Below are 357,163 nucleotides of genomic sequence, written 5' to 3'. Positions count from 1 at the left end.
TGGAATAAAGATTATGCTCAACCGAATTACCGTTCAGCTCCCGGTGGAGGGGCTTCTGTTCTGGAAACTGACGGGCCGCGAGGCGATGTCCGAGTCGTTCGCGCTGACGCTGACCGTGGTCGGCACGGACGCGCGCATTGACCGCAGCAAATTGCTGGGCCAGCCGGTCACGGTGACCATCCCGACGCAGAACCTGCTGACGTCCCGCTATGTTAACGGCAAGATTACCCGCGTGGCGGTCAGCGCCGTCGAGCTGACGGGCACCCGCTATGCGGTGTACCAGCTGACGGTTGAGCCGGACCTGTGGCCGATGAAGCGCGACCGTAACCTGCGTATCTTCCAGGGGCAGACGGTGCCGCAGATTGTGAAAACCCTGCTGGGCGAGCATCAGGTCAACGTTGAGGATAAACTCACCGGCAGCTACCGGGTGTGGGACTACTGCGTGCAGTATCAGGAGTCGAGCCTGGACTTCATCAGCCGCCTGATGGAGCTGGAGGGGATTGCCTATCACTTCAGCCATGAGGCCGACAAACATACCCTGGTACTCACCGACGTCGCCACGCAGCATCAGCCGTTCAGCGGCTATGAGGTCATTCCTTATCACCAGACGCCGTCAGGCGGCAGCACGGATGAAGAGGGCATCAGCCAGTGGGCGCTGGAGGACAGCGTGACGCCGGGGATTTACAGCCTCGACGACTATGACTTCCGCAAGCCGAACGCGTGGCTGTTCCAGGCCCAGCAGAACCCGGCGTCGCCGAAGCCGGGCAGCATCGACGTGTACGACTGGCCGGGGCGCTTTGTGGATAAAGGGCACGGGGAGTTCTATGCCCGTATCCGTCAGGAGCGCTGGCAGGTGGAGCATCAGCAGATTCAGGCCACCGCGACGGCGGCGGGGATTGCGCCAGGGCACACCTTCACGTTAACCAATGCGCCGTTCTTCAGCGACAACGGCGAGTATCTGGTGACGGCGGCGGGGTATCACTTTGAGGAGAACCGCTACGCCAGCGGCGAGGGGGAAACCATTCACCGTACCGATTTCACGGTCATTCCGTCGGCGGTGGTGTACCGTCCGGCGCAGACCACGGCGTGGCCGCGCACCTACGGCCCGCAGACCGCGAAGGTGGTGGGGCCGAACGGCGAGAGTATCTGGACGGACAAATACGGTCGCGTGAAGGTGAAGTTTCACTGGGACCGGCTGGCGAAGGGCGATGACACCAGCTCCTGCTGGGTCCGCGTGTCGAGCGCGTGGGCGGGCCAGGGCTACGGCGGGGTGCAAATCCCGCGCGTCGGCGATGAGGTGGTGGTGGACTTTATCAACGGCGACCCGGACCGGCCGATTATCACCGGTCGCGTGTACAACGACGCGAGCATGCCGCCGTGGGCGCTGCCGGCTGCGGCGACGCAGATGGGCTTTATGAGCCGCACGAAAGACGGTTCCGTCGATAACGCCAACGCCCTGCGCTTTGAGGACAAGGCGGGCGCAGAGCAGGTGTGGATCCAGGCCGAGCGGAATCTGGATATTAACGTCAAAAACGACGAGTCGCATTCTACTGAAAAAAATCGCACTCAGTTTGTTGGAGAAGATGAAACTTTACGGGTAGCGAAAAACCAGAAATCAGGTATTAAAGGCGATGTGATATGCCTGACGGGTAAGAGTCGAAACGATAAAGTGGTTAACAATTTTATCCTTTCCGCAGGTAATACACTGAGACTTGAATGTGGTGAAAGTGCTATCGAGCTATCAAAAGACGGCAGCGTTAATATCATTGGGAATAATTTTAACTTTACTGCAAAAGAGAATGCGCAAATTAATACGCTTTCCGGTGAATTGCATTTAAATCCTGATGATGGACGAAACGTTATCGATCCTCCTGGCGCATCCCATCAGGGTGAAATCCAGCAGGAAGTGGATAGTTTTTTTGTTATTAATGGCAATAAATAAGAGTAACCCGAATGGCTGAATATATTCTTCAGGAAGCATCCCTCGCCTTACCTGATGTGTTTAAAGACAGAACCATGAATTTATTTACCCTGAGTGATAATGGAGCCAGCGAGTTTACTTTTGTTGTTTCTCGTGCGAGTGCTAAAAACGAAGATAAAGTCCATGATGCGGCAACACGGCTGGTACGTGAACTGGAAATTACGGTGCCCGACTTTCGTCTCGAATCCTCTCAGATGACCTCTGTTGATGGTCACCCTGCGGTTGAGCTTTATTATCAGTTCAAAAATGATAATGCGATCATTTTCCAGAGGCAGACCGTTATTTTGCTCGGTGACCATCCTGGCGGCCAAAAGATGGTGTGTTATATCGGTACTTGCCCGGGCGAGTTTAGCGATTATTATCATAATCAATATCAGGAAATTATCCGCAGTATTAAGTTCCACAAACCGGCTCAGACTGAAACCCAGGAAATGCTCGCTGCCGACAGCCAGGGGCCATTTTTTGCGCTTGATAGTGAGAGTAAGGTACTCAGTGTCTTTGAAAACATTCAGGAACTGTATGGACACCTTTCGCTTCAGCGGGCGAAAGAGGGGCAGTATTTGCTTTTTGAAAAGCGGGGTAAACCACTCAGTATTGCACCCGTTCCGGACAGCCAACCCCTTCGTTACGCGCTCTGGACGACTTCCTCAGACAAATCACATCACTTGCTTTCACAGCTTTCCGTATGCCGCCAGGTCTCTGGTTCTGACCAACTTAATACACCCGATCGGATACGTGGGTATCTGATGGCACAGCGAGCCGAATAGTTATGTCCGAATGTCTGGCCGCTCGCGTAGATGATGAGATTGCTCATACAGCCTCAAAAGGCTGGATGATCGCAGGATTGGTTGGTGGGGCAATTCTGGGCGCAGCTGCCGTTGTCGTCACCGGAGGGACCGCGTTGGTTGCTGTTTCTGCCGTTGCGGCTGGGGCATGTGCTGCGGGTGGGTTGGGTGAGCTCCTCGGCAGTATGTCATGGGCTCCACGCCATACTACCGGTACGCTAAAAGAAGGTTCACCCAATGTCTTTATCAACAGCCGAAAGGCTATCCGCGCTCATCTGTCAGCCGGAGAGTGTGATGAGCACAGCGGTAGCCTGCAACGGGTTGCGGAAGGTTCGATAAAAGTTTACATCAACAACTTTCCCGCCTCTCGCACAGGCGATAAGTTGACTTGCAGCGCTGAGATTAGTCAGGGATCGCGTAATGTTATTATCGGTGGAAGCAAGGTTCAGACCGATGAAATAAGTCCTGAAATCCCGGAGTGGGTGAACTGGACGATGCTCGCCGTTGGTGCCGGAGCGATGGCGGTGCTGGCCAGTCCGGCAATCGCACTTCTGAGTACACTCGGTGCGATGGGCGGTGGCACTGTGGGTAGCTACGCGGGTGGAATGCTGTTTGGCGAAGGCAGCGACGGTCAGAAATGGGGGATGCTGATCGGCTCCGTTATCGGCGGCGGGGCTGGCATGAAGGGAGGGGCAAGGTTTGATGCGTGGCGGGCTGGAAAGCCTGTTCTCGAACCGGTTAAGCCAAATATTTCGGCCCGAAGAGCTGAACTTAATGAAAAATTTGGACGCACGGGCGATCTCAATAGAGATATTAATATCCGTGCAAATCAAAAAATTGTTGATGATTTTATGCGTTCTCAGGGTGTCGAAGAAAGTAAAATACCAGCTTATCGCAGCGGTATAGATCTTGAGCAGAGAGTGACAATTGAAACAATCAATAAAGGGAAAATAGCTTATCAGAATCAATCCCCAGGGAATTGGCAAGGAAATTGGTATTCACTTGATGAATCGACCCCTGCCACAAAACTTGGAATTAACCCAGAAGGACAGGTCAGGGATACGGGGTTAATTGTTCCTAAAGAAGTAAAAGCTTATCAGGCGCAACAAAAAGTAGAAATGCTTCGAAGTAGTGCCACACCAGCCTTGGACACGTGGTCTGTACCAGACAAACCTTTCCAGACAGAAGGCGGTGGGATACAATGGTTTACCACTAAGCGTGATATTTGGACTCCATATAATGAATGACATGACAGCTCTAAATTATGTTGAAAAAGCATTAACTTTAGCAAAAAAGAGATATGCTGAGGGCAAAAATCTCAATCCCAACTCCCCGCTTTTACAAATGTACGACTCTATTGTGCAACAATTATTATTTCTACGGGATATAATCGAGGGCAAGGAAAAGGATAAAGCGAAATTATGGAAAATGACGTTCGGCATGTATGCAGCGAAAGAGTTTGATAATTCGGATGAGTTGTTTTTTGAAAGGTTGTCGGATGCCTGGTTTATTGTTGATCAAATCCGCCGAGGATTAAAGGTTAGGCTGCCGCATGAGGTTGATGCCAATTACAGAATAAAACAACAAAATCTTAAAATGAAATATCCTGATGAATTTTAAGGTTTGACATTAAATATATTTTATTATAGGTGAATGGTGATTGATTTACATGCTAATTTGAGTATATTGCTTAAATATGTAGATAGATATCGTAAGTTCTTACCTGTTAGCAGTCGTTCAGTCCAGCAGAAGATGCAGTATAAATATAATGATAATCTATTAGAATCATCTTGTGATTGCGATGCACAAAAACAATGGGACTTAACACCATCATGTAACATCTCACTAGCGGAATCGCGAGACCGTGCTATTGGTGCGCTTATTGGTCTTGCTGTTGGAGATGCTGTAGGGACGACGCTCGAATTTTTACCTCGTGACAAAGCACACGTCAACGATATGACAGGTGATGGGCCGTTTCGACTTCGCGCAGGCGAGTGGACGGATGATACATCCATGGCATTATGTCTTGCGGAAACGCTTCTTGAGAAAGGTGATGCTGATACTACCTGCTTCAGGAATAAGCTTTTGGCGTGGTATCAGCATGGTTATAACAGTTCAAATGGCGTCTGTTTTGATATAGGTAATACAACGCGATTTGCTTTAGAGCAATATTTAACAATTGGCCCAGGATGGAGCGGCAATACTGCGCCAGAAACTGCAGGTAATGCTTCCATTATCAGACAAGCCCCTGTCTCTATTTTTTTTAGAAAGTCATTAAACAAAGCATTTTATGAAGCTAAAAAACAGAGTATCGCAACACACGGTGCCGCGGAAGCAATAAATAGCACACAGTATTTAAGTTATTTGCTTGTGCATATGATTAACGGTAGCAATAAAGATTTTGTTTTTTCTCCGCACGTTATGCCGCTTCAGCCACGCGTAATGATTATCAACGCGGGTGAATATAAGCAAAAAACTCGCGATCAGATTCGTTCAAGTGGTTATGTTATCGATACGCTTGAGGCAGCGATGTGGTCGGTATGGAATACGGATAATTTCCGCGATGCAATTCTGCTGGCCGCCAATCTTGCCGATGACGCTGACAGCGTTGCGGCGACGGCGGGGCAAATAGCTGGAGCATTATATGGTTATTCCGGTATTCCCCAGGAGTGGAAAAATAAACTCGTGCAACACGAACGTATCGCCACAATGGCAGGTGAGTTATTCGATAGAGCACCTGAGGACAATTTTTTATAATTGTATAATCCCTATGGTATGGCTATTTTTTCCGTGCCTGATATTTGGTCAGTTAAAAACATCTCTTCCAGTCAATAGGTGGAGGGATACAGTATATTTTCAATATAAAAATATGATTGAGATTGCTCATGAATAAAGAAAATTATACCTAGATGAATTATATCAATGATGCCCTTGACATAATCAATCAACGGTTGGAAGCAAAGCCTGATTTTTCACTGTATGTTATGGTGAAGTGCCAGTTGGGTTATATCAAATCAATTTTAATAGGTGCTGAAAAAGATAAAAGTAAATTACATGCATTGAATCTTGGAGTGCTCGCGTCCAAAGAATTTGATACAACAGATGCCGAGCTTGCTGAGCATTTATCTAATGCTAATTATATAGCTTCGCAGATGGGGCAAGGATTAAAGATCATTCTTCCTCATGAACAAGATGTGGAATATTTGAAAAGACAAAAAAGATATCTCAAGTGATTAAGGTTTTTTTTGTTTTAATGTCTAATAAGCTGTGAACATTCTAGTCCCGATTGGTTTTATTTTTACTGTTTGCATGGCGACGAATAAAAAATGAGTGGAGTATGAAAAGATGAAATGGATTGGGTGTATGTTATTCATCCTTATCACTTTAGCATACATCTGGAATGGAAAAGATTTGTTCAACAAAAAACAATGGTTCCTGGCCGGGTTGATGTTTGTTCTGGTGCTAGTGGCTACGGTTGTTATTGGTTTTACGTTGAAATGGCTCGCTCAGTCGATGTCATTATTCTCCGTCGCAACGGCGAAACAATATTCGATTATCTTTTCCATGTCTTTCCTGTGCGTATGGGGACTAAAAGTTACCGTTGTGCTGCTCTGCACGATCTTTTCCGGGATTATAGGGAGGCACAAAAAATACAATGCTGAAAATTATGAAGCAATATCGCCTATAACACGCGTCATTGCGCCTGGCTTACTAATCGTTGCTAAAAGCGTAGTTTCACTGGGTAGCGTCCTTATGTTTTCAGGTTTATGGCTTAAATAAGCACGATAAAAAAATATCTCAATGAACACCGAGATCAGTCCATAGTGGAATAAAGATTATGCTCAACCGAATTACCGTTCAGCTCCCGGTGGAGGGGCTTCTGTTCTGGAAACTGACGGGCCGCGAGGCGATGTCCGAGTCGTTCGCGCTGACGCTGACCGTGCTCGGCACGGACGCGCGCATCGACCGCAGCAAGCTGCTGGGCCAGCCGGTCACGGTGACCATCCCGACGCAGAACCTGCTGACGTCCCGGTATGTTAACGGCAAGATTACGCGCGTGGCGGTCAGCGCCGTCGAGCTGACGGGCACCCGCTATGCGGTGTACCAGCTGACGGTTGAGCCGGACCTGTGGCCGATGAAGCGCGACCGTAACCTGCGTATCTTCCAGGGGCAGACGGTGCCGCAGATTGTGAAAACCCTGCTGGGTGAGCATCAGGTTAACGTTGAGGATAAACTCACCGGCAGCTACCGGGTGTGGGATTACTGCGTGCAGTATCAGGAGTCGAGCCTGGACTTCATCAGCCGCCTGATGGAGCTGGAGGGGATTGCCTATCACTTCAGCCATGAGGCGGACAAACACACCCTGGTGCTAACCGACGCCGCCACGCAGCATCAGCCGTTCAGCGGCTATGAGGTCATTCCTTATCACCAGACGCCGTCCGGCGGCAGTACGGACGAAGAGGGCATCAGCCAGTGGGCGCTGGAGGACAGCGTGACGCCGGGGATTTACAGCCTCGACGACTACGACTTCCGCAAGCCGAACGCGTGGCTGTTCCAGGCCCAGCAGAACCCGGCGTCGCCGAAGCCGGGCAGCATCGATGTGTACGACTGGCCGGGGCGCTTTGTGGACAAAGGCCACGGGGAGTTCTATGCCCGTATCCGTCAGGAACGCTGGCAGGTTGAGCATCAGCAGATTCAGGCCACCGCCACGGCGGCGGGGATTGCGCCGGGCCACACCTTCACGTTAACAAACGCGCCGTTCTTCAGCGACAACGGTGAGTATCTGGTCACGGCGGCGGGCTATCACTTCGAAGAGAACCGCTACGCGAGCGGCGAGGGTGAAACCATTCACCGCAGCGATTTTACGGTGATTCCGTCGGCGGTGGTCTACCGTCCGGCGCAGACCACGGCGTGGCCGCGCACCTACGGCCCGCAGACCGCGAAGGTAGTGGGGCCGAAGGGCGAGAGTATCTGGACGGACAAATACGGTCGCGTGAAGGTGAAGTTCCACTGGGACCGCCTGGCGAAGGGCGATGACACCAGCTCCTGCTGGGTGCGCGTGTCGAGCGCGTGGGCGGGCCAGGGCTACGGCGGGGTGCAGATCCCGCGCGTCGGCGATGAGGTGGTGGTGGACTTTATCAACGGCGATCCGGACCGGCCGATTATCACCGGGCGCGTGTACAACGACGCGAGCATGCCGCCGTGGGCGCTGCCGGCTGCGGCGACGCAGATGGGCTTTATGAGCCGCTCTAAGGGGGGCTCCGTGGACAATGCCAACGCCCTGCGCTTTGAGGACAAGGCGGGCGCAGAGCAGGTGTGGATCCAGGCCGAACGCAACATGGACACCAGCGTTAAAAACGATGAAACGCACAGCGTCGGCGGGGCGCGCAGCCATTACGTGAAGAAAAATGAACTGCATCGCGTGGAAGCGAACCAAACCCAGGCCGTGAAGGGCGGAACCGAGATCCTGACGGGGAAAGGCAAGCTGGATGCTGCGGTGGAGCAGTACGTTATTGCTTCCGGGACGAAGCTGCGGCTGGTCTCCGGTGAGAGCGCCATTGAGCTGAACGCTAACGGCAAGATTAACCTGATCGGCAAAGAGTTTAACTTCTTCGTGGAAGGGGATGGGTATATCACCACGGGCGGTAAGCTGCATCTGAATACCTCGGGAACCAAGCCGGGCACAACGGCACCGGGTTCGGGGCATAAAGGGGATATTGATGCGGCGGTGCAGGCGAAATTTACGCCGGGAAAGGAGAATAAGGCAGGTGCGGCTGCCAGCGCACCTGCCGAAGCCTCTAAAACCGCTACGCCTCCAGCCTCCAATGCTCCTTCAAGCGGATATGGCAAGGATGTAGATAGTCTTGTCGATAAATCACCGACCATGAAAAATGACATAGCTACGTTAAAGAAACGAGGCTGGACATTTGAAGAAGGTGAAGCAGGTAAGGGGACGTTTGCCAATCGTCAAAAGCGAGTTATTACCGTTGATAAAAACGAGCTCGGTAATCCGAATGCGGTTGTTCAGTCTCTGTCACATGAAAGTGGTCACGCTTTATATGAACCCAACATTGATTTTTCTTCGCGCGACGCCTATCTCAACAGCACACTCAGTGATGAAGGCGCTGCAACGTTGAACAATATCCGGGTCCAACGCGAAATCATAGCCAACAAGGGTGGAGATATCGGTATTGCGGGCAATCCGGCAAATCAGACACAATATAATAGTATCTATGATTCTCTCGAACGTGGGGCTATAAAGGAAAGTGAAGCGCGTACGCAGATAGGCCGTATCTTTGGCAAAGGCGAACAAACGTCTACCACAGGGCAATATTACGAAGATTATTATGGCGGTTGGTATGATAAAAATTATCCATAGTCTAAAAACGGGTGCGGTGCTTGCGGCTTTATTAACGACGGGAATGGCAGGAGGTAACATGCAGAAACAGGATCTTTGGCAGTTCATTGCACAAATGAGCGCATCACTTAAAACGTTGTCCGTTAACAGTCTGGATAACGCTCCGTTGTCGTTCAGGCTGACGAAACAGAATGAATATATCAATTTCTACAATGCCGACGATATCAAACTGGCGGATGGAACGAGCATTACTGCAATCGATTTACGCTTAAGTAAAGAAAGTGACGGTATGGCACCCTTACTGAATTTTTCACCGTCCGGCCAGTGCATCACTCTCGATACCGTTAAAAAGCATTATCCGCAACTGACGTTAAGTGATTATCCACGAGGCCGCTCTGAGAACGAAGTTACCAGCTATACAGCGCCAAAAGATATGAATGGACAAAAGGTGAGCTTCAGTTTCACCGTGAAAAATCCTGACTGTCTGGGTTCAGTCGTCATAAGCGCCGAATAAGAAACGCTGCTTCCATGTCCTGGCGGTGTTTCCAGTGGCGAGAAGTGCAATAAATATTCATTGAATGACAACTAATGTGAAAACACACACACCTACATTTCTTTGTTGTGCCCTGATGTTTACCTGTCTGAGCAGCAATGTGGTTTTGGCAGAAGCTATGCCGCCCGTTCTGACAAAACAGGATTTTTCCGTCAATGTCAAAGGCCAGCCTGTCGCTTTAGGCGACAGATGGACTCCTGATATTGCCCGTAAAATTGACGTGCCGCTTGAAGGCCATTTTGTCGGTGAGGTTCCTTTTGACGGAACGGACTATAAATTCTACCAGCATCAAAAGGATGGTTTAGAAATATTCACTTCCAATCTCTGGTGGGATAAAGCAGAAAGAAGCGTTGATGATTATATCGTCTCCCAGATTACGCTGACTGCCTCAGATATTTTAACGCCGCGTGGAGTTCATGTGGGTTCAACAATCAGAGCACTGAACAATGCATACGGCGATGGCCAGGTCGAAAATGATTCCGCGGAGCAGTGGGTTTCCTATGAATTGGGTAAGAAATTGCTCTCTTTTGAGGTTAAAGACAGTAAGGTTGCGAAAATAACCATGAATTACGAAAATGGTTCTTCAGAGTGATTTATGACCAAAAAATATCTGGCAGCCGTATTGTGCACGGCTTTATTGGCTGGCGTCGTTGAAGCGTCATCGGCGCTTGAATTATCGCAATACAATAAGCTCGAAACGGTTAGCCGCATCGTTAACGACAGAGAAGTAACAGACAGTCTCAGGACGTTGCTGGGAAATCATTACCAGATCTTTATTGATAACTTTGATGTCTTCGGTGAACCGCATACCACCGCAGGTGGCGGATTGTTTGTTGAAGGCTGGCTAAAGGATCTCTACCTGGAGAACGCGTCAGCGCTGGTCATCAATCCTGACGGCAAAATCTTTGCGGCCTGGGTGGTTCCGGAGTCGGACGTTATTCATTACCAGTCTTCAGAAAATAGCCCGGTTATTAATGCCGATATTCAGCGATGGGCCGCCAGATTCAATGCGATGCATTTTGCAACGAACAGCCAGTCAGGCCTCGCGTTTGACGGGGACTGGGCTGGCGAATTCGGGAACGACTCGACGTTAACCCTGCGGTTAGCTGAATCAGGCAACCGTATCACCGGGTCTTATTGCTATATCTCCCAAAAAGGAAACCGCATAGATTGCCCGGAAGATCATGAGCGTAATCTTAGCGGTACTATCGCTGGCAATCGCGCCAGCGTTGAGTTCAACTCATCGTTTGGCGGCGTAGGCGGACGGGCTGTTCTTGAAATAAAGGGGAGTGAAATGGAATGGCGCTTAGTTACACCTCCTCTGAAAGGAAATTATTATGCTCCGCTGCGTTATACGTTACGTAAGGCTGCATCGATTCATAGCGCTGAAACCAGAAAACTGGATACCGAAAAGTTCGTTATTTCGCTGATAAACAGGTGTGGCCATTTTGATAGCGAATGTGACCAGATGGTTTATCTCGGCGTGCGCAAAAGTGATAACAGTACGATCTCCTTAAGGGGAAAAACGCTGCACGACTCCGCAGGTAAAATAATCGGCTCAACGTACAAGAATGGCGAGATCGTTTATACCGTGACGTATGCACCCGCGAAATTGGTTGTCAGCAAAGGCAGCCAGGTTTTAGTCGAACAGTCAGGTCAATGGCGTAAATAATAAAACAGCCAGCCAAAGGGCCAGCATGGATTGGCCTTTTTGTTTCTCACAATATTAATCATCCCGAGTTCACTTATGAAATACACCCTCCAGGAAGGTTCGTTTTCCCTTTTTCCTGCTGCCTGGCAGGATAACAGCATGAACATTATTCGCGATGACGAAAGCGGGCTGTCCGTGGTGGTCAGCCGCGGCGTTATCCCCGATGGCAGCGACTATGAACAAGAGTTCCACCGCCAGTGGGATGTGCTGCGTCCTCAGATGGGTGAAATTGCCCAGAGCGAATTCCGGAACGTAAAGGCCGGGCCTGACGGAAAAATTAACGGGCTGGAAGTTGAGACGACGTTTGACCGTAACGGGCAGCGCCTGTGGCAAAAACAGCTGGCCGTGCAGACGCCGGGCAAACCGGTATTGATGATTTTTACCCTCTCGGCACTCAGGGCATTCACCGAAGAGGATGAGGTGCGCTGGAGCGCGCTTAAGCAGAGTCTGACGCTAAACGACAACCGGAATGTGTAAGGCATGAGCGATAACAACGCGGCCCGTAAGGGCGACGAGATTATTCACTCCAGCATTTTTGCTGACATCACCAGCATTGTGGCGGAAGGTGCCGCCTATGCGGTGATCGGCGCGGCGGTAGGCGCAGCAGCAACCGTAGCGGCGCCATTGCTGGGGGCGGGGGCAGCCGCAGCGGGCGTGGCGGCAATTGGATCCAGCTGTCTGTTAAGCGGGATTATCGGTGGCGTGCTGGCGAACGTGGCGGGTATTACCGACGATATCAGTAACGCCGCGGAAGGATTAGGCAATGCGCTTTTCCCGCCGTCGCCTGCGGGTAAAATCACCACCGGTTCCAGTAACGTGCTGACCAACGCAATCCCCGCCGCGCGGGCGGCAGGAACGCTGACGCCCGCCGATACGCCGTCTCCTGAGCCGCAGTCGCCGGGCAGCTTTGCCGATTACGCGGGCATGCTGCTTTCCGCCGCTGGCCAGTTTGGCAGCGAAATGTGGCAGCCGAGCGTGGCCTCTGCCGCCGCGGGAACCTCGCCGCTGGAAGAAGACAAGGTGGCGTGCGAAAAGCACTCCGGGCCGCAGTATCTGGCGGAAGGCTCTAAAAGCGTCTTCATAAACGGACAGCCCGCGGTGCGCGCGAAAGATCGCACCACCTGCGAAGGCACCATTTCTGACGACGTCTCCCCGAACGTGATCATCGGCGGGGACACGCTCACGGTTCGCGATATCAAAAGCGGTAAAACGCCGGGGCTGGCGCTGGGGATGATTGCGCTCTCCCTGCTGCGCGGGCGACCGGGCAAGATCCTGAAAAACATGCCCTGCGCGCTGGCGGCGGCCGGCGGCGGGATGCTGGCCGATATGGCAGTGAATGCCGTGTTTGGCTCCTCGCACCCGGTTCACGCCGCCACCGGCGTGAAGGTGCTGAATGACGACGACGAGCTCGACTTCTCGCTGCCGGGGCGCTTCCCGCTTCGCTGGCAGCGCAGCTACAACAGCCTGACCACCCGCGAAGGGCTGTTCGGCCTGGGCTGGGCAACGACCTTTGACAGCTATCTCACGCTGGAGGACAACAACGCCACCTGGTTCGACGAAACCGGGCGCGAGCTGAGCTTCGAGCTGCCGCCTGTCGACCGCGCGTTTTACAGCATCAGCGAAGGCATTATCATCCGCCGCAATGAGAACGGCGACGTGGCGATTGCCGACGATGACGGTGCGGTATGGCGTCTGTATAAACAGACCCGGGCGAATCCATCTATCCTGCGTCTGGCCTCCCTCAGCGATGAATACGGCAACGCGCTGCTGACGGAGTGGGACGAGCACGGCAGGCTGGTAGGCCTTCACGACGAGCCGCGGGCGATAGACGTCACCCTGCGCTATGAAGATGAACGTTTCCCGCAGCGCGTTACCGCTGCCAGCCATTTCGACGGTAGCCAAACCTGGCCGCTGATGCAGTGGGGCTACGACGCGCGCGGCCAGTTGGCGAACGCGACGGATGTCTCCGGCGTGGTGACGCGTGAATACCGCTATAACGAGCACGGGCTGATGGTCTGGCACCGGATGCCGGGCGGTCTGGAGAGCGAATACCGCTGGAAAAAATTCGACCACTGGCGCGTGGTGGAAAACCGCACCAGCACCGGCGACGGGTGCCGCTTTAGCTACGATTTAGCCGCCGGGCTGACGACCGTCGAGCACTACGACGGCCAGACGCGCCGCCACTACTGGAACGCGCAGAATCTGATCGTCCGCTACGTTGACGAGCGCGGTGAAAACTGGCGCTACGAGTGGGATGAGAACGAGCTTCTGACGCGCCGCATCGATCCGCTCGGCAATGCCGTTACCTTCGTCTACGACGAGATGGGCAACCGGGTTCAGGAGATCGACGCCGACGGCAATACGCGCACTACCACCTGGCTGGAGCACCGCGCGCTTCCTGCGGCCATTATCGAAGCCGACGGCAGCGCCACCCGGTTCTGGTACGACGAACATCACGGGCTTAAGCGCGTGGTGGACCCGATGGGGCAGACCACGCAGCTGCGCCGGGACGAGTTCGGCCAGGTCGTTGAAGAGGTCGATGCCGCAGGAAACAGCCGCTACCAGGAGTACAACGAGGCCGGGCAGATAGTTCGTTCGACGGACTGTTCCGGGCGTATTACCCGCTACCGCTATCACCCGCTGGGCTGGCTGGTGGCTGAAATTAGCGCTGACGGGGAAGAGACGCGATATCGCTACGACGCCGCAGGGCGTCCGGTGCAGCTCGATCGCCCGGAAGGCTGGACGGAATCGCTCAAATGGAACGAACGTGGTCTGCCGGTGAAGCATGCGGGTGCCGACGGTAAAGAGAGTGAGTTCAGATACGATGAGGCAGGGCGCTTAACCGCGACGCGTAATACCCAGGGTGAAGAGGTCCGTCGCCGCTGGGACAGCCGCGGGCGTCTCATTGCCCTGGAAAACGAAAACGGCGAAGCGTATCAGTTCCGCTGGGGCGCGGACTCGCTGCTGCTGGAAGAGGTGGGGCTTGATGGCGTAGCCTCGCAGTATCGCTACGACGCCTGCGGGCGCACGATAGCGCGCACGTTTGCCGCCGGTCATCCTGAGGCCATCACCCACGCCTTCGCCTGGAGCGCGAGCGGCCAGCTGGTCGCCCGCACTACGCCGGAAGGGCAGACCCGCTACCACTACACTCCGGCCGGACTGTTAAGCCGGATTGGGCTGCATCCTGCGCTTGCAGCCGACGCGTGGACCACCGAGGCAGAGCAGGAGCTCGCCTTTGACTATGACGCGCTCGGTCGCGTCACGCGCGAGGCGGGCGAGCACGGCGAGCTGGCGTGGGAGTATGACGCGCTGGGCAACCGCACCTCGATTACTTTGCCCGATGGCCGCGAGCTGAAGCAGTTCTACTACGGCAGCGGGCATCTGTTGAGCATTGCTCTCGATAAGCTGTCGGTCTCTGATTTTACCCGCGACGAACTCCACCGTGAGACCAGCCGCACCCAGGGGCTGCTGACCACCCGCAGCGAGTACGACCGCCTCGGCCGACTGCATCGCCGGGACGTCTTTACCGGCAATGCGCAGCGCCCGTCGCCGCGCCGCTGGTCCCGCCGCTGGGATTACGACTACCGCAATAACCTGGTGCGGGAAGAGCGGGACGATAATCCGTTCAGCTGGTACCGCTGGCAGTACGACAGCGCCGGGCGTCTGCTCGTTCAGGACGGCACGCTGCCCGGACAGGAGCAGTGGCGCTGGGACGCTGCCGGTAACCCGCTGGAAGGGGCTGCTGAGAAGGTCACGCACAACCGCCTGACGCAGCTGAACGGCATTCGCTGGCGCTATGACATCCACGGCCGCACCGTGGAAAAAGATAACGGCCAGACCCGCTGGCACTACTGCTACGACGGTGAACATCGCCTGACGGAGGTTATCAGCCAGCCGCGGGACCGCAACAAACCGCAGACGCAGGTAAGCTTCCGCTACGATCCGCTCGGGCGACGCATCAGCAAAACGCGACGCCAGATGCTGGGCGGACAGCCAACCGGCAAGCCGGTCACAACCCGGTTTGTCTGGGAAGGGTTCCGCCTGCTGCAGGAGGTGCACGGGGATGTGCCGCTCACCTACGTCTACAGCGATCAGGACAGTTACGACCCGCTGGCACGTATTGACGGCGTGGAAGCGCCGGAGATTTTCTGGTTCCACTGCCAGCCCAACGGCACGCCGGAGCGGATGACGGATATCGAAGGGCAGGTGCGCTGGGAAGGGGTGAACAGCGCCTGGGGCAAGCTGCTGCGGGAAAGCGAGACGCAGGTATCAGGATATTCTCAGAACCTGCGCATGCAGGGGCAATACCTGGACCGTGAGACAGGGCTGCACTACAATCTGTTCCGGTATTACGACCCGGACTGCGGGCGGTTTACGCAGCAGGACCCGATAGGGCTGGCAGGGGGGATAAACCTTTACCAGTATGCGCCGAATGCGCTGGGGTGGGTGGATCCGTGGGGGTTAACTCCTAAAACATTGATTCACTATACGACTGAAGAAGGCATGAAAGGCATCACGGAAAGTGGTGTAATTAGACCTTCATCAGGAGATATACATGCTCGCTTCGGGGATGGACAATACTTCACTAATATCAGACCTGAAATGATTGGCGGACGAACACTCAAAGATGTTGGAGGAAGTGGAAAAATGTCTCTCGGCCAATTAGCAGCTGATATATATGGTGATGCGAGAAAGTTAAAAGGTATAAGTCATTTTGTCGAAATAGATGTTACTGGCCTAGATGTAATTGAACCCCGGAAAAACACATTCTTGATCTTAAACACAAAAGATCTCGATGTATCTAAAAGAATTGTTAAAAGTGGGAGGAGTTGTGGTTGAGGTAAAAAAATATTACAAAGGAAACGTTGATTTTATTTCAGGTGAAGGGGTTATTCTTAATGAATTTATAGGAGAGGTGGCCACACGACAAATAAATATTATAAATGGCGATTATTATGCTTCTTCCTCTTTGCTAGATAAAAACGATAAAGTTGGTTTTCTGCTGTATGATGGTAAAAAAAGCGATCTGGACTTAAGTGAAGCTGAAGAAATTTTGAATGATGAATTTGAAACCATCTGGGAAAAATCAACAATTTCATTGCAAGAAAAAAAGAGAATAAATTACTTATCAGGAGATGCTGTGGAACCTTTGAAAAAATCCACAGTTATTGCTCATATTGTGAATAATAAAGGGAAATGGGGTAAAGGTTTTGTTCTGTCTCTTTCAAATAAATACCCTGCTGCAAAGAAACACTACCTCAGTAGCTTTAAAGAAAATAACATCCCAGAATTAGGTATGGTTGATTTTGTCAAAGTTGATGATCAAGAGCAAATATTTGTTGCTAATATGTATGCGCAGGATGGTATAAAGAAAAATATCAATGACAAAAATCAATACGTATGTTATCAATCCTTAGATGTTTGTCTTGAAAAATTATCTGACTTTGCTTTAGTGCACCGCCTTTCAATACAAATGCCAAGGATAGGGGCAGGCCTCGGTGGAGGTGATTGGAATGTTATAGAGGCATTAATACTAAAAAATATTTGCAATAAGATGATTGATTGCAATGTAATAACTTTATAATCTGCAATCAAAATTTAGCAAGGCATTTTATTATATTTGGTTGTTGTTTGAAAAAAGATTTTTTTATTTAAATGGGTAAGGGCTTTAGTATGCAAATATCTATAACAAATACAATTGAACAAGGAAACGAGTTACACGGCAACCAAAAATACGCCGAAGCTTTAGAGCAATACCAAAAAGCCTGGCAAGCTCTTCCTGAGCCAAAGTTTGAATCGGAATCTGCTAACTGGATCGCTGCGTGCATGTACAGCGCTTACTTTGATCTTGAGGATTACGATGAGGCGAAGAAATGGGGAGAGACGACGTTGCGCACACGTGGATCGAATATAGACACTGCACCATCAATCGACCTCGGCATGGTCTGTTACGAGTTGAATCAATTCGATGAAGCGTATAAACATTTCAACGATGCTTATAACTACGGCAAAGAGCGTGCGTTTAAGCATAGGCCTAAAAAATATCTGGAATTTTATTTAGGCAAAAGAACGTGAAGCCCTCGCTGTTTTACATTACTTAGACAGCTAGAATAAGCGTGTTCCACATAAGTGCATACGAAGAATAATCATTAAGCAACATACTCATGAATAATATCATTAACTGTGAAAAAAAGATCGGACGTGCAGATATTGCTAAAACGGAAGAGAAATTATCTATTACTCTTCCGGATGATTTCGTTTCACATTATCTGCAATTTAATGGTGGCACTCCAGAGAAAAGTTGGTGGGACGGTGATGAAGATTTTGAGCCAATAGAGGTGGCTGCGTTTAAGCCGTTTGTTTATAATAGTCAGACAAATAATGCCCCTGGATCTTTAATTGACGGTTGCTATATCAGCATGGTGGATAGGGAAGTGATTCCTAAAAATCTGCTTCCTTTCGCAAATGATTGGGGAGGGAATTTCTTCTGCCTGGATTTAGATAATTACTCAATTGTATATTTTGCTACAGATTCTTTTGATGAGGATTTGACTATGCAAGAGGATCACACAAATCTTCAAAGATATCTGACAAATTCATTTGCTAACTTTGTTAACGGATTAGTAGCAGAAGAGGATCTTTCTTAAAGAATACTTAAGAATTTAATCGATTTATTCAATTCAATTGCTATTATTTTGCTATTCATATTTTTAATAAAACTCTGTGGCACAAACCATAGGATTTTATTATAAAACAGCATGGTGCTTGTGGGTGTGAAGATATCTAGGATTCGAGGTAAAATAAATTCGGTTAAAACATAAAAATATTCCAAGTAGCAATGTATATGTTAAATAATATTAATTGGTTTGTTAATCTTGGTATTGCAACGACACTCATTGGTGTTATCCAAGCTCAGTCCCTTAGCTTATTTGTAAAAGGAATGAATAGTTATTAATGTGAGATCGCCACCCTGGGGGCAGGTAATGAAATAACGGGCTATCTCGCAAAAAAGAGACTAACAAATTTCAATGCTGGAAATTTTTGGTCAAAGAAGCTAAGAAAGCTGTGGAGAATGTTATTATCCCAAAAATAACATACCCGGAGCTTGGGAAAGGTTCAATGACTGAGAACTTAAAATGGGACCTTGTGAATTACTTGCTTGAAGATGCGTATAATACTCTATTATAAGAGTCATTCTTTTTTGACGGATTAACTAATGTTTATAAGTCTGAGCATATGCCCTGTGTATTGTCAGGTTCCTGGCCAGCGGGCAAACTAGTAATCTATTGATAGATTACGCGAAAAAAATCCACGCCAAAGTGTGGATTTTTTCATTCAGAACAAATCAAACGTTAAACAAAAAGTTTATCACATCGCCATCTTTAACGATGTAATCTTTCCATTCCGCACGCATCTTGCAATCCGTTAAATCAAGGTGGGTTAGCTCCTAAGCGTGTCGATCCGACAACGCCAGGTAGATCGTATGAATTACCATCAATATGGGCAGAATGGCTTGAAGAAGTAGCGATTCCTGGTTCGGGGAATGTAAAATAGGTTACTATATGAACGTTAATAAAGATGATGAACTCCTTGTAATAGTAAAGAACGAAGGAAGATTTTATTGGTTCGTTGCCTTTAAAGAAATGTGGGTTTTGGACAGAGTTAAATGGATAGACGATTTTGTGAAAAACGGGGTAGAAATAAACCTACAGGATATCCATAAGGAAAGATATGACATACCAGTAGTAAATGAAAAAAACGCACAGATATTCATTGGTAACTTAATTAAAGATGGTTATTTATACGATAAGGATGATATAGCTGAGGCGTTTTACAATAGGCTTTCAGAAAAAACAACCTGGTGGGATATTTATGATCTAATGCCGGATTTATTTATAGACTTTGAAAGTAAGCGACTATATTCTGAATATGTTGAGAGTATGCATTACCACAAATATGTTCCTGATGGTTGGTTCGGCGAACTTGTTGATTTCTGCAGTGATGGATCGTTACCTCAAGATGAAATGTTCTGGATAAAAAATGAAACAGATTATAGGAGCGTTGTGATCGCTAAAGGATAAAAATATACTTTCGGCATATCATTTTTATACTATGTAATGTTAGATTCAACACGTTAATTAGTCCTTCTATTAAATGAACAAAAGCCGTTACCAGCCGTTTTGATAAATTTCCATGCAATCTGTGAAAAAGTATATTTGTCTGCACCTCCCAAAGGGTCTTTTTTTATTGCTTAACATTCACTCTTCCAAGGGAAGTCGTCATTGTCTGTAGCTATGCGGTAAAAAACGGCTGGCATGATTGGTTTTTTCCTATGATGCATAACGTGTTGTCCCAATCCGGACCCGCTTATTAAGATTAAAATACACATAAACGTTATAACAATACCGGGGGACAAAAGAGGAGCTGCATAAGCAGTTCCAACAAAAGGCATAAAACCTAACTGAGAGGCAAAGGATGAGCACGGTTTACATTGTCATTTTGACCTATATAAAACCACTTGATGAAATCGATGCAGTGATACCTGCTCATGCTGAGTGGCTAAAAAAGGGGTATGCAGAGGGGATTTTCCTGGCGTCCGGTAGACGGATCCCAAGAAATGGCGGTGTCATTCTCGCTAAGTGCGAGAGTCTTACCTCTCTTGAAGAGCGCTTACGCGAGGATCCTTTTCAGGCGTTAAAGCTTGCGACTGTTGAAATCATTCCCTTTGAACCCAGCATGAAAACAGAACTCCTGGAAAATGTGTTTTAACCCCGCAATAAAAAAATCCACGCCAAAGCGTGGATTTTTTTCATTCAAAACAAATCAAACGTTAAACAGGAAGTTCATCACATCGCCATCTTTAACGATGTAATCTTTCCCTTCCGCACGCATCTTGCCTGCTTCTTTCGCGCCTTGCTCACCCTTGTAGGTGATAAAGTCTTCAAACGCGATAGTCTGCGCACGAATAAAGCCTTTCTCGAAGTCGGTGTGGATCTTACCGGCCGCCTGAGGTGCAGTCGCACCCACAGGGATCGTCCACGCACGCACTTCTTTCACGCCAGCGGTGAAGTAGGTCTGCAGGTTCAGCAGCTCATAGCCTGCGCGAATTACGCGGTTCAGGCCCGGCTCTTCCAGACCCAGCTCGGCCATGAACTCTTCACGGTCGGCGTCGTCCAGCTCGGCGATATCGGATTCCACGGCAGCGCAAACCGCCACAACCACAGAACCTTCAGCCGCTGCGATTTCACGCACTTTGTCCAGGTACGGGTTGTTTTCAAAACCGTCTTCGTTAACGTTGGCGATGTACATGGTTGGCTTCAGGGTCAGGAAGCTCAGGTATTTGATTGCCGCCTTGTCTTCTTCAGTCAGGTTTTTCAGCGCGCGCAGCATGCCCGCGTTTTCCAGCTGTGGCAGGCATTTTTCCAGCGCAGCCAGTTCCGCTTTCGCGTCCTTGTCGCCGCCTTTGGCTTTCTTCTGCACGCGGTGAATCGCGCGTTCGCAGGTGTCGAGGTCAGAGAGCGCCAGCTCGGTGTTGATGACCTCGATGTCGTCAGCCGGATCCACTTTGTTGTTTACGTGGATGATGTTGTCGTTCTCGAAGCAGCGCACAACGTGGCCGATCGCTTCGGTTTCACGAATGTTGGTCAGGAACTGGTTACCCAGGCCTTCACCTTTGGATGCGCCTTTTACCAGGCCCGCGATGTCCACGAATTCCATGGTGGTTGGCAGAATGCGCTGCGGCTTAACGATTTCCGCGAGCTGGTCCAGACGCGGGTCCGGCATTGGCACAACGCCGGTGTTAGGTTCGATGGTACAGAACGGGAAGTTCGCCGCTTCGATACCCGCTTTGGTAAGCGCGTTAAACAGGGTGGATTTGCCCACGTTTGGCAGACCGACGATACCGCATTTGAATCCCATTTCTAAATCACCTTAATATCTTGATAATCAATCCGTTAACGATAACCGACTGATGAAAAGTAAATAACTACGCCTATTATACACGTAACCCGCATGACGCGCGGTAAAAAAGCCGAATCGGGCGGATTATTGCGCTTTGAAAGCGTGCAAGCGGTTTGTCGCTTTGGTTAACCCATCTTTCAGCCAGATTTCGGTGCAGCGCGCCGCTTCGTCTACCGCCTCGTCAATCAGTTTCTGCTCAGAAACCGGGGGCTTACCGAGTACGAAACCGACAACTTTGTTTTTATCGCCCGGATGGCCGATTCCTACGCGCAAACGGTGGAAATTCGGGTTATTGCCCAGCTTGCTGATGATGTCTTTAAGACCGTTGTGGCCGCCGTGCCCGCCGCCCAGTTTGAATTTTGCCACGCCGGGCGGGAGATCCAGCTCATCGTGGGCGACCAGAATTTCATCCGGATTGATGCGATAAAACGTCGCCATCGCCGCCACCGCTTTACCGCTCAGGTTCATAAAGGTGGTGGGCACCAGTAAGCGTACATCCGCGCCAGCAAGGTTGATACGCGAGGTATACCCGAAGAATTTAGGTTCTTCACGCAGGGGAGCACGTAACCGCTCGGCCAGCAGATCGACGTACCAAGCCCCGGCGTTGTGGCGGGTGGCCGCGTATTCTGCGCCCGGGTTGGCGAGGCCGACAATCAGTTTAATCGTCACGATTTAATTCCTAATGGGTTCCAGATCTGGCGCGTAGTTTACTGTCTGGCGCGCCGCTTGACAAAATTCTGCGATCTTCTCAGCGAAATACGAATAATTTCTGATTTGAACAATTAGAATTTCAAGCTGTTCAAAGTGTTATTTGTAAACTTTTGTTTGGGAGTTATCTGTAATTGTGATCATTCACGCAACTCATAAAAAGGGCGTTGTCTATACTTTACACACAAGGATTAGGGGCTTTTCCCCTGACAACCCAAAGTTCCGGAGGTGACACATGAAACGCAAAAACGCTTCGTTACTCGGTAACGTACTGATGGGATTGGGGCTGTTCGTGATGGTTGGCGGCGTGGGTTATTCCATTTTAAACCAGTTACCTCAGATTAACCTCCCGCAATACTTCGCGCACGGCGCGATATTGAGCATCTTCGTTGGTGCGGTATTGTGGCTCGCCGGGGCGCGCGTGAGCGGCCATGAGGAAGTCTGCGATAAATACTGGTGGGTGCGCCACTACGATAAACGATGTCGTCGCGATCAGCATAAGCACAGCTAGTGCCTGAAAAAGAACGCCGAAACGGCTCCCGCGGGAGTCGTTTTTTTTGCATCAAGGGTTGACCCTCACGTAACGTAAGGCTCCAGAGTGGCGCCACTGGCAAAGAAAAAGGAGCAGTTATGTTGATTCAGGTGGGTGAGCTGGCGAAACGCGCCGGGATCACCGTGCGGACATTGCACCACTATGAGCAAACAGGGTTGTTGCTGCCTTCTGCCAGAAGCGCGGCAGGTTACCGGCTTTACAACCTGGCGGATGTCCAGCGTCTGCATATGATCCAGGCGCTGGCAAAAGCGGGGCTGGAACTTGCTGAAATCAGGGATTTCCTGGAACAGGAGTCGCTGTCGTTAACCGAGTTACTCGATGCGCAAATCACGCTGCTGGATAAACAGCTGCGCAGCATACATACGCTGCGCGACCGGCTGGTGGAGCTGCGAACCGGGCTTATCGACGATGCGACGCCGGATCTGGAATCCTGGCTACAGACTCTGGAGTTAATGAATATGTACGATCGCTGGTTTAGCAAAGAAGAGTTACAGCAGCTGCCGTTTGCGGTGCAGAAGGATGCGCTGGCGGCTATTTGGTCGGGGCTGGTTGCAGAGGCCAGTGCGCTACTGGAGCAACATATCCCCGCTACGGACGCTCGGGCGATGGATCTGGCGACGCGCTGGATGGAGCGCCTTGAGCAGGACACGGCGGGCAAGCCGGAGTTTCTCACCCGGCTGAACGAGATGCACAGCGTTGAACCGCAGATGCAGGTGCAGACCGGTATCACGCCAGAGATGACGGATTACATCACGCGCGCGTTTGCTGAGTCTAAGCTCAGCATATGGGAGAAGTATCTCACTGCCGAAGAGATGGCCTTTACCCGGGCACACTACTTTGACCGCATGATGGAGTGGCCGCCGCTGGTGGCGAAACTGCATCAGGCGCAGCGGGATAATATCGATCCCGCTTCGGAGGAGGCGCAAAAGCTGGCTGAAAACTGGCTGGCATTGTTCCAGTCTTACGCGGGCACCAACCCGGAAACTCAGCAAAAGTTTCGCGCTGCCATGCAGCAGGAGCCGCACCTGATGAAAGGAACCTGGATGACGCCTGCCGTGATTGCATGGCTCCAGCAGGCGATCGGGGTGATGATGCAGAGACGTTTCTCTGCATCAGGTCACTCACAGATCCGCTAACGCGGCTTCACGGTTAGGGTAGAAGGAGAGTCGGCCAGGGATAGGCTGCACGCCGGCGCGCGCCATGGTGCGCAGCGGCTGAAACTCCAGGTTACTCACCCGCAGCTCGCAGCCTTCCGGCAGACGTGCCACAAAGCGCTGGAAGGCATCCAGGCCGCCTGCATCCAGCACCGGTACGGCATCCCATTTCAGCACCACAACCCGTTTGCCCGCGATGCGGGACTCCAGATCGCTAAACAAACCTTCCGCCGCGGCGAAGAACAGCGGGCCAATCACGCGCAGCACCAGCACATCGTCAGGCACCTCGACGTTAACCGGGGAAAGGCGCGTCATCTGCGCGATACGCCGCATAAACAGCAGGGAAGCCAGCACGATCCCGACGCTGATGGCGATAACCATATCGAACAGCTCGGTCAGCGACATACAGATCAGCATCACGATGATGTCGTCTTTCGGCGCGCGACGCAGCAGGTTCACCACCTTGTGCGCCTCGCTCATATTCCAGGCCACCATCAGCAGCAGGGCGGCCATGGCGGAAAGCGGTAGCCATGAGAGCAGCGGGGCGAGGATCAGCAGGGCGAGGATCACCAGCACGGAGTGGATCACCGCCGAAACGGGTGAGGTTGCCCCCGCGCGCACGTTGGCAGCAGAGCGGGCGATGGCTGCCGTTGCGGTAATACCGCCGAAGAACGGAGCGACGAGGTTGCCTAATCCCTGACCAACCAGCTCGCTGTTGGCTTTGTGTTTGGTGCCGGTCATGCCGTCCAGAACGACGGCGCAGAGCAGGGATTCAATCGCCCCCAGCATCGCCATAGAGAACGCGGCGGGAAGCAGGGCTCGCAGGGAGTCCCAGCTTAGGGTGAAGCTGGAGCCGGGCATGTCCCACGGCAGCACCAGCTGCGGTAGCAGTTGCGGAATGCCGCTACCCTGTGAACCGTCCGCCAGAACATAGTGGAACTGCGAGCCGATAGTCGCGACGTGGCCACCGAACATATTGACAATAGCCATTACCGCGCAGCCCAGCAGCAGCGCGGGCAGATGGCCCGGCAGACGAATACCGAGGCGAGGCCAGACGATCAGCGTGCCCAGCGTCACAATCCCGATGGCGGCGTCGCCCAGATTGGCCGTCGGCAGCGCCATAAACAGCGCCCCCACTTTTTGCAGATAGTGTACCGGTACGTGGGGCATCTGCAGGCCGAGGAAATCTTTGATCTGCATGGTTCCGATGGTAATACCAATCCCCGATGTGAACCCCAGCGTCACGGAAAGGGGAATATATTCAATCAGGCGACCAAAGCGTGCCAGACCAAACAAAATCAAAAAGACGCCGGACATCAGGGTGGCGACCAGCAGGCCTGCCAGACCAAACTGCTGCGAAACCGGGTAGAGGATCACCACGAAGGCGGCGGTCGGGCCGGAGACGCTGAAGCGCGAGCCGCCCGTCAGGGCGATGACGATCCCGGCAACGGCCGAGGTGTACAGACCGTACTGCGGCGCAACGCCGCTGCCAATTGCCAGCGCCATCGCCAGCGGGATGGCGATAATGCCGACGGTGATCCCGGCAATCAGGTCACGTACAAAGCGTGACGAGGTGTACTTCTCTTTCCAGCAGGCGTCGATGAGGGCGCGAAAGGGCAGAACATGTGAGGAGGTTACGTTTTTCACAATTATCTATCATCCGTATGCGCATCATCTGTCATGTGAATGGCAGGTGAAGGAGGCATTAATCATACAAATAAAACCCGGAGACAAAAAAACCCGCCGCAGCGGGTTTTTCGGCCGTGTTCGATTAGTGTTCGAACATTGCTGAGATGGATTCTTCGTTGCTGATACGACGAATCGCTTCGGCCAGCATCCCGGACAGGGTCAACGTACGCACGTTTGGCAGTGCTTTGATCTCGTCGCTCAGTGGGATGGTATCGCATACCACCACTTCGTCAATGACGGAGTTGCGCAGGTTGTTTACCGCGTTACCGGAGAAGATCGGGTGAGTCGCGTAAGCGAACACGCGCTTGGCACCACGTTCTTTCAGCGCTTCAGCTGCTTTACACAGCGTACCGCCGGTATCGATCATGTCGTCAACCAGCACGCAGTCACGGCCAGCAACGTCACCGATGATGTGCATCACCTGAGAAACGTTTGCGCGCGGACGGCGTTTGTCGATGATTGCCATGTCGGTATCGTTCAGCAGCTTAGCGATAGCACGGGCACGTACCACGCCGCCGATGTCTGGAGAAACCACGATTGGGTTATCCAGGTTCAGCTGCAGCATGTCTTCCAGCAGTATTGGGCTGCCGAATACGTTATCAACCGGGACGTCGAAGAAGCCCTGGATCTGCTCTGCGTGCAGGTCAACGGTCAGTACGCGGTCAACGCCGACGCTGGACAGGAAGTCAGCGACAACTTTAGCGGTGATTGGCACACGTGCGGAACGGACGCGACGGTCCTGACGGGCATAGCCGAAGTAAGGGATTACAGCAGTGATACGGCCTGCTGAAGCGCGACGCAGGGCGTCGACCATAACAACCAATTCCATCAGGTTGTCGTTTGTTGGAGCACAGGTGGACTGGATGATGAAAATATCACCACCGCGTACATTTTCGTTAATTTGTACGCTGACTTCGCCGTCGCTAAAGCGACCTACGGCGGCGTCGCCGAGGGAAGTGTACAGGCGGTTGGCAATACGTTGTGCTAGTTCCGGGGTGGCGTTACCAGCAAAAAGCTTCATATCAGGCACGAGAAGAACCTCAGGCATGCGTCCAGTGGTGGATAGCGCTCGCCGCAAACTGTGCGGGCCAGGCGAAGGCTATCCAGGCGGTGTATTAAAGAGCGCGATGCAACGTCTGGAACAGGGTGACGTTGTCACCGAAACTCAGTCTGCGCCAGAATGGTCTGCTGTAGGGGGGAGGTGTTCATCCCGCGCGCTACAAAACCATGCAGCCAAACCGGCGCTTGCTCAAGCACCTGACGAGCGGCGGATTCGGTGTCAAATTCAGCAAAGACACAGGCCCCTGTACCAGTCAGGCGCGACGGCGCGTATTCTAACAGCCAGGAAAGCACCGCATCAACCTCGCGAAAACGTTTTCTTGCGATATCCTCGCAATCGTTGCTGAATTCACAATTTAATAACGTTTCTATTGACCGAACCGGGGTATTCCTTTTCAGGTCAGGATCTTTAAAGATGACCGGCGTCGGAATACTCACGCCAGGGTGGGCAACCAGATACCACTTCTCTGGCGGTTCAGCCGGGGAGAGGATCTCACCCACGCCTTCAGCAAAGGCCGCATGACCGCGCACAAACACCGGGACATCCGCCCCCAGCGTCAAGCCCAGGGCTGCCAGTTCGTCCTTTGACAGCCCGCAGCCCCAGAGGTGGTTCAGCGCAACCAGCACGGTGGCGGCGTTGGATGATCCGCCGCCCAGACCGCCGCCCATCGGCAGGCGTTTCTCGATACGGATATCCGCACCGCTTCCCGCGGGCAGACGGCCCGATTCCGCCGCGGCTTTCATCAGCAGACGCGCGGCGCGCACGATCAGGTTGTCCTCATGCGCCACGCCTTCGACGGGCGTTAGCAGGCAAATCTGCCCGTCCTGGCGCAGTTCAATGGAGATCGTGTCGCCATAGTCAATAAACTGAAACAGCGTCTGCAGGGTGTGATAACCGTCAGCACGCTGGCCGGTGATGTATAAAAACAGGTTCAGCTTTGCCGGAGAGGGCCAGTGGGTCATCATTTAACGATCCAGTTGTCCATTTTCAGCTTGATACGCTGGCTGCCCTGGGTCAGTTCCATGTTTGATGGCAGCGACGGTTTACTCTTGCTGTCATAGGCGCTGTACACCACTTTCCAGGTTTTGCCGTTCTGCGTGTAGTTCACCTGGCTCAGACGGTACTGATCGTCAAGGGTGTAGTCAGTTGCCTCGCCCGGCAGGCCAAGGATCCACTGGCGCAGGCTGTTGAGCGGGATTGGCATCCCGGTCAGCTTGCCAATCATCTCTTCGGCATCGGTCGCGGTATAGTGCTGGCCTTTGTTATCGGTGATCTGCGCTTCGCCCGGTTTGGCGATAAGCTCCAGCTCGGTGCTGCCCAGCGGGTTCAGCAGCAGCAGGCGGTAGTTGTCCTGCCCCGTCTGCTGCCAGAAGAAGCGGGCATAAACCTTTTGTTCGTCAGAGAGATAAGCGAAAGCGCCGCGGGTCTGGTACTGGTTCAAATTACGGACGTCCTGCTGGTGCTGACGCCACTGCGGTGAATCAGGGCTTTTGCCCGGGCCTTTTGGTTGGGTGACGGTACAGGCGGTCAGAACCAGTGCTGCCAGCGGCAGCAGGCGAATCAGTCGTGTCATAATGAGGACAAATCCTTGAGATACGTTGCAGTTATAACTGTTAATGCTAGCGTCGAAGGGGGCGACCGTCTACGTTCAAATTATCTCAAAGGGTTATGTAACCTATTACTCCGAAAGGGGGCAGTCCCTTTTATTGATCTCGCGCATCCTGTATGATGCGTTCTGCTAACCTTATTAACGCTGGTACTACTCCCGCTCAACATGACCCTATTAGCACTCGGCATCAACCACAAAACGGCTCCGGTTTCGCTGCGAGAACGCGTGACGTTTTCGCCGGATACGCTTGACCTGGCGCTGGACAGCCTGCTTGCACAGCCGATGGTGCAGGGTGGCGTGGTGCTCTCGACGTGCAACCGTACCGAGCTGTATTTAAGCGTGGAAGAGCAGGACAACCTGCACGAAGCGCTGATCCGCTGGCTATGTGACTACCACAACCTCAATGAAGACGAGCTGCGCAACAGCCTGTACTGGCATCAGGACAACGATGCGGTCAGCCATCTGATGCGCGTCGCCAGCGGGCTGGATTCGCTGGTGCTGGGCGAGCCGCAAATTCTGGGTCAGGTGAAAAAAGCGTTTGCGGATTCGCAAAAAGGGCATCTGAAGGCCAGCGAGCTGGAGCGCATGTTCCAGAAGTCGTTCTCCGTGGCGAAGCGTGTGCGAACCGAAACCGACATTGGTGCCAGTGCGGTTTCTGTTGCTTTCGCGGCCTGCACCCTTGCACGCCAAATCTTTGAATCCCTGTCTACCGTCACCGTGATGCTGGTGGGAGCGGGCGAAACCATCGAACTTGTGGCGCGCCATCTGCGCGAGCATAAAGTGAAAAAGATGATTATCGCTAACCGCACCCGCGAACGCGCGCAGGTGCTGGCGGATGAAGTGGGTGCAGAGGTGGTTGCCCTGAGCGACATCGATGAACGCCTGAAAGAGGCGGACATTATCATCAGTTCTACCGCCAGCCCGCTGCCGATTATCGGAAAAGGGATGGTGGAGCGTGCGCTGAAGTCCCGCCGTAATCAGCCGATGCTGCTGGTGGATATCGCCGTCCCGCGCGATGTGGAGCCGGAAGTGGGCAAGCTGCCTAACGCCTATCTCTACAGCGTGGATGACCTGCAAAGCATCATTTCGCACAACCTTGCCCAGCGTAAAGCGGCGGCGGTTCAGGCGGAAACCATCGTCGAGCAGGAAACCAGTGAGTTTATGGCCTGGCTGCGCGCGCAAAGCGTCAGCGAGACCATCCGCGAGTACCGCGGGCAGGCGGAGCAGGTGCGTGATGACCTGACTGCCAAAGCGTTAGCAGCCCTTGAACAGGGCGGCGACGCGAATGCGATTATGCAGGACCTGGCGTGGAAACTGACCAACCGCCTGATCCATGCACCAACCAAATCTCTTCAGCAGGCCGCCCGTGACGGGGATGATGAACGCCTGACTATTCTGCGCAACAGCCTCGGGCTGGAATAGCGCCCTATACCCATTTTCTAAGACAAGGTGCACTTACGCCTATGAAGCCTTCTATCGTCGCTAAACTGGAAGCTCTGCACGAGCGCCATGAAGAAGTACAGGCGCTGCTCGGGGATGCCGGGACCATCGCAGACCAGGAACGTTTTCGCGCGCTCTCGCGTGAATACGCGCAGTTAAGTGATGTTTCTAAATGCTTTACCGACTGGCGACAGGTTCAGGAAGATATCGAAACCGCGCAGATGATGCTCGACGATCCTGAAATGCGCGAGATGGCGCAGGAAGAGTTGCAGGATGCGAAAGCGCGTTCTGAAGAGATGGAGCAGCAGCTTCAGGTGCTTCTGCTGCCGAAAGATCCGGACGACGAGCGTAACGCGTTTGTGGAAGTGCGCGCCGGTACCGGCGGTGACGAAGCGGCGCTGTTTGCCGGGGATCTGTTCCGCATGTACAGCCGCTATGCTGAATCGCGTCGCTGGCGCGTGGAGATCATGAGCGCCAACGAAGGCGAACATGGTGGCTACAAAGAGGTTATCGCCAAGATCAGCGGCGACGGCGTGTACGGTCGTCTCAAGTTTGAATCCGGCGGTCACCGCGTGCAGCGCGTGCCGGCCACCGAATCTCAGGGCCGCATTCACACCTCCGCCTGTACGGTTGCGGTGATGCCGGAGCTGCCGGAAGCTGAACTGCCGGATATCAATCCGGCGGACCTGCGTATTGATACGTTCCGCTCCTCTGGCGCGGGCGGTCAGCACGTTAACACCACCGATTCCGCCATCCGTATTACCCACCTGCCGACCGGCATCGTCGTCGAATGCCAGGACGAGCGTTCACAGCACAAAAACAAAGCCAAAGCGTTGTCCGTGCTGGGCGCGCGTATCCACGCAGCCGAAATGGCGAAACGCCAGCAGGCGGAAGCGTCTACGCGCCGTAACCTGCTGGGCAGCGGCGATCGCAGCGACCGTAACCGCACCTATAACTTCCCGCAGGGGCGCGTAACCGACCACCGCATCAACCTGACGCTGTACCGTCTGGACGAGGTGATGGAAGGGAAGCTGGATATGCTGATTGAGCCTATCGTGCAGGAATACCAGGCCGACCAGCTGGCGGCGCTGTCCGAGCAGGAATAATGGATTTTCAGCGCTGGTTACGTGAGGCGGCCGGTGAGCTTTCAGAAAGCGAAAGCCCGAAACGCGACGCCGAAATTTTGCTTGAGCATGTGACGGGTAAAGCCCGCACGTATCTGCTGGCTTTTGGCGAAACCGAACTGACCGCGGAACAGGAAGCGCAGCTCGCCGCGCTGCTTGCCCGCCGTAAAACCGGCGAGCCGGTGGCGCACCTTGTCGGTGAGCGCGAGTTCTGGTCGTTACCGCTGTACGTCTCGGCGGCGACGCTGATCCCGCGTCCGGACACCGAGTGTCTTGTGGAGCAGGCGCTGGCGCGTTTACCGGCGGCGGCCTGCAGCATTCTCGATCTCGGTACCGGGACCGGGGCTATCGCGCTGGCGCTGGCCACCGAGCGGCCCGACTGCACGGCGACGGCGGTGGATGTAATGCCCGATGCGGTGGCGCTGGCGCAGCGTAACGTGGAACGTCTCGGGCTCAGCAACGTGACGGTTCTGCAAAGCAGCTGGTTTGAGGCGCTGGAGAATCGCTCATTTGCGATGGTTGTCAGCAATCCTCCCTACATCGACGAACATGACCCGCACCTTGCGCAGGGAGACGTGCGCTTCGAACCGCTGACGGCGCTCGTGGCCGCCAACGCGGGATTAGCCGATCTCGATCACATTGTGACAACGTCACGAAAACATTTGCTTCCCGGCGGCTGGCTGCTCGTGGAGCATGGCTGGACGCAGGGAGAAGCCGTGCGGGCACTGTTTACGCAAGCAGGCTACGGCGCTGTCGAAACCTGCCGCGACTACGGCGGCAACGAACGCCTGACGCTGGGGCAGTGGCTATGAGCCTGTTTAACGTGCTCATTACCGTCCACCTCATTTCCGTTGCGCTGACCGTCAGCTTTTTCATCGTCCGTTACTGGTGGCGCTACAGCAACAATCCGCTGATGGATGCCCGCTGGGTGCGTATCGCACCGCACTGCATCGACACGCTATTGCTCCTTTCCGGTGCCGGGCTCATGTGGAAGACCGGCTATCTGCCATTTACTGATAAAGGTGCATGGCTGACTGAAAAGCTGTTTGGCGTTATCATCTACATCGTTTTGGGTTTTATCGCGCTTGGGCGTCGTCGTCCGCGCAGCCAGCAGGTCGGGTTTATCGCCTTTCTGCTGGGTCTGGTGGTGCTGTACATCATCATTAAACTCGCCACCACAAGAATACCGTTACTGGGGTAAGTCATGAGGTCCTTAGCCGATTTCGAATTTAATAAAGTGCCGCTTTGCGATGGCATGATCCTGATTTCTGAGATGATTCGCGACGATTTTACGTCGCAGTTTGTCTACGATGAGCTGGAGAATCTGGTCAGCCTGGCGCGTGAAGAGATTAATCAGGCTCGCCCGCAAGACTGGCAATTAGAGAAGCTGCTGGAGCTTTTCTACGGCGAATGGGGTTTCTGCGACACGCGGGGCGTGTATCGCCTGTCTGACGCGTTATGGCTGGACCAGGTCTTAAAAAATCGTCAGGGCAGCGCCGTGGCGCTGGGCTCTATTTTGCTGTGGGTCGCGCACCGTCTGGATATTCCGCTGGTCCCGGTCATTTTCCCGACGCAGATGATCCTGCGTGCAGAGTGGCTGGACGGCGAAATGTGGCTCATTAATCCCTTCAACGGCGACACGCTGGATGAACATACGCTGGACGTGTGGCTGAAAGGTAATATCAGCCCGGTGGCCGAACTCTTCAACGAAGATCTCGACGAGGCGGATAACGCAGAAGTGATCCGCAAGCTGCTGGATACGCTGAAGTCTGCGTTAATGGAAGAGCGTCAGATGGAGCTGGCGTTGCGCGCCAGCGAAGTGCTGCTGCAGTTCAACCCGGAAGATCCGTACGAAATTCGCGATCGCGGGCTGATCTATGCCCAGCTCGACTGTGAGCACGTGGCGCTGAATGATTTGAACTATTTCGTCGAGCAGTGTCCGGAAGACCCCATTAGCGAAATGATTCGTGCGCAGATCAACGCGATCTCGCACAAACAAATTACACTGCATTAATCTTAATTCCGATTCACACCTGAATAAGGCGATCCTATGAAACAAAAAGTGGTTAGCATTGGTGATATCAAGGTAGCAAACGACCTGCCGTTCGTACTGTTTGGCGGCATGAACGTGCTGGAATCCCGCGATCTCGCCATGCGTATCTGCGAACACTACGTGACCGTGACCCAGAAGCTGGGCATCCCGTACGTGTTTAAGGCCTCTTTTGACAAAGCCAACCGCTCCTCCATCAACTCTTACCGTGGCCCGGGCCTGGAAGAGGGAATGAAAATTTTCCAGGAGCTGAAGCAGACCTTTGGCGTGAAAGTGATCACCGACGTGCATGAAGCCTCACAGGCGCAGCCGGTGGCAGACGTGGTGGACGTGATTCAGCTTCCGGCGTTCCTGGCTCGCCAGACCGACCTGGTTGCAGCGATGGCGAAAACCGGCGCCGTGATTAACGTGAAAAAACCACAGTTCGTCAGTCCGGGCCAGATGGGCAACATCGTCGATAAGTTCATCGAAGGCGGAAACGACAAGGTGATCCTGTGCGACCGTGGCGCAAACTTCGGCTACGACAACCTGGTTGTGGATATGCTGGGCTTCAGCGTAATGAAAAATGTCTCCGGTCAGTCTCCGGTGATTTTCGACGTGACCCACGCACTGCAGTGCCGCGACCCGTTCGGTGCCGCGTCCGGTGGCCGTCGTGCCCAGGTGACCGAGCTGGCGCGCGCCGGTATGGCGACCGGTCTGGCCGGCCTGTTCATTGAAGCGCACCCGGATCCGGCTAACGCGAAATGCGACGGCCCATCTGCGCTGCCGCTGGACAAGCTGGAGCCGTTCCTGAAGCAGATCAAAGCGATTGACGATCTGGTGAAAAGCTTCGACGAGCTGGATACCAGCAACTAATAAAAAAACCCGCTTCGGCGGGTTTTTTGTTCTCCCTCTCCCTGTGGGAGAGGGTTAGGGCGAGGCATCAGCCCGCGCCGCATAAAATTACGCAAATATCGTCATCAGATACGCAATAAACAACGCCATATGCGCCGCGCCGTTCAGCACGTTGGTACGCCCGGTTGAGAACGAAATCTGGCACAGCAGCAACGAGGCGACCATCACAATCATCTCCGGCGCGCCCAGCGCAAACTGCAGTTCGTTACCCGTCATAAAGGCAATCAGCGTCACCACCGGGACGGTGAGTGAAATCGTCGCCAGTACGGAGCCGAAGAACAGGTTCATTGCGCGCTGCACCTGATTATTCAACACCGCTTTCAGCGCGCCCAGCCCTTCCGGCGAAAGGATCAGCAGCGCCACCAGGAAGCCGGTAAACGCCACCGGCGCGTTCAGCTCGGTTAACAGCGTCTCCAGCGGGTTAGCGTTCATCTTGGTGACGGCAATCACCGCAATCAGATGCACGATCAGCCAAACCGTATGCCACGCGCTGCTGTGGGCCGACGGTTTGCCGTGGTGCGGGTCATCATCGTCGCCGTCATCTTCATGCTCGTACACAAACAGGCTCTGGTGCGTTTTGGTCTGAATCAGCAGGAACACGCCGTACATGGCGGCGGAAATCAGTGCGACCAGCAGCGCCTGCCCGGTAGAAAAATTCGCGCCCGGCAGCGCCATCGGGAAGACCAGCACGATAATCGCCAGCGGGAAGAGGGCGATCAAATACTGTTTAATGCCGAACAGGTTCATATACTGGGTCGCAAATTTGCGCCCGCCCAGCAGAAGAGAGAAGCCCACCAGGCCGCCCGTCACTATCATAATGATCGAGTAAAGCGTGTCGCGCATCAGCGTCGGCGCGGCATCGCCGGTCGCCATAAGGGCGGAAATCAGGCTGACTTCGAGAATAACAACGGAAAGGCTGAGAATTAACGATCCGTACGGCTCGCCCAAACGGTGGGCCAGGACGTCCGCATGGCGAACAACGCTAAATGCGCTGGTTAAGATGCCGACCAGGGCAAGAATATTGATACCAACCACCACTGGCAGTGACTGACTGCTTCCCCAGAAGAGCAGCACAGCCAGTGCCAGAACCGGGAAAATGAGTGACGTCTCCTTGTGGCGGGTCTTTACCGCCTCGTGTGTTGCTGTCATGTGCTTCTCCATCAATGCAGGTGCTTGTAATTATAGATAGATTTTTGAGGTCATTAAATTAACAGATCTCTGTTAAATACCCTTTAATTTTTACTTAATTTTACCCTTTGTCATTATTTTTATTCTTAATGTCTATAATGCGATGTTTTTATTGAATACTCATTAAATAACAGCTAATTAAAAAAATAATGTACTCATAAATTATTGCCGGGTGGCACCATGGCGTATCGTCGTCCACACTTATCTCTTTAACCAAAAGAGAGGTTAGTGATGCCCTATAAAGCGAAACGCGAATTACCCGATAACGTGCAAAACGTGCTGCCCGCTCACGCGCAGGATATCTACAAAGAGGCGTTTAACAGCGCCTGGGATCAGTACAAAGATAAGGACGATCGCCGGGATGATGCCAGCCGTGAAGAGACGGCGCACAAAGTCGCCTGGGCCGCCGTAAAACATGAATATAAGAAAGGAGACGACGATAAATGGCATAAAAAGAAATAGCCGTGAAATAATTCGCTGCCTTCATTTTGACTTTTCAGGCGGTTGAACTTCCGTTGTATTGCAACTGGTCCGCTAATTGCTTATCGTTATTTAACTGCTGGCAAAATGACCAGCACATAATGCCGGGAAGGCGAATTACAGATGTCGCAAGGAAGCATGCAGTGGCGGAGGTGGAAAGTGTTAACGCGTGATTTCTTAATGAAGGCAGATTGTAAGACGGCATTTGGTGCTATTGAGGAATCGCTTCTCTGGTCAGCTGAACAACGTGCGGCGTCTCTCGCTGCCACGCTTGCCTGCCGCCCGGATGATGGCCCGGTATGGATTTTTGGCTACGGCTCCCTGATGTGGAACCCGGCTCTGGAATTTGTCGAATCGGCAACGGGAACGCTGCCTGGCTGGCATCGCGCATTTTGCCTGCGCCTGACGGCCGGACGCGGCAGCGCGTGCCAGCCGGGGCGCATGCTTGCACTGAAAGAGGGCGGGCGCACCACGGGCGTGGCGTATCGCCTTCCGGATGCCACGCTGGAGGAGGAGCTCACGCTGCTCTGGAAGCGCGAGATGATCACCGGCTGCTATATGCCGAGCTGGTGCAAGCTGGAACTGGACGACGGTCGTACCGTCAATGCGCTGGTGTTTATTATGGACCCGCGCCATCCGCTGTATGAAGCGGATACCCGAACGCAGGTGATTGCCCCGTTGATTGCCGCCGCGAGCGGGCCGCTGGGCACCAACGCGCAGTATCTGTTCTCCCTCGACCAGGAGCTAACCCGCCTCGGCATGAAGGACGACTGTCTGAATGAGCTGGTGGTGAAGGTAAAGGCGCTGCTGGAAGGGAACCCGCTCAACGGCACGCTGCGACCGGGTTTTGCCTGACAATACGCCCGGCTTGCCGGGCGTTTAAACTTATGCTGCCACGTAGCTGACGGAATGCTCCAGCGACTGGCTGTGGCTATCGATCAGTACATCCCACGTGCCGGTATACGGTACGGTAAGCCAGGCCTTATCGTCCTGTACGGTGAGAATATCCGCCTGGGACTGTTTTTGTGCTTTCGAACTCATCAGATGAATACGACAGCGTTCCGAGCAACGCACCACTACCGTATCCCCGCCAAACAGTTTCAAACTTGTTTTTACCAGTGCCATTTTTTACCCCGTAGTCTTAAACAACGCTCTCCCTGCTGCCATATCCGAGCGTGATGTTGTTCACAATTCACTCATGGCATAACACCAAAGGGGAGGGGGTGGGATGCTGATTTTGATCAAAAAATGGCATAACGATTAAACAAAAATGACAAAATTCCTCAAAATTTACGCTTGCGCGCGTTTTACCCGCTAAACGCGCGCCGGAAGAAGATTAAATGCGGAAATGACCGGCTGTTTCAGCAAGGTCGCCCGCCTGGCTCTGCAGGGCACCCGCGGCGGCGGCGGATTCCACCACCAGCTCGGCGTTCTGCTGCACCATACGGTCGAGATGGGTCACCGCGTGGTTGATCTCATGAATCCCTTTCATCTGCTCGCTGGTGGCGATGGAGATTTCGCGCATAATGCCGGAGACGCTGCCGATGCTGGAGCGGATCTCATCCATGCTTTCCCCTGCCAGATGCACGTAGCGGGAGCCGGTTGCCACGCTGTCGGTGGTGGAATCAATCAGGGATTTGATCTCTTTCGCCGCCTGAGCGCTGCGGCTCGCCAGGTTACGCACTTCGCCTGCTACGACCGCAAACCCACGCCCCTGCTCACCCGCTCGCGCCGCCTCGACGGAGGCGTTCAGCGCCAGAATGTTGGTCTGGAAAGCAATGCCGTCAATCACGCTGGTGATATCGCCAATTTTTGCCGACGCGACTTCAATGGACTGCATGGTGCTGATCGCCTGCGATACCACCTCGCCGCCGCGCGCCGCGGCCGCTGAGGCCTTGCTCGCCTGGTCGTTCGCTTCTGCCGCCGATTCATTCGACTGCGTCACGGAGGCGGTGATCTGCTCTACTGCGCTGGCCGTCTCGCGCAGGCTGGATGCCGCCTGCTCGGTACGTCCGGAAAGATCCTGGTTACCCGCGGCAATCTCCTGCGCCGCGTTTTTCACCGATTCACTGGCATCCCGGAGCTGCACCATCACCACCGACAGCTTATCGCTGAAGGCGTTAAAGGCCTGGGCAATCTGCGCGACCTCATCCTCGCCGCTGTCCGGCAGGCGCTGGGACAGATCGTTAGTCCCGTTGGCAATGTTGTGCATCGCGTCGCGAATGTCGGACAGACGCTTCAGCAGGCGGGCAATCAGGAAGTGAACAATGGCCGCGCTCAGGAGTGCCAGGATCACCAGCGAAATCGCCGATGCTTTGAGCAGGGAACGCATGCCGGAGGTGGCGTCACCGCTGTCGAGCGCGACGACTAACAGCCAGTTAGTGCCCGGTACGGCTGTCGCCACGAAGGTTTTTTCAGCGTCGTTCAGCGTTCCGTCCACCGGCGTACCGCTTTTCAGCGCAGCAAAATCAATGCCTTTGATCGTCTCAGCAAAGGGTTTCAGCGTGAGGGCAGGATCGTTAGCGGCAATCACGCTGCCGTCACTGTTCAGAAGCAACCCGCTGCTGGCCGGAGTTGGATGGATCCCGCGCACGTTAGCCACCACGCTGTCCATCGCCACATCGCCCGCCACCACCGCTTTAAGGGTGCCATTTTCTTTTACCGGCACGGCGAAGGTCACCACCAGTTTACCGGTCCCCGCGTCAACGTAGGGCGCGGTGACAACCGGACCGTCCGTGCTGACTACCTGCTGATACCACGGGCGAATAGTCGGGTCATAGTCCGCCGGGACACCCGCCGGTTCAGAGAATTTCGCCGTTTTGCTGGCGTAGCCAACATAGACGTTGGTGAATCCACCCGCCTGCGCAAGCTGTTTAAACACCGGAAGCGGGTCGTCATTCAGCGCAACGGTCTGCGCGGAGGCGATCACCGTCATCTTGCTTTTTACCCAGTCGGCAATCGCCATGTTATGGCTGGCGCTGGTGCTGGTCAGGATATCGCGCTGGGACTGCTGGTTATCCTGGCGCGTGACCTGGAAGTTGATAACGGTGTTAAGGAGAAGGGCGACGACCAGACAGCCTGCCGTCGCCACGATGATGCGTGCACGAATCGATCTGAACATAAGTGAAATACCTGCTGTGTTGTTTCCATGCCTATCGGCAACCCCGCAGGTAAACTTGATGCTGAAACCGCGTCCATAAGAAAATAATATTTTTACGGGTTTATTATTAAAAAGTTAATACTTTATCGGCGGACAGCGTCCACTCGGCCAGCTCAACCAGCGTACCAATCTCTACGCCATCAATCAGCGGCAGACCGGTAATGCCGCGACCGTCGGTGCAGGTCTTGCACAGCTTCACCGGCACGTTTTGCGCGGTGAGGATCTCCAGCATCTGCTGAATGTTATAGCCCTCTGCCGGTTTTTGACCTTTCAACCCCGCGGTGACCGCGTCCGACATTAAAAAGAGTCGTAACGCCAGGTCGCTCTCTTTTTCACGCAGCGCAATCGCCAGGCGCAGGCTGTTGAAAAGGGATTCGCTGCCGTAAGCCGCACCGTTGGCGACGATCACAATCTTCTGCATGTTGACTCCTGTTCTTATAAAGGCACGATTAATATAGGGTTTACCGAGTTTACGCTGCTTGCAGCCGACAATAAACTTCAGGATATTCCTGAAATGTCCTGTAAGGCTGCAATTCTTTCCTAATGACGTTAAGGTAAGAGGGTCTTCTACAAAACTCAGGCGCTAATCCCGACGTTGATGGCTGTATCGTCCCGCATTCGTTTGCTGTTATTACTCCCCCTTCTTACGGCCGGAGCCGTTCACGGTGCGTCGAATTCCTTTATGCATCAGGCGCAAAATCCCTTTGATAATAATGGGGACAGTTTGCCCGACCTCGGCATGGCGGCGCCAACGGGCGAGGGGGAGAAGCACCTGGCCGAAATGGCGAAAGCGTTTGGTGAAGCCAGCATGACCGACAACGGTCTGACAACGGGCGAGCAGGCGCGGCAGTTTGCGTTTGGCCAGGTGCGCGACGCGGTGAGCGGCGAAGTGAACCAGCAGATTGAGTCCTGGCTTTCGCCCTGGGGGAACGCCAGCGTGAACTTGCTGGTAGATAACGATGGCAAATTTAACGGCAGTAGCGGGAGCTGGTTTATCCCCTGGAACGATAACAACCGTTATCTGAGCTGGAGCCAGCTTGGCCTTACCCAGCAGACGGATGGCCTGGTCAGTAACGCAGGAATCGGTCAGCGCTGGGTCGCCGGGAAATGGCTCCTGGGTTACAACACCTTTTACGATAACCTACTGGATGAAAACCTGCAGCGTGCCGGGCTGGGCGCGGAAGCGTGGGGTGAAAATCTGCGCCTGTCGGCCAACTATTATCAGCCCTTTGCCGGCTGGCGCGATCGCTCCGACGTCCAGGAGCAGCGTATGGCGCGCGGATATGACGTCACCGCTAAAGCCTGGCTGCCGTGGTTCCATCATCTCAATACCAGCGTCAGCTTCGAGCAATACTTTGGCGATAACGTCGACCTTTTCAACAGCGGAACGGGCTATCACAATCCGGTGGCGGTGAATCTTGGGCTTAACTATACCCCCGTTCCGCTGGTCACCCTGACCGCCGCGCACAAGCAGGGCGAAAGCGGCGAGAGCCAGAATAATCTTGGACTGAAGCTCAACTATCGCTTTGGCGTGCCGCTGGTGAAGCAGCTTTCCGCCGGTGAAGTCGCCGCCACGCGCTCCCTGCGCGGAAGCCGCTATGACTCGCCGGAGCGCAATAGCCTGCCGGTGATGGAGTTCCGCCAGCGTAAAACGCTGTCCGTCTGGCTGGCAACGCCGCCGTGGGATTTGAAAGGGGGCGAGACCGTTATGCTGAAGCTTCAGGTTCGCAGCGCGAACGGCATTCGTCAGATCCACTGGCAGGGGGATACGCAGGCGCTGAGCCTGACGTCGCCGGCCAAAAGCAACAGCAGCGACGGCTGGAGCGTGATTATGCCTGCCTGGGATGACCGTGAAGGGGCAACAAACCGCTGGCACCTGTCGGCGGTGGTGGAAGATGAGAAAGGCCAGCGCGTCTCGTCCAATGAGATCGTGCTGACCGTCGTGCAGCCGCTGGTCGTATTACCGGACAACGACCCGCGCTGGAAGCTTCTGCCGGAGGAGTAATCCTTAAAAAATGCGCTCCTGATGCACCCACACCGCGGCTTCAACGCGGGATTTTAGCTTCATTTTCTTCAGCATATGCTTCACGTGCACTTTAACCGTGCTTTCGGTGATGTCCAGGCGGCGGGCGATCATCTTGTTAGGCAGCCCCTGGGCAATGAGTTTGAGAATATCGCGCTCGCGCGGGGTTAACTGGCTGACGTCGCGGTCAGAGGTGGCGCGATTGGCGCGCAGGCTGGCGGCCAGCACCGGCGTTAAGGCTTCGCTGAGAACCATCTCGCCCGCCGCGGCCTGCTGCAGCGCCTTAAGCAAGTCTTCCGGCTCCATATCTTTGAGCAGATAACCATCCGCCCCGCGCTTCAGCGCCGTGACCACATCCTCTTCATGGTTTGACACGCTAAAGACAACGATGCGCCCGGAAAGCGATTTTTCCCGCAGCTTGTCGAGGGTTTCCAGACCGTTCATGCCGGGCATATTCAGATCGAGCAGGATCAGGTCGGGATCGAGGGATTCGGCAAGCTCAATGCCCTGTTCACCGTTGCTGGCTTCGCCAACCACGGTGATATCGGGTGCCATGCTGACCAGCTGTTTCACGCCAGTACGCAGCATCGGATGGTCGTCGATCAACAGGATGGATGCCGGTTCCTGATTAGTCATGGGTTTCTCCTTGAGCAGTTGTAAGCGGTTTCTCGGGAATAAAGGTGACGACAACTTCCGTGCCGCCCGTCTTTCTCCGGCGAACCTGGCAATCACCGCGCAGGCTTTGGGCGCGGTCTCGCATAATAATTAAACCATAGTGGTTAGTGCGTTCGGCATTTTCCGGCACGCCGCGGCCGTTGTCGTGAACCGTGAGCTTCACCTGATTGTTGTGCTGGCTGACGGTGACCGTTACCGCCGTCGCGCCGGAATGTTTAAGCACGTTGCTCAGCGCTTCACGGGCGATCTGCAGTACATGTATGGCCTGGTGGGAGGGAACAAACCGCGGCGGCAGCTGGTAGTCCAGCTTCACCGGGAACCCCAGCCGGGCGCTAAATTCGTGACAGCTGGCCTCCAGCGCCGGGCGCAGGCCAGGCTCGGTCAGCTGCAGACGGAAGGTGGTCAGCAGCTCGCGAAGCTGTATCCAGGAGGTGTTCAGCTCGTTGCGGATCTGGCTGAGCAGCTGCTTGTTGCTTTCGGGCATCTCAGCATCCTGCATCTGCAGGCAGCTCACCTGCATTTTCATACAGGAGAGCGACTGGGCGATCGAGTCGTGAAGCTCGCGGGCGATGGTCGCGCGCTCTTCCATGACGATCAGCTGCTGCTGCTTTTCCTGATGCCTGTCGAGCGCCAGCGTGGCCGTGAGCTGTTCGACCAGCGTATCAACCAGCTGCTGCTGGTCGTGGCTCAGGTGACGCCCGGCTGGCAGCGTTGCCAGCAGAATACCGTACTGGGTGTGGCTGTCGGTCAGGCGCCACTTCAGCGTGGTGCCGCCGGACGTCAATGGCGGCAGGCCGCGAGGGCAAAGATGGCAGCCTTTGTCATCGCAGGACATATCGGACTGGCAGGTAAATTCCTGATGGTTATCTTCGTCTTCCACGTCGTAGACGCGCAGCTCAAGGTCGTGAAGCATGGTCAGATTTTGCAGACCGTTCAGCACCGGAGAGAGGCGTTCGCATAGCGGCACCTGCATGTGCAGACGGCGGTTGGCCTGCCACAGGAAGGAGAGGATCTCGTTTTTCTGCTCCAGTCCGGCCGTTTTTTCCTGAACGCGCTGTTCCAGCACCGCGTAGCTCTCGGAGAGCTCTGCCGACATGGTGTTGAGCGCCTGGCCGAGCATGGCCATCTCGTTGCGCCCGCTGATGTGCGTGCGCTGGGTAAAATCGCGCGCGGTGACCGCGCGGGCCATTGACAGCAGCTGTTTCCACGGGTTCAGCAGCCGCGCGCGGAGCCAGACGATGGTGAAGATGAGCAGCAGCCCCATAAACAGCGCCATGGCGCGGTGCACCATCACCACCCGGTCGATGCGGAGTTCGGTAGTTTGGTCAAAAGAGGAGACCAGCGCATCGATGCGTGAGACGAACCCCGCCACGTCCTGCGCAACGGTTTCGGTGCTGCGCGCCTGTTTCAGCCCGGGCTCCAGCTGGGCGTGCCAGTAGCCCTGAAGGGCATTAAGCTGGGACTGTTGACCGGCGCGGATGGCGGCGTTTTCCAGTTCGGGGCTGAAGACCGTGCGCTCCATTTCATCAATCAGGGGCCGATCGTCCTGCGTCAGGGGAACCGACGCCAGCAGGCGATAACTCTGCATGCGTAGCGAGCCTGCCTCGTTGATGGCATGCGCATTACCCTGTACGCCCTGTACCAGCCAGCCGGAGATCGCCATGCCGGTCACGCCGATGGCGGTGGACAGCAAAACGATAAGGGCTAGCTGATTCACGAGCGTCAGCGGAGATAAACATCTTTTTAACATAGAGGTGGCGTGCTCCTGACGTGGCCTGCTTGCAGGAATGGCGCTATTCTGGTGCATACCCTGGAGTATACCCATACCAATAAAGGATTACCCCTAAATTGCCAACGGAGTAGAGGGAAGGAGGTGGGGGTAGTCTGGAACCGTCAGTGCCGTGAAAAACCACGTCTTTTTTACCGAATTAGCCTACTCACTAAGGGTGAGACCTTATTTTGCGCCGTAAAACCTCCCACTTTTCCTTTGATTTATATCAACTTACCGCCGCCCTAAAACCCTAATGTTTGCAGCATCATTCGAGAATCAGAGGTGTCTATGAGTCACTCATCCGCTCCCGAAAGGGAAAATGGTGCCGTTATTACAGACTGGCGTCCAGAGGATCCGGCGTTCTGGCAACAGCGCGGCCATCGTGTAGCAAGCCGGAATCTATGGATTTCCGTGCCGTGTTTGTTATTAGCGTTTTGCGTATGGATGTTGTTTAGCGCGGTGGCGGTCAATCTGCCGAAAGTTGGGTTTACGTTTACGACCGATCAGCTGTTCATGCTGACCGCTTTGCCGTCGCTGTCAGGCGCGCTGCTGCGTGTGCCTTACGCGTTTATGGTGCCGGTGTTTGGCGGACGTCGCTGGACGGCGTTCAGCACGGGCATCATGATCGTCCCCTGCGTCTGGCTCGGCTTCGCGGTGCAGGATACCTCTACGCCGTTTAGCGTGTTCGTGATTATCTCCCTGCTGTGCGGTTTTGCGGGCGCGAACTTCGCCTCCAGCATGGCGAATATCAGCTTCTTCTTCCCGAAAGCGAAGCAGGGCGGCGCGCTGGGCATTAACGGCGGTCTGGGGAATATGGGCGTCAGCGTGATGCAGCTCATTGCCCCGCTGGCGATCTCGGTCTCCATTTTTGCGGCCTTTGGCGGCGGTGGCGTTGAGCAGGCGGATGGTTCTTCCCTCTATCTGCAAAACGCAGCCTGGATCTGGGTACCTTTCCTGGTGGTCTTCACTCTGGCAGCCTGGTTCTTTATGAATGACCTGTCCGCGTCAAAGGCGTCGCTGAGCGAACAGCTGCCGGTGCTGAAGCGTGGACACCTCTGGGTGATGGCGCTGCTGTATCTGGCCACCTTCGGTTCGTTTATCGGCTTCTCCGCGGGCTTCGCGATGCTGTCGAAAACGCAGTTCCCGGAGATTCAGATCCTGCATTTTGCCTTCTTCGGACCGTTTATCGGTGCCCTGGCGCGTTCTCTGGGCGGCATGGTCTCTGACCGTCTCGGCGGCACCCGCGTGACGCTGGTTAACTTCGTCGTGATGGCGGTCTTCTGCGCGCTGCTGTTCCTCACTCTGCCCGTCGATGGACAGGGCGGTAACTTTATTGCCTTCTTCGGCGTGTTTATGGTGCTGTTCCTGACGGCCGGGCTGGGAAGTGCCTCCACGTTCCAGATGATCTCCGTGATCTTCCGTAAGCTGACGATGGATCGCGTGAAGGCGCAGGGCGGCACAGAAGAGCAGGCCATGCGCGAAGCGGCGACGGATACGGCTGCGGCGCTGGGCTTTATCTCTGCCATCGGCGCGATTGGCGGCTTCTTTATCCCGAAAGCGTTCGGTATCTCTCTGGACCTGACCGGCTCTCCGGCCGGTGCCATGAAAGTCTTCCTCGTCTTCTATATCGCCTGCGTAGTGATTACGTGGCTGGTATATGGCCGTAATACCAAGAAAAATAAGTAAGTGTGATTATCCGTTTACGCGGCCTTCGGGCCGCGTTTTTTTTAGCCTGAATAATAGTTACAACATACTTTCGGCTTTTACGGCGGACGCCTGCGGTGACACTGTGACCGCCATCGCTCTGCAGGTGGGTCTACCCCTTAATACCTGAGATGTTAAATTTTGACTGACTTTTTGTACGATAAAATAAAAATAGTCATATATTTCATATATATATTAATTTTCATGATATACCGCTTTGGTGGTATTTGGGATAACCCCTCACCTGAAAGTCCCTCCTCGTCTTGATCGTTATCAATTCTCCCCCTCTTTCAGGGCGTTACCTTCGCTGCAAATCAGCAATGTCGATTTAGAGAGCCACAGGCTCCACACAGGAGATACCCGATGAGCAAATTTTTGGACCGGTTTCGCTACTTCAAACAGAAGGGTGAAACTTTTGCCGATGGGCACGGCCAGGTTCTGGATACCAACCGGGACTGGGAAGACGGTTACCGTCAGCGCTGGCAGCATGACAAAGTCGTCCGTTCGACCCACGGCGTGAACTGTACCGGTTCATGTAGCTGGAAGATTTTCGTTAAAAACGGTCTGGTGACCTGGGAAATGCAGCAGACCGACTATCCGCGCACCCGCCCGGATATGCCAAACCACGAACCGCGCGGCTGCCCGCGCGGTGCCAGCTACTCCTGGTATCTCTACAGCGCTAACCGTCTGAAATACCCTCTGATGCGCAAGCGCCTGATGAAAATGTGGCGTGAAGCGAAAGTGCAGCACAGCGATCCGGTGGATGCCTGGGCTTCCATCATCGAAGATGCGGACAAAGCAAAAAGCTTCAAGCAGGCTCGCGGTCGCGGTGGTTTCGTTCGCTCCTCATGGAAAGAAGTGAACGAGCTGATTGCCGCCTCCAACGTCTACACCGTCAAAACCTACGGTCCTGACCGCGTGGCGGGCTTCTCGCCAATTCCGGCGATGTCGATGGTCTCTTACGCCTCCGGGGCGCGCTATCTGTCGCTGATCGGCGGTACCTGCCTGAGCTTCTACGACTGGTATTGCGACCTGCCGCCTGCGTCTCCGCAGACCTGGGGCGAGCAGACCGACGTGCCGGAATCTGCGGACTGGTATAACTCCAGCTACATCATCGCCTGGGGCTCTAACGTTCCTCAGACGCGTACGCCGGACGCGCACTTCTTTACCGAAGTCCGTTACAAAGGCACCAAAACCGTGGCGGTGACCCCTGACTACGCGGAAATCGCCAAGCTTTGCGATCTGTGGCTGGCGCCGAAACAGGGTACCGACGCCGCGATGGCGATGGCGATGGGCCACGTCATGCTGCGTGAATTCCATCTTGATAAGCCAAGCCAGTACTTCACCGACTACGTTCGCCGCTACACCGACATGCCGATGCTGGTCATGCTGGAAGAGCGTGAGGGCTACTATGCTGCTGGCCGCACGCTGCGCGCCGCCGATCTGGTGGATTCGCTGGGCCAGGAAAATAACCCTGAGTGGAAAACCGTTGCGTATAACAGCAACGGCGAGCTGGTGGCGCCAAACGGCTCTATCGGCTTCCGCTGGGGCGAGAAGGGCAAGTGGAACCTTGAGCAACGCAACGGCACCACCGGCGAAGAAACGGAGCTGCGCCTGAGCATGCTGGGCAGCCAGGACGAGATCGCCGAGGTCGGGTTCCCGTACTTCGGCGGTGAAGGTTCAGAGCACTTCAACAAGGTTGAACTGAAAAACGTTCTGATGCACAAACTGCCGGTTAAACGCCTGCAGCTGGCCGACGGCTCTACCGCGCTGGTCACCACCGTTTATGACCTGACCATGGCGAACTATGGTCTGGAGCGCGGTCTGGGCGATGAAAACTGCGCAACCGGCTATGACGACGTGAAGGCCTACACCCCGGCCTGGGCGGAGCAGATCACCGGCGTTCCTCGCGCGCATATTACCCGTATCGCACGTGAGTTCGCAGAGAACGCGGACAAAACGCACGGCCGTTCGATGATCATCGTCGGTGCGGGTCTGAACCACTGGTATCACCTCGATATGAACTATCGCGGTCTGATCAACATGCTGATCTTCTGCGGCTGCGTTGGTCAGAGCGGCGGCGGCTGGGCGCACTATGTGGGCCAGGAAAAACTGCGTCCGCAGACCGGCTGGCAGCCGCTGGCGTTTGCCCTCGACTGGCAGCGTCCGGCACGCCACATGAACAGCACCTCGTACTTCTATAACCACTCCAGCCAGTGGCGCTACGAAACGGTCACCGCGCAGGAGCTGCTGTCGCCGATGGCGGATAAATCCCGCTACAGCGGCCACCTGATCGACTTCAACGTGCGTGCTGAACGCATGGGCTGGCTGCCGTCGGCGCCGCAGCTGGGCACTAATCCGCTGCGCATCGCGGAAGCGGCGAAGCAGGCGGGCATGTCACCGGTGGATTACACCGTGAAATCCCTGAAGGATGGCTCTATCCGCTTCGCGGCAGAGCAGCCGGAAAACGGTAAAAACCACCCGCGTAACCTGTTCATCTGGCGCTCCAACCTGCTGGGCTCGTCCGGTAAAGGCCACGAGTACATGCTGAAATACCTGCTCGGTACCGAAAACGGTATCCAGGGGAAAGATCTCGGCAAGCAGGGCGGCGTGAAGCCGGAAGAGGTGGAGTGGAAAGACAACGGTCTCGACGGCAAGCTGGATCTGGTGGTGACGCTCGACTTCCGTCTGTCCAGCACCTGCCTGTACTCCGACATCGTGCTGCCAACCGCGACCTGGTACGAAAAAGACGACATGAATACCTCGGATATGCATCCGTTTATTCATCCGCTGTCTGCGGCCGTTGACCCGGCGTGGGAATCGAAAAGCGACTGGGATATCTACAAGGACATCGCGAAGAAATTCTCCGAAGTCTGTGTAGGGCACCTCGGCAAAGAGACCGACGTGGTGACGCTGCCAATCCAGCACGACTCCGCCGCCGAACTGGCGCAGCCGCTGGACGTGAAGGACTGGAAAAAAGGCGAATGCGACCTGATCCCGGGCGTAACCGCGCCGCACATTATTCCGGTTGAACGCGACTATCCGGCAACCTACGAGCGCTTTACCTCTATCGGCCCGCTGATGGAGAAAATCGGTAACGGCGGGAAGGGGATCGCCTGGAATACCCAGAGCGAAATGGATCTGCTGCGCAAGCTCAACTACACCAAGGCGGACGGCCCGGCGAAAGGCCAGCCAATGCTGAACACGGCGATTGATGCGGCAGAGATGATCCTGACCCTGGCCCCGGAAACCAACGGCCACGTTGCCGTGAAAGCCTGGGCGGCACTGAGCGAGTTCACCGGCCGCGACCATACGCACCTGGCGACGAATAAAGAGGAAGAGAAAATCCGCTTCCGCGATATTCAGGCGCAGCCGCGCAAGATTATCTCCAGCCCGATCTGGTCAGGCCTGGAAGATGAGCACGTGTCTTATAACGCGGGCTACACCAACGTTCACGAGCTGATCCCATGGCGCACCCTGTCAGGCCGCCAGTCGCTTTATCAGGATCATCAGTGGATGCGCGACTTCGGTGAAAGCCTGCTGGTCTACCGTCCGCCAATCGACACCCGCTCCGTGAAAGCGGTGATGGGCGCGAAATCGAACGGTAACCCAGAGAAGGCGCTGAACTTCCTGACGCCTCACCAGAAGTGGGGTATTCACTCAACCTACAGCGACAACCTGCTGATGCTGACCCTGTCGCGCGGCGGTCCGATTGTCTGGATGAGCGAAACGGACGCCAAAGATCTGGGTATTGAAGATAACGACTGGATCGAAGTGTTCAACAGCAACGGTGCCCTGACGGCGCGTGCGGTGGTGAGCCAGCGCGTACCGGCCGGGATGACCATGATGTACCACGCGCAGGAACGTATCGTTAACCTGCCGGGGTCAGAAATTACCGAGCAGCGCGGCGGGATCCACAACTCCGTGACCCGCATTACGCCGAAGCCGACCCACATGATCGGTGGCTATGCGCAGCTGGCCTACGGCTTTAACTACTACGGCACCGTAGGATCGAACCGCGATGAGTTCGTGGTGGTACGTAAGATGAAGAATATTAACTGGTTAGACGGCGAAGGTAATGACCAGGTACAGGAGAGCGTAAAATGAAAATTCGTTCACAAGTCGGCATGGTGCTGAATCTGGATAAATGCATCGGCTGTCATACCTGCTCGGTCACCTGTAAAAACGTCTGGACCAGCCGCGAAGGTATGGAATACGCCTGGTTCAACAACGTGGAAAGCAAGCCGGGCACCGGCTTCCCGACCGACTGGGAAAACCAGGAGAAGTGGAAGGGCGGCTGGATCCGTAAAATCAACGGCAAGCTGCAGCCGCGCATGGGTAACCGCGCGATGCTGCTGGGTAAAATCTTCGCTAACCCGCACCTGCCGGGCATCGACGATTACTACGAGCCGTTCGACTACGACTACCAGAACCTGCACAACGCGCCGGAAAGCAAGCACCAGCCGATCGCCCGTCCTCGCTCGCTGATCACCGGTCAGCGCATGGATAAGATTACCAGCGGTCCAAACTGGGAAGAGATTCTGGGCGGCGAGTTCGAGAAACGCGCCAAAGACCAGAACTTCGAGAACATGCAGAAGGCAATGTACGGCCAGTTCGAAAATACCTTCATGATGTACCTGCCGCGCCTGTGCGAGCACTGCCTCAACCCGGCGTGCGTGGCGACCTGCCCGAGCGGCGCCATCTACAAGCGTGAAGAAGACGGCATCGTGCTGATCGACCAGGACAAGTGCCGCGGCTGGCGTATGTGCATCACCGGCTGCCCGTACAAAAAAATCTACTTCAACTGGAAGAGCGGTAAATCCGAGAAGTGCATTTTCTGCTACCCGCGTATCGAAGCCGGAATGCCGACCGTCTGCTCCGAAAGCTGCGTAGGCCGTATTCGCTACCTCGGCGTGCTGCTGTATGACGCGGACGCGATTGAAAACGCCGCGAGCACCGAGCACGAGAAAGATCTGTATCAGCGTCAGCTGGACGTCTTCCTCGATCCGAACGATCCGAAGGTGATTGAGCAGGCGCTGAAGGACGGCGTGCCGCAGAGCGTCATCGACGCGGCGCAGCAGTCACCGGTATACAAAATGGCAATGGACTGGAAGCTCGCGCTGCCGCTGCATCCGGAATACCGCACCCTGCCGATGGTCTGGTACGTGCCGCCGCTGTCGCCGATTCAGTCCGCGGCTGACGCGGGCGAGCTGGGCAGCAACGGCATCCTGCCGGACGTGGAAAGCCTGCGTATTCCGGTTCAGTACCTGGCGAACCTGTTGACCGCAGGGGACACCCAGCCGGTTCTGCTCGCGCTTAAGCGTATGCTGGCGATGCGTCACTTCAAACGTGCGGAAACCGTAGACGGTGTGACCGATACCCGCGCGCTGGAAGAGGTCGGTCTGACCGAAGCGCAGGCGCAGGAGATGTACCGCTATCTGGCGATTGCCAACTACGAAGACCGTTTCGTGGTGCCGAGCAGCCACCGCGAGCTGGCCCGCGAAGCCTTCCCGGAAAAAAATGGCTGTGGCTTTACCTTTGGCGACGGTTGCCACGGGTCAGACAGCAAATTCAACCTGTTCAACAGCCGCCGCATCGATGCCATGGATGTGACCAGCAAAACGGAGCCGCACCAATGATTGAACTCGTCATTGTTTCGCGTCTGCTCGAGTACCCGGATGCTGCGCTTGCGCAGCATCAGCAGGAACTCTTTGATGCACTCGCGTCATCTGAAAACCTGGATAAAGAGGATGCCCAGACGCTGGGCGTTTTCCTCCGCGATCTGCTGGCGCGCGACCTTCTGGACGCGCAGGCGGACTACAGCCAGCTGTTTGACCGCGGGCGCGCGACCTCGCTGCTGCTGTTTGAACACGTGCACGGTGAGTCCCGTGACCGCGGTCAGGCGATGGTCGACCTGATGGCCCAGTACGAACAGCACGGCCTGCAGCTCGACAGCCGCGAGCTGCCGGATCATCTGCCGCTGTATCTGGAGTACCTGGCGCAGCTGCCGAAAGAGGAGGCGCTGGGCGGTCTGCAGGACATCGCGCCGATCCTGGCGCTGCTCGGCGCGCGTCTTCAGCAGCGGGAGAGCCGCTATGTGGTGCTGTTCGATCTGCTGGTGAAGCTGGCCAACGCAGCGGTCGACAGTGAAAAAGTGGCGGAGAAAATTGCGGATGAAGCTCGCGATGATACGCCACAAGCGCTGGACGCGGTCTGGGAAGAAGAGCAGGTGAAATTCTTTGCTGACCAGAACTGCGGCGAGTCTGAAATCTCCGCTCACCAGCGTCGTTTTGCCGGCGCGGTTGCCCCGCAATATTTGAATATCTCTAACGGAGGACGGCACTAATGCACTTCCTGAATATGTTCTTCTTTGACATTTACCCGTATATCGCGGGCACCGTGTTCCTGGTGGGAAGCTGGCTGCGTTACGACTACGGCCAGTACACCTGGCGTGCCGCCTCCAGTCAGATGCTGGATCGCAAGGGTATGCATGTGGGCTCTAACCTGTTCCACATCGGTATTCTGGGGATTTTTGCCGGTCACTTCCTGGGAATGCTGACGCCGCACTGGATGTATGAAGCGTGGCTACCGATTGAGGTGAAGCAGAAAATGGCGATGATCGCCGGCGGTGCCTGCGGCGTGATGACCCTGGTGGGAGGCCTGCTGCTGCTGAAGCGTCGTCTGTTCAGCCCGCGCGTGCGTGCGACCACGACCGCAGCGGATATCCTGATCCTCTCCCTGCTGATGGTGCAGTGCGCGCTGGGCCTGCTGACCATTCCGTTCTCGGCGCAGCATATGGACGGGAGCGAAATGATGAAGCTGGTCGGCTGGGCGCAGTCCGTGGTGACCTTCCACGGCGGAGCCTCCGCGCACCTGGACGGCGTGGCGTTTATCTTCCGCGTTCACCTGGTGCTGGGGATGACGCTGTTTGTGCTGTTCCCGTTCTCTCGTCTGGTGCATATCTGGAGCGCGCCGGTAGAGTACCTGACGCGCAAATACCAGATTGTGCGCGCCCGTCGCTAATTCACCGTTTTGACACTCACCCCGCACTCGCGGGGTTTTTTTTCGCCCCAGCCCAGGTTATTGCCCGCGGCAGCAAACAGGATAAGCGCGCCGCCCGCCAGCTGCGTCAGGTTCAGCGAGTGTCCGAACACCAGATTATCGACAACGATCGCCACCACCGGATAGATAAACGACAGGGAGCCGGTAATGGGCGTAGGCAGCTTCTGAATTGCACTATATAGCAGCTGGTACATAATGCCGGTATGAACGATGCCCAGCGTCAGCAGAGTCGGCCAGGGGAAATCACCGGAAAATGACGGCATGCTGGCAAAAGGTAAAAGCATCACGACGCCCGTCAGCACCTGGATAAAGGCAATATGCTGCGGCGCAACGGATCTGAGCTTGCGGGCAATAATGGCCGTGACCGCATAGAAGAAAGCTGCGGCCATCGCCAGGCCGATTCCGGCGAGCCATTCACTGCCATGCGCGCCGGTCAGCTCGCTGGAGAGCAAGATCACCACGCCGCCGAAGGCGAGGAACAGCCAGCCCCATTTGACGAGGCTGACGCGTTCACCTAAAAACATCCCCATCAGGACCAGCATAAACGGCTGGGTGTTATAGACTACGGTCGAAAGCCCAATAGAGATCCGCTCATAGGCCGCGAAGAGCAGCTGCCAGTTCACCACTAATGCCACGCCGCCGAGAATGGCCAGCAGCAGCGTGGTGCGGGTGAGGGGACTGAAGGGCTTTTGACTTATTCGGATAAAAATAAAAAGCGCCATTGCCCCAATAAGACAGCGCCAGAACACCACCTCCGTCACCGGCAGACCGCTGAGTAAAACAAACGCTCCGATTGAGCCGGAAATTAACATCGCCAGGCTCATTTGCCAGACGCCTTTATGGAAATCACGCATCATCCACCTCCTGATTGTATGACGCTATTGTCGAAAATCGCTGTCGGGTTTTACAGGGATGAGATAAGGTGAAATGCAATGATGGCTTTTTAAAATTAGGTGAAAACGATGGAATACCTTCTCGATGATATCGACCGACAAATTTTAGCCTGTCTGGTTGAGGATGCGCGCATGTCTTTGAAGGTGCTCAGCGGACGCATCGGTCTGACTTCCCCCAGCACGGCAGAACGCCTGAAGAGGCTGGAAGAGCGCGGTGTGATTCAGGGGTATGGCGCACGGGTGAATCTGGCGGCGCTGGGGTATACGCTGCAGGCACTGGTGCGCGTGCGGCCTTTGCCGGGGCTGTTGCATAAGGTGGATAAATACATTCAGGCGATGCCGGAGTGTATAGAGAGTGACAAAGTCACCGGGGAAGATTGCTTTGTGATTAGGCTGGTGGTGCGATCGATAGAGCAGCTGGATGTGCTGCTGGACGGCCTGGCGGAGCATGCCCAGTGCAATACATCCATTGTGAAAAGTTCGCCGGTGAAGCGCCGTTTGCCGCCGATGTAGGCTTCTGTCGCCGGGTGGCGGCTGCGCCTTACCCGGCCTACAAAGGCTTCCCCGTTACGGAAATGCATGATGCCTGGTGCAAAAAGGAGATTCAGAGTTATTTGAAAGTAATGGTGGTGGGGGAAGGATTACTCGGCGCGTTGCGCCTCGCCCTTCGGGTCGTTGCCTGCGGCAACGCTTTCTCGCTACGCTCGAATCGAACCTTAGTCGAAGCTTCTCATCCTTCCCCGTTACGGAAATGCATGATGCCTGGTGCGAACAGAAGATTTGGAGTTATTTGAAAGTGATGGTGGTGGGGGAAGGATTCGAACCTTCGAAGTCGATGACGGCAGATTTACAGTCTGCTCCCTTTGGCCGCTCGGGAACCCCACCAGGGGTAATTCAAATTTTGAGGTCGTGCTGAGAGATGGTGGTGGGGGAAGGATTCGAACCTTCGAAGTCGATGACGGCAGATTTACAGTCTGCTCCCTTTGGCCGCTCGGGAACCCCACCACGGGGTAATGCTTTTAACTGGCCTGCTTCCTGCTGGAAGCGGGGCGCATCATATCAAATGAGACGCCCCTGTAAAGCATTCCTTTAGGGAAATGAAGCTGTTTGCCTGCTTTTTATCCGTAAAGGCGCAAAGCTAATCAATTCATTTTCCGAAAGATTAAAGAATGATGGTTCTGTTGCCGTACACGAAGACCCGCTGCGCCAGCACCTGATACAGCGCACGACTCAGCACGTTCTTCTCAACGTCACGCCCTGCACGCATCATGTCCTCGGCCGTGTAGGTGTGGTCCACGTGAATCACGTCCTGCATGATGATTGGACCTTCGTCCAGGTTGTCATTCACGTAGTGCGCGGTGGCTCCGATGATCTTCACCCCGCGCTCGTACGCCTGGTGGTATGGACGCGCACCAATAAAGGCCGGCAGGAACGAGTGGTGAATGTTGATGATCTTATTCGGGAAACGCGACACGAAGGAGGGCGTTAACACGCGCATGTATTTCGCCAGCACCACGTAGTCCGGGTTATGCGCTTCAATGGCCTGGGCCATCAAATCGTCGTGTTCTTCACGGGTATGGCCTTCGTGGCTAACCAGCTCGAACGGAATATCAAAACGCTCGACCAGCGAGCGCAGCGTCTCATGGTTGCCAATAACGGCAGCTATTTCCACGTCCAGACCGCCGTAGTTTGCTTTCATCAGCAGGTCGCCCAGACAGTGTGCTTCTTTGGTCACCAGGATCACAATGCGGCGTCGACCGGCTGGGGTCAGCTCGCGTACGGAACCTTCCGGAAGCGCGCTGTCGAGATCGGCAAGCAGGGTGGTGTCGTTGAAAATACCTTCGAGTTCGGTACGCATAAAGAAGCGGCCGGTACGGTGGTCAACGAACTCGTTGTTCTGCACGATATTCAGTTCATGTTTGTAGCAAATGTTGGTAATTCGTGCGATCAGTCCTTTTTGATCGGGACAGATGGTGCGCAGAACTTTACGTTGTAATGATTGCATCGCCGGGAAATCCTGTTTGTATTTGCGAAGTCTGGGTTGTCAGGCATTACTGCCCGCAACACTTTTTAAATTTTTTACCTGAACCACACGGGCAGGGATCGTTACGACCAAACTGTGGGCGCGTTCCGTCAATATAATACCACTGCCCGCTTTCCTTTAAGAACCGGGAACGCTCGATAATGGCTCCAGGTTTATTATTCTCGGTAAAGCGGGCGACGAAGCTGACGTAACCTTCATCAACATGGCTGCCCGTTGAGGATTCATAGACGGTAAGGCCGAGCCACTGCGTGTTCGCGAAGCCGGCTTCGATGTCCTGTCTGAGTTCGTCAGCGTGGCAGGAGGGATGCCAGGTTTTAATCAGGTAGTCTGCGTCTTTGATCACAAAAGCAGTGTAACGTGAACGCATGAGGTGTGACGGGTCTGGTGCAACCTGATCGCCAGACAGATATCGCTGGCAACATAGGCTATACTCCAGAGCGCTACCACAAGGGCAGAGTTGAGACACGATTCTCTTCCTGGAACAAATAATAAAGGCGTAAAACGCTTCGGGTAGCACTATGTTAACTGAGCTGTTGCGTTGACGCTATGTCAGGAATCCAGGGGAAGTAAAACAGGGCTAATGAGAAAGGTTAAAATTGGACTGGCGCTGGGCTCAGGTGCAGCCCGGGGATGGTCACACATCGGCGTGATTAATGCCTTGAACAAGATGGGCATTGACGTAGATATAGTCGCGGGTTGTTCAATAGGATCGCTTGTCGGCTCCGCTTACGCGTGCGGGAAGCTTCCGGAACTTGAGACCTGGGTGCGTTCCTTCAGTTACTGGGACGTCCTGCGTCTGATGGACCTCTCGTGGCAGCGTGGTGGGCTGTTGCGCGGCGAACGCGTCTTTAACCAGTTCCGCCAGGTGATGCCTCTCGAAGACTTTACTGATTGTCAGATGCCCTTCGGCGCCGTCGCGACGAACCTCAGCACGGGACGTGAACTGTGGCTAACCGAAGGGGATATCCATCTTGCCGTGCGCGCCTCCTGCAGCATGCCGGGGCTCATGGCGCCTGTCCCACACAACGGTTACTGGCTTGTCGACGGTGGCGTCGTGAACCCGGTTCCCATCTCTCTGACCCGTGCAATGGGGGCGGATATTGTGATTGCCGTCGACCTGCAGCACGATGCCCACCTGATGCAGCAGGACCTCATGCCGGTCAATCTCCAGAGCGAAGATGCCGAGGGCGAGAAACTGGCCTGGCATGAGCGCCTGCGCGGCAGAATCGGGCGCATGGCCGCGCGACGCTCGGTTGCCGCGCCGACGGCGATAGAAATCATGACCACGTCAATCCAGGTTCTGGAGAACCGCCTCAAGCGCAATCGTATGGCAGGCGACCCGCCAGATATTCTTATTCAGCCTTACTGTCCGCAAATCTCTACTCTTGATTTCCATCGGGCTGAGGCCGCCATCGCAGCGGGCTCGTTAGCCGTCGAAAAGAAAATGGACGAATTGTTGCCTTTTGTGCAAACAGCACGTTAAGCACCTTTTTTTGACTACTTCAGCAAAATCTGACAGGCGATAGTGCCGATCGCATGCCACTATTTAGTTACTGTCAGCCAGGGGAGGAACCATGACGCAGCCATTGGCCGGAAAACACATTTTGATTGTAGAAGACGAGCCCGTTTTCCGATCGCTACTGGATTCGTGGTTATCCTCGCTGGGAGCAATCACTTCACTCGCTGAAGATGGTATCGACGCCCTGGAAAAAATGATCAGTATTACGCCCGATTTGATGATTTGCGACATTGAGATGCCGCGCATGAATGGACTGAAGCTGGTTGAACATCTGCGTAACGAAGGCAACCAGACGCCGATTCTGGTGATCTCTGCCACAGAGAATATGGCGGATATCGCCAAAGCATTGCGCCTTGGCGTCCAGGATATTCTGCTTAAGCCGGTCAAGGATCTGAACCGGCTGCGAGAAACGGTCTTAGCGTGCCTTTATCCGAATATGTTTAATTCCCGGGTCGAGGAAGAGGAGCGTCTTTTCCAGGACTGGGATGCCCTGGTGAGTGATCCTCCTGCTGCGGCGAAACTGTTGCAAGAACTTCAGCCGCCCGTACAGCAAACTATTTCACACTGCCGCGTAAATTATCGCCAGCTGGTGGCGGCTGACCAGCCGGGACTGGTGCTGGATATCGCACCATTATCTGATTCCGACCTTGCGTTTTATTCTCTGGATGTCACCCGTGCGGGGGATAATGGCGTGTTAGCCGCGTTGCTTCTTCGCGCGCTATTTAATGGTTTGCTGCAGGAACAGTTATCGCATCAGGGACAACGGCTGCCGGAGTTAGGCAGTTTGCTCAAACAGGTAAACCAGCTTTTTCGTCAGGCTAATTTGCCCGGACAGTTCCCGCTGCTGGTCGGCTATTACCACAGCGGTTTAAAGAATCTGATCCTCGTTTCAGCAGGTCTCAATGCTTCACTGAATACCGGTGAACATCATATTGAGGTGAGTAACGGTGTGCCGCTTGGGACATTGGGAACGGCGTATCTTAATCAAATTAGCCACCGCTGTTCCTCCTGGCAGTGCCAAATTTGGGGCGCCGGGGGACGGCTACGCTTAATGTTGTCCACGGAATAAGCAATTGGATCTTAATTTTAAGATTGCTTTACCTGTGTTTTACGGGGAGTGCTACTATCGCTGCCCAGTTTCATGCGTATTTATCCTAATTGATCGGCAACGCGTTCTTTTCAGACCCGAACTGCGGGGCGAGGCTGATATACTCAACGCGTTATTTATTGCATAAAAGTTCAAAACTTGAACAGCTCAGGAGAATTTGAATGGCTGCCCTAAATTCGAAAGTCAGAAAGGCCGTCATCCCGGTAGCGGGATTGGGGACCAGGATGTTACCAGCAACTAAGGCAATTCCTAAAGAGATGCTGCCTCTGGTTGATAAGCCATTAATCCAGTATGTCGTTAATGAATGTATCGCAGCCGGCATCACTGAAATTGTGCTGGTTACGCATTCATCAAAAAACTCTATCGAAAACCATTTCGATACAAGCTTTGAACTTGAAGCCATGCTGGAAAAGCGTGTTAAGCGTCAGCTGTTAGAAGAAGTTCAGTCTATTTGCCCGCCACACGTTACCATTATGCAGGTTCGTCAGGGCCTGGCTAAAGGTCTGGGCCACGCTGTTATGTGTGCACATCCTGTTGTAGGTGATGAGCCTGTAGCGGTAATTCTGCCTGACGTAATTCTGGACGAATACGAATCCGATCTTTCTCAGGATAACCTGGCTGAGATGATCAAACGTTTCGACGACACCGGCAGCAGCCAGATCATGGTAGAGCCTGTTGAAGACGTGACGGCATACGGTGTGGTTGACTGCAAAGGCGTTAACCTTGATCCGGGCGAAAGCGTGCCAATGGTTGGCGTGGTAGAGAAGCCTAAAGCCGACGTAGCGCCTTCAAACTTGGCCGTTGTAGGTCGCTATGTTCTGAGCGCTGAAATCTGGCCTCTGCTGGCGAAAACGCCTCCAGGAGCGGGGGATGAGATTCAGCTGACGGATGCCATTGATATGCTGATCGAGAAAGAGACCGTTGAGGCTTACCATATGAAAGGTAAGAGCCATGACTGCGGTAATAAGCTTGGTTATATGCAGGCGTTTGTTGAATATGGTATTCGCCACAATACTCTTGGTGAAGAATTTAAAACCTGGCTCAAAGAGAGCGTAGGTATTAAGAAATAAGCCACGGTTACATATGTCCGAAACCGGTGAGGCGCTGCCCACCGGTTTTTTTATGCCCTAAACACTTCTGAAACCTGTCTCTAAGTACAGTTATTAAAATTGCCAAATAATGCTTTATGACAGAGTGTAAGGGGATGTTTGCCACAAATTTAGGTTAAAAAAAATCCCGCATTACGCGGGATTTTTCTGAATACGGCTGGATTAATCCTTGATCAGGAAGTCGTCCAGCTGTTTACCTTGTTCGTCCATGGCTTTCTTGATAACAGCAGGAGTGCGGCCCTGGCCAGTCCAGGTTTTAGTTTCGCCGTTCTCGTCAACGTAGCTATATTTAGCAGGACGAGCAGCACGCTTGGCTTTAGTACCGGTTTTAGCTGCAGCCATGCTGTTCAGCAATTCATTTGGATCGATACCATCAGCAATCAGCATTTCACGATATTGCTGCAGTTTACGAGTACGTTCTTCGATTTCAGCAGCAGCTGCGCTTTCTTCTTCACGACGTTCATTAACTACAACTTCTAATTTTTCCAGCATTTCTTCAAGCGTTTCGAGGGTGCATTCTCTTGCCTGCGCACGAAGAGTACGGATGTTGTTCAGAATTTTAAGTGCTTCGCTCATTGTAGTAATCTCAAACTTATAATGGGGGGTGGTTTGTTGACCTAATAATAGAGCCATAAATTCAGTTGTGCAATAGCCAGGAATGTAAGGAATTCAAAAAATACTAAATAATGCCGCTATTATTAATTACGCTAACTTAAATTTCATCACCCAACAGTCTCGTTTGTTATCACGTGACCCGGCAGAACCCGGCCGATTGCATCTTTTTTTTGTGACATTTACCGCAGGAATTATAGTTGCGGCGGAAAAATATCAGCCTTTTGTATTAGTTCCCCAGCGTGATGTTAAGACAGTAATAGTTAATAAATAGTGAATTTTAAAGAACGGGGATTCCACTATAAAAAGCAGTGTTATGTTTGGCTGAACATATAACATATTGGCCGGGCAGAAGGAGTTTACCTCATGTTTTAACGGGCTATTTTCTTAAAAAGAAGGTTGTGAACTCCGCGCTGAAACGCTTCCCCAGCTTGCTACATCGATGATGACCAGACAAATTATGGTACAATGAATCATCGGGAATATTACACATTGATTAGGGTTTTACGGCCAATGGCACAACTTTATTTCTACTATTCGGCAATGAATGCCGGGAAATCCACCGCGTTGCTGCAATCCTCGTACAATTACCAGGAGCGCGGGATGCGTAGCGTTGTTTATACGGCTGAAATTGACGATCGCTTTGGCGCAGGGAAGGTGAGCTCAAGAATAGGGCTCTCGTCGCCTGCCAGACTGTTTAACCCGAAAACCGATCTGTTTGAGGACATTCGTACAGAACATGCTTTGCAGCCCATTCACTGTGTTCTGGTAGATGAGAGCCAGTTTCTGACGCGTGAACAGGTTCATGCCCTTTCAGAGGTGGTCGATGAGCTTGATATTCCCGTGCTGTGTTACGGCCTGCGTACGGATTTCCGCGGTGAGCTCTTTGCCGGTAGCCAGTATTTGCTCGCCTGGTCGGATAAGCTTGTCGAATTGAAAACAATCTGCTTCTGCGGTCGCAAAGCCAGCATGGTGCTTCGTCTCGACCAGGCCGGGAAACCTTATGCAGATGGCGAGCAGGTGGTTATAGGCGGTAATGAACGCTATGTTTCAGTCTGTCGTAAGCATTATAAAGAAGCGCTGTCGGTAGGCTCGCTGACGGCGATTCAGCACGACAACAGGAAATAACGCCAGCCTTGTTATACAGACATAAAAAAACCCGCCATAAAGGCGGGTTTTTCATCTGCTGCTAATTAAGCGCTTTTCTTCGCTTTCTTATCAGCTTTGATGACAGGAACTTCTGTTTTCACAGCGGCAACGTCACCTTCTTTGAACTCACGACCGTAGAAGGTATCCAGCAGAATCTGTTTCAGCTCGGAGATCAGTGGGTAGCGCGGGTTAGCACCAGTACACTGGTCATCGAATGCATCTTCAGACAGCTTATCTACGTGAGCGAGGAAGTCAGCTTCCTGAACGCCTGCTTCACGGATAGATTTAGGAATACCCAGCTCAGCTTTCAGGCTTTCCAGCCATGCCAGCAGTTTCTCAATCTTCGCAGCAGTACGGTCACCCGGTGCGCTCAGACCAAGGTGGTCTGCGATTTCAGCGTAACGACGACGCGCTTGCGGACGGTCGTACTGGCTGAAAGCAGTCTGCTTGGTTGGGTTGTCGTTAGCGTTATAACGGATAACGTTGCTGATCAACAGGGCGTTCGCCAGACCGTGAGGAATGTGGAACTGAGAACCCAGTTTGTGCGCCATAGAGTGGCAAACACCCAGGAAGGCGTTCGCAAACGCGATACCGGCGATGGTAGCTGCACTGTGAACGCGTTCACGTGCTACCGGGTTTTTAGACCCTTCGTTGTAGGACGCCGGCAGGTTTTCCTTCAGCAGTTTCAGAGCCTGCAGAGCCTGACCGTCAGAGAACTCAGATGCCAGCACAGAAACGTAAGCTTCCAGGGCGTGAGTTACCGCATCCAGACCACCGAACGCACAGAGTGATTTCGGCATTTCCATGACCAGGTTCGCATCAACGATAGCCATGTCTGGGGTCAGTGCATAGTCAGCCAGTGGGTATTTCTGACCTGTTGCATCGTCCGTTACTACTGCGAATGGCGTAACTTCTGAACCGGTACCGGAAGTGGTGGTTACCGCGATCATTTTCGCTTTTACGCCCATTTTCGGGAACTTGTAGATACGTTTACGGATGTCCATAAAGCGCAGCGCCAGTTCTTCGAAGTGGGTTTCAGGATGCTCGTACATGACCCACATGATTTTCGCGGCGTCCATTGGGGAACCGCCACCCAGTGCGATAATCACATCTGGTTTGAAGGAATTAGCCAGCTCAGCACCTTTACGCACAACGCTCAGGGTCGGGTCAGCTTCAACTTCAAAGAACACTTCTGTCTCAACGCCAGACGCTTTCAGAACAGAGGTGATCTGGTCAGCGTAGCCGTTGTTGAACAGGAAACGGTCAGTCACGATGAGCGCACGTTTGTGGCCATCAGTAATCACTTCATCCAGCGCGATTGGCAGTGAGCCACGGCGGAAGTAGATAGATTTCGGAAGTTTGTGCCACAACATGTTTTCAGCTCGCTTAGCAACGGTTTTCTTGTTGATCAGGTGTTTTGGACCAACGTTTTCAGAGATGGAGTTACCACCCCAGGAACCACAACCCAGAGTCAGGGAAGGTGCGAGTTTAAAGTTGTACAGGTCACCGATACCACCCTGAGAAGCAGGGGTGTTAATCAGGATACGTGCAGTTTTCATCATCTGACCGAAGTGGGCAACGCGTTCTGGCTGGTTATCCTGGTCGGTGTACAGACAAGACGTGTGACCGATACCGCCCATGGCAACCAGTTTCTCGGCTTTCTCTACCGCGTCTTCGAAATCTTTCGCACGGTACATTGCAAGCGTTGGAGACAGTTTTTCGTGTGCAAACGGCTCGCTTTCGTCGACAACTTTCACTTCACCGATCAGGATTTTGGTTGTTGCCGGAACGGTAAAGCCTGCGAGTTCAGCAATTTTGTAAGCCGGCTGACCCACGATGGCAGCGTTCAACGCGCCATTTTTCAGGATAATGTCCTGAACGGCTTTCAGCTCTTTGCCCTGCAGCAGGTAGCCGCCGTGGCTGGCGAAACGTTCACGAACAGCGTCGTACACGGAATCAACAACAACAACAGACTGTTCAGATGCACAGATCACGCCGTTATCGAAGGTTTTAGACATCAGTACAGACGCAACGGCACGTTTGATGTCAGCAGTTTCGTCGATAACAACAGGGGTGTTACCGGCGCCCACACCGATCGCTGGTTTACCGGAGCTGTATGCGGCTTTAACCATGCCAGGACCACCGGTCGCCAGGATCAGGTTAATGTCCGGGTGATGCATCAGCGCATTGGAGAGCTCAACGGAAGGTTGGTCGATCCAGCCAATCAGATCTTTTGGTGCGCCAGCAGCGATCGCCGCCTGCAGGACAATATCTGCCGCTTTGTTGGTCGCGTCTTTCGCACGTGGGTGTGGAGAGAAGATGATTGCGTTACGGGTCTTCAGGCTAATCAGTGATTTGAAGATAGCTGTAGACGTTGGGTTAGTTGTCGGAACAATACCGCAGATGATGCCGATAGGTTCAGCGATGGTGATGGTACCGAAGGTGTCGTCTTCGGACAGCACGCCACAGGTTTTCTCATCTTTATAGGCGTTGTAGATATACTCGGAAGCAAAGTGGTTTTTGATCACTTTATCTTCCACGATACCCATGCCGGATTCGGCAACGGCCATTTTAGCGAGAGGGATTCGAGCATCTGCAGCAGCCAGTGCGGCCGCGCGGAAGATTTTATCAACCTGTTCTTGGGTGAAATTGGCATATTCACGCTGGGCTTTTTTAACGCGCTCGACGAGGGCGTTCAGTTCAGCGATATTAGTAACAGCCATAATGCTCTCCTGATAATGTTTAAACTCTTTTAGTAAACCAGCGCTCGATACGTCACACAGTATAGACAGAGCCGATACGACTTGCGTAACACAAAGTAAAACAAAGAGTTACTTTCTGCGTCAGCACACTAATTTACTAAAAGAGCCTTACCTTAGCATCATCCCTTTTTGTCAGGCGATCTCCCTGGGGGCGTAACCAAGATTACTCACTTCTGAGTACGGAAATCATGATCTGCGTCAATTTTCCCCCAAGCTGATACCTTTCAGCAGGGTTATTTCGTTGAGGTTTTTCAAGTGTTAAATAATTACGTAAGTAATGGAAGCGGCGCCGTCATTGATTATACATATATTTAACATCCTGAAATGATAACGTTTTGCCGCAGATTTCGAGTGAAGTATGCTAATAAAAAGGGTATCTTCAGCGCGATTTCTCATGACAAAGTGTCAGTCCCGGGCATGTGTATAAGCGGAGCAAAACGTGATCCAAACGCTCTTTGATTTTCCAACGTATTTTAAATTTTTTATTGGTTTGTTTGCCCTGGTCAACCCGGTGGGGATCATTCCTGTCTTCATTAGTATGACGAGTTATCAGACGGCGGCGGCCAGGAATAAGACCAACCTCACCGCTAACCTGTCAGTAGCTATCATATTGCTCACCTCCCTTTTCCTGGGTGACGCCATTCTCCAGCTCTTCGGGATTTCGATTGACTCTTTCCGCATTGCGGGTGGGATCCTGGTCGTGACCATCGCCATGTCAATGATCAGCGGTAAGCTGGGCGAGGATAAACAAAACAAGCAGGAGAAGTCAGAAACCGCCATCCGCGAAAGTATTGGCGTGGTGCCGCTGGCCTTGCCGCTCATGGCTGGCCCTGGCGCCATCAGTTCAACCATTGTCTGGGGCACGCGTTACCATAGCCTGATGCACCTGATTGGCTTTTCCGTTGCCATTGCACTTTTCGCGCTCTGCTGTTGGGGAGTATTCCGCATGGCACCCTGGCTGGTGCGACTGTTGGGGCAGACGGGCATTAACGTCATAACGCGTATTATGGGCTTGCTCTTGATGGCGTTAGGGATTGAATTCATCGTTACAGGAATTAAAAGCATTTTCCCCGGTTTGCTGCACTGATATTTCGTATGAAAGAACGGAGCCACGGCTCCGTTTTTTTACGTCATTATCAGTAAATCCTATAACTAAAGTTGAAATGCTCACATATCATAATAAATTCTACTAATAATGTTCATTGCTTGTATTTCAACAAGTTATTAATTCCCGCCAAACACGCCTGCGCAGAAAACCTTCGATCGATCTGTTATTTTACTCACATGATACTCTGGGGCTTGCTGAGAGATAACCGAAATGATATTAGTAAATTCAACATTCCCCTAGATGAATGTGCTAAATAATAACCAGTTGTTAAATTTTTGTACAAAATCACTCGATGATAGCGCAGCGACGCGCTTGTAGAGAAAATTTTCTCTATCTTATTGAATGTCATGATTTTTAAGTGGTGTTCGATGTCCGGCAGGGCTGCCCTCAACGATGCGGTACTCACCGTAAAAGAGAATTGCTTAACAAATTTGCAAAATGTATTGGCGCGCGTTTACGCCATTTGATACTTTCCGGCCTAATATTTTGCAGCATAAAACAAGCAGATGAGAATTATTTTCATATGGTTCTCTTCTCAGATATCCAGCGCAGGCCTCAAACAGGGGAGGCCTGTAAAGAATCGACGCAAGACGGCCATACGAGCGGTCAGTAATAAAAAAGTCGGTGATAGCAAGCAGTAAAAGAAGAACCTGACAGCAGCAAAAAAAACTCCTGCGCTGTACAGGCCCCAACAGGGGATTACACAGCTGGCGAAGGCCAGTCATTATAATGAGTGGAGTACCAACACAATGTCCATCATCACAAAAAAAAATCTGGTAGCGGCGGGGATTTTAACTGCGCTAATCGCGGGCAACGCTGCAATGGCTGCGGACGTTCCTGCAGGTGTTCAACTGGCGGAGAAACAGACGCTGGTGCGTAACAACGGTGCGGAAGTTCAGTCTCTTGACCCGCACAAAATTGAAGGTGTTCCTGAGTCTAACGTTAACCGCGACCTGTTCGAAGGCCTGCTGGTGACAGACGTAGACGGCCACCCGGCACCGGGTGTAGCAGAAAAATGGGAAAACAAAGATTTCAAAGTCTGGACATTCCATCTGCGTAAAGATGCGAAATGGTCCGACGGTACACCGGTTACGGCCGAAGATTTCGTTTATAGCTGGCAGCGTCTGGCGAATCCAACCACCGCCTCTCCGTATGCGAGCTACCTGCAATATGGCCACATTGCAAATATTGATGACATCATCGCGGGCAAAAAACCTGTTACCGACCTGGGCGTAAAAGCGATCGATGCCAATACCTTTGAAGTGACGTTGAGCGAACCTGTTCCGTACTTCTATAAGCTGCTGGTTCACCCGTCCGTTTCTCCGGTGCCAAAATCCGCCGTGGAAAAATTTGGTGAGAAATGGACGCAGCCTGCCAATATCGTCACCAACGGTGCCTATAAGCTGAAAGACTGGGTGGTCAACGAACGTATGGTGCTTGACCGTAACCCGCAGTATTGGGATAACGCGAAAACCGTCATTGACCAGGTGACCTACCTGCCAATCTCTTCCGAAGTGACTGACGTTAACCGCTACCGCAGCGGTGAAATCGACATGACCTATAACAACATGCCGATTGAACTGTTCCAGAAACTGAAAAAAGAGATCCCTAAAGAAGTTCACGTCGATCCGTACCTGTGCACCTATTACTATGAAATCAACAACCAGAAAGCACCGTTTACCGACGTACGTGTTCGTACCGCGCTGAAGCTGGCTCTGGATCGCGATATCATCGTGAACAAAGTGAAAAACCAGGGCGATCTGCCTGCGTACAGCTACACCCCTCCATACACCGATGGTGCAAAACTGACCGAGCCAGAGTGGTTCAAACAGACTCAGGAACAGCGTAACGCGGAAGCGAAGAAACTGCTGGCCGAAGCGGGCTACACCGCAGATAAGCCGCTGACCTTCAGCCTGCTGTACAACACTTCCGATCTGCACAAAAAACTGGCTATCGCCGTTGCCTCAATCTGGAAAAAGAACCTGGGCGCGAACGTGAAGCTGGAGAACCAGGAGTGGAAAACCTTCCTCGACAGCCGTCATCAGGGCACCTTTGATGTGGCTCGTGCTGGCTGGTGTGCGGACTATAACGAACCGACCTCCTTCCTGAACACCATGCTGAGCGACAGCTCGAACAACACCGCTCACTATAAGAGCCCGGCGTTCGACAAGCTGATTGGCGACACGCTGAAAACCACTGACGAAGCACAGCGTAAAGAACTGTACTCTCAGGCCGAGCAGCAGCTGGATAAAGATTCCGCGATCGTTCCGGTTTACTACTACGTTAACGCCCGTCTGGTGAAGCCGTGGGTAGGTGGGTATACCGGTAAAGACCCGATGGATAATATCTACGTTAAAAACTTGTATATTATCAAGCATTAATGGCAATGAGTGGGGCGGGCGTGCTCGCCCCACGGTGTCTAACCAACGTCACATAATATAGGCACACGCCAGAAGGTACGGGCAATGTTGAAATTTATCCTACGTCGCTGTCTTGAAGCGATTCCAACGCTATTTATTCTCATCACGATTTCCTTCTTCATGATGCGCCTTGCGCCGGGAAGTCCATTTACCGGTGAGCGTACGCTGCCGCCTGAAGTCATGGCGAATATCGAAGCGAAATACCACTTGAACGATCCTATCTCCACCCAGTACTTCAATTACCTGAAGCAGCTGGCCCACGGCGATTTTGGACCGTCATTTAAATATAAAGACTATTCCGTTAACGACCTGGTCGCGTCCAGCTTCCCGGTTTCGGCTAAGTTGGGTGCTGCGGCATTCATTCTGGCCATCGTTTTCGGGGTCACCGCAGGCGTTATCGCCGCGCTCAGACAAAATACCAAATGGGATTATGCCGTAATGGGGGTGGCAATGACCGGGGTAGTGATACCCAGCTTCGTTGTCGCGCCATTACTGGTGATGATATTTGCCATCACGCTGAAGTGGCTGCCTGGCGGCGGCTGGAACGGCGGGGCATTGAAGTTCATGATTTTGCCGATGGTGGCATTATCTCTGGCGTACATCGCCAGCATCGCGCGTATCACCCGTGGTTCAATGATCGAAGTGCTGCACTCGAACTTCATTCGTACCGCGCGCGCTAAAGGGCTGCCGATGCGTCGGATTATCTTCCGCCACGCGCTCAAACCGGCGCTGTTGCCCGTGCTCTCCTACATGGGACCGGCATTCGTCGGGATCATCACCGGCTCTATGGTTATCGAAACAATCTACGGCCTGCCTGGGATTGGTCAGCTGTTCGTTAACGGTGCGCTCAACCGCGACTATTCGCTGGTACTGAGCCTGACGATTCTCGTCGGTGCGCTGACCATTCTCTTTAACGCTATCGTCGATGTGCTGTATGCCGTCATCGACCCGAAAATTCGTTACTAACGCTGGAGCACGCCATGATGTTGAGTAAGAAAAACAGCGAGGCGCTGGAAAACTTCAGTGAAAAACTGGAAGTAGAAGGTCGTAGCCTCTGGCAGGACGCGCGCCGTCGCTTTATGCACAACCGTGCAGCGGTTGCCAGTCTGGTTGTTCTGGTGATTATCGCGCTGTTTGTGACCCTGGCGCCGATGCTGTCGCAATTTACCTATTTCGACACCGACTGGGGCATGATGTCCAGCGCGCCAGATATGGAATCAGGCCACTATTTCGGCACGGACTCCTCGGGACGCGACCTGCTGGTGCGTGTCGCTATTGGTGGTCGTATCTCGCTGATGGTCGGCATTGCTGCCGCGCTGGTGGCGGTGATCGTGGGTACGCTCTACGGCTCACTTTCCGGCTATCTCGGCGGCAAAATAGACTCGGTAATGATGCGTCTGCTGGAAATCCTGAACTCCTTCCCGTTTATGTTCTTCGTCATCCTGCTGGTGACCTTCTTTGGTCAGAACATCCTGCTGATCTTCGTGGCCATCGGGATGGTGTCCTGGCTGGATATGGCGCGTATCGTTCGCGGCCAGACGCTGAGCCTCAAACGCAAAGAGTTTATCGAAGCCGCACAGGTAGGCGGTGTATCTACCGGGAATATCGTGGTTCGCCATATCGTTCCTAACGTGCTGGGCGTGGTGGTGGTCTATGCCTCACTGCTGGTGCCAAGCATGATCCTGTTTGAATCTTTCCTGAGCTTCCTGGGCCTCGGTACACAAGAGCCGCTGAGCAGCTGGGGCGCGCTGCTGAGCGATGGCGCAAACTCGATGGAAGTTTCACCGTGGCTGCTGCTTTATCCGGCGGGTTTCCTGGTCGTCACCCTGTTTTGTTTTAACTTTATCGGCGATGGCCTGCGTGATGCCCTCGACCCGAAAGACCGTTAAGGAGCGCCGTCATGACAATTATTGAAACGGCCACTGCGCCACAGGTGCAACAGCAGAACAGTCTTCTGCTGGATGTGAAAGACCTCCGCGTGACCTTTAAAACGCCGGACGGGGATGTTACAGCCGTCAACGATCTCAACTTCAACCTGCGCGCGGGTGAAACGCTGGGTATCGTAGGGGAATCCGGTTCCGGAAAATCCCAGACTGCCTTTGCGCTGATGGGCCTGCTGGCCTCTAACGGCGTGATTGGCGGCTCCGCTAAATTCAACGGTCGCGAAATCCTCAATCTGCCGGAACACGAGCTGAACAAGCTGCGTGCTGAGCAGATCTCGATGATTTTCCAGGATCCCATGACCTCGCTGAATCCGTATATGCGCGTAGGCGAGCAGCTGATGGAAGTCCTGATGCTGCACAAAGGCCTGGGCAAAGCGGAGGCCTTTGAAGAGTCGGTCAAAATGCTGGATGCGGTGAAAATGCCGGAAGCGCGTAAGCGTATGCGCATGTTCCCGCACGAGTTTTCTGGCGGTATGCGTCAGCGCGTGATGATTGCGATGGCGCTGCTGTGCCGGCCAAAGCTGCTGATTGCCGATGAACCTACCACCGCGCTGGACGTTACCGTTCAGGCGCAGATCATGACCCTGTTGAACGAGCTAAAGCGCGAATTCAACACGGCGATTATCATGATCACCCATGACCTCGGCGTGGTGGCGGGCATCTGCGACAAAGTGCTGGTGATGTACGCCGGTCGTACCATGGAATACGGTAAAGCGCGCGATGTCTTCTATCAGCCTGCGCATCCGTACTCGATTGGTCTGCTGAATGCGGTGCCGCGTTTGGATGCGGAAGGGGAATCCCTCCTCACTATTCCGGGCAACCCGCCAAACCTGCTGCGTCTGCCGAAAGGCTGTCCGTTCCAGCCGCGCTGCCCGCACGCGATGGAAATCTGCAACAGCGCTCCGCCGCTGGAGGAGTTTGCACCAGGCCGTCTGCGCGCCTGCTTTAAGCCGCAGGAGGAGCTGGTATGAACGCATTAGATGAAAAACGCAACGTGCTGCTCGAAATCGCCGATCTTAAAGTGCATTTCGACATTAAAGACGGCAAACAGTGGTTCTGGCAGCCGCCGAAGACCCTGAAAGCGGTGGACGGCGTCACGCTGCGCCTGTACGAAGGGGAAACCCTGGGCGTGGTGGGAGAGTCCGGCTGCGGTAAATCGACCTTTGCGCGAGCCATTATCGGTCTGGTCAAAGCCACCGACGGTAAAGTGGCCTGGCTGGGTAAAGATCTGCTGGGCATGAAGCCTGACGAGTGGCGCGAGGTGCGCAGCGATATCCAGATGATTTTCCAGGATCCGCTGGCATCACTTAACCCGCGTATGACCATCGGCGAGATTATTGCCGAGCCGCTGCGCACCTATCATCCGAAGATGTCTCGTCAGGAAGTGCGCGATCGCGTAAAGGCGATGATGATGAAAGTCGGCCTGTTGCCAAACCTCATCAACCGCTATCCGCATGAGTTCTCTGGCGGTCAGTGCCAGCGTATTGGTATTGCCCGTGCGCTGATCCTCGAACCGAAGCTGATTATCTGCGATGAGCCGGTTTCCGCGCTGGACGTGTCCATTCAGGCGCAGGTGGTTAACCTGCTGCAGAAGCTGCAGCGCGAAATGGGACTGTCGCTGATCTTCATCGCGCATGACCTGGCCGTGGTAAAACACATTTCTGACCGCGTGCTGGTCATGTATCTGGGGCATGCCGTGGAGCTGGGCACCTATGACGAGGTGTACCATAATCCACTGCACCCCTACACCAGAGCGCTGATGTCCGCGGTGCCGATCCCCGATCCGGATCTGGAAAAGAATAAAACCATCCAGCTTCTGGAAGGGGAATTACCCTCACCGATTAACCCGCCGTCGGGCTGCGTCTTCCGCACGCGCTGCCCGATGGCCGGGCCGGAATGTGCTAAAACGCGACCGGTTCTCGAAGGCAGTTTCCGACATGCGGTTTCCTGCCTGAAAGTAGACCCGTTATAATCGCAAGGGCTGACATGATGTCAGCCCTTATTTTTTGCGAGGTAACCGTGTCGCGTTTATTCACGTCAGCCCGTCGGCGGCTATATCATTTTTTATTCGATCCTGAAACGGTATCCGGACGACGCTTCGAAGGTCTTTGCGGTTTATTTGCGCTCCTCAGCGTGGTTGTCATCTTTATTGAATCGGGTGCCGGGACGCAATACCACCTGACGTTTGACGAATGGCATATCTTTGTCTGGCTTGAGCTGGCGATTACCCTGGTTTTTACCGCTGAATATCTCCTCCGGGTGATAGCCTGGCCCAACCCGGCGAGATATGTTTTCAGCTTCTGGGGATTTATCGATTTAGCCACCATCCTGCCGCTCTATGTGATGTGGCTTTGGCCGGAGATTAGCCTCAGCTATGTCTTTGCCTGGCGAGCGATGCGCGTGATTCGGGTATTACGTATTCTGAAATTACTGCGTTTTATGCCGTCATTACGCGTGTTCTGGAGTGCGATCGTAAGCGCGCGGCATCAGCTTATTCTGTTCTACTCGTTTATTGCCATCGTCATGATTGTTTTTGGCGCGCTGATGTATTTAATAGAAGGGCCGAAGTATGGCTTTACGACGCTCAATGCGTCCGTCTACTGGGCCATTGTGACCGTCACGACCGTGGGCTACGGTGATATTACGCCCCATACGCCACTGGGGCGCATCGTGGCGTCCGTGCTGATTTTGATTGGCTATTCGGTGATTGCGATCCCGACGGGACTTATTACCACACACATGAGCAGCGCGTTTCAGAGCCGTAAGCAGCAGTGCAAATGTCCTCATTGCCAGCAGGGCGAACATGAACACGACGCGCGGTTTTGTCACCGCTGCGGCAGTGAATTGCCGGAGTAAATAAAAAAGGCTGCAATCGCAGCCTTTTTTATTATTCGCGCCAGAGAATATGGCACAGCTTGTGGTCTTTCTCCCGACAGAGCAGGACGCGGGCGAAAATATCGTTAATTTCGCCGCCGTCTTCATCGGCCAGCCCAATCACCACTTCGGCAAAGAAGTCAGGATTCAGGTCGAAATCCACATGCTCAGCCCAGTCTTCTGAAGGGTCGAACAATTCAGCGCCGCCGCGCTCTTCGAACTGCAGATTAAAGAGGATCACGTCTGCGGGATCGAGGTTATCAACCGCCAGTTCGAGAAAAATGTCATAGGCCTGCTCGAGCGTTTCGTCTTCGGTCAGGCGATTGTTCAGATCCATTTCCATGATGACTACCTGTTTAACATCGTTGGGCACGTTTTACAGCAACGGACTAAAGAAGTAAAACAGTCGTTCGGCAATTCTCTGCCACATCGGACGTTTTACCCACAGTCTGGCATCCAGCAGCCGCGAGCGGGAGATATAATCATCCTGCACCGCAGCGAGGTCGCCGCCAAAGCCGGCATCATCAATGACCAGCGTGATTTCAAAGTTTAGCCACAGGCTGCGCATATCCAGGTTGACCGTCCCCACCAGGCTCAGCTCACCGTCGACAAGAACGCTCTTGGTGTGGAGCAATCCGCCTTCAAACTGGTAAATTTTCACCCCTGCGGCCAGCAGTTCGCTGAAGAATGCCCGGCTGGCCCAGCCCACCAGTAGGGAGTCATTTTTGCGTGGCAAAATGATGCTCACATCGACACCGCGCTGCGCGGCGGTACAGATCGCGTGCAGGAGGTCGTCGCTGGGGACAAAGTAGGGCGTCGTCATGATCAGATATTCACGCGCCGAGTAGGTTGCCGTCAGCAGCGCCTGATGGATTAAGTCTTCCGGGAAGCCCGGTCCGGAAGCAATGGTATGAATGGTATGACCGCTCGCCTCTTCAAACGGCATAATATTGCCGTCCGGCGGTGGCGGCAGGATACGCTTGCCGGTTTCAATCTCCCAGTCGCAGGAATACACGATGCCCATCGAGGTGGCAATCGGCCCCTCCATTCGCGCCATCAAATCAACCCATTGACCTACGCCCGAGTCCTGTTTGAAGAAGCGCGGGTCAACCATATTCATGCTGCCGGTGTAGGCAATATAGTTATCGATCATGATCATTTTGCGATGCTGGCGGAGATCCATCCGGCGCAGAAACACGCGCAGGAGATTCACCTTCAGCGCTTCAACCACTTCGATACCGGCATTACGCATCATGCCCGCCCAGGGGCTACGGAAAAATGCCACGCTACCCGCGGAGTCAAGCATCAGGCGGCAATGAATGCCGCGACGTGCGGCAGCCATCAGCGATTCAGCGACCTGGTCAGCCATCCCGCCGGGCTGCCAGATATAAAAAACCATCTCGATATTATGACGCGCCAGCTGAATATCGCGGATTAACGCCTGCATGACGTCGTCGGACGAGGTCAGCAGCTGCAGTTGATTGCCCTTAACGCCGCCAATCCCCTGGCGGCGCTCGCACAGCTTAAACAGTGAGGAGGCGACGCTGCTGTTCTCCTCGGCAAAAATATGTTTGCAGGCCTTAAGATCGTTCAGCCACTTCGCGGTGGAGGGCCACATGGCGCGGGCGCGCTCGGCGCGGCGTTTACCCAAATGAAGCTCGCCGAAAGAGAGATAGGCAATAATTCCCACCAGCGGGAGGATATAAATGATCAGAAGCCAGGCCATGGCAGAGGGTACGGCTCTGCGCTTCATCAGGATGCGTAATGTCGCACCCGCGATTAACAGCCAGTATCCCAAAATGACCAGCCAACTCACCACGGTGTAGAAGGTTGTCATAGGTAAAAAAATCCTTTTGAAAGCGTATTGTTATGAGTGTACGCATCAGGATTCATCTGGCAAATAAAAACGCCAGGTAAAAGCGCTGGTTTGCTGCCGGGTTGGGTTTATAATGGCGATTCTGTTAGTTAAAGAGTTGTAGACATGAAGCGCAGTAGAACAGAAGTAGGGCGCTGGCGCATGTTGCGACAGGTGAGTCGTCGCAAGGCTCGTTGGCTGGAAGCACAATCCCGCCGCAATATGCGTATTCACGCCATCAGAAAATGTGGATTGACCAGGCACCGCAATGCGTTGCTGTTCGCAGTCCAGGATATCTGAAACCATGAGGGCACCGTAACGGGTGCCCGCTGATTTTATAGCGTCTGATTTTTTAGGAATAGCGTATTTGCAGCGATATTCCTGTTGTGTTTAGCAAAAGGAGGGAGAAGTGTTTGCGGAGTTTGGCGTACTGAATTTCTGGACGTATGTTGTCGGCGCATTTTTTATCGTGCTGGTGCCAGGGCCGAATACCCTGTTTGTGCTCAAAACCGGGATCGGTCACGGCGTTAAAAAAGGGTATCTTGCCGCCACAGGCGTATTTATCGGCGATGCGGTGCTGATGTTTCTGGCCTGGGCGGGTGTCGCGGCATTAATCCAGACCACGCCGGTACTGTTTAATATCGTGCGCTATCTCGGGGCCTTCTATCTGCTCTGGCTGGGCGGCAAAATGCTCTGGTCAGTGGTGAACCGCCAGAAAAATGCGCATGAGAGCGGGCCTGAACCGGCCAGTATGATCATGAAACGTTCGCTGGTGTTAAGCCTGACCAATCCCAAAGCGATTCTGTTCTACGTATCGTTCTTCGTTCAGTTCATTGACGTGAATGCACAGAGCACCGGCACTTCTTTCCTGATCCTCGCGACGACGCTGGAGTTAATAAGCTTTATGTACATGAGCTTCCTGATCTTCTCCGGCGCGTTTGTCACGCGTTATCTGAAAACGAAAAAGAAACTGGCAAAGCTGGGGAACGGGCTGATAGGGCTGCTGTTTGTCGGGTTTGCGGCGAGGCTAGCGTCGCTACATTGATGGTTTGAAAGGCTCCTGAGGGAGCCTTTTTAATGTCTGGCGTAGCTGGAAAGCCGTGCCAGACAAGGCTTCACGTTTTACTACTAGCAGCCAAAAGCCATAAAAAGCGGCTAGGGTGTGGACACATTGTGGACACTCTTACCACCATTAGCACCCTTTAGCGGGTTAAGCGAAATCGCGTCCTGCAGGTACTGAGGAGCGAAGTGCGCATAGACCATTGTCTGCGCAATTTTCGTATGACCTAAGATCCTCTGCAGTGTGATGATATTGCCCCCGTTAATCATAAAGTGCGTGGCGAAAGAGTGTCGTAGAGCATGTGTTGCTTGCCCCGCCGGTAAGTCGGGCTTAACTTCTTTGAGGATTCGCCTGAATTCAGCATAACTGGCCTCAGGAAACAGAAAGCCTCGTGCTTTGCCGACTACGTAAGCCGCAACGTCATCAGAGATCGGGACCGTGCGCGGTGTGTTGGTTTTCGTCTTAACGAAAGACACCCGGTTATGAATCACATTCTCCGCCTTCAATCGCGCAGCTTCTCCCCATCTTGCCCCGGTACTCAAACACAAAACCGCAATTTTACGATTATCACCTGAGAGCGCAGCAAGTAAGGCGTCAATTTCCTCAAGAGTGAGATAGCCCGTTTCGGCTGTCTGCTCTTTCAGTTTTTTGAATCCCCTGAATGGATGCTCACCGTTATACAGTTCTGACTCAATCAGGGTTGTGAACATCCCACCTAGCGTGATCAGGTCGCGGTTGATGGTAGTTGGCTTAATACCTTCACCCCGGCGTTGAGCACAATATTGCGTTATCAGGCTCTTGGTGATCTGGAAAGCGCACGGATTTCCGGTCATCGTTTCGAAACGCTCAATTTTCCTGAGATACGATTGACCGTGTTCCTCATGTTTACCTTTCAGCTTCCACCATAACTCTTTCAGTTCCGACAATTGGCGTTTGTCCGTTGGTTTTGAAAGCCATTCCTTTGAGTGATGGTTATATTGAGTATGCTTTTCAAAAGCCATCGCCTCGCTTTTCTTGTCGAACTTCCGACGGATGCGTTTTCCGTTACGCCCGGTCGGTCTAATGTCCACTTCATATCGACCATCATCGAGCTTTTTAACAGACATAAAGCCTCCCGATGATGTTACTGCGTACTTCAATTTCCTGATTTAAATAGCAAAAACTCACTGTGCATTTACTGCACAAATAAGCGCCATAAATAGTTAGCCAGTTTTCTGGTCTGAGTGGGATGACGTTGTTGTCTGCTGCCCAAAGTGCGCGAGAGCCGGTGCAATCTGCCCAGCTTCAGGTGATATCGTCTCTGTCATGAACCACATGGTGTATTTTTTGAACTGAGGATGATTCAAAATCTTCATCACCGCCTGTATGCCCATATCTTTTACACCCTTCTCGTAACTCGAAAGAGAGCTGTATGGAACGCCTGTTAAGTCACTGAATTCTTTCCTATTCATACGTTCTGACTCACGCATGATCGCTAGCTTTTCATTTACGGGTATCATCGTAATTAACACTCCACTATTGATAGAAAAACGATAACGGAGTAATCTTCAATTCGTTATCGCAAACCAATGGCTCCAATATGGCAATTAATAGCCATTAGGAGCAATTAAAACACTAACGAGGAATACTCACAAATGAATAGGGTCATTGATAGTGCGAGCGACGCCGTCCCATATCAGGAATTCGCGCGTCTTATTGGCAAAACTCCTGCAGCAGTCAAAGGGATGATTGAGAAGGGTAAGCTGCCTGTGGTTGAGATGACTGATCCTCAGTCAACAAGCGGCCGAGCAGGGGAATACTGGGTTTACCTGCCAGCGTGGAACAAGGGTATGAAGATGGCCTATGACAGCCGCCCGAAGGAAATTAGAGACGGTTGGCTGATGTGGCTCGGATTAGGGGAGCCAGTATGAAGAATGAACCCCGTTGCATTGCTCAACTACTGCGTAGAGAAAGCCCTAGTCAGATTAACTTCACTATCACTCACGGTCGCGGACGCAAGGGCATCATCATCCGAACCCGAAAGCAGGGCGTTATCGAGAAACTTCGCCGCCTGGTCAAAAAGAGAGGAATGTGGTTATGACGGTAATGACACTGGACGTGATCCAGAAACAACCAACAGCGCTTCGCGGTCTGGTCTGCAAGTATCTGGCTCAGCCTCGCTGGCAGGACACTTGCGATTTTTACAATCACATGATGGAGCGGGAGCGTCTTACGGTTTGTTTCCACGCTCAATTAAAACAGCGTCACTCTGTCATGCGCTTAGAGGAAATGACCGAAGCCGATCGTGAGCGTCTTGTTTGCGCGCTTGATGAATTGAGAAATGCATTCGCCCGGCACCGCAAACTTGGCGTGTCGAAGGCAACTTTCATCAGCCGCCTGACCGTTAGCCAAAGGCGATCACTGTTTCTTCATGCGGGACTGACAGAGCAGGAATTTATGATGCCGCACTGGCGTTTGAATGAAGAGGGCTGTTATTGGCGCGACAAACTTTTCCGCGCGCTGCGAGAGCTGTTTAGCCTTTTTGAGTACGCACCAACCATTTTAACCTCGGTAAAACCTGAGCAGTATTTACATTAATTAATCTGGATTCGTTTTATTACGCGCCTTACAGCGTGGGGACTCCTTTTGTCCGGAGATAGGCAAATGCAAAAACAAAATACAGCTCCAGGTGGCATGTTTTCCGCTCTTCTGGAGCAGGCAGTAAACGAAGCACACCGCGACCTAGCGACACGATTCTCATCTCGATTTGACGGGCTTATCGCGCATATCAGCAAGTCTGAGCTCAATCGTACCGAGATTATCGAGTTATTAGGTCAAGAGTCGGCAAATTTGCACAACTCAATCTTCGATTGAGCAGGCTAACCACTTTTAAAAGGAAGCCAGAATGAGCATACGCATCGAGATTAATAACCAATACGTCATCACCAGTGACCGCTATCAATTCATTTTGCAGGAAAAAAAGACCGCTACATCCGGGAAGAATGAAGGTAAGGAATGGCTGGATGTTGTGGGTTACTACCCAACTATCCCTAAGCTTATCTCTGGCTTGGTATTGCATGATCTTTTGACCAGCGATCTTACTGGATTCTCAGCTCTTGAAGCTCGGATTGAACGCTTGGGGAAGCTATGTCTGGACGCTTTTAAATAATATGTCCAACGAACCTCGGGGGCGTGTTGCCCCCTCGCCACCACCACCATTTTTGAAGGGCTCCAGTGATTCATTCGTTGGAGCTTATCCCTGGAATAACGTCAACAAAGAGGCTATTGGCCGCGACAGACCCCTTACACGTGCCGAACTCCGTCAGGTGCAAGGTGTTTTAAACCGTATTGACCGTTTGCCGTTTTTCCTGCAAACGCTGTTTACATCGCGTTATAACTTCCTCCGCCGTAAAAAGAGCCCTTTGGGTGGGCTGTATTTCCTTAAAAACACGTTTGAGCGCAAGCTGCTGCCGCGTCTTGAGCGTGTTAATGAGCTGTGCGGGATGAATGAATCCGCCTCGATTGGGTTTCTGTCCGAGCGCGACCAGTATGCGCGCTTACCAGATATGAATGACAAAGAACTCAGGAAGTTTGCGGCCAGAATTGCCTCTCAGCTCTGGAGCAAATACGAGGAGTTAAGCGACGCATGGGCGGAGGCTCACGGCGGGAAAGAGACACTTTTCACCGATGAAGCTCAGTCGCACCTATACGGGCAAGTGGCCGGTATTGCTCGCGCATTTAACATCACCCCGATGTACTGGAAAAAATACCGTAAGGGTCAGATGACGATCCGCATGGCATTTTCCGCTATTTCACGACTTATTAAAGACGAGTGGTGGGGCAACCGGCTCAAGGCTCAGCGGATGCGCTGGCGCGAGGCGCTGCTTATTGCTGCCGGTGAGGTCAACAAAGCCCGTTCACCCTACGCCAGCAAAATGGCGATCCGCGATGTTCACGCGCGCCGCCTGGCTAATCTCGAATACCTGAAATCCTGCGAGCTCGAAAACAAAGTAACCGGCGAGCGTATCGACCTCATCAGCAAGGTCATGGGGAGTATTTCAAATCCTGAGATACGCCGCATGGAGCTGATGAACACCATCGCCGGGATTGAGCGCTACGCGGCCAGCGCCGGTGACGTGGGGATGTTTATCACTCTGACCACACCCTCGAAATACCATCCGACCCGACAGGTCGGCAAAGGCGAAAGCAAAACGGTGCAGCTCAATCACGGCTGGAACGAAACCGCATTCACACCCAAAGACGGCCAGCGCTATCTCTGCCGAATCTGGAGCCTGATGCGTACCGCGTTCAAAGATAACGATTTAGAGGTGTACGGGATGCGCGTTGTCGAACCGCACCACGACGGTACGCCTCACTGGCACATGATGCTGTTTTGCAAACCCGGTCAGCGTAAAGCCATTAACGAAATCATGCGTCGTTATGCCCTCAAAGAGGACGGACACGAAAAGGGAGCGGCAAAACAGCGCTTTGAGTCTCGTCATCTTAATCAGGGCGGCGCAGCGGGTTATATCGCTAAATACATTGCCAAAAATATTGATGGCTACGCGCTCGATGGCCAACTCGACCACGACACCGGCAAGCCTCTGAAAGATACGGCTGCAGCCGTCACCGCATGGGCGTCTACATGGCGCATCCCGCAGTTTAAACCGATTGGTCTCCCGACGATGGGCGCTTACCGCGAACTGCGCAAGCTGCCGCGCGGGGTGAGTATTGCCAGCGAGTTTGACGACAGGGTTGAAGCCGCGCGAGCTGCTGCAGATGAAGGGGACTTTGAGCGGTACATCATCGCGCAGGGTGGGGCAAACATGCCGCGTGATGCTCAGGCCGTAAGGGTTGCCCGTAAGGTGACGGATGAGGTCAACGACTATGAGGAAGATATCGAGAGGATTGTCGGGATTTATGCCCCTCACCTCGGGGCTCACCGTGTCCATGTAACCCGTACAGCCGAATGGCGAATCGTGCCAAAGGTTTTGGCCGTTGAGCCTTTGACCTTAAAAAGCGGCTCTGCCGCGCCTCGGAGTCCTGTCAATAACTGTGGAAAGCCCACCGGCGGTGGCGATCCAGTTATGACCTATACGCCGTCTGAGCAAGCCGCAGCGGTGTTAAACCTGATTGAACGCGGGGTTACCAGTTGGAATGAGCCGGACGTCGTGAAGGTGCTTAACGGGGCGTTAAAAGCTGGCACACCGCGGAAACATCGGCAGCAAAGAAGCAATGCACCGCTAAAAACCAGCGAGCAAGCGCCATCCGCCAGGATGACAAAGCCTGAAAGGGATCGCGTCGCAAATATTCGTTTCGATTTAGCTCAGGAAGGCATTACCCCGGAACGGTGGGAGCTCGATGCGCTAGCGCGTGGGGCAACGGTGATTTATGGCGATAAAAAATTCAAATACGCGGCTGCTGACGGGTGGCCGGGGTTTTCAATGCAAGAGGAGTGAAATAAATGACCAAAATCCATGATTTAAATATCGCACCAGAGCATTTTGAAGCGGTGAAGTCAGGAGAAAAACGCGCTGAATTTCGTATCAATGACCGTGACTATTCATGTGGTGATGTTCTCAGGTTGCATGAGTGGGAACCAGAGAACGGATATACCGGGAAACGTGTATCAGTAAGGGTCACAGACGTTACAGATTTAACGGTATGGGTGGGAAACTATGTGATTTTGAGCGTCCAGTTACTTGTCCCGGATGAACCTTGTGGTATGTCCCTGTTGAACTGGAAAGAACTTAGCGATAAAGGGCTGGTTTTCAGAATTAATCACGAAATTTTGCACCCATTAGGTCTTGCTATTGGATATGAAACACTTAACGGGGTTTCGGCTGGCGCTTTCGTGGCTGATGACGGAGTTTGGCAATATTCAGACGAGCTGATCGCCAATGCTAAAAAAATGGGTGGTTAAAATGAGCCATACGTGAATGATGCCAGCACCGCCCGTACATTCGAAACACAACGTTAAGCTGATGGCCGTCGTGCATCGCCTGCAGCAAATCATGATTAACGAGAATCTCACCCCTGACGAGCTGGTCGGGTGTGCAGGTGTAGTGAGAGACAATCATCGCCGATATAGCGACATAAGCAATCCGAAATCATATGCGATCACACCGGTAAACATGCCCAAATGCCAGCCACCACGGCAACGGTAAGAACAGCGCCGGTGCTGAAACTTGCTTTCAGTGCCGGTGGTGTTGAACAACGAGCCCTGCGAGGCGTTAGCATTTCGCCTGAATATCCGCTAAAAAGCTGTATGTGCGCACAGTGTTTTGTGGAGGTTATGGCCGGGCATGAATTGGGTTTTCAGGTGGTCTATCGGGGGGAGACCTTAGAGTATTACCGCCCCGGAGGGTGGGTTTTCTTCCAGCGGCCTAAAGACTGAGGCGGTGGGTACTGGTTAGGGCGTACATATCACGATGTTTTCATGATTGAATACGAGCGACCAGTATCGCTCAATGAGGGAATGCGCTAATTATTGATAGTCGATAAGGTCGAGGTGACAAGTAATGAATTTATCAATAATTTATCGCTGTTTTAATCATCTAAAATGAGGACAATGGTGAGGCTTATGCGTTGGGGATTGCTAATAGGTTTATTCTTTTGTGGATTGTCTTTTGTTGTTGGTCTTTTTGTTGGTGGAGTGGACTGGGGATGGCGGTTGGCGGGGCATACTAGCGAAGTCGCTTTTTGGTCAATGATAGGTGGATGGCTATCCGGGGTTGCGACATTGTTTGCCGTTATTGTGTCGTTATGGATGGCTTATCAAGCCTCGCAGAATAATGTCGAAAAAATACTCATCACAGTTGAACCACTTAGATCTGAGAGTGTGAATGGCACTAAAGATTATTCAGTCATCAAGGTCAAAAATCTTAAACCGCTTGATGCACCTTTAATGAACATTTTCATCCAGATTGACAGTATGGCTCTTACTCTGGAACATGTTAATTTAGGCATTCAAAACTTGCCATATACTTTGCACTTTCAGGGGGAAGAGTGGCAGTTCGAAACAAAAATAGGTTTATCAATCGGTTGGCGGAGTATTTTTCAACTACTTTCATACAGCAAACAACCGATTAGCTTTAAAAAAGGCTATTTCATTATCGAAACAGCAATGAAACAACATCGAGTTAAAATACCAAAAGAAATACTCTATGAAATTAAGAGAAATAACAGTCTTTGGAAAGAAGAATACGATGCTTAAAAGCGTGCATGCTCTGGTGCATTTTTTTGCATGCAAAAATGGCTGAGAATTTTCCTGAGGGACGCCAGCGCTGCCGTGGCTCGGGGCTACTGATGCACCTGCATTAAAAGCGACCCGTTAAGCGGGCAGGCGAGGCGGGGATAGCACTGCGCGCCAGACGTGGTGACAGAATTTATTTTGCGGGTCTGTGCGCGTCGTGGCGGCGCGCTGAGCGGTGAGGTTTAATCGTAGGCGGTGGCGGGGTTGCGTGGCGTGTGCGGCGTCTGGTGAGCTCTGAGGATGTGCCGCCCGGAGGCGGCATTTTATGCGGGTCTACTCGGTCTCGATGCTGTAATCCTTAAAGCGGATCACCTCCATTCCTAACCAATCGTTAATCTCTTTAAACCGCTCCTGCAGCGGCGTCAGCTCGTTACGTACAAACACGCGCGCAACCTTCTCGATATCGCCCATCGAGCCGATATTCTCCGGCTTGCCACCCATAAGCTGGAACGGCACGCGGTGCGCATCGAGCAGGTCAGCGGCGCTCACCTTCTTGATGTTAAAAAAATCATCCTTCGTGGCGACTTCACTCAGCGGCACGATCTTGATGCCGTCTGGTTTCCCGTTCGGAGCGTAGAAAAATAGGTTTTTAAAATTCCCGAGCCCTTTCGAGTCGCGCATCGCGGAGCGCAGCGCCTCAACATCGGTGCTGCTTTGCGCCGCGTCGGTCACGTACATGATGTAACCCGCGTGCGCACCGTTCTGGTAATACTTGCGACGAAACAGCGTGGCGGACTCATTCAGCCAGGCAGAATTGAGCGCGCTCAGGTATTCCGGCATCCCGTAGAGCTCCTGATTGATATCGGGCTCAAGCAGGTGAAACACCGAACCGGGGGCGAACTGGTGCGGGTGCGTATAGTCCGACACGTACCAGTAAACGCCATCCTCGACACCACGGCGGGTGTATTTGGCCGGGGAGGTTTCCAGTTTAAAGAGCTGGCCGGTCACGCTCATGCGCTTTTCGAGATAGCCGTTTGCAAAGACCAGATAATCAAGCACTAGGCGGCTGAAGTCCTGACGGGACAGCAACGGGTGCGGGATAAAGGTGCTGGTCAGAATGTTGCGCTTTACGTAAATCGGGGAGCTGTGGTGTACGGCGGCGCGCAGGCTTTTTGCCAGTCCCGAGAAGTTGACCGGCGGCTCGTACCATTTGCCGTTATTGATGCACTCGACATAGTCGAGGATGTCGCGGCGATCCAGAACGGGGGAGGGCTCACCAAAGGTGAACGCCTCCATTTTCTGCGGTGCGCTGGCGGTCATGCTGGTCTGTTTTGGCTGTTTCTTTTGGCGTTTTTTCATCTTAGTTAATATCCAGAATTGAACTTGATTGCATACCGCTACCGGCGGAAAGCGGCTCGTTTAACAGGGCGTGCATGGTCGCCCACGCGATATCCGCGTGGCTGGCTTCCTCGCTGCGGCTGGCTTCATAGGTGGCGCTGCGGCCGCTGCTGGTCATGGTTTTGCGGATAGCCATAAATGACTGCGTGATGTCGGTTGCCCCGGCGTCGTATTCCAGACACCCGCGGCGAATGGTGTCTTTTGCTTTCAGCACCATTGCGGTTTTCATTTCCGGCGTGTAGCGGATGGCGCGCGCCGCGGGGAAGAATGAGCGCACGAGCTGGTAAACACCCTGGCCGATGCCGGTCGCATCGATGCCGATATAGTCAACGGTGTATTTCTCGGTCAGCGCCCGGATGGCCTCGGCCTGTGCGGCAAAGTCCATGCCTTTCCACTGATGACGCTCAAGGATGCGGAACTTGCCACCGGCAACCAGCGGCGGAGCCAGTACCGCGCACCCGGCGCTGTCCCCGGTGTGTGACGGGTCATAGCCAATCCAGACAGGACGCCAGTTAAACGGACGGTCGGCGAACGGCTCGAAGTCCTCCCATTCTTCCATCGCATCGACCATGCAGCGCTGCAGCTCCTCGAACGGGAATACGGACGCCTTATCGTCGACGAACTCGCACATAAACAGGTTACGGAAGTCATCCGCGCTGTTTTCCTGCTTAAGCTGGTCGAGGTTAAACAGGGTGCAGCCACCGGCGAGCGCGTCCTCAATGGTGACAATCTGCCGCCACTGACCGTCTCCGCACAGCACGCCACCGGCGAGCGCCTGATGACTGATATCGATGTCGACACGTTCGTCGCGGTTGCTGCGGCCACGGTTACGGTAGATGAAATCGAGCACCGTGGCGCGCCAGATACGCTGACCATCCGGGGGCGCAGCGCTGATTTTCGCGGGTCGCTGAACTCACGCCGGGAACAGTCATGGCACGACACCACACTCGGGGTAATTGTTGAGACCATCGCAGCGCGCAATAAGCTTGAGGCCAGCGTGGCCGATACGCTGAAAGCGATCCCCGTCCATCATATTGACCAGGCTCAGGAATCCGACGCGGTGTTTCTGTCCCGTCTGGCTGACCTTAACGGTGCGGCGGTTTCGGTAAAGGCGGGAAAACTTCTGCTACTGAAAGCCGGGAGCGGCATGACGGCCGGTGGCCGGACCATTCCGCTGATGACGCTTGAACGCGGCGACGGCGACCGGCATCAGTTTGCGATTGCTGACCGCGAAGCCTATACCGGCGTTACGGCCAAATGGCTGCACACCAAAGACCCGAAACCACAAAAGCAAAAGGTGAAGCTCAAACGCAAGCCAAAGGTACAGCACCTGCGCGCGCTGCAGCATCCGAAAGCGACCAAAACCACTGCAAAGGCAAAAGCCAAAAAAGAGCAGGAAGCCCGCGAGGGTGAGTATATGGCCGGTGAGTCTGACAACGTGCTGGAGCTAACAACCATCTACGCGACAAAGGCGCAGGCCATGCGCGCGGCTCAGGCGAAGTGGGACAAGCTGCAGCGCGGCGTTGCGGAGTTTTCAATTTCGCTGGCTATTGGCCGGGCAGATTTATTTCCTGAAACGCCAATCGCGGTGAAAGGGTTTAAGCGCGTCATAGACGATCAGGCGTGGATAATCAGCCGGGTGGTGCATAACCTCAACGGGAACGGCTACACGACGGGCTTAGAGCTTGAGGTTAAGGTTTCGGATGTGGAGTATGAAAGCGAGGAGTTAAATCAATAATTATGATTTAAGTGTTTGTTATATAAGGATTCAATGGTTAAAATTAGCTCATCGGAAATTAAATGAGGTGCTCGCCATGTTTCACTGTCCTAAATGCCATTTTGCCGCTCACGCTCGCACAAGCCGCTATTTTTCTGACACCACAAAAGAGCGCTATCACCAGTGCACAAACATCAACTGCAGTTGCACGTTTGTCACAACTGAGACGGTCGAGCGTTTCATTGTATCGCCGGGTGAAGTCGTGCCAGCGCCGCCGCATCCGACACAATCAGGCCAGCAACAAATCACCTGGATGTGACCAAAAGAAAGCCCCGCAATTGCGGGGCTTTTTATTGTTGAATTTATAAAGGTAAGAAAGGTGTCATGAGCGGCGGTGTTCATCTTGGAGGGCTGATACCGCTAAACGGCTTTTATCAAAGCTAAGTAATAACTAAGAATGAGCACCGATGAAAACATCAGACGAAGTAATTTTGAGATTTTGATTATAGATAAGCAAGAAAAACCTTGATTCACCGCGTGGCATGGGCTTAACTTCATGATAAATGTAGCTTATCACACGGTAAAGAGACTCAATGGACATAAAAGACTGGCTTCCCGAATTTCAAGTTTCAGCAGAAACAGATCGAGATTTACAGACATATTTTTTCAAGCTACCGGCAATCAAGGATATCATTGAAAGCAGAGCCTGGTTAGTTCTTGGGCGAAAAGGAACTGGAAAAACAGCCATTTATGAACACCTTAGACGAGGAAATCCTACCAATCTAAATGGATTTAACTCCGTATGTCTGAACTTTAGTGACTACCCGTGGCCAGCCCATCAGCTCTACAAGGATGCTATGGCAGGGGAACTATCCGCTTATCAGAAGAGCTGGATGTATCTTTTTTATATTAAAGCCCTTTCTAAGCTTATAGAAATAAAAAATAGTAAAGGAGAGCCTTTAAATAAAGAACTTAAGTGGGCTGATAAATATATTAAAACCATTTTTGGTAGTCCAGATCCTTCACTGCGGGAAGTTTTATTTTCAAAAATTACTAGATTAAAAGTCATAAAGGGGCCCAGTGCAGAACTCGACGAGATAACTCTGGATTCAGGAGAGATTTCCTTAGAGGAAGTAGCTGAAAATGCCCAGTTAAAACAGAAGCTCAGAGCAAATGCATTCACCCTGCTTACACATTTTGAAAGAGTGTTTAAAGACAATATCGGGAATAATAAAATACTCATCGCTCTTGATCAGTTAGATGAGAATTGGTTGGAAGGACAAATCGAAGAGTATAGTAAAGTTCTGATAAATCTTTTAAATGTATGTAGAAACATTGCGTCAGACGAACGTCTTAATGATAAATTAAAAGTAATTCCATTTTTGCGAACGGATATTTATCACTCCTTGAGGTTTAATGATAAGAATAAGTTGTTACAAGATAGTGCCATCATAATTTCATGGGATGAAAATAATCTCAATGATATGTATTACGAGAGAATAAAAAAATACAAGCCAGCGGATATTCAGTTAGGCGATGAAAAAGATAGAGCTGGCAAAGTGTTTGAAGTGTCGTTCGTGAGGCAGGGGACTCCACCCTTTAAGTATGTATGTCGTCGTTCTTTCTTCAGACCTCGAGACATTATAGTCTATTTTAATAAAATCAGAGCGTGTCACAAGAGTAATAGCTCTGGCCTTTACACCTCAAGCGAGCTTTATGAAGCAGATCGTGAGGCTTCTATTAGTGTGTATAATGAGGTCATTGATGAATGGTCTAATCAATTCCCTGAAATTGAGAATCTTTTAACTGTCCTTCAAACAATTCAAGTGGAAACATTTGATTTTAATGATTTTGCTGCGAAGTGTCGTGATGAGTTTACCGATGTATCTGACGGAACGATACGTCATTATATAAACTTTCTCTTTGACAACTCTCTCATTGGACAAAAAAAACAAGGGAGATGGGAATACGTTAGTAGTTTGCCTAACCTCAAAATCAATCTTCAGAATGAATTTAGAACACATCACGCCTTGAAGTATAGGTTACATTTAATAGAAAGCCGGCCGAGCCAGAACATTTAAATCACCCACACCTTCACTGCTTAAAGTGAAGGTGCTAAGTCTATCCGAGATGCATGCGCTTTATTGAAGGTGCAGTAATTAAGAAAGGTGGGGAAATGGTAAATTATATATATGATTCAAAAGGAAATGCCGTAGGTTTTATCCGTGGGAAATACATACATAGCATGAATGGCCGCGCTGTAGGCCAACTTCGCGGAACGCATGTTTATAGACTTTCTGGCCAATACATTGGTGAACTTTATAACGGTATGATCCTAAACAAGCATATTGGGAATTTAGGAAACATAGGAAACCCAGGAAATCCAGGTAATCCGGGAAGTCCAGGCAATCCAGGTAATAGGGGGGCGCGTAATTACGGATACCCCGATGTCTCAGTTGAGCTGTTTGGCAAATAGGGTGAGAACATCTGTACTTTGCATATAGGTTACAATCAACAGCATTCTGGTTGCACTCTAAATTATTTCTAGCCTATCAGTACAAGCAAAACAAAAACCCCGCCTAGGCAGGGTTTAAGATACCGATGTGGTCAACATGTGGACATGATCAGAAATAAATCCATTTATTTCATGATGTTGAAACGTTTTAAAAAGCCCCTGAGGGAGCCTTTTTATTATGTTTGACAACCTCTCATTGATTAGTTGTATAGTGCAACTAACCGATGAGGGCACAACATGCACAGCGAAACCCCGATAGTCAGTGTTATTCGACGTTCCTCGCGCCTGATGGTGCGAGAGTTAGGCTTTATGGCCTCGACCCTGGCCTCAACGAATTACTCACCTTCGACCGTCCATACCCTGGTCGAAATAGCCCTACGCAAAGAGATGACGGCGAGTCAGCTGGTGCAGCTGCTGGGGCTGGATAAGTCCAGCGTCAGCCGGATGCTGGCTCGTCTGATTGCCGCGGGTGAGCTCGAGGAGGTTATTTCAGCTGAAGATGCGAGAGCGAAGAGTCTCAGGCTGACCGCGAAAGGTCATGAGACGGTCAGTAAAATTAATACCTTTAGCAACGAGCGCGTGGTCTCAGCAATAAAGAGTCTTGCTCCTGCCCAGCAGCAGACCATTTCTGAGGGGCTCTCCCTTTATGCCAACGCGCTGCTGGCGTGCCGTGAAAAGGGCAACGACACGCCCCCCGATGAGCTCACGATAGTGCAGGGGTATATTCCCGGCATGATTGGCCGTATCGCGGAGTTGCACGGGGTTTACTACGCGCGCGAGCACCATTTTGGCCGCTTTTTTGAAGCCAAAGTGGCCGCAGGGGTTGCAGAATTTAGTGACCGCCTGGATAAGCCATGCAACCAGATCTGGCTGGCGGTGATGAACGGCAGGATAGTGGGGTCAGTGGCGATAGACGGCGAGGATTTAGCGCCGGGTGAAGCCCATCTGCGCTGGTTTATTCTCGACGATGGCTGCCGGGGACACGGGGTGGGGAAAAAACTGCTTACCGAAGCGATGCGCTTTTGTGACAGCCTAGGTTTCTCTGCCGTGCATCTCTGGACATTCAATAAGCTTACCGCCGCACGACGTTTATACGAATCGTTTGGATTTACGCTCGTCAAAGAGTGGGAGGGCGATCAGTGGGGAACCCTTATAACGGAGCAACAGTTTACCCGGCGCAGAGACGCGTAATCTCTACTATAAAAAAGGCTCCTTTCGGAGCCGCTTTGGTATCAGAACACTTTCTTATACGGTCGAACCGTCACTTTCGCATACACACCTGCTGCGACATACGGATCTGCGTCAGCCCATGCCTGAGCGCTTTCCTGGGATTCAAACTCAGCAATTACGGTGGAACCGGCAAAACCGGCGGCGCCCGGATCGTTGCTGTCTACTGCAGGCATTGGGCCGGCGGTCAGTAAACGGCCTTCATCCTGGAGCAGCTGCAAACGTGCCAGATGCGCAGGGCGCACAGCCTGGCGTTTTTCGAGCGAATCAGCAACATCTTCAGAGTAAATCACGTAAAACACGGCGAAGCTCCTTAACCGGTAAAAGTGTCAGTTACGTTATGTGAAAGGGCAAACGACTGCAATGTAAAATAAAAACAATGTTAATACCCTGATCTGAATGCGCCTTTTTTGGCCTCTCATGCGCTAAAGTTGCGTCAGAACAAAGTGTCTTATTGAATATGATTGCTATTTGCATTTAAAATCAGTGTTCGGTTTTTTAACGTTGATGATTATGACTTCGATGACCCTTGATTTACCTCGCCGCTTTCCCTGGCCGACGCTGCTTTCTGTCGTGATTCACGGTGCTGTTGTGGCGGGTTTGCTGTATACCTCGGTTCATCAGGTTATTGAAATGCCCGCGCCCGCGCAGCCGATTTCGGTGACGATGGTCTCGCCAGCGGATCTCGAACCGCCGCAGGTTGCACCTCCGCCACCGCAGCCGGTGGCTGAACCAGAGCCAGAGCCCGAGCCTGTTCCGCCGCCACCGAAGGAAGCGCCGGTGGTGATCCACAAGCCTGAACCGAAGCCAAAACCTAAGCCGAAGCCAAAACCGGTGAAAAAGGTTGAGGAGCGTCCGAAACGCGAGGAACGGCCGGTTGAACCGCGCGCGACCCAGACGGTGGAGAATGCGGCGCCTTCGCGTCCGGTGATGAATAACACCGCGACAGCGCCTAAGCCGACAGTCAGTGCCCCGGCGGGCCCGCGCGCGCTGAGTCGCAACCAGCCTCAGTATCCGGCACGAGCGCAGGCCTTACGTATTGAAGGCCGCGTACGGGTAAAATTTGACGTCACTGCGGATGGCCGCGTGGATAACGTGGAAATCTTGTCAGCTCAACCTTCTAATATGTTTGAGCGCGAAGTGAAATCGGCGATGCGCAGATGGCGCTATGAAGCCGGAAAACCGGGCAGCGGACTGATTGTGAATATTGTTTTCCGCCTGAACGGCGGGGCGCAGATGGAATAAAAAAAGCCTCCTGATGGAGGCTTTTTTTTGCCTGTCGATCAAGCCTGTGGAAGTTGGCGAGGTTTACCCTCGCTATCTACGGCGACATAAATAAACAGCGCTTCGGTGGCCTTATAACGCTGCCCAATGGGTTCCGAAGAGACTTTCTTAACCCATACTTCGATGTTGATTGAAATAGATGTGTTGCCGCGTTTGACGCAGCGCGCGTAGCAGCAAACCACATCTCCCACCGCAACCGGGCGCAGGAAGGTCATGCCGTCCACTCGCACAGTCACCACGCGCCCGTGGGCAATCTCTTTTGCCAGAATTGCGCCGCCCATATCCATCTGCGACATCAGCCAGCCGCCAAAAATATCGCCATTGGCATTGGTGTCAGCGGGCATTGCCAGTGTGCGTAAAACCAGTTCGCCCTGCGGGGCGTTATTTGTTGTCATTGTTTTAACTCGTAACGGAAGACTTCAGGCGGGATGCTACTATGATTTCACAGCGGAGAGAATAGACCAGAACGCCTGTCGTTGACGTTCTGGTCAGTCGTTAATCAGTGGTTGTCATCCTGGGGCATATGACGATAGATGTATACGCCACTTAACAGCGTGAAGATAAGCGTCAGCGCGGTCAGGCCGAAGACCTTGAAGTTGACCCAGATATTCTGCGGCAGCCAGAAGGCGATATAGATATTGGCAAGACCACAGAGAATAAAGAAGACCGCCCAGGCGATATTCAGACGGGACCAGACTTCCTGAGGCAGCGTCAGCTCTTTGCCCAGCATGCGCTGGATCAGCGGCTTTTTCATGACCCACTGGCTAATTAACAATGCGCCCGCAAACAACGCGTAAATAACGGTCACTTTCCACTTAATAAATTCATCGTTGTGGAAGAACAGCGTAAGCCCGCCGAACACGGCGACCAGGACGAACGTTATCAGCGCCATCTTTTCGACTTTGCGATAGCGGACCCAGCTGTAGATCAGTACAACAGCGGTCGCAACGATCAGCGCAGTGGTCGCGGCATAAATGTCATAAAGCTTATAAAAAGCAAAAAAGACCACGAGCGGTAAAAAATCAAGAAACTGCTTCATTCTGTGATTCCATCTTCTGAGCGGGGCGGGAGGCAGCGATGCCGCCCGCCTCAGGATTACTGACGAATTAACATATACAGGCGGAACAGATAGACCAGCAGCACCGCTGAAATCAGATTGCTCAGCGTATTCGCCACTACGGCGCCAACATTGGGCGTTAATACCGCGAAATTCGGTGCAAACAACAGCAGGAGCGTTTTGGCGAGCAGCCAGCCGATCACGGCGGGAGCCACCAGACGCATATTCGCCCATGCCAGTCTGATGCTGCTGCGCATCGCGGTAAAAATCCCCATCTTATCCTGCACCACCATCACAGGCGCAAATGAGAGCACGATAGCCAGTAATACGCCCGGCACCACGACCAGCATAATCCCCATTTGCACCAGCAGGGTGGTTAAAAAGATCAGGATAAACAGCTTAGGTAAGACTGGCGCACTGGCACCAATCGCCCGTAAGGCGCTGACCCGGTGACCCGCCGATACCAGCTGAATCATCAGCAAAACGCCGCCAGCCAGAATTGCATTACCAATCAGGCCTGAGAACGTTGACGCGGCAGACGCCCGCAGCAGAATTTGCTGCTGCTCCGGCGTCATGTTTTGCACCAGTTCAAATAGCCCCACGCTTCCGGCAAGGTGGTCGCCCTGGCTCAGGCTGGCAATCTGTTCATCGCTCGGTGAGAAGGCATGGCCCAGCACCACCGTGATAAAGGCACATAGCAACGCGATCAGTAAAAAGGTTATGAACTGATTGCGGAAAAAGTTTCCCGTGTCACGGTAGACAGACTTCGCCGTGATAGACATGCACTCTCCTTGAGTATTGCAGGTGTTAATTAGCCGGCAATTGTACACCGGATGCGCCTGCTGTGGCAGCATCAAGGCTTGTATGGAAAAGCATATCTTTGTAAAGCGGCGGTAATCCAACGCGCGCCCGGGCGCGATTGCAGGCTTCGTTGACCTGCCCATCTTCCCCCGACATGGCAAATTCCCGGCACGGGCTGGGCCGATCCTCATAGATGGAACACCGGGTAGAGACCCCGGGCTCACCCTGTAGCGCCATGCAGCGGACCTGTTTTTGGTTCGTGCCGCTCATGCATCGCAGAAAAGGCGTTAGCGGCTCTGTGAAATGAACCGGAACGGTACCGCCGCCATCGCTGGCTTCGGCCCAGTAGAAAGAGACTCGAAAATACGCACAACAGGCTCCGCACGTCATGCACGGGTTGATATCACTCATGGCACACCTGCTAAAGAAGAACGCATCAAATCAACTTGTGAGAGCGATAAATTATCCAGCCGCCAGAGGAAGAGCAAGAGGGGGAAAAGGGAAAATTTTGTAACCGTGAAATGCCAAAAATTGACATGGAAACAACTTATCGCTTTTGGATGCGTAACAAAAAATTAATCCAGATCAATGAATGTTAAGTTACTGGTTTTAATGTGATCTGTAGCAGATCACTTATTACTCATTTGTGAGTATATTCTCATCCGCGATTAAAACCACAACGATGGAGCGGATATGAAAAAATTAGCGGTGGCAGCCCTTGTATTAAGCAGTCTCTCTGGCGGCGCGTATGCGCATGAAGCAGGCGAATTCTTTATTCGTGCCGGTTCGGCTACGGTTCGCCCGACTGAAGGATCGGATAACGTGCTGGGTATGGGCGGTTTTAACGTCAGTAATAACACCCAGTTAGGGTTAACGTTCACCTATATGGCGACGGAAAACGTTGGTGTTGAGCTTCTGGCTGCAACGCCGTTCCGTCATCGCGTTGGTCTGGGCGCAACCGGTGATATCGCTACGGTTCACCACTTACCGCCAACGCTGATGGCGCAATGGTACTTTGGCGATGCCAGCAGCAAGGTGCGTCCTTATATTGGCGCCGGTGTGAACTACACCACCTTCTTCGACGAGAAGTTTAACGATACCGGTAAAGAGGCGGGTCTGACGGACCTCAGCCTGAAAGACTCATGGGGTATGGCGGGGCAGGTCGGTCTGGACTATCTGATTAACCGCGACTGGCTGATTAACGCCTCGGTCTGGTACATGGATATTGATACGGACGTACGCTTCAAGGCGGGCGGTCAGCAGCAAAGTATCAATACTCGCCTGGATCCGTGGGTGTTTATGTTCTCTGCGGGTTATCGTTTCTGATCCCCCGTCAAACTGGCCACAGGATGGCCAGTTTGCTTTGCTCACTTCAAAACGACGGATAAACCGGCCGCTCATCAAGCTTTACGCAGTGCCTCAGGATCTTTTCCCCATCATATAAATAGCTGAAAGCGTCGCTGGACAGGGAATGAAAGAGAATATCGCCGTTGGCAAACGGGATGATTTCGGTATCACCCGCACGTTTATGTCCCGCGCCGGTTTCAAAATGGCCGCGCCATCGTTCCTGGGTATGGTCATAAACGTGCAGAATAACCTCGACAAGTCCTCTTTGCGGACAATTAAGGCGCAGGAAGGTTGAAGAGAAATTGAGGGACAGCGCATGGAAGGGAATCAATAAGGCGAAAACCAGTAAAGCTCGTAAATACATCAAACCGCGAAAACCTCCTTCAAAAGGGAAGTGAGATTTTACTTAAGTCAAAAATCTCGTTTTTGCCGTGGATCAAGATGTCTTATAATTCAATGCGATAAAGGCCCCTCGCGAGGCCCTGGCGATCATTTTTGAATCAAATAGCGAATGGTCGGGCCATCCTGCTGGATATCCAGCACCGTGTAGCCGTGGTTTTTCGCATCCAGCGGAATGTTGTTGATGGACTGCGGACAGTCGCTGACCACTTCCAGAATTTCCCCTTTTTTGAGCTGCGGTAGAGCTTCAAGCGTGGCAACAGCCGGATAAGGGCAGGGTTCACCGACCATATCCAGACGGTAATCGGGCACGATCTCTTTCATGCAGCATTCTCCTGGGTTTCTGTTTTAACACTCGCGCGACGGAAGAAGCGTTTCTCCTGCGCGACAACCAGTAAAAAAGCGACCAGCAGCAGGGCGTAGGTGACCAGCAGGCCGCCGAGAGGGCCGAAGGTGTTCAGCAGGTTGACCTTGTCCCAACTCGTGGCAAGCGCCGGGGACAGATCGTCCCAGAAGTACGCCAGGGCCGTCGAGCCGATAACATTTCCCAGGCCCACCCACCAGTAATGCACCTGACCTTCAACGGCGCGGTACATCCAGCCGGTTTCACACCCGCCAGCCAGCACGATCCCGAAGCCGAACAGCAGGCCGCCAATGACCGCGTTAGGACCGGCCCACATGATTTTCGGTTCAACGCCGAGCTGAACATAGCTGAAGATGCCGATGGCGCTGACCGCCATCCCGGCGATAATCGCCCTCGCCATCATCGTACGGCCGGTGATCCACATATCGCGAAACGCGGAGGTAAAGCAGATCTGCGCGCGTTCAATGAGCAGGCCAAAACCCACGCCGAACAGCATCGCCAGGCCGAGTTTGGGCTGATTCATCGCAGTGCAAAGCGCCCAGGCGACCATAGCCAAAAAGACCAGCATACCGAGGCGGAAACGACGACGCGCCTGGTCTGGCTTCTGGGTTAACGGTGATGCTGCGCTGACTTTTGTCATTTTCACCGGAATGCGGAACAGCGGCAGCAGGGTGAATTTTGCGCCAAAGTAAGATCCGATGGCCGTGGCGACAGCAAAGAACCAGGCGTGAAGCGAAAACTGAGGAATCCCCGTAAAGAAAGCGGCCAGGTTACAGCCCATCGCCAGACGGGCGCCAAACCCGGCAATGATACCGCCGACCACCGCCTGCATTATGCGAATCCGGCTTTTGGGCATCCGCAACTTAACGTTGTTTGCCCACAGCGCCGCTGCGAAACAGCCGCCGAACATGCCGATGATCATCATCCCGTCGATGCGGGTAAGCGGCGTGCCGTCCAGATGAATGAGTTTAAAGTAACCCCACTCTTCGGTATGCACGCCAGCGAGCTGTAGTAACTGACCACCCCAGCGGGTGAACTCGCCGGTCACGGCCCAGAAGGTGCCGGTGATGCCGAAATAGTAGGTAGAGAGAATGCCTGCCGCGATAACGGCCGGAACAGGTGACCAGAACTTAACCAGGTAAGTCTGTTTGAAGGCGTGCCATGACATGAATAAGCCTCTGAACTCAGAAGGTGTAAGTGAATTTAACGGACTGGAATATATATCTTTTTCGTTTGCCTCAAAACCTCTCCAAATCTTTTCTCCAAAATACCGCTTCTTTTTATGACCTCAGTCATTAAATCCTGCAATTCACTGCACACCATCATAATCCCCAATTCATAAAGCAAACTTGCTCCATTGCACACAACGAATTTCTTGTATACCCAGTAGTAGTATATGTTTTAGATATTTCCCACTAATTAATTGGTTTCTACATGTAACAAATTGAGGAAAATTCTTTCGTAAGGGAAGATCACGACACCGTCTATAGGGTTGTGATAAGATTGGACAATAACAGGATAATAAATATCGATTCTTGAAAACGGGAATAACACCAGAGAGGCTTTCACAACGACTGCTGATAGTATACAGTCATGATTATAAATAAAGCGAGAAACGCCACCCATGAAATACTGTGTGCAAAAGTATTCTAAATAAAAGTCAAGAGATTAACTTCCGGCACTTACGCGCCGGAAGTAATTATTTACTATATATTTTGTTGTTAACTTTGCTGAAAATAGCTTTCTTTATAAAAGGTCTCTCGATAAAGTGATAGGTAAATGAAGAGAGAATACATATTGCTAAATAGGACAGAATCAAAATAATAAAAGTATGTATGTTTAATTCTAATTTATTGTTTGTTTGTAAGTGAATGATCACAGGGAATAAAATTAGACCTTGAGTTAAATATAAGCTATAACTTATTGCGCCAAGTCGAATAGCTGCTTTGGTAATCAATAATCCAAAAAGATTCGCACCTGAAACCACAGAAATGAAGATAGCACAGAGGAATAGCTTCTCGGGTGAGCCGTATAGGGTGGGCTGCACTAATATGGTTATAAGTATCATGATTGCCAATATGACATTAGCCATTTTTTTGCTTATGATTACCCTGTCTTTTATTTCACTGCATAACATTCCAGCAAAAAAATATGACCACAAATATGCATCATTCGTAAATCCTGGAAGAAAATACACGGAGAACGCAAAAAGAGAAATGGTTAATTCGAATGACCATTTTTTGAACATAAATAATAGCGGAAGAGAAAAGTAAAAAATCCACTCCCAACGCAGAGTCCACGTCACCCCAGCCAGAGCCATAAAAGAATACTGGAATGTAGTAACAGGGGGTTTGTCATTCCAAAGTCCAACATCAAACCAAGAGAGCGCATTTGTTAATACACCAATAGAAAACTCCCTCCGTTCGGTTAGTAAGAAAAGTAAAAATAGAGCAACTAAAGAACAAAATATTGATAGAGGAGCAATTCTGGAGAGGCGTTTTTTATATAAATCAACCCAATTTACTACATCTGCTTTTCTAATTTTTCCCCAAAACAAGAAAGCCGTAATCATGAAAAATAAAGCAACCCCATATTTCCCCATATAAAGCAACAAGTCTGATGTGGGGGCCCAATTGCCTTTTTTTATATATGTATAAGCACAGTCCATATGATGAAATATTACAAACGAAGCGAGTATGAATCTAATACCATCAATGCTGTTTGACCTTGCCGGATCAGTATCTTCATCTATAAATTTGAATAGAGGTAGGCTAAAAATCAGTATTGCCAACACTAAGCATGTAAAAACCAGGCAAATCGAAAAATATAAATCCATCATCAAACCTTACGGATATCAATATAGAAAGAATAGTAGGGCTTTACCTGACCCAGAATCCATTCTATCATTGCTTCTTGCTATCGTCGAGGCAACATAATTTGTTCATCTTTAATTGAATTTGACGATCATTTAGCCCCTCGGTTCTTAACATTCCCAACAACGTACATAACAGTGCGTCATAAGAATTGGTCAGTGACTATTGCACCGCTGGCTGCGAGCTCGTCAGCTTCTTTTGAGTCTACGTTCTAGTTCAAGCATTTCCTTGCTGCGTCAGATAGCGATACTAATGGCCATAGGTAGTGAGTATCGGCCGGCCCCTTGTTCTGTTGCAGGCATCACAACGATAAATCTTTTACTTGCTCGCCTCGCATGAATGGAGTGCTGTAGATCACTTTAATGAAAGTTGGCTGATCGTCTGCTAGGTGAATGAAGTAAGTTTTTTTCCAGCCTCCTTCTTTTTCCACCCGTACTCGACGGGGCGTCGCTTCAGGACAAAGGATCAAGATGTAATTGCTCATCGCCTTCGCTCAGCTGAATGATCTTCATGCCGGGCTCGTCGTAATAATGTACCATCCCGAATTGCTTATCCAGCGCACGTGCGACTTAGGGAGGCGATTGCACAGGTGTTGAATTAATATTTAAATAGTTAATGTTATGTTAAGTCATGCTTGAATTGCATGTTGGTGTTTTCAATGGCGAAAACTGACTCTATAACTACTGATGAATTCATGGTTATCCACCATAGGCTAATCCGGATTTCAAAGACGTGGGGTGACTTATGGTTAACGTTATTTTTTTTACGTGCTGAAAGTTGCCGAGTTATAAACATAAGGTATAGCGATATCAAAGATGACATATTGCATCTCGCGGCCACACCAAGATTTGAGTCGCGAACAATTAGACTGTGCAAGATACTGCGTCAGTTATTTAAGCAAAGAAAGGCATCTAACCCGCAGGATATCTATGTTTTTCAGAGTAAATCAAATCGCGTGAAAGGGTATGCAAAGCCAGTTACAACGGTAGCGATGAACATCGCGCTAAAAGAGGCCGCCAGAGAAATTAGCAATAAAAACATTACCATGAAAAGTGCCCTGCAGATAATTGGCTAATAGATGATAATGTACCTGGCCGATGATTGTTAAATAGGTCTATCCACTCTTAGCAAATCTTTGCAAAGCAGTAAAATGCGCAATTAAGCGTGCTATTGATTACAATTACTATTAACGCTGAAATTAGATTTGTCGGGAAATTAAAAGAAATGAACCGTCTGGCAGGAAGCCAGACGGTAGAGAGGTTATGCTTTACGCGTCGCCGCTTTCATTGCGGTCACAAACGCTTTCAGCTCAGCCAGCATCTGCTCTGGCTTGTCCACGTTCTTTTCGATGATCTTCACAATCGCGGAGCCGGAGATGGCACCAGCCGCCTTCGCGTCAATCGCTGCGGTGACCTGATCCGGGGATGAAATCCCAAACCCCTGTAGCGGAGGCGCGGCATGGTACTCGGCCAGCTTCTCCACCAGATGATGCAGAGGCAACGCCGCTTTATTCTCGGCACCGGTCACGCCCGCGCGGGAAAGCAGGTAGGTATACCCGCGTCCGTAAGAGGCAATCTGGCGCAGCAGTGCGTCATCAGCGTTCGGCGGGCAGATGAAAATCGGGGCGACGTTATGACGCATCGCCGCCTGACGGAATGGCGCAGACTCCTCAACCGGCACGTCTGCCACCAGAACGGAGTCGACGCCCACGCGCGCGCACTCGGCATAGAACTCATCAATACCGCGGTTAAAGACCAGGTTGGCGTACATCAGCAGGCCGATCGGAATGGTCGGGTGCTTCTGGCGAATCGCCGCCAGCATCTCGAAGCACTGGGTTGGCGTCACGCCGGAGGCAAATGCGCGCAGCGTTGCGTTCTGGATGGTTGGGCCATCCGCCAGCGGATCGGAGAACGGAATACCCAGCTCCAGCGCGTCGGCGCCGGCTTCAATCAGGGTGTCGATAATCTTCAGCGACTGTTCCGGGCCCGGATCGCCCAGGGTGACGAAGGGAACGAACGCGCCTTCCTGGCGGGATTTCAGCTCTGCAAATACGTTATCGTAGCGTTCCATCAGATTTCCCCTCGTGCTTTCAGAATATCGTGAACGGTGAAGATATCTTTGTCACCGCGGCCGGAAAGGTTCACCACCAGCAGCTGTTCTTTTTCCGGGTTTTCTTTAATCATTTTCAGCGCATGCGCCAGCGCGTGCGAAGACTCCAGCGCCGGGATGATCCCTTCGCTGCGGCACAGCGTTTTAAAGGCTTCCAGCGCTTCGTCATCGGTAATGGAGACATAGTCCGCGCGGCCGGTGCTGTTCAGATACGCATGCTGCGGCCCGACGGACGGGAAGTCGAGGCCGGCAGAAATAGAGTAAGACTCTTCAATCTGACCTTCATCTGTTTGCATCATCGGGGATTTCATTCCGAAGTAGATCCCCACGCGGCCATGCTTCAGCGGCGCGCCGTGTTCACCCGATTCAATGCCGTGACCGGCTGGCTCGACGCCAATCAGACCGACGCTGGTATCGTCGATAAAGTCTGCGAACATGCCAATGGCGTTAGACCCGCCGCCGACGCAGGCGATCACCGCATCCGGCAGGCGACCCTCTTTTTCAAGGATCTGCGCTTTGGTCTCTTCACCGATCATGCGCTGGAATTCGCGCACGATAGTCGGGAACGGGTGCGGGCCCGCCGCGGTACCGAGCATATAGTGCGCGGTGTCGTAGCTGCCAGACCAGTCGCGCAGCGCTTCGTTACAGGCGTCTTTCAGCGTCGCGGAGCCGCTGTGCACCGGGATCACTTCTGCTCCCATCAGACGCATACGGAAGACGTTCGGAGACTGACGCTCAACGTCTTTCGCTCCCATATAGATGCGGCATTTCAGACCGAGCAGGGCGCTGGCAAGCGCAGAGGCCACGCCGTGCTGGCCTGCACCGGTTTCGGCGATGATTTCAGTTTTGCCCATACGCTTCGCAAGCAGCGCCTGGCCCAGCACCTGGTTAGTTTTATGTGCGCCGCCGTGCAGCAGGTCTTCACGCTTCAGATACAGCGTGGTTTTGGTGCCTTCCGTCAGGTTGCGGCATTTGGTCAGCGCGGTCGGACGACCGGCGTAATTTTTCAGCAGGTCGGTAAATTCAGCCTGAAACGCCGGATCTTTCTGCGCGCTGACAAACGCTTCTTCCAGCTGGCGCAGCGCGGGCATCAGGATTTGCGGGACGTACATCCCGCCGAACTCACCAAAATACGGGTTAAGTAATGTCGTCATCTTTTCTTCCTTAATATGCACGCAGAGTTTTAAAAACAGAGGCCAGCTTGCTGGCATCTTTGATACCCGGTTGGGACTCTACGCCTGAATTGAAATCGAGGCCTGCGCAGCCGGTTTTAGCGGCTTCTACGCAGTTATCCGGGCTTAATCCGCCCGCCAGCAGGACGTTGTCCAGCTTTTCGCCGTTCAGCAGCGACCAGTCAAAACGCTGGCCGGTACCGCCCTGGCCGTTATCGAGGACGTATTTATCCACATGGTTCAGGTTACGCGAGGGCAACGTATCGCCCACGCTTTGCGCTTTCCAGATCTGCACCTGTGGTGCCAGCGCGGCGCGCAGGGCATCGATGTAGCTCTGGTCTTCATCGCCGTGGAGCTGCACCGCGCTCAGGGATAATGCGTCGGCTTTGGCCGCAACGTCTGCAATATCTGCGTTGCGGAAAACGCCCACGTAGCTGAGCGGAGCCGCTGCGATGACCTTATGCGCCTGCTCTTCGCTGACCGCGCGTGGAGAGGAGTCCACAAAGATCAGCCCGCCATAAATCGCCCCGGCTTCATACGCGGCCTGGGCATCCTGTTCGCGGGTTAAGCCGCAGACTTTGTTTTCACCCAGCAGCACGCGACGCACGGCCGCATTGAGATCGTCATGCTCCATCATGGCGGAGCCAATCAGGAAACCGTTGGCGAAGTGGCTTAGCTCGCGCACCTGAGCGTAGCTGTTAATGCCGGATTCGCTGATCACCGTGACGCCAGACCCCAGACGCGGCGCCAGCTGACGCGTACGGTTAAGATCAATGGACAGGTCGCGCAGATCGCGGTTGTTAATGCCGACCACTTTGGCTTCCAGCGCAATCGCGCGCTCCAGCTCCTCTTCGTTGCTCACTTCGGTCAGTACGCCCATGTTCAGGCTGTGCGCCACGGCGGAAAGCTGGCGATACTGCTCGTCGTCGAGCACCGAGAGCATCAGCAGGCAGGCGTCGGCCTGGTAAAAGCGCGCCAGCCAGATCTGATACGGGTCGATAATAAAGTCTTTGCACAGGATCGGCTGCGGCGCGATGCCGCTGACGATCGGCAGAAAGTCGAAGCTGCCCTGAAAATATTTCTCATCCGTCAGCACGGAGATGGCTGAAGCATGATGCTTATAAATGCCGGCAATACGCGCCGGGTCGAAATCGTCACGAATAACGCCTTTGGACGGGGACGCTTTTTTGCACTCAAGAATAAACGCGGTGCGAGTACCCCGCAGGGCGTCATAGAAACGACGGCTGCTCGGGACGACGTCATTCTGGAAACTGGCAAGCGGCTGCTGTTGCTTGCGGGCTTCCACCCAGATGGCCTTATCGGCAACGATTTTCGCTAAAACGGTCTGCATTCTTTACCCTCTTGCCGCAAGTGCGGTAACGCGATCGTAAGCTGCACCGGAGCGCAGTACATCCAGAACTTTTTGAACGTTGGCCTTCAGGTCTTCCTCACCGTGCAAACGCATCAGCATGGCGACGTTGGCAGCAACGGCGGCCTCATGGGCGACCTCTCCTTTACCTTGTAATAAGCGAGTCAGAATGTCACGGTTTTCTTCCGGCGTACCGCCTGCCAGCGCTTCCTGATGGTATGGCGCAAGGCCGAAGTCGGCAGCCTCCAGCTGATAGCTGAGGATTTCACCGTCGCGCAGTTCGGCAACCAGCGTCGGGGCATGAAGAGAAACCTCATCCATACCGCCGCTGTGCACCACGGCGGCACGTTGATAACCCAGCACGCGCAGCGTCTCGGCAATCGGCAGAACCAGCTCAGGGCTGTAAACGCCAATCAGCGCCAGCGGCGGATGAGCCGGGTTGATCAGCGGGCCGAGCACGTTAAACAGCGTGCGGGTTTTGAGCTGCTGACGAACCGGCATCGCGTGGCGGAAACCGGTGTGGTACTTCGGCGCAAACAGGAAGCAGACGCCCAGGTCATCCAGCGCTTCGCGGGAACGCTCGGCGTTCATATCGAGGTTAATACCGAATGCGGCGAGCAGATCGGAAGAACCTGACCGGCTGGAAACGCTGCGGTTACCATGCTTCGCGACCTTCAAACCACACGCCGCCGCCACGAAGGCGCTGGCGGTGGAGATATTGATGCTGTTACTGCCGTCACCGCCGGTACCGACAATATCGGCAAACTGATAGTCCGGGCGCGGGAACGGGGCGGCATTTTCCAGCAGGGCCGTGGCGGCACCGGCAATCTCCTGCGGGCTTTCGCCGCGCACCTTCATGCTCACCAGCGCGGCTGCAAGCTGCTCAGGCTTCAGCTCGCCGCGAACCACGGCGGAGAAGAGCTGATGGCTCTCCTGCTGGCTCAGGGTCTGCGCCTGGTACAGTTTTTCCAGAATCGGCTGCAGGGTGTTGGTCTGCTCCAGCTTCTGTAACGCCCAGTCGAGAGTCTGCTCCAGCAGGCGGGCGCCGTGGGAGGTCAGGATCGATTCCGGATGGAACTGCAGGCCGCAGACGCGGTCCGCATCGTGGCGCACCGCCATCACCATGCCTTCAAACGAGGCGTTGATCGTCAGCCCGGCGGGAATATTGCTGCCAACCAGCGAGTGATAGCGCGCGACCGGGAGCGGGTTCGGCAGCCCGGCAAACATCGCCTGGCCGTCATGTTCAATGCTGGACGCTTTACCGTGCAGGATCTCACCCGCCTGGCCAACGTAGCCGCCATAGGCTTCAACGATCGCCTGATGGCCGAGGCAGATGCCGACGATCGGCAGCTTGCCGCGCATGCGGGTCAGCAGCTCCGGCATACAGCCCGCTTCGCTCGGCGCGCCTGGCCCCGGGGAGAGCATCAGCACCGGGTTTTGCATGGTGGCCAGACGGTCAATCAGGGTCTGCGCCGGAACGTGGTTGCGGTAGATAACAACGTTGTGGCCATTCGCACGCAGCTGATCTGCCAGGTTATAGGTAAAGGAGTCGATATTATCGAGCAGCAGAATGTCAGCCATCAGAAAATCTCCTGTGCATGGTGTGCGGTAGCAATGGCGCGAAGGACCGCACGGGCTTTACTGCGCGTTTCGTCAGCTTCAGACTGCGGAACAGAATCAAGAACAATCCCGGCACCCGCCTGGACGGTGGCGATACCGTCTTCGACATAGGCGGAGCGGATTACGATGCAGGTATCGAGATCGCCGTGGGCGGTGAAGTAGCCCACCGCGCCGCCGTAGCTGCCGCGACGGCGTCCTTCGGCGGCGGCAATCAACTGCATAGCGCGTACTTTCGGCGCGCCGCTCAGGGTGCCCATGTTCATACAGGCGCGATAGGCGTGCAGCACGTCGAGATCGTGGCGCAGCTCGCCGACCACGCGGGAGACCAGGTGCATCACGAACGAATAGCGGTCGACTTTGGTCAGGTCCGCCACGTAGCGGCTGCCTGGGGTGCAAATGCGTGCCAGATCGTTACGCGCCAGGTCAACCAGCATCAGGTGCTCGGAGAGTTCTTTGTGGTCGGTACGCATCTCCAGTTCGATGCGGCTGTCCAGATCGCGGTCCAGGGAACCGTCGGCGCGACGCCCGCGCGGACGGGTACCTGCAATCGGGTAGATCTCAATCTGACGGCTGGTGGCGTCGTATTTCAGTGAGCTTTCCGGCGAGGCGCCGAACAGCGTGAATTCGTTGTCCTGCATGAAAAACATGTACGGGCTTGGGTTACTCTTTTTCAGCACGTCGTAGGCTGCGAGCGGCGACGGGCAGGGCAGTGAGAAGCGACGGGACGGCACGACCTGGAAAATTTCCCCGGCGCGAATCGCCTTTTGCATCTGGCGAACCACGGCGCCGTACTGATCGTCAGTCTGGTTAACGTCGCAGGTCATTTTCTCCACGCGCTGCACCGGCAGCGCGGGCGGTGCTTCCGTCATCTGCTGCTGCAGCTGAGCGATGCGGTGCTCAAGACGGTTTTTCTCAGCGGGAGAGGGCGTGAACAGACTTGCCTGGATGCGGGTGTATTGCTTCTGGTGGTCGATCACCAGCAGCGTTTCAGCCAGATAGAAGCAATAGTCCGGGCAGCGATTACCCTGTTCGGTTTCCGGCAAATCTTCAAATCCGGCGACCAGGTCATAAGCAAACAGCCCCCCAAAGAACATCGCCTCACGCTCGTCTTCCGGCACGGTGACCAGGTTCTGCAGCAGGCGGAAGGCATCGAAAACGGACAGGGAGCAGAGGCGCGCGTCTTCGTCCAGCAGCTGGCTCACCGGCGGGAAATGCAGAATACGCATTTCTGGATGACGTTCATTTTCAATGCCTGACGGCAGGGCGGCATCCAGCAGCGGCAGCAGTGATGCGCCATTGTCAGACAAAGCCTTGATGGTGACGGTGTCACCTAAAGCGGTAATGCGCAGCGCGCTGTCGACCAGCAGCAGGCTCTTGAGATCGTCCTTGCTGTCGATATCCGCAGACTCCAGCAGCAGCGTTGCCGGGCGAGCCCCGCACACCTGATGAAATAGCGCGGTCGGGTTGTGGCGATAGGCCGCCTCGCAGGTCAGCAGTTCGAGATGAGGTTTGGCTGTTTGCATGTTGTTGTTCTCATATTTTGTTCAAAAAAAAGCCCGCTGGGTAGCGGGCGGGTATCTGTTTGCATTTCGCAGACGCGTGACACTGCCCGAAGATCAGGAAGTGCGCCACCAGCCGTGCAGAGTGAAATGTGCTGTCATTTTCAGATACCTTTCTCGTGTGAACTTGCGTACTAGTTAACTAGTTCGATGGCAAGTTGTCAACCCTTGATTTCAGAATTTCGCGTTAAGTCGGTATCATGGTGTTTTCGGATGTCTCCAACCTGTTATGGGAAGTGCTTTGAGCGATACCACCTACGCCATTATTTATGATTTACACAGCCATACTCAGGCCTCTGATGGCCTGCTGACACCCGAAGCCCTGGTTCATCGCGCCGTTGAAATGCGCGTCGGCACGCTGGCGATAACCGATCACGACACCACTGATGCCATTCCGGCGGCGCGCGCCGAGATTGCCCGCAGCGGGCTGGCGCTGAATCTGGTGTCCGGCGTCGAGATCTCGACCGTCTGGGAAAACCATGAGATTCATATTGTTGGCCTGAACATCGATATAGACCATCCGGCACTTACGGCATTTTTGCAAGAACAAAAAACGCGCCGCAATCAGCGCGCAGAGATGATCGGCGAGCGTCTGGAAAAGGCGCATATTCCGGGCGCGCTGGAAGGCGCGCAAAAGATGGCGAACGGCGGGGCGGTTACCCGCGGTCATTTCGCCCGTTTTCTGATCGACGCGGGCAAAGCGACGAACATGGCCGACGTCTTTAAAAAGTATCTGGCACGCGGTAAAACCGGATACGTTCCGCCACAGTGGTGTACAATAAAACAAGCTATTGATGTGATTCATCATTCTGGCGGTAAGGCCGTGCTGGCCCATCCGGGGCGGTATAATCTTTCTGCTAAATGGCTGAAAAGGCTGCTGGCACACTTTGCCGAATGCGGTGGCGAGGCGATGGAAGTCGCCCAGTGTCAGCAGGCGCCCAACGAGCGCGCGCAGCTCGCGACCTATGCCCGCCAGTTCGGCCTGCTTGGTTCACAGGGCTCTGATTTCCATCAGCCCTGCGCGTGGATCGAACTGGGGCGCAAGCTCTGGTTGCCCGCTGGCGTTGAGCCGGTCTGGCAGCTCTGGGAACAGCCGCAGCAAATTGAAGAGAGGGAAGTATGAGTCAGTTTTTCTATATCCATCCGGATAACCCGCAGCCACGTCTGATTAACCAGGCCGTGGAGATCGTCCGCAAAGGCGGCGTGATTGTCTACCCGACCGATTCAGGCTACGCGCTGGGCTGTAAAATTGAAGATAAAGGGGCAATGGAGCGCATTTGCCGTATTCGTCAGCTGCCGGACGGCCATAACTTTACCCTGATGTGCCGCGATCTCTCTGAGCTGTCGACCTATGCGTATGTTGATAACGTGGCGTTTCGCCTGATTAAGAACAACACGCCGGGCAACTACACCTTCATCCTGAAGGGCACGAAGGAAGTACCGCGTCGTCTGCTGCAGGAGAAACGCAAAACCATCGGTATGCGCGTGCCGTCGAACCCGATTGCGCAGGCGCTGCTGGAAACCCTCGGCGAACCGATGCTGTCTACCTCGCTGATGCTGCCCGGAAGTGAGTTTACCGAGTCCGATCCGGAAGAGATCAAAGATCGTCTGGAGAAGGTGGTCGAGCTGATTATTCACGGCGGCTATCTCGGCCAGCAGCCGACCACCGTGGTCGACTTAACCGAAGATGCACCGGAAGTGATTCGTGAAGGCGTGGGTGACGTAAAGCCTTTCTTGTAAAGGTATAAGCAGATATACTACGCGGCCATCAAAGCAGGGCTCAGCCCTCTTTTGACCTGATTCGACGCCTGTGAAGGCGACACCTGAGGAAGCTCAATGAGCGAGAAGTTACAGAAAGTGCTGGCGCGTGCCGGCCACGGCTCACGCCGTGAAATCGAAGCCATTATTGAAGCGGGCCGCGTGAGTGTGGACGGTAAAATCGCCACGCTGGGTGACCGCGTTGAAATCGTACCGGGGCTGAAGATCCGCATCGACGGTCACCTCATCTCCGTGAAAGAGTCCGCTGAACAGATCTGCCGCGTGCTGGCTTACTACAAGCCGGAAGGCGAGCTGTGCACCCGCAACGACCCGGAAGGTCGTCCGACGGTGTTTGACCGTCTGCCTAAACTGCGCGGCGCTCGCTGGATTGCCGTCGGTCGTCTGGACGTAAACACCTGCGGTCTGCTGCTGTTCACCACCGATGGTGAACTGGCAAACCGTCTGATGCACCCAAGCCGTGAAGTGGAACGTGAATATGCGGTGCGCGTATTTGGCCAGGTTGATGAGAATAAACTGCGCGATCTGTCGCGTGGCGTTCAGCTGGAAGACGGTCCTGCGGCGTTCAAAACCATCAAATTTACCGGTGGGGAAGGCATTAACCAGTGGTACAACGTGACTCTGACCGAAGGCCGTAACCGCGAGGTGCGTCGTCTCTGGGAAGCGGTAGGCGTCCAGGTGAGCCGTCTGATCCGCGTCCGTTACGGCGACATTCTGCTGCCGAAAGGTCTGCCGCGCGGTGGTTATACCGAACTGGATCTGACCCAAACCAACTACCTGCGCGAGCTTGTCGGCCTGACGCCGGAAACCACCTCAAAAGTGGCGGTGGAGAAAGATCGTCGTCGCATGAAGGCGAATCAGATCCGTCGCGCGGTGAAGCGACACAGCCAGGTGAGCAGCAGCCGCCGCTCCGGCAGCCGTAACAACAACGGTTAATACAAAAGCCCGGTGGAACACACCGGGCTTTTTTCTTTAGTAATCAATTCCAATTTGCGCTTTGATGCCCGCATCAAATGCATGTTTGACCGGACGCAGCTCGCTGACGGTATCGGCCATCTCCAGAATATCCCGATGACACCCGCGCCCCGTGACGATAACCGTCTGGTGTACAGGACGATTCTTCAGAGCATCCAGCACGGCTTCCAGCGGCAGGTAGTCGTAGGCGACCATATAGGTGATCTCATCCAGCAGAACCATATTCAGCGAGGGATCGGCCAGCATTCTCTTTGCATGCTCCCAGACGGCGAGACAGGCTGCAGTATCCGTTTCCCGGTTCTGAGTATCCCACGTAAACCCGGTCGCCATAACCTGAAACTCAACGCCGTGAGGCTCAAGCAAATTTCGCTCACCGTTGGGCCATTCGCCTTTGATAAACTGGATCACGCCCACTTTTTGACCGTGTCCGACGGCGCGTGTCGCCGTGCCGAATGCGGCAGTGGTTTTGCCCTTGCCGTTGCCGGTAAAAACGATGACGATCCCACGTTCGTCCTGGGCTGCCGCGACGCGCGCATCGACCTGTTCTTTCAGACGCTGCTGGCGCTGCTGATGACGTTCTTCACTCATTGAGAAATTCCTGGTTTACGTCCCGGCTGGGCGTCAAAGGTCATCCCGGTTTTGCGGCGGCTGTCGTCGCCCATCAGCCAGAGATAGAGCGGCATAATGTCTGCCGGGGTTTTCAGCTTCTGCGGATCTTCACTCGGGAACGCGCTGGCGCGCATTTTGGTGCGCGTACCGCCCGGGTTAATGCAGTTTACGCGCAGATGGCGGCTCTGATACTCCTCCGCCAGCACCTGCATCATGCCTTCGGTCGCGAATTTTGATACGGCATAGGCTCCCCAGTTTGCGCGTCCTTCACGACCAACGCTGGACGAGGTAAAGACCAGGGACCCTGACTCGGATTTGAGTAATAAAGGAAGCAATGCCTGTGTGAGGAAAAACGTGCCGTTGACGTTGACCTGCATCACCTGCTGCCAGATATCAGGATCCTGTTCATCCATCGGACGAACCTCGCCTAACAAACCGGCGTTATGCAGCACGCCGTCGAGTCTCGGATAGTGAGCGCTGATGCGCTGGGCTAATTCCTGGCACACCGCAGGCGTGCAGGTCAGTAAATCGAGCGTATACCACGGGGCCGGCGTGCCGCATGCAGCCTCAATCTCCTGAGCGACGCTTTTCAGTTTTTCTTCGTTGCGCCCGATCAAAATGACGTGCGCGCCATATTCGGCGTATGTCAGGGCTGCCTCGCGGCCAATCCCGTCGCTGGCACCGGTGACAAGAATAATCCGGTTGTGCAGCAGATTTTTTTGCGGTTGATAATGCACGGTGACTCCTCAGGCGACCGGTGATGCAATGGCGCCTTTATAATGACTTTTCGGCTTTATGCCCGAATTAGCCTAATAATTCAATCAGTCTACAGGACGCATTACTGTAAAATTAACAATTTGCAAATATTTAAACTCCAGCCCGGGGATTCCTGAAGGCGGCTCGCAGAGGTAATGTCACGAGCGAGACGCATGGGCAGGGCTGTTGTACACTGCCGTGAAAGATTCGTGGTTAAATCAAGGTGGAACGCGTGGAATTACTTTCTCAATATGGGTTGTTTTTGGCCAAAATCGCGACGGTGGTGGTTGCCATTGCGGTGGTAGCCGTTCTGATTGTGAACCTGACGCAGCGCAAGCGTCAGCGTGGGGAGTTACGCATCACCCGCCTGAGCGAGCAGTATAAAGAGATGCAGGAAGAGATGTCTCTGGCGCTGCTTGATAGTCATCAACAGAAACTCTGGCTGAAAGCGCAGAAGAAAAAGCATAAACAGGAAGCCAAAGCGGCAAAGGAAAAAGCAAAGCTCAATGCGCCGCAGGATAAGGCCACGCCGCGCGTCTATGTGATCGATTTTAAAGGCAGTATGGATGCGCATGAAGTGTCTTCTCTGCGGGAGGAAGTGACTGCCGTTCTGGCCGTGGCGACACCGCAGGATCAGGTTGTCGTGCGTCTTGAAAGCCCAGGCGGGGTGGTTCACGGTTACGGACTGGCCGCCTCACAGCTGCAGCGCCTGCGTGAAAAACAGATCCCGCTGACCGTGGCCGTGGATAAAGTGGCGGCGAGCGGTGGCTACATGATGGCCTGCGTGGCGGACAAAATTGTTGCCGCGCCGTTCTCCATTATTGGCTCGATCGGCGTGGTCGCGCAAATTCCGAACTTTAACCGCTTCCTGAAAAATAAAGAGATTGATATCGAACTTCACACGGCGGGTCAGTACAAACGTACCCTGACGCTGCTGGGGGAAAACACGGAAGAAGGGCGTCAAAAATTCCGCGAAGATCTCAACGAAACGCATCATCTCTTTAAAGATTTTGTACACCGTATGCGCCCAACGCTCGATATTGAACAGGTCGCGACGGGCGAGCACTGGTACGGCGTCCAGGCGCAGGAGAAAGGGCTGGTGGATGAAGTCGGAACCAGCGACGATCTGCTGCTCAATCTAATGGAAGGCCGGGAGCTGGTGGGCGTGCGCTTTACCCAGCGTAAGCGACTCCTTGACCGCTTTACCAACAGTGCAGCGGAAAGCGCGGATCGCCTGCTGTTGCGCTGGCTACAGCGCGGACAAAAACCGCTGCTGTAAACAAAAACGCGAGGCATATGCCTCGCGTTTTGCGTTAATCGACCAGGTGATATTTCTCTGAAAGCGTATGCGCCAGGTATTTGAACATGTTAAACACGGCGGTGCTTTTCGGGGTCGGTAAACCCTGTTCGTCAAGGAAGTATTCGCCGCTGAAAATCAGCACGCCATTACGCTGCTCTACGCCTGTGGCTTCAATGCCCGCCAGCGTATCTTCATGGTCACGGATAAGCTTGTTTGCTTCGATAAGCAGAGAGGCTCGGTCAATAGGTTGGGTCGTATTCTGCATAATCCACTCCTTAAACAGTGACAATAGTCTACGCCGAGGGCGCTTTGGGGGCAAATTTTCCCTGTAATGTGAGGGGATAAGGTGCAGGGTCCTGGCTGGCGGGATCTGCTTTTGCATGCTAATAAAGTTGCGTAACGAATTTTATCAGGTAGAGTGTGCGCTTTCGTCATTCTGGCAACAGAATTGCTTGACATTCAACCGGGAATTCGTCACGAATTACACGAGATGTGAGAAAAATACCCGAAAACTCAATCACCTGGGCGTCTTCTCATTAACGTCCGGTAAGACAAAGGGGTTGATATCTCCTGACGCAGTCGCAATATCATTGGCTCGTCGTCAGCGGAAGGGAAATCAACGTGCGGCGTATTCCTGGAAGAATTAAATTAGGTAAAGGTGAATATGGGTAAAGCTCTCGTCATCGTTGAGTCCCCGGCAAAAGCCAAAACGATCAATAAGTATCTGGGTAATGACTACGTGGTTAAGTCCAGCGTGGGTCATATCCGCGATTTGCCGACCAGTGGCTCAGCCAGCAAAAAGAGCGCAGACTCTACCTCCACCAAAGGGGCTAAAAAGCCTAAAAAGGATGAACGTAGCGCGCTTGTCAACCGCATGGGTGTTAACCCATGGCATAACTGGGATGCACAATATGAAGTGCTGCCCGGGAAAGAAAAAGTCGTTAACGAGCTGAAGCAGCTTGCTGAAAAAGCAGACCACATCTATCTCGCAACCGACCTTGACCGCGAAGGGGAAGCCATTGCGTGGCACCTGCGGGAAGTGATCGGTGGTGATGACAAACGCTACAGCCGTGTAGTGTTTAACGAAATTACGAAGAATGCGATTCGTCAGGCGTTTGAGAAGCCGGGCGAACTGAATATTGACCGCGTAAACGCACAGCAGGCACGTCGCTTTATGGACCGCGTGGTGGGCTACATGGTCTCTCCACTGCTGTGGAAGAAGATTGCCCGTGGCCTGTCCGCAGGGCGTGTGCAATCCGTCGCCGTGCGTCTGGTCGTTGAGCGTGAGCGCGAAATTAAAGCCTTCGTACCGGAAGAGTTCTGGGAAGTCGATGCCAATGTGACCACGCCGGGCGGTGACGCTCTGCCGCTGCAGGTGAGCCATCACAACGATAAGCCTTTCCGTCCGGAAAACCGCGACCAGACCATGGCCGCCGTAGCGCTGCTGGAAAAAGCACGCTATCAGGTGCTGGAACGTGAAGACAAACCGACCAGCAGCAAGCCGGGTGCGCCGTTTATTACTTCAACGCTGCAACAGGCTGCAAGCACGCGTCTGGGTTATGGCGTGAAGAAAACCATGATGATGGCGCAGCGCCTGTATGAAGCGGGCTACATCACCTACATGCGTACTGACTCCACCAACCTGAGCCAGGACGCTGTTAATATGGTTCGCGGCTATATCAGCGACAATTTCGGCAAAAAATACCTGCCGGAAAGTGCGAATCAGTACGCCAGCAAAGAGAATTCCCAGGAAGCGCACGAAGCAATTCGTCCTTCCGACGTCTCCGTCCTCGCGGAATCGTTAAAAGATATGGAAGCGGATGCGCAGAAGCTGTATCAGCTGATCTGGCGCCAGTTTGTCGCTTGTCAAATGACGCCTGCGAAGTACGACTCCACAACGCTGACCGTCGGCGCGGGTGATTTCCGCCTGAAGGCGCGCGGTCGTATTCTGCGCTTCGACGGCTGGACGAAAGTGATGCCTGCCCTGCGTAAAGGCGATGAAGACAGAACGCTGCCTGCGGTCAATAAAGGTGACGAGTTGTCGCTTGTCGATCTGGTTCCGGCACAGCACTTCACCAAGCCGCCTGCGCGCTTCAGCGAAGCGTCCCTGGTGAAAGAGCTGGAAAAACGCGGTATTGGTCGTCCGTCGACCTACGCGTCCATCATCTCGACGATTCAGGACCGTGGCTACGTGCGCGTTGAAAACCGCCGTTTCTATGCGGAAAAAATGGGTGAGATCGTCACTGACCGTCTGGAAGCAAACTTCCGCGAATTGATGAACTACGATTTCACCGCGCAAATGGAAGACAGCCTCGACCAGGTTGCCAGCCATCAGGCGGAATGGAAAAAGGTACTCGACAGCTTCTTCAGCGACTTTACCGACCAGCTTGAAAAAGCGGAGAAGGATCCTGAAGAGGGCGGCATGCTGCCTAACCAGATGGTTCTGACCAGCATCGACTGTCCAACCTGCGGCCGCAAGATGGGAATCCGTACCGCAACCACGGGCGTGTTCCTTGGCTGCTCCGGCTACGCGCTGTCACCAAAAGAGCGCTGCAAAACCACCATCAACCTGGTGCCTGAGAACGAAGTTCTCAACGTGCTGGAGGGTGACGATGCGGAAACTAACGCTCTGCGTGCCAAACGCCGCTGCAAGAAATGCGGCACGGCAATGGACAGCTACCTGATCGATCCAAAACGTAAGCTGCACGTTTGCGGTAATAACCCAACGTGTGACGGGTATGAGATCGAAGAGGGCGAGTTCCGCATTAAAGGCTATGACGGCCCGATTGTGGAATGCGAGAAGTGTGGCTCTGAAATGCACCTGAAAATGGGGCGTTTCGGTAAGTACATGGCCTGTACCAACGACGAGTGTAAAAACACGCGCAAAATCCTGCGTAACGGCGAAGTGGCTCCTCCGAAGGAAGATCCGGTTCCGCTGCCAGAACTGCCGTGCGAGAAATCAGACGCGTACTTCGTGCTGCGTGATGGTGCCGCAGGTGTCTTCCTGGCCGCCAACACCTTCCCGAAATCGCGTGAAACGCGCGCGCCGCTGGTGGAAGAGTTGCATCGCTTCCGCGATCGTCTGCCTGAGAAATTGCGTTATCTGGCCGATGCGCCACAGCAGGATCCGGAAGGCAACAAAACCGTGGTACGGTTTAGCCGTAAAACTAAGCAGCAGTATGTTGCGGCAGAGAAAGAGGGTAAAGCGACCGGATGGTCTGCCTTCTTTGTCGATGGCAAATGGGTTGAAGGCAAGAAATAATCTTCCCTTACCGTAACTTACCTGTAAAAGGGCCGGATTTCCGGCCCTTTTTATTACCTTGTTATTATTTTTTGTTCCGTACTATACAGTCAGGCTATAAATGATATAGTGGTTATAGTTAACCTTTTTCTTATTATTAAATCGTCTTAAGCGATTGACCGCATGCGCTAAATCGGATGGTCTGGCATGAAATTACAGCAGCTTCGTTATATCGTTGAGGTGGTGAATCATAACCTTAACGTCTCTTCTACCGCCGAGGGGTTATATACCTCGCAACCGGGCATCAGCAAACAAGTTCGTATGCTGGAGGACGAGTTAGGTATCCAGATATTTGCCCGCAGCGGTAAGCATCTCACCCAGGTGACGCCTGCGGGGCAGGAAATCATCCGCATTGCGCGGGAAGTCCTCTCCAAAGTCGACGCAATTAAGTCTGTGGCGGGGGAACACACCTGGCCGGATAAAGGTTCGCTGTATATTGCCACGACGCATACCCAGGCACGCTATGCGCTACCCGGCGTTATCAAAGGCTTTATCGAGCGTTATCCTCGCGTCTCTTTGCATATGCACCAGGGCTCGCCAACGCAAATTGCTGAAGCCGTCTCCAAGGGTAATGCAGACTTTGCCATCGCCACCGAAGCGCTTCACCTGTATGACGATCTGGTGATGCTTCCTTGCTATCACTGGAATCGTTCTATCGTGGTGACCCCCGATCACCCCCTGGCGGGTAAAGGGACGGTCACTATCGAAGAGCTGGCTCAATATCCGTTGGTGACGTATACGTTTGGCTTTACCGGACGGTCCGAGCTTGATACGGCCTTTAACCGGGCAGGGTTAACGCCGCGCATTGTCTTTACCGCAACGGACGCCGACGTGATTAAAACCTATGTGCGGCTTGGTCTGGGGGTGGGCGTCATTGCCAGCATGGCGGTGGATCCGGTGTCAGACCCTGACCTGGTGCGTCTTGATGCGCATGATGTTTTCAGTCATAGCACCACAAAGATTGGCTTCCGTCGCAGCACCTTCCTGCGCAGCTATATGTATGATTTTATTCAGCGCTTTGCCCCTCATTTAACGCGTGATGTGGTTGATACCGCCGTTGCATTACGCTCAAATGAAGATATTGAAGAGATGTTTAAAGACATCAAACTCCCCGAAAAATAATCACACCCGGTATCTTTCCCTTAGGGAAAGATACCGAAATAACGCCTCAAAGCTAAATTAGAATTATCATCATCTACGCATCCCCTGTCATATAATGTCATTATCCATTTAATCCGTAAGGTTATAATGTCGTGAATTGGCGACAAAAGTAGAAACTAATTTACGCCTTCGCAAATTTTTCTTTTCAATTATTTATTTCTGGTCAAAAGATTGAATATTTCATACCTTCCGGTGCGTAAATTCACTGGCTTTTCGGCTAAAGTTTCTTTAGGATTTATCTCAACAGATGATTAATTGTACCAATTGTTTGGTCCTAAATGATAAGCGATGTCGATTGTATGAGGTTAGCAATGCCTTCAGGAAGTGAAGAACCGCAAAGGGATCCTGCGCTCAAGCGTAAAGCCTGGCTGGCGGTCTTTCTCGTCTCTACCCTGTTTTGGGTAGTGGTTGCTCTCCTGGCCTGGAAATATTGGGGTTAAATATGGCAGTGACGGTACGTACAGAAACGGTAAAACAGATGTGTCAGCATCGTGACAATGGCCACAGAGGGCGTAAAGCACCTGCGACTGTTGTACCCGCGTCCTGGAAACTGACGCCGCAGCAGCAAGCGTTTATTGATGTGTTCGCTGAAGACGAACCCAAAAAACAATAATTTAGTTAATTGCGTAATGATGCAAATAGTCTGAATATCGACTCTGCACTTTTGTACTCTTTAATAAATACACATCAGCAATATAGCACTGAGGACTTACCTCGGAACTTTTAATAAATAATGCCTGGTGTCCCTATGATGAATAACATGACGTCTCACAAATACTGGTCATGGATCGGCGTTTTTACCGTGTCGATTCTTTTCTGGAGTCAGCTCATCTGGTTGGCCCTCCACTAAATTGTAAAACCTCGCTACGGCGGGGTTTTTTGTTTTTCCTTTCTGGACCAAACCTAAATTTATCAATTTGGGTTGTTATCAAAACGTTACGACATCTTTGTGTTATCTTTAATTACGGCCCTGATGATTGTCGGGGCATCTCTGTGATTAAGGAGGAGCTTATGTCGTTAACCCTACGCGAAGCCAGTAAGGACACGTTACAGGCAGAAAATAAAACCTGGCATTACTACAGCCTGCCGCTGGCTGCCAGAACGCTTGGGGACATTTCGCGTTTACCCAAGTCATTGAAAGTTTTACTGGAAAACCTATTGCGCTGGCAGGACGGTGACTCTGTCACCCTCGATGATATCCAGGCGCTGGCAGGGTGGCTAGAAAATGCCCATGCCGACAGAGAAATCGCCTACCGCCCGGCCAGGGTGCTGATGCAGGACTTTACCGGTGTTCCTGCCGTCGTTGATTTAGCCGCGATGCGCGAGGCCGTTAAGCGTCTCGGCGGAGATACGGCAAAAGTGAATCCGCTTTCCCCCGTTGACCTCGTCATTGACCACTCCGTAACCGTTGACCGCTTTGGTGATGACGACGCCTTTGGCGAGAACGTGCGTCTGGAGATGGAGCGCAACCACGAGCGCTACGTGTTCCTGAAGTGGGGGCAGCAGGCGTTCAGCCGGTTTAGCGTGGTCCCGCCGGGTACCGGTATTTGTCACCAGGTGAATCTTGAATATCTGGGTAAAGCCGTCTGGAGTGAATTGCAGGATAAAGAGTGGGTCGCCTATCCGGACACGCTGGTGGGCACGGACTCTCATACCACCATGATCAACGGTTTGGGCGTGCTGGGCTGGGGCGTCGGGGGGATCGAAGCGGAAGCGGCCATGCTCGGCCAGCCGGTGTCCATGCTTATCCCTGACGTGGTGGGCTTCAAGCTCACCGGCAAGCTGTCTGAAGGCATTACCGCCACCGATCTAGTGCTCACCGTCACCCAGATGCTGCGTAAGCATGGTGTGGTGGGCAAGTTTGTAGAATTCTACGGTGATGGTCTGGATTCGCTGCCGCTTGCCGACCGTGCCACCATTGCCAATATGGCGCCGGAATACGGTGCAACCTGCGGCTTTTTCCCCATCGATGACGTCACGCTGGAGTACATGCGCCTTAGCGGGCGCAGCGAAGAGCAGGTCGCGCTGGTGGAGGCCTATACCAAAGTGCAGGGCATGTGGCGAAACCCGGGCGATGAACCGGTCTTCACCAGCACGCTTGAGCTCGATATGGGAAGCGTCGAGGCGAGCCTCGCCGGGCCTAAACGTCCGCAGGATCGGGTTGCGCTGAGTGACGTGCCAAAAGCCTTTGCCGCCAGCAATGCCCTGGAAGTGAACGTGGCGCAGAAAGACCACCGTCCGGTCGACTATGTTCTGAACGGACATCAGTATCAGCTCCCGGATGGCGCGGTTGTTATTGCGGCCATTACCTCCTGCACCAACACCTCGAACCCCAGCGTATTAATGGCGGCCGGTCTGTTGGCGAAAAAGGCGGTAGAGCTTGGGCTAAAACCTCAGCCATGGGTCAAGGCCTCGCTGGCACCGGGTTCCAAAGTGGTATCGGATTACCTGGCGCAGGCCAAACTGACGCCGTACCTTGACGAGCTGGGCTTTAACCTCGTGGGCTACGGCTGTACGACCTGTATTGGTAACTCCGGTCCGCTGCCTGAACCCATTGAAACGGCGATCAAGCAGGGTGACCTGACGGTAGGCGCGGTCCTGTCCGGTAACCGAAATTTTGAAGGGCGTATTCACCCGCTGGTGAAAACCAACTGGCTCGCCTCGCCGCCGCTGGTTGTGGCGTATGCCCTTGCAGGGAACATGAATATCAACCTGGCGACCGATCCAATTGGTCACGATCGCAAGAATGATCCTGTCTACCTGAAAGATATCTGGCCATCTTCGCGTGAAATCGCGCTGGCCGTTGAAAAGGTCTCAACCGAGATGTTCCGCAAAGAGTATGCGGAGGTCTTTGAAGGCACGCCGGAGTGGAAAACCATCAACGTCGTGGGCTCAGATACCTACGACTGGCAGGATGACTCGACCTATATTCGTCTGTCGCCGTTCTTTGACGAGATGCTGGCCGAGCCGGCACCGCTTAAGGATATCCACGGCGCGCGCATACTGGCGATGCTGGGAGATTCCGTCACGACCGACCATATCTCTCCGGCGGGGAGTATCAAAGCCGATAGCCCGGCAGGCCGTTATCTACAGAGCCGGGGCGTCGAACGCCGCGATTTTAACTCCTACGGCTCGCGTCGCGGCAATCATGAGGTCATGATGCGCGGGACCTTTGCCAACATTCGCATTCGTAACGAAATGGTACCGGGCGTGGAAGGGGGCATGACGCGCCATCTGCCGGGGACGGAAGTGGTTTCGATTTATGATGCTGCGGTCAAATATCAACAGGAAGGAACACCGCTGGCGGTGATCGCCGGGAAAGAGTACGGTTCCGGCTCCAGCCGCGACTGGGCGGCGAAAGGTCCGCGTCTGCTTGGCGTTCGCGTGGTTATCGCCGAATCGTTTGAACGTATTCATCGCTCGAATCTGATCGGTATGGGGATCCTGCCGCTTGAGTTCCCGCAGGGCGTGACGCGTAAAACGCTGGGACTGACCGGGGAAGAGCAGATTGAGATTAGCGGTCTGCAAAACCTGCAGCCGGGGAAAACGGTGCCGGTGAAGTTAACGCGGGCAGACGGGAAAATCGAGGTGCTGGATTGCCGGTGCCGTATTGATACGGCAACCGAGCTGACCTATTACCAGAACGACGGCATTTTACATTATGTGATTCGTAAGATGCTGGACTGATGAAACAAGCCCGGCGCGCGTGCCGGGCTTTTTAGTATCACTCTTTCAGCAGATGGCCCATTTTGGCGGCTTTGGTATCCAGGTAGTGGGCGTTTTTCGGGTTGCGGCCGACAATCAGCGGTACGCGCTCGACGATGTTGATCCCCGCTTCGGTCAGGATCTCCACTTTTTTTGGGTTATTGGTCAGCAGACGAACTTCGTCCACGCCCAGCAGCTTGAACATATCGGCGCACAGAGTGAAGTCGCGTTCGTCAGCGGCAAAGCCAAGCTGATGGTTTGCTTCAACCGTATCGTAGCCCTGATCCTGAAGCGCGTAGGCGCGGATTTTATTCAGGAGACCAATATTACGACCTTCCTGACGGTGATAAAGCAGCACACCGCGACCTTCTTCTGCAATATGAGACAGGGCGGCTTCCAGCTGGAAACCACAATCACAGCGCAGGCTGAACAGCGCGTCGCCGGTAAGACACTCAGAATGGACGCGGGACAGAACCGGCGTCTGCCCTGAAATGTCGCCATATACCAGCGCGACATGATCCTGTCCGGTTGCCAGTTCTTCAAAACCCACCATCAGGAAATCGCCCCATGGGGTTGGCAGTTTGGCTTCTGCCACACGTTTAAGCTGCATGTGATTCTCCAGAGTAGGCTGACACGTTTCGTGCCTTTGCCCTGTTTTGCTTTCTGTATCAGTTCATTTTGCCACAAGCTCAGCAGGTTCGCCTAATGGGCACCATGCTATATGAACGTTAAACGCACGATCCGACATATCCACCCAAAGGATTAATTTCAGTTATGATTGTGACGCTTAGCGAAAAAGGAGAAGACATGCTTTCAATCGCCAGACGTACGGCAGCAGGCGCGGCCATTTTACTGATTATGCCTTTGGCCGTTTGGGTATCCGGCTGGATGTGGCAGCCCGGGCAGAATGCTACGTGGCTTAAAACATTGTACTGGGTTACGGAAACGGTCACCCAGCCCTGGGGCATTATTACCCACGTCATCCTCTGCGGCTGGTTTCTGTGGTGCCTGCGCTTTCGACTGCGTGCGGCGCTGATGCTCTTTGCTATCCTCGGTGGGGCAATCGTTATTGGTCAGGGCCTGAAGTCATGGGTAAAAGACAACGTTCAGGAGCCAAGGCCGTTTGTCGTCTGGCTGGAAAAAGCACACCATGTTCCGGTGGATGAGTTCTACACTTTAAAGCGTAAAGATCGCGGCGCGCTGGTGAAAGAACAGCTTGCGGAACAGGAAGATATTCCAAAATTCCTGCGTAAACACTGGCAGAAAGAGACCGGGTTTGCGTTTCCTTCCGGTCATACCATGTTTGCGGCCAGCTGGGCGCTGCTGGGGGTCGGGCTGCTTTGGCCGAGGCGTCGCACGATCACCATCGCGGTGTTACTGGTTTGGGCGACAGGGGTAATGGGCAGCCGCTTGCTGCTGGGGATGCACTGGCCGCGGGATCTGGTGGTCGCCACGCTGATCTCATGGCTGCTGGTGACGCTGGCCACCTGGCTTGCTGAACGATTCTGCGGCCCGCTAACGCCACCGCCGGAAGAGAAAGAAGAAATAGCCGAAAGGGACCAAACCGACGCCTGACGGTTGATATTCCGTATTTTGCCCATAGATCCATGACCTGCGCGTCACTTTTTCCGTTTCGCGCTCGTCGCTAAAATGGTAGTTTATAAGGCTGATTGCGGTGAGTTGAACACACTTTATTCGCTTGAACCACATAACGGGAAGTAATGTGAAATATTTACTCATTTTCTTACTGGTATTGGCGATTTTTGTCATTTCAGTCACGTTGGGTGCACAAAACGATCAGCAGGTGACGTTTAACTATCTGCTGGCTCAGGGTGAGTATCGCGTCTCGAGCCTGCTGGCGGTCTTATTTGCTGCTGGCTTTGCCATTGGCTGGCTGGTTTGCGGTCTGTTCTGGCTGAAAGTCCGTGTTTCTCTTGCGCGCGCTGAACGTAAAATTAAGCGACTCGAAAATAACATTGCCCCTGCGTCTGACATCCCGGAAAGCTCTGGTGTGCCGGTCGTGAAGGAATAATCGACTATGCTGGAGTTGTTGTTTCTGCTTTTGCCTGTAGCCGCAGCCTATGGCTGGTATATGGGCCGCAGAAGTGCGCAACAAACAAAACAGGATGAGGCCAACCGCCTCTCCCGCGACTACGTTGCGGGGGTGAACTTCCTCCTGAGCAATCAGCAGGACAAAGCTGTAGACCTGTTCCTCGATATGCTGAAAGAGGATACGGGGACGGTTGAAGCGCATCTCACCCTGGGCAACCTGTTCCGCTCGCGCGGCGAGGTCGATCGCGCCATACGTATTCACCAGACCCTGATGGAAAGCGCCTCGCTGACCTACGATCAACGTCTCCTTGCGGTGCAACAGCTGGGGCGGGATTACATGGCCGCGGGGTTGTACGATCGCGCTGAAGATATGTTCGCGCAGCTGGTGGATGAAACAGATTTCCGCATCGGCGCGCTGCAGCAGCTCCTGCAGATTTATCAGGCCACCAGCGACTGGCAGAAAGCCATTGATACCGCTGAACGTCTGGTGAAGCTGGGTAAAGATAAGCAGCGCGTTGAGATAGCCCATTTCTACTGTGAGCTTGCGCTTCAGCAGATGGGCAACGACGACATGGATAAAGCCATGGCGCTGCTGAAGAAAGGCGCCGCCGCGGACCGCAACAGCGCGCGAATCTCCATCATGATGGGGCGCGTCTTTATGGCGAATGGCGACTACGCCAAAGCCGTTGAAAGCCTGCTGCGGGTTATCGACCAGGACAAAGAGCTGGTCAGTGAAACGCTGGAAATGCTGCAAACCTGCTATCAACAGCTCGACAAGCAGGAAGAGTGGGTAGCATTCCTGCGTCGCTGCGTGGAAGAGAATACCGGCGCCACCGCTGAACTGATGCTCTCAGACGTTGTTGAGCAGTATGAGGGAAGCGACACCGCGCAGGTTTATATTACGCGTCAGCTGCAGCGCCATCCGACCATGCGGGTGTTCCATAAGCTGATGGATTACCACCTGAACGATGCTGAAGAAGGGCGCGCCAAAGAGAGCCTGATGGTGCTGCGCGACATGGTTGGCGAGCAGGTGCGCAGCAAGCCGCGCTATCGTTGCCAGAAGTGCGGTTTTACCGCGTATACGCTCTACTGGCACTGTCCTTCCTGCCGCGCCTGGTCCACCATCAAGCCAATCCGTGGCCTGGACGGGCAGTAATTTTTTAAAACGCCGCATTTTAGTTACAACATACTGATCGTTTTTCCCATATCCTGAACTCCGTGCGGTTTGTCGGCCTGGCAGGCGCGTAAATGGATCCTGTCAATTTGCGGCGTCGGCAGGTAGAATGCTGGCCGTTTATCTGTTCCGCGCCGCTGCGCGCCCATAGACGAAAAGGGCTGGTCATGACGTCTGTTACATCCTCCACTTCCCGCGTAATTACGGATTCTCCTGTTGTTGTTGCGCTTGATTACAATAAGCGTGACGCCGCACTGGCGTTTGTCGACGGCATCGACCCTCGCGACTGCCGTCTGAAAGTTGGCAAAGAGATGTTCACGCTGTTTGGACCGCAAATCGTTCGCGATCTGCAGCAGCGCGGCTTTGACGTTTTCCTCGACCTGAAATTCCACGATATCCCGAATACCACGGCGCACGCCGTTGCCGCAGCCGCAGAGCTGGGCGTATGGATGGTCAACGTCCATGCATCGGGTGGGGCAAGAATGATGACGGGCGCCCGCGAGGCGCTCCTGCCGTTCGGTAAAGATGCACCGCTGCTGATTGCGGTCACGGTGCTGACCAGTATGGACGAAAACGATCTTCGCGACCTGGGCGTGACGTTGTCACCCGCCGAGCATGCCGAACGTCTCGCACGTCTGACGCAGCATTGCGGCCTGGATGGTGTTGTTTGCTCCGCGCAGGAAGCGGTACGTTTCAAATCAGCGCTGGGCAAGGATTTTAAACTGGTTACGCCGGGGATCCGCCCTGCAGGTAGTGACGTGGGCGATCAGCGCCGCATTATGACGCCTGAGCAGGCGCTGGCTGCTGGCGTTGACTACATGGTCATCGGGCGCCCGGTAACGCAGTCTGCCAACCCGGCCGAGACGCTTAAGGCTATCAACGCATCGCTGAAAAAGGGGGCCTAATGACCGATTCCAACAGCCGTCTGGTCTATTCAACCGATAGCGGGCGTATAGACGAGCCGAAAGCGAAAGTGGAACGTCCAAAGGGGGACGGTATCGTTCGGATCCAGCGTCAAACCAGTGGACGAAAAGGGAAAGGGGTTTGCCTTATCTCCGGCATTGACCTGGATGATGCTGAACTGGCAAAGCTGGCGGCCGAGTTAAAAAAGAAATGTGGCTGCGGCGGCGCCGTGAAAGACGGCATTATTGAAATCCAGGGAGATAAGCGCGATTTAATAAAATCTCTGCTGGAAGCCAAAGGTATGAAAGTCAAACTGGCAGGCGGTTAGGATAAATGAGCCACGGCAAATGCCGTGGCTCGTGTTATATACGTGCGTATGTCAGACCTGAAATGCGTTCAAATATCGCAATACCGGGGAAGGCTTAGATAATAATTATTTGCCAACCTGGTGACCGATAATACCACCGACAGCAGCGCCACCTAATGTACCCAGCGTACTACCATCCGTTAATACTGCACCACCGAGAGCACCGGCACCGGCACCAATAGCGGTGTTACGGTCACGTTTAGACCAGTTAGAGCACGCGCTCAGGGACATTGCTACAGTGATTGCCAGAACAGCGGCGGCTAATTTTTTGCTGGTTAAGGTCATAATACTTTCTCCTGAATTATCGATTCACGGAAAGATGTACACGTTAAGTATAGACGAATCGAATACTTAATTCTGTTCTCCGTGAAAGCTGGTCGCGCAGGCGTTACGTAATCACGCAGGTGATAGTCACTTCCTGTTATATCGCTAACATTAATTTTACGACTTTAATGCAGGTTAAACAGGTAAAAACTCTTAAAGAAGTACCAGGAATCATCTCAGAGAAAGAAGGGCGTATGCGCCCGAAATTCGGGCGCGGAGGGGACTCAGGCGGTCGTTTTAATAATATTGACAATCAGCCCGTCATCCTCCAGCTTATTACGGTGCGCGTCGCTCAATCTTTCATCGGTAATCACGCGGCTAAAGCGTGAAACGGGGCCCATCGTATAAGGGTGAACGGCGCCAAATTTAGAACTGTCGGTGAGCACAATGGCTTCACACTCTTTTTCCAGCACGGCATTCACCACGTCAGAGCGCATCATATCCCGGCCGGTAAAACCTGTCTCCGGCTGCCAGCCGTCAATCCCAATAAAGGCCTTGCTGAAATGAACCTGCTGGACATACTGACGGGTCAGCGGGCCTACCATGCTTTCACTTTTTTTCTGGTAAATACCGCCGAGCAGAATCACCTCGCAGCGCGTCTCTTTGAGCAAATGCGCGATATAGCTGCTGACGGTGATGATGGTAACGTCTTTTTGATCGGCAAGCGTGCGCGCCAGAAGGGCATTACTGCTGCCGTTTTCAATAAAGACGGTCTCGCCGTTGTTCACCAGGGACGCGGCAAATTCCGCCAGTTCACGTTTGAGCGCGTAGTTATTCATCATGCGCGTTTCGACGTCGTCACTGTCCAGCGGGACAGCATATCCGTGCGCGCGACGCAGGTAGCTCTGTTTTTCCAGCAGATTAAGATCCTGACGGATGGTAACTTCAGACACGCCGGTGGTTTTAGCGAGATCGACTACGCTTACGCGTCCCTGATCGATGACCATCTGCAAAATGAGTTGTTGTCGGGAATTCATAGCATCCATTTAATAAAGCGAAACGAGGTCGGAGACGGTGGGATTAAACTTCCCACGGCGCTTTTGGCTGTCCGTTTTCTGGCGCATTGTCAGCACCATTCTGAGCAAGAAGTTCAGACTTCAGGATCTCGAGATTACGGATAGCAGAGTGATAATCGCCCGCCACCAGGATATCCAGCACGGTATCAATTCGTTGTGCTACAGCTTGTGCGTCAATAGTCGACATAATCTCACCCCAGGCGCGAAAAGTTAATATTTTCAATGATGCAGAAAATAGGATCAAAAGAGAAGGGAAAAAATGCAATAACTAAATTACATAAACGTAAGTGATAAATTTATTCCCCCTCATGCAGCAGGCTTAATGAGTGGATTAGTCTAAAACTGCGCGCAAGGCGCTTTTTTATAAGAGGAATTAGACTATGACAGTTATCAATCAGCCTACCTGCACACTGTTTACCGATACTGAACGGTTCACGCAGCTGTCAGGGTATTACGAGGCGGAGCGTCACACGGTCTGGATGATGCTGCGGGCTCAGCCACGTCCTTGCTTTAACCATGCGTTAATAGAGGAGATCATGAACTTTTCATGGCTGGTTCGCCAGTCTGGGTTTGCGGTTGATTTTTGGGTAACCGGATCGCTGGTTCCCGAGATGTACAATGCCGGCGGGGATTTACAGTTCTTCGTCGAGTGCATTCAGAACGGACGTCGGGAAGCGTTACGGGCGTACGCTCGCGCCTGCGTTGATTGCGTCCATGCGGCCTCGCGGGGGTTTGATACGGGAGCCATCACTCTGGCAATGGTCGAAGGCAGTGCGTTAGGGGGCGGGTTTGAGGCCGCTCTGGCACACCATTTCGTCCTGGCTCAGCGCGATGCCCGTTTAGGTTTCCCGGAGATTGCCTTCAACCTGTTTCCGGGGATGGGAGGATATTCCCTGGTTGCACGCCGTGCAGGCATGAAGCTGGCGGAGGAACTCATCTACAAAGGGGAATCCCATACGGCTGAATGGTACGAACAGCACGGTCTGGCGGATGTCCTGTTTGAACCCGGACAAAGCTATGTTTCCACCCGAACCTTCATCGATACGCTGCGGCCAAAACTGAATGGCGTAAGGGCGATGCTGCGCGCCCGTACGCGCGTTCTGCAATTGCCCCGCAGTGAACTGATGGACATCACGGAAGACTGGGTAGATGCCGCTTTCTGCCTAGAGCCGAAAGATATCGCCTACATGGAGCGTCTGGTCACGCTGCAAAACCGCCATCACGCGGCGGGCCTGCGTAAAGCCAGTTAACGTTGATTTCGCGCTTGATATCGTTTTAGCCATCGCTCGAATGCGGCAGCGGGCATCGGCTTAGCAAACAGAAAACCCTGCCGTTCGTTGACGCCGTTCTTGGTCAGAAAGGCGTCTTCTTTTGCATTTTCCACACCTTCGGCAATCACCTGCAGATTTAACGCCTGCGCCACCGCGACGATAGCGCGCACCAGTGACTGGGAAATAGACTGCTTATGAATATCCCTGACGAAAGATTGATCGAGCTTAATGGCGTCGATAGGGAAACGTGCCAGCTGAGAAAGGGAAGAGTAGCCGGTGCCAAAATCATCCAGATGAATTTGCGCCCCGAGTCGGCTGAACTGCTGGATCACGGACAGCGCCAGCTCTTCATTTTCGATAAGACAGCTTTCGGTCAACTCAACGTCGACCGGGCAGTATTCAAAATTCAGATCCTTCAGCGCCTGCTTTAAGTCGCTGAAGATGGTCTGGTCGGCCAGCTGGCGTGCAGAGACGTTCACCGCCACGCGCAGGTTTATTCCCTTATCGCGCCATTTCGCCACCTGGCGAACCACGTCGAGCATCACCCAGCGGCCCAGCGGCACAATCAACCCCGACTCCTCGGCATAAGAGATAAACTCCAGCGGCGGGATCAGGCCGCGTTCTGGTGATTGCCAGCGGACCAGCGCTTCGAGGCTTCTGACTTCTCCGCGCCAGGTTATTTTCGGCTGATAGTGGATCAGAAGCTGATCGTTATCCAGTGCCTTGCGCAGGTTGGTATCCAGCCAGAGATACTCAAACACGCGCTGGTTCATCTCGGGTGAGAAGACGCAGAACTTGCCCCGGCCGTTCTCTTTGGCAGTGTACATGGCGGTATCGGCGTTGCGAATAACGCTTTCCCGGTCGTTCCCGTGCTGCGGGGCGAGGGCGATACCCAGGGAGCAGCCGGTATAAATCTCAATCAGACCGATTCGGAACGGCTGGCGCAGGCGGGTTAAAATGCGCGACGCCATCGCCTCCAGAGAGCCCTGAGAGGTATTGGTAGCCATGACGATAAACTCATCGCCGCCAAGTCGCGCCAGCACCTGTTCCTCGTCCAGGCAGCTTAAAATGGCGAGGGCGACGGCCTGTAACAGCTGATCGCCAAACATATGACCGTAAGCATCGTTGACCTTTTTAAAGTTATCCAGATCGAGATACACCACGCCCACCTGCGTGTCGCCGCGGTTGTCGATGGCGTCAGAAATCAGGTCGTGGATCGCATTGCGGTTTGGCAGGCCGGTGATGGTATCGGTATTGGCCAGCACGCGCAGCCGCTCCTGAGCGCGGCGCTCCTCGGTAATATCGGTCCCGGAACAGATAAGGAAAATTTCATTTTTACCGCTGCCGCTGTGCACGAATTTGTTTCTGAACAGAAACAGCCGCTGCCCTTTACGCGTTTTGATCCAGCGTTCGACTTCGTAGGAGCTGCCGTTGCGAAAAAAACCGGTAATATTGCGCTTTGAGGCTGCCGCTTCGCTGCGGCTCATAAACAGCTTAAATACGTTCTGACCAATGACTTCCTGCTCTTTCAGGCCGGTGTACTCTTCGCTAAGCCGGTTAAAACGCTGAATATTGCCGTGCCGATCGAGAATAACAATGACGGAGTTGGCCTCTGAGACAACCTGTTCCGCGAAAGAGAGCCCCTGAGCCAGATCGCGCGCCACCGAGGGCGTATCGTTCCAGGCGGAAGCGGTGCCTGCCCACTCGTTGCGGGTAATTTTGCGGCCCACAAGATGAACCGTGACATCTTCCCCGTACAGGGAGAGCGACATGGAAATGCTGGAGGTAATAACGGTTAAATGACGGATGAGATCGGCCTGTTCATCGTCCAGCGCCACGACCTGAGTGACATCGGCATTTTCGCTGGTGGAAAGGTGCAGAGCGTTGCTGTCAGCTGACAGGCGCCACCACGGGCTGTGAGTCCCCATGTAGCGAAACAGCAAATTCTGCTCCAGATCGTCCATCATGTTTTCTCCCGCAGCTGTTCATTAGCGCACAAATTATTCATTTGCTGTCGACTTTTCCGTTGAGAAACAGCGGCAAAACCGAAGTGAACCTGTTGTTTTTCCCTGCTTTCTTATAATAAAACGAGTCAGGTGAAAAAGGATACTGAGCGTATAGAAATTCACGTAACCGAATATAACAACACTCTTTTACTGTAGATAATTATGGCGGTTTTGGGCGAAGGGATACTGAAAATAGTAAGGAAAAATAATGATTTTGTGGCGGGGATAAAAAGAAAAATTGCCGGCCCTTCCGGAAAGGAAAAGACCGACAATTGAACCGGTTATCAGGCGACAGGGCGCGCGATAATACTGCGGGTTTCCATGCGAACTTCGGCGATAGTAACGTCAATCACGTCGGTGACTTTGTAAACTGTTTCACCTTTAATTTGCACGGTACCGTTTTCCTGGCTACAGACCATTTCGTCACGAACCGCATGCAGGAACGGCGCAGGAATAAACGCGACAGCACCGTTATCGACCAGACGGACGCGCATCCCCCCTCGGCTGATATCGATGATCTCTGCGGCGAAACGGGTGTCCGTACCGGCTTTATCCTGCAGGAAGCGCGCGTACAGCCAGTCTCCAACGTCACGTTCCGCCATGCGGTTCAGGCGGCGGCGATCGGCCATCTGCAGCGTGGTGTCCTCCTGAGGACGGGCAATGGTTTCACCTTTGATAATCGCTTTCAGCAGACGGTGGTTGACCATATCGCCATACTTACGGATCGGCGATGTCCAGGTGGCGTAAGCTTCGAGGCCAAGACCAAAGTGCGGGCCAGGTTCGGTGCTGATTTCAGCGAAGGACTGGAAGCGACGAATGCGGCTGTCCAGGAAACCCGACGGTTGCGCGTCCAGTTCGCGACGAAGCTTGCAGAAGCCCGGCAGCGTCAGCACTTCTTCCGGATCAACGTGCACATCGTGAGTCTTCAGCAGGGCCGCCAGCGCTTCGGTATTCGCCGGATCAAACCCGGTGTGGACGTTGTAAATGCCAAAGCCCAGCTTGTCGCGCAGCACGCGTGCGGCACAGATATTGGCGGAAATCATCGCCTCTTCAACGATGCGGTTCGCAATGCGTCGCGGTTCGGCCACGATGTCCAGCACTTCGCCTTTCTCGCCCAGAACAAAGCGATAGTCCGGGCGGTCTTTGAACACCAGCGCATGGGTTTTACGCCATTCGCCGCGGTTCAGGCAGATGCGATGCAGCAGACGGATTTGCGCGGCAATGGCGTCTGATTCAGGTTTCCAGCTACCGGTATTTTCAAGCCAGTCGGAGACGTTATCGTAGGCCAGCTTGGCTTTCGATTCGATGGTGGCGGCAAAGAACTCGATATCGTCTTCAATCGCGCCATCTGCGGCGATAGTCATGCGGCAGGCAAGGACCGGGCGCACTTCGTTTGGACGCAGCGAGCAGAGATCGTCTGACAATTCGCGCGGCAGCATCGGAATGTTGAAGCCTGGCAGGTAGTTAGTGAACGCACGGATTTTCGCGGCGTCATCCAGCTTGCTGCCTTCGGCAATCCAGGCGGTTGGATCGGCAATGGCGACGGTCAAATGGAGTTTGCCATCGGCGCCTTCTTCAGCGTACAGCGCGTCATCCATATCTTCCGTGCTGGCGCTGTCGATGGTGACAAACTCCAGCGCGGTGAGATCGCGGCGCGTCAGACCTTCGTCCTGCATCTCGGTCGCTACGCCGTTCGGCGCTTCTTTTTCAAGATTGTGGCGTGCCAGCGTGACCCACCATGGCACGAAATGGTCGGCGCCAAAGGTGATGAACTGGGTCAGCTCAGCATAAAAACCGCGATCGCCTTTCAGAGGATGACGGCGCATTTCTGCTACGGCCCAGTCACCTTCTTTAAAATCATGCTCAACGCCACGGGCGGCGCGGCAGGGAATGGCATCTTTCAGCAGGGGATGATCCGGCACGATAGCAAGACGATCGTCTTTTCTCTGCACCTTACCCACAAAACGGGTCAGGAACGGTTCGATCAGTTCTTCCGGCTCGGCAGACTCGCGGTCCTTCTCGGTATGAATGACGGCCATGACGCGATCGCCATGCATCACTTTCTTCATCTGCGGTGGCGGAATGAAGTAGCTTTTCTGCGCGTCAACCTCAAGGAAGCCAAAGCCCTTTTCCGTGGCTTTTACGACCCCTTCTGCACGCGGCGTCTGGGAATGCAGTTGCTGTTTAAGCTGCGCTAGCAGCGGGTTGTCCTGAAACATAATGTTCTATTTTCGTAGCCATTGAGCGGCTGACAGTTTTACGCGATTCTCACTGTCTCAGCAAGCGCTCTTTGGGTAATTAGTATGGTTATTCCTCTTTACCAAACGCGACTTTCAAACGATTGAGCCAGCCGTCAAACGCGCTTCGGGTAAGCAGCATGATGGCATGTTCGCCCGGGAGTCCTTGATCCGTTAGCGGGGTAAACTGCGCGGCGCTGAAGCGGTCCGGAGAGCGCGTCAGCAGTTCGACCGCCGCCGAAAGTGCGGGGGACGTCAGCGGGATCGCTTCGCGGGTGTTTAACAGGATCTCTCCGGTCAGGTCGAGCAGCGAAGGCTCGTGGCAAAGGACCGGCGTCAGCGCCTCCAGCGCGGGTTCTGCCTGCCAGCGAGACAGCGACTCAAGCTGATGCGCACTCGCATAGCGCAGCTCGACGACGGGCAACAGCGGCACCCAGGCGGCGTGATTCGCGGGCAGAGTTTGCGGCTGAATATGATGGCCTGGCAACCAGCGAACAGGGTGTCCCAACAGCGCCTGAAAAATCGCGACGACGCGCGCCTGAAATCCGATAAACCCGATAATCTGGTTTATCACCACAATGTCATACGTTGACAGGCCCACCTCATCAAGCTGGCTCTGCGCTTTATCATCAATGACATCAGGGGAGCTGGCGAGCTGGCGGGCATACTGCGTAATTTGCGCCAGACGTCGGTTACTTTCGCGCGAGGAGTCCGGGCCGGGAAGCGGGGCGAGGAGGGCGGCGTAATGGTTACAGAGCCGCTGAACGCCACAGGCCTGTGCGACCGTTAGCGCGGTACTGAGTCTATCGTAGGCGCTGAGCGTATGCAGGCGGTTCACGGGAATCGAGAGCGGAAACAGCTGGTGGCATAAGGCCCTGGCAGGGGTAAGCCAGCCAGAACAGGCGGCGACAATCTCATCAGGCAGGGCTAAATCGAGCAAAAAACGATCGTCGACGTTAGCGGCTTCGGGCACCAGAGGCAGAACATCTGTCTGCGCGTGGTTTGACTGGGTTTCGTGATACCAGTGGCCTTTGCCGGAAAAACGGCGTTGTTCCATGTGCGTTCCTTGATCTCAAAATGGCGATCAATATCCTGGCGTAAGGCAGATAAAGGGAAAAATATTGTTAGGTGATAACAAATAGCAGAACGGAATAACGAAGGGGTGGTGCGGGGGGAAAACTCTCTTCCCGGGAGGGAAGAGAGTCACAGCTTATTTAATTTCCAGCTCGTTCATTGCAGCGATGTTGAAGCCGCCGTCAACGTGAACCACTTCGCCGGAGATACCAGCGGAAAGGTCAGAGCACAGGAATGCCGCAGAGTTACCCACATCTTCAATGGTAACGGTACGACGAATCGGGGTAACCGCTTCGCAGTGTGCCAGCATTTTACGGAAATCTTTAATACCGGAAGCTGCCAGGGTGCGGATAGGACCTGCAGAGATGGCGTTAACGCGCACGCCTTCAGGGCCCATTGCGTTCGCCATGTAGCGTACGTTCGCTTCCAGAGACGCTTTCGCCAGACCCATAACGTTGTAGTTAGGGATAGCACGCTCAGCGCCCAGGTAGGACAGGGTCAGCAGGGCTGCGCCCGGGTTCAGCATCGCGCGGCAGGATTTCGCCATCGCAACGAAGCTGTAGGAGCTGATGTCGTGAGCGATTTTGAAGCCATCACGGGTAACCGCGTTCACGTAGTCGCCGTCCAGCTGGTCGCCAGGAGCGAAGCCAATGGAGTGAACGAAACCGTCGAATTTCGGCCATGCTTTTGCCAGTTCAGCAAACATGCCGTCGATGCTTTCGTCTTGTGCAACGTCACATTCCAGAACAATGCTGGAACCCAGCTGCGCGGCAAACTCTTCAACACGGCCTTTCAGCTTGTCGTTCTGGTAGGTGAACGCCAGCTCAGCGCCTTCGCGATGCATTGCCTGTGCGATGCCGTATGCGATGGACAGTTTGCTGGCAACGCCAGTTACCAGAATGCGCTTACCGGAAAGAAAACCCATAGCTTTAATCCTTATATTCATTGCTAATTTTGCCTTGTAATTCATAGCGTTACAGGCAGTATTTCAAAATCATTCGAAATTAGCTCGAAATTATAGCCCACTCACAGCCCCTTGTGTCACGATATTTCTCGCTGTTCTCCGAAGACGCCTGCCCCGAAGAATGCGCCGCGGACTCGCGGGGGCTCAAAATTTCAGCATTCGTCCAGTATATCACCCGGCAACAGCTTCGCCTCATCCAACCAGCGAGGAAGCGCGATCCCGCAAGGGTATTCACGCTTTCCTGAGGTTGTCGATGAAGCGCGCGATGACGATAAAGAAAACCGGTACGAAGAAAATGGCGAGAAGCGTACCGCTAATCATGCCGCCAAATACGCCGGTACCGATGGCATGCTGCGTACTGTCGCTCGCCCCACGGGCCAGCATCAACGGAACAACCCCTAAGGTGAAGGCTAACGACGTCATCAAAATAGGGCGCAGGCGCTGGCCGGCGGCATGAATGGTTGCCGCCAGCAGGGGCTGCCCCTGGCGATGGAGCTGCCTCGCAAATTCAACAATCAGAATGGCGTTCTTGGCCGACAGGCCGATAAGCGTAATCAGGCCGACCTTGAAGAAAACGTCATTTGTCATGCCGGTAACGGACACCGCTATCACCGCGCCGATAAGGCCCAGCGGAACGACCAGCATGACCGCAAATGGAATAGACCAGCTCTCATACAGGGCGGCGAGCACCATAAACACGACCAGTATCGACAGGACGATAAGGCCCGGAAGCTGAGATTCCGATTTTCTCTCCTGCAATGAACTCCCGGCCCACTCGCCCGCCATGCCCTGAGGTAAATCTCTGGACAAACTCTCCATAACCTTCATTGCGGTGCCGCTGGACGCTCCCGAGGCCGCACTTCCGGTAATGCGAATAGCCGAATATCCCTGATAACGCGTCAACTGCTGCGGCGCAACGTGCCAGGAAAGCGTGGCAAACGTTGATACCGGCACCATCTGCCCCATCCGGTTTTTCACTGATAATGTCAGTATCTGCTCAGGCTGCATTCGGTAGGGCGCATCGGCCTGAATAATCACCTGCTGAACGCGGCCGTTGTTCGTATAGTCATTGACGTAATTTGAGCCCAGGGTGACGGAGAGCGTCTGGTTGATTTCATCAAATGAGACGCCCATCGCTTCCGCCTTTTCTCTGTCCACCTGGAGCGCAAGGCTTGTTCCTTCCGGAAGCCCGTCTATATACACGTCACTCAGTTCAGGGCGCTGGTTGGCCTGCAGGACCAGCGCGTCGGCAGCGCGCTTTAACGCCTCGTAGCCCAGTCCCGCTCTGTCCTGCACGTACCAGGTGAAGCCCGACGAAGTGCCCATATCCGAAATGGCCGGCGGGAGCAGGCTCATCGTGACGGCATCAGAGATGTTCGCCATGCTGGCCTGTATCTGGTCGGCTTCCCCCTGGGCCGTCGAGCCCTGCCGATCTTTCCAGTCCTTCAGCGTGGTGAAGGCCATAGCCGAGTTTGGTCCTGAACCTGAAAACCCAAACCCCAGGATCATAATGTTGCTTTCAATATCCGGCCGGGCCGCAATTTCCTCTTCAAATTTTTTAACCACGTTGAGGGTGCGCTGCATCGTGGCATCAGAAGGCAGCTGGATTGAGGACATAAAGTAGCCCTGATCTTCGTCCGGCAGAAAGGACGACGGTAACGAAGACAATCCCAGAAACAGCGCAGCACAAAGCGCAGCGTACAGGAGCAGCATACGCCCGGTTCGCTTCAGAACGGCACCCAGCGCGGCTTCGTAACAGGCGGTGAGCGCACGAAAGCGCGCGTTAAACCCGACCGCGAACCTTCCGCCTCCGCTCTTTCCTGCCTTATGCGGCTTGAGTAACGTTGCGCACAGGGCAGGCGTCAGCGTCAGGGCAAGAAACGCGGACAGCAGTATGGAAACCGCCATGGAAATACAAAATTGTCGGTAGATAATCCCGACGGACCCTTCAGCAAACCCCATGGGGATAAAGACGGCGGTAAGCACCAGCGTGATGCCAATAATCGCCGGGGTGATTTCCTGCATGGCTTGCCGCGTGGCGTCACGCGGGGACAGGCTTTTTTCCTCCATCAGCCGTTCAACGTTTTCTACGACCACAATGGCATCATCAACGATAATCCCTATCGCCAGCACCATGCCGAACATCGTCAGAATATTGATGGAGTAGCCGCTCAATAGCATCACCGTGAAGGTGCCAAGAAGTGCGACGGGAGCAACAATCGCCGGGATAAGCGTGCAGCGTATCTTGTGCAGAAACAGCAGCATAACCAGGAAGACCAGGACCATTGCTTCCACAAATGTCTGAACAACCTTCATGATAGAAAGTTTCACAAACGGCGCAGTGTCGAAGGGGATCGTAAATGCCATTCCTTCAGGTAGCACCCGGGAAAGTTCGTCGATGCGCGCCCGTACGCCGGAAGCCGTACTCATTGCATTCGCGCCTGGCGAAAGCTGAATTGCCGCCGCCGTTGCGGGCACGCCATTTTCGCGAATACCAAAGGCGTAGCTTTGCAGGCCAGACTCAATCCGTGCAATGTCGGACAGCTTCAGGCGAGCGCCGGATGCGTCAGATTTCAGGGTGATATTCCTGAACGCCTCGACCGAGGAGAGTTGTCCCTTTACGGTGATGGGATACGTTACCCCTTGTCCTTCAGATGCTGGCTCATCTCCCGTTTTACCGGGCGAAACCAGGGCATTTTGCTGGCCAACGGCGGTAAGAACATCACTTACCGAAAGCCCATAGCTATGGAGCTTCATGGGATCCAGCCAGATGCGCAGCGCTTTTTCGCCGCCAAACAGCTGAACTTTCCCTACGCCGGGCACGCGACGAAGCTCGTCACTGACGTTTCTGGCAAAATAGTCGCTTAAATCGGCTTCCTCAAATTGACCCGTCGCGGACTTCAGCCCCACCATCATTAAAAAGCCAGAATTAGCGGCCTCAACGTTAATGCCGTTTTGCCTTACCGCCTGAGGTAGACGAGGCTCGACGATCTTAATCTGATTCTGCAGATCCATCTGCGCCAGCTTGATATCCGTGCCCGGTTTAAACGTGACGGTAATCGATGCCGAACCGGTTGTGTCACTGGATGATTCAAAGTAGAGCAAATTATCTACGCCAGAGATTTCGCGCTCGATTAATGACACCACCGACGTATTCATGATGTCGGGGCTGGCCCCCGGGTAACTGACGGAAATAATGATTCCCGGCGGTGCCACCGCCGGATACTGCGCAACCGGCAAACGGGGAATAGACAGAAGTCCCGCCAGAACGATAAAAAGCGCCACTACCCAGGCGAAAACGGGGCGTTCAATAAAAAAATGCGGCATTAAATTAACGTCCAGTTACGTGAATTTCATCATCAGTGGATACGCGCTTACCGATATCCCTGAGCTGCGAAAATTTCTCAAGAAGCTGCGGCGCGTCATCGAGGCTCGTTGCGAACATCCACATGTAGGTCATCACTGAGTAAATATGTCCGGCAGTGATGCCGCTTGAGCGCGTCATCCAGACGATGGTCAGCGTAAAAAGCGCGGCAACAAGCACGCCGACCCACAAATAGCCCCACGCCTCGCGGTCAGATAGTGCGATACGTAAACGTGCCAGCGTGGAGTAATGTCGGTGAAGGGTAGCCGTGCCCGCCTTATGAACATAATCCACTTCTTTTTCCAGCCGATTATTCAGGCGCATGAACAGCCATTCATTTTTACGGGCATATCCTGAGACAAATCCGAGCAGAATAAATACAATCGCAAAGCACATGACGCCGGCCCAAAACTCAATAAACAGCAACATGATGGCGGCACCAAAAAGTGAGCTCAGTGAGGTAATAAGCAGGGGAAGGTGCATTTCAAAGAAATCCACATATTCGCGCGAGAGCGTTACCCTGGCGGCGATTGCCGAATGGTTAAGCTGATATTTGCGCTGTGCCAGGACGACGGAAACCGCGAGTCCGGCATAAATGCGTGCAAACGTGCGCGTGTCGATGCTCCGTCTGGCCGCACCGATGAACCACATACAAAGTACCATCAGGCCATACAGCGCGGCGTTAAGCGTTTCACCGGCGAGGATGGCATTTATCGCGATGCCTGCCAGAACGGGATAAAGTAAAAAAGTTACGTTTTCGGCCACCACCAGGAAGAAAGTGACAGCCAGTTTTTTTCGGTGCCGTATCGCGAGTTTTTTAAGCGAGTGCATCACACCGGCAGGTTCAGAAGAACGAAAATTATTATTACGGTTCATCATTATGGGTAAGTCATGTCAGACTTTTCAGTGAGTTATTTTTGTGTAAAAGAGTGAGGTAGAGACTCTACCGCGCGCCTGTTTAGCAGACATGGGCGGTTTATGGAGGACGTGTGGAGCAGCGGCTCAAATCATTCTCATAATGAGGTACAGGGGTGCTCCGCCAAAAAAAATGATCAAATAACACTCGTAGTAAAAGACCAGATCCTCGATATCGGGCATCGCGTTTAACAGCACGGTGAACGTAATAATGAGATAGACAAAAATCACTATTAGCCAGAAGGCGATGACAAGCAGCTCAGTCAACGCGCCAGCTTTATTTTGTATTATCAGAGAGACAACCGACAATGCGATGCAGCCATAGATAATGGGGGAAGAGAGCAGCGTCGAGGCGACTTTTTCATCCATTCTGTGCACCAGCACCAGCCAGGTATAAAGTAATCCCCACGACAGCAGCAGAAACAGGGAATATATGCCCAGTTTTTTAGGTGAGAAATATTTAGAAAGTTCCATGTTCATTATTTCAGCCAACTTCATAAAATCTTTAAGAAACAGTGGTAATTTGCAACGCGCAATGCACAAAGGGTTATGCCTCAATAGCGATTTTGAACTGACATTGTCGAGTCTTTATTGACTGAATGTGTAGGCTGTGTGGAGAAATAACCGGGCTTTAAATCAACCGGGAAATTTTCGTGACCACGGCACTTTTTCGCGGAGGCTGTGTCTTATTGTGCTAAAGATATCTGATAGCGTGCTCAAAGGGATTTCACCCACGGAGATAAAATGCACAAAAATACGCTGATCCTTATTGTTGAAGATGAAGACGAAATCGCCGATATACTGATGAGCTACTTAGAGCGTTCGGGAATGAAAACGCTCAGAGCCAGGCAGGGCGAACAGGCCATAACGCTCAATCGCCTCAATAAACCGGATCTCATATTGCTGGACATTCACCTGCCCGTATGTGACGGCTGGAGCGTACTTACCACGCTTCGTCAGGAAAGTTCTGTCCCCGTCATTATGGTTTCCGCTCTCGATCAGGATGTCGATAAGCTCATGGGGCTGAGGCTGGGCGCGGATGATTACGTGATCAAACCCTTCAACCCTTCTGAGGTTGTCGCACGGGTTGAGGCGGTGCTGCGCAGAACAAAAACTGCGCTTCAGCAGGCGGGTTCTCTGCCGCTCAGAACGCCCTTTATTACGGTCTATCCGGATGATTTCTACGTGGAAGTCACCGTGGGCGAAGAGGTCATCTCCCCGGTATTAACGACGACCGAATTTAAATTACTTACCTGGCTGATGCGATATCCGCGAAAGGTCTGTTCCCGCGAAGAGTTACTCAACGCGTGTCTGCCGGAAGGTGATACGCTCGACAGAACGGTCGACAGCCATATGAGCAAGCTGCGTAAAAAACTGGAGCTTGCCGGCCTTTACGGTGTTCCCGAGAGCATCAGAGGCATGGGCTACCGGCTTGGGGAAAAGAAATGAACAAAGAGTCTGTCCTGAGTCGTCAGATCTTAACGTATATGCTGTTGCTGACGTTTACGATAATTGCCATCGCCATACTCGGCTCTTGGTTTTTTTACTCCTTTATTCTGGATCACCTCCCGGGCGGCCCTGCAGCGGGCGATGACGAGCAGATGACGATGTGGGACTGGGCATGGATTGGGACCGCGACTACGATCAGTATGATTATTGCCCTCTTTTTCACGGTCAAACTATCATCGCGAATCCTCACCCCGCTAAACGCGGTAGCGTCCAGCCTGAAAAAGATTTCTCAGGGCGATCTGGACGCCAGGGCATTTTGCGCCAGTTCCCGGCTGGGTGAGATTAATCACCTGGTGACGGATTTCAATGAAATGGCGGAAAAATTACAGACGCTGGATATTCAGAGGAAATCCTGGAATGCCGCTATTGCGCATGAGCTGAGAACGCCGGTCACGATATTACGTGGACGGCTTCAGGGGTTGGTTGACGGCGTTTTTACCCCGGACCCGGTGCTATTTAATAATCTTCTCAAACAGACGGAAGGGTTAACCCGCCTGATTGAAGATCTCCGGGTTGTCAGTTCGAATGGCGGGGCGGGATACACGCTGTGCCAGTCAAGAACGGATCTAAAAGGGACAATACAGAACGCACTCGATACGTTCATGCCCGAGTTCAGCCGTAAGGCGTTTACCGTCAATACAGACCTGAGGGAGCAGCAATGCGTATTTGATCCAATACGCATCAATCAGTGTCTGACCGTTTTATTTGATAATGCCTTACACTATTCAACCTCGCGCACGCTCATCGTGAAAAATGGCGTTTCTGATAAAGGCAATTATATCCTTATTCAGGACGGGGGACCGGGCATCCCCAGAGAGTTTCATGATTTCCTGTTTCAGCCCTTTCAGCGCGATAATGGCGCCAGACATGTGAACCCGGAAGGCTGTGGTTTGGGCTTATCGGTGGTAAAAGCCATCATGCTGGCTCATGGTGGCGATGTTACCTATACCTTATCGACGCAAAACCACTCGATATTTAAACTCACCTGGCCCGACTCGTGAGCTTCAGCGGCAGGTCAAATGTGCCTGCCGGTGATAAATGCCATATTTTTCCTAACTTAGCATCCCATTCCTGCGGGGTAATCGTCAGTTTACCGCGTCTCGGGCTTAAGGTTATTTCGCTGAAATAGATTTCATCTTTTTTTAGCATAAGGTCAACGCGGCAGTAGTCAATTCCATGCGCCAGTTCCTGGGAGGCCAACAGTGCCTGGCGGAACAAGAGCGGTTCGCCAGGCGTTGCTGAAGTATTCGGATATTCCATCCGGAAGGGTTGTAAGTTCCAGTGCCTGTCATAAACGTTGATAAACCCTTTGCCGTTCTCATCCGTAAAATCCGCTTCTACATAGTGGGCAACGCCGTGAAAGCAATGGATCCTCAGCATTTCGGGCGTTGTGTTCCTGTCAGCATCGTCGAAGAGATCGACAAACGGCTCGCAAAGTATACTCGGCGTAATGTTTTTGTACTGCCATTCGCGCGTGGTGTAGTAAAGATTTTTCTTTAACGCGAGGCTCAGTTTTTTACACGCTTCTCTTTCATTAAATTGCGCTTTGTTTGTACATATTATTGTGCTGCCGCTGTCATGGTTGCACTTAAGGACGAATTTGTCAGGAAGAACTGAAAAATCAATCTGCGACGGCCGGGTATAAACGCCAATTAATGGCACCGTTTTCACGCGCGTTGTTCTGGATGAAACGTATGCCCGAACGGCGAGTTTATCGGCAAGCATCGTATAGAAGTTATTATGGTCATAGACCAGACGATGACATATTTTTTCGCTCAACGTCGTGGGCGAGTTAATGTCAGGGGTTTCCCCGGTTGTTTTTTTAAGCCTTACAGTATGAAAGTGCAGGTCCGTCATTAAAAATGAACGGCATTTTCTGATGAGATACTCTGTGTATTTTAAAACGTAAGTGGCGGTGTTCATTTCTTCTCCTCCGTAATGTCCGGATATTCTGGAGAAGAATTGTTGATTGTTATTGCTTAAAATATGGAGCAGGGATGGAGACGAAAAATTAAAGGATTAAATAGCGTACGCAGGCTATTTAATCCTTAATTTAATGGGGTGATTTTTTGTTGAGCGTCGCGCTTAGCGGTCCTTTCTCCACGCATCGGCGGTCAATGCTTCACCGAAATGACCGGCAATCAGCCGTTTTGTCAGCTCATGAAGCGGAGAGGCCATCACATCCGCGGTGCTGCCGCGCTCGACCACTTCACCCTGGTGCATGACCATCACCTGATCGCTGATGTGCTTCATCATTCCCAGATGTTGGGTAACGTAGATATACGAAATCCCCTGTTTTTCCTGCAATTCCAGCATCAGATTAATCAGCTGCGAGCGCATCGACATATCCAGCGAGGCAAGCGCTTCATCCGCAATGATCACTTTTGGCCGCAAAATCAATGCACGCGCCAGTCCCAGGCGCTGTTTCTGACCTGGGGCCAGCATATGCGGGTAGTAGCTTTCGTGATCCGGTAACAGTCCAACCATACGCAGGGTTTCAAATACGCGCTTACGGCGCGCTTCCGGCTCCAGGTCTGTGTTCAGACGCAGCGGAAAATCGAGGATCTGCGAAATGCGCTGGCGCGGGTTAAGCGAGGTAGATGGATCCTGGAAGATCATGCGGATGCGCTGGCTGCGGAAAGAGTAATCGCCGAACGTCAGAGGATGATCGTCAATCAACACTTCGCCTGCAGTCGGTTCAACCATGCCGGCGAGCATTTTCGCCAGGGTGGATTTCCCGGAACCGTTCTCGCCGATGATCGCCAGGGTCTGTTTTTCACGCAGCGTAAAGCTCAGCGGCTTCACCGCGTCGACAGTTTGACGATGAAACAGCCCCGTGCGGTAGCGAAAGGTCTTACTCAGGTTGCGAACTTCCAGTAAGGTTTCGACCATTTCACTCTCTCTCCATGTTCAGCGGGAAATGACAGGCGTAAAGATGATTTTTAGCCCCGGTCAGGCGCGGCGTCTCGATACATTTACGCTGAGCATAGGGGCACCGCGGCCCCAGACGACAGCCTATCGGCAGGGATTCCAGCAGCGGGATCGCCCCCGGTAGGGTATTCAGGCGGCTTTTATGCGGCATCGCGCTGCCAAAATCCGGGATGGCGCGGATGAGCGCCTGCGTATACGGATGATGCGGGGCGTTAATCAGATCTTCACTCGGCGCGGTTTCGACCGTTTGCCCGCAGTACATGACGTCAATTTTATCCGCCCATTTGCTGAGCATTTGCAGGTCATGGCTGATCAGCAAAATGGTGGTGTTATTATTCTGGTTGAGACGCGACAGCAGGCGGAAAATTTGCGCCTGCGTGGTGGGTTCCATCGCGTTGGTGGGTTCATCCGCAATCAGCAAACGCGGCTGATTTGCCAGTGCGATGGCAATCATCACTTTCTGACATTCGCCGTCGGTCAGCTCATAGGGGAAGCTGCGCATCGCATCTTTGTGATCTTTGATCCCGACGCGGTGTAAAAGCTCGATGGCGCGGCGCTTGCGCCAGCCAACGCGTTGCCACCAGCGGCCTTTATAGGTCCAGCCGGGAATGTTCTGCATGAGCTGTTTACCCACGCGTTCGGACGGGTCGAGACAGGACTGCGGCTCCTGGAAAATCATTGAGACGTTATGCCCGACCAGCTTACGCCGCTCGCGGGGTGAGAGGCGCAGCAGATCGATATCATCAAAACGCATACGGTCTGCGGTCACGCGCCAGTTGTCTTTCGCCACGCCGCAGATAGCCTTGGCAATCAGGCTTTTTCCGGAGCCGGATTCCCCCACCAGCCCGCGAATTTCACCCTCCGCAAGGGTGATACTGATGCGATCGACGGCTTTAACCCAGCCTTCACCGGTTTTGAATTCAATGGTGAGGTTGCGAATATCAAGAAGCGCCATTATTGCACCCCCGCGTTAATTGCACGGCGAATACCGTCGCCCAGCAGGTTGATAAGCAGCACGCTTACCATAATGGCCGCACCCGGCAGCATGACCGTCCACGGTGCCACGTAGATTAACTCCAGCGCGTCGCCGAGCATCGCACCCCATTCGGGCGACGGCAGCTGTGCACCGAGATCGAGGAAGCCGAGCGCCGCGATGTCCAGAATCGCCATCGACAGGGCGCGGGTGATCTCAGTGACCAGCCCGGCGGCGATGTTGGGCAGTACGGCAAACCACAGAATGTTGAAGGTTGTCGCGCCGTCCAGACGCGCGGCGACGACATACTCTTTTTCCAGCTCATCATGCACCATGCTGTAAACCGAGCGCACGATGCGGGGCAGGATAGCCAGCCAGACGGCGAACATGGCATGCGACAGGTGCGGACCGGCAAAGGCAACAACAATGATCGCCAGCAGCAGGGACGGAATCGACAGCAGCGTATCCAGAATATGGTTAAGCACCGCCGAGCGCAGGCCATGGGTGGATCCCGCAAAAATACCGAGCGCCAGCCCACAGATCGTAGCCGCGAGCGTCACCACAAATGCACCGCCCACCGTCGGGGCTGCACCGCTCAGCAGGCGGCTCAACACGTCACGTCCGAGGTCGTCCGTTCCCAGGAAGAAAGAGACTTCACCGTAGCGCGACCAGGACGGTGGCAGCAGCTGATAGCCAAGGAACTGCTGGTCGATGCCGTACGGCGCAAACCACGAGCCAAAGACGCAAAGCAACACCAGGCCGGCACAGCCGTATAGACCGATCATCGCCGTGGTATCACCATAGAATTTACGCCACACGGTGCGCAGCACACCGGGCGTGCGCTTTTCACTGTATACGCTATCGTAAGGCATACCATTCCTTATGCTTCAATGGGTTGGCCATGGCACCCAGAATATCGGACAACACGTTAACAATAATCACCAGCGAACCAATCACCATCACGCCCGCAGAAATCGCGGCGTAGTCCTGCTGGCGGATGGCGTTAATCAGCCATCGCCCCAGGCCTGGCCAGCTAAAGACCATCTCGGTGATCATGGCCAGCGTCAGCATGGTGGAAAACTGTAATCCCAGACGCGGAATAACCGGCGGCAGCGCGTTGTGCAGGACGTTGCGGCGCAGTATGGTCAGGCGGGACAACCCGCGCGTGGCGGCGGCTTTGACGTAGTTCTGGTCAAATACCTCAATGGTGCTCAGGCGCATCAGGCGGATCACTTCGGTGGTTGGCGCAACCGCCAGCGTCAGCACCGGCAATACCATATGGCGCACGGCGCTGACGATCATCTCATGGCGCCACACCGAATCGGACAGCCACGCGTCAATGATGGCAAAACCCGTCACCGTTTTAACCGTATAGAGCAGGTCAAAGCGACCCGAAACCGGCAGCCAGCCCATCGTCAGCGAGAAGAACAGCGTCAGCAGCAGCGCCAGCCAGAATACCGGGATGGAGAAGCCGAACAGGGCGAGGGCGCTGATAAACTTATCCTGCCATTTATTGCGATAGATCCCGGCCAGCATGCCCACGGGGATCCCGACCATCAGGGCAAAGCCGAAGGCCAGAATGCAAAGCTCCATCGTGGCCGGGAACACCTCTTTCAGCTGCTGGGAAATCAGCTGTCCGTTAATGCTGGACACGCCGAAATCCCAGTGCAGCAGCCCGTTAAACCAGAACAGCCAGGCATCCCACAGCGACGACCCCTGAAGCGGGGCGTGGGGCGTGAAATAGCTCAGGCTGAAGCCGACAAAGTTCAGGAAAAAGAGCGTCACCAGCAGCAAAAGGAGCCGACGTAAGGTAAAAATAATCATGGTTTTTTCACCTCTTGTTCTTTTTCACGCGACACGCCGGCGAACGAGGCATTGCCGAACGGACTCAGCACCAGACCTTTAATATCATAACGATAGGCCTGAAGACGCAGGGAAGAGGCCAGCGGCAGCACCGGGAGTTCCTGGGCAAGGATCTTCTGCGCTTCATCATAGGCGTCGATGCGTGAGGCCAGCTGCTGGGAAGCCAGCGCTTTTTGCAGCACGGCGTCAAACTCCCGGTTGCACCAGTGGGCATAGTTGGTCTGCGAGTTTATCGCCGCACAGCTCAGCAGCGGCCGGAAGAAACTGTCCGGATCGTTACTGTCGGTCGCCCAGCCGGTCAGGGTTAAATCATGATTCATGTCCATCAGGCGCGCCTCCTGAAAACGGCCCTCAACCGGTACGATGATCACTTTGACGCCCACCTGCGCCATATCTGCTTGCAGCAGTTCGGCGGTCTTGAGCGGGCTCGGGTTCCACGCCTGGGAGCTGGTTGGCACCCAAAGCTGCAGCGTGAGGTTTTCCGCCCCCAGCGCTTTCAGCTGTTCACGCGCTTTTGCCGGATTGTATTCCGTAATTTTAGCTTCACCGTCATAGGCCCACGAGGCGCGCGGTAAAATTGAGGCGGCGGTTTCCGCCGTGCCGTAGTAGATCGACTGCATCAAACGCTGGTTGTTAATCGCCAGCGCCAGAGCGTGACGAACGGCTGGGTTATTCAACGGCGGCTTATCGGTGTTAAAGGCCAGATAAGCGATATTCATGCCCGGGCGTAACGTCAGGCGCAGGCGCGGATCGTCGCGCAAAATGGTGAGCTGGCTGGCCGCGGGCCAGGCGAGTACGTCACATTCCCCGGTGAGCAGTTTCGACAGACGTCCCGTTCCACCTGAACCGAGATCGACTACCACCTGCGGCATCAGCGGAGTGCCGCGCCAGAAATGCTCATGGCGCTGCAGGCGAATATACTGCCCGGCGCGATATTCGGCCAGCTGGAACGGACCGGTGCCAACCGGCTGACGATCGAGCAACTCCTGGCGATCTTTTTTCGTCAGGTTCGCCGCGTATTCAGCGGACATGACCGACGCATAGTGGGTAGCCAGGTGCCAGAGGAAGGAGGCATCCGGGCGCGTCAGCGTAAATTCGACCGTCCGGTTATCCAGCTTGCGCACGCTTTTGATGGTGTCGGCAAACTGCAGGCTGTCGAAATAGGGGAAGTTGCTGCCGTTAACGTTATGCCACGGATGGTTGCGGTTAAAGATGCGCTGGAAGGTGAAGACCACGTCATCTGCGTTCAGCTTGCGAGTGGGGGTAAACCACGGTGTGCTCTGAAACGCGACGTCATCGCGCAGGTGAAAACGGTAGGTTGCGCCGTTATCCAGCACTTCCCAGCTTTCCGCGAGCTCAGGCACCAGACGGTAGGTGTAAGGATCAACATCAAGCAGACGATCGTAAAGCTGCGCGGCAAGGGTATCCACGATCAGGCCGCTGCCCGCTTTTTGCGGGTTGAAGGTATCCACCTGGCCGCTTACGCAATAGACGAAGCCGCTGTCACGAATGTCAGGCTGCGGCGTTAGCCCGGGCGCAGCAAAGGCCAGGCTGCTAAACAGACCGAGTGCAAAAAAGGACGATAAAACCAGACGCATAATTTTTAATGTATTTTATATGAAGTGGCTATCTTACTAATTTCAAACGACATTATCCAGTATCGTTTAAGCCTGCGGGCATATTGGGGCAGTAACGTTGCAGTCAGTCATTAAGCATCACGACCCGAACCACGTTCATACCTGCTATCCACTTTGAATATACCTCTTAGACCATCTTAGCATTTTCGTGGCGCATCTGACTCGCTATAAACGAAGGAATTAACCCGGCAGACAGGGTTTCGCAAAGTCGGTCGGTATAGTTACGTCTTCGCTGGGTAAAATGACAGGAATGCAGGGTACATTCCAGGTGCGATATCATTTTAATTTTAATATGTGTCTGATATATTATGATTTTTTACTAAAGTAAAACAAATTATGGCATTCAGACTACCCGCCAAACGCGAAGTGTTTGCATACTTTTGCCTGGGATTATGGTTTTACGGGATGTGTCGGCTTGACATCTATACAAGCGATGCGTACTTGGTAGAACCAGGTTCTGTTTATTGGCCAATTATCTTGATTTCAGTCGCTATAGGTGCCTTTGCATCATGGCGCGTTTCGTCACGCGTCAAAAGCAAAGAGGGTAAACTGGAGCGCGTTAAGTTTTTCCTGGCTTGTTTTGTGTTTGTAGTGGGTGTCGTATCTTTCACACTCTGGGAAAGCACTGAGGCAATCATCGTTTCAAGTGCAACGCAAACAGTTAGCGGAACTTACCCTTTCAGGATGAACTACCCAGGACCTTCATGCGGAAAACATTGCCGTTGCAAGGCTGGGGTTGTCTATTATGACGAATTCTTAAAGCGTGAAATTGAATTCTGCCAGTGGGATGACGCTTCGTCTTTTTTCTACACAGACTCTATTCGTGTGGTCAAAAAAGTCAATGCTTACTGCGGTAAAATAATAAGCCATGAGGCAATTCACTAATTCAAAAGAGTGTCCTGAGATAGCTACATAATGAATAATAAGAGTGCTCAAAAGCAAGCGCATCACTGGAATAGTGAGCTTAGTGTCTTGAAAATAAAGTTTTTTTGATCAAGTGAAATGATGCCGACAGCTAAAAGTAACGAACCACCGCTCGCCATGGTGAAAAGGTTAAAATAGAATTTCCAGGGGTGTTTAGAGCAATAAACATAATACTTCTCATAGGTTCCGTTGAGCCAGCCAATAAAAACTCCTGTCCTCAGAGCTTTACTTGTATGCCAGATGTAGAAAATACCGCCTAAGCAGAATGCGAGAGAAATCAAAAAATCTAAAATAGCCATCTTAATAATATCCTTATTCTTCTTGATTCATTTATTGCTTTTTTTTTCATAAAATAAGTGAATTTTAAAGTGATAGACACTGTCATCGCATTTGATGCTTTTTGAGCAATGCCCTTAACTGATGGTAGGTCAGACCCAGAAGTTCAGCCGCCCGTTTCTGGTTATATTTTGCCGTCTTCAGGCTTTGCTCCAGCAGCTGTTTCTCCTGGTCGTTCTGGAAGTGGCGTAAATCAAGGGGGAGAGTAGGGAGAGCGCCTGAAGACGTTGGTGCGGGCAGCGGCGGCGCGCTGCGCTGAAAAGGATCGATAATGATGTTGTCCAGCTCCGTCTCGCTGCTGCCGTGACGATAGACGGAACGCTCCACGACGTTTTTCAGTTCGCGGATATTTCCCGGCCAGTGGTAAGCAAGCAGCGTCTCCTGCGCATAATCGCTGAAGCCGGGGAACAGCGGCAGGCCGAGCTCGCGGCACATCTGAATCGCAAACTGGTCTGCCAGCAGCATGATGTCGCTTTTGCGCTCGCGCAGCGGAGGAAGCTGAACGACGTCAAAGGCCAGGCGGTCAAGCAGGTCGGCACGGAATTTCTCCTCCGCCACCATCTCCGGCAGGTTGGCGTTCGTGGCGCACACCAGGCGCACGTTAACCTGCAGCGGCTGGCTACCGCCGACGCGCTCCAGCTCGCCGTACTCAATCACGCGCAGCAGTTTTTCCTGTACCAGCATGGGCGCGGTGGCCAGTTCATCAAGAAACAGCGTACCGCCGTCGGCGCGCTCAAAGCGCCCGGGATGGCGCTTCTGGGCACCGGTAAACGCGCCCGCCTCATGGCCGAAGAGCTCGGTGTCGAGCAGGTTTTCATTCAGCGCCGCGCAGTTAAGGGAAATAAAGGGGCCGTCCCAGCGCCCGGATAAATAGTGCAGACGGTTGGCTATCAGCTCTTTCCCCGTTCCGCGTTCACCGATGATCAGCACCGGCTTGTTGAGCGGCGCCAAGCGAGAGACCTGTTCCAGCACTTCAAGGAAACTGTTTGCTTCGCCGAGTAAATTGTCTTTGTATCCAGGCATGATGAAATTAACCACTCCTTAGCGATATTCACCAGGCAAGAATAGTTCTTCACTGCATGAAAATCAATCAGGTTCATTAAAATCAATAAGATAAAAAGTTGGCATGATGTTTGTATTATCTGTACAGCAGGGCATAGCCCGATAACAGAACTATGAGGATTAGATTATGGGTATTTTTTCTCGTTTTGCCGACATCGTGAACGCCAACATCAACTCGCTGCTTGAGAAAGCAGAAGATCCGCAGAAGCTGGTCCGCCTGATGATTCAGGAGATGGAAGACACGCTGGTTGAAGTGCGTTCTACCTCCGCCCGCGCGCTGGCGGAGAAAAAACAGCTTACGCGTCGCATTGAACAAGCTACCGTTCAGCTGAACGAATGGCAGGAAAAAGCGGAACTTGCGCTGCGCAAAGATAAAGAGGATCTGGCGCGCGCGGCGCTGATCGAAAAACAGAAGCTGGCCGATATGGTCGCGACGCTCGAGCATGAAGTGACGCTGGTGGACGACACGCTCACCCGTATGAAGAAAGAGATTAGTGAGCTTGAAAACAAACTGAGCGAAACCCGCGCGCGTCAGCAGGCGCTGACCCTGCGTCACCAGGCGGCAAGCTCCTCCCGCGACGTGCGTCGTCAGCTGGACAGCGGTAAGCTGGATGAAGCAATGGCGCGTTTTGAATCGTTTGAACGTCGTATCGACCACATGGAAGCGGAAGCCGAAAGCCACGGCATCGGCAAGCAGAAGTCGCTGGATCAACAGTTCGCCGATCTGAAGGCTGATGATGAAATCAGCGAGCAGCTGGCGGCACTGAAAGCCAAAATGAAGCAAGACAACCAATAATAATTCCTGCGGCACCTGAGCGTGCCGCATCATAAGACAAGGAGTACACATGAGCGCGCTTTTTCTGGCCATTCCCCTGACAATTTTCGTGCTGTTCGTTTTGCCGATTTGGCTATGGCTGCACTACAGCAACCGTTCTTCTCGGGGCGAACTCTCCCAGAGTGAACAACAGCGTCTGGTGCAGCTCTCCGACGAGGCGAACAAAATGCGCGAACGCATTCAGGCGCTGGAAGCCATCCTGGATGCTGAGCATCCAAACTGGAGGGACCGTTAATGTCTGGACTGAATCTGAACAAAAAGCTGTGGCGTATTCCACAGCAGGGCATGGTGCGCGGCGTTTGTGCCGGGCTGGCTCACTATCTTGATGTCCCGGTCAAACTGGTCCGCGTGGTCACGGTGCTATCGATCTTCTTCGGCCTGGCGTTTATTACCCTGGTGGCATACATCGTCCTGTCGTTTGTCCTTGACCCGATGCCGGAAGGAGAACTGGCTGCGGAGGGAGCCCCGACCAGCAGCGATCTTCTCAATGCGGTTGATGAGCAGCTCGCCGCTGGTGAGAAGCGGCTACGGGAAATGGAACGCTATGTCACGTCGGATACCTTTACGCTGAGAAGTCGCTTTCGTCAGCTTTAAGAGAGAGATGAGATGAAACAACACTGGCAACAGGCCGGTCAGAAGGTAAAACCCGGCCTGAAAATCGCAGGTAAACTGGTCCTGCTGACCGCGTTACGGTTCGGCCCGGCAGGTGTGGCGGGTTGGGCAATTAAATCCGTAGCCCGCAAGCCGGTCAGAATGGTGCTGGCCGTGGCGCTAGAACCGCTGTTGCAAAAGGTGGCAAAACGGCTTTCTCGCCGCTACTTATCCCAATAATTCCTGCTGGCGTTAGCCCTTTCCCTGACGGGGGAGGGACTGGCGACGGTTAACCGCATTTCCTCTTTTCCCCGTTCTTTCTTTGCGGCAGCTCACAATATTGCGCTGAGCTGCTTTGCAATCACCTTTTTCTCCTTTCTGGTCCGTTGACAGATATTTTTCATGGGAGTAGATTGCCACTCCGTGGGACCGCTACCATGGAAAATAAAGTGAATACAAAAATTAAAGAACTCATTAATCTTGTTTACGGGGAAACGTTTTCTGAAGCCCATCTTAATGTGCTGCTGGAAAATATTGGAAAGGCCGCTTCTGTTATTACGGAAAAACGTAAAACGGGTTGGGATGAAAAAGACGTTGTCCTGATCACCTATGCCGATCAGTTTTCAGCGAAAGGGGAGAAGGCGCTGCCTGTTTTTACGCGTTTTTATAACAGGTGGCTTTCGCATTCTTTTTCTCATGTCCATCTCTTGCCTTTTTATCCATGGTCTTCAGACGACGGGTTTTCTGTTATTGATTATCATGAAGTTGCACCGGAAACCGGAACGTGGCGAGACGTTGCCGAATTAAAACAGTCAGCCAGTTTAATGTTTGATTTCGTCTGTAACCATATGTCGGCCAAAAGCATATGGTTCGCTAATTACCTGAAGCAAATACCAGGATATGACGATTTCTTTATTTCTGTCGATCCTGAAACAGACTTATCCGCGGTGACGCGTCCGCGTGCTTTACCGCTTCTTACGCCTTTCACGCTGCATGACGGCAGCGTGCGACACCTATGGACCACCTTCAGCGAGGACCAGGTCGATCTCAATTTCGCCTCTCCGCAGGTGCTGATCGCGATGGTCGACGTGCTGCTGCATTACCTGATTGAAGGGGCGCGATACATACGTCTGGATGCTGTAGGCTTCATGTGGAAACTACCCGGAACAAACTGCATCCACCTTGAGCAAACCCATCAGCTCATCCAGCTTTTCCGCGCCATTACCGAGGCTGTCGCCCCTGGAACGGTGATTATCACCGAGACGAACGTTCCGCATAAAGATAACGTTGCTTACTTCGGTGACGGCGAAAATGAAGCGCAGATGGTTTATCAGTTCTCTTTGCCCCCTCTGGTGCTGCATGCAGTGCATTCTCAGGACGTCCGGACGCTGAGCCAGTGGGCAGAGTCGCTGACGCTGCCTTCCACGAAAACCACCTGGTTTAACTTCCTGGCCTCGCATGACGGGATTGGTCTGAATCCGTTACGCGGAATTTTACCCGAGTCGGAAATCCTCTTGCTTGTGGAAAAACTTCAGGCTGAAGGGGCGTTGGTTAACTGGAAAAATAACCCGGATGGAACACGCAGTCCTTATGAAATTAATGTGACCTATCTGGATGCTTTAAGTACGCGTAACAGTCCTGACAGCCAACGGATTGCCCGGTTTATTCTGGCGCATGCCGTCCTTTTAAGCTTCCCCGGCGTACCTGCGGTTTATATTCAGAGCATTCTCGGCTCGCGTAATGATTATGCAGGTGTTGAACGCCTGGGATACAACCGCGCAATAAATCGTGAGAAATACGCTGCGGGACAAATTGATAGCGTGCTTGAAGATGAAAATAGCCTGCGTTCTCAGGTCTATTGCTCATTAAGTCAGTTGATCGCGCTGCGTCGGGCCGAAAAAGCATTCCATCCTGACAGTGAGGCTTATTTCAGTGCGTCAGGTGAACATGTATTAAAAATCGTTCGCGTGGCGAATTGTGGCGAAAAAATAACGGCGCTGTTTAATTTCAGTGACGGCATTCAAACGGTGGAATCCGATATTCAATCCGGAACGGAATTAATTTCCGGGAAAGATATTACAGATAAAACGCTGACCCTATATCCATGGCAGGTGTTGTGGATTAAAGAAAACTAAAAAGGACCTTAAAAATGAAAATGCCCAGAATTGTGCTGATTTCAGCACTGGTTTCGTGCGCCTTGTTATCAGGCTGCAAGGACGACAAAAAGTCTGCTGTCACTATTGAGTTTATGCACTCGTCAGTTGAGCAGGAGCGCCAGGCTGTAATCACGAAGCTTATCGAAAAGTTCGAGAAAGAGAACCCCGGCATCACGGTGAAACAGGTGCCGGTCGAAGAGGATGCCTACAACACCAAGGTCATTACGCTCGCCAGAACGGGCGCGCTGCCCGAGGTAATTGAAGTTAGCCATGACTACGCGAAAGTCATGGACAAGGAACAGCTCCTTGATCGCAAAGCTATCGGTGAAGCCATTAAAGCGGTAGGCGAGAGCACCTTCTATGACGGCATTTTGCGTGTTGTTCGTACAGAAGACGGTTCTGCCTGGACGGGGGTGCCAGTCAGCGCCTGGCTATCCGGCGTCTGGTATCACAAAGATGCACTTGCTGCGGCGGGTATCCAGGAGCCGCATAACTGGGAACAGCTGCTGAAAGCCAGCCAGCGCCTTAACGACCCGGCCAAAAAACATTACGGCATTGCGCTGCCCACCGCCGAAAGCGTGATGACGGAGCAGGCATTCTCCCAGTTTGCGCTTTCCGGCGGCGCGAACGTTTTTGATGCCAAAGGGAACGTCGACATCGATACCCCTGAAATGGCAAAAGCCCTGGCGTTTTATAAAGATCTGGCCGCGACCACCATGCCGGGTTCAAACGACGTCATGGAGATCAAAGATGCCTTCATGAACGGTTCTGCGCCGATGGCGGTTTACTCCACCTACATCCTGCCGGCGGTATTCCAGGACGGAAACCCTGCCAATCTGGGCTTCGTCGTCCCAACAGAAACCTCTTCTGCTGTTTACGGCATGGTCACGTCGCTGACGATTACCACCGGTCAAACCGAAGATGAAACTCAGGCGGCTGAAAAGTTTGTGACCTGGATGGAGCAGGCTCAAAACGCAACCGACTGGGTCATGATGTCGCCTGGCGCGGCACTGCCGGTGAACAAGCTGGTGGTGGGCACCGATACCTGGAAAAACAACGATGTGATCAAAGCGTTTGGACAACTGCCTTACGAACTGATTGCGCAGTTCCCGAATGTGCAGGTGTTTGGCGCGGTGGGGGACAAAAACTTCACACGCATGGGCGATGTTACCGGGTCCGGCATCATCAGTTCCATGGTGCATAACGTCACAGTGGGGAAAAAAGATCTCAGCAACACGCTTAGTAACAGCCAAAAGCGTCTGACCGATCTGATTTCACAACGATAGGAGCGCTCTGCGGAAGGAAACTATGAAGACGTTGTTTTCTGGTCGTTCAGATATGCCTTTCGCCATGCTGCTGTTGGCCCCCAGCCTGATTTTGCTGGGGGGCCTGGTGGCCTGGCCAATGATTTCCAATATTGAAATCAGTTTCTTACGTCTGCCGCTCAACCCGCGTATTGATGCGGTGTTCGTCGGGCTGGATAACTACATCAGCATTCTGGGAGATGCTGCGTTCTGGCACTCCCTGTGGATGACGTTCTGGTATACCGCGCTGGTGGTGATCGGCAGCACGGGGTTGGGGGTGGCGGTTGCGATCTTCTTTAACCGTGAATTCCGTCTGCGGAAAACGGCACGTTCACTGGTGATTTTGTCCTACGTCACCCCGTCCATTTCGCTGGTGTTTGCATGGAAATACATGTTCAACAACGGCTACGGCATTGTGAACTATCTGGGCGTTGACCTGCTGCATCTGTATGACCAGGCCCCCCTGTGGTTCGACAATCCTGGCAGCAGCTTTGTACTGGTGGTGTTGTTCGCCATCTGGCGCTACTTCCCGTACGCGTTCATTTCGTTCCTCGCGATTTTGCAGACCATTGATAAGTCGCTGTATGAAGCGGCGGAAATGGACGGCGCGAATGCCTGGCAGCGTTTTCGAATCGTTACGCTGCCCGCGATTATGCCGGTGCTGGCAACGGTGGTGACGCTCCGCACTATCTGGATGTTCTACATGTTTGCGGATGTCTATCTGTTGACGACCAAGGTCGATATTTTGGGCGTCTACCTATACAAAACGGCATTCGCTTTCAACGATTTGGGTAAGGCTGCGGCGATCTCCGTCGTGCTGTTCGTGATCATCTTCGCGGTGATTCTGCTGACCAGAAAAAGGGTAAACCTCAATGGCAACAAATAAACGCGTACTGAGCCTTATTGGTTTTTATCTCGGTCTGGCGGTATTCCTGGTCATCACGCTTTTCCCGTTCTTCGTGATGCTGATGACGTCATTCAAGAGCGCTAAAGAGGCCATATCGCTGAATCCGACCATTTTGCCTCAGGCGTGGACGCTGCAGCATTACGTCGACATCTTTAACCCGCTGATTTTCCCGTTTGTGGACTATTTCAAAAACAGCATGGTGGTGTCGCTGACCTCCTCGGTAATTGCCGTATTTCTCGGCACGCTGGGGGCTTACGCCTTGTCCAAACTGCGTTTTAAGGGCCGCACGACGATCAACGCGAGTTTTTACACCGTCTACATGTTCTCCGGAATATTGCTGGTGGTGCCGCTGTTCAAAATCATCACTGCCCTTGGGATCTACGACACCGAGCTGGCGCTAATTATCACCATGGTGACCCAAACGTTACCGACAGCGGTGTTCATGCTGCGCAGCTATTTCGACACCATCCCGGACGAAATCGAAGAAGCCGCGATGATGGACGGCCTTAACCGCCTGCAAATCATCTTCCGCATCACCGTGCCGCTGGCGATTTCCGGGCTCGTGTCGGTGTTTGTCTACTGCTTCATGGTGGCGTGGAACGACTATCTGTTTGCGTCCATTTTCCTGTCCAGCGCCAGCAATTTCACCTTGCCGGTCGGGCTGAACACGCTCTTTAGCACGCCAGATTATATCTGGGGTCGCATGATGGCGGCATCGCTGGTGACGGCGCTTCCTGTGGTCATCATGTACGCCCTGTCTGAACGTTTTATTAAAAGTGGTTTGACCGCCGGTGGCGTGAAGGGCTGAGGCGGCCAATTTTAACAAGGAGTCAGTCATGAAAAAATTAGTAGCGACAGCGCCACGCGTGGCGGCGCTGGTGGAATATGAAGATCGTGCTGTGGGAGCACATGAAGTGAAAATTCGCGCCCGCTTTGGCGCGCCGAAGCACGGCACTGAAGTCGTGGATTTCCGCGCGGCAAGCCCGTTTATTGACGAAGAGTTCAACGCGGAGTGGCAGATGTTCACGCCGCGTGAAGAGGGGGCGGCCCGCGGGATCGAATTCGGTAAGTTCCAGCTGGGCAATATGATTGTTGGCGAGATTATCGAATGCGGTGATGACGTCACTGAATATCAGATCGGCGACAGCGTCTGCTGCTACGGCCCGCTGCAGGAAACAGTCATCGTTAACGCGGTGAACAACTACAAGCTGCGTAAAATGCCGCAGGGTGCCTCCTGGAAAAACGCCGTTTGCTACGATCCGGCGCAGTTCGCCATGAGCGGCGTGCGTGATGCCAACGTCCGCGTGGGCGACTTTGTGGTCGTGGTCGGTCTGGGAGCCATTGGGCAGATTGCGATTCAGCTGGCGAAAAAAGCCGGTGCGTCAGTGGTTATCGGCGTTGATCCAATCGAACATCGCTGTGAGATCGCCCGTCGTCACGGTGCGGACCACTGCCTGAATCCAATCGGTACCGATGTGGGTCTGGAAATCAAAAAGTTGACCGGGAAGCAGGGCGCGGACGTGATCATCGAAACCAGCGGCTTTGCAGATGCGCTGCAGTCCGCGCTGCGCGGGCTTGCCTACGGCGGCACCATCTCCTATGTAGCTTTCGCAAAACCGTTCGCGGAAGGCTTTAACCTTGGCCGCGAAGCGCATTTCAATAACGCGAAGATTGTCTTCTCCCGCGCCTGCAGTGAACCCAACCCGGACTACCCGCGCTGGAGCCGCAAGCGTATCGAAGAGACCTGCTGGGAACTGCTGATGAACGGTTATCTGAATTGTGAAGATCTGATCGACCCGGTCGTGACCTTCGCCACCACCCCGGAAAGCTATATGAAGTATGTCGATCAGCACCCGGAACTGAGTATCAAAATGGGCGTCACTTTTTAAGCTAAGGACAGCAAATCATGAAGATCGCAACACAAAACCAGGCCTTTTTCCCAACCAACATCATGGAAAAATTCGAGTACATCAAAGCGATGGGTTTTGATGGCTACGAAATTGACGGCCGCCTGCTGGTTGAAAACCTCGACGACGTAAAAGCCGCTATTAAAGCCACCGGTCTGCCGGTGACAACGGCCTGCGGTGGATACGATGGCTGGATCGGTGATTTCATCGAAGAGCGTCGTCTGAACGGATTAAAGCAGATCGAACGCATTCTGGAAGCGCTGGCGGAAGTCGGCGGAAAGGGCATTATCGTGCCTGCTGCCTGGGGGATGTTCACCTTCCGTCTGCCACCAATGACCTCTCCACGCAGCCTGGACGGTGACCGCAAAGCCGTAAGCGCCTCCCTACGCTGGCTGGATGAGGTGGCGGCGCGTACCGGAACAACTGTCTACCTGGAGCCGTTGAACCGCTATCAGGATCACATGATCAACACCCTGGCTGACGCGCGTCGCTATATCGAAGAGAACGGCCTGAAGCACGTGCAGATCATCGGCGATTTCTATCATATGAACATCGAAGAAGACTCGCTGACGGACGCGCTGCATCAGAACCGCGATCTGCTGGGCCATGTGCACATCGCAGATAACCACCGCTATCAGCCGGGCAGCGGCAGCCTCGATTTTGCCAGCCTGTTCGACCAGCTGCGTGCCGATAACTATCAGGGATACGTGGTGTATGAATGCCGTGTTCGCGCCGAGGATCCGGCTCAGGCATACCAGGACTCACTCATTTATCTGCGTGAATGCTAAGGATGACGAGCGTGATGAGTGCTTCTACACCTTCGCCTCTGCGCGTCGCCATCATTGGCGCCGGGCAGGTCGCGGATAAAGTGCATGCCTCGTATTACGCCACGCGCAGTGATGTTCAGATGGTGGCTGTCATGAACAGCCATCCTGAACAGGCTCGGGCGTTTGCGGAACGTCATGGTATTCCCTCGGTATGGCAGGATGCGCGAGACATGCTCGAGGCGGTTAAGCCGGAGGTGGTGAGCGTCTGTTCGCCTAACCGGTTCCATTTCGAGCACGTCATGGCAGCGCTGGAAGCTGGCTGCCACGTGATGTGTGAAAAACCACCTGCTATGACGCCGCAGGAGGCCGATCGGATGCGCATGGCCGCGCGCAAGGCGGGAAAAGTGCTGGCGTATGATTTTCACCATCGTTTTGCTCTCGATACGCAACTGCTGCGTGAGGCTGTGGTGAAGGGGGCGCTGGGAGAAATTTATTACACCACGGCGCAGGCGCTACGCCGCTGCGGGGTTCCCGGCTGGGGCGTCTTTACCAACAAAACGCTACAGGGCGGTGGGCCGCTGATTGATATCGGCATCCATATGCTCGATGCCGCGATGTACGTGCTGGGGTTCCCGGCGGTAAAAAAGGTGACGGCACATAGCTTCCAGAGGCTGGGAAACTGTAAAAGCAGCGGCCAGTTTGGCGCGTGGGATCCCACGCAGTTTACCGTTGAAGATGCCCTGTTTGGCACCATTGAATTTTGTAACGGCGGCATTCTGCGTCTGGACACGTCGTTTGCGCTCAATATCCGCGAACAATCCATCATGAACGTCGCATTTTGCGGTGAAAAGGCTGGCGCCATGCTGTTCCCGGCGCACATCTACAACGACGAAGCCGGGACTTTAGTCACCCTCACGCAGCGTGAAGAAGCTGACGATCGGCGTCATATGCGCAGTATGGATGCCTTTGTGCGGCATGTGCAGGGAGAGCCCGTCATGATCGCTGATGCAGAGCAGGGGCTGGTTATCCAGCAGCTCGTCGCCGCGCTGTATGAATCAGCAGAAACAGGGGAAAGCGTGACGTTATGCTAAACGTGTCTGTATTAACCGACCCGGGCTTTTGTCCACACAGCCTGAATAAATACGCCTCCATCATGGCCTGCGGTAATGGCTACATGGGGATCCGCGCTGCGCACGAAGAAGATTACACCCAGCAAACCCGAGGCATGTATCTTGCGGGTCTCTATCATCAGGCGGGTCGCAACGAGACCACTGAGCTGGTCAATCTGCCGGATATCATCGGTATTGATGTTGAGCTGGATGGCGTCAATTTCACGCTCCTGTCAGGCGAAATTCTCGAGTGGCAGCGCGAGCTGGCGTTTGCCAATGGTGAACTTCGTCGCAGCGTCGTCTGGCGCTCGCCTGACGGGAAACGCTATCGTCTGGAAAGTCGTCGTTTCGTGTCGCTGGACCAGTTGCCCTTAGTGGCCATGCAGCTTTCGATCACACCGCTTGATGCCGCCACACAGGCCGTGCTGAAAACCGGCATTGATGCAACGCAAACGAACAGCGGCAGACAGCATCTGGATGAAATGTCGGTCAGAGTGTTCGATCAGGAATACATGCAGGGTGTGTATGAAACGCAGGACCGTGCCTCAGAAGTTGTTGTTTCGGCGTTTTGTCAGCTCTCAGCGAAGAGCGACAGCTGCTTCACTGCTAAAAATCGTCGCCTCAGCGTTCATCATTCGCTGACGATTGCGATGGGTGACACTGTCACGCTCGAGAAAATCGTCTGGCTGACGCATCGCAGTGATAAAGCGCTGTCGCAGGCCTCTTTCGCCCGCAACGCGCTGGCCGATCTCAAAGTCTGTGCGGCAAGAGGCTACGACGCCTTGCTGGAGAGTTCGGCGTGTGCCTGGCAAGAGGTCTGGCGCGACGCTCGGGTGGAGGTGGACTCTACGGAACATCAGGATCAGATAGCGCTGGATTACGCCGTCTGGCATTTGACGGCCATGACGCCAGCCCATGATGAGCGAAGCAGTATCGCCGCCAAAGGGCTGACGGGCGAGGGATATAAAGGCCACGTCTTCTGGGATACCGAAATTTTCCTGCTGCCTTTCCATCTCTTCACCCGGCCCCAAACCGCCCGTAGCCTGCTGCGCTATCGCTGGCTCAATCTGGCCGGGGCGCGGGAAAAAGCCCGTCGCAACGGCTGGCCCGGAGCGTTGTTCCCATGGGAAAGCGCCGCGAGCGGGCTGGAAGAGACGCCGGAGTTCGCGGCTATCAACATCCGAACCGGCACGCGTCAGAAGGTGGCCTCCGCGCTCGCGGAACACCACATCGTGGCGGACATTGCCTGGGCCGTCGTCGCTTACTGGCAGGCGACGCACGATGATGCCTTTATGCGAAATGAAGGTCTGACGCTGCTGATGGAAACCGCTGCGTTCTGGATGGGACGCGCAACGGAAATCAATGGTCGTCTCGAAATCCATGACGTCATCGGACCGGACGAATACACCGAGCATGTGAACAACAACGCTTATACCAACTATCTGGCCTGGCACAACGTCGCCTGCGCTCGCCAGTTTATGGCGATGTTTGGGCGCGAGGATGAAGGTTTTACGCAGAATGCCACACGGTTCCTGACGCGCTTATGGCTGCCGGAGGCCAATCCAGACGGTGTGATCCCGCAGGATGATACCTTCATGGCAAAACCTGCCATCGATCTGAGCCGCTACAAAGCCAAAGCGGGTAAGCAGACCATTCTGCTCGATTATTCCCGCGCGGAAGTAAACGAGATGCAGATCCTTAAGCAAGCCGATGTGGTGATGCTCACCTACCTGTTGCCGGAGCGGTTTACTCCCCAGCAGTGCGCCGCCAATCTGGCGTTCTACGAGCCCCGCACGATCCATGATTCTTCGCTAAGCAAGGCCATTCACGGCATTGTGACTGCCCGCTGTGGTGACGTCGAAGGTGCATACGCCTTCTGGCGCGATGGCGTCGCTATTGACCTTGGGGACGACCCGCACAGCTGCGATGACGGAATTCACGCCGCTGCGACCGGCGCTATCTGGTCCGGCGTTATTCAGGGCTTTGCCGGTATGCAGATTGTAGAAGGGGAGCTGCATCTTGCGCCGAAACTGCCAGCTCACTGGCAAAAACTCACATTCCCGCTGCGCTGGCGGAACGCAACGCTGCACTTCACCTATGAAAATGAGGTGTTAACCATTGAAGCTTCGGCACCTGCCACGCTGACGCTGTGGGGCAAAACGCTACACGTATCGGGGCGGAAAATTTGCGCTTATAAGGATTTTCTTGCATCTGAAAATGGGACCGCTACCACGGAGGGGCGCCATGATGCTTAAGGCTGTTGTATTCGATCTGGACGGTGTGATCACCGATACCGCACACCTCCATTTTCTGGCCTGGCGTGCAGTGGCGGATGAAATCGGCATCACCTTCGACGAAGCGTTTAACGAACAGCTGAAGGGGATTAGCCGCATGGATTCCCTGCAGCGCATCCTGAAGCATGGCGGGAAAGAGAGGACGTTTAGCGATGAGCAGTGCCTAGCGCTGGCGACGAAGAAAAACGTGCTCTATGTCCAGTCTCTGGCGTCGCTGACGGAGGATTCACTGCTTCCCGGTATTCGCGGCGTGCTGGCGGATATCCGTGCGGCGAAGGTCAAAATTGGGCTCGCCTCCGTTTCCCTGAATGCCCCGGGGATCCTGCACGCGCTGGGCATTCATCAGGCCTTCGATTTTTGCGCCGATGCTTCCCGTATTCGCTGCTCAAAACCAGACCCGGAGATCTTCCTCGCCGCCTGTGCAGGCCTGAATGTGCGTCCTGACGCGGCTATTGGTATCGAAGATGCACCTGCAGGCGTTGAGGCGATCAACGCGGCGGGAATGCTATCGGTTGGGATTGGAGCTGGCCTGAACCATGCGGGATTACAACTTCATTCAACGCGGGAACTGACCTGGAAATGCCTGACCGAGTTTTGGGCATCCCGGACGTATTGATAAGGAATTAACAATGGCTCAACTGTCTCTGAAACACATTCAGAAAATCTATGATAACCAGGTCCACGTGGTTAAGGATTTCAGTCTCGAAATCGAAGACAAGGAGTTCATCGTCTTCGTTGGGCCTTCGGGCTGCGGTAAATCCACGACGCTGCGAATGATTGCCGGTCTGGAGGAGATCAGCGCGGGTGAACTGATTATTGACGGGGTGTGCATGAATGACGTGCCCGCCAAGTCTCGCGATATTGCGATGGTCTTCCAGAACTATGCGCTTTATCCGCATATGACGGTCTACGACAACATGGCGTTTGGCCTGAAGATGCAAAAAATTGCGCCTGCGGTTATCGAAGAACGCGTTAACTGGGCGGCACAAATCCTCGGTTTACGCGAGTATCTCAAGCGTAAGCCGGGCGCGCTGTCCGGCGGCCAGCGTCAGCGCGTGGCGTTAGGCAGGGCGATCGTGCGCGAGGCGGGCGTGTTCCTGATGGATGAACCGCTCTCCAACCTCGATGCCAAGCTTCGCGTGCAGATGCGGGCTGAAATCAGCAAGCTGCACCAGAAGCTCAACACCACCATGATTTACGTGACCCACGATCAGACGGAAGCCATGACCATGGCGACCCGCATCGTGATCTTAAAAGACGGCATTATTCAGCAGGTCGGTGCACCGAAGCAGGTGTACAACGAACCGGCAAACATGTTTGTCGCAGGATTTATTGGATCGCCAGCCATGAACTTTATTCGCGGCGCTATCGACGATCGCTATTTCGTCACGGAAACGCTGCGTCTGGCGATCCCGGAGGACAAGCTCGCTTCACTGAACGCCGCAGGGTATCAGCGCAAAGCAGTGGTCTTTGGGATCCGCCCGGAAGATATTCTCACGCTGCAGAGCCGAGGTGAGAATATCGCGGCGAAAGTCAGCGTAGCCGAACTGACCGGCGCGGAGTTCATGCTCTACGCCACCGTTGGCGGTCATGAGCTGGTTGTGCGCGCTGGCGCTGCTAATGATTATGCCGCTGGGGATAATATCGACATCCAGTTCGATATGAATAAGTGCCATTTCTTCGACGCTGAAACCGAAGCGGCTATTAGATAAGAAAGGTGTTCGCCGGAAATGCAAATTTCCGGTTTTTTTGTTTGTTACTTATAAAGGGAAAATTTAATGGGTACTCTACTAAGAAGTGCTGCGCTCGTGCTGTGCGCAGGGGTGAGCTGTGCACAAGCATCAGAAACAGCGAAACAGTGGGAATTTAATATTGGGGCGATGTATGAAATCGAAAACGTTGAGGGGCAGGGCGACGATAAAGATGGATTATATGAACCTTCCGTGTGGTTTAATGCAACCTGGGATGCGTGGACTATTTCGCTGGCGATGTATCAGGAGGGGCCGGTTGATTACAGCAGTATGACCCGTGGAACCTATTTCGACCGTCCTGAATTTGAATTACGCTATCGCTTTATCGGAACCGATGATTTTACTTTCGGTCTGACCGGTGGTTTCCGTAATTATGGCTACCACTTTAAAGATGAACACGGTGCCAAAGACGGCAGCGCCAATATGCAGCGCTATAAAGTTCAACCTGACTGGGATATTAAATTAACCGACGACTGGCGCTTTGGCGGCTGGTTTGCCATGTATCAGTTTGCCAACGATCTGGAGAAAACAGGTTATTCTGACAGCCGCGTTGAAACCGAAACGGGCTTTACCTGGACCATTAACGAAACCTTTGCGGCTAAAGTGAATTACTATTTAGAGCGCGGCTTCAATATGGATAGTTCACGTAATAACGGTGAGTTCTCCACTCAGGAGATTCGCGCCTATCTGCCTATTTCAATTGGTCAGACGACCTTAACGCCTTACACCCGACTGGGGCTCGATCGCTGGTCGAACTGGGACTGGCAGGACGATCCTGAGCGTGAAGGACATGATTTCAACCGCCTGGGTATGCAGTATGCCTATGACTTCAACAACGGTTTATCCATGACGCTTGAATACGCCTATGAATGGGAAAACCATGACGAGGGTAAAAACGACCGCTTCCACTATGCGGGCGTTGGGGTAAATTACGCGTTCTGACCGAGGGCACGCCAGGGGCGTTAAGCCCCTGGTTTTAGCGCAGCGAGGCCGCCAGTAAAAAGTGGGTATCAACGAGAACTTTTTGCGGTGCGGGCTGACCCGCAATACGCCTGAAAAGAAGATCGCAGCTCTCTTCCCCCAGCTTTCGGGTCGGGATATCGAAGCCGCCAGGTGCGGGCGTTAAAATGAGAGACAGCATCGGGTCACTGTATCCGGCTATCACCACCTGCTCCGGGATCATCAGGTTCAACTCATCCGCCGCGCGATAGAGGCTAAGTAACTTCATGCTGTCGGTAGCGAATACCGCATCAGGCGGCGTGGGTGAAGACAATAATTCCAGCGCCGCCGTAAGCGCACTCTCATGGGTATAACCACCATCCCTGATCCAGTCCGGGTTAAGGGCAATACGGTGCTTTTCCAGACTGGCTTTATAGCCCGCAAGACGATCGATCGAAACATGATAATCAAGCGGGGCATGCAGACAGGCAATTTTACGGCGTCCGTTTTTAATAAAGGTTTCAGTCAGCGTGGCGCTGTCATGGAAATTATCCGTGTCGACGGAATAAATATTCTGAAACTCACCTTCGACTTTGCCGATAACCACTACCGGTACGCCATACGCATCCAGCGTGGTGAAAAAGGATTCATTTGCCGGTGAACTCAGCATTATGATCCCTTTGATCATCTTCTGTTTTATTTTACTCACACATTTCAGCAGATCGTCTTCGCTGCTTTTTGACGTTTGTAAAATAACATCAAAGCCTTCTTCTTCCGCTTTTGCCGTAATGGCATGCAGGACATCGGAGAAAAAAGGATTGCCGGCAGTGGTTTTGGTTGAACGGGTCGAAATAACCATAATGGCATCGAAGCCTGAAGAGGTCAGGGCGCGGGCCAGTTTGTTGGGCTGATAATTTAATTCGTCAATCGCCTTCAGCACTTTTTCACGCGCTTCGGGAGAAATATTCGTTTGTTTATTCAGAACGCGGGAAACGGTTGATTTCGATACGCCCGCAACCCGTGCGATATCATAGATGGTGGGTGACATACACCTTACTCACTCCGGACTGACAGCAATGTCGTTCATCTTACTGGAGAGAAAACGGCAATAGCAATAAATAAGAATTGATAATCAACGATCTGCCCCCATTTATTGTATTCTGAAGCCATGCGTTCAAGGCTTCCAGGCAACGAAGGACGGCGATGAAGCGACTTAAAAACGAAATCAATTCACTGGTGAACCGTGGCGTTGACCGTCATCTGCGTCTGGCCGTGACGGGGCTGAGCCGCAGCGGTAAGACGGCGTTTATCACCGCGATGGTAAACCAGCTCCTGAACCTGCACGCCGGCGCGCGTCTGCCGCTGCTTAGCGCGGTGCGGGAAGAACGTCTGCTGGGCGTGAAGCGTGTCCCTCAGCGTGATTTTGGTATTCCACGCTTTACCTATGACGAAGGGCTGGCGCAGCTCTACGGCGATCCGCCCACGTGGCCGACGCCGACGCGAGGGGTGAGTGAAATTCGCCTCGCGCTCCGCTTTCGCTCGAATGAATCCCTGATGCGCCACTTCAAGGATACCTCCACGCTGTACCTTGAAATCGTCGATTACCCCGGTGAATGGTTGCTCGACCTGCCGATGCTGGCGCAGGATTACCTCAGCTGGTCCCGCCAGATGACGGGCTTGTTGCAGGGGCAGCGCGCCGGGTGGTCGGCCAAATGGCGACAGCTGTGCGAAGGCCTGGACCCGCTTGCACCGGCCGATGAAAATCGTCTGGCGGCCATTGCCGAAGCCTGGACGGCGTATCTGCATCAGTGCAAGCAGGAAGGGTTGCACTTCATTCAGCCGGGTCGCTTTGTCCTGCCGGGTGATTTAGCGGGCGCACCTGCGCTTCAGTTTTTCCCCTGGCCGGATGTGGATGGGGTGGGCGAGTCGAAGCTGGCGCAGGCCGACAGGCACACTAACGCCGGGATGTTGCGCGAGCGTTACAATTACTACTGTGAAAAAGTGGTCAAGGGATTCTATAAAAACCACTTTTTGCGATTTGACCGTCAGATTGTGCTGGTGGATTGTCTGCAGCCGCTCAACAGCGGGCCGCAGGCCTTCAACGATATGCGCCTTGCGCTGACGCAGCTGATGCAAAGTTTTCACTACGGGCAGCGGACGCTGTTTCGCCGTCTGTTCTCTCCGGTGATCGACAAACTGCTCTTTGCGGCCACAAAGGCCGATCACGTCACGGTCGACCAGCATGCCAATATGGTTTCGCTGCTGCAGCAGCTGGTGCAGGACGCCTGGCAAAACGCCGCCTTCGAAGGGATCGGCATGGATTGCCTTGGACTTGCGTCCGTGCAGGCGACGCAAAGCGGGCTTATCGATCTTAACGGCGAGAAAATACCGGCATTACGCGGGAACCGGCTCAGCGACGGTGAACCGCTTACCGTGTATCCGGGCGAAGTGCCTGCGCGGCTGCCGGGTCAGGCCTTCTGGCAGAACCAGGGCTTCCAGTTTGAAGCCTTCCGCCCGCAGGCAATGAGCGTCGATCGGCCATTGCCACACATCCGTCTGGATGCGGCGCTGGAGTTTTTGATAGGAGATAAATTGCGATGACGGAACCGTTAAAACCGCGCATAGACTTTACCGGAACGCTTGAGCAGGATCCTCAGGAGGCGTTTAAAACCGCGCAGACGTTCAGCGGCACGCAGGCTGATAACTTTGCCCCGGCCCTGACCGAGGAGCCGGGCGTCGAGGAAGGTCCGGCAGAGGCGGTTGTGGAAGCCGCTCTGCGTCCAAAACGCAGCCTGTGGCGCAGGATGGTTACCGCCGGGCTGGCGCTGTTTGGCGTTAGCGTGGTTGGTCAAGGCGTGCAGTGGACGATGAATGCCTGGCAAACTCAGGACTGGGTCGCGCTGGGCGGATGTGCCGCGGGCGCGCTGATTGTGGGGGCGGGCATCGGGTCGGTTACCACCGAGTGGCGTCGGCTCTGGCGTTTGCGCCAGCGCGCGCACGAGCGTGATGAAGCGCGGGATCTGCTCCACAGTCACGGCACCGGCAAAGGCCGCGCGTTCTGTGAAAAGCTGGCCAGCCAGGCCGGCATCGATCAGTCGCATCCGGCGCTTCAGCGCTGGTATGCCGCCATCCATGAAACCCAGAATGACCGGGAAGTGGTGACGCTCTATTCCCATATGGTTCAGCCGGTGCTGGATGCCCAGGCGCGGCGCGAGATCAGCCGCTCTGCGGCGGAATCCACCCTGATGATTGCCGTCAGCCCGCTGGCGCTGGTCGATATGGCCTTTATCGCCTGGCGCAATCTGCGCCTGATCAACCGTATCGCGAACCTTTACGGTATAGAGCTGGGTTATTACAGTCGGCTCAGATTGTTCAAACTTGTCCTGCTCAATATCGCGTTTGCCGGGGCGAGTGAACTGGTGCGCGAAGTTGGCATGGACTGGATGTCGCAGGATCTAGCGGCGCGTCTTTCTGCTCGTGCCGCCCAGGGTATCGGCGCGGGATTATTGACGGCGCGTTTGGGGATTAAAGCGATGGAGGTCTGCCGTCCGCTGCCGTGGATTGATGGCGATAAGCCCCGGCTGGGGGATTTCAGACGTGAGCTGATCGGCCAGTTGAAAGAGACGCTCAATAAAAAACCTGCTCCGTGAGGTTTTGTTCACTTATCGTGCTGGCTGTCAATATTTGTTGACAGCCATCTTCCGGATCGCCGTGTTCTGACATATCATTTTACTGTTATTGGCTTAAAACGGTGAATTTCCCATGCGTCTTGAAGTCTTCTGTGAAGACCGTCTCGGTCTGACCCGCGAATTACTCGATCTTCTTGTTTTACGTAGCATTGATTTACGTGGCATTGAGATCGATCCTGTCGGGCGAATTTACCTCAATTTTGCCGAAATTGAATTTAATACCTTCAGCAGCCTGATGGCGGAAATCCGCCGTATCGCTGGCGTTACGGATGTACGCACCATTCCCTGGATGCCTTCTGAGCGTGAGCACCTGGCGCTGAGCGCGCTTCTGGAAGCCATGCCAGAGCCGTTCCTCTCCCTGGATTTGAAAAGCAAAGTTGAGCGCGTTAACCACGCGAGCTGCCAGCTGTTCGCGCAGAGCCAGGAGAAGCTCAGCAATCATAACGCCGCGCAGCTGATCCCCGGCTTTAACTTCCAGCGCTGGCTGGACAGCAATCCGCAGAACACGCTTAGCGAGCATGTGGTGATTAACGGGCAGAATTTCCTGATGGAGATCACGCCGGTCTATCTGAAAGGGGAAGGGAATACCCGCGTATTGACCGGGGCAGTGATCATGCTGCGCTCGACGCTACGCATGGGTCGCCAGCTGCAAAATCTCTCCAGTCAGGATGTCGGCGCATTCAGCCAGATTATTGCCGTCAGCCCTAAAATGCGCCATGTGGTTGATCAGGCGCGCAAGCTCGCAAGCCTGACCGCACCGCTGCTGATTACCGGGGATACCGGCACCGGGAAAGACCTGCTGGCTCACGCGGTGCATCTGGCGAGCCCGCGTGCGGCCAAGCCTTATCTGGCACTTAACTGCGCCTCTATTCCGGAAGATGCCGTTGAAAGCGAGCTGTTTGGCCACGCGCCGGAAGGCAAGAAAGGGTTCTTCGAACAGGCTAACGGCGGCTCCGTGCTGCTGGACGAAATCGGCGAAATGTCGCCGCGTATGCAGGCTAAGCTGTTGCGTTTCCTGAACGACGGAACCTTCCGCCGCGTTGGTGAGGATCACGAGGTGCATGTGGACGTGCGCGTCATTTGCGCCACCCAGAAAAACCTGGTTGAACTGGTGCAAAAGGGGATCTTCCGCGAAGATCTCTATTACCGCCTTAACGTCCTGACGCTGAATATTCCCCCGCTGCGCGATTGTCCGCAGGACATCATGCCGCTAACGGAGCTGTTCGTTGCCCGCTTTGCCGACGAGCAGGGGGTGCCGCGTCCGAAGCTGTCTGCCGATCTCGGTACGGTGCTCATGCGCTACGGCTGGCCGGGCAATATTCGCCAGCTCAAAAACGCCGTTTATCGTGCGCTGACCCAGCTTGAAGGCTATGAACTGCGTCCGCAGGATATTCTGTTGCCCGATTACGACGCGGGGACGGTGTCTGTCGGCGAAGAGGCGATGGAAGGTTCGCTGGACGATATCACCAGCCGTTTTGAGCGTTCAGTGCTGACGCAGCTGTACCGCAGCTATCCCAGCACCCGCAAGCTGGCAAAACGTCTTGGCGTCTCGCATACCGCGATTGCGAACAAGCTGCGCGAGTACGGTTTGAATCATAAGAAAGGCGACGAATAACAAAAAAGCCTCTGCAAAGAGGCTTTTTACTTTACGTTTATTCCTTCGCCATCGGCGTGTTAACGATTTCTGTTTTTGTCTCTCCCTGAATCGACGCAATCCTGCTTTCCACGTCTTTCACCTGCTGCGGGCTGTGCAGCAGGGTATAGGTCAGATCAAACTGCGCGCTGGCACCGGGCTGCAGCTGCTTAACCCGCTTCTGCTCGCGTTCAATCGTAACGGGGTAGGCGTAGCTGGTGCCTGGCTCAATGCCCGTGACGTAGCCCTGCTTCAGAGTGTCGGTATTCTTCCATAAGGTCAGCACGGGCAGCTGGCGGGTATCAAACTGGATTGACGCGCCTTTATCTCCGGCTTTATTGACCACCGCCGCAAGCGTTTCGTGGTTATTGTCCGCGAGCGGTTTAATGTTAAAGACCATCTCATCAAAGCCTTTTGTCGGCCCGGCATAGGTTTGCCAGTCGTTAACCCCCGCTTTGGCGTAGTCATTGAATGGGCTCACGCTTGCCGCCGGCGCAAGGAAACGGGCGCCTTCTTCAAGGATCGGCGTGCCGAAGTTGCTGTGATAGATGATTTGGTAATCATGAGGGTAATCCGCATGGTTGGTCAGAACATCATGCAGGCTGAACTGGTTGGTTCCGGGAACGTAGCGCAGTTCGGTCATGGTTTGCAGATCCGATTTTTTAAACGTGCTCTCTTTGATCAAACCGCGAACGCGGATCTCATGCGGGGCGGCATCCGCGATTTCAACCTCGACCTGCGAAACGGGGGTATTACCGGCCCTGCCGTGCAGGGTGTAAATTTGCCCGTCCGCGGTGACCGGGTGCCCGGTCCACTCATAGCCACAGCGCACCATCATCTCGTTGAAACCATCCAGCCAGCCGAGACCGTTGCGGCTTTCAAGATTGATATATGCCGGATTAACGACCTCTTTAACGGGCGAATTCCACCCCAGTCGGGTGCCAAAGCCTTCTACATGCAGAAGGTTCATCCCGCGGGTCGGGCTCAGGGTAATCGTCAGGCCATCTTTGCTGCTAATAATGATGACCTTGCTGCCTTCCTGTTTACCACCGTGCAAGATTTTTTGCTCAATGCTGAACGTTTGGTCTTTAACTTTCAGCTCATCGCTGGAAATCTTCCAGTTTCCTTTCTCTAGGCTGCTTTCAGCGCTTGTCAGCACCCAGGTTTTGGCCGCTGCATGGCCAGAAATCAGTACCGCAAGAAGCGTAAAAGCGAATTTAATCTTCATATATTATCCTTTTTGCTGAAACGATTATTTTCTTTCGTAAGCAAATCTAATGTTTAGACAAAAAGGGAAATGTGATGCGCTTCACTGGGGATGAAAATAGGGATTTTTAACGATTATTATGCGTTATTGATCACGCTCATGTTACATATTGTCTAAGTTATTGCATGATTAATGTGACTTGTGCGCATTTGTGCTTTAACGATTCAGCTTTGGCGCAATAAAAAACCCCGCCGCGGCGAGGTTGAGAATAAGTTGTATAGAATGCTAAGTACTTATTATGCTTTCAGCACGTCCAGCGCGGCAGTGTAGTCCGGCTCGGTGGTGATTTCGTTAACCAGTTCGCTGAAGACGACGGTGTCGTTTTCATCCAGAACCAGCACGGCACGTGCTGCCAGACCTTTCAGTGGGCCTTCCGCGATGCTGACGCCGTATTTCTCGAGGAAATCTGCGCTGCGCAGGGTGGAGAGGGTAATAACGTTGCTCAGGCCTTCGGCACCGCAGAAACGGGACTGGGCAAACGGCAGGTCAGCGGAAATGCACAGCACAACGGTGTTGTCCATTTCAGTCGCCAGCTGGTTGAATTTACGCACGGATGCGGCACAAACGCCGGTATCAATGCTTGGGAAAATGTTCAGTACTTTGCGTTTGCCCGCAAACTGAGCCAGTGTGACGTCAGACAGATCTTTAGCCACCAGAGTAAAAGCCTGCGCTTTGCTGCCAGCCTGCGGAATGGAACCTGCAACAGCAACCGGGTTGCCCTGGAAATGAACGAGTTGTGACATAGATATCTTCCTGTTTACATATAGTTAACGTCGTGGCTAGTGTATGCCATCAGCGGATAACACGGCAAACCAAATTTTTCGCCTTTCCGGGCCGCAAGGAGTCAGTGATGAGAAGCGTTAAGGTCTATGAAGAAGCCTGGCCATTGCATACCCCGTTTGTGATCTCCCGCGGCAGCCGAAGTGAAGCCAGCGTGGTTGTGGTTGAAATCGAAGAAGAGGGGGTTAAAGGCGTCGGGGAATGTACGCCTTACCCGCGCTACGGAGAAAGTTCTGCGTCGGTGATGGCGCATATCATGACCCTGGTGCCTGACCTGCAAAAAGGGCTCACGCGCGAGGCGTTACAGCAGCGTTTACCCGCCGGGGCAGCGCGCAACGCCGTCGACTGCGCGCTCTGGAGCCTTGAGGCCGCTAAGCAGCAGCAATTGCTGACGTCCTTGCTGGGTGTGGCGCTGCCGGAATCCGTCGTGACGGCGCAAACGGTCGTGATTGGTGAGCCGGAGCAGATGGCCGCCAGCGCAAAAGCGCTCTTTGACGCCGGGGCCACGCTGTTAAAAGTGAAGCTCGACGATCGCCTGATCAGCGAGCGGATGGTCGCCATTCGCTCGGCGGTTCCCTCGGCCACGCTGATTGTTGACGCCAACGAGTCGTGGCATCCCGAGGGGCTTGCCGCACGATGTCAGCTGCTGGCTGACCTGGGCGTGGCGATGCTGGAACAGCCTCTGCCAGCGAAGGATGATGCGGCGCTGAAGAATTTTATCCATCCGCTGCCCGTCTGTGCGGATGAAAGCTGTCATACCCGCGAGAATTTGAGCGCGCTTAAGGGCAGCTATGAGATGGTCAATATCAAGCTCGACAAGACAGGCGGGCTGACAGAAGCGCTGGCCCTGGCGGCGGAAGCGCAGGCGCAGGGCTTTTCCCTGATGCTGGGATGCATGCTCTGCACATCACGGGCGATCGGCGCGGCGCTGCCGCTGGTCAATCAGGTCCGTTTCGCCGATCTGGACGGCCCGACATGGCTGGCGGTTGACGTTTCACCAGCGCTTAATTTTACCAGCGGCGTGCTTCATCTTTGAGGCTGCCAGCGCAGAAGCTCCATCATCGCTTTTAGGTAAATCTCGCTGGCTTCGTCGGAGGAAATCGGCGGGAATTCAGCGGTGATGCAGGGCAGGCTCAAATCGGCGCACCAGCTACCGAACGATCCGGGGGTTTCATAGCCCACGCTGGTGACGAGCGGCAGGGCGAAAGCCTGCGCCAGCCACTCGCCCAGTTCGGAGTGGCGCGGATCTTCAATGCAGGCCAGCGGATCGTGGAAGGAGACAACCCATGCGGGGTGGATCTTATGGATAAGCTGGCACAGCTCCTGCGTTTCCGGCTCGGAGCCGGGCTTGTCTCCCGTCAGCAGCACCACGTCCCGCTCCTCGGCGGAGCTGTTCCAGCGATAAACCGTTTCGCCGGCGCGCCAGTTTGCCGCCGGGAAATTACGGTTCAGGTCGATTCCCCTCGCATTCGCGCGTAAACCAAGCTGACAGCCGTCCGGATTGACGGCAAGAATCACGTGGTGACGTCGCAATGAAGGCGTCAGCGTCCGCAGCGCGCAGGAAAGCGTGACGATGGACGAGTTCTCATCTCCGTGCGTGCCGGCAATGACCAAACCGCTGTTGCGATCGGCATCGGGCGCCGGGAACCAGATCAGCGATGCGCCTAAAAATGAGCGGCCATATTGCTCAGCGCCCGGCGGAAAGGCCCCGCGCTCCGCTCGTGGTCGGGTAATTGCCATACGAAATCCTGATAAAGAAGTCTCTACTGGCAGTGTTGTGCAAAACTCGCTGTTAATCAAATAGTTTCCGTAACGCTTGAGAATTGCCTCAAATCACTATTCCTGACGAAGGTATTTGCATTTCTCTGTTTCGAAACAAATAATTACGCATCTGCTTGTTACCTGAATTTATTAAAGGGGATCTTATGAAGCATCCTGTTTCGCGTCTCTGCGCTGCACTGTACCTGTGCGGACTCTCTACACTCTCGTACGCTGCTGATGTGCCCCAGGGCACGGTACTGGCGCAAAAACAGGAGCTGGTCAGGCATATTAAAGATGAGCCTGCTTCGCTCGATCCGGCAAAAGCGGTAGGATTACCCGAGATTCAGGTGATTCGCGATCTTTTCGAAGGGCTGGTGAATCAGAACGAGAAAGGGGAGCTGGCCCCGGGCGTGGCGACGCGCTGGCAGAGCAACGATAATCGTACCTGGACGTTTACCCTGCGCGATAACGCGAAATGGTCCGACGGTACGCCCGTCACCGCGCAGGATTTTGTCTACAGCTGGCAGCGTCTGGTTGACCCGAAAACCACGTCTCCGTTTGCCTGGTTTGCGGCGCTGGCGGGAATCAACAACGCGCAGGCCATTATCGATGGCAAAGCTGCGCCAGATACCCTGGGCGTGACGGCGGTGGATGCCAGAACCTTACGCGTCCAGCTGGACAAACCGCTACCGTGGTTTAGCAATCTGACGGCAAACTTCGCCTTCTATCCGGTGCAACAAGCGAACGTTGAAAGCGGCAAAGAGTGGACGCGTCCGGGCGCCCTGGTGGGCAATGGCGCATACGTGCTGAACGACCGCGTGGTGAATGAAAAACTGGTTGTCGTGCCGAATACGCACTACTGGGACAACGCGAAAACTGTCCTGCAAAAAGTGACTTTCATTCCGATTAATCAGGAATCCTCCGCCACTAAGCGCTATCTGGCGGGGGATATTGATATCACCGAATCGTTCCCGAAAAACATGTATCAGAAGCTCCTGAAGGACATTCCGGGACAGGTGTATACGCCGCCTCAGCTCGGGACCTATTACTATGCGTTTAACACGCAAAAGGGCCCGACGGCCGATGCCCGGGTGCGTCTTGCGCTGAGCATGACTATCGATCGCCGCATTATGGCAGAAAAGGTATTAGGTACAGGCGAGAAGCCGGCCTGGCATTTCACCCCTGACGTGACGGCGGGGTTCACCCCTGAACCTTCTCCGTTCGAGCAGATGTCTCAGCAGGAGCTGAACGCTCAGGCGAAAACGTTGCTCCAGGCCGCAGGTTACGGTCCTCAGCGTCCGCTGAAGTTGACCCTGCTGTACAACACCTCGGAAAACCACCAGAAAATCGCCATTGCGGTGGCGTCCATGTGGAAGAAAAATCTCGGTGTGGACGTCAAACTGCAAAACCAGGAGTGGAAAACCTATATCGACAGCCGTAATACCGGCAATTTTGATGTGATCCGCGCGTCATGGGTAGGCGATTACAACGAGCCGTCGACCTTCCTGTCTCTGCTGACCTCAACCCACAGCGGTAATATCTCGCGTTTCAATGAACCGGCCTACGATAAAATTATCCACAAGGCAACGCTGGAAACCACGGCGAAAGCGCGTAATACAGACTACAACATGGCGGAGAAAATCCTCCTGGAGAAAGCGCCTATCGCGCCCATTTACCAGTACACCAATGGTCGTCTTATTAAGCCCTGGGTGAAAGGCTACCCCATCAATAACCCGGAAGACGTGGCGTATAGCCGGACGATGTTTATCGAGAAGCACTGATGTTTTATGAGACCTGGCGCGAGAATGCGCCAGGTCTGCAATAAGCGGTACGGCTTCATCCGCTATGCGTGGCCCGATGCCGGGTCTCTGTTATTCTAATAGAGCATTAAACTTCGCCAGCCACTGCGGATGCGCGGGCCAGGCGGGAGCCGTCACCAGGTTGCCGTCCACATGGGCCTGATCGATGCCGATAGCGGCGTAGTGTCCGCCGCTGAGACGGACTTCAGGCGCGCAGGCCGGGTAGGCGCTACAGGTTCGTCCTTTCAGGATCCCCGCGGCAGCAAGCAGCTGTGGTCCGTGGCACACCGCAGCAATCGGCTTACGCGCGGCGTCAAATGCCTGTACCAGCTTTAAGACGTCCTCATTTAACCGCAGATACTCGGGGGCTCTCCCGCCGGGGATGAGCAGCGCGTCGTAGTCCTGCTCCTTTACGGCTGAAAAATCGGCGTTGAGGGTAAAGCGGTGACCGGGCTTTTCGCTGTAGGTCTGGGCGCCGTCAAAGTCATGGATTGCCGTCATGATATAGTCGCCCTTCGGTTTGTCTGGGCAGACCGCATCCACCTGATGGCCAATCATCTGCAACGCCTGAAAAGGCACCATGGTTTCGTAATCTTCGGCGTAATCGCCAACCAGCATCAGGATCTTCTTGCTCATCTTTCCTCACCTCTATCAATAAAGATGATTAAGATATAGCCTGGCGTGGCTGAATTGCCGGAAATAAAAAAGCCCGTCAGAGCACGGGCAACATAAGCAAATGAATAAGTGATTCGTTATCAACGTTGTTGGAGGATAACGCCGCGTATTTTACGCGGCTGTAAGGGAAGCAGATACCTGACATATTCGGTAGGTGAAACAAGCGATTAAACGTGCGTTACGGTGCGTCAAAGGTCGGGTAAAGGCTATTTTCAAGAAACTCGACGAGATACCAGATCTCACCGCTAAAAATAAACCAGAAGCCAAATATAATAAGGAGTAAAATAATTAAGGTGAGTATTATTTCTGTTTTTCCCATTGCGGCTTTTACCCACCTGAAGCTAATTGATTCGAGGGGGCATTGTAGCGGGGCTTTTCCGGATACTCCAGTTTCATGCCGCAAGGACTTTATTGCGTCCGTCATTTTTAGCGCGATACAGCGCATCGTCCACACGCTTAAACAGCTCGTCAATACTCTCCCCCTGATTGTGCCGCGCCACGCCGATGCTGACGGTGAACCGCGGCAAGCCCGGAATCGTAATGCGGGCAACGGCTGCGCGGACTGACTCGGCAATCTGCATCGCGGTATCGAGAGAGGTGCGCGGCAGCAGGATAACGAACTCTTCGCCACCCCAGCGGAAGACCATATCGCCCTCCCGACTACAGGCTTCCAGCGTCCGGGAAAGGGCGATAAGCACCTCATCGCCTTTCAGATGACCGAACAGGTCATTAATGTTTTTGAAATGGTCGGTATCCACCAGCAGCAGGCTAAATTGCTGCTGCGCAGGAAGTTTATTCAGGCTGCTTTGATCGGTAATCGCGTAGAACTGCCGCCGGTTGAGTAGCCCGGTCATAGAGTCACGTAGCGCCGCATGTTCCAGCTCCTGCTCCAGCCTTTTTTGCTCGGTGATATCGTGGATGATGCACAGCATCAGCTTGTCACCGTAGATCTCAATGGGCCCGGCATACGTCTGAACGTGGCGGGTGGATCCATCGGCAAGGCGGTGAACAAAATTGAGCGGCTTATGACCACCTGGCAGCGCGGCAATCGCAGTCATAATGGGCATCACATCTCGCCCCAGCGTATTGATTTCCCAGGTATGCTTACTGCACATGTCATCATGTGAATAACCATAAAAATTGAGCGCGGCCAGATTCGCATCGACGATTTGACCGTCGCGGGCCGGATCGATTAACAGCATCGGGGCACTGTTGGTCAGAAAAAAGCGCGCATAAAAACCCTGTTTTTTCCGCCGGTAGTTAGCGGAACGGCTGGCCTTCAATCCTGAGAGTATTTGTTGGGAGATGCCCTCGAAAACAATCACATCTCCCCAGGGCGCGTAGTGGGCAAGCGAGAGGCGACAGCTTAACGGTGTATCCTGTCCATCCCGGTTCGTTGTCCAGATTTCGACGATCTCCTGCTCTGTTTTCAGTTCAGATACATACATCGACAGGACGGTTTGCGCACTGGCTGAATAGATCCCTTTGCGCAGGTCATCGAGCGTTTTATCCCCCATGATCTGCGTTGCGGACACATTCGCAAAAATGATCTTTTCCGACACGGGTGAAACGAGCCACACGGGTGTTTTAATTACATTTAACGCATCAAAACAAGGTTGCGACATAGGCGTTTCCTGTTCATCGACAACATGTGCCTGACAATCATGACAGAATTGACTCGCGTGTACTCCCTTGAAACATACTCCACTTAACCCCGTCAGGCATGATTTTTTTGAGAAATAAATGCGGGGTCCGTTTGAATTTTATTAATGGGTATAATCTGTTTGTCTGAATTTATCTGCAGCAGTAGCCACGGTACCTGTTCGGCAGGTAAGGGCCGGGAGAAAAGGTAACCCTGCAGGTAATCGCAGCCGAGATGGGTGAGAACCGCCTGCTGTTCTTCCGTCTCGATCCCTTCTGCCACCACATTCATCTCCATGGTCCGGGCGATACTGATAATGGTTTCAACCAGCTTGTAGCTTTTTTCATTTTCCAGCATCGACGTGACAAAGCTTCTGTCGATCTTAAGTTCTTTTGCCGGAAGCACGCTCAGCATCAGAAGGTTGGAATAGCCCGTACCAAAATCATCAATCGAGACGACGATCCCCGCGTGATTAAACGCATTGAGCAACTCAATGCTGCGGTCCAGATTTTTAAGCGCGGTGCTTTCCGTTACCTCAAGGATCAGCCGGGACGGAGACAAGCTATATTTTTCCAGCATCGACGAGATGATCTGGAAAATATCCGGCTGTTCAAACTGGATGGGGGATAGGTTGAGCGACAGCGTCCACTGGCTGAAACCTTGCTCAGTCCAGAAATGAAGCTGTCGGCATGCCGCTTCAATGGCCCAGTTACCTACCGGAATAATTAAACCCGTTTGCTCCAGAGAGGGGATAAACAGATTGGGCAGCACAACCCCTTGCTCGGGATGCCGCCAGCGCAGAAGGGCTTCAAAACCGTGAATGGTTTTCTCTCCCGCATGCCAGGTTGGCTGGTACCACAGTTCAAACTGATCGCGCTCAAGCGCCTGAGAAAGCTCCTGCAGGAAACCGGGTTTTGCCGGGATCGCCGTTGACATCTCGGCCCGGTAAATCGCCCAGCCGTTGCGGCCCTCTTCTTTGACGCGATGTAGGGCTGCATCAGCCTTGAGCTTCAGCTCGTGCAGCGTTTCGCCATCCTGAGGATAGAGGCTGACGCCCGCGCTGATCGTCGTGCTTAACGTATGCCCGCAGACAGACAGAGGGCGTCGCACGTCTTCGAGCAACGCGGTGACCAGGGCGTTGAGCCTGTCGTCGTCACATTCCGGCACCAGCAGGATAAAGGCGTCGCCTCCCAGCCTTGCCAGGGTCATCTCACGAGTGAGCCGGGCCGTGATGCGCTGCGCGACCGCGATCAATAGCTCATCACCGACGCTGTGGCCCCACGTATCGTTAACGCGTTTGAAGTGATCGACGTCCAGGAAAATAACCGCAAATGGCTTCTTGCTCAGCAGCGCGCTGCGCAGACAATCCTGCATGCGGAGATCCATCTGGTGGCGGTTTGCGAGCCCGGTGAGCGCGTCAAAACGCGCCTGTAGCTCAAGCTGGCGGTTGAGCTGATGCAGATTATCCGTCAGCCGGCTGGTACGCCGGTGGGAATCGATAAGTGAAATGATTAACATCACGCCGAGCAGGCAGAGCGTGGTGACCGAAACCCAGATGGATAACCCCAGCTCGCCGATCCCGCCCGGGAGGGTATGCGCCATTTCCTGAAACTGCGCGGCACTCATGCCGGTATAATGCATCGCACAAATGGCGGCACCCATGACGAAGGCCGCGAGAATGCGATTGATAAAGACGCCTTTGTGTTTATCCCGCAGACGGAAAGCCAGCCACAGCGCCGTGCCGGAGGCAACAACAGCAATAACCACGGACAACCCCACAATGCGGCGATCCCAGATGATGCTGCCATCCAGCATCAGGGCCGCCATACCGATGTAGTGCATAGACACCACGCCAGCGCTCAGGATCGCCGTAGCAAAGATCAGCCGGAAGGGAGAAAGTTTTTTGCCCGCGACGGCAATATTAAGTGCCGTGGCCGATGCAATCACCGCGACGCCCAGTGAAGCAAGGGTTAACCAGAGGTCGTAGCTCATCATCATGGGCATTTGCATCGACAGCATGCCGATAAAGTGCATTGACCAAATGCCAATGCCCAGCGTAACTCCACCGGCAATGCGCCAGAAGAGGGCAGCCTTTCGGCTGGAGAGGGGAATCTTTCCGGCGCTGTCCAGCGCCACAAAGGAGGCGATAAACGCCACCAGATAAGAGATAGCGATTAACACAGGGTCCCACGATATATTGAGCATTATGCAGTCCCACGCCTGAGAGGGTCACCGATTTCGCCTGCCGGGTACATCTTTATTGGGCAACGAACATGCGCATTCAAACCATATTAGTTATTTATCGTGAAAAATGACCAGTCATATTAATACTCTAAAACTTATTAAGAATATAAAATATATTCTCTTGTTAATATATTAAGCATTGCTAAACAAGAACGAATAACTGTAGCAAAGCTCCTTAAATATGAGGGCGATCGTATCGTCTCACCGCGGGCGATACTATCGCTTAAGATGGCGGGAAACCAGTATCACAGCATGCTGAGCAGAACATTTTCACTAATACGCTTTTTTTATCTGACTTAAGACAAATCTCAGGATGCTAACGGCGAAACAAAAAACAAGCGTTGTTTGCGATGAAAAACTTCCGGGCCAATGCTATAAGTCTAAGTGCCGACCAAAATATAAAACGTGGGTATTATCATGCTAAAAAATATTAGTGTCAGGACCTTTATTATCGGGTTCCTTTTCTCTCTTTTTTTGGTAAGTGCGGGTGTCGTTGTTCTATTTTCCAGCAATACGTCTCTCTTTATTTCGCTTAATGTCATCAATTTCGTTGCGCTATTTTTGCTCTGGGTCTATATGACGAAGTATCTTGTGACGCCGATCAATACGGTGAAGAGAAGTATTGAGGAGGTGACCGCAGGTAACCTTGGCGTATCTATCCCTGAGTTTGGCAATAACTGTGCGGGCCGACTCATCCCCGGGATAAATAGCCTTTCCGGCAATATTGCGACGCTGGTGCGTGAGATCAGGGCGTCATCGCAAACCGCCATGACCTTATCGGATCAGCTCTCAGCACGTAGCGCTCAGCTATCGGTGAAAACCGAACAGCAGTCTGCGTCTTTGGTGCAAACCGCCGCCAGCATGGAGCAAATGGCCGCGAGCACCAAAAACAATGCCGATAACACCCGCCTGGCGAGCGAGCAGGCAAATGTGGCGACGTTACAGGCGCGCAAGGGCGGTGAGCTCATGGGGCAGGTCGCCAGCAATATGCAGTCTATTACCGAATGCGCGCAGCAGATGACGGAGATTATTTCGCTCATTGACGGCATTGCGTTCCAGACGAATATCCTGGCGCTCAACGCGGCCGTTGAGGCGGCAAGGGCGGGCGATCATGGAAAGGGGTTTTCTGTGGTCGCGGAAGAGGTAAGAAACCTGGCACACCGCAGCGCAGAGGCCGCGAAGAATATCAAAACGCTGATTGAAGTCACTAGCAGTAACGTCACGCAGGGAGCCAGCGTTGTGTCACAGGCAGAGAAAAACATGCATGAAATCGTGACGGGGTCGGGGAATGTCAGCCGCTTAATGGACGACATTTCCGCGTCAACCTCAGAGCAGGAGAAAGGCATTTCTCAGATTACGCTGGCGCTATCGGAGCTGGAGCGGGTTACGCAAAGCAACGTGGCAATGGCAGAGGAACTCAACGGTTCGTCTGATGTACTGCGTAATCAGGTGATTGAGCTGCAGACCCGAACGCGTAATTTCAGGCTCGATCCGGGTTCCTCTTCCTTATCATCTACCGGCTCGCCATCCTTCCTTCAGCGGCCAGAGCACTCGCTCTGACTGCACCTCAAAGCCTGGGATGCCAGGCTTTTTTTACGCCTCTGGCCAGTATGTATAATTCCTGAGCGATTTCAGCGCGATGGGATACATAGTTGTTGCTTAACACCTGATGAAAGCTAGACTGACACCGAAGAGCTAAAAAGGTGGAGGCGCTGTGGAAAGCATTAAAGGATCTGAACTTAACGTTCCAGACGCAGTTTTTGCGTGGGTGCTGGACGGTCGCGGCGGTGCGCGACCGCTGGAAGATAATGATGTGATCGATAGTGCGCATCCCTGCTGGCTACATCTGAACTACACCCACCCGGACAGCGCTGACTGGCTGGCCTCGACTCCGCTCTTGCCCAATAACGTGCGCGATGCGCTGGCGGGTGAAAGCCTGCGGCCCCGCGTGAGCCGAATGGGTGACGGGACGCTAATCACCCTGCGCTGCATTAACGGCAGCACGGATGAACGCCCGGATCAGCTCGTTGCGATGCGTGTCTACATGGATGATGGGCTCATTGTGTCGACCCGGCAGCGAAAAGTTCTGGCGCTGGATGACATCGTCAACGATCTGAAAGAAGGCACCGGGCCGGTCGACTGCGGCAGCTGGCTGGTGGACGTCTGCGACGCCCTTACCGATCATGCGAGTGAATTTATTGAAGAGTTGCACGACAAAATCATCGACCTGGAAGATAACCTGCTCGATCAGCAGATCCCGCCGCGCGGTTTTCTGGCACTGTTGCGTAAGCAGTTGATTGTGATGCGCCGCTACATGACGCCGCAGCGCGACGTTTACGCGCGTCTTGCCAGCGAAAGGCTCGCCTGGATGAATGACGATCAGCGGCGCAGAATGCAGGATATTGCCGACAGGCTGGGGCGCGGGCTGGACGAGATTGATTCCTGTATTGCCAGAACGGCGGTGATGGCGGACGAAATCGCGCAGGTGATGCAGGAGTCTCTGGCGAGAAGAACCTATACGATGTCCCTGATGGCGATGGTGTTTTTACCCAGCACGTTTCTTACCGGGCTATTTGGCGTGAACCTGGGGGGAATTCCGGGTGGCGCTTATCGCTACGGCTTTACCGCGTTTTGCGTGATGTTAGTTGTTTTGATTGGTGGTGTTGCATGGTGGTTGCATCGTAGTAAATGGCTGTAAATTTACGCTTTTTTCAGCTTTTCACGGGATCAAAACGCTCTTTTAATTGAGCGAAGTCAATAAACATCTACCCCGTAAGGTGCAATATTACTCCCGCAGGTGAATGCAACGTCAAGCGATGGGCGTTGCGCTCCATATTGTCTTACTTCCTTTTTTGAATTACTGCATAGCACAATTGATTCGTACGACGCCGACTTCATAGTCGGCTTTTTTTTGCCTCCTGATTCTCAGCGTCTACCTTAAAAGGGACGAAAGCAAATTCTGGAGGGAATGATGAGCATCCTGAACGCTCTGCTACTGCAACAATCGCGTCAATCCGATCCTATCCCCAGCGATCCGGTGCCAATGCCCGATCCCATTCCGCGCCCGCAGCCGATGCCCGACCCGCCGCCAGATGAAGAACCGATTAAATTGTCGCATCGGACCGCGAGATCTGCGAGGATACGCGCCATCTGACCGCAAAGATGACCACGAGAGACTACTGTGACCGCTTTTTCTACCCTGAATGTTCTGCCCGCCGCCCAACTCGATAACCTCAACGAGTTGGGTTACCTCACGATGACGCCTGTTCAGGCGGCCGCGTTGCCCGCCATCCTTGAGGGCCGTGACGTGCGCGTGCAGGCGAAAACGGGCAGCGGGAAAACGGCGGCATTTGGCCTTGGCCTGTTGCAGCATATCGATGCGGCGCTTTTTCAGACCCAGTCTCTGGTGCTGTGCCCGACCCGCGAACTGGCAGACCAGGTCGCGGGTGAACTGCGTCGCCTGGCGCGTTTCCTGCCAAACACCAAGATTTTAACCCTCTGCGGCGGACAGCCGTTCGGCGCGCAGCGTGATTCACTCCAGCATGCGCCGCACATTATTGTCGCAACGCCCGGCCGCCTGCTGGATCACCTGCAAAAAGGCACCGTCTCGCTGGATGCGTTACAAACGCTGGTGATGGATGAGGCAGACAGGATGCTGGATATGGGCTTCAGCGATGCGATTGACGAGGTGATCCGTTTCGCCCCGGCCGATCGTCAGACGCTGCTGTTCTCCGCGACCTGGCCGGAGGCCATCGCCGCCATCAGCGGGCGCGTGCAGAAAAATCCGCTCACCATTGAAATCGACAGCGTAGATGCGCTGCCCGCTATCGAGCAGCAGTTCTTTGAAACCTCGCAGCAGGGAAAAATTTCGCTACTGCAGAAATTGCTGAGCCAGCATCAGCCTGCGTCCTGCGTGGTGTTCTGTAATACCAAAAAAGACTGTCAGTCGGTCTGTGATGCCCTGAATGCCGCCGGCCAGAGCGCATTGTCTCTGCATGGCGATCTGGAACAGCGCGATCGCGATCAGACGCTGGTCCGCTTCGCTAACGGCAGCGCCCGCGTTCTTGTCGCAACCGACGTCGCTGCGCGCGGTCTGGACATTAAATCCCTTGAGCTGGTGGTGAACTTTGAGCTGGCGTGGGCCCCTGAAGTGCACGTGCACCGTATTGGTCGTACCGCGCGCGCGGGAAACAGCGGTCTGGCGATCAGCTTCTGCGCACCGGAAGAGGCGCAGCGCGCCAACATTCTTTCTGAGATGCTGCAGATTAAGCTGAACTGGATGAATACACCGGCCAGCGTCAGCCTTGTGCCGCTGGAGGCTGAAATGGCGACGCTGTGCATTGATGGCGGTAAAAAAGCCAAGATGCGTCCAGGTGACGTATTAGGGGCGCTGACCGGGGATGTGGGTCTGGACGGGGCGGATATCGGCAAGATTGCGGTCCATCCGGCGCATGTCTACGTAGCGGTTCGCCAGGCGGTTGCCCATAAGGCATGGAAGCAGCTGCAAAACGGGAAAATTAAGGGTAAAACCTGTCGCGTACGTCTGCTGAAATAAAGAATGAAGCGTCTCAGAAGGTGTTTCTGAGACGCTAATCGCTTACTTCACTTCAAGCACGTTCAGACGCAGCTCTTCAAACTGATTGTCATCTTCTTCCGGCTGCCAGCCCGCTGGCTGCATGGGAATATCTTCCCGATCAAACGCCAGGTCCCCGCCGTTCACAACTTCTGACTCGTGATTGATGCCTTTAAAGTCGAACAGCTCCACATCCGCGAGATGGGAAGGGACGACGTTCTGCATCGCGCTGAACATGGTTTCGATACGACCCGGATAACGCTTATCCCAGTCGCGCAGCATGTCGCCAATTACCTGACGCTGCAGGTTCGGCTGAGAGCCGCACAGGTTACATGGAATGATCGGGAAACCTTTAGCCTGAGAAAAACGCTCAATGTCTTTTTCGCGGCAGTAGGCGAGAGGGCGGATCACAATGTGCTTGCCGTCATCACTCATCAGTTTAGGCGGCATGCCTTTCATCTTGCCGCCGTAGAACATATTGAGGAACAGCGTTTGCAGGATATCGTCGCGGTGATGGCCCAGCGCAATTTTGGTCGCGCCCAGCTCCGTCGCGGTACGATACAAAATGCCGCGGCGCAGGCGAGAGCAGAGTGAGCAGGTGGTTTTCCCTTCAGGGATTTTCTCTTTCACAATGCCGTAGGTATTTTCTTCGACGATTTTATACTCAACGCCCAGCTTTTCGAGGTATTCCGGCAGAATATGCTCCGGGAAACCCGGCTGTTTCTGGTCAAGGTTGACCGCCACCAGAGAAAATTTCACCGGTGCGCTTTGCTGAAGATTACGCAGGATCTCCAGCATGGTATAGCTGTCTTTACCCCCCGACAGGCAGACCATGATGCGGTCACCTTCTTCAATCATGTTGAAGTCTGCAATGGCTTCGCCCACGTTACGGCGCAGTCGCTTTTGCAGTTTGTTGAGGTTGTATTGCTCTTTTTTGTTAATCTCTTGATTCTCTTGCATTTAGTACTACCTTCGGAGCCAGCAGGGGCAAACATTGTATGCCGCGTATGGTACGGATTCCGGCGGCGAATGCCAGCACGTTTTACAGCGGGGTTATAACTGGTGCAGCAACGCCGTTAGCGTGCGTTGAGATTTCAGGACCTCATATAGCATTTTACTCGTGGTAGTTTTCCATATTTGTTATATGACCGCAGGGAACTTATGTGGCATAAGAGCGTTAAATGAACATAAAAAGGAATGACTTAATGTCGCTTTATGACCTAAAAACCGAAGCACTTGCCTTACCGGAGACCTGGCACTCTCGTGTATTGGGCCGCATTGGAACTGCAAATCTTAAAGTTTTACGAATGGATGAACGCTCAGTGATTGAAGAGGTACATGAGTATGACGAGGGGTTACTGGTCATTGATGGACGTCTGGAGCTGGGCGTGACGGGTAAAAAAATCTCTGTAACGGCTGGGCAGCTCTATATCGCTAAAGCTGGCACTCCCCATACTGTAGAAACAGGCAGTTTTGGTACACTGGTTATCATTGATTTACCAGAAACGGAAGTGGCCTCGCTTTAAGCGGCTTGCGATAAGGTCACAGATTGTCAGGATTGTTCGACGTGCTGATCCAAACTTTAATCAAACTCAACGTTATCAACCCCATCACAACGGCAACAGTGGTTACTACAATATAAGATGTCATAAAATAATCTTTTCTGGTAAGGGTCTTCATTTGACTCATTTCTTTTGCATTAGTTCCCGCAAAGAGCCAGATTTTAATGAAAAGAAGTGTCGAGTTTTAGTCTGTGTTGTGTAAATAAAAGTTGGGCGGTTTAGGATTACAGGTTCTATAAAATCACCTGCATTTAGCAGGCTTTAATAGCAAGACGTTTTTATTATTTTAATTCAAAAGATAAAGCCTAAAGATGTTCGCTAAAAATATTGGCGATTTTTACTGAGGTTTTATCTTTCCATTTGTGAAGTGGCTGAGATTTTTCCGGAAACGCACATCACAAATGGTTTTTTGCGGCATCGAGTATCTTCTGAGAGGTGAGTTCTCTATCAGAGGCAACGTAAACAAAGCTGCGATCGCCGGTTAAGGACGGGAAACCGGCAGACATAATCTGAAGGTATATTTCTTCTCCATCCGGATACTCCTGCCTTACGGACGTAACGCTTTGTTGTACCGTGACAACTTTACCAGGCTTCCCATTGAAAAAAACGATGACATTCTTCATAAACCACCCTGTGTTTTTTTAGGAACATTCGAAAACTAAAGCAAGCATTTTTTAGCTTTAACGTGTATGGTGGCAGTCCGTAAAATCAGGAGATGCCTATGTCTGGACGTAAAAATACACAATCCCATCGAAATCATTTAGTCAAATGTTCATGCCCAAGTTGCTCTAAAGATTCAGAGCATAGTTTTAATCGCGTGCAAAAGGGCGCTCAACTTGTCTGCCCGTACTGCCACGTTTTGTTTAAATCTACTCAACGATTCTAAACCAAAGTAGTTGACAAAATGAGTTAGCTTTGAGTTTTAGACCATTCATGCAGCAGTTCTGCACTTCATCACATTGGTTAGCGTACTCGTTAAGAAAATATGCTGACTGTTGCTATCAATAACAGTCATATAATCCAGGGCCCGTTTACTCAGGAAACCTTGTTGGTAATCACGGGCCATGGATAATATTATCTATCCAGAAGAATGACATTTGCAGCAGCAGGGCCTTTATCGCCGCTTAGAATCGCAAATTCGACTTTCTGGCCTTCAAATAGTGTATTAAAACTTTCTCCCTGCAGGGCAGAGAAATGAACAGAAACATCTTTACTGCCATCAAGGGGAGAGATAAAGCCAAAGCCTTTATCTTCATTAAACCACTTAACCAGACCTTGAATGCGTGAAGACATAAATACTCCTTTAAAGACTCTTTAAATGATAAGAAATGACTAAAACGTATGGACTCAAAAGGAGGGGATATCAGCGATAGCGCCTGGTTATGAGGACTGCGTGGTAAAATATTGTATTCGGTATTGCATCGAGCCAACTAAATCATTAAGGCACGGACTGAGTTGATAAGCAAATGTTATTTTAGCCATCCGGATGGCTTACGTGGCGCGTTTCCGGTCACGTTGAATCTGGTGTCAATTCTCGATAAAAAGTCGCCGGCTTGATGTTCGCCTTTGCGAGTCCGGGGCTGGAAAAAGGGTTACGCGCATTGACCTTGGGAATATATTTTGATTAGGCTATGTATGTTCAGCACCACGCTTTTTCTTAAAATTTTATCCCATTGGAAGGGTTTAACGTGTTCAAGCTTAGTTTATCTCTACTGGCCATTTTCCTGCTGTCAGGCTGTAGCTCCGATTTGGTTCTCAGTCCACCTAAACAACCCGAATACAAGTCAATGCCTGAAATAACCCAGTCTGTGACGCCAACGCAACAGCGTGCAATCATGGCCGGCGAGCGGCCAGACTGGTCAGAAAGAACCCCGATCAATACAATAAAGCGATATTAATAGACACTTATCCACCAGGGCTGCCGTTCGGCGGCCTTTTGTTTCCCCTCAATCTGGTGAGCGAGAACATTTCTGACGCCTGACATGGTAATTATTACGTTATCGACCATGCTTAAGACAATGACAATTCAATCACTTCAGCATCGTTGAAGCGGCTACTTCACTTAAATCGAGAACCCTAAATGCGCCATGCATCTATCCCCGTAGCTGCAGCCACGACAATGTTTTTGCTCGGCGTTTTTATCATTAATTTACAGGTCTGGTATTCTGCACGGGCTGATAGCCTGGCAGAGGCGCACTACGTCGTGCGGAACATGAATGTTATTCTTAAAGAAGCTCGTCATGCGACTGAGATGGCAATGCAACTTGCCGAGAATGAGTGTGATGCTGAAGGGCAATATCGGCTAGGCACCGAGGCGGCATTACAGCCTCACCTGAGAACGATCGTTATTCTGAAAAATGATGCGGTCTGGTGCTCCTCGTTACCGGGAAACCGCGTATTGTTGGTCAACAGCTCAGTGCTGCCTGAGTCATCACTGCTCCTCGTCCCTTCGGTCAGTACCGTCAACGGTCTTCCGGTTCTCTTATACCAGACAATTCACGCCGGAAGCCGAATCATCGTTAGCATCAGCGATAGCCATATCCGTGATGCGCTGGATATGCCATTAAATGGCGTTGAATATTCCCTGAGAGTAGGCAATACCCTTTTAGGCCTGACAGGCGATGTGACGACGGCAGACCATACGAAGAAAGAGGTATTAACGGTAAAAGCCTCTAATTATCCATTTTCGGTACAATTTAACTCTCCACCTCTTTTTAGTCTTAAGAGATTATTCAATCGAGCCGGAGGCGTGGTGTTATTCCTGCTGATAATATCCTCTCTTTCTGCTTATATTCTTCAACGCTATATTTCTAAGGATGTCTCACCCGAAGAATCACTGCGCATCGCCATTTACAGAAATGAAATTATTCCGTATTACCAACCCGTTGTGAGCGGCAAAGAGGGAACCTTACGGGGTGTGGAAGTGCTGGCCAGATGGAAGCATCCTCAATCAGGGTTCATTTCTCCCGCATCCTTCATTCCTCTTGCTGAGAAATCCGGTTTAATTATTCCATTGACTCAGAGCTTAATGAGGCAGGTTGCAATACACATGAATGCTATTGCGGCATTGCTGCCAGAAGGGTTTCACGTAGGGATTAACTTCAGCGCTTCTCATATCGTTGCGTCCACCTTTGTTGAAGAGTGTCTCCACTACAAGCGCAGCTTTACTCAACAGGATCTTAACCTTGTCGTTGAAGTGACGGAGCGTGAACCACTCGACATTGATGAACATCTCGTTAATACATTGAATGAGTTACATAACAATGGATTTGCCATTGCGCTGGATGACTTTGGTACGGGTTATTCCGGCCTGTCCTATCTGCAGGATCTACATATTGATTACATTAAAATCGACCAGAGCTTTGTTGCCAGGGTTAACGCGAATGAGGACTCAACGCTAATCCTTGATTCGGTACTGGAGTTGGCCAAAAAACTTTCAATTAGCATCGTGGCGGAAGGCGTTGAAACTGAAGAGCAGCTCGATTACCTCACGCGCAATCATATCCGGTTTTTACAGGGTTTTTTCTTTTACAAACCTCTTCCTTTCAAGGAACTGGTCAAAGTTCTCTTGTCGAAGCCAAAAGTTAAGGTCAGGGTGGAATAAGGTTTATTCGGTTGTTTCTGAGGAAATAAAAAAGGGGGGACATCATCCCCCAAAAAATGCAGACCATTATTGCTTTAACCACGGTGATATTTTGTTATGCATTGACCGGATGGTCAAATTAATTGTTTTCAACATTGTTTTTAAAATTAGAAGCGCATATGGGGTCTCGAATATTAGCAGCCTAACGTTTAATTTGATTCTAATCAATATTGCCGCGCCCCTCTTTAGATTAATGGATGCAATAATTGTTATTTTGTTAAAGCAATGCTCTTGCGCTGTGTTTTCGACGTAAGGCGCTTCAGGTTAATTTTTTAAGAAAAAAATGCTGACCGCTAAAGCATAATGAAAAAATGCTTACTTATTACGGCAGTTTAAATGTTAACCAGTGATGCCAGGGGCGCAGTTTGCTTTTAGAATAGCCATCTCACTCTGCGATTTGCGTCAGTTAGCGTATAATGCTTCATCCAAAACCGCTAAACACCCCGTGACTCGTGCTATGACCCTTAATCGCTTTTGTTATTTACTCCTGATTATCGCTGCGATCGGCAGCCTTCTTGCTACCCATCCTCTGCTCATGTGGTTTCTGACGATCAATGTGCTGACGTTGGTCATGTATGGCGCCGATAAAATGGCGGCGCGGAAGGGGATGAGTAGGGTTCCGGAAGCGACATTGCTGGTATTTGGCGTGACTGGTGGCTGGCCTGGCGCCATTGCGGGGCAACAGCTCTTTCGCCATAAAACCCAAAAGCAGCCTTTCAAAAGCTACTTTTTCATCAGCGTCGTCGTCAGCATCGCCATGATGGCGGCGGTTTACCATTTTTCTTCTTATTCTCTTTTATGAGCGTCGGCTGGGACCGCTGACGGTAAGGCATATCTTTAATTCATTCCTCCGTCACTGCCAATAGTAGTAGGACTATTCTTAAGGGGTTGCTGTTTTTTGCACAATCTGAATAATACGTGCAACAACACGGACGACAACATCCCATGAAAATAAAATCTATTCTACTGGCAGCGCTGGCGGTCTTTTCTGTGCCTTCCTGGTCCGCTTTTCAGGAACGGGAATATAATACCTGGTATATGAAAAATGCGGTGCTTTACGATATGACGCAGACCTCGACAGGCTATCCCGTCATGGTGAGCGTCTCCCAGCCAGGGAGGAAATCCGCTAATTTGCTCGTGTCATATATTACGGAAGGTCGCTGTGGAGAGAATAATCTGCCGCTGAATGTAAATGGTAAAGTGCTGCCCGCAAAGTATAATTGCGTCCAGATAGGGGAAAACAGAATTGAGCATTTTTCAGTGGTGGATGCGGAAAGCGTCAATGGCATGGTGATGCACCTGAAATCTGATTTCACTATTCTCCTGCAAAATGATATCAAAATTTGGGCGGCGAATATCAAAACACCAAAATATGGACTGGCACCGAGATTCTAACTATGAAATGCCTGTATTACGACGGGCATTTTTTTGGGGATGTAACGCAATCATTTCTAAGTTAATAGTTTTAATGCATTACTAATCAATATAAAGGGTAAGTGGCCCTGGTTTTTTACGTATTTAAATGGACTGTATGCTAAACGGTACAAAACCGCATAAATAATCCTTTCTGACATTATGGATAAAGCTCATTACCAGACTTACGCTTGCTAGCGGCGTTTTAGTTGTTCAACACATCTTTACTGGTAAGGAGCAGAAAATGTCGCAACGTAATAGTCTGGATTTACTAAGCCGTAAAGAAGGAATGTGTCTGTTAGAGCAAAGCATGGGTTTTGTCTGGCAGGCAGCGCTTCGGGCGGTCGCGGTCTTAGGCGTCGCAGATCGTCTGGTTGAAGGAAAAAAATCCGTCAAGCAGCTGGCGAAGGAGCTGAATGTCGACGCTGACTATCTTCATAGAATCATGCGCTTATTGTCCTCTCGTGGAGTTTTCAACGAATTATCTGAAGCTGAATACAGTCTTAGCCATTCAGCACAATTCCTCTGTTCGGAGCATGAATTTTCCTTGCGCGCGGCGGTGCTCATGCTGACTGACCAAACATTCTGGCAACCAGCGGCTAAAATGGATGAGATATTGCAAGGCAAACCTGTTTTTAACGAATTGTTTGGTAAGCCTTTTTACGACTACTGGCAGCATGACGATAGGGGGGCTGACAGCAACGTTTTTCATGCCGGTATGGCCTCTATGTCATCCGTAGAGAATGAAGTCATCGCAGATAGCTATTCATTCGCTCAAAACGCTGTCGTTGCCGATATCGCCGGTGGGCTGGGGAATTTATTGCTGACCGTTTTACGTCGAAATCCGACCTTAACGGGGATCCTTTTCGATCAAAAAGACGTTCTTGAGCGGAATCGACTGCACCTGTTAAAGGATAATCGTCGATGGAAGACCGTTGAGGGCAGCTTTTTTGAAGCCTGTCCTGTAGCGGACATTTACCTGCTTAAGTATATTTTGATGGACTGGCCTGATGAGAAGGCCATTCAGATCCTTCAATGCTGCAGAAAGGCTATGAAAGAAAACGCCCGACTATTAATTTTTGAGCCGCTTATTAAAAAAGAAAATAATGAGCTGGGACGATTCGAAATTGACCTTCTTCTGTTAACAAGCTTTGATGGGGGGCGGGCACGAACAGAGTCTGCGTATCAGGCCTTGTTTGAGCAGACCAATCTGAAGTTGAACAAAATAATAGACACCCATTCGTATCTGTCGATTTTAGAAGTCGTACCTGTCTGAACTGTTTAAATAATATTTACAGAGCATGCGCCCCGCATTCCGTTTTACCGTATTCCTGCTACGCTTGTTTGTTGTACCAGGAGCATGAATATGAAAAACAAAGATGAACAAACCGGATTAGTGGGGCTGGCGATTGGGGCCGCCGTCATTGGGCTGGTTTCAGCGCAAAAACCGATCCATCGCAACAGTATTGTCGATGAGCTGGTCAGGCTCGGCAGGCAAAAAGGCGATGGCGTAGAAGATGAGGTTTTCGTTAAGGCTGCCGAGCTGGTGAGAAAAGGGGTATAGCCCATGTCTGAAAGACGTAATGCGAAGTGCCATTGCGGCGCGGTGGCGTTCACCGTTGAGCTCACTGATGGTCTGAATACCGCACGGCGCTGCAGCTGTTCCTTTTGTCGCATGCGGGGCGCGGTGGTCGTCTCTGCGCCGCTGTCGGGGATTACGGTGACCAAAGGTGAAGATAAGCTCACCGAGTACCGCTTTAACACGGGAACGGCACGGCATTTCTTCTGCTCGGTGTGCGGGATATACACGTTCCATCAGCGACGTTCTAACCCAAACGAATATGGCGTTAATGTCGCCTGTTTTGAAAACGTATCACCTTTTGATTTTCCAGAGGTGAAGGTGATGGACGGCGTTAACCATCCCATGGATGGGGATAGTGGGATATTTGGATATCTTTCTTTTCGCGAGAAAGGTGAAGAGCAGGCATGATTGCCGCCTGGCCACTCTTTTACTCCTCCGGCTATAGTTGGCAGTGGGTAACTGAAACAGGAGAAACTATGCTCTGTGTTGAAAAAGACGATCCGCGTGAGGCCCCTGAATCAGGTGATAAAAAGCCTCAACCTGTGAAAAAATAACGCGACATACGCGTTTACCCGCCACCGGCAATGCTGGTGGCTTTTTATTTCCTGGAACACGGTCAACTGCCATCCAGATGGTTTAACAGCGTGCCGAGATGCCCGACAATATCACCAAAATCAAAAATTAACGCCATCCACAGCAATGCTAAAAGGGTAAGTACGGCAAGGGATACACGACCAAACAACGCTGTTATCCTTAGTGGCGAAAGGGCTATCACCGCAGTTTAACCAGCTTTCTTTCAACTTACCCTCAACCAATCCCTTTCTTAAACTGTCTTTTGTGACGAACTTCAAAAAACAAGCGAGCCCGCATGATTATGCGGGCTCTGACAATCAGAACTGGTAAACCAAGCCTAACGCTACAACATCATCGGTGCTGATGCCGTTGTCTTTGTAGAAGTTGTCGTCTTCATCCAGCAGGTTGATTTTGTAATCAACGTAGGTGGACATGTTTTTGTTGAAGTAATAGGTGACCCCTACGTCAGCATATTTAACCAGATCCTGGTCGCCCTGGCCGTTGCCCAGGTCCTTACCTTTCGACTGCAGATAGGAAAGGGACGGACGCAGGCCGAAGTCGAACTGGTACTGCGCGGTCACTTCGAAGTTCTGGGTTTTGTTCGCCACTGCGTCGGTATTATCACCATACGGAGTCATATTGCGGGTTTCAGAATACATTGCCGCCAGGTAGATGTTATTGGCGTCATACTTCAGGCCCGCCGTCCAGGCATCCGCTTTGTCTCCACCCGCAGTGGTGTTCATGACCTGCTCGTTGGTGCGGTCAGAAGAGGTATACGCGGCACCCGCAGTAATCCCCATGCCGAAGTCATAGGTGGTAGAGATACCAAAGCCGTCACCGTTCTCGTGACGCGTGTCGCGACCGTTGTTGGTGCCTTCCTGGTTGTTGCTGGCGTCTTCATTTTTGCCCTGGTACTGCAGCGCAAAGTTCAGGCCCTGCACCAGACCATAGAAGTCGGTGTTACGGTAGGTTGCCACACCGTTGGCGCGGCCGGTCATGAAGTTGTCGGCTTTGGTGTAGGAGTCGCCACCGAACTCAGGCAGCATATCGGTCCAGCCTTCCACGTCGTACAGGACACCGTAGTTACGACCGTAATCGAAGGAGCCGTAGTCACCCACTTTTACACCGGCGAAGGCCAGACGCGTCCAGGACTGATTATCAGACCCTTCCGTGTTATTAGCCTGAATGTTGTATTCCCACTGCGCATAGCCGGTCATCGTGTTGTTAATCTGGGTTTCACCCTTGAAACCCAGACGCATATAGGTTTGATCGCCGTCAGCACCTTTGTTATCGGAAAAGTAGTGCAGACCATCTATTTTTCCATACAGATCTAATTTGTTACCGTCTTTATTATAAATTTCTGCTGCATGTGCAGAACCAGCTATTAACAGAGCCGGAATCATCAGAGCCAGTACTTTTCTTTGCATTGTGATATTCCTTTGCAGTTGTTTTTATTTAATTACCTGTTGAACTTTCAGAATGAGAAAGTTGTCTCATGCTAAATCACTCCTGTGTAAGAGTAATAAAATATAATTGTTACGAACTAAGTAAAATCTAAACCGAATAAATCGGTGGAAATGATCATTGGTGTGATGAATGATTTAAAAGTAAGCATATTAAATTGAAATTATTAATCAGGCGTTAATTAAGCTAATCTAGCCGGCGTTATATGCCTGTAAGATGATTCATCCATAATTAACGTGAATGCTATTAAGGAAGCTAAATAGATATTCAATGATTATCTGGATTCGCCCGGTGTGAATACGCCGGGCTTTTTTTATGGCAAAAAAATGCCCGGACAAGCCGGGCAGGGGAACTAGTCGCTGGTCGGTTTTTCGGCTTTACCCGCCATCTGCGCCAGGAAGTCATAGCGTTTTTGCAGGTCAGCAGCGGCATCTTTCCAGAGCTGCTCGGCCACTTCCGGCTGCTGGGCGTTAAGGCGACGGAAGCGCTGTTCCTGCATTAACGTCTCGGCCAGGGCATCCGACGGCGGACGCGAATCCAGCGCCAGCGGTAATTTACCCTCGTCTGCACGACGCGGGTCGAACCGGTACAGCGGCCAGAAACCGGTCGCGGTCAGCTGGCGCATCTGGTCGTGGCTGAGGGCCAGATCGTAGCCATGCTCTTCGCAAGGGCTGTAGGCAATGATCAGCGACGGGCCAGGATACGCTTCCGCTTCCTGAATCGCTTTCACCGTCTGGTTAAGCTGGGCACCCAGCGAGATTTGCGCGACGTAAACGTGACCGTACATCATCATGCTCACGCCGAGATCTTTGCGCGCCTTGCGTTTACCGTGTTCGCCGAATTTCGTCACGGCACCTAGCGGCGTCGCTTTCGACGCCTGGCCGCCGGTATTGGAATAACACTGCGTATCCAGAACCAGGATGTTGACGTTTTCGGTCAGGCTCAACACGTGATCCAGCCCGCCAAAGCCGATATCGTAAGCCCAGCCGTCGCCGCCAATCAGCCAGATTGATTTTTCGACCAGGGCGTCAGCGTCGGTCAGCAGCTGTTCAGCCCCCGCCGCGCCCTGCAGCGCGCGGCGCAGCTCAGCAACCTGCTCACGGCGTTCTTCTGGCGTCGCGTCCGCATGAAGCGCGTCATTGAGCTCAGCGGGGATCTGCCCGGCAAACTGCTCCAGCAGACGCATCACGCGCGCGCGGTGCTGGTCGACGGTCAGGCGGAAGCCCAGGCCGAATTCGGCGTTATCCTCGAATAACGAGTTTGCCCACGCCGGACCGCGACCATTCGCGTCGGTGGTGTACGGCGTAGAAGGCAAATTGCCCCCGTAGATGGATGAACACCCGGTTGCGTTTGCAATCAGCATTCGGTCACCGTACAGCTGGGTAAGCAGCTTGATATACGGCGTCTCACCGCAGCCGGAGCAGGCGCCAGAGTACTCAAACAGCGGCGTAATCAGCTGTGACGTACGAATATCAATACGTTCCAGTTTGCTGCGATCGATTTCCGGCAGATTCAGGAAGAAGTCATAGTTGACCTTCTCCTCTTCAACGTGCTCCAGACGCGACATCATATTGATGGCTTTGATCTCCGGATCCTGCCTGTCCTTCGCCGGACAGACCTCGACGCACAGATTACAGCCCGTGCAATCTTCCGGCGCGACCTGTAGAACGTATTTCTGTCCGCGCATATCACGAGATTTCACATCCAGTGAATGCAGGCTGGCAGGCGCGGCTTCCATCTCTTCCGGTGATACCACTTTGGCTCTAATGGCAGAGTGCGGGCAGGCCGCAACGCAGTGGTTGCACTGGGTACACAGATCTTCTTTCCAGATGGGGATCGCTTCGGCGATGTTGCGTTTTTCCCAGCGCGTGGTGCCCATCGGCCAGGTGCCATCCGGCGGTAGCGCAGAGACGGGCAGGGCATCGCCCAGACCGGCCAGCATCGCCGCCGTCACGGTCTTAACGAAATCGGGCGCCGCATCGGACACCACCGGCGGACGATTCGGACTTGCGGCATTCACCGGCTGCAGCGGTACCTCAAACAGCGATTCGCGCGCCAGCGCCAGCGCCTGCCAGTTTCGCTCGACCAGCTCCTGGCCTTTGCTGCTGTAGCTTTTAGCAATCGCACCCTGCAGTTCCACCAGCGCGCTGTCGCCCGGCAGAATATTGGTCAGGTGGAAGAAGGCCATCTGCATAACGGTATTAATACGCGCAGCAAGGCCGCATTCGCGGGCAATTTTTGCGGCGTTGACCACGTAGAAACGGGCTTTTTTCTGGTTCAGCACCGCCTGAACTTCCTGCGGCAGGCGCCCCCAGACTTCGTCTGCGCCGTACGGCGTATTGAGGAGGAAAATGCCGCCGGGCTTCAGGCGCTCGGCCATCTGGTATTTATCAATAAACTGCAGCTGGTGGCAGCCAACAAAATCAGCCTGAGAAATCAGATACGCGGAGCGGATGGGCTGTTCGCTCACGCGCAGGTGGGAAACGGTCAGGCCGCCTGCTTTTTTGGAGTCGTAAACGAAGTACCCCTGGGCGTACCACGGCGTTGAGTTGCCGATGATTTTGATGTTGTTTTTGGTCGCGGAGACGCTGCCGTCGCTGCCCAGACCATAGAACAGCGCCTCAAGTTTGGCGGTCGAGGGCAGGGTATTTTCCGGCAGCGAAAGGGAAAGGTTAGTCACATCATCATAAATGCCAACGGTAAAGCGCGGCTTGGGTTTCGCCTCGCCTAACTCGTTGAATACCGCCAGCACGCAGTCCGGCCCAAACTCCTTGGAGGACAAACCATAGCGACCCCCGATTACGCGCGGCAGCGTTTCACGTTCGCCCTGATTAAAGGCTTCTGCCAGGGCGGTCATCACATCCAGATAGAGGGGTTCCGCCTGCGCGCCCGGCTCTTTGGTACGGTCGAGCACCGCCACAGCGCGGGCGCTTTCAGGCAGAGCCGAAAGCAAATGTTTGGCCGAGAACGGACGATAGAGGCGCACTTTAAGCACGCCAACTTTTTCGCCGCGCATCAGCAGCTCGTCAACCACCTCTTCACAGGTCCCAATGGCTGACCCCATCAGCACAATGACCCGTTCCGCCTGTGGATGACCGTAGTACTCAAACGGTTTGTACTCCCGGCCGGTTGCGGCGGCAAAGTCATCCATTGCCTGTTCAACATGGTCGTAAACCGCGTTGTACCAGGGGTTAGTGGCCTCGCGGGACTGGAAATAGGTATCCGGGTTAGCCGATGTCCCGCGAATAACCGGGTGTTCCGGGTTAAGAGCCCGGGCGCGATGCGCGTCGATTTCCGCCTGCGGCAGCAGATTCAGGATAGTATCGTCAGCCAGCGGGACGATTTTGTTGATTTCGTGAGAGGTGCGGAAACCATCAAAGAAGTGAATAAACGGCACGCGGCTTTTGAGCGTGGCGATATGCGAAATTAAGGCAAAGTCCTGCGCTTCCTGAACGCTGCTGGCGCATAGCATCGCGCAACCGGTCTGGCGCACGGCCATCACGTCAGAGTGATCGCCAAAGATAGAGAGCGCGTGGGTGGCAACCGTACGCGCGGCAACGTGCAGAACGAAGGGGGTCAGCTGACCGGCGAGTTTGTAAAGCGTAGGGATCATTAACAGCAATCCCTGTGAGGAGGTAAACGACGTGGAAAGCGCGCCGGTCTGAAGCGCACCGTGTACCGTGGCAATCGCCCCGGCTTCAGACTGCATTTCAACCACTCTCGGGACATCGCCCCAGACGTTTTTTAACCCGTTACCCGCCCAGGCATCCGCCTGCTCGGCCATGGTAGAACTTGGCGTAATCGGGTAGATGGCGATAACTTCACTGGTGCGAAACGCGACTGAGGCAACTGCACCATTACCGTCAATAGTTTGCATAGGACAACACCCTTACATTGCGCAAAAAATAGGGGTCTGTATTACGGCAACAAACCCTGAATATTATCTGTGTATTCTAGCAAACGGGGGATTTTACGATTTTCGCTTTTGTGTCCTTGGTATTCTTGCCATCAATGAGTAGATCAAACTTTTGGCGAAAAAATTGCGAGAAATTGTTTCTGAAGCGCATAAATACGCACTTCCGCTCTCGACGACACGGGATGTGATGCCTATTATGCATAGGTTTCGCATTATTCATGGGGGAGAGCATGCGCTCAGCATTTTTGGTAGGGTGTGCCGCATTATTGTTGTCGGCATGTAGCAGTGAGCCAGTCCAGCAGGCAACGGCAGCCCACGTGGCGCCGGGAATGAAAGCGGCAATGTCCAGTTCAGGTCAGGCCAACTGCGCGATGATTGGCGGTTCGCTGTCTGTCGCCCGCCAGCTTGATGGTTCTGCTATTGGGATGTGCGCCTTGCCAAACGGCAAACGCTGTAGCGAACAGTCGCTTGCCGTTGGAAGCTGCGGTAACTACTGATTATTCTACACGCTTAAACATCAGCGTTTTATCGGCTGTCGCCAGCGTTAACTGGTCCTCAGTCAGGTCGACCTGCGCCCCTTTGCGCAGCATGTCGCCGATGGTCTGATCCAGCTCATTCAGCTGCGGCTCAGTACAGAGCTTGCGCGTCATGGCCAGCGTTTTAACCTTAAGCTCGCCTTCGGACAATTTCCCCTGTCCGTTAAAGCGGTTACACATCTGGCCAGAAACGCTGATGTTATTAACCAGGCTGATATCTGGCAGCGCGCTAAAACCGATCTCAGGTTGCGGTGTCGCGGTCTTCACGGCCTTACCGTTTACGTTTTCCAGCACAAAGCGGTGGTTTTTAAGTTGCTCCGGCTGTACGGAGGCTTTACCCGGATTAACACACCCGGTAAGGACAAGACTAATAACGCTTAACGCAATGAGCTTTTTCATTTTTCTTCTCAAACTATAAATACCGTGAATCTTTTTCCAGTGTAACGATACTCTGCCGTGCGTTAATGGGGTTTATCTGAAAGTGCGGGGAGAAGTACCGGGCAACGCAGCGGTTGCCCGGGATGACGTTAATGCGATTTAAACCCTGCCGCCGTCATCAGCATGCGGAAGAGCATACTGACAGCAGCCAGCGCCAGTACGCTGCCGCCCCAGATAATGGCCAGCCACAGTAATCTTTTCCAGACCGGTTGTTGCATCAGTGATAACCCTCCCCATGCTGAACTTTGCCGCGAAACACGTAGTAGCTCCAGAAGGTGTAGACCAGAATAACGGGAATGATCAACAGCGCGCCCACCAGCATAAAGCCCTGGCTTTGCGTCGGGGCGGCGGCCTGCCACAGGGTGATCGACGGTGGAATAATATGCGGCCAGATGCTGATCCCAAGCCCGCTAAAGCCGAGGAATATCAGCCCCAGCGTCAGAATAAACGGACGGCTATGGCTATTGGGATTATTCAGGCAGCGCCACTGGTACAGGCTAAAAATCACCACCAGGGCAGGGACAGGCAGCAGATAAAACAGATTCGGTAGTGTAAACCAGCGCGCAGCGATAGCCGGTTGCGCCAGCGGCGTCCAGAGGCTGATCGCTGCAATAAACGCCAGCAGCACGATTAACAGCGTTTTCGACACCTCACGCATCCGCTGCTGCAGCGCGTTTTCGCTTTTCATCACCAGCCAGGTAGAGCCTAACAGCGCATAAGCCACCACCAGCCCTACGCCGCAAAACAGGTTAAACGCGGTAAACCAGTCAAAGGTGCCGCCTGTATAGGCCCGGCCGGTGACGGTAAAGCCGTTAATGACGGCGCCTACCGTCACGCCCTGGGTGAACGTTGCCAGAATTGAACCGCCAATAAACGCCTTATCCCAGAAGGGGCGGTGGGCAGGCGTGGCTTTAAAGCGAAACTCAAATGCCACCCCGCGGAAAATAAGTCCGATCAGCATTAATGTTAGCGGAATGGTCAGGGCATCAACGATCACCGCATAGGCCAGCGGGAATGCGCCGAACAGGGCGGCACCGCCAAGCACCAGCCAGGTTTCATTTCCGTCCCAGACCGGCGCGACGCTGTTGACCATTACGTCGCGATCGTCGGCGTTCTGCGTTGCCGGGAACAGAATGCCGATCCCCAGATCAAAACCGTCCATCACGATATACATCAGCGTGGCGAAGACGATGATCACAAACCAGATAATGGAAAGATCGATACCCATTATGGCTGCTCCTTATGTTCAGTTGTGACGGCAGAAAGCGGGCGCGCCGGACGTCCGTCGGACTCGGTGGCGAAAGTTTCATGCGGCTGCGGGCCTTTTCGGATGAGGCGTACCATATAGCTGTAGCCCACGCCGAATACCGAGGTATAGACGACGAAGAAGGCCAGCAGGCTCACGCTCATATGCAGGTCACCGTGGGCAGACACAGCATCCTTCGTTCGCTGGAGTCCGTAGACCACCCAGGGCTGGCGGCCCACTTCGGTGGTGATCCACCCGGCCAGGATGGCAATCAGCCCGGTTGGCCCCATCAGCAGCGCAAACCACAGGAAGGGGCGCGACGAATACACGCGTTTTTTGTAGCGCAGCCAGAGTGCCGTCACCCCGAGCAGCAGCATCAGCATGCCCAGGCCCGCCATAATGCGGAATGACCAGAAGACGATGGTGGAATTCGGACGGTCTTCCTTCGGAAACTCTTTGAGGGCCGGAACCTGTTTATCCAGGCTGTGCGTCAGGATAAGACTCCCCAGCGCCGGGATCTCCAGCCCAAAGCGGGTGCGCTCCTGTTCCATATCCGGCCAGCCAAACAGCAGCAGCGGGGTAGGCTCACCCGGCGGATTTTCCCAGTGGCCTTCAATGGCGGCAATCTTGGCGGGCTGGTGCTTTAAGGTGTTCAGACCGTGCATATCGCCAACCATGGCCTGGATGGGGGCGACAATCAGCGTCATCCACAGCGCCATCGAAAACATCGCCCGGATGGCTGGGGTATTATTCCCGCGCAGCAGATGCCATGCCGCGGATGCGCCCACAAACAGGGCGCTGCTCAGGAATGCGGCTATCGACATATGCAGCAGGCGGTAAGGGAAGGAGGGGTTAAACACCACGGCGAACCAGTCCACCGGTACCACCTGACCGTTGACGATCTCATAGCCCTGCGGGGTCTGCATCCAGCTATTCGACGAGAGGATCCAGAAGGTAGAAATAATAGTGCCCAACGCCACCATGCAGGTGGCGAAGAAGTGCAGACCCGGCCCGACTTTGTTCCAGCCAAACAGCATCACGCCGAGGAACCCGGCTTCGAGGAAGAAGGCGGTCAGCACTTCATACGTCAGCAGCGGGCCGGTAATGCTGCCCGCAAACTGTGAAAATCCGCTCCAGTTGGTGCCAAACTGGTAGGCCATCACCAGCCCGGAGACCACGCCCATGCCAAAGTTGACGGCAAAAATCTTCGACCAGAAATGGTACAGCGAGCGCCAGACCGGATTTTTGGTTTTAAGCCACAGCCCTTCGAGTACGGCGAGGTAGCTTGCGAGACCAATGGTGATGGCCGGGAAAATAATGTGAAAGGATACGGTAAAGGCAAACTGTATCCGTGCAAGGTGAAAAGCATCTAAACCAAACATGCACAGCCTCAATGTCAAACGGTGTGCTGTTATGGTATAGGGGCAAAGTTCGGACTATCAGACGCAGAAAAGTGTTTTTTAACCATAACAGTTGGCTTAAAATTCATGCTTTAGCCATCTGATATACCTCGCGTGAGGAATAAAAACCGTGTTTTTATGAATTTTACGCATAAAACTGCTTGCCTTGTCGTCTGCGCCGTGCGTTAATGGTCCTCTGGTTTTGAGTCCAAATAAATATCTGACGTAGTTTTATAAAGCAGTTCTCATCACGTTGTGCCTCTCCGCAGCCTCTCTTGGGTCTTTATCTACTTTCCGATTCGTTTTGTTTAAAACCATTATTGCCCAATCGGCCCATTAGTAATTTACGTTTTACGTGTCAGGAGAATCCTATGACTTCTTATATTCATTTCCGCTGCCCATGCTGTCATGGCTCGCAGTACCGTACCTCAGTCTTTGATATGTCTGAGAAAAACCCACTCGGCGCGAAATGCATCTTTTGCAAATCGTCGATGATCACGCTCGACCACCTGGCCGCTGCGCGTCAGGCGCAAAGCCACGTTACCGAGTACCGTAAGTAATTCATTTCGCGAACTATAACAGTTAGCTAAATCTTCTCTTTTTCTCCTGCTGATATACACTGTCGGTCACAAGGAGAATTTGATGAAAAAATACCAGCGTCTGGCGCAACAAATTATCTCGCAGATTGAGCTTGGCGTATGGCTGCCGGGCGATAAGCTGCCTTCGCTGCGAGAGCAGGTGGCGAGCAGCGGCATGAGTTTTATGACCGTTGGCCACGCGTATCAGATGCTGGAAAGTCAGGGGCGCATTGTCGCCAGACCGCAGTCGGGCTATTACGTTGCCTCGCGCCCGACCGCACAACAGCCTGCTCCACCTGCCCAGGTGATGCGTGACGAAGTGGTGGATATTAACACCTACATCTTCGACGTCTTACAGGCCAGCCGCGACCCGTCCGTTGTTCCTTTTGCCTCCGCGTTTCCCGATCCCCGACTTTTCCCGCTGCAGCAGCTCAACCGCTCGCTGGCTAACGTCAGCAAAACCGCGACGGCGATGAGCGTGATTGAAAACCTGCCCCCGGGTAACGTCGATCTCCGCCACGCCATTGCCCGTCGCTACGCGCAGCAGGGAATGAACATCTCTCCGGAAGAGATTGTGATCACCGCAGGCGCGCTTGAAGCGCTCAATCTCAGCCTGCAGGCGGTAACCGAGCCGGGCGACTGGGTGATAGTCGAAAACCCGTGTTTCTACGGCGCGCTTCAGGCGCTGGAACGCCTGAAGCTCAAAGCGTTGTCGATTGCGACGGATGTCCGCGAGGGGATTGACCTGAATGCCCTTGAACAGGCACTGAAGGAGTACCCGGTTAAAGCCTGCTGGATCATGACCAACAGTCAGAACCCGCTTGGCTTCACGCTGAGCGCGGAGAAAAAAGCGCAGCTTGTCGCGCTGTTAACGCAGCACAACGTCCCCCTGATTGAAGACGATGTCTACAGCGAGCTCTATTTTGGCCGCGAAAAGCCGCTCCCGGCGAAAGCATGGGATCGCCAGGACATGACGCTGCACTGCTCGTCCTTTTCAAAATGCCTGGTGGCCGGTTTTCGCATCGGCTGGGTTGCGGCAGGAAAACACGCACGACGCATTCAGCAGCTGCAGCTGATGAGCACGCTCTCCACCAGCTCACCCGTGCAGCTGGCGCTGGTGGATTACCTGGCGACGAAACGCTACGACGCCCATCTTCGCCGCCTGCGGCGGACGCTCGCCGAGCGAAAGCAGCAGGCCTGGCAGTCACTTCTGCGCCATATGCCTGCCGGCGTCAAAATCCACCATAACGACAGCGGCTACTTTTTATGGCTGGAGCTTCCGGCGCAGCTGGATGCGGGGCTGCTCAGCGAAAAAGCCTTAACGCACCACATCAGCATTGCGCCCGGAAAGATGTTTTCCACCTCCGACGCGTGGACACCGTTCTTCCGGTTTAATACCTCCTGGGCCTGGGGAGAGCGAGAAGAGCAGGCGGTCATTCAGTTAGGAAAATTAATTAGCGCGATGCTGGAATAAACTTTTCTCCGTTATTTAAATAATCAATTCTTATCCTGATGACGGCACGGCGAATATTTCGCGGTGCCCGGTCATAGGAAATCTGCATACCGTCTCTCGCGGCTAACTCCTTGTCTATAATCCAGTTAACGGGGAATGCGCCCTCGGTCACACCTTGATGAAATTTCCTGAAGCCGTACGGTGCGGCGCATTTGCGCGGTCTACGTTTAATAAGGGAGATATTTTTACGGCACGGCTGCCGCTAAATTTCATTGCGACAGGAGTAACTCTTATGAGCAAACATTTTGCCCGCAGCAGCCTGTGCGCGCTCGGCATGACTATCATGACAGCGCAAGCCGCAGAACCACCAAAGGCCATCGGCGACGGGGAAGGTCGGCTGGATATTATCGCCTGGCCGGGATATATCGAACGCGGACAGACGGATAAAAATTATGACTGGGTCACCCAGTTTGAGAAAGAGACCGGATGTGCGGTCAACGTCAAAACGGCGGCCACGTCGGATGAAATGGTCAGCCTGATGGCGAAAGGGGGCTATGACCTGGTCACCGCCTCGGGTGACGCCTCCCTGCGCCTGATCATGGGGAAACGCGTCCAGCCCATTAACCCCGATCTCATCCCCAACTGGAAAACCCTCGACGCGCGGATTGTGAAAGGGGAATGGTTTAACGTCGGCGGGAAAGTCTACGGTACGCCGTATCAGTGGGGGCCAAACCTGCTGATGTACAACACCAAAACCTTCCCGACGCCGCCGGACAGCTGGAGCGTAGTCTTTACCAAACAGGATCTGCCGGACGGTAAAACCAATCAGGGACGCGTGCAGGCGTACGACGGGCCGATTTATATCGCCGATGCCGCGCTGTTCGTCAAAGCCACGCAGCCGCAGCTGGGTATTAAAGACCCGTACCAGCTCACCGAAAAACAGTATGCCGCCGTGCTCAAGGTGCTTCGCGACCAGCACGCGCTGATCCACCGCTACTGGCACGACACTACCGTCCAGATGAGCGACTTTAAAAATGAAGGCGTCGTGGCCTCCAGCGCCTGGCCGTATCAGGCGAATGCGCTGAAGGCTGAGAACCAGCCCGTTGCTACCGTCTTCCCGAAAGAGGGGGTGACCGGCTGGGCGGACACCACCATGCTGCACGCCCAGGCAAAACACCCGATGTGCGCCTACAAGTGGATGAACTGGTCGCTGACGCCGAAAGTGCAGGGCGATCTGGCGGCATGGTTTGGCTCCCTGCCCGTGGTTGCAGAAGGGTGTAAGGCCAGCACGCTGCTGGGTGATAAAGGCTGCGAAACAAACGGTTATAACGAGTTCGACAAAATCATGTTCTGGAAAACCCCCATCGCTGAAGGCGGCAAATTTGTCCCTTACAGCCGCTGGACGCAGGATTACATCGCCATCATGGGCGGTCGTTAATTGCCCGGGAGCAGAACATGACGTACGCGGTAGAATTTAACAATGTTTCCCGTCTGTACGGCGACGTACGGGCGGTGGATGGGGTCACCATTGCTATTCGTGACGGAGAATTTTTCTCCATGCTGGGGCCTTCGGGCTCCGGCAAAACCACCTGCCTGCGTCTGATAGCGGGTTTTGAACAGCTGTCAGGCGGCACGATTTCTATCTTCGGCAAAGAGGCGAGCGAACTGCCTCCCTGGGAGCGGGATGTGAACACCGTCTTTCAGGACTACGCGCTGTTCCCGCATATGTCGATCCTCGACAATGTTGCCTACGGGCTGATGGTCAAAGGCATCGACAAGAAAAAACGCCATGCGCAGGCCCGTGATGCCCTGGAAAAAGTGGGCCTGAGTTTTGCCGTTGCCCGCAAACCTTCGCAGCTTTCCGGCGGCCAGCGGCAGCGTGTCGCCATCGCCCGCGCGCTGGTCAATGAGCCGCGCGTCCTGCTGCTGGACGAACCCCTTGGTGCGCTCGATCTCAAACTGCGTGAACAGATGCAGTTCGAGCTGAAGAAGCTTCAGCAGGAACTCGGCATCACCTTTATTTTTGTCACCCACGATCAGGGCGAGGCCCTTTCCATGTCAGACCGGGTGGCGGTGTTCAATAACGGGTGCATCGAGCAGGTGGACACCCCACGCGATCTCTACATGCGTCCGCGCACGCCGTTTGTCGCCGGTTTTGTCGGCACCTCTAACGTCTTCGATGCGGGCCTTGCGCAGAAAATATGCGGCATGGAAGGCAGCTATTCCCTGCGTCCGGAACATATTCGCCTTGATGAGGGCGGAGACGTTCAGGTTCAGGGTATCGTGCAGGCCGTTCAGTATCAGGGGGCGGCCACGCGGCTGGAGCTGAAACTTGCCGACGGTGCCAAGCTGCTGGTGAGCCAGGCCAATCTCAGTGAAACCTCGTCGCTGAGCGGCATTGCGCCGGGGCAGGCGGTGATGGCGTCGTGGTCACGCGAGGCGATGATTCGCCTGCACGAGGAGAGGTGAAATGTCTATGAGCGTTGCGCATCCTCCCGCCTCGCACGGCCGCTTAAGCCGCATGACGGCGCTGTTCTGGCGTAAACCGTCTCTCGGCCTGTTCCTGCTTCTGCTCGCGCCGCTGATGTGGTTTGGCATCGTCTATTTAGGATCGCTTCTGACCCTGCTGTGGCAAGGTTTTTACACCTTTGACGATTTCACCATGGCCGTCACGCCGGATCTGACCCTGGCGAACATTCAGGCGCTTTTCAACCCGGCAAACTACGACATTATCCTGCGCACGTTAACGATGGCGATTGCGGTGACGATTGCCAGCGCCATCCTGGCCTTCCCGATGGCCTGGTACATGGCGCGATACACCCGCGGCAAGTGGAAAGCGTTTTTCTATATCGCTGTAATGCTGCCAATGTGGGCGAGCTACATCGTCAAAGCCTACGCCTGGACGCTGCTGCTGGCGAAGGACGGGGTGGCACAGTGGTTTCTCAACCATATGGGGCTGGAGCCGATCCTGACCTCACTCCTTACGCTCCCGGCGATTGGCGGCAACACCTTGTCCACCTCCGGGCTGGGGCGGTTTCTGGTCTTCGTCTACATCTGGCTGCCGTTTATGATCCTGCCAGTCCAGGCGGCGCTGGAACGCCTGCCTGCCTCGCTACTGCAGGCCTCAGCCGACCTTGGCGCGCGCCCTCGCCAGACCTTTCGCTACGTCGTTCTGCCGCTGGCGATCCCGGGTATTGCGGCAGGTTCAATATTCACCTTTTCCCTGACGCTGGGGGATTTCATCGTTCCGCAGCTGGTGGGGCCGCCGGGTTACTTCATCGGTAACATGGTCTACTCGCAGCAGGGTGCCATTGGCAATATGCCCATGGCCGCCGCGTTCACGCTGGTGCCCATCGTGCTGATTTCACTCTATCTGGCGTTCGTGAAACGTCTGGGAGCATTCGATGCACTCTGAACGCGCACCGCTGTTCCTGAAAGTGGCAGCCTGGGGAGGCGTTATCTTCCTGCACTTCCCGCTGCTGATTATCGCGACCTATGCCTTTAATACCGAAGACGCTGCCTTCAGCTTTCCGCCGCAGGGGCTGACGCTGAAGTGGTTTAGCGTGGCGGCGGGGCGCGGCGATATTATTGAATCCGTGACGTTGTCACTTCAGATTGCGTCGCTATCCACCGCGATTGCCCTTGTGCTTGGCACGCTTGCTGCAGCGGCGCTGTGGCGAAGCGAGTTTTTTGGCAAGAATGCGATCTCGCTGTTGCTGCTATTGCCGATTGCGTTACCGGGGATCATCACCGGTCTGGCGCTGCTGACGGCATTCAAAACGATCGACCTTGAGCCGGGCTTTTTCACCATCGTGGTGGGACACGCCACCTTTTGCGTGGTGGTGGTGTTTAACAACGTGATTGCCCGGTTCAGACGCACCTCCTGGAGCCAGGTGGAAGCGTCGATGGATCTCGGGGCCGACGGATGGCAAACCTTCCGCTATGTGGTGCTGCCCAATCTGGGTTCCGCGCTGCTGGCCGGGGGAATGCTGGCGTTTGCCCTGTCGTTTGACGAGATAATCGTCACAACGTTTACGGCGGGACACGAGCGCACGTTACCGCTGTGGTTGCTCAATCAGCTCGGTCGTCCGCGCGACGTGCCGGTCACCAACGTCGTAGCACTGCTGGTGATGCTGGTGACAACTATCCCCATTCTGGGAGCCTGGTGGCTAACCCGCGACGGCGAGAACATCGCCGGCAGCGGGAAATAACAGTGAATTCAACAGGAAAATGCTATGCAAACACAACTGCTGATAGAGGGAAAACTGGTAACCGGTGAGGGAGAAAAACAGCCGGTCTATAACCCGGCCACTGGAGAACTCCTGCTGGAGATTGCCGAGGCGTCAGCGGCTCAGGTCGACGCGGCGGTTCAGGCGGCCGACCGTGCTTTTGTGGTGTGGGGACAAACCACGCCGAAGACCCGCGCCGAGTGCCTGCTGAAGCTGGCGGATGCGATTGAAGAGCATGGGGAGGACTTTGCCCGGCTCGAATCCCTAAACTGCGGCAAGCCGCTGCACTGTGCTCTGGGAGATGAAATTCCGGCGGTGGTCGACGTTTTCCGTTTCTTCGCCGGGGCCGCCCGCTGTCTTAACGGGCTGGCCGCCGGGGAGTACCTTGACGGCCACACGTCGATGATCCGCCGCGATCCGGTGGGCGTGGTTGCCTCTATTGCCCCCTGGAACTATCCGTTGATGATGGCGGCATGGAAACTGGCGCCCGCGCTGGCGGCAGGGAACTGCGTGGTGATTAAGCCCTCGGAGATCACGCCGTTGACCGCGCTGAAGCTGGGAGAGCTGGCAAAAGATATTTTCCCGGCAGGCGTTCTGAACGTGCTGTTTGGCCGGGGAAAAACGGTCGGCGATCCGCTTACCGGACATGAAAAAGTTCGTATGGTCTCGCTGACCGGTTCGATTGCTACCGGGGAACATATCATCGGCCATACGGCATCCTCCATTAAACGCACCCACATGGAGCTGGGCGGTAAAGCGCCGGTTATCGTCTTTGATGATGCCGACCTGGATGCGGTTGTCGAAGGGGTGCGGACGTTTGGTTTCTACAATGCCGGGCAGGACTGTACGGCGGCCTGCCGTATTTATGCCCAGAAGGGCATTTATGCCGCGCTGGTGGAAAAGCTGGGCGCAGCGGTCGCCAGCCTTAAAATGGGGGCGCCGGAGGATGCCTCGACCGAACTGGGCCCGCTCAGCTCGGCCGCCCATCTTTCACGCGTCTGTAAGGCCGTCGATGAGGCGAAAGCGCTCGGTCATATCCGCGTTGTCACGGGCGGGAGCAAAAAAGAGGGGGCAGGCTACTACTTCCAGCCAACCCTGCTGGCGGGGGCAAAACAGGACGACGCCATCGTTCAGCGGGAGGTGTTTGGCCCGGTGGTGAGCGTCACCGAGTTTGATGACGAGGCGCAGGTGCTGGCCTGGGCGAACGATTCGCAGTATGGCCTGGCGTCATCGGTCTGGACCAAAGACGTGGGCCGCGCCCATCGCCTGAGCGCGCGGCTGCAATACGGCTGCACCTGGGTGAATACCCATTTTATGCTGGTGAGCGAAATGCCGCACGGCGGCATGAAACTATCCGGCTACGGCAAAGATATGTCGGTCTACGGGCTTGAGGATTACACGGTCGTGCGGCATGTCATGATCAAACACTAAACCCGTCATGCCTGGTCGCATTCGCGGCCAGGCGTTGGCCACGCCCGCCATGAGTGTTACGCAAGATACTCAATTGTTATTATCCATGAATTTTAAGTGGTTATTCTGTAACGAAAAAACTTGATCTGTATCAACATATGACGCATATTGCGTGCGGTTATTTTTTCGGCTCTGGTATACAGAATGACGTTGTATCAAAAGATGTTGGTTTTCTACGCAATCATGGCTTCCATCTGCGCATTAATTACCTGGTTCCTCTCTAAAGACCGCAAACGTATCCGCCTGCTCAGCGCTTTTCTGGTGGGGTCAACCTGGCCAATGAGCTTTCCCGTTGCGCTGCTGATCTCGCTTTTCTGAAGCACGCTTCCATTTTTAAAAATGAATATGGCATTCCAGATACGGTAACTGTATAAATACACAGTGCATCGTAAAAGGAGTGCTTATGAACAGTTTTTACTCGCAGCAGGCCGGTTGTACCGTGCGCTGGCATGACCTGCCCGGCACCGGCGATCCCATGGTGTTCATTCACGGGCTGGGCTGCGCCTCATCCTATGAATATCCCCGTGTCGTTCATGACCCGCTGTTTGGCGCGCGCAGAGCGATTCTCATCGACTTGCCCGGCAGCGGCTACAGCGACAAGCCTGAGCACTACAGCTATAAAACCACCGACCAGGCGCACGTTGTGGCGGAACTGATTGACCACCTTAAGCTGGATGCCTTCTGGTTATACGGCCACAGCATGGGCGGCAGCATTGCTATTGAAACGGCCGGGCTGCTGGCGTCGCGCGTGAAGAGGCTGATGGTGTCAGAGCCCAATTTTCATGCGGGTGGAGGGATGTTCAGCCGGTCTATTGCAGCGCAAACCGAGCAACAGTTCCTGAGCCAGGGCTATGACGCCATGCTCAGCGCGGAAAAAACGGCGTGGGCGGGATGTCTGCAGAGCAATGCGCCGTACGCCGTCTGGCGGGGCGCATCGAGCCTGGTGGCGGGCGTTGAGCCCGAATGGGAAGCACAGTTCCTGTCACTTCCTTGCCCGGTAACGTTGATTTTCGGCGAACTGTCTCTGCCGGATGACGATGTGGACAATCTGAAGCAAAAGGGCGTTGAGGTAAAAATTATCCCAGCGGCGGGGCATTCAATGTCGTGGGAAAATCCGTCTGCACTGGCACAGACGTTAGCCGGGTGTATGACGGAGTGATGTGCGCAAAAGTTTCGCCCGGCGGCGCTACGCTTGTTCGGGCCTGACAACGATGAAGAATGTAGGCCGGGTAAGCGGCAGCGCCACCCGGCAAGAAATGCGGCTACATTGTTAATTAGCGTTCAGCGTAATAACGCGTGTAAGGCCTGACGCGCACCGGGCTGAACATCATGCGGATGCTGGTAATCAATGTTCTCTATCGCGCGGCTATAGAGTGCGACCAGCCAGTCGTATACGTACGCGGTGGCCGCATGCACAGGCTGTTCTCCCAGTCGCGTCAAGCGAGGCTCGGCGCTGCTGACCACTGGCGTAACGAAGATTGCCTGCCCCTTGCGGATGCGGCTTGCCGGACGTACCGCCACGGGCGTCTGGTCGTAACCCAGCCAGCCAATGAAATTGCCCATCACGGCATGCAGCTGTGCAGCGCTGCTTTTATCCGCTTCGACGATACGCTGAAGCTGTTGAGGCAGATCGAGCCGGTAGCTGGTGACCACCAGCACATCCGCGATTTGCTGTAACACCGCAGGCTCCAGCCCAAGGCGCGCGGCCGTGGCCCCATTGCGGCTCCACTGACGCAGATGATTTATCCAGACTCTGTGCGCCAGACGCGCTTTGTCTTTTGTCTGGAACAGGCCGGTGCTTTCCTGGGTATTCTCGGCAAACAGGTCAATAGTGTCCGTAAACAGCCCGTTCACGTGCTCCTCGCGCGGCTGCTGAACGGCGAGCAGCGTTTCAAAGGCTTTCAGCGGCGGCAGGAGGCCTTCAAGCAGTTCGCCGTGGCGGGCGGCGCTGTTTTGCAGCGTGCGCACCATGTTTTCGGCCTGAACACGCCTTGTCCCCGGTTCTTCAACCAGCGGTGCCAGATAGCTCTGCATCAGCGATGAGAGCTCCTGTCGCAGCAAGCCTTTCAGCGTGCTGAGACGCTTCTGTCGCTGGGCGGGCAGCGTGGCCTGAGACAGCCATTCGATGACGCGCTGCATGCTGTGGCTGTCCAGCGCCTGAAGCGTGCCCCAGCGTAAACCCGGCTTTCCGAGCAGATGCTGTACGGCTTCATCGAGATTCTGTCGGGTGGTAAAGCGGGCATCGTGTGGGGTAATCGCCCATACCAGGCCGGGCAGGGCAGATTCTTCAGCAGGCTGCGTCTCCTTGACCCAGTTCATCAACACTTTTGCTTTTTTGGCCGTCTGCTCGTGCTGCGCCGTCGCATTGCAAATCACCAGCACATCCGGCTGAAGCTGCTGACGGTAATGCTCGAGCAGCCACTGGGACTTCGCCTGGCGTAGCGGGTCGGCACGGTTATCTTCAAAAACCGGAATATCAATAATATCGACGTTATCCAGCGCGCCGTTCTCAACCGGCAGCACCAGCTCGCGGGTCAAGAAGGCCAGCACGTCGACGGGGATGCTGATGGCGTTTAGCATTTCACCGCTGTTCAGCGGATGAAGCAGCGTCTCCTGCGCGTCCTGAAGATCTAACGTGCCGTCGTGCGTCAGGAACCCTTCACCCGGCAGGCCAAAGCTGTCCACCAGCAGGCTAAGCGGAGCAGCAAGCTCGCCGGCATGGCTGGTCTGGTGCAGCACATGGGCCAGTTTTAACCACTGCTGGGTCAACTCCTGCTGCTCGCCCCACAGCAGCGACCAGACGCTGGCCCGCGTGCTGAGATCGAGAGAAGGCACCAGCCGGGCGAACTCATGCCACAGGGCATCATCAATTTGCTGTTTCGCGGCGGGTACGGTGCTTTGCCAGAAGCGGGCAATCGCACCCACTTCCTGAGCCGTGATACCGGGCACGCCCTGCGGCTGGCGCAGCCCGCGCCATTTCTCCAGACGTGTCTCAATGACCGCCTTTTCTACCGCGCGCATCTGCGGATGCAGCGTTGTGCGGGCAATAAACAGCTGTACCAGCTCGGCCTCGGTGACAAGGCTCAGACGCAGCGGGAACGCCTCATCCGCCACCTCCGGGCTTTCCCGGGTGAAGCGGACGGCCATGTTGGTCAGGGCATGTCCCGGATTGATATGCGAAAAATAGTCAAAGGTGCGCTGGCCCGGCGTCACGTTCAGGCGTCCATTACCGCTGCCGCACAGGGATAACAGCAGATGGGCTTTCGCGCTCTGCGAATGACCGTAAAGCCCAATGCTGCTCTGGCGCGTCATGGCGCGTTCAATGGCCTGCTCCCGCGCCTGCGCCGCGTTGATGCGAGCAAGCAGGGCGTCAGCATCGTTATCCAGCACAGGGGCGTTCAGGCGCGTCTCATTAATCCACCCGATTAAGGCCTGAGTGGTGGTCGTCGTCGCTGTCATTTCAGGTATACGCTCCCGCTGTCAATCCAGTAGTGGCTACCGCTGTGTCGGCGATCGGCCAAAGTATTCAGTTTGAAGGTTAATGCGTCAGGGGCAACCGGCGTGCCGTCCTGCAGCCAGGCATCGCTCAGCTCGAAGGCCTCAGGGCCTTCCTGCTTGCTGCCGCCGCAGAGCTTCAGCCGCACGTTCAGCACGCCGTCACCGGCAATGGCTTTCGCCAGTTCAGCCGAGTTGATGCTGAGCGTGTAGAGCGGCGTGGCAGGCCAGCGCGCGTTCGCCAGCTGGCGGAAGCCGAGGGTGACGTTACCGCGCAGCGGGAAGTGCAGACGCGCGTCGAGCTTCGCGCCCGGCTTATCGAGGTCGATATCCTGATACCAGACGTTTTCTTCGCGCAGGGTATTAACGGTGTTATCCAGCACGCCGAGATACCGTACGGTGGAATACGCGCCAATGTCCGCGGCTTTAAAGTTGAAGCGCGGCAGACGCAGGTCGAGCGCCAGGCTGCAGAGCATGGCCCCCACGGCGGCCGTCGATTTCGGGTTGCCAATGCGCCCCTGCTGGCTGAACGGATACCACTCGTGCACCTGGTATTTATCCAGCCAGACGATGCGGTTGACCGGCACCGGCTGCAGATGGCGAATGAGCGCCTGAACGCCAGGCAGGCAGCCGGGGCGTCCGGTGATCAGCAGAATATCGCAGCTGTAATGGGATATCGCCTCGCACACCGCGTGAAGCGGCGAGGCCAGCGTAAACTGCCCGGCCAGCATCGCATCCTGCATTTCGCGGAAATTCACGTGCAGCGGCACCGCGAACAGGTCAAAAGCGTCTGAACCCGCAGGCAGGGCATGATCGATCGCCTGCTGCAGGTAATTCATGACGTTACGGGTCGGTTTCTGCGGCAGGAGATCGCCAAAGGTGGCATGCAGACCGGCCAGCGGATCGTCAACGTCGCTCGATTCCCACGCGGCAAGAATAGCGTGGCCAATCGGCATAAAGAGCTGAAGCGCCGTTTGCTGACGGAGTACGGCCTGGGTATCGATGCGCCCGGAGTCACCGAATAGCGACGCCATAAGCAGCGAAGCGTCCGCGATACCGGATTTCTGCAGCTGCGTTTGCAGCGCGGGCAACACGTAGCGCTGAATGACGTCCAGAAGCGTGTCGTCGCCCGCGACTTTAAAGCCTTCACGGAACAGCAGCTGCGGGGTGATTTTGACGTTATTGCCGGAACCGTCATCCAGCTGATAATGGGTGATCGCCATATCCGTTGTACCGCCGCCGATGTCGATGGACGCGACGCGCAGCGCGCGGCCCGGCTGGCTACCCGGCTCAGGCTCACGGTCCGGGCGGGCCAGGGAGGCGAAGAAGGCTTCGGTCTGACCGCCAAAGCGGGAGATCGCTTCGTTATACAGCCAGACCAGTTGACCGCAGCTGGCTTCATCCCACTCCATCTGGATTTCAGGAACCGGCACCACGCTTTTATCCTGCTGTTTGCGGGTGACAAAATCCTCATCCTGCGGGTGCCAGCCCATCGCTTTCCAGACGATGGCAATGGCTTCAAACATGCGGCGACGGAAAATCTCGCGCTCCTGCTTTGGCATGGCCGAGGGCAGGGTCAGGATCAGGGTGCGCAGCTGGCGCGGCGATGCCGGGAAGCCCAGACGCAGGCGGGTGGCGACGCTGTTGATCTGCCCCAGCGCCTGCGCCAGCAGCTCGCACAGCATGTGCGTCATCAGCGTACTGCGGCTGTACTGCGGCGAGAAGACCGGCAGCCGCTCGTCCTGCGGCAGCGTGAAGAGCGGCTCGCCGTCATCGTTCATCAGGTTCATCAGCGGAAACGCGGTGGCAAGCGGCTCACGCTGGGTTTTGCTGTTCATCTGGCTAAAGCGCCAGTCCTGTACGACCGGCGTTTCATCCCACAGGTAGCGACGCGGGCTGGAGATGCCGCTGTTGCCTTCGGTCCCCAGACGCTGCATTGCAAGCTTGCGGGCTTCATCACCCACGCGAACAATCGACGGCCAGACAAAGGCGTCTTCGCGGCCGCTTTCAACCGAGAAGTGCTGCTTGCCAAAGCGCGCTTCCGAAAACTCGAGACGGCTGGTGAACAGCGGCGCATTCAGGAACTGCGGCTCGCTTAGCGAGCGGACCTGCAGCTCGGCGGTCTGTCGCAGTCCATCGTTCGCATCGCCGTGGTCTTCAATAATGACGCCGCAGGTGTGGGTATTGCCCACGTCGAGGATCAGGTCGACCGGAATGGCAGGCGTGCTGAGCGTATGGGTAACAAATTTCACTTCCGGCACGGTGAGCTGTTCACCGAGCATGGTCATAAGGTTGAGCCAGTGGGCCTGATATTCAAACCCGCGCATCGCCTGCTGGAGATCGCGTTCTGAGCGGTTTTCAACGCCGTCGGCATGCTGGGTAAATGCCTCGCGCAGCCAGCCGTCGATCCAGGTCTGGTCGAGGAAACTTTCAACCTCATTGTCTCGCCAGGCCAGCGCGAATCGGGTCCCGTTCAGAATATCGTTTTCAACCGGAGACAGGGCGGACGTGGCGTGTTCAGCTATCTGGCTGTCGAGGGCGAGGGTCACGCGGTGCGTATTGCCTGCCGTATCGGGTGTATCCAGCCTGCGCACCTGAACGCGGGCCCAGTTATCCGGCCCCTCAACAAAGGTGCGCGGTGGGTTGAAGCGCTGGAACGGAACCGGAAGCCAGACGCCGTCCAGCACTGCCAGTGACTGATGCAGCGGGATGGTGGTTTCCGGTTTAACCACTTCAGGCTGTCCGCCGTTCGTTCCCGGCACGGTATAGCGCCCGTTAACCAGGTCGAAATCGAGCCGCAGCAGCGGGCCGTTCGCGGTTTTACGTACGAAGCGCCCGTTGCTGGCGGTGTCCTGCGGCGTCAGACCGAAATCAAGGAACTGCACGCCGCTGTTGGCAATAAGCGTGACGCTTTGTTTATAGTCGCAAAGATTAACCAGCATAGGATCAGGCACCTGCTTTCTTGAACGTCAGGGGAACGACGGTATTGGCATCATAACGGGCGCGACATTCTGCGATATCGCTGGCGCCTGCTTTACAGGCAACCTCCGGCATCGGGTAGCGGGAGCCGTCGGTGCAGCGGGCAGTACCGCGACTTTTAATCATCAGCTCGCCGTTGCTGTGCAGGCCGGAGAAGACCTCCGCGCGGCAGACAACGTTGTCGCCGTGGACAACCCGGGCGAAGCCTTTATTGTTCTGGATCTGATAGCGCATTGACGGCGGCTTGCCGGTAACCGGATCTTTCACGTCCAGAACCGCACGCCAGGTGCCGTTCAGGAAACGCGTCGATCCCGCTTTCACCTGATTCGCTTCCATCACCATGGCATCTTTCGGGATGGCGACAATCACTACCGGGGCGGGCTGTGGCGCAGGCGCAGGTTCTTTTTCTTTGCTTGCCAGGACCTCAGCCTGATGCAGCGGTAACTTCATTGCCAGCGGCTCAACCGCTTTGATCGGCTTTGGCGCAATCTCTACGGGCTGAGGTGCGGGCACAGGGGCGGGCTCAGCGGAAGGCGACTGTTTTGGCCACAGCAGCGGTGCGGCAATGGCGGCAACGATCGCGAGGGCAACCGGCAGCGTCCACAGGGGAACGCGGCGCTTTTTCGCGACGATCGGCACAGCCGGTTCCTGAACGGGTTGCGCAACGGCCGGGGCCGGCTCCGGCTCATACAGTTCTTCCGGCGTGATACGCACCACCGTGGAAGGGGCGATCAGCGGCTCGTCGGCGTGTTCAAAGGCCACCACCGGTTCTGGCTCAGGCTCGGGCTCAGGATCTTCAATCAGAACGGGGGCAGGCTCAGGGACCAGCGATTCACGCAGGCAGTCGAGAACATCGTCGCGCGCATTTTCGTTCAGGTTTACAAACCCCCAGAAGCTGATGACCGGCTTTCCGTCCACGAGGAAGAGGAAGTTTTCACCCGGGAACTGAAACGCCTTCGACAGCAGAGAACCAAAAAGCTGCTGCGCGGTTTTGGGAGACTGGAGGCATTTTTTGCTTAACGACTCAACGCTGGCTAGCGTGTTTTCCAGATAGCGCAGGGCGCGATAGCGGTCATCCTCATCGGCCGCTTTCCAGCTGGTTACGCTCCCTTCAACAGGGGAATACCAGTCCACGCGGTCACCGCTGTCGTTGACCTGCGGAATAGCCAGACAGTCGACGATGGCCTGTTGTTTGCGCAACCGGAGCGCTTCCCGGATTTGTAACGCTGATTCAAAAACGGCTTGTCCGCCGCCGCCAACGGCCTGAAAGTCATCCAGGTTACCGCTGCGTAAAAGAGTTTTTGCCACGATTTGATCCCATATACTTCTTCACACCGTTACTTTAACGAAACGAGGAAGCAACCAAACGGGGGAAGAGACGCTAAAAGGACCGATTTCTTGCGGCATAGAAAGTGACGGTTGTGCTTGACGAATAATGGCCCTTAAGGCAAATCACCTTTTCGGACGCTGGCTGTTAAAACAGCAAAAAAAGCGGCTTTAGAATAACCTGATAGTGTTTCGTTATTTGCCAGGTCATATCGCCTGTGCTGTTATTACTGTCTTATATAATAAAACTGTCAGGGTTATAACCATGTCTACAGGGAAAACACTGCTCGCCCTTGCGCTGAGCGCGCTGTTACCAGCCGGTGCCGCATGGGCGGCAAACAGCGACACCCTTATTTACTGTTCTGAAGCGTCCCCCGAGTCCTTCAACCCGCAAATCGCCAGCTCTGGCCCGTCTTTTGTGGCCAGCTCTCAGGTACTTTACAATCGCCTGATCAATTTTGACCCGGTGAAAAACACCCCGGTCCCGTCGCTGGCGGAGTCCTGGACAATTTCGCCGGACGGCAAGACCTATACCTTTGCCCTGCGCAAAGGGGTGAAGTTCAACAGCAACAAATACTTCAAACCGACGCGCGACTTTAACGCCGATGACGTTATTTTCTCGGTTTTGCGTCAGAAAGACCCTAAACACCCGTATCACAACGTGTCGCAGGGCAACTACGAATACTTTAACGATGTCGGGCTCGATAAGCTGATTCAGGACGTGAAAAAGGTCGACGACTATCACGTTCAGTTCACCCTCAGCGAGCCAAACGCCGCGTTTCTGGCCGACTGGGGGATGGATTTCGCCTCGATTCTTTCCGCCGAATACGCCGACGCGATGCTGAAAAAAGGCACGCCAGAAAACGTGGACACCTGGCCGATTGGCACCGGACCTTATGTCCTGCAGCAGTACAAGGTGGATTCGCTGATCCGCTACGTCGCTAACCCGAACTACTGGGAAGGCGAGGTGCCGACGAAGCATCTCATCTTCTCCATCACGCCGAACGTAGAAACCCGTCTGGCGAAGCTGCAGACCAACGAGTGCCAGATCATTCCTGCGCCGTCCCCGGTTCAGTTTGACGCGATCAAAAACAACAAAGACCTGACGCTGCACTCGGTCGATGCGCTGAACGTCGGCTATCTGGCGTTCAACACCGAGAAAAAACCGTTTGATAACGTGCTGGTGCGCCAGGCGCTTAACTACGCGACCGACAAGAAGGCTATCGTCAATGCGGTATTTATGGGTTCCGGTACGGTGGCAAAATCGCCGATCCCGCCAAATATGCTGGGCTTTAATAAAGACCTGAAGGACTACAGCTACGATCCAGAAAAAGCGAAAGCGCTGCTGAAGCAGGCGGGGCTGGAGAAGGGGGCGGAAGTCACGCTGTGGTCAATGCCGGTTCAGCGTCCGTATAACCCGAACTCGCGCCGTATCGCAGAGATGATCCAGAGCGACTGGGCGAAAGTCGGCGTGAAGGCCAAAATTGTCTCTTACGAGTGGGGCGAATATCTCTCCGGAATGCGTAAAGGCGAACATGACTCCGCGCTGTTTGGCTGGATGTCCGATAACGGTGACCCGGACAACTTTGCCGACGTGCTGCTGGGCTGCAACAGTATTAAAACCGGATCAAACGCCGCGCGCTGGTGCGATAAGGGCTATGATGCTCTGGTGCAAAAAGCGAAGCTGACCAGCAGCCCGGCCGAGCGCGCGAAACTCTACGGCCAGGCACAGGAGATTTTCTACCAGCAGGCGCCGTGGATCGCACTGGCAAACGGGAAAACGTTCTATGCAACCCGCAGCAACGTGACCGGATACAGCGTCAGCCTGATGGGCAGCGATTTCTCTAAGGCGAAGCTTAACTAATATGTTGCCCGGTGGCGCTGCGCTTACCGGGCCTACGGTTTCCCCTGTAGGCCGGGTAAGGCGCAGCCGCCACCCGGCGATTCACAAGGAGTGACAATGTCACATTTAAACGAAGTTACCGCCCGTGTGGATGCCGCTATTGAAGAGGGCGTCATCACCCATATGAATGAACTGCTGATCGAATTAAGCGATGACGCAGAGCTCAGCCGTGAAGAACGCTACACCCAGCAGCAGCGTCTGCGTACCGCGATTTCGCACCACGGTAAGCAGCATAAAGAGGAGTTGGACGCGCGGGAGGAACAGCTGACCAAAGGTGGCACCATACTGTAACGATCAAAACTGGCGCCGCGCCACCAGCCAGGCCCCGACGACCAGCATCACCGCGCCGCATACCGGGCCAATAAGGGCGCGGAGCGGAACGCCGTTGCTCCTCAGCACGTCCATCACCAGCCCGCCAATCAGCTGGCTTGCCACCAGCACGGCGATAGTCGTCGCCGCGCCAACGTTCTGATACCCGCTGATGCTGGCAAACACGAAAAACGAACCCAGCAGCCCGGGGATAAGCGTCCACCAGCGTACCGTTGCGGCCAGCTCGCTGAATCCGGCGACGCCCTGTTTCAGCAGCAGAATGCTGACAAACAGCACAATGCCGACCAGGGAGTTCAGCAGCATCGCGATAAGAATGGTGGAGGAGGACTGGGTGATACGCACCATTAAGGTGTTTTGCACCACCAGACCTATTCCCGCCGCCACCAGAAACGCCAGCGTCAGTGACTGATTCATGGGATGGCGTCCGGATCGCTGCGCTCGTCCAGCTGCAGCTGCATAAAGGTCAAGTCCAGCCAGCGGCCAAACTTGGTTCCCACCTGCGGCATCTGCCCCGTTGTCACAAAACCAAGCGTTTCGTGGAGGTGAATCGAGGCATGGTTTTGCGCTTCAATACCGGCCACCATTACGTGTTTACCGATGGCGCGGGCCTCGTTAATCAGCGCGATCATCAGCGTGCGGCCAATGCCTTTGCCCTGATGGTCCGGGTGGACGTAGACCGAATGCTCAACCGTATGACGGAAACCGTCGAAGGCGCGCCAGTCGCCGAAAGAGGCGTAACCGGTGATAACGCCGTTTTCTTCACTCACCAGAACCGGGTAACCCGCGAGCGTGCGCGCCTCAAACCACGCGATTCGGTTATCGGTATCGACGGTTTTATCGTTCCAGATCGCGGCAGTATGCAGCACCGCGTGATTGTAGATTTCTCCTATCGCGGCGCAGTCTTCTTTGCTGGCATGACGAACGATCATGATTAACCCTCTGTGTGTTGTTCACTATAGTATTACGTTATTCCTACGATATTACACAATCGTATCGCCCGATCGCTACGGCATAAGCCATATTTTTTTGTTATCAAAACCCCATTGAAATGCCGTTCATACACTATAGTATGACGTCATGAACACCATAACAGACACGATGAATCAACGGATTAGCGCAAGAATTCGCCTTGAACGCGAATCTCGCGGATGGTCCCTGAGCGAGCTTGCTGACCGGGCTGGGGTTTCGCGCGCGATGATCCACAAGATTGAACGCGGAGACAGCAGCCCGACGGCCACCTTGCTTGCTCGCCTGTCTGGTGCGTTTGGCATCAGCATGTCAACGCTTATTGCCCGGGCCGAAATGCAGGAGGGCAAGCTGCTGCGCCTTGCAAACCAGCCCGTCTGGCGAGATCCGCAGACGCACTACCTCCGCCGCCATGTTTCTCCCCGCACCGATCTGCCCATCGACCTTGTTCAGGTTGAACTGCCCGCGGGCAGCGATGTTCCGATGCCTGCCTCTTCTTACGCGCTGGCTCGTCAGCTTATCTGGCTCCAGTCCGGCGAGCTGGTGTTCCAGGAGGGCGATACGCGCCACGAAATGCACGCCGGAGACTGTCTCGAGCTGGGGCCGCCAAATGACTGCCGGTTCATCAACGAAACGAATGAAACCTGCATCTATCTGGTTGTACGGCTTAACCAGTCTGCCTCGTAATGCTAATGCGATAACGCCGATCGTGAGCCAGGCTGTAATGACATTTGTACCAGAAGGAGATCCCGATGAATCAACCTGTTTCGCAAAATCGCCGCTGGGTACTGGCCTCTCGTCCACAGGGTGCGCCGGTCGCGGAAAATTTTCGTCTCGAAACGCAGCCTGTTCCCGCCCCTGCTGAGGGACAGCTTTTGCTGCGCACCGTCTGGCTGTCGCTGGACCCTTACATGCGGGGGCGCATGAGCGATGCGCCATCCTATTCACCACCGGTTGAGCTGGGCGCGGTGATGGTGGGGGGAACGGTTAGCCGCGTTGAGCAGTCGAATCATCCCGATTTCAAACCGGGTGAGTGGGTGCTGGGCTACAGCGGCTGGCAGGAATATGAACTCTCGGACGGCAGCGGCCTGGTGAAGCTGGGCGAAAATCCGTCACATCCTTCCTGGGCGCTGGGTATTCTGGGCATGCCGGGCTTTACCGCCTATATGGGGTTGCTGGATATCGGGCAGCCAAAAGCGGGCGAAACGCTGGTGGTCGCCGCGGCGACAGGCCCGGTTGGCGCGACCGTCGGGCAGATCGGTAAAATCAAAGGTTGCCGGGTGGTCGGGGTCGCCGGTGGGGCTGAAAAATGCCGCCATGCCGTTGAGGTCCTCGGGTTTGATCTGTGTCTGGATCACCACGCGGCCGATTTTGCCGAACAGCTGAAACGTGCCTGTCCGCAAGGAATTGACGTCTATTATGAAAACGTCGGCGGGAAAGTATTTGACGCCGTGCTGCCGTTACTGAATACCTCCGCGCGCGTGCCGGTGTGCGGCCTGGTGAGCGGCTACAACGCGACGGGCCTGCCCGAGGGGCCGGATCGCCTGCCGCTCCTGATGGCGACCATCCTGAAGAAACGCATTCGTATGCAGGGCTTTATCATCGGCCAGGATTACGGTCACCGCATTAAGGAGTTCCAGGAAGCGATGGGACGCTGGGTGCAGGAGGGCAAAATTCACTATCGTGAACAGATAACGGACGGGCTGGAGAACGCGCCCGAGGCGCTGATTGGCCTGCTTGAAGGGCGTAACTTCGGCAAAGTCGTGATTCGCGTCGCGAGTGACAATAAATAAACAGCATTATGGCGGGGTTTCCCGCCATATTTATTTGTGAAGATACGATATATTGTCTTTAATTAATGGACATGGCATTTCGCGCCCGCTTCCCGGATGGGCCCGAAACCAATAAAAAATACAAATTTTGCTTTTTTGATGTTTTTACGTACTTCCCACCACCAGGCATGACGATACAGGATATATCGGACCAGCGTCGTTTTATTAAAACTGGCGTTTAAAAATAGCATTAAGTTTTAGCTACAGGAATTGAACATGCTTGATTTGGACCACTTAGAAAAAGCCCAAAGGGTCAGTCTTACCATGCAAGTTGAACACAGTTTGAAAGGAGCGTTAATTACAGGCTCACTCAAACCTGGGGCACGACTGATTACGAAAGAGATCGCCGATAAATTAGGAACCAGTATTACCCCGGTTCGCGAGGCGCTGTTGCGCCTGGTGTCATCAGGGGCGTTACACGCCACGCCGGCGCAGGCATTTCTGGTTCCGGAGGTCACGCTGGAGCGCTATAACGAGATTAACGCCATTCGCAAGCAGCTTGAGCCGATGGCGGTCGCCGCCGCCTGTCAGAATATGTCTGATAGCAAACTGGAGGCGTTGCGCAAATTGTCGGATGCCTTTCATGAGGCCATGCGCAACGGGAACGTCCAGCAGGCATTGCATGCGAATCGCGTCTTCCGGTTTACGCTTTATCAGTATGCAGAAATGCCAACGCTTAATGCATTAATTGAGCAGCTCTGGGTGCGCATCGGGCCCTGTATGAACTATCTGCATCAGGAGCTTAACGACATCAAAGCCTCGACATATCACTATGACGAACTGCTTTCCGCCCTTGAGCGAAGAGATGTTGTTGCCTGCCAGAAGGCGATTGATAAGGTGATTGATGAAGCGAATTTGCTTTTACAGCGACAATATTTTAACTAAGAGATTATTTAGCAGAGCGACTATATTCCGCACCTAATTATTTATCCGGTGAATAACTCCTGATGGTTTATTGCCATCAGGAGCGTTATTTCATTAATAAAATAAACTTTTCTTTTCGCTTACTCGAAGCGATAAGAGACCGACAGCCCGACCCCGTAGTTGCGGCCTGGTGCAGGCTCGTAATAACGACCGTTAGACTCGTTGACAATAACCGAGCCCGCGTACTCTTTATCGAACAGGTTATCGACGCGGCCAAAGACATCCATGCCCCAGCTGCCGTAGTTGAATTTGTACCCGGTGTTCAGCCCGACCACCGTATAAGACGGCGCTTTCGCCGTATTTTCGTCGTCGGCCATGATATCGCTCATGTAGCGCACGTCTGAGCCCGCGTACCAGCCTTCCTCTGGCTGCCAGCCAAACGAGGCGTAACCCATGTTGCGGGCAATGCCTGGCATACGATTACCGTTACAGTCTGCGTCGCTGCACACGTTAGTCCGGTAGGTGGCATCCAGATACGTCCATGCCATCTTCAGCTTCCAGTTCTCAGCAAACTGCTGGTCGAGGGAGACTTCCACCCCCTGACGACGGGTTTTACCGGCATTTTTATAGCTGGTACGCCCGCCAGAGCTGGCATCCACCACGATCTCATCATCCGTATCGGTGCGGAACAGCGCCGCGGTCAGCAGGCCATTGCCGATGCGGGTTTTGCTGCCCACTTCATACGTGTTGTTGGTGGACGGCTGCAGGCCGATGTTCAGGCCGCCCTGGTTATCGGCACGATAGGAGAGTTCGTTGATGGTTGGCGTTTCGAATCCACGACCTGCGGCAGCGTAGAGGTTCCATCCGTCCGTCACCGCATACTTCACGGAACCGGCCGGGAGCCACTTGTGATAGCTCGCGTCACCGCTGTCGTCACCGTTGCCCGGCGTAACGTAATGGTCGTTGGAATCAAACCACACCGAGCTGTAGCGCACCCCCGCATCCACCGACAGTTTCTGCGTCAGCTGCCAGCTGGTTTGCAGGTAAGGGTCAACGTTCCACATCAGGTTACGTTCGTTTCGACGCTTGTCACCCTTTACGCCGTAATCCGGCACGCCGTTGTTCATCACGAAGTTCTCGTATCCGCGACGATCTTCGCTCAGGTTTTCGTAGTTCAGGCCGGTAGTAAACGTCACCGGCACCAGCAGCTCGCCACGGTGCGTCCAGCGGGTATCGATACCCTGATAATGACGCTGCATATCAATCACGCCGCCGGAGTGGGAGGCTTTTAGCTGCGGCTGGTACGGAATCGACTGGTACTGCGTCATTTCACGCTCGCCGGCGTACATCATCACGCTGAGGTCGTCCTGGGTGCTGAGCTGACGATCGTAGCGCAGACCGGCCTGGGTCTGTTTGATGGTCTTGCGGGTGTTGTACTGATCGCCGCGCGGAGACTGACGCGGATTGTTCTGCCACTCCTGATAGCTCAGCCCGCCCGGATCGTTGGCCTTCATGTCCACGCTGTTAAAAATCAGCGTCAGCTTGCTGACGTCGTCAATGCGCACGCCCAGCTTGGCGTTAGCGAGGTTCTTCCGCGCGCCGCTGTGGTCGCGGTAGCCTTTGGTGGTGAAACGGGTGGTGGAAACGGTGTAATCCACATCGCCCGCGTGGGTGCCGTCACCCATCGCGCCGGTGGCCTTCATGCCGTAGCGCCAGGTACCGTAGCTGCCGTAATAGCTGCTGGTTTCAATGGTCGGCGGCTGCTGCCCGGTCTGGGTGTTGATGTTAATCACGCCGCCGGAGGCGTTGCCGTACAGGGCTGAGAAGGGGCCGCGCAGCACTTCAACGCTCTCAACGCTGGAGAGATCGATGTTGGACGTCTGGCCCTGTCCGTCCGGCATGGTGGCAGGGATACCGTCGACATACATACGGATACCGCGCACGCCAAACGTTGAGCGGGCACCAAACCCGCGCATTGAAAGCTGGAGATCCTGGGCATAGTTCTGGCGGTTCTGAATTTGCAGTCCCGGGACGCTGCCCAGAGATTCAGACAGGTTGATGCGCGGCGCGGCGTGGCGCATGTCATCGCCATTGACGACGCTGACCGCGGCCGGGGTATCCAGTTCCGATACGGTTTGCGGCGTGGCGCTGACGATCATGGTCTGTTCCTCCGCGCTCATTGCAGTTAGCGGCGCGAAAATAACGGGAACCAGCAGCAGCGGAAGAGAAGCCTTACGGGCAGAAATGATTTTCATGAATAAAACCGGTTGTGGTGTATAAACGAACCAAATGGAACATGTCCATACATGTTAAAGGTTTTGTAAATGTTTTGAAAACTATAACCGCACATTGCGTTAATGAAAGGCGAAGCGCGAAAGAAAAACTCCACATTCAGTCCATTAATGATTACTATTCTCATTATCAAAAGGCAATGCCATGACGTTGTCTGCCGGAAGTGATGTCAGCGGAAACCCCTCTTTTCAGAAAAGGAATTGTTATGTCTTTACGTCATCTGTGCTCGCCGCGTCTGAGCCTGTCACTGCTGTCTGCCACTTTACTGCTTGCCGGGACGTTCCAGGTGCATGCCGCCGAAGAGGTGCTGCGTAAAGCGGTGGGCAAAGGGGCGTATGAAATGGCGGTCAGCCAGCAGGAGAATGCGCTGTGGGTGGCGACCTCGCAAAGCCGCAAAACCGATAAGGGCGGGGTTATCTATCGCCTTGATCCGGTCACGCTGGACGTGACGCAGGCGATTCACAGCGATCTCAAACCCTTTGGCGCCACGCTCAACGGCGCGACGCAAACCCTGTGGTTTGGCAACACCATCAACGGCGCCGTGACGGCCATCGATGCGAAAACGGGCGACGTGAAAGGGCGACTGGTGCTCGATAATCGCCAGCGCAGTGAAACCGTCAAACCGCTGCAGCCGCGCCAGCTGGTGGCGGATGACGCGAGCAACACGATTTACATCACCGGTGTCGGTAAAGAGAGCGTGATTTGGGTGGTGGATGGCGCCACCCTGAAGCTGAAAGAGACCATTGCCAATACCGGTACGTACAGCACCGGCCTGGCGCTGGATGCGCAGGCAAAACGCCTCTACACCACGAATGCGGACGGCGAGCTGGTAACCATTGATACGACCACGAACAAAATCCTGAGCCGTAAAAAAGTGCAGGATGACGGTAAAGAGCACTTCTACCTGAATCTCAGCCTCGATACCGCCGGCCAGCGCGCGTTCCTGACCGATTCAAAACAGCCGGAAGTGCTGGTGGTGAGCCTGAAAGACGGCAGCGTGATGGAGAAAATTGCCGCGCCGGAATCACTGGCGGTCCTGTTTAACCCAACGCGCAATGAAGCCTATGTGACGCACCGTGAAGCCGGTAAGGTGAGCGTGATTGATGCGAAAACCTACAAGGTGACAAAAACGTTCGATACGCCGGTTTATCCGAACAGCCTGGCGCTCTCTGCGGATGGCAAAACCCTGTACGTGACGGTGAAACAAAAATCCACTCGCCAGCAGGAAGCCACCCAGCCTGACGACGTTATTCGTATCGCGCTGTAAGATAAAAAAGGGAAGGCATTTGCCTTCCCTTTTTAACGCTTACCGGATGCTTAACGCGAGGTTTCTTCCACCAGCGGCGCGTCGTGTTTTTCATCGTCGTGATGAACCGGCGCGGTGCTGTGGATCTCGTGAACGCGCTTACGCACGCCGAACCAGCCGGCAATCAGCAGCACGGCCAGCAGCGGAATGGTCGCGATGGTGTAGGTACCGTTCGGGTAGTCGAACGCCATCAGCACCAGCACGCTGAACAGGAACAGCAGGGTGAGCCAGGAGGTCACCGGTGCGCCCGGCATCTTGAAGCTCACATCAGCCGCTTTGCCTTCTTTGATCGCTTTGCGCAGACGCATCTGGCAGACCACAATAAAGGCCCAGGAGGCGATAATCCCCAGTGCAGCCACGTTCAGAACGATCTCAAATACGCGGGACGGCACCAGATAGTTCAGGAATACGCCAAATACGTACACCACCAGCGTCGCCAGAATACCGGCGTACGGCACGTGCTGCTTGCTCATCTTCGACATGAATTTCGGCGCAGAGCCGCCCATCGACATAGAGCGCAGGATACGACCGGTAGAGTAAAGGCCGGAGTTCAGGCTGGAGAGCGCCGCCGTCAGAACCACGATGTTCATGATGCTGCCAACGTATGGCACGCCCAGCTTAGAGAAGAAGGTCACGAACGGACTCTGACCTGCCTGATAGGCAGTCCACGGGAGCAGCAGAACCAGCAGCACCACGGAACCGACGTAGAACAGACCGATACGCCAGATCACGCTGTTAATGGCTTTTGGCACCATGGTCTGCGGATCTTTACATTCACCTGCTGCGGTGCCCACCAGTTCGATGGAGGCGAAGGCGAACACCACGCCCTGAACCAGGACCAGCGCAGGCAGCAGACCGTGCGGGAAGAATCCGCCGTTATCGGTAATCAGGTGGAAGCCGGTGGCATTGCCGTCCAGCGGCTTGCCGCTGCCGAGGAAGACGGTACCCACGACCAGGAAAATCACGATGGCCAGCACTTTTACCAGCGCAAACCAGAACTCCATCTCCGCGAACCACTTCACGCCGATCATGTTCATGGTGCCGACAATCGCCAGCGCGCCAAGCGCAAAGACCCACTGCGGCACATCGCCGAACGCGCCCCAGTAGTGCATATACAGCGCAACGGCGGTGATATCGACAATGCCGGTCATCGCCCAGTTGACGAAGTACATCCAGCCCGCAACGTAGGCCGCTTTTTCACCGAGGAATTCACGGGCGTAAGAGACGAAGCTTCCGCTGGAAGGGCGATGCAGTACCAGTTCACCCAGCGCACGAAGAATAAAGAAAGAGAAGATCCCGCACACCAGATAGACCAGGGCGAGAGCCGGGCCAGCCATTTGCAGACGCGCACCCGCACCTAAAAACAGACCCGTTCCGATAGCGCCGCCGATGGCGATCATTTGAACCTGACGGTTGCCCATCGCTTTGTGGTAGCCCTCTTCGTGGGAGTTCAACCAGCGACGTTTAGCAGCATGATGATCGGCTGCGCTTTTATTGCTTGTTTTCATTGAGTTACCTGTTTGCCTGTCTGAACCATTATCGTGATAGTCCTGCCTGGCAGAGCGCAATACAAACGATTGCTTCTGCGCAAACACATGTCGCCTTCCCAGTCATTCTGCGTATGGATAAGGCGAAACATGGCGAGGCATCCTACCTGCAATTCATAAGCGACGCAAAATATAACCGTGCCGAAAGTGATGCACGTCGAAGGAAATCGTGTGGTCAGAGCAGACGGCGATCACAACACGCTGAATCGTGATGAGTTTTTAGACAAAACAGTTGGAGGGTTGATTATTTAATCATCAGATTTTCTTAATTATTACCAGGTGGTCAAGATTTTGACTGCTGCAGAGCATCTAACAGTAACCTGAAAGCGGTAGTGTGCTGGCGACGGCTCGGATAATAAAGGTGATACCCCTCGAAAGTAGGGCACCACGATTCAAGGACCCTGACCAGCCGTCCGTCACTCAGCGCCCCCAGAACCGACGCCTCCGGTACGTAGGCGAGTCCGAGTCCATTCTCAGCGGCGTCGATGCGCTGCGACAGGCTGCTCAGCGTAAGCTGCCCATCAACCCGAACGCGAAACTCGCGCCCGTCGCGTTCAAATTCCCAGTGATACAACCCCCCGCGCGTGGGCAGGCGCATGTTGATGCAGCGGTGGTCAGCGAGCTGCTCCGGCGTCTGCGGCACGACAAAGCGAGCCAGATAATCCGTAGAACCGACCACGGCCATGCGCATATCCGGCGCGATCCGTACCGCAATCATATCTTTTGCCACCTGTTCACCCAGGCGTACTCCCGCGTCGAAACGGCCATCCACAATATCAGTCAGCCCGTTATCTACCGTTACTTCGACGTTAATCTCAGGATACTGCACCATAAACGCCTTCAGCACCGGCCAGAGCACGGCGTCCATCGCATGCTCGCCGGCGACGATGCGAACAGAACCTGCGGGTTTGTTGCGGGTGCTGCGAAGCGCCGTGAGCTCCTGCTCAATCTCAAGCAAATGCGGGCTTAAGCGTGTAAAGAGCTGTTCACCCGCCTGGGTGGGAACAACACTGCGGGTTGTGCGGGTTAAAAGGCGAACGTCCAGTCGCGCTTCAAGCTTGCGCATGGCATGACTCAGCGCCGATTGCGAGACGCCCAGCTGCGCCGCCGCGCGCGTAAAGCTGCGCTCGCGGGCGACTACCATAAAAGAGAGCAGGTCGTTGAAATTATCTTTTAGCATCGCGATTGCCTCTATTTATGAATTTCAATCATATTTCCTATTTGATTATGCACGCTAATGCTCCGGATTGCTTTGCGCTACTGTTAACGCAACAGTAAACGAGGAGCATAAGATGAAAATTATCCGCAGCGGATCATTACCTTCAGCAAAAGGACCGGAAGCCTGGTTCACCGGCACCGTCCGCATTGACGCGCCATTTCAGGCGAGCGAACCTGCCAGCGTCGGCGGGGCAACCGTGACCTTTGAGCCGGGCGCGCGCACCGCGTGGCATACGCATCCACTCGGGCAAACGCTGATTGTGACGCAGGGTCGCGGCTGGTTACAGGAGTGGGGCAAAGCGGCGGAAGTATTGAATCAGGGCGATATCGCCTGGATCCCACCCGGCGTAAAGCACTGGCACGGCGCAAGCGCGCAAACGGCGATGACGCATATTGCCATCGCCGAATCCGTTAACGGCAGCCCGGTTGCATGGCTGGAAAAAGTCACCGACGAGCAGTATCCGAACGGCTAACCGCCAAAAACGGCAATCGCCTGCTGCAGGCGCGTGGTGCGCTGCGTCAGGTGATTCGCCGCGTGAGTGACGTTATCCACCATCCCCGTATTGTTGTGGGTCATTGCGCCGATACGGGAGATGGATGCGTTGATGAGCGTCAGCGCCTGGGTTTGCTCCTGCGTGGCGTGGCCGATCTCCTTAATCAGGGAGGAGACCCGCAGCACGTTGTCGATCATAACCGTCAGCTGCGTTTCGGTTTGTTCAACCTTCTCCACGCCTGCGTTGACGCTGGCGACGTTTTTCTCAATCAGCGCTTTGATCTCTTTCGCCGCCGTCGCGGAGTGCTGCGCAAGATTGCGCACCTCGGCCGCCACCACGGCAAAACCGCGCCCGGCTTCACCTGCGCGCGCCGCTTCCACGGCCGCATTCAGCGCAAGAATGTTGGTCTGGAAGGCAATACGATCGATAACGCTGATAATATCGACGATCTGGCTGTTATCCTGCGACACGGATTGCATCATACCGATGGTTTCTTTCATCATCGCTTCACCGCGGTGGGCGCTGTCGCGAGTGCGATCCGCCATCTCCGTGGCTTCTTTCGCGGTTTCTGCCGTCTGCTTCACCGCGCTGGCGATCTCTTCTACCGCCGACGCGGTTTGCTGCAAAAAGTCTGCGGTCTCTTCTGAACGCGTCTGCAGCGCCGCGCCTTCTTTCGCGACCTGCTGGCTGATGGTGCCAATCCCGCTGATTTGCGCCCCAACATCGTCAACCAGCGAATTCAGGTTCAAACCTGATTGATTCACCAGGCGCATCATCAGCCCGATGTCATCGATCCTGTCAAAGTGGTAATAGTCCGTTTTACGTCCTGAAACTACGCGCTGCATCTGTTGCAAAATAGATTTTACCGGACGGGCGATCTGCGCATGAAGATAATAAGCCAGGGAAGTAAACAGCAGTACCAGACTTCCCGACTGCACAAGTTTATCAGGGAATAAATACACCGCCAGGCAGGAGAGTAACGCCGTCGTCGCTATACCCAGATGGATTCGTTTACTGGTGCTAAGACATTTAAAGAGCGACATAAACGAAAATAAACCGCGCCGTACCAGTAAGCCTTTATAAAAGCGGTAATGTTTTAATTCGTTATTACGCACTTTTGCGTACAGTTTTTCACTGGCCGCAATCTCTTCCCGTGCGGGGATATTTCGCACGGAAATATACCCCGTCAGGGATCCACCCTGCCAGACCGGCGTCACGTTAGCCCGCACCCAGTAGTGGTCGCCATTATGACGACGGTTCTTCACCAGCCCCGTCCAGGTCTCACCTTGCTGCAGGGTAAACCACATGTCGCCAAAGGCTTCGGCAGGCATATCGGGATGGCGGATGAGGTTATGCGGCTCACCCAGAAGATGTTCTTCTTTATATCCACTGGCTTCAATAAAAGCGGAATTAGCATAGGTAATATGGCTTTTGGTATCGGTGGTCGACATTAACGTCGAGCCATCGTTAAGTAAATACTCGTTTTGTGTAACGGGACTGTTACGCCTCATGAGTAACTCCATGATGATGTGCAAGAATAAAAAATGCCCGGAAAAAGCTCCGGCAAGATTAATGTGATTATTTTTATATAACGCTCTGCAGCATATTCTGTCTGAAATTGTGACTGCCTGAAATACCCGTCGTTCATTATTTTTAATCTGTTAATGCTATCGAATGTAATAAAAATGAAAATATTTTCAGGGGCGTATTCTGGAGCCGCAGCAAATAAACAACATAACCCAAACTGAAAGAGGGAGATCGTCTCTCAGGAAAAATTGCCATGCTGAAATAGCGTTTCGTTAACAGGATGAAAACGCTATGATTTGGTCAGTTTTCGTTATTACAGTGAGGCTGAGGTGAAAATTAACGTCATCGGAACCAGCGGGAGCGGAAAAAGCACGCTGGCGAAGCAGATTGCGACCGAACTGGCTATTCCCTATATCGAGATGGACAGACTCTACTGGCGACCTGACTGGCAGGGAACGCCGGACGATGTGTTTCAGGAAAAGCTGGAGCAGGCGCTACAGGCTTCGCCAGACTGGGTGCTTGACGGCAACTATAACCGCACGCGGCCGGTGAAATGGCGTAATGTCGACGTTGTGGTGTGGGTCGATTATGGCTTTGCCCGCACCCTCTGGCAGGCCGTCACCAGGGCAATCAAACGGGCCTGGCATAAGCACGAGCTCTGGCCCGGAACCGGGAACAAAGAGAGTTTCCAGCGCGCGTTCTTCAGCAGAGAGTCCATTCTCATCTGGACGATGAAAACCTGGCGTAACAACCGCACGCGTTATGAAGCCGATCTGCAAAACCCGCAGTATGGGCATATTCGCTTCATCCGCATTACCCGCCGCGGGCAGGGGAAAACGCTGATTGCCGACTTAAAGTCTTATTCTTAGCATGGTTTTATATATCTGATTTCCGGCAAACTAAATGTAAATTAATTGTTTCTCAGTGGTGAAATGCGCCTTTAATAATGTCGACATGTTAAGTCAAACGAGAACGCAACATGTCATGGCGAATCAGCATTCTGGATAAAAGCCCCATCGCTGAAAACGAAACGGCTGCCGATGCGCTGGCGCGTACGCTGGCGCTGGCGCAGCAGGCAGAAAATCTGGGCTATCACCGCTTCTGGATTGCCGAACACCACAACACTCCCCACCTTGCCAGCCCCTCGCCGGAGCTGCTGATTGCCTGGATCCTCGGGCAGACAACGCGCATCCGCGTCGGATCCGGCGGCGTGATGCTCCAGCACTACAGCCCTTATAAAGTCGCCGAAAATTTCAACGTGCTGGCCGCGCTGGCGCCCGGCCGCGTGGATCTCGGCGTCGGAAAAGCCCCCGGCGGGCTGCCGCTCTCAACCCGCGCGCTTCAGCAGGGTCTGAATCAACAGGAAAAGGGCAGCTTCGCCGAACAGCTGGCCCAGCTCGATCGCTGGATCCGTCCTGAGCATCAGTCTCATGAAGAGGCCGTTCGCGCCACGCCGCTGCCGCTATTGCCTGCAGAGGGTTTCCTGCTGGGCGCGAGTATCGATAGCGCGCTGCTGGCCGCCGGGCTCGGCTGGCACTTTGTGTTTGCCGCGCATCTGAACGGTGACCCGGACCTGCTGCGCGAGGTGGTCTCGACCTGGCGTAAGCACAGCGCGCGGGACGTGATTGTGGCGGTACAGGTGATTGTTGCGCCGACGCAGGCCGAGGCGGAAGCCCTGGCGCAAAAGGTCGAAGTGTGGGGCGTTGAGCTGGCAAACGGCCAGCGCGTCACCGTGGCCAGCGAAGAGCAGGCCTACGCCTTTGCGCGTCAGGCGGGCAGCGAGCCGGTGCGCATTGCACGTCGCGCGCAGTCGCTGCTGGCCGGTACGGCTGAGTCGGTGCTGGAACAGCTCAACGCGCTGCACCAGCAGTGGGGGATTGACGAATTTATCATCGACACGCCGGTAGCGGAGGGAGCAACGCGCGTCGCGTCGCTGCGCCTGCTTGCCGAGGCGCGTCTTAACAGGGAGGTCACCGTATGAGCTTTGGCGAACAGCTGATTGCCTGGCGTCGCGAGCTGCACCAGAACCCGGAGCTCTCCGGCCAGGAAGTGGAAACCACGACGCGCCTGCGCCAGTGGCTGACGAATGCCGGGATTACCCCGCAGCCTTACGACCTGTCGACCGGGCTGGTGGCGGAAATCGGCTCGGGCAACAAACTGATTGCGCTGCGGGCGGATATCGACGCTCTGCCGATTGAAGAGCGCAGCGGCGTGCCGTTTAGCTCCCAGCGTGCAGGCGTAATGCATGCCTGCGGACACGATATCCACACCATCGTGATCCTCGGCGCCGCGTTAAAGCTGAAAGAGCGGGAAGCGTCGCTTAACGGCCGGGTGCGGATCCTGTTTCAGCCTGCCGAAGAGAACTTTGGCGGTGCGAAGAGCATGGTGCGGGCCGGTGCCCTGCGCGACGTCAGCGCCATCTTCGGCATGCACAACGAACCCGGCCTGCCGGTCGGTGAGTTCGCTACCCGCGGCGGGCCGTTTTATGCCAACGTCGATCGCTTCGTGATCCGCATTACCGGTAAGGGCGCGCACGCCGCACGTCCGCACGAAGGCAACGACGCCATCGTGCTGGCGAGCCAGCTGGTAACGGCGCTGCAAAGCGTCGCCAGCCGCAACGTCAACACGCTGGACTCGGTAGTGCTGAGCGTGACGCGCATTGCAGGCGGTAACACCTGGAACGTGCTGCCGGAAAGCGTCGAGCTGGAAGGCACGCTGCGCACCCACCGCACGGAGGTGCAGCAGAACGTGAAAGCCCGCGTGGGCGAAATCGCCGCCGGGTTTGCCAGCGCCTTTAGCGCGCAGATTGATATCACCTGGTATGCCGGGCCCACCGCGCTGGTGAACGACGAGCGCTGGGCCGATTTCGCCACCTCGGTCGCACGGGACGCCGGATATGAAACCCGGCACGCCGAGCTGCATATGGGTGGGGAAGATTTCGCGGTCTACCTCCAGCAGATCCCGGGGGCGTTTGTCAGCATCGGCAGCAACAGCCCGTACGGTTTACATCATCCGGCATTTAATCCGGATGAGGCATTAATTGAGCCCGCTGCCCGCTATTTTGCACAGCTTGCGGAAAAAGCCCTGCAACACGTTTAATTCTTAAGAGGTGAATATGTCTGCACATCGTCAACTGCGGCTCGGGACCATTTTGCATGGTGCATCCGGAAATATGTCCGCCTGGCGTCACCCTGAGGCCGTCGCCGATGCCAGCATCAATTTTGATTTCGTCAAAGCGACGGCGTTAAAGGCGGAGGAGGGCAAACTCGATTTTTTATTCGTTGCCGACGGTCTCTATATCAACGAGAAATCGATCCCGCATTTTTTAAACCGCTTTGAACCGCTGACGGTGTTATCCGCTCTCGCCAGCATCACCTCGCGCCTGGGGCTGGTGGGAACCTTATCCACCTCCTACAGCGAGCCTTTCACTACGGCGCGCCAGTTCGCCAGCCTCGACCACCTCAGCAACGGACGCGCGGGCTGGAACGTGGTGACTTCGCCGCTGGAAGGGTCAGCAAAGAACTTCTCTCGCGAAAAACACCCCGAGCACGCGCTGCGCTATCGCATTGCGGATGAGTATCTCGACGTGGTGAAAGGGCTGTGGGATTCCTGGGAGGGCGACGCCTTTGTGCGCAATAAAGAGAGCGGTCAGTTTTTTGACCCGGCCAAACTGCATACCCTGGATCACCACGGTGATTTCTTCCAGGTCGCCGGTCCGCTGAATATTGGTCGTACGCCACAGGGACGACCGATTGTCTTTCAGGCGGGCGCGTCGGACGACGGGAAAAAGCTGGCGGCGAAACATGCCGACGCCATTTTTACCCATCACGAAACGCTCGATGAGGCAAAAGCCTTTTACCGCGACGTGAAGCAGCAGCTGGAAATTAACGGACGCCGCGCGTCAGATTTACATATTTTCCAGGGCGTCAGCGTGATTGTGGGTAAAGACGCCGATGACGTGGAAAACCAGTATCAAACCACGGCGGCGCTGGTGTCGATTAACGATGCCCTCAACTACCTCGGGCGTTATTTTGAACATCACGATTTCAGCCAGTATCCGCTCGACGAGCCGTTCCCGGATATCGGCGACTTAGGCAAAAACAGCTTCCGCAGCACCACCGATGAAATTAAGCGCAATGCCCGCGAGCGCAGCTTAACCCTGCGTCAGGTAGCGCTGGAAGCCGCCTCGCCGCGCCCGCGCTTTTCCGGTACGCCGGAAGAGGTGGCTGACGGTCTGCAGGCCTGGTTTGAAGGCTATGCCGCAGACGGCTTCATCATTCAGGGCGGTACGCCGGACACCTTCCCGCGCTTTGTTGACCAGGTTGTGCCCGTTTTACAGGCGCGCGGCCTGTTTCGTACCGACTACCCGGGCACCACGCTGCGCGAAAGCCTCGGCTTAGACGAACCCAAAAACCAGTTCACACAACAATAAAAGAGAACCCCGCTATGCAGAAAACATCGCTTATTCTGGCGCTCGCGCTGGCCTTTACCCCTGCCGTCTGGGCAGAGAATGTGAATATTAACGGCACCGGCGTGAGCATTGAGGCCAATAAAACGCCGGTTAATACCGTCAAAAACAATGATGCGGTGGCACAGCTGCCGAAAGATTATCGCTTCGCCGTGCCGGGCAAATTTACCGTTGCGGTAGCGGGCCTCAATCAACCGCCGCTGACGGTTTTCTCCGACGACAACAAAACGCTGCTGGGAAGTGAAGTGGACGTCGCCCGTCTGGTCGCTGACAGCCTGGGGCTGGAGCTGAACGTGGTACCGACCTCCTGGGAGGACTGGCCGCTGGGCGTGGCCTCCGGGAAATATGATGCCGCCATCAGCAACATCACCGTCACCAAAGAGCGTAAAGAGAAGTTTGACTTTGCCACCTACCGCAAAGATTCCCTCGGGTTCTACGTGAAATCAACCAGCCCGATCAAGTCGCTTGAGAAGGCTGAGGACATCGCCGGACTGCGGATTATCGTCGGCTCCGGCACCAACCAGGAGGCCATCCTGCTGGCCTGGAATGCCGAAAACCTCAAGAAGGGTCTGAAGCCCTTTACCCCGATCTACACCAAAGACGATGCGGCACAAACGCTGGCGCTGCAGTCCGGACGCGCGGATGCCTACTTTGGTCCGAACGTGATTGGCGCCTGGAAAGCGGCGCTGAACGGGAAAACCAAACTGGTGGGGAGCGTCGACGGCGGCTGGCCGAAGGCGGCGCACATTGCCGTGACGCTGAAGAAAGGCAGCGGGCTGGTTGAGCCGGTGCAAACCGCGCTGAACGGCGTCATCAAAAACGGCGATTACGACAAAGTGCTGAACCGCTGGGGGGAAGGCGTTGAGCGTATTCCTCAGTCAGAAGTGAACCCGGCTGGCCTGGGCGATTAAGGAGGCGTGATGAGCGAACGATTTCGTGATGTTTCACCGGAAGACGCCGAGCTTCAGCCCATTATCGAAGGGCTGTTCGGTGAATATGCCGCCCGCTACGGGGACTACTTCTCAAAAGACGCGGAGGTTGAGCTCACCGAATGGTATTTAGCGCCGCAGGGGCTGTTTATCGTGCTGGAGCGCGACGGGAAGATTATCGCCACCGGCGCGTACAAACCTTTCGACGAACGCACCGCGGAAATCAAACGCATCTGGACGGACAAAACCCTGCGTCAGCAGGGGCTTGCCGGGCGCGTGGTGCAGGAGCTTGAGCGCAGGGCGGTGCTGGCAGGATACAGCCAAATTTACCTGACAACCGGCTTTCGCCAGCCGGAAGCGGTCAGGCTCTATCTCAGCCAGGGCTATCAGCCGCAGTTCGATCTGAACCGCGATCCGGAAGAGTACAGCCAGCCGCCGTTTGACGGTCGGCTGCGCTTCACCAAAACGCTGGTACGCGAAGCGTTCAGTAAAACCGCATGAGGAATGACGATGAGCAACGTTGAAACCATTAAGGTGGTCCCGGCGCGTTATCCGCTGCGGGCCGTCGGCGCCGCGGTGGCGCTGTTTTTCCTGGCGGTCGTGATTCAGTCCGTGGCCTTTAACCCGCGCTGGGAGTGGGCGGTGTTTGCCCGCTGGTTCTTTGACCCGGTGATCCTTGAAGGTGTCGGGCAGACCCTGCTGCTGACGCTGATCGGCACCGCGCTGAGCGTGGTGTTTGGCGGCATGCTGGCGCTGGCGAGACTCTCTTCATCCTGGCTGCTGAGCAGCCTGGCGTGGGCCTACATCTGGCTGTTTCGATCGCTGCCGCTGATCGTGGTGCTGATCGTTCTCTACAACTTTTCCTATCTCTACGACACGCTCTCGCTCGGCGTGCCGTTCACCGGCATCACCTGGGGCAGCTTTGAAACCATCAACGTGCTGGGGCAATTTTCTACCGCCGTGGTGGGGCTAACCCTGGTGCAGAGCGCCTATACAGCCGAGATCATTCGCGGCGGATTCCTCGGGGTCGATCACGGCCAGTACGAGGCCGCCGCCGCGCTCGGCCTGCCGGCCTGGCGCCGCACGGTGCGGATCATTTTGCCTCAGGCGCTGCGCACCATTCTGCCGTCGGGATTCAATGAAATCATCAGCCTCGCCAAGGGCACGGCGATGGTGTACGTCCTGGCGATGCCGGAGCTGTTCTATACCATCCAGATGATCTACAACCGCACGCAGGAGGTGATCCCGCTGCTGATGGTCGGTGCCGCCTGGTACCTGGCGATCACCACCGTCCTGTCCGCTATCCAGTACGGCGTCGAACGCGCGCTTGCCCGCAGCGAACGCCGCTCTGCCGTTAACCAGAACCGTGCCGCTCGTCGCACCCGTTCTGTCACTACCACGCCAGCACAGGAGCCCGTCCATGCAAGCCTCTCCTGAAGGACATATTTCGATTACCGGCGTCAGCAAATATTTTGGCCGCCATAAGGCGCTCGACAACGTTTCGCTTGAGATCCCGCCCGGCTCCGTGACGGTGATCCTCGGGCCGTCCGGCTCCGGTAAATCGACGCTGCTGCGCACCATTAACCACCTGGAGCGCGTCGACGAAGGATTTATTCAGATCGACGGGGACTACATCGGCTATCGCCGTCAGGGCGACAAGCTCTATGAGCTAAAGGAGAAGGAGATCCTCAAACAGCGCGTCAACGTGGGCTACGTGTTCCAGAACTTCAATTTGTTTCCGCACCTCACGGTGCTGGAAAACCTGATTGAGGCGCCCATCGCGCATAAAAAGCTCAGCAAAAAAGAGGCGGTGGAAAGGGCGTACAGCCTGCTGGACGTGGTTGGGCTGCGGGATAAAGCCGATGCCTGGTCACGCCATCTTTCCGGCGGTCAGCAGCAGCGTATCGCGATTGCCCGCGCGCTGGCGCTGCGTCCTCGCGTGATGCTGTTTGATGAACCCACCTCGGCGCTGGATCCGGAGCTGGTAGGGGAAGTGCTGGACGTGATCAAAAAGCTGGCCCGGTCCGGCACCACGCTGGTGGTGGTGACCCACGAGATCGGCTTTGCCCGGGAAGTGGCGGATCAGGTGGTGTTTATGGTCGACGGAAAAATCGTCGAGCAGGGAAGCAGTGACGAGGTATTAAACCGTCCGTCACATGCGCGAACGCGCCAGTTTCTCTCCAAAGTTTTGTAAGGAGTGCCAATGAAATACGGACTTCTGGCGGGGCTGGTCTTCACGACGGCGAGCCACGCCAGCATTGATTTGAAAGCCAACGAGCAGCCGCTGCCGGTGACGGTGGATCGGCAGGCCGTGGCGAAGATCCCCGCCAATTACAAATTCGTTGAGCCGGGTACGCTGACGGTCGCCGTTTCGGCGCTGAACTCTCCGCCGCTGGCGCTGCTGGCCAGCGATAACCGCACGCGCATCGGCAGCGACCCGGATATCGCCCGCCTGCTGGCGGGCAGTCTGGGGCTAAAGCTGAAGCTGGTGCCGACGGCGTGGGAAGACTGGCCTCTGGGGATCGCCTCCGGGCGCTACGACGTGGCGCTGGTGAACATTGCGGTGACCGAACAGCGTAAAGAGAAGTTTGATTTTGCGACCTACCGCGTCGATTCGCTGGCGTTTTCGGTGAAATCCACCAGCGAGATCCAGTCAATCAAAAGCGCGGAAGATCTGGCCGGGAAAAAGGTGATTGTCGGCTCTGGTACCAATCAGGAGCGCATTCTGCTGGGCTGGAACGAAGAGAACAAAAAGGCGGGGCGGACGCCTGCGCTGCCGGTCTATCTCCACGACGATGCCTCGGGCAATCTCTATATTCAGTCCGGCAGGGCGGACGTGTTCTTTGGCCCTCAGTCGGTTTCAGCCTACAAATCGGCGCTCACCGGCAAAACCCGCGTTGTCGGTTTAGGGCCGAAAAAAGCCTATGTCGCGACCACCACCAAAAAAGGCAATGAGCTGGTGTACGCGCTGCAGGCCGCGCTGGACGGCGCGATTAAGCGCGGAGATTACCAGAAGGTGCTGGCGCGCTGGGGCGAGCAGGGGGAAGCGGTGGCACAGTCGGAGGTCAACCCGCCTGGGATAACCTACTAATGGTGCTCTATACCCAAAATAATTCGAGTTGCAGGAAGGCGGCAAGGGAACGAATCCCCGGGAGCGTACATAAGTACGTGACTGGGGTGAGTGAGTGTAGCCAACGCACCTGCAACTTGAAGTATGACGGGTATACACTTAGGGTTTTCATCCCGAAGGAGGCAACATGATTAAACTCTATGGCGTACCCGGCTGGGGCTCGGCAATCGGTGAAGTGATGCTAACCCTGGCTGATATCCCTTATCAATTTATCAACGTGGACGGGTTTGACCAGCCCGGTCCGCAGCGTGAGCTGCTGCAAAAGCTCAACCCGCTGTGTCAGGTACCCACGCTGGAGCTGGAAAATGGCGCCATTATGACCGAAACGGCGGCGATCGCCCTGATGGTGCTCGACAGATGCCCCGATCTCGCGCCGCCCGTGGGGCAGGCCGAACGCCAGCAGTTTCAGCGCTTGCTGATCTGGTTTGTGGCCAACGTCTATCCCACGTTTACGTATGCGGACTATCCAGAACGCTGGGCGCCGGATGCGCCTGAACAGCTGCAGAAAAACTGCATCGAATACCGGAAGTCGCTTTACTTGTGGTTCGAAACTCAGCTCAAGGCCGCCCCGTTTGCGTTGGGTGAACGGCTGACGCTGCTGGACGTGTATATCGCGGTGGCGCGCACCTGGGGGCCACGCCATGACTGGTTTGCGACCAATACGCCGAGGTTTACGGCTATTGCGGACACCGTATGCCAGCTGCCGGAACTGCACAAGGTGTTAAAGGCCAACGGTATTATCTGATAACGTGGAGCCCTGACTCACAACTGGAAGCCTGCATATGCCACACGTAGATATCAAATGTTTTCCCCGCGATTTGAACGACGAACAAAAAACCGCACTGGCCGAGGATATTGCTGAGGTCATTATTCGCCATTTCAACAGCAAAGACAGCTCGGTGTCCGTTGCGTTGAATCAGGTGAACCAGGAGGACTGGAAAGCGCAGGTCTGGGATACCGAAATAGGACCGAAGCTGGACGAGTTAATCAAAAAGCCAGGCTATTCAATGTAAGTGCAACTGCCGGGGGGATCGCTCCTTCCCGGTTTTTCCCCGCCTCGTCTTCCCGCTTTTCGCAAAAAACGATAAAAATGCGTTTTATCTTATCCGTTACACTTTACGTTTCTGACTGACAGCCCATCAATCCTTAGGAAAGATCTCCAACAGAATCAGTTAAGGACAGACACGTTAAAGGATAATTTTCTCATGACAAAATTACCCCGTTTTTCACTCGCCTTTCTTCATCCCCGTTACTGGCTAAGCTGGGCCGGCATTGCCGCACTGTGGCTCATCATGCTGCTCCCTTATCCGCTGTTGTTCAGAATCGGTCATGGCCTGGGTCGACTGGCGATGCGCCTGCTTCCGCGCCGCGTTGAGATTGCCCGCCGCAACCTGGAGCTCTGTTTTCCGGAGATGAAAAAGGCGGAGCGAGAGTCGCTGCTGCAGCGTAATTTTGAATCGGTAGGAATGGGGGTAATCGAAACCGGGATGGCATGGTTCTGGCCCTCGTGGCGGGTGAAGAAATGCTTTACCGTGCAGGGGTATGAGCACATGGAAAAGGCGCGGGCAAAGGGCAATGGCGTGGTGCTCGTTGGCATGCATTTTCTCACCCTCGAGCTGGGCGCGCGGATCTTTGGCATGCTCAACCCCGGCATTGGGGTGTATCGTCCGAATAATAACGCGCTGCTGGACTGGCTTCAGACGCGCGGACGCCTGCGCTCCAATAAAACCATGCTCGATCGTCATGATTTAAAGGGCATGATCCGCTCGCTGAAGCAGAATGAGATTTTGTGGTACGCCCCGGACCATGACTATGGCAAAACCAATAGCGTCTTTGTGCCGTTCTTTGCTGTTCCGGATGCCGCCACGACCGCGGGTAGCTACATGCTGGTCAAAAGCGCTAAGCCTGCCGTCATTCCCTTTGTGCCGCGCCGCAGGGCGGACGGCACCGGCTACGAACTGATTATTCTGGAGGATATCAGCGAGTCGCTGCAGGGAGGAGATAAAGAATCTGTTGCGACGCAGATGAACAGGGCGATTGAACAGGCGGTACGGATGGCGCCAGAACAGTATATGTGGCTGCACCGGCGCTTCAAAACGCGTCCTGAAGGTCAGCCTGACCGGTATGCCCGCCGCAAGAGTGTGGCACCACGGGCTGATATCCTGTCTGCCGCCGATCTTTCCGAACGGTCGGGCATCCAGCACTAAGGCAGCAATCCTGCCCTCACCGTGCAATGAGGGCAGGATCGAGGCTTACAGCGCAGACCTGCGGTACGGCGCATAGTCCGCCTGCCACCAGGTCTTCTCAATACGCGCCATCAGCGTCTCATCATCTATCGCCTGAGCCACGCCCTGTTCAATCGCGGCCCGGGCGACGGCGACGGCAATCTGGCGTGATACCGTTTCAATCTGATCTACCGGCGGCAGCAATCCACCTTTTTCCGTGGTGACCAGCGGAGACTGCGCGGCCAGGCTGCGGCTTGCTGCCATCAGCATCTCTTCAGTCACCCGGCGCGCGTTACAGGCCAGCACGCCCAACCCCAGGCCCGGGAAAATATAGGCGTTGTTACACTGGGCGATCTCGTAGTGTTCATTCTCCCAGAATACCGGGGCGAACGGGCTGCCGGTGGCCACCAGTGCGGCACCCTGGGTCCAGGCGATAAGATCCTGCGGCTGGGCTTCCGCCCGCGAGGTCGGGTTAGAGAGCGGCGTGATGATCGGGCGCGGACAGTGGCGATGCATCTCTTTGACAATCTCTTCGCTGAACAGCCCCGGCTGGCCTGAAACGCCGATCATCACCGTAGGATGCGCGTTCTTCACCACGTCCAGCAGGGAAATATTTTGCGAGTCTACCCGCCAGCTGCAAACGGCGTCGCGCGCGGTAAGCAGGTTTTTCTGGAAATCGAGCACATTGGTCATGTCGTCTGTCAGCAGGCCGAAGCGATCGACCATAAAGATCCGACTGCGCGCTTCGGACTCGGTCAGGCCGTCATCCACCATCAACGCCACAATTTTTTCAGCTATCCCGCATCCGGCAGAACCGCTGCCCAGGAAGACCACGCGCTGATCGCGAATGCGCGTGCCCGCCGCATGCGCCGCCGCCATCAGCGTACCGGCGGTGACGGCGGCCGTGCCCTGGATATCATCATTGAAGCAGCACAGCTGGTCGCGGTAGCGCTGGAGCAGCCTGGTGGCATTTTTCTGCGCGAAGTCTTCAAATTGCAGGAGCACATTGGGCCAGCGCGCTTTAACGGTGCTGACAAACATATCCATAAACTCAGCGTACTGATCGTCGCTGATGCGCGGGTGGCGCCAGCCCATGTACATCGGGTCGTCGAGGTGCTGCTGATTATTGGTGCCGACATCCAGCATAATCGGCAGGGTAGAGGCCGGATGGATCCCGCCGCAGGCGGTATACAGCGACAGCTTGCCAATTGGGATACCCATTCCGCCGATACCCTGATCGCCAAGCCCTAAAATACGTTCCCCGTCCGTCACCACAATCACACGAACGTCGTTGCGCGAAAAGCTTTGCAGCATCTCATCAATACGATGGCGGTTAGGCCATGAAATAAACAGGCCGCGCGCGCGTCGATAAATCGTGGAGAAATGCTCGCAGGCTTCACCGACCGTCGGGGTATAGATAATCGGTAACGTCTCTTTCAGATGCAAACGCAAGAGGTTATAAAAGAGAGTTTCATTGGTGTCCTGAATATTTCGCAGGTAAACGTGACGCGAAATATCGCTTTTAAAATGACAGAACTGCACCCAGGCGCGCTCGGTTTGTTCTTCAATAGTTTCAACGTTGTGCGGCAATAATCCATGCAGATTAAAATTGTCACGCTCTTCTTTAATAAATGCGAGTCCTTTATTTAGCAGCGGATTTTCCAGCAATACGGCCCCGTTATAGGGGGTGTACAGAACTTCTTTCCGGGACATGGTTAACTCCTGAATTTTTTATATAAAGCAGATTAAGAAATAAAATAGATCATAATGCCTTCGGTCACGACCCCGACGGCAGTGCCAATTAATATGGAAGAGGATGCGGTATCAATATAGGTATCGCTGCGTAAAGCAAACATACCTGCGGCAATCGCGGAAGGCGTTGCGCCAATAATGACGACCTGCTGCAGTAAGGTATGGCTCAGGCCAAAGGCGATCCCTGCGGCGGCCATCATTGCCGGCTGAATCAGGTTTTTAATACTGATATTGGTAAACGTCTGCACGTTCAGTTTTGGACGTTCACCGTAAAACAGCAGGCCGAGGGCAAACAGGGACAGCCCGCCTGAAACCTTTCCGACCATCTCAATAGGCATGCTGAGAATAGAAGGGATTTGCACGCCGGCCAGACTGAGCAATACGCCGGAGACCGGGATCCAGACGATAGGATTGCGCGCCGCTTTGATGAGGTTTTGCACAATCATCGCGCCCGGGTGCAGCGCCTCCAGGCCGTCAAGACCATTTTTATCACCCATACGAATCAGGACGATAGTCAGAGGGATCATGATAACGCTGGTAATGATATTGCCAATCAGCACGCCGATAAATCCTTCCGGCCCAATCAATACCGCCAGGACCGGTGCGCCAAAGTAGGCCATATCGGGAAAGGCGCAAACCAGAGACTGAATGGCGCTGGTTTTGATATCGTGGCGAAAAACGTAGCGCGAAATAAATAGCGTCAGTAAATACGACCCCATTAAACCGACAACTAAAACGGCCATAAAGGTCAGGTTCTTAATTTTATTGGGATCGGTATGCAATGCACCGATAAAAAGATGGAAAGGAAGGGCGAAACGAATCACCACGGTTGCCATGACGTTTGCATCTTCACGCCGGGAATATCCCAGCTTTCCACTTAGCCATCCAAGTAACATTATAAAGACGAGCGGAAACAGTGACTGTAATAGTAATGAAGGCATAGTATTTCCTGTAGGGTATTTTATGTGTTTTATTGCAGCGCTAATCTAGCGCTTAGAAAGCAGGGCAGGAGTGACAAGGGTCACACTCTCTCTGGTTTTATTAATTTCAAAAAGATTGCATTAGTTGGATAAGTAATACTTTCGTCAAATATTGATAAGACGCAAGAAAGCAACATTAGCTGTTATAAATAACTTTAGTTACTTAACGCTGAATTAAGTTATTTAAAAGCAAAGAGCCAGATTGTTCACATTTCTACCCGCAGGCCCGTGATAATTTCATCGTGAGCCTGTTTTTAGAAAAGGCCATCTAAGTCTTTATTTATATTTAAGAACATTTATTCGTATCAGGAATAGTTTCAGTTATTCCTTTCTCTGTTTATCCGAACACAAATTCAGGTGATTATATGAAAGATAATCCTGTACCGACTTCTGAGCTGTCGACCTCGCGTTTTGCCTTTGGGCTCAACAATACCGAGGTGGGCACGGTCCCGTTGATGCTGTTCGTCGGGATTGCCGCGATTGTGGCGACATCCGCCTGGGCAGGGCTGCTGCCAAAAAATATGATTGGTGGACTCGCGGTCATCATGACACTCGGCTTCGCGTTTGCCAAAGTCGGGCGTCAAATCCCGGTGCTGAAAGATATCGGCGGCCCGGCGATCCTGTGCCTGATGGTCCCCTCCGTGCTGGTCTATTTTGGCGTATTCGGGAAACATACCCTTGATACCGTGCATCTGCTGATGAAAGAGGCGAATCTGCTCTATTTCGTCATCGCCTGCCTGGTGGTCGGCAGCATTCTGGGGATGAACCGGGTGCTGCTGATCCAGGGGATGATGCGCATGTTTGTTCCGCTGGTGGCGGGAACATGCATGGCCGTGCTGAGCGGCCTCATTGTGGGCTCACTGTTTGGTTATACGCCTTACCACACCTTCTTCTTCATCATTGTACCCATCATCGGCGGCGGGATTGGCGAGGGGATTTTGCCGCTGTCCCTGGCCTATTCGGCAATACTGGGGCAGACGCCGGACGTCTACGTTGCGCAGCTGGCACCTGCTGCGGTCGTCGGGAATATCTTCGCCATTATTTGTGCGGGCTCGCTGGCGCGTCTCGGCGCGAAACGTCCTGCGCTTTCGGGAAATGGCATGCTCACGCGGAGTAAAGACGACGCCAGCCTGTTTGCCGGGGCGCAGAGCACGCAGCAGACGGATTTTCATCTGATGGGGGGCGGATTGCTGATGGTGTGCGCGTTTTTCATCGTCGGCGGATTGTTTGAAAAACTGGTACACATTCCCGGCCCGGTGCTGATGATCCTGATTGCCGTCCTGTGTAAATACTTCAGGGTGATCCCGGCCTCAATGGAGCAGGGCGCGCACAGTTGCTATAAATTCGTCTCGGCTGCGCTGGTCTGGCCGCTGATGATCGGCCTCGGGATGTTATACGTGCCGCTTGAGAGCGTGGTGTCGGTCTTCTCGGTGGGATACGTTGTGGTGTGCGGTTCGGTTGTAATTGCGATGGCGCTGAGCGGCTACTTTATCGCGTCGCGTCTGAATATGTATCCTGTGGAAGCGGCGATTGTGACCTGCTGCCACAGCGGGCTGGGCGGAACGGGGGACGTGGCCATTTTGTCCGCGTCAAACCGAATGTCGCTCATGCCGTTCGCGCAGATTGCCACCCGCATCGGCGGCGCGTCGACGGTGATTTTCGCCACGCTGCTGATGGGTTGGATTATGGCGCGCTGATCCGATACGTCAGGATGCTGAATCGCAACGATATTTTCAGGGTGTCGCTGCGGTTCAGTCCTTTATAAAACTCACCGCGCTGTATAGAATTACCGCACCCACAGTGACGGGATACCACACGATGACCGGAAGAGTTGATTATCAGATTGAAAAATATCTCCTTACCGAAGCCGCCGAGCCGGAGCGCCTGACGCGCCAGTGGGCAGAGGTGATGGAGGAGTGTCGTGAGCAAACGTCCGGTGCAGAGGAGCGGCTGCGCCTCGCGTTGCTTAATGTGGATTACGTCACCAGCTTCGAGCTGCCCTTCAGGCTGCTCCTTACCCGTGCGCCCCAACTGATAGACGTTGTCAGAAAAGAGCTTCAGCTCAGTCAGAAAAATGTTCTGTTTAACGGCAAGCGCTTTGGCTGCGTCTATAGCCTGAAAAGAGATCTGGACGGAATACCCGACGAGTTTACCTATCAGCTGAAAACGCGGATCCAGCGCAGTGACGCGACGGGATGTAATGAATTACCTTACAGGCAAATTGCTCAGCAGGTTAAAGCCCCCCGCGAACGACTTAAGCTGGCGCTGGAAAATGGGTTAGCGGTAACGGCACTCGACGGGCTTTTCTGGTTTGGTATTCAGCGCATTGCGGCCGATGTGCAGAGATTACGCAAGTCAGGGATGAGGATCGTGACGTCCGACGCCGAGGTGTTTGATACGCTCACCACAACAACCCGGCGGATCCCGGTCTATCGCCTGGAAGGGACTGAAATTATTTAACCTGCAGCAGTATCTCCATCAGCCCTGGAAAACGGGCATCCAGATCGTCTCGGCGTAACGAAATCATGTTCTCCCGCCCCTGCGGGCGCTGCCAGATAACGCCGCTGTCGCGCAGTACGCGCCAGTGGTGTGTCATTGTCGATTTTACTACATCCTCCGGGCGCAGCGCGTTACAGCTGAGTTCGCTGCCATCGGCCAGCCGGCGAATGATCGACAGCCGGAGCGGATTGCCGAGGGCAAACAGCACATTTTCCAGCAGTATTTGTTCAGTTTCAGGGTGGTTTGGGATCATCGTTTTCCTGCGTTTGGCGTCAGATTGAGCTATATCAACAATAGGTCAACCGTTAAAAAATAGTTCGATAATACTCGTACAATAGGACTATTATAGCAAACGAACGAATGCACGACCATCCTGGTCGTCATAGACAAGTCATAGTGACTAAGGAAATATCATGCCCCGACCCATCCCTCTCGAACGTTATCGCAACATCGGTATCTCCGCGCATATCGATGCCGGTAAAACCACCACCACTGAGCGTATCCTGTTTTATACCGGGATGAGCCACAAGCTGGGTGAAGTACACGATGGCGCGGCAACCACTGACTGGATGGCGCAGGAGCAAGAGCGCGGGATCACGATTACCTCTGCGGCGGTCAGCTGCTTCTGGCCCGGTATGGACAGAGGCTATGAGCCGCACCGGATTAACATCATCGACACTCCGGGGCATGTGGATTTCACCATTGAGGTGGAACGTTCCATGCGCGTACTCGACGGCGCCGTGATGGTGTATGACTCCGTGGGCGGCGTGCAGCCGCAGTCGGAAACCGTCTGGCGCCAGGCCAATAAATATCACGTTCCGCGTCTGGCCTTCGTCAACAAAATGGACCGTCCGGGCGCTGATTTCTTCCGCGTCGTACGCATGATGCAGGAGCGCCTGAAGGCCAATCCGGTGCCGATTGTCATTCCGGTGGGTGCCGAAGATCATTTCACCGGCGTGGTGGATCTCATCAAGATGCGCACCATTCTGTGGGACGACGCGACGCAGGGCATGGTGTTTACCTATGCGCCCGTGCCGGATGATTTGGTCAGTACCGCCCAGGAATGGCGGGAAAAAATGGTCTCTGCGGCGGCGGAAGCCAGCGATGAACTGATGGACAAATACCTGGAAACCGGCGACCTGACGGAAGCGGAAATTATCAAAGGACTGCGTATTCGCACCATCTCGGGTGAAATTCAGCCGATGCTGTGCGGCAGCGCGTTCAAGAATAAAGGCGTGCAGCGCATGCTCGATGCGGTCATTGAGCTCATGCCGTCGCCGCTGGACGTGCCGGCCATTGATGGCGTGGATGAAAAAGGGCAGCACGCGGAGCGTCATCCGAGCGATGATGAGCCGTTCTCGGCCCTGGCGTTCAAGCTGATGAGCGACCCGTACGTCGGTCAACTGACCTTTATCCGCGTGTACTCTGGCGTGCTGCGCAAAGGCGACGCGGTGTATAACCCGGTGAAAGGGAAGAAAGAGCGCATTGGACGAATCGTGCTGATGCATGCCAACGATCGCCACGAGGTGGACGAACTACGCGCCGGGGATATCGCGGCCTGCGTTGGGCTGAAGGACGTGACCACCGGCGACACGCTCACCGATCCGAATGCAGTGATCACGCTTGAACGCATGGAGTTCCCGGACCCGGTTATCTCGCTGGCGATCGAGCCGAAAACCAAAGGCGACCAGGAGAAAATGGGGATCGCGCTGCAGCGTCTGGCGGCGGAAGATCCGTCTTTCCGCCTGCATACTGACGAAGAGTCCGGCCAGACCATTATCTCCGGGATGGGTGAACTACATCTTGAGATTATCGTCGACCGCATGAAGCGCGAGTTTGGCGTCGAGGCGAACATTGGCCGCCCACAGGTGACCTACCGTGAAACCCTGCGTAAAACGGTGAAGGATATCGAAGGTAAATTTGTTCGTCAGTCCGGCGGTAAAGGGCAGTACGGTCATGTGGTGCTGAGCCTGGAGCCGCTGGAGCCCGGAAGTGGCTTTAAATTTGAAGATGCCACCAAGGGCGGCGTGGTGCCGCGCGAGTATATCCCGTCCGTTGAGAAAGGGCTGCGGGAAGCGATGAACAGCGGCGTGCTGGCGGGTTATCCGGTCGTTGATGTTAAAGCGACGCTGACGTTTGGCTCGTATCACGACGTCGACTCCTCGGAGATGGCGTTCCGCATGGCGGCGATCCTCGGCTTCAAAGAGGGCGCCCGCAGGGCGGATCCGGTGATTCTCGAGCCGATCATGCACGTAGAGGTGGAAACGCCGGAAGAGTACGCCGGTAACATCATGGGCGATCTCTCCTCCCGCCGCGGCATGGTGCAGGGGATGGCAGAGCAGTACGGAAGCCAGATTATTCGTGCTGACGTGCCGCTGGCAGAGATGTTTGGTTATGCCACAACACTGCGCTCGATGTCCCAGGGGCGCGCGACGTATACGATGGAGTTCCATCATTTTGCGGAAGCCCCGCGGAATGTTGCGGATGAGATTATTTCACGACGTGCGAAGTAATTAATTGCACACGGTAGCCGCTGGGCTATCGTGTGCTTTTTCCTATGCAACAGAGGGCGTTTCCTTTCATATCACGTTTTTACTTTATCAGCGTGGCCGAGCGAACTTTCCATACGCCTTTTTCCTGAACGAGACAATCTGCTACAACGTGATCTTGTTTCTTACCAAACGCGATATAGACGTTTGTGCAAACGGCATCAAAATCAGAATGTAAGACGGTTATTTGATTCCAGTCTTTATCCCAATCCTGCGATTTGATGAACATATCCGCATCTGGCATGTCTTTTTCGTTACTGTCTCCAGAGTACATTTCTTTAATTGCTGCAATGGTCCCTGAAGCTACGAACTCGTTCATGATGTCTGGATTAAGTACTGGCGGTTTGTTCTGATCTAACTGCGCGATATACCATTGATTGAATTTAAGCGCCGCCTGACCCGGTGCATAAATGTTATCTGCGATAGCGAACGGAGACAGTGCGAAAAGTAAAAAGAAGAGTGTTTTCATTAGTCATGCCTGAACAGCTCGTAATGAGGCTGTATGTTTCGGTAAGCCTGTCCTGGATACAGAGAGCGTTGTACAAAATCGCTGATCCACTGCTGACCATCGTATATGCAAACGTGGCCGCTATCGTGGCCCACAATATTTTGGATAACGGCTACGTCACCGGCATGAGGTTGATCGTATACCAGGCGGAATCCAGCATTGACCAATGTCCGCCCCATGTCTTTTGCCAGACGCGTATTGGGGATTTTTAATCTTCCACCCGTTCTGATCGCTTCGGTGACGTAGTGAGCACAATAACCCGTGCTCTTCGATTGGGCGTGTGATTTGGCATATGAGATTGCGCCATCTTTATTCCATGTCATTGATATTTCCTTAATGCGAGAGTGCTAATGCGGCAACTCCGGAAATATCCTCCGTTTTAAAAAGTAATAGTAAACATAAAATGCCATAGAAATTTACTATAATTCAGTAGGATATGATTAAGTAAATCAATCCGGCGCCTTCACCATCTTCCCGCTCGCCACAAACGTCCCGGCTCCAAGATGATGCAGGGTATTCAGCTTATCCCCGTCAAACTGCCAGCGCCCGGCGATAAACGCGCGTTCATCGGCTGCCGCTGAAACCACTTCACCAAACAGCGTATCGTATTTTTCTGCCGCTGAGGTGACGGGTAATAACCGACACTCCATCCACGCCAGACATTTTTCTTCAATCACCGGCAGGCCAAGTTCAGGACCGTTCACGACCGGGATCCCGTAGCAGTTGAATTTGTCTTCATCGCGCCCGCTGACGCTACCGACAGCGTATGTCCAGTTGGCCGCCGCCACGCCGGGGATGACGATGCCAAATTTCCCGCTGCGTTCAATCAGCTCGCGCGACCAGGTGCTTTTATCCACGACGATCGCGATGCGCGGCGGTTCAAACTCGACGGGCATTGACCATGCGGCGGCCATCACGTTGCGTCTGTCGAGGCTTTCATCCCGACTGGTGATAAGCACAGTTGGGCCGTGGTTCAGCAGACGGCTGGCGTGACGTAATTCAACAGGGCGAAAGTGGCTCATAGGATCTCCTCATCTACACCGATGAGTATGACGAAAAAGCACGTAAATCAAAGTGGGTGCGTAAAATTAGTTTATAAACAGAACATCTCAATCAAAGGAAACTGATGTATGTCCCCATTTCTGACCGCCTATTTTGCCCGCATCGGCTGGGCGCAACCGACGCGGGTGGATATCGATACCCTGCGCGCGCTGCATTTACATCACAACTGTGCGATCCCTTTTGAGAATATTGATGTTGTTCTGCCGCGCGAAATCCAGCTTGACGATCGGTGTCTGGTCGACAAACTGGTCACCGCACGTCGCGGAGGGTACTGCTTTGAGCAAAACGGCCTGTTCGAGCGTGTCCTGCGTGAAGTCGGGTTTACGGTGCGTAGCGTCCTGGGGCGCGTGGTATTAGCGAATCCGCCGCAAATGCCGCCGCGCACGCACCGCCTGCTGCTGGTTGAGCTTAACGGTGAGCGCTGGATTGCCGATGTGGGGTTTGGCGGCCAGACGCTGACGGCGCCGATTCGACTGCTCGCTAATGAAGAACAGGAGACACCGCACGGGCTGTATCGTCTGCTGAGCGAGGGGAACGACTGGGTGCTGCAGTTCCGTCACCACGAGCACTGGCAGTCGATGTACCAGTTTGACCTCACAACGCAGTATTTCAGCGATTACGTGATGGGGAATTTCTGGTCGGCGCACTGGCCGCAGTCGCATTTCCGTCATCATCTGTTGATGTGTCGCCATCTGCCGGACGGCGGCAAGCTGACGCTAACCAACTTCAACTTTACCCACTGGCAGAACGGTCACGTAGAAGAGCAGATCCATCTGCCGGATGCTGAGGCGCTATATCAGCTGATGCAGGAACGCTTTGGTCTTGGGGTTGACGATCCGAAGCACGGCTTTACACTGTCAGAATTGACGGCGGTGATGGCAGGGTTTGATACGCATCCGCAGGCCGGGAAATAATGCGCAAAGGGGCTGGCCCCCTTTGCCGTACCGTAGGCCGGGTAAGACGTTTCCGCCACCCGGCAACATCACTGATGAGGCGGGCTAGAAAACAACTCGAGCGTGATGAGTTTATCAAGATGATTGTTAAAGGCGGCTTCGTCCATTTCAGGCATGTTTAAGATATACATTCCGTCAAGGCCGCACACCAGACCAATCAAGCGCCAGGCAATATTTTCCGCCCGATCGCCCGGATTCAATTCTCCGGCCTCCGTTCCCGCTTTGATAAGCGCCACCGTTTCCTGGTGCCACATCTCCATAGTCATCACATAGGCGCCTTTGATGTCGGCATCGCGGCTGGCCAGGATCTGCGCCTCACGCCACAGGCGAATATAGGGCTCAAACCTCCCGTCATCGCTGCCGAGCATGCCATGAAGCTGCTCCCGCCATCCGGCCTGTTTACCCGCGACGTCCGCATCCAGCAGTTCGCGAATCAACCGTACGAAGGCCAGCGATTTTAGTTCGCCGCCGGACGTAAAATGATGATGCACCTGGCCGGTGGCGACTCCGGCCTCGGCGGCAATACGGCGTACCGTCATAGCAGCCAGTCCTTCAGCCAGCGCCACGCGCATGGCGGCCTGTAAGATGGCTTCCCGCCGTTCATCCTTGCTCAGATATCGCATGTTTACTCACTCTCAATGGGAATGAAACGAGTGTAACAAAAAGCTGGACATACGTTCAACTTTACGTAGGATCGCATCCTGGACATGTGTCCATGTTTTAAAAGAAAAGGAAATTTATGTTTCGTCAGTGGTTAGCGTTAGTGATTATCGTGCTGGTGTATATCCCGGTGGCGATCGACGCGACGGTGCTGCACGTGGCGGCGCCGACATTGAGCATGACGCTGGGCGCCAGCGGCAATGAATTGCTGTGGATCATCGATATTTACTCGCTGGTGATGGCGGGAATGGTGCTGCCGATGGGCGCCCTGGGTGACCGCATTGGTTTTAAACGATTGCTGATGATTGGCAGCACGCTGTTTGGCCTGTCGTCGCTGGCGGCAGCGTTTGCCCCGTCAGCAGGGTGGCTGATTGCGGCGCGCGCCTCGCTGGCAATCGGCGCGGCGATGATTATTCCGGCTACGCTGGCTGGGATCCGCACGCTGTTTATCGACGCGCGGGATCGTAATATTGCGCTCGGCGTCTGGGCCGCGGTGGGGTCAGGTGGCGCGGCGTTTGGCCCGCTGATTGGCGGTATGCTGCTTGAGCATTTTTACTGGGGATCGGTGTTTTTAATCAACGTGCCGATCGTGCTGGTGGTGGTTTCGCTGGCCGCGCGTTTTGTGCCTCCTCAGCAGGGCCGCCCGGAGCAGCCGCTGAATATTAGCCATGCCATCATGCTGATTGTGGCGATTTTGCTGCTGGTCTACAGTGCGAAAACCGCCCTAAAAGGCGTCCTGTCACCGTGGATAGTCGCGTCCGCGCTGGTGACCGGCTCGGTGCTGCTGTTTATCTTCGTGCGTATTCAGCTCCGCGCTCGCGTACCGATGATCGACATGCGTCTGTTCTGCCATCGCATCATTTTGAGCGGCGTGGTGATGGCGATGACCGCCATGATTGCCCTGGTCGGGTTTGAGCTGCTGATGGCTCAGGAGCTGCAGTTTGTTCATGGCTTTACGCCGTTTGAAGCGGGAATGTTCATGCTGCCGCTGATGGTGGCGAGCGGGTTTAGCGGTCCGATCGCGGGTGTGCTGGTCGGGCGTTTGGGGCTACGCATCGTCGCCGCCGGCGGAATGGGGCTCAGCGCCGTCAGCTTTATCGGCCTGTCGATGCTCGACTTCAGCACGCAGCAGTGGCTGGCGTGGGGGCTGATGGTGCTGCTCGGCTTCAGCGCCGCCAGCGCGCTGCTGGCCTCGACCTCGGCAATTATGGCGGCCGCGCCGAAAGAGAAGGCCGCCGCCGCAGGGGCGATTGAAACCATGTCCTATGAACTGGGCGCTGGGCTGGGGATCGCCATCTTTGGTCTGCTGCTGACCCGCAGCTTCTCGGCGTCAATTGACCTGCCGCCCGGGCTGAACGCCTCGCTCGTCGATAAAGCCTCGTCATCCATTGGTGAGGCGATGAAGGTGGCGCAGGATCTGACCCCGACGCTGGCGGAGTCGGTGATTGAGGCGGCGAAAAGCGCGTTTATCACCTCGCACAGCGTGGCGCTGGGCAGCGCGGGCGGAATGCTGCTGCTGTTGGCTGTGGGGATCTGGTTCAGCCTGGCGAAGGTCAAGCCGCAGTAATACAGGGCGCGCGGTTGGCGCGGGCGGGGCAGATGGGCTATGTTTTTTATAGGATTATCTGACTCTTGCTGGAAAATATGAGCCCTCGCCACAGCAGTGAACCGTCCCAACCGCTCTCCCGGTTAACCCTGCTTGCAGGAGGCGCGCTGGGCGTCGTTTTTGGTGATATCGGCACCAGCCCGCTCTATACCTTCCGCACGGTGCTGTCGCTCTCTGAGCATGACCCTACGCCCGGCGTCATCCTGGGCCTGCTCTCCCTGATTACCTGGACACTCATCCTGGTAACGTCCATAAAATATGCCGCCTTCGCCATGCGAATTGATAATCATGGTGAGGGGGGCATCATGGCCTTGATGTCGCTTCTGGTGGAGAAAGGCAAAGGCGTGCGCTGGGTCATTTTTGCCGCTCTGATTGGCGCAGCGCTGATTTACGGTGACGGTGCGATAACCCCGGCTATCTCCGTGCTTTCTGCCCTTGAAGGGCTGGAGATGGTGATCCCTGAGTCCCAGCCGTACATATTACCCCTGACGGTGGCGGTTCTGCTGGCGCTGTTTCTTCTTCAGCCTTTTGGCACTGCGCGAATAGGGAAAATATTTGGCCCGGTCATGGCGCTGTGGTTTTTGGCGATTGCTGCGCTGGGCGTGCGAGGGATCGTTCAACACCCCTCGGTACTGCTGGCCCTCAACCCTGCGTACGGCATCGCGTTTTTGTTTTCGAACGGGTACACCAGTTTCCTGGTCCTGGGCGGCGTTTTTCTCTGCGTGACGGGGGCCGAGGCCCTGTATGCAGACATGGGACACTTTGGTAAAAAGCCGATCTGGCTTGCCTGGTACGGCATCGTCTTTCCTTCGCTGCTGCTCAACTATGCTGGCCAGTCAGCGCTGATTCTGGCCGGTGCCGACAGCAAACAAAACCTTTTCTACACGCTTTGTCCGCCTGTGCTCCAGGTTCCGCTCATCGTTCTTGCCGCGCTGGCGACGATCATCGCCAGTCAGGCGATTATCACCGGCGCTTTTTCCATGACGCGCCAGGCCATTCAGCTTGGCTGGTTACCCCGATTACGCATCAAACAGACGGCGGCAGAAAGCTACGGCCAGATTTATATCGGGATAATCAACTGGCTGCTGATGGGGGTGACCATCGGGCTGGTGGTGTTCTTTAAATCCTCCGATAAGCTCGCCGCCGCGTACGGCATCGCCGTGTCGTTAACCATGCTGATGACCACGGGGCTGCTGTTTGTGGCGATGCGCGAAGTGTGGCGCTGGAGCCTGGCCAGCAGCGCGGTGATTGCCCTCTGCTTCCTGGTGATTGATGCCACCTTCTTGTTTGCCAATCTGATTAAGGTCCTGGAGGGCGGCTATATTCCGCTGCTGATGGCCGCCGCTATTTGTACGGTGATGCTGATCTGGCACCGCGGCGTTAAGGCGGTATCCGCATCGGTGGGCGAGAAGGGCGTCAGCGTGGATGCGTTCTTTGCCCAGCTTCAGCAAAAAACGGTGCCCAGAGTCGCGGGCTCCGCCGTCTTTTTGACCCGTACGCAGAACAATATCCCGCCGGTCATGCGCTGGCATGTCGCGCGAAACCGGGCGCTACAGCAGGACGTGTTGTCGCTTACCATTGATATTCTGAATGTGCCCTACGTGGGGGAAGAACAACGCATCAGGGTAGAGCAGCGCGCGCCGGGCTACTGGCACGGCGTGGCGCAGTACGGCTTTATGGAACACCCGGACATCCCGCGTTTGTTGCAGGGTGTCAGCGAGATTAACGCGCTTTTTGCCACGGATGACGCCACCTGGTATGTCGGGCATGAAACTATTGTGGCAGGCGAGGGTGAGGCAGGTATGGCGGCATGGCAACGGCACATCTTTGCTTTCATGAAGCGCAACTGCACGCACGTCATCAACCACTATCACCTTCCCAGCGATCGGGTTGTCGAAATCAGCCGACGCGTTGCCGTGTAGATTCTGGCGAAAGCAGAGGACCTCTGCTTTCGCACCGTTCTATCTCTCAAGGGCCGCAGACAGGACGCTATGCAATAACACATTCGCCCCTTTCTCCGCCCACTCCGGCAGGATCCTTTCCGCTTCGTTATGGCTGATGCCTTTCACGCAGGGGATAAAGATCATGCTGGCGGGCGCCATTTTGCTGACATAGCAGGCGTCATGTCCCGCACCGGAGACCATCGGTTTCGACGAATAGCCCAGCGCCGCTACGGCCTTCTCCGTACGAGCCAGGCATTCGGCATCAAACGCGATGGGCGCGTAGTCAAAAATGCGTTCAACGGCAGCCGCGACGCCGCGCAGGCTGAGGCTTTCAGCCACCTTATGCAGCGCCGCTTCCATGGCTTCCAGCGCCTGCTGCATAGGATGGCGAAACTCAACGCTGCATTCCACGCGGGACGGCACAACGTTGCGCGAGTTTGGCGTAACCTTCGCCATACCGATCGTCGCGCGTCCGTCCGGCGCATGCCGATAGCCAATCTCTTCCACCTTCAGCGCCAGCTCTGCGAAGGCGGTCAGCGCGTCGCGGCGGCTGTGCATCGGCGTCGTGCCCGCGTGGGCGGCGAATCCGTCCAGCGTCAGGGTAAACCAGCGCTGGCCCATTGCCGCGCGGACTAACCCGATATCGATGACCTCATCTTCCAGGATTGGGCCCTGTTCGATGTGCAGTTCGTAGCAGGCGTGAACGGGAAACGCGCGGGCAGAGGCTTCACCCCGGTAGCCAATGCTCTCCAGCGCTTCGCCCACGGTGATGCCATCGTTATCCGTGCGGGCATGCGCGTACGCTTCGCTAAACTGTCCCGTCCAGACCCCTGAAGAGAGCATGGCCGGCGCAAAGCGCGCGCCTTCTTCGTTAGTCCAGTTCACCAGCACAACGTCACGTTCAGTCTCAACGTTATGGTCGTTAAGGGTTCGCAGCAGCTCCAGCCCGGCCAGCACGCCGTAAACCCCGTCGTAGTTACCGCCCAGCGGCTGGGTATCCACATGTGAACCCGTCATGACCGGGGCAAGCTGCGGGTTTTTCCCCGCGCGACGGATAAACATATTGCCCATGCTGTCGATGTTGCAGGTGAACCCCGCGTCCAGCGCCCAGTCGCGCAGCAGGTTACGCGCAATGCGGTCTTCCTCGCTCAGCGCCAGACGGGTCACGCCACCGGCTGGCGTGCCGCCAATCTGCGCCATCATCTCAAGCGTTGACCACAGCCGTTCGGCGTTGACGCGGATCATGTCTTGTCCTTACTGCTGCGGTAGCGGAAATCACAGCACGAACCGCCCTGCATGATGGTGGTCGTGCGGGTCAGCTTCACGTCCGGCGCATAGCCAACGATGAATTTTTCATCGCGCGCGCAGGAAAGCAGATGACCAATCTCGCCCAGCCCCATTTCGTGATACATCTCCGCGTAGCGGCAGCGGATCACGTTGTAGTTGTACTGCTGGTCGTCGGCGTCGATCACCTTCACGTCAAGCGCGTTATCTTTTTCCCACAGATACTGCAGAGCGATGAAGCTCCTGACGTCCGCGCCGTTGGGTTCTTTGCTGGCAAACGCTTTGCCTGCGTCAATCGCGGCCTGCTCGATAGCCTCGCCAATGACCGCCTGGGCGCGGGTTTTTCCTATCTCGCGCACCAGGATTTCATAAATTGGCTTAATAATTTCTGCTTCAATTTTGCGGCGGGCGAGAATGCCCAGCTCGTTATTATCACTCATCACATTGCCCTCGCTGCGTTACTTCGCTTTTGCGCCACCCAGCACGGTCTGCGGCTGCCATTTGCCATCGACAACTTTGTAAACGGTGAAAGACGGCGATTTCAGGTTACCTTCTTTATCAAACGCGATCTGTCCAGTGACGCCGGAGTAGCTGATGGCGCGCAGGGCGGGCAGATAGTCGGACGGCTCAACGGAGTCTGCTTTTTCCATCGCCGCAACCAGCACGCGGGTGGCGTCATAGGCGAACGGAGCGTGCAGTTCGATATGGGTATGGTAGCGTGACTGGTACGCCTGCTCGAACGCTTTACCGCCCGGCATCTGGTCAACGGGCAGACCTGGTTCGAGGGCAACCACGCCTTCGCCTTCTTTCTGCGCCAGCTGCAGGAACGTCTGGCTGACAAATCCGCCTGCGCCCATCAGCGTGGCGTTCATGCCCAGCTGTTTGATACGACGCGCCAGCGGTGCGGCCTGGCTGTCGACGCCGCCGAAGAAGATCAGATCGGCGTTTTTACTGCGAATAGCGGTCAGCACGGCGCTGAAGTCCACCGTTTTGTCATCAACGTACTGACGATCGACAACCTTCACGCCCTGCGCTTCAAGCGATTTAATAAACTGGTCCGCCAGTCCCTGACCAAAGGCGGTACGGTCGTCGATCACCGCAATGCGTTTGGCTTTCAGGGTATTAACCGCGTACTGGCCGGCTAGCTGACCGCCGTCGTCGTCGTGGCCCATCACGCGGAAGCTGGTATCAAAACCCTGTTTGGTATAGGCGTGACCGGTCGCGACCGGTGCCACCTGTGCGATGCCCGCATCGTGATAGATACGTGCGGCAGGAATGCTGGTACCGGTGTTCCAGTGGCCGACCACGCCCGCCACGCCGCTATCCACCAGACGCTGCGCCACGGCCACGGCGGTGCGCGGGTCGGACTGATCGTCTTCGGACTGCAGTTTGAAGGTCACCGCTTTGCCGCCGATGGTCGGGTGCTGTTTGTTAATATCGTCAATGGCCAGCTGCGCGCCGTTCTCCAGATCTTTACCGATACGGGCGGACGGGCCGGTGAGCGGGCCTGCCAGACCGATAACCACGGTTTCACCGTCGGCTGCCCACGCGGCCGTCGAGGCAAAACTGCCGAGGAGGATAGCGGCGCTGAGCGCACTGATTTTTACTGTTTTCATTGTTTTTCCCTGATGTTGGCTGGTGTTGTTAAACGGGCATTTCGCCCAAATAAATCTGTGCAATCCGGTCGTCATTGAGCAGCGCTTTCGATTCGCCATGATGAACAATGCTGCCGCTGTCCATGACCCACGCGCTGTCGGTGACTTCCAGCGCGAGACGGGCGTTTTGTTCGATGAGCAGCAGGGCAACGCCGCGCTCGCGCAGGCCGGCAATGACGGCAAAAATGTTTTCGACCATCTTCGGTGCAAGGCCCATCGAGGGTTCGTCGAGGATCAGCAGGCGCGGGCGGCTGAGCAGGGCGCGGTTAAGGGCCAGCAGCTGTTGTTCTCCGCCGGAAAGCAGGCCTGCGAGCTGATGCTGGCGCTCTCCCAGGCGTGAGAAGCGTTCGAAGATCTCGTTCATCTCGCGCTTAACGGTGACAGTGTCACGCCTGAGCCAGGCGCCCATCTGCAGGTTTTCCAGGACCGTCATTCGGGAGAAGATCCCCCGGCCTTCCGGGACCATCACCAGTCCGTCACGGAGCAGGGTTTCGGGCCTGTGCTTACGCACCGCTTTACCGTTGAATTCAATACGGCCGCTAAAGCTTTCCAGCCCGGTAATGGCGCGCACGGTGGAGCTTTTCCCCGCGCCGTTAGCGCCGATCAGCGTAGCCTGTTCGCCCTCGTGCAGGGTAAAAGAGACATCGCGTACGGCCTGAATGCCGCCGTAATGCACGTCCACGCGTTCCACCTTCAGTAATTCAGACATGGGCGTTGCCTCCAAGCCAGGCGGCGATCACTGCCGGGTCGCGGCGCACGCTCTCCGGCGTGCCGCTGGCGAGCGTTTTACCGTAATCAAGCACCGTCAGGCGATCGCAGATGCCCATCACCAGCTTGACGTCATGTTCAATCATCAGCAGGGTTTTGCCGTCGTCGCGCAGGCGGATAAGCAGCTCGCCGAGCGCCACTTTTTCCGCTGCGTTCATCCCGGCGGCGGGTTCGTCCAGCGCCAGCAGCAGCGGATCCGTTGCCAGCGCGCGGGCAATCTCCAGACGGCGCTGATGGCCATAGGCCAGATCGCAGGCGCGGTAGTGCGCAAACTTCGCAATGCCGGTGTACTCCAGCCAGTGCCAGGCCAGCTCCCGGGTCTGTTTCTCTTCTTCGCGAGCGCGTTTGTGACGGCTCAGCGCGGCCCACAGGCCGTTGCGGGTGCGCACGTGGCGGCCCACCATCACGTTTTCCAGCACCGACATATCGTTAAAGAGGCGCACGTTCTGGAAGGTGCGCGCGATCCCGGCGGCGGTGACTTTCTCAATGTGCTTTGGAAAATAGGGCCTATCGGCAATTGAAAATTCACCGCTGTCCGCCGGATAAAGCCCGGTGATCAGATTAAAACAGGTGGTTTTTCCCGCCCCGTTAGGACCAATCAGGCCGTAGATCTCGCCCTTGTTCACGGCGATCGAAACGTCGTCCACGGCGGTAAGCCCGCCGAAGCGTTTTGACATGTTGCGTACGGTTAACAGACTCATGTATTCACCTCCTTGTGGCGTACCGGCCAAATCCCGGCAGGACGCACCAGCATGACCAGCACCAGCGCCAGGCCGTAGAACAGCTGACGCAGCACTTCCGGGTCAATCAGTACCGTACCGAACAGCGCCTGCTGAACCGGGGCTGCCTGACTGCGCAGCAGTTCCGGCAGGGCGGTAAGCAGAATCGCGCCGAGGATCACGCCCGGAATGTGTCCCATCCCGCCCAGCACCACCATCGCCAGCACGGCAATGGATTCCTGTAACGTGAAGGATTCCGGGGAGACAAAGCCCTGAAACGCGCCGAAGAGGGCACCCGCCACGCCGCCAAAAGAGGCACCCATCGCAAAGGCCAGCAGCTTATAGTTACGCACGTTGATGCCCATCGCGCGGGCCACATCTTCATCTTCACGGATGGCGTGCCAGGCGCGACCAATACGGGAATGCTGCAGGCGCAGGCAGACAAAAATAATCGCCACAATCACCAGCATCAGCAGGTAGTACCACAGCCACAGGGCGGGCACTTTGAAACCAAACCAGTGGTATACGCCGCTGAACTTCAGGCCGAACAGATTCAGCGTATCCACCCCGGTAATGCCCTTCGCACCGTTGGTGATGTTCACCGGACGGTCGAGGTTGCGCATCAGGATGCGGATAATTTCGCCAAAGCCGAGGGTTACTATCGCCAGATAGTCCCCGCGCAGCTTCAGCGTGGGAGCACCCAGTAAAATGCCGCAGACCGCAGCGACGAGCGCCGCCAGCGGAATAATCAGCAGATATGAGGTGTGCAGCCCGTCCGGGAACCAGACGCCGAGGAGAGGAAACACCTCCAGCAGGTGCGGCGAGGCCATCAGTGCGGCGAGATAGGCGCCGACCGCGTAAAAGGCGATAAACCCCATATCCAGCAGGCCGGTATAGCCCACCACAATATTGAGCCCCAGCGCCAGCATGATGTAGAGCAGGGCGAAGTCGATAACGCGCACCCAGTAGTTGCCGCCAAGCTGCGTGGCCACCGCGGGAGCAACCAGCAGCGCAAGGCAGAACAGGACCATGCCTGACCAGAATTTGCGCGTCGCCGCCGGGGTTTGTAGTTGAAGCGTTGTCATTGTTTCCCTCACGCCCTGTGCGCCACGCGCTCGCCCAGCAGGCCTGCTGGGCGGAAGACCAGCACCAGAATCAGGACCATGAAGGCAAAAACGTCCTGATAGTTGCTGCCGAAGACGCCGTGGGTCAGTTCACCCAGGTAACCTGCGCCCAGCGCTTCGATAATGCCGAGCAGGATCCCGCCAATCATTGCGCCACGAATGTTGCCAATGCCCCCCAGCACGGCGGCGGTAAAGGCTTTGATCCCGGGCAAAAAGCCCATCGAGAAGCTGGCGTTGCCGTAGTTGCTGGCCATCATCACGCCTGCCAGCGCGGCAAATACGCCGCCAATGGCGAACGTCAGGGTAATAATGGCATTGGGGTTAACCCCCATCAGCGTGGCAACGCGCGGGTTTTCCGCCACGGCGCGCATGCCGCGCCCCAGGCGGGTGTATTCCACCAGCAGCCATAGCCCGGTCATCACCGCAAGCGCCAACGCCACGGTAACAATGCCGGTGACGGTCACAATGGCGGGGGGATGCAGTTCGCTTCCTGACGTCACGGCGATCGGCTCCATGGGCAGGATCTGCGGGAACATCAGCGGGTTGCGCGTCCAGATAATCATCGCCACGGTTTGCAGCAGGACCGAGACGCCGATACCCGAGATCAGCGGCGCCAGGCGCGGGGCGTTGCGCAGTCGGCGGTAGGCAAAGCGCTCCACAGCCATTGCCAGCAGGGCGCAAACGGCCATGGCAATCACCAGGGCAACGCCAAGCTGCAACAGCAGCGGCATGTGCGGAAAGGTGGCGTTCAGGGCGTTAATGGCGGAAAGGGTGGTGAGCGCACCGACCATCAGAATATCGCCGTGAGCAAAGTTAATAATGCGCAAGATGCCATACACCATGGTATAGCCCAGCGCGATCAGCGCGTAAATGCTTCCCAGCATCACGCCGTTGATCAGTTGTTGTATGAGTGTATCCAACGTCTGTTCCCGCAAAGTCTTCTTTCTGCGGCTACCATCCGATAAATGAATTAAATTGTAAAATACACATATATTATTTCTTATGATAAACCGCTATTGCTTTATCTTAATGATTTATATAAAGATAATGTAATCGAGTTTTAAGGTGTAAAGCCTAAAGAAATCAACATATGAATAAAACAGAACAATCGGCGGGTTTGTCCGCGTATGCGGACAGTCGCCTGGCAAACGATCCGCCGCTTCGGGCTGTCCGTGCCTTCGAGGCCATCGCCCGGCTGGGCAGCGTCACGCTGGCCGCGCAGGAGTTGGATATCTCACCGTCGGCGGTCAGTCATCAGCTCAAGGTGCTCGAAGGCTATCTGCAAATGCCGCTGACGGAACGTCAGGGGCGCAGGCTGGTGCTGAGCCAGCACGGACGTGAATATTACCGCTCGATCCGTGCGGCGTTTAACGTGTTGCGACAGGCAACGGAGCATCTGGCAGAGCAGGCGCAAACGCGTCAGGTCACCATCAGCCTGATCCCGCTTTTTGGCATGGGGTGGTTTATCCCGCGTCTGCCTGATTTCATGCGCGCTAATCCGCAGACCGAGATCAACGTTGTGTATGCCAACCATCGTAACTATCTGAGCGATGCGTCGGATATGTCGATTCGTTTTGGTAACGGCCAGTGGGCGGGCTATCAGAGCGAAAAGCTGATTTCCGGACAGATGGTTCCGGTGTGTAGCCGCGCATTTTTGCGCATTCATGGGCATATCGATACGCCTGAGCAACTGCTGCAAATGCCGCTGCTGCATGATGAGGAGCGCACCAGCTGGCCGCAGTGGTTTCAGTTGCAGGGGGTAAAACGATCTCTGCGGCGCAGCGGCCCCCTGTTTGAAGACGGGCTGTTGACGCTGGCGGGCGTACAGGCTGGTCTGGGCTGCGCGCTGATGCGCGAGCCGCTGATCGCGCCTTATCTTGAGAGCGGCGAGCTGGTGAAGATATTTGACTTACCCATTGACGACGGGCGCGACTATTACCTCTGCACGCGTGCCGATTCAGAGATGACCGAGGACGGTAAGCTGCTGCAAAACTGGCTTCGTCGGGCTGCAGGCGTTGAACCGCTTACGGCGTAAGCAGGCAGTGCTTATCAAGCGCTTCAATTTCCGAACCGCTGTAGCGTGCGTATTGCCCGGTCAGGCCAAAAAACGCGGGTTGGGTTTCGGTGTAGATTTCCGCGGCGAGCACCAGCCGGCGTCGCTCATCTTCGCCCATCTCAAGCAGCGTCCAGGGAATGAAATAGCGCGACGTGGAGGTCAGTTTGAACCACAGCGGGCAGCCGCAGCCGGGACAGAACCAGCGTTCGCCGCGCGCCGATGATGCAAAATGAGAAGGGGCGATGGAGCCTTGCTCAAGAAGCGGTTCGCCCTGCGGCTCAAGATACATGGCAATGCCGCCCGACCACTTCTGGCATTGGGTGCAGTGACATGCGTATACGTCAAAATTGTTGAGGCTCACGCTGAACTGACTCATTCCGCACAAGCAGCGTCCTTTGAATATGTGCATGGCGTACTCCTTTTTGACGCCAGAAATCCGTATAAAAAAAGCCAGCCGCATGGGCTGGCCTTTTATCGTGACAAATCTTAGAACTGGTAGGTCAGGCCTACAGCTACGATGTTGTCGGTAGCAACGCCAGTTGCTTTGGTGAAGCTGTTGTCGTCAACCAGGTTGATTTTGTAATCAACATAGGTAGACATGTTTTTGTTGAAGTAGTAGCTCGCACCAACGTCAACGTATTCAACCAGATCCTGGTCGCCGTATGAACCCAGGTCTTTACCTTTGGATTTCAGGTAAGCGATGGACGGACGCAGGCCGAAGTCGAACTGGTACTGAGCAACAACTTCGAAGTTCTGAGCTTTATTCGCGATATAACCGCTACCAAAGTTGGTCATGTTGCGGGTTTCAGAGTAGGTGGTTGCCAGATAGATGTTGTTCGCATCGTATTTCAGGCCAGCAGCCCATACTTCTGCGTTCTCACCGCCAGCGTTAACGGTGTTAGCGACGCGACCTGCAGCAACCTGACGGTCAGTACGGTCAGATTTCGCGTAGGTTGCACCGACACCGAAGCCGTCCATTTCATAGGTAGAAGACAGACCCCAGCCGTCACCGTTCGCTTCGGTGATGTCGTTACGGTCGTTTTTACCCTGGTACTGAGCGGCAACGTTCAGACCGTCAACCAGACCGAAGAAGTCGGTGTTACGGTAGGTTGCAACGCCAGTCGTACGGCCAGTCATAAAGCCATCGGTCTGGGTCCAGGTATCGCCACCGAACTCTGGCAGAACGTCAGTCCATGCGCCGATGTCGTAAGCAACACCGTAGTTACGACCGTAGTCGAAAGAACCGAATTCGTTGAATTTCAGGCCCGCGAATGCCAGACGAGTTTTGCTGCCGTCAGAGCCCTGTGATTCAGAACGGTTGCCTTTGAACTCATATTCCCACTGGCCGTAACCGGAAAGCTGATCGTTGATCTGAGTTTCGCCTTTGAAGCCCAGACGAACGTAAGTTTTGTCGCCGTCGTTATCAGTATCATCAGAGAAATAGTGCAGACCCGTTACTTTACCGTACAGATCCAGCTTGTTACCGTCTTTGTTATAAATTTCAGCCGCGTTTACAACGCCTGCTGCCAACATGGAAGTCACTGCCACTGCAACTAATTTAAGTTTCATCTTAAATGTTCCTTATAATTTTCTTTGGTATTTCCTGAGCCACTTTGAACGATTTCTAAACGAGGCCGATCGTCAATGGCATGCTATTTTTAAAAATCTTGTAGTCCTATTTCAATAATAAGTTTCAAATTATTAGCAATAATTTCATTTAGTGTGATCGAGATCGGGTAAATGACGATGAAATAGCGTCAAATGATTAGTATTTAATCAATTAATTGTCGGGTTGATTGCGGTGAATATAGTTTCCTAAGGGTTTTATAAAAAGTGGTAATTATCGGTATTTCCGTTCATTTGGGAGCGATGAATGGTCATTATAGCCCTAATGCCTTGCTTTGGACTCGTAATGCACGGAATTTCCGTTCTGGCAACTGAAATAAACAGAAACATACTATTGCACTTTGTGCTATTAACCTTGTGAGTATTTGAAGCGCATTAATAACCTTCAGGTGTCAATTTATGTCAATTCGTGAGGGCGGGATTTACGAAAGGGGGTGGAATATAAACAGAATCTAAACACGTGCTCTAGTGCTCAGATGAATATTTTGGCGTGCGCTCACATATTAAATTTATGTTAAGTATTTGCTGTCGGGATAAATATTTCTCGACAGCAAAACCGGCATTATTGTCTTGTTGCGTACCAGCAGAGCAACGACCCGGCGCAAACCATCAGCGCGCCTTGCCAGAACGAGAATGAGAGGGGGGAACTCAGCACTGCGGCGGCAAGCGCGGCGGAGAGGACAGGGGTAAAATAGGATACGGCGGCAAGTACCGTGACGTTACCGTGAAGGATGCCAATATTCCATGCGGCGTAACCAAACCCAAGCGCAATACCGCACATGACGAGTTTCACTACCACCGGAAGCGTGAACACCATCTCGGGCTGATCGCTCAGGAAATATTTCACCCACAGGCTCAGCGCGGTCAGCAAAACAAACAGCGTGATGCCGTTTTGTCCTTTCGCAAATTTGGCAGTGACGGTGCAGTAGGCGGCCCAGATAAATGCCCCGGCAAACGCCAGCGCGTAGCTCAGCGGGCTGGAAACGATATTGCGGGTTATTTCATCCAGATGTAAACCCTGTTCACCGCCCAATACCCAGCAGACGCCCAGCAATGAGACGGCTAAGCCGGGGATCACCCACAGAGTTGATTTCTGTCCGTTGAACAAGATGGCAAACACAATGGTCAGGCTTGGCCAAAGGTAATTGACCATGCCCACTTCAATAGCCTGCGAACGCGTTGCGGCATAGCCCAGCGACAGCGCCAGGCATATTTCGTAGCTGACAAATAAAACGCTGCCGGCAATAAGATAGCGGGGTGAAAACCGCCTGATATCAGGAAATCCTACCGTCACCAGACACAGTAATCCGCTGAGGGTGTAAATCATCGCCGCACCGCCTACAGGGCCCAGTCCCTCACTCACGCTGCGAATAAGGCCGACCATGGTGCTCCATAACAGTATTGCCGCCAGCCCAATAAGCGTTGCTCTTTTTCTGTCCATTACTTCGCCATTGCAATAAAAATCAAAGGAAAAATGTATCGCATTCATCCTGACGCTGTCGCCAATTATTCTCTTAAACCGTTAATCAAAAAGGGGTATTTAAATATACCGGGGGTGACTATTAAGGGGGGGAAGACAGATGACCTTGATTTGACGCAAAAAAATCAGGGGAGTTACTGCTAGTTTGCGGCGCGAAGTCTTATTTGAAAACGAGGACAACAATGGACGTCAGCCGCAGACAATTTTTTAAAATCTGCGCGGGCGGTATGGCCGGAACAACGGTAGCCATGCTGGGATTTGCTCCCAAAATGGCGCTGGCTCAGGCACGCAACTATAAGCTGCTGCGCGCGAAAGCGATCCGTAACACCTGCACATACTGCTCCGTAGGTTGTGGGCTTTTGATGTATAGCCTGGGCGATGGCGCGAAGAACGCCAGAGAAGCGATTTACCATATTGAAGGGGACCCGGATCATCCGGTGAGCCGCGGCGCACTTTGCCCGAAAGGGGCGGGGCTGCTGGACTATGTACACAGCGAAAATCGCCTGCGCTATCCGGAATACCGCGCGCCGGGTTCCGACAAGTGGCAGCGAATCTCCTGGGATGAGGCCTTCTCCCGTATTGCCAAATTAATGAAAGCCGACCGCGACGCCAACTTTATTGAAAAGAACGCGCAGGGCGTAACGGTTAACCGCTGGCTTTCCACCGGGATGCTTTGCGCGTCTGCGGCGAGTAATGAAACCGGCATGCTGACGCAAAAATTTGTGCGCTCTCTCGGCATGCTGGCGGTAGACAACCAGGCGCGCGTCTGACACGGACCAACGGTAGCAAGTCTTGCTCCAACATTTGGTCGCGGTGCGATGACCAACCACTGGGTTGATATTAAAAACGCTAACGTCGTGGTGGTGATGGGCGGTAACGCCGCTGAAGCCCATCCGGTGGGTTTCCGCTGGGCGATGGAAGCGAAAAACAACAACGATGCGACGCTTATCGTCGTCGATCCGCGCTTTACGCGTACGGCATCGGTGGCCGATATCTATGCGCCAATCCGCTCCGGCACGGACATTACGTTCCTGTCTGGGGTACTGCTGTACCTGATCGAAAACAACAAAATTAACGCGGAATACGTTAAGCACTACACCAACGCGAACCTGCTGGTGCGGGATGATTTTGCCTTCGATGACGGGCTGTTTAGCGGCTATGACGCCGAAAAACGCCAGTACGATAAAACGTCCTGGAACTATCAGTTCGACGAAAACGGCTATGCGATGCGTGATGAAACGCTAACGCACCCGCGCTGCGTGTGGAATCTGCTGAAGCAGCACGTTTCCCGCTACACGCCGGACGTGGTGGAAAACATCTGCGGCACGCCGAAAGCGGACTTCCTGAAGGTGTGTGAAGTGCTGGCCTCAACCAGCGCCGCAGACAGAACCACGACGTTCCTGTACGCGCTGGGCTGGACGCAGCATACCGTCGGCGCGCAGAACATCCGCACCATGGCGATGATCCAGCTGCTGCTCGGCAACATGGGGATGGCGGGCGGCGGCGTGAACGCGCTGCGCGGTCACTCCAATATTCAGGGGCTCACCGACCTTGGCCTGCTGTCAACCAGCCTGCCGGGCTACCTGACGCTGCCGTCGGAAAAGCAGGCGGATCTGCAAACGTATCTTGAGGCCAATACGCCGAAAGCGACGCTGCCGGACCAGGTGAACTACTGGAGCAACTATCCGAAGTTCTACGTCAGCCTGATGAAATCCTTCTACGGCGATGCGGCCCAGAAGGAGAACGACTGGGGCTTTGAGTGGCTGCCGAAGTGGGACCAGGCGTACGACGTCATCAAGTACTTCAACATGATGGATAAAGGCAACGTCACGGGGTATATCTGCCAGGGCTTTAACCCGGTAGCCTCCTTCCCGGACAAAAACAAAGTCGTTCGCAGCCTGAGCAAGCTGAAGTACATGGTGGTTATCGATCCGCTGGTGACCGAAACGTCCACCTTCTGGCAGAACCACGGGGAATCGAACGATGTTGATCCGGCGTCGATTCAGACCGAAGTGTTCCGCCTGCCGTCCACCTGCTTTGCGGAAGAGGACGGTTCCATCGCTAACTCCGGCCGCTGGCTGCAGTGGCACTGGAAAGGCCAGGATGCGCCGGGCGAAGCGCGTAACGACGGCGAAATCCTGGCCGGGATTTACCATCGCCTGCGCGAGATGTACCGCACCGAAGGCGGCAAAGGCGCTGAGCCGCTGCTGAAAATGGGCTGGGACTACAAGCAGCCGGACCGTCCTGAGTCAGAGGAAGTCGCCAAAGAGAACAACGGCGTGGCGCTGGCGGATCTCTATGACGCTAACGGCAACCTGGTGGCGAAGAAAGGCCAGCTGCTGAACAGCTTCGCGCTGCTACGCGACGACGGCACGACGGCGTCGTCCTGCTGGATCTACACCGGCAGCTGGACGGAGCAGGGCAACCAGATGGCCAACCGCGACAACGCCGATCCCTCCGGGCTGGGCAACACGCTGGGCTGGGCATGGGCGTGGCCGCTGAACCGTCGCGTGCTGTATAACCGCGCGTCTGCGGACGTAAACGGCAAGCCGTGGGATCCAAAACGCATGCTGATCCAGTGGAACGGGGCGAAGTGGACGGGGAACGATATCCCTGACTACAACACCGCGGCACCGGGCAGTAAAACCGGGCCGTTCATCATGCAGCCGGAAGGTCTGGGCCGCCTGTTTGCCCTCGACAAGCTGGCGGAAGGGCCGTTCCCGGAGCACTACGAGCCGATGGAAACGCCGCTGGGGACTAACCCGCTGCACCCGAACGTGATCTCCAGTCCGGTGGTGCGTATCTACGAAGAGGACGTGCTGCGATTAGGTAAAAAGGACAAGTTCCCGTACGTCGGGACGACCTACCGCCTGACCGAGCATTTCCATACCTGGACCAAGCACGCGCGGCTTAACGCCATCGCGCAGCCGGAACAGTTTGTGGAGATCAGCGAAACCCTGGCGAAGGCGAAAGGGATCGCCAACGGCGACCGCGTTAAGGTGAGCAGCAAGCGCGGGTTTATTCGCGCGGTGGCGGTGGTGACGCGTCGTCTTCAAAGCCTGAACGTGCATGGGCAGCAGGTGGAAACCGTTGGGATCCCGCTGCACTGGGGCTTTGAGGGCGTGGCGCAGAAAGGCTATATCGCCAACACCCTGACGCCAAACGTCGGCGATTCCAACTCGCAAACGCCGGAGTACAAGGCGTTTCTGGTCAACATCGAGAAAGCGTAAGGAGCGATTCAATGGCGATGGAAACACAAGACGTTATCAAACGCTCCGCGACTAACCCGATAACGCCCGCGCCCCGCGCGCGGGACTATAAGGCAGAGGTCGCCAAGCTTATCGACGTCTCCTCCTGCGTGGGCTGCAAGGCCTGCCAGGTAGCGTGCTCGGAGTGGAACGATATCCGCGACGAGGTGGGGCACTGCGTGGGGGTCTACGACAATCCGGCGGATCTGAGCGCCAAATCCTGGACGGTAATGCGCTTTAGCGAAACCGAGCAGAACGGCAGGCTGGAGTGGCTCATCCGCAAAGACGGCTGCATGCACTGTGAAGATCCGGGCTGCCTGAAGGCGTGCCCGTCTGCCGGCGCGATTATTCAGTACGCCAACGGGATCGTCGACTTCCAGCAGGACAACTGTATCGGCTGCGGGTACTGCATCGCGGGCTGTCCGTTTAATATCCCGCGCCTCAATAAAGAGGATAACCGGGTATACAAATGCACCCTGTGCGTGGACCGCGTCAGCGTCGGGCAGGAGCCTGCCTGTGTGAAAACCTGTCCGACCGGGGCTATCCACTTCGGCACTAAAAAAGAGATGCTGGACGTGGCGCAGGCGCGCGTGGACAAGCTGAAAGCGCGCGGCTACCAGAATGCAGGTGTTTATAACCCGCAGGGCGTGGGCGGTACGCACGTGATGTATGTGCTGCACCATAACGACCAGCCTGAGCTGTACCACAACCTGCCGAAGGATCCGGCGATCGATACCTCCATCAACCTCTGGAAAGGGGCGCTTAAACCGCTCTCCGCGGCGGGCTTTATCGCCACCTTTGCGGGGCTGATTTATCACTACATCGGTATCGGGCCAAACAAAGAGGTGGATGAGGACGAGGAGGAGCATCATGAGTAAGTCGAAAACGATCGTGCGCACGAAGTTTGTCGACCGCGCCTGTCACTGGACGGTGGTGATCTGCTTCTTCCTGGTGGCGGTGTCGGGGATTTCGTTCTTCTTCCCGACGCTGCAGTGGCTGACCGAAACCTTCGGCACGCCGCAGATGGGGCGCATTCTGCACCCGTTCTTCGGCGTGCTGATTTTCGTGGTGCTGATGTTTATGTTCGTGCGCTTTGTCCACCACAACATCCCGGACAAGCAGGATATTCCGTGGGTGAAAGGGATCGTCGAAGTCCTGAAAGGCAACGAGCATAAGGTCGCGAAGGTGGGGAAATATAACGCCGGGCAGAAGATGATGTTCTGGACCATCATGAGCATGATTTTTGTGCTGCTGGTGACCGGCGTGATTATCTGGCGTCCCTATTTTGCGCACTACTTCCCGATTCAGGTGATTCGCTACGCGCTGCTGATCCACGCCACGTCGGCCATCATTCTCATCCACGCCATCCTGATCCATATGTATATGGCGTTCTGGGTCAAAGGATCGATTACAGGGATGATTGAAGGGAAGGTGAGCCGCCGCTGGGCGCAGAAACACCACCCGCGCTGGTATCGTGATGTGGAGCGACTGGAAGCGAAACGGGAAAGCACGGAAGGAATGAAGTAAGACCTGCGCCGTCGGCTTTGCCCGGCGGCGCTGCGCTTGCGCAGGCCTACGTTATGTATTGGTCACTAACGCATCTATCGCCGCGATAACAGTACTTCTCGCGCTGCGAAGATTACATACATAATCTTTATTATTTAGTTTCTGTTTCTCCACGTGTGTTATGCCAGCGGTGTTAAGGAAATATCGCTCGAAATCAATATTCACTAAAGGCATCGCGGCATTGATATGTCCACGTAGATAGCTATGGTAGCTTAATGGAATAATCAGTCTTGTTGATAAATCATCATAATAGTCATGTTGAATTATCATAAAATAAGGCTGGTGGTCCCGTGTTCTTTCTGAAGGATTACGGTAAACGTCAAACTGAAAGCACATTAAATCCCTCCAAAGAAAGGATCGTCTGATAATAATCCCGCTTTAGCTGTAAATTCATTCATGGCTCTTATGAATTCTTTATCTTGCTGATGCTCTCGTCTTCGCGCCTCTGGTGTACGGGCCTCGCGGGAGACTCCACTCGCCATGCTCTCCCTTTTGCTATAGTCTTTGTTTCGGTTTGGCTTCATTTTCAGCTCCTTTGTTGGTGCGGTCATTATCAACCGCAGCCAACAAAAAACAATACCGTATCCCCTGGTAATCTACATTCTGCGAGGCGTATTCCAGTAATTTCAGAACCGCTCCTCCACATACCGGAACGGGTATTTTGTGGGTTTGACTTTACCAATTTTACGTTTCGGTAAATCCACTTTTTCAACGTGAATTTCTTTATAGGGAATTTGGGTGAGCAGGTGCGAAATAATATTCAGACGCACGCGTTTTTTATCTTCTGAACGTGCCACAAACCACGGCGCCCATGCGGTATCTGTCGCTTCAAACATGGCGTCGCGCGCGAGGGTATACTCATCCCACAGGTTAAAGGATTTAATATCCATCGGCGATAGCTTCCAGATTTTACGACCATCGTTAATACGATCGCGCAGGCGGCGCTCCTGCTCTTTAGGCGTGACCTCCAGCCAGTACTTCAGCAGGATAATCCCGGCATCAACCATCGCTTTTTCCATCACCGGCGTACCATCTAGAAACTTTTCAACCTGCTCGGGGGTGCAGAATCCCATTACCCGCTCGACGCCCGCGCGGTTGTACCAGCTTCGGTCGAAAATGACGATCTCTCCGGCGGCAGGTAGATGGGGAACATAACGTTGAAAATAGAGCTGGGTTTTCTCTTTCTCGGTGGGTGCAGGGAGGGCAACAACGCGAAACACGCGAGGGCTGACGCGCTCGGTGATCGCTTTAATGGTGCCGCCTTTGCCGGCACCATCGCGTCCTTCAAAAACAATACACACTTTTAGCCCTTTGGCGACGACCCACTGCTGGAGCTTAACCAGTTCAACGTGGAGGCGACGTAGCTCTTTTTCATACTCTTTGGTCTTTAACGGTGCATTCTTTACGACATCGACAGCGACACTGGTTTTCTTTTTGTTTCCCATGATGGTCATCCTCAGATTGTCCGGCGCGGAAAAAAGCGAGGCCGCACTATGAAGTGTAATCCACCTGATATTATGCGTAATGTTTTTAGGTAATTAATTTCACAACACTTTTTTTAAGCAGATACTGAGGTATTCGCGAAGGGGTTTAGCACCCATTCCCCTATGTAGATGCAATAAAATCAGCACTTTTAAACCCACACGCCATATGTGGTTAGCGTGATAATTTCATTCTTATTTACTTAAAGGAACTAAGAATGAGTTGGAATAAAGAAGCTGCAGTTTCGTATCTCCGTTCACACGCTCTGGGGCACTCTCATAGTGAATGTGCTAAGTTTACCCGCCTGGCCATTCTGGCTGGAGGCGTTAAGGTGCCGAACACAGATTATGCAAAAGATTATGGGGCGGAGTTATTACGTGCTGGGTTCAGTGAGCTGCCGCCCGGTTCTACTTTAATTTCTGGCGATGTGGCTGTGATACAGCCGTATCCTGGAGGAAATGGCATAGGTCACATGACTATGTATGACGGTACGCAGTGGATTTCTGACTTTGTTCAAAAAAGCATGTATCCGGGGCCTGGGTACCGCAAAATGCAACCATCCTTTAAAATTTACAGGATGCACTGATGAAAAGGATATTTTTATCATTCGTTATGCTGCTGGTGGGATGTAGTTCGGCTGCCCGTCAAGATCAGAGCGCGCAAGACGCTACCGAATCATTTTATAAATCCTATCTTTCCGCATTCGGCAGCGATGAAGCCAGGCCTTATCCTGCCGACGCACTGCGTAAATATGTTTCTGCTGATACTATTGCTCGCATTAGCGCCATTCAGGAAATCTCTGAACAAGAGTTAATCGAATCTGATTATTTTACGTATACCCAGGATTACTCTCGCGATTGGATACCTGCGTTACGAGTGGGAAACGCAAGGCCATTTTTAAACGGTGAAGTAGTCCAGGTCATTGAGGGGGCGGGTGATGGAAGAAGCATACATCTTGAAGTCTTTCTTCGTCGTGAAGGAGATGCATGGAAAATCTACCGCGTTCGTGACATAACGAACAATCACGAGCACCCAATTTTCAATGCTGGCGCTATTACACGCGCTAAATCAGCGGCAGAAAGCGAACTGTAAAAGCTAAACCTTAAACCCTTTGGCCCTGACACCAGTCGGGGCTTTTTGTTTCCCATTCCCGCCGCGTAGCAATGGGAGAAAACTCCTGAATTAATGGATTAACCTGCCAGCCAACGGATTTGAGCTGGCTCACCATACAGGATTATTCAATAATGCCCGTCGCGAGTGATTAACCAGTGGTTGAGGTATGAAAAAGACAATTTTTTCGTTGGCGCTTGGCACATTTGGCCTGGGAATGGCCGAATTTGGCATTATGGGCGTGTTAACCGAGCTGGCACATGACACCGGTATTTCGATTCCCTCCGCCGGGAATATGATCTCGTTTTATGCGTTCGGCGTGGTGATTGGCGCCCCGATTGTGGCGCTGTTCTCGGGCAAGTTCTCGTTAAAAACCACGCTGCTGTTTCTGGTGGCGATGTCCGCTGTCGGAAATGCCCTGTTCACGTTTTCCACATCCTATTTCTGGCTGGCGGTGGGGCGGCTGATTTCCGGCTTTCCGCACGGGGCTATTTTTGGCGTCGGGGCGATTATCCTGTCTAAAATTGCGCCACCGGGTAGGGTGACGGTCGCGGTGGCAGGGATGATCGCCGGTATGACCGTGGCGAACCTGGTGGGCGTTCCGCTGGGGACCTGGCTCGGGCACCAGTTCAGCTGGCGTTATACCTTTTTTCTGATTGCCGTATTCGATGCGCTGGTGATCCTCTCGGTTCTGCTCTGGGTACCGGACATCCGCGACACGTCAGAAATCAAATTCACCGAGCAGTTCCACTTTCTGAAAAAACCAGAACCCTGGCTTATTTTTGCCGCCACCATGTTTGGCAACGCCGGGGTGTTCGCATGGTTCAGCTTCGTTAAGCCGTTTATGGTCATCGTTTCCGGTTATTCAGAAGGGATGATGACGGCCATCATGATGCTGATGGGGCTTGGCATGGTGTTGGGCAATCTTCTGAGCGGTAAGCTCTCGGGGCGTTTTAGCCCGCTGCGCATTGCGGCCACCACCGACATGGTGATTGTCGCCTCGCTGCTGCTGCTTTTCGCCTTTGGTGAACTGAAAACGGCCTCGCTGGTCATGGGCTTTATCTGCTGCGCCGGGCTGTTCGCGCTCTCTGCGCCGCTACAAATTCTGCTTCTGCAAAATGCGAAGGGCGGTGAGATGCTGGGGGCGGCAGGGGGGCAGATGGCGTTTAATCTCGGCAGTGCGATTGGCGCGTACTTTGGCGGGATGATGATTGTCCTCGGCTTTAGCTGGCGTTACGTCACGCTGCCGGCGGCAATACTTTCGTTCTCGGCCATGAGTGCACTGCTGATCTACAGCCACCTGCGGGCCAGACGGGCTCAGGCTAACGCTCGCGCGCTAGCCTGACGGGTTTCAGGCAAGCCAGGGCTCACCCAGGGTCAGCATCAGACGGTTGGCCCAGGCGAAGAACGCGGCGGACTGCACCAGATCAAGCTGCGCTAAGGTATCCAGCCCCTCTTTTTCCAGCGCGGCAAGGTGCAGCGGCGTGGCGGCAGGCGGCGTGACCGACAGCGCCGCCGCAAAATCGATTTCCGCCTGCCAGCGTACGGATTGCCCCTCGCTCAGGGACCGCCCCGGCCTCACGGCCAGCAGGGCTTCCACCGCCGCGTCATCCTTTGACAGCTGGCTGGCTTTACGCGCATGGACAGATGCGCAGTAAATGCAGCCGTTGATTTTACTGGCTACCGTTGCGGCCAGCTCGCGCTCGGCGCGCGGCAATCCCTCCGATGTATAAAAAATTCCTTTATCCGTTAATGTGCGCTGTTCAAGCACCGGCAGGTTGCGCCCCAGCAGGCGGAAGTAGTCGGAATCGGTATGGCCAAATTTAGCCAGAATGGCAACCTCATCGTCACGGAAATCCGCCAGCGGTTTGGCCGCTATCCACGGTTCCCATCCCAGCTCCTGCTGGGTAAACGCGACGGGGGCCGCCTTCCCGGTGACCGTTGTTGCGATCGTGTGCCAGATGCCTGCCGCCACCGGCGCATCGCTTTTGGCGACGGGCCTGTCGTTCAGCAGCCGCAGTCCGGTGATGAGTCGACTCTGGAAGCTCACAAACGCGACGAGCTGCGCCAGGGTAACAATGCCTTCCTTGCTCCATCCCGCCTGGGTCAGCGCCTTTAACGCTGCTGGCGTCGCTTCGACGGGTGAGAACGTCAGCAGGCGCGCGAAGTTCAGCGCCGGGGTCAGGCGTTCTGAGGTGGGATCGGCCAGGCCAAACCCTGCATAGTGTGCGGCCAGCGCCTCCGCGCTGTGCCACCTGGCGACTTTTGCCGCCACGGCGAAGCGCTCGTCGAGTGCAAAATCAGCATCCTGCTGGCTAAAGAGGATTTCGTAGCTGCCCTGCGCGTGGCGCGTGGCGGCATCACGCGTGGCGCGCGCCTCTGCCAGAGGGGAACCGGGTTTAATTTCCGCCAGCTCGGCGAGAATGTCCTGACTTAATGACATAGGTGTCTCCTCAAAGGATGTGGGGGGCAATACGTTCGGCGATCAGTTCGATGGACCGCAGCGTGTCGCGATGCGTGGGTTCGACCGAATGGACCTGGAATGAAATATCCGTGGCGCGCCTGAGAATGGAATCAGCATTCAGAGAATGCAGCACCGTATCGGGCGAACCAATATGCGCGTCAAACTGGCGGCGATAGTCGGTGACGTTGTCACCTTTAACCACGTGCCCGGCAGCGCGATGCTGCTGGGCCTGTTTCGTGAGGCCCGGCGTCGCGACCCTGAGCGCATAGTCGTCGCTGTCGGCGACGAACGCCGTACGGGAGGCCAAAATGCGCGGTGCGATGCCCGCAGGCAGCGCCTCAAGGTAGGCATCCACAATCGGGTTCTGGATCTCGTCGAGCGTTAAATCCAGCCGATCTGCCGGGCGCGGCTGCGTGCGGGAGAGCATTAAACCGTGTCCGGCCCGGGCGGCGCGAACGGCTCCGTCAACAGAGAAGGTGGCAATCCAGATACGGTCGGCAAGCTGTGGCGCAGGCGGGTAAAGGTGGTTATCCGGATGGGTCAGCGAATCCCCGCGCCAGGCGCTTTGGATCACATGCAAATGGTCAGCAAACGCCGCGCCGCGCTCCTCAAACGTCAGGCCGAACGGCAGAAATGAGGTCGGTGTGCCGCCCGAACCAAAACCGACCTCAAGACGACCATCGGCGAGTAAATCGAGCACGGCGGCATCTTCGGCGACGCGCAGCGGGTTTTCCATCGGCAGGGTGATGATGGCCGTGCCCAGGCGGATGGTTTCGGTATGCGCGGCTACGTGCGCCAGAAACAGCAGCGGCGACGGTAGGCCACCTTCACTTTCGTGGAAGTGGTGCTGGGCAATCCAGGCGCTGTCAAAACCGTGGCGTTCGGCGTGGCGGATCTGTTCAGTTGCCAGACGATAGCGCTCCTTTGGCGAAGCGTCGTCAAGCAGGCGGGTGAAAAATCCCAGGCGTTTTCGCGTCATGCGAACTCCTCCGTAGCGGGTGAAAAATGGGGAATGGCGTCAATCAGCTCGCGGGTATAATCGTTCTGCGGCGACGCGAATAAGGTTCCGACGTCACCCTGTTCGACCACCTGACCGCTGCGCAGCACCGTGACGCTGTGGGCGATCCGGCGAACGGTAGACAGATCGTGCGTGATAAAGAGGTAGGTCAATCCCAGCTGCTGCTGCAGCTGCTGAAGCAGAGCCAGAATCTGCGCCTGCACGGTGACGTCCAGCGCCGAGGTGGCTTCGTCCAGCACCAGAATGGTCGGTTCCAGGATCAGCGCTCGGGCGATGGCAACGCGCTGCCGCTGCCCGCCTGAAAGTTCCCGGGCGGTGCGGGTCAGGAGTTCGACGGGCAGGGCAACCCGCTGCGCCACCGTCTCCACCCGGAGCTTTCGCTCCGTCTTGCCGAGGCGAGAAAAGTTCTTCAGTGGCTCTTCGATGATGTCAAACAGCGTCTGACGCGGATCGAGAGAGGCAAACGGGTTCTGGTAGACAAACTGGATCTTCTGGCGCAGCTGACGGCGGGCCTCGCGGCTGAGCGCGGTGGCATCAATATCATCAATGATGACCTGCCCGCTGTCGGCCTGTTCAAAACCCAGCAAAATACGGGCGAGGGTGGTTTTCCCGGAGCCGGATTCACCGACCAGCGCATGCGTACTACCGCGCCTGACGTCAAACGTCACCCGATCCAGCGCCTGAAGCTGATGACCTTTGCCCAGGGAGAATTGTTTGCTGATGGCGCGGGCGCGAATGGCCGGGGACGCGAGCGGGCGACCGGCTACCGGGGCGATGGTCAGGCGCTTGCCCTGGAGATCGCTCAACAGCTGGAGGGTGTAGGCGTGCTGCGGCGTGCGGACGATATCGGCGGTGTTGCCCTGTTCCTGAACCTCGCCATCGCGAAACACCAGCAGCCTGTCCGCGCGCTGTGCGGCCAGCGCCAGATCGTGGGTGACAAACAGAACGGCGGTACCCGATTCCCGGCGCAGGATATCCAGCAGATCGAGAATGCGTTTTTGCACCGTCACATCCAGCGCGCTGGTGGGCTCATCGGCAACGATCACATCCGGGCGCAGGGCAATGGCAATGGCAATCAACACGCGCTGTTTCATCCCGCCGGAGAGCTGGTGGGGATACTGCGTCATGCGCTGTTCGGGGTGGCTCAGGCCGACCTTTGTCAGCAGGGCGAGCACCTGCTCGTCGCGCTGGGCGCGGGTCACTTTCTGGTGGAGCTGAATGATTTCTCCGACCTGCGCACCGATGGTTTTCACCGGGTTGAGCGAATTACCCGGATCCTGGGGCACCAGGCTAATTCGCGCCCCGCGAAGGGTATCGAGACGCTTCGCGGACCATCTGCTAATCTCCTCGCCGTTTAGCGATATTTTTCCCGCATCGCGCCGGGCGTTATCGGCCAGCAGGCCAATGATCGCCTGCGCCGTGGTCGTTTTGCCGGATCCGGATTCGCCGACAAACGCCAGCATTTCCCCTCGCCCGAGCGTGAAGCTGACGTTATGCACCACCTCTCGCCACTGGCGCGCGGTACGGTAGCTGATCGTCAAATTTTCCACTGAGAGCACGGTCATTAGCGACCTCCGCTGAACTGTTGGCTGATACGGTTGGTGGCCAGCACCACGGCGATGACGAAGACGCCGGGGAAGGTGGTGAGCCACCAGGCGGTAGAGAGATAGTTACGGCCTTCGGCAATCAATAACCCCCATTCCGGCACCGGCGGCGGGGTGCCGTAGCCGAGAAAGCTCAGCGTAGAGAGCGCCAGGATGGCCTGACCAAACTGCAGCGTGGCAAAGGCCAGAACGGCGGTTAACGCGTTGGGCAGGATGTGTCGCCACAGCACGGCGAAAAACGTCCCGCCGCTGCCGAACGCCGCTTCGACATAATCCGTATGGCGGATACGCACGACTTCACCGCGCGCGAGGCGGGCGAAGCTGGCAATGGAGGCCACGCCGACGGCAATCGCGGCATTAACGGTGCCAAACCCGAGCAGAATAATCACCGTCAGCGAGAGCAGCAGAGACGGGATGGACAGCAGCACGTCGACGAAGCGCATCAGCAGAGACTCGACGCGTCCGGCGAACGCCCCGGCAATCACCCCTAAGCCGGTACCGACCACCAGACCCATCGTCACGGCGGCCAGCGCCGCGCTCAGGGAGTGTGATGCACCGTAGACAATACGCGTGTAAACATCGCGGCCAAGCTGATCGGTGCCGAGCCAGTGTCCCGCCTGCGGCGCCAGGCGCTGTGCCCCGGCGATGCCCTCAATCGGGCTGTAGTGGGTTAACAGGCTGGGTGCCACGGCGGCAAAAGCGGCGAGAATAATCCCCCCCCATGCCAGCCACAGCCCCGGCTGCCATTCCACGCCCTGCCAGGCAGGAACGCGTTTTCGCGCGGCGGCAGCGTAATCGACCAGACTCATGATGCACCTCCGGTAACGGTTTGCAGACGGGGATCCAGCAGCGGCATCAGCAGATCCACCAGCAGATTGATCAGGACAAAACCGAGGGCGGAAATCATCACTACCGCCTGAAGTACGGCGATATCCTGGTTATTCACCGCCTGCTGGGTCAGCTGTCCGAGCCCGCTGCGGCCAAAAACGGTTTCCGTGATCAGCGCCCCGGCAATCAGCTCGCCCAGCAGCAGCCCGGCAATGTTCAGGACCGGCAGCAGGGCGTTGCCGGTAACATGACGCCACAGGACGGCGGTTTCACTCAGCCCTTTGGCACGGGCCACGGCGACAAACGGCTGCGTCGCCACCTGGTCCAGACCGCGCATCAGAATTTGTGCCAGCGGGGCGGATATCGGGATCGCGACGGTCACGATCGGCAGGATCAGCCCCTGGAGCGGCGTCGGGTTAATCACCGGGATCAGCCGCAGCTGAAAAGAAAAGAGCTGGATGAGGGCAATCCCGAGCCAGAACGTGGGTAGGGAGATAAACAGGACCGGCAGAGACTGGAGGGTATTACTCAGCCAGCGCAGACCCGGCAGACGCGATGCAAAGGCCAGCGCGAACGCCAGCAGGACCGCAAGCGCAAACGCGGGCAGGGCGAGGCTCAGGGTATCCGGCAGATTGCTGGCAATCAGCTCGCTGACCGGCACGCCGGCCTGTAGCGAATAGCCGAAATCCCCGCGCAGCATCGCCAGCAGCGTGTGGCCGTATTGTTGCCACAGCGGGCTGTCCGCGCCGTAGGCCACGCGCATCTCCTCGATTTGCGCCGGGCTTAAGCCCAGGTCCGGGTTCTGAAATTTAATCAGCACCGCGTCGCCCGGCAGCACCTGGAGCAACACGAACGAGAGGGTAAAGGCGGCCCACAGTACCAGCAGCCCGTGCCCAAAGCGTTGAAGAAGTGCGTGGCGCATCGTCAGCTCCTCAGTGTTTCTCAATCCACGCGCCGTAGAACGACGGGCGGCCTACCGCTTCAAAATTGACGCCTTTCAGCCACGGCGCACCGGCAAAGACCTGCGGCTCTTCGAAAATCGGAATGACGTAGGCGTTATCCAGCAGATAGCGCTGGGCGTCCCCCGCCAGCTGCAGGCGTTTTTGCGGATCGACCTCAGCAGAAATGTTTACCAGCAGTTCATTCAGCCTGTCGTCACGGAAGTTTTTGACCTTGTCGCTGGATCCGCCTTTTTGCAGCAGCGCGTCGCGGTTAGCCGGGTAGAACATGCTTTTCACCACGTCAGGATCGGCGCGGCCCACTTCGGAGACGGTTAACGGGGTTTTCAGCGGGTCAAGGTTATCCAGCGTGCGGCTGCCTGCGTCACCGGCTTTGACGCTCAGCGCCACGCCCACCTGTCGCCACTGCTGGGCAACCAGTTGCAGCACCTCTTTGTTTTGCGGCTGCGGCAGGGATTCATACACCGTCAGCGCCAGACGTTGGCCGTCTTTGGCGCGGATCCCATCGCTGCCTGCTTTCCAGCCCGCCTCGTCCAGCAGCTGGTTGGCTTTTGCCGGGTCAAAGGTCAATTTGTCGCTGAGATCGACAAAGCCTGCGGCGGAACCGGCAATCACGGACTTCGCCTGCGGATAGTTGGCCGAGAAGAGGGTTTCGACCACCTGTTTTGCATTGGTGGCATGCAGCAGCGCCTGGCGTACGCGAATATCGGAGACCAGCGGGTTATCCGGGCGGAAGCTGATGCTGTCGTTCACCCCGCGCGTCGGGGCGGCGTAGATCTTATAGCCCCGATCGGTCGCCTGCTTTTCATCATACGCCTGCACCTGGCGAATAAAGTCTGCCTGACCCGCCAGCAGGGCGCCCACGCGCACGCTGTCTTCCTGGGTCACGATAAACTTGATGCCATCGAGATTGGCGGGCCCCTGTTGCGCCAGGTTTTTCGGTCCCCACTGGTAGTCTTTGCGCGCTTCGAGCGTCACCTCACGTCCCAGCTTCTCGTCCTTCACCACAAACGGGCCGGAACCAATGATGTGGCGGGCATCACCCAGCTCCTCGAAGTTGCGCTTCAGCGTGCTGAGCGAGACCAGACCCGAGCCAATGGTGGCGGTGCCCTGCAGGAACCCCGGCGACGGATTTTTGAAGTAGAACTTCACGGTCAGCGGGTCGATGACTTCGCTGCGATCGTAGTTATTGATCACTTCTGACACCGGCAGGCGCTGCGCCTTGTTGCCTGAACCGTAGGTATCAAAGTTTTTCGCCACGGCGTTGGCGTCCAGCGGCGTGCCGTCGGAGAAGGTGATGCCGGGACGAAGCTTAAAGGTGTATTCGGTTTTATCGGCGTTGGTGGTCCAGCTTTCGGCGACCCAGGGTTCCACCTGCAGCGTCTTTGGGTTCTGCCACGTCAGTTTGTCGGTGATTTGATTCAGAATGCCGCCGTTCGGGTAAAAGCCACCGGCAGGCGGATAGAGGTTGGTGTGCGCCTGTTGCTCCAGATAAATCAGCGTGCCGCCTTTAACGGGCGCATCTGCTGCCCAGGCTGCGGTTGTCGCCAGAATCAGCGCCGTCAGCAGCGGCAAACGAAATGGGGTTTGCATGGTGAATTCCTTTGTTATCTTCTTGTTAGCGTCGGATTCATCATCGGGCGCGGGGGAAAGCAAGGGAACAAAGGAATTAAGATAAGGATTGCCGGAAACTGGAAATAAAAAAACGCCCCGCTAGCGGGGCGATGGCGAGGGGGCTAGACGAATTTCGCCAGCGGGTCGGCGGCGGCAAATGCGACCGTTTTGTCTGCTGCTGGCGGATAGATCAGCTCGTTCGTGATGGCGATTTTGATCTTCTTCGCCTCATCGCGGACGGATTTGACGGCCTGTTCCCAGCCCTCGGTATAGACCGCGCCCCACGCGCCTAAATCCAGGCAGGTAACATAGTTCACCTGACGATAAGGATATGGCGCGATGTTTAGCAGGCTGGCTGCCGCGTTGTGCCCGGCAAATTTTCCAAGCTGGATCGCGTGCTGGCAGGTCATCAGCGCCGTGTTGCCCGCATCGTCCGTTTTGGCGTGCGCCATGTCGCCCGTTGCATAGATGTCCGGATGGGCAGGAACCTGCAACGACTCGGTAACGATAAGTCGCCCCTGGTTGTCACGTTCGCCGTCAATCTGCTGGCTGAGGGAGTTGGCCTCGACGCCTGCCGTCCAGACCACGGTAGAGGCGGCAATACGTTCGCCATTTTTTAAGGTAACGCCGTTTGCGTCGATGGCTTCCACTTCACCGTTAAGACGCCATTCAACGCCCAGCTCGCGGCTTGCGTCTTCAATGGTCTTGCGCAAGGCTTCGCTGTAACGGCCACCGATAACTGCACCGCGCTCAACTACGATTATTTTAATCGCTGTATCTTCACCTAATCGAGAACGAAGCCGGGCAGGGAGCTCGGTCGCCAGCTCAATGCCGGTGAAGCCGCCGCCGCAGACCACAACGGTGTTGCGTGCTGGGGAGGCAGGTCGTGAAGCCAGTGAATCAAGGTGCTGCTCAAATACCAGCGCCGATTCCAGCTGGTCGATATCAAATGCGTATTCGGCAAGCCCGGCAATGGGAGGGCGTTTGGTTTGGCTACCCGTCGCCAGCACTAAACGTTCGTAAGCCACCGAGGATGTTATCCCCTGATTATCACGCCATATCACCGTTTTTGCATGAGTATCAATATGTTCTGCGCTTCCGGCAATGAACTCGATATCCAGCTCAGCGAACAGTTCGGTCAGCGGCGCGACCAGCGTTGATACCTTTTCTTCATAGAAGCGTGGGCGAACGCGCAGCTCAGGAACGGGCGCCAGCACGGCAATCTTAAGATTGTCTTTTCCTTCCAGCGCCGAGAGGCGAGCGGCACTGACCGCAGCCCACATACCGGAAAAGCCGCTACCCACAATTAAAATTTGCTTTTTCATACTCGATCCTTTTGATCGCCAGGCTGTGTACCTGACATAACTGCCACTATACTTGTCGGAGTTAACTGCGACAACTTCTTTCTGAGTTAAAAATCGTTATAATGGCCTGAACAGCAAACTGGGGTTAACCATGGCGTTTTACAGTTCCGGTGTGGAATACGGCATTCACAGCCTGATGTGCATGGTGGATGCGAAGGGTAATGAGCGGGAAATGAGCGTCAGGGAGATGGCTGCTCTTCAGGGCGTGCCGTACGATTATCTCGGTAAAATATTCACCCGCTTGTCGCGTGCCGGTCTGGTCATCAGTACGGAAGGCAAGGGTGGGGGCTTTCAGCTGGCTCGCCCGGCGGAGCTGATCACCGTGCTGGACGTAACGCACGCCATCGACGGCGAGAAAAATATGTTTGAGTGCAGGGAGATACGCCAGCGGCTGGCCGTGTTTGATGAAACGCCGCCTGCCTGGGTATGTGACGGTCCGTGCGGGGTACGTTCGGTGATGGACAGCGCGCAGCAGCGAATGGAAGAGGAGTTAGCCCGACATACCATTCTCGATCTGGCGCGCAAAATGTATCGAAAAGCACCGGACACGTTCCAGATTGAGGTCCAGGAGTGGATTTCGGACCGGCGTTCGTCGTAACAGTAGGCCGGGTAGGGCAAAGCCGCTACCCGGCAATAGTTTTTTACGAGCGTAGATCAATGACCATACGGCCGCGGATCTGGCCCTGTTCCATCTCTTTAAAGATAGCGTTGATGTCCTCAAGCGGGCGCATCGTGACTTTCGGTACGACCTTACCTTCAGCGGCGAACTGGAAGGCTTCCTGCAGATCCTGACGGGTGCCGACCAGCGAACCCACTACCTGAATGCCGTCCAGCACCAGACGCGGAATGTCGAGGCTCATCGCTTCCGGCGGCAGGCCAACCGCGACCACGCGGCCACCGGCACGCACGGCGTCAACGGCTGAGTTGAATGCGGCTTTTGCGACGGCAGTCACGACTGCGGCATGCGCGCCGCCGGTTTTCTCCTGCACAATTTTTGCGGCGTCTTCGCTGCGGGAGTTGATGGTTAAATCCGCACCCATGCTGGCCGCCAGCTTCAGCTGTTCGTCGTTAACGTCAAGGGCGATGACTTTGGCGTTAAAGACGTTTTTGGCGTACTGCAGCGCGAGGTTACCCAGCCCGCCCAGACCATAGATTGCAATCCACTGGCCCGGTTTGATGCCAGAGACCTTCACCGCTTTGTAGGTGGTCACGCCGGCGCAGGTGATGCTGCTGGCCGCCGCGGATTCCAGACCGTCCGGCACTTTTACGGCGTAGTCCGCGGTGACGATGCACTCTTCCGCCATGCCGCCGTCAACGGAGTAACCGGCGTTTTTCACATCGCGGCACAGGGTTTCGTTGCCGGTATTACAGTATTCGCAGTGGCCGCAGCCTTCGAAAAACCAGGCCACGCTTGCGCGATCGCCGACTTTCAGCGACTTCACGCCTGGGCCGACTTCTTTTACGATACCAATCCCTTCGTGGCCCAGGATAACCCCGGTTTTATCGCCGAAATCACCGTTCTTCACGTGGAGATCGGTATGGCATACGCCACAGCATTCCATCTTCAGCAGGGCCTCTCCGTGCTTTAGCGGGCGTAAGGTTTTTTCGGTGACATTAACCTGATGATCCTGAGTGACAACAGCAGCCTTCATGTGTATCTCCTTGTTCATGATGAGTATCTGCATAGCAGGTGTAATACTCCTCAAGGATTAGTGCTTTGGGGCTGTAATGCAAGGCAATGGCAACATAATGTCATCATTTAATCCGATTTTCAGAATAAGAATACGGCGTTCCTCTAATAATTTAGGGGGAAAATACTGGCCCGACGAGAGAGCCTCGCCGGGCGCAGCGTTACAGCTGTGCTTCTATCTCCTCAATCTCTTTACGCCATTGCGCCTGCAGCTGCGGCTTTTGATGCTTCGGCTTACGCGCCAGATCGTCTTCCAGCAGCGTTTCCAGCGCGACCAGCCGTTCGAGCAGATCGTCATACGGCGAGGGTTGAACCATCGCAGCGTCGATGACGGGCGCGGCGGTGGTCGCCAGCCCCGCGCTTTCACGCAGGCGCTCAAACACCGCTTCTGCATCGTGCCACTCGCTCAGCTTTCCCTCTTCAATCAGCCAGAAACGGTTGCAGCTTTGGCTAATTAACTGGCGGTCATGGCTAACCAGCAGCACGCCGCCTTCGAACTGCTGGAGGGTTTGCGCCAGCGCCTCTTTGCCTTCCATGTCGAGGTGGTTGGTCGGCTCATCCAGCATCAGCAGGCTATAGCGGGCAAGCGTCAGGCCTACAAACAGCAGGCGCGAGCGTTCGCCTCCGCTGAGCGTGCTGACCGTTTGCCCGTGACGCGCCCACGGGAAACCCGCGCTTATCAGCGCCATTTTGCGGTTCTGCGGATCCGGCGCGAAAGGCTCCAGCGCGTCGAGCAGCGTGGCGTCATCCGACAGCTGATGAAGCGTCTGGTCGTAATAGCCTGGCGACACGCGCGGATGGATTTTCAACCCGCTGTCTGCGGACTCATCGGCAAACTGTTGCCAGATAAGCCTCATCAGCGACGATTTGCCGCAGCCGTTACGACCGACAATCGCCACGCGATCGCCGCTTTTCAGCCGCGCCATGTCGATGTTAAACAGCGGCGGTAGCCCCGGTGCAGGCGGGACGCTGAGGTTTTCCATCTCCAGCAGACGGTCTGCCCGCAGCGCGTCGCCGCGCAGGGTTAACGTCCACTGGCTGCCTGCCGTGAGCGCCGTCTGGCTATCCTTCAGCCGTTCGACCTGTTTTTCCATCTGTTTGGCTTTGCGGGCCAGGTCTTCGTTGTCGTAAACCTTGCCCCAGGTCGCCAGCCGCTTCGCGCTGGCGGTCACGCGGTCGATCTCCTTTTGCTCCGCCTTGTGGCGCTGCGCGTCGCTTTCATCCTTTGCTTCAAGCGCCTTGCGGGCGGTCGTGCAGGGAAGGGCGAAGTAGTGCAGCGTTTTATCGCGCAGGATCCAGCTGCCGTTGGTGACGGCATCCAGCAGCTGTCTGTCATGGGAGACCAGCACGAAGCTGCCTGACCAGTTCTGCAGAAAGTGTTCCAGCCAGAGCATAGTCGGCAAATCAAGGTGGTTGCTGGGTTCATCGAGCAGGAGCAGATCCGGGTCGTGAATCAGCGCCCGCGCCAGCAGCAGGCGCGTGTGCTGTCCGCCGCTCAGCGTGGCGGATTGCAGCGCCATATCCTGCGGTGTGAAGCCCATGCTCGCCAGCAGCGTTTCGGCTTTCCAGCGCAGGCTATCGCGCTCGGCTAAAGGCAGCTGTGCGAGTACGGCATCCAGCATGGTCAGCGGGAAAATGACGTCCGGGAGATGTTGCTCCACGCGCGCCATCAGGCAGTGTCCGGCCAGCGCGACGGTTCCGGCGGCGGGGGAGTCAGTGCCGTCCAGCACCTTCAGCAGCGTGCTTTTGCCGCAGCCGTTGTCGCCCAGCAGGCCAATGCGGTCGCCTTTTTTCAGCGTAAAGGAGAGTGAGTCGAAGAGCGTGCCAAACGCCGTATCAACGCGTAAAGATTGTGCAGTGAGTAAAGTGCTCATTGTTGCTTACCCAAGAGTTACAGGCATGTTTATGCCTCGTCAAACATCGCTGACGATAACTCAGTAAGCCCGAGAGAAGGGATTTCAGGGGTTGGTGTCTTCGCTCAAGCAGAAGTTATCGCAGCACGATACCGATAACGCTTGAGCTGGTGCGATCACCAAATGTATGTGAAACATTGAAAATTTCACGATACAGCATAATTGGCCTCCTTATATATTCAGTAGGTTAATGGATGAAGGGAGTGTAGCGGGGGAAAGGGGGTTTGGCTAGTGGGTATTCAATGGTGCGGTCTGATGCCCTCACCCTAACCCTCTCCCACAGGGAGAGGGAAAACACCCCGCCCGTAGGCCCGGTAAGCGAAGCGCCACCGGGCGATTGGGCCGCACCGCGTCTCCCACATGGAGAGGGAACGGTCGGGTCGAATTAAATCGAGGTACGGCGATAGCTACGGTATTCAGGCTTCCAGAAGTTGTCGTCGATGGCCTGCTGCAGCGCGTCGGCAGAGGTTTTCACCGCCACGCCCTGCTGCTGAGCCATTTTACCTACCGCAAACGCGATGGCGCGCGACACCTTGTGAATGTCTTTCAGCTCCGGCAGCACCAGCCCTTCACCGTTGTTGACCAACGGCGAGTAGCCCGCGAGGGTTTCGCTCGCCGACATCAGCATTTCGTCGGTAATGCGGGACGCGCCGGACGCGATCACGCCCAGACCAATGCCCGGGAAGATATAGGAGTTGTTGCACTGGGCAATCGGATAGGTTTTATCCTTCCACACCACCGGATCGAACGGGCTGCCGGTCGCAACCAGCGCGTTACCTTCGGTCCAGGCGATGATGTCCTGCGGCGTCGCTTCCACGCGGGAGGTCGGGTTGGAAAGCGGCATCACGATAGGGCGCTCGCAGTGCTTGTGCATCTCGCGAATGATCTCTTCGGTGAAGAGGCCGGTTTGCCCGGAAACGCCGATCAGAATATCCGGCTTCACGTTGCGCACCACGTCCAGCAGGGAAAGGACTTCGTTGTCGGTATCCCAGTTTTTCAGGTTATCGCGCTTCTGCACCAGCTTGGTCTGGAACGGCAGCAGGTTCGGCATGCCGTCGGTCAGCAGGCCGAAACGGTCAACCATAAAGACGCGGGAGCGGGCCAGCTCTTCGCTTAAGCCTTCGCGCTGCGTCTGGGCGATGATCTGCTCGGCGATACCACAGCCCGCAGAGCCTGCGCCCAGGAAGACGATTTTCTGGTAGCTCAGCTGGCTGCCGGCTGCGCGGCTGGCGGCGATAAGCGTACCTACGGTCACGGCTGCGGTGCCCTGGATGTCGTCGTTAAAGGAGCAGATCTCATCGCGATAGCGGTTCAACAGCGGCATCGCGTTTTTCTGCGCGAAGTCTTCAAACTGCAGCAGAACGTCCGGCCAGCGGTGCTTCACCGCCTGGATGAAGTCATCGACAAACTGATAGTACTCGTCGTCGGTAATACGCGGGTGGCGCCAGCCCATATAGAGCGGATCGTTGAGCAGCTGCTGGTTGTTGGTGCCGACGTCCAGCACTACCGGCAGGGTATACGCCGGGCTGATGCCGCCGCAGGCGGTGTAGAGTGAGAGTTTACCGATTGGGATCCCCATCCCGCCAATGCCCTGGTCGCCGAGGCCGAGAATACGTTCGCCGTCGGTCACCACAATCACTTTGATATTGTGGTTCGGCACGTTCTGCAGAATATCGTCCATGTTGTGACGGTTCTGATAGGAGATGAATACCCCGCGTGAACGACGGTAGATCTCTGAGAAACGCTCGCAGGCCGCACCCACCGTCGGGGTGTAGATCACCGGCATCATCTCTTCGAGATGGTTTTGCACCAGGCGGTAGAAGAGGGTTTCATTGGTGTCCTGAATGTTGCGCAGGTAAATGTGCTTGTCGATTTCGGTTTTGAAACCCTGATACTGGATCCACGCGCGCTCCGCCTGTTCTTCAATGGTTTCAACCACTTCGGGCAGTAAACCCAGCAGGTTAAAGCTGCTGCGCTCTTCCATGCTGAAGGCGCTGCCTTTGTTGAGCAGGGGGAATTCGAGTAAAACCGGTCCAGCGTATGGGATGTATAAGGAACGATGTTTTTTCAGTTTGTTGTCCATGTCACTCACTCTTTTTATGAAGATCCGTCCCTGACACTGCTGTTTGTCATCTTTCTGGCCTGTGCGATGGGGTGCGGTCAGGCGGTATTATAAAGGAGCTAAATATTAATTACCGCAACACATAAACAAAAACACCATCGGGATTACCGATGGTGTTCTGGATCTCAGTCTGGAACTTACTTGCCGGCGTGGCGTTTTCTGCCGGTTGCGTGCGTGACCTGCGTTTCGTGGTCGCCTTCAATCACCACTTTACGCTGATTTGAAAGCTTGTAGTTCAGTCCCAGAATATGGCGTGCCTGACGGTTCGATTTCATGTTAACTCCTCAATCCTGTTGATAGTTTTAAGGACCAGTTTGCTTACGCAAACGAAATGTAACCCCTTAGGTTGCAGATCCAGCTTAGCAGGTTTTTACAAGGGTGCGTTTTGCCCGCTGACGACGTAGTTAATAGTCTGCTGGTAGATGTCACTGAGGATGTCATTATCCGTGGATTCCACCCATTTGGTGAGTTCCATCAAAATGTCATCTTCAGTCACAGCACCGTGCTCGGCGTGAAGACCCTGCGCAATCGCGTTAACGAGTTCAGGTTGTGCTGCTGCAGTATTAGCCGGGTAATAAGTAAACATGCTGCCTCCGTGTCGTTGTCTGTTTAATGGTACGGCTCGCAAAAAATTTAATTCATAAACAGAATGGCAAATATTTTCCCGGTTGTGGTTCAGATTCATCTTAGAAATGAAAATGACATAAGTGCATGCTTTTATGCGCTTTTAAAAGGTGTTGCTATATCGACGGGTAACGGCGGGGATATTTTGGCGGTGCTCCTGCTATCGCGGAAATATAGCAGGAGCCGTTTTTAAATTACCACTTCATTTCGCCAGTGTTCACTTTGGCGCTTAATTCCAGCGAGCTTTCTTCAGCCAGGCTTGGATACTGTTTTTTCAGGGTGCCGATGACGCCTGCGGAATCTTTATGCGCGGTTAAAGCCTTTTCAAAGCGCTGCAGATAGTCGCGGGTAAAATCAATCGCGCCAGTACCCGCTGGCGGGGTACCCAGATAGTGGCCCGGGATCACGCGCTCAGGTTTGTGCGCGGCCATATTCTCAAGGGTTTCCTGCCACTGCTTGCGGCTTTCCGGCGTCTGGGTGTCTGCTGTCCAGACGTGAATGCCCCAGGCTACCCCGGTGCCGCCGAGGATCGTTTTTGCTGACGGGATCCACACATAGGCCGCATAGCTGTCTGGCTGTTCGATGTCGACCTTTTCCCCGTCAACCATGAACGTGGTGGAGGCAAGTACCTGCGGGACGACCAGCTCCGTTGGCGCGCCGTCCTTCATCTGCGGGCCCCAGAAGGCGAGCTTGGCGTCTTTGGTGGCTTTAATATGGTCAACCACATGCTGCGTGGCCACCACTTTGGCATTCGGGAAGGCTTTGACCAGCGGCTGCAGGCCAAAATAGAAATCCGGATCGCCGGAGGTGATCACAATCTTATTCAGGGTTTTACCGCTGCGGCGGATTTTTTCTACCAGCGCTTCGCCATCCTTCACGCTGAACTGCGCGTCAAACAGCACAGCTTCCTTCGGGCCGGAAACCAGCGTGGAGGAGACCGGGAAAATGCCTTTTTCCTGCGGGTTATAGGTATCAATGGTCAACGGCGCGGCAAAAACCGCCGGAGTGAAAAGGGTGGAAAGGAGGGCAAGGTGAGTGAGTTTCATGCTGTTGTCTCTGTTGTTCAGGAATGTGTCTATTGTACGGATATTCGCATTTGCCAGAATTCCTGAAACAAGACATGCTTAGTTTCATAAATCGAGCAAATGGAGCTTATATGGATCGCGTTATCGCCGCTCAGGTCTACAACCGGATATGCGAGCTGGGCAGTTTGAGCGCGGCGGCCCGCGCGTTGGGCATTTCCCGACCGATGGTGAGCCGCTACCTTGAACAAATGGAGAAGTGGGCGGGAACGCGGCTGGTAAACCGCTCCACGCGCAAGCTGACGCTGACCGCAGCAGGGGAAAAGGTGCTGCAAAAAACGCGGACGCTCTCGCAGATTTCGCAGGAAATCGAGGGCCAGTCGGAGAAAGATCTGCCGTCCGGCACGCTGCGGGTGGCCTGCGCGCACTTTACCGCCATGCACCTGATTGCACCGGTCCTGCCCGGCCTGCTCTCGCGTTACCCGCAGCTGCGCATCGAGCTGGACGTGAATAACCACCCGGTCAGCCTGGTGGGAGAGCGCATTGACGTCGCCGTGCGCATTACCGACAATCCCGAACCCGGCATGATTGCCCGCCGGCTGGGGGAATGTTGCTCGGTGCTCTGCGCCTCGCCGGACTATCTCGCACAGCACGGTACCCCCGTCAGCCCCGAAGAATTAGCGCAGCACAACTGCCTGCACTACAGCTTTTTCGCCGGGCAGTCCTGGCACTTTCTGACGCCGGAAGGGGAAAGCCTGAGCGTGGCCGTCAGCGGCAACCTGAGCGCCAGCATCTCTTCGCTGTTGATGGACGCGGCGATTAAGCACTGCGGTATCGCCATGCTGCCGGAGCGCGAAGCGTCTGCCGCGCTGGAACGGGGATTACTGGTGCCGGTGCTGGAGGCGCTTGAGCCGAAACCGCTTGCCATCCATGGCATTTATCAGTCCCGGGAATACCAGCCTGCCGCGCTGCGCGTGTTCCTCGACGAACTGTCCCGCTACCTGGCATAAGAAGGGATTACTTCGCCTTTAGCCAGGGAGACGCTGTGCTCCAGAATATAATATCGGCACCGAGATAACTTTCGCCGAAGCGGACAAATTCCGCTTTGGTGAACGGTTTTCCGGTCTGAGGATCCTTATAGGTCAGGGTCGGTTCCTGAACCGCCATGGCGATGAGCGGCAGCGTCTGTTTATTTTTATGGAAGAAGGGATAGGCATTCTTCATGTGCGCCTTGCGGTTGGGAACAATGTCCGGCCCGCCCAGGCCGACGTTGTTGGCGCTGGCATACGCAAACAGACGCCCCATGTAGTTGTGGTCATTATCCCATTCGCACGGCCAGAAGTTCACGTATTGCACCACGTGTGATTTCTGAAAAGCCTTTCGCGCAAAGGCCAGGTTTTCCATTTCACCCGCGAAATAGCTGTCGCAGGTGAACCCGGCGGGCGGATTTTTTTCGTCGATATCAATGGCGGTTTCGGGCAGGTTTACGCCATACACCTCGCCATCAAAGCGCTTCGCGAGGGCGGCCAGCAGCGCCTGGTAGCGCTGGCGCACGGCCGGATCCCACTGACGCGCCACCCATCCTGAACCGACTGGCTTGCCTTCGCCGGGGTTATCGAACTGCGGCGCAATCCCGCCACCGTATCGCTTATCGTGCATCAGATAGTCCGGCACGTAGCGAGCGTCCGGCTCAAAGAAACGATCCTGGATTTGAATAAAGAGCTTTTTTCGGGCGGACTTAACGCGCGCCAGATCCTGCTCAATCCGTGAGAAGTCATAGCTGTCCTTCTCGGGTTCCAGCAGGCGCCAGTTGTAAACGATCTGCACGCCGCCGATATCGCTTCGCGCAACAAGCGGAAACGCCGCGTCGAGATCGCCCGAGCTGGTATAGATAAAGTTTTCCGGCGTTTTTGCCAGTGAAGTCAGCGACAGAGCCAGCGTGGTTACGGCAACGGCCATCCTGATTTTTAGCGCCATATCATTATCCTTTTTGTTGGTACAGCAGGTGAAAGTCCTGGAATTGTCTGTGTTCCAGGGTGGGGCAGATGCGTAGTCTATACTTAACCCTTTGTAAGCCAAAAGGAGAGCAAGAATGACTATTCATAAGCACGGTTCGGCACACTGGTCTGGCGACATTAAGCGCGGAAAAGGAACGGTTTCCACCGAGAGCGGCGTTCTCAATCAACAGCCTTATGGTTTCAATACCCGCTTTGAGGGTGAAAAGGGGACCAACCCCGAAGAGCTGATTGGCGCGGCACATGCGGCCTGCTTCTCAATGGCGCTGTCGCTGATGCTCGGCGAAGCGGGCTATACTGCCGATTCCATTGATACTACGGCGGACGTCTCTCTGGATAAAACCGACGGCGGCTTTGCCATCACTAAGGTTGCCCTGAAAAGTAAGGTGACCGTTCCAGGCATTGCCCCGCAGCAGTTCGACGGCATTATTCAGAAAGCAAAAGCGGGCTGCCCGGTTTCGCAGCTCCTAAAGGCCGAGATTACTCTGGACTATAAGCTCAACTAAGCCGCAGCCGGGTTCGCGCCCGGCTATCCCTTCAGCGCGGCGGGGAACACCTCCGCCAGCCAGGCAATAAATACCTTAAGACGGTGCGTTAAATGTCGGTTCTGCGGGTAAACCACATGGAACGGATACGCGGCAGGACGCCAGTCGCCCAGAATCGCCGTCAGCGCCCCCGCATGCAAATACGCCTTTGCCGAATACTCAAACGTTTGAACGATCCCCAGCCCCGCCGCGGCAGCCGCCAGATGGGCATTACTTTCATTGACGCCGAGATAGTGCGGAATGTTGATTTCCAGCGCCTCGCCGTTCAGCCGGAAGCGAAACGGAAATGCCCGCCCGGTGACGGGCGAAAGGTAGCTGATCAGCTTATGCCCGTTGCACAGCTCCTTCGGATAGGCCGGGACGCCGTGATTTTTCAGGTAACCCGGCGTCGCGCAGGTGACCATCTCGGCGTTACCGAGATGACGGGCGATGAGGGTCGAGTCGTCCAGCGGCCCGCCGCGGATCACGCAGTCTACGTTACCGCTGATGAGATCGACCGGCCGGTCGGCCACGCCAAGGTCGATGCGGATATCCGGGTAGCGCCGCATAAAGTCCGGAAGCAGGGGGATGAGCACGTCCCGGGCGGTGGAGCCGCCCACGTCAACCCGCAAATGCCCTTTTGGCGTCGCGCGGGAAACGCGAAACGAGGTGTCGATATCTTCGATATCAATCAGCACCCTGAGCGCTTTTTCATAGTATTCCATCCCTTCAGGCGTCGCGACCACCCGGCGAGTGGTGCGGTGCAGAAGGCGTATCTCCAGGTGCGCCTCAAGCGATTTGACTAGCTTGCTCAGCGTGGCGATCGGCATATTCAGCGAGTCCGCCGCGCGGGTAAAGCTGCCTGACTCCACGACCCGCGTAAAGGCGCGCATCGCCATGAGCTGGTCCATGATGACCTCTGATTATTTCTGTATATGAATAGTCATTTTCATTTTTGCCTGTTTTTCACTAATGCCGCAAGGGCTAAAGTTTGTTCAACGCGAGCGAAAGCGCGCACCGCAAACCCAACAAAAGGTAAATGACATGAACACGACTCTCTCAGGAAAAATCGCACTGGTCACCGGCGGCAGCACCGGTATTGGTCTTGCCACGGCGCAGGAGCTGGCGGCGCAGGGCGCGAAGGTCTACATCACCGGTCGTCGTCAGGCCGAACTAGACGCCGCGGTAGCAGAGATTGCTTCTGACGCAGTGGGCATTCGCGCGGACGTCTCAAAGCTTGCCGATCTGGATGAGGTTTATGCCCGGATAGCAAAAGATGAAGGCCGTCTTGATATCCTGTTCGCCAATGCCGGTGGCGGCGATATGCTGCCGCTGGGCGCGATCACCGAAGAGCAGTTTGACCGGATTTTCGGCACCAACGTGCGCGGAGTGCTGTTCACGGTGCAGAAGGCGCTGCCGCTGCTCTCCGCCGGATCGTCGATTATTCTGACCGGCTCGACGGTGTCCATAAAAGGGACGGCCAACTTCAGCGTCTACAGCGCCAGCAAGGCCGCAGTGCGCAACTTTGCCCGCTCCTGGGCGCTGGATTTGCAGGGCCGCGGGATCCGCGTCAACGTGGTGAGCCCGGGCCCGATCAAAACGCCTGGACTTGGCGATCTGGTGCCGGAAGAACACCGTCAGGGGCTGTACGACGCGCTGGCCGCGCAGGTACCGCTGGGGCGTTTAGGCGCGCCGGGCGAGGTGGGTAAAGCGGTGGCGTTTCTGGCCTCCGACGCGGCCAGCTTTATTAACGCCATCGAGCTGTTTGTGGACGGCGGGATGGCCCAAATCTAATCCAGACTGCGCCAGCATCGGACGTTACGGCCCTCGCGTGAGGGCTGTAGCGGCTGGGGACGCTCACACCCCTGCGCTGCCATCGGACAACGGTCGCGGAAAAAACAGCCTTCGGGCAGATGACGGTTGCCGGGAAGCTCCGTTTTGCGTAACGCCAGATTTTCATCCAGCGGTTCACCGGTGCGGGGAACCGAGTCGAGCAGCAGACGGGTATAGGGATGGCGCGGCTCGCCAAGCACCTGCGCGGCGCTGCCCAGCTCCACAATCTGCCCAAGGTACATCACCGCCACGCGGTCGCTCATGTGTCTGACCACCGATACGTTATGCGAAATTAACACGTAGGTCAGATTACGCTGCTGTTGCAGGGTCACCAGCAGGTTGAGGATTTGCGCCTGCACGGAGATATCCAGCGCGCTGGTGGGTTCATCAAGCACGATAATATCGGGGTCGGAGGAGAGCGCCCGGGCGATGGCAATGCGCTGGCGCTGCCCGCCGGAGAAGGCGTGCGGAAGCCTGTCGAGGTATTCCGGGCGAATGCCAACCTGCAGCGCCAGATCCTCCGCCAGCTGACGGCGCACGCTCTCGCTGCTGCGTTTCTGCACCCACACCGGCTCGGTGATGATTCGCCAGACCGGCAATCGCGGGTCGAGCGACGAGAGCGGATCCTGAAACACCATCTGCATGCCGCCCGCGTGGTGCGCCCGCTGGCACGCGCCTGTGCTGGGCTTAAGCATGCCCATCAGCAGCTGGGCCAGCGTGCTTTTCCCGCAGCCGGATTCCCCGACAATGCCCAGCGTTTCCCCCCGACGGATCTGCAGATCGAGCCCGTTTAGGGCATGGACCTGTTCCGTTACGCGCCCCAGCCAGTTTTTGCGCGCCGCAAAGTTCACGTGCACGCTATCCAGTTCCAGCAGTACATCAGACATGGTGTTTCTCCCGTTGTGGATACCAGCAGGCAGCCTGTTGGCCTTCTGCGCCATTGGGCTGTAAGCGCGGCGTTTCGCTGCATTTCGCCCCGGCGGCAAAGCAGCGCTCGCGGAAGGCGCAACCCTGCGGAAGCTGGCTGAGGTTGGGGACCGTGCCGGGGATGGCAGGAAGCAGGTCGCGCGGCTGGCCGTTTTCCGGGGCGCACTGCAGCAGGCCGATGGAATAGGGGTGTACAGGGCGGTCGATCAGCGTTTGCGTGGCGCCGCTCTCAATCACGCTGCCGGCATACATCACGTACGTTCTGTCGCAAAGCTGCGACACCACGGCCATATCATGGCTGATAAACAGCACCGAGGTCCCGCTGGCCCGCGCCTTATGCTTCAGCAGGCGCAGCACCTGCAGCTGGACGGTAACGTCCAGCGCGGTGGTCGGTTCGTCGGCGACGATCAGCTCCGGCTCACAGGAGAAGGCAAGGGCGATCATCACCCGCTGGCGCATGCCGCCGGAGAGTTCAAACGGATAACGCTCCATGACCTGCTTCGCGTCCGGGATTTGCATCTCTTCCAGCAGGGTAATCGCCTTCTGCTGCGCCTCGCGCCGCGAAAGCGGCTGATGCTGGCGGATCACCTCCACCATCTGTTTGCCAATCCGCCGCGTCGGGTTGAGGGCGGTCATGGGCTCCTGAAAAATCATCGCCACTCGGGCACCGCGCCACTGGCGAAGCTGCTTCTCGGACGCCGTCAGGACGTTTTCGCCGAGTAACTTCACCTGACCATGATGAATGCGGTAACTCCCTTCCGGCAGCAGCCGCATGGCGAGCATGGCGGTCACGGACTTGCCCGATCCCGACTCGCCCACCACGCCGACGATTTCGCCCCTGCCGATTTCCAGCGAGACGTGGTTCAGCGCGTGGACCTCACCGCGAAAAATCGGGAAGCTCAGATGCAGGTCTTCAATACGTAATACCGGTTCGGTCATTACTGTTTTCCTCCCGACTTCGGATCCAGCAGGTCGCGGATACCGTCGCCAAACAGGTTAAAGCCCACGGCGGTAATCAGAATCGCCGCACCGGGAAAGGCGCAGTACCACCACTGGTCCAGGACGTAGTTACGGCCCACGGCCACCATCGCCCCCCATTCGGCGGTGGGCTGCTGCGCGCCCAGGCCAATAAACCCCAGCGTGGCGGCCATCAGAATGGCGCTGCCGATGTCCAGCGAAGCCTGCACAATCAGCGGCGGCAGGGCGTTGCGCAGGATATGCCAGCGGATCAAATGCCAGCGGGACGCGCCAAACGTGCGGGCGGCCTGAACGTAGGTAAACTGGCGCACCACCAGGGTTTGCCCGCGCGCCAGGCGGACGTAAAACGGGATGCGGACAATCGCAATCGCCAGCATGGCGTTAAACAGGCTCGGACCGAGCGCGGCGGCTAGCGCCATGGTCAGCACCAGGGAGGGAATGGAGAGCATAATGTCCATCACCCGCATGATGATAGCGTCGCCGCGCCCGCCCAGTACGCCGGAAAAACAGCCCAGCAGCGAGCCGATGCCGCCCGCAATCGCCACCACAGCCAGCCCGGCGGTAATCGACTGCTGGCTGCCCGTCAGCACGCGGCTGAACAGGTCGCGTCCCACCTCATCGGTACCAAACCAGTGTTGCCCAGAAGGCGCCTGCAGGCGTGCGGTCAGATCCAGCGCATTCGGGTCATGCGGCACAATCCACGGTGAGGCCACCATCAGAAAGAGCATCGCAATCATAATGACGCCGCCAACGATCGTGAGCGGGCTTTGACGCAGCATCCAGAACAGCTTTGCCCAGTTGATGCGTTGTCCGGCGGTTTTAACCGGGACGGGCGTTTCCTGCGTTAACATCATTCGGCACCTCCGCGCCCGATTCGCGGGTCAATCCACAGGTAAAGCAGATCGACCACCAGATTAACCAGCACGTAGGCCAGCGAAACGACGACTGCAAAGCCCATCACGGCAGGGAAATCGAGCGCCTGAATGGACGTCACCACCCAGGCGCCCATGCCCGGCCAGGCAAAGACGGTTTCGGTCAGCACGGCGCCGTAAAGCAGATCGCCCAGCGCCAGCCCGAGCACGGTGATGGACGGGATCATCGCATTGGGCAGGGCGTAGCGCAGGACGATGTACCAGCCGGGCAGGCCGCTGGCGCGCGCGGTGCGGATGTAGTCTTCGCTAAGCTGCTCCAGCATCGCCGAGCGGACCTGGCGCGCCACGATCCCCAGGTGAACAAACGCCAGCGTCAGCGAGGGTAAAATCAGGTGCTGAAGCGCGTTGAAGAACACCTCACCGTTGCCCTCCAGCAGCGCGTCCAGCATATAAAACCCGGTGACGTGCGTCGGCGGATCGAGCCAGTCGTCCAGCCTGCCGCCGCCCGGCAGAATCTGCAGGTGCCCGTAGAACAGCACGATAACGCCCAGCCCGAGCCAGAAGGCCGGCGTGGAGATCCCGGTCATCGCCATTAAACGCACCAGGTGATCCAGCCAGCGGTTGCGGTACACCGCCGACAAAATCCCCAGCGGCACGCCGATGACCAGCGCCAGCAGCAGAGAACAAAAGGCCAGCTCCAGCGTGGCGGGGAAAAAGGCCTTCAGATCTTCGGCGACCGGACGTCCGGTACGGATGGACGTGCCTAAATCACCGTGCGCCAGAGCGTCCACGTAGCGGCCAAACTGTATATATAGCGGCCGATCCAGCCCTAGCTGCTGGCGGATGTTCTGCACGATTTCGTCGCTGGCGCGGTCTCCGGCCAGCAGACGGGCCGGATCGCCGGGGATCAGGTGTGAAATAATAAAGGTAATAATACAGACACCGGCCACCACCAGGATTAACCCCCAGCAGCGCTGGCGCACTATGCTCCAGAACGTCATACGCTTTCCCCCCGGCGAGAACCGTTATTTGCTCATGGTGGCGATGTTGAACACCTGCTCGAGCATCGGATTAAAGGTGAAGCCTTTGACCTCTTTGTTCATCGCCAGCTGGTAGTTTTTCTGGAACAGATAAACGTAGGCCGCCTCGTCGATAACCACCTTCTGCGCCTGCTGGTAATCTTTGGTGCGTTCCGCCTGGTCGGTGGTTTTCAGCGCGGCCTGCAGCAGCGAATCGACCTCTTTGTTCTCATAGAACGAACGGTTGCCCGGCAGCCCTTTTTTGTCCGATTCGAACCAGTAGTTCATGAACATGTACGGGTCGGCAAAGTCCGGGCTCCAGTTGCCGATGGCAATGTCGTAATCGCCTTTTCCGACGCGGTCGCGCATGGTCGCATTGGCCAGTTTTTCCAGCTTGACGCTAATGCCGATCTTGCCGAGGCTGGCCTGAGTGGAGAGGGCGATCGGCTCCCAGTTCGGATCGTTGTCCGAGTAGAGGAAGGTCAGGCTGGCGGGTTTGTCTTTGACCTTCTCTAGCGCCGCTTTGGCTTTGGCCTCATCGAAGCTGTACTGCATCGCCGTGGCGTCAAAGCCCCACATGCCTTCCGGGATCGGGCCGCGCATCTGCTTGCCGTTGCCGCTCAGAATGCCTTTCACCATCCCCTGGTAATCCGTCGCCCAGGAGATGGCCCGACGTAAATCCACCTGATTGAGCGGCGCTTTGCTGTTGTTGAGATAGAGGTAAGTCACGCGCAGGGACGGGTATTCCGCGACGGCGACTTTGCCTTCCTGCTTCAGGGCCGCAAGCTGATCGACCGGCAGGGCGTCGGCAATGTCCAGATCGCCGCGGGAAAGCTGCAGTCGGCGCGAGGCGCTTTCACCGATAATTTTCACCGAGACGCGCTTAAAGTGCGGCTTTTCACCCTGCCAGTGGGGGTTAGGGACCAGGATCAGCTGCTGGCCTTTCTGCCAGCTTTTGAGCATAAACGGCCCGGAACCGGCGGTGTTTTGCGCCAGAAAACCGCGGGCATCGTCCGCCGCATTGGCCTTCAGCACCGCCGGGTTAATAATGGACGCCCCGTCGTTTGCCAGCGTGTAGAGGAAAGGCGCGAAGGGCTGGCTGAGGGTGAACTTCACCGTATGGTCATCGACGGCATCAATTTTCAGGTCTTTCGGGAAAGCTTCAGACGGCCCCTGGCCGAGCTTCAGCAGGCGCTCAAAGGAGAGTTTTACCGCCTCAGCGGTGACCGGCGTGCCGTCGGAGAATTTCGCGTTATCTGCCAGGGTAAAAGTCCACTCTTTCTGGTCTTCCGACGCCTTCCAGCCCGTCGACAGATCGCCTTCCACCTCGGTAGAGCCTGGCTTGTACTTGACCAGACGCTGGTAGGACGGATAGGTGACGGTCCAGTCGTTGTTATCAATGGTGATGGCAGGATCGAGCGTTTGCGGGTCGGCGGCTTTGCCGATCGCCAGCATGTCTTTCGGGACGGCAGCCAGCGCCAGCGGTGCGCTCAGGGCCAGCGTGGCGGCGATCAGCGTCGAGATAAGCGATGTTTTCATGGCAGTGCTCCAGGTTTAAAGAGAAGTGTGCGTCAGGGGAAAACAGGCAAAACGGTCGTCAAGCAGCGGGTAGCTGGCGGCATTGGGCAGTTCGAAGTGCCACCATTCGCTGCTGATACCGACAAAACCGCCGCCAAACATGATGGCGTTCAACAGCAGACGGTTGCGCTGGGCGTGCGGCGGCACGGAGGGGTGATACGGATGCGATCGGTCATGCATTTCGTCAAAACCGGCCCCCATATCCAGCACGGCGTTATGTTCATCCATCAGGGTGACGTCGATGGCCGTACCGCGGCTGTGATTGGAGCCAATCGCCACGTCGACCACGTATTCCGGGTTCGGGCAGGCATCCCACAGCTGGGCCTGCGCCTGCTGCGGCCGATAGGCGTCGTACACCACCAGCTTCAGCCCGGCCAGGGAGGCAATGCTGATGGCTTTTGCCAGCGCGGTGGCCGCGTCGGTATGCAGCAGGCACAGCGCCTCCTGATAGATCGGACGGCCGGTGATGTTGTCGGCGGTGGCGTATTTCAGATCGATATGCAGCGTGGGAAACGTCTTCGCCACATCAATCAGTTCACTCTCTTCGGGCATAGCTCCGCTCCTTTAGCGTTCGAATTGACCAAACTCTTGTTGTAATTGCCGGTTTACCGCCAGACGCGCCGGGAGCGCATCACCCAGCGCTTCCACCACGCCCGACAGCAGCAGGTTGAACAGACAGCTCACGGGGGCAAGCGAATCCCAGAAGTGACCGGTATCGGTTTTCACCTGCAGTAAATCCATCGGGTAATCCCGCGCCCACGGGCACCAGATATCGGTGATTAAGGCCAGCGGAATGCCTTTCTCGCTGGCGACGCGGCAGTACTGACGGGCCATCGCGGAGTAGGTGCGCGTATCGATCAGCACGACGTACGGGTGCGAAAACCCCGAGTTCAGGGATTCCACCCAGCTGCCGGAAGCGCCTTCCGAATAGCTCACGCGCGGGCGGAGGTACTCAAGGTGGCTGAAGAAGGCGTTGGCAATCCCGCGCGTGGACTGGATCCCCAGCACAAACACCGCATCCGCGTGGGCGAGGTTGTGCACCACCTTGCGGAAGGCGTCCGTTTGCGCCAGCTGGTACACCTGCGTGATGGCATCCACTTCCAGCGACAGGGCATGCTGAAGGCGGCTGGAAAGGGGGCGCTGCTGCTGCCAGGAGTCCAGCCGCTCGTTCATGCCCCAGGGCTGATACGGATCGCGCAGGCTCTTTTTGGCATCTTCCAGGTTGCGATACCCCAGCTTGCGCAGAAAGCGTCCGACGGTAATTCCGCTGGTCCCGCTCGCCTGACCGATGCTCTCCGCCGTTTCAAACGGGATTTGCGCGGCGTGCGCCAGCAGCCAGCTTCCGACCCGCTTTTCGCTGGGCGTGAGCTGGCTGAACGTCGCTTCGATACGGCTCAACATCTCAGGTTTCGTCGTCATACCGCCTCGCTGTTAACAGGCTGTCAATGGCCGAATTTTTGTTACCTGGTTAACAATGCATGACGCGTGCCATGTTCACAGGGCGGGTGAAACCCGCTGTGTAGTAAACTTCATGCAATATTTGTTTAACCAATGATCAACATTTGTGCAGCGTAGTTCACTTTTGGTGCACTGTCTGACGCGGCAGGTATGAATTTGGTGAATCCGTCAGTCCGTTCACATTTTTGATAAGATAGATGTACCGTGAATATAAAAAGGATCCCGGCATGGCAAATCTGCCCTGGCGAGTCAGCGTGCGCCTGATGGCGCTTGCAAAGAAAATAGGGATTGTCGTCGGGATCGTACTGGTTGTCCTGCTGGCGGTTCGGGTCTATCTCTCCCAGCAGGGACCGGAACTGCACCTCTGGCATACCTGGCGGGCCGATGAGATGTCCGTGCGCGAGATGGATAACGCCGATTTTGCCCGGTATATCGCCCGGGAAAACGCCATTTTCGCCGATCTTGATCGCGCGGTGACGGCGAAAACAGAGGGCGAGGAACGTTCGCCGTTAAACCGCTATTATCGCCAGAGCCTTGTGTGGCCGGGACAGTTTACGCCCGATGCCAACCGCTCGTTTGTATTGATGCCTGCCGGAAAGCCGCGCGGCGCGGTGGTGCTGCTGCACGGTCTGACGGACTCGCCTTACAGCGTCCGGCGCCTTGCGGTGAACTATCAACAGCACGGCTTTGTGGCCGTGGTCCCGCGTCTGCCCGGGCACGGTACCGCGCCCGGCGCGCTGACGGACGTCGACTGGGAGATGTGGCTCGCGGCGACGCGTCTTGCGGTGCGGGAAGCCACGCGTCTGGCGGGTGAGGCTGCGCCTTTGCATCTGGTGGGCTACTCCAACGGCGGGGCGCTGGCGATGAAATATACCCTCGATGCGCTGGACGCGCCTTCGCTGCGTAAACCGCAGCAGGTGATACTGCTCTCACCGATGATTGGCGTGACGGCCTTTGCGCGGTTTGCCGGTTTCGCCGGGCTACCGGCGCTGCTGCCGGCGTTTGCTAAAGCGGCGTGGCTGAATATCGCGCCGGAATATAATCCGTACAAATATAACTCGTTCCCGGTGAACGCCGCCCGCCAGTCATGGCTTCTGACGAAGGCCCTGCAGGAGCAGATTGGCCGCGAGGCGCGGGAGAACAGGCTGGCGAATTTGCCGCCGATCCTGGCGTTCCAGTCAGTGATGGATTCTACGGTGAGCACCCGCGCGGTGGTGACCGGCCTGTTTGACCAGCTTCCGGCAAACGGCAGCGAGCTGGTGGTGTTTGATATCAACCAGGCGGCGAGCTTCCGCCCGCTGTTCAAACCGTCGTCGTGGACGGCAACTTCGGCGCTGCTGCCGGTTGCGCAGAGGCGTTACGGTGTCACGATTATTACCAATGCGGACGCATACAGCTTCTCGACGGTAGCGAAAATCACTCCGGCTGGCAGCACCCTGGAGACGGTCGTGCCGCTGGCGCAGGCCTGGCCGCAGGATGTCTATTCCCTGTCGCACGTTGCGGTGCCGTTCCCGCCGGATGACGATCTCTATGGCCGTGAGCCTGGGGTGAAAAACCGCTACGGCATCAGCCTGGGGACAATCGCGCTTTGGGGCGAAACCTCCGTGTTGAGCGTCGGAAAAGAGGCGCTGATGCGGGTCACCTCGAACCCGTTTTACGGCTATATGCAGGAGAGGATTAACAGCCGGATCGGGGACGGGGAAAAGTAACGTTCCCCTGTGGCGTGAATATGTTAGGTCGCATTGATTAAGTATGTTAAATAATAGCTTCAAGGCACCTCTCTTTCTCATCGGAACCCATTTTTGTGCTGACTACTCTGATTTACCGAAGCCAGTTGAATTTATCCTGTCAGTCCTCCGCGCTGAGGGAGCTGGTGGAGCGCGCCCGGATCCGCAATGCCAGTCTGAATATCACCGGGGTTCTGCTTGCAAAAGGCAGTGACGTGCTGCAAATCCTCGAAGGGTCGGAAGAGAGCGTGCTTAAGCTGTTCCATAAAATCCGTGACGACAAGCGGCACAGTGGAGTGGTAGAGCTGATGCGGGACTATGGCCCGCGCAGACGCTTCGAAAACGTCGGTATGCTGCTGTTCGATCTGCAAACGCAGTCGCCGAAAGAGGTGCTGCAGTCGGTTCTGAATTACAGCAAGCTGGAAAGCTATCTCACATCCGATGACCGGGTGTTTAAATTTATCCAGACGTTTATCACAGGCAAACGTCCGGCCCTGTCGGGTGCACGCTACGTACCTGAAAAATGGACTCTGTCACCCGAGGCGTTGCCCTTTGGCGAACGTCTGGGGCTGATGGCCAACCAAACCTGTCAGTTTGCGCTCCAGCCCATCGTTGAGCCCTCGGAAGGGAAGATAAGCTCGCTTGAAGCCCTTATTCGCGGCAACGACGGCGGCAGCCCGGAGCATTTCTTCAGCACCCTCGACCCGGACAAAATCTACGAAGTCGATCTCCAGACGAAAGCGTATGCCTTTGCGCTGGCGGAAAAGCTGGGCATTGGCAGCCATAAGATTGCGGTAAACCTGCTGCCGATGTCGCTGGTGAATGTCCCCAACGCTGTGGAATTCCTGGTCAGCGAGATAAAAAAACATGGCCTTCAGCCGGAGCAGGTGGTCATTGAAGTGACGGAAAACGAGATGATCTCCGGTTTCAACCAGTTCAATAGCGCCATCAAGCAGCTTCGCGGTGAGGGCATTGGCCTGGCAATCGATGATTTTGGTTCCGGGTATGCCGGTCTTTCGCTGCTGACCCGCTTCCAGCCGGATAAAATTAAGATCGACCGGGAGATAGTCAGCGATATCCACCTCAGCGGCCCGAAGCAGGCGATTGTGCGCTCCATCGTCAGCTGTTGCTCCGATCTCGAAATTACCCTGGTGGCCGAAGGGATCGAGAAGATAGAGGAGTGGTGCTGGCTCGAGTCTGCCGGGATCCGCCGTTTCCAGGGCTTTCTGTTTGCCCGCCCGCAGCTTAATGGCGTCGGTGATATTCACTGGCCGCATCTGGTGCGTTAGCCAATTTTCCTCCCGCGTTATTTCCCCTTCGTCCTGCCTGTGCTTAAATAGCTAAAACGGTTTAATATTGTTTAGCTACGAGGAACACATGAAAAAAATCTGGGTACTTGGCGATGCGGTAGTGGATTTGCTGCCCGATGGAGAAGGCAGATTGCTGCAGTGTCCCGGTGGTGCACCGGCAAACGTTGCGGTCGGTATTGCCCGGCTGGGCGGCCAGAGCGCCTTTATCGGCAGGGTTGGCGACGATCCATTCGGGCGCTTTATGGCGAAAACTCTCGCTGACGAAAAGGTCGACGTGAAGTCTATGCGCCTTGACCCGGCGCACCGAACCTCAACGGTAGTGGTCGATCTGGATGACCACGGCGAACGCTCGTTTACCTTTATGGTGCGCCCGAGCGCCGATCTGTTTCTGGAAACCGCCGATCTGCCGACGTTCAGCGCCGGAGAGTGGCTGCACGTCTGTACCATCGCGTTAAGCGCAGAGCCGAGCCGTTCCGCGACGTTTGAGGCGATGGCCGCCATCCGTGGAGCGGGCGGCTACGTCAGCTTCGACCCCAATATTCGCCAGGACCTCTGGCCGGATGAGAACGCGCTGCGCCGCTGCCTGGAGCAGGCCCTGCAGAGCGCCGACGTGGTGAAACTCTCTGTGGAAGAGCTGGCGTTTTTAACCGGAAATGTAGAGGTTAACGTCGGTCTGAACGCGCTGATGGCGCGCTGTCCGGCGCGTCTGGTGCTGGTCACCCAGGGAAAAGAGGGGGTGATCGCCTGGCATGACGGCGCCGCGAAGCACTATCCGGCAACCCCCGTTGAGTGTGTCGATACCACCGGCGCGGGCGATGCCTTCGTCGCCGGACTGCTCTACGGCCTGGCCGCCGGGCAGGACCTGACGCCGGTCATCGCCTTAGCCCAGCGCTGCGGCGCATTAGCCACTACGGCCAAAGGGGCGATGACCGCCTTGCCGTGGCAGCACGAACTGTAATTCCTCCCTTCACTGGCCGCAATCCGGCGGCCTGAATTGTCGCCTCGATCACACTTACTAAAACGGTTTAGCAAAAAAGATTGCCGATCCAAAATTCAGAGGTTTAGTATCAGCAACCTAAACCGGTTTAGCAATTTAGCACGTTTAATGACTTCTTTTAGGGATGCGACAAAATGTATAAAAAACGCAGACTTGCCGTGATGATAGGCATGCTGGCCGGAAGTACCTCTGTTTTTGCCCAGACGGATATGACAAGTATCGAAGCGCGTCTTGCCGCGATGGAGCAGCGCCTCCAGGCGGCGGAAACGCGTGCGCAGGTGGCTGAAAAACGCGCCACCGATGCGGAACAAAAAACGCAGCAGCTGGTTGCCGCACAGCAGCAGACGCAAACGACAACCCAGGCGGTGGCGCAGCGCACCACCGCGCTGGAGAAGAAGGCGGATCAAAGCAGCGGATTTGAGTTCCACGGCTACGCCCGTTCGGGCCTGCTGATGAACGATGCGGCCTCCAGCAGCAAAAGCGGTCCTTATCTGACCCCGGCCGGAGAAACCGGCGGCGCGGTAGGGCGTCTGGGTAACGAAGCCGACACCTACGTCGAACTGAACCTGGAGCACAAGCAAACTCTGGATAACGGGGCCACCACGCGCTTTAAAGCGATGCTGGCCGACGGTCAGAGAACCTATAACGACTGGTCAGCCGATACCAGCGATCTCAATATTCGCCAGGCCTTCGCGGAGCTGGGCAACCTGCCTGATTTTACCGGCGCGCTGAAGGGCAGTACCTTCTGGGCGGGTAAACGCTTCGACCGCGACAACTTTGATATTCACTGGCTGGATTCTGACGTGGTGTTTCTGGCCGGTACCGGCGGTGGTGTCTATGACGTGAAATGGAACGATTCGCTGCGCAGCAACTTCTCCATCTACGGCCGCAACTTCGGCAGCGTAGAGCAGACCGACAATAACGTTCAGAACTATATCCTCAGCATGAACCACTTCGCCGGACCGTTCCAGCTGATGGTGAGCGGCCTGCGGGCGAAAGATAACGACGACCGTAAAGACACCAACGGCGATCTCATCAAAACTGACGCCGCCAATACCGGCGTTCATGCGCTGGTCGGGTTGCACAACGAGAGCTTCTACGGCCTGCGGGAAGGGACCGCCAAAACGGCGCTTCTGTACGGTCACGGGCTGGGTGCGGAAGTGAAAAGCATCGGTTCCGACGGGGCACTGCTGTCTGAGGCGGATACCTGGCGCTTCGCAAGTTACGGTGTCACGCCGATCGGCGGTGGCTGGAGCGTTGCTCCCGCCGTGCTGGCGCAGAGCAGTAAAGATCGCTACGTCAAGGGCGATAGCTATGAGTGGGTAACGCTCAACACCCGCCTGATTAAAGAAGTGACGCAGAACTTCGCCCTGGCGTTTGAGGGGAGCTATCAGTACATGGATTTAAATCCGGAAGGCTATAAGGACCGCAACGCCGTTAACGGCAGTTTCTACAAGCTGACCTTTGCGCCGACGTTAAAAGCGAGCAAAATCGGCGATTTCTTCAGCCGTCCGGAGCTTCGTCTGTTTGCCACCTGGATGGACTGGAGCAGCAAACTGGATCATTACGCCAGCGATGATGCCTTTGGCAGCAGCGGCTTCAACGCCGGCGGGGAATGGAACTTTGGGGTCCAGATGGAAACCTGGTTTTAACCCATCACGCTCCCGCCTGGCGGGAGCGTTTCGCACATCATAAAAAGAAGTCAGGCAGAGGTATCTATGGATTTTAATCAAATCGCCCGCGAGCTTATTCCGCTGCTCGGTGGCAAGGAAAATATCGCCAGCGCGGCGCACTGCGCAACGCGTCTTCGTCTGGTGCTGGTTGATGACGCGCTTGCCGATCAGCAGGCGATCGGCAAGGTCGACGGCGTAAAAGGCTGTTTTCGTAACGCCGGACAGATGCAGGTGATTTTTGGCACGGGCGTGGTCAACAAGGTTTACGCCGCGTTTATTCAGGCGGCGGGGATTAGCGAATCCAGTAAATCGGAGGCCGCGGACCTGGCGGCGCGCAAGCTGAACCCGTTCCAGCGCATTGCCCGTCTGCTCTCCAACATCTTTGTCCCGATCATTCCCGCGATTGTGGCATCCGGCCTGCTGATGGGCCTGCTCGGCATGGTGAAAACCTACGGCTGGGTCAATGCGGATAACGCCATCTACATCATGCTGGACATGTGCAGCTCCGCGGCGTTTATCATTCTGCCTATTCTGATCGGCTTTACCGCCGCGCGGGAATTTGGCGGCAACCCGTATCTCGGCGCGACGCTGGGCGGCATTCTGACCCACCCGGCGCTGACCAACGCCTGGGGCGTGGCGTCCGGCTTCCACACCATGAACTTCTTCGGCCTTGAGATCGCGATGATTGGCTATCAGGGCACGGTATTCCCGGTGCTGCTGGCCGTCTGGTTTATGAGCATCGTGGAGAAAAACCTGCGACGCGTGATTCCAGACGCGTTAGACCTGATCCTGACGCCGTTCCTCACCGTCGTTATCTCCGGTTTTATCGCCTTGCTGATTATCGGCCCGGCGGGGCGCGCGCTGGGCGACGGCATCTCCTTTATCCTGAGCACGTTAATTGCCCACGCGGGCTGGCTGGCGGGTCTGCTGTTCGGCGGGCTGTATTCGGTGATTGTGATCACCGGTATTCACCACAGCTTCCACGCGATTGAAGCCGGGCTGCTGGGTAATCCGTCGATTGGCGTTAACTTCCTGCTGCCTATCTGGGCCATGGCGAACGTGGCGCAGGGCGGCGCCTGTCTGGCGGTGTGGTTCAAAACCAAAGATGCCAAAATCAAAGCCATTACCTTACCGTCCGCGTTTTCTGCGATGCTGGGCATCACCGAAGCGGCTATTTTTGGTATCAACCTGCGCTTTGTTAAGCCGTTCATCGCCGCGCTGATCGGCGGCGCGGTGGGCGGGGCCTGGGTGGTCTCTGTCCATGTCTACATGACCGCCGTTGGGTTGACCGCTATTCCGGGCATGGCCATCGTGCAGGCCAGCTCGCTGCTCAACTATATTATCGGTATGGTGATTGCCTTCGGCGTGGCGTTTACCGTCTCACTGCTGCTGAAATATAAAACGGACTCTGAATAATGACGTTACCTTCCCGCTGGCCTGCGATCCTGCAGGCCGTTATGAAAGGTCAGCCGCGGGCGCTGGCGGATAGCCACTACCCGCAGTGGCACCCCGCGCCGGTGACGGGGCTGATGAACGATCCCAACGGGTTTATCTGGTTTGCCGGCCGCTACCACCTGTTCTATCAGTGGAACCCGCTGGACTGCGAGCATCGGTTTAAATGCTGGGGGCACTGGAGCTCTGCGGACCTGGTGCACTGGCAGCACGAGCCGCTGGCGCTGATGCCGGATGAAGAGTATGACCGCAACGGCTGCTACTCCGGTAGCGCCGTGGATAACCAGGGCGTCCTGACCCTGTGCTACACCGGCAACGTTAAGTTTGATGACGGCAGCCGCACGGCCTGGCAGTGCCTCGCCGTGGAACAGCCGGACGGTACCTTTAAGAAGCTGGGGCCGGTGCTGGCGCTGCCGGAAGGCTATACCGGCCACGTGCGCGACCCGAAGGTGTGGCAGCACGACGGGGAGTGGTACATGGTGCTCGGCGCGCAGGATGTGCAAAAGCGCGGCAAGGTGCTGTTGTTTAAATCAGCCGATTTGCACGCCTGGATGTCCTGCGGGGAAATCGCCGGTCACGGGGTCAACGGCCTGACGGATGCGGGGTATATGTGGGAGTGTCCGGACCTGTTCGCGCTCGACGGAACGCACATACTGATCAGCTGTCCGCAGGGGCTGGCGCGCGAGCCGCATCGCTATCTCAACACCTATCCGGCGACCTGGACGAGCGGGGCGTTTGACTATGCAAGCGCCGCATTCGATCACGGCGATCTGCACGAGCTGGACGCGGGCTTTGAGTTTTACGCTCCGCAAACGACGCTGGCGGAAGACGGTCGACGCATTCTGATCGGCTGGATGGGCGTACCGGACGGGGAAGAGATGCTTCAGCCAACCCGGGCGCACGGCTGGATGCACCAGATGACCTGCCCGCGTGAATTACGCTATCGCGACGGCAGGCTCTGGCAGACCCCGGCGCGCGAGCTGGCGGGGCTGCGTGAAGATGAGCAGCGCTGGCAGGGGCGCGCCAGCGAGGCGCCGGACCTGGACGCGACGCGCCTGGAGTTTGAGCTGAGTGCATCGCAGGTGAATGTCGATTTTGGCGGCGCACTGCGCCTCACGGTCGATGAGCAGGGTATACGTATTGAACGCGCGAGCCTGAAAACCGGTGAAACGTTGACCCGCTACTGGCAGGGCGACGTCAGTCATTTGCGCGTTCTGTGCGACCGCTCCAGCGTTGAAATTTTCATCAATCACGGTGAAGGGGTGATGAGCAGCCGCTATTTTCCTGACCATCCGGCCCGGGTGCGATTCGAAGGTGCGTTCGATATCACATTACGCTACTGGTCGCTGCGCGCCTGCATGATAGAATGAGGGTTTTGGCAGCCGGATCTAAGTCGTTGTGAGAAAAACAAAACGCGTCACCATTAAAGACATCGCGGAGCTGGCGGGTGTGTCAAAAGCCACCGCCAGCCTGGTCCTGAACGGGCGCAGCAAAGAGCTTCGCGTGGCGGAAGAGACGCGCGAGCGCGTGCTGGCGATTGCAAAAGAGCACCACTATCAGCCCAGCATTCACGCCCGGTCGCTGCGCGATAACCGCAGCCACACCGTTGGTCTGGTGGTCCCGGAGATCACCAACTACGGCTTTGCCGTGTTTTCTCACGAGCTGGAAACGCTGTGCCGCGAGGCGGGCGTTCAGCTGCTGATCTCCTGCAGCGATGAAAACCCGGGGCAGGAGACGGTGGTGGTGAACAACATGGTGGCGCGCCAGGTGGACGGGCTGATTGTGGCCTCAAGCATGCTTAACGATGCGGACTACCACAAGCTGAGCGAGCAGCTGCCCGTTGTCCTGTTTGACCGCCACATCAACGACAGCGCGCTGCCGCTGGTGATCACCGATTCGATTACCCCGACGGCGGAACTGGTGGCCGACATTGCGCGCCAGCATCCTGATGAATTCTATTTTCTCGGCGGCCAGCCGCGCCTTTCTCCGACGCGCGATCGTCTGGAAGGGTTTAAGCAAGGTCTGCGAGAGGCCGGCGTGGAGCTGCGCCCCGAGTGGATCATTCACGGCAACTATCACCCGAGCTCCGGGTACGAGATGTTTGCTGAACTCTGCGCCCGTCTGGGGCGTCCGCCGAAAGCGCTGTTCGCCGCCGCCTGCGGGCTGCTGGAAGGGGTGCTGCGCTATATGGGCCAACACAACCTGTTGCAAAGTGATATCAGGTTAGCCAGTTTTGACGATCATTATCTCTACGATTCGCTGACGATCCCGGTGGATACCATTCGTCAGGATAACCGCCAGCTGGCGTGGCACTGCTTTGATTTGATTAGCAAATTGATCGAAGGGGAGACGCCGCAGCCGTTGCAGCGCAAGCTCAATGCCACCCTGCAGCGACGCTATAAGCCAGCGAAATAGCCCGGTTCGATACTTCAATAACTTTAATTAATTTAAGTTTTGGAATGGCCGATAACCATAAGGAATAATTCTCCTTGAGGTATTGGTTTATGTCGTTGAAAAAGTCGTCCCTGATCGTCCTGTTCTCACTGCTTTTCTTCTTTGTTGTCAGCACTGTGACCAGCGTTGGCCTCATCATTAAAAGTAATAATTCCCTGGATAACGTCAACAAAGAGATCCAGGTTGTGCTGTCCATTATTGACCCTATCAACCATAGCCGTACGCTGCGCGTGCGGGTGATGGAGTATGTGAAGATGGTGGAAGCGGGCAACTCTGCGGACGGGGCTGCAAAGCTAGCCGCCGTGAAAGAGGCGCTGACCAAAGCGGACCACGCCTTTGCGGCCTTTATGGCTTCGCCGCGTCTGACGGATGAAGCGCCGCTGGTGACTGCCTATCAGGATGCCTGGCAAAACTACCGCAACCAGGGACTGGCGCCGCTGATCGATGCCGCCGAGGCGCACGATGTGGCCAAATTTAACGCGCTGATCCCGGAAGTCTCCCGTCTTGACCGTCAGTACGAGATCGTTCTCGACCAGGTCCTTTCCGTCCACCAGAAATACGCCAAAAGCCTGAACGAAGACGCGAGCAGCCACTTCGTCTCCGGCCTGGTGATTATTGCCGCTATCGCCTGCCTGTTTGTGGTGGTGATTGTCGCCGTCAGCCTGCTGATGAAGCGCTTTGTCTTTGCGCCGGTAAACCTGGCGCGCGAGCACTGCAGCCAGATTGCGGCAGGCAAGCTGGACGTTCCGGTGCCGGTTAAGGGGAGCGCGCATAACGAAATCGATCATCTTATGAGCTCGATGGAACAGATGCGTCAGGCGCTGCTGGCGACCATCGCCCAGGTGCGCGATGCGAGTCATACCGTAACGCACGCGGCGCAGGAGATTGCCTCCGGGAATATCGACCTGGCGTCACGTACCGAGCAGCAGGCTTCCGCGTTGACCCAGACGGCGGCGAGCATGGAAGAGCTGAGCGCGACGGTGGCGAACAATACCGACAACGTTTATCAGGCCGGGAAACTGGTGCAGGACGCGGTGAAAAATGCCCACACCGGTGAAGCTGTGACCCGTGAAGTGATCGACACGATGAATACCATCGCGGCGAACTCGAAGCGCATCGAAGACATTACCAGCGTGATTAACAGCATCGCCTTCCAGACCAACATTCTGGCGCTGAACGCGGCGGTTGAAGCGGCGCGCGCCGGTACGCAGGGCCGCGGCTTTGCGGTCGTGGCCAGCGAAGTGCGCACCCTGGCGCAGAAAAGCGCGGTGGCGGCTAAGGACATCGAGAGCCTGATTGCGCAGTCGGTCTCCAGCGTGAAAAACGGCGCGGAGCTGGTGAGCCGCTCGGGCGAGGTGATTGACTCGATTATTTCGTCGGTGAATAAAGTGAATACGCTGATGGAGCAGATCTCCGTCGCCTCCGAAGAGCAGAGCCGCGGGATTAGTCAGGTCGGCCAGGCGGTGACCGAGATGGATGGCGTCACCCAGCAGAACGCCGCGCTGGTGCAGCAGTCCGCTGCGGCAGCGGCATCGCTGGAAGAGCAGGCGCAGCAGCTTTCGCGGAGTATTTCGAGTTTTAGTTTGCCGGTGCAGGCTTGATCTATGGTAAGAGGCTCCCTGGGGAGCCTTTTATCTACTTAGGGTGTGAAAATTTCTAAGTCGCTTCCCCATTAGGTCAGCTTGTAGTTCTACTAGAACTGTTTTAATACCACTTATTGTATTTCACATAAATAAAAGAAATAGCAATCACCCAAACGACGCTAAGTAAAGCAGCATAGTCCGGTATAAACCGGATAAAAAAATATATCCCAAGTACAATAAGTAATGCTGGCACCAGGTAAAAAAACGACTTCAAAAGCCATAAGATTGCTTGCTTCATTTCCGCAGTATCTCGTACAAAGCATCACCTATAACTTGCTCGTTATTATCCCCGGAGTTTACCTGGTAGATAATTTCAGACATTTGCGGTTCGATTAAGAAATATAACATCTCAATATTTTCTTTATAAAGCGCCTGGTAGTACTGAGGATCCTGAAATTTGAGTCGATTAGCCGCAGATGCCGCTACCTGAGCCTTTGAGTAAAGTGTTGCACCATTAACAAACCATGTCGAGAATGAGTTAACAAGCCTGATGTGATTTTGCTTAAAATCCCTGCTGTTGATGATCAGATTCGCAAGGGTAAAAGAGAGGGCTAACTTGCTGGCTTTAGCAGAGGCATGCTCGGCAGCTTTACCCAATAAGTTATGGATATTAGTAATCAGGTCTTTACTTTTTTGTTCGCCCAGCCTATTGAGAGTTTTCCTAAAATAAATTTCAACCATGTCTAAAGTGACATCTTTTCTGTTGTAAATTTCACCTAAGGCAAGGACTAAGCGTTTATCTTCGCGCCACGTATCACGGCAAGCGTTACGATAATACTCGTCTGGCATCAGGCATGCACCGTAGCTAACCAGGCGCTGTGTGCCCTGTTTCACCTTCTCCAGAGTAGCCATATGGTCTTCATGCATATCTCGAAGCGAGTTTGTTAATGCAATCGCTAACTGTTTATTCGACTGCATTTTTAGTTGCAAATAGTTTTGTGCCATTTTATATAACCTTGCAGTATCATTATCTTATTATCATTGATCATGTTTGAGAAAGGGGCAACATCGAAAATGGGAAAGCGCAAGAGTGCTCTGGTTTATGTCCTGACCGTCATTATATTTTTGCTTATTATTCCTGAGATCATTTTGCGTGTATGCACGTCCGAGCAACTTGGCCGTATCAGCGACTTCACCAGTTTAGGTGGCTTGTTAAATCCACTATTGTCCTTGCTCATCTTCCTGGCACTGTTGTCAATCATACTGGCCGTTATTGCTATCGCACTGGTTAAGCGTATTCTTCGTACGAGATGATTTGCCTGCAAGCGACTCATAGCGCCCGCCAGCCGTTACCGCTATGAGTCCAAATCGTCAGCCCAAAAATTTTTATTCACCCCAGCAATATTTCCCTTCCTCATCCGTCTACCTCATCACAAGCCATAATCAGTTACTGTAAACGAGGTAAACCCCATGAGAGATTTTGATATGCACGACAGAGGTCACGGGCGCGGATTCGGTCGCCACCGTATGGGTAAGGGTTTAGTCATCGGCGCGGTGATTTTCATCGTGCTCGGCCTGGTGGTGATGACCCTGTGGAACGCCTTGCTCCCGGCCATTCTCGGCGTGAAGGCCATTGGCTTCTGGCAGGCGCTGGGCATTCTGGTGCTGAGCCGCATTCTGTTTGGCGGGTTAGGTTTCCGTCCGGGGATGTTTGGCGCGCACCGCCGGATGCACGAGCGCTGGATGAACATGACGCCAGAACAGCGCGAGGCGTTTATTCAGCAGCGCCGCGAAGGTTTTGGTCGCCACGGTCGCGGGCACTGCGGCTGGCACGGTCATCGTGACGATAAGCGCGACGACGCCACGCCAAAAGCGCCGGAAGCAGAGTGAGCGAAATGAAAGCCGGGGAGGCGGGCGGATCCATGCTGATGTCGGCGCTCAATGCCTGCCGCGCCCGGCTGACAGCCTTCATTCGCGGACGGACGTCCGTTCGTGATGATGCCGACGACATTTTGCAGGAAGTCACCTATCAGCTGATGAAAGTGGAGCAGCCGGTCGAAAACGTCGCCGCCTGGCTGTTCCGCGCGGCGCGTAACGAGATGACCGACCGGGCGCGTAAAAAGCGCGAGGTCTCGCTCTCCGGCTATTTTACGGGCGAAGACGAAGAGGGTTTCCCGGAGGACGAACTGGCCGAAACCCTGTTCGGCGTACCGCACACGCCGGAAGAGGAGTACCTCAAAACGCTGCTGTGGGAAGAGCTGGGGCAGGCGCTGTCTGAACTTCCACCGCCGCAGAGGGAGGTGTTTGAAAAGACCGAACTCCACGGCTACAGCATTAAAATGCTGGCAGAGGAGACGGGCGCCAGCGAACAGGCGCTGTTATCCCGCAAGCACAAGGCTGTGCTGTTTCTCCGCACGCGTCTGCGGGACGTCTACGACGCGCTGACGGGCGAATAGCGGCGACAGACAAAACCTTACACTTCCGGCACTTGTAGATTCATCACTATCGTTTATGATCGGGGCGTCTTGTCACTCTGGAATGTTATGCGCAACCGTCAGCTCCTCGGAAAATGGCTTTTGATCGTCACCTGTCTCGCGATGGCGCTTTGCCTCGTGCAGCGTGCGGTGATGCTCAACCATTTTTTACAGGGACTGGATCCGCAGATTTCTCTGAGTGCAGATGCCCCGGCTCAAAGCAGCACCACTGAACAGCCCGGCCCGTCGCCCTGTCAGCTGGGCGCACACTCGCTGCTTTGCGCCCAGCCGCTGTTCTTCGACGGCGCGCTACCGGCCATTATTATCTTCTTCGCGCTGCTGCAGCTGTTTACGCAAGGGCGGGCATTGGCTCCCGCAGAGCAGCCCGTTCAGGCACCGCCTCCCCGAATACACCTTAAAAACTGCGTTTTCCGTGAATGAAAATCATCGTCCTCACACGATAATTTTCACTGTTCACGGAGTAAAACATGGTTAACCTCTTCAGGGGATTCGTCTTCCTGTGGCTGTCCTGCATCGGCATTGTCCATGCGGCAGACACCGGCTGGCTGGTTTCCCCACAAAACGATCACGCCCGCATCCGCTTTCAGGCGGAGAGGGAACAAACGCACGTTAAAGGCCTGCTCACCGTTGAGCTAAAGCCCGGCTGGAAGACCTACTGGCGATCGCCGGGCGAGGGCGGCGTCGCGCCAAAAATTAGCTGGCCGGAAGGCGTGACGGATCGCTGGTCCTGGCCGGTCCCGTCGCGCTTCGATATCTCCGGCATGACCACACAGGGCTATCACGACAAGGTCACTATCCCGATTACGCTCGACGGGGTGAAGGGCGACACGCTCGACGGAACGCTCACGCTTTCCACGTGCAGTAACGTCTGTCTGCTGACGGACTACCCGCTGCACCTCGATTTTACCCAGCCGGTGGACGAGGGCTTCCGTAGCGAGTTCGAGCAGGCGATGCGCGCCGTGCCCGGTACGTCAGGCGTATCCGCGGATCTCTCCGCCTGGCTCGCTGGCGACAAGCTGGTGATTACCGGCACGACGGACGGGAAGTGGGATAATCCGGGGATCTACTTTGACCCGCTGGAGGGTGACATTCTTCCCGGCGAGCCGGTCATTAAACACGACGGCAATACCCTTCGGGTGGCGGTACCCGTGACCGACGAATGGGGAGACAAGCCCGCCTCGCTGGAGGGCAAGAGGCTGTCGTTTGTGCTGACCACTGGCGGCAATGCGCAGCAAACCACCATGACCGTTGGCGCGACGCCAGCTACGCCTTCTGCGCCTGAAGGGACGGGAAAAATGGTGCTCTTTGCACTGCTGGGCGGGCTGATCCTCAACCTGATGCCCTGCGTGCTGCCGGTCATGGGGATGAAGCTTAACAGCATCCTGCAGGCGGGATCGGACAGGCGCGCGATCAGGCTGCGGTTTCTGGCCACCAGCGCCGGGATCCTCACCTCCTTTATGCTGCTGGCGGGGATGGTGACCGCGCTGAAGCTGGCCGGAGCGTCGCTGGGATGGGGCATTCAGTTCCAGAACCCGTGGTTTATTGGCCTGATGGTCGCCGTCACCTTCCTGTTTGCGCTGAACCTGTTTGGCGCGTTTGAGATGCTGCTGCCTTCTGCGGCCACGGGACGTCTGGCAACGGCAGGTGGCGCGGGGATTGGCGGCAGCTTCTGCGAAGGGATGTTCGCCACGCTGCTGGCCACGCCGTGCTCCGCGCCATTCCTCGGTACGGCGGTCGCCTTTGCCCTTGGCGCGCCGCTGCACTCCCTGTGGCTCATCTTCCTGATGCTCGGCGTGGGCATGAGCCTGCCGTGGCTGTTTGTCGCTCTGGTGCCCAAAACGGCCATGCTGCTGCCGAAACCCGGCCGCTGGATGAAGACGCTAAAAGTCGTTCTGGGCCTGATGATGCTCGCCTCCAGCCTGTGGCTGGCGACATTGTTAAGCGTGCATCTTGGCGAGGCGGTCAGCCAGATTGTGATGCTGGTGCTGATCGCCGTCGCGCTGGCGCTGTTCGCGCTGAAGGGGCAAAAATCCTCACCGCTGTTCTGGTTCGTGGTGATCGCACTGTCGGCGTTTGGTGGGTATCAGGCGCGCGGGCTGCTTAACGCGTCGCCTGTCGCGTCGGCGCAAAATGCAGCTCAGACCATCCCGTGGCAGCCGCTCAGCGAGGAGGCCATCCAGCAGGCGCTGGCGCAGGGGAAACGGGTGTTTGTGGATATCTCCGCGGACTGGTGCGTGACCTGCAAAGTTAACGAGCATCGGATACTGAATCAGCCGGACGTTATTGCCGCGCTGCGTCAGCCGGACGTAGTGGCCCTGCGCGGAGACTGGAGCCAGCCGTCCGCGTTTATCGCGGAGTTTCTGGCGAAGCGAAACCGTTACGCTATTCCGTTTAACGCGGTATATGGCCCCGGCATGCCCGAGGAGGAAATCCTCTCGCCGCTGCTGGACAAGCGCGCCCTGGTCACCACCCTGAACAACGCAAAAGGCTAAACGTATAATGAAAAAACTGCTTATTACGCTTCTGCTCCTGCTGGCCCCGGTTCAGGCGTTCGCTGCCCAGCCGCTGACGCCGGACCAGGAGCAGCGTGCGCAGAAGATGATCGCTGATTTCCTGTTTAACGATCCGAACTCCCCGCGCATCGGCGCGAAAAACCCAAAGCTCACCCTGGTGGTGTTTACCGACTACAACTGCCCGTACTGTAAAAAATTCGATCCCTATCTGGAGAAGATCGTCGAAAAGCATCCGGACGTCGCGGTGGTCTTTAAGTTTTTACCTTTCCGCTCGGAAAGTTCACTGACCGCCGCGCGCGATGCGTTAACGCTCTGGCGTCAGGATCCCGGGCAGTTTATGAAGCTGAACCATACCCTGATGGCCAAAAAGGGTTACCACGATGACGCCAGCATTCAGGAGGCGCAGAAGCGGGCGGGCGTGAGCGTGACGACGCCTGATGACGAGAGCATGTTGACAATCAAGCGCAGCCTGATCGTCGCGGAAAAAATGGGGATCCAGGGCACGCCCGCCACGCTCATCGGCGAGGGACTGTTGCCCGGCTGGGTGCCGTTTGAACAGTTTGACGAAATGGTCAGTGACGCACTGAAAAACCGCTAACCTGAAGGGGGCGGAATGCCCCCGACAAACCGGAGAGGGAAATGAAAAAATTACTGTTACTTTCAGCGCTGGCGACCTCAGGGCTGGCGCAGGCGGCTGAAGCCATACCGGACGTGGTGAAGCACTTCAGCGAGCAGCAGAACATTAAAATCATCAAGAAGCTGGATGCGCCCGGCGGCGCGCCCGCCTGGATTGGGCAGTATCAGGATATGGGCGTGACGCTCTTTTTAACGCCGGACGGCAAACACGTCATTTCAGGCTATCTGTATGATGAAAAAGGAAAAAACCTCAGCGAAGGCTATTTCCAGAAAGAGATCTACGCCCCGATGGGACGCGAAATGTGGAAGAACCTCAACGCGGCGCATCCTCTGAAAGAAGGGGCGGATAACGCTCCGCGTAAGGTCTTTGTGTTTGCCGATCCGTTCTGTCCGTACTGCAAGCAGTTCTGGGCCGAAGCGCAGCCGTGGGTGAAGGCGGGCAAGGTTCAGCTTAATACGCTGCTGGTTGCGTTTCTCAACCCCAACAGCGGACGTAACGCCTCAGCGATTCTGAATGCGAAAGATCCGGTTTCGGCCTGGCGCGAATACGAGCTGTCCGGTGGGAAAAAATTACCGAAGCCAGAGGGCGAGGCTTCTCGCGAAACGGTAGCGATCCTGCAGAAGCACCAGACGCTGATGGACAGCCTGGGCGCTAACGCCACGCCGGCCATTTACTATCTGAATGCGGAAAATGAGCTGCAGCAGGTGGTCGGTATGCCGGATGCGCAGCAGCTTGAGGCGATGTTCGGGCCGAAGCCGTAAAAAAAACAGGCAGAAACGGGGCGTTTCTGCCTGATGGCATTTAGCTTCCCCAGCGTCCTTTCAGGTAGTTCACCGCCTGCTGCGTCTGCGGCTGGTTCAGGTAATCTTCCCGGAACAGGATGGTGCCGTTCACGTTGGGCAGCGAATCGTTGAGATCGAGCTGTTTTTTCAGCTCCGGCACGCCGCCCTGAACCGTCCAGTCCGGCTCGTTTCTCGACGGCTCGCCTACCTTGTAGAACGCAATGCCGATATACAGGCGAGTGTGGGTCGGCTTCACGACGTCGGCCCACCATTTGGTCAGCACGTCGTAGCGCGCGGCATCACGGGCGAAGGGCCAGTATATCTGCGGAGCGATGTAGTCCAGCAGGCCCTGCTGCACCCACTGCCGCGTATCGGCGTAGGATTCATCGTAGGCCGCGGCGCCGCGGGTGTCCGAGCCAGCCGGGTCAAAGGAGCGGTTGCGCCACACGCCCGCCGGGCTGACGCCAAACTCAACGTCGGGCCTGGTCTGTTTAATCGCCCGGGAAACCTGGACGATCAGCTGCTGCGTGTTGTGTCTTCGCCAGTCTGCCTTCGAGGCAAATCCCTGACCGTACTGCCGCCAGGTCTGTGCGTCATTGAGCGCTGAACCAGGCGTTTCGGTATAGAAGTAATCGTCAAACTGCACGCCGTCTACCGCGTAGTTCGCCACCACTTCGGTCACCACTTTGGTTATCCAGTCGCGTACTTCCGGAATGCCCGGGTCGAGCACAAAGCGGTCGCCCGAGATGCGCACCCACTCCGGGTGCTGGACATAGACGCTGGACGGGGTCTGATAGGAAGTCCGGTTCAGGGCGGCGATGGTTGACGGTTTGGTGTTGGTCGACACGCGGTACGGGTTGAACCAGGCATGGACCTTCATGCCGCGCTTGTGCGCTTCATCCAGCATAAACTGCAGCGGATCGTATCCGGGATATTCGCCGATGGTGCCCGTCAGCATATCCGACCACGGTAAAATTTTGGATGACCAGAGGGCCGTGCTGTCCGGCTTCACCTGGAAAAACACCGTGTTAATACCGAGGTGCTTAAGGTTGTCGAGCTTGCCGATCAGCGCCTGCTTTTGCATCGCGATGCGCTGGTCCGCGCTGCGGCCGTTCACCGAGGCCACAGGCGGCCAGTCGAGACGCGAGACGGTCGCCAGCCAGATCCCGCGCATCGGCTCGTTTGCCTGCTGCGTCGGTTTGCTCGCGGTGGGGAGAGGGGTAACCAGTGATTTGGGTGGTTTTGAGGAGCAGCTCACAAGTAAAAGCGCGCAGGCAGCCAGCGCACCAATCCGTTTTACGTGTCGCGTCATTTGCGTATTAGCTCTTGATAATCCGACTGTTGGCCCAGGGATTAAAGGCGGGCTCCGCCTGTTCAGTGCTCACCTCATCGTTGAGGGAGTCCAGATACAGGGCTTCGACTTCCGCGCGCGCCCACGGGGTGCGGCGCAGAAATTTCAGGCTCGATTTAACGCTGGGATCTTTTCTGAAACAGTTAATTTTGATTCGGTCGCCCAGCTCGCTCCAGCCATATTTTGCCACCAGGGCGTTGACCATCATCTCCAGCGTTACGCCATGCAAAGGATCTTTGGAAATATGTGCAGTCATAGGTGTCCGGATGTCTCAATGTTCGTGGGGGCAGGGTTTCCGGTGAAAGGGTACAAGAAAGCAGGGGAAGCGGCAATTTTCCTTTTCCCTCGCTCATTTTATGACGGACTCCGTGCGCTGATTTTCACCAACCCTTTTTCCCGCCTTGTTTTCAATTGTAAACGTAATCGACACCTCATCCTGACCCACTGGCGTGGCCGTCAGCGTTTTGACCATCGTTCCCGAATCTGCGGGGATCGTCATCGTCATCGTCCCCTTTGCCAGCACCTTAGCGCGCTGGGTGATACGCCACGACAGACGGCATTCGCTGCACCGTTTCCAGGTGTCGTTGATGGCCCAGAGACGCACGGTCGCCGCCGTGCCGGATTTCCACTGCGGGGTGACCGGTTCAATAGAAGGCAGAACCGGCTGGTATGCGCGTTTTAACGCGTAAAAACCGGCTTTAGGCTTACGCAAATAGTCCACCACGCCCCAGTTGATGGAGGGCCAGGTCTCGACGAACATAAAGTGAAACAGGGCCGTCACCGGCTGGTAGCGCTGTCGGCGATAGCTCTCGGCCGCCGTGGCGACGAGCTGAGACTGATACGCCTGGGTATTGCGGATCATTTCCTGAATGGTGTTTCCGCGCGGAATACCGGCAAATTTAAACGTCTGAAAGGGCTGGAAGTTATGGTATTTCCAGACGCTCCAGCCGGGATCGTCAGCGGCGGTGGTTTTTGGCCAGAGTTGCGCAGCCGGGATGATGGTTTTTAGCGTGGACAAGCGGGGCAGCGCCTGCGCGCCAAACTCGGTGATGATCCCCGTTTTGGCCGGCGTCAGCAGGTCACGTACGCTACCGAAATACCAGCCCGCCCAGTAGTGCTCCTCAACGGCGGAAAAGCGATGCACGATGCGGGAGGTATCTTCGGCAAGCGTATCCGCTACCCGCTGCGTGAGCTCGCGGTTGAGGTTTTTGTTCCAGTCCGGGAAGCGTTTTTCCATCCAGGGCGAATTCCAGGGCGGTTCGTTATGGCCTCCCCAGACGATGATGGCGGGTGAGTTGCCAAACTGTTCGATCATCTCCCGCGTCTGTCGTACCGCATTTTTGGTAAAGGCGTCGCTGCTGTCGTAGCCCCACTGCAGCGGAACATCCTGCCAGATCATCATGCCCATTTCATCGGCAACGTCATACAGCGCGCGCCCGGCAACGTGTCCGTGCACGCGAATGGCGTTGGCGTTCATGGCTTCTGCCAGACGAAGATCGCGACGATATTTTTCTCGCGTCATGGTGCCGAGCCAAGGGGAGCCGATGTAATTGCTGCCCTTAACAAAAAGGCGCCTGTCGTTAATGAGCCAGCCTTTGTTGCCTGGCTGCTCAACGATCTTGCGCAGTCCGGTGCGGGTGACCGCCGTATCCATTAACCCTTTTTCATCTCGTAATGAGACGCGAACCGTATACAGCTGGGGTTTCCCGGTGCCGACCGGCCACCACAGTTTTGCCGCAGGCATGGGCAGCGTGACACGAGCGGAATGGGCGCCGTTTTCCAGGGTAACCGGAAAATCTGCCTGGAAGCGTTTACCGCTGAAATTGGCGGGCGTGGCGGTGAGTCGCGCGGTAGCCTGTCCCTTCCCAAGTGCGCGATAGCGAATCTCAGCCTTCAGTGCAGGGCTTTTCAGCCCCTGCGACCAGTCAGGCCGCAGGATGATTTCATCAAGGGTGGCGCCCCGGCTCAGATGCAGCCTGACCGGTGCCCAAATGCCGCCAGAGTTGGCGTCCTGTCCTTCCGGCGACCAGGCGCCCCCGGGACGCGTATCATGCTGATTAAGAATCCCCTTCATGAGCGTTTTATGCAGCGGCCAGACCTTGTGCGGATCTTCGTAAGGGCTATCCACCCGAACCACTAACTGGTTGTGACGTTGTAACGCAGCGCTGGCATCCAGCGAAAAGCGTTGAAAATAGCCCTCGTGCTTGCCCAGCGGCTGGCCGTTCAGCGTAACATCGGCAAGGTAATCGACGCCGTCAAATACCAGGGTGCTCATCACGTCGGGCGGTTGAAGGGGTAGCGTAAAGGCGTGCTTATACCACAGCGCGCCCTGATGATCGTACCCCGCGCTGTACCAGTTGGCGGGAACTTTCAGCCCGCGCCAGCCTGACGCGGAAGGAGGCGTGCCGTCGTTGGCGTCCTGAACCCGCCAGGTGCCAGCAAGTGACCAGCTGACCGGTACCGGGTTCGCCGCCAGCGGTGGAATAAACAGCGCAAAGAGCAGCGCGCAGCTACGGGTCATGGTTCGTTTACCCCTCGCGCGTTGAGCCACACCATCAGGCGCTGCGATTCCATTTGAAGACGCTCGTTTAGCGTTGCAAGCTGTTGCCTGTCCTGCGTGTGCGCCTCGCTCTCCAGCGCCTGCAGCTGACGGGCTAGCAGCCCGAAATCCAGCGTGACGGCTTCTCCGCGCAGCTTGTGGGCCATGCGGCGCAGCGCTTCACGGTTATCGCTTTCGATAGCCCGGGTGAGGCTTTTCATGGCCTCCTCCAGCCCTTCGCCAAACAGGGCCAGCAGCTCCTGAACCAGGGCAGGGTCGTCAGCGCACTGTTTCAACAGGCGCGCTTCATCAGGAAAAACGGAGGAATCATCATGATGCTCGAGCACGCGAGCTATCTCCTCAGCGAGACGCTCCTGGCTGATGGGCTTGGCAATATAGCCGTCGAAGCCCATGTTAAGGCAGCGCTCTTTATCCCCCTGCATGGCGTGTGCGGTCATGGCGACGGCGGGCTGAGCCGGTCCTGGCCGGGAGCGTTCCTCCTCGCGAAGCAGGCGAATGGCGGTCTCGCCGTCCATCTCGGGCATCTGAAGATCGATCAGCAGAACGTCCCACACGCCCGTGCGCCAGCGCTCAAGCAGCGCGACGCCGTTGTCGACGATCTGACAGCTATGACCGAGGCGTTCCAGCAGGCGCGCGGCAACCTTCTGATTAACGAGGTTATCTTCAGCCAGCAGGATCCGTAACCCCGTTTCGCCCGGCGAGACGATAGGCGTCGGCGTGGTTTCCCCCGCGAGCTTCGGCGCACGTTCAAACGCCGCGGCAATCGCCTGATGCAGCTCGTCCTGCGCAATAGGCTTATGCAGATAGTTTTTGATGCCAATTCGCTTCAGCATATTGATATCAAAATGTCGGCTCATGGAGCTCAGCATGATGATATGGCTTTCAGAAATCTGCGGCAGCACCGAAAGCTCAAGGGCCAGAGACACGCCGTCCATATCCGGCATCTGCGCGTCCAGCAGGATCAGCGGCCAGGCACTCGCTTTAACCCGGTTGATGGCCTCGCTGGCGTTGTTGACGCAGGTGGGTTTCAGCCCCATCTGGCTCAGCATGGCCGCCAGCAGCCGGAGGTTGGTTTCGTTATCATCCACCACCAGCACGGGTTCCCCATTAAAGCGCTGGCTGCGCGGGCGTTCCTCCGGGGCAAGAAACTGTGTTGCAAGCGGTAGGACGAACGAAAATTCGCTGCCTTTCCCCGGCTCGCTGGTGACCGTTAGCTCTCCGCCCATCGCCGCAACCAGTCGCGAAGAGATGGTTAGCCCGAGCCCTGTTCCTCCGTAGCGGCGGGTGGTTGAGTTATCCGCCTGGCTGAAGGCTTCAAAAATGGCCTTTTGCTTATCAGCCGGGATGCCAATACCGCTGTCGCGCACCCGAAAACGCCAGTGATTCGGGTCATCCCCGGATTCAACAATCAGGATAACTTCTCCCTGGTGCGTAAATTTCAGCGCATTACCCAGCAGATTGGTCAGAACCTGACGCAGCCGGGCGCCATCGACCAGCAGCACGTCGGGAACGTCGGGTGCAATATCAACCAGAAGCTCGATGCCTTTTTCGCTCGCGCCCGGCATATGCGGGCGAATTAAGGTCTGAATGAAGGGACGAAGATTGACAGGATCAATATCCAGTACAATTTTGCCTGCTTCAATACGGGAGAAGTCGAGAATATCGTTGATGATATGCAGCAAAGACTGCGCGGAACTCATCACCAGCGTCAGGTAATCGCGCTGATCGGCGCTGAGCGTGGTATCCAGGCACAGCTGGGTCATGCCAATAATGCCGTTCATCGGGGTGCGGATTTCATGACTCATGTTCGCCAGAAATGCGCTTTTGGCCTCATTGGCTTTTTGTGCTTCAAGGGCTGAGGCGATCGCCTGAATCTCAGCCTCTTTGCGCCGCGTAATATCCTGCAGTGTGCCAATAACGCGCTCGGCGTTTCCCTCGATGGAGAGCGTGACCACCTGCCCGGACAGCAGCATCCAGCGCAGTCCTTCGGTGGGGTGATGCATGCGGATCTCACATTCAAAGACCGGGCGATGCGCCTGTTTTGAAGCAAGCAGCGCCTCACGTAGTATGAGGCGATCGTCAAGGTGAACAAGGTCTAGCAGCTTTTGAAGCGGATATCTCCACTGGGATCGCGACTGACCCAGCATGGCAAGCAGCGTGTCGTTAACCTGTAACGCGTCGCCGGAAACCTGCCAGTCCCAGATCCCAATATGAATGGATTCCGCCGTCAGCAGGAAATCGTCATGCAGCTGGTGGCGCGAGCGCTGCGCCTCATCCAGCTCCGTAATATCGCTGTGCAGGCTGACAATACCGCCGTCCGCAAGGCGCTGATGCTGGACGAAAATACGCCGCTGGCCCACTTGCCGCACCTCACAGTGTTTATCCTGCCGACAGTTGCGGACGACCGACTCGCGTAGCGTCTGGCGCAGGCCGGGGTCGACGTTGTAAACAGCATCGATAAAGCGTTCCGCCAGCTCTGCAAGGGGCGTACCCACCTGCAGCCAGGGGGTGATGACCGGATAAAAAAGGGCCACGTTGTCATTCCAGGCCTGCAGGCGTTCATCTCGGTCATAAATCATGACGGCGGCCGGCAGCGCGTTAAGATCGTACGAGAATGCGTTCATCGTGATCCTCCCTATGCGCGGTAGTGCAGTTCGGCCTGTCGGCGCAGGTATTCCAGCCCGGGCGCTATCGCCATCGCCCAGGCCGTCTGGATCTCATCGTCGCACTGCGGGTCGCGCTGGCTCACCGCGTTCAACATCGCTTCGCGCCAGAGGGCGAAAAATCGTGGGGGAAGGTGCAGGCCGTCGTCGCTTTGCTCCCGCGCCAGCCGCTCGAGAAAATCAGGTACGATCAGGGCGCCGTCTACCGCAAGCATGGCGAAGAAACTTTTAAACAGGGTCTGCTGGCCTTCCCGATCCGGCAGGCGAGAAAAATGCTGCTCCGTCTCGGGTGACATATGGACGAAGGCGTCATAGAACGTCTGAAAAAAAGCTGTTTTGTCATTATCCGGAAAGACGCGGTTCAGACTGGATTCAAACAGATCGCGGTAAAACTTCACGGCGTCCTCCTTAAGGCGTTTTCGCCCGGCAGACAGTGCCCGACTGGCGTATATTCCTCTGCTACACGGCGCGTAAAGTAGCTCTCTTTCTTAGACCGGCGGATGTCAAACAGCGGCCCGGCATTGTGCTTAAAGAAAAGGGCTTCCAGAACCGTGGCATTGGTAGAAAGGGTCAGGGAGGCGTTGGTATCGCCCGTGGCTTCAAGGCGGCCTTCGTACCAGCCTCTCGGCGGATCGTTAAGGTGCTCGGTGACCGACATCAGCACGTCAGTATAAGAGGTATCCCACAAGGCCCACAGAGCAAAAACCGCTTTTGTCGACACCTGCGCGAAGCGGGTGTAATCCCGGCCATCATCGCCAACAGAGTTCCAGGCATAGCCATTTCCCCAGACCGTATCCTGTATATGCCAGGGGGCCTGAGGCAGTGAAAAATCCGCTCTGGCCGTCAGGATTTTATCGGTCTCCCAGCGGCTTTTCTGGCTGAGCCAGACGTTTTCCGCCTGCTTGCGCAGGCGCTTTTGCAGATCGGCCGCAACGCCTTCCGGCTCCCAGCCAAACTCCAGGCCCGGCAGCATATAGGGAAGGGTGGTTATCAGGGAGGGCTGCCACGTGGTGCGCGGATCGCGGGCGTCCACGGCAACGCGCCGCTGAGCGATGATGACGTGGTGCATCGGTGGCGTAAACGCTTTATCCGGGGAAAATCCCCACAGATGAAACGCCGTCGCGGCATATTCGCTTTCGCCCAGGCGCAGCTCCTCACGGACCACCGGCTGGCCGTTTTGCAGGGAAGAGGACCACAGTTCGCCTTCACCATCGATGACTGGGCAGAAGTTCCAGCGCAGAATGATTTTATCCAGATACTCGCTGTACTGCGGCTCCCGCTCAGCGGTGAGGCGCAGGGCGAGCATCAGGCGAGCCATGTCGCGTGCGGACCAGCCATTTTTAGCGGGCTTGCCGCTAAAGTCGATCGGCGCCGCCGTCTGGCTGGAATAGAGCCGTCCTGGCGTTCGGGTCTCGGTCAGCATCAGGCGGTTGAGAGTGCCCATCAGCCGCGTCAGGCGGGCGTCATACTCGGCCTCATCAATCAGCCCCAGCTCTTTTGCCGCCAGCAGGGCGATAAGCGTATCGCCCATTTGCCAGAGCGTGACGCGGGGCTGTTTGTCGCTTCCGTTGACCAGGCCCGTTTGCGGCTGGGTATTATTGACGAAATAGCGCCAGGCGATCGCCGCCCATTTCTGTTCTTCCGGCGTCAGGGCAGCGATACGCGCGCTGGAGTGCCAGCCGCCATTGATTAGCCAGCGCCAGCCAGCCCCCTGATGGCCAAACAGAGCAAAGATGACCACACCTGCGAGGATTAATCCCGCGAGCCCTCTGGCTAAGGTTTTAAGCATTGCGCAGTTACCGGAGGCAGTTTAACCGGCTCGTCCGCGCTGCATGACGCGCACTGACAGGCCTGGCAGGCGGGTTTGGTGCGCTGCGTGACGCCGGTCCGGTCGCACCAGCTTTTTACGGCCGGCGTGCTGGTCAGGAACGGACGGCTACGAAGCGCGTTATTCTCTTCAAACTGATCGAGCAGCTTTTGATCCCACAGCGACGGCGCAAAATCCTTGCTTTTCGGGTTGTCGGTGTTGAAGGCCAGCAGTTTGCCCTCTTTTTTGAACAGCAAGGCTTCCAGCATGATGCCGTTATTGTTCGCGGTGAACTCCTTGATCGGCCCGTCACCGTTTTCATACAGCCCTTCGTAGTAGCCTTTTCCCTCTTCGTTCGCATTTTCAATGGTGTTCAGCAGGCGGTCGGTATAAGGCGAGTTCCACAGGACCCACATCCCCAGCGCCGCCTTCAGTGAAATGGCGGCAGCGTTAGGAACGAACTGGCCCTTGTCGGTGATCGTGTTCCAGTTGTACCCGTCACTGAAGACGGTGTCATAGACGAAGTAAGGGGCTTTATCGAGCTGGTGCTCAGAGCGCGCGGTGAGCACGCCGGTGATGGTATAGCGGTTCTCCTGAGCTTGATAAACGCGATCGGCAAAGTTTTTCATCCACGTCAGGGAGTAGTCGCGCGGGGCGTTATCGCGATCGGTCGGCTTATCGAAGCCGAACTCCAGGCCGTAGAGCAGGTAGGATTCCGTCACAACATAGTTATGCTGCGACGTATTGCGCGGGTCGCGTGAATCATACGGAACCAGCACGCAGTAGATCTCGGCCAGCTCATACGGCTCCGGACGGCTGGCTTTACAGGTATTAAACCCCCACAGCTGAAAACCTGCCGCTCCGTACTCTTCATAGCCCAGTCGACCTTCCTGAACATACTTCGGCTGGCCGTTTTCGAGATAGGCGCCATACAGCGTGCCGCAGGGGTCGATCGCGTGGCTGAAATCCCAGCCCAGCACCACGTTATCAACGCTGTTGCCGTATTCCGGGTAACGCTCTTTGATGATTTTCAGCCAGACCAGCATTCGCCCGATATCCAGGGCCGAGAAGCCAATTTCGCCGGGCTTGTTGGTGTAGTCCACCTTCTGGCCGCTGATGGTGTTATAGGCTTTGTTGGGCAGCTCGTTGCGAAACAGCACCAGGGTGTTAAGCGTGGCGAGGAATTTCAGCATCCGGCGGTCGAACTCTGCTTTATCTATGATCCCGAGCTCGCGCGCTGCGGTCATGGCGGCCAGATAGGATGCGCTGTCCCACATGGTGGTGGAGGGATATTTGTTGACCGCATTTACCAGCCCCGTCGTGGGCTGATAGTTGGAGACGAAATACTGCCAGGCGTTTTTCGCAATGGTCATCTCTCGGGCCGTCAGCTCGCCGCTGCGCGGCGAGTAACTTGATGCAGGCAGCTCGGTTTCCGCACGCACGGTCGATATCGCCAGCCAGCAGATCGTTATTCCCGTGAGCAGGTGGAAAAGGATCGGGGATCGTGGCTTCATGGCGTTGCTCCTGCTGGAGTGGATGAATGGGGGGCAGTGTTAAGGCAGGCCAGACAGAGCATCTGGCCGTGCGCGATGTAGGACAGACTTTCAAGCACGATGGCGTTGGTGTCGGCGTCCACGACGCTATTAACGCTGTTATTAAGATTGAAGCCGCGCTGCCAGCCTTTACCCGGCACCAGAAGCGGCAGAACCTGCTGGCGCAGCGCCTCGCTCCAGCCATTGCGGAACAGGGCATACCAGGCAAACGCGGTGCGGGTGGAGGCGATCGCGACCTTCTCCGGGACCTCTTCGCGCAGGGCGCGCGCCTGAACCGGCTGCCTGTTGGGCAGATCGGTAACGTAATCCGGCGCCGGTTCGGCGTAATCGGTGCTGACAGGTGGTTTTGGGCTGCGCAGACCGTGGCGCCGCTGCTGGATCTGCATAATCCGCCATGCAATTTCAGCGCTCTGTGCGTCAAAACCCAGTTCGAGTCCGGTTAGCAGATAGGGCAGACTGATCAGGGAGGTCTGCTTGCCCCAGGGCGTGCGCAGCCCTTCATCGGGAACCATGATCCCGTCCAGGTCGATCATCTTTTGCCCTTCGGGCGGATTGGTGACCGCCAGTCCCGCCGCACTGTCAATCAAGCGCAGCGTATGGCTGGCATAGAGCCGGTAGCCAAAGCTGTCTCGCTGCTCGTCGGCAGCCAGCGTCCAGTGATGGAGCGGTACCGCCGCCTGGCTTTGGGTGCTGTTTTCCATCAGCGCGCCGGTGCGCCAGACGCTAAACAGATCGCGGATGGCCGCCGCGTGCTGAGGATAGCGCCACAGAATGGTCTGCAGCGCCGTCAGCAGGCGGCTCAGGCCTATTGCGGAGGCGTCAGGTTTTCCCAGAATTTTGAGGGTGTCCGCATGGTAATACGCGGCAGGGAGGCCTTTCTCATTAAGCGGCAGCTGCTCCAGCGTAAACAGGGCCGCGCTGACCCTCTCGTCAAACTCATCGGTGGAAATGATATTGAGCTGCTCTGCGGCAGCGGCCGCAAACAGATAGCTCCCTACGCTCCAGAGGCTCAGCCAGGGCTCACCGTCGCTGGCATTCGCCAGACCATTTGGCTGGGTATTGTTCACATAGTATTGCCAGGCCACCCGCGCCCAGATGGCCTCGTCATAGGTCAGCCCGCGTTTCGCGGGCAGCGGAGGGAAATCTTTACTGAGCGCGATGCCGCCGCTGCTTTCCACGCGCGAAGGCATTTGTTTCTCAACCCATACCACAATGGCAAAGCCGAGCAGGAACCCCAGCAGAATAGTGAGATAACTGCGCGCGGAAAGCAGGGCATCACGTATTCTCATTGGGTGACCTCATCGTCTTCGGCGGGCGTCCACATGGCTGCGAATATCAGCGGCAGCATGGCGACGATGTTCACTCCTCCCCAGAAAATATTGATGACGTAGCCAGAAGGATCGTCGACCTGTCCGCGTGCAACCTGAATGCCTCCCCAGACAAGCCCTGCCAGGGTCAGCACCACAATGGCAATCTGCGGCTTCACCAGATAGAGAAAACGGCCCGTCTGCCTCTCTTTTGGCGTAACGTGAAACTTGATCTGTTCGCCCCGCAGCACCGTATTGAGCGCGCGCAGATTCATGGAAAAGAAGGAGAGGTAGGAGGCCCTGCCGTCCCAGGCCGAAATCCCCCATGTCCCGAACATAAAGGCCAGTTCGGAGAAAATAAAAAAGGGGAGAAAATGGAGATAGAACGGCGTCGACCAGGCCGATACCGGCGGAATGCCGGTGAACAGATAAATAATCGGTGAAATCAAAAATACCGTGTTCCACACGCAGGCCATATAGGACCAGAAGGTCGTGGCATACATCAGCGTCTGGGGGAGTGAAAGCCTGAAGCGACGACGGCTGAAGATGTTGTCATGGAATAAAATATCCAGTGAACCTGCGGCGTATTTAAAGCGCTGGATCATCCAGGTCAGCATATCCTGCGGAGAGAGCATCTTCGACTCAACGCGCGGATGCATGACCGAACGCCAGCGTCTTGCGGCGTCACCGTGCAGCAGTACCGAGGTGTAAATATCTTCGGAGACGTGAAACTTGTAGGGCGTGAGTTCGGTGTCAAATGCCACGTGCGGGCGCATCGCCTCCTGGAGCGCGCTCCGCGTTTCGTCATCGCGGATGTCGCGGGTATGGCGATGGATCTCCTCTTCGACGGACCAGACGTAGCTTCTCAGCGCGGCCTGCATGACCGCCTCACGACGGTGGATGGACGCCGCGCCGCAGCAGAACGCCGCGTTCGCCCAGTTGCGCCGCCGCAGGATCACGTCATAGAACATGCGCGGATCGTTAAAAAACGGGTCGCGGCCAACCGTGACCGGGCCGACACACTTTTGAATCAGCCAGCCCAGGCCATAGCCCACTTTTCCCGCTTTCCGCTTGCCCCAGCGCGACAAACTTTCTCCTTCCGGAAGATCGAAAAACCACTGCGGCGTCTGCACCCAGGCCACGTCCGGGTCGCGGAAATAGCCCAGCGTATGGCTGAGAAGGGTGGGAAATACCCGGGTGTCGGCGTCGCAGATGACAATAAAATCGCCGTCGGTTTGCTCAAGACCATTGCGCAGGTTACCGGCCTTAAAGCCGATGTTGGTCTGTCGACTGATGTAATTGACGCCTTCCTCATCGCAAACGGCTTTCATCTCCGGGCGACGGCCATCATCGAGGACGTGGATCCGGTAGTCAATCGGGTACGGGTAATCCATCTTCAGGGCGTCGCGAATGGACAGCCTCACCAGCTCGGTGTCTTCGGAGTAGGTGGCAATGAACAGATCCACCTTAACGGGACGGGGCTCTACGGCCTCCTCCGATAACAGGCAGTCGTTAATCTCGCTCGGAGGTGGACTCTGGGGAGGATCCTGTTCTTTCCATAAGTTGATGGTAAACAGCACGGTACCGATCCAGGCCAGGGTTTCGGCGAGTACCAGCGGTATGGCGTACCATAGCGCGTCCGTATTCAGGGAGGCGGTCCAGCGCCAGTAAATATAATTTGCGCCCAGAATAAGCGCCGCGACCGCTAACACCTGCCAGGTCATCATTACCCAGCGCGGCGTTTTTAACGGTTCCGGAGGTCGACGATGTTCAAAACGGGAAAAATAAAAATCCATAGTTCCGGCGTTCCTGATTCCGTGAAAATGCAGAGCCATTCTGCTGCGCAGGCAGTTGCCCAAAAGCGAAAGAAAATAGCGATTAAACAAGATTTAAGATAAGTGTAGAACGCCGAATAAAAGTGTCCAGCCACGTTTATGACTATTATTTAGTGGGGGTTAATTAAGGTTAAATTCTGCTTAATTCGTCTCATCTGTCCGTGATAAATTGCGGTTACTATTCCTTTAGGCTATCTACTTTATTTAGGCGTTAATTTTCGTTTCCAGGCAAAGGACATCCTATGAGCCATATTGCGCCGTCTATCGCGCAAGAAGATCTAGCCAAATCAACATCATGGCGGTATGCCATTGCAGGGGTCAGGGACCTGAGAATTGACTTTATGCGCGGCATTGCCCTCGTCATGATGGTCGTGGCGCATACGGAGGTTATGTCGGTATTTAATATATTCTCCTGGGAGCGCTTTGGGTTAACAACCGGCGCAGAAGGTTTTGTCATTCTCTCGGGATTTATGTTGGGGATGTTGAATCGCGCTCGCCTGCAAAAAGTGGTATTACTCACGGTTTCGTGGGGGCTTTATCTTAGAGCGTGGAAAATATATCGTGTAAATATCATTATCATAGTGTCTTTTATTCTCATGGCATATATCCCACATATTAATCTTTTCGAGGTTACTCATTTTACCGACCGCTTTTCGGGTGAAAGCTGGTCGCTTTATCCGGTCACGCCGCAAATAAAAGAGACCTGGTTCAACATTATCCTCTATTTGCAGATTGGCCCTCATCAGACCCAAATTCTGGGGCTGTATATCTTTTTGCTGCTCTTCAGCCCACTATTTTTGGGGATGCTACAGAAGGGTAACGTCTGGTGGCTGCTGGGGGCGTCTCTGCTGGTGTACGGCCTGTGGCAGCGGTGGCCGCTCCGGCTGACGCCGTCGGAGTTCGAATTTGCCTTTCCGCTTCTGGCCTGGCAATTCATCTTTGTTCTGGGCATGGCCAGCGGCTGGTATAAAGCCGAACTGATCTCTTTCGCACGCACGCCTGCTGGTAAAGTGGTGGTGGTTGCGCTGGTGATAGTGGCGCTCATTCTGGGGTTCATAGCACAGAACCATACCAACCCGTTTATGCCCCCCGCGCTGCTGATTCACGTGATCCCGCCTGACAGCTTCAACACCTTTTATCACACCTGGGCGGCGAAAAATGGGCTGGGCCCGGTGCGGGTGTTAAACGATATCGCCCTGATGGTTACCGTCTATCTGGTGCTGACATACTGCTGGACGCCGCTCAACCGCCTGCTGGGATGGTTTCTTATTCCGTTAGGCCAGCACTCGCTTTATACCTTCATTTTGCATGTGTACGTGGTGCTGCTGGTCAGTCAGTTCATCACCTTCGATTTGTGGCGTCATGCCTGGATAGAAAATACATTAGTGCATGCTGCGGCTTTGGGCATTTTGTGGCTCATGGCAAAATACAACGTCGCCGCACGCTGGATACCTAACTAAGGATGGCGGTTATGCGCGAAAAATGGCTCCTGGCGGGCGTCTTACTCGCCGCAATACCCGCGGCGGATGCGGCGCAAAGCAGTGAGAAAGAGACGTTGCGCGATAAGAACGGCGAACCCGTTCAGGCAGGCGTGTTTACCAGCCGGTGGGGGCGTCTGTTCTCAGGCAATGACAAGAAATTTTCAGGCGCCCTGAGCTTCAGTTCAGGGCTGAAAGAGCAGATGGTGAGCGTGCCCAACAGCTCGGACAGCGCCGCGCAGGCGAAAAAAATTAACCAGACGCTGAATCTTAGTCTGCAGTATTCCCCCTACAGCTTCTGGTTTGCCAACATCACCTCCCGGTTGCCGGTCAGAGATACCAACCGCTATACCGCCGATTTTCGCTACAGTTTTGGCTATGACGACTGGCATGCCAATACGTTCAGCCTGGTCTACGGCAACTACGGCGATAACCACTTCTGGACGTCGGGTAGCCGGAGACACACCTATTTCGAACAGGGCGCCTTTACCCTGGCCTACAAGTTTTCGCTACCGAAACCGGTTGAAAACACGCTCCTGATTAATAAAGGCGACTCTATCATTTGTCAGGTCGGGTACAGCTGGGTTCCGCGCTACTACGACCTCAGCAGCGATGACATCCGTAAAAATAAAAACGTCATGCTCGGCGGCTGCGGCTATACCTTCAAACAACATTTCTTCGTTCGCGCAACGGCGTTCTGGTTCCCGGACAGCAGCCAGCAGCAGCCCTGGAACGGCGATTACAGCTACAGCTTTGGCTATGCGGGCTATACGCCAGGTTCGTTCTCCATCCAGTACGCGAACTATGCGGGGACGCGCTATCCGGGGCACGGCAACGGTAACGCAAAATTCAGGGAAGGGACCGTGAGTCTCATCTGGTTCTTACCGCTATAGGAGGGATACATGTCAGCGCTGCACGTGTTAATCGTTGAAGATTCGCTGATTTATCGTCGGTTACTCTCCCGAATGCTCACCCAGTGGGGGTATATCGTGAGCGAGGCGGAAAATGGTGTCGCCGCGCTGGAAATATTGTCCAGCCAGCCGATCAGTATGGTGATAAGCGACTGGGAGATGCCGGAAATGGACGGGCTTACGCTCTGTCAGACGATCCGCAGCCGTCAGTTTGGCCACTATGTGTATATCATTCTGCTCACGGCCCGCGAGAATGCAGGAGATTTAACGCAGGGTTTTGATGCCGGGGCGGATGATTTTTTAAGCAAGCCCGTCGAACAGGCTGAGTTACGGGCGCGACTCCATGCCGGGGTACGTATTTTGACGCTGGAAGCGACCCTTGCGGCGCATAATAAGCGCCTGAGTGAAGCGTTACGCCAGATTGAACAGGATCTTGAGCTGGCGGCGCGCGTTCAGCACTCGGTTCTGCCATCACACCGGCTGCGCTTCGGGAACTACTTTTCCGACTGGCTTTTCTTACCGTCTGCCTGGGTATCGGGCGATGTCTTCAATATTTTTCCTCTGGACTCTCATCTGGGGTTCTACTGCGTTGACGTGTCCGGTCACGGCGTAGGGGCAGCAATGATGTCCCTCGCCGTGGCGCGTCAGTTCCTGCACGGCCGGGTTGTGGACCGTTTTTTGTTTACCGCAGAGGGCGGAATTCAGTCGCCTGCTGAGGTCATCAGAATACTGAACAGCCGCTTTTGCAGTGAAGAAAACGACATCACCAGCTATTTCACCATCATCTACGGCGTGATCGACCCCGTCAGTGGTAAGGGGTTGTTGTGTCAGGCGGGGCATCCTACTCCCGTGATTGTGAACGCAGAGAGTGCCGTCACTTACGTTGGCGAGGGTGGGTCGCCTGTCGGACTGATGCCCGACCTCAGTTGGGAGGACGTCGCTTTTACCCTCAATCCAGGGGATCGCTTATGCTTATTCAGTGACGGCATCACGGAGTGTGAGAATCGCAAGGGCGAGCAGTTTGGCCCGCAACGTCTGGAACGCTGGCTTCATGAGCATGCCCATCTGCCGGTTGACGAGCTCCTGCCGCGGTTCGGCCAACATCTGACCGGCTGGCGCAATGAAAATAGACATGAACCGACCGCCTTAACCGATGACGTTTCACTGTTAGTGATTGAGCGTCAGGGAGAACAGAATGATTATTAACACTGAACGATTACCGCATGCCAACATTCTCACGCCAGCGGTCCGGCGGCTGGATGCGTCCATTGCCGCGACGTTTAAGGCCTCTGTGACGGAAGAAATTGGCAGCGATCGTAAAGCCTTAATTGTCGATTTTAGCAAAGTGGACTTTATCGATAGCAGCGGGCTGGGGATGCTGGTGTCGTTGTTTAAGCTGATGAACGGGAAAGGCGAAATGGCGCTGTGCTCCCTGAACCCCGGCATCATGAATATGTTCACCCTGACCCGAATGGATCGCATATTCCGCATTTATCCGGATAAAAACAGCGCGCTTGCGCAGCTGGGGCAGTAGATGCTGACGCCGGAGCATGCGGCATTTCCGGCAGAGCTCGGCTCCCTGACGCCGCTTGCTGGCTGGCTGGGAGAACGTCTGAGCGCGCTTGCCGTTGACGATGAGTGGCGTTTCGCTCTCGATCTGGCCGTCAGTGAAGTGGCGACGAATATCATCCGGCACGCGCTGCATGAGGATGCCTCACGCGCATTTAGCGTAGAGTTCGACATCCGGGAGCATACTGTCCGCGTTGTCTTTACCGAAGCGGGTGATGCATTCCCGCTGGAGCGGCTTGAGGCCGCCCGACGAGACCGCTTCTGCGAAATCTCGCCGTTACTTGAGAGCGGCAGGGGGCTGATGCTCATTTTGCTGAGCGTCGATCGTTTCTCGGTGGAGCGAAAGGCGGATAAAAATATTGCCACGCTTGAAAAGAAAATCAGCGTATGACCTGCGGGCCATACGCCCAAACTTCCCTATTTCTTATCAGCGAACAGCTCCGGCGCCCATGGACGCGGATCCACCTCCATAAACGGCGCGCGCTCGAAGCGGTCCTTCAGCGCCCACGGCACCGTGCAGTCGAAGATGGTCTTGCAGGAGATGCCGTTTGCGCGAATCGAGTTGCTGTAATCCGGCGACTGGGACGGATCCAGCTGGTGGCCGCGGATCCCCGGAATATTCGTGATGCTGACATCACCCTGCATGCGGGTGGTCATCGCCCACAGGATGTCGTCGCTGTCGAAAATATCCACGTCTTCATCGACAAGAATGATGTTCTTCAGCTCCGAGTAAGTGGCTAAGGCAATCAGCGCCGCCTGGCCCTGACGACCTTCGTCTGACGGCTGGCGTTTTTTCACCTGCAATATCCCGAGGAACTTACCGCCGCCCGCGGTATGCGCATAGACGTTTTGCAGGAAGCCCGGAATCGCCTCTTCAACGGCATTGCGAATGCTGGCCTCCGTCGGCAAACCGGCCAGCGTGGTATGTTCTTCTCCCGGTCCCACCAGCGTTTGCAGGATCGCGTGGTTTCGCATGGTCACGGCTTTCACTTTGATCACGGGCAGGGAGGGGTTTGCCTCGCCGCAGTAGCCCGGGAACTCCGGCATCGCGTGGCCGGTATTGGTGTGCTGATCTTCTCTTACCCGCACGCCCGGAAGCAGTTCGCCCTCGATGATGATTTCCGCCCGCGCGATCGCTTTCTCTTTTACCGCCACGCCCTGCACCAGCTCGACCGGCTGCTGGCGCAGCGCCCCGGCGACGCCCAGCTCGTTGTAGCCAAACGGCGTGGTGGGTGCCTCAAAGCACGCGCCGATATAGATGGCGGGATCGAGCCCCATATTGATCGTTACCGGCAGCGGTTTTCCGGCTTCTTCCGCCTTTTTGCGGAAGACTTCGATATGCCGACCGGCGGCAAGGAACATGGAAAGCTCGTCGCGCTCCTGGACGCAGAGGCGGTGAATGGTGACATCCGTCAGCGAGCTGTCTTCCGGATCGCTTGCCAGCACCAGCCCCAGACAGAAGAACGGACCGGCATCAATCGGCGTGTTTGTTGGGGCCGGAAGCAGCTTGCGCAGGTCGAAGTCAGGGTCGTCTGCATAGAAAACCTGTTCCTGGCAGGGCGCCTGCGAGGCCGGAACGACAACCGGCGCAACCGGCTTTTTCACCGCCTGACCGACGTGTTTTGCCAGTTCAGAGGGCTCGCAGCCCAGAAGCAGCGCCGCGCGCTCGCGGCTGGCGTGCATGCCCACCAGGATGCGGGAGCCCGGATAGCCCTTCACGTTGTTGAACATCATGGCCGGTCCCGTACGGGTGGGACGTTTTACCGTGCCGCCCGCGCCGATATGGCGGTAGACCCCCGCCAGCTCCGCGTTGGGATCGACCGGATAATCGGTTTCAAGATACTGCCCTTCGTGGCGCTGAAGCAGGGCGATGGCGCTGCGGAGATCGTTGATCGGGTTTTCCATATTTTCCTCCCTCGTTTGAATACCTCCATTTTTATGGCAATGACAAATACCATCAATTGCATCATTGCTGCTAAATTGATAAGTAAATTCATATCAAAAAAGGAAGCGTTCCGTGCAGTTTCGTCAGATGCGCCATTTCATCGTCGTGGCCGAAGAGCTCCACATGCACCGGGCCGCCGAGCGTCTGAACATGGCGCAACCGGCCCTGAGCCAGCAGATAAAGGCGCTGGAAGAACGTTTAGGCGTCACTCTTTTCAGCCGGGCGAATCGCCGCTTAACCCTGACGCCCGCGGGTGAAGCGTTTCTGGTGAAAGCCAGGCTCGCCATTTCCCTGACCGAGCAGGCAGTTCTCGACGCCAGGCAAACGGCACGGGGCGAGCAGGGGGTATTAAACCTGGGGTGCGTGTCGAGCGCGATGTTCGACGGCAGGCTGCCCGCCGCGCTGCGCCAGATGCATACGCGCTGGCCGGCCATTACCATGTCGCTGGTGACGGGAAACGTGCAGACGCTCTACGCCGCCGTGCAGAGCAACCAGCTCGACGTGGCTATTATCCGGGCGCCGCTGCCGTCGCTGCCTGACGATCTGCAAAGCCGCCCGTTCACGTCAGAGAAAACGGTGCTGGCGCTGTATCGTCAGCATCCGCTGGCGGGATCTTCCGCGCTGACGCTTTCGTCGGTGAAAGACGAAAAATGGATCTCCCTGCGCGACCCGGAGGGAATGGGGCTGGAACAGTACTTTTATGACGCCTGCAGCGGGGCGGGCTTTCAGCCTGACGTGGTGCAAAACGCGACCGACGTGCCTACGGTGATAAGCCTGGTCTCGGCGGGGTTTGGGCTGGCGCTGCTGCCCGCGTCGGCAAAGGCGGTGAGCGTCGAGAATGTGGTTTACGTGGACATCCTCGACCGACTCCGGGAAAGCGAGCTGACGCTGGTTTGTCACCGGATTATTCGCTCAGAAGTGCTTAAAAAGTTTCTGGTTACGCTCGATCATACCTGACGCCCGGCGGCCTGCAGCAGCTGCTCGCGCAGCCAGACGTTCGCCGGATCCTGGCTGTTTTTCGGGTGCCAGTACATGTTGATGGTAATTGGCTGGAGCGGCAGCGGCGGCGCAAAGAGATCCAGCGTGCTGGCAAACTGTTTCAGCATCCGTTCCGGCAGGGTGCACACCAGGTCGGTACCGGCAACAAGCGCAGGCGCCATGGCGTAGCTCTGCGTGGACATCGCAACGTGTCGCTGATAGCCCAGCCCGGCCAGGGTTTGATCGACAAAGCCGGTAAACGGATCTCCCGCCGATGACACCACCAGATGAGAAAGCGTGCAGTAGCTTTCCAGGTCTAACGCTCCGGTCCCGCGCGGATGGCCTTTACGCTGGGCGGTGGCAAACGCGTCGTCGAGCAGTTTACGTCTGACCCAGCCGTCAAGGGCACCCGCGCTCACGCCGATGTAGATATCGACATCACCGTTTTCCAGCTGCTGCGGCAGCTCGGCCATCTCCGGCAGGGCGAAGCGCAGGCGGATACCGGGAGCATCGGTGCTCACCCGGTTAAGCAGCCCTGTGCCCAGCATCAGCGCCGGGTTTTCATGCAGCGCGATGATAAAGGTCCGGGTACTGGTCTGCGCATCAAACGTCGTGGGGGCAAACATCGCGCTGATGCCGCGCAGCACGCTCTCCACCTGAGGCTTGAGCGCTTCCGCTCTCGGCGTGGGCAACACCCCACGTCCATGTGGTGAGGGGATAAACAGCGGTTCGCCAAACAGCGTTCGCAGACGCGCGAGACGGGCGGACAGCGCGGGCTGGCTGATGCCAAGCCGCGCGGCCGCATGGGTGATATTCCTGTCCTGAAGCAGGGCATCCAGGGTCAGGATCAGGTCTATGTCCATGTCAGAGAGGGGCGTCATCTTATTTCGCGCTGCTGGCGTCCCGGTTGGTATAGGTGACAGGAACCCAGGCATAGCCGCCGTTTTCGCCTTTGGTGACATAGCCGATACCCGGGAACGGGAGATGGGGCGCGGCAACCAGGTATTTATTTTTCACAAAGTCCGCAAACGCATGTTCGCGCACGCTTGCCGCTTTGTTCTGATCTTCATCGTAGGTAATGGTCACGTCGGGCTGCGGGAACTGAACAGCCGCGGCATGAATGATGTCGCCGACAAAGGTGATCTTCTCGCCTTTGCTTGTCAGCGTGTAGAAGGCCGAACCCGGCGTATGGCCGGGATGAACCGTGCCGGTCAGCCCCGGGAGAATCTCAGATGTGCCGCTAAACGGCACCACTTTACCGGCGTCAAGATAAGGTTTTAAGGTCTTCTGCGCGACGACAAAGTAGTTCTTGCCGTAGCCGGTTTTTTTCTGATTCTCATCGTTAAAGAAAAAGTCGACGTCCGGTTTGCCAACAAAAACGCGCGCGTTGCTGAACACCGCCTTGCCGTCTTTCACCAGACCGCCCGCGTGATCGGAGTGGGCGTGGGTCAGCAGGACTTCAGTAATGTCCTCGGGTTTAATCCCCTGCGTGGCGAGGCTCTCAATCAGACGTCCGCCGTTGCCGGGGCCAAAGAGCTGGCCTGAGCCCGTATCTACCAGAATTTTATGTCCGGGCATCGCAATCAGGAACGCGTTGATGGACACCTCAGGCGGGTTGGTCTGGAAATTTTTCGCGAGCAGCGCATCAATTTTTTGCGGCGTTGTCCGGCGCAGCAGCTTGTGCAGATCCTGCGCGACGGTCCCGTCCGTAAACGAGGTCACCAGAACGTCGCCGACCTGAACGCTGTATCCGCCCGCCGGTTGTTTAACGACGTGCTGGGGCGTCTCTGCCGACGCCTGCAGCGCAGGGTAAAAAAGCAATGAACTGGAAATCAGCGTGGACAGAGCAAGTTTTTTCACGGTAAGCATACGAGTCTCCTTTGAAAGCGCTCATCTTACTTCTTCGTAAAATTATAAGAACCTGCCCAGAAATGATAGGACCTATAAACGCGGTGGATAGCATAGCGAAGAGGCCGGGTGGCGGTGAAGCCTTTCCCGGCCCGTAAAACGTTATTTTTTCAGCGGCGCGTTCCAGCCGTCCGGCGTGGCTTTCGACCAGGAGCCATAAGCGGCATTTGGCAGCACAATCCAGTCGTTTCCGAAGTGTTCCGCGCTGGCCTCAACCAGCTCGCGCTGCTGCTCGCTCGGCTTTTTGTTTTTAAACTGCACGGCGAAATCCGGCAGGCTGTCGCCAAACAGCATCACGATCTGCTGTTTTTTGAGGATGCTCTGGCGACGCTCTTCCTTGCTGACCGTATCCAGAAGCACGCTTTCATCGGACACCTGCGGAAGTCCCAGGGCTTTTAACGTCCTGAGCGTATCGGCTTTATTTTCCTGCATGCGGTCCGAGACGTAATAGATACGGACCTTGCTTTGATTCACATGGTCAAGAAACGCCTTCGCTCCCGGAATTAAGCCGGGTTTACCCTGTTTCTCCCAGTCGCTCCAGGTGTCCCATTTTGTAAAGTCGTGACACTGCTCCGTGTCGCGCACCAGCAGAGGGGTGTTATCCAGCACCGTTTCATCCAGATCCATTACCACGGCGTAATTTTCAGGCGTTTTCAGATCTTTTAACTTTTCGTTGAAACGCTCGGTGGCAAACCGATACGTCTGCAGCTGAAGAGCCATAATCTCTGCCGATTTCTGCTGATAGCGCAGCGCCATTTCGTACGCTTTGGGTTCACACAGCTCGCGCCCGGCGGCCGTCGCACTCAAAACAGGTAATGCCAGCAGTAATACCTTAGCCATTGAATTCACGCTTTTTTCCTCAACACCCTGGTTAAAATCCCGAAAGCGTAATGAAATTCAATGACAGAAATATGAAGGCCGCGTTGCTAGACCAGCATGTAATACCAGAACAGGGCGACCTCGTCTTTTTCCGGTAAGGCGTTATAGAGAAAACGATCGTATCCGCCCAGGGTGAACCCGTAGTTACGGTAGAACAGGCAGGCAGAGACGTTCACATTTTGTGTTTCAAGCCGTAATCCCGGCGCGTTTACGCTGCGGGCCCAGACGTGGGCGGCGGCCATCAATTTTTGTGCGGCGCCGGTTCTGCGTTTTGTACGCTCAACGGCGATATAATCCACTGAGATAAATTTATTCCAGCCAATTGAAGCGGTAATAAATCCCGCAATTTCGCCGTCATCCGTTTCGGCAATAAGAAATATGGCGTCCGGATTAACGCAGTGGTTTTCAAGAGTTTGGATGTCGAGCTCGTAGGTTTTAATCCAGGGAACGGCGACGGCTTCGATATGCAAATCGCAGTGGATAAAGGGCTCTCGCGCAATGTGGCTAATGGTGAAAGAAAAGTCACAGCATTCAAGGCGCGTGAGGTCGGTACTGAGTCCTTTTCGAATCTGCATAGTATTCCCGGTAGTGAGTTATTTCATAAAGAATAGACGAAGCGGTTAAATTCGCTGGCCTAACACACTTTTAATCCTGAACTAAGCTTGTACTTCGTTCCGCGTAAAATGTGGGTCATTCGAGGACAATGAATGGAATTCAGGACATTTCAAAAGCAGTGGGGTGCTGAGTTTATTTCCGATGACGTTGTACGTTTTCGCGTCTGGGCAGAAGGACAGAAAGAACTTACGCTACGTCTGGCCGCCGCCGACGTGCCGATGATGGCAGCTGGCGACGGCTGGTTTCAGGCAGACGTACCCGGCGTCACGCACGGTGCAGAATATCAATTTGTTCTGCAGGACGGCATGACGGTGCCCGATCCCGCCTCGCGCGCGCAAAAAGGCGACGTTAACGGCCCCTCCATCGTTATCGATCCCCAACGCTATCAGCCGGTCAACCGGGACTGGGCAGGGCGGCCGTGGGAAGACACGGTTATCTACGAGCTGCACATTGGCACGTTTACCCCGGAGGGCACCTTCCGGGCCGCCATCGACAAGCTGCCGTATCTGGCAGAACTCGGTATTACCCAGCTTGAAGTGATGCCCGTCTCTCAGTTTGGCGGTACCCGCGGCTGGGGGTATGACGGCGTGCTGCTCTACGCCCCGCACTCTGCCTACGGTACGCCGGAGGATTTCCACGCGTTTATCGACGTCGCGCACGGGCTGGGACTCTCCGTGGTGCTGGATATCGTGCTCAACCACTTCGGCCCCGAGGGGAACTATTTGCCCCTGCTGTCGCCTGCGTTTTTCGATGCACAGCGGATGACGCCGTGGGGCAACGGCATCGCTTACGAACGCGAGCCGGTGAGGCAGTACATCACCGATGCGCCGCTCTACTGGCTGACGGAGTATCGTCTGGACGGCCTGCGCTTTGATGCCATCGATCAGATTAAAGACGACTCAGAGACGCACATTCTGGAAGAGGTAGCAGAGAAGATCCGCGAGGCGATCCCGCACCGCCACGTTCACCTGACCACGGAAGACAGCCGCAACGTGATTTTTCTACACCCGCGCGATGAACAGGGCAACACGCCGCTGTTCACCGCCGAGTGGAATGATGACTTCCACAACGCTGCCCACGTGTTTGCCACCGGCGAGACCCACGCGTATTACCAGGATTTTGCCTTTGAGCCGGAGAAAAAGTTCGCCCGGGCGCTGGCGGAAGGCTTTGTCTACCAGGGCGAGGTGTCGCTGCAAACCGGCGAATCCCGCGGGGTGGAGTGCCAGACGCAGCCGCCGCAGTTCTTCGTCGATTTTATTCAGAACCACGATCAGACCGGGAATCGCGCCCAGGGCGAGCGGCTTATCACCCTGGCCGGTGCCGACAAGACGCGGGTGCTTCTTGCCGCGCTGCTGCTTTCTCCCCATATCCCGCTGCTGTTTATGGGCGAGGAGTTTGGTGAAACGCATCCGTTCCTGTTCTTCACCGATTTTCACGGCGATCTGGCAAAGGCGGTGCGGGAAGGGCGCGCAAAAGAGTTTACCGGCCATGCCGGGCACGATGAAACCGTCCCGGATCCGAATGACGTGAACACCTTTGTTCGCTCAAAACTCGACTGGAATAAGATTGCCACCGACGAAGGCAAAACGTGGCTGCGCTTCACGCGCCACCTGCTGACGCTGCGTCATCGCCATATCGTTCCGCTTCTGCATCATGGCGGCGCCGTTGAGGGCAAGGTAATCAAGACCGCGCCCGGCATGGTGGCGGTGGGCTGGCGCTTCACGTCGGGGACGCTCTCTCTGGCGCTGAATATCGGTAATAAGCCCGTCGCGCTGCCCGATCTCGCGGGTGAGACGCGCTTTGCCTGGCCGGAAGTCACTGACGTTTTACCGCCGAACGGTATTGTCGTTCGCTTTGCTGATGGAGAAGCATCGTTATGATCCCTTCCGCCACGTACCGTATTCAGTTCCGTAACGGCATGACCTTCGACCGCGTTGCGGCGCTGGTGCCTTACCTGAAAGATCTCGGCATCAGCCATCTCTATGCGTCGCCCGTGTTTACCGCCACAGCGGGTTCCACTCACGGCTATGACGTGACCAACCCGAATGAAATTGACCCCGCAATCGGCGGACGAGACGGTTTCAACCGCATGGCCGCGGCGCTTAAGCAGGCCGGCATGGGGCTGATTCTGGATATCGTCCCTAACCATATGTCCACCTCGCTGGAAAACGCCTGGTGGCGGGACGTGATTGAATACGGCCAGCAGAGCCGCTATTTCCGCTATTTCGATATCGACGGCTCGCGCCCGCTTACGCTGCCGTTCCTCGGCGACACCTTTGAGGCGGAGCTGGAGAAGGGGGCCATCACCCTAAAAAGTGACCCTGTCACTAAAAAGGCCGCACTGGTCTACTATGACGCCGAGTATCCGCTCAACCCGGGTACGTACAGCGAGGATAAGAGCATCGCTGCACTGCATGAAGCGCAAAGCTGGCGGCTGATGTCCTGGCGGGAGGCGCCGAAGCAGCTCTCATGGCGGCGCTTCTTTGAGATCACCGGGCTGGTCGGCGTTCGGGTTGAAGACGACGCGGTCTTCGACGATTCGCACCGGCTGATCCTTGAGCTGGTTCACGCGGGCGTGGTGGACGGCCTGCGCATTGACCACGTCGACGGCCTGGCCGATCCGCTGGGGTATCTGCAGCGCCTGCGGGAGAAAACCGGGCCCGAGTGCTACATCACGGTTGAAAAAATCCTCGCGAAGGGAGAACAGCTCCCCGCAGACTGGCCGGTATCCGGCACCACCGGCTACGAGTTTATCGCCTCGCTGGCGGAAGTGCTGGTCGACGACGATAACCTGACCCGCCTGGAGACCATCCACGACGAAACGCTGGGGATAACGGTCGATCGCCGCGCGGAACTGCGCGATGCCAAGGGCCTGATGACCGACCGCAATTTTGAGGGTGAATTCACCACGCTTCTTAACCTTGCTGACGATCTGGCCCGCCGCAATGAGGTTGCGCTGCCGCGCGAGGAGATCCGCCACGCGCTGCGCGAGCTGCTTATCGCCTTTCCGGTCTACCGCACCTACGGCACCCGGGAGGGATTAACCCCACCTGACGTGGCGCTGCTCAACCGCGTGGTCGCCAGCGTGGAGACGTCTGAAGCGGCGCTGAGCCTGCTTGTGCGCATTCTTACCGGCGACCTGCCGGAAGAGTGCCGCGATTCCGCCGCGCTTTTCAGAACCCGCTTCCAGCAGCTTACCGGGCCGCTGATGGCGAAGTCCGTTGAAGACACGCTGTTCTTCCGCCACAACCTGGAGCTGGCGCTCAATGAAGTGGGCGCCGACCCGACGCCGCGCGCGTTTTCATTATCCCGCTTCCACCAGGAGATGCGCATTCGTCTGGCCCGTCAGCCCGACGCGCTGCTGGGCACCTCCACTCACGATACCAAGCGCGGGGAAGACGCCCGGGCGCGACTCTACACCCTGACGGAAGCCCCTGAACGCTGGGGTGAGAACCTGGCCCGCTGGCGACAGATGAACCAGACCCAGGTGCGTTTTCTCAATGACGGCACCGCGCCGAACGCCGCCGATACCTGGATGATCTATCAGGCGCTGGCGGGCGTCTGGCCCGCCACGCAGTCTCCGGACGACGCCGAAGGGCTTAAAGAACTCGAAGCGCGTTTTATCGGCTTCCTCGAGAAAGCGCTGCGCGAGGCAAAACAGCGCACCGACTGGATCGACAGCAACGAGAGCTATGAGAGCGTGGTGTTGAGCTATGCGCGGCACCTGCTTTCGCCGGACAACGCGCTGTTCCTGCAGGATTTTAGCGAGGCGATGCAGCCCTTTATCCGGGCCGGGCTGATGAACAGCCTCAGCCAGACGGCGATCAAGCTGACGGCTCCCGGCGTGCCGGACATCTACCAGGGCAGCGAGGCGCTTAACTTTAGCCTTGTCGATCCGGATAACCGACGGGAGCCGGACTTCAACACGCTGGTGCATAACCTCAGCGCGGCGGATGCCAAGGTGTTTGACAACCCGGCCTGCTGGCGAGACGGGCGCGTTAAGCAGTTCGTCACCGCCACGCTGCTGCGGCTGCGTCCGCATTACGACGCACTTTTCCGCTACGGCGACTGGCTGCCGCTTAAGGTCTCCGGCGAGCGCGAGGAAAATCTGATTGTCTATGCGCGCGTTAAGGACGAGGAGGCGCTGATTGTCGCCGTGCCGCGTCTGGTTTTTGATGTCACCGATAATCATCAGCTGTGGGTCAATACCACGGTGGCGATACCCGAGGAGCTGGCGGGGAAACGCTATCGGGATCTGTTCAGCGGTGAGAGCCGCATTCTGCAAGAGACGCTGAATTTAACGTCAGAAAAGGGATGTGTACTGGTTCTGCTTACCTGCGAATAATCGTGGAGAACGAAAATGGCAAAGGATACTACGTTTGAAATTCGGGCCGGTCATGGCCAGCAGTTGGGTGCTAATTATGACGGGAAGGGCGTCAACTTCGCGCTGTTCTCCGCTCACGCCGAGCGGGTGGAGCTCTGTCTGTTTGACCCGTCCGGGAAAACCGAAATCGCCCGGCTGGAACTGCCGGAATATACCCATGAGGTCTGGCACGGCTATGTGCCGGACCTGAAGCCCGGCGCGCTGTACGGCTATCGCGTCTACGGCCCTTACGATCCGGAAAACGGTCACCGCTTTAACCCGCACAAGCTGCTTATCGACCCCTACGCCCGCGAACTGGTGGGCGATATTGACTGGAACGACGCCCATTTCGGCTATGAGCTGGGGCATGACGAATTAGATTTAAGCTTTGATACGCGCGACAGCGCGCCGTTCACCCCGAAATGCAAGGTCATCGACCCGAACGCCTTTGACTGGCAGGACAACAGCCGGCCCAATGTGCCCTGGCCGCATACCGTCGTCTATGAGAGCCACGTGAAAGGGTTTACCCAGATGAACCCGGCCATTCCGCCGGAGCTGCGCGGCACGTTTGAGGGGATGGGACACAAAGCCTCGGTCGACTACATTAAGAGTCTTGGCATCACCTCGGTGGAGCTGCTGCCGGTTCACTGGTTCCCGGACGATCGGCATCTGCTCGATCGCGGCCTGAAGAATTTCTGGGGCTATAACACGCTCGGCTTTTTTGCTCCGGCGTCGCGCTACTATGGCCCGGCGGGGATCCAGGGCTTTCGCGACATGGTCCGCGCGTATCATGATGCGGGCATCGAGGTGATTCTGGACGTGGTGTACAACCACACGGCGGAAGGGAACGAGCTTGGCCCCACGCTCTCGTTTAAGGGAATTGATAACTACAGCTATTACCGCACCCTGCCGGACCAGCACCGGTACTACATCAACGACACCGGGACGGGAAATACGGTCAACACCTCGCACCCGCGCGTGCTGCAGCTGGTGATGGACTCCCTGCGCTACTGGGCGGAGTCGATGCATATTGACGGTTTTCGTTTCGACCTGGGGACGATACTGGGGCGCGAGCCGGAAGGGTTTGACCCGCGCGGCGGTTTCTTCGACGCCATATCTCAGGATCCGGTGTTATCGAGACTGAAGCTGATTGGCGAACCCTGGGATATTGGCCCCGGCGGATATCAGGTCGGCGGTTTCCCGCCGGGCTGGGGGGAGTGGAACGACAAATACCGCGATACCGTCCGCGAGTACTGGAAGGGCGATAACGTCTCCACCGATTTTGCCGCGCGTCTGCTCGGCTCCGGGGATCTGTACGACCTGCGCGGGCGTCGCCCGTGGGCCAGCGTCAACTTCATCACCGCTCACGATGGCTTTACGCTGAATGACCTGGTGTCGTACAACGAGAAGCACAACGCCGACAACGGCGAGGACAATAACGACGGGCATAACGATAATCGCTCGTACAACTATGGCGAAGAAGGGCCGACGGAGAACCCGGATATTATTGCCACCCGCGAGCGGCAGAAGCGTAATTTCCTGACCACGCTGCTGTTTTCCCACGGCACGCCGATGCTGCTGGCCGGGGACGAGTTTGGCCGCACGCAGAAGGGCAACAACAACGGCTACTGTCAGGACAGCGAGATCTCGTGGATCGACTGGAACGGGATCACCGAAAACGACGATGCGTTGCGCGAGTTTACCCGACGGCTCATTGCGCTTCGCGCATCGCAGCCGTTATTGCGCCGTGAAAGCTGGCGCGACGGGCTGGAGATCCGCTGGTTCAATGCCGGAGGCGGCCCGCAGCAGGCCGAGCAGTGGGATGAAGGCTCAACGCTCGGCGTCTCCATCAGCAGGCCGGATCTCAGGCAGGAGGACGGCATCTGGCACGACGTGCTGATGCTGTTCAACCCGTTTGAAGGCACCGTGCCGTTCCAGATCCCGCAGTTTGGCGAAGGGGGATGGGTGCTGGAGCTGTCTACGGCAGATGGCGCTGCCGCCGGGACAGCGTTTACCGACACCGTAGAGTACGAACTGGCCGGACGCAGTATTACCCTCTTTAGACGTCCTTAGCTTCAGAGTGATGCCGCCGCGCGGGCGGCGGTGTCATACAGGGAGGAGATCGTGCGTAACAGCTGCGCGGTCTCGCCAATCGACTTCCCGGCAATGCCGCTCTCCGCGTGGATTGCGATCAGACACGCCTCTCGCACGTCCCGGTACTTCATGCACAACGCTTTCCCTTCCTCGGTAGTCGAGAAAAAGAGCTCTTTGCCCGCTTTCTCGCTCGTCACGTAGCCCGCTTTGACCAGCTTTTTCAGGGCGTAGGTCACAACGTGGGTATCTTCCACGTTAAGTACGAAACAGATATCGGCCAGCTTTTTCTTGCGGTCTCGGTGGTTCACATGATGCAGCAGCGAGACGTCAAATGCGCCCATATCCGGTTCGCCGGCTGCGGCCATGCAGCGCACCATCCATTTATTGAACGCGTTGCTGGTCATGATCAGCGCGTACTCAAGCTCTGACAGTTCCGCGCAGCGCTCGGACACCAGATGACGGGAAGAGACGATCCGGCCATCGTTGATATCGTCGCGATCGGGTGAAGCACTCTTTTTCGAGGTCATAACGTTCCTTAGCCAGAAATGTAAACTCATCGATAAAATAAGAACATTTTATTGATAATTTGTTTACATGTTTTTGAGGTTCAGATATAGCTTTTTAGCGCAGGTTTTCCGAAACCTGACGAAAAACACAACATCGCTCGCCGCAAATTAAAAAAATAGCCGTCGGCGCGCAACGCTCACTTTGGATAGGGTAAACGTTATGGACGGTACTACGCTGTTGCCGCTGATCGGGATACCGATCGTGGTTATTGGTTTTGCACTGCGCTTCAACCCGCTGCTGGTGGTCGTGGTGGCGGGGCTGGCGACGGGTCTGCTGGTCGGTATGGATTTCGGGATGCTGCTGGAGACCTTTGGCGAAAAGTTCGTGAATAGCCGATCGCTGGCGACCTTCATTCTGATCCTGCCCGTGATTGGTCTGCTGGAATATTACGGGCTCAAGGAGCGCGCCCAGGCCTGGGTGGCGAAAATCGCCAGCGCCACCTCGGCGCGAATTCTGATGCTCTATTTTGTCGCCCGTGAAGGCACCGCCGCGCTGGGGCTGATGTCGCTGGGCGGTCATGCTCAGACGGTTCGTCCGCTGCTGGCGCCGATGGCCGAAGGGGCGGCGCTGAACGAATACGGCGAGCTGCCGCAGCACATCCGCGACAAAATCAAAGCCCATGCCGCCGCGTGCGACAACATCGCGGTCTTCTTTGGGGAAGATATCTTTATTGCCTTCGGCGCGGTGCTGCTGATCGACGCGTTCCTGAAAGAGAACGGTATTTCGGGCATCGAACCGCTGCATATTGGCCTGTGGGCCATTCCTACCGCCATTGCGGCATTAGTTATTCATATGACGCGCCTGCTGCGCCTGGATGCCAGCATCCGTCGCGACGTCATGGCCTGGCGTGCAGAGCAGGGTACGCAGGGGGCCGCGCAATGATGACGCTTATCACCATTAACCGCGTGTACTACCTGATCGGCTTCGTCGTGATGCTGCTGGTTGTGATGACCCTGCGCGATCGCGCCAATCCGAAGCGCTTTACCACGGCGCTGTTCTGGTTTTTATTCGGCGGGATCTTCCTGTTCGGTGACCTGATGGTGCAGGAGCTGGGGAAATCGCTGGCGTACCGAATAATCGGCGGGGGCGTTATCGCTATCGCGCTGCTGGCGGGCTTTGGCCTGGTCGGGAAAGGGCACTATAAAATGTCCACCGAAGACGAACGTCTCGCGTCGTCAAACCGCCTTAAAAACTGGCTGTTCCTGCCGGCGCTGATGATCCCGGTGGTGACGGTTATCGGGACACTGTTCCTGAAAGGGGTTTCGGTTGGCGGCGTGTTCCTGCTCGATCAGAAACAGCTCACCCTGGCGGCGCTGTGCGTGGCCTGCGTCGCGGCGATCCTCACCGGCTGGTGGCTGACCAAGGGCACGCCGCTGCACGCCATTCGTCAGTCTCGTCGTCTTGTCGATACCATCGGCTGGGCGGTGATCCTGCCGCAGATGCTGGCCATGCTCGGCGGCGTGTTTGTGGCGGCCAATACCGGTGATTCGGTGCAGAAGGTGGTGAGCCTGTTCGTTAACCCGGATAACCGCTTTATGCTGGTGGTGATTTACTGCGTGGGGATGGCGCTGTTTACCATGATCATGGGGAATGCGTTTGCGGCCTTCCCGGTGCTGAGCGCGGGGATCGCCTTGCCGTTTCTTATTAACGTGCATCACGGCAACCCGGCGCCGCTGCTGGCGATTGGCATGTACGCGGGCTACTGCGGCACGCTGATGACGCCGATGGCCGCGAACTTCAATATCGTTCCCGCCGCGCTGCTGGAGCTGAAAGATAAGTATCAGGTGATCAAGATCCAGATCCCGACCGCGTTAACCCTGCTGGTGGTGAACGTGTTCCTCATGTATTTCCTCGTGTTTCGCTAAGGAGCTGTTATGGAATTAACGCAACATCAGGCTGACGCGTTTGCCCGCATGCCTTTGACCTATTTGCGTCAGGAATACCCGAACCACATCATGCATCTGCTGAATGATGATGGCGACGTGCTGCCGCCTCGCGAACTGCACCCGATTTTCTACGGCTGTTTTGACTGGCATTCGGCGGTGCACGGCTACTGGCTGCTGCTGCGCTGCGTGCGACTCTATCCGGAACTGCCGAGCCGGGACGCGATCGTCGCGCTTTTCGACGAGCACCTGACGGAAGATAACGTGGCGAAGGAGCTGGCCTATTTCACCGCGCCGTTCCGCGCCTCGTTTGAGCGCCCGTATGGCTACGGCTGGCTGCTGGCGCTGGCCCAGGAGCTAAAACAGTCTTCGCTGCCGCAGGCCGCAGGCTGGTACCGGACGCTTGAGCCGTTAACTCGGGATATTCGTAACCGGCTGGTGGATTACCTCAGCAAGCTCACCTATCCGATCCGCGTCGGGACGCACTACAACACGGCGTTTGCCCTCGCGCTGGCGCTCGATTACGCGCGAGCCGTAGAAGATAGCGCGCTTGAGCAGGCGATTGTGACGGCGGCGGAGCGGTTTTATCTCGCCGACACGCGCTATCCGGCCCACTACGAGCCCGGCGGGGATGAGTACATTTCCGGCGCGCTGACGGAAGCGCTGCTGATGAGCAAGATGTTGAAAGACTTCCCGGCCTGGTTTGACGCGTTTCTGCCGGATGTCGGCTCCGCTGCGGCGCTGATGAACCCGGCGGAAGTGAGCGACCGTACCGACCCGAAAATTGCCCATCTCGACGGGTTAAACCTCAGCCGCGCCTGGTGCATGAAGCATATTGCTAAAGCGCTTCCCGCTAACCATCCGGCGCAGCAGCCGCTGCGCGAGGCGGTGGCGAAACACCTGTCGGCAAGCGTTGAGCATGTGGTCGGCAGCCACTACAGCGGCGGGCACTGGCTGGCGAGCTTTGCGCTGCTGGCGCTGGAGTAAACAAACGCGCTGCGCCGCAAGGCGCAGCCGGTTTACGCTGATGCCCGCACCGCAGGGCGCAGCCTGCTCAGGCTAAACAACACCGATCCCGTCGAAGCTATTACGGCTATCCACAGTGCAACCTGTATGGCACGTTGATGGTCCCATCCCGTCGTCGCGGCCAGCAGCACCCCCACCGCGGCGGCACCGAGACACTGGCCGAATGTCCTCACAATCGACAACACGCCGGAGGCGTAGCTGGCATATTCCCGCGCCACGTTAGAGAGCATCTCCCGGTTATTGGGGCTCTGAAAGCAGCCAAACCCAATCCCGCACACCAGACTGCGCAGGCAGATATTCCATGCGGAAGGATTGTCCGGCAACGTCGCCAGCAGGACCAGTCCACCGACAAAAATCATCAGCCCGACTGTCGAGATCAGCGGCGCGGAAATCGTATCTGCCCAGCGCCCCGCGTGCGGCGCGATCAGCACGATGCCAATCGGCCACGGGGTGAACAGCAGCGCGGAGACCACCGGGCTATAGCCGTACACGCTCTGAAACAGGAACGGCAGCGCGACAAAGGTGATGCCCTGACTGACAAACGAGGCCAGCGAGGTCAGGGCTGCGAGGGTGAAGCGACCGTTATTGAACATGACGGGCGGCAGTATGGGACTTTGCGCGCGCTGAATCCGCCAGATAAAGGCGAGGGCGCTGGTCAGCGTAAGAATCCCCCAGCTGAGGGTCTCCTGGCTAATGTGTTGCGTCACGCGCTGAAAGCTGTCGGCCAGCATAATCGCCGAACCTAACAGCGCGGCGGAGAGCACGGCGCCCGGCGCGTCAAAGGGCGAGCGGTCAACGGCCGTTTCCCGCGGCAAGGCCCGCCACGCCAGCAGCAGGGCAACGCTGCCCGGAACAATGTTAATGGCGAACAGCCACTGCCAGCTCAGCGCGTCCAGTATGGTTCCACCCAGCACAGGGGCAATCGCCGTGCTGGAGGCGATAAGCAGGGCGTGCAGCCCCAGAATGCGGCCAAGCAGTCGACCCGGAAAAACGGATCGCAGGATCGCCGGGGCGATACTCAGGGTGGCCGCGCCGCCGATGCCTTGTAAAATACGCATGCCGATCAGCATTTCTGGCGTGGGCGCCAGCGCGCAGCCGATCGAGGTGAGCGTAAAGGTGGCAAGCCCGGCAAGAAACACCGGGCGATAGCCCACGCGCGCCGCCAGCGCCGCGAAGAGGGCTAACGTCATTGCCGCTGACAGCAGGTAACCGTTGGCGAACCAGACCGCCACGTTCGCGGGGACCTGCATCGATTTTGCCATGGAGGGCAGCGCGATGTTGATCATGGTGCCGTCAAAAACGCCCATCAGCGTGGTGGTCATGACGGCGGCCATGACCCGGGCGCGTTCATGGCCGGATAAGCCTTCATCGCCGGGCTGGTTTGAAAATAGCGTCATCGTCGTTACTCCGCATAAGAATAGTGATGACGAAACTATAATCATGCGGTATACAGGGCGGAAGACGCATCAGCTGCACTTAATCGTTGCATATAACGCCTTATCTAAGGAGTCATCGTGTCCGATCCTGACTTTAACCTTCTGGTTGCGCTCGACGTTCTGCTGGCCGAAGCCAGCGTGGCGGGTGCGGCGCGGCGTTTGAATCTCAGCACCTCCGCCATGAGCCGCACCCTGAGCAGGCTGCGGGAGGTGACCGGCGATCCTATTCTGGTGCGGGCCGGGCGTCATATGGTGCTGACGCCCTGGGCCGAAGCCACGCGGGACCGCGCCAGAAGCGCCGTGCATGAGGCGAGGGCTGTGCTACAGCCCTCCACCGACGCGCTGAAGGTTGAAAGTCTCGAGCGGCTGTTCACCATCAGAGCCAACGACGGTTTTGTGGTGGCGCTTGGGCCGCTGCTTATTGCGGCGGTGGCGAGCGTTGCGCCCGAGGTATGCATCCGCTTCTCGCCAAAACCTGAAAAAACCTCGCGCTATTTGCGCGAGGGGCTGGTCGACCTGGAGATCGGCGTGCAGAGCAATATGGGGCCTGAAATACGGCTGCAACGGCTCTTTCAGGATCGGTTTGTTGGCGCGGTGCGTAAGGGACATCCGCTGTCATTACGGCCCGAGGTAAGCCTTGACGATTATGTCGCGTGGGGCCACGTGGTGGCTTCACCGGAGGGATCGTTACACGGGTTTGTCGATGACGCGCTGGCGGAACGGGGGATGAAGCGCAAGGTCGCCAGCGTGGTGCCCGGATTTCCGACTGCGCTATCCGTGGCGCTGGCGTCCGATCTGATTGCCATGGTGCCGGCGCTGTACCTGCTCAATCAGCCGATGAACGAGCGCGTACACGTCTTTGAGCTGCCGTTTAAAACCCGGACCATTACGGTGTCGCAGATGTGGCATCCGCGCATGGAGCGGGACCCGGGGCATCGATGGCTCAGGGAAAAGGTGCTGGAAGTGTGTCGGGCCGTGCGCTGACGCTCAGACCGCTTTTCCCGGCACGGAGAGGATGAAGCGCGTCGATACCGCATCCGATTCTACCCGGACTTTCCCGTGGTGCGCGGTGACGATGGACTTCACGATGGCAAGCCCGATCCCGCTGCCTTCGCCTTTGCGCTGTCTGGACGGATCGACGCGATAGAAACGGTCAAACAGCTTTGCCAGATGTTCCTGAGGGATCGGCGTACCGGGATTTTCTATCATCAGTTCAACGTCGTTAGCCTGATTTCTGATGGAAACCGTCACTGCTTTCCCTGCTGGCGTATAGCGCAGGGCATTGGAGAGCAGATTATTCACTGCTCTTCTGAACATCTGCGGATCGCCTTCTATCAGGCAGGGCATCCCGCTAAATTTCAGCGTAACGTTGCGTTCTTCCGCCCAGGCTTCGAAGAATTCGAAGACTTTCATGACCTCAGCACTTAAATCAAACATCACCCGGTCAGGGATCAGCTGGTTATTATCCGCCTGCGCCAGGAAAAGCATGTCGCTGACCATCCGGGTCATCCGGTTGTACTCTTCCAGGCTGGAGTACAGAACATCTTCCAGCTCTTTCTGCGAGCGGTTCTGGCTCAGCGCGATTTCCGTTTGCGTCACCAGGTTGGTGATGGGGGTTCTGATTTCATGCGCGATATCGGCGGAAAAATTCGCCTGGCGGGTAAAGACATCTTCAATCTTTTCGATCATATGGTTGAAGGAGATGACCAGCTGTTCCAGCTCAACAGGCACGCGGGACGGCTCCAGCCGCGCGTCCAGGTTTTCTGAGGTGATATTTTTGATGGCGTTGCTGACGTTACGCAGGGGCAAATGTCCCTGACGAACTGCGATACGAATGACAAGGATAATCAGCAGGCTGATCGCCGCGGCAATCATCAGGAGATTCTTTTTAAGCGCCTCAAGGTAGTGCAGATGAAAATTAATCGAGAGCCCGATCAGCATCACGTAGCCCTGCGTTTTGCCCTGCAGCGTCGCCGTGCCTGAAGAGGCGATAATCCGGTACGTTTCCATGTTCATGTCGGACCCGACGTGCATGTTTTCGGCAGGGTCTTCAACCGTCCAGAGAAACACATCCTGTGCGCGGCGGTGTTCGCTAAAATCCGCCGTGTTCATCGCAGGGCGCAGTGCCGCCCCTTGCGCCGAGCTGAACAGGGTATTTCCCTGCGGATCCAGGAGCAGGACGGCCACGTTGCGGTAGCTGGCCATCGACTCTTTGATCTTGCTAATTTTCTTTTGGTCAGGATCGACCGGAGACTGAAGTATGCGGTGCATCGCGGTGCTGATTTGCTGCAGGTCGCTGATATCCTGCTCGGCGAAGTGCTTTTCAACGGAATGCAGCATAAACCAGGTAAAGGCGAAAAAGGCCAGTATCGTGGAGAGGCTGATAAAAAAGGTCAGCCGCAGGGCAAGCGAAAAAGGGCGCCTGGCAAGCTTAACGCGCATCCGGTACCTCCAGCATATAGCCCACGCCGCGCACCGTCTGGATCAGCTTCGGTTCATAATCGTTATCGATTTTCGCGCGAAGCCGTTTTACCGCCACATCAATCGCGTTTGTGTCGCTGTCAAAATTCATGTCCCACACCTGGGAGGCAATCAGGGAGCGGGGAAGCACCTCTCCCTGATGACGCATGAAAAACTCCAGCAGGCTGAACTCTTTGCTGGTTAACAGGATGCGACTTCCGGCTCGGCTTACCTTTCTCGACACGAGGTCAACCGTCAGGTCTGCCACCTGAAGCTGGCTTTCCGCAATCACCGTATTTCCGCGTCTCAGCAGCGTCCTCACCCGGGCGAGCAGCTCGGCAAAGGCGAAAGGCTTAATCAGATAATCATCCGCGCCCAGCTCGAGCCCTTTAACCCGGTGTTCAATCGTGCCGAGAGCCGTGAGTAACAGGATGGGCATCCCTTTGCCGCCTGAGCGGAGCATGCGGACAATGTCCCAGCCGTTCACATCGGGCAGCATGATATCCAGAATCAGCAGATCGTATTCAGCGGTCATGGCGAGATGGTAGCCGTTCAGGCCGTTATCCGCGTGGTCCACCACAAACCCCGCTTCAGTCAGTCCCTTACTCAGGTACTCACCGGTTTTCATTTCGTCTTCGACGATCAGTATTTTCATCGTGCTCCCCTGACTAGCTGCTGATGACATTCTAGTGAGCCTGCGACCGTTAACAATGACTTACGCTAAAAATGACAACATTGTCATTATCCTGTCACCCGTCAAACAGGATGCGTTCCGTAGAGTAGCCCTAAAACTACTCTGGACTTCATTTGAACCGTTATGTTCCTGTTAAAACGACTAAGCATCAGCACGGTATTTATTCTGGCAGGCTGCGTCTCGCTGGCCCCAGAGTACCAGCGACCGGAAGCACCTGTACCCCAGCAGTTTTCGCTCTCCCGTAACGGCCTGACGCCCGCGGCGGCGGGGTATCAGGACACCGGCTGGCGACGCTTCTTTGTCGATCCGCAGGTTGCCGGATTGATTACGGAAGCCCTGAATAACAATCGCGATATCAAAATGGCCGCCCTGAAGGTCGAGGAAGCCCGGGCGCAGTTCAACGTGACGGATGCGGATCGCTATCCTCAGCTGAATGCCTCCTCGGGCATCACGTACAGCGGCGGGTTTAAAAGTGACAAACCCACCGCGCAGCAGTACGACGCGGGCCTTGCGCTTAGCTATGAACTCGATTTCTTCGGCAAGCTGAAGAACATGAGTGATGCCGACCGACAAAACTTTTACGCCAGCGAAGAGGCCCGTCGCGCGGTGCATATCCTGCTCGTCTCTAACGTGTCGCAGAGCTATTTCAACCAGCAGCTGGCGTATAAACAGCTGCGTATCGCGCGGGATACGCTGAACAATTACCGGCAGTCTTATGCATTCGTTGAGCAGCAGCTGTTGACGGGCAGTACGAACGTCCTGGCGCTGGAACAGGCCCGGGGACAGATCGAAAGCACGCGTGCAGATATAGCCAAAAGAGAGGGGGAGCTGGCGCAGGCCAATAATGCCCTGCAGCTGGTCCTTGGCACCTATCGCGCGCTGCCGGGTGACGGCGGCATGAACGCCAGCGACGTTGCGCCGGTAAAACTGCCTCCTCATCTTTCCTCCGCGATACTGCTGCAGCGTCCGGATATTATGGAGGCGGAGTATCAGCTGAAAGCGGCCGATGCGAATATCGGCGCGGCGC

Annotated in this window: 334 protein-coding genes, 2 tRNA genes, 1 other RNA gene, 4 pseudogenes and 1 other annotated feature (1 of these 342 cut by a window edge); of the genes and pseudogenes, 190 read left to right on the top strand and 151 right to left on the bottom strand. The window is 55.1% G+C overall.

The window, feature by feature from the left end; all coding sequences use genetic code 11:
• Positions 1-13 precede the first annotated feature (13 nt).
• From tssI to DFO52_RS03225, 18 genes are all read left to right on the top strand, one after another.
• A complete protein-coding gene (gene tssI, locus DFO52_RS03320; RefSeq protein WP_133549314.1) occupies positions 14-1,942 on the top strand; it encodes a type VI secretion system tip protein TssI/VgrG in 1,929 nt (642 codons plus the stop codon).
• Between the two features lie 11 nt (positions 1,943-1,953).
• Positions 1,954-2,748 (top strand): DcrB-related protein, encoded by a 795-nt coding sequence (locus DFO52_RS03315; protein ID WP_133549312.1) that lies wholly within the window; start codon positions 1,954-1,956, stop codon positions 2,746-2,748.
• 2 nt (positions 2,749-2,750) lie between these two features.
• Complete coding sequence (locus tag DFO52_RS03310) at positions 2,751-4,013, top strand: polymorphic toxin type 46 domain-containing protein (RefSeq protein ID WP_133549310.1); 1,263 nt, start codon at positions 2,751-2,753, stop codon at positions 4,011-4,013.
• Positions 4,006-4,386: an immunity protein Tsi6 family protein gene (locus DFO52_RS03305; RefSeq protein ID WP_133549308.1), complete on the top strand. Its 381-nt coding sequence runs from the start codon at positions 4,006-4,008 to the stop codon at positions 4,384-4,386. Before DFO52_RS03310 ends, DFO52_RS03305 begins: the two co-directional genes overlap by 8 nt.
• A gap of 33 nt (positions 4,387-4,419) precedes the next feature.
• Entirely contained in the window at positions 4,420-5,523 is a 1,104-nt protein-coding gene (gene tri1, locus DFO52_RS03300) for an ADP-ribosylarginine hydrolase Tri1 (protein WP_133549306.1), read from the top strand.
• Positions 5,524-5,675: 152 nt separating this feature from the next.
• On the top strand, positions 5,676-5,999 hold the full coding sequence (locus DFO52_RS03295) for an immunity protein Tsi6 family protein (protein ID WP_243737934.1): 324 nt from the start codon (positions 5,676-5,678) through the stop codon (positions 5,997-5,999).
• A gap of 112 nt (positions 6,000-6,111) precedes the next feature.
• The gene (locus DFO52_RS03290; RefSeq protein ID WP_133549304.1) at positions 6,112-6,546 is read left to right on the top strand and encodes a hypothetical protein; all 435 of its coding nucleotides are present in this window, start codon (positions 6,112-6,114) and stop codon (positions 6,544-6,546) included.
• Between the two features lie 58 nt (positions 6,547-6,604).
• Positions 6,605-9,145 (top strand): type VI secretion system tip protein VgrG, encoded by a 2,541-nt coding sequence (locus DFO52_RS03285; RefSeq protein WP_133549302.1) that lies wholly within the window; start codon positions 6,605-6,607, stop codon positions 9,143-9,145.
• The gene (locus DFO52_RS03280) at positions 9,114-9,638 is read left to right on the top strand and encodes a hypothetical protein (protein WP_230598706.1); all 525 of its coding nucleotides are present in this window, start codon (positions 9,114-9,116) and stop codon (positions 9,636-9,638) included. Before DFO52_RS03285 ends, DFO52_RS03280 begins: the two co-directional genes overlap by 32 nt.
• Before the next feature lie 115 nt (positions 9,639-9,753).
• Entirely contained in the window at positions 9,754-10,269 is a 516-nt protein-coding gene (locus tag DFO52_RS03275; protein WP_233457935.1) for a hypothetical protein, read from the top strand.
• A 3-nt stretch (positions 10,270-10,272) separates the two neighbouring features.
• Positions 10,273-11,349 (top strand): hypothetical protein, encoded by a 1,077-nt coding sequence (locus DFO52_RS03270; RefSeq protein ID WP_133549298.1) that lies wholly within the window; start codon positions 10,273-10,275, stop codon positions 11,347-11,349.
• 75 nt (positions 11,350-11,424) lie between these two features.
• Positions 11,425-11,865, top strand: coding sequence for a DcrB-related protein (locus DFO52_RS03265; RefSeq protein ID WP_023330599.1), 441 nt, complete (start codon positions 11,425-11,427; stop codon positions 11,863-11,865).
• 3 nt (positions 11,866-11,868) lie between these two features.
• On the top strand, positions 11,869-16,227 hold the full coding sequence (locus DFO52_RS03260; protein ID WP_133549296.1) for an RHS repeat-associated core domain-containing protein: 4,359 nt from the start codon (positions 11,869-11,871) through the stop codon (positions 16,225-16,227).
• Positions 16,184-16,972: a macro domain-containing protein gene (locus DFO52_RS03255; protein ID WP_047647498.1), complete on the top strand. Its 789-nt coding sequence runs from the start codon at positions 16,184-16,186 to the stop codon at positions 16,970-16,972. Before DFO52_RS03260 ends, DFO52_RS03255 begins: the two co-directional genes overlap by 44 nt.
• An 89-nt stretch (positions 16,973-17,061) precedes the next feature.
• Positions 17,062-17,463: a hypothetical protein gene (locus tag DFO52_RS03250; RefSeq protein ID WP_230598708.1), complete on the top strand. Its 402-nt coding sequence runs from the start codon at positions 17,062-17,064 to the stop codon at positions 17,461-17,463.
• An 89-nt stretch (positions 17,464-17,552) separates the two neighbouring features.
• A complete protein-coding gene (locus DFO52_RS03245; protein ID WP_133549294.1) occupies positions 17,553-18,035 on the top strand; it encodes an SMI1/KNR4 family protein in 483 nt (160 codons plus the stop codon).
• A gap of 915 nt (positions 18,036-18,950) precedes the next feature.
• Positions 18,951-19,469 carry a hypothetical protein gene (locus DFO52_RS03230; RefSeq protein ID WP_039263596.1) on the top strand — a complete coding sequence of 173 codons (519 nt, stop codon included), beginning with the start codon at positions 18,951-18,953 and terminating at the stop codon, positions 19,467-19,469.
• Between the two features lie 394 nt (positions 19,470-19,863).
• Positions 19,864-20,157 (top strand): YciI family protein, encoded by a 294-nt coding sequence (locus DFO52_RS03225; RefSeq protein WP_133549292.1) that lies wholly within the window; start codon positions 19,864-19,866, stop codon positions 20,155-20,157.
• 54 nt (positions 20,158-20,211) lie between these two features.
• Here the strand turns inward: DFO52_RS03225 and ychF are convergent, their stop codons facing one another.
• Together ychF and pth are read right to left on the bottom strand one after the other, a co-directional pair.
• Positions 20,212-21,306 (bottom strand): redox-regulated ATPase YchF, encoded by a 1,095-nt coding sequence (gene ychF, locus DFO52_RS03220; RefSeq protein ID WP_023312134.1) that lies wholly within the window; start codon positions 21,304-21,306, stop codon positions 20,212-20,214.
• 126 nt (positions 21,307-21,432) lie between these two features.
• Positions 21,433-22,017, bottom strand: coding sequence for an aminoacyl-tRNA hydrolase (gene pth / locus DFO52_RS03215; RefSeq protein ID WP_023336005.1), 585 nt, complete (start codon positions 22,015-22,017; stop codon positions 21,433-21,435).
• A 274-nt stretch (positions 22,018-22,291) separates the two neighbouring features.
• Here pth and ychH point away from each other — a divergent pair, with 274 nt between their 5' ends.
• A complete protein-coding gene (gene ychH / locus DFO52_RS03210) occupies positions 22,292-22,567 on the top strand; it encodes a stress-induced protein YchH (protein ID WP_029741609.1) in 276 nt (91 codons plus the stop codon).
• A 119-nt stretch (positions 22,568-22,686) separates the two neighbouring features.
• A complete protein-coding gene (locus DFO52_RS03205) occupies positions 22,687-23,745 on the top strand; it encodes a MerR family transcriptional regulator (RefSeq protein WP_133549290.1) in 1,059 nt (352 codons plus the stop codon).
• On the opposite strand, the gene dauA is transcribed toward DFO52_RS03205, so the two are convergent.
• From dauA to lolB, 4 genes are all read right to left on the bottom strand, one after another.
• Complete coding sequence (gene dauA, locus DFO52_RS03200; RefSeq protein WP_133549288.1) at positions 23,731-25,410, bottom strand: C4-dicarboxylic acid transporter DauA; 1,680 nt, start codon at positions 25,408-25,410, stop codon at positions 23,731-23,733. The genes DFO52_RS03205 and dauA overlap by 15 nt on opposite strands.
• A gap of 124 nt (positions 25,411-25,534) precedes the next feature.
• Positions 25,535-26,482, bottom strand: coding sequence for a ribose-phosphate diphosphokinase (gene prs, locus DFO52_RS03195; protein ID WP_003856663.1), 948 nt, complete (start codon positions 26,480-26,482; stop codon positions 25,535-25,537).
• Positions 26,483-26,607: 125 nt separating this feature from the next.
• Positions 26,608-27,477: a 4-(cytidine 5'-diphospho)-2-C-methyl-D-erythritol kinase gene (ispE, locus tag DFO52_RS03190; protein WP_029741606.1), complete on the bottom strand. Its 870-nt coding sequence runs from the start codon at positions 27,475-27,477 to the stop codon at positions 26,608-26,610.
• Positions 27,474-28,085 carry a lipoprotein insertase outer membrane protein LolB gene (lolB, locus tag DFO52_RS03185; RefSeq protein WP_023312128.1) on the bottom strand — a complete coding sequence of 204 codons (612 nt, stop codon included), beginning with the start codon at positions 28,083-28,085 and terminating at the stop codon, positions 27,474-27,476. The genes ispE and lolB overlap by 4 nt, the downstream gene beginning before the upstream one ends.
• 201 nt (positions 28,086-28,286) lie before the next feature.
• Here lolB and hemA point away from each other — a divergent pair, with 201 nt between their 5' ends.
• The 6 genes from hemA to kdsA are packed head-to-tail and all read left to right on the top strand — an operon-like array spanning position 28,287 to position 33,590.
• On the top strand, positions 28,287-29,543 hold the full coding sequence (gene hemA / locus DFO52_RS03180) for a glutamyl-tRNA reductase (protein ID WP_023335999.1): 1,257 nt from the start codon (positions 28,287-28,289) through the stop codon (positions 29,541-29,543).
• Positions 29,544-29,584: 41 nt separating this feature from the next.
• Positions 29,585-30,667, top strand: coding sequence for a peptide chain release factor 1 (prfA, locus tag DFO52_RS03175; protein WP_021240360.1), 1,083 nt, complete (start codon positions 29,585-29,587; stop codon positions 30,665-30,667).
• The gene (gene prmC, locus DFO52_RS03170; protein WP_133549286.1) at positions 30,667-31,497 is read left to right on the top strand and encodes a peptide chain release factor N(5)-glutamine methyltransferase; all 831 of its coding nucleotides are present in this window, start codon (positions 30,667-30,669) and stop codon (positions 31,495-31,497) included. Before prfA ends, prmC begins: the two co-directional genes overlap by 1 nt.
• Positions 31,494-31,886 carry an invasion regulator SirB2 gene (gene sirB2 / locus DFO52_RS03165; RefSeq protein WP_133549284.1) on the top strand — a complete coding sequence of 131 codons (393 nt, stop codon included), beginning with the start codon at positions 31,494-31,496 and terminating at the stop codon, positions 31,884-31,886. Before prmC ends, sirB2 begins: the two co-directional genes overlap by 4 nt.
• A gap of 3 nt (positions 31,887-31,889) precedes the next feature.
• Positions 31,890-32,699, top strand: a complete 810-nt coding sequence (sirB1, locus tag DFO52_RS03160; RefSeq protein ID WP_023312124.1) for an invasion regulator SirB1 — start codon at positions 31,890-31,892, stop codon at positions 32,697-32,699.
• 36 nt (positions 32,700-32,735) lie between these two features.
• Complete coding sequence (kdsA, locus tag DFO52_RS03155; protein ID WP_029741601.1) at positions 32,736-33,590, top strand: 3-deoxy-8-phosphooctulonate synthase; 855 nt, start codon at positions 32,736-32,738, stop codon at positions 33,588-33,590.
• 87 nt (positions 33,591-33,677) lie between these two features.
• Here kdsA and chaA read toward each other — a convergent pair whose 3' ends face one another.
• Positions 33,678-34,778 carry a sodium-potassium/proton antiporter ChaA gene (gene chaA, locus DFO52_RS03150; protein WP_023312122.1) on the bottom strand — a complete coding sequence of 367 codons (1,101 nt, stop codon included), beginning with the start codon at positions 34,776-34,778 and terminating at the stop codon, positions 33,678-33,680.
• A 270-nt stretch (positions 34,779-35,048) separates the two neighbouring features.
• Here chaA and chaB point away from each other — a divergent pair, with 270 nt between their 5' ends.
• Together chaB and DFO52_RS03140 are read left to right on the top strand one after the other, a co-directional pair.
• Positions 35,049-35,279, top strand: a complete 231-nt coding sequence (gene chaB / locus DFO52_RS03145) for a putative cation transport regulator ChaB (RefSeq protein ID WP_133549847.1) — start codon at positions 35,049-35,051, stop codon at positions 35,277-35,279.
• Between the two features lie 177 nt (positions 35,280-35,456).
• Positions 35,457-36,152, top strand: coding sequence for a gamma-glutamylcyclotransferase (locus tag DFO52_RS03140; protein ID WP_023344362.1), 696 nt, complete (start codon positions 35,457-35,459; stop codon positions 36,150-36,152).
• Between the two features lie 30 nt (positions 36,153-36,182).
• On the opposite strand, the gene DFO52_RS03135 is transcribed toward DFO52_RS03140, so the two are convergent.
• The 3 genes from DFO52_RS03135 to DFO52_RS03125 all read right to left on the bottom strand — a co-directional run bounded on the left by DFO52_RS03135 (position 36,183) and on the right by DFO52_RS03125 (position 38,878).
• Positions 36,183-36,422 carry a DUF1883 domain-containing protein gene (locus DFO52_RS03135; protein WP_010432930.1) on the bottom strand — a complete coding sequence of 80 codons (240 nt, stop codon included), beginning with the start codon at positions 36,420-36,422 and terminating at the stop codon, positions 36,183-36,185.
• A gap of 211 nt (positions 36,423-36,633) precedes the next feature.
• Positions 36,634-38,418 carry a methyl-accepting chemotaxis protein gene (locus tag DFO52_RS03130; RefSeq protein WP_133549282.1) on the bottom strand — a complete coding sequence of 595 codons (1,785 nt, stop codon included), beginning with the start codon at positions 38,416-38,418 and terminating at the stop codon, positions 36,634-36,636.
• 106 nt (positions 38,419-38,524) lie between these two features.
• On the bottom strand, positions 38,525-38,878 hold the full coding sequence (locus tag DFO52_RS03125; protein WP_008499522.1) for a DsrE/DsrF/TusD sulfur relay family protein: 354 nt from the start codon (positions 38,876-38,878) through the stop codon (positions 38,525-38,527).
• A gap of 177 nt (positions 38,879-39,055) precedes the next feature.
• Here DFO52_RS03125 and DFO52_RS03120 point away from each other — a divergent pair, with 177 nt between their 5' ends.
• On the top strand, positions 39,056-40,462 hold the full coding sequence (locus DFO52_RS03120) for a YchO/YchP family invasin (RefSeq protein ID WP_133549280.1): 1,407 nt from the start codon (positions 39,056-39,058) through the stop codon (positions 40,460-40,462).
• Between the two features lie 3 nt (positions 40,463-40,465).
• Here the strand turns inward: DFO52_RS03120 and narL are convergent, their stop codons facing one another.
• Positions 40,466-41,116 (bottom strand): two-component system response regulator NarL, encoded by a 651-nt coding sequence (gene narL, locus DFO52_RS03115; RefSeq protein WP_008499531.1) that lies wholly within the window; start codon positions 41,114-41,116, stop codon positions 40,466-40,468.
• A complete protein-coding gene (gene narX / locus DFO52_RS03110; RefSeq protein WP_047647515.1) occupies positions 41,109-42,905 on the bottom strand; it encodes a nitrate/nitrite two-component system sensor histidine kinase NarX in 1,797 nt (598 codons plus the stop codon). The genes narL and narX overlap by 8 nt, the downstream gene beginning before the upstream one ends.
• A 309-nt stretch (positions 42,906-43,214) precedes the next feature.
• Here narX and DFO52_RS03105 point away from each other — a divergent pair, with 309 nt between their 5' ends.
• The 5 genes from DFO52_RS03105 to narI all read left to right on the top strand — a co-directional run bounded on the left by DFO52_RS03105 (position 43,215) and on the right by narI (position 51,653).
• On the top strand, positions 43,215-44,612 hold the full coding sequence (locus DFO52_RS03105) for a NarK family nitrate/nitrite MFS transporter (RefSeq protein ID WP_047647516.1): 1,398 nt from the start codon (positions 43,215-43,217) through the stop codon (positions 44,610-44,612).
• A 381-nt stretch (positions 44,613-44,993) separates the two neighbouring features.
• Positions 44,994-48,737 carry a nitrate reductase subunit alpha gene (locus DFO52_RS03100; RefSeq protein ID WP_133549278.1) on the top strand — a complete coding sequence of 1,248 codons (3,744 nt, stop codon included), beginning with the start codon at positions 44,994-44,996 and terminating at the stop codon, positions 48,735-48,737.
• Positions 48,734-50,269, top strand: coding sequence for a nitrate reductase subunit beta (gene narH / locus DFO52_RS03095; RefSeq protein ID WP_023312109.1), 1,536 nt, complete (start codon positions 48,734-48,736; stop codon positions 50,267-50,269). Before DFO52_RS03100 ends, narH begins: the two co-directional genes overlap by 4 nt.
• Positions 50,266-50,976, top strand: coding sequence for a nitrate reductase molybdenum cofactor assembly chaperone (gene narJ, locus DFO52_RS03090; RefSeq protein WP_047647518.1), 711 nt, complete (start codon positions 50,266-50,268; stop codon positions 50,974-50,976). The genes narH and narJ overlap by 4 nt, the downstream gene beginning before the upstream one ends.
• Positions 50,976-51,653 carry a respiratory nitrate reductase subunit gamma gene (narI, locus tag DFO52_RS03085; RefSeq protein ID WP_023312107.1) on the top strand — a complete coding sequence of 226 codons (678 nt, stop codon included), beginning with the start codon at positions 50,976-50,978 and terminating at the stop codon, positions 51,651-51,653. The genes narJ and narI overlap by 1 nt, the downstream gene beginning before the upstream one ends.
• Here the strand turns inward: narI and DFO52_RS03080 are convergent.
• Complete coding sequence (locus tag DFO52_RS03080) at positions 51,650-52,546, bottom strand: DMT family transporter (RefSeq protein WP_133549845.1); 897 nt, start codon at positions 52,544-52,546, stop codon at positions 51,650-51,652. The genes narI and DFO52_RS03080 overlap by 4 nt on opposite strands.
• 108 nt (positions 52,547-52,654) lie before the next feature.
• Between DFO52_RS03080 and DFO52_RS03075 the strand changes: the two genes are divergently transcribed.
• A complete protein-coding gene (locus tag DFO52_RS03075; protein WP_029740417.1) occupies positions 52,655-53,098 on the top strand; it encodes an Lrp/AsnC family transcriptional regulator in 444 nt (147 codons plus the stop codon).
• Positions 53,099-53,209: 111 nt separating this feature from the next.
• On the opposite strand, the gene DFO52_RS03070 is transcribed toward DFO52_RS03075, so the two are convergent.
• From DFO52_RS03070 to DFO52_RS03050, 5 genes are all read right to left on the bottom strand, one after another.
• Positions 53,210-53,340: non-coding RNA, RtT sRNA (locus tag DFO52_RS03070), on the bottom strand.
• Positions 53,341-53,385: 45 nt separating this feature from the next.
• Positions 53,386-53,470, bottom strand: a tRNA-Tyr gene (locus tag DFO52_RS03065).
• 35 nt (positions 53,471-53,505) lie between these two features.
• A tRNA-Tyr gene (locus DFO52_RS03060) sits at positions 53,506-53,590 on the bottom strand.
• Between the two features lie 157 nt (positions 53,591-53,747).
• Entirely contained in the window at positions 53,748-54,590 is an 843-nt protein-coding gene (purU, locus tag DFO52_RS03055; RefSeq protein WP_133549276.1) for a formyltetrahydrofolate deformylase, read from the bottom strand.
• 46 nt (positions 54,591-54,636) lie between these two features.
• Complete coding sequence (locus tag DFO52_RS03050) at positions 54,637-55,095, bottom strand: YchJ family protein (protein WP_133549274.1); 459 nt, start codon at positions 55,093-55,095, stop codon at positions 54,637-54,639.
• A gap of 114 nt (positions 55,096-55,209) precedes the next feature.
• On the opposite strand from DFO52_RS03050, the gene rssA reads away from it, so the two are divergent.
• From rssA to galU, 3 genes are all read left to right on the top strand, one after another.
• On the top strand, positions 55,210-56,112 hold the full coding sequence (gene rssA / locus DFO52_RS03045; protein ID WP_029741684.1) for a patatin-like phospholipase RssA: 903 nt from the start codon (positions 55,210-55,212) through the stop codon (positions 56,110-56,112).
• 91 nt (positions 56,113-56,203) lie between these two features.
• Positions 56,204-57,217, top strand: a complete 1,014-nt coding sequence (gene rssB / locus DFO52_RS03040) for a two-component system response regulator RssB (RefSeq protein WP_023312101.1) — start codon at positions 56,204-56,206, stop codon at positions 57,215-57,217.
• A 200-nt stretch (positions 57,218-57,417) separates the two neighbouring features.
• Positions 57,418-58,326 carry a UTP--glucose-1-phosphate uridylyltransferase GalU gene (galU, locus tag DFO52_RS03035; RefSeq protein ID WP_133549272.1) on the top strand — a complete coding sequence of 303 codons (909 nt, stop codon included), beginning with the start codon at positions 57,418-57,420 and terminating at the stop codon, positions 58,324-58,326.
• Positions 58,327-58,527: 201 nt separating this feature from the next.
• Here galU and hns read toward each other — a convergent pair whose 3' ends face one another.
• Positions 58,528-58,941 (bottom strand): histone-like nucleoid-structuring protein H-NS, encoded by a 414-nt coding sequence (gene hns, locus DFO52_RS03030; protein WP_008502781.1) that lies wholly within the window; start codon positions 58,939-58,941, stop codon positions 58,528-58,530.
• 549 nt (positions 58,942-59,490) lie between these two features.
• On the opposite strand from hns, the gene tdk reads away from it, so the two are divergent.
• On the top strand, positions 59,491-60,105 hold the full coding sequence (gene tdk, locus DFO52_RS03025; protein WP_029741683.1) for a thymidine kinase: 615 nt from the start codon (positions 59,491-59,493) through the stop codon (positions 60,103-60,105).
• A 65-nt stretch (positions 60,106-60,170) separates the two neighbouring features.
• On the opposite strand, the gene adhE is transcribed toward tdk, so the two are convergent.
• On the bottom strand, positions 60,171-62,849 hold the full coding sequence (gene adhE, locus DFO52_RS03020; RefSeq protein WP_029741682.1) for a bifunctional acetaldehyde-CoA/alcohol dehydrogenase: 2,679 nt from the start codon (positions 62,847-62,849) through the stop codon (positions 60,171-60,173).
• Positions 62,850-63,327: 478 nt separating this feature from the next.
• On the opposite strand from adhE, the gene DFO52_RS03015 reads away from it, so the two are divergent.
• The 7 genes from DFO52_RS03015 to DFO52_RS02985 all read left to right on the top strand — a co-directional run bounded on the left by DFO52_RS03015 (position 63,328) and on the right by DFO52_RS02985 (position 71,215).
• Positions 63,328-63,975, top strand: coding sequence for a YchE family NAAT transporter (locus DFO52_RS03015; RefSeq protein ID WP_023312098.1), 648 nt, complete (start codon positions 63,328-63,330; stop codon positions 63,973-63,975).
• Between the two features lie 770 nt (positions 63,976-64,745).
• Positions 64,746-66,377, top strand: a complete 1,632-nt coding sequence (oppA, locus tag DFO52_RS03010; RefSeq protein WP_038417461.1) for an oligopeptide ABC transporter substrate-binding protein OppA — start codon at positions 64,746-64,748, stop codon at positions 66,375-66,377.
• Between the two features lie 84 nt (positions 66,378-66,461).
• Complete coding sequence (gene oppB / locus DFO52_RS03005) at positions 66,462-67,382, top strand: oligopeptide ABC transporter permease OppB (RefSeq protein WP_008502786.1); 921 nt, start codon at positions 66,462-66,464, stop codon at positions 67,380-67,382.
• 14 nt (positions 67,383-67,396) lie between these two features.
• The gene (oppC, locus tag DFO52_RS03000) at positions 67,397-68,305 is read left to right on the top strand and encodes an oligopeptide ABC transporter permease OppC (protein WP_023312096.1); all 909 of its coding nucleotides are present in this window, start codon (positions 67,397-67,399) and stop codon (positions 68,303-68,305) included.
• An 11-nt stretch (positions 68,306-68,316) separates the two neighbouring features.
• The gene (locus DFO52_RS02995; protein WP_133549270.1) at positions 68,317-69,330 is read left to right on the top strand and encodes an ABC transporter ATP-binding protein; all 1,014 of its coding nucleotides are present in this window, start codon (positions 68,317-68,319) and stop codon (positions 69,328-69,330) included.
• Positions 69,327-70,331 (top strand): murein tripeptide/oligopeptide ABC transporter ATP-binding protein OppF, encoded by a 1,005-nt coding sequence (oppF, locus tag DFO52_RS02990; protein ID WP_023312094.1) that lies wholly within the window; start codon positions 69,327-69,329, stop codon positions 70,329-70,331. Before DFO52_RS02995 ends, oppF begins: the two co-directional genes overlap by 4 nt.
• Before the next feature lie 14 nt (positions 70,332-70,345).
• Positions 70,346-71,215 (top strand): ion transporter, encoded by an 870-nt coding sequence (locus DFO52_RS02985; protein ID WP_208110464.1) that lies wholly within the window; start codon positions 70,346-70,348, stop codon positions 71,213-71,215.
• A 31-nt stretch (positions 71,216-71,246) separates the two neighbouring features.
• Here DFO52_RS02985 and DFO52_RS02980 read toward each other — a convergent pair whose 3' ends face one another.
• A complete protein-coding gene (locus DFO52_RS02980; protein ID WP_006810881.1) occupies positions 71,247-71,576 on the bottom strand; it encodes an HI1450 family dsDNA-mimic protein in 330 nt (109 codons plus the stop codon).
• Positions 71,577-71,609: 33 nt separating this feature from the next.
• The gene (gene cls, locus DFO52_RS02975) at positions 71,610-73,070 is read right to left on the bottom strand and encodes a cardiolipin synthase (RefSeq protein WP_133549266.1); all 1,461 of its coding nucleotides are present in this window, start codon (positions 73,068-73,070) and stop codon (positions 71,610-71,612) included.
• 144 nt (positions 73,071-73,214) lie between these two features.
• Here cls and DFO52_RS02970 point away from each other — a divergent pair, with 144 nt between their 5' ends.
• The gene (locus DFO52_RS02970) at positions 73,215-73,388 is read left to right on the top strand and encodes a YciY family protein (protein WP_086379783.1); all 174 of its coding nucleotides are present in this window, start codon (positions 73,215-73,217) and stop codon (positions 73,386-73,388) included.
• Positions 73,389-73,497: 109 nt separating this feature from the next.
• Positions 73,498-74,133 carry a leucine efflux protein LeuE gene (leuE, locus tag DFO52_RS02965; RefSeq protein WP_023312092.1) on the top strand — a complete coding sequence of 212 codons (636 nt, stop codon included), beginning with the start codon at positions 73,498-73,500 and terminating at the stop codon, positions 74,131-74,133.
• A 110-nt stretch (positions 74,134-74,243) separates the two neighbouring features.
• On the opposite strand, the gene DFO52_RS02960 is transcribed toward leuE, so the two are convergent.
• Entirely contained in the window at positions 74,244-75,254 is a 1,011-nt protein-coding gene (locus DFO52_RS02960) for a tyrosine-type recombinase/integrase (RefSeq protein ID WP_133549264.1), read from the bottom strand.
• Between the two features lie 96 nt (positions 75,255-75,350).
• Positions 75,351-75,647, bottom strand: a complete 297-nt coding sequence (locus tag DFO52_RS02955; RefSeq protein WP_032658822.1) for a helix-turn-helix transcriptional regulator — start codon at positions 75,645-75,647, stop codon at positions 75,351-75,353.
• 135 nt (positions 75,648-75,782) lie between these two features.
• On the opposite strand from DFO52_RS02955, the gene DFO52_RS02950 reads away from it, so the two are divergent.
• The 9 genes and pseudogenes from DFO52_RS02950 (at position 75,783) to DFO52_RS02910 (ending at position 81,343) form a co-directional block, all read left to right on the top strand.
• Positions 75,783-76,058, top strand: coding sequence for a regulatory phage cox family protein (locus tag DFO52_RS02950; protein WP_047723235.1), 276 nt, complete (start codon positions 75,783-75,785; stop codon positions 76,056-76,058).
• A gap of 166 nt (positions 76,059-76,224) precedes the next feature.
• Complete coding sequence (locus DFO52_RS02945) at positions 76,225-76,725, top strand: replication protein B (protein ID WP_133549262.1); 501 nt, start codon at positions 76,225-76,227, stop codon at positions 76,723-76,725.
• Positions 76,726-76,791: 66 nt separating this feature from the next.
• On the top strand, positions 76,792-77,001 hold the full coding sequence (locus DFO52_RS02940; RefSeq protein ID WP_133549260.1) for a DUF2732 family protein: 210 nt from the start codon (positions 76,792-76,794) through the stop codon (positions 76,999-77,001).
• Positions 77,002-77,032: 31 nt separating this feature from the next.
• Complete coding sequence (locus DFO52_RS02935) at positions 77,033-77,296, top strand: DUF5405 family protein (RefSeq protein WP_133549258.1); 264 nt, start codon at positions 77,033-77,035, stop codon at positions 77,294-77,296.
• A gap of 1 nt (position 77,297) precedes the next feature.
• On the top strand, positions 77,298-79,586 hold the full coding sequence (locus DFO52_RS02930; RefSeq protein WP_133549256.1) for a replication endonuclease: 2,289 nt from the start codon (positions 77,298-77,300) through the stop codon (positions 79,584-79,586).
• 5 nt (positions 79,587-79,591) lie between these two features.
• Entirely contained in the window at positions 79,592-80,050 is a 459-nt protein-coding gene (locus tag DFO52_RS02925) for a DUF3850 domain-containing protein (protein WP_133549254.1), read from the top strand.
• A gap of 16 nt (positions 80,051-80,066) precedes the next feature.
• Positions 80,067-80,294, top strand: a complete 228-nt coding sequence (locus tag DFO52_RS23255; protein ID WP_133549252.1) for a hypothetical protein — start codon at positions 80,067-80,069, stop codon at positions 80,292-80,294.
• Positions 80,295-80,422: 128 nt separating this feature from the next.
• Positions 80,423-80,611 (top strand): annotated as a pseudogene (locus DFO52_RS23250) (hypothetical protein); the annotation flags it as partial.
• Between the two features lie 99 nt (positions 80,612-80,710).
• Positions 80,711-81,343: a hypothetical protein gene (locus DFO52_RS02910; RefSeq protein ID WP_133549250.1), complete on the top strand. Its 633-nt coding sequence runs from the start codon at positions 80,711-80,713 to the stop codon at positions 81,341-81,343.
• A gap of 312 nt (positions 81,344-81,655) precedes the next feature.
• Here DFO52_RS02910 and DFO52_RS02905 read toward each other — a convergent pair whose 3' ends face one another.
• On the bottom strand, positions 81,656-82,681 hold the full coding sequence (locus DFO52_RS02905; protein ID WP_133549248.1) for a phage portal protein: 1,026 nt from the start codon (positions 82,679-82,681) through the stop codon (positions 81,656-81,658).
• Between the two features lies 1 nt (position 82,682).
• Positions 82,683-83,549 (bottom strand): annotated as a pseudogene (locus tag DFO52_RS02900) (terminase family protein); the annotation flags it as partial.
• On the opposite strand from DFO52_RS02900, the gene DFO52_RS02895 reads away from it, so the two are divergent.
• From DFO52_RS02895 to DFO52_RS02875, 5 genes are all read left to right on the top strand, one after another.
• On the top strand, positions 83,499-84,458 hold the full coding sequence (locus DFO52_RS02895) for a contractile injection system protein, VgrG/Pvc8 family (RefSeq protein ID WP_243737933.1): 960 nt from the start codon (positions 83,499-83,501) through the stop codon (positions 84,456-84,458). The pseudogene DFO52_RS02900 and the gene DFO52_RS02895 overlap by 51 nt on opposite strands.
• A 76-nt stretch (positions 84,459-84,534) precedes the next feature.
• A complete protein-coding gene (locus DFO52_RS02890; protein WP_126497721.1) occupies positions 84,535-84,756 on the top strand; it encodes a DNA-binding transcriptional regulator in 222 nt (73 codons plus the stop codon).
• 274 nt (positions 84,757-85,030) lie between these two features.
• Positions 85,031-86,518, top strand: a complete 1,488-nt coding sequence (locus DFO52_RS02885; RefSeq protein ID WP_126497722.1) for a hypothetical protein — start codon at positions 85,031-85,033, stop codon at positions 86,516-86,518.
• Between the two features lie 53 nt (positions 86,519-86,571).
• Positions 86,572-86,913, top strand: coding sequence for a 4-fold beta flower protein (locus tag DFO52_RS02880; RefSeq protein WP_208110463.1), 342 nt, complete (start codon positions 86,572-86,574; stop codon positions 86,911-86,913).
• Between the two features lie 276 nt (positions 86,914-87,189).
• Positions 87,190-88,143 carry a helix-turn-helix domain-containing GNAT family N-acetyltransferase gene (locus DFO52_RS02875; RefSeq protein ID WP_133549246.1) on the top strand — a complete coding sequence of 318 codons (954 nt, stop codon included), beginning with the start codon at positions 87,190-87,192 and terminating at the stop codon, positions 88,141-88,143.
• A gap of 41 nt (positions 88,144-88,184) precedes the next feature.
• On the opposite strand, the gene DFO52_RS02870 is transcribed toward DFO52_RS02875, so the two are convergent.
• Positions 88,185-88,481 carry a YciI family protein gene (locus tag DFO52_RS02870; RefSeq protein WP_029741731.1) on the bottom strand — a complete coding sequence of 99 codons (297 nt, stop codon included), beginning with the start codon at positions 88,479-88,481 and terminating at the stop codon, positions 88,185-88,187.
• 220 nt (positions 88,482-88,701) lie between these two features.
• Between DFO52_RS02870 and tonB the strand changes: the two genes are divergently transcribed.
• Positions 88,702-89,424: a TonB system transport protein TonB gene (gene tonB, locus DFO52_RS02865; protein ID WP_133549843.1), complete on the top strand. Its 723-nt coding sequence runs from the start codon at positions 88,702-88,704 to the stop codon at positions 89,422-89,424.
• 38 nt (positions 89,425-89,462) lie between these two features.
• Here tonB and yciA read toward each other — a convergent pair whose 3' ends face one another.
• From yciA to DFO52_RS02845, 4 genes are all read right to left on the bottom strand, one after another.
• Positions 89,463-89,858: an acyl-CoA thioester hydrolase YciA gene (yciA, locus tag DFO52_RS02860; protein WP_023335966.1), complete on the bottom strand. Its 396-nt coding sequence runs from the start codon at positions 89,856-89,858 to the stop codon at positions 89,463-89,465.
• Between the two features lie 104 nt (positions 89,859-89,962).
• The gene (locus DFO52_RS02855; RefSeq protein ID WP_047647550.1) at positions 89,963-90,502 is read right to left on the bottom strand and encodes a septation protein A; all 540 of its coding nucleotides are present in this window, start codon (positions 90,500-90,502) and stop codon (positions 89,963-89,965) included.
• Positions 90,503-90,558: 56 nt separating this feature from the next.
• On the bottom strand, positions 90,559-91,302 hold the full coding sequence (locus DFO52_RS02850; RefSeq protein ID WP_047647551.1) for a YciC family protein: 744 nt from the start codon (positions 91,300-91,302) through the stop codon (positions 90,559-90,561).
• Between the two features lie 25 nt (positions 91,303-91,327).
• On the bottom strand, positions 91,328-91,732 hold the full coding sequence (locus tag DFO52_RS02845) for a YkgJ family cysteine cluster protein (protein WP_047647552.1): 405 nt from the start codon (positions 91,730-91,732) through the stop codon (positions 91,328-91,330).
• Between the two features lie 282 nt (positions 91,733-92,014).
• On the opposite strand from DFO52_RS02845, the gene ompW reads away from it, so the two are divergent.
• Positions 92,015-92,647: an outer membrane protein OmpW gene (gene ompW, locus DFO52_RS02840; RefSeq protein WP_023312086.1), complete on the top strand. Its 633-nt coding sequence runs from the start codon at positions 92,015-92,017 to the stop codon at positions 92,645-92,647.
• Between the two features lie 46 nt (positions 92,648-92,693).
• On the opposite strand, the gene DFO52_RS02835 is transcribed toward ompW, so the two are convergent.
• From DFO52_RS02835 to DFO52_RS02795, 9 genes are all read right to left on the bottom strand, one after another.
• Entirely contained in the window at positions 92,694-93,032 is a 339-nt protein-coding gene (locus tag DFO52_RS02835) for a hypothetical protein (RefSeq protein ID WP_032666617.1), read from the bottom strand.
• A 125-nt stretch (positions 93,033-93,157) separates the two neighbouring features.
• Positions 93,158-93,391, bottom strand: a complete 234-nt coding sequence (gene yedF, locus DFO52_RS02830; RefSeq protein WP_003856774.1) for a sulfurtransferase-like selenium metabolism protein YedF — start codon at positions 93,389-93,391, stop codon at positions 93,158-93,160.
• A complete protein-coding gene (gene yedE, locus DFO52_RS02825) occupies positions 93,388-94,599 on the bottom strand; it encodes a selenium metabolism membrane protein YedE/FdhT (protein ID WP_133549243.1) in 1,212 nt (403 codons plus the stop codon). The genes yedF and yedE overlap by 4 nt, the downstream gene beginning before the upstream one ends.
• A gap of 531 nt (positions 94,600-95,130) precedes the next feature.
• Positions 95,131-96,270, bottom strand: a complete 1,140-nt coding sequence (locus tag DFO52_RS02820; protein ID WP_243737932.1) for an acyltransferase — start codon at positions 96,268-96,270, stop codon at positions 95,131-95,133.
• Positions 96,271-97,564: 1,294 nt separating this feature from the next.
• Positions 97,565-98,374: a tryptophan synthase subunit alpha gene (gene trpA, locus DFO52_RS02815; RefSeq protein WP_029740534.1), complete on the bottom strand. Its 810-nt coding sequence runs from the start codon at positions 98,372-98,374 to the stop codon at positions 97,565-97,567.
• The gene (gene trpB, locus DFO52_RS02810) at positions 98,374-99,567 is read right to left on the bottom strand and encodes a tryptophan synthase subunit beta (protein ID WP_010431806.1); all 1,194 of its coding nucleotides are present in this window, start codon (positions 99,565-99,567) and stop codon (positions 98,374-98,376) included. The genes trpA and trpB overlap by 1 nt, the downstream gene beginning before the upstream one ends.
• A 10-nt stretch (positions 99,568-99,577) precedes the next feature.
• Positions 99,578-100,936: a bifunctional indole-3-glycerol-phosphate synthase TrpC/phosphoribosylanthranilate isomerase TrpF gene (trpCF, locus tag DFO52_RS02805; protein ID WP_133549241.1), complete on the bottom strand. Its 1,359-nt coding sequence runs from the start codon at positions 100,934-100,936 to the stop codon at positions 99,578-99,580.
• 3 nt (positions 100,937-100,939) lie between these two features.
• The gene (trpD, locus tag DFO52_RS02800; RefSeq protein WP_023312079.1) at positions 100,940-102,535 is read right to left on the bottom strand and encodes a bifunctional anthranilate synthase glutamate amidotransferase component TrpG/anthranilate phosphoribosyltransferase TrpD; all 1,596 of its coding nucleotides are present in this window, start codon (positions 102,533-102,535) and stop codon (positions 100,940-100,942) included.
• Positions 102,535-104,097, bottom strand: a complete 1,563-nt coding sequence (locus tag DFO52_RS02795; protein ID WP_047647559.1) for an anthranilate synthase component 1 — start codon at positions 104,095-104,097, stop codon at positions 102,535-102,537. The genes trpD and DFO52_RS02795 overlap by 1 nt, the downstream gene beginning before the upstream one ends.
• Positions 104,098-104,120: 23 nt before the next feature.
• Positions 104,121-104,214: a sequence feature (Trp leader region), on the bottom strand.
• A gap of 160 nt (positions 104,215-104,374) precedes the next feature.
• Between DFO52_RS02795 and rnm the strand changes: the two genes are divergently transcribed.
• The 3 genes from rnm to rluB all read left to right on the top strand — a co-directional run bounded on the left by rnm (position 104,375) and on the right by rluB (position 106,845).
• Positions 104,375-105,256, top strand: coding sequence for an RNase AM (rnm, locus tag DFO52_RS02785; RefSeq protein WP_133549239.1), 882 nt, complete (start codon positions 104,375-104,377; stop codon positions 105,254-105,256).
• Complete coding sequence (locus tag DFO52_RS02780) at positions 105,253-105,873, top strand: L-threonylcarbamoyladenylate synthase (protein ID WP_003856793.1); 621 nt, start codon at positions 105,253-105,255, stop codon at positions 105,871-105,873. Before rnm ends, DFO52_RS02780 begins: the two co-directional genes overlap by 4 nt.
• Before the next feature lie 96 nt (positions 105,874-105,969).
• Positions 105,970-106,845: a 23S rRNA pseudouridine(2605) synthase RluB gene (gene rluB / locus DFO52_RS02775; protein WP_023312076.1), complete on the top strand. Its 876-nt coding sequence runs from the start codon at positions 105,970-105,972 to the stop codon at positions 106,843-106,845.
• 36 nt (positions 106,846-106,881) lie between these two features.
• Here rluB and cobO read toward each other — a convergent pair whose 3' ends face one another.
• Positions 106,882-107,472, bottom strand: a complete 591-nt coding sequence (cobO, locus tag DFO52_RS02770; protein WP_023312075.1) for a cob(I)yrinic acid a,c-diamide adenosyltransferase — start codon at positions 107,470-107,472, stop codon at positions 106,882-106,884.
• The gene (locus tag DFO52_RS02765) at positions 107,469-108,230 is read right to left on the bottom strand and encodes a YciK family oxidoreductase (RefSeq protein WP_121931744.1); all 762 of its coding nucleotides are present in this window, start codon (positions 108,228-108,230) and stop codon (positions 107,469-107,471) included. The genes cobO and DFO52_RS02765 overlap by 4 nt, the downstream gene beginning before the upstream one ends.
• A gap of 251 nt (positions 108,231-108,481) precedes the next feature.
• Here DFO52_RS02765 and sohB point away from each other — a divergent pair, with 251 nt between their 5' ends.
• On the top strand, positions 108,482-109,528 hold the full coding sequence (gene sohB, locus DFO52_RS02760; RefSeq protein ID WP_133549237.1) for a protease SohB: 1,047 nt from the start codon (positions 108,482-108,484) through the stop codon (positions 109,526-109,528).
• Between the two features lie 34 nt (positions 109,529-109,562).
• Here the strand turns inward: sohB and DFO52_RS02755 are convergent, their stop codons facing one another.
• The gene (locus tag DFO52_RS02755) at positions 109,563-109,814 is read right to left on the bottom strand and encodes a YciN family protein (protein WP_023312072.1); all 252 of its coding nucleotides are present in this window, start codon (positions 109,812-109,814) and stop codon (positions 109,563-109,565) included.
• A gap of 399 nt (positions 109,815-110,213) precedes the next feature.
• On the opposite strand from DFO52_RS02755, the gene topA reads away from it, so the two are divergent.
• The 6 genes from topA (at position 110,214) to acnA (ending at position 117,698) form a co-directional block, all read left to right on the top strand.
• A complete protein-coding gene (gene topA, locus DFO52_RS02750) occupies positions 110,214-112,811 on the top strand; it encodes a type I DNA topoisomerase (protein WP_029740526.1) in 2,598 nt (865 codons plus the stop codon).
• Between the two features lie 186 nt (positions 112,812-112,997).
• Entirely contained in the window at positions 112,998-113,972 is a 975-nt protein-coding gene (gene cysB, locus DFO52_RS02745; protein ID WP_133549235.1) for an HTH-type transcriptional regulator CysB, read from the top strand.
• 338 nt (positions 113,973-114,310) lie between these two features.
• On the top strand, positions 114,311-114,451 hold the full coding sequence (locus tag DFO52_RS02740; protein ID WP_213327741.1) for a YmiA family putative membrane protein: 141 nt from the start codon (positions 114,311-114,313) through the stop codon (positions 114,449-114,451).
• 2 nt (positions 114,452-114,453) lie between these two features.
• Positions 114,454-114,624 carry a hypothetical protein gene (locus tag DFO52_RS23245; protein WP_032656727.1) on the top strand — a complete coding sequence of 57 codons (171 nt, stop codon included), beginning with the start codon at positions 114,454-114,456 and terminating at the stop codon, positions 114,622-114,624.
• Between the two features lie 138 nt (positions 114,625-114,762).
• A complete protein-coding gene (gene ymiC, locus DFO52_RS23240; protein ID WP_032623144.1) occupies positions 114,763-114,861 on the top strand; it encodes a small membrane protein YmiC in 99 nt (32 codons plus the stop codon).
• A gap of 161 nt (positions 114,862-115,022) precedes the next feature.
• The gene (gene acnA, locus DFO52_RS02735; RefSeq protein WP_133549234.1) at positions 115,023-117,698 is read left to right on the top strand and encodes an aconitate hydratase AcnA; all 2,676 of its coding nucleotides are present in this window, start codon (positions 115,023-115,025) and stop codon (positions 117,696-117,698) included.
• A gap of 37 nt (positions 117,699-117,735) precedes the next feature.
• Here acnA and ribA read toward each other — a convergent pair whose 3' ends face one another.
• Positions 117,736-118,326 (bottom strand): GTP cyclohydrolase II, encoded by a 591-nt coding sequence (gene ribA / locus DFO52_RS02730; protein ID WP_008501210.1) that lies wholly within the window; start codon positions 118,324-118,326, stop codon positions 117,736-117,738.
• A 197-nt stretch (positions 118,327-118,523) separates the two neighbouring features.
• Between ribA and pgpB the strand changes: the two genes are divergently transcribed.
• The 5 genes from pgpB to yciH all read left to right on the top strand — a co-directional run bounded on the left by pgpB (position 118,524) and on the right by yciH (position 122,173).
• A complete protein-coding gene (gene pgpB, locus DFO52_RS02725) occupies positions 118,524-119,291 on the top strand; it encodes a phosphatidylglycerophosphatase B (protein WP_121424395.1) in 768 nt (255 codons plus the stop codon).
• Positions 119,292-119,439: 148 nt separating this feature from the next.
• Complete coding sequence (locus DFO52_RS02720; RefSeq protein WP_023312067.1) at positions 119,440-119,748, top strand: LapA family protein; 309 nt, start codon at positions 119,440-119,442, stop codon at positions 119,746-119,748.
• Positions 119,749-119,754: 6 nt separating this feature from the next.
• Positions 119,755-120,924: a lipopolysaccharide assembly protein LapB gene (lapB, locus tag DFO52_RS02715; RefSeq protein ID WP_023335944.1), complete on the top strand. Its 1,170-nt coding sequence runs from the start codon at positions 119,755-119,757 to the stop codon at positions 120,922-120,924.
• A gap of 185 nt (positions 120,925-121,109) precedes the next feature.
• The gene (pyrF, locus tag DFO52_RS02710; protein ID WP_133549232.1) at positions 121,110-121,847 is read left to right on the top strand and encodes an orotidine-5'-phosphate decarboxylase; all 738 of its coding nucleotides are present in this window, start codon (positions 121,110-121,112) and stop codon (positions 121,845-121,847) included.
• Positions 121,847-122,173 carry a stress response translation initiation inhibitor YciH gene (yciH, locus tag DFO52_RS02705; RefSeq protein WP_023312064.1) on the top strand — a complete coding sequence of 109 codons (327 nt, stop codon included), beginning with the start codon at positions 121,847-121,849 and terminating at the stop codon, positions 122,171-122,173. The genes pyrF and yciH overlap by 1 nt, the downstream gene beginning before the upstream one ends.
• Positions 122,174-122,278: 105 nt before the next feature.
• Here the strand turns inward: yciH and osmB are convergent, their stop codons facing one another.
• The 3 genes from osmB to DFO52_RS02690 form a co-directional block, all read right to left on the bottom strand.
• Positions 122,279-122,497: an osmotically-inducible lipoprotein OsmB gene (osmB, locus tag DFO52_RS02700; protein WP_008501216.1), complete on the bottom strand. Its 219-nt coding sequence runs from the start codon at positions 122,495-122,497 to the stop codon at positions 122,279-122,281.
• 263 nt (positions 122,498-122,760) lie between these two features.
• Positions 122,761-123,513 carry a DNA-binding transcriptional regulator YciT gene (locus DFO52_RS02695; protein WP_023312063.1) on the bottom strand — a complete coding sequence of 251 codons (753 nt, stop codon included), beginning with the start codon at positions 123,511-123,513 and terminating at the stop codon, positions 122,761-122,763.
• Between the two features lie 43 nt (positions 123,514-123,556).
• Positions 123,557-123,739, bottom strand: a complete 183-nt coding sequence (locus DFO52_RS02690) for a hypothetical protein (protein WP_029740522.1) — start codon at positions 123,737-123,739, stop codon at positions 123,557-123,559.
• A 193-nt stretch (positions 123,740-123,932) separates the two neighbouring features.
• On the opposite strand from DFO52_RS02690, the gene DFO52_RS02685 reads away from it, so the two are divergent.
• A complete protein-coding gene (locus DFO52_RS02685; RefSeq protein WP_029740521.1) occupies positions 123,933-124,802 on the top strand; it encodes a crotonase/enoyl-CoA hydratase family protein in 870 nt (289 codons plus the stop codon).
• Here the strand turns inward: DFO52_RS02685 and pdeR are convergent.
• From pdeR to DFO52_RS02650, 7 genes are all read right to left on the bottom strand, one after another.
• Positions 124,799-126,790, bottom strand: coding sequence for a cyclic di-GMP phosphodiesterase (gene pdeR / locus DFO52_RS02680; RefSeq protein ID WP_133549230.1), 1,992 nt, complete (start codon positions 126,788-126,790; stop codon positions 124,799-124,801). The two genes, DFO52_RS02685 and pdeR, sit on opposite strands and share 4 nt — an antisense overlap.
• Before the next feature lie 323 nt (positions 126,791-127,113).
• Positions 127,114-129,048, bottom strand: coding sequence for an exoribonuclease II (locus DFO52_RS02675; RefSeq protein WP_045355886.1), 1,935 nt, complete (start codon positions 129,046-129,048; stop codon positions 127,114-127,116).
• Between the two features lie 88 nt (positions 129,049-129,136).
• Positions 129,137-130,123: a CMD domain-containing protein gene (locus DFO52_RS02670; RefSeq protein ID WP_133549228.1), complete on the bottom strand. Its 987-nt coding sequence runs from the start codon at positions 130,121-130,123 to the stop codon at positions 129,137-129,139.
• 153 nt (positions 130,124-130,276) lie between these two features.
• Positions 130,277-131,065, bottom strand: a complete 789-nt coding sequence (gene fabI / locus DFO52_RS02665; protein ID WP_003856831.1) for an enoyl-ACP reductase FabI — start codon at positions 131,063-131,065, stop codon at positions 130,277-130,279.
• Positions 131,066-131,335: 270 nt separating this feature from the next.
• Positions 131,336-134,431, bottom strand: a complete 3,096-nt coding sequence (locus tag DFO52_RS02660; RefSeq protein WP_133549226.1) for a multidrug efflux RND transporter permease subunit — start codon at positions 134,429-134,431, stop codon at positions 131,336-131,338.
• A 4-nt stretch (positions 134,432-134,435) separates the two neighbouring features.
• Positions 134,436-135,347 carry an ABC transporter six-transmembrane domain-containing protein gene (locus DFO52_RS02655; RefSeq protein ID WP_166642342.1) on the bottom strand — a complete coding sequence of 304 codons (912 nt, stop codon included), beginning with the start codon at positions 135,345-135,347 and terminating at the stop codon, positions 134,436-134,438.
• 123 nt (positions 135,348-135,470) lie between these two features.
• Positions 135,471-135,857, bottom strand: coding sequence for a hypothetical protein (locus tag DFO52_RS02650; protein WP_047648706.1), 387 nt, complete (start codon positions 135,855-135,857; stop codon positions 135,471-135,473).
• A gap of 270 nt (positions 135,858-136,127) precedes the next feature.
• On the opposite strand from DFO52_RS02650, the gene DFO52_RS02645 reads away from it, so the two are divergent.
• On the top strand, positions 136,128-136,832 hold the full coding sequence (locus DFO52_RS02645; RefSeq protein WP_047647570.1) for a response regulator: 705 nt from the start codon (positions 136,128-136,130) through the stop codon (positions 136,830-136,832).
• Positions 136,829-137,893 carry an ATP-binding protein gene (locus DFO52_RS02640; RefSeq protein ID WP_047647571.1) on the top strand — a complete coding sequence of 355 codons (1,065 nt, stop codon included), beginning with the start codon at positions 136,829-136,831 and terminating at the stop codon, positions 137,891-137,893. The genes DFO52_RS02645 and DFO52_RS02640 overlap by 4 nt, the downstream gene beginning before the upstream one ends.
• Here the strand turns inward: DFO52_RS02640 and DFO52_RS02635 are convergent.
• The 7 genes and pseudogenes from DFO52_RS02635 to DFO52_RS23235 all read right to left on the bottom strand — a co-directional run.
• Positions 137,874-138,815 carry an ATP-grasp fold amidoligase family protein gene (locus tag DFO52_RS02635; protein ID WP_133549224.1) on the bottom strand — a complete coding sequence of 314 codons (942 nt, stop codon included), beginning with the start codon at positions 138,813-138,815 and terminating at the stop codon, positions 137,874-137,876. The genes DFO52_RS02640 and DFO52_RS02635 overlap by 20 nt on opposite strands.
• A 162-nt stretch (positions 138,816-138,977) precedes the next feature.
• A complete protein-coding gene (sapF, locus tag DFO52_RS02630) occupies positions 138,978-139,784 on the bottom strand; it encodes a putrescine export ABC transporter ATP-binding protein SapF (protein WP_023312051.1) in 807 nt (268 codons plus the stop codon).
• 1 nt (position 139,785) lies between these two features.
• Positions 139,786-140,778 (bottom strand): putrescine export ABC transporter ATP-binding protein SapD, encoded by a 993-nt coding sequence (gene sapD / locus DFO52_RS02625; protein WP_133549222.1) that lies wholly within the window; start codon positions 140,776-140,778, stop codon positions 139,786-139,788.
• Positions 140,778-141,668, bottom strand: coding sequence for a putrescine export ABC transporter permease SapC (gene sapC / locus DFO52_RS02620; RefSeq protein WP_032656751.1), 891 nt, complete (start codon positions 141,666-141,668; stop codon positions 140,778-140,780). Before sapC ends, sapD begins: the two co-directional genes overlap by 1 nt.
• Positions 141,655-142,620: a putrescine export ABC transporter permease SapB gene (gene sapB, locus DFO52_RS02615; protein ID WP_023312049.1), complete on the bottom strand. Its 966-nt coding sequence runs from the start codon at positions 142,618-142,620 to the stop codon at positions 141,655-141,657. Before sapB ends, sapC begins: the two co-directional genes overlap by 14 nt.
• Positions 142,617-144,257: an ABC transporter substrate-binding protein SapA gene (sapA, locus tag DFO52_RS02610; RefSeq protein WP_133549220.1), complete on the bottom strand. Its 1,641-nt coding sequence runs from the start codon at positions 144,255-144,257 to the stop codon at positions 142,617-142,619. Before sapA ends, sapB begins: the two co-directional genes overlap by 4 nt.
• Positions 144,258-144,360: 103 nt before the next feature.
• A pseudogene (locus DFO52_RS23235) lies at positions 144,361-144,492 on the bottom strand (site-specific integrase); the annotation flags it as partial.
• A gap of 140 nt (positions 144,493-144,632) precedes the next feature.
• Here DFO52_RS23235 and DFO52_RS02600 point away from each other — a divergent pair.
• Positions 144,633-145,181 carry a hypothetical protein gene (locus DFO52_RS02600; protein WP_133549218.1) on the top strand — a complete coding sequence of 183 codons (549 nt, stop codon included), beginning with the start codon at positions 144,633-144,635 and terminating at the stop codon, positions 145,179-145,181.
• A gap of 62 nt (positions 145,182-145,243) precedes the next feature.
• Here DFO52_RS02600 and DFO52_RS02595 read toward each other — a convergent pair whose 3' ends face one another.
• Complete coding sequence (locus DFO52_RS02595; RefSeq protein ID WP_133549216.1) at positions 145,244-145,519, bottom strand: hypothetical protein; 276 nt, start codon at positions 145,517-145,519, stop codon at positions 145,244-145,246.
• An 82-nt stretch (positions 145,520-145,601) separates the two neighbouring features.
• A complete protein-coding gene (gene pspF, locus DFO52_RS02590) occupies positions 145,602-146,579 on the bottom strand; it encodes a phage shock protein operon transcriptional activator (protein WP_133549214.1) in 978 nt (325 codons plus the stop codon).
• Between the two features lie 166 nt (positions 146,580-146,745).
• Between pspF and pspA the strand changes: the two genes are divergently transcribed.
• The 15 genes from pspA (at position 146,746) to DFO52_RS02515 (ending at position 161,181) form a co-directional block, all read left to right on the top strand.
• Entirely contained in the window at positions 146,746-147,414 is a 669-nt protein-coding gene (gene pspA / locus DFO52_RS02585) for a phage shock protein PspA (RefSeq protein WP_133549212.1), read from the top strand.
• Between the two features lie 49 nt (positions 147,415-147,463).
• On the top strand, positions 147,464-147,688 hold the full coding sequence (gene pspB, locus DFO52_RS02580) for an envelope stress response membrane protein PspB (RefSeq protein WP_023312045.1): 225 nt from the start codon (positions 147,464-147,466) through the stop codon (positions 147,686-147,688).
• Complete coding sequence (pspC, locus tag DFO52_RS02575; protein ID WP_023617934.1) at positions 147,688-148,047, top strand: envelope stress response membrane protein PspC; 360 nt, start codon at positions 147,688-147,690, stop codon at positions 148,045-148,047. Before pspB ends, pspC begins: the two co-directional genes overlap by 1 nt.
• A gap of 12 nt (positions 148,048-148,059) precedes the next feature.
• Entirely contained in the window at positions 148,060-148,284 is a 225-nt protein-coding gene (gene pspD / locus DFO52_RS02570; protein ID WP_023312043.1) for a phage shock protein PspD, read from the top strand.
• Positions 148,285-148,481: 197 nt separating this feature from the next.
• Positions 148,482-150,179: a sugar phosphorylase gene (locus tag DFO52_RS02565; RefSeq protein WP_133549210.1), complete on the top strand. Its 1,698-nt coding sequence runs from the start codon at positions 148,482-148,484 to the stop codon at positions 150,177-150,179.
• Positions 150,180-150,193: 14 nt separating this feature from the next.
• A complete protein-coding gene (locus DFO52_RS02560) occupies positions 150,194-151,486 on the top strand; it encodes an ABC transporter substrate-binding protein (RefSeq protein ID WP_121931734.1) in 1,293 nt (430 codons plus the stop codon).
• Between the two features lie 22 nt (positions 151,487-151,508).
• A complete protein-coding gene (locus tag DFO52_RS02555) occupies positions 151,509-152,390 on the top strand; it encodes a sugar ABC transporter permease (RefSeq protein ID WP_133549208.1) in 882 nt (293 codons plus the stop codon).
• Positions 152,377-153,219, top strand: coding sequence for a carbohydrate ABC transporter permease (locus DFO52_RS02550; protein WP_133549206.1), 843 nt, complete (start codon positions 152,377-152,379; stop codon positions 153,217-153,219). Before DFO52_RS02555 ends, DFO52_RS02550 begins: the two co-directional genes overlap by 14 nt.
• Before the next feature lie 28 nt (positions 153,220-153,247).
• The gene (locus DFO52_RS02545; RefSeq protein WP_133549204.1) at positions 153,248-154,300 is read left to right on the top strand and encodes a zinc-binding alcohol dehydrogenase; all 1,053 of its coding nucleotides are present in this window, start codon (positions 153,248-153,250) and stop codon (positions 154,298-154,300) included.
• Between the two features lie 17 nt (positions 154,301-154,317).
• Positions 154,318-155,106, top strand: coding sequence for a sugar phosphate isomerase/epimerase family protein (locus DFO52_RS02540; protein WP_121931730.1), 789 nt, complete (start codon positions 154,318-154,320; stop codon positions 155,104-155,106).
• 11 nt (positions 155,107-155,117) lie between these two features.
• The gene (locus DFO52_RS02535; RefSeq protein ID WP_133549202.1) at positions 155,118-156,176 is read left to right on the top strand and encodes a Gfo/Idh/MocA family oxidoreductase; all 1,059 of its coding nucleotides are present in this window, start codon (positions 155,118-155,120) and stop codon (positions 156,174-156,176) included.
• The gene (locus DFO52_RS02530) at positions 156,170-158,449 is read left to right on the top strand and encodes a glycoside hydrolase family 65 protein (RefSeq protein WP_133549200.1); all 2,280 of its coding nucleotides are present in this window, start codon (positions 156,170-156,172) and stop codon (positions 158,447-158,449) included. The genes DFO52_RS02535 and DFO52_RS02530 overlap by 7 nt, the downstream gene beginning before the upstream one ends.
• Positions 158,439-159,104, top strand: a complete 666-nt coding sequence (gene pgmB, locus DFO52_RS02525) for a beta-phosphoglucomutase (protein WP_133549198.1) — start codon at positions 158,439-158,441, stop codon at positions 159,102-159,104. The genes DFO52_RS02530 and pgmB overlap by 11 nt, the downstream gene beginning before the upstream one ends.
• A 13-nt stretch (positions 159,105-159,117) precedes the next feature.
• Entirely contained in the window at positions 159,118-160,200 is a 1,083-nt protein-coding gene (locus tag DFO52_RS02520) for an ABC transporter ATP-binding protein (protein WP_029740498.1), read from the top strand.
• Between the two features lie 66 nt (positions 160,201-160,266).
• Positions 160,267-161,181 (top strand): OmpG family monomeric porin, encoded by a 915-nt coding sequence (locus DFO52_RS02515; RefSeq protein ID WP_121931726.1) that lies wholly within the window; start codon positions 160,267-160,269, stop codon positions 161,179-161,181.
• Between the two features lie 34 nt (positions 161,182-161,215).
• On the opposite strand, the gene DFO52_RS02510 is transcribed toward DFO52_RS02515, so the two are convergent.
• Positions 161,216-162,226: a LacI family DNA-binding transcriptional regulator gene (locus DFO52_RS02510; RefSeq protein ID WP_133549196.1), complete on the bottom strand. Its 1,011-nt coding sequence runs from the start codon at positions 162,224-162,226 to the stop codon at positions 161,216-161,218.
• Between the two features lie 155 nt (positions 162,227-162,381).
• Here DFO52_RS02510 and DFO52_RS02505 point away from each other — a divergent pair, with 155 nt between their 5' ends.
• The 3 genes from DFO52_RS02505 (at position 162,382) to tyrR (ending at position 166,482) form a co-directional block, all read left to right on the top strand.
• A complete protein-coding gene (locus tag DFO52_RS02505) occupies positions 162,382-163,779 on the top strand; it encodes a YcjX family protein (RefSeq protein WP_023312030.1) in 1,398 nt (465 codons plus the stop codon).
• Positions 163,776-164,828 (top strand): YcjF family protein, encoded by a 1,053-nt coding sequence (locus DFO52_RS02500; RefSeq protein WP_047647585.1) that lies wholly within the window; start codon positions 163,776-163,778, stop codon positions 164,826-164,828. Before DFO52_RS02505 ends, DFO52_RS02500 begins: the two co-directional genes overlap by 4 nt.
• Before the next feature lie 112 nt (positions 164,829-164,940).
• Positions 164,941-166,482 (top strand): transcriptional regulator TyrR, encoded by a 1,542-nt coding sequence (gene tyrR, locus DFO52_RS02495; RefSeq protein WP_023312028.1) that lies wholly within the window; start codon positions 164,941-164,943, stop codon positions 166,480-166,482.
• A 37-nt stretch (positions 166,483-166,519) separates the two neighbouring features.
• Here tyrR and DFO52_RS02490 read toward each other — a convergent pair whose 3' ends face one another.
• Positions 166,520-167,728 (bottom strand): aldose 1-epimerase family protein, encoded by a 1,209-nt coding sequence (locus DFO52_RS02490; RefSeq protein ID WP_133549194.1) that lies wholly within the window; start codon positions 167,726-167,728, stop codon positions 166,520-166,522.
• Between the two features lie 275 nt (positions 167,729-168,003).
• Positions 168,004-168,510 (bottom strand): thiol peroxidase, encoded by a 507-nt coding sequence (gene tpx / locus DFO52_RS02485; RefSeq protein ID WP_023335907.1) that lies wholly within the window; start codon positions 168,508-168,510, stop codon positions 168,004-168,006.
• Between the two features lie 107 nt (positions 168,511-168,617).
• Here tpx and ycjG point away from each other — a divergent pair, with 107 nt between their 5' ends.
• Positions 168,618-169,583 carry an L-Ala-D/L-Glu epimerase gene (ycjG, locus tag DFO52_RS02480; RefSeq protein WP_133549192.1) on the top strand — a complete coding sequence of 322 codons (966 nt, stop codon included), beginning with the start codon at positions 168,618-168,620 and terminating at the stop codon, positions 169,581-169,583.
• Here the strand turns inward: ycjG and mpaA are convergent.
• Entirely contained in the window at positions 169,574-170,287 is a 714-nt protein-coding gene (gene mpaA, locus DFO52_RS02475) for a murein tripeptide amidase MpaA (RefSeq protein ID WP_133549190.1), read from the bottom strand. The two genes, ycjG and mpaA, sit on opposite strands and share 10 nt — an antisense overlap.
• 185 nt (positions 170,288-170,472) lie before the next feature.
• Here mpaA and DFO52_RS02470 point away from each other — a divergent pair, with 185 nt between their 5' ends.
• On the top strand, positions 170,473-172,089 hold the full coding sequence (locus DFO52_RS02470; protein WP_133549188.1) for a peptide ABC transporter substrate-binding protein: 1,617 nt from the start codon (positions 170,473-170,475) through the stop codon (positions 172,087-172,089).
• A gap of 90 nt (positions 172,090-172,179) precedes the next feature.
• Here DFO52_RS02470 and DFO52_RS02465 read toward each other — a convergent pair whose 3' ends face one another.
• The 4 genes from DFO52_RS02465 to DFO52_RS02450 all read right to left on the bottom strand — a co-directional run bounded on the left by DFO52_RS02465 (position 172,180) and on the right by DFO52_RS02450 (position 176,629).
• The gene (locus tag DFO52_RS02465; protein ID WP_033145709.1) at positions 172,180-172,743 is read right to left on the bottom strand and encodes a DJ-1/PfpI family protein; all 564 of its coding nucleotides are present in this window, start codon (positions 172,741-172,743) and stop codon (positions 172,180-172,182) included.
• A 217-nt stretch (positions 172,744-172,960) separates the two neighbouring features.
• Complete coding sequence (locus DFO52_RS23070; RefSeq protein ID WP_021240268.1) at positions 172,961-173,101, bottom strand: Ecr family regulatory small membrane protein; 141 nt, start codon at positions 173,099-173,101, stop codon at positions 172,961-172,963.
• Positions 173,102-173,174: 73 nt separating this feature from the next.
• Positions 173,175-174,407, bottom strand: coding sequence for a sensor domain-containing diguanylate cyclase (locus DFO52_RS02455; RefSeq protein ID WP_059346850.1), 1,233 nt, complete (start codon positions 174,405-174,407; stop codon positions 173,175-173,177).
• Between the two features lie 92 nt (positions 174,408-174,499).
• Positions 174,500-176,629, bottom strand: coding sequence for a bifunctional diguanylate cyclase/phosphodiesterase (locus DFO52_RS02450; RefSeq protein WP_133549185.1), 2,130 nt, complete (start codon positions 176,627-176,629; stop codon positions 174,500-174,502).
• Positions 176,630-177,085: 456 nt separating this feature from the next.
• Between DFO52_RS02450 and DFO52_RS02445 the strand changes: the two genes are divergently transcribed.
• The 4 genes from DFO52_RS02445 (at position 177,086) to dbpA (ending at position 181,223) form a co-directional block, all read left to right on the top strand.
• Positions 177,086-178,228, top strand: a complete 1,143-nt coding sequence (locus DFO52_RS02445; protein WP_121931719.1) for a methyl-accepting chemotaxis protein — start codon at positions 177,086-177,088, stop codon at positions 178,226-178,228.
• Positions 178,229-178,382: 154 nt separating this feature from the next.
• On the top strand, positions 178,383-179,366 hold the full coding sequence (gene zntB / locus DFO52_RS02440; RefSeq protein ID WP_023335899.1) for a zinc transporter ZntB: 984 nt from the start codon (positions 178,383-178,385) through the stop codon (positions 179,364-179,366).
• 282 nt (positions 179,367-179,648) lie between these two features.
• Positions 179,649-179,822, top strand: coding sequence for a hypothetical protein (locus DFO52_RS23230; protein WP_316326207.1), 174 nt, complete (start codon positions 179,649-179,651; stop codon positions 179,820-179,822).
• Positions 179,823-179,849: 27 nt separating this feature from the next.
• Positions 179,850-181,223, top strand: a complete 1,374-nt coding sequence (dbpA, locus tag DFO52_RS02430; RefSeq protein WP_133549183.1) for an ATP-dependent RNA helicase DbpA — start codon at positions 179,850-179,852, stop codon at positions 181,221-181,223.
• A 42-nt stretch (positions 181,224-181,265) separates the two neighbouring features.
• On the opposite strand, the gene ttcA is transcribed toward dbpA, so the two are convergent.
• On the bottom strand, positions 181,266-182,201 hold the full coding sequence (ttcA, locus tag DFO52_RS02425; RefSeq protein ID WP_023312015.1) for a tRNA 2-thiocytidine(32) synthetase TtcA: 936 nt from the start codon (positions 182,199-182,201) through the stop codon (positions 181,266-181,268).
• A 245-nt stretch (positions 182,202-182,446) separates the two neighbouring features.
• Here ttcA and DFO52_RS02420 point away from each other — a divergent pair, with 245 nt between their 5' ends.
• The gene (locus tag DFO52_RS02420) at positions 182,447-182,767 is read left to right on the top strand and encodes a cupin domain-containing protein (RefSeq protein WP_059346846.1); all 321 of its coding nucleotides are present in this window, start codon (positions 182,447-182,449) and stop codon (positions 182,765-182,767) included.
• 431 nt (positions 182,768-183,198) lie between these two features.
• On the opposite strand, the gene DFO52_RS02415 is transcribed toward DFO52_RS02420, so the two are convergent.
• A complete protein-coding gene (locus tag DFO52_RS02415) occupies positions 183,199-183,426 on the bottom strand; it encodes a hypothetical protein (RefSeq protein WP_047647595.1) in 228 nt (75 codons plus the stop codon).
• A gap of 92 nt (positions 183,427-183,518) precedes the next feature.
• On the opposite strand from DFO52_RS02415, the gene DFO52_RS23225 reads away from it, so the two are divergent.
• Complete coding sequence (locus tag DFO52_RS23225) at positions 183,519-183,689, top strand: YnfU family zinc-binding protein (RefSeq protein WP_310886296.1); 171 nt, start codon at positions 183,519-183,521, stop codon at positions 183,687-183,689.
• A 188-nt stretch (positions 183,690-183,877) separates the two neighbouring features.
• On the opposite strand, the gene DFO52_RS02410 is transcribed toward DFO52_RS23225, so the two are convergent.
• Complete coding sequence (locus DFO52_RS02410) at positions 183,878-184,096, bottom strand: cold shock domain-containing protein (RefSeq protein ID WP_047647596.1); 219 nt, start codon at positions 184,094-184,096, stop codon at positions 183,878-183,880.
• A 787-nt stretch (positions 184,097-184,883) separates the two neighbouring features.
• On the opposite strand from DFO52_RS02410, the gene DFO52_RS02405 reads away from it, so the two are divergent.
• The 7 genes from DFO52_RS02405 (at position 184,884) to DFO52_RS23220 (ending at position 189,995) form a co-directional block, all read left to right on the top strand.
• The gene (locus tag DFO52_RS02405; protein ID WP_133549181.1) at positions 184,884-186,407 is read left to right on the top strand and encodes a cyclic diguanylate phosphodiesterase; all 1,524 of its coding nucleotides are present in this window, start codon (positions 184,884-184,886) and stop codon (positions 186,405-186,407) included.
• Positions 186,408-186,903: 496 nt separating this feature from the next.
• The gene (locus DFO52_RS02400; RefSeq protein WP_054829633.1) at positions 186,904-187,248 is read left to right on the top strand and encodes a DUF1294 domain-containing protein; all 345 of its coding nucleotides are present in this window, start codon (positions 186,904-186,906) and stop codon (positions 187,246-187,248) included.
• A 143-nt stretch (positions 187,249-187,391) separates the two neighbouring features.
• Positions 187,392-187,841, top strand: coding sequence for a hypothetical protein (locus DFO52_RS02395; RefSeq protein WP_029741517.1), 450 nt, complete (start codon positions 187,392-187,394; stop codon positions 187,839-187,841).
• 262 nt (positions 187,842-188,103) lie between these two features.
• On the top strand, positions 188,104-189,135 hold the full coding sequence (locus DFO52_RS02390; protein ID WP_133549179.1) for a methyltransferase: 1,032 nt from the start codon (positions 188,104-188,106) through the stop codon (positions 189,133-189,135).
• Positions 189,136-189,225: 90 nt separating this feature from the next.
• Positions 189,226-189,423, top strand: coding sequence for a hypothetical protein (locus DFO52_RS02385; RefSeq protein ID WP_023312007.1), 198 nt, complete (start codon positions 189,226-189,228; stop codon positions 189,421-189,423).
• A 3-nt stretch (positions 189,424-189,426) separates the two neighbouring features.
• On the top strand, positions 189,427-189,849 hold the full coding sequence (locus DFO52_RS02380) for a GFA family protein (RefSeq protein WP_133549177.1): 423 nt from the start codon (positions 189,427-189,429) through the stop codon (positions 189,847-189,849).
• A 68-nt stretch (positions 189,850-189,917) separates the two neighbouring features.
• Positions 189,918-189,995, top strand: a complete 78-nt coding sequence (locus tag DFO52_RS23220; RefSeq protein ID WP_223239581.1) for a hypothetical protein — start codon at positions 189,918-189,920, stop codon at positions 189,993-189,995.
• Positions 189,996-190,057: 62 nt separating this feature from the next.
• On the opposite strand, the gene DFO52_RS23405 is transcribed toward DFO52_RS23220, so the two are convergent.
• From DFO52_RS23405 to nifJ, 3 genes are all read right to left on the bottom strand, one after another.
• A complete protein-coding gene (locus tag DFO52_RS23405; RefSeq protein WP_256062893.1) occupies positions 190,058-190,183 on the bottom strand; it encodes a hypothetical protein in 126 nt (41 codons plus the stop codon).
• 148 nt (positions 190,184-190,331) lie between these two features.
• The gene (gene ompC / locus DFO52_RS02375) at positions 190,332-191,441 is read right to left on the bottom strand and encodes a porin OmpC (protein WP_133549175.1); all 1,110 of its coding nucleotides are present in this window, start codon (positions 191,439-191,441) and stop codon (positions 190,332-190,334) included.
• 389 nt (positions 191,442-191,830) lie between these two features.
• A complete protein-coding gene (gene nifJ, locus DFO52_RS02370; RefSeq protein WP_133549173.1) occupies positions 191,831-195,355 on the bottom strand; it encodes a pyruvate:ferredoxin (flavodoxin) oxidoreductase in 3,525 nt (1,174 codons plus the stop codon).
• Positions 195,356-195,624: 269 nt separating this feature from the next.
• On the opposite strand from nifJ, the gene DFO52_RS02365 reads away from it, so the two are divergent.
• Positions 195,625-195,891, top strand: a complete 267-nt coding sequence (locus DFO52_RS02365) for a DUF333 domain-containing protein (RefSeq protein ID WP_032658293.1) — start codon at positions 195,625-195,627, stop codon at positions 195,889-195,891.
• On the opposite strand, the gene hslJ is transcribed toward DFO52_RS02365, so the two are convergent.
• The 4 genes from hslJ to DFO52_RS02345 form a co-directional block, all read right to left on the bottom strand.
• A complete protein-coding gene (gene hslJ / locus DFO52_RS02360) occupies positions 195,892-196,329 on the bottom strand; it encodes a heat shock protein HslJ (RefSeq protein WP_029741512.1) in 438 nt (145 codons plus the stop codon).
• A 128-nt stretch (positions 196,330-196,457) separates the two neighbouring features.
• Complete coding sequence (locus tag DFO52_RS02355) at positions 196,458-196,586, bottom strand: DUF2474 domain-containing protein (protein WP_008501283.1); 129 nt, start codon at positions 196,584-196,586, stop codon at positions 196,458-196,460.
• Positions 196,586-197,596: a cytochrome d ubiquinol oxidase subunit II gene (gene cydB, locus DFO52_RS02350; RefSeq protein WP_133549171.1), complete on the bottom strand. Its 1,011-nt coding sequence runs from the start codon at positions 197,594-197,596 to the stop codon at positions 196,586-196,588. The genes DFO52_RS02355 and cydB overlap by 1 nt, the downstream gene beginning before the upstream one ends.
• The gene (locus DFO52_RS02345; protein ID WP_029741510.1) at positions 197,596-198,996 is read right to left on the bottom strand and encodes a cytochrome ubiquinol oxidase subunit I; all 1,401 of its coding nucleotides are present in this window, start codon (positions 198,994-198,996) and stop codon (positions 197,596-197,598) included. The genes cydB and DFO52_RS02345 overlap by 1 nt, the downstream gene beginning before the upstream one ends.
• 389 nt (positions 198,997-199,385) lie before the next feature.
• Between DFO52_RS02345 and DFO52_RS02340 the strand changes: the two genes are divergently transcribed.
• The 9 genes from DFO52_RS02340 (at position 199,386) to DFO52_RS02300 (ending at position 207,903) form a co-directional block, all read left to right on the top strand.
• Positions 199,386-199,574, top strand: coding sequence for a hypothetical protein (locus DFO52_RS02340; RefSeq protein WP_023335881.1), 189 nt, complete (start codon positions 199,386-199,388; stop codon positions 199,572-199,574).
• 82 nt (positions 199,575-199,656) lie between these two features.
• Positions 199,657-201,066 carry a PLP-dependent aminotransferase family protein gene (locus tag DFO52_RS02335; protein WP_133549169.1) on the top strand — a complete coding sequence of 470 codons (1,410 nt, stop codon included), beginning with the start codon at positions 199,657-199,659 and terminating at the stop codon, positions 201,064-201,066.
• A gap of 271 nt (positions 201,067-201,337) precedes the next feature.
• Positions 201,338-202,483 (top strand): putative ABC transporter substrate-binding protein YdcS, encoded by a 1,146-nt coding sequence (gene ydcS, locus DFO52_RS02330; protein ID WP_029741508.1) that lies wholly within the window; start codon positions 201,338-201,340, stop codon positions 202,481-202,483.
• 17 nt (positions 202,484-202,500) lie between these two features.
• The gene (locus tag DFO52_RS02325) at positions 202,501-203,514 is read left to right on the top strand and encodes an ABC transporter ATP-binding protein (protein ID WP_121931711.1); all 1,014 of its coding nucleotides are present in this window, start codon (positions 202,501-202,503) and stop codon (positions 203,512-203,514) included.
• A 1-nt stretch (position 203,515) separates the two neighbouring features.
• Positions 203,516-204,460, top strand: coding sequence for an ABC transporter permease (locus tag DFO52_RS02320; RefSeq protein ID WP_023311994.1), 945 nt, complete (start codon positions 203,516-203,518; stop codon positions 204,458-204,460).
• On the top strand, positions 204,450-205,256 hold the full coding sequence (locus DFO52_RS02315; protein WP_133549167.1) for an ABC transporter permease: 807 nt from the start codon (positions 204,450-204,452) through the stop codon (positions 205,254-205,256). The genes DFO52_RS02320 and DFO52_RS02315 overlap by 11 nt, the downstream gene beginning before the upstream one ends.
• Positions 205,257-205,280: 24 nt before the next feature.
• Positions 205,281-206,705 (top strand): aminobutyraldehyde dehydrogenase, encoded by a 1,425-nt coding sequence (patD, locus tag DFO52_RS02310; protein ID WP_133549165.1) that lies wholly within the window; start codon positions 205,281-205,283, stop codon positions 206,703-206,705.
• A 183-nt stretch (positions 206,706-206,888) separates the two neighbouring features.
• A complete protein-coding gene (locus DFO52_RS02305; RefSeq protein WP_003856960.1) occupies positions 206,889-207,062 on the top strand; it encodes a GhoT/OrtT family toxin in 174 nt (57 codons plus the stop codon).
• Between the two features lie 85 nt (positions 207,063-207,147).
• Positions 207,148-207,903, top strand: a complete 756-nt coding sequence (locus DFO52_RS02300) for an alpha/beta hydrolase (RefSeq protein ID WP_133549163.1) — start codon at positions 207,148-207,150, stop codon at positions 207,901-207,903.
• A gap of 122 nt (positions 207,904-208,025) precedes the next feature.
• Here the strand turns inward: DFO52_RS02300 and DFO52_RS02295 are convergent, their stop codons facing one another.
• The 3 genes from DFO52_RS02295 to DFO52_RS02285 are packed head-to-tail and all read right to left on the bottom strand — an operon-like array spanning position 208,026 to position 214,526.
• On the bottom strand, positions 208,026-210,203 hold the full coding sequence (locus DFO52_RS02295; protein ID WP_133549161.1) for a virulence factor SrfC family protein: 2,178 nt from the start codon (positions 210,201-210,203) through the stop codon (positions 208,026-208,028).
• The gene (locus tag DFO52_RS02290) at positions 210,200-213,181 is read right to left on the bottom strand and encodes a virulence factor SrfB (RefSeq protein WP_133549159.1); all 2,982 of its coding nucleotides are present in this window, start codon (positions 213,179-213,181) and stop codon (positions 210,200-210,202) included. Before DFO52_RS02290 ends, DFO52_RS02295 begins: the two co-directional genes overlap by 4 nt.
• Before the next feature lie 4 nt (positions 213,182-213,185).
• The gene (locus tag DFO52_RS02285) at positions 213,186-214,526 is read right to left on the bottom strand and encodes an SrfA family protein (protein WP_029741500.1); all 1,341 of its coding nucleotides are present in this window, start codon (positions 214,524-214,526) and stop codon (positions 213,186-213,188) included.
• 283 nt (positions 214,527-214,809) lie between these two features.
• Here DFO52_RS02285 and DFO52_RS02280 point away from each other — a divergent pair, with 283 nt between their 5' ends.
• The gene (locus DFO52_RS02280; protein WP_059346832.1) at positions 214,810-216,408 is read left to right on the top strand and encodes an ABC transporter substrate-binding protein; all 1,599 of its coding nucleotides are present in this window, start codon (positions 214,810-214,812) and stop codon (positions 216,406-216,408) included.
• A 96-nt stretch (positions 216,409-216,504) separates the two neighbouring features.
• Positions 216,505-216,738 carry a YdcY family protein gene (locus DFO52_RS02270; protein ID WP_133549157.1) on the top strand — a complete coding sequence of 78 codons (234 nt, stop codon included), beginning with the start codon at positions 216,505-216,507 and terminating at the stop codon, positions 216,736-216,738.
• A gap of 3 nt (positions 216,739-216,741) precedes the next feature.
• On the opposite strand, the gene DFO52_RS02265 is transcribed toward DFO52_RS02270, so the two are convergent.
• The gene (locus DFO52_RS02265) at positions 216,742-217,191 is read right to left on the bottom strand and encodes a DMT family transporter (RefSeq protein WP_047647613.1); all 450 of its coding nucleotides are present in this window, start codon (positions 217,189-217,191) and stop codon (positions 216,742-216,744) included.
• Positions 217,188-217,706, bottom strand: a complete 519-nt coding sequence (locus DFO52_RS02260; protein WP_029741497.1) for a GNAT family N-acetyltransferase — start codon at positions 217,704-217,706, stop codon at positions 217,188-217,190. Before DFO52_RS02260 ends, DFO52_RS02265 begins: the two co-directional genes overlap by 4 nt.
• Positions 217,707-217,854: 148 nt before the next feature.
• On the opposite strand from DFO52_RS02260, the gene DFO52_RS02255 reads away from it, so the two are divergent.
• From DFO52_RS02255 to DFO52_RS02245, 3 genes are all read left to right on the top strand, one after another.
• Positions 217,855-218,430 (top strand): helix-turn-helix domain-containing protein, encoded by a 576-nt coding sequence (locus DFO52_RS02255; protein WP_023311983.1) that lies wholly within the window; start codon positions 217,855-217,857, stop codon positions 218,428-218,430.
• A gap of 65 nt (positions 218,431-218,495) precedes the next feature.
• Positions 218,496-219,536, top strand: coding sequence for an NADP-dependent oxidoreductase (locus DFO52_RS02250; protein ID WP_054829639.1), 1,041 nt, complete (start codon positions 218,496-218,498; stop codon positions 219,534-219,536).
• 255 nt (positions 219,537-219,791) lie between these two features.
• Complete coding sequence (locus tag DFO52_RS02245) at positions 219,792-220,460, top strand: GntR family transcriptional regulator (RefSeq protein ID WP_023311981.1); 669 nt, start codon at positions 219,792-219,794, stop codon at positions 220,458-220,460.
• Positions 220,461-220,579: 119 nt separating this feature from the next.
• Here the strand turns inward: DFO52_RS02245 and pqqU are convergent, their stop codons facing one another.
• Entirely contained in the window at positions 220,580-222,694 is a 2,115-nt protein-coding gene (pqqU, locus tag DFO52_RS02240; RefSeq protein WP_133549155.1) for a TonB-dependent receptor PqqU, read from the bottom strand.
• 242 nt (positions 222,695-222,936) lie between these two features.
• Here pqqU and DFO52_RS02235 point away from each other — a divergent pair, with 242 nt between their 5' ends.
• Positions 222,937-223,998 carry a YncE family protein gene (locus DFO52_RS02235; RefSeq protein ID WP_133549153.1) on the top strand — a complete coding sequence of 354 codons (1,062 nt, stop codon included), beginning with the start codon at positions 222,937-222,939 and terminating at the stop codon, positions 223,996-223,998.
• Positions 223,999-224,048: 50 nt separating this feature from the next.
• Here the strand turns inward: DFO52_RS02235 and ansP are convergent, their stop codons facing one another.
• Both ansP and DFO52_RS02225 read right to left on the bottom strand, forming a co-directional pair.
• Positions 224,049-225,545, bottom strand: coding sequence for an L-asparagine permease (gene ansP, locus DFO52_RS02230; protein WP_029740259.1), 1,497 nt, complete (start codon positions 225,543-225,545; stop codon positions 224,049-224,051).
• A 322-nt stretch (positions 225,546-225,867) separates the two neighbouring features.
• Positions 225,868-226,764, bottom strand: a complete 897-nt coding sequence (locus tag DFO52_RS02225) for a LysR family transcriptional regulator (protein WP_133549151.1) — start codon at positions 226,762-226,764, stop codon at positions 225,868-225,870.
• A gap of 112 nt (positions 226,765-226,876) precedes the next feature.
• On the opposite strand from DFO52_RS02225, the gene DFO52_RS02220 reads away from it, so the two are divergent.
• The gene (locus DFO52_RS02220; RefSeq protein WP_032656857.1) at positions 226,877-227,275 is read left to right on the top strand and encodes a cupin domain-containing protein; all 399 of its coding nucleotides are present in this window, start codon (positions 226,877-226,879) and stop codon (positions 227,273-227,275) included.
• Here DFO52_RS02220 and DFO52_RS02215 read toward each other — a convergent pair.
• Positions 227,272-228,807, bottom strand: a complete 1,536-nt coding sequence (locus DFO52_RS02215) for a methyl-accepting chemotaxis protein (protein WP_133549149.1) — start codon at positions 228,805-228,807, stop codon at positions 227,272-227,274. The two genes, DFO52_RS02220 and DFO52_RS02215, sit on opposite strands and share 4 nt — an antisense overlap.
• Positions 228,808-229,152: 345 nt before the next feature.
• Between DFO52_RS02215 and DFO52_RS02210 the strand changes: the two genes are divergently transcribed.
• The 11 genes and pseudogenes from DFO52_RS02210 (at position 229,153) to DFO52_RS02155 (ending at position 239,557) form a co-directional block, all read left to right on the top strand.
• The gene (locus tag DFO52_RS02210) at positions 229,153-229,692 is read left to right on the top strand and encodes an AAA family ATPase (protein WP_133549147.1); all 540 of its coding nucleotides are present in this window, start codon (positions 229,153-229,155) and stop codon (positions 229,690-229,692) included.
• 110 nt (positions 229,693-229,802) lie between these two features.
• Positions 229,803-230,804, top strand: coding sequence for an MsnO8 family LLM class oxidoreductase (locus tag DFO52_RS02205; RefSeq protein ID WP_133549145.1), 1,002 nt, complete (start codon positions 229,803-229,805; stop codon positions 230,802-230,804).
• The gene (locus DFO52_RS02200; RefSeq protein ID WP_133549142.1) at positions 230,801-231,922 is read left to right on the top strand and encodes an amidohydrolase; all 1,122 of its coding nucleotides are present in this window, start codon (positions 230,801-230,803) and stop codon (positions 231,920-231,922) included. Before DFO52_RS02205 ends, DFO52_RS02200 begins: the two co-directional genes overlap by 4 nt.
• A 16-nt stretch (positions 231,923-231,938) precedes the next feature.
• Positions 231,939-234,202: pseudogene (locus tag DFO52_RS23215) on the top strand (NtaA/DmoA family FMN-dependent monooxygenase).
• A gap of 9 nt (positions 234,203-234,211) precedes the next feature.
• Positions 234,212-234,721 (top strand): GNAT family N-acetyltransferase, encoded by a 510-nt coding sequence (locus tag DFO52_RS02185; protein ID WP_008501765.1) that lies wholly within the window; start codon positions 234,212-234,214, stop codon positions 234,719-234,721.
• Positions 234,722-234,730: 9 nt separating this feature from the next.
• On the top strand, positions 234,731-235,657 hold the full coding sequence (locus tag DFO52_RS02180; protein WP_133549136.1) for an amino acid ABC transporter permease: 927 nt from the start codon (positions 234,731-234,733) through the stop codon (positions 235,655-235,657).
• Positions 235,641-236,414 (top strand): amino acid ABC transporter ATP-binding protein, encoded by a 774-nt coding sequence (locus DFO52_RS02175; RefSeq protein ID WP_023311967.1) that lies wholly within the window; start codon positions 235,641-235,643, stop codon positions 236,412-236,414. Before DFO52_RS02180 ends, DFO52_RS02175 begins: the two co-directional genes overlap by 17 nt.
• Positions 236,415-236,423: 9 nt before the next feature.
• On the top strand, positions 236,424-237,311 hold the full coding sequence (locus DFO52_RS02170) for an ABC transporter substrate-binding protein (RefSeq protein ID WP_133549134.1): 888 nt from the start codon (positions 236,424-236,426) through the stop codon (positions 237,309-237,311).
• 166 nt (positions 237,312-237,477) lie between these two features.
• Positions 237,478-238,095 carry a glutathione S-transferase family protein gene (locus DFO52_RS02165; protein ID WP_023311965.1) on the top strand — a complete coding sequence of 206 codons (618 nt, stop codon included), beginning with the start codon at positions 237,478-237,480 and terminating at the stop codon, positions 238,093-238,095.
• 37 nt (positions 238,096-238,132) lie between these two features.
• Positions 238,133-238,363, top strand: a complete 231-nt coding sequence (pptA, locus tag DFO52_RS02160) for a tautomerase PptA (RefSeq protein WP_023335848.1) — start codon at positions 238,133-238,135, stop codon at positions 238,361-238,363.
• 192 nt (positions 238,364-238,555) lie between these two features.
• On the top strand, positions 238,556-239,557 hold the full coding sequence (locus DFO52_RS02155) for a Kdo(2)-lipid IV(A) acyltransferase (protein WP_133549132.1): 1,002 nt from the start codon (positions 238,556-238,558) through the stop codon (positions 239,555-239,557).
• 45 nt (positions 239,558-239,602) lie between these two features.
• Here the strand turns inward: DFO52_RS02155 and DFO52_RS02150 are convergent, their stop codons facing one another.
• Both DFO52_RS02150 and DFO52_RS02145 read right to left on the bottom strand, forming a co-directional pair.
• Positions 239,603-241,288: an NAD-dependent malic enzyme gene (locus DFO52_RS02150; protein WP_133549130.1), complete on the bottom strand. Its 1,686-nt coding sequence runs from the start codon at positions 241,286-241,288 to the stop codon at positions 239,603-239,605.
• A gap of 32 nt (positions 241,289-241,320) precedes the next feature.
• On the bottom strand, positions 241,321-242,268 hold the full coding sequence (locus tag DFO52_RS02145) for an AEC family transporter (protein ID WP_133549128.1): 948 nt from the start codon (positions 242,266-242,268) through the stop codon (positions 241,321-241,323).
• Between the two features lie 404 nt (positions 242,269-242,672).
• On the opposite strand from DFO52_RS02145, the gene DFO52_RS02140 reads away from it, so the two are divergent.
• Both DFO52_RS02140 and DFO52_RS02135 read left to right on the top strand, forming a co-directional pair.
• Positions 242,673-244,004 (top strand): 2-hydroxycarboxylate transporter family protein, encoded by a 1,332-nt coding sequence (locus DFO52_RS02140; RefSeq protein ID WP_133549126.1) that lies wholly within the window; start codon positions 242,673-242,675, stop codon positions 244,002-244,004.
• A gap of 121 nt (positions 244,005-244,125) precedes the next feature.
• Positions 244,126-244,767, top strand: coding sequence for a helix-turn-helix domain-containing protein (locus DFO52_RS02135; protein ID WP_133549124.1), 642 nt, complete (start codon positions 244,126-244,128; stop codon positions 244,765-244,767).
• Here the strand turns inward: DFO52_RS02135 and DFO52_RS02130 are convergent.
• Complete coding sequence (locus tag DFO52_RS02130; RefSeq protein ID WP_029741089.1) at positions 244,760-245,059, bottom strand: helix-turn-helix domain-containing protein; 300 nt, start codon at positions 245,057-245,059, stop codon at positions 244,760-244,762. The two genes, DFO52_RS02135 and DFO52_RS02130, sit on opposite strands and share 8 nt — an antisense overlap.
• A gap of 160 nt (positions 245,060-245,219) precedes the next feature.
• Between DFO52_RS02130 and fusA the strand changes: the two genes are divergently transcribed.
• On the top strand, positions 245,220-247,319 hold the full coding sequence (gene fusA, locus DFO52_RS02125) for an elongation factor G (protein ID WP_039262847.1): 2,100 nt from the start codon (positions 245,220-245,222) through the stop codon (positions 247,317-247,319).
• A 79-nt stretch (positions 247,320-247,398) separates the two neighbouring features.
• On the opposite strand, the gene DFO52_RS02120 is transcribed toward fusA, so the two are convergent.
• The 3 genes from DFO52_RS02120 to DFO52_RS02110 all read right to left on the bottom strand — a co-directional run bounded on the left by DFO52_RS02120 (position 247,399) and on the right by DFO52_RS02110 (position 248,885).
• Positions 247,399-247,824 carry a DUF3828 domain-containing protein gene (locus DFO52_RS02120; RefSeq protein WP_133549122.1) on the bottom strand — a complete coding sequence of 142 codons (426 nt, stop codon included), beginning with the start codon at positions 247,822-247,824 and terminating at the stop codon, positions 247,399-247,401.
• Positions 247,824-248,186, bottom strand: a complete 363-nt coding sequence (locus tag DFO52_RS02115) for a CHAP domain-containing protein (protein ID WP_133549120.1) — start codon at positions 248,184-248,186, stop codon at positions 247,824-247,826. The genes DFO52_RS02120 and DFO52_RS02115 overlap by 1 nt, the downstream gene beginning before the upstream one ends.
• Positions 248,187-248,312: 126 nt before the next feature.
• Positions 248,313-248,885 carry a flavin reductase family protein gene (locus DFO52_RS02110; protein ID WP_029741093.1) on the bottom strand — a complete coding sequence of 191 codons (573 nt, stop codon included), beginning with the start codon at positions 248,883-248,885 and terminating at the stop codon, positions 248,313-248,315.
• 108 nt (positions 248,886-248,993) lie between these two features.
• On the opposite strand from DFO52_RS02110, the gene nhoA reads away from it, so the two are divergent.
• Positions 248,994-249,839: an N-hydroxyarylamine O-acetyltransferase gene (gene nhoA / locus DFO52_RS02105; protein WP_039262845.1), complete on the top strand. Its 846-nt coding sequence runs from the start codon at positions 248,994-248,996 to the stop codon at positions 249,837-249,839.
• Positions 249,840-249,907: 68 nt separating this feature from the next.
• Here the strand turns inward: nhoA and DFO52_RS02100 are convergent, their stop codons facing one another.
• The gene (locus tag DFO52_RS02100) at positions 249,908-250,501 is read right to left on the bottom strand and encodes a TetR family transcriptional regulator (RefSeq protein ID WP_047647633.1); all 594 of its coding nucleotides are present in this window, start codon (positions 250,499-250,501) and stop codon (positions 249,908-249,910) included.
• Between the two features lie 116 nt (positions 250,502-250,617).
• Here DFO52_RS02100 and DFO52_RS02095 point away from each other — a divergent pair, with 116 nt between their 5' ends.
• Together DFO52_RS02095 and DFO52_RS02090 are read left to right on the top strand one after the other, a co-directional pair.
• Complete coding sequence (locus tag DFO52_RS02095; RefSeq protein ID WP_047647634.1) at positions 250,618-252,105, top strand: MFS transporter; 1,488 nt, start codon at positions 250,618-250,620, stop codon at positions 252,103-252,105.
• A 77-nt stretch (positions 252,106-252,182) separates the two neighbouring features.
• Entirely contained in the window at positions 252,183-254,066 is a 1,884-nt protein-coding gene (locus tag DFO52_RS02090; RefSeq protein ID WP_133549118.1) for a KUP/HAK/KT family potassium transporter, read from the top strand.
• A 39-nt stretch (positions 254,067-254,105) separates the two neighbouring features.
• On the opposite strand, the gene DFO52_RS02085 is transcribed toward DFO52_RS02090, so the two are convergent.
• From DFO52_RS02085 to DFO52_RS02055, 7 genes are read right to left on the bottom strand one after another with little or no spacing between them, the layout of a single operon-like run.
• A complete protein-coding gene (locus DFO52_RS02085) occupies positions 254,106-255,332 on the bottom strand; it encodes a Zn-dependent hydrolase (RefSeq protein ID WP_133549116.1) in 1,227 nt (408 codons plus the stop codon).
• Positions 255,329-255,811 carry an L-2-amino-thiazoline-4-carboxylic acid hydrolase gene (locus DFO52_RS02080; protein ID WP_133549114.1) on the bottom strand — a complete coding sequence of 161 codons (483 nt, stop codon included), beginning with the start codon at positions 255,809-255,811 and terminating at the stop codon, positions 255,329-255,331. The genes DFO52_RS02085 and DFO52_RS02080 overlap by 4 nt, the downstream gene beginning before the upstream one ends.
• An 18-nt stretch (positions 255,812-255,829) precedes the next feature.
• Complete coding sequence (locus tag DFO52_RS02075; RefSeq protein WP_023335818.1) at positions 255,830-256,987, bottom strand: branched-chain amino acid ABC transporter substrate-binding protein; 1,158 nt, start codon at positions 256,985-256,987, stop codon at positions 255,830-255,832.
• Positions 256,988-257,015: 28 nt separating this feature from the next.
• Positions 257,016-257,735: an ABC transporter ATP-binding protein gene (locus DFO52_RS02070; RefSeq protein ID WP_133549112.1), complete on the bottom strand. Its 720-nt coding sequence runs from the start codon at positions 257,733-257,735 to the stop codon at positions 257,016-257,018.
• Positions 257,728-258,495, bottom strand: coding sequence for an ABC transporter ATP-binding protein (locus DFO52_RS02065; protein WP_063439030.1), 768 nt, complete (start codon positions 258,493-258,495; stop codon positions 257,728-257,730). The genes DFO52_RS02070 and DFO52_RS02065 overlap by 8 nt, the downstream gene beginning before the upstream one ends.
• A complete protein-coding gene (locus DFO52_RS02060) occupies positions 258,492-259,598 on the bottom strand; it encodes an ABC transporter ATP-binding protein (RefSeq protein WP_029741103.1) in 1,107 nt (368 codons plus the stop codon). Before DFO52_RS02060 ends, DFO52_RS02065 begins: the two co-directional genes overlap by 4 nt.
• A gap of 8 nt (positions 259,599-259,606) precedes the next feature.
• The gene (locus DFO52_RS02055) at positions 259,607-260,557 is read right to left on the bottom strand and encodes a branched-chain amino acid ABC transporter permease (protein WP_029741104.1); all 951 of its coding nucleotides are present in this window, start codon (positions 260,555-260,557) and stop codon (positions 259,607-259,609) included.
• 170 nt (positions 260,558-260,727) lie between these two features.
• On the opposite strand from DFO52_RS02055, the gene DFO52_RS02050 reads away from it, so the two are divergent.
• Positions 260,728-261,672 (top strand): LysR substrate-binding domain-containing protein, encoded by a 945-nt coding sequence (locus DFO52_RS02050; RefSeq protein ID WP_133549110.1) that lies wholly within the window; start codon positions 260,728-260,730, stop codon positions 261,670-261,672.
• On the opposite strand, the gene DFO52_RS02045 is transcribed toward DFO52_RS02050, so the two are convergent.
• The 3 genes from DFO52_RS02045 to yddG all read right to left on the bottom strand — a co-directional run bounded on the left by DFO52_RS02045 (position 261,662) and on the right by yddG (position 264,760).
• Complete coding sequence (locus DFO52_RS02045; RefSeq protein WP_029741106.1) at positions 261,662-262,102, bottom strand: GFA family protein; 441 nt, start codon at positions 262,100-262,102, stop codon at positions 261,662-261,664. The genes DFO52_RS02050 and DFO52_RS02045 overlap by 11 nt on opposite strands.
• Positions 262,103-262,179: 77 nt before the next feature.
• The gene (locus tag DFO52_RS02040) at positions 262,180-263,262 is read right to left on the bottom strand and encodes a porin OmpD (protein ID WP_029741107.1); all 1,083 of its coding nucleotides are present in this window, start codon (positions 263,260-263,262) and stop codon (positions 262,180-262,182) included.
• 619 nt (positions 263,263-263,881) lie between these two features.
• Positions 263,882-264,760 (bottom strand): aromatic amino acid DMT transporter YddG, encoded by an 879-nt coding sequence (yddG, locus tag DFO52_RS02035; RefSeq protein WP_133549108.1) that lies wholly within the window; start codon positions 264,758-264,760, stop codon positions 263,882-263,884.
• 221 nt (positions 264,761-264,981) lie between these two features.
• On the opposite strand from yddG, the gene fdnG reads away from it, so the two are divergent.
• The 3 genes from fdnG to fdnI are packed head-to-tail and all read left to right on the top strand — an operon-like array spanning position 264,982 to position 269,574.
• A complete protein-coding gene (fdnG, locus tag DFO52_RS02030) occupies positions 264,982-268,029 on the top strand; it encodes a formate dehydrogenase-N subunit alpha (protein ID WP_133549106.1) in 3,048 nt (1,015 codons plus the stop codon).
• 11 nt (positions 268,030-268,040) lie between these two features.
• A complete protein-coding gene (gene fdxH, locus DFO52_RS02025) occupies positions 268,041-268,925 on the top strand; it encodes a formate dehydrogenase subunit beta (RefSeq protein ID WP_133549104.1) in 885 nt (294 codons plus the stop codon).
• A complete protein-coding gene (gene fdnI / locus DFO52_RS02020; protein ID WP_121931673.1) occupies positions 268,918-269,574 on the top strand; it encodes a formate dehydrogenase-N subunit gamma in 657 nt (218 codons plus the stop codon). The genes fdxH and fdnI overlap by 8 nt, the downstream gene beginning before the upstream one ends.
• A gap of 51 nt (positions 269,575-269,625) precedes the next feature.
• Here the strand turns inward: fdnI and DFO52_RS02015 are convergent, their stop codons facing one another.
• The 3 genes from DFO52_RS02015 to ppk2 form a co-directional block, all read right to left on the bottom strand.
• Positions 269,626-269,949: a CcdB family protein gene (locus tag DFO52_RS02015; protein WP_071789384.1), complete on the bottom strand. Its 324-nt coding sequence runs from the start codon at positions 269,947-269,949 to the stop codon at positions 269,626-269,628.
• Entirely contained in the window at positions 269,949-270,137 is a 189-nt protein-coding gene (locus DFO52_RS02010) for a hypothetical protein (protein WP_133549102.1), read from the bottom strand. Before DFO52_RS02010 ends, DFO52_RS02015 begins: the two co-directional genes overlap by 1 nt.
• A gap of 102 nt (positions 270,138-270,239) precedes the next feature.
• A complete protein-coding gene (gene ppk2, locus DFO52_RS02005) occupies positions 270,240-271,058 on the bottom strand; it encodes a polyphosphate kinase 2 (RefSeq protein ID WP_133549100.1) in 819 nt (272 codons plus the stop codon).
• 254 nt (positions 271,059-271,312) lie between these two features.
• Here ppk2 and DFO52_RS02000 point away from each other — a divergent pair, with 254 nt between their 5' ends.
• From DFO52_RS02000 to araJ, 3 genes are all read left to right on the top strand, one after another.
• On the top strand, positions 271,313-271,681 hold the full coding sequence (locus tag DFO52_RS02000) for a hypothetical protein (protein ID WP_032656922.1): 369 nt from the start codon (positions 271,313-271,315) through the stop codon (positions 271,679-271,681).
• Positions 271,681-272,187: a YbjP/YqhG family protein gene (locus DFO52_RS01995; RefSeq protein WP_033145637.1), complete on the top strand. Its 507-nt coding sequence runs from the start codon at positions 271,681-271,683 to the stop codon at positions 272,185-272,187. Before DFO52_RS02000 ends, DFO52_RS01995 begins: the two co-directional genes overlap by 1 nt.
• Positions 272,188-272,374: 187 nt before the next feature.
• Positions 272,375-273,550 (top strand): MFS transporter AraJ, encoded by a 1,176-nt coding sequence (gene araJ / locus DFO52_RS01990; RefSeq protein ID WP_133549098.1) that lies wholly within the window; start codon positions 272,375-272,377, stop codon positions 273,548-273,550.
• A 6-nt stretch (positions 273,551-273,556) separates the two neighbouring features.
• On the opposite strand, the gene DFO52_RS01985 is transcribed toward araJ, so the two are convergent.
• From DFO52_RS01985 to DFO52_RS01955, 7 genes are all read right to left on the bottom strand, one after another.
• Positions 273,557-274,648, bottom strand: coding sequence for an alkylhydroperoxidase domain protein (locus tag DFO52_RS01985; protein ID WP_133549096.1), 1,092 nt, complete (start codon positions 274,646-274,648; stop codon positions 273,557-273,559).
• 10 nt (positions 274,649-274,658) lie between these two features.
• A complete protein-coding gene (locus DFO52_RS01980; RefSeq protein ID WP_121931613.1) occupies positions 274,659-275,648 on the bottom strand; it encodes a putative FMN-dependent luciferase-like monooxygenase in 990 nt (329 codons plus the stop codon).
• A complete protein-coding gene (locus DFO52_RS01975; RefSeq protein WP_133549094.1) occupies positions 275,645-277,252 on the bottom strand; it encodes an ABC transporter ATP-binding protein in 1,608 nt (535 codons plus the stop codon). Before DFO52_RS01975 ends, DFO52_RS01980 begins: the two co-directional genes overlap by 4 nt.
• Positions 277,252-278,100, bottom strand: a complete 849-nt coding sequence (locus DFO52_RS01970) for an ABC transporter permease (protein WP_133549092.1) — start codon at positions 278,098-278,100, stop codon at positions 277,252-277,254. The genes DFO52_RS01975 and DFO52_RS01970 overlap by 1 nt, the downstream gene beginning before the upstream one ends.
• Positions 278,097-279,041 carry an ABC transporter permease gene (locus DFO52_RS01965; RefSeq protein ID WP_133549090.1) on the bottom strand — a complete coding sequence of 315 codons (945 nt, stop codon included), beginning with the start codon at positions 279,039-279,041 and terminating at the stop codon, positions 278,097-278,099. The genes DFO52_RS01970 and DFO52_RS01965 overlap by 4 nt, the downstream gene beginning before the upstream one ends.
• Before the next feature lie 10 nt (positions 279,042-279,051).
• A complete protein-coding gene (locus DFO52_RS01960) occupies positions 279,052-280,671 on the bottom strand; it encodes a TIGR04028 family ABC transporter substrate-binding protein (RefSeq protein ID WP_133549088.1) in 1,620 nt (539 codons plus the stop codon).
• A gap of 143 nt (positions 280,672-280,814) precedes the next feature.
• Positions 280,815-282,017 carry an NAD(P)/FAD-dependent oxidoreductase gene (locus DFO52_RS01955; protein ID WP_133549086.1) on the bottom strand — a complete coding sequence of 401 codons (1,203 nt, stop codon included), beginning with the start codon at positions 282,015-282,017 and terminating at the stop codon, positions 280,815-280,817.
• Positions 282,018-282,147: 130 nt separating this feature from the next.
• Between DFO52_RS01955 and DFO52_RS01950 the strand changes: the two genes are divergently transcribed.
• Positions 282,148-282,654 (top strand): Rrf2 family transcriptional regulator, encoded by a 507-nt coding sequence (locus tag DFO52_RS01950; protein WP_029740891.1) that lies wholly within the window; start codon positions 282,148-282,150, stop codon positions 282,652-282,654.
• 43 nt (positions 282,655-282,697) lie between these two features.
• Here DFO52_RS01950 and adhP read toward each other — a convergent pair whose 3' ends face one another.
• From adhP to DFO52_RS01920, 6 genes are all read right to left on the bottom strand, one after another.
• On the bottom strand, positions 282,698-283,708 hold the full coding sequence (gene adhP, locus DFO52_RS01945; RefSeq protein WP_121931609.1) for an alcohol dehydrogenase AdhP: 1,011 nt from the start codon (positions 283,706-283,708) through the stop codon (positions 282,698-282,700).
• A gap of 199 nt (positions 283,709-283,907) precedes the next feature.
• Positions 283,908-285,620 carry an ABC-F family ATP-binding cassette domain-containing protein gene (locus tag DFO52_RS01940; RefSeq protein WP_133549084.1) on the bottom strand — a complete coding sequence of 571 codons (1,713 nt, stop codon included), beginning with the start codon at positions 285,618-285,620 and terminating at the stop codon, positions 283,908-283,910.
• A 424-nt stretch (positions 285,621-286,044) separates the two neighbouring features.
• On the bottom strand, positions 286,045-287,742 hold the full coding sequence (locus tag DFO52_RS01935) for an NAD-dependent malic enzyme (RefSeq protein ID WP_029740894.1): 1,698 nt from the start codon (positions 287,740-287,742) through the stop codon (positions 286,045-286,047).
• Positions 287,743-287,918: 176 nt separating this feature from the next.
• Entirely contained in the window at positions 287,919-288,056 is a 138-nt protein-coding gene (gene sra / locus DFO52_RS01930) for a stationary-phase-induced ribosome-associated protein (protein WP_008501714.1), read from the bottom strand.
• Positions 288,057-288,151: 95 nt separating this feature from the next.
• Positions 288,152-288,367, bottom strand: a complete 216-nt coding sequence (bdm, locus tag DFO52_RS01925; RefSeq protein WP_013096534.1) for a biofilm-dependent modulation protein — start codon at positions 288,365-288,367, stop codon at positions 288,152-288,154.
• A gap of 232 nt (positions 288,368-288,599) precedes the next feature.
• Positions 288,600-289,451 carry a Vmh family MBL fold metallo-hydrolase gene (locus DFO52_RS01920; protein ID WP_133549082.1) on the bottom strand — a complete coding sequence of 284 codons (852 nt, stop codon included), beginning with the start codon at positions 289,449-289,451 and terminating at the stop codon, positions 288,600-288,602.
• Positions 289,452-289,561: 110 nt separating this feature from the next.
• On the opposite strand from DFO52_RS01920, the gene DFO52_RS01915 reads away from it, so the two are divergent.
• Positions 289,562-290,437, top strand: a complete 876-nt coding sequence (locus DFO52_RS01915; RefSeq protein WP_133549080.1) for a LysR family transcriptional regulator — start codon at positions 289,562-289,564, stop codon at positions 290,435-290,437.
• A 7-nt stretch (positions 290,438-290,444) separates the two neighbouring features.
• On the opposite strand, the gene DFO52_RS01910 is transcribed toward DFO52_RS01915, so the two are convergent.
• A complete protein-coding gene (locus DFO52_RS01910; protein WP_133549078.1) occupies positions 290,445-291,404 on the bottom strand; it encodes a hypothetical protein in 960 nt (319 codons plus the stop codon).
• Between the two features lie 115 nt (positions 291,405-291,519).
• On the opposite strand from DFO52_RS01910, the gene DFO52_RS01905 reads away from it, so the two are divergent.
• Complete coding sequence (locus DFO52_RS01905) at positions 291,520-291,948, top strand: OsmC family protein (protein ID WP_023311893.1); 429 nt, start codon at positions 291,520-291,522, stop codon at positions 291,946-291,948.
• Positions 291,949-291,971: 23 nt separating this feature from the next.
• Here the strand turns inward: DFO52_RS01905 and DFO52_RS01900 are convergent, their stop codons facing one another.
• Positions 291,972-292,877, bottom strand: coding sequence for a LysR family transcriptional regulator (locus DFO52_RS01900; RefSeq protein WP_133549076.1), 906 nt, complete (start codon positions 292,875-292,877; stop codon positions 291,972-291,974).
• A 133-nt stretch (positions 292,878-293,010) separates the two neighbouring features.
• On the opposite strand from DFO52_RS01900, the gene DFO52_RS01895 reads away from it, so the two are divergent.
• Positions 293,011-293,760, top strand: a complete 750-nt coding sequence (locus DFO52_RS01895) for an SDR family oxidoreductase (protein WP_047647659.1) — start codon at positions 293,011-293,013, stop codon at positions 293,758-293,760.
• Here DFO52_RS01895 and DFO52_RS01890 read toward each other — a convergent pair.
• From DFO52_RS01890 to DFO52_RS01860, 7 genes are read right to left on the bottom strand one after another with little or no spacing between them, the layout of a single operon-like run.
• Positions 293,757-294,686, bottom strand: a complete 930-nt coding sequence (locus tag DFO52_RS01890) for an ABC transporter ATP-binding protein (protein ID WP_133549074.1) — start codon at positions 294,684-294,686, stop codon at positions 293,757-293,759. The two genes, DFO52_RS01895 and DFO52_RS01890, sit on opposite strands and share 4 nt — an antisense overlap.
• The gene (locus DFO52_RS01885) at positions 294,679-295,665 is read right to left on the bottom strand and encodes an ABC transporter ATP-binding protein (RefSeq protein ID WP_133549072.1); all 987 of its coding nucleotides are present in this window, start codon (positions 295,663-295,665) and stop codon (positions 294,679-294,681) included. Before DFO52_RS01885 ends, DFO52_RS01890 begins: the two co-directional genes overlap by 8 nt.
• The gene (ddpC, locus tag DFO52_RS01880; RefSeq protein WP_133549070.1) at positions 295,665-296,558 is read right to left on the bottom strand and encodes a D,D-dipeptide ABC transporter permease; all 894 of its coding nucleotides are present in this window, start codon (positions 296,556-296,558) and stop codon (positions 295,665-295,667) included. Before ddpC ends, DFO52_RS01885 begins: the two co-directional genes overlap by 1 nt.
• Complete coding sequence (locus DFO52_RS01875) at positions 296,555-297,577, bottom strand: ABC transporter permease (RefSeq protein WP_133549068.1); 1,023 nt, start codon at positions 297,575-297,577, stop codon at positions 296,555-296,557. Before DFO52_RS01875 ends, ddpC begins: the two co-directional genes overlap by 4 nt.
• 24 nt (positions 297,578-297,601) lie before the next feature.
• A complete protein-coding gene (locus DFO52_RS01870) occupies positions 297,602-299,134 on the bottom strand; it encodes an ABC transporter substrate-binding protein (protein WP_133549066.1) in 1,533 nt (510 codons plus the stop codon).
• A gap of 15 nt (positions 299,135-299,149) precedes the next feature.
• Positions 299,150-299,725, bottom strand: a complete 576-nt coding sequence (gene ddpX, locus DFO52_RS01865) for a D-alanyl-D-alanine dipeptidase (RefSeq protein WP_023311885.1) — start codon at positions 299,723-299,725, stop codon at positions 299,150-299,152.
• A gap of 12 nt (positions 299,726-299,737) precedes the next feature.
• Positions 299,738-300,592: a MurR/RpiR family transcriptional regulator gene (locus DFO52_RS01860; protein ID WP_133549064.1), complete on the bottom strand. Its 855-nt coding sequence runs from the start codon at positions 300,590-300,592 to the stop codon at positions 299,738-299,740.
• 266 nt (positions 300,593-300,858) lie between these two features.
• Between DFO52_RS01860 and DFO52_RS01855 the strand changes: the two genes are divergently transcribed.
• The 8 genes from DFO52_RS01855 to DFO52_RS01820 all read left to right on the top strand — a co-directional run bounded on the left by DFO52_RS01855 (position 300,859) and on the right by DFO52_RS01820 (position 311,845).
• Positions 300,859-302,340 carry an alpha/beta hydrolase gene (locus DFO52_RS01855; protein WP_133549062.1) on the top strand — a complete coding sequence of 494 codons (1,482 nt, stop codon included), beginning with the start codon at positions 300,859-300,861 and terminating at the stop codon, positions 302,338-302,340.
• Between the two features lie 95 nt (positions 302,341-302,435).
• On the top strand, positions 302,436-303,647 hold the full coding sequence (locus DFO52_RS01850; RefSeq protein WP_029740908.1) for a diguanylate phosphodiesterase: 1,212 nt from the start codon (positions 302,436-302,438) through the stop codon (positions 303,645-303,647).
• 88 nt (positions 303,648-303,735) lie between these two features.
• Positions 303,736-304,626 carry an aminoimidazole riboside kinase gene (locus tag DFO52_RS01845; protein ID WP_133549060.1) on the top strand — a complete coding sequence of 297 codons (891 nt, stop codon included), beginning with the start codon at positions 303,736-303,738 and terminating at the stop codon, positions 304,624-304,626.
• A 173-nt stretch (positions 304,627-304,799) separates the two neighbouring features.
• Entirely contained in the window at positions 304,800-306,317 is a 1,518-nt protein-coding gene (locus DFO52_RS01840) for a carbohydrate porin (protein ID WP_133549058.1), read from the top strand.
• 66 nt (positions 306,318-306,383) lie between these two features.
• Positions 306,384-307,754, top strand: coding sequence for a sucrose-specific PTS transporter subunit IIBC (locus DFO52_RS01835; protein ID WP_133549056.1), 1,371 nt, complete (start codon positions 306,384-306,386; stop codon positions 307,752-307,754).
• The gene (locus DFO52_RS01830) at positions 307,754-309,160 is read left to right on the top strand and encodes a sucrose-6-phosphate hydrolase (RefSeq protein WP_133549054.1); all 1,407 of its coding nucleotides are present in this window, start codon (positions 307,754-307,756) and stop codon (positions 309,158-309,160) included. Before DFO52_RS01835 ends, DFO52_RS01830 begins: the two co-directional genes overlap by 1 nt.
• A gap of 28 nt (positions 309,161-309,188) precedes the next feature.
• Complete coding sequence (locus DFO52_RS01825; protein WP_029741322.1) at positions 309,189-310,205, top strand: LacI family DNA-binding transcriptional regulator; 1,017 nt, start codon at positions 309,189-309,191, stop codon at positions 310,203-310,205.
• Positions 310,206-310,294: 89 nt separating this feature from the next.
• A complete protein-coding gene (locus DFO52_RS01820; protein WP_133549052.1) occupies positions 310,295-311,845 on the top strand; it encodes a methyl-accepting chemotaxis protein in 1,551 nt (516 codons plus the stop codon).
• Between the two features lie 276 nt (positions 311,846-312,121).
• On the opposite strand, the gene DFO52_RS01815 is transcribed toward DFO52_RS01820, so the two are convergent.
• The gene (locus tag DFO52_RS01815) at positions 312,122-312,832 is read right to left on the bottom strand and encodes a hypothetical protein (RefSeq protein WP_166642341.1); all 711 of its coding nucleotides are present in this window, start codon (positions 312,830-312,832) and stop codon (positions 312,122-312,124) included.
• Between the two features lie 69 nt (positions 312,833-312,901).
• On the opposite strand from DFO52_RS01815, the gene DFO52_RS01810 reads away from it, so the two are divergent.
• The 7 genes from DFO52_RS01810 to dsbG all read left to right on the top strand — a co-directional run bounded on the left by DFO52_RS01810 (position 312,902) and on the right by dsbG (position 318,233).
• A complete protein-coding gene (locus DFO52_RS01810) occupies positions 312,902-313,141 on the top strand; it encodes a hypothetical protein (RefSeq protein ID WP_133549050.1) in 240 nt (79 codons plus the stop codon).
• Between the two features lie 156 nt (positions 313,142-313,297).
• Positions 313,298-313,717 carry a hypothetical protein gene (locus DFO52_RS01805; RefSeq protein WP_029741320.1) on the top strand — a complete coding sequence of 140 codons (420 nt, stop codon included), beginning with the start codon at positions 313,298-313,300 and terminating at the stop codon, positions 313,715-313,717.
• Positions 313,718-313,722: 5 nt separating this feature from the next.
• Positions 313,723-314,283 (top strand): RNA polymerase sigma factor, encoded by a 561-nt coding sequence (locus DFO52_RS01800; protein WP_080277788.1) that lies wholly within the window; start codon positions 313,723-313,725, stop codon positions 314,281-314,283.
• A gap of 87 nt (positions 314,284-314,370) precedes the next feature.
• A complete protein-coding gene (locus DFO52_RS01795; protein WP_029741318.1) occupies positions 314,371-314,742 on the top strand; it encodes a hypothetical protein in 372 nt (123 codons plus the stop codon).
• A gap of 47 nt (positions 314,743-314,789) precedes the next feature.
• The gene (locus tag DFO52_RS01790) at positions 314,790-316,814 is read left to right on the top strand and encodes a protein-disulfide reductase DsbD domain-containing protein (RefSeq protein WP_133549048.1); all 2,025 of its coding nucleotides are present in this window, start codon (positions 314,790-314,792) and stop codon (positions 316,812-316,814) included.
• 7 nt (positions 316,815-316,821) lie between these two features.
• On the top strand, positions 316,822-317,433 hold the full coding sequence (locus DFO52_RS01785) for a DsbA family protein (protein WP_133549046.1): 612 nt from the start codon (positions 316,822-316,824) through the stop codon (positions 317,431-317,433).
• A gap of 41 nt (positions 317,434-317,474) precedes the next feature.
• Positions 317,475-318,233, top strand: coding sequence for a thiol:disulfide interchange protein DsbG (dsbG, locus tag DFO52_RS01780; RefSeq protein ID WP_133549044.1), 759 nt, complete (start codon positions 317,475-317,477; stop codon positions 318,231-318,233).
• Between the two features lie 40 nt (positions 318,234-318,273).
• Here dsbG and DFO52_RS01775 read toward each other — a convergent pair whose 3' ends face one another.
• The 9 genes from DFO52_RS01775 to DFO52_RS01735 form a co-directional block, all read right to left on the bottom strand.
• A complete protein-coding gene (locus DFO52_RS01775) occupies positions 318,274-319,566 on the bottom strand; it encodes a glycoside hydrolase family 10 protein (protein ID WP_133549042.1) in 1,293 nt (430 codons plus the stop codon).
• Positions 319,567-319,573: 7 nt separating this feature from the next.
• On the bottom strand, positions 319,574-319,861 hold the full coding sequence (locus tag DFO52_RS01770; RefSeq protein ID WP_045399853.1) for a VF530 family protein: 288 nt from the start codon (positions 319,859-319,861) through the stop codon (positions 319,574-319,576).
• A gap of 93 nt (positions 319,862-319,954) precedes the next feature.
• On the bottom strand, positions 319,955-322,126 hold the full coding sequence (locus DFO52_RS01765; RefSeq protein WP_133549040.1) for a glycoside hydrolase family 2 TIM barrel-domain containing protein: 2,172 nt from the start codon (positions 322,124-322,126) through the stop codon (positions 319,955-319,957).
• Complete coding sequence (locus tag DFO52_RS01760; RefSeq protein ID WP_133549038.1) at positions 322,123-324,789, bottom strand: response regulator; 2,667 nt, start codon at positions 324,787-324,789, stop codon at positions 322,123-322,125. Before DFO52_RS01760 ends, DFO52_RS01765 begins: the two co-directional genes overlap by 4 nt.
• 11 nt (positions 324,790-324,800) lie before the next feature.
• Positions 324,801-325,226: a globin gene (locus DFO52_RS01755; protein WP_133549036.1), complete on the bottom strand. Its 426-nt coding sequence runs from the start codon at positions 325,224-325,226 to the stop codon at positions 324,801-324,803.
• The gene (locus DFO52_RS01750) at positions 325,223-326,617 is read right to left on the bottom strand and encodes a DUF3131 domain-containing protein (protein WP_133549034.1); all 1,395 of its coding nucleotides are present in this window, start codon (positions 326,615-326,617) and stop codon (positions 325,223-325,225) included. Before DFO52_RS01750 ends, DFO52_RS01755 begins: the two co-directional genes overlap by 4 nt.
• A complete protein-coding gene (locus DFO52_RS01745; RefSeq protein WP_133549032.1) occupies positions 326,602-328,149 on the bottom strand; it encodes a DUF3131 domain-containing protein in 1,548 nt (515 codons plus the stop codon). Before DFO52_RS01745 ends, DFO52_RS01750 begins: the two co-directional genes overlap by 16 nt.
• A complete protein-coding gene (locus tag DFO52_RS01740; protein WP_047647683.1) occupies positions 328,146-329,477 on the bottom strand; it encodes a DUF3131 domain-containing protein in 1,332 nt (443 codons plus the stop codon). The genes DFO52_RS01745 and DFO52_RS01740 overlap by 4 nt, the downstream gene beginning before the upstream one ends.
• Complete coding sequence (locus DFO52_RS01735) at positions 329,474-331,291, bottom strand: cellulose synthase catalytic subunit (RefSeq protein ID WP_133549030.1); 1,818 nt, start codon at positions 331,289-331,291, stop codon at positions 329,474-329,476. The genes DFO52_RS01740 and DFO52_RS01735 overlap by 4 nt, the downstream gene beginning before the upstream one ends.
• A 281-nt stretch (positions 331,292-331,572) precedes the next feature.
• Between DFO52_RS01735 and opgC the strand changes: the two genes are divergently transcribed.
• Genes opgC through DFO52_RS01710 form a run of 5 tightly spaced genes read left to right on the top strand, consistent with a single transcriptional unit; the run spans position 331,573 to position 335,679 of the window.
• The gene (opgC, locus tag DFO52_RS01730; RefSeq protein WP_133549028.1) at positions 331,573-332,790 is read left to right on the top strand and encodes an OpgC domain-containing protein; all 1,218 of its coding nucleotides are present in this window, start codon (positions 331,573-331,575) and stop codon (positions 332,788-332,790) included.
• 11 nt (positions 332,791-332,801) lie between these two features.
• On the top strand, positions 332,802-333,701 hold the full coding sequence (locus DFO52_RS01725) for a hypothetical protein (protein ID WP_121931797.1): 900 nt from the start codon (positions 332,802-332,804) through the stop codon (positions 333,699-333,701).
• Positions 333,702-333,710: 9 nt separating this feature from the next.
• A complete protein-coding gene (locus tag DFO52_RS01720; RefSeq protein WP_029741303.1) occupies positions 333,711-334,925 on the top strand; it encodes a SpoIIE family protein phosphatase in 1,215 nt (404 codons plus the stop codon).
• Positions 334,915-335,253 (top strand): STAS domain-containing protein, encoded by a 339-nt coding sequence (locus DFO52_RS01715; RefSeq protein ID WP_059346775.1) that lies wholly within the window; start codon positions 334,915-334,917, stop codon positions 335,251-335,253. Before DFO52_RS01720 ends, DFO52_RS01715 begins: the two co-directional genes overlap by 11 nt.
• Positions 335,254-335,679, top strand: coding sequence for an ATP-binding protein (locus tag DFO52_RS01710; protein ID WP_133549026.1), 426 nt, complete (start codon positions 335,254-335,256; stop codon positions 335,677-335,679).
• A gap of 26 nt (positions 335,680-335,705) precedes the next feature.
• On the opposite strand, the gene DFO52_RS01705 is transcribed toward DFO52_RS01710, so the two are convergent.
• Positions 335,706-337,193 (bottom strand): UbiD family decarboxylase, encoded by a 1,488-nt coding sequence (locus DFO52_RS01705; RefSeq protein ID WP_133549024.1) that lies wholly within the window; start codon positions 337,191-337,193, stop codon positions 335,706-335,708.
• Positions 337,194-337,305: 112 nt separating this feature from the next.
• Here DFO52_RS01705 and DFO52_RS01700 point away from each other — a divergent pair, with 112 nt between their 5' ends.
• Entirely contained in the window at positions 337,306-338,190 is an 885-nt protein-coding gene (locus DFO52_RS01700; RefSeq protein WP_045888228.1) for a LysR substrate-binding domain-containing protein, read from the top strand.
• Here DFO52_RS01700 and DFO52_RS01695 read toward each other — a convergent pair.
• The 4 genes from DFO52_RS01695 to DFO52_RS01680 form a co-directional block, all read right to left on the bottom strand.
• Positions 338,181-339,092 (bottom strand): LysR family transcriptional regulator, encoded by a 912-nt coding sequence (locus tag DFO52_RS01695; RefSeq protein WP_133549022.1) that lies wholly within the window; start codon positions 339,090-339,092, stop codon positions 338,181-338,183. The genes DFO52_RS01700 and DFO52_RS01695 overlap by 10 nt on opposite strands.
• A 1-nt stretch (position 339,093) precedes the next feature.
• Positions 339,094-340,080, bottom strand: coding sequence for an MBL fold metallo-hydrolase (locus tag DFO52_RS01690; protein WP_133549020.1), 987 nt, complete (start codon positions 340,078-340,080; stop codon positions 339,094-339,096).
• 141 nt (positions 340,081-340,221) lie between these two features.
• On the bottom strand, positions 340,222-340,968 hold the full coding sequence (locus tag DFO52_RS01685; RefSeq protein ID WP_133549018.1) for a 5'-nucleotidase, lipoprotein e(P4) family: 747 nt from the start codon (positions 340,966-340,968) through the stop codon (positions 340,222-340,224).
• A 77-nt stretch (positions 340,969-341,045) separates the two neighbouring features.
• Positions 341,046-341,573 carry a GNAT family N-acetyltransferase gene (locus tag DFO52_RS01680; RefSeq protein ID WP_133549016.1) on the bottom strand — a complete coding sequence of 176 codons (528 nt, stop codon included), beginning with the start codon at positions 341,571-341,573 and terminating at the stop codon, positions 341,046-341,048.
• A gap of 132 nt (positions 341,574-341,705) precedes the next feature.
• Between DFO52_RS01680 and treZ the strand changes: the two genes are divergently transcribed.
• From treZ to glgX, 3 genes are read left to right on the top strand one after another with little or no spacing between them, the layout of a single operon-like run.
• Positions 341,706-343,493, top strand: coding sequence for a malto-oligosyltrehalose trehalohydrolase (treZ, locus tag DFO52_RS01675; protein ID WP_133549014.1), 1,788 nt, complete (start codon positions 341,706-341,708; stop codon positions 343,491-343,493).
• Positions 343,490-345,958, top strand: a complete 2,469-nt coding sequence (gene treY, locus DFO52_RS01670) for a malto-oligosyltrehalose synthase (protein ID WP_133549012.1) — start codon at positions 343,490-343,492, stop codon at positions 345,956-345,958. Before treZ ends, treY begins: the two co-directional genes overlap by 4 nt.
• Before the next feature lie 15 nt (positions 345,959-345,973).
• Positions 345,974-348,049, top strand: coding sequence for a glycogen debranching protein GlgX (gene glgX / locus DFO52_RS01665; protein ID WP_133549010.1), 2,076 nt, complete (start codon positions 345,974-345,976; stop codon positions 348,047-348,049).
• Positions 348,050-348,051: 2 nt separating this feature from the next.
• On the opposite strand, the gene DFO52_RS01660 is transcribed toward glgX, so the two are convergent.
• On the bottom strand, positions 348,052-348,597 hold the full coding sequence (locus tag DFO52_RS01660) for a winged helix DNA-binding protein (RefSeq protein ID WP_023335754.1): 546 nt from the start codon (positions 348,595-348,597) through the stop codon (positions 348,052-348,054).
• 199 nt (positions 348,598-348,796) lie between these two features.
• Here DFO52_RS01660 and DFO52_RS01655 point away from each other — a divergent pair, with 199 nt between their 5' ends.
• From DFO52_RS01655 to DFO52_RS01645, 3 genes are read left to right on the top strand one after another with little or no spacing between them, the layout of a single operon-like run.
• Positions 348,797-349,519, top strand: coding sequence for a DUF969 domain-containing protein (locus tag DFO52_RS01655; RefSeq protein ID WP_047647698.1), 723 nt, complete (start codon positions 348,797-348,799; stop codon positions 349,517-349,519).
• On the top strand, positions 349,516-350,502 hold the full coding sequence (locus tag DFO52_RS01650) for a DUF979 domain-containing protein (RefSeq protein WP_033145579.1): 987 nt from the start codon (positions 349,516-349,518) through the stop codon (positions 350,500-350,502). The genes DFO52_RS01655 and DFO52_RS01650 overlap by 4 nt, the downstream gene beginning before the upstream one ends.
• A 9-nt stretch (positions 350,503-350,511) precedes the next feature.
• Entirely contained in the window at positions 350,512-351,507 is a 996-nt protein-coding gene (locus DFO52_RS01645; protein WP_133549008.1) for a DUF2891 domain-containing protein, read from the top strand.
• Positions 351,508-351,539: 32 nt separating this feature from the next.
• On the opposite strand, the gene DFO52_RS01640 is transcribed toward DFO52_RS01645, so the two are convergent.
• Positions 351,540-352,943 (bottom strand): MFS transporter, encoded by a 1,404-nt coding sequence (locus DFO52_RS01640; protein WP_133549006.1) that lies wholly within the window; start codon positions 352,941-352,943, stop codon positions 351,540-351,542.
• A gap of 117 nt (positions 352,944-353,060) precedes the next feature.
• Here DFO52_RS01640 and DFO52_RS01635 point away from each other — a divergent pair, with 117 nt between their 5' ends.
• Complete coding sequence (locus DFO52_RS01635) at positions 353,061-353,966, top strand: LysR family transcriptional regulator (protein ID WP_133549004.1); 906 nt, start codon at positions 353,061-353,063, stop codon at positions 353,964-353,966.
• Positions 353,967-353,969: 3 nt separating this feature from the next.
• On the opposite strand, the gene DFO52_RS01630 is transcribed toward DFO52_RS01635, so the two are convergent.
• Together DFO52_RS01630 and DFO52_RS01625 are read right to left on the bottom strand one after the other, a co-directional pair.
• Entirely contained in the window at positions 353,970-355,424 is a 1,455-nt protein-coding gene (locus DFO52_RS01630; protein WP_133549002.1) for a Cu(+)/Ag(+) sensor histidine kinase, read from the bottom strand.
• Positions 355,414-356,097, bottom strand: a complete 684-nt coding sequence (locus DFO52_RS01625) for a copper/silver response regulator transcription factor (RefSeq protein WP_133549000.1) — start codon at positions 356,095-356,097, stop codon at positions 355,414-355,416. The genes DFO52_RS01630 and DFO52_RS01625 overlap by 11 nt, the downstream gene beginning before the upstream one ends.
• A gap of 162 nt (positions 356,098-356,259) precedes the next feature.
• Between DFO52_RS01625 and DFO52_RS01620 the strand changes: the two genes are divergently transcribed.
• Positions 356,260-357,163, top strand: the 5' portion of a protein-coding gene (locus DFO52_RS01620) for an efflux transporter outer membrane subunit (RefSeq protein WP_133548998.1). Its footprint extends 482 nt past the window's final position; the window shows 904 of its 1,386 coding nt (coding positions 1-904); its start codon is at positions 356,260-356,262; its stop codon lies off the right edge, out of view.

It is taken from the genome of Enterobacter sp. AG326, assembly GCF_004362415.1.
GTDB lineage: Bacteria > Pseudomonadota > Gammaproteobacteria > Enterobacterales > Enterobacteriaceae > Enterobacter > Enterobacter asburiae.
Note: the sequence above shows the minus strand (reverse complement) of the source record. Positions and strands in the feature narration are given on the sequence as shown.

Bases quoted from the DNA above. Each gene is read 5' to 3' on its own strand.
- tssI (WP_133549314.1), top strand. From the start codon at position 14: ATGCTCAACCGAATTACCGTTCAGCTCCCGGTGGAGGGGCTTCTGTTC.
- DFO52_RS03315 (WP_133549312.1), top strand. From the start codon at position 1,954: ATGGCTGAATATATTCTTCAGGAAGCATCCCTCGCCTTACCTGATGTG.
- DFO52_RS03310 (WP_133549310.1), top strand. From the start codon at position 2,751: ATGTCCGAATGTCTGGCCGCTCGCGTAGATGATGAGATTGCTCATACA.
- DFO52_RS03305 (WP_133549308.1), top strand. From the start codon at position 4,006: ATGAATGACATGACAGCTCTAAATTATGTTGAAAAAGCATTAACTTTA.
- tri1 (WP_133549306.1), top strand. From the start codon at position 4,420: ATGGTGATTGATTTACATGCTAATTTGAGTATATTGCTTAAATATGTA.
- DFO52_RS03295 (WP_243737934.1), top strand. From the start codon at position 5,676: ATGAATTATATCAATGATGCCCTTGACATAATCAATCAACGGTTGGAA.
- DFO52_RS03290 (WP_133549304.1), top strand. From the start codon at position 6,112: ATGAAATGGATTGGGTGTATGTTATTCATCCTTATCACTTTAGCATAC.
- DFO52_RS03285 (WP_133549302.1), top strand. From the start codon at position 6,605: ATGCTCAACCGAATTACCGTTCAGCTCCCGGTGGAGGGGCTTCTGTTC.
- DFO52_RS03280 (WP_230598706.1), top strand. From the start codon at position 9,114: ATGGCGGTTGGTATGATAAAAATTATCCATAGTCTAAAAACGGGTGCG.
- DFO52_RS03275 (WP_233457935.1), top strand. From the start codon at position 9,754: ATGTTTACCTGTCTGAGCAGCAATGTGGTTTTGGCAGAAGCTATGCCG.
- DFO52_RS03270 (WP_133549298.1), top strand. From the start codon at position 10,273: ATGACCAAAAAATATCTGGCAGCCGTATTGTGCACGGCTTTATTGGCT.
- DFO52_RS03265 (WP_023330599.1), top strand. From the start codon at position 11,425: ATGAAATACACCCTCCAGGAAGGTTCGTTTTCCCTTTTTCCTGCTGCC.
- DFO52_RS03260 (WP_133549296.1), top strand. From the start codon at position 11,869: ATGAGCGATAACAACGCGGCCCGTAAGGGCGACGAGATTATTCACTCC.
- DFO52_RS03255 (WP_047647498.1), top strand. From the start codon at position 16,184: ATGTATCTAAAAGAATTGTTAAAAGTGGGAGGAGTTGTGGTTGAGGTA.
- DFO52_RS03250 (WP_230598708.1), top strand. From the start codon at position 17,062: ATGCAAATATCTATAACAAATACAATTGAACAAGGAAACGAGTTACAC.
- DFO52_RS03245 (WP_133549294.1), top strand. From the start codon at position 17,553: ATGAATAATATCATTAACTGTGAAAAAAAGATCGGACGTGCAGATATT.
- DFO52_RS03230 (WP_039263596.1), top strand. From the start codon at position 18,951: ATGAACGTTAATAAAGATGATGAACTCCTTGTAATAGTAAAGAACGAA.
- DFO52_RS03225 (WP_133549292.1), top strand. From the start codon at position 19,864: ATGAGCACGGTTTACATTGTCATTTTGACCTATATAAAACCACTTGAT.
- ychF (WP_023312134.1), bottom strand. From the start codon at position 21,306: ATGGGATTCAAATGCGGTATCGTCGGTCTGCCAAACGTGGGCAAATCC.
- ychH (WP_029741609.1), top strand. From the start codon at position 22,292: ATGAAACGCAAAAACGCTTCGTTACTCGGTAACGTACTGATGGGATTG.
- DFO52_RS03205 (WP_133549290.1), top strand. From the start codon at position 22,687: ATGTTGATTCAGGTGGGTGAGCTGGCGAAACGCGCCGGGATCACCGTG.
- ispE (WP_029741606.1), bottom strand. From the start codon at position 27,477: ATGATGACCCACTGGCCCTCTCCGGCAAAGCTGAACCTGTTTTTATAC.
- lolB (WP_023312128.1), bottom strand. From the start codon at position 28,085: ATGACACGACTGATTCGCCTGCTGCCGCTGGCAGCACTGGTTCTGACC.
- hemA (WP_023335999.1), top strand. From the start codon at position 28,287: ATGACCCTATTAGCACTCGGCATCAACCACAAAACGGCTCCGGTTTCG.
- prfA (WP_021240360.1), top strand. From the start codon at position 29,585: ATGAAGCCTTCTATCGTCGCTAAACTGGAAGCTCTGCACGAGCGCCAT.
- prmC (WP_133549286.1), top strand. From the start codon at position 30,667: ATGGATTTTCAGCGCTGGTTACGTGAGGCGGCCGGTGAGCTTTCAGAA.
- sirB2 (WP_133549284.1), top strand. From the start codon at position 31,494: ATGAGCCTGTTTAACGTGCTCATTACCGTCCACCTCATTTCCGTTGCG.
- sirB1 (WP_023312124.1), top strand. From the start codon at position 31,890: ATGAGGTCCTTAGCCGATTTCGAATTTAATAAAGTGCCGCTTTGCGAT.
- kdsA (WP_029741601.1), top strand. From the start codon at position 32,736: ATGAAACAAAAAGTGGTTAGCATTGGTGATATCAAGGTAGCAAACGAC.
- chaA (WP_023312122.1), bottom strand. From the start codon at position 34,778: ATGACAGCAACACACGAGGCGGTAAAGACCCGCCACAAGGAGACGTCA.
- chaB (WP_133549847.1), top strand. From the start codon at position 35,049: ATGCCCTATAAAGCGAAACGCGAATTACCCGATAACGTGCAAAACGTG.
- DFO52_RS03135 (WP_010432930.1), bottom strand. From the start codon at position 36,422: ATGGCACTGGTAAAAACAAGTTTGAAACTGTTTGGCGGGGATACGGTA.
- DFO52_RS03130 (WP_133549282.1), bottom strand. From the start codon at position 38,418: ATGTTCAGATCGATTCGTGCACGCATCATCGTGGCGACGGCAGGCTGT.
- DFO52_RS03125 (WP_008499522.1), bottom strand. From the start codon at position 38,878: ATGCAGAAGATTGTGATCGTCGCCAACGGTGCGGCTTACGGCAGCGAA.
- DFO52_RS03120 (WP_133549280.1), top strand. From the start codon at position 39,056: ATGGCTGTATCGTCCCGCATTCGTTTGCTGTTATTACTCCCCCTTCTT.
- narL (WP_008499531.1), bottom strand. From the start codon at position 41,116: ATGACTAATCAGGAACCGGCATCCATCCTGTTGATCGACGACCATCCG.
- narX (WP_047647515.1), bottom strand. From the start codon at position 42,905: ATGTTAAAAAGATGTTTATCTCCGCTGACGCTCGTGAATCAGCTAGCC.
- DFO52_RS03105 (WP_047647516.1), top strand. From the start codon at position 43,215: ATGAGTCACTCATCCGCTCCCGAAAGGGAAAATGGTGCCGTTATTACA.
- DFO52_RS03100 (WP_133549278.1), top strand. From the start codon at position 44,994: ATGAGCAAATTTTTGGACCGGTTTCGCTACTTCAAACAGAAGGGTGAA.
- narH (WP_023312109.1), top strand. From the start codon at position 48,734: ATGAAAATTCGTTCACAAGTCGGCATGGTGCTGAATCTGGATAAATGC.
- narJ (WP_047647518.1), top strand. From the start codon at position 50,266: ATGATTGAACTCGTCATTGTTTCGCGTCTGCTCGAGTACCCGGATGCT.
- narI (WP_023312107.1), top strand. From the start codon at position 50,976: ATGCACTTCCTGAATATGTTCTTCTTTGACATTTACCCGTATATCGCG.
- DFO52_RS03080 (WP_133549845.1), bottom strand. From the start codon at position 52,546: ATGCGTGATTTCCATAAAGGCGTCTGGCAAATGAGCCTGGCGATGTTA.
- DFO52_RS03075 (WP_029740417.1), top strand. From the start codon at position 52,655: ATGGAATACCTTCTCGATGATATCGACCGACAAATTTTAGCCTGTCTG.
- purU (WP_133549276.1), bottom strand. From the start codon at position 54,590: ATGCAATCATTACAACGTAAAGTTCTGCGCACCATCTGTCCCGATCAA.
- rssA (WP_029741684.1), top strand. From the start codon at position 55,210: ATGAGAAAGGTTAAAATTGGACTGGCGCTGGGCTCAGGTGCAGCCCGG.
- rssB (WP_023312101.1), top strand. From the start codon at position 56,204: ATGACGCAGCCATTGGCCGGAAAACACATTTTGATTGTAGAAGACGAG.
- galU (WP_133549272.1), top strand. From the start codon at position 57,418: ATGGCTGCCCTAAATTCGAAAGTCAGAAAGGCCGTCATCCCGGTAGCG.
- hns (WP_008502781.1), bottom strand. From the start codon at position 58,941: ATGAGCGAAGCACTTAAAATTCTGAACAACATCCGTACTCTTCGTGCG.
- tdk (WP_029741683.1), top strand. From the start codon at position 59,491: ATGGCACAACTTTATTTCTACTATTCGGCAATGAATGCCGGGAAATCC.
- adhE (WP_029741682.1), bottom strand. From the start codon at position 62,849: ATGGCTGTTACTAATATCGCTGAACTGAACGCCCTCGTCGAGCGCGTT.
- oppA (WP_038417461.1), top strand. From the start codon at position 64,746: ATGTCCATCATCACAAAAAAAAATCTGGTAGCGGCGGGGATTTTAACT.
- oppB (WP_008502786.1), top strand. From the start codon at position 66,462: ATGTTGAAATTTATCCTACGTCGCTGTCTTGAAGCGATTCCAACGCTA.
- oppC (WP_023312096.1), top strand. From the start codon at position 67,397: ATGATGTTGAGTAAGAAAAACAGCGAGGCGCTGGAAAACTTCAGTGAA.
- DFO52_RS02995 (WP_133549270.1), top strand. From the start codon at position 68,317: ATGACAATTATTGAAACGGCCACTGCGCCACAGGTGCAACAGCAGAAC.
- oppF (WP_023312094.1), top strand. From the start codon at position 69,327: ATGAACGCATTAGATGAAAAACGCAACGTGCTGCTCGAAATCGCCGAT.
- DFO52_RS02985 (WP_208110464.1), top strand. From the start codon at position 70,346: ATGATGTCAGCCCTTATTTTTTGCGAGGTAACCGTGTCGCGTTTATTC.
- DFO52_RS02980 (WP_006810881.1), bottom strand. From the start codon at position 71,576: ATGGAAATGGATCTGAACAATCGCCTGACCGAAGACGAAACGCTCGAG.
- cls (WP_133549266.1), bottom strand. From the start codon at position 73,070: ATGACAACCTTCTACACCGTGGTGAGTTGGCTGGTCATTTTGGGATAC.
- DFO52_RS02970 (WP_086379783.1), top strand. From the start codon at position 73,215: ATGAAGCGCAGTAGAACAGAAGTAGGGCGCTGGCGCATGTTGCGACAG.
- DFO52_RS02960 (WP_133549264.1), bottom strand. From the start codon at position 75,254: ATGTCTGTTAAAAAGCTCGATGATGGTCGATATGAAGTGGACATTAGA.
- DFO52_RS02955 (WP_032658822.1), bottom strand. From the start codon at position 75,647: ATGATACCCGTAAATGAAAAGCTAGCGATCATGCGTGAGTCAGAACGT.
- DFO52_RS02950 (WP_047723235.1), top strand. From the start codon at position 75,783: ATGAATAGGGTCATTGATAGTGCGAGCGACGCCGTCCCATATCAGGAA.
- DFO52_RS02945 (WP_133549262.1), top strand. From the start codon at position 76,225: ATGACGGTAATGACACTGGACGTGATCCAGAAACAACCAACAGCGCTT.
- DFO52_RS02940 (WP_133549260.1), top strand. From the start codon at position 76,792: ATGCAAAAACAAAATACAGCTCCAGGTGGCATGTTTTCCGCTCTTCTG.
- DFO52_RS02935 (WP_133549258.1), top strand. From the start codon at position 77,033: ATGAGCATACGCATCGAGATTAATAACCAATACGTCATCACCAGTGAC.
- DFO52_RS02930 (WP_133549256.1), top strand. From the start codon at position 77,298: ATGTCCAACGAACCTCGGGGGCGTGTTGCCCCCTCGCCACCACCACCA.
- DFO52_RS02925 (WP_133549254.1), top strand. From the start codon at position 79,592: ATGACCAAAATCCATGATTTAAATATCGCACCAGAGCATTTTGAAGCG.
- DFO52_RS23255 (WP_133549252.1), top strand. From the start codon at position 80,067: ATGATGCCAGCACCGCCCGTACATTCGAAACACAACGTTAAGCTGATG.
- DFO52_RS02910 (WP_133549250.1), top strand. From the start codon at position 80,711: ATGCGTTGGGGATTGCTAATAGGTTTATTCTTTTGTGGATTGTCTTTT.
- DFO52_RS02905 (WP_133549248.1), bottom strand. From the start codon at position 82,681: ATGAAAAAACGCCAAAAGAAACAGCCAAAACAGACCAGCATGACCGCC.
- DFO52_RS02895 (WP_243737933.1), top strand. From the start codon at position 83,499: ATGACTGATATCGATGTCGACACGTTCGTCGCGGTTGCTGCGGCCACG.
- DFO52_RS02890 (WP_126497721.1), top strand. From the start codon at position 84,535: ATGTTTCACTGTCCTAAATGCCATTTTGCCGCTCACGCTCGCACAAGC.
- DFO52_RS02885 (WP_126497722.1), top strand. From the start codon at position 85,031: ATGGACATAAAAGACTGGCTTCCCGAATTTCAAGTTTCAGCAGAAACA.
- DFO52_RS02880 (WP_208110463.1), top strand. From the start codon at position 86,572: ATGCGCTTTATTGAAGGTGCAGTAATTAAGAAAGGTGGGGAAATGGTA.
- DFO52_RS02875 (WP_133549246.1), top strand. From the start codon at position 87,190: ATGCACAGCGAAACCCCGATAGTCAGTGTTATTCGACGTTCCTCGCGC.
- tonB (WP_133549843.1), top strand. From the start codon at position 88,702: ATGACCCTTGATTTACCTCGCCGCTTTCCCTGGCCGACGCTGCTTTCT.
- yciA (WP_023335966.1), bottom strand. From the start codon at position 89,858: ATGACAACAAATAACGCCCCGCAGGGCGAACTGGTTTTACGCACACTG.
- DFO52_RS02855 (WP_047647550.1), bottom strand. From the start codon at position 90,502: ATGAAGCAGTTTCTTGATTTTTTACCGCTCGTGGTCTTTTTTGCTTTT.
- DFO52_RS02850 (WP_047647551.1), bottom strand. From the start codon at position 91,302: ATGTCTATCACGGCGAAGTCTGTCTACCGTGACACGGGAAACTTTTTC.
- DFO52_RS02845 (WP_047647552.1), bottom strand. From the start codon at position 91,732: ATGAGTGATATCAACCCGTGCATGACGTGCGGAGCCTGTTGTGCGTAT.
- ompW (WP_023312086.1), top strand. From the start codon at position 92,015: ATGAAAAAATTAGCGGTGGCAGCCCTTGTATTAAGCAGTCTCTCTGGC.
- DFO52_RS02835 (WP_032666617.1), bottom strand. From the start codon at position 93,032: ATGTATTTACGAGCTTTACTGGTTTTCGCCTTATTGATTCCCTTCCAT.
- yedF (WP_003856774.1), bottom strand. From the start codon at position 93,391: ATGAAAGAGATCGTGCCCGATTACCGTCTGGATATGGTCGGTGAACCC.
- yedE (WP_133549243.1), bottom strand. From the start codon at position 94,599: ATGTCATGGCACGCCTTCAAACAGACTTACCTGGTTAAGTTCTGGTCA.
- DFO52_RS02820 (WP_243737932.1), bottom strand. From the start codon at position 96,270: ATGATGGATTTATATTTTTCGATTTGCCTGGTTTTTACATGCTTAGTG.
- trpA (WP_029740534.1), bottom strand. From the start codon at position 98,374: ATGGAACGCTACGATAACGTATTTGCAGAGCTGAAATCCCGCCAGGAA.
- trpB (WP_010431806.1), bottom strand. From the start codon at position 99,567: ATGACGACATTACTTAACCCGTATTTTGGTGAGTTCGGCGGGATGTAC.
- trpCF (WP_133549241.1), bottom strand. From the start codon at position 100,936: ATGCAGACCGTTTTAGCGAAAATCGTTGCCGATAAGGCCATCTGGGTG.
- trpD (WP_023312079.1), bottom strand. From the start codon at position 102,535: ATGGCTGACATTCTGCTGCTCGATAATATCGACTCCTTTACCTATAAC.
- DFO52_RS02795 (WP_047647559.1), bottom strand. From the start codon at position 104,097: ATGCAAACAGCCAAACCTCATCTCGAACTGCTGACCTGCGAGGCGGCC.
- DFO52_RS02780 (WP_003856793.1), top strand. From the start codon at position 105,253: ATGAGTCAGTTTTTCTATATCCATCCGGATAACCCGCAGCCACGTCTG.
- rluB (WP_023312076.1), top strand. From the start codon at position 105,970: ATGAGCGAGAAGTTACAGAAAGTGCTGGCGCGTGCCGGCCACGGCTCA.
- cobO (WP_023312075.1), bottom strand. From the start codon at position 107,472: ATGAGTGAAGAACGTCATCAGCAGCGCCAGCAGCGTCTGAAAGAACAG.
- DFO52_RS02755 (WP_023312072.1), bottom strand. From the start codon at position 109,814: ATGCAGAATACGACCCAACCTATTGACCGAGCCTCTCTGCTTATCGAA.
- topA (WP_029740526.1), top strand. From the start codon at position 110,214: ATGGGTAAAGCTCTCGTCATCGTTGAGTCCCCGGCAAAAGCCAAAACG.
- cysB (WP_133549235.1), top strand. From the start codon at position 112,998: ATGAAATTACAGCAGCTTCGTTATATCGTTGAGGTGGTGAATCATAAC.
- DFO52_RS02740 (WP_213327741.1), top strand. From the start codon at position 114,311: ATGAGGTTAGCAATGCCTTCAGGAAGTGAAGAACCGCAAAGGGATCCT.
- DFO52_RS23245 (WP_032656727.1), top strand. From the start codon at position 114,454: ATGGCAGTGACGGTACGTACAGAAACGGTAAAACAGATGTGTCAGCAT.
- ymiC (WP_032623144.1), top strand. From the start codon at position 114,763: ATGAATAACATGACGTCTCACAAATACTGGTCATGGATCGGCGTTTTT.
- acnA (WP_133549234.1), top strand. From the start codon at position 115,023: ATGTCGTTAACCCTACGCGAAGCCAGTAAGGACACGTTACAGGCAGAA.
- ribA (WP_008501210.1), bottom strand. From the start codon at position 118,326: ATGCAGCTTAAACGTGTGGCAGAAGCCAAACTGCCAACCCCATGGGGC.
- pgpB (WP_121424395.1), top strand. From the start codon at position 118,524: ATGCTTTCAATCGCCAGACGTACGGCAGCAGGCGCGGCCATTTTACTG.
- lapB (WP_023335944.1), top strand. From the start codon at position 119,755: ATGCTGGAGTTGTTGTTTCTGCTTTTGCCTGTAGCCGCAGCCTATGGC.
- pyrF (WP_133549232.1), top strand. From the start codon at position 121,110: ATGACGTCTGTTACATCCTCCACTTCCCGCGTAATTACGGATTCTCCT.
- yciH (WP_023312064.1), top strand. From the start codon at position 121,847: ATGACCGATTCCAACAGCCGTCTGGTCTATTCAACCGATAGCGGGCGT.
- osmB (WP_008501216.1), bottom strand. From the start codon at position 122,497: ATGACCTTAACCAGCAAAAAATTAGCCGCCGCTGTTCTGGCAATCACT.
- DFO52_RS02695 (WP_023312063.1), bottom strand. From the start codon at position 123,513: ATGAATTCCCGACAACAACTCATTTTGCAGATGGTCATCGATCAGGGA.
- DFO52_RS02690 (WP_029740522.1), bottom strand. From the start codon at position 123,739: ATGTCGACTATTGACGCACAAGCTGTAGCACAACGAATTGATACCGTG.
- DFO52_RS02685 (WP_029740521.1), top strand. From the start codon at position 123,933: ATGACAGTTATCAATCAGCCTACCTGCACACTGTTTACCGATACTGAA.
- pdeR (WP_133549230.1), bottom strand. From the start codon at position 126,790: ATGATGGACGATCTGGAGCAGAATTTGCTGTTTCGCTACATGGGGACT.
- DFO52_RS02675 (WP_045355886.1), bottom strand. From the start codon at position 129,048: ATGTTTCAGGACAACCCGCTGCTAGCGCAGCTTAAACAGCAACTGCAT.
- DFO52_RS02670 (WP_133549228.1), bottom strand. From the start codon at position 130,123: ATGGAACAACGCCGTTTTTCCGGCAAAGGCCACTGGTATCACGAAACC.
- fabI (WP_003856831.1), bottom strand. From the start codon at position 131,065: ATGGGTTTTCTTTCCGGTAAGCGCATTCTGGTAACTGGCGTTGCCAGC.
- DFO52_RS02660 (WP_133549226.1), bottom strand. From the start codon at position 134,431: ATGCCGCATTTTTTTATTGAACGCCCCGTTTTCGCCTGGGTAGTGGCG.
- DFO52_RS02655 (WP_166642342.1), bottom strand. From the start codon at position 135,347: ATGATGAACCGTAATAATAATTTTCGTTCTTCTGAACCTGCCGGTGTG.
- DFO52_RS02650 (WP_047648706.1), bottom strand. From the start codon at position 135,857: ATGGAACTTTCTAAATATTTCTCACCTAAAAAACTGGGCATATATTCC.
- DFO52_RS02645 (WP_047647570.1), top strand. From the start codon at position 136,128: ATGCACAAAAATACGCTGATCCTTATTGTTGAAGATGAAGACGAAATC.
- DFO52_RS02640 (WP_047647571.1), top strand. From the start codon at position 136,829: ATGAACAAAGAGTCTGTCCTGAGTCGTCAGATCTTAACGTATATGCTG.
- DFO52_RS02635 (WP_133549224.1), bottom strand. From the start codon at position 138,815: ATGAACACCGCCACTTACGTTTTAAAATACACAGAGTATCTCATCAGA.
- sapF (WP_023312051.1), bottom strand. From the start codon at position 139,784: ATGGTCGAAACCTTACTGGAAGTTCGCAACCTGAGTAAGACCTTTCGC.
- sapD (WP_133549222.1), bottom strand. From the start codon at position 140,778: ATGGCGCTTCTTGATATTCGCAACCTCACCATTGAATTCAAAACCGGT.
- sapC (WP_032656751.1), bottom strand. From the start codon at position 141,668: ATGCCTTACGATAGCGTATACAGTGAAAAGCGCACGCCCGGTGTGCTG.
- sapB (WP_023312049.1), bottom strand. From the start codon at position 142,620: ATGATTATTTTTACCTTACGTCGGCTCCTTTTGCTGCTGGTGACGCTC.
- sapA (WP_133549220.1), bottom strand. From the start codon at position 144,257: ATGCGTCTGGTTTTATCGTCCTTTTTTGCACTCGGTCTGTTTAGCAGC.
- DFO52_RS02600 (WP_133549218.1), top strand. From the start codon at position 144,633: ATGGCATTCAGACTACCCGCCAAACGCGAAGTGTTTGCATACTTTTGC.
- DFO52_RS02595 (WP_133549216.1), bottom strand. From the start codon at position 145,519: ATGGCTATTTTAGATTTTTTGATTTCTCTCGCATTCTGCTTAGGCGGT.
- pspF (WP_133549214.1), bottom strand. From the start codon at position 146,579: ATGCCTGGATACAAAGACAATTTACTCGGCGAAGCAAACAGTTTCCTT.
- pspA (WP_133549212.1), top strand. From the start codon at position 146,746: ATGGGTATTTTTTCTCGTTTTGCCGACATCGTGAACGCCAACATCAAC.
- pspB (WP_023312045.1), top strand. From the start codon at position 147,464: ATGAGCGCGCTTTTTCTGGCCATTCCCCTGACAATTTTCGTGCTGTTC.
- pspC (WP_023617934.1), top strand. From the start codon at position 147,688: ATGTCTGGACTGAATCTGAACAAAAAGCTGTGGCGTATTCCACAGCAG.
- pspD (WP_023312043.1), top strand. From the start codon at position 148,060: ATGAAACAACACTGGCAACAGGCCGGTCAGAAGGTAAAACCCGGCCTG.
- DFO52_RS02565 (WP_133549210.1), top strand. From the start codon at position 148,482: ATGGAAAATAAAGTGAATACAAAAATTAAAGAACTCATTAATCTTGTT.
- DFO52_RS02560 (WP_121931734.1), top strand. From the start codon at position 150,194: ATGAAAATGCCCAGAATTGTGCTGATTTCAGCACTGGTTTCGTGCGCC.
- DFO52_RS02555 (WP_133549208.1), top strand. From the start codon at position 151,509: ATGAAGACGTTGTTTTCTGGTCGTTCAGATATGCCTTTCGCCATGCTG.
- DFO52_RS02550 (WP_133549206.1), top strand. From the start codon at position 152,377: ATGGCAACAAATAAACGCGTACTGAGCCTTATTGGTTTTTATCTCGGT.
- DFO52_RS02545 (WP_133549204.1), top strand. From the start codon at position 153,248: ATGAAAAAATTAGTAGCGACAGCGCCACGCGTGGCGGCGCTGGTGGAA.
- DFO52_RS02540 (WP_121931730.1), top strand. From the start codon at position 154,318: ATGAAGATCGCAACACAAAACCAGGCCTTTTTCCCAACCAACATCATG.
- DFO52_RS02530 (WP_133549200.1), top strand. From the start codon at position 156,170: ATGCTAAACGTGTCTGTATTAACCGACCCGGGCTTTTGTCCACACAGC.
- pgmB (WP_133549198.1), top strand. From the start codon at position 158,439: ATGATGCTTAAGGCTGTTGTATTCGATCTGGACGGTGTGATCACCGAT.
- DFO52_RS02520 (WP_029740498.1), top strand. From the start codon at position 159,118: ATGGCTCAACTGTCTCTGAAACACATTCAGAAAATCTATGATAACCAG.
- DFO52_RS02515 (WP_121931726.1), top strand. From the start codon at position 160,267: ATGGGTACTCTACTAAGAAGTGCTGCGCTCGTGCTGTGCGCAGGGGTG.
- DFO52_RS02510 (WP_133549196.1), bottom strand. From the start codon at position 162,226: ATGTCACCCACCATCTATGATATCGCACGGGTTGCGGGCGTATCGAAA.
- DFO52_RS02505 (WP_023312030.1), top strand. From the start codon at position 162,382: ATGAAGCGACTTAAAAACGAAATCAATTCACTGGTGAACCGTGGCGTT.
- DFO52_RS02500 (WP_047647585.1), top strand. From the start codon at position 163,776: ATGACGGAACCGTTAAAACCGCGCATAGACTTTACCGGAACGCTTGAG.
- tyrR (WP_023312028.1), top strand. From the start codon at position 164,941: ATGCGTCTTGAAGTCTTCTGTGAAGACCGTCTCGGTCTGACCCGCGAA.
- DFO52_RS02490 (WP_133549194.1), bottom strand. From the start codon at position 167,728: ATGAAGATTAAATTCGCTTTTACGCTTCTTGCGGTACTGATTTCTGGC.
- tpx (WP_023335907.1), bottom strand. From the start codon at position 168,510: ATGTCACAACTCGTTCATTTCCAGGGCAACCCGGTTGCTGTTGCAGGT.
- ycjG (WP_133549192.1), top strand. From the start codon at position 168,618: ATGAGAAGCGTTAAGGTCTATGAAGAAGCCTGGCCATTGCATACCCCG.
- mpaA (WP_133549190.1), bottom strand. From the start codon at position 170,287: ATGGCAATTACCCGACCACGAGCGGAGCGCGGGGCCTTTCCGCCGGGC.
- DFO52_RS02470 (WP_133549188.1), top strand. From the start codon at position 170,473: ATGAAGCATCCTGTTTCGCGTCTCTGCGCTGCACTGTACCTGTGCGGA.
- DFO52_RS02465 (WP_033145709.1), bottom strand. From the start codon at position 172,743: ATGAGCAAGAAGATCCTGATGCTGGTTGGCGATTACGCCGAAGATTAC.
- DFO52_RS23070 (WP_021240268.1), bottom strand. From the start codon at position 173,101: ATGGGAAAAACAGAAATAATACTCACCTTAATTATTTTACTCCTTATT.
- DFO52_RS02455 (WP_059346850.1), bottom strand. From the start codon at position 174,407: ATGTCGCAACCTTGTTTTGATGCGTTAAATGTAATTAAAACACCCGTG.
- DFO52_RS02450 (WP_133549185.1), bottom strand. From the start codon at position 176,629: ATGCTCAATATATCGTGGGACCCTGTGTTAATCGCTATCTCTTATCTG.
- DFO52_RS02445 (WP_121931719.1), top strand. From the start codon at position 177,086: ATGCTAAAAAATATTAGTGTCAGGACCTTTATTATCGGGTTCCTTTTC.
- ttcA (WP_023312015.1), bottom strand. From the start codon at position 182,201: ATGCAAGAGAATCAAGAGATTAACAAAAAAGAGCAATACAACCTCAAC.
- DFO52_RS02420 (WP_059346846.1), top strand. From the start codon at position 182,447: ATGTCGCTTTATGACCTAAAAACCGAAGCACTTGCCTTACCGGAGACC.
- DFO52_RS02415 (WP_047647595.1), bottom strand. From the start codon at position 183,426: ATGAAGAATGTCATCGTTTTTTTCAATGGGAAGCCTGGTAAAGTTGTC.
- DFO52_RS23225 (WP_310886296.1), top strand. From the start codon at position 183,519: ATGCCTATGTCTGGACGTAAAAATACACAATCCCATCGAAATCATTTA.
- DFO52_RS02410 (WP_047647596.1), bottom strand. From the start codon at position 184,096: ATGTCTTCACGCATTCAAGGTCTGGTTAAGTGGTTTAATGAAGATAAA.
- DFO52_RS02405 (WP_133549181.1), top strand. From the start codon at position 184,884: ATGCGCCATGCATCTATCCCCGTAGCTGCAGCCACGACAATGTTTTTG.
- DFO52_RS02400 (WP_054829633.1), top strand. From the start codon at position 186,904: ATGACCCTTAATCGCTTTTGTTATTTACTCCTGATTATCGCTGCGATC.
- DFO52_RS02395 (WP_029741517.1), top strand. From the start codon at position 187,392: ATGAAAATAAAATCTATTCTACTGGCAGCGCTGGCGGTCTTTTCTGTG.
- DFO52_RS02390 (WP_133549179.1), top strand. From the start codon at position 188,104: ATGTCGCAACGTAATAGTCTGGATTTACTAAGCCGTAAAGAAGGAATG.
- DFO52_RS02385 (WP_023312007.1), top strand. From the start codon at position 189,226: ATGAAAAACAAAGATGAACAAACCGGATTAGTGGGGCTGGCGATTGGG.
- DFO52_RS02380 (WP_133549177.1), top strand. From the start codon at position 189,427: ATGTCTGAAAGACGTAATGCGAAGTGCCATTGCGGCGCGGTGGCGTTC.
- DFO52_RS23220 (WP_223239581.1), top strand. From the start codon at position 189,918: ATGCTCTGTGTTGAAAAAGACGATCCGCGTGAGGCCCCTGAATCAGGT.
- ompC (WP_133549175.1), bottom strand. From the start codon at position 191,441: ATGCAAAGAAAAGTACTGGCTCTGATGATTCCGGCTCTGTTAATAGCT.
- nifJ (WP_133549173.1), bottom strand. From the start codon at position 195,355: ATGCAAACTATTGACGGTAATGGTGCAGTTGCCTCAGTCGCGTTTCGC.
- DFO52_RS02365 (WP_032658293.1), top strand. From the start codon at position 195,625: ATGCGCTCAGCATTTTTGGTAGGGTGTGCCGCATTATTGTTGTCGGCA.
- hslJ (WP_029741512.1), bottom strand. From the start codon at position 196,329: ATGAAAAAGCTCATTGCGTTAAGCGTTATTAGTCTTGTCCTTACCGGG.
- DFO52_RS02355 (WP_008501283.1), bottom strand. From the start codon at position 196,586: ATGCAACAACCGGTCTGGAAAAGATTACTGTGGCTGGCCATTATCTGG.
- cydB (WP_133549171.1), bottom strand. From the start codon at position 197,596: ATGGGTATCGATCTTTCCATTATCTGGTTTGTGATCATCGTCTTCGCC.
- DFO52_RS02345 (WP_029741510.1), bottom strand. From the start codon at position 198,996: ATGTTTGGTTTAGATGCTTTTCACCTTGCACGGATACAGTTTGCCTTT.
- DFO52_RS02340 (WP_023335881.1), top strand. From the start codon at position 199,386: ATGACTTCTTATATTCATTTCCGCTGCCCATGCTGTCATGGCTCGCAG.
- DFO52_RS02335 (WP_133549169.1), top strand. From the start codon at position 199,657: ATGAAAAAATACCAGCGTCTGGCGCAACAAATTATCTCGCAGATTGAG.
- ydcS (WP_029741508.1), top strand. From the start codon at position 201,338: ATGAGCAAACATTTTGCCCGCAGCAGCCTGTGCGCGCTCGGCATGACT.
- DFO52_RS02325 (WP_121931711.1), top strand. From the start codon at position 202,501: ATGACGTACGCGGTAGAATTTAACAATGTTTCCCGTCTGTACGGCGAC.
- DFO52_RS02320 (WP_023311994.1), top strand. From the start codon at position 203,516: ATGTCTATGAGCGTTGCGCATCCTCCCGCCTCGCACGGCCGCTTAAGC.
- DFO52_RS02315 (WP_133549167.1), top strand. From the start codon at position 204,450: ATGCACTCTGAACGCGCACCGCTGTTCCTGAAAGTGGCAGCCTGGGGA.
- patD (WP_133549165.1), top strand. From the start codon at position 205,281: ATGCAAACACAACTGCTGATAGAGGGAAAACTGGTAACCGGTGAGGGA.
- DFO52_RS02305 (WP_003856960.1), top strand. From the start codon at position 206,889: ATGACGTTGTATCAAAAGATGTTGGTTTTCTACGCAATCATGGCTTCC.
- DFO52_RS02300 (WP_133549163.1), top strand. From the start codon at position 207,148: ATGAACAGTTTTTACTCGCAGCAGGCCGGTTGTACCGTGCGCTGGCAT.
- DFO52_RS02295 (WP_133549161.1), bottom strand. From the start codon at position 210,203: ATGACAGCGACGACGACCACCACTCAGGCCTTAATCGGGTGGATTAAT.
- DFO52_RS02290 (WP_133549159.1), bottom strand. From the start codon at position 213,181: ATGCTGGTTAATCTTTGCGACTATAAACAAAGCGTCACGCTTATTGCC.
- DFO52_RS02280 (WP_059346832.1), top strand. From the start codon at position 214,810: ATGTCTACAGGGAAAACACTGCTCGCCCTTGCGCTGAGCGCGCTGTTA.
- DFO52_RS02270 (WP_133549157.1), top strand. From the start codon at position 216,505: ATGTCACATTTAAACGAAGTTACCGCCCGTGTGGATGCCGCTATTGAA.
- DFO52_RS02265 (WP_047647613.1), bottom strand. From the start codon at position 217,191: ATGAATCAGTCACTGACGCTGGCGTTTCTGGTGGCGGCGGGAATAGGT.
- DFO52_RS02260 (WP_029741497.1), bottom strand. From the start codon at position 217,706: ATGATCGTTCGTCATGCCAGCAAAGAAGACTGCGCCGCGATAGGAGAA.
- DFO52_RS02255 (WP_023311983.1), top strand. From the start codon at position 217,855: ATGAACACCATAACAGACACGATGAATCAACGGATTAGCGCAAGAATT.
- DFO52_RS02250 (WP_054829639.1), top strand. From the start codon at position 218,496: ATGAATCAACCTGTTTCGCAAAATCGCCGCTGGGTACTGGCCTCTCGT.
- DFO52_RS02245 (WP_023311981.1), top strand. From the start codon at position 219,792: ATGCTTGATTTGGACCACTTAGAAAAAGCCCAAAGGGTCAGTCTTACC.
- pqqU (WP_133549155.1), bottom strand. From the start codon at position 222,694: ATGAAAATCATTTCTGCCCGTAAGGCTTCTCTTCCGCTGCTGCTGGTT.
- DFO52_RS02235 (WP_133549153.1), top strand. From the start codon at position 222,937: ATGTCTTTACGTCATCTGTGCTCGCCGCGTCTGAGCCTGTCACTGCTG.
- ansP (WP_029740259.1), bottom strand. From the start codon at position 225,545: ATGAAAACAAGCAATAAAAGCGCAGCCGATCATCATGCTGCTAAACGT.
- DFO52_RS02225 (WP_133549151.1), bottom strand. From the start codon at position 226,764: ATGCTAAAAGATAATTTCAACGACCTGCTCTCTTTTATGGTAGTCGCC.
- DFO52_RS02220 (WP_032656857.1), top strand. From the start codon at position 226,877: ATGAAAATTATCCGCAGCGGATCATTACCTTCAGCAAAAGGACCGGAA.
- DFO52_RS02215 (WP_133549149.1), bottom strand. From the start codon at position 228,807: ATGAGGCGTAACAGTCCCGTTACACAAAACGAGTATTTACTTAACGAT.
- DFO52_RS02205 (WP_133549145.1), top strand. From the start codon at position 229,803: ATGTCATGGCGAATCAGCATTCTGGATAAAAGCCCCATCGCTGAAAAC.
- DFO52_RS02200 (WP_133549142.1), top strand. From the start codon at position 230,801: ATGAGCTTTGGCGAACAGCTGATTGCCTGGCGTCGCGAGCTGCACCAG.
- DFO52_RS02185 (WP_008501765.1), top strand. From the start codon at position 234,212: ATGAGCGAACGATTTCGTGATGTTTCACCGGAAGACGCCGAGCTTCAG.
- DFO52_RS02180 (WP_133549136.1), top strand. From the start codon at position 234,731: ATGAGCAACGTTGAAACCATTAAGGTGGTCCCGGCGCGTTATCCGCTG.
- DFO52_RS02175 (WP_023311967.1), top strand. From the start codon at position 235,641: ATGCAAGCCTCTCCTGAAGGACATATTTCGATTACCGGCGTCAGCAAA.
- DFO52_RS02170 (WP_133549134.1), top strand. From the start codon at position 236,424: ATGAAATACGGACTTCTGGCGGGGCTGGTCTTCACGACGGCGAGCCAC.
- DFO52_RS02165 (WP_023311965.1), top strand. From the start codon at position 237,478: ATGATTAAACTCTATGGCGTACCCGGCTGGGGCTCGGCAATCGGTGAA.
- pptA (WP_023335848.1), top strand. From the start codon at position 238,133: ATGCCACACGTAGATATCAAATGTTTTCCCCGCGATTTGAACGACGAA.
- DFO52_RS02155 (WP_133549132.1), top strand. From the start codon at position 238,556: ATGACAAAATTACCCCGTTTTTCACTCGCCTTTCTTCATCCCCGTTAC.
- DFO52_RS02150 (WP_133549130.1), bottom strand. From the start codon at position 241,288: ATGTCCCGGAAAGAAGTTCTGTACACCCCCTATAACGGGGCCGTATTG.
- DFO52_RS02145 (WP_133549128.1), bottom strand. From the start codon at position 242,268: ATGCCTTCATTACTATTACAGTCACTGTTTCCGCTCGTCTTTATAATG.
- DFO52_RS02140 (WP_133549126.1), top strand. From the start codon at position 242,673: ATGAAAGATAATCCTGTACCGACTTCTGAGCTGTCGACCTCGCGTTTT.
- DFO52_RS02135 (WP_133549124.1), top strand. From the start codon at position 244,126: ATGACCGGAAGAGTTGATTATCAGATTGAAAAATATCTCCTTACCGAA.
- DFO52_RS02130 (WP_029741089.1), bottom strand. From the start codon at position 245,059: ATGATCCCAAACCACCCTGAAACTGAACAAATACTGCTGGAAAATGTG.
- fusA (WP_039262847.1), top strand. From the start codon at position 245,220: ATGCCCCGACCCATCCCTCTCGAACGTTATCGCAACATCGGTATCTCC.
- DFO52_RS02120 (WP_133549122.1), bottom strand. From the start codon at position 247,824: ATGAAAACACTCTTCTTTTTACTTTTCGCACTGTCTCCGTTCGCTATC.
- DFO52_RS02115 (WP_133549120.1), bottom strand. From the start codon at position 248,186: ATGACATGGAATAAAGATGGCGCAATCTCATATGCCAAATCACACGCC.
- DFO52_RS02110 (WP_029741093.1), bottom strand. From the start codon at position 248,885: ATGAGCCACTTTCGCCCTGTTGAATTACGTCACGCCAGCCGTCTGCTG.
- nhoA (WP_039262845.1), top strand. From the start codon at position 248,994: ATGTCCCCATTTCTGACCGCCTATTTTGCCCGCATCGGCTGGGCGCAA.
- DFO52_RS02100 (WP_047647633.1), bottom strand. From the start codon at position 250,501: ATGCGATATCTGAGCAAGGATGAACGGCGGGAAGCCATCTTACAGGCC.
- DFO52_RS02095 (WP_047647634.1), top strand. From the start codon at position 250,618: ATGTTTCGTCAGTGGTTAGCGTTAGTGATTATCGTGCTGGTGTATATC.
- DFO52_RS02090 (WP_133549118.1), top strand. From the start codon at position 252,183: ATGAGCCCTCGCCACAGCAGTGAACCGTCCCAACCGCTCTCCCGGTTA.
- DFO52_RS02085 (WP_133549116.1), bottom strand. From the start codon at position 255,332: ATGATCCGCGTCAACGCCGAACGGCTGTGGTCAACGCTTGAGATGATG.
- DFO52_RS02080 (WP_133549114.1), bottom strand. From the start codon at position 255,811: ATGAGTGATAATAACGAGCTGGGCATTCTCGCCCGCCGCAAAATTGAA.
- DFO52_RS02075 (WP_023335818.1), bottom strand. From the start codon at position 256,987: ATGAAAACAGTAAAAATCAGTGCGCTCAGCGCCGCTATCCTCCTCGGC.
- DFO52_RS02070 (WP_133549112.1), bottom strand. From the start codon at position 257,735: ATGTCTGAATTACTGAAGGTGGAACGCGTGGACGTGCATTACGGCGGC.
- DFO52_RS02065 (WP_063439030.1), bottom strand. From the start codon at position 258,495: ATGAGTCTGTTAACCGTACGCAACATGTCAAAACGCTTCGGCGGGCTT.
- DFO52_RS02060 (WP_029741103.1), bottom strand. From the start codon at position 259,598: ATGACAACGCTTCAACTACAAACCCCGGCGGCGACGCGCAAATTCTGG.
- DFO52_RS02050 (WP_133549110.1), top strand. From the start codon at position 260,728: ATGAATAAAACAGAACAATCGGCGGGTTTGTCCGCGTATGCGGACAGT.
- DFO52_RS02045 (WP_029741106.1), bottom strand. From the start codon at position 262,102: ATGCACATATTCAAAGGACGCTGCTTGTGCGGAATGAGTCAGTTCAGC.
- DFO52_RS02040 (WP_029741107.1), bottom strand. From the start codon at position 263,262: ATGAAACTTAAATTAGTTGCAGTGGCAGTGACTTCCATGTTGGCAGCA.
- yddG (WP_133549108.1), bottom strand. From the start codon at position 264,760: ATGGACAGAAAAAGAGCAACGCTTATTGGGCTGGCGGCAATACTGTTA.
- fdxH (WP_133549104.1), top strand. From the start codon at position 268,041: ATGGCGATGGAAACACAAGACGTTATCAAACGCTCCGCGACTAACCCG.
- fdnI (WP_121931673.1), top strand. From the start codon at position 268,918: ATGAGTAAGTCGAAAACGATCGTGCGCACGAAGTTTGTCGACCGCGCC.
- DFO52_RS02015 (WP_071789384.1), bottom strand. From the start codon at position 269,949: ATGTGCTTTCAGTTTGACGTTTACCGTAATCCTTCAGAAAGAACACGG.
- DFO52_RS02010 (WP_133549102.1), bottom strand. From the start codon at position 270,137: ATGAAGCCAAACCGAAACAAAGACTATAGCAAAAGGGAGAGCATGGCG.
- ppk2 (WP_133549100.1), bottom strand. From the start codon at position 271,058: ATGGGAAACAAAAAGAAAACCAGTGTCGCTGTCGATGTCGTAAAGAAT.
- DFO52_RS02000 (WP_032656922.1), top strand. From the start codon at position 271,313: ATGAGTTGGAATAAAGAAGCTGCAGTTTCGTATCTCCGTTCACACGCT.
- DFO52_RS01995 (WP_033145637.1), top strand. From the start codon at position 271,681: ATGAAAAGGATATTTTTATCATTCGTTATGCTGCTGGTGGGATGTAGT.
- araJ (WP_133549098.1), top strand. From the start codon at position 272,375: ATGAAAAAGACAATTTTTTCGTTGGCGCTTGGCACATTTGGCCTGGGA.
- DFO52_RS01985 (WP_133549096.1), bottom strand. From the start codon at position 274,648: ATGTCATTAAGTCAGGACATTCTCGCCGAGCTGGCGGAAATTAAACCC.
- DFO52_RS01980 (WP_121931613.1), bottom strand. From the start codon at position 275,648: ATGACGCGAAAACGCCTGGGATTTTTCACCCGCCTGCTTGACGACGCT.
- DFO52_RS01975 (WP_133549094.1), bottom strand. From the start codon at position 277,252: ATGACCGTGCTCTCAGTGGAAAATTTGACGATCAGCTACCGTACCGCG.
- DFO52_RS01970 (WP_133549092.1), bottom strand. From the start codon at position 278,100: ATGAGTCTGGTCGATTACGCTGCCGCCGCGCGAAAACGCGTTCCTGCC.
- DFO52_RS01965 (WP_133549090.1), bottom strand. From the start codon at position 279,041: ATGCGCCACGCACTTCTTCAACGCTTTGGGCACGGGCTGCTGGTACTG.
- DFO52_RS01960 (WP_133549088.1), bottom strand. From the start codon at position 280,671: ATGCAAACCCCATTTCGTTTGCCGCTGCTGACGGCGCTGATTCTGGCG.
- DFO52_RS01955 (WP_133549086.1), bottom strand. From the start codon at position 282,017: ATGAAAAAGCAAATTTTAATTGTGGGTAGCGGCTTTTCCGGTATGTGG.
- DFO52_RS01950 (WP_029740891.1), top strand. From the start codon at position 282,148: ATGGCGTTTTACAGTTCCGGTGTGGAATACGGCATTCACAGCCTGATG.
- adhP (WP_121931609.1), bottom strand. From the start codon at position 283,708: ATGAAGGCTGCTGTTGTCACTCAGGATCATCAGGTTAATGTCACCGAA.
- DFO52_RS01940 (WP_133549084.1), bottom strand. From the start codon at position 285,620: ATGAGCACTTTACTCACTGCACAATCTTTACGCGTTGATACGGCGTTT.
- DFO52_RS01935 (WP_029740894.1), bottom strand. From the start codon at position 287,742: ATGGACAACAAACTGAAAAAACATCGTTCCTTATACATCCCATACGCT.
- sra (WP_008501714.1), bottom strand. From the start codon at position 288,056: ATGAAATCGAACCGTCAGGCACGCCATATTCTGGGACTGAACTACAAG.
- bdm (WP_013096534.1), bottom strand. From the start codon at position 288,367: ATGTTTACTTATTACCCGGCTAATACTGCAGCAGCACAACCTGAACTC.
- DFO52_RS01920 (WP_133549082.1), bottom strand. From the start codon at position 289,451: ATGAAACTCACTCACCTTGCCCTCCTTTCCACCCTTTTCACTCCGGCG.
- DFO52_RS01915 (WP_133549080.1), top strand. From the start codon at position 289,562: ATGGATCGCGTTATCGCCGCTCAGGTCTACAACCGGATATGCGAGCTG.
- DFO52_RS01910 (WP_133549078.1), bottom strand. From the start codon at position 291,404: ATGGCGCTAAAAATCAGGATGGCCGTTGCCGTAACCACGCTGGCTCTG.
- DFO52_RS01905 (WP_023311893.1), top strand. From the start codon at position 291,520: ATGACTATTCATAAGCACGGTTCGGCACACTGGTCTGGCGACATTAAG.
- DFO52_RS01900 (WP_133549076.1), bottom strand. From the start codon at position 292,877: ATGGACCAGCTCATGGCGATGCGCGCCTTTACGCGGGTCGTGGAGTCA.
- DFO52_RS01895 (WP_047647659.1), top strand. From the start codon at position 293,011: ATGAACACGACTCTCTCAGGAAAAATCGCACTGGTCACCGGCGGCAGC.
- DFO52_RS01890 (WP_133549074.1), bottom strand. From the start codon at position 294,686: ATGTCTGATGTACTGCTGGAACTGGATAGCGTGCACGTGAACTTTGCG.
- DFO52_RS01885 (WP_133549072.1), bottom strand. From the start codon at position 295,665: ATGACCGAACCGGTATTACGTATTGAAGACCTGCATCTGAGCTTCCCG.
- ddpC (WP_133549070.1), bottom strand. From the start codon at position 296,558: ATGATGTTAACGCAGGAAACGCCCGTCCCGGTTAAAACCGCCGGACAA.
- DFO52_RS01875 (WP_133549068.1), bottom strand. From the start codon at position 297,577: ATGACGTTCTGGAGCATAGTGCGCCAGCGCTGCTGGGGGTTAATCCTG.
- DFO52_RS01870 (WP_133549066.1), bottom strand. From the start codon at position 299,134: ATGAAAACATCGCTTATCTCGACGCTGATCGCCGCCACGCTGGCCCTG.
- ddpX (WP_023311885.1), bottom strand. From the start codon at position 299,725: ATGCCCGAAGAGAGTGAACTGATTGATGTGGCGAAGACGTTTCCCACG.
- DFO52_RS01860 (WP_133549064.1), bottom strand. From the start codon at position 300,592: ATGACGACGAAACCTGAGATGTTGAGCCGTATCGAAGCGACGTTCAGC.
- DFO52_RS01855 (WP_133549062.1), top strand. From the start codon at position 300,859: ATGGCAAATCTGCCCTGGCGAGTCAGCGTGCGCCTGATGGCGCTTGCA.
- DFO52_RS01845 (WP_133549060.1), top strand. From the start codon at position 303,736: ATGAAAAAAATCTGGGTACTTGGCGATGCGGTAGTGGATTTGCTGCCC.
- DFO52_RS01840 (WP_133549058.1), top strand. From the start codon at position 304,800: ATGTATAAAAAACGCAGACTTGCCGTGATGATAGGCATGCTGGCCGGA.
- DFO52_RS01835 (WP_133549056.1), top strand. From the start codon at position 306,384: ATGGATTTTAATCAAATCGCCCGCGAGCTTATTCCGCTGCTCGGTGGC.
- DFO52_RS01830 (WP_133549054.1), top strand. From the start codon at position 307,754: ATGACGTTACCTTCCCGCTGGCCTGCGATCCTGCAGGCCGTTATGAAA.
- DFO52_RS01820 (WP_133549052.1), top strand. From the start codon at position 310,295: ATGTCGTTGAAAAAGTCGTCCCTGATCGTCCTGTTCTCACTGCTTTTC.
- DFO52_RS01815 (WP_166642341.1), bottom strand. From the start codon at position 312,832: ATGGCACAAAACTATTTGCAACTAAAAATGCAGTCGAATAAACAGTTA.
- DFO52_RS01810 (WP_133549050.1), top strand. From the start codon at position 312,902: ATGGGAAAGCGCAAGAGTGCTCTGGTTTATGTCCTGACCGTCATTATA.
- DFO52_RS01805 (WP_029741320.1), top strand. From the start codon at position 313,298: ATGAGAGATTTTGATATGCACGACAGAGGTCACGGGCGCGGATTCGGT.
- DFO52_RS01800 (WP_080277788.1), top strand. From the start codon at position 313,723: ATGAAAGCCGGGGAGGCGGGCGGATCCATGCTGATGTCGGCGCTCAAT.
- DFO52_RS01795 (WP_029741318.1), top strand. From the start codon at position 314,371: ATGCGCAACCGTCAGCTCCTCGGAAAATGGCTTTTGATCGTCACCTGT.
- DFO52_RS01790 (WP_133549048.1), top strand. From the start codon at position 314,790: ATGGTTAACCTCTTCAGGGGATTCGTCTTCCTGTGGCTGTCCTGCATC.
- DFO52_RS01785 (WP_133549046.1), top strand. From the start codon at position 316,822: ATGAAAAAACTGCTTATTACGCTTCTGCTCCTGCTGGCCCCGGTTCAG.
- dsbG (WP_133549044.1), top strand. From the start codon at position 317,475: ATGAAAAAATTACTGTTACTTTCAGCGCTGGCGACCTCAGGGCTGGCG.
- DFO52_RS01775 (WP_133549042.1), bottom strand. From the start codon at position 319,566: ATGACGCGACACGTAAAACGGATTGGTGCGCTGGCTGCCTGCGCGCTT.
- DFO52_RS01770 (WP_045399853.1), bottom strand. From the start codon at position 319,861: ATGACTGCACATATTTCCAAAGATCCTTTGCATGGCGTAACGCTGGAG.
- DFO52_RS01765 (WP_133549040.1), bottom strand. From the start codon at position 322,126: ATGACCCGTAGCTGCGCGCTGCTCTTTGCGCTGTTTATTCCACCGCTG.
- DFO52_RS01760 (WP_133549038.1), bottom strand. From the start codon at position 324,789: ATGAACGCATTCTCGTACGATCTTAACGCGCTGCCGGCCGCCGTCATG.
- DFO52_RS01750 (WP_133549034.1), bottom strand. From the start codon at position 326,617: ATGCTTAAAACCTTAGCCAGAGGGCTCGCGGGATTAATCCTCGCAGGT.
- DFO52_RS01745 (WP_133549032.1), bottom strand. From the start codon at position 328,149: ATGAAGCCACGATCCCCGATCCTTTTCCACCTGCTCACGGGAATAACG.
- DFO52_RS01740 (WP_047647683.1), bottom strand. From the start codon at position 329,477: ATGAGAATACGTGATGCCCTGCTTTCCGCGCGCAGTTATCTCACTATT.
- DFO52_RS01735 (WP_133549030.1), bottom strand. From the start codon at position 331,291: ATGGATTTTTATTTTTCCCGTTTTGAACATCGTCGACCTCCGGAACCG.
- opgC (WP_133549028.1), top strand. From the start codon at position 331,573: ATGAGCCATATTGCGCCGTCTATCGCGCAAGAAGATCTAGCCAAATCA.
- DFO52_RS01725 (WP_121931797.1), top strand. From the start codon at position 332,802: ATGCGCGAAAAATGGCTCCTGGCGGGCGTCTTACTCGCCGCAATACCC.
- DFO52_RS01720 (WP_029741303.1), top strand. From the start codon at position 333,711: ATGTCAGCGCTGCACGTGTTAATCGTTGAAGATTCGCTGATTTATCGT.
- DFO52_RS01715 (WP_059346775.1), top strand. From the start codon at position 334,915: ATGATTATTAACACTGAACGATTACCGCATGCCAACATTCTCACGCCA.
- DFO52_RS01710 (WP_133549026.1), top strand. From the start codon at position 335,254: ATGCTGACGCCGGAGCATGCGGCATTTCCGGCAGAGCTCGGCTCCCTG.
- DFO52_RS01705 (WP_133549024.1), bottom strand. From the start codon at position 337,193: ATGGAAAACCCGATCAACGATCTCCGCAGCGCCATCGCCCTGCTTCAG.
- DFO52_RS01695 (WP_133549022.1), bottom strand. From the start codon at position 339,092: ATGACGCCCCTCTCTGACATGGACATAGACCTGATCCTGACCCTGGAT.
- DFO52_RS01690 (WP_133549020.1), bottom strand. From the start codon at position 340,080: ATGCTTACCGTGAAAAAACTTGCTCTGTCCACGCTGATTTCCAGTTCA.
- DFO52_RS01680 (WP_133549016.1), bottom strand. From the start codon at position 341,573: ATGCAGATTCGAAAAGGACTCAGTACCGACCTCACGCGCCTTGAATGC.
- treZ (WP_133549014.1), top strand. From the start codon at position 341,706: ATGGAATTCAGGACATTTCAAAAGCAGTGGGGTGCTGAGTTTATTTCC.
- treY (WP_133549012.1), top strand. From the start codon at position 343,490: ATGATCCCTTCCGCCACGTACCGTATTCAGTTCCGTAACGGCATGACC.
- glgX (WP_133549010.1), top strand. From the start codon at position 345,974: ATGGCAAAGGATACTACGTTTGAAATTCGGGCCGGTCATGGCCAGCAG.
- DFO52_RS01660 (WP_023335754.1), bottom strand. From the start codon at position 348,597: ATGACCTCGAAAAAGAGTGCTTCACCCGATCGCGACGATATCAACGAT.
- DFO52_RS01655 (WP_047647698.1), top strand. From the start codon at position 348,797: ATGGACGGTACTACGCTGTTGCCGCTGATCGGGATACCGATCGTGGTT.
- DFO52_RS01650 (WP_033145579.1), top strand. From the start codon at position 349,516: ATGATGACGCTTATCACCATTAACCGCGTGTACTACCTGATCGGCTTC.
- DFO52_RS01645 (WP_133549008.1), top strand. From the start codon at position 350,512: ATGGAATTAACGCAACATCAGGCTGACGCGTTTGCCCGCATGCCTTTG.
- DFO52_RS01640 (WP_133549006.1), bottom strand. From the start codon at position 352,943: ATGACGCTATTTTCAAACCAGCCCGGCGATGAAGGCTTATCCGGCCAT.
- DFO52_RS01630 (WP_133549002.1), bottom strand. From the start codon at position 355,424: ATGCGCGTTAAGCTTGCCAGGCGCCCTTTTTCGCTTGCCCTGCGGCTG.
- DFO52_RS01625 (WP_133549000.1), bottom strand. From the start codon at position 356,097: ATGAAAATACTGATCGTCGAAGACGAAATGAAAACCGGTGAGTACCTG.